At 42.8% G+C, this 348,953-nt stretch carries 277 protein-coding genes, 4 tRNA genes, 3 pseudogenes and 1 riboswitch; of the genes and pseudogenes, 159 read left to right on the top strand and 125 right to left on the bottom strand.

Features of this window, described 5'->3' with window-relative positions; genetic code table 11:
* Positions 1–31 precede the first annotated feature (31 nt).
* On the top strand, positions 32–721 hold the full coding sequence (locus tag IR173_RS02715; protein WP_237038146.1) for a response regulator transcription factor: 690 nt from the start codon (positions 32–34) through the stop codon (positions 719–721).
* Between the two features lie 16 nt (positions 722–737).
* Positions 738–2,519 carry a sensor histidine kinase gene (locus tag IR173_RS02720; protein ID WP_237038423.1) on the top strand — a complete coding sequence of 594 codons (1,782 nt, stop codon included), beginning with the start codon at positions 738–740 and terminating at the stop codon, positions 2,517–2,519.
* Between the two features lie 13 nt (positions 2,520–2,532).
* On the opposite strand, the gene IR173_RS02725 is transcribed toward IR173_RS02720, so the two are convergent.
* From IR173_RS02725 to mutY, 5 genes are all read right to left on the bottom strand, one after another.
* The gene (locus IR173_RS02725) at positions 2,533–2,955 is read right to left on the bottom strand and encodes a BT0820 family HAD-type phosphatase (RefSeq protein ID WP_237038147.1); all 423 of its coding nucleotides are present in this window, start codon (positions 2,953–2,955) and stop codon (positions 2,533–2,535) included.
* Positions 2,956–3,049: 94 nt separating this feature from the next.
* Positions 3,050–3,252: riboswitch (cobalamin riboswitch) on the top strand.
* Between the two features lie 156 nt (positions 3,253–3,408).
* Positions 3,409–4,050 carry a 4'-phosphopantetheinyl transferase family protein gene (locus tag IR173_RS02730; protein ID WP_237038148.1) on the bottom strand — a complete coding sequence of 214 codons (642 nt, stop codon included), beginning with the start codon at positions 4,048–4,050 and terminating at the stop codon, positions 3,409–3,411.
* A gap of 5 nt (positions 4,051–4,055) precedes the next feature.
* Entirely contained in the window at positions 4,056–5,405 is a 1,350-nt protein-coding gene (gene gldE / locus IR173_RS02735; protein ID WP_237038149.1) for a gliding motility-associated protein GldE, read from the bottom strand.
* Between the two features lie 37 nt (positions 5,406–5,442).
* Complete coding sequence (locus IR173_RS02740; protein ID WP_237038150.1) at positions 5,443–5,898, bottom strand: single-stranded DNA-binding protein; 456 nt, start codon at positions 5,896–5,898, stop codon at positions 5,443–5,445.
* Between the two features lie 14 nt (positions 5,899–5,912).
* Positions 5,913–6,971 carry an A/G-specific adenine glycosylase gene (gene mutY / locus IR173_RS02745; protein ID WP_237038151.1) on the bottom strand — a complete coding sequence of 353 codons (1,059 nt, stop codon included), beginning with the start codon at positions 6,969–6,971 and terminating at the stop codon, positions 5,913–5,915.
* Positions 6,972–7,150: 179 nt separating this feature from the next.
* On the opposite strand from mutY, the gene IR173_RS02750 reads away from it, so the two are divergent.
* The 4 genes from IR173_RS02750 (at position 7,151) to IR173_RS02765 (ending at position 11,500) form a co-directional block, all read left to right on the top strand.
* Entirely contained in the window at positions 7,151–7,426 is a 276-nt protein-coding gene (locus IR173_RS02750; RefSeq protein WP_005936990.1) for an HU family DNA-binding protein, read from the top strand.
* Positions 7,427–7,663: 237 nt separating this feature from the next.
* Positions 7,664–9,238, top strand: coding sequence for an Rne/Rng family ribonuclease (locus IR173_RS02755; protein ID WP_237038152.1), 1,575 nt, complete (start codon positions 7,664–7,666; stop codon positions 9,236–9,238).
* Positions 9,239–9,323: 85 nt separating this feature from the next.
* Positions 9,324–10,754: a RapZ C-terminal domain-containing protein gene (locus IR173_RS02760; protein ID WP_237038153.1), complete on the top strand. Its 1,431-nt coding sequence runs from the start codon at positions 9,324–9,326 to the stop codon at positions 10,752–10,754.
* Positions 10,751–11,500, top strand: coding sequence for a sugar phosphate nucleotidyltransferase (locus IR173_RS02765; RefSeq protein WP_237038154.1), 750 nt, complete (start codon positions 10,751–10,753; stop codon positions 11,498–11,500). Before IR173_RS02760 ends, IR173_RS02765 begins: the two co-directional genes overlap by 4 nt.
* A 377-nt stretch (positions 11,501–11,877) precedes the next feature.
* Here the strand turns inward: IR173_RS02765 and metH are convergent, their stop codons facing one another.
* The 5 genes from metH to IR173_RS02790 form a co-directional block, all read right to left on the bottom strand.
* Positions 11,878–14,613, bottom strand: a complete 2,736-nt coding sequence (metH, locus tag IR173_RS02770; protein ID WP_237038155.1) for a methionine synthase — start codon at positions 14,611–14,613, stop codon at positions 11,878–11,880.
* Positions 14,614–14,625: 12 nt separating this feature from the next.
* Positions 14,626–15,078, bottom strand: a complete 453-nt coding sequence (gene smpB / locus IR173_RS02775) for an SsrA-binding protein (RefSeq protein WP_237038156.1) — start codon at positions 15,076–15,078, stop codon at positions 14,626–14,628.
* Complete coding sequence (locus IR173_RS02780; protein WP_237038157.1) at positions 15,078–15,647, bottom strand: Yip1 family protein; 570 nt, start codon at positions 15,645–15,647, stop codon at positions 15,078–15,080. Before IR173_RS02780 ends, smpB begins: the two co-directional genes overlap by 1 nt.
* A 108-nt stretch (positions 15,648–15,755) precedes the next feature.
* Complete coding sequence (locus IR173_RS02785; protein WP_237038158.1) at positions 15,756–16,529, bottom strand: hypothetical protein; 774 nt, start codon at positions 16,527–16,529, stop codon at positions 15,756–15,758.
* A 159-nt stretch (positions 16,530–16,688) separates the two neighbouring features.
* A complete protein-coding gene (locus IR173_RS02790) occupies positions 16,689–17,201 on the bottom strand; it encodes a DMP19 family protein (RefSeq protein WP_237038159.1) in 513 nt (170 codons plus the stop codon).
* A 236-nt stretch (positions 17,202–17,437) separates the two neighbouring features.
* Here IR173_RS02790 and IR173_RS02795 point away from each other — a divergent pair, with 236 nt between their 5' ends.
* The 15 genes from IR173_RS02795 (at position 17,438) to IR173_RS02865 (ending at position 34,762) form a co-directional block, all read left to right on the top strand.
* Positions 17,438–18,139, top strand: a complete 702-nt coding sequence (locus IR173_RS02795; RefSeq protein ID WP_005847450.1) for an iron-sulfur cluster assembly scaffold protein — start codon at positions 17,438–17,440, stop codon at positions 18,137–18,139.
* Positions 18,140–18,157: 18 nt separating this feature from the next.
* Positions 18,158–19,168 carry a GGGtGRT protein gene (locus tag IR173_RS02800; RefSeq protein WP_005847449.1) on the top strand — a complete coding sequence of 337 codons (1,011 nt, stop codon included), beginning with the start codon at positions 18,158–18,160 and terminating at the stop codon, positions 19,166–19,168.
* Between the two features lie 329 nt (positions 19,169–19,497).
* Positions 19,498–19,788, top strand: coding sequence for a type II toxin-antitoxin system Phd/YefM family antitoxin (locus IR173_RS02805; RefSeq protein WP_237038160.1), 291 nt, complete (start codon positions 19,498–19,500; stop codon positions 19,786–19,788).
* Entirely contained in the window at positions 19,776–20,051 is a 276-nt protein-coding gene (locus tag IR173_RS02810; RefSeq protein WP_237038161.1) for a Txe/YoeB family addiction module toxin, read from the top strand. Before IR173_RS02805 ends, IR173_RS02810 begins: the two co-directional genes overlap by 13 nt.
* 531 nt (positions 20,052–20,582) lie before the next feature.
* Positions 20,583–20,864: a xenobiotic reductase B gene (locus IR173_RS02815; RefSeq protein WP_237038162.1), complete on the top strand. Its 282-nt coding sequence runs from the start codon at positions 20,583–20,585 to the stop codon at positions 20,862–20,864.
* A 2-nt stretch (positions 20,865–20,866) separates the two neighbouring features.
* Entirely contained in the window at positions 20,867–21,079 is a 213-nt protein-coding gene (locus IR173_RS02820) for a hypothetical protein (RefSeq protein WP_237038163.1), read from the top strand.
* A gap of 583 nt (positions 21,080–21,662) precedes the next feature.
* Positions 21,663–21,992, top strand: coding sequence for a hypothetical protein (locus IR173_RS18195; protein WP_394800635.1), 330 nt, complete (start codon positions 21,663–21,665; stop codon positions 21,990–21,992).
* 206 nt (positions 21,993–22,198) lie between these two features.
* Complete coding sequence (locus IR173_RS02830) at positions 22,199–22,558, top strand: lipocalin family protein (protein WP_237038164.1); 360 nt, start codon at positions 22,199–22,201, stop codon at positions 22,556–22,558.
* Positions 22,559–22,609: 51 nt separating this feature from the next.
* Entirely contained in the window at positions 22,610–24,844 is a 2,235-nt protein-coding gene (locus IR173_RS02835) for a carboxypeptidase-like regulatory domain-containing protein (RefSeq protein ID WP_237038165.1), read from the top strand.
* Positions 24,845–25,266: 422 nt separating this feature from the next.
* A complete protein-coding gene (locus IR173_RS02840) occupies positions 25,267–26,088 on the top strand; it encodes a hypothetical protein (protein ID WP_237038166.1) in 822 nt (273 codons plus the stop codon).
* A 33-nt stretch (positions 26,089–26,121) separates the two neighbouring features.
* Positions 26,122–27,402 (top strand): toxin-antitoxin system YwqK family antitoxin, encoded by a 1,281-nt coding sequence (locus IR173_RS02845; protein WP_237038167.1) that lies wholly within the window; start codon positions 26,122–26,124, stop codon positions 27,400–27,402.
* Between the two features lie 31 nt (positions 27,403–27,433).
* Complete coding sequence (locus IR173_RS02850) at positions 27,434–27,919, top strand: outer membrane beta-barrel protein (RefSeq protein WP_237038168.1); 486 nt, start codon at positions 27,434–27,436, stop codon at positions 27,917–27,919.
* Between the two features lie 484 nt (positions 27,920–28,403).
* Positions 28,404–29,276, top strand: a complete 873-nt coding sequence (locus IR173_RS02855) for a VIT1/CCC1 transporter family protein (protein ID WP_237038169.1) — start codon at positions 28,404–28,406, stop codon at positions 29,274–29,276.
* 133 nt (positions 29,277–29,409) lie between these two features.
* Complete coding sequence (locus IR173_RS02860) at positions 29,410–33,432, top strand: glycoside hydrolase family 2 TIM barrel-domain containing protein (RefSeq protein ID WP_237038170.1); 4,023 nt, start codon at positions 29,410–29,412, stop codon at positions 33,430–33,432.
* A gap of 169 nt (positions 33,433–33,601) precedes the next feature.
* Positions 33,602–34,762: a 6-bladed beta-propeller gene (locus tag IR173_RS02865; RefSeq protein ID WP_237038171.1), complete on the top strand. Its 1,161-nt coding sequence runs from the start codon at positions 33,602–33,604 to the stop codon at positions 34,760–34,762.
* A 17-nt stretch (positions 34,763–34,779) separates the two neighbouring features.
* On the opposite strand, the gene IR173_RS02870 is transcribed toward IR173_RS02865, so the two are convergent.
* The gene (locus tag IR173_RS02870) at positions 34,780–35,307 is read right to left on the bottom strand and encodes a TlpA family protein disulfide reductase (RefSeq protein ID WP_237038172.1); all 528 of its coding nucleotides are present in this window, start codon (positions 35,305–35,307) and stop codon (positions 34,780–34,782) included.
* Between the two features lie 27 nt (positions 35,308–35,334).
* The gene (locus IR173_RS02875; protein ID WP_005936838.1) at positions 35,335–35,724 is read right to left on the bottom strand and encodes a DUF2721 domain-containing protein; all 390 of its coding nucleotides are present in this window, start codon (positions 35,722–35,724) and stop codon (positions 35,335–35,337) included.
* Positions 35,725–35,806: 82 nt separating this feature from the next.
* Here IR173_RS02875 and IR173_RS02880 point away from each other — a divergent pair, with 82 nt between their 5' ends.
* Positions 35,807–36,976, top strand: coding sequence for a DUF3843 family protein (locus IR173_RS02880; RefSeq protein ID WP_237038173.1), 1,170 nt, complete (start codon positions 35,807–35,809; stop codon positions 36,974–36,976).
* 20 nt (positions 36,977–36,996) lie between these two features.
* On the opposite strand, the gene IR173_RS02885 is transcribed toward IR173_RS02880, so the two are convergent.
* The 6 genes from IR173_RS02885 to IR173_RS02910 all read right to left on the bottom strand — a co-directional run bounded on the left by IR173_RS02885 (position 36,997) and on the right by IR173_RS02910 (position 40,805).
* On the bottom strand, positions 36,997–37,998 hold the full coding sequence (locus IR173_RS02885) for a 2-hydroxyacid dehydrogenase (RefSeq protein WP_237038174.1): 1,002 nt from the start codon (positions 37,996–37,998) through the stop codon (positions 36,997–36,999).
* A gap of 64 nt (positions 37,999–38,062) precedes the next feature.
* Positions 38,063–38,644 carry a Maf-like protein gene (locus tag IR173_RS02890; protein WP_237038425.1) on the bottom strand — a complete coding sequence of 194 codons (582 nt, stop codon included), beginning with the start codon at positions 38,642–38,644 and terminating at the stop codon, positions 38,063–38,065.
* 7 nt (positions 38,645–38,651) lie between these two features.
* Positions 38,652–39,170 (bottom strand): KdsC family phosphatase, encoded by a 519-nt coding sequence (locus IR173_RS02895; RefSeq protein WP_005936823.1) that lies wholly within the window; start codon positions 39,168–39,170, stop codon positions 38,652–38,654.
* Between the two features lie 2 nt (positions 39,171–39,172).
* Positions 39,173–39,946, bottom strand: coding sequence for a Rossmann-like and DUF2520 domain-containing protein (locus tag IR173_RS02900; RefSeq protein WP_237038175.1), 774 nt, complete (start codon positions 39,944–39,946; stop codon positions 39,173–39,175).
* Positions 39,943–40,212, bottom strand: a complete 270-nt coding sequence (locus IR173_RS02905) for a hypothetical protein (protein WP_237038426.1) — start codon at positions 40,210–40,212, stop codon at positions 39,943–39,945. Before IR173_RS02905 ends, IR173_RS02900 begins: the two co-directional genes overlap by 4 nt.
* 56 nt (positions 40,213–40,268) lie before the next feature.
* The gene (locus tag IR173_RS02910) at positions 40,269–40,805 is read right to left on the bottom strand and encodes a nitroreductase family protein (RefSeq protein WP_237038176.1); all 537 of its coding nucleotides are present in this window, start codon (positions 40,803–40,805) and stop codon (positions 40,269–40,271) included.
* Positions 40,806–40,890: 85 nt separating this feature from the next.
* Between IR173_RS02910 and IR173_RS02915 the strand changes: the two genes are divergently transcribed.
* From IR173_RS02915 to IR173_RS02945, 7 genes are all read left to right on the top strand, one after another.
* Positions 40,891–41,871, top strand: coding sequence for a GNAT family N-acetyltransferase (locus IR173_RS02915; protein ID WP_237038177.1), 981 nt, complete (start codon positions 40,891–40,893; stop codon positions 41,869–41,871).
* Positions 41,872–42,037: 166 nt separating this feature from the next.
* Positions 42,038–42,451, top strand: a complete 414-nt coding sequence (gene mce / locus IR173_RS02920) for a methylmalonyl-CoA epimerase (RefSeq protein ID WP_005936813.1) — start codon at positions 42,038–42,040, stop codon at positions 42,449–42,451.
* Between the two features lie 71 nt (positions 42,452–42,522).
* Complete coding sequence (locus tag IR173_RS02925) at positions 42,523–44,076, top strand: acyl-CoA carboxylase subunit beta (protein ID WP_005936811.1); 1,554 nt, start codon at positions 42,523–42,525, stop codon at positions 44,074–44,076.
* Between the two features lie 31 nt (positions 44,077–44,107).
* On the top strand, positions 44,108–45,037 hold the full coding sequence (locus tag IR173_RS02930; RefSeq protein ID WP_237038178.1) for an OadG family transporter subunit: 930 nt from the start codon (positions 44,108–44,110) through the stop codon (positions 45,035–45,037).
* A gap of 24 nt (positions 45,038–45,061) precedes the next feature.
* Positions 45,062–45,493, top strand: a complete 432-nt coding sequence (locus IR173_RS02935) for an acetyl-CoA carboxylase biotin carboxyl carrier protein (protein WP_237038179.1) — start codon at positions 45,062–45,064, stop codon at positions 45,491–45,493.
* Position 45,494: 1 nt separating this feature from the next.
* A complete protein-coding gene (locus tag IR173_RS02940; RefSeq protein WP_237038180.1) occupies positions 45,495–46,655 on the top strand; it encodes a sodium ion-translocating decarboxylase subunit beta in 1,161 nt (386 codons plus the stop codon).
* A gap of 297 nt (positions 46,656–46,952) precedes the next feature.
* Entirely contained in the window at positions 46,953–47,201 is a 249-nt protein-coding gene (locus IR173_RS02945) for a cyclomaltodextrinase C-terminal domain-containing protein (RefSeq protein WP_237038181.1), read from the top strand.
* A 114-nt stretch (positions 47,202–47,315) separates the two neighbouring features.
* Here IR173_RS02945 and IR173_RS02950 read toward each other — a convergent pair whose 3' ends face one another.
* Positions 47,316–48,074: an SDR family oxidoreductase gene (locus IR173_RS02950; RefSeq protein ID WP_237038182.1), complete on the bottom strand. Its 759-nt coding sequence runs from the start codon at positions 48,072–48,074 to the stop codon at positions 47,316–47,318.
* A 3-nt stretch (positions 48,075–48,077) separates the two neighbouring features.
* Positions 48,078–48,899: an alpha/beta hydrolase gene (locus IR173_RS02955; protein WP_237038183.1), complete on the bottom strand. Its 822-nt coding sequence runs from the start codon at positions 48,897–48,899 to the stop codon at positions 48,078–48,080.
* 97 nt (positions 48,900–48,996) lie between these two features.
* On the opposite strand from IR173_RS02955, the gene IR173_RS02960 reads away from it, so the two are divergent.
* Entirely contained in the window at positions 48,997–49,431 is a 435-nt protein-coding gene (locus tag IR173_RS02960) for a Fur family transcriptional regulator (RefSeq protein WP_237038184.1), read from the top strand.
* 163 nt (positions 49,432–49,594) lie between these two features.
* Here the strand turns inward: IR173_RS02960 and mazG are convergent, their stop codons facing one another.
* A complete protein-coding gene (mazG, locus tag IR173_RS02965) occupies positions 49,595–50,380 on the bottom strand; it encodes a nucleoside triphosphate pyrophosphohydrolase (protein WP_237038185.1) in 786 nt (261 codons plus the stop codon).
* Between the two features lie 113 nt (positions 50,381–50,493).
* Between mazG and IR173_RS02970 the strand changes: the two genes are divergently transcribed.
* Positions 50,494–53,187 (top strand): valine--tRNA ligase, encoded by a 2,694-nt coding sequence (locus IR173_RS02970; protein ID WP_237038186.1) that lies wholly within the window; start codon positions 50,494–50,496, stop codon positions 53,185–53,187.
* 152 nt (positions 53,188–53,339) lie between these two features.
* Positions 53,340–56,261 (top strand): M16 family metallopeptidase, encoded by a 2,922-nt coding sequence (locus IR173_RS02975; RefSeq protein WP_237038187.1) that lies wholly within the window; start codon positions 53,340–53,342, stop codon positions 56,259–56,261.
* Between the two features lie 126 nt (positions 56,262–56,387).
* Here the strand turns inward: IR173_RS02975 and IR173_RS02980 are convergent, their stop codons facing one another.
* Complete coding sequence (locus IR173_RS02980; protein WP_237038188.1) at positions 56,388–56,792, bottom strand: DUF6249 domain-containing protein; 405 nt, start codon at positions 56,790–56,792, stop codon at positions 56,388–56,390.
* 144 nt (positions 56,793–56,936) lie between these two features.
* On the opposite strand from IR173_RS02980, the gene IR173_RS02985 reads away from it, so the two are divergent.
* Together IR173_RS02985 and IR173_RS02990 are read left to right on the top strand one after the other, a co-directional pair.
* Complete coding sequence (locus IR173_RS02985) at positions 56,937–57,485, top strand: RNA polymerase sigma factor (RefSeq protein ID WP_237038189.1); 549 nt, start codon at positions 56,937–56,939, stop codon at positions 57,483–57,485.
* Entirely contained in the window at positions 57,482–57,856 is a 375-nt protein-coding gene (locus tag IR173_RS02990) for a hypothetical protein (protein ID WP_237038190.1), read from the top strand. The genes IR173_RS02985 and IR173_RS02990 overlap by 4 nt, the downstream gene beginning before the upstream one ends.
* A 162-nt stretch (positions 57,857–58,018) precedes the next feature.
* Here IR173_RS02990 and IR173_RS02995 read toward each other — a convergent pair whose 3' ends face one another.
* The 5 genes from IR173_RS02995 to lnb form a co-directional block, all read right to left on the bottom strand.
* Positions 58,019–58,468 (bottom strand): hypothetical protein, encoded by a 450-nt coding sequence (locus IR173_RS02995; protein ID WP_237038191.1) that lies wholly within the window; start codon positions 58,466–58,468, stop codon positions 58,019–58,021.
* 71 nt (positions 58,469–58,539) lie between these two features.
* Entirely contained in the window at positions 58,540–59,538 is a 999-nt protein-coding gene (locus tag IR173_RS03000) for a DUF6340 family protein (protein WP_237038192.1), read from the bottom strand.
* A gap of 124 nt (positions 59,539–59,662) precedes the next feature.
* Positions 59,663–62,959 carry a preprotein translocase subunit SecA gene (secA, locus tag IR173_RS03005; RefSeq protein ID WP_237038193.1) on the bottom strand — a complete coding sequence of 1,099 codons (3,297 nt, stop codon included), beginning with the start codon at positions 62,957–62,959 and terminating at the stop codon, positions 59,663–59,665.
* Between the two features lie 95 nt (positions 62,960–63,054).
* Positions 63,055–64,638, bottom strand: coding sequence for an alkaline phosphatase family protein (locus IR173_RS03010; RefSeq protein WP_237038194.1), 1,584 nt, complete (start codon positions 64,636–64,638; stop codon positions 63,055–63,057).
* On the bottom strand, positions 64,635–65,804 hold the full coding sequence (lnb, locus tag IR173_RS03015) for a lipoprotein N-acyltransferase Lnb (RefSeq protein ID WP_237038195.1): 1,170 nt from the start codon (positions 65,802–65,804) through the stop codon (positions 64,635–64,637). Before lnb ends, IR173_RS03010 begins: the two co-directional genes overlap by 4 nt.
* 168 nt (positions 65,805–65,972) lie before the next feature.
* Here lnb and IR173_RS03020 point away from each other — a divergent pair, with 168 nt between their 5' ends.
* From IR173_RS03020 to IR173_RS03065, 10 genes are all read left to right on the top strand, one after another.
* Positions 65,973–66,701: a type III pantothenate kinase gene (locus IR173_RS03020; RefSeq protein ID WP_237038196.1), complete on the top strand. Its 729-nt coding sequence runs from the start codon at positions 65,973–65,975 to the stop codon at positions 66,699–66,701.
* Positions 66,688–67,962, top strand: coding sequence for a hypothetical protein (locus IR173_RS03025; protein ID WP_237038197.1), 1,275 nt, complete (start codon positions 66,688–66,690; stop codon positions 67,960–67,962). The genes IR173_RS03020 and IR173_RS03025 overlap by 14 nt, the downstream gene beginning before the upstream one ends.
* A 50-nt stretch (positions 67,963–68,012) precedes the next feature.
* Positions 68,013–69,368, top strand: a complete 1,356-nt coding sequence (locus tag IR173_RS03030; RefSeq protein ID WP_237038198.1) for a tetratricopeptide repeat protein — start codon at positions 68,013–68,015, stop codon at positions 69,366–69,368.
* Between the two features lie 2 nt (positions 69,369–69,370).
* Positions 69,371–70,024: an LPS export ABC transporter periplasmic protein LptC gene (lptC, locus tag IR173_RS03035; protein ID WP_237038199.1), complete on the top strand. Its 654-nt coding sequence runs from the start codon at positions 69,371–69,373 to the stop codon at positions 70,022–70,024.
* Between the two features lie 12 nt (positions 70,025–70,036).
* Entirely contained in the window at positions 70,037–71,296 is a 1,260-nt protein-coding gene (locus IR173_RS03040) for a hemolysin family protein (RefSeq protein ID WP_237038200.1), read from the top strand.
* A gap of 107 nt (positions 71,297–71,403) precedes the next feature.
* Entirely contained in the window at positions 71,404–73,533 is a 2,130-nt protein-coding gene (locus IR173_RS03045; RefSeq protein WP_237038201.1) for a peptidylprolyl isomerase, read from the top strand.
* Positions 73,534–73,798: 265 nt separating this feature from the next.
* Positions 73,799–74,650, top strand: coding sequence for a hypothetical protein (locus IR173_RS03050; RefSeq protein ID WP_237038202.1), 852 nt, complete (start codon positions 73,799–73,801; stop codon positions 74,648–74,650).
* 42 nt (positions 74,651–74,692) lie between these two features.
* Positions 74,693–75,763 carry a FimB/Mfa2 family fimbrial subunit gene (locus tag IR173_RS03055; protein ID WP_237038203.1) on the top strand — a complete coding sequence of 357 codons (1,071 nt, stop codon included), beginning with the start codon at positions 74,693–74,695 and terminating at the stop codon, positions 75,761–75,763.
* An 18-nt stretch (positions 75,764–75,781) separates the two neighbouring features.
* Positions 75,782–76,822: a hypothetical protein gene (locus IR173_RS03060; RefSeq protein ID WP_237038204.1), complete on the top strand. Its 1,041-nt coding sequence runs from the start codon at positions 75,782–75,784 to the stop codon at positions 76,820–76,822.
* A gap of 22 nt (positions 76,823–76,844) precedes the next feature.
* Positions 76,845–78,380 carry a hypothetical protein gene (locus IR173_RS03065; RefSeq protein ID WP_237038205.1) on the top strand — a complete coding sequence of 512 codons (1,536 nt, stop codon included), beginning with the start codon at positions 76,845–76,847 and terminating at the stop codon, positions 78,378–78,380.
* A gap of 103 nt (positions 78,381–78,483) precedes the next feature.
* On the opposite strand, the gene ilvC is transcribed toward IR173_RS03065, so the two are convergent.
* The 5 genes from ilvC to ilvD are packed head-to-tail and all read right to left on the bottom strand — an operon-like array spanning position 78,484 to position 84,414.
* Positions 78,484–79,527: a ketol-acid reductoisomerase gene (gene ilvC / locus IR173_RS03070; protein WP_005936757.1), complete on the bottom strand. Its 1,044-nt coding sequence runs from the start codon at positions 79,525–79,527 to the stop codon at positions 78,484–78,486.
* A gap of 50 nt (positions 79,528–79,577) precedes the next feature.
* A complete protein-coding gene (locus tag IR173_RS03075) occupies positions 79,578–80,321 on the bottom strand; it encodes an acyl-[acyl-carrier-protein] thioesterase (protein WP_237038206.1) in 744 nt (247 codons plus the stop codon).
* Complete coding sequence (gene ilvN, locus IR173_RS03080; protein WP_237038207.1) at positions 80,318–80,881, bottom strand: acetolactate synthase small subunit; 564 nt, start codon at positions 80,879–80,881, stop codon at positions 80,318–80,320. Before ilvN ends, IR173_RS03075 begins: the two co-directional genes overlap by 4 nt.
* Positions 80,882–80,893: 12 nt before the next feature.
* Complete coding sequence (gene ilvB, locus IR173_RS03085) at positions 80,894–82,591, bottom strand: biosynthetic-type acetolactate synthase large subunit (protein WP_237038208.1); 1,698 nt, start codon at positions 82,589–82,591, stop codon at positions 80,894–80,896.
* A gap of 20 nt (positions 82,592–82,611) precedes the next feature.
* On the bottom strand, positions 82,612–84,414 hold the full coding sequence (gene ilvD / locus IR173_RS03090; protein ID WP_237038209.1) for a dihydroxy-acid dehydratase: 1,803 nt from the start codon (positions 84,412–84,414) through the stop codon (positions 82,612–82,614).
* A 515-nt stretch (positions 84,415–84,929) separates the two neighbouring features.
* On the opposite strand from ilvD, the gene IR173_RS03095 reads away from it, so the two are divergent.
* Positions 84,930–85,511 carry an FKBP-type peptidyl-prolyl cis-trans isomerase gene (locus IR173_RS03095; RefSeq protein ID WP_237038210.1) on the top strand — a complete coding sequence of 194 codons (582 nt, stop codon included), beginning with the start codon at positions 84,930–84,932 and terminating at the stop codon, positions 85,509–85,511.
* Positions 85,512–85,640: 129 nt separating this feature from the next.
* On the opposite strand, the gene IR173_RS03100 is transcribed toward IR173_RS03095, so the two are convergent.
* A complete protein-coding gene (locus IR173_RS03100) occupies positions 85,641–86,081 on the bottom strand; it encodes a hypothetical protein (protein WP_237038211.1) in 441 nt (146 codons plus the stop codon).
* A 1,192-nt stretch (positions 86,082–87,273) separates the two neighbouring features.
* Here IR173_RS03100 and IR173_RS03105 point away from each other — a divergent pair.
* From IR173_RS03105 to IR173_RS03125, 5 genes are all read left to right on the top strand, one after another.
* The gene (locus IR173_RS03105; protein ID WP_237038212.1) at positions 87,274–90,468 is read left to right on the top strand and encodes a SusC/RagA family TonB-linked outer membrane protein; all 3,195 of its coding nucleotides are present in this window, start codon (positions 87,274–87,276) and stop codon (positions 90,466–90,468) included.
* 12 nt (positions 90,469–90,480) lie between these two features.
* Positions 90,481–92,550: a RagB/SusD family nutrient uptake outer membrane protein gene (locus IR173_RS03110; RefSeq protein ID WP_237038213.1), complete on the top strand. Its 2,070-nt coding sequence runs from the start codon at positions 90,481–90,483 to the stop codon at positions 92,548–92,550.
* A gap of 159 nt (positions 92,551–92,709) precedes the next feature.
* A complete protein-coding gene (locus IR173_RS03115) occupies positions 92,710–93,279 on the top strand; it encodes an outer membrane beta-barrel protein (RefSeq protein ID WP_237038214.1) in 570 nt (189 codons plus the stop codon).
* A 76-nt stretch (positions 93,280–93,355) separates the two neighbouring features.
* Positions 93,356–95,695 carry a TonB-dependent receptor plug domain-containing protein gene (locus IR173_RS03120; protein ID WP_237038215.1) on the top strand — a complete coding sequence of 780 codons (2,340 nt, stop codon included), beginning with the start codon at positions 93,356–93,358 and terminating at the stop codon, positions 95,693–95,695.
* Between the two features lie 21 nt (positions 95,696–95,716).
* A complete protein-coding gene (locus tag IR173_RS03125) occupies positions 95,717–97,405 on the top strand; it encodes a DUF4091 domain-containing protein (RefSeq protein WP_237038216.1) in 1,689 nt (562 codons plus the stop codon).
* Positions 97,406–97,612: 207 nt separating this feature from the next.
* Here IR173_RS03125 and IR173_RS03130 read toward each other — a convergent pair whose 3' ends face one another.
* Positions 97,613–98,488 carry an aldose 1-epimerase family protein gene (locus IR173_RS03130; RefSeq protein WP_237038217.1) on the bottom strand — a complete coding sequence of 292 codons (876 nt, stop codon included), beginning with the start codon at positions 98,486–98,488 and terminating at the stop codon, positions 97,613–97,615.
* Positions 98,489–98,575: 87 nt separating this feature from the next.
* Positions 98,576–98,698, bottom strand: a pseudogene (locus IR173_RS03135) (response regulator transcription factor); the annotation flags it as partial.
* A 42-nt stretch (positions 98,699–98,740) separates the two neighbouring features.
* Between IR173_RS03135 and IR173_RS03140 the strand changes: the two are divergent.
* The 3 genes from IR173_RS03140 to IR173_RS03150 all read left to right on the top strand — a co-directional run bounded on the left by IR173_RS03140 (position 98,741) and on the right by IR173_RS03150 (position 102,355).
* Entirely contained in the window at positions 98,741–99,352 is a 612-nt protein-coding gene (locus IR173_RS03140) for a TonB-dependent receptor (protein WP_237038218.1), read from the top strand.
* Positions 99,353–99,449: 97 nt separating this feature from the next.
* Positions 99,450–101,459, top strand: coding sequence for a tetratricopeptide repeat-containing sensor histidine kinase (locus IR173_RS03145; RefSeq protein WP_237038427.1), 2,010 nt, complete (start codon positions 99,450–99,452; stop codon positions 101,457–101,459).
* A 134-nt stretch (positions 101,460–101,593) separates the two neighbouring features.
* Positions 101,594–102,355 (top strand): LytR/AlgR family response regulator transcription factor, encoded by a 762-nt coding sequence (locus tag IR173_RS03150; protein ID WP_237038219.1) that lies wholly within the window; start codon positions 101,594–101,596, stop codon positions 102,353–102,355.
* Positions 102,356–102,614: 259 nt separating this feature from the next.
* On the opposite strand, the gene IR173_RS03155 is transcribed toward IR173_RS03150, so the two are convergent.
* Complete coding sequence (locus IR173_RS03155; protein WP_237038220.1) at positions 102,615–104,123, bottom strand: arylsulfatase; 1,509 nt, start codon at positions 104,121–104,123, stop codon at positions 102,615–102,617.
* Positions 104,124–104,328: 205 nt separating this feature from the next.
* Here IR173_RS03155 and IR173_RS03160 point away from each other — a divergent pair, with 205 nt between their 5' ends.
* Positions 104,329–104,880 (top strand): DUF4923 family protein, encoded by a 552-nt coding sequence (locus tag IR173_RS03160; protein WP_371315854.1) that lies wholly within the window; start codon positions 104,329–104,331, stop codon positions 104,878–104,880.
* Positions 104,881–104,992: 112 nt separating this feature from the next.
* On the opposite strand, the gene recA is transcribed toward IR173_RS03160, so the two are convergent.
* The 4 genes from recA to IR173_RS03180 form a co-directional block, all read right to left on the bottom strand.
* Complete coding sequence (recA, locus tag IR173_RS03165) at positions 104,993–106,036, bottom strand: recombinase RecA (RefSeq protein WP_237038222.1); 1,044 nt, start codon at positions 106,034–106,036, stop codon at positions 104,993–104,995.
* A 28-nt stretch (positions 106,037–106,064) separates the two neighbouring features.
* On the bottom strand, positions 106,065–106,511 hold the full coding sequence (bcp, locus tag IR173_RS03170) for a thioredoxin-dependent thiol peroxidase (protein ID WP_237038223.1): 447 nt from the start codon (positions 106,509–106,511) through the stop codon (positions 106,065–106,067).
* 15 nt (positions 106,512–106,526) lie between these two features.
* Positions 106,527–107,720 (bottom strand): saccharopine dehydrogenase family protein, encoded by a 1,194-nt coding sequence (locus tag IR173_RS03175; RefSeq protein ID WP_237038224.1) that lies wholly within the window; start codon positions 107,718–107,720, stop codon positions 106,527–106,529.
* Positions 107,721–107,800: 80 nt separating this feature from the next.
* Positions 107,801–109,054 carry a hypothetical protein gene (locus IR173_RS03180; protein WP_237038225.1) on the bottom strand — a complete coding sequence of 418 codons (1,254 nt, stop codon included), beginning with the start codon at positions 109,052–109,054 and terminating at the stop codon, positions 107,801–107,803.
* 122 nt (positions 109,055–109,176) lie between these two features.
* On the opposite strand from IR173_RS03180, the gene IR173_RS03185 reads away from it, so the two are divergent.
* Entirely contained in the window at positions 109,177–109,971 is a 795-nt protein-coding gene (locus tag IR173_RS03185) for an META domain-containing protein (protein ID WP_237038428.1), read from the top strand.
* A 230-nt stretch (positions 109,972–110,201) separates the two neighbouring features.
* Here the strand turns inward: IR173_RS03185 and IR173_RS03190 are convergent, their stop codons facing one another.
* A complete protein-coding gene (locus IR173_RS03190) occupies positions 110,202–110,525 on the bottom strand; it encodes a hypothetical protein (RefSeq protein WP_237038226.1) in 324 nt (107 codons plus the stop codon).
* 51 nt (positions 110,526–110,576) lie between these two features.
* Here IR173_RS03190 and dnaK point away from each other — a divergent pair, with 51 nt between their 5' ends.
* Positions 110,577–112,496 (top strand): molecular chaperone DnaK, encoded by a 1,920-nt coding sequence (gene dnaK, locus IR173_RS03195; RefSeq protein ID WP_237038227.1) that lies wholly within the window; start codon positions 110,577–110,579, stop codon positions 112,494–112,496.
* Positions 112,497–113,112: 616 nt separating this feature from the next.
* Here the strand turns inward: dnaK and nifJ are convergent.
* Together nifJ and IR173_RS03205 are read right to left on the bottom strand one after the other, a co-directional pair.
* Positions 113,113–116,658, bottom strand: coding sequence for a pyruvate:ferredoxin (flavodoxin) oxidoreductase (gene nifJ / locus IR173_RS03200; protein WP_237038228.1), 3,546 nt, complete (start codon positions 116,656–116,658; stop codon positions 113,113–113,115).
* A gap of 42 nt (positions 116,659–116,700) precedes the next feature.
* Positions 116,701–117,879, bottom strand: coding sequence for an ATP-binding protein (locus IR173_RS03205; protein WP_237038229.1), 1,179 nt, complete (start codon positions 117,877–117,879; stop codon positions 116,701–116,703).
* Positions 117,880–118,000: 121 nt separating this feature from the next.
* Here IR173_RS03205 and IR173_RS03210 point away from each other — a divergent pair, with 121 nt between their 5' ends.
* A complete protein-coding gene (locus IR173_RS03210; RefSeq protein ID WP_237038230.1) occupies positions 118,001–119,260 on the top strand; it encodes a hypothetical protein in 1,260 nt (419 codons plus the stop codon).
* Between the two features lie 9 nt (positions 119,261–119,269).
* Here IR173_RS03210 and IR173_RS03215 read toward each other — a convergent pair whose 3' ends face one another.
* A complete protein-coding gene (locus IR173_RS03215; protein WP_237038429.1) occupies positions 119,270–120,190 on the bottom strand; it encodes a DMT family transporter in 921 nt (306 codons plus the stop codon).
* Between the two features lie 145 nt (positions 120,191–120,335).
* Between IR173_RS03215 and IR173_RS03220 the strand changes: the two genes are divergently transcribed.
* On the top strand, positions 120,336–121,610 hold the full coding sequence (locus IR173_RS03220) for a putative DNA modification/repair radical SAM protein (RefSeq protein WP_237038231.1): 1,275 nt from the start codon (positions 120,336–120,338) through the stop codon (positions 121,608–121,610).
* On the top strand, positions 121,607–122,374 hold the full coding sequence (locus IR173_RS03225) for a TIGR03915 family putative DNA repair protein (protein WP_237038232.1): 768 nt from the start codon (positions 121,607–121,609) through the stop codon (positions 122,372–122,374). The genes IR173_RS03220 and IR173_RS03225 overlap by 4 nt, the downstream gene beginning before the upstream one ends.
* Before the next feature lie 8 nt (positions 122,375–122,382).
* On the opposite strand, the gene truA is transcribed toward IR173_RS03225, so the two are convergent.
* Both truA and IR173_RS03235 read right to left on the bottom strand, forming a co-directional pair.
* A complete protein-coding gene (truA, locus tag IR173_RS03230; protein WP_237038233.1) occupies positions 122,383–123,132 on the bottom strand; it encodes a tRNA pseudouridine(38-40) synthase TruA in 750 nt (249 codons plus the stop codon).
* A gap of 40 nt (positions 123,133–123,172) precedes the next feature.
* Complete coding sequence (locus tag IR173_RS03235; protein WP_237038234.1) at positions 123,173–123,847, bottom strand: DUF5715 family protein; 675 nt, start codon at positions 123,845–123,847, stop codon at positions 123,173–123,175.
* A 160-nt stretch (positions 123,848–124,007) separates the two neighbouring features.
* On the opposite strand from IR173_RS03235, the gene IR173_RS03240 reads away from it, so the two are divergent.
* From IR173_RS03240 to xpt, 9 genes are all read left to right on the top strand, one after another.
* Positions 124,008–125,000 carry a PhoH family protein gene (locus tag IR173_RS03240; RefSeq protein ID WP_237038235.1) on the top strand — a complete coding sequence of 331 codons (993 nt, stop codon included), beginning with the start codon at positions 124,008–124,010 and terminating at the stop codon, positions 124,998–125,000.
* Positions 125,001–125,041: 41 nt separating this feature from the next.
* Complete coding sequence (locus IR173_RS03245) at positions 125,042–125,986, top strand: phosphoribosylaminoimidazolesuccinocarboxamide synthase (RefSeq protein ID WP_237038236.1); 945 nt, start codon at positions 125,042–125,044, stop codon at positions 125,984–125,986.
* An 83-nt stretch (positions 125,987–126,069) separates the two neighbouring features.
* Entirely contained in the window at positions 126,070–126,810 is a 741-nt protein-coding gene (gene ubiE, locus IR173_RS03250; RefSeq protein WP_237038237.1) for a bifunctional demethylmenaquinone methyltransferase/2-methoxy-6-polyprenyl-1,4-benzoquinol methylase UbiE, read from the top strand.
* A gap of 17 nt (positions 126,811–126,827) precedes the next feature.
* On the top strand, positions 126,828–127,571 hold the full coding sequence (locus IR173_RS03255; protein ID WP_237038238.1) for a shikimate dehydrogenase family protein: 744 nt from the start codon (positions 126,828–126,830) through the stop codon (positions 127,569–127,571).
* Between the two features lie 3 nt (positions 127,572–127,574).
* Entirely contained in the window at positions 127,575–128,519 is a 945-nt protein-coding gene (locus tag IR173_RS03260; protein ID WP_237038239.1) for an alpha/beta hydrolase, read from the top strand.
* Positions 128,520–128,794: 275 nt separating this feature from the next.
* Entirely contained in the window at positions 128,795–129,871 is a 1,077-nt protein-coding gene (aroC, locus tag IR173_RS03265; RefSeq protein ID WP_237038240.1) for a chorismate synthase, read from the top strand.
* A 151-nt stretch (positions 129,872–130,022) separates the two neighbouring features.
* Positions 130,023–131,375: a dipeptidase gene (locus IR173_RS03270; RefSeq protein WP_237038241.1), complete on the top strand. Its 1,353-nt coding sequence runs from the start codon at positions 130,023–130,025 to the stop codon at positions 131,373–131,375.
* Between the two features lie 70 nt (positions 131,376–131,445).
* Positions 131,446–132,012 (top strand): nitroreductase family protein, encoded by a 567-nt coding sequence (locus IR173_RS03275; protein WP_371315855.1) that lies wholly within the window; start codon positions 131,446–131,448, stop codon positions 132,010–132,012.
* 137 nt (positions 132,013–132,149) lie between these two features.
* Complete coding sequence (gene xpt / locus IR173_RS03280; RefSeq protein ID WP_237038243.1) at positions 132,150–132,716, top strand: xanthine phosphoribosyltransferase; 567 nt, start codon at positions 132,150–132,152, stop codon at positions 132,714–132,716.
* A 121-nt stretch (positions 132,717–132,837) separates the two neighbouring features.
* Here xpt and IR173_RS03285 read toward each other — a convergent pair whose 3' ends face one another.
* The gene (locus tag IR173_RS03285; RefSeq protein ID WP_237038244.1) at positions 132,838–133,146 is read right to left on the bottom strand and encodes a hypothetical protein; all 309 of its coding nucleotides are present in this window, start codon (positions 133,144–133,146) and stop codon (positions 132,838–132,840) included.
* A gap of 130 nt (positions 133,147–133,276) precedes the next feature.
* Between IR173_RS03285 and IR173_RS03290 the strand changes: the two genes are divergently transcribed.
* Positions 133,277–134,164, top strand: coding sequence for a helix-turn-helix transcriptional regulator (locus tag IR173_RS03290; RefSeq protein ID WP_237038245.1), 888 nt, complete (start codon positions 133,277–133,279; stop codon positions 134,162–134,164).
* Positions 134,165–134,300: 136 nt separating this feature from the next.
* Here the strand turns inward: IR173_RS03290 and IR173_RS03295 are convergent, their stop codons facing one another.
* The 4 genes from IR173_RS03295 to IR173_RS03310 all read right to left on the bottom strand — a co-directional run bounded on the left by IR173_RS03295 (position 134,301) and on the right by IR173_RS03310 (position 137,959).
* Complete coding sequence (locus IR173_RS03295; protein WP_237038246.1) at positions 134,301–135,935, bottom strand: flotillin family protein; 1,635 nt, start codon at positions 135,933–135,935, stop codon at positions 134,301–134,303.
* Between the two features lie 23 nt (positions 135,936–135,958).
* Positions 135,959–136,456: a hypothetical protein gene (locus IR173_RS03300; RefSeq protein ID WP_237038247.1), complete on the bottom strand. Its 498-nt coding sequence runs from the start codon at positions 136,454–136,456 to the stop codon at positions 135,959–135,961.
* A gap of 138 nt (positions 136,457–136,594) precedes the next feature.
* A complete protein-coding gene (locus IR173_RS03305) occupies positions 136,595–137,404 on the bottom strand; it encodes an N-acetylmuramoyl-L-alanine amidase family protein (protein WP_237038248.1) in 810 nt (269 codons plus the stop codon).
* A gap of 6 nt (positions 137,405–137,410) precedes the next feature.
* Complete coding sequence (locus IR173_RS03310) at positions 137,411–137,959, bottom strand: TlpA disulfide reductase family protein (RefSeq protein ID WP_237038249.1); 549 nt, start codon at positions 137,957–137,959, stop codon at positions 137,411–137,413.
* A gap of 93 nt (positions 137,960–138,052) precedes the next feature.
* Between IR173_RS03310 and IR173_RS03315 the strand changes: the two genes are divergently transcribed.
* From IR173_RS03315 to IR173_RS03335, 5 genes are all read left to right on the top strand, one after another.
* Positions 138,053–138,793 carry a DUF6064 family protein gene (locus tag IR173_RS03315; protein ID WP_237038250.1) on the top strand — a complete coding sequence of 247 codons (741 nt, stop codon included), beginning with the start codon at positions 138,053–138,055 and terminating at the stop codon, positions 138,791–138,793.
* 74 nt (positions 138,794–138,867) lie between these two features.
* Entirely contained in the window at positions 138,868–140,598 is a 1,731-nt protein-coding gene (gene lysS / locus IR173_RS03320) for a lysine--tRNA ligase (RefSeq protein WP_237038251.1), read from the top strand.
* Positions 140,599–140,608: 10 nt separating this feature from the next.
* Positions 140,609–141,604: an NAD(P)H-dependent glycerol-3-phosphate dehydrogenase gene (locus IR173_RS03325; protein ID WP_005936570.1), complete on the top strand. Its 996-nt coding sequence runs from the start codon at positions 140,609–140,611 to the stop codon at positions 141,602–141,604.
* Between the two features lie 12 nt (positions 141,605–141,616).
* Positions 141,617–142,963 carry a glucose-6-phosphate isomerase gene (locus IR173_RS03330; RefSeq protein ID WP_237038252.1) on the top strand — a complete coding sequence of 449 codons (1,347 nt, stop codon included), beginning with the start codon at positions 141,617–141,619 and terminating at the stop codon, positions 142,961–142,963.
* A 102-nt stretch (positions 142,964–143,065) separates the two neighbouring features.
* The gene (locus IR173_RS03335) at positions 143,066–143,800 is read left to right on the top strand and encodes an HAD-IA family hydrolase (RefSeq protein WP_237038253.1); all 735 of its coding nucleotides are present in this window, start codon (positions 143,066–143,068) and stop codon (positions 143,798–143,800) included.
* 178 nt (positions 143,801–143,978) lie between these two features.
* Here IR173_RS03335 and IR173_RS03340 read toward each other — a convergent pair whose 3' ends face one another.
* Positions 143,979–145,187 carry an ROK family transcriptional regulator gene (locus tag IR173_RS03340; protein WP_237038254.1) on the bottom strand — a complete coding sequence of 403 codons (1,209 nt, stop codon included), beginning with the start codon at positions 145,185–145,187 and terminating at the stop codon, positions 143,979–143,981.
* A 563-nt stretch (positions 145,188–145,750) separates the two neighbouring features.
* On the opposite strand from IR173_RS03340, the gene nagB reads away from it, so the two are divergent.
* The 10 genes from nagB to IR173_RS03390 all read left to right on the top strand — a co-directional run bounded on the left by nagB (position 145,751) and on the right by IR173_RS03390 (position 165,061).
* Positions 145,751–146,542 (top strand): glucosamine-6-phosphate deaminase, encoded by a 792-nt coding sequence (gene nagB / locus IR173_RS03345; RefSeq protein WP_237038255.1) that lies wholly within the window; start codon positions 145,751–145,753, stop codon positions 146,540–146,542.
* Between the two features lie 4 nt (positions 146,543–146,546).
* Entirely contained in the window at positions 146,547–148,535 is a 1,989-nt protein-coding gene (locus tag IR173_RS03350) for a glucosamine-6-phosphate deaminase (protein ID WP_237038256.1), read from the top strand.
* A 236-nt stretch (positions 148,536–148,771) separates the two neighbouring features.
* A complete protein-coding gene (locus IR173_RS03355; RefSeq protein ID WP_237038257.1) occupies positions 148,772–150,190 on the top strand; it encodes a sialate O-acetylesterase in 1,419 nt (472 codons plus the stop codon).
* Between the two features lie 63 nt (positions 150,191–150,253).
* Entirely contained in the window at positions 150,254–153,031 is a 2,778-nt protein-coding gene (locus tag IR173_RS03360; RefSeq protein WP_237038258.1) for a sugar-binding domain-containing protein, read from the top strand.
* Positions 153,032–153,139: 108 nt separating this feature from the next.
* A complete protein-coding gene (locus tag IR173_RS03365) occupies positions 153,140–153,688 on the top strand; it encodes an RNA polymerase sigma-70 factor (RefSeq protein WP_237038259.1) in 549 nt (182 codons plus the stop codon).
* Between the two features lie 65 nt (positions 153,689–153,753).
* Positions 153,754–154,719, top strand: a complete 966-nt coding sequence (locus IR173_RS03370; RefSeq protein ID WP_237038260.1) for a FecR family protein — start codon at positions 153,754–153,756, stop codon at positions 154,717–154,719.
* Positions 154,720–154,973: 254 nt separating this feature from the next.
* A complete protein-coding gene (locus IR173_RS03375) occupies positions 154,974–158,306 on the top strand; it encodes a TonB-dependent receptor (RefSeq protein ID WP_237038261.1) in 3,333 nt (1,110 codons plus the stop codon).
* 21 nt (positions 158,307–158,327) lie between these two features.
* Positions 158,328–160,004, top strand: a complete 1,677-nt coding sequence (locus IR173_RS03380; protein WP_237038262.1) for a RagB/SusD family nutrient uptake outer membrane protein — start codon at positions 158,328–158,330, stop codon at positions 160,002–160,004.
* Between the two features lie 303 nt (positions 160,005–160,307).
* Positions 160,308–163,118, top strand: coding sequence for an NPCBM/NEW2 domain-containing protein (locus tag IR173_RS03385; RefSeq protein ID WP_237038263.1), 2,811 nt, complete (start codon positions 160,308–160,310; stop codon positions 163,116–163,118).
* A gap of 23 nt (positions 163,119–163,141) precedes the next feature.
* Complete coding sequence (locus IR173_RS03390) at positions 163,142–165,061, top strand: glycoside hydrolase family 97 protein (RefSeq protein ID WP_237038264.1); 1,920 nt, start codon at positions 163,142–163,144, stop codon at positions 165,059–165,061.
* A gap of 1 nt (position 165,062) precedes the next feature.
* Here the strand turns inward: IR173_RS03390 and IR173_RS03395 are convergent, their stop codons facing one another.
* From IR173_RS03395 to IR173_RS03495, 21 genes are all read right to left on the bottom strand, one after another.
* Positions 165,063–165,833, bottom strand: coding sequence for a TIGR02757 family protein (locus IR173_RS03395; protein WP_237038265.1), 771 nt, complete (start codon positions 165,831–165,833; stop codon positions 165,063–165,065).
* Between the two features lie 61 nt (positions 165,834–165,894).
* Complete coding sequence (locus tag IR173_RS03400) at positions 165,895–166,434, bottom strand: TonB family protein (protein ID WP_237038266.1); 540 nt, start codon at positions 166,432–166,434, stop codon at positions 165,895–165,897.
* Positions 166,431–166,811, bottom strand: a complete 381-nt coding sequence (locus IR173_RS03405) for a LytTR family transcriptional regulator DNA-binding domain-containing protein (RefSeq protein ID WP_237038267.1) — start codon at positions 166,809–166,811, stop codon at positions 166,431–166,433. The genes IR173_RS03400 and IR173_RS03405 overlap by 4 nt, the downstream gene beginning before the upstream one ends.
* A 2-nt stretch (positions 166,812–166,813) precedes the next feature.
* Positions 166,814–168,076, bottom strand: a complete 1,263-nt coding sequence (locus IR173_RS03410; protein ID WP_237038268.1) for a 6-bladed beta-propeller — start codon at positions 168,074–168,076, stop codon at positions 166,814–166,816.
* A 709-nt stretch (positions 168,077–168,785) separates the two neighbouring features.
* Positions 168,786–170,267, bottom strand: coding sequence for an alpha-L-fucosidase (locus tag IR173_RS03415; protein ID WP_237038269.1), 1,482 nt, complete (start codon positions 170,265–170,267; stop codon positions 168,786–168,788).
* A 275-nt stretch (positions 170,268–170,542) separates the two neighbouring features.
* Positions 170,543–171,169, bottom strand: a complete 627-nt coding sequence (locus IR173_RS03420; protein ID WP_317207917.1) for an HU family DNA-binding protein — start codon at positions 171,167–171,169, stop codon at positions 170,543–170,545.
* A gap of 503 nt (positions 171,170–171,672) precedes the next feature.
* Positions 171,673–172,779 carry a 6-bladed beta-propeller gene (locus tag IR173_RS03425; RefSeq protein ID WP_237038271.1) on the bottom strand — a complete coding sequence of 369 codons (1,107 nt, stop codon included), beginning with the start codon at positions 172,777–172,779 and terminating at the stop codon, positions 171,673–171,675.
* Between the two features lie 297 nt (positions 172,780–173,076).
* On the bottom strand, positions 173,077–174,240 hold the full coding sequence (gene nagA / locus IR173_RS03430) for an N-acetylglucosamine-6-phosphate deacetylase (RefSeq protein ID WP_237038272.1): 1,164 nt from the start codon (positions 174,238–174,240) through the stop codon (positions 173,077–173,079).
* A gap of 176 nt (positions 174,241–174,416) precedes the next feature.
* Positions 174,417–176,921, bottom strand: a complete 2,505-nt coding sequence (gene galB, locus IR173_RS03435; protein WP_237038273.1) for a beta-galactosidase GalB — start codon at positions 176,919–176,921, stop codon at positions 174,417–174,419.
* Between the two features lie 8 nt (positions 176,922–176,929).
* Positions 176,930–179,182, bottom strand: a complete 2,253-nt coding sequence (locus tag IR173_RS03440; protein ID WP_237038274.1) for a GH92 family glycosyl hydrolase — start codon at positions 179,180–179,182, stop codon at positions 176,930–176,932.
* A gap of 6 nt (positions 179,183–179,188) precedes the next feature.
* On the bottom strand, positions 179,189–181,249 hold the full coding sequence (locus IR173_RS03445) for a glycoside hydrolase family 20 protein (protein ID WP_237038275.1): 2,061 nt from the start codon (positions 181,247–181,249) through the stop codon (positions 179,189–179,191).
* The gene (locus IR173_RS03450; protein WP_237038276.1) at positions 181,246–182,385 is read right to left on the bottom strand and encodes a cyclically-permuted mutarotase family protein; all 1,140 of its coding nucleotides are present in this window, start codon (positions 182,383–182,385) and stop codon (positions 181,246–181,248) included. The genes IR173_RS03445 and IR173_RS03450 overlap by 4 nt, the downstream gene beginning before the upstream one ends.
* Before the next feature lie 16 nt (positions 182,386–182,401).
* Positions 182,402–184,726, bottom strand: coding sequence for a glycoside hydrolase family 20 protein (locus tag IR173_RS03455; RefSeq protein ID WP_237038277.1), 2,325 nt, complete (start codon positions 184,724–184,726; stop codon positions 182,402–182,404).
* 17 nt (positions 184,727–184,743) lie between these two features.
* Positions 184,744–187,341 carry a beta-mannosidase gene (locus IR173_RS03460; protein WP_237038278.1) on the bottom strand — a complete coding sequence of 866 codons (2,598 nt, stop codon included), beginning with the start codon at positions 187,339–187,341 and terminating at the stop codon, positions 184,744–184,746.
* Between the two features lie 52 nt (positions 187,342–187,393).
* On the bottom strand, positions 187,394–189,463 hold the full coding sequence (locus IR173_RS03465) for a GDSL-type esterase/lipase family protein (RefSeq protein WP_237038279.1): 2,070 nt from the start codon (positions 189,461–189,463) through the stop codon (positions 187,394–187,396).
* Entirely contained in the window at positions 189,460–190,125 is a 666-nt protein-coding gene (locus IR173_RS03470; protein ID WP_237038280.1) for an SGNH/GDSL hydrolase family protein, read from the bottom strand. The genes IR173_RS03465 and IR173_RS03470 overlap by 4 nt, the downstream gene beginning before the upstream one ends.
* Before the next feature lies 1 nt (position 190,126).
* Complete coding sequence (locus tag IR173_RS03475; RefSeq protein WP_394800637.1) at positions 190,127–192,106, bottom strand: family 20 glycosylhydrolase; 1,980 nt, start codon at positions 192,104–192,106, stop codon at positions 190,127–190,129.
* Between the two features lie 30 nt (positions 192,107–192,136).
* Positions 192,137–193,777 carry a sialidase family protein gene (locus IR173_RS03480; protein WP_237038282.1) on the bottom strand — a complete coding sequence of 547 codons (1,641 nt, stop codon included), beginning with the start codon at positions 193,775–193,777 and terminating at the stop codon, positions 192,137–192,139.
* Between the two features lie 127 nt (positions 193,778–193,904).
* A complete protein-coding gene (nanU, locus tag IR173_RS03485; RefSeq protein WP_237038283.1) occupies positions 193,905–195,419 on the bottom strand; it encodes a SusD family outer membrane lipoprotein NanU in 1,515 nt (504 codons plus the stop codon).
* A 29-nt stretch (positions 195,420–195,448) separates the two neighbouring features.
* Positions 195,449–198,706: a SusC/RagA family TonB-linked outer membrane protein gene (locus IR173_RS03490; RefSeq protein WP_237038284.1), complete on the bottom strand. Its 3,258-nt coding sequence runs from the start codon at positions 198,704–198,706 to the stop codon at positions 195,449–195,451.
* Between the two features lie 312 nt (positions 198,707–199,018).
* Positions 199,019–199,090: transfer RNA gene (locus tag IR173_RS03495), tRNA-Arg, on the bottom strand.
* 201 nt (positions 199,091–199,291) lie between these two features.
* Between IR173_RS03495 and asnA the strand changes: the two genes are divergently transcribed.
* Together asnA and ung are read left to right on the top strand one after the other, a co-directional pair.
* Entirely contained in the window at positions 199,292–200,332 is a 1,041-nt protein-coding gene (gene asnA, locus IR173_RS03500) for an aspartate--ammonia ligase (protein WP_237038285.1), read from the top strand.
* A gap of 113 nt (positions 200,333–200,445) precedes the next feature.
* Complete coding sequence (ung, locus tag IR173_RS03505; protein ID WP_237038286.1) at positions 200,446–201,108, top strand: uracil-DNA glycosylase; 663 nt, start codon at positions 200,446–200,448, stop codon at positions 201,106–201,108.
* Between the two features lie 14 nt (positions 201,109–201,122).
* Here ung and IR173_RS03510 read toward each other — a convergent pair whose 3' ends face one another.
* Positions 201,123–203,852 carry a putative LPS assembly protein LptD gene (locus IR173_RS03510; RefSeq protein WP_237038287.1) on the bottom strand — a complete coding sequence of 910 codons (2,730 nt, stop codon included), beginning with the start codon at positions 203,850–203,852 and terminating at the stop codon, positions 201,123–201,125.
* 929 nt (positions 203,853–204,781) lie between these two features.
* Positions 204,782–205,318 (bottom strand): HD domain-containing protein, encoded by a 537-nt coding sequence (locus IR173_RS03515; protein ID WP_237038288.1) that lies wholly within the window; start codon positions 205,316–205,318, stop codon positions 204,782–204,784.
* Between the two features lie 54 nt (positions 205,319–205,372).
* On the opposite strand from IR173_RS03515, the gene IR173_RS03520 reads away from it, so the two are divergent.
* The 10 genes from IR173_RS03520 to IR173_RS03565 all read left to right on the top strand — a co-directional run bounded on the left by IR173_RS03520 (position 205,373) and on the right by IR173_RS03565 (position 215,118).
* Positions 205,373–206,533: an exo-beta-N-acetylmuramidase NamZ family protein gene (locus IR173_RS03520; protein WP_237038289.1), complete on the top strand. Its 1,161-nt coding sequence runs from the start codon at positions 205,373–205,375 to the stop codon at positions 206,531–206,533.
* Between the two features lie 36 nt (positions 206,534–206,569).
* Positions 206,570–207,961, top strand: coding sequence for a S41 family peptidase (locus IR173_RS03525; protein WP_237038290.1), 1,392 nt, complete (start codon positions 206,570–206,572; stop codon positions 207,959–207,961).
* Positions 207,962–208,044: 83 nt separating this feature from the next.
* Positions 208,045–208,536: a copper resistance protein NlpE N-terminal domain-containing protein gene (locus IR173_RS03530; protein WP_237038291.1), complete on the top strand. Its 492-nt coding sequence runs from the start codon at positions 208,045–208,047 to the stop codon at positions 208,534–208,536.
* Between the two features lie 128 nt (positions 208,537–208,664).
* Complete coding sequence (locus IR173_RS03535) at positions 208,665–209,303, top strand: DUF4136 domain-containing protein (protein WP_237038292.1); 639 nt, start codon at positions 208,665–208,667, stop codon at positions 209,301–209,303.
* 33 nt (positions 209,304–209,336) lie between these two features.
* A complete protein-coding gene (locus tag IR173_RS03540; protein WP_237038293.1) occupies positions 209,337–209,963 on the top strand; it encodes an outer membrane beta-barrel protein in 627 nt (208 codons plus the stop codon).
* 155 nt (positions 209,964–210,118) lie between these two features.
* Positions 210,119–210,868, top strand: coding sequence for a polyprenol monophosphomannose synthase (locus IR173_RS03545; RefSeq protein ID WP_237038294.1), 750 nt, complete (start codon positions 210,119–210,121; stop codon positions 210,866–210,868).
* Complete coding sequence (locus IR173_RS03550) at positions 210,865–212,205, top strand: dihydroorotase (RefSeq protein ID WP_237038295.1); 1,341 nt, start codon at positions 210,865–210,867, stop codon at positions 212,203–212,205. The genes IR173_RS03545 and IR173_RS03550 overlap by 4 nt, the downstream gene beginning before the upstream one ends.
* The gene (locus tag IR173_RS03555) at positions 212,202–213,092 is read left to right on the top strand and encodes a vitamin B12 dependent-methionine synthase activation domain-containing protein (protein WP_237038296.1); all 891 of its coding nucleotides are present in this window, start codon (positions 212,202–212,204) and stop codon (positions 213,090–213,092) included. Before IR173_RS03550 ends, IR173_RS03555 begins: the two co-directional genes overlap by 4 nt.
* Positions 213,093–213,117: 25 nt before the next feature.
* Entirely contained in the window at positions 213,118–214,278 is a 1,161-nt protein-coding gene (locus IR173_RS03560; protein WP_237038297.1) for a metallophosphoesterase, read from the top strand.
* An 87-nt stretch (positions 214,279–214,365) separates the two neighbouring features.
* On the top strand, positions 214,366–215,118 hold the full coding sequence (locus IR173_RS03565; protein WP_237038298.1) for a lysophospholipid acyltransferase family protein: 753 nt from the start codon (positions 214,366–214,368) through the stop codon (positions 215,116–215,118).
* A gap of 3 nt (positions 215,119–215,121) precedes the next feature.
* Here the strand turns inward: IR173_RS03565 and IR173_RS03570 are convergent, their stop codons facing one another.
* A complete protein-coding gene (locus IR173_RS03570) occupies positions 215,122–215,835 on the bottom strand; it encodes a DUF4369 domain-containing protein (protein ID WP_237038430.1) in 714 nt (237 codons plus the stop codon).
* A 195-nt stretch (positions 215,836–216,030) separates the two neighbouring features.
* On the opposite strand from IR173_RS03570, the gene IR173_RS03575 reads away from it, so the two are divergent.
* Both IR173_RS03575 and IR173_RS03580 read left to right on the top strand, forming a co-directional pair.
* A complete protein-coding gene (locus IR173_RS03575; protein WP_237038299.1) occupies positions 216,031–218,196 on the top strand; it encodes a S46 family peptidase in 2,166 nt (721 codons plus the stop codon).
* Positions 218,196–220,382: a S46 family peptidase gene (locus IR173_RS03580; RefSeq protein ID WP_237038300.1), complete on the top strand. Its 2,187-nt coding sequence runs from the start codon at positions 218,196–218,198 to the stop codon at positions 220,380–220,382. The genes IR173_RS03575 and IR173_RS03580 overlap by 1 nt, the downstream gene beginning before the upstream one ends.
* Positions 220,383–220,968: 586 nt before the next feature.
* Here IR173_RS03580 and IR173_RS03585 read toward each other — a convergent pair.
* The 4 genes from IR173_RS03585 to IR173_RS03600 are packed head-to-tail and all read right to left on the bottom strand — an operon-like array spanning position 220,969 to position 222,862.
* A complete protein-coding gene (locus tag IR173_RS03585) occupies positions 220,969–221,286 on the bottom strand; it encodes a hypothetical protein (RefSeq protein ID WP_237038431.1) in 318 nt (105 codons plus the stop codon).
* A gap of 42 nt (positions 221,287–221,328) precedes the next feature.
* The gene (locus tag IR173_RS03590; RefSeq protein WP_237038301.1) at positions 221,329–221,775 is read right to left on the bottom strand and encodes a hypothetical protein; all 447 of its coding nucleotides are present in this window, start codon (positions 221,773–221,775) and stop codon (positions 221,329–221,331) included.
* The gene (locus IR173_RS03595) at positions 221,772–222,569 is read right to left on the bottom strand and encodes a HipA family kinase (RefSeq protein ID WP_237038302.1); all 798 of its coding nucleotides are present in this window, start codon (positions 222,567–222,569) and stop codon (positions 221,772–221,774) included. Before IR173_RS03595 ends, IR173_RS03590 begins: the two co-directional genes overlap by 4 nt.
* On the bottom strand, positions 222,569–222,862 hold the full coding sequence (locus IR173_RS03600) for an FtsB family cell division protein (protein ID WP_237038303.1): 294 nt from the start codon (positions 222,860–222,862) through the stop codon (positions 222,569–222,571). The genes IR173_RS03595 and IR173_RS03600 overlap by 1 nt, the downstream gene beginning before the upstream one ends.
* Positions 222,863–222,981: 119 nt before the next feature.
* On the opposite strand from IR173_RS03600, the gene IR173_RS03605 reads away from it, so the two are divergent.
* Positions 222,982–224,811, top strand: a complete 1,830-nt coding sequence (locus IR173_RS03605; RefSeq protein WP_237038304.1) for a DNA polymerase III subunit gamma/tau — start codon at positions 222,982–222,984, stop codon at positions 224,809–224,811.
* 65 nt (positions 224,812–224,876) lie between these two features.
* Here the strand turns inward: IR173_RS03605 and queF are convergent, their stop codons facing one another.
* The 3 genes from queF to IR173_RS03620 are packed head-to-tail and all read right to left on the bottom strand — an operon-like array spanning position 224,877 to position 226,707.
* A complete protein-coding gene (gene queF / locus IR173_RS03610) occupies positions 224,877–225,332 on the bottom strand; it encodes a preQ(1) synthase (RefSeq protein ID WP_237038305.1) in 456 nt (151 codons plus the stop codon).
* 28 nt (positions 225,333–225,360) lie between these two features.
* Positions 225,361–226,017 (bottom strand): 7-cyano-7-deazaguanine synthase QueC, encoded by a 657-nt coding sequence (gene queC / locus IR173_RS03615; protein WP_237038306.1) that lies wholly within the window; start codon positions 226,015–226,017, stop codon positions 225,361–225,363.
* Between the two features lie 3 nt (positions 226,018–226,020).
* On the bottom strand, positions 226,021–226,707 hold the full coding sequence (locus tag IR173_RS03620) for a queuosine precursor transporter (protein WP_237038307.1): 687 nt from the start codon (positions 226,705–226,707) through the stop codon (positions 226,021–226,023).
* A 164-nt stretch (positions 226,708–226,871) separates the two neighbouring features.
* Between IR173_RS03620 and nth the strand changes: the two genes are divergently transcribed.
* Positions 226,872–227,516, top strand: coding sequence for an endonuclease III (nth, locus tag IR173_RS03625; RefSeq protein ID WP_237038308.1), 645 nt, complete (start codon positions 226,872–226,874; stop codon positions 227,514–227,516).
* Here nth and IR173_RS03630 read toward each other — a convergent pair.
* Genes IR173_RS03630 through IR173_RS03640 form a run of 3 tightly spaced genes read right to left on the bottom strand, consistent with a single transcriptional unit; the run spans position 227,513 to position 230,189 of the window.
* The gene (locus IR173_RS03630; protein WP_237038309.1) at positions 227,513–228,292 is read right to left on the bottom strand and encodes an MBL fold metallo-hydrolase; all 780 of its coding nucleotides are present in this window, start codon (positions 228,290–228,292) and stop codon (positions 227,513–227,515) included. The two genes, nth and IR173_RS03630, sit on opposite strands and share 4 nt — an antisense overlap.
* 7 nt (positions 228,293–228,299) lie before the next feature.
* Entirely contained in the window at positions 228,300–229,313 is a 1,014-nt protein-coding gene (gene murB, locus IR173_RS03635; protein WP_237038310.1) for a UDP-N-acetylmuramate dehydrogenase, read from the bottom strand.
* Between the two features lie 15 nt (positions 229,314–229,328).
* The gene (locus tag IR173_RS03640) at positions 229,329–230,189 is read right to left on the bottom strand and encodes a DUF4348 domain-containing protein (protein WP_237038311.1); all 861 of its coding nucleotides are present in this window, start codon (positions 230,187–230,189) and stop codon (positions 229,329–229,331) included.
* 111 nt (positions 230,190–230,300) lie between these two features.
* On the opposite strand from IR173_RS03640, the gene pheS reads away from it, so the two are divergent.
* Together pheS and IR173_RS03650 are read left to right on the top strand one after the other, a co-directional pair.
* Complete coding sequence (gene pheS / locus IR173_RS03645; RefSeq protein WP_237038312.1) at positions 230,301–231,335, top strand: phenylalanine--tRNA ligase subunit alpha; 1,035 nt, start codon at positions 230,301–230,303, stop codon at positions 231,333–231,335.
* Positions 231,336–231,418: 83 nt separating this feature from the next.
* Positions 231,419–232,612 (top strand): MFS transporter, encoded by a 1,194-nt coding sequence (locus IR173_RS03650; RefSeq protein ID WP_237038313.1) that lies wholly within the window; start codon positions 231,419–231,421, stop codon positions 232,610–232,612.
* Here the strand turns inward: IR173_RS03650 and IR173_RS03655 are convergent.
* From IR173_RS03655 to mfd, 11 genes are all read right to left on the bottom strand, one after another.
* Positions 232,609–233,757, bottom strand: a complete 1,149-nt coding sequence (locus IR173_RS03655) for a hypothetical protein (RefSeq protein WP_237038314.1) — start codon at positions 233,755–233,757, stop codon at positions 232,609–232,611. The two genes, IR173_RS03650 and IR173_RS03655, sit on opposite strands and share 4 nt — an antisense overlap.
* A gap of 91 nt (positions 233,758–233,848) precedes the next feature.
* Complete coding sequence (locus tag IR173_RS03660) at positions 233,849–234,442, bottom strand: aminotransferase class IV family protein (protein ID WP_237038315.1); 594 nt, start codon at positions 234,440–234,442, stop codon at positions 233,849–233,851.
* The gene (locus IR173_RS03665) at positions 234,426–235,409 is read right to left on the bottom strand and encodes an aminodeoxychorismate synthase component I (RefSeq protein WP_237038316.1); all 984 of its coding nucleotides are present in this window, start codon (positions 235,407–235,409) and stop codon (positions 234,426–234,428) included. Before IR173_RS03665 ends, IR173_RS03660 begins: the two co-directional genes overlap by 17 nt.
* Positions 235,410–235,420: 11 nt before the next feature.
* Complete coding sequence (locus IR173_RS03670) at positions 235,421–237,454, bottom strand: polysaccharide lyase 8 family protein (protein WP_237038317.1); 2,034 nt, start codon at positions 237,452–237,454, stop codon at positions 235,421–235,423.
* Positions 237,455–238,525: 1,071 nt separating this feature from the next.
* On the bottom strand, positions 238,526–239,068 hold the full coding sequence (locus tag IR173_RS03675) for a biopolymer transporter ExbD (RefSeq protein ID WP_237038318.1): 543 nt from the start codon (positions 239,066–239,068) through the stop codon (positions 238,526–238,528).
* A 14-nt stretch (positions 239,069–239,082) separates the two neighbouring features.
* Complete coding sequence (locus IR173_RS03680) at positions 239,083–240,171, bottom strand: energy transducer TonB (RefSeq protein WP_237038319.1); 1,089 nt, start codon at positions 240,169–240,171, stop codon at positions 239,083–239,085.
* A 244-nt stretch (positions 240,172–240,415) separates the two neighbouring features.
* Entirely contained in the window at positions 240,416–241,933 is a 1,518-nt protein-coding gene (locus IR173_RS03685) for a WG repeat-containing protein (protein WP_237038320.1), read from the bottom strand.
* Between the two features lie 32 nt (positions 241,934–241,965).
* The gene (locus IR173_RS03690) at positions 241,966–242,847 is read right to left on the bottom strand and encodes a hypothetical protein (protein WP_237038321.1); all 882 of its coding nucleotides are present in this window, start codon (positions 242,845–242,847) and stop codon (positions 241,966–241,968) included.
* Positions 242,848–243,599: 752 nt separating this feature from the next.
* Positions 243,600–243,673 (bottom strand) — tRNA-His (locus IR173_RS03695).
* A gap of 74 nt (positions 243,674–243,747) precedes the next feature.
* Complete coding sequence (locus tag IR173_RS03700; RefSeq protein WP_237038322.1) at positions 243,748–244,824, bottom strand: CapA family protein; 1,077 nt, start codon at positions 244,822–244,824, stop codon at positions 243,748–243,750.
* Between the two features lie 83 nt (positions 244,825–244,907).
* Positions 244,908–248,273, bottom strand: coding sequence for a transcription-repair coupling factor (gene mfd / locus IR173_RS03705; protein WP_237038323.1), 3,366 nt, complete (start codon positions 248,271–248,273; stop codon positions 244,908–244,910).
* 107 nt (positions 248,274–248,380) lie between these two features.
* Between mfd and IR173_RS03710 the strand changes: the two genes are divergently transcribed.
* Positions 248,381–249,565, top strand: a complete 1,185-nt coding sequence (locus IR173_RS03710) for a DUF418 domain-containing protein (protein ID WP_237038324.1) — start codon at positions 248,381–248,383, stop codon at positions 249,563–249,565.
* Between the two features lie 52 nt (positions 249,566–249,617).
* Positions 249,618–251,822, top strand: a complete 2,205-nt coding sequence (locus IR173_RS03715) for a tetratricopeptide repeat protein (RefSeq protein ID WP_237038325.1) — start codon at positions 249,618–249,620, stop codon at positions 251,820–251,822.
* Here the strand turns inward: IR173_RS03715 and IR173_RS03720 are convergent.
* On the bottom strand, positions 251,814–252,635 hold the full coding sequence (locus tag IR173_RS03720; RefSeq protein WP_237038326.1) for a hypothetical protein: 822 nt from the start codon (positions 252,633–252,635) through the stop codon (positions 251,814–251,816). The genes IR173_RS03715 and IR173_RS03720 overlap by 9 nt on opposite strands.
* A gap of 128 nt (positions 252,636–252,763) precedes the next feature.
* On the opposite strand from IR173_RS03720, the gene aspT reads away from it, so the two are divergent.
* Complete coding sequence (gene aspT / locus IR173_RS03725; protein WP_237038327.1) at positions 252,764–254,461, top strand: aspartate-alanine antiporter; 1,698 nt, start codon at positions 252,764–252,766, stop codon at positions 254,459–254,461.
* A 21-nt stretch (positions 254,462–254,482) separates the two neighbouring features.
* A complete protein-coding gene (locus tag IR173_RS03730) occupies positions 254,483–256,126 on the top strand; it encodes a bifunctional aspartate transaminase/aspartate 4-decarboxylase (protein ID WP_237038328.1) in 1,644 nt (547 codons plus the stop codon).
* Between the two features lie 151 nt (positions 256,127–256,277).
* Here IR173_RS03730 and IR173_RS03735 read toward each other — a convergent pair whose 3' ends face one another.
* Complete coding sequence (locus tag IR173_RS03735) at positions 256,278–257,894, bottom strand: ABC-F family ATP-binding cassette domain-containing protein (protein WP_237038329.1); 1,617 nt, start codon at positions 257,892–257,894, stop codon at positions 256,278–256,280.
* A 179-nt stretch (positions 257,895–258,073) separates the two neighbouring features.
* Here IR173_RS03735 and grpE point away from each other — a divergent pair, with 179 nt between their 5' ends.
* The 20 genes from grpE to IR173_RS03835 all read left to right on the top strand — a co-directional run bounded on the left by grpE (position 258,074) and on the right by IR173_RS03835 (position 279,761).
* The gene (grpE, locus tag IR173_RS03740) at positions 258,074–258,697 is read left to right on the top strand and encodes a nucleotide exchange factor GrpE (protein ID WP_237038330.1); all 624 of its coding nucleotides are present in this window, start codon (positions 258,074–258,076) and stop codon (positions 258,695–258,697) included.
* Positions 258,698–258,716: 19 nt separating this feature from the next.
* Positions 258,717–259,892: a molecular chaperone DnaJ gene (gene dnaJ / locus IR173_RS03745; RefSeq protein ID WP_237038331.1), complete on the top strand. Its 1,176-nt coding sequence runs from the start codon at positions 258,717–258,719 to the stop codon at positions 259,890–259,892.
* 155 nt (positions 259,893–260,047) lie between these two features.
* Positions 260,048–261,334, top strand: coding sequence for a bifunctional folylpolyglutamate synthase/dihydrofolate synthase (locus IR173_RS03750; RefSeq protein ID WP_237038332.1), 1,287 nt, complete (start codon positions 260,048–260,050; stop codon positions 261,332–261,334).
* 94 nt (positions 261,335–261,428) lie between these two features.
* Positions 261,429–262,523 (top strand): aldose epimerase family protein, encoded by a 1,095-nt coding sequence (locus IR173_RS03755; protein WP_237038333.1) that lies wholly within the window; start codon positions 261,429–261,431, stop codon positions 262,521–262,523.
* Positions 262,524–262,565: 42 nt separating this feature from the next.
* Entirely contained in the window at positions 262,566–263,837 is a 1,272-nt protein-coding gene (locus IR173_RS03760; protein WP_237038334.1) for an MFS transporter, read from the top strand.
* A gap of 41 nt (positions 263,838–263,878) precedes the next feature.
* On the top strand, positions 263,879–265,033 hold the full coding sequence (galK, locus tag IR173_RS03765; protein ID WP_237038335.1) for a galactokinase: 1,155 nt from the start codon (positions 263,879–263,881) through the stop codon (positions 265,031–265,033).
* A gap of 105 nt (positions 265,034–265,138) precedes the next feature.
* The gene (locus IR173_RS03770) at positions 265,139–267,229 is read left to right on the top strand and encodes a TlpA family protein disulfide reductase (protein ID WP_237038336.1); all 2,091 of its coding nucleotides are present in this window, start codon (positions 265,139–265,141) and stop codon (positions 267,227–267,229) included.
* 136 nt (positions 267,230–267,365) lie between these two features.
* Entirely contained in the window at positions 267,366–269,378 is a 2,013-nt protein-coding gene (locus IR173_RS03775) for a transketolase family protein (protein ID WP_237038337.1), read from the top strand.
* Positions 269,375–269,809, top strand: coding sequence for a ribose 5-phosphate isomerase B (gene rpiB / locus IR173_RS03780; RefSeq protein WP_237038338.1), 435 nt, complete (start codon positions 269,375–269,377; stop codon positions 269,807–269,809). Before IR173_RS03775 ends, rpiB begins: the two co-directional genes overlap by 4 nt.
* A gap of 103 nt (positions 269,810–269,912) precedes the next feature.
* Complete coding sequence (locus IR173_RS03785; protein ID WP_237038339.1) at positions 269,913–271,067, top strand: DUF4468 domain-containing protein; 1,155 nt, start codon at positions 269,913–269,915, stop codon at positions 271,065–271,067.
* Positions 271,068–271,385: 318 nt separating this feature from the next.
* Complete coding sequence (locus IR173_RS03790) at positions 271,386–271,664, top strand: tetratricopeptide repeat protein (protein WP_237038340.1); 279 nt, start codon at positions 271,386–271,388, stop codon at positions 271,662–271,664.
* Positions 271,665–271,676: 12 nt separating this feature from the next.
* The gene (locus IR173_RS03795) at positions 271,677–271,907 is read left to right on the top strand and encodes an indolepyruvate ferredoxin oxidoreductase subunit alpha (protein WP_005936330.1); all 231 of its coding nucleotides are present in this window, start codon (positions 271,677–271,679) and stop codon (positions 271,905–271,907) included.
* Between the two features lie 14 nt (positions 271,908–271,921).
* Entirely contained in the window at positions 271,922–273,004 is a 1,083-nt protein-coding gene (locus IR173_RS03800; RefSeq protein ID WP_237038341.1) for a 3-methyl-2-oxobutanoate dehydrogenase subunit VorB, read from the top strand.
* Positions 273,005–273,011: 7 nt separating this feature from the next.
* Positions 273,012–273,179: a hypothetical protein gene (locus IR173_RS03805; RefSeq protein ID WP_237038342.1), complete on the top strand. Its 168-nt coding sequence runs from the start codon at positions 273,012–273,014 to the stop codon at positions 273,177–273,179.
* Positions 273,180–273,197: 18 nt separating this feature from the next.
* The gene (locus IR173_RS03810) at positions 273,198–273,962 is read left to right on the top strand and encodes a thiamine pyrophosphate-dependent enzyme (protein ID WP_237038343.1); all 765 of its coding nucleotides are present in this window, start codon (positions 273,198–273,200) and stop codon (positions 273,960–273,962) included.
* 13 nt (positions 273,963–273,975) lie between these two features.
* Positions 273,976–274,518: a 2-oxoacid:acceptor oxidoreductase family protein gene (locus IR173_RS03815; protein ID WP_237038344.1), complete on the top strand. Its 543-nt coding sequence runs from the start codon at positions 273,976–273,978 to the stop codon at positions 274,516–274,518.
* A 93-nt stretch (positions 274,519–274,611) separates the two neighbouring features.
* Complete coding sequence (locus IR173_RS03820; protein WP_237038345.1) at positions 274,612–276,714, top strand: putative porin; 2,103 nt, start codon at positions 274,612–274,614, stop codon at positions 276,712–276,714.
* An 8-nt stretch (positions 276,715–276,722) separates the two neighbouring features.
* Positions 276,723–277,538, top strand: coding sequence for a transporter substrate-binding domain-containing protein (locus IR173_RS03825; RefSeq protein ID WP_237038432.1), 816 nt, complete (start codon positions 276,723–276,725; stop codon positions 277,536–277,538).
* An 89-nt stretch (positions 277,539–277,627) separates the two neighbouring features.
* Positions 277,628–278,617: a Gfo/Idh/MocA family protein gene (locus IR173_RS03830; RefSeq protein WP_237038346.1), complete on the top strand. Its 990-nt coding sequence runs from the start codon at positions 277,628–277,630 to the stop codon at positions 278,615–278,617.
* A 10-nt stretch (positions 278,618–278,627) separates the two neighbouring features.
* Positions 278,628–279,761, top strand: coding sequence for a DUF4421 domain-containing protein (locus tag IR173_RS03835; RefSeq protein WP_237038347.1), 1,134 nt, complete (start codon positions 278,628–278,630; stop codon positions 279,759–279,761).
* Positions 279,762–279,965: 204 nt separating this feature from the next.
* Here IR173_RS03835 and IR173_RS03840 read toward each other — a convergent pair whose 3' ends face one another.
* The gene (locus tag IR173_RS03840; RefSeq protein ID WP_237038348.1) at positions 279,966–281,546 is read right to left on the bottom strand and encodes a hypothetical protein; all 1,581 of its coding nucleotides are present in this window, start codon (positions 281,544–281,546) and stop codon (positions 279,966–279,968) included.
* A 48-nt stretch (positions 281,547–281,594) separates the two neighbouring features.
* A complete protein-coding gene (locus tag IR173_RS03845) occupies positions 281,595–283,022 on the bottom strand; it encodes a hypothetical protein (protein WP_237038349.1) in 1,428 nt (475 codons plus the stop codon).
* Positions 283,023–283,311: 289 nt separating this feature from the next.
* On the opposite strand from IR173_RS03845, the gene IR173_RS03850 reads away from it, so the two are divergent.
* Together IR173_RS03850 and IR173_RS03855 are read left to right on the top strand one after the other, a co-directional pair.
* A complete protein-coding gene (locus IR173_RS03850; RefSeq protein ID WP_237038350.1) occupies positions 283,312–284,475 on the top strand; it encodes a PDDEXK nuclease domain-containing protein in 1,164 nt (387 codons plus the stop codon).
* Between the two features lie 3 nt (positions 284,476–284,478).
* The gene (locus IR173_RS03855) at positions 284,479–284,784 is read left to right on the top strand and encodes a hypothetical protein (protein WP_237038351.1); all 306 of its coding nucleotides are present in this window, start codon (positions 284,479–284,481) and stop codon (positions 284,782–284,784) included.
* Between the two features lie 155 nt (positions 284,785–284,939).
* Here IR173_RS03855 and IR173_RS03860 read toward each other — a convergent pair whose 3' ends face one another.
* Positions 284,940–285,563, bottom strand: a complete 624-nt coding sequence (locus IR173_RS03860) for an HU family DNA-binding protein (protein ID WP_237038352.1) — start codon at positions 285,561–285,563, stop codon at positions 284,940–284,942.
* Between the two features lie 270 nt (positions 285,564–285,833).
* On the opposite strand from IR173_RS03860, the pseudogene IR173_RS18110 reads away from it, so the two are divergent.
* The 4 genes and pseudogenes from IR173_RS18110 to prmA form a co-directional block, all read left to right on the top strand.
* Positions 285,834–286,181 (top strand): annotated as a pseudogene (locus tag IR173_RS18110) (DUF3874 domain-containing protein); the annotation flags it as partial.
* 392 nt (positions 286,182–286,573) lie between these two features.
* Positions 286,574–287,224, top strand: coding sequence for an AAA family ATPase (locus IR173_RS03870; RefSeq protein ID WP_449580071.1), 651 nt, complete (start codon positions 286,574–286,576; stop codon positions 287,222–287,224).
* 19 nt (positions 287,225–287,243) lie between these two features.
* Entirely contained in the window at positions 287,244–287,504 is a 261-nt protein-coding gene (locus IR173_RS03875; RefSeq protein ID WP_237038353.1) for a thioredoxin family protein, read from the top strand.
* Positions 287,505–287,514: 10 nt separating this feature from the next.
* Positions 287,515–288,360 (top strand): 50S ribosomal protein L11 methyltransferase, encoded by an 846-nt coding sequence (gene prmA, locus IR173_RS03880; protein WP_237038354.1) that lies wholly within the window; start codon positions 287,515–287,517, stop codon positions 288,358–288,360.
* 104 nt (positions 288,361–288,464) lie between these two features.
* Here the strand turns inward: prmA and IR173_RS03885 are convergent, their stop codons facing one another.
* The 6 genes from IR173_RS03885 to IR173_RS03915 form a co-directional block, all read right to left on the bottom strand.
* Positions 288,465–290,246 carry a RagB/SusD family nutrient uptake outer membrane protein gene (locus tag IR173_RS03885; protein ID WP_237038355.1) on the bottom strand — a complete coding sequence of 594 codons (1,782 nt, stop codon included), beginning with the start codon at positions 290,244–290,246 and terminating at the stop codon, positions 288,465–288,467.
* Positions 290,247–290,258: 12 nt separating this feature from the next.
* Positions 290,259–293,288, bottom strand: coding sequence for a SusC/RagA family TonB-linked outer membrane protein (locus IR173_RS03890; RefSeq protein ID WP_394800638.1), 3,030 nt, complete (start codon positions 293,286–293,288; stop codon positions 290,259–290,261).
* Between the two features lie 578 nt (positions 293,289–293,866).
* Positions 293,867–295,330 (bottom strand): TolB family protein, encoded by a 1,464-nt coding sequence (locus IR173_RS03895; RefSeq protein ID WP_237038357.1) that lies wholly within the window; start codon positions 295,328–295,330, stop codon positions 293,867–293,869.
* A gap of 11 nt (positions 295,331–295,341) precedes the next feature.
* Entirely contained in the window at positions 295,342–296,820 is a 1,479-nt protein-coding gene (locus IR173_RS03900) for a DUF6057 family protein (RefSeq protein ID WP_262914265.1), read from the bottom strand.
* Positions 296,821–296,918: 98 nt separating this feature from the next.
* Positions 296,919–298,550, bottom strand: a complete 1,632-nt coding sequence (locus tag IR173_RS03910; RefSeq protein ID WP_237038358.1) for a RagB/SusD family nutrient uptake outer membrane protein — start codon at positions 298,548–298,550, stop codon at positions 296,919–296,921.
* A gap of 16 nt (positions 298,551–298,566) precedes the next feature.
* Positions 298,567–301,581: a SusC/RagA family TonB-linked outer membrane protein gene (locus tag IR173_RS03915; RefSeq protein ID WP_394800639.1), complete on the bottom strand. Its 3,015-nt coding sequence runs from the start codon at positions 301,579–301,581 to the stop codon at positions 298,567–298,569.
* Between the two features lie 549 nt (positions 301,582–302,130).
* Here IR173_RS03915 and IR173_RS03920 point away from each other — a divergent pair.
* Positions 302,131–305,229 (top strand): SusC/RagA family TonB-linked outer membrane protein, encoded by a 3,099-nt coding sequence (locus IR173_RS03920; protein WP_237038359.1) that lies wholly within the window; start codon positions 302,131–302,133, stop codon positions 305,227–305,229.
* A gap of 34 nt (positions 305,230–305,263) precedes the next feature.
* Positions 305,264–306,877, top strand: a complete 1,614-nt coding sequence (locus IR173_RS03925; RefSeq protein WP_237038360.1) for a RagB/SusD family nutrient uptake outer membrane protein — start codon at positions 305,264–305,266, stop codon at positions 306,875–306,877.
* Between the two features lie 207 nt (positions 306,878–307,084).
* On the opposite strand, the gene IR173_RS03930 is transcribed toward IR173_RS03925, so the two are convergent.
* The 5 genes from IR173_RS03930 to IR173_RS03950 form a co-directional block, all read right to left on the bottom strand.
* Positions 307,085–307,453: a YccF domain-containing protein gene (locus IR173_RS03930; RefSeq protein WP_237038361.1), complete on the bottom strand. Its 369-nt coding sequence runs from the start codon at positions 307,451–307,453 to the stop codon at positions 307,085–307,087.
* An 18-nt stretch (positions 307,454–307,471) separates the two neighbouring features.
* Entirely contained in the window at positions 307,472–308,731 is a 1,260-nt protein-coding gene (locus IR173_RS03935; protein ID WP_237038362.1) for an ABC transporter permease, read from the bottom strand.
* A 6-nt stretch (positions 308,732–308,737) separates the two neighbouring features.
* Positions 308,738–310,045, bottom strand: a complete 1,308-nt coding sequence (locus IR173_RS03940; protein ID WP_237038363.1) for an ABC transporter permease — start codon at positions 310,043–310,045, stop codon at positions 308,738–308,740.
* Between the two features lie 151 nt (positions 310,046–310,196).
* Positions 310,197–311,087, bottom strand: a complete 891-nt coding sequence (locus tag IR173_RS03945; RefSeq protein ID WP_237038364.1) for a glycoside hydrolase family 25 protein — start codon at positions 311,085–311,087, stop codon at positions 310,197–310,199.
* Positions 311,088–311,207: 120 nt separating this feature from the next.
* Positions 311,208–312,851 (bottom strand): diphosphate--fructose-6-phosphate 1-phosphotransferase, encoded by a 1,644-nt coding sequence (locus IR173_RS03950; RefSeq protein ID WP_237038365.1) that lies wholly within the window; start codon positions 312,849–312,851, stop codon positions 311,208–311,210.
* Positions 312,852–313,002: 151 nt separating this feature from the next.
* Here IR173_RS03950 and IR173_RS03955 point away from each other — a divergent pair, with 151 nt between their 5' ends.
* The 8 genes from IR173_RS03955 to IR173_RS03990 all read left to right on the top strand — a co-directional run bounded on the left by IR173_RS03955 (position 313,003) and on the right by IR173_RS03990 (position 323,864).
* On the top strand, positions 313,003–313,251 hold the full coding sequence (locus IR173_RS03955; RefSeq protein WP_237038366.1) for a hypothetical protein: 249 nt from the start codon (positions 313,003–313,005) through the stop codon (positions 313,249–313,251).
* A gap of 14 nt (positions 313,252–313,265) precedes the next feature.
* Entirely contained in the window at positions 313,266–313,823 is a 558-nt protein-coding gene (locus IR173_RS03960; protein ID WP_237038367.1) for a lysophospholipid acyltransferase family protein, read from the top strand.
* A gap of 165 nt (positions 313,824–313,988) precedes the next feature.
* Positions 313,989–314,621 carry a hypothetical protein gene (locus tag IR173_RS03965; protein ID WP_237038368.1) on the top strand — a complete coding sequence of 211 codons (633 nt, stop codon included), beginning with the start codon at positions 313,989–313,991 and terminating at the stop codon, positions 314,619–314,621.
* 296 nt (positions 314,622–314,917) lie between these two features.
* Positions 314,918–317,788 (top strand): golvesin C-terminal-like domain-containing protein, encoded by a 2,871-nt coding sequence (locus tag IR173_RS03970; RefSeq protein WP_237038369.1) that lies wholly within the window; start codon positions 314,918–314,920, stop codon positions 317,786–317,788.
* An 88-nt stretch (positions 317,789–317,876) separates the two neighbouring features.
* Entirely contained in the window at positions 317,877–318,206 is a 330-nt protein-coding gene (locus tag IR173_RS03975) for a hypothetical protein (RefSeq protein WP_237038370.1), read from the top strand.
* A 7-nt stretch (positions 318,207–318,213) separates the two neighbouring features.
* Entirely contained in the window at positions 318,214–320,118 is a 1,905-nt protein-coding gene (locus IR173_RS03980; protein WP_237038436.1) for a YgiQ family radical SAM protein, read from the top strand.
* A 317-nt stretch (positions 320,119–320,435) separates the two neighbouring features.
* Complete coding sequence (locus tag IR173_RS03985) at positions 320,436–322,640, top strand: sodium-translocating pyrophosphatase (protein ID WP_237038371.1); 2,205 nt, start codon at positions 320,436–320,438, stop codon at positions 322,638–322,640.
* A gap of 129 nt (positions 322,641–322,769) precedes the next feature.
* Positions 322,770–323,864 carry an OmpA family protein gene (locus IR173_RS03990; RefSeq protein ID WP_237038372.1) on the top strand — a complete coding sequence of 365 codons (1,095 nt, stop codon included), beginning with the start codon at positions 322,770–322,772 and terminating at the stop codon, positions 323,862–323,864.
* 81 nt (positions 323,865–323,945) lie between these two features.
* Here IR173_RS03990 and IR173_RS03995 read toward each other — a convergent pair whose 3' ends face one another.
* The 7 genes from IR173_RS03995 to IR173_RS04025 form a co-directional block, all read right to left on the bottom strand.
* Positions 323,946–324,362, bottom strand: coding sequence for an ACT domain-containing protein (locus IR173_RS03995; RefSeq protein ID WP_237038373.1), 417 nt, complete (start codon positions 324,360–324,362; stop codon positions 323,946–323,948).
* Positions 324,363–324,376: 14 nt separating this feature from the next.
* The gene (locus IR173_RS04000; RefSeq protein ID WP_237038374.1) at positions 324,377–325,678 is read right to left on the bottom strand and encodes a phenylacetate--CoA ligase family protein; all 1,302 of its coding nucleotides are present in this window, start codon (positions 325,676–325,678) and stop codon (positions 324,377–324,379) included.
* A 39-nt stretch (positions 325,679–325,717) separates the two neighbouring features.
* Entirely contained in the window at positions 325,718–327,025 is a 1,308-nt protein-coding gene (locus tag IR173_RS04005; protein ID WP_237038375.1) for an aminotransferase class I/II-fold pyridoxal phosphate-dependent enzyme, read from the bottom strand.
* Between the two features lie 6 nt (positions 327,026–327,031).
* Positions 327,032–327,613 carry an indolepyruvate oxidoreductase subunit beta gene (locus IR173_RS04010; RefSeq protein ID WP_237038376.1) on the bottom strand — a complete coding sequence of 194 codons (582 nt, stop codon included), beginning with the start codon at positions 327,611–327,613 and terminating at the stop codon, positions 327,032–327,034.
* Entirely contained in the window at positions 327,610–329,226 is a 1,617-nt protein-coding gene (locus IR173_RS04015; protein ID WP_237038377.1) for a thiamine pyrophosphate-dependent enzyme, read from the bottom strand. Before IR173_RS04015 ends, IR173_RS04010 begins: the two co-directional genes overlap by 4 nt.
* A gap of 47 nt (positions 329,227–329,273) precedes the next feature.
* Positions 329,274–330,035 carry an amidohydrolase gene (locus IR173_RS04020; protein WP_237038378.1) on the bottom strand — a complete coding sequence of 254 codons (762 nt, stop codon included), beginning with the start codon at positions 330,033–330,035 and terminating at the stop codon, positions 329,274–329,276.
* Positions 330,036–330,287: 252 nt separating this feature from the next.
* Entirely contained in the window at positions 330,288–331,364 is a 1,077-nt protein-coding gene (locus IR173_RS04025; protein WP_237038379.1) for an alpha/beta hydrolase, read from the bottom strand.
* A gap of 233 nt (positions 331,365–331,597) precedes the next feature.
* On the opposite strand from IR173_RS04025, the gene IR173_RS04030 reads away from it, so the two are divergent.
* A complete protein-coding gene (locus IR173_RS04030; RefSeq protein WP_237038437.1) occupies positions 331,598–332,485 on the top strand; it encodes a helix-turn-helix domain-containing protein in 888 nt (295 codons plus the stop codon).
* Positions 332,486–332,553: 68 nt separating this feature from the next.
* Here IR173_RS04030 and IR173_RS04035 read toward each other — a convergent pair whose 3' ends face one another.
* The 4 genes from IR173_RS04035 to IR173_RS04050 all read right to left on the bottom strand — a co-directional run bounded on the left by IR173_RS04035 (position 332,554) and on the right by IR173_RS04050 (position 336,028).
* Positions 332,554–333,120, bottom strand: a complete 567-nt coding sequence (locus IR173_RS04035; RefSeq protein WP_237038380.1) for a DUF4840 domain-containing protein — start codon at positions 333,118–333,120, stop codon at positions 332,554–332,556.
* A gap of 1,055 nt (positions 333,121–334,175) precedes the next feature.
* Positions 334,176–335,336 (bottom strand): 6-bladed beta-propeller, encoded by a 1,161-nt coding sequence (locus IR173_RS04040; protein WP_237038381.1) that lies wholly within the window; start codon positions 335,334–335,336, stop codon positions 334,176–334,178.
* 472 nt (positions 335,337–335,808) lie between these two features.
* A tRNA-Ser gene (locus tag IR173_RS04045) sits at positions 335,809–335,893 on the bottom strand.
* Positions 335,894–335,943: 50 nt separating this feature from the next.
* Positions 335,944–336,028 (bottom strand) — tRNA-Ser (locus IR173_RS04050).
* A gap of 238 nt (positions 336,029–336,266) precedes the next feature.
* Between IR173_RS04050 and IR173_RS04055 the strand changes: the two genes are divergently transcribed.
* From IR173_RS04055 to IR173_RS04130, 16 genes and pseudogenes are all read left to right on the top strand, one after another.
* Positions 336,267–338,015, top strand: coding sequence for a helix-turn-helix domain-containing protein (locus IR173_RS04055; RefSeq protein WP_237038382.1), 1,749 nt, complete (start codon positions 336,267–336,269; stop codon positions 338,013–338,015).
* A 381-nt stretch (positions 338,016–338,396) separates the two neighbouring features.
* Positions 338,397–339,017: a TetR/AcrR family transcriptional regulator gene (locus IR173_RS04060; RefSeq protein WP_237038383.1), complete on the top strand. Its 621-nt coding sequence runs from the start codon at positions 338,397–338,399 to the stop codon at positions 339,015–339,017.
* Positions 339,018–339,173: 156 nt separating this feature from the next.
* Positions 339,174–340,277 (top strand): tyrosine-type recombinase/integrase, encoded by a 1,104-nt coding sequence (locus IR173_RS04065; protein WP_237038384.1) that lies wholly within the window; start codon positions 339,174–339,176, stop codon positions 340,275–340,277.
* Positions 340,278–340,656: 379 nt separating this feature from the next.
* The gene (locus tag IR173_RS04070; RefSeq protein ID WP_045899096.1) at positions 340,657–341,160 is read left to right on the top strand and encodes an imm68 putative immunity domain-containing protein; all 504 of its coding nucleotides are present in this window, start codon (positions 340,657–340,659) and stop codon (positions 341,158–341,160) included.
* A gap of 65 nt (positions 341,161–341,225) precedes the next feature.
* A complete protein-coding gene (locus IR173_RS04075; protein WP_237038385.1) occupies positions 341,226–341,783 on the top strand; it encodes a hypothetical protein in 558 nt (185 codons plus the stop codon).
* 86 nt (positions 341,784–341,869) lie between these two features.
* A complete protein-coding gene (locus IR173_RS04080; RefSeq protein WP_237038386.1) occupies positions 341,870–342,298 on the top strand; it encodes a hypothetical protein in 429 nt (142 codons plus the stop codon).
* Positions 342,299–342,338: 40 nt separating this feature from the next.
* The gene (locus tag IR173_RS04085; RefSeq protein ID WP_237038387.1) at positions 342,339–343,133 is read left to right on the top strand and encodes a hypothetical protein; all 795 of its coding nucleotides are present in this window, start codon (positions 342,339–342,341) and stop codon (positions 343,131–343,133) included.
* An 82-nt stretch (positions 343,134–343,215) separates the two neighbouring features.
* Positions 343,216–343,839, top strand: a complete 624-nt coding sequence (locus IR173_RS04090) for a hypothetical protein (protein WP_237038388.1) — start codon at positions 343,216–343,218, stop codon at positions 343,837–343,839.
* 80 nt (positions 343,840–343,919) lie between these two features.
* On the top strand, positions 343,920–344,396 hold the full coding sequence (locus IR173_RS04095; RefSeq protein ID WP_237038389.1) for a hypothetical protein: 477 nt from the start codon (positions 343,920–343,922) through the stop codon (positions 344,394–344,396).
* 61 nt (positions 344,397–344,457) lie between these two features.
* A complete protein-coding gene (locus IR173_RS04100) occupies positions 344,458–344,949 on the top strand; it encodes a DUF2004 domain-containing protein (RefSeq protein WP_237038390.1) in 492 nt (163 codons plus the stop codon).
* A gap of 66 nt (positions 344,950–345,015) precedes the next feature.
* Entirely contained in the window at positions 345,016–345,888 is an 873-nt protein-coding gene (locus tag IR173_RS04105; RefSeq protein ID WP_237038391.1) for a hypothetical protein, read from the top strand.
* Between the two features lie 70 nt (positions 345,889–345,958).
* Positions 345,959–346,534: a T6SS immunity protein Tdi1 domain-containing protein gene (locus tag IR173_RS04110; RefSeq protein WP_237038392.1), complete on the top strand. Its 576-nt coding sequence runs from the start codon at positions 345,959–345,961 to the stop codon at positions 346,532–346,534.
* A 24-nt stretch (positions 346,535–346,558) separates the two neighbouring features.
* Positions 346,559–347,347, top strand: coding sequence for a DUF1266 domain-containing protein (locus IR173_RS04115; RefSeq protein WP_237038393.1), 789 nt, complete (start codon positions 346,559–346,561; stop codon positions 347,345–347,347).
* Between the two features lie 17 nt (positions 347,348–347,364).
* Positions 347,365–347,502, top strand: a pseudogene (locus IR173_RS04120) (PoNe immunity protein domain-containing protein); the annotation flags it as partial.
* A gap of 48 nt (positions 347,503–347,550) precedes the next feature.
* Entirely contained in the window at positions 347,551–347,982 is a 432-nt protein-coding gene (locus tag IR173_RS04125) for a hypothetical protein (RefSeq protein ID WP_237038395.1), read from the top strand.
* A 64-nt stretch (positions 347,983–348,046) separates the two neighbouring features.
* The gene (locus IR173_RS04130) at positions 348,047–348,451 is read left to right on the top strand and encodes a hypothetical protein (protein WP_237038396.1); all 405 of its coding nucleotides are present in this window, start codon (positions 348,047–348,049) and stop codon (positions 348,449–348,451) included.
* Between the two features lie 204 nt (positions 348,452–348,655).
* On the opposite strand, the gene IR173_RS04135 is transcribed toward IR173_RS04130, so the two are convergent.
* The coding region (locus IR173_RS04135) for a hypothetical protein (RefSeq protein WP_449580072.1) at positions 348,656–348,953 on the bottom strand (298 nt) is incomplete at its 5' end.

The following is a 348,953-nucleotide window of genomic DNA, read 5'->3' on the forward strand; positions in this document are numbered from 1 at the left end:
TAGTTTTGTATTAAATAAAAAGAGGAACGACATGAATGATTACCGCATTTTAGTAGTTGATGACGAAGAGGATCTCTGCGAGATTCTTAAATTCAACTTGGAAAACGAAGGATACTTGGTAGATACTGCCAACTCTGCCGAAGAAGCCTTAAAAATGGATCTCACCAAATACGACCTCCTTTTGCTGGATGTCATGATGGGTGAGATTTCAGGTTTCAAGATGGCAAGTATGCTCAAAAAGAATAAAGCCACCGCCACTATTCCTATTATTTTCATTACTGCCAAAGATACAGAAAACGACACAGTGACCGGCTTTAATTTGGGAGCTGACGATTACATTTCAAAACCTTTCTCCCTGCGCGAAGTAATGGTACGCGTCAAGGCCGTGCTACGTCGCACAGCATCGGGTGACGAGAAAGATACTCCGCAGCAACTGGTTTATAAAGGCCTCGTACTGGATATGACCAAAAAGAAAGTGAGTATTGACGGTATTGAAGTCTCTCTGACCAAAAAAGAATTTGAAATTCTGCTGCTCCTATTGCAAAATCAAGGACGTGTATTTTCCCGCGAAGATATTTTAGCGAAAGTCTGGCAAGAAGAAGTGTATGTACTCGACCGCACCATTGATGTAAACATCACCCGGCTGCGCAAGAAAGTCGGAGAATATGGAAAATGTATCGTCACACGCCTGGGATACGGTTATTGCTTTGAATGCCAATAAAAAAGTCTGCTTTATTATGACACTTGAACTATCCAGCCATGTATTATCGTTCAGCAAGAAGCTCTTTCTTTCTGTCATTGTATTGTTTCTTGTCTTTGCCGTTTGTTTCATGGCATTTCAATATCGCAGGGAAAAGGAATATAAAATAGAGCTGCTCAACACTCAACTGCAGAATTACAATGACCGTCTGAATGACTTCCTCCGCGAAAAAGATACCTTGAATCTGGAACTGCTGGATAAATATGTACACGAACATACATTGAACGAGCTACGTGTCACTCTGATTGACAAAGAAGGAAAAGTGTTATACGATAATATCGAACAGAATCCGCTACATTTCAGCAACCACCTTAACCGGGAAGAAATAAAGAAAGCCATCAGCCAAGGAAGCGGCTACTCCATCAACCGCCAGTCCGAAAGTCTGGGAGGAGAGTTTTTCTATTCGGCCCGATATTATCCGGGCACCCATTATATAATCCGTTCCGCATTGCCTTATAGTGTCAGCCTGATGCACCATTTAAAGGCAGATTCACATTTTGTATGGTTTACGCTTATGGTGAGTCTCGTTCTGATTTTTATCTTTTACCGTTTTACGCATAAATTGGGAATGTCAATCACACAGTTGCAACAATTTGCTTTGAAGGCCGATCGCAACGAGCCGATAGACACTGACCTGCAGGGAGCATTCCCGAAGAATGAATTGGGTGAGATTTCCCAACATATCATTCAGATATACAGACGACTGCATCAGACAAAAGAAGATTTGTATATCGAAAGAGAGAAACTGATAACCCACTTACAAATATCCCGTGAAGGATTGGGAGTCTTTACCCATAAGAAACAAGAAATACTGGTTAATAATCTCTTTACCCAGTACGCCAACCTCATCTCGGACAAGAACCTGAGTTCGACAGAGGAAATCTTCTCCATCCCTGAACTTCAGCCCATTACTGAGTTCATAGCCAAAAATAAAGAACGCACAATCAGCAAGGAAGAAAAACGGATGTCGATTGTGATAGACAAAAGCGGACGTGTTTTCTCGGTAGACTGCATTATTTTCCAAGACGATAGCTTTGAGATTTCTATCAATGACATCACCCAAGAGGAAGAACAGGCACGATTGAAAAAACAACTAACCCAGAATATCGCCCACGAACTAAAAACCCCGGTCAGCAGCATACAAGGATATCTTGAAACAATAGTCAATAATCCCGGACTGACGCGAGAGAAAATGAACACATTTCTCGAACGCAGTTATGCTCAAAGTAACCGGTTGGCACATTTATTACGTGATATTTCTGTTTTGACACGTATGGAGGAAGCTCCCAATATGATAGAGACAGAACAAGTCAACCTGACAGGCATGATGCAAAACATACTGAATGAAGTTGCCTTGGAACTGGAAGAGAAACAGATAACAGCATCTAATTTACTGCCCCAAGGACTGTCTGTATCCGGTAACGCTTCCCTGCTCTATTCCATCTTCAGAAACCTGACAGACAATGCCATCGCCTATGCCGGCACAGGAATATCGATAACAGTCCGTTGTTTCCGTGAGGACGAACGCTTCTATTATTTCAGTTTCTCGGACACCGGTATAGGAGTCGCTCCCGAGCATTTAAGCCGCCTGTTCGAACGCTTCTACCGGGTTGATAAAGGACGCTCACGCAAATTAGGCGGCACAGGGCTCGGACTTGCCATTGTGAAAAACGCAGTCATCCTGCATGGCGGGACTATCTTTGCCAAGAATAATCCCGGTGGAGGACTAGAGTTCATATTTACGCTGTGCAAAGAATAAAAGAATGCCCCTCTTATTTGAAAAGCCTTGCCCAAAAACCTTTTGGAGCAGGGCATTCTTCACGATTCAGATTTTGATATACCTCTTCATAGCTCAAGCGATTGTGCACCATATCATAAATCACCCCCCAATCAGGCAGCCCGCCCAAATTGCGGTCATCAATAAACAAGTCTGCCTTCAGCTTACGCGAATAATGCTGGCTTTTGTCTTTCTCCTCGGCATAATTGCTATTGACAGCATAAAATTCCAATCCCCGCTGACGGCAGAACTCCACCGCTTCTTCCAATAAACGACCTTCACGAACGCTCCATAATATAAGGAAATGACGTTCTTGCTGTAATTTTTTCAATGTTTCTATGGCAAAAGGGATTTCTTTACCTATTGCGGGATACTTATGTTCCACGATTGTTCCGTCAAAATCTACTGCTATAATCATAGTTCTTCTAAATTATGCCACAAAGATAAGGCAAAAATTCTATTCCTCCCTTTATAAAAACCGAAAGAATTAATTGTTTTTCTAAAGATAAGCAGTATATTTGCAACGTATCGGTTCGTTTATCCTTAATCCAAAGATAAACGATTAAAAGGGAATCAGGTGAGAATCCTGAACAGTCCCGCTGCTGTATGTTTCACAAAACGCATAAGCAAACCCCATCAACCACTGGAGAACATCTCCGGGAAGGTGCTTATAGCGGAAACAAGTCAGAAGACCTGCCTATACAAATTCACATCTGAAGCTTTCGAGGAAAGAGCTTGGAACACTGAACATAAAGGATGATTCATATCCGCTATCTTCTCCGTTTCACTATCCAGAAAAGGTAATCAGGTAAAAGTTTTTTTAGTAAGAATAAACTCTGCCAAGTTTATTTGAGTGCCAACCTGATGGGAATCACGTTGGCATTTTTTTGATAGTCCAAGTGAGAACAAACTCAGGATGAGTAAGATAACGCACCCGATAATGCTGTCGTTTCTCCGTCCGATACTCCTGCGCTTCAAAGCATCCCTCCTCTTCCATGACAAAAGGCAGAACATGCAGATGCCGGATAAAGTCGACACCTTCCACTCCCATCACCTTGAACAATGTTTCTTTGGCAGACCAATGAAGAAGCAATACATACACTTCATTACCTTGATTCACCGTTTTTTCTTCATCCGGCCGCACAAAACGTGAGACAACCCTACGAACCTTTGTCCCATACTTTTCAATATCGATTCCCACTTCTTCGGTCGGATGCAAGGCAACTGCCACATAACCGTTCGTATGAGATATGCTGATGTGAGCACTGCCATCCGCCAGATATGGTTTTCCGGAAGGAAGATAAACAACTCTCTTTTCTTCTCCACACAATGTTTTCAGCAATACACGTACGGCCAGCCATTCATATCTTCTCACATCAGAGGTAAAATGCTCCAGTTCTTTCTCATACATAGAGATATCGCCAAGCAAGGCGGATAACCGTTCCATCGTTTCGTCGGTTTTCCATACTCCGACCAGCAGTCCGTTCTCTTTAATTTTCCGATATAACGGCATAATGACTACTTCGTTTCTTCTGCCACTTGGGGTTCGTCTACCATGACCTTTACTTTCAAAATCCGGCGAGTGTTCATTTCCAATACCTCAAAATGATAATTCTCATAATCCAAACGCTCATGCAACACCGGAAACTCTCCTTTTATCTCAAGCAAAAGACCGGCCAACGTATCGGCATCCCCTTCTACTCTCTCAAATAAGTCCGAATCTATCTTCATTATTTTATAGAAATCAGACAAAAGAGTTTTAGCCTCGAAAATATAAGTACGGTCATTCAGTTTCACATACGTGCGTTCTTCATCATCATATTCATCATTGATTTCTCCCACAATCTCCTCAATGATATCTTCCATGGTCACAATGCCCGAAGTACCTCCGAATTCGTCAACAACAATGGCAATATGAATCTTATTTGCCTGAAAGTCACGCAGCAAATCATCAATCATTTTTGTTTCAGGAACAAAATAAGCAGGACGAATCAGTGTTTGCCAACGGAAATTATCCATCTTATTCAGATGAGGCAACAAGTCCTTGATATAAAGAATACCTTTGATGTTATCACGTGACTCGGCATATACAGGAATACGTGAATACGCATTATCTACAATACACTTCAGAACCTCGGCATAAGGAGTATTGATTTCCAAATCCACCATATCCAAACGTGGCGTCATCACCTCTTTGGCGGTCTCCCCACCAAAACGGATGATTCCCTCCAAAATGTTGCTTTCCTCCGAAATCTCATTTTTATCGGTCAATTCCAATGCCTGCGACAATTCGTCTACTGAAATATTATAGTTCTTCTTCGCCACACATTTATTAATTAAGAATGAAGAGCGAACCAACAAAGCAGACAAAGGAGAAAATAATGTCTTCAAAAAAGAAATGACCGGAGCAGCCTTACGGCAAAACTTCAAAGTATGCTGCGCCGAATAAATTTTGGGCATTATCTCTCCAAACAGAAGTAATAAGAAAGTAAGAATGACTGTTATAACCAAAAATTCAAGTATTACAGAATTTCCCCAATGAATGGTGCTGGCAAAGAAGTAATTGCACAGCATGATTATCGTCACATTCACAAAATTATTAGAAATCAGAATAGTGGCCAACAAGTGTTCAGAATCATCCAGCAGCGCACTGATACGCCTGTCGGAAGAAGTCTGCCCTTCCTCTATTTCACTCAAGTCGCCGGGAGACAGAGAGAAGAAAGCAATTTCTGAAGCAGACACAAAGCCTGATGCATACAATAATATAACAGCTAATATAATAGCTATAATCGCTCCTATAGTAGGAGTAGTCACGGTCACACCGTCAAACAAATCCGCCAAGCGGCATAAATACGAGTCAGGGTCCAAGGAATCTGGTTTTAGTTAAACATCCGGTTCTTTAAAATTAAAACGGTAAATCATCTGTCACACTATTGGCTGCAGGCTGTTGCGATGCCGGTTGTGAAGACACTTGCTGTGGAGTGGCTTGTGCCTGTTGCGCATAGCCTCCTTGCTGCTGAGGAGCAGTACGGGGAGTCAACATTTCCATATTGTCAGCAAATATTTCAACGATAGTACGTTTGATACCATTCTGGTCATCATAGGAACGGCTGCGGATTTTACCTTCAATATAAAGTTTATCTCCTTTGCGAACATACTTTTCAGCCGTTTGCGCCAATCCTCTCCACAACACAATATTATGCCATTCGGTACGTTCGGGAACCTGAGTCCCATTTGCCAGGGTGTATGCACGGTCTGTGGTAGCCAAAGAAAAACTAGCCACCGCAACACCATTATCCAAATATCTCACATCAGGGTCTTTACCTACATTCCCTATTAATTGCACTTTATTTAATGACATTCTTTTCTTCCATTTTAATTATCAGGCTCCAAAATTAGCGAAAAAAACTGATTTACCAAGCGAGAAACAGCAAATTTATGCAAATCTTCTATCCTAATTCTCTGATACTGTGCAAAAGAGGCAGCATTCTCAGGAAGGATAACCTCATAGAAATTTGCATAAATCACCCGATGGGATAAGACATGTTTCACTCCTTTTTGCACCAGCCGTACTGACGGAACCTCACCTTCAGCCAACATTTCCTGCCACTGGGGTAAAGCATAGAACTTTTCTTCGGGCACTTCGCTCTCCGTTTCTATCAAAGGAAGCTCATACAGATTCTTCCAAATATCATTTCCGGTCCGCTTATTGATTAATGTATGCGCGCCCATGCGTACATAGATATAATTAAAGTAGCGATTAGTCACTTTTGCCTTATGCTGTTTCACAGGTAGCGTATCCACCAACCCCTTTTGCCGGGCGACACAAGTATCAATGAAAGGACAAAACATACAGTTGGGAGAAACAGGCGTGCACTGTAATGCACCAAAATCCATTATCGCCTGATTGTAAAGCCCCGGTTGTGCTTTATCCAGCAACTCCGCCGCCACTTCTGCAAATATCCTCTTCCCTTCTGTAGAATCTATGGGCGTTTCAATTCCCAACCACCTCGAAAGCACCCGATAGACATTTCCATCCACCACGGCATAAGGCATTCCGTAAGCAAAAGAACAAATGGCAGCCGCAGTATATTCCCCTACCCCTTTCAAGGCCAACACCTCTTTATATGTCTTGGGAAATCCTCCTGCCTCGGCCATGCTGCGCGCGGCAGCATGCAAATTGCGGGCGCGGGAATAATAACCCAGTCCTTGCCAATACTTCATAACCTCATCTTCATCGGCATCTGCCAACGAAAACACATCCGGGAAACGTTTTACAAAACGTTGATAGTAATCATAACCTTGAGCGACACGCGTCTGTTGCAGTATAATCTCCGAAATCCATATTAAATAAGGGTTCTTCGTCCTGCGCCAAGGCAAGTCGCGCCTGTTATCCTGATACCATTCTATTAGTATTCTTCCAAAATTATTCATGTCCAACGTTACAAATCAGCACAAAGTGTGCAATAATTCTGCAAAAATAAGGCAAGAAAACCAAAGCAGAGATTTTTTTAGGAAATTTATTCTGAATATATTTCTTAAAGAGCTAGAAAAGCTATATATTTGCAGTCCAAAAAATTAAGATACTAAGTATAACAATAATTATTAGCGAAATGACTAAAGCAGATATCGTAAACGAAATTACGAAGAAAACCGGTGCTGATAAACAAGCAGTGTTAAATACACTTGAAGCTTTCATGGATACAGTTAAGGAATCTTTGTCAAGAGAGGAAAATGTATACTTGCGTGGTTTTGGAAGTTTTATTGTGAAAAAGAGAGCCCAGAAAACAGCTCGCAATATTTCAAAGAACACTACGATTATCATTCCGGAACATAATATTCCGGCTTTTAAGCCAGCAAAGACATTTACATTATCAGTAAAAAAATAAACAACTAGAGTATTAACCCATAAAATTTGAAGCTATGCCAAGCGGAAAGAAGAAAAAAAGACATAAAATGTCAACGCACAAGCGTAAAAAAAGACTAAGAAAGAACAGACATAAAAGCAAAAAATAATTTGTAGTCTGTCTGACGACAAATAAAGAACAAACCTTGCAAAGCAACAAACTGTCTTTCAGGTTTGTTCTTTGTTTAATGAGAAAAGTGAATAATTTAAGAATACTAAAGTGACAAGCGAACTAGTAGTAGACGTACAACCCAAAGAGATTTCCATTGCGCTTCTGGAAGACAAGGCGCTGGTGGAGTTCCAAAAAGAAGGAAGAAGTGCTTCTTTCAATGTGGGAAATATGTATCTGGGACGGGTAAGAAAGCTAATGCCCGGCCTCAATGCCTGTTTCGTGGATGTCGGTTTTGAAAAAGACGCTTTTCTTCACTATTTAGACTTAGGACCTCAATTTCATTCTTATCAGAAGTATCTGAAGCAAGTTTTAAGCGACCGCAAAAAACTTTATCCAATTTCAAAAGCTACTATGCTGCCTGACATTGACAAAGAGGGAACAGTTTCAACCACCCTCCAACAAGGTCAGGAAGTAATCGTGCAAATCGTAAAGGAACCTATTTCAACCAAGGGACCCAGACTGACCTGCGAATTATCTTTCGCCGGACGTTATCTGGTTCTTATCCCTTTCAATGACAAGGTTTCCGTATCTCAAAAAATTAAATCGAGCGAAGAACGCGCCCGCCTCAAGCAACTGTTGCAAAGTATCAAACCGAAAAACTTCGGAGTGATAGTTCGCACTGTGGCAGAGGGAAAAAGGGTGGCCGAACTTGATGCCGAGCTTAAAGTCTTGCTGAAACATTGGGAAGAGACCATTACAAAAGCACAAAAAGCAGCCAAACTTCCTGCACTGGTGTATGAAGAGACCAGCCGCACGGTAGCCATGTTGCGCGATTTATTTAATCCTTCATACGAGAACATTTACGTAAATGACGAAACAGTGTTCCACGAAATCAAGGATTATGTATCTCTCATCGCCCCTGAACGGGCAGAAATCGTGAAATTGTATAAAGGGCAGCTTCCTATCTTCGACAATTTTGGAATTACCAAACAAATCAAGTCCTCATTCGGTAAAACGATTTCGTACAAGAGTGGAGCTTACCTGATTATTGAACATACTGAAGCACTTCATGTGGTGGATGTCAATAGCGGTAACCGTTCCAAATCCGGTAACGGACAAGAGGCTAACGCACTGGATGTCAATCTGGGGGCCGCCGATGAATTGGCACGCCAGTTGAGATTGCGTGATATGGGTGGTATTATTGTCGTCGACTTTATAGACATGAACCTGGCTGAGAACAGACAAAAACTGTATGAACGCATGTGCCAAAATATGCAGAAAGACAGAGCCAAACACAACATTCTCCCTCTCAGTAAGTTCGGACTGATGCAGATTACCCGCCAACGCGTGCGTCCGGCTATGGATGTCACTACAGATGAAACCTGTCCCACCTGCTTCGGGAAAGGTAGCATCAAACCATCCATCCTTTTTACGGATACATTGGAGAGTAAAATTGATTACCTGGTCAATAAGCTGAAGACTAAGAAATTTACACTGTACATCCACCCGTATATTGCTGCTTACGTTAATCAGGGCCTTGTGTCACTCAAACGTAAATGGCAAATGAAATACGGATTCGGAATAAAGATTATCCCCGATCAAAGTCTTGCATTCCTGCAATATAAGTTTACTGATATGCACGGAGAAGAAATAGACATGAAAGAGGAAATCGAAATCAAATAAAAAATGGGGAGCGAATAAACGAAGTCGCTCCCCATTTTTCTATTACCAATATTAATTGGTATCTTTGCTTACAAATACTAAAGTCATGATTATAGAAGATTTACAGCATTTATACCAGACATACACAGGTGTAACCGCCGAGACGATTACCGAATTGCCTTCTTCCGGTTCCAACAGACGTTATTTCAGACTCACCGGAACACAGAATTTAATCGGTGTTTATGGTACTTCCATCGAAGAGAACGACGCTTTTCTCTACATGGCCGCACATTTCCGCAAAAAAGGTCTTCCTGTTCCCGAAGTTTATTGCACCTCGGAAGACAGAACTTACTATCTGCAAGAAGACTTAGGTGACACATTACTATTTCATGCCATCGAAAAAGGCCGTACCACCAGCGTATTCTCGGAAGAAGAAAAAGAACTGCTCCGCAAGACTATCCGCCTGCTGCCGGCCATCCAATTCGCAGGAGCCGACGGATTTGACTTTTCGCATTGCCACCCGCAACCGGAATTCAACCAACGTTCCATCCTCTGGGATTTGAACTACTTTAAATACTGTTTTCTGAAAGCTACCGGACTGGAATTTCAGGAGGATAAGCTGGAAGATGATTTCCAGAAGATGAGCGATGTACTGCTCCGCAGCTCTTCAGCTACTTTCATGTATCGCGATTTCCAAAGCCGGAATGTAATGATTAAAGACGGAAAGCCGTGGTTTATTGACTTTCAAGGCGGACGCAAAGGGCCGTTTTTCTATGATATAGCCTCTTTCCTATGGCAAGCCAAAGCCAAATATCCGGACACATTGAGAAAAGAACTCTTAGAAGAATACATTGACGCGCTTTGCAAATACAAGCCGGTAGACAAAGAATATTTCTTCAGCCAACTGCGCCATTTTGTACTCTTCCGCACCTTGCAAGTGTTGGGAGCCTACGGATTTCGCGGGTATTTTGAGAAAAAGCCCCATTTCATACAAAGCGTACCTTATGCCATAGAAAACCTGAGGCAATTATTGCGTGATGAATATCCCGAATATCCTTACCTATGCTCCGTTCTGCGCGAGCTGACAGAGCTGAAGCAATTCAAGGACGAGCTGAAGAAACGCCAACTGACGGTTAAAGTGATGAGTTTTGCCTATAAGAAAGGTATTCCCGATGACCCGACAGGCAACGGCGGCGGTTATGTATTCGATTGCCGTGCTGTGAACAATCCCGGAAAATACGAACGCTACAAGCCCTTCACCGGACTGGACGAACCTGTCATCCGCTTCTTGGAAGAAGACGGAGAAATCTTTCCTTTCCTGGAACACGCCTATGCACTGGTGGATGCATCGGTCAAACGATACATGGAGCGAGGTTTCAGCAACCTGTCCGTATGCTTCGGTTGTACCGGCGGACAACACCGGTCAGTCTATTCAGCCCAACACATGGCTGAACATTTAAACCGGACATTCGGTGTAAAGGTTATCCTGATACACCGCGAACAGAACATAGAACAAATATTCGAATCGACTTTATGAAAGCTATGATTTTTGCAGCTGGCCTGGGCAGCCGGCTCAAACCCCTGACAGACACCAAGCCCAAAGCATTGATAAAAGTGGCCGGAAAACCTATGCTGGAACATGTTATATTAAAGCTGAAAGCTTCGGGATTTGACGAAATAGTGATTAATGTACACCATTTTGCCAATCAGATTCTCGATTTTTTAAAGGCCAATGACAATTTCGGTGTCAATATCTATATTTCTGATGAGACAGAAGAATTGCTGGACACCGGAGGAGGACTGGAAAAAGCCGGCAAGTATTTCATGCCGCCTCTCCATGAAGATAAAGAAGGCATCCTGCTGCATAACGTAGATATCTTATCCAACTGCGATTTGCAAGATTTAATCCGCTTCCACCAGCAAAATCCAGATGTATACGCCACCATGCTGGTAAGCAGACGCATCACCTCCCGCTACTTGCTGTTTGATGACAATAATCTGTTGTGTGGCTGGATAAATAAAAACACAGGCCAAGTGAAGCCTGCCGGATTAGAGTACAAAGAAGGAAAGTATCAAGAATATGCTTACAGCGGCATACAAGCAATCAACCCGCTATTGCTGAATAAAGGCATGCGACCCGGAAAATATTCGATTATTGATTTTTATCTGCAAGTTTGCAGAAACATCAAGATTCAATGCTATCCCGCCGACAACTTACAATTGATAGATATCGGAAAACCGGAGACACTGATTAAAGCGGAAGAATTTCTAAATCACCTATGAAAGGACTTTAATAAAAAATACGTTTCACACACAACAGGGCATTATTCCACTCATGCTCAACGATTTGCGGTGAAACATCAAATGAATTAAAAAGGCGGAAGCTTTTTCGTGACAGCAACCCTCCAAAAAGACCTTGTTCTTTTCAAAAAACTCTTTCGTCTTTAAAAAAAGGAGGTGTGTCAAAACTAAAATGGCCTATCCAATCGTCAGCTGTAGGGGCAGGGTTTGCCTGCCCGAGGACACAAAACCCGAAGACACAAAGCAAACTGTTTTCGGGCGAGCGAACCTCGCCCATACGAACAAAACGACAGTATTATCCACATTTTGACACAACCCCTTTTCAATCATTCCTTAAATGCTTTGAAAGATAAACCTCCTTACCAAAGATTCAATTTATTCTTTTGCGCCTCTTCCAAAGAAACGGTCTTTACCTGTTTTGCACCATTCTTGCTGCGGAGCTCTTCATACTCTCTGTTTATTCCCTCCACAAACTCCCGGCGCGACTCAGCATTCAACAAGCGGGCTGCCACCAATGCATTTTGTGAAGCATCTTTCATGTGAATGACCGGACCACCGTAAACAGGAGCAATCTTCAGGGCAGTATGAAGTTTGGAAGTCGTAGCACCGCCAACCATAATTGGAATATTCAGTCCCGCACGCTGCAACTCGACAGCCACATGTGCCATCTCCTCAAGCGACGGAGTAATCAACCCACTCAATCCGATGATATCCACTTTCTCTTCTATGGCTTTCTGTACAATCGTTTCGGCAGGAACCATCACCCCCAAGTCTATAATTTCATAGTTATTGCAAGCCATGACTACCGATACGATATTTTTCCCGATATCGTGCACATCACCTTTCACAGTTGCCATCAATACTTTTCCGGCAGTGCGGGCCCCCTCCTGCTTATCGGCTTCAATAAGCGGTTGCAAGATACCCACCGCCTTTTTCATGGTGCGGGCAGTCTTCACCACTTGAGGCAAAAACATTTTTCCGGCTCCAAAAAGCTCACCCACCTTGTTCATTCCATCCATCAGCGGGCCTTCAATGATATTCACCGCTTTTTCGTATAACGGCAACGCTTCCGCCAAATCTTCCTCCAAATAATCGCCGATGCCTTTTATCAACGCATATTGCAGACGCATCTCTACCGCTGCCTCACGCCACTGCTCCTGTTCCGCCGTTTTGTTGCCAGCATCGGTATTCTTTAAAGCTTCTGCCGTTTCAATCAACCTTTCGGCAGCATCGGGACGGCGGTTCAGCACCACATCTTCTATCCGTTCCAGCACATCGGCAGGAATATCGGTATAAAGCACCGAAGTGGCGGGATTCACAATTCCCATATCCATACCCTGCTGAATGGCATGATAAAGAAATACGGCATGCATGGCCTCACGGATATAATTATTGCCACGGAAAGAGAATGACAAATTACTTACCCCTCCGCTTACATGCGCTCCGGGAAGATTCTGTTTTATCCAACCGGTCGCTTTGATAAAATCAACAGCATAATTATTATGTTCCTCAATTCCCGTAGCCACAGCCAGCACATTGGAATCGAAGATGATATCATACGGATTAAAGCCGACCTGCTCCGTCAGGATACGATAGGCACGCGAACAAACTTCAATCTTCCGTTCAAACGTATCAGCCTGCCCCTTTTCGTCGAAAGCCATCACCACCGTTGCAGCTCCCAACTTCTTAATCAGACGGGCATGTTCTATAAATTTCTCCTCTCCCTCTTTCAGTGATATGGAATTGACGACAGACTTACCTTGCAAACACTTCAGTCCGGCTTCTATCACCTCCCACTTAGAAGAATCAATCATCACAGGAACACGTGCAATATCGGGTTCAGACATCACCAAATTCAGGAAAACAGTCATCTCTTCCTTGGCATCCAGCAGCCCGTCGTCCATATTGACATCAATGACCAAAGCACCATCTTCCACCTGCTTGCGTGCGATGCTCAATGCCTCTTCGTATTTCTTTTCGTTTATCAGACGAAGGAACTTACGCGAGCCGGCCACATTGCAGCGTTCGCCCACATTGATAAAATTGATTTCGGGTGTCTGCTCAAGCAACTCCAACCCCGAGAGCCACATCCGTTCGGGTTTACCGACCGGAATGTGAGGACGTGCCTTCTGCACCAATGGGACATATTCGGCAATATATTCTTCAGTCGTACCGCAGCATCCGCCGATAATATTCACCAATCCCTCATCTATGTATTCCTTCACTTCCGAAGCCATATCCCCGGGAGTCTGATCATACTGCCCCAAACTGTTGGGAAGTCCTGCATTGGGATACGCACTGATATAATAAGGAGCACGCGCAGCCAGCCCTTCCAAAAAAGGTTTCAACTGCTTGGCGCCGAAAGAGCAATTCAAGCCGATAGAAAAAATAGGGGCATGCTGAACAGACGCAAGGAAAGCATCCAAAGTCTGACCGGAAAGTGTACGGCCTGCAATATCCGACACCGTCACCGAGAGCATCAATGGCACTTCGCGTCCCACGGCCTGCATTGCCTCCCCAGCCGCAAAAACAGCAGCCTTGGCATTCAGCGTATCAAATATGGTCTCTATCAGGAGAGCATCCACTCCCCCCTCCAACAATGCTTCCATCTGCTCCCGATAGGCACTGACCAACTCATCATAAGTAAGTGCACGCATTGCAGGATTATTCACATCAGGGCTCATTGAGCATGTTTTATTGGTAGGACCGACAGAACCTGCCACAAAGCGCGGTTTATGGGGAGTCATTCGGGAATATTCATCCGCCATTTCACGAGCGATTCCGGCCGCCGACAAGTTTATCTCACGGCACATATCCTGCATACGATAATCTGCCATCGACACCCGCTGAGCATTAAACGTATTTGTCTCGATGATATCTGCACCTGCTTCCAGATACTTGCGATGAATATCTTTTATCACATCGGGGCGGGTAAGGCACAGCAAATCATTGTTACCTTTCATCTGACCGGCAACTTGTGCAAACCGTTCTCCTCTAAAGTCTTGCTCCGATAAGTTGTATTTTTGTATCATTGTCCCCATCGCTCCGTCGAGGATGAGAATTCGTTCATCAATAATCTGCTTCAATGTAGCCATTCACAATATATACTATCTCTTAAACATTCTATCCATTTCACGCCTGTCATCCTTTTCCCTCAAGGACTCGCGCTTATCATATTGTTTTTTACCTTTTGCCAAAGCGATAACTAATTTTGCCAATCCTTTTTCATTCAGGAACAAGCGGACAGGGACAATGGTAAAGCCAGGATTCTTTCCGGCCTCTTCCAATTTGCGCAACTCTTTCTTGCTCAACAACAGCTTACGTTCACGGCGGGCTGTGTGGTTATTATACGAACCATAGAAATATTCTGCGATATGCATATTCTTCACCCACAACTCACCACGCACAAAATAGCAATAGGTATCCACCAGACTGGCTTTGCCCATACGAATGGACTTTATCTCTGTTCCGGTCAGCACAATACCTGCTGTGTACGTGTCGATAAATTCATAATCGAACGACGCACGTTTATTTTTTATATTTACAGGAGTCGGTTTCATCAATTCAAAATAACAGATAACTCATTAAATACCGCCGCAATGAGCGCCGGACAAACAATCACAATCACCGAAGCAATCAATGTGTATCGGGTCAGTTTAGTCTCTTCCACTTTCATCAGTGTGCGTGCCCCTTCATACACCACAAACACGGTATAGAACTGGAGTATCCAATGCAAAATGGAGATGGAGAACAAACCGCTGATGATATCGAGCACAAACGTCACCACCATGGCATAACCCACAAATTGTTGGTTTAGTTCATACTGTTCACCACGGTTCAGCAATTTCTTTCCCAACTGATTTACAGCATAAGCAGCCAAGAAATACCCTCCAAAGAGAGACACAAAAATGGCACAACAGCGAGTCATTGCTATCTGAAAAGCAGATACTCCTGCTGTATTTCCAATAAAAGTGCCTATAAAAACGGACAAGCCGCACAATCCTATCATGGGATAAACAAATGCGCCAAGCACTTTTCGTCCATCCTCTTCTGTCTTGATTTCTGCCCAAGCCTTAGCCGGAGAGGAAATCAACAACATCACTCTATTAAATAAGTCTTTGTAGTTCAATGCTTAATCTATTTACCTTTGTTATACTTCAATGAACTGCAAAGGTATAAAAAATCCCCTTCTCCCAAAGGGAAAAGAGGACTTTTCTACTTTCAATATAATGATTTATTAGTATCCGTAAGAAGGAGCTTTAAAATCTTTAACTGCCATTTTAACTGTTTTCTCCAAATAGTTAGGATTTTCAAGATTTCTGTCACTGATAGCTCTCAAAACAACATTTATAGAGTCTGAACCTACATCACTAAACTTATAATATAATTCAGAAGCGAAAGGGAAGCTACATAATATGTTAATAGAATTATAAGAATCGTTTTTTCCATTATCATAATGGAACGTCAAAGTCAACTTTTTATTGTCAAGATCAATTCCGTCCTTTCCTTCACCTTCATAACTCATATTAAAGTAGTAAGGAGCACTTGAATTATAATTGAACTGAGGAGTAAATGTAATATATCCTTTATAGATACCGACTGCTCCTAAATCAATAACAGGGTCTTGGTTATTATATAAAGTGTCTCTAGCTTCTACATCTCTAGCTGTATTAATCATATCAGCACCTCCATGTAATGGAGCAGCAGAAACTATTTCTACTTTATATGTAGTATTTTCCGAAGGTTCCGGCAACACTTCATCCAAATGTTTAAATGCCACTTGAGCACGTTTAACCTTGCTCCAATCACCAAGCTGTTTCATATTAGCAACTGTAGGAACTAAAATACCACCACCATCAGCATATAGTTTATAGCCAAGAAACTCATCACCTGTAACAGTTACAAGAACCACACCATCATAAGCACTTTCACTATTAGTGTCCAAGCAAGAACTAAAGGATAACACAGATACCAATGCAGCAAAGAACACTGCTAACTTCATTTTTTTCATTTTCTTCTCTTTATTATTAGGGTTTGCAAAATTAATTAAAAGATTCGAGTCTAAAGGAAAACTTCAACTCTTTTTTGTTGTTTTAATGATTAAATGAGCTCCAAACTCAAATACTGCATAACTCTCCCAACATTAACCTTTATTAATATGCAAGTCGAGTTACTCCACTATTTCCGCAAACTGCTCTATATTATTGTCCACATATTCGGCAATCTGTGCAGTGACAAGCTCCTCCATATCCATAAACTGCTCTTCCAATTCATCAAACACCTCGTATTGCTCATACATTGCCATAAACTCTTCATCATCGCAGTCCTTTTCCAAGTCAGCACGGTTCTCATCATAAATCTTCTTGGCATTATAAACCAACTTCGAGAACTCCTTCGCTCCAAAGAGACGCATCGACTTAGCAAAAGGATTATCAAAAATATACGGTCCATAACCATTCTGAATCAACTGAATGAAGCCCCCTTCATTAATTTCTTCACGAAAGAAATGATAACCCAACAATGAATGTTGGTAACCATTGAGCAACGGCATTGTTTCGGCATTAATCACACCGCCCGTCACCTCCAAATACTTATCGGTAAAGACTTTAATAAATTCATCCATACCTTCCTCAGCACCCTGTCGGAGTACTGCATCCTTAATTTCTATTTTACTCGTTTCCATCCTTATAATATATATAGGTACAAAGATAAGTGATTCGGCTGAAAGAAAAAAGGATTTTGGCAAGTCTAGTTTGCAAAACATTGTCTCACAACAAATTTATTTAATTTAATATCAAAAAGTGGCACGCAACAGGTTGCAGAAAAGAATAAAAGGACTAACTTTGTGGGCGAAAAGGGTAACTAACCTTTTTCACGTGGTTACGAATATTTATTTTATTACCAAAAAACGTAAAGAATATGACTTATTCACACGAAGTAGAACACATGTGTGTTGTGAAGAAAGGTCCTAATCACGGACCGGCTCCTATTCCTGAAGAAGGAAAGTGGGTAAAATCAAAAGAAATTAAAGACATCTCTGGTTTGACACACGGCATTGGCTGGTGTGCTCCTCAGCAGGGTGCTTGTAAACTAACCCTCAACGTAAAAGAAGGTATCATCCAGGAAGCATTGGTAGAAACTATCGGTTGCTCAGGTATGACTCACTCAGCTGCCATGGCTGCTGAAATCCTTCCGGGTAAGACTGTATTGGAAGCATTGAACACCGACTTGGTTTGTGATGCCATCAACACAGCAATGCGCGAACTTTTCCTTCAAATCGTTTACGGACGTACTCAGTCGGCTTTCTCAGAAGGCGGTCTGATTATCGGTGCCGGTCTGGAAGACTTGGGTAAAGGTCTTCGCAGCCAGGTAGGTACTTTGTATGGTACTTTGGCTAAAGGTCCCCGCTACCTTGAAATGGCTGAAGGTTACATCAAGAACGTATTCCTGGATAAGAACGACGAAATCTGCGGTTACGAATTCGTTCACATGGGTAAGTTCATGGACGAAATCAAGAAGGGTACTGATGCTAACGAAGCGTTGAAGAAGGTTACAGGTACTTACGGACGTGTAACTGAAGAACAGGGAGCTGTTAAGAAAATTGATCCACGTCACGAATAATTATAAGGAGGAAAGAATATGATTAGAGAAGTAAAATTCGAAAGCCAAGACCGTCGTATCAAACAGATTATTGCTGCTTTGAACGAAAACGGCATCAAAGACATCGAAGAAGCTAACGCAATCTGCGAAGCTGCCGGACTTGATCCTTATAAAACTTGTGAAGAAACTCAGCCTATCTGTTTCGAAAATGCGAAGTGGGCTTACGTAGTAGGTTCTGCCATCGCACTGAAGAAAGGTTGCAAAAACGCTGCCGAAGCTGCCGAAGCTATCGGTATCGGTTTGCAGGCATTCTGTATTCCGGGTTCTGTAGCCGACGACCGTAAGGTAGGTATCGGTCATGGTAACCTGGCTGCTATGTTGCTTCGCGAAGAAACTAAATGCTTCGCATTCCTGGCAGGTCACGAATCATTCGCTGCTGCTGAAGGTGCTATCAAAATCGCTGCAAAAGCAGACAAAGTACGTAAAGAGCCTCTGCGTTGTATCTTGAACGGTCTGGGTAAAGATGCTGCACAGATTATCTCTCGTATCAACGGATTTACATACGTTCAGACTGAGTTCGATTACTTCACAGGTGAACTGAAAGTTGTTCGTGAAATCGCTTACTCTGACGGTCCTCGTGCAAAAGTAAAATGCTACGGAGCTGACGATGTTCGCGAAGGTGTAGCTATCATGTGGAAAGAAGGCGTAGACGTATCAATCACTGGTAACTCTACTAACCCGACTCGTTTCCAGCACCCGGTTGCAGGTACTTACAAGAAAGAACGTGTTCTTGCAGGCAAACCTTATTTCTCAGTAGCATCAGGTGGTGGTACAGGCCGTACTCTTCACCCGGATAACATGGCTGCCGGTCCTGCTTCTTACGGTATGACAGACACCATGGGTCGTATGCACTCAGACGCTCAGTTCGCTGGTTCTTCATCAGTTCCCGCTCACGTGGAAATGATGGGATTCCTGGGTATCGGTAACAACCCGATGGTAGGATGTACAGTGGCTTGTGCGGTTGACGTTGCTACTGCTTTGAGCAAGTAATTTAAACAATTACAATATATTGAAATCCCTGTAACTCTATGAGTTATGGGGATTTTTATTTTAGTTATACTGCAATGCTTATCTCCTATTCTGATACTTATTTCCTCTTGCTATTCTTTTTATAATTGATTGTAATTGGGTGATGGCATCCAACATGCCAAATTAGGAGATAGTGAATACGCTTGGTTCTTGGACTGAGTGGATTGTTGATTGAGAGAGGAAAGGGCATCATTAAGTTGGTGTCCTTTCTTTATATCTAATAATTAACTAATTAAATTTGCAAGTACGCATATAAGTACATACATTTGCATTAAATAGAAGGAGGATATATGAGAACAGCTAACTATACAGATTTGAGAGCGAACCTTAAAGGTTACATTGATTCAGTGATTGATGACTATGATACTGTAATTGTCAATCGTGGTAATGGTAAAGGAGTAGTGATGATTTCCCTTGATGAATACAACTCATTAAAGGAAACGGAATATATAATGTCGTCACCTGAAACGATGGAAGCCATACGTCAGGGGGAAGAAGATATTAAGAACGGCAATTATTTTGCCCAGAATGATGGAGAAAGCATAGAAGACTTCTTAAAGCGAGCATCATGTACAGAATAATATTATCTGACCAAGCACGGAAGGAATATCTATACTTCGCACAGAGTGGCAATAAAATAATTCTGAATAAGATTACGGCTTTACTGAATGATATTGCAGAGCATCCTTATACTGGGATTGGGAAACCAGAACCGCTAAAATATGAATTGACTGGTAAATGGTCAAGGAGAATCACCTCAGAACATCGTCTTGTTTACTCTGTAAATGATGACAGGGTAGAGGTTGATATACTCTCAATGAAGTACCATTACTCCAAGAAGTAAACCAACTCTTACATATTATTAATCACAAGGGCAGCTATTAAGTTAGTTGCCCTTTCTTTATAATATTCACTTCAGGATTAAGAATATCGAGTCACATTGTTTTCTGGGGGATTTAAATATCATATCAACAAACAAAGGGATGTATAAACCGTTTCATAGGGTCAGCCAAGGCCTTTTAAACGGAAGATTATTACAGACTACGGCAATGGACTGTACAGTCCACTGTAGCAGACTGTACGGTCCACTGCAACGGACTATACAGTCCGCTGCCGAAGACTGTAGTAATCCGACTGACAGACAGGCATAACCGAAAGGACGAAAACGCTTAGTCCGGCTAATGAAACGACTTAGGGAGTTCAAAACGTATGCAGAGGTTGAAAACCGGAGGAGACAACATCCGGTGACAGGTATTTGCTCGACATGTAAAATCCCCAAGAATAATAACAGACCCACGATAACTTATCTATTGAATAGTTGTTCAGTACCTATAAAATAGCTACATTTGCATAACCCATAAATTATTAAATAATCATGTGTGAATATACTGAAATAGAAAACATCGTTCTCTCTAATGGTAAGACCATCAAACAGGTTAATGAGGAAGTTAGCAAAGAAGTGGAGCGCATTTACTTAGAAGGATGGGCTAAAGGTATTGCTATACCTTTCAGAGATAGCAGAGGGAATATTTATTTAGCTAATCCGGATGGTAGTGAAGACTTGGTAGAATTCAACCGTAAAGAACGAAGCTATAAAGTTATTTCGCGTATCGCCAATAGAGGCCAGGGCAGATATGCTTACTTGCTAAACAAATAAACATGGAAGCACGTCCGGAATTTACAGTCATTGCCGGTCCAAATGGAGCAGGCAAGAGTAGATTGTGCTCCTATTATATTCATTGTAAATCTTTCGATGGTGACTTACTTGCTCTCAATTTACGTAAAGAACACCCAGAATGGGAAGAGCGTTGGATAAATGAAAGTCAAGCAGGCTGTAACTTGAAAAAAAACCTCAAGCCCTTTTGGGGATAAGATAAAAAAACGATAAGCTTCCGTCGTGCAGAACAACTTCTTATGAGAATATCATATTCCATTAACAGACTGCTCCCAATAATTACAAGTCACCGATTAGTACTTCAAACAAATTCTTGTTTAATCCTAAGACTTTAATTATATTTGCAGCAACTTAGAGCGAAAGGAACCACGGAATGACATAACACAAAGCCACAGAAAACTAAATTATCAAATATATGTATGCACTGGGCTTTGACATGAATTATCCAGAGGAGCTTCATAATGAAACTTCTGAAATATTCAATGTGATTCCTAACAATGTGCTTTATGGTATAAATAATGATATTTATTGTATTGATACGCAAGTCAAACTAAAAAAGCAATAGCTCTGATTTGCATGTTCCTAATCCCATCAGGGATTTCTCTTGACAGAACTGATATTTGTAGTTAATCTATGATACAGTTCCTATAATGTATAATAAAAGAATAAACATTTGGAAAAGCGTTTCCATTCTTATACTTATTAAAAAGATATTCGAGCTTTTAGCTCTTATTCTCTCAATCTGAAAACCGCCAATTTGAAGTCCATGAGAATAAGTAGATGAAGGTTCACGCTCTATCGGGCGTGGACTGTTCTTACTTATTTGTGGACGAAGGTGCTTGGCGGTTCCTCAGATTGAAAATAGGTAATGAATGGTTCCGCCTTTTTTATTGCACTATGATACACATCGGGAAACTTATCGAAGAGGAACTTCACCGCCAAGAACGTTCCGTCACTTGGTTCGCCAATAAGCTTTATTGCGACCGAACCAATGTGTACAAAATCTTTAAGAAGCAAAGCATAGATACCGAGTTACTTCTTAGAATCTCTCAAATCCTCCACAAAGATTTCTTTCTGCTGTTTTCACAAAACATCAATGAAAAGTCCTGATTAAGAAAGAGTCCAATTGTAGCCAATTCAGCTACATATCTGTTAGTTTTCTGTCTATAGCCTTTCGAACTGAGCTCCATTCTATATACATATCTTTGCAAAGGTTAAGAGCTTCTTTCCCATAAAAGATAGAGCTCATTTGATTTGATATACAAATTCTAAAAACAAAAAGCATGAAAGCATTTCAAAAACTGACAACATGGCTAATGCTATTAGTATGCCTTAGCCTGACTACAACCGCTTGTAGCGATGACGATGAAGAGAACAATGAAATCAATAAAAGCGCCCTTGTCGGTACTTGGCAATTCCAATCGGATGAAGACATTGAGATTACGACCTTCAACAGTGACGGAACTTTCAAGTCCGCAGTCAAACTATATGATGTGTACGGTGACGGGAAATGGATTGAAGTAAATCTCAACGGTACATACGAAGTTGAGGATAATGTATTAACGCTGGCTTTTGAAAATGGAATTACGACAAGTGGAATTATAAAAAAACTAACTTCCACCTCTCTTACTATAGAAGACCAATATGGCGATTTGGTCATTTACAAAAAAGTATAACCCCGCCATACCGCAACAGCAATTTATACAACAATAATAAACTCTAACAATATGGTATTAAAACATATACGATTCCTTTTACTGCTCCCCCTGTTCCTGGCAGCGGGATGTTCAGACGATTCCCAATCGGACACTCCCGACCCGGAACCAGACCCCACACCTACCCCGGACATCACAGAAGTGACTGTCAATGAAAAAGCAGAAATGAAAACACTGAGTCTTTCAGGATTCGTGAAAGATGCTGAAGGAAACTTATTATCAGGAGTAACCGTCACTACCGGAGAAGTCTCCATACTGACAGATGAGAGCGGGACATTCAGCTTGAGCCAAGCGGGAGTGGTATCAAACCGCACCGTCATCCATTTCACCAAAAACGGTTATTTCAGCATCACACGCTCACTGGAAACAATGGAAAAAGATACTTGGGAAATCATCATGATTCAAAAAGGGAACAATGAAATCACATCTGCCACCACCTATCCGGCAACTTCTGCCACCGAACTGAAAGTGGGAAAGATGAAAATACAAATGCCCCAAAACGGATATTGCGTGCAGAACACAGGAAATAACTATACAGGAAACGTAACAGCGGATGTCGTCTACCTAAATCCTACCGCCACATTGTTCAGCACTGCCATGCCCGGCGGCGACTTGGCAGCAGTGAGACAGGACAACTCCAATGTGTCACTGGTATCTTACGGCATAGTAGGCGTGAACCTCCTGTCGGAAGACGGACGCCAGCTACAACTGGCAGACGGACAGACTGCCACCCTGACCTATCCCATCCCCGACGGAATGGACGAAAACCTGCCCGAAAGTATCCCCTTATGGTATTTTAATGAGAAGGCCGGACTATGGATAGAATCAGGCGTGGCCCAACGAAACGGAAACGAGTATGTGGGAAAGGTAAAACATTTCTCTTTCTACAACCTCGACGACCCCAAGAAGAGAGCCGCTGTGCAAGGCACCGTGCTTGACACGAAAAACCGCCCTGTGACAAACATCAAAGTAAGAGTGGGACAACTCAGCACCTATACCGACAGAGACGGAGCATACCATGTCACCGTACCGACCGGAACTTCCATGACCGCCCGGATACTACCCGACGAATACGGAAACTATGGCAATACAGTCTCACATGAGATTCCGGCTTTGGAAGGAGAAGAAACTTACACTATAGATTTTGAAGTACCTTGCGTACCCATCGTTACCGGACAAATAATAAACACCTGTAGTGGAAGTTCATCGGCAGTGGTATGGCTGAGCTATGACAATAACCAAAGAACTATCCCCTACCAAACGGAAACAGACGGTCTGTTCACTATCTACGCTCCTCAAGATTATATCGGTGCGGCAACGCTCAACATACAAACTTCCGAAAACAACAAAAAAGAAGTGGAACTGCAACTCACCGGCGAGGACATTACTCTAAGTCCCATCAACACGTGTGACGAGAACGCCATCGGAGGAGTCTTCGTTTTCAAACTGTCCGACGGAACAATCAGGACATACGAATTTAATCCGACAGAAATGGAAGGAGTTATTGTGGTAAACGATAACCAACTGATTCTTTCGTCCGAAAGTGTATACTTGGGTATTCCCAATTATTCTCCGGACAAGACTTCCTACTCGGGTGTAGACTTTGGAATATCCGACAATTATGGAGACCCTATCGTAATAGGAAGCGTAGACGTCAACATAAAATATAATGCCGAAACAAATACTTATACGATAGATGTCAACGGAACCTGTATTATAAATCCCGGAGACGGAAAAAGCAATAATGGAACAGCCGAGGGGCGCATCAATGTCTATCTGATTCTTGACACGACTACCCGGAAAGGTGTCACCTCCGTCAATGATTTGAACATTCCTTCCTTTGCGCCTGCAGTCCCGCTTCCCATTGATTTGGCAATGCAAATCAATAAAGGCAAGATGGGCAAAGGAGTCATACTGAACTATAAAAGCGAGGATGCAAACCTTTATAACGATTACAAAGCACAGGCCGACAAGTTGAATTACACAGAAGTGTATTCCACTGACGAGGAGGACTATAAAGAAATCTGTTATCAGTCGGGCGAAAAAGTAATCATGATAATGTATGACACAGAAGGATTCGGTCCGTTGGGAGATGAAGACGGTGAAGATTACTATTTAGAAATCATCATACTGGACGGTTGCAAGATAGATGTAACCGAATCACGCTCGACCGATTCAAAAAAGGAAACATTCAAGCGGTTGTTCCGTCTATATCAGGCACGTCCTTCCGCTCTAGCAAAGAAATAAATTCATTCTTCTTATAACACATCCAAGCAAACCCTATTGACATAGTTAAATAATGTAGCAAATTATTCCGGCAATAAGGTTACTTGGATGTGATTAATATATTGAAGTATTATCTATGAGCCAATTTCCCCAATGACTACTCGGACAATCCACTCTTCTGTACCTAAAAGTAAAAGGAAGAAAGAACACAGCCATGTCGACATTTCAGCCACAGTTCCATTCCCTATACGTCTACATCATTACTTAATTCTATCAAAATACATTAATAACTTTGCAAAAATTAATCTTTTCCTCTTATAGGAAAAGATTAAGATAAGTTTATAAAAGTCTTATGGAAGCGGAGTCGTGAGACTGTGCTTCCATTTTCAGCCGAAAAACAATTAACAGAATAATATAAATGAGTATTTTAAACAGTTAAAGTTATGATAACAAATGACATCTTTACAAAACGGCAAATAACAATCTGTCACAAGGCAAAACCCGGAAACAGTTTGCTGAAATATCTTATGCTCCTTGTGGCATGCACAATTATTACTCCCGCTGCAGCTCAGGAACACGAATACTTTCAAGAAGACAAAGGTTTTTTCAATTCGCTAAGCATAGGCGCCAGTGCCAGCACTGCCGGAATAGGATTTGACGTTGTCACCCCCATCGGCAACTACTTTGAGCTCAGAGCCGGCATTAATATCATGCCCAACTTCAGTTTCACATCAAAAGCCTCTACAGACATTCCCTATAATGATACTGAATATTCTACTGACATAAAGGTAAAAGGTGCATTAAAACGCACTTCAGGAGAAGTGCTACTCAATATTTATTTGTCTAAAAGAGGAGGTGTCTTTCTATGTACCGGAGCCTCTTTCGGCGGAAGCCGTCTACTGAATATCAATGCCCGCACCGACAATGAAGAATTGCTCGCACTCATCAGACAAGGAGCGGATGTGGGTGTTGAAATCGGAAAGTATCACCTTCCGATAGATAAAAACGGAAATATTTCAGGAGGATTGAAGGTTGCTTCCTTCCGCCCCTATTTAGGTTTCGGCTTTGGACGCTCCGTACCCAAGAAACGAATCGGCTTTTCTTATGAGATAGGAGTACAATTTCAAAAAGCACCCAAGATTTATTCCAATCATGGCAACATCAGTGAACTGCCGGAAGAAGCTGATGATAGTTTTAAGGACATCATGAATATCCTGAAAGTTTACCCTGTCATCAAGTATCGGTTATGTGGAAAAATATTCTAATCAGTCAAACTATTATAATAAAAGAAACATATTATGAACTATAAAATTGCAATCATCAGCATTTTGATAATCGGAGGGCATAATGTAAGTTCTGCCCAAAAGAGAAAATCATTACCTGCCACAAGTATTCAAACCATATCAGTCGATACCATCAGACAGGACACAGTGGCTCAACCTAAAATAGAAGTGCCGAAAGACCGGATTGATACCATTTATTATGACCGCAATTGGAATGTTATCAGCAACAAGACTTTTGCAAACTATTATCGTTTTGCCCTTTATCCGGCAGACAGCAGTGTAGCACGGTACTACAAGACCTACTACATGAGCGGTGAACTTCAGGGAGAAGGAAAGTTCATCAGCATGAATGAAAAGGAAGATGCCAAGAATCTGCTCGACGGTGAAATTCTAAGTTATTTTAAAAATGGAAACATCAGCGAACGATGCTTCTATGTGCAAGGGACACAAGAAGGAGAACATACTGCCTATTACGAAAACGGAAATATCAAGGAACATTATACCTTGTCGGACGGACAGAAAAATGGCATCCATTCTTCATTTACCGAAGATGGAAAGGTGTGCCGACTAAGCATCTACAAAGACAATATACCTTCCGATTATTATGTAGTGACAGATATGGACGGCAATTATTCCAAGTATGACACCAACACCGGCAAGCCTATCTTCGAGACTCCAACACAAGAGGAGGTACAGACTGAGTATAAGAACGGAGTGGCATGGCCCTATTACAATAAAAACGGCTTGATAGTGGGGGCTAGTATTTCCAGCAACAAAGAAATAGGAACACACCGTAAGATAGGATTCTTTATTGTCAATAAAAGTATGGTCAATGTAGAGTTAAATCCTTCTCAAATAGAAGTAACCTCTACCAAGAAGGAAAATATCAAGGCGATGAAATTGATAACTGCCGACGAATATGATAAAAGGGTATTCAAGAATAAAAAGAAGAATGCCAAAAAGATTATCAAGAGAAAAGTGGTAGTCAATGAAGAACAGGAAAGTAATATAAATGCCAACTTGGGTGCGTCTGTGTTTAACGCCGGCACATCAAACACGATTAAAGCTTTTCAAGAGCGCATAATCAGCATGAAAGAATTAATCGACGAAAACCGAATGCGCTATGCAGAAGGCAGACCGGAAGATTTGGGTTATCTGGAGCGTACGACCGTTCATCCGGGAGAAATAATGTCGGGGTTTGTCCTTACCGACTTAAAAAAGGCAGACGAACTGACTGTAAAGCTGACCGTCAATGGTATTACATATACTTATAAATGGGAGAATGTTAGAAAATAAATTATAGTATCAATTTTAAAATTAGAGAATTATGAAAAAGTTTTTATTAGTAGTCGCAATGGCATTTATCGCTTCAGTTTCTTTCGCACAAAGTGGAAAATGGGCAGCAGGTGTTAACCTCGGTTATGGTTGTGCCTCAGATATTTCAAAACCGTCTATTGGGGTTAAAGCTCTTTATAACATATCTGACCAGTTTACCCTTGCTCCATCTTTTAATTATTATTTTCAAAAGAAGTATTATGACCTGAAAGTGAATTTCTGGGATCTCAACTGCAATTTGCATTGGAATGTAGTAAGTAAAGAGAATGTTAGAATCTATCCGCTGGCCGGCATTACTTATTTGGATGCAATTGTATCCGGAGACGGAGAAGCTGATGGAAAGTTCGGAGCTAACCTTGGAGCTGGAGGTCAGTTAAATATAGGTTCCAATTGGGCTGCCTCCTTAGAAGTGAAATATCAAATAATCAGTGAGACAGCACAATTAGTACCTTCCTTATCTTTAATGTACAGATTCTGACATAACGCAGAAGTCATTTAAAGCATCTCCGGACTCATCGTTATAATCTGAGTTCCCCTCTAATCCGTCAGTCGCTCCTCCCCCCACCCAAAGGGGCTCCGAGCCGGCTGACGGATTATTCCATTTATTCATTTTTATGTGATATCCTATTAACAAACTGCCCATCAGCCAACATTTAAATAACGGTATAAACCAAGACCAATAACCGTGAACAATATAACATGGGAAAAGCATGATATAGAGGGAATTTATATCATGGCAAAATCTAAAGATGAAGCAAAGAATTATAATAATGTGCTCAGAGAAGGAGCCGATTATTAAATGTATATCCTGTTCAGCTTCCCGCCTTTCCTCTCTGATTCTGACGAAGGAATGATGGAAATAAAAGAGAATAAAGGAATATTTTATAAAAAGCCTGCCTTATAAAGGCTATTATATGGTTTTCAATCATTACCTTTACAGAGTTAAAAAAAACTCTGTGAATATGAATTTAGACAAGCATATCATTAAAGAATTTCTGTCTTTCCAGAAAAACGAAATAACAGAAAGCATAGTTTATACTCATTTGGCTACCATTGAAAAAGACAGTACAAACCAAAAGATAATGCAACAGATAGCCTTGGAAGAAAAGCAGCATTATGAAGTATTAAAATGCTATACGGGACAAGACATACGCCCCGACCAAAGAAGAATTTCCAAATTTGTCTGGCTGGCCCGCCTGTTTGGAGTTACTTTTGCAATCAAACTAATGGAAAGCAGCGAAATAAGTTCATACAAAGGATATGCCCGATATCCTGAAATGGCCGATTTAGTGAGGCTGGCACAAGATGAAGAAATACATGAAGCCAAACTGATTGGACTTATCAATGAAGAACGATTGGAATATATGGGGTCGGTAGTGCTGGGGCTGAATGATGCATTGGTGGAATTCACAGGTGCACTGGCCGGTTTCACGCTTGCGCTGAGCGATTCCAAATTAATAGCCCTGACAGGAAGTATAACAGGCATTGCCGCAGCACTCTCTATGGCCTCTTCCGAATATCTGTCTACAAAATCGGAAGGCGGACAAGGAAAGCATCCTGTCAAAGCAGCCATTTACACAGGCATTGCCTATATCATCACCGTCGTGGCACTTGTCACTCCTTTTATTATTATAAAGAATGTGATAGCAGCACTCATCCTCATGCTGATAATGGCGTTATTAATCATCGCATTATTCAATTACTATTATTCAGTAGCGAGAGGGGAAAGTTTTAAAAAACGATTCACCGAAATGGCAGTCCTCAGCTTCAGTGTGGCGGCTGTCAGTTTTTTAATCGGCTATGCCCTGAAAACAATTACAGGGATAGAAGTTTAAATAAGCAGTATCAGTTCATAAGCTTTTTCCCATAATTTTCATATATATCTTAAAAAACATAGAAAATCGCCTTACGATCCGAATTATTATACTAATTTTGAACAAATTTCTAACCTTAAGAACAAAACTTAATATGCAAAAATTAGCATTCAGTCTATTACTATGCTGCTTTACATTACAAAGCTATGCAAAAGTAGAACCCCTGAAAGGCTTTCATTATGCCTCGGAACAAGCTCCAAAAGGGAACGAATGGGAATCCCCTGAAAATGTGGCGCTGAACAAAGAACAACCTCATGCCTATTTCTTCTCTTTCCAAGATAAGGCAAGTGCACGGAAAGTATTGCCGGAAAACAGTGCTTACTGGCAATCATTGAATGGAGACTGGAAATTCAATTGGGTTCCAAATCCGGAAGAACGACCCAAAGATTTCTACAAAACAGAATTTGATGTTTCAGGATGGGATAACATTCCGGTTCCTTCAAGCTGGAATATTTATGGTATCCAAAAAGACGGAACACAAAAGTACGGAACCCCTATCTATGTGAACCAACCGGTTATTTTCCAACATAAAGTAGCTGTGGACGACTGGCGCGGAGGTGTAATGCGTACACCGCCCAGCAATTGGACTACTTTCAAAGCTCGTAATGAAGTAGGCTCTTACCGCCGCGAATTTACAATTCCTGAAGATTGGAACGGAAAAGAAATCTTCATCAACTTTGATGGTGTGGATTCATTCTTCTATCTTTGGATAAACGGACAATATGTAGGTTTTTCAAAGAACTCACGCAATACTGCCAGTTTCGATATCACCAAATATCTGGTGAAAGGCACTAACGTGGTAGCTGTTGAAGTATACCGTAGCTCGGACGGTTCTTTCCTCGAAGCTCAGGATATGTTCCGCTTGCCGGGTATTTATCGTACAGTCGCTTTGCAGGCTGTACCGCAGTTGCACGTACGCGACTTGGTTGTAACTCCCGACTTGGACGCAACTTATACCGACGGTGAACTGAAAATCAATGCAGATATCCGCAACCTCGGAAAGAAAGCTGCCAAAGGCTATTCTATGGTATATTCATTGTATGCCAACCAGTTGTATTCCGACGACAATACCGAAGTGACCAATGCCGGTATCACAACTCCGGTAGCAGTGGTGGAAGCCGGTCAGGAAATAACTGCCGAAACAATACTGAAAGTACAAAAGCCCAACAAATGGTCGGCTGAGAAACCGTACCTTTATACATTGGTGGGAGAACTGAAAGATAAAAAAGGACGTACCCTCGAAACTGTTTCTACCCATATCGGTTTCCGCAAAGTGGAAATCAAAGACACTCCCGCATCGGAAGATGAATTCGGATTGGCCGGACGTTACTATTATGTAAATGGTAAAACGGTAAAACTGAAAGGTGTAAACCGTCATGAAACCAATCCGGGTGTAGGTCACGCCATCACCCGCAAAATGATGGAAGACGAAGTCATGATGATGAAACGTGCCAATATCAACCATGTGCGTAACTCTCACTATCCGGATGACCCGTATTGGTATTATCTGTGTAATAAATATGGTATTTATCTGGAAGATGAAGCCAATATCGAATCACACGAATATTATTACGGAAAGGCATCTTTATCTCACCCTATCGAATGGCAGAATGCTCATGTGGCACGTGTGATGGAAATGGTTCACGCCAATATCAACAATCCATCTATCGTTATCTGGTCATTGGGAAATGAAGCCGGTCCGGGCCAAAACTTCGTAGCGGCTTATGATGCGTTGAAAGTTGCCGACAAATCTCGCCCTGTTCAATATGAACGTAACAATGACATTGTAGATATGGGTTCTAACCAGTATCCTTCCATTTCATGGGTACGCGGTGCCGTGAAAGGTGATTATGACATCAAATATCCTTTCCACATCTCGGAATATGCACACTCTATGGGTAATGCTTGCGGTAACTTGATTGATTACTGGGATGCTATTGAATCTACCAACTTCTTCTGTGGTGGAGCTATCTGGGACTGGGTAGACCAGGCTATGTATAATTATACCAAAGATGGCAAACGTTACTTGGCATACGGTGGTGACTTCGGCGATACTCCAAACGACGGACAGTTTGTAATGAACGGTATCGTATTTGCCGACTTGGAACCGAAACCACAATATTTTGAAACCAAGAAAGTGTACCAGCATATTGGTGTAAAAGCTATTGACGAAAAGCAAGGCCGCTTCGAAATCTTCAATAAATACTACTTTAAGGACCTTTCGGAATATGAAATCAGATGGGCTTTGTATGAAAACGGCAAAGAAGCAGAAAGCGGTGTTCTAAATACTGAAAATATCGCTCCGCGCACCCGTGTTCAGGTTACGATACCTTACAGATATAATAATCTGAAAGCCAATGCTGAATACTTTATAAAAGTTCAGTTTGTATTAAGAAACAATATGCCATGGGCTGAAAAGGGTTATGTAATGGCTGAGGAACAGCTTCCGGTTAAAACTGCTACCGGTATCGCTCCTATCAATGAAGCAACAGACGGCAACGGAAAGCTTGTAATGGCAAAACAGTCAGACCCGCGTTTCTCTACCATCAAGGGTGACAACTTTGAAGCTAAGTTTGACAATGAAACCGGAACAATCTATAGCCTGAACTATGGCGGTGAAACCATTATCGCTGACGGCAATGGTCCGAAACTTGACGCAATGCGTGCTTTCACCAACAATGACAACTGGTTCTATGCCAGCTGGTTCGAATGTGGTTTGCACAACCTGAAGCATCAAGTTACCGCTTCTAAGGTTATCAACAGAAAAGACGGTGCTATCGTATTGTTCTACACAGTAGAATCTCAAGCTCCTAATGCAGCCAAGATTCTTGGCGGAACTTCAAGCGGTAAAAACAGTATCAAAGAATTGACCGAAAAACCGTTTGGTGAAGACGATTTCAAATTCACTACCAACCAGGTATGGACAGTCTACCGCGACGGCTCTATCGAATTGCAGGCAAGCATCACTTCCAATCGCCCCAATCTCGTATTGCCACGTTTGGGATATATAATGAAAGTGCCTCAACGCTACGAAAATTATACATACTATGGCCGTGGCCCGATTGAAAACTATCCTGACCGTAAAGTGGGACAGTTTATCGAAATACACAAATCTACCGTTGCCGACCAATTTGTGAACTTCCCGAAACCGCAGGATATGGGAAATCATGAAGATGTACGCTGGTGTGCATTGACAGACAAAGCCGGTAAGGGAGCTGTGTTTGTGGCTACAGACCGTCTGTCTACTTCAGCTTTGCAGTATTCAGCACTCGACCTGACATTGGCAGGACATCCTTATCAGTTGCCGCAAGCCGGTGATACTTATCTGCATCTCGACCTTGCCGTAACCGGTCTGGGTGGTAACAGTTGCGGACAGGGTGGCCCGTTGATGCACGACCGTGTATTTGCCGGACAAAATAATATCGGTTTCATCATTCGCCCCGCTGCACAAGATTTATCGGCTGCCGCACAAGTGGCTCCTGCCGGTGACATTCCTTTGACTATTACCCGCGGCCGCACTGGTATGGTAGAACTTTCTTCTATCGACAAGGATGCTTCTATCCTTTATACTATCAATAAAGAGAAGAAGGCCAAACAATATACCGAACCGATTTCAATGCGTGACGGAGGTACTGTTACAGCTTGGTTTGCCAATAATCCTTCCATCAAATCCAGCGTAACTTTCAAGAAGTTGGAAACAATCCAGACCGAAGTGATATATGCCAGCAGTGAAGAAGTGGACGATGGCGATGCCAAGAATCTGGTAGACGGTGACCCCACTACATATTGGCACAGTATGTATTCTGTAACCGTAGCCAAGTATCCACATTGGGTAGACCTTGATGCCGGTGAAGTAAAAACAATTAAAGGATTTACTTATATGCCCCGCCAAGACAGCTATAACGGTAATATCAAAGAATATTCCATCCACGTAAGCATGGATGGCAAGAACTGGGGCGAGCCTGTTCAGAAAGGAACATTCGCCGGTAACAGAGATGAAAAGAAAGTCATCTTCAGCCAACCGGTGAAAGGACGCTATATCCGGTTTACTGCGTTGAGCGAACAGTATGGACAAGATTATGCATCGGGTGCAGAACTTACCATCCTTGCTGAATAGCAAATTACGTTCCGATTAATAAAGAGAAAGATGTGTCAAAATGATAAATTGCTTCAGTTTTGGCACATCTCTCTTTTTTGATAAACTTCCATATCTATTCTACGTAAACGATTGGTACAGTTCAACCGATTATCTACATTTGCAGGTACCTAACTTAAACAAATAAAAAATGAAAACACACATCATTATCTTATGGATTACCGCTTTTGGAATGACAGCCTGCCATTCCCATCCGCAAGCTGATACCGCTGAGGAGACAATCCCACAAGACACCATACCAATACTAGACTTTGCCTCAGCAATCAACAAAGAAGTTCCAGATACGTTCACATGGAATAGTGTGGCAAAGAAGATTACTTATATCCCCCTCTCCTCCTCTCATCTTATGGACGGACACCCTACGATAGACTATCTGGGTGATGACATGTGCATCATTTCGGAAGGAAAGGAGCAATGGATACACCGTATCGATTTTAAAGGTAACTTTTTAAGTAGTTTTCGACATATCGGAAACGGCCCCGGAGAATATGCTTGCCTATCTTCCGTGGTCTATCACCCGAAAGACTCCACCATTCGCATTTTTGATAACGGAAGCCATAAATACATTATATATAACAAAGAGGGAAAACTGTTCCGTGAAATCAATTTGGTCGATTCCGAGTTGAACTACCTGCTGCATGCGGAAGGAGACACTTACTTTTGTAGCGGTAGCTTCAGCAAAGGAAAATCAGAAATCATTGTGTCGGATACCGCGCTACAAGTAAAGTCTTCCATTCTGCCTTTTAACCCGACTGCCGATTATGTCACACGAGGAGGCATCATGCTGACAACAAGCGTAGAAGAATGCGGTCCGGAACTTTGCCTGTTCAATCATGTTTATAGCGACAGTGTTTTCCTGCTCACTCCTGGTGGACTGAAACCGGAACTTATCCTGCGTAAAGGCAAGTACGCACCGTCATTGGAGGACGTAAAGCAATTTATGAAGTGGAATAAAAATGATTCTTTTATCAAACGTATCTCCATCAAAGCTTTTCCCGGATATTACCTCATACAGTACTCGTACAAAGACAAGGCTTTTGGTGAGATATGGAGCCAAGAAACCCACCAAATTGTTTCAAGAGCCATCCTGACCCGGCCCGATATGTTTTCCTCATTAAAAGGAATTCCCTATCGTTTTCCTTCGGGTGCAGTTATCAAGTTATTGCCGGCCTGCATCAATGGAAACAGAATGGCTTTCTTTATTCCGGCAGATGAAGCGAAAGGTGAAATACCGGACGTAGAGATAAGTGAAGACGATAATCCGATAATAATGATATTGGAACTAGAATGATTCGCTTTTTCACCGGTTTAACGTAAGGACGCATCATTTATAGCTGCAACCAGTTCATCATAACCGGCCAAAGGGTTGTCGGTAAAGACTTTTCGGATAGTCAGTTCCGCATCAACTATATAGATACGGGGTATGCCCGATTTAGCAAAAAGATGATAGACAGTCCGGTCTTCCTGAGCAGCATAAGGAAACGTCAAATGCTGCTCCTGCCAATAACCGGCAATAGACGCGGCACCTTCCGCCCTGCTGATTGCAAGCAAAGGCATCTCCCGGTAATCCTCATATATTTGTTGTATCACAGGAAGTTCCTGACGGCAATCTTTGCAACCGGTGTTAAAGAATACGATAACGGAAACCTTTCCCCTCAAGCTTTCATTGGTCACGACTGTCCCGTCATTCATGGTAACACCAAACACAGGCAATTTGTCTCCTGCAACCAACTCTATACTTCCTGTATCGGAATCATCACCGTCCGAAATACAAGAAACCAGCGCCATACAACTGCACAGCACTATAAAGAATATACTATCTATTAACTTTTTCATCGATTTTTCTTTTCTGCAAAAAATAAATCAAGAATCCATATCACTCAAGTGAATTTCCAATGCCTTGACCGAGATATAAATCTCACGGACAGAAATGCCCAACGATATAATGAGCAATATAAGTGCCAAGCCAAAAATATAAACCGACACCATATACAACTGTATGTACATTAAAAACATACTCACCACACATAATAACAGGCTGCCAATACCGGTCACTTGCATAGCGCGGGTCAGATAAAGACGTTTCCGCAAATTAATGATTTGAGCGGCCGTGACTGCCGAATGATTCTCACGATACTGATCTTTCAACGTACGGACAAGCTGGGCATACGACAAAAAACGATTGGTATATGCCAACATTATCAATGATATGGCAGAGAACAGCAAAGCCGGAGTGGTTAAATCTATTTCCATTTTTTTCAATATTTCAAAGTTTGTATGATGCAAAGTAAAACAAAAACGGATATCTTTGCAATGAAACCAAATAAATAATAGAATGCAAAAAGCAAACTTGTATATAAAAGACTGGCTGTCTATCCATCCATATACCCGACAGCAGCCCTCTGACAACTATTTTGTGGAACTGGCAAACCGCCTTTTCCATATTTGCCCCTTACATGAAATACCCGAGGCTTTTAAAAAGAAAATCTGTCTGTATACCGCAGCCTATCTGGAAGATGTCATTTCGGGACTGGGACTTTGGCAGTCTTTCGTCAACAAACATTCGGAACTTTACGGAACCGCACTCCCCTTCTATACGATAAATCCCGGTTATATCAAAGATGAAATCAATGAGGAGGATATACGTTTCATTATCTGGAACACACTCGAGAAAGCCCCTTATCCGCATCCTTACATTCATCCGATGGAGCCTTCCATCCGGCAAACAGCCAAGGCATTCTTCGAGATATTGGATGAAGAATACGAAACTGCACCTGCGAATGATGCACTGACGAAGTATTTTATGAAGTTCAGAGACAGAGCTGAGGCTGAGCACAAACTATTATGGCTGTTCGGACACAATTATCTCACCGAACCCTCTGTACAGGAATACATCGCACAAGTAACAGCTTCCGACAAATACATCATACCCTGTGGCCCGATGGCACTCTTTTTATATGAATGGATTGATTCATTAACCGACCATCAAACCGAAGACTGGCAGCAGATAAAAGGACTTTACCCTGATGTTCCAACTTTATCGGATGAGATAAAGGAACGAAACCGAACCACTTACGAACTCTTTACCAAAGGTACAAACGGAGCACAAATAGTATATTTGAACGGATATGAAGAACTGCATCATTTCCTGACTCAGATATTACAATGGCCGGATGACGACAATCATACACTCCCGCAAATGAAGGAACACCGAAACTTCATCATGATGGCCAATCCGGAAAAAGGCATTCTATTGGCCAATGATATATGCGAATGCATCACCGACCCATTAAATAGTCTATACGACCGGGAAGTTGCTATCAGAGAGGCCTTCAACCTGCTGACAGTACCCACTAAATGTCCACCGGACTTGCTTGAGTATTTAATCAACAACCATTATATTCCTGATGCACAGTTGCCGGAATATGGAGAGAAAGAATTAGTGGAAAGAAATGCCGACTTCATAGCTCGCCATGCACTATTGTACTACTATAGGGGAGATTAACTTCTCCCCCCCCATTTCTATCAGGAAGCAGGCACTTCATTTACCAAGGGTCTGCCTTCCGCAAAGTCTTTGATATTCTGCAAGGTGGTATGTGCAATATTTGCCATCGCTTCTTTAGTAAAGAAAGCCTGATGCGAAGTAACAATCACATTATTGAAAGACAACAAACGGGCTAACGTATCATCATCAATGATTTTATCCGATTTGTCTTCATAAAAGTACTGCCCTTCTTCCTCATATACATCCAATCCGGCATATCCCACTTTCTTTGTTTTCAATCCTTCAATCAGTGCATTGGTGTGAATCAACTGGCCGCGTCCTGTATTGATAATCATTACCCCATCCTTCATCTTACTGATAGAATAATCATTAATCAAATACTTAGTCTGTTCTGTCAACGGACAATGCAAAGAAATAATATCGGAACTATGATAAAGCTCCTCCAACGAACAATATACCACTTGGTGCTCACGGGCAAAATTATAATCAGGGTAAAGGTCATAAGCCAATATATTCATCCCGAACCCGCGAAGAATCTGAATCAGTATCTTTGCAATCTTACCGGTGCCGATAATACCGGCAGTCTTGCCATGCATATCAAACCCCATCAACCCATGCAACGAAAAGTTGCCATCACGTGTGCGCATCGTTGCACGAGGAATCTTGCGATTGAGCGAAAGCATCAACGCCACCGTAAATTCGGCAACGGCATAAGGCGAATAAGCCGGAACACGTACCACTTTCATACGGCCGACCGTAGCAGCCAAATCTACATTATTATATCCGGCACATCTCAAAGCCAGCAGTTTAACGCCATTATCCGCCATCGCCCGGATAACCTCGGCATCAGCCGTGTCGTTTACGAAGATGCAGACTACATCCACTCCTTTGGTCAACACCACATTGTTCATATTCAAATGGCCTTTATAAAATCTTATATCAAAGCCAAATTTCTCATTTGCTTCCGTAAACGAGCGTTCGTCGTAAGGTTTCGTGTCGTAAAAAGCAATTTTGTAAGCCATAATTTTTCTATTTACTATTTAGTATGATAACAAAAATGGCACGTGTTGGGTTCAATTTACAAGTCTATAGTTTCTTTAGTTCCTTATACAACCGCTGTATAGGCAAGCCCATTACGTTAAAATAACTACCTGTAATGCCTTCCACTCCCACAAAACCAATCCATTCCTGAATACCATAAGAACCGGCTTTATCCATCGGTTTATACTTCTGTACGTAATAATCTATTTCCTCTTCTGTCAATTCGGCAAAAGTCACATCGGTAACAGTGGCAAAGCTTTTTTGAAATTCGGTTGTGGTAAGACACACTCCGGTTATCACTTGATGAGTTTTGCCTGAAAGACAACGAAGCATACGCTTGGCATCCTCTTCATCTGCAGGCTTTCCCATAACCAGGCCATCCAGCCACACAATCGTATCTGCTGTAATAATCAACTCGTCCGAATGCATCGTTTGCCGGTAAGCATCTGCCTTTTCACGGGCTATGAAAACGGGAATCTCTTCTCCTGAAAGAGTATCGGGATATGATTCCTCTATGCCGGGTAACGTTTTTACTTCATAACAAATTCCCAAACCGGATAGAAGCTCCTTACGTCTGGGTGAGTTAGAAGCCAGTATTACTTTATATTTCTCCAGATTTTTCAACATAGCATACTTACCATCCAAAGGCTTTTTCGTGAGACATCCATTTTCCTTGCGCTCTCAGCACTTGTTCCACTACATCACGCCCACAACCAAAGCCACCGTTACGATGAGAAATATAAGCAGCTATTTCTTTAATTTCGGGAGCCGCATCTGCCGGACAACAAGGCAAGCCACACAAACGCATCACTTCATAATCGGGGATATCATCGCCCATATAAAGTATTTCTTCATCCTTCAAATTGTATTTTTCTTTCAGATGTGCATATTCTTTTGTCTTCACGGCCGCACCCAGATATACATCTTTCACACCGAGACCTTCATAACGTTTACGCACCGCTTCAGTATTTCCACCTGTAATAATGGCTACATGCAAACCACATTTGACAGCCAGTTGCAGGGCATAGCCATCTTTAATATTCACAGAACGCATCGGCTCACCGTTCGGATGAAGATAGATGGTCTCACCACTCAACACACCATCCACATCAAACACCAATGCCTTTATCTTAGTTAAATCATAATTTATCATATCTATTTCTGTTTATAAATGCTTTTACTTATTTTCTCATATAATTCCTGCATATCCGGAACATCAGCCAATAAATCCAAATGACGGTTAATCACATTCTCGTCATAACGAATGGCCGGCCCTGTCTGAGCTTTTGCCGGAGACAATTCGTGCACCTTCTTAGCCGTTTCATCTATCAGACTCAACATCACTTCAAAAGGAATATGATGTTTTTCCAGAATCCGGGCACTCAGTGCATACATGTGATTCGCAAAATTGCAAGCAAAGACAGCCGCTATATGCAGATACTTCCGCTGTTCAGAGGTTGCTTCGTATACCATTGGACTCAGTTTTCCTGCCAGCTCCTTCAGCATATTCAATTCCGCCTCTCCACCGGCCTCTACAAAGAAAGGAACTGTGGCAAAATCTACAGCACGCTGTTTACTAAAAGTTTGCATAGGATAAAAAACTCCATAACGGGACAAATATCCTTTCCAAATATCCATAGGCATACTGCCCGCCGTATGTACAAAGAAAGCCTGTTCCCTGCCTTTCACCAACAAAGGCAATAACTCCTGCAAAGCGGAATCCTTCAACGCCACAATATACATATCGGCATCACATCGAATGTCATCAATAGAAACAGTGTATTCGGTCGAAAGTTTACCAGCCAGTTCCATTGCCGACTCTTTTGTCCGACTGTATATTTGCACCACATCATATCCTGCCCCACACAACGCACTTCCCAAATGAGTAGCCACGTTTCCGGCACCTATCAATACTATCTTTTTCATCATCGGGTAGAAACCAAATATAAAATCACTCCTATAATCAACAGAGCTGCCGGCAATAGATAAGCAGACATTTGCCCCAGCAAGGCTATCACAAGGCCAATATTCAATATTAACCAAATTCCAGCCAAAACAATACCGACCGACTTATCAGCTTTAAACCATAAAAAGATAACCGCCGCATACAGCAATAAATTATCCTTCTGCATCACCCAAGGCAGTCCGTGCGCAGCAAAGCCTATTAATTTATCAATCAGATAGAGTATTCCCATTACTATCAGGAATATCGCAGAAGCCTTATAAGTATCCTTGTGATTTACAGCCACTTCTATTTACCTCCGTATTTGTTGATATGAACTTTTTCCCACTGCAAATGCTCTTCATTAAAAGGTTTTCGCTCCATGCCTTTATGTCCGACAGCAATGATAGAGACCACCTGCAACTGCAAAGGAATATCCAGCACCTCATGCACATATTCTCCGGAAGGCATACCGGTAGCAGTGAAACGCTCACGGACCTGTATCCAGCAACTTCCCAATCCCAAATCTTCCGCTTGTAACTGAATCATAATAGAAGCTATCGCAGCATCTTCAATCCAGACATCACTAGCCAAAGGGTCAGCCACCACTACAATAGCCAATGCAGCATCTGTCAAGAAAGCAGCTCCCATCTCCTTGCTGTGAGAGAGTTTCTCCAATGTTTCTTTATCGTCCACTGCAATGAACTGCCAACAATTACTGCGCTTGGACGATGGAGACATCAATGCTGCTTTTAATAAAGTTACAACTTCCTCCTGATTCACTTCCTCTCCTGTGAACTTCCGCATACTACGTCTGTTCTTTATCAAGTCACTAAATTGTTCCATAATCTTTTCAGTTATTTATTTTTCTGCACAAATATACAATTAGAATATGGATTGCTAAACAAAAAATAATAAATTTGCGAAGAAGATGCCGATAAGACTAACCACATATCGCAAAGGAAATTCCATTCCGGCATTGCCGGGATATACAATTTTCAATTCTACGGAGCTATTTCGTGTGTACGAATTAACCCGTGGGTATGAACCTATACTCATAGTGGCCTATTTGGAAGAACGCCCAGTAGCCAAACTGCTTGCCGTCATCCGAAAGAGTGTACGTCTCTTTCCACCTTCCATTATCAAGCGTTGTGAAATATATGGCAATGGAGAATATTTTGATGAAACTCAGAATCGGGAAGAGCTTTTCAGCTATATATTAGAGCACCTTACCCGTGAAGTCCTGCAAAAATCATTTTTGATAGAGTTTCGCAATTTAGACAACCCGCTATTTGGCTATAAGGCATTCAGGGAAAACAAATATTTCCCCATCAACTGGCTAAGAGTATACAATTCACTACATAGCCGGGCTCCATTGGAGCGACTGAGTGTCTCCCGTAAAAGACAAATCAACAAGGCTTTAAAAAACGGAGCCTATATGGAAGTGGCAGACAATGACAAGGATATCACCGCCTTTTCCAAAATGCTGAAGAAAGCCTACTCTTCTCAAGTAAGAAAGCACTTTCCCGATCTTAACTTTTTCCGTCTTTTGGCATGGCAACGTCCTGACAAGGAAATGGCAAAAATCTTTTTAGTGAAATACAAAGATAAAATTATCGGAGGATCGGTTTGTGTGTTTTCCAACGGCAATGCATATCTTTGGTTTTCAGGAGGTATGCGCAAGACATACGCCTTTTTATATCCCGGTGTATTAGCTGTCTGGGCCGCCCTCACCTATGCTCAAGAAGAGGGGTGTGAACATTTTGAGTTTATGGATGCCGGACTTCCATTCAAGAAGCACGGTTATCGTGAATTCATTCTCCGTTTCGGCGGTAAACAAAGTAGCACCCGCCGCTGGTTCCGGTTCCGTTGGAATTGGTTGAACAACCTTTTATGCCGCATGTATATTTAACTGCAAAACGATTAAGACTTACTTTTTGCTTAACCTGCTATGAAGCATCCCTTCCAAAAGAAATAAAATTGAAGAAATATTTCTTTATTTAGCCCGAATTTACTTTCTTTGTGCAGTTTTATCCGATAAGCATTAGAATTATACCAAACATTTAAATTATAAGATCATGAAAATCTCACACATCGAACATTTGGGTATCGCTGTAAAGAGCATCGAAGAGGCCCTACCGTATTATGAAAACGTATTAGGTCTGAAATGCTACAACATCGAAACTGTAGAAGACCAAAAGGTAAGAACTGCTTTCCTGAAAGTAGGTGACGTAAAAATAGAGTTGCTGGAACCAACCAGCCCCGAAAGTACTATTGCAAAGTTCATTGAAAAAAACAACGGTAACGGTGGTATGCATCATTTGGCTTTTGCTGTAGAAGATGGTGTTGCCAATGCGTTGGCTGAAGCAGAAACTACAGGTATACGTTTGATTGACAAGGCTCCGCGCAAAGGTGCAGAAGGCTTGAACATTGCCTTTTTACATCCAAAGTCAACGCTTGGTGTGTTAACAGAACTTTGTGAGAAACCCTAATCGGTGTGATAACCCGCAGATTAGGAATAACAATACTCTCCTCAAATAATAACTTAATTAGCAGAACAAAGATGAGTAATCAACTTGAAAAAATTAAAGAGCTTATTGAACGCCGCGCAACAGCACGTCTCGGCGGTGGTGAAAAAGCGATTGCCAAACAGCACGAAAAAGGAAAATATACAGCCCGCGAACGTATTGCAATGTTGTTGGACGAAGGAAGCTTCGAGGAAATGGATATGTTCGTTGAACATAGATGTACCAACTTCGGTATGGAAAAGAAGCATTATCCGGGCGATGGTGTAGTGACCGGTTGCGGTACCATCGAAGGACGCTTAGTTTACATATTTGCTCAGGATTTTACTGTTTCTGCCGGTTCTTTGTCAGAAACAATGTCTATGAAAATATGTAAGATTATGGACCAAGCCATGAAAATGGGCGCTCCGGTCATCGGTATCAATGACTCGGGTGGTGCACGTATTCAGGAGGGTATCAATGCACTTGCCGGTTATGCTGAAATATTCCAGCGTAATATTATGGCATCAGGTGTTATTCCCCAAATCTCGGGTATCTTCGGTCCGTGTGCCGGTGGTGCCGTTTATTCTCCCGCTCTGACAGACTTTACACTGATGATGGAAGGCACTTCTTATATGTTCCTGACCGGACCGAAAGTTGTCAAGACAGTGACAGGTGAAGATGTAAGTCAGGAAAACTTAGGTGGTGCAAGTGTGCACTCCACTAAATCCGGAGTTACTCATTTTACTGCCCAGACAGAGGAAGAAGGATTGGCTCTGATTCGCAAATTATTGAGTTACATTCCGCAGAACAACCTTGAAGAAGCCCCTTATGCCGATTGCACAGACCCGATTGACCGGTTGGAAGATTCCTTGAACGAGATTATCCCCGACAGTCCCAACAAACCTTACGACATGTACGAAGTAATCAGTGCTATCGTTGACAATGGCGAGTTTCTTGAAGTACAGCCTCACTATGCCAAAAATATTATTATCGGCTTTGCTCGTTTCAACGGTCAGTCTGTAGGTATTGTTGCCAATCAGCCGAAATATCTGGCAGGCGTACTTGACAGCAACGCTTCTCGCAAGGGTGCACGTTTCGTTCGTTTCTGCGATGCTTTCAATATTCCTATTGTATCATTGGTAGACGTTCCGGGCTTCCTTCCGGGTACAGGACAAGAATACAATGGAGTAATCTTGCATGGTGCCAAGTTGCTGTATGCATACGGCGAAGCTACTGTGCCCAAGGTAACTATTACGCTGCGTAAATCATACGGTGGTTCTCACATTGTAATGAGTTGTAAGCAACTTCGCGGTGATATGAACTATGCATGGCCTACAGCCGAAATTGCAGTAATGGGTGGTGCAGGCGCAGTAGAAGTATTGTTTGCCCGCGAAGCAAAAGACCAGGAAAATCCCGCTCAATTCCTGGCAGAAAAAGAAGCTGAATATACCAAACTGTTTGCTAATCCTTATAATGCAGCTAAATATGGTTACATTGATGACGTAATTGAACCGCGTAACACACGTTTCCGCATCATCCGTGCTTTACAGCAGTTGCAGACTAAGAAATTAACTAACCCGGCTAAGAAGCATGGAAATATTCCATTGTAATCAGGCTTTTTACATTAAAACGAGAACGATTATGAATAAAACTAAAATCGGAATATTCCTTTCTCTGCTGCTGATGGTGGGATTAAGTTCTTGTGGAGAACAAAAATCAAACAGTAAGCTGTTGCTGAATGAGGTGCTGATTGAAAATGAAAGCAACTTTCAGGACGACTATGGGGTACATAGTGCATGGATTGAAATATTCAACAGGTCATTTGGTAGCGCAGACCTTGCCGGTTGCTTGCTGAAAGTCAGTAACCAGCCTGGTGATACTGCCACTTATTTTATCCCTAAAGGTGATGTAATGACATTGGTTAAGCCTCGCCAGCATGCTTTGTTCTGGGCTGACGGCGAACCTAACCGTGGAACTTTCCATACAAACTTCAAACTGAATGCCGCCACTGAAAACTGGATTGGTCTTTATGATTCCGGCAAGAAGTTGCTTGACCAGATTGTAGTACCTGCCGGTATATTGAGTGCAAACCAATCATACGCACGTGTCAGCGACGCTGCCGAAAAGTGGGAAGTGAAAGGTGGAAGTGCCGACAAATATGTCACTCCAAGTACAAATAACAAAACCATCAACAGTCATGCCAAGATGGAGAAATTCGAACTGCATGACGGGATAGGTATCGGTATGTCCATTTCCGCTATGAGTGTTGTATTCTTCGGGTTGCTGTTGCTCTTCATTTGTTTCAAATTAGTTGGAAAAGCTTCTGTCAACCTCAGCAAGCGCAATGCCATGAAAGTGAAAGGAATCACAGACAAACAGGAAGCGAAAGAGAAGAAACTGGGTGAAGCTCCGGGCGAAGTTTTTGCCGCCATTGCTATGGCAATGCACGAAATGCAAAGCGACGTACACGATGTGGAAGAAACAGTTCTTACCATTACCCGCGTCAAACGCAGCTATTCACCATGGAGTTCTAAGATTTACACCTTGCGCGAAACTCCCCACAAAAAGTAAGTCACCAAATAAAAAGATTAAACGATGAAAGAATATAAATATAAAATCAATGGTAATGTATATAAGGTAGCCATTGGAGATATAGAAGACAATATCGCCCATGTTGAAGTAAATGGCACTCCTTATAAAGTTGAAATGGAAAAGGCTCCTAAAGCCGTTGTCAAACCAGTGGTTCGTCCTGTATCTACAGCGCCGGCTGCTCCTACCACAACAGTTGTCAAACCGGCTGCTCCTTCTTCCGGCAAATCCGGTGTTAAATCTCCGCTTCCGGGTGTTATTCTTGATATCAAAGTAAATGTCGGCGATACCGTGAAAAAAGGACAGACCATCATCATTCTTGAAGCGATGAAGATGGAGAACAATATCAATGCAGACAAAGACGGTAAGGTTACCAGCATCAATGTAAGTAAAGGAGAGTCCGTTCTTGAAGGTACTGACCTTGTAATTATTGAATAATATGGGAGAATTTATTGATTTTATCGGGAATAACCTAGCTGACTTTTGGACATATACAGGTTTTGCCAATGCTACGGTAGGGCATCTTGTTATGATTCTTGTAGGTTTATTCTTCATATATTTGGCTGTAGCCAAAGAATTTGAACCGATGTTGCTGATTCCTATCGGTTTCGGTATCTTAATCGGTAATATTCCTTTCAACATGGAAGCCGGGCTTAAGGTCGGCATCTATGAAGAGGGGTCTGTACTTAACATTCTGTATCAAGGAGTTACCTCCGGATGGTATCCGCCACTCATCTTCTTGGGCATCGGTGCAATGACTGACTTCTCAGCATTGATTTCCAATCCTAAGCTAATGCTGATTGGTGCAGCAGCCCAATTTGGTATCTTTGGTGCATACATGACTGCTTTGGCTGTCGGTTTCGACCCGATGCAAGCAGGTGCTATCGGTATCATTGGTGGTGCTGACGGCCCTACCGCCATCTTCTTGTCATCCAAGCTGGCACCTAATCTAATGGGGGCAATTGCGGTATCAGCCTACTCTTATATGGCATTGGTACCGGTCATCCAGCCTCCTATCATGCGTCTGCTCACCACCAAGCACGAACGTTTAATCCGTATGAAACCGCCGCGTGTCGTTTCTCATACAGAAAAAGTAATGTTCCCTATCATCGGTTTGTTACTTACTTGTTTCCTCGTTCCGTCAGGTTTACCTTTGCTGGGTATGCTATTCTTTGGTAACCTGTTGAAGGAAAGTGGTGTAACACGTCGTTTGGCAGAAACAGCCCGCGGCCCGCTGATTGATACAATCACCATCTTATTAGGACTGACAGTCGGAGCTTCCACTCAGGCTTCAGAGTTCCTGACCACCGACTCTTTATGGATTTTCGGTTTGGGAGCCTTCTCATTCATCATTGCAACTGCATCGGGTGTAATCTTCGTGAAGTTGTTCAACTTGGTATTGGGCAAGGATAATAAGATTAATCCGCTTATCGGTAATGCCGGAGTATCTGCTGTGCCCGACTCTGCACGTATCTCTCAGGTAGTAGGTTTGGAATATGACCCGACCAACTATTTGTTGATGCACGCTATGGGTCCGAACGTAGCCGGTGTAATCGGTTCTGCTGTTGCAGCCGGTATTTTGCTGGGCTTCTTGATGTAATTCATTGAATTATAATAGTAAGGGAGTGTGTCAAAACTAAACCGACCTATCCCCCATCGTCAGCTGTAGGGGCAGGGTTTGCCTGCCCGAAGACACAAAGTAAACTGTTTTCGGGCGAGCGAACCTCGCCCCTACGAACGAAACGACAGCATTATCCACGTTTTGACACAACCCCTTTTTCCTTGATATAGATTAAGAAATGAACATCTTTTTTTGTTTTTTGGCTGAAACAAGATTAGAATTATGCTGGAAAACATATAAATTTGCCGCTGTAAAACCAAACTAAATTAAACGAAGATGGAAAAGAAAACAGTTAAGTACCACATTCCTCAACACGGAATATACATGTACGCACGTACTAATTCTGGGAAAACTGAACTCATTGTCCTAAACAGTACAAACGCCGAACAAGTGGTAGCCAACGAACACTATCGTATGATGACTAACGACTCAAAAAGCGGAAAAGAACTTGTCAGCGGCAAAAAGATTGACCTCACACGACACATGACCGTAGGTGCACGCCAATCCCTTATTATCGAATTATAATTTGTTTTTTAAGGTAAAAAGGTAAATGAGAATGGAAAAAAGGCGGCTTCTTTTTGCAGGAGCCGCCTTTCTTATTGAAATACTTCAGGTATCTTCACTTCTACCGGTTATGGATTAATGCCGGGAAACAATAGTTCCGGTAGCCTGAAAAGTAGGCATCACCAACATTTCGGCAATCTGCATATACTCGGGAACGGAAGCTGCAAAATAGACAGTTTCTGCAATATCATCACCGGTCAATGGACGGATTCCTTTATATACATTATCTGCCTTATCCTTATCACCACGGAAACGGACTACCGAGAAATTAGTTTCAACCAATCCCGGTTTAATATTAGTCACCCGCAACGGAGTATCTACCAAATCAATGCGCAAGCCATCGGACAATGCCTTCACAGCCGCCTTTGTTGCACAGTAAACGCTTCCTCCCGCATAAGCAGCATCTCCCGCTATCGAACCTATATTGATGATATGTCCCCTACCGCGTGCCACCATGCCGGGAACTACCAGTCGGGTCATAGCCAACAATGACTTGATATTCGTGTCAATCACGATATCCCATTCATCCAAATTACCCTCATGCTCTTTATCCACTCCGATTACCAATCCGGCATTATTAATCAGCACATCAATCGCTTTCCATTCTTCGGGCAGCGAAGCCAACGCCTCAGCCGCCGCTTTACGGTCACGCACATCAAAAGGAAGCAGACAAACCTTAGTCCCATACTGCTTCTCCAACTCCTCTTTCAGTGTTGACAACTTCTCTTCATTACGAGCATTCAAAATCAATCTTGCACCTTGAGATGCAAATTTACGGGCACATCCGGCACCGATGCCGCTGGAGGCTCCTGTGATAAAAACAATCTTATCCATCGCTTATTTTGATTTATTAAAAAAATTCTTGAAGAACAAAATCTGATAATCTATTGCATTACTCCAATATTGGGGATTGTGCGCTCCGGGGCGTATGGTGAAATCATGTCCGATTCCCCGTTTTAACAATGCTTCATGAACGGCCTTATTCACCTCTAGAAAGAAATCATCCGCGCCACAGTCAATCATAATTGCCAAAGCACCATTTTGCAGTTTATCCAGCTGGTTGATAACGGTGTGACTATCCCATACCTCTTTATTCGAAGCATACTCACCAAGCTGGGCCTTCATGTTCCAACTATCGGGAAACGGACGAATATCCAATCCGCCGCTCATGCTGCCCCCTCCGCCAAAAATATCTTGATGCCGGATGGAGAGCCACATTCCTCCATGACCACCCATACTCAATCCTGTGATGACGCGTCCGCTTCTATCTGTTTTTGTGGCAAAGTTCTTATCTATATATTCCACCAATTCTTTGGCAACAAAACTCTCATACCGATAGTCCTTATTACGCGGACTATCCCAATACCAACTGTTTTTACCATCGGGGCATACAAAAATGATACCTTCACGGTCGGCTATTTGAGGTAAATCAGGTTTTATCGTCATCCATGTGAAAGCATTTCCACCGTGCCCGTGCAACAAGTAAATTACCGGACACTTTTCTCCGCCCACTGCCTTATCGGGACGTACCGTCAATACAGTTATATTCCTATTCATTGCATTGCTGTGCACAGACAGCGTATCCACTTTGGCTGCCTGCACCACACTTCCTGACAGGCACAAAAGACTAACTAATAGAGTACAAAATAGTTTTTTCATATCGCTTAATTAAATAATGAGGTAAAGATAATACATAATTTGCAAATTAGTTGCATCTTATTTTTGCTATCTTTGTTTCATTAATAAAATTACTATCATGAACGAAGACCTATATTTAAAGAAACTGGAGCAACGAGAAATAAAGCCAACAGCCATACGCCTTCTTATTCTGAAAACCATGATGCAGCACAAAGAGGCTTTTTCTTTATTAGATTTGGAAAACGACTTGGATACCGTAGACAAGTCTACCATCTATCGTACCATCACCCTGTTTCTGACTCATCACCTCATCCATGCCATAGATGACGGTTCGGGCTCTCTGAAATATGCTGTTTGCAGCAATGACTGTAATTGTGAAGTAGACGACCTCCATACCCACTTTTATTGCGAGAAGTGCCATCGCACCTTTTGCCTGAAAAGCATTCATATTCCTATGGTCACACTTCCTCAGGGATTCACGGTCAACTCGGTCAATTATGTATTGAAAGGATTGTGTGCAGATTGCGCCAACCGATATCCTTTGAAACAATGAATACTCATCAAAATTCACGCGTATATACGCGTGGCATTATACGTACGTCCGTGTGAGGCTACACATACGTACGTATCGCCCCACACGTATATACGTATCGCCTCACACGTACGTACGTGTAAATCCATACCTCCAACGATGATTTTCGAAGAGAAAAGACAAGTTATAATCCCTTACTTTTCGCCTCATTCCAAACGGCATCCATTTCCTCCAATGACATATCCCTCAGGTCTTTACCTTGTTTGATGGTATGCTCTTCCAGATAATTAAAGCGACGGATGAATTTCTGGTTCGTATGTTCCAACGCATTATCGGGGTTAATCTTATACAGACGGGCAGCATTAATCAGGCTGAACATCACATCACCAAACTCCGCCTCCGCCTTTTCTTTATCCATATTCTCCACTTCCGCTTCAAATTCGCCTATCTCCTCTTTCACCTTACTCCAGACTTGCGAACGCTCTTCCCAGTCGAATCCCACATTACGGGCTTTATCCTGAATGCGGTAAGCCTTAATCAATGAAGGCAACGCGGAAGGAACACCACTCAACACCATCTTATTTCCATCCTTCTCCTTCATTTTCAACTGCTCCCAATTCTCCGTCACCTTTTCGGCTGTATCCGCCTTCACCTCGCCAAAGACGTGCGGATGACGGAAAATAAGTTTTTCACAAAGACGGTCGCACACATCTTTTATATCGAAATCACCGGTCTCGCTGCCTATCTTGGCATAGAAAGCCACATGCAGCAACACATCGCCCAGTTCTTTGCAAATATCCTTTTTATCATCCTTCATCAAGGCATCACAAAGCTCGTAAGTTTCTTCGATTGTATTGGGACGAAGACTCTCATTCGTCTGCTTCCGGTCCCACGGACATTTTTCTCTCAATTCATCCAAAATATCCAGAAAGCGTCCGAACGCCTCCATCTGTTCTTTTCTTGTATGCATAATCTATTTGTCTAAAAATCATTTTGTGGTGCAAAAGTACATAATATTCCAACGACTTTTATTAATTTTGCAACCAATTATGCGATAATCAATTAAATAAACAGAATATAAAAATGGAATTAGCAAGTAAGTACAATCCCGCTGACGTGGAGGGAAAATGGTACCAGTATTGGCTGGACAACAAACTCTTTAGTTCAAAACCCGACGGACGTGAACCTTACACAGTCGTCATTCCGCCCCCTAACGTAACTGGAGTGCTCCACATGGGACACATGCTAAACAATACCATTCAGGATATATTAGTACGCCGTGCACGCATGGAAGGCAAAAATGCTTGCTGGGTGCCGGGCACTGACCATGCCTCTATCGCCACCGAAGCCAAAGTGGTGAACAAACTGGCCCAACAAGGCATCAAGAAAACGGATTTGACCCGTGACGAGTTTCTGAAACACGCTTGGGACTGGACCGACGAGCACGGAGGCATCATCCTGAAACAGCTCCGCAAGCTGGGTGCATCTTGCGACTGGGACCGCACTGCATTCACCATGGATGAAGAACGCAGCGAAAGTGTTATCAAAGTGTTTGTCGACCTTTACAAGAAAGGACTGATTTACCGTGGCGTGCGTATGGTAAACTGGGACCCGAAGGCACTGACCGCCCTCAGTGACGAAGAAGTGATATATAAGGAAGAGCACAGCAAACTGTATTACCTGAGATATTATGTAGCCGATGACGACATGTCGGGCGAAACCGGAGCCGAAGGTGAAATTGTGCACCGTGACGAACAAGGCAGACGGTATGCCGTAGTAGCTACCACACGTCCTGAAACCATTATGGGCGATACCGCCATGTGTATCAACCCCAAAGACGTGAAGAACCGTTGGTTAAGCGGAAAGAAAGTGATTGTTCCGTTGGTAGGACGTGTCATTCCCGTCATCGAAGACGATTATGTAGACATTGAGTTTGGTACAGGATGCTTGAAAGTTACCCCGGCACACGATGTAAACGACTATATGCTGGGAGAAAAGTACAACCTGCCCAGTATCGATATCTTCAATGATAACGGAACGCTGAGCGAAGCAGCCGGACTGTATGTAGGCATGGACCGTTTTGATGTCCGCGCTCAAATCGAAAAGGACTTGCAGGAAGCCGGATTGATGGAAAAGGTAGAAGCTTATACCAATAAGGTAGGTTTCTCTGAACGCACCAACGTGGCCATCGAGCCAAAGTTGTCTATGCAATGGTTCCTCAAGATGCAGCATTTTGCTGATATGGCTTTGCCGCCGGTAATGAACGACGAACTGAAGTTCTATCCTGCCAAATATAAAAACACATACAAGAACTGGTTGGAAAACATCAAGGACTGGTGTATCAGCCGCCAGTTGTGGTGGGGACACCGTATTCCGGCATACTTCCTGCCTCAAGGCGGTTATGTAGTGGCCGAGACTCTCGAAGAAGCTGTGAAACTGGCTCAGGAAAAAACCGGCGACACCACCCTGAAAGCGGAAGACCTACGTCAGGATGAAGACTGTCTGGACACTTGGTTCTCTTCATGGTTATGGCCTATCTCGCTGTTTAACGGCATCAATAATCCGAACAACGAAGAAATCAACTACTACTACCCCACCAGCGATTTGGTGACCGGCCCGGATATCATCTTCTTCTGGGTAGCCCGAATGATTATGGCAGGCTACGAATACAAAGGTGATATGCCGTTCAAGAACGTTTACTTCACAGGTATCGTTCGTGACAAGCTGGGACGCAAGATGTCCAAATCATTGGGTAACTCACCCGACCCGTTGGACTTGATTGAAAGATATGGCGCCGACGGTGTGCGTATGGGTATGATGTTGTCTGCTCCTGCCGGAAATGATATCTTATTTGATGATACGCTTTGCGAACAGGGACGTAACTTCAACAACAAGATTTGGAATGCTTTCCGTTTGGTGAAAGGATGGGAAGTAGCCGACATCGAACAGCCCGAGTATGCACAACTGGCAACCGAATGGTTTGACAGCCTGCTCGTCAAAGTCTCTGCCGAAATAGACGATTTGTTCAGCAAATACCGTCTGAGCGAAGCACTGATGGCGGTATACAAACTGTTCTGGGACGAATTCTCAAGCTGGTATCTCGAAATGATTAAACCGGCTTACGGACAGCCGATTGACAAAAAGACTTATGAAACGACACTGCACTTCTTTGATGTATTGTTGAGACAACTTCATCCGTTCATGCCGTTCATCACCGAAGAGTTGTGGCAACATATTTACGACCGCAAGGAAGGTGAAAGCATTATGACTGCGCAAATGGAATCTTACGCAGACAGAAATCAGGAACAGAGCATTCAGTTGTGCAACACATTCGACCAGTTAAAGGAAGTAATCTCGGGCATCCGTAACATCCGCCTGCAAAAGAACATTGCACAAAAAGAAGCATTGGAAATGCAGGTTATGGGTGAAAATACGTTCCTCATGTCGTATGCCGAAGTCGTGAAGAAAATGGGTAACCTCACCACCGTCGGCATTGTCAATGAAAAGCCCGAAGGCGCTGCCTCATTCATGGTGGGAACCACAGAATACTTCATTCCGCTGGGAGGCATGATTAATGTAGAAGAAGAATTGGCCAAACTGGAAGCCGACCTTAACTATCAGGAAGGTTTCCTGCAAAGCGTACTGAAGAAGCTGAGCAACGAGAAATTCGTCAGCAAGGCTCCGGCAAATGTCATCGACATGGAACGCAAAAAACAAGCCGATGCCGAAAGCAAGATTGCTTCACTGAAAGAAAGCATAGCCGCTTTGAAAAAATAAACGGCAGATAAACTATTTATCCCCAAAGGAGGTGCACTTTTCTAAGAGTTGCACCTCTTTTTTTTATTTATCTGTTAATAAAGCATTTCAAAAGGAAAATGTCTCAAACTTATTTCTACCTTTGTTATTAATCTTTTTAATGAAAAACATCTATGAACAAACTGACAAAACTCGTATGCTTGTCGTTGTTTCTTTTATCTTCGGCAAGTATCAGTAGCGCCGCTCCCAAGGACTATCGCTACACGACGGTTCCCAATGACCCGCTAAAAGCACGTATCTACACATTGGACAATGGGTTGAAAGTCTACATGACTGTCAACAAAGAAACCCCGCGTATCCAAACCTACATTGCCGTACGTGTGGGTGGAAAGAACGACCCGGCCGAAACAACCGGTTTGGCACACTACTTTGAACACCTGATGTTTAAAGGCACCACACACTTCGGTACACAAAACTATGAAGCAGAACGTCCGTTGCTCGACCAAATTGAACAACAATTTGAAGTGTATCGCAAAACAACGGATGAAGCTCAGCGGAAAGCCATCTATCACGTTATAGACAGCTTGTCATACGAAGCTTCAAAATATGCCATTCCCAATGAATATGACAAACTGATGGCAGCCATCGGAGCCAACGGAACCAATGCTTATACCAGCTTCGACGTAACCTGCTACACCGAAGACATTCCTTCCAATCAGGTAGAAAACTGGGCTAAGATACAGGCTGACCGTTTCAAGAACAGCATTATACGCGGTTTCCACACCGAGCTTGAAACTGTTTACGAAGAAAAGAACATGTCTCTCACACAAGACCCCCGCAAGGTGAACGAAACCATGTTTGCAGCACTCTTCCCCCACCATCCATATGGCACACAGACCGTGCTAGGTACACAGGATGACTTAAAGAACCCTTCTATCACCAATATCAAGAATTACTATAAAACCTGGTATGTGCCCAACAATATGGCCATCTGTCTGTCGGGCGATTTCAATCCTGATGAAATGATTGTCACTATCGACAAGTATTTCGGTGACATGAAGCCCAATCCCAATCTTCCCAAACTGGCTGTCGAGCCCGAAGCACCGATTACCACACCCATTGTACGCGAAGTCCTCGGTCCTGATGCCGAGTCTGTGACATTGGCATGGAGATTCCCCGGCTCGGCAAGCAAAGAATATGAAACGCTGCAAATTGTCAGCCAGATTATGAATAACGGCAAGGCCGGTCTGATAGATATTGACCTCAACCAACAACAAAAAGTATTGGGAGCCTATGCTTATGTGTATAATTTGTCGGACTACTGCGCTTTCATCATGCAAGGACGCACCAAAGAAGGACAAACACTGGACGAAGTGAAGGATTTGTTCTTGGGTGAAATAGCCAAGCTGAAATCAGGTGACTTTGATGAGAATATGCTGCAAGCCAACATCAACAACTTCAAGAAATACCAGATACAGCAATTGGAATACAACAGTATTCGTGCCGATATGTTTGTTGAGTCCTTTGTAAACGGAACCGACTGGGCAGACGAAGTGACTGCACTCGAACGTATGTCGAAACTGACTAAAGCAGACATTGTTGCCTTTGCCAACAAATACTTCACAGACAGCAATTACGCCGTTGTCTATAAGAAAACCGGAAAAGACCCGAACGAAAAGAAAATCTCTAAACCGGAAATCACTCCTATTGTTATGAACCGTGACACTGCCAGCGAATTCCTAAAAGAAATACAAGGCAGCAAGGTGCAACCCATCGAACCGGTATTTATCGATTACAACAAAGATATGAATCAGTTTGCATGGAACAAAGAGGTTCCTGTCCTGTACAAACAGAACACTACCAATGACTTGTTCTACATGCGCTATATCTTCGAAATGGGTAATAACAATGACAAGAAACTGGGAACAGCCGCACAATATCTGAGATTCCTCGGCACTTCGGACATGACGCTGGAACAAATAAACAGCAAGTTCTATGGCTTGGCTTGTTCATTCAACGTATCTCCGGGTGACGACCGCACGTATATTACACTGTCAGGATTGAACGAAAATCTGCCTCAGGCTATCGAATTATTCGAGAAGATATTGGCTGACGCACAACCCGACAAGACGGCCTACGACAACATGGTGAAGAACATTCTGAAATCACGCACGGATGCCAAATTAAACCAAATGCAGAACTTTATACGCCTGCTGAATTATGCTGTTTTTGGAAAAGAATCGGCAACACGTAATTTATTGTCTACAGAAGAATTGCAGAATATGAATCCGTCGGAACTGACTGACCGCATCCATAAACTGACTTCGTTCAAACACCGCATCATGTATTACGGTCCCAGCTCGGAACAAGAGTTGACCGGCGTATTGAATAAATATCATAAAGTCCCTGCACAGTTGAAAGATATTCCGGCCGGCAAGAAATTTGTGATGCAGCCCACTCCTGCCAATAAGGTCTTGATTGCTCCATACGAAGCAAAACAGATTTACATGGTACAGTATTCTAATCGCGAAGAAAAGTTTGACCCGGAAGTTGAACCCATCCGCAGTTTGTACAATGAATACTTCGGTGGCGGCATGAACTCCATTGTCTTCCAAGAAATGCGCGAATCACGCGGTTTGGCTTATTCTGCATGGGCAGGAATCGTGACAAGCGGCAAGGCCGTTTATCCATACACCGTGCAAACCCAAATAGCGACTCAGAATGACAAGATGATGGATGCTATCAAGACTTTCAATGACATCATCAATAATATGCCGGAATCGGAAGCTGCTTTCAAACTGGCAAAAGAAGGTATCATTTCCCGTCTGCGCACCGACCGCATTATTAAGGATAACATCCTTTGGTCATACATTTATGCTCAAGATATGGGTGTGAACGTCGACAGACGCATCAAACAATACAATGACGTACAAAAGATGACCCTGCAAGACGTTATCGATTTCCAAAAGAAATGGATGAAAGACCGCACCTATACTTATTGCATACTGGGTGACAAGAAAGAGCTGGACATGGAAGCACTGAAAACGATAGCTCCAATCGAGGAACTTACTCAGGAAGAGATTTTCGGATACTAACCCAATGTAACTCGAATGCCGATTAGAAATGAATAGTAAAGAATAACTGTCAAAAAAGGGATGCCGATTATCTTTTCGGCATCCCTTTTTCATGTGTGTGTGTTGTGTGTATATCGTGAGCTGTTCTTACTTCTTATTCATATTCAGTTCGACAATAAACGCCACCAACAGACCTACACCGCCCAACAGCAGGACACTGGCTCCATAAATAAGTTCAGGAATACTCCTCTGATAGTAAGTAAGTTTATCACCGGTAATGTAACCCGGTATGGTGCTGGCACAAATCACATAACCGAGTAACAGTCCCAATCCCATTCCTGTAAACAAACACCCCAACTTCAAAGCCGAAAAAGAGAAGTTGCTAATCGAAGAGAAGTTAATCTTATGCTCCAGCATATCGGGAGTAAACTTCTCTCCCATCTTTTCGATAATAGTCAACCGTTCCTTTTTGCAGACAAACAGTTCGAACAGCTTGTAAATTCCCAAAGTGATAATGGCCATAATAGCAGGCACCATAATAAAATCCATCATAATCGTTTCTTTTTAAGTTATTATTTTTGTTCCTTTGTACCCTTTAGACGCAGCATTTCCGGTCAGGTTACAACTTTACGCAAAAAAATATTTTTTATTCAAAATGTGTAACCTTATCTATATGCATGCGTCTAAAGAGATGAAATGGAATACGACGAAGCACATATCATTCAAGATGTATTGGAAGGAAAAACTTCCCGCTATGAATATTTTTTGGAAAAATACAGCCAGCAGGTATTTACCTTGATTGTCCGTATCGTTGCCAGCCAGGAGGATGCAGAAGAACTTACACAGGATACTTTCCTTAAAGCTTTTCAACACCTCTCTTCATTCAAAGCGGAAAGTAACTTTTCGACATGGATATACCGTATCGCTTACAATACCGCAATTTCGGCCGTACGAAAGAAAAAATACGATTTATTTGACATGGATGATACGCTGCTTGCCAACATTTCGGACGAACAAGTAGATGATACGCTGAACGATGAGAGCGAGGAGCAGATAGCCAGGCTGAACAAAGCCATGGAAAAGCTTGATGCAGACGAACGGGCCGTCATTACTTTATTTTATATGGAAGACAAGCCTGTCAGCGAGATTGCCCTCATACTGGGAATGACGGAAAGCAACACGAAAGTGAAGTTACACCGTATACGTAAAAAACTATATGTACTTATAACCAAAGAAGAACAATGAACGAAGAACTGAAAGATAAAGGACTGAAAAGAGCAATAAAGGAACAGACTCAATTCCGCCTGTCCTCCAACTTTACTTTCCGCACCATGCAGAAAGTGGAAGAAGCTGCTTTGCTTCGCGAAAAAAGAATGGAACAAAGAACATTATGGGCTACTATTATCGCTTCCCTGCTCCTGCTGGCAAGCGGCATTGCCGGATTAATCTATTATTTCGGCAGTAGTCTGAAGGATTTCTTGCAACCGATACAACTTCCGGAGGCTCATAAGATAGAAATTCCTTCTTTCTACTTCATGTTTATTATAGTCATTTCTTTATGCCTGTTATTCGACAGATGGATGAGAAAGCAGTATTTCAAACGACATTCCTCCTGAAAACAATTCCAATGGCCGACTCAGGAAAAAAGGCCGTGGGCTTTTAAAAAAGTCTCATGAGGACTTCAGCAAACAATGGAGACACTTTTTCCAAACAATGGTAACAGTTTTCCCAAACAATGCCCATTGTTTGGGGTAGGAATGCCCATCACTCCGAAGCGGTTACTTCTCAAGCAAATCTTTCAAAAAGGCATCCAGTTCTTCGTCTAATCCTTTCAGCAATTCATCGTTCAATAACAATGTATCTTCATCGTCTACCAGCAGAAGTTCGGCTACCGTTTCCTTGTCTTCATCCACCAACACAAAAGAATACGGCTTCATGATACAAAGATTATCCAACTTTCCGGATTCCTGCAGACAATTGAGCTCTCCTCTCAGAATCCGTTCGACAATAGTGTAAAAATCATCTCCATCATAATCCACCCACTCTTCGATTATGGTACGCGACAATTCCTCGTCATCATCATTAAATAATACTAGTTCACCGCTATCCTGCTTAGGCTGCAAATGAATATCGGTAACTACCGTTTTCTCTCCATCAGCAATAAATTTATCGATTGCTTCCTGAAGGGATGATACAATAGAAGCATGTGACTGTGCACTGAGTTTCATACCAAAATCAATTTTATTTAATTATTTATATTCAAAAGTACAAAAAAAATCTTTCATGCAACACTTATTCCTTAAAAATTATCTTTGAAACGATTCATTTGTATGTTTAACTGGGGCAATTGGGCCTCACGCTCCTTCAGTCTCAATAAATAGAGAGCAATAACGGTGGCTTCCGTCGTACCGGCTTTCGCCAATTTATCTGCTTTTTCCACCCATTCTATGGCGGTTGCAGGGTCGTCTTTCATTTCATAATATAATCCTATATTAAATGCTGCACGCATTTTTTGACGTCCTTTGCTTTTATCGTATATCTGCTTCCACAGCTCAAATGCACGGTCCCAGTTATTCTCGCGCACATATACTCCAGCATCGCGCATCCCCACATTGCCTCCGTCAAAATAAAAGCGCGATACTTCCCTCCAATGCGGAAGAAGGTAGTCGACAGGCATGGTAGCAGCATATTCCGAAGCTTCCTTTACGATTTTTTTGTCTGATAAGGTAGGTTCAATTTCCCATGATATGGTATCCTGTTTACTGAAACTGAGCATGGGACGCTCCCGCGAAGGGATATATATTCTGATAACGGGGGCAACCATACCGTCCACTGCATCTACCTGGAAACCTCCATCAAATGTATCTATAAATAAAACTCCCCGCTTGGTCTGGATATCCAATCGGTCGAAGGAGAATATTAAATCGGCACCCAAATCGGCAGCCAATTTCTGTACTTCATCCTGAGTCAGCATCACATCTTCACGTAGCTCGGTATCCTGTCCGCGCAAAGCGGAATCACAAATGATTACTTGCTCAAAGTAATTAGCATTCGCTATTTCCTCCGCCAAAGCTTCGGCAGCGATTTTACCGTCTCCTTTCAGTTCCACACTAATCACATCATGGCTGTCTCCCGCTTTGTAGACAGGCATGTTGTTTACCACAGCCACGTTTCGCACGACATCAGGAAAACTGACATCGGCAGCCTGCAACTGTTCAAAAGAAATCGTTTGCAAACTTCCGCATGAAGCCAAAGCCAAGCCGGTGACTATCGCTATTAATGAAATCGTTTTATTCATATCTGACCAATATTACTTATAAGGACAAAAGTAAGCTATTTACAGGAACTTATTAGTTAAAAGGAATAAAAAAACGTCTAAGCAGAAAATTCTGCTCAGACGTTTCTATGAAAGGGTCTATTTATCAGGCATTTTTTCCGTGGCAGTTCTTATATTTCTTACCACTTCCGCACGGACACAGGTCATTACGGCCTACTGTCTTTTCTGCACGCACCGGTTCGCGTTTCACTTCACGAGTGTCGTGGCCGGCTGCTGCTTGCTGATCGGGGTCACCTAAATCCCGTTTTTCTTCTCTATATTGCTGACGGGGAGCTGCCGGTTCGGGAGCTGCTTCGCGCACTTGCTCCGGTTCCTGTACAGGAATCTGTCCGCGAGTCAATACGGAGATGGTATTGTTATTAATCTTATTGACCATGTTATCAAACAGGTTCACTGATTCCAGCTTAAATATCAACAACGGGTCTTTCTGCTCATAGCTTGCATTTTGCACGGAATGTTTCAACTCGTCCAGTTCGCGCAAGTTTTCCTTCCAGGCATCATCGATGGTATGCAGCAAGATGGCTTTCTCGAATGACTTCACGATTTCCTTACCTTCTGTTTCATACGCAGCTTTCAGGTTGACAGAGATATTATACAAACGCTTGCCGTCTGTAATAGGAATCATAATGTTTTCATACATGTGTCCCTGCAACTCGAACACTTGCTTGATAACAGGGTTGGCAATCTGAGCCATGCGTTCTGTCTTGCGTTTGAAGTTGTTCATTGCTGCCTCGAAAGTCAGTTCTGCCAAGTCTTCCTGCTTCTTCGCATTGAATTCTTCTTCTGTGAAAGGAGGTTCCATCGCCAAAGTCTGCAACATTTCCATCTTCACATTATCATAATCGCCCAATTCCACTGCATACACGCAACGGTCCCAAATCATATTCACGATATCCATGCCGATACGTTCACCCATCAAAGCATGGCGACGCTTCGTATAGACAGCGACACGCTGTTTGTTCATCACGTCATCATATTCAAGCAAGCGTTTACGGATACCGAAGTTGTTTTCTTCCACTTTCTTCTGGGCACGCTCGATAGAATTGGAAATCATCTTGTGTTCAATCATTTCGCCTTCCTTAAATCCGAGTCTGTCCATGACACTGGCAATACGGTCTGACGAGAACAAACGCATCAGGTCGTCTTCCAATGAAACGAAGAATACAGAAGAACCCGGGTCACCCTGACGGCCTGCACGACCACGCAACTGGCGGTCTACACGACGGCTTTCGTGACGTTCCGTACCGATAATTGCCAAACCGCCCGCTGCTTTCACTTCTGGACTAAGCTTGATATCGGTACCACGACCTGCCATATTGGTTGCAATGGTCACGATACTCTTCTGACCGGCCTGGGCAACGATGTCAGCTTCTTTCTGATGCAGTTTTGCATTCAGCACATTGTGCTCAATCTTGCGCATTGACAGCATCTTGCTCAACATTTCAGAGATTTCTACAGAAGTAGTACCTACCAGAACAGGGCGTCCTGCTTTTACCATTTCTTCAATCTCTTCGATAACAGCTTTATATTTTTCACGTTTAGTCTTGTAAACGCGGTCATTCATATCTTTACGTGCAATCGGACGGTTGGTCGGGATGACAACAACATCCAATTTATAGATATCCCAAAATTCGCCAGCTTCCGTTTCGGCAGTACCGGTCATACCCGAGAGCTTGTGATACATACGGAAATAGTTCTGCAAAGTAATAGTGGCAAAAGTCTGGGTTGCCGCTTCTACTTTTACTCTTTCCTTAGCCTCGATAGCCTGGTGCAAACCATCTGAGTAACGACGACCTTCCATGATACGGCCGGTCTGTTCGTCTACAATCTTCACCTGTCCGTCAATCACCACATACTCATCGTCCTTTTCGAACATGGCGTATGCTTTCAAAAGCTGGTTGATAGTGTGTACACGTTCTGACTTGATGGCATAATTCGTCATCAACTCATCCTTCTTGGCCAATTTCTCTTCTTCCGACAGTTCGGTCTCGTTTTCCAAGGCCGACAACTGAGAAGTGATATCAGGCAATACGAATAAAGTAGGATCTTCAGCATTTCCGGTAATCAGGTCGATACCTTTATCTGTCAAATCCACACTGTTCTGCTTTTCGTCAATCACGAAGAACAAAGGATCAGTAGCTTCAGGCATACGCTTGTTGTTCTGCTCCATATAGATTTCTTCGGTTTTCAGCATACCGGCCTTAATGCCCGATTCACTCAAGAACTTAATCAACGGCTTGTTCTTAGGCAACGCCTTGTGACTGCGGAACAGGGCAAGGAATCCTTCTTCCTGATCTTTCTTGTCATCGGATGCAATCAAACGTTTTGCATCGGCAAGGTATTGGGTAGCCAGTTTCTTCTGAGCTTCAAACAGACGCTCAACCAACGGACGGAGCTGTTCAAACAGTTGATCCTCGCCTTTTGGAACAGGTCCTGAAATAATCAACGGAGTACGCGCATCGTCAATCAATACGGAGTCGACCTCATCGACAATGGCATAATTATGTTTACGCTGCACCAAATCCTTCGGACTGACAGCCATATTGTCACGCAGGTAGTCAAAACCAAATTCATTATTTGTACCGAAAGTGATGTCGGCCATGTATGCCTTGCGGCGTGCGTCAGAGTTAGGCTGATGCTTGTCGATACAATCGACACTCAATCCATGGAACTGATAAAGCGGCCCCATCCATTCCGAGTCACGTTTTGACAAATAATCATTGACGGTCACCACGTGCACACCGTTACCGGTCAAAGCATTCAGGAATACCGGCAAAGTAGCTACCAACGTCTTACCTTCACCGGTTGCCATTTCTGCAATCTTACCTTTGTGCAAAACGACACCACCAAACAACTGTACATCATAGTGCACCATTCCCCATGCCATATCGTTACCGCCGGCAATCCAGTGGTTTTGCCAAATCGCTTTATCGCCTTCGATGCGGACAAAGTCTTTTCCCTGTGCAGCCAAGTTACGGTCAAAGTCAGTGGCAGTCACTTCGATTTCAGGATTTTCAGAGAATCGGCGGGCTGTATCTTTTACGATGGCAAAAGCTTGAGGAAGTACATCATCCAGTGCTTTTTCATACTTTTCAAGCACTTCTTTTTCCAACTTGTCAATCTGCGTAAAGATGCCTTCACGATCTTCTAACTCAGTAGTCTCGATAGTAGCCTTCAGCTCTTCTATCTTTTTTTGTTCTTCCGTAGCCGAGTCGTGGATATACTTTTTCAATTCCTCTGTTTTGGCACGAAGTTCATCATTGCTCAGTTTGGCAATTTCCGGATATACAGCCTTGATTTTGTCTACCCACGGTTTTATTTCTTTCATGTCGCGGGTGGCCTTGTTTCCAAACAATTTGCCGATAAATTCATTAAATCCCATTGTATTTTTGTTTTTATTATTTTCTAATTTGGTTAATTTTGAAAGTGCAAAGTTAAAATAAAATGCTGATTTATTTGCACTTCTCTCTCTAAATATTATTTGCGGATGCCAGTCATCGGGGCCAAAGTAGAGGCATTGGGCGCCCGGATGCGCATGAAATGAGCTACAGTAGGTGCAATATTGCCAATCTTCACAGGGGTGTGAATAATTTCGGGCTTCATATTCCATCCCACTAAAACGAGGGGCGAAGAAGCATAAGCATCGCGCACTACCCTTTTGTCTAAAGAATGTTCACGGATAACCGACCAGCCGGGCAGAACTTCTATCCACAAGTCACCCGAACATGCCGGATTATAGCTGTTCTTTATTTTGTCGATGGTGGGAGTCCAAGAGCCTAACTGCAAACGTTGTGAAGAATAGACGTCTTTCACACCGCTAAACTGCACCAGAAATTCTGACGAACGAGTCAATATCTCAGTATAGTTAAGCTGTTTTTGCTCAATAAACTTATGATTCAAATAGATTTCCTGTTCGTGATGAGCTTCCACATACTGGCCCTCGCCATAAATGGCAGCCAAATAAAGGTTTAACAATGCAGAGCAACGCTGAATATAGAATTCTCCGCTCGGTATTTTATATTGAGGAGGATCAGCCGGTTCGGGATCTGTATATCCGGTGGAAGTAATGAAGAAAAGAGTGTTGTGCAAACCCACTTTTCTATCAATCATATCCAGCAGCTCGGCGATGCTATTATCCAGACGAACGTAAGTATCCTGCATTTCCAGTGGCAACTCGGACGGAGATTTGTGGTCATAGTTTCCGGCATAATAAGCCAAAGACAACAAATCCGGCACATTATCCTTGCCGATAGGGGTAGAATTGAGACAAGCGTTCACCAAACGGTTCACCTCGTCATTGGCATAAGGACTGGTTTTCAGTCTTCTGTATTTCAGCTTCCTTTCATCATCAAAATTATGTTTAAAAGTCAGCTGCTTGGTTTCTGTAGTCAGATATTTATAAGCGGTAACAGGCAGATAAGGTCCCCACACCATATCACCGATGCGGAAATCAAGCCCCTGATAATCGTTATACGTAGAAATCCAGGAAGGGAAAGTGCCATAATATGTACTTCCACTCCATTTTCCTGTTTCATCATTAATCCAAAAAGCACCTTTGGCTGCATGACCGGCAGCCAGTACTGCCATTTCACGAGTCGGAGCGATAGAATAAACTTCTGCCACCCCTTGTGTAGCCACTGTCAGTTCGTCTGACAAGTTTGACACTTTCAATTTTGCAGGAGAAGTGGACTCGGAAGTATAAATTCCCATAAAGTTATTGTCGTCCACACAATTAATCACGCGCAGAGTGGCACGATCCATCCAGTTATTCCCTACAATACCGTTGGTATAAGGAGTGGTTCCCGAATAAATAGCGGCCACAGACGATGATTTATCCACATTGATAAAATCATATTCTGCATTCAAGTATATTCTACCTTCTTTCCACAACCGTTTGAATCCCCGTTCTCCATACAAAGCCGAAAAAGCTTCTATATAGTCTGTCCGCAATTGGTCGATAGTAAGCCCTACCACCAACTTAGGAACTGCAGGAACATTTTGTGCCTGAAGTCCCGTTAATGCTATTACGGTCAGAAGAGAAGTTAAGATGCGTCCTTTCATTTACTGTTTTGTCTGTAATATAAAATTAGGTGGCCTGCAGAGCATACAAGCAAACACAGTGCCAAAGGTAATACCGTTACGTTGAATTTTTGCTGTATAAACGGCATTATCATTATAAAAAGTGTTAAACACACCACATTTATTAGATGATAGAGGTCTTTTTGCCCTTTTATCGCCTTATAAATCATCACCGGCAAGTAAATAAGGGGAATGGGATTGAACAAAATAATCAGCCAATTGGAACCGACTGTCGGCTGAATGGAAAAGAAAAATAAAAAAGCGATGATGCATCCGGCTATCCCCTGCGCTCCGAACAAGAACAAATCCCAGGCCCAAATCACCTTCTTCCATTTCAATTGAAGCCACGCAATCATGCAAGTCACAACCAATAATATGCATGCACACGACAGAGGAGACAATGGGAAACCTGCTTCCGCTTCTTCCGGCTCCACATCCACCACCTTTGACTCACTGAGCACCAGCGGACGAACACTGTCACCCTGCATAATGACTGCTGCCCTTGCCGCTTCCAGCATATTAAAAGGAGCGAACATCTGTTTTCTTCCATCGATAGGAGCATCCGCCTCACTGCCTAGACAAAGATCAATTCCTAATTCATCCCATTCATTCCCTTCCGTACACCGATGAACAATATCCCTGAAAGTGACCCCTTCTTCCGCTTCCGGATAAACCACTTTCCCATTGATACAGTCCTCTATCTTATCACGCGCACGCGTAGTACAATTATCGTAAAAGTAATTATAACGGTAAACCCGGTTCTCGGGACGATAATTTTCTTCGAGCAAATTCCATATCTTTTGTTTCTCTTCAGCGGTAAGGTTTAGCACTTGTTGATAAACCGACGAACCGCGCATGGCATATTCTCCTTCAAAATAAGAATAAGGCACTACTCCCAGTCGATAATCAGTTTCACCTTTTATAAAGCGCATCTCAAAATTAGGAGTATTAAAACTGAAGATACCATAATTAAAGACCAAGTCCTGCCCCTCCGCCGGATTTTCATAACGAATAGCGGTATGGCCGAACAATTCATAAATCTCGGTTCCCGGCGCACAAGTCAGCAAACTCACTTTTACACTATCCTGCTGGGCACGGACACCCCAAGAAGCCAATATTAAATAAAGTAGAACAAGTAGTTTCTTCATATTAATCCAATGTTTTGATACGCACTGAAATCGTTCTTCATCCGTATCAAAATTACAATTCACGCTGCAAAAGTACACCTAAATATTAATTAATACCTCACAAATACCGTTTTTTATTGCAATTCCTATTGTTTTTTTACGTTACTTTGCAGCCATAAAAGCAAAGTTGTGAATTTAATAATTGATATAGGAAATTCAGTAGCCAAGCTGGCTATCTTTGACAAAGACGAATTGGTAGAAGTATTTCGCGGTTCCAATCATTCATTGGATAGCCTTCCGATGCTTTGCTCCCGATACCCCTTGGAACGAGGTATCATCGCCTCTGTCATCACATTAAGCAACACGATCCGTCGACAACTGGACAAGTTGCCCTTTAAAATCATAGAACTAAGTCACGAAACTCCGGTCCCCATTACCAACCTATACAAGACACCGCAAACGCTGGGAATGGACAGGCTGGCCGCCGTCGTAGCCGCTACATGGCTAAAGCCCAACAATGACATACTGGTCATTGACGCCGGAACATGTGTCACATACGATTTCATCGATGCACAACACCAATACCATGGTGGCAATATATCTCCCGGAATGCGTATGCGCTTCAAAGCACTCAATATATTTACGGACAAGCTACCTAAAGTCAGTGCCAAAGGAGACATTCCCCTTTACGGACAAACGACGGAAACTGCTATTCGGGCCGGAGTCATCAGAGGTATGGAACTTGAAATGAGTGGATACATCTCCCTTATTCAAAAGAATTACCCCGAACTTTTGGTTTTTTTAACAGGCGGAGATGATTTTTCTTTTGATACAAACTTAAAAAGTATCATCTTTGCAGATAGATTTTTAGTATTGAAAGGTTTAAACAGAATATTAAGCTATAATGATAAATTATAAAAGACTGATTAGTGCGTTAATTATACTCACATTCACTGGGCTAGCCGTAGCCCAAACAAGCACAAACTCACCTTATACGCGCTATGGGTTCGGTTCATTGGCCGACCAGGGCTTCGGCAATAGCAAAGCGATGGGTGGAATAGCCTACGGGGTAAGAAACGGTTATCAAATCAACGCATCTAATCCGGCGTCATATACGGCAGTCGATTCTTTGACGTTCTTGTTTGATGCCGGCATGACTTTGCAAAATGCCAACTTCAAGGAAGGCAATATAAAGACCAACGCTAAGAATTCAAGTTTCGACTACTTGGCTATGCAGTTCCGTTTATGGAAACGTATGGGAATGGCTGTGGGATTTATCCCTTTCTCGACGGTAGGATACAGTCTGAGTAACACTTCCGAATTGACTAAGGATGAAGACGGAACTGTTATCAACAAGACTGCTTCTTATGCCGGTGATGGAGGGTTGCAACAAGTATTTGCAGGTGTAGGCTTCAAAGTGCTCGACAATCTGTCAATCGGTGCAAACATCTCTTATATATATGGTGATATCACACACTCTGTAACGACTGCTTTCAGCAACTCTAGTTCATTCAGCAGTGTCAGATTAGACAAGATATCCATCAATGATTATAAATTAGACTTCGGTTTGCAATATAGCTATAAGTTCAATAAAAAACACGTTTTAAACTTTGGTGCTGTATATTCATTGGGACATTCGATGAATGGCAAAGGATATAAATATAATCAGAAGTGGTTGAACGGAGCTGATTATCCTTCCACCCAGACAGGTGATACGATTACCAACGCATTCAGTCTGCCGCATACGTTTGGCGCAGGTTTGACTTATGTATATGACAACCGACTGACTGTGGGTGCTGATTTCACTTATCAAAAATGGGAGGATGCAAAATTCTATAATGAGAAGAATTACTTCTGCAACCGCACAAAAATAGCCGTAGGTGCTGAGTTTATTCCTAGTCCCTACAGCCACAATTATCTGAAACGTATCCGCTACCGCGTTGGTGGATATTATTCAGACCCATATACCAAAGTGGACGGTCAGGACGGGACCCGCGAATATGGAGTAAGTGCCGGTTTCGGTTTCCCGCTGTTCCAAAGCAAGTCCATCCTGAATATCTCGGGACAATATGTAAAAGTAAGTCCGAAAGTTAAAGGAATGTTGGAAGAGAATTATTTGAAAATCAATATCGGACTGACCTTTAACGAACGTTGGTTTATGAAGTGGAAAGTCGATTAACAAACCCAAAAGATAAAGTTTTAAAATAATAACAACTAAATTTATATACGATGAAAATGAAGATGGTAACAGCGCTGTTCGCTCTTTCTTTAAGTGCAACAGCTTCTTTCGCTCAAACCGGAGCGTCAGACGGTTCAAGGTATGGTCATGGTCAAGACAGTATTAACTGTCTGAAAAACATTAGTATCTATTCTGAGTACGTAAAAACAAACAACTTCAAGGATGCTTATACTCCATGGAAGAGCGTATTCAATGAAGCTCCGATTGCTCAGGCAGGTACTTACACAAACGGTGCAAAGATTCTTCGTTGGTTCATTGCCAATGAAAAAGATGCAGCTAAACAAAAACAATATTTTGAAGAACTGATGAATGTATACGATCAACGCATCAAATACTTGGACATATTGAACGGTTACGTTAAAACTCCTGTAACCAAAGGCTCTATCATCGGAATGAAAGCTCATGACTATTTCACAATGGGATGTCCTGACCTGAACACCGCATACAATTTGTTCAAAGAAGCCGTTGATTTAGAGAAAGATAACGCTGACTACTTTGTACTTCAAGAATTTACTGATGTTTCCGGACGTAAGGTAAAGGCTGACGAAGCACACAAAGAACAGTTCATTCAAGACTATATCGCTGCTGCCGGTTATGCAGACGCAGCATTCAAAAAAGAAACTAAAGCAAAGACCAAAGAACTGCTGAAAGTTGCCAAAGACAACATCGACGCATTCTTCATCAACAGTGGTGTAGCTACTTGCGATAACTTACAATCTATTTATGCTCCGAAAGTTGAACAGAACAAGACTAATCTGGACTATCTGAAACAAGTAATCAGTGTAATGCAAATGCTGGGATGTACAGAACAGGAAGCATACTTTGCTGCATCTGAACATGCACACGCTATCGAACCGACTTCTGAAACAGCTATCGGTTGCGGATATATGTATTTCAAGAAAGGCGATTTGGATAAATGTATCACATACTTCGACCAGGCCATCGAACTGGAACAAGACCCTGTGAAGAAAGCAGATTATTGCTATAAGACTTCTGCCATCCTGTTTAACAAAAAACAGTTGAGCAAAGCTAAACAATATGCATTGAAATCTATCTCTTTGGACGGAAACAACGGTAAGCCTTACATCCTGATTGCTAATATGTATGCATCAAGCCCCAACTGGAGCGATGAGAATGCATTGAACAAGTGTACATATTTTGCAGTTATCGACAAATTGCAGAGAGCTAAGAGTGTAGATTCAAGCGTAGAAGAAGAAGCAAACAAGTTGATTGGTACTTACTCACGCTATACTCCGAAAGACGAAGACTTGTTCTTCCTCGGATTAAAGAAAGGCGACAGTGTAACAATCGGCGGATGGATTGGTGAAACAACTACTATCAGATAATTATGTCAGTTGTAAAAAAACGAAATTCACACCTTATATTTATGAACATAACAGTTGTCGTTTGGACAACTGTTATGTTTGTTTTATTCCCCGCATGCTCGGGAGACAATAAAAACCTGGCAGAAGCCATAACCGAACGTGATTCCCTCCCCACCATGAGAACGCTGGGAGTGACTACCTTAATATCCGATTCGGGCATCACACGCTACAAAATCATTACCGAAGAGTGGGAAATCTACGATAAAAAGAACCCGCCTTATTGGGCTTTCGAAAAAGGAGTCTATCTGGAAAAATTCGATTCACTGTTCCATATCGATGCCAGCATCAAAGCCGATACAGCTTATTATTACGAGAAAAAGAAACTTTGGGAACTGAGAAGCAATGTACATATCCGCAACCTTCAAGGGGACAAATTTGACACACAACTTCTGTTCTGGGACGAAGCTAAAGAACAAATCTATTCCGACAAGCCTATCCATATTGAACAAGCAGACAAAAGCATTATAAACGGGCAGTATGGATTCAAGTCGAACCAACAACTGACCGAGTATGAAATCTATAACAGTGGCGGTGAGTTTGTTGTAGAAGACACAGCCCCGGCAGACAGCACAAAAGCCACTGCTTCGGACAGTATCAAGACCGACTCGATACATTAATTAATTATCATTATGGGCATCATCATAGAAATAATAATCACAATGGCCTTTTCCGCCTTCTTTTCAGGAATGGAAATTGCTTTTGTTTCCTCAAATAAATTACGCTTTGAGATGGACCGCAATAGCCAGAGCCTCACCTCTCGCATCCTTTCCATCTTCTTTCATAACCCGAACAATTTCATTTCTACCATGTTGGTAGGAAACAATATAGCCCTCGTCATCTACGGTATCTTGATGGCGCAGGTCATCGAGCAGAACATTTTGGCAGGACTCATTAACAATGAACTCTTACTGGTACTGATTCAAACTATCATATCAACATTAATCATCCTGGTGACCGGCGAATTCCTACCCAAAACACTATTTAAAATCAATCCCAACTTAACACTGAACATATTCGCCGTTCCCGCATTTATCTGCTACATAATCCTCTACCCTATCAGCAAATTTGCATCAGGACTATCTAACCTGATATTGCGTATCTTAGGTATAAAAGTAAATAAGGAAGCCAGTGACAAAGCCTTTACAAAAGTAGATTTGGACTATTTCATCCAAAGCAGCATCCAAGATGTCGACAATAAAAAAGAAATTGATACCGAAATCAAAATATTCCAAAATGCACTTGACTTTTCCAATATAAAGATTCGTGACTGCATGGTTCCACGTACCGAAATAGTAGCCATCGAATACGACACTTCACTCGAAGAACTGAAAGCACGTTTCATAGAAAGTGGAATCAGCAAAATCATTGTATACAAGGAGAATATAGACAATATTGTAGGCTATATCCATTCATCAGAGATGTTCCGCGAAGTAACCGACTGGACCGAACATATCCGCCAACTCCCTATTGTTCCCGAAACTATGGGCGCGCACAAGCTGATGAAACTATTCATGCAACAAAAGAAATCGCTGGCAGTGGTGGTCGACGAGTTCGGCGGCACTTCAGGCATTGTGGCACTGGAAGACTTGGTAGAAGAGATTTTTGGTGAAATAGAAGACGAACATGATACCACATCTTACATAGCTAAAGAAATCGGTGACAACGAATACGTTCTTTCAGGACGTTTGGAAATAGAAAAGGCAAACGAACTTTTCTCACTCAACTTGCCCGAAAGCGATGAATACCAAACCATCGGCGGCCTCATCCTGCACCACTACCAAAGCTTTCCCAAAATGCATGAAGTGATAAAGTTCGACAATTTCCAGTTCAAAATAATTAAAGTCACAGCCACCAAAATCGAGCTTGTAAAGCTGAAAGTGACCGGATAACAGATTTTTTTCACAATAAAATAGATTGTAAACCGCATTTTTTGTATCTTCGTGCGCTAAATCTATAAAGTATAGAAAAACAATAAACAAAATAGTATAATTTAGAAATGGCAACATTACAAACAATTAGAAGTAAAGGCCCTTTGTTGGTCGTTGTAATCGGTCTTGCCCTTTTCGCATTTATTGCGGGTGACGCTTGGAAAGTACTCCAGCCGCATCAGGGAAAACAAGACGTAGGTGAAGTCAATGGAAAAACACTCACCGCACAAGAGTATCAGAAAATGGTTGATGAATACGCAGAAGTTATTAAGCTGACTCAAGGCTTGAACTCTCTTAACGATGACCAACTGACTCAAGTGAAAGACCAAGTTTGGCAATCTTACGTAAACAATCAATTAATTGCAGCAGAAGCCAAGAAACTAGGTTTGACAGTAAGCGATGCTGAAATCCAAGCAATTATCGAAGAAGGCACTCACCCATTGCTGATGCAGACTCCGTTCCGCAACCCGCAAACCGGTGCATTCGACAAAGATATGTTGAAAAAGTTCTTGGTAGACTATGCCAACATGGGTAAAAGCCAAATGCCTGCACAGTATGTAGAATACTATCAGAAGATGGGTGCATTCTGGAACTTTATCGAAAAGACTTTGAAACAAACCGCTTTGGCTGAAAAATATCAGAACTTGCTGGCTAAATCATTAATCTCAAATCCTGTTTCTGCCGAAGATGCATTTGCTTCACGTACAGAGCAGACTGATGTATTGTTGGCTGCCGTTCCTTATTCTTCTATCAGCGATTCTACAATCACTGTTTCAAACGAAGAAATCAAAGCGCTTTACAATAAGAAAAAAGACACTTTCGAACAGCCGATAGAAACTCGCAACATCAAATACATTGATGTTTTGGTTACTCCTTCTGACGAAGACCGCAAAGAAGTTTTAGACGAAGTTACAGAATATTCTACTCAATTGGCTAATGCTGCCGACATGAGCACATTCGTTCGTTCTACTAACTCTGTAGTACCTTTCTCTGAAGTAGTTGTGAACAAGACTGTACTTCCTAACGACATCGTAGCTCGTTTGGATTCAGTTAAGCTCGGTGAAGTTTACGGTCCTTACTATAATCAAGCTGATGACTCATACAACGCTTTCAGAATTTTAGCGAAACAAACAGCTCCTGACTCCATCCAATTCCGTCAGATTCAAGTATATGCTGATACAGAAGCAAAGACTAAAACTTTGGCAGACAGTATTTTCACTGCTCTGAAAGGTGGTGCAGACTTTGCTGAGCTCGCTCAGAAATACGGTCAGACAGGTGAAGCAAGTTGGTTGACAGCACGTAATTATGAAGGTGCTGCCCTTGATGCAGAAAACGCTAAGTTTATCAATACCTTGATTAATGGCGGTATTAAAGAACTGAACAATCTGCAAATCGGTCAAGCTAACGTTATCCTTCAGGTGATGGATAAGAAGGCCATGAAAGATAAATATCAAGTGGCAATCATCAAACGTCCGGTAGAATTCAGCAAAGAAACTTACAACAAGGCATACAATGATTTCAGCCAGTTTGTAGCACAGAACACTACAATAGACAAGATTGTAGCCAACGCAGAAGACAACGGTTACCGTTTGTTGGAACGTGCCGATTTCCGTAGCGGTGAACACTATGTAGGTGGTGTAAAAGGTACTCGCGACGCATTGAAATGGATTTTTGCAGCTAAAGAAGGTGAAGTTTCTCCGCTGTATGAATGTGGTGAGAACGACCATCTGATGGTAGTTACACTCGAAAAGATTAATCCTGCCGGCTACCGTAACATCAATTTGGTGGCAGATATGCTGAAATCTGAAATTATCAAAGATAAGAAAGCAGAAAAGATTATGGCAGAATTGAACGGTGCAGACATTAATAAAGCCAAGAGTGCTGCAAATGCAGTGAGCGATACAGTAAAACATATCACTTTTGCAGCTCCCGCGTATGTTTCTGTGACTCGTGCAAGCGAACCTGTATTGGGTGCTTTTGCCGGTAAAACAGAAGTAAACAAGACTACTGCTCCTATCAAGGGTAATGCAGGTGTATATGTAATGCAGGTTATCAATAAGGACAAGAGTGCCGAAACATTCGATGCCAAGACAGAAGAAAGCAACTTGGAAAATATGGCAGCACGCTATTCAAGTAGCTTTATCAGTGACTTGTATAAGAAAGCAGAAGTAAAAGACGACCGCTACTTATACTTCTAAAGCAAGAAATCATTAAAATCCATATAATGGGAAAGAGGTGTATCAGGATAATAATCTTGGTGCACCTTTTTTAATTATATCAAATAAATTTCTGATGAGCACCAAAACACCAGAGAAAATAGAACTCCCCCACAATACCATTATCACAATATACCTTCCGTAAGGCCCCAAAACTATTTTGTATTTATTTAAACATTTATTCTCTTACTACATAAAACATATTCTCCTAACGCTACGTTCATTACACGTGACTAAAAAGCAAAATATGAGAAAAGTATTTTATATAGTATGTGCGGCAGTATTATCACTGATGTCAGCCTGCATAGACGAGGATGACGACAACTGCCGAACAGACTATACAGTCGAAATAGCAGTGGCTGACAAGAACTACGCTAATATCAGTCAATACCCCCAATACCCCTTCGAGCAGGAAGACCAACCTTTCGGACATTTCCAAAATACCATATATTATGCACTCACCGATAAATATACCGGAAAAACTGTCAGCCAATCATTGGTAACAGCCGTCACAGGCAACGACCGGACTTACAAATTGGTTTTCCATAATCTACCTTTGGGAGAGTATAATCTTACCGCATGGGGAAATATGACAGATGGAACCCTAGCCGGAATATTGCATCCCCAAAGCACTGAGCATACAGATATCTATATAGGAACAATAGATTTCTGTAACTGCAACAGCAGCTCTGCAAGCATTGCACTCCAACGTACCAAAGGAAAACTATTGATTTTCTGCAAGAACTTTCCCTCTTATGTAACACGGATGCATCAAAGCGTGAAAGGGATATACAGTCAAGTGGACAGTTTGCTGAACTATCAAGGCTCGGCAACCATCGAAAAAGATAGCCGTCCACAGGAAATAAATGCGCTGGCTGTCTCTCCGTCTATCACCGAAAAAAGCACCCGCCTGAACCTCAGTTTCTATTCAGAAGGAAAGAGTTCTGCTCTGTTGACCGTTCCCGAAATGGAATTAAACATCCGCCGCAATGAACTGTCAGCTGTTAGTGTCGACTTCGACAAAGATACAGATGCATGGAATATCTGGGTTTATTCAGACAAAGAATGGACATTAGTCCATCATTTAACAATCGAATAATTTTGCATATCTATTTTTTTAACCACTTAATTATTTTATAAAATGAAAAAATTGATGTTTCTCGCTATGCTGAGCATGTTTTTGTTTGCATGCTCTGACAATGACAATCCTGCGCCGTCAAGTGAAAATGCCGAAACAGGTGTTACTTTCGAGATTTCAGCCGTAAACGAATTAAAAGATGGCGGCACTTCTCGTGGCTCAATCTATAGTCAGGAAGCTACACAACATGTAACACGTGTTGTTGTATATGCGTTTCTCAACAATGGGAGTGACTATGTTTACTCCAAGTCGTTCACCATTTCGGGATGGAGCGACGGCACTACCTTCATGCGTTACTCCATCGGAAACAGCGAGAAACTCAGTGCTGGTGATTATAAATTTCTAGCAATAGGTCGCGATCAGACCGACTTGTTCAATATCAGTTCGCCTGAGACGGCTCACAATTTCGACAATATGATGGCTACCATTGCACAATCAGGTGACGAATCCGAGATATTTGCAGGATGGAGCCAAGCAAACGTCAGCAATAACGGAGGAACGCGTGTCAGCATCTCGATGACTCGTAAAGTGGCAGGTGTACTGGGCTACTTCAAAAATATCCCTCAAAACATAAACGGAACAGATGTGAAATATCTTCGTCTATCCGTCAGTGATGCCAATAAAGAAGTGAATATCACAAACGGAGCTGCCATTACATCCAATGTCACTCCCTATAATATCATCAATATAGATCTATCCGGCCAGACAATCACCGGAGGAGTGTATGCCGGTAATGACCTTTCCGGTCATGGAGTAGTAAAACTGCCCAATTCACAACTTAGCGGTTCATTCTTCATGCCGGTCAGCAATGTCACTATGACTTTGGGACTATATGATGCCGGCAACAATCCCCTTAAAACTTGGGTTGTAAAAGATACAGACGGTAACAGTTCATTCAATATCTTGGCTAATCATTTCTATGCATTGGGAACGAAGACACAGGCAGGTAACACCAATGGCGGTACTCCCGAAATGGGTGACGACGACTCTCCGATTGACTTGCTGACAGATCAGGCTATCGTAATTTCCATCAATCCGGCATGGGAAGTGATACATAATATGGTTATCCAATAAGCTTAAATTCATAAAGGAATGACAAGGAAAAGGCATATACTTTATTTTTCAGTTGCAGCATTGCTGTCGGCCCTATGGCTGACAGCATGCACAACAGATGACATTGATGAACCGGAGATGCCACAGAAAGACAACACAATTCCGGTAGAGATAAATATCCAGTATGAGGATGCGCTGAGCCGTGCTTCCGATAATGCTACCTTATCCGTCAACCGTATTCTGATATTACCTTTCCGCAAGACAAATGAATCTCTTGCAACGAGTGAACCGGCCAATTTTGTGCCCGATTATGCTGCCGCCAAGCAGATAACCCTCCACTCTTTTCCTGTCACTTCTACAAAGCTTAATCTTCAGGCAACTTCCACCTATCGCATTGTCGTACTGGGATATAATCGGAATGATTATAATTTCAATAACCCCACAGCCGCCTCAAGACTGTTTGATATAGGATCGGTATCTACTCCGGCAACATTGGCCAATCTTTATGTAAAGCCAATCAATCCGACCTATGGAGTACCCGAATTTTTCAGTTGCCAATGCATAGGAAATATGAATGGAACAGCAATTGGCACAGCATTTCTACCGGGACAAGTCAATCAGATAACCGGAACGCTAAAACGTATTGTCAGCGGGCTGACAGTCCAGATAAACAATATTCCAACCTTTGTTAAATTCGTCACACTGGTTGCAGAGAATTTGGTCACCGCCACACGGATTACAGATGGAAGCGCAATGTTATGGCAGACAACAGGAGACGGTTCTCCAAGAATACTGGGCACACAAGTACCCACATCAGGAAGCGTCAATCTAAGCTATTATCTACTAGCCATCCCCGATGCCCGGAAAACGCTCTTTTATTTGGATGTATCTTACGGTTCATTCACCGAACGTTATACCATTAAGGTAGCCGACGAACCAGGTAAAGTATCAGGCAACCGGTTCATCTTCCTTCCTAATTATCAACTGACGGTGACAGGCGACTACTCCAAAATCAATCTAGGATTTATACTAACACATAATGTAAATCTGGATGATAATACTTGGGATGGTATTCAATAATTAATCATTAAACCCAACGGAGATGAAAATATTTCAATGGATAATTACAGGTGGACTTGTATTGTCTTTATTCACCGGATGTAACAGCGAGACAGACCTCCTGCCACCTGCTTTACCGGAAACCGAACAGCAACCTCCTGAAGTAAATGAAGGAGCAGAGAATTTACCCGAAGGCTGCTTTGAAGTCAATTTCTCACCCACATTCGGCAACCGTTCCCGTGCCGCAGTGACAGGTGCCGACGGTCGAGTCCGCCATCTCCGTTATATCATCTATAAATCAACAGGAGAATATATCAAGGAGAAAGTGATTTTAACTCCGGGCAACGGTATAACTACATGGCCTTTAACTGCAGTCAAAGATACATTACCCAAAGGAAATTATATCGCTGTGTTCACTGCCAATGTAGAAAAGACACTGTTTCCTTACACTTCAAGTAGTGGAACTACATACACAGATGTACTTACCAATTATCAAACGACCTATGCCAACGGACGTATTGTACTGCCTAATGCAGAATTTACGGACACATCTGAATATTATTGGGCTAAAGTATCTTTCTCGGATGCTACTCCCCAACCCTATGTATTGTTGCAACGTATCATCAGCATGCTAAAACTGCACCGCAATTTTGTAGATGCACAAACAGCCCTAAATGCGCTAGTAAACAATATCGTGACACAGGTAGGATATAAAAACATCATTCGCACCACCGTACAAGGTTTACTTCCGGGACTATTAAAACCGGCATTAGATCTTGGCACCCTAGGAAATGCAATCTATACAGTGCTAGGCGGACTGGACGCAGCTGTCAATCTAGTTGTAGGCGGACTGGTGGAACCGGTCACAAATGCATTGTATGATATGCTGTTAAAACAATTAGTCAACCAACTCGGACTTGCATTAACGGGTAATGCTGACCAGCAAGGCTTATTGGCATTTCTAGGCGTATTACTCAACCCATGGGCAACCAGCGAAGCCAGTACCGCAGTAGTGACTATACGGAATTTCCCTAAGACAATGGATTTCAATCTGACCGTAAAAGACTACTTTACAGGTGACCAACGCTTTAAATACGCCTTTACAGGAGGAAATATATATAGTGAGAAAGACATTCTCATTAAAGGTTTTCACGGAACATTTGATGTACGCAATATCAATGTCATTAAACAAGGATTAGTATCCGGTTTACTGATTGACCGGATTATAGACAGTTCTCTACTCTTAAACGGAACTTTTATCGACATTAACGATCCAATACAAGCCAATGTAAATACCAACTACCGATACCGTTCAGATTATTCTTTTTTGGACTTAGGACTAAAATCGTATGCCCAACAGACAGATGGAAATCATTCGCTAACCTTATCCCTCAAGCTGTCCACCATCCCAAATCTGGACGGACTATTGGGAGGTATCCCAATAGTGGGAACTTTACTGGGAACAGTTGTCAAAACCGCCATCGGCAATATTACCATATCAGTCCCGCTGAATCTGCCTTTACTGGGAGTAGACAATCTAACTCTTTCAGGAGGATGGAGTACACCGGCTACTTATTAAAAAGACAAAGCCGCTTCATACAAAAAAAGGGTGTGCCAAAGAATAACAGACACAAGGTCTTCTCATTCCGACACACCTTTTTTATAATATCCAATACAGAGTATTAATTGTTTTCAGGACGAAGTTTACGAACAGTAACGGCAGTCTGCCACATTTCGCTTTCACGCAATGCTTTCAATTCTTCTTCCAACTTTTCGCGATAATCGGGCTTAGAGTTAGAATCGATAGAAATCTGAGCTTCATTACCGGTTTTCACGCTGTGATACAGTTTTTCAACTACAGGCTTGATAGCATCGTGGAACGGAGTCATCCAGTCCAATGCACCACGCTGGGCAGTAGTAGAACAGTTAGCATACATCCAGTCCATACCGTTCTTAGCGAACAACGGCATCAATGACTGAGTCAGTTCTTCTACAGTTTCGTTGAATGCTTCAGAAGGAGTATGTCCGTTTTCACGCAACACTTCGTACTGTGCCAACAACAATCCCTGAATAGCCCCCATCAATGAACCGCGCTCACCTGTCAAATCTGAAGTGGCTTCACGCTGGAAAGTAGTCTCGAACAGATAGCCGGAACCGATACCGATACCTAGAGCAATAGTACGTTCGTAAGCCTTACCGGTTACATCCTGATAGATGGCGTATGAAGAGTTCAAGCCACGACCTTCGAGGAACATGGTACGCAATGAAGTTCCCGAACCTTTGGGAGCAACCATAATCACGTCGACATCAGCAGGAGGAACCACACCCGTGCGGTCGCTCCAAGTAATGGCAAAACCATGAGAGAAATACAGAGCCTTACCCGGAGTAAGACAAGGTTTAATGGTAGGCCATACAGACATAACAGCAGCATCAGACAACAGGCACATAATGATGCTTGCTTTCTGACAGGCTTCTTCAATGCCGAACAGAGTTTCGCCCGGAACCCATCCGTCAGCAACCGCTTTTTCATATGTTTTTCCCGGACGCTGACCAACGATTACGTTGAAACCATTGTCACGCAGGTTCAATGACTGACCCGGACCCTGTACACCATAACCGATTACAGCGATTGTTTCATCTTTCAATACTTCACGTGCTTTTTCCAAAGGAAATTCATCGCGGATAACTACAGTTTCTGTAACACCGCCAAAATTCAATTGTGCCATTTTAAAACTAATTTTTACGGGCAACACTGCGCCGCCCTATTGTTATTAAATTAAATCAATATCACTTTACTGCGAACAACGACTTCCGCGCCATTCTTTTTTACTTCTATATCATATTCGTTCTCTCTCACTTCCTCGCGATAGAAACTCAATACATCGCCATAATAGCTTTCTGCCACGTATGCCATTTCAAAACGCTTTACCTGTTTTTCCTTGAACACTTCGATGGGAAACAAATCGAGGATATGTTCGATATACTTAATACTATTTACATGCCCGTTGATGTCGATATCACTGTATTTCGTCCGATACTCGACAAGAGGTGTCTTTTCAGTCACTTTGATACGGCCCGGCTTGGAGATAGGACAATCCTTATCACACACATAGTCAGTGATGCTCCCTCCGTGGAGCGTCAGCAAATCGGCAGGCTTACGAGTCTCCATGCTTATCATCGCCCACACCGAACGGGCATAGCCCACAGCATTTCCCTCCTTGTCGAGAATAGCAAAGTTACGGTCGGTAAAAAGTCGATAAACATTCTCCACCCAAGTCTGAATACTGAAAGATTCGTACTCGCGAGGCATCTCTTCCAGTTCGACAGCCAGGCGGGAAAGCACCCATGTATAATGGTTTTCATTCAATGTGGCAATACCGAATCCACGGTCGGCCGCATGGAAGCCGGCACAGTTCAACAGATGATTGCCCAGCACACTCATGGTCAGTTTTCCGGTGAAGTCGCAATGGAAAGGCTCTGCCACAAACTTGTATGTTCCAACTTTATTGTCACTCATCACAGCTCCTTTTCTTCCTTTTGTTGACGATATTTTTCCTCACGCTGTATCAGATACTCATTGACACGTTCAAAGCAACTGGTCGTGATAGCCACACGTCCCGAACGGACGAACTGCAATACACAGCCCAGTGCCTGCAACTCCTCATATAAAGAAGTGATTTCCTCGGTCATGCCCGCCTTCTCGACAATGGCAAAGACCGGATTCACCTCCACAATGCGTGCGTTATAACGGCGAATCACTTTCGATGCGATGGGATTGGACTGAAACTCGGGTATGGACACCTTATAGAGTGCTATCTCGTGCAGAAAGATTTCGTCATCGGTGAAATAATGCGCCTGCAATACATCGATTTTCTTTTCTATCTGCTTCACCACCTTTTCGATAATGTCCTTGGTAGTCCACGCCGTAATGGTGTATTTATGAACTCCTTTGATAGACGAAGCCGAAACATTGAGGCTTTCTATATTAATCTGCCGGCGGGTAAACACAGCAGTAATCTGGTTCAGCAAACCGGCAATATTCTCCGAATGGACGATTAATGTATATAATGTCTTATCCATAACCTTACTCTTTTAACATTCTAACAACATCTGGTTTACCGAACCTCCCGGAGGCGTCATCGGCAACACATTACCTTCCTCTATCACGCAGGCTTCCAAAAGGAACGGCCCGTCGGTAGTCAGCATTTCATGGATGGCATCCTGCAACTCCTCCCGCTCCATCACACGTCGGGCAGGAATCTCGTAGGCTTCGGCTATTTTCATGTAATCCGGATTCAGCATCGGCGTAAACGAGTAACGGCGTCCGAAGAACATTGCCTGCCATTGACGAACATTGCCCAGATAATTATTGTTCAGAAGAATAATCTTCACCGGAGCCTTTTGTTCCATAACAGTTCCCAGTTCCTGAAGATTCATCTGCAATCCTCCGTCACCCATAAACACACACACGGTGCGGTCGGGGCGTCCGAAAGTGGCACCGATTGCGGCAGGCAGACCGAAGCCCATGGTGCCCAGCCCGCCGGAAGTAACGATGCTACGGTTCTTGCTGTACTTAAAGTAGCGTGCCGCCATCATCTGGTTCTGTCCCACATCGGTCACCAGAATAGCTTCGTGATGTGAAGCCTCGCTCACGGCGCGGACCACCTCTCCCATATTCAGTGCGCCTTCGCGGGGATGAATCTCTTTTTCGATAACCTGTTCATACTCCGTTTTTTCATATTCGGCAAAACTGTCAATCCATTCTGTATGCTTGTTTTCACCGATAAGTTGTGTCAGCATGGCAAGCGTCTGTTTGCAATTGCCCAACACAGGCACGTCCACCTTTACATTCTTATCTATTTCCGACGAATCGATATCCAGATGAATGATTTTCGCTTGTCGGGCGTATGTATCAAGCTTACCGGTCACACGGTCATCAAAACGCATTCCCACGGCTATCAACACGTCACACTCATTGGTTTTGACATTCGGCCCAAGATTACCGTGCATACCCAACATACCTTTGTTGAGTCTGTGGTTTGTAGGAAGTGCCGACAGTCCCAGCAAGGTACACCCGCAAGGCATATCAGCTTTCTCAATGAAAGCACGAAGTTCATCTTGCGCATTGCCGAGTTCCACTCCCTGGCCGACTAAAACCAATGGTTTACAAGCACCGTTTATCAATTCGGCAGCTTCCTGCAGACACTCCTTATCCGGATTGGGTTCAGGGTCATAGCTGCGGATAAAATCAAGTTTCATCGGTTCATAGTCCACCATCTCCACCTGAGCATTCTTGGCAAAATCTAGCACAACAGGACCGGGACGTCCACTTTTGGCAATATAAAAAGCGCGTGCCACTGCCCAAGCCACATCCTCTGCCCGACGAATCTGGTAGCTCCATTTGGAGATAGGCTGAGTGACACCCACCAAGTCGACCTCCTGAAACGCATCTGTTCCCAAGAACGATGCGCCCACCTGTCCGGCAATTACCACGATAGGCGTACTGTCAATCATGGCATCGGCAATGCCGGTGATGGTATTCGTCGCGCCGGGACCGCTGGTGACCAGACAGACTCCCACTTCACCCGACACGCGGGCAAAACCTTGTGCCGCATGAGCAGCTCCCTGTTCGTGACGAACCAATATATGATTTAATGTATCTCGATGATGATATAAAGCATCAAAAGTAGGCATGATGGAGCCTCCCGGATATCCGAAAAGAGTCTTTACCCCCTGATGCTCCAAGGAACGCATCAAGGCCTCTGCTCCTGTTATTTGTTCTTTTGCCATATAATATCTATTTCTTTTTATTAGTCAATGATTCTCACACCGCCCTTGTCTGCCGAACTCACCATGCTGGCATAGGCTTTCAGACTCTTCGGCACGTAGCGGTTGCGGGTCACCGGAGTCATGGGACGTGCTGCAAGCTCTTCGTCACTCAGTTTCACATTGATACTGCGGTTCGGAATATCGATTTCGATGATATCTCCATCCACTATTTTCCCGATGTTTCCGCCTGCGGCAGCCTCAGGAGAAATATGTCCGATACTCAGTCCTGACGTACCGCCACTAAAGCGTCCGTCGGTTATCAAGGCACACTCCTTTCCGAGATGTTTTGATTTGATATAAGAAGTGGGATAAAGCATTTCCTGCATACCGGGGCCACCTTTCGGCCCTTCGTGGGTAATCACGACGACATCGCCACTCACCACCTTTCCGCCCAAGATGCCCTCGCAAGCAGCATCCTGTGAATCAAACACCTTGGCCGGTCCCGAAAATTTCCAAATACTTTCGTCCACTCCGGCTGTTTTTACCACACAACCGTCTTGAGCGATATTCCCCTTCAGTACGGCCAACCCGCCGTCCTTGCTGTAGGCATGTTCCAAGTCGCGGATACAACCATTGGCACGGTCGGTGTCGAGTTCTTTGTACGTTGCATTCTGAGAACCCAACGTAATATTAAATTTATTGCCCGGGGCACTAGAGTAGATACGTTCAGCATCAGCATCCGGCTCGTCTACAGTCACACTGTATTTTCTGATAGCATCTGCCAGTGTCATACCATCCACACGGTTCACATCTGTTTTCAGCAGACCGCCCTTGGCCAACTCACCTAATATATTAAGGATACCTCCTGCACGATTTACATCCTGAATATGATATTTCTGTGTATTGGGAGCCACCTTGCAAAGACAAGGCACACGGCGTGACAACATATCGATATCATCCATTGTAAAGTCCACCCCACCTTCATGAGCAATAGCCAACAGGTGAAGAACCGTATTGGTAGACCCTCCCATAGCTATATCCAACGTCATGGCATTGAGGAAAGCATCACGAGTGGCAATGCTGCGCGGCAACACACTGTCATCCCCTTCTTCATAATATTTATATGCATTTTTTACGATTAATGCGGCCGCATCTTTAAACAGCCGGGTACGGTTGGCATGAGTAGCCAGAATTGTTCCGTTCCCCGGCAGCCCCAGTCCGATAGCCTCATTCAGGCAATTCATAGAGTTGGCGGTAAACATTCCCGAGCAACAGCCGCAGCCGGGACAAGCATTATTCTCTATTTGAGCCACCTCTTCATCACTGACCGATGAATCTGCCGATTTAATCATCGCATCAATCAGGTCAAGATGCCGGTTGTTCCATTCTCCTGCTTCCATCGGTCCTCCCGATACAAACACAGTGGGAATGTTCAACCGCATGGCCGCCATAAGCATACCCGGAGTTATTTTGTCACAGTTACTGATGCATACCATCGCATCCGCTTTATGAGCATTGACCATATACTCCACACTATCGGCTATAATATCACGACTTGGCAGTGAATAGAGCATTCCATCGTGGCCCATGGCAATACCGTCATCGATAGCAATGGTATTAAATTCAGCTGCAAAGCATCCCAACTTCTCTATTTCAGCCTTCACCTGCTGACCTATCCCATGCAAGTGTGTGTGTCCGGGGACAAATTGGGTAAACGAGTTTACTATTGCAATAATGGGTTTTCCCATCATTTCTTTCTTCATGCCATTTGCCACCCAAAGGGCTCTGGCCCCTGCCATCCGGCGACCTTGTGTGCTATACGAGCTGCGTAACTGATTTTTCATTTTATTCTATTGTCTAAAACGTCCTAACTTTCTATTACTAAAAAAGCCTTTCTCATCCATGTGAGAAAGGCCTTCAAATATATCTTTTATGTACAACTACACATACACAACCTTTCTCACTCTCCCAGTGTGACCACCACGAAGCGAATAATATGCAGGACTGCCAGGTTATTTAGAGTAGTAACGTTCATATATCTTTTTTCTTTGTTGCTTTAACGACTGCAAAGGTAAAGCGTTTTTCGTAACAAACAAATAAAATGAAGATTTTTTTTCTTATAAATTATCATTCGTAACCAAACGAGCTTTAAAAAAATCATTTTATCACAAAGCGATGCATTTTCTTTCATCCCTGAAGGAGCACAAAGCTTCCGAACACAGACAAACAATCTATCATTCTGACAAAATAACGTAATACTTAGGCGGAATAATCTGTTGGGATATGAATTAATTTGTATCTTTGCACGCCGGGAAAACAATTCCCGCACGTAATTCAGTATATTTATAATATAAAAAACATGGAAAATAAGTACATTACCGTAGCATACAAACTGTACGTTATGCAAGACGGTCAGAAAACATTAGTAGAAGAAGCAACCGCAGAGCACCCCTTCCAATTCATTTCAGGACTGGGAACCACGCTTGAACGCTTCGAAAGCGAAGTTGCCGCCCTGAACAAAGGCGATAAATTCGATTTCGTCATTCCAAGCGCAGAAGCTTACGGAGAATATATGCCTGAAGGTGTACGCACTGTATCTAAAGAAATGTTCACCATCGACGGTGTATTTGATGCAGAACGTATCTTCGAGGGAGCCGTTATCCCTTTGCAAGACAATGAAGGACATCACTTCTATGCCACTGTGGGCGAAGTAACCGCCGATACGGTAACTGTTGACCTGAACCATCCCCATGCAGGCAAAGACCTGACTTTTGTGGGCGAAGTAACAGAATCACGTCCTGCCACCAACGAAGAAATTCAAGAGACGCTGAATATGATGAGCGGCGAAGGTTGCGGATGCGGTTGCGGTGACTGCGGAGACGGTTGCGGAGATGGTTGCGGCAGTCACGACGAAAGTTGCGGATGCGGACATTGCCACTAATCGACAAACTTATATCTTTAAATTGTTTCCAAGGCGTGAAGAATGCGAATGTCACGGAATAATTCTCTTATCCCGTGTTTCTCCGCAATATTCACGCCTGTTTTTTTATTCATTTTCGGCAGACGGATTTTATTCTCCGGCAAAAACTTCAGTTCCCTTTTCAGTGATAGTCCACCGGCCGGCATCCTGCTTCACTACAAAATCCAGAGAGTCATTCTTCCAGACAGCTTCCGCTTTATCCAGCAACACGCCACCTTTCACGGTCGCAACAAATAATTCCGCACAGGTAGAATCTTCTGCAAAAACCACATAAGCCGCCGTTGTGTTATTGTCGGCTGTGATACCGGGCACTTTTACGCCGGCCTCAAAAGGACGGATGCAGTCTTTCTTCAGTGCACTCCACACATAACCTGCCGAAGCGATACATCCGTGTTCGTCTTTATCGTCACCCGTTTTTTGTTCTGTCACCTTCGTTTCCTCTGTTTCCTGGTTTGTTTTAGCCCCCGGCTTACAAGCAGAAAAAGCCATTGCCATACCTACTACGGCAATCCATACATTCATTCTTTTCATATTTCTTATTTTATTATTACCGAAATGTCCTTCAGACACACTGCTATAATGCTAAGTGTGAAAGATTACTGCGTTCCGAATACATTATATTAACGTTCTTTAAAAGAGGGATTTATTTATCAAAATGAAAACAGACGGTTGAAAATCCCTGAAACGAGGCTGGAACAATAAAAATATATTCAACATATATATAATTCCATCCATTCTACTTCTCCCCCCCTTTTGAGTACTTTGAAAGCAGCATAATTTTCTATTCTTTTTCTACTCTGCAAACAAAATGAAGTATCGCTTTTAGAACTTGAACTCAGAACACAATAATAAGTTGCACCCGCTTATGTCCCCATTCTCTCACTCCTTTTTCTTACGCACCTCAGTTATATCATTCATTCACAGCGCAACATCCGTTTATCGGCTTATAAACAGGTTGTTTGTGAAAGTGCCTCATATTCCGGCCTTTCCTTCCCGGACAAGCACCGTTAATGGGAAAACGACGCAAAAAAACATGCGTTTGATTTTGCAGAGAATCACATCAATTCCGGTTGACCATGAAGTACTCCGTCAGCATACAATGCTTCTGTTCCTTCTTTTACTGACGAAAGTAAGATGTCCGTTAACCACAGGGGTGACTAAGTTTAACCACGACCGTGAGCAGACTTAACCACGACCGTGGTTAAGCAATCACGAAATGATTTATCTCTAAAAAGCTCCTTCCATTCAGAATTACGAAGATATATGGCATACTAATTTTCTACTGGGCCTACATCTTGATGAAGTTTGCAAGCCGAAAACAAGGACAAGCGGATAAGTTCCAACAGAACTATGTTTTTCAATAAAATTTAGATTAACACCGCAAATATACAATATTTTTAAAATAACAAGCGAGAGGACGCGGTGATTTTTATAAAAAATATCATTTTTATAAAATATCACACAATAAGCACAGGCAATAGAATGCTATTCAGTACATCTGAATAACCTTTTATACTCCAATCTTACTGCAATTTTAAGGTGAAGCACTATAAAATCGGGTAGAATATAAGAACCTTAACTGAACATTTCACCCCTCTTTTAAGTCATGCCAGGCTGTTAATCATACTATTTTTCCTCACCAATCCTGAAAAACATAGTTCTGTTGGAACTTATTCCATTCATGGATTCACATGTTTTTCACAAACAATTAAATAATAGTAATATGTTAAAACATCTCAAATCAGTCGGTATGTTACTATTCCTCTCAACTATCAGTGGAGGAGCAGTTTACGCATCATCCGGGGAAAGAGTGACGGGTATTGACGCTGTCCAGCAAAACGGCACATGCACCGGAGTTGTAAAAGACGGAACAGGTGAAACCGTTATCGGTGCATCTGTGGTAGTAAAAGGAAGTACCAACGGTACCATCACAGGTATAGATGGAGACTTTACCTTGAACAACGTTCCCAAAGGAAGTACATTGGTGATTTCTTTTGTGGGATATGAAACGATGGAAGTAAAGTGGACAGGAACTCCCTTGAACATCATCTTGAAAGACGACACACAAATGTTGGATGAAGTCGTTGTAGTAGGTTATGGTACGCAGAAAAAAGTAAATGTAACCGGTGCCGTGAGTATGGTCGACTCCAAAGTGCTGGAATCACGCCCCGTACAGAATGTGGCACAAGCCTTGCAAGGTCAGATTCCGGGATTGAATATGTCAGTGGGCAACAGCGGTGGTGCATTGGATGCTTCTCTTAATATCAACATCCGTGGTGCAGGTACCATCGGTGACGGCTCCAGTGGCAATCCCTTGATTTTGATTGACGGAATCGAAGGCGATATGAATACGGTAAACCCTAATGATATTGCCAATGTGTCAGTACTGAAAGATGCCGCCTCTTCTTCTATTTACGGTGCACGTGCTGCATTCGGTGTTATTCTAATTACCACCAAGAACGGTAATAGCGGAAAAACAAGAGTCAACTATTCAGGTAATCTCCGTTTTTCGGATGCTATCCAAAAACCTAATATGACCAACTCATTGGACTTTGCAACTTATTTCAATGAAGCTCAGCGCAATGCTTACGGTACTGTCATCTTCGATGAAGACGATATGAACCGCATCAAGACATACATGAGCGGCGGATACACCGACCCCACCAAACCGGAATATTACGGTACGGTAGCCGGTACCAACGGACGTTGGCAGAACTACGGAGGTGCATTTGCCAATACCAACTGGTTTGATGAATTCTATGACAGTTGGGTGCCTTCACAAGAACACAATTTAAGTATCAATGGCGGTAACGACAAAATCACCTATTTGCTAAGCGGTAGCTTCCTTGACCAAAAGGGTCTGTTACGTCACGGTAGCGACAAGTTCCAGCGTTATACACTGAACGGAAAAATATCCGTGAAACTTGCCGATTGGATTACCATGAATTATAATAACAAATGGACACGCGAGAACTATGACCGTCCGACTTACATGACAGGACTGTTCTTCCACAACATCGCACGCCGCTGGCCGACCTGTCCGGTAGTCGATCCCAACGGACACTGGTCTGCCGATATGGAAATCATACAAATGGAAGAAGGTGGAAAACAAACCAGTGAAAAGAACTGGATAACCAATCAGATTCAATTCGTATTCGAGCCCATCAAGGACTGGCACATCAACGTAGAAGGCAGCTTGCGCCAATACAATGAAAAATACCATTGGGCTGTATTGCCAATCTACGGTTACGATACCGACAATAACCCTTATGCACTGTCTTGGAACGGAGGTGCTGCCGGCTATTCGGAAGTACAAGACTACCGCGCCAGCGAAGACTACTTCTCAACCAATATTTTCAGTGATTATTCCAAAACCATAGGCGACCACTACTTTAAAGTAATGGCAGGTTTCAATGCCGAGCTTTACAAGAAAGGCGGCCTGACCGGTTTCGGTACAGATCTTATCACTTCCAGCGTGCCTGAACTGAACACCACACAGGACAATAAAAACGCTTACAACAGTGCATCCGAATTGGCTATCGCCGGTTTCTTCGGACGTGTCAACTACAACTACAAAGAGCGCTATCTGTTGGAAGCCAACTTACGTTATGATGGTTCTTCACGCTTCATCGGCGACAAACGCTGGGGACTGTTCCCATCATTCTCAGTGGGATGGAACATTTCACGTGAAGAATTCTTCAAACCATTGTCAAACGTAATCGGCACCTTGAAACTGAGAGGTTCATGGGGACAATTGGGTAACAATGAAACCGAAGCCTGGTATCCGTTCTTCCAAAGCATGCCTGTGGGAACAAACAACTCAGGCTGGTTGCTCAACGGAGTACGCCAAAACACAGCATCTCTTCCGGGCATCGTCAGCAGTGTATTGACTTGGGAAACCGTAGAATCATGGAACGTCGGTGTAGACTTCGGTCTTTTTGACAACCGACTGACCGGTTCATTCGACTACTACCAACGCTATACTTACGATATGGTAGGTCCTGCTCCCACCCTTCCCGGTATTTTGGGTGCATCTGCCCCGAAGATAAACAATGCCGATATGAAATCTTACGGTTGGGAAATGGAATTATCATGGAGAGACCGTATCGAAGACTTCAACTATGGAGTACGCTTCACTTTGGCCGACGGACAGCGTAAGGTACTGAAATATCCGAATGAAAGCGGTGATATCTACAGTTGGTACAACAACAAGCTGGACGGAACCATCTGGGGATACACCACAGTAGGTATCGCACAGACTCAAGAAGAAATGGATGCCCATTTAGCCAACAACAAACCCAACTGGGGTTCTAAATGGGGTGCCGGCGATATTATGTATGCCGACTTGAACGGAGACGGAGAAGTGACTTCCGGTTCCAAAACCCTTAACGACCATGGCGACTTGAAAGTTATCGGTAACAGTTATGCACGCTACAACTTCGGTTTCACGGTAGACGGTTCATGGAAAGGACTGGATTTCTCCATCTTCTTGCAAGGAACCATGAAACGCGACTACTGGCTGGATGGCCCGTACTTCTGGGGAGCCAGCGGTGACGAATGGCAATCAGCCTGCTTCACCGAGCATCTGGACTATTGGACACCTGAACACACAAACGCATATTATCCGAAACCTTACTTCGGAAATATCAAAAAGAATCAGGAAGTTCAAAGCGGATATTTACAGAATGCGGCATACCTGCGTGTAAAGAACGTACAAGTAGGTTATACTTTGCCCAAAAGCTGGACTAAAAAGGCTGCCATGGAATCTGTACGTTTCTACGTTTCCGGCGACAATCTGCTCACTTGGACAGGCATCAGTTCTGTATTCGACCCCGAAACACTGGGTGGCGACTGGGGACCGGGTAAACTGTATCCGTTGCAAAGAACCCTCTCTGTCGGTGTAAATGTTAACTTCTAAAAAAATACGAATATGAAATTAAGTTTAAAACATATCTACATCTGCTCACTTATCGGTCTGGGAGCATCAACACTGACTTCCTGCAATGATTTTTTAGACCGTGAGCCGATAACCAATGTAACCCCTGAAGCCTATTTCACAACTGTAGACCAAGTGGGTGCATACGTTATCAACTACTACTCTTACCTGCAAAACTCTCGCCAGCAGTCTCTTTACCATGACAAGAACTGGCGTAGCGGTATGACACTCAATGACAATAATACAGACAACCTGTTTTCACAAACAGGTGACTTAGATTGGTTTGCCGGAGAAAAACAAGTACCTTCGGGCAAGAACTTCCAAACTTACACTTCACGTGCCCGTGTATGGAACTGGCTGCTTGAACAAGTCCTTCCGAAAGAAGAAGCAGGAAGCATCCAAGGCGACAAGACCATTCTGAGCCATTATATCGGCGAAGCCTATTTCTTTCGTGCATTGGCATACTATCAGGCATTGGTTCGCTATGGCGATTTTCCCATTATCGACCAAGTGTTGCCCGACGATCAGGCCATACTGAAGGAACTGAGCCAGCGCGCTCCACGTAACGAAGTGGCACGTTTCATATTGAAAGACCTTGATACAGCTATCTCACGTCTGAAAGACCAAGGTTTCCAAAACAACCAGCGTATCAACAAGCAAACCGCACAGCTGCTCAAGTCACGCGTAGCGTTGTTTGAAGCTACCTTTGAAAAATACCACAAAGGCACCGGACGTGTTCCGGGTGACGATACATGGCCCGGAAAAGACATGGCATACAACCAGGGAAAGACTTTCGACATTACAGGAGAAATCAATTTCTTCCTGACCGAAGCCATGAGCGCTGCCAAAGCCGTTGCCGACCATTGTACGCTGACCGGCAACTCGCATCAGATGAATCCCGTTTTAGGACAAACCGACGGATGGAATCCTTACTTCGATATGTTCAGCCAAGAAGATTTGAGCAGCATTTCCGAAGTATTACTTTGGAAACAGTACAACCTGAGCATCGGTTATACTCACGATGCAGCCTACATCTTGTCGGCTGGCGGTGACCAACTGGGACTTTCACGTAGCTACATCACTTCCTTCCTGATGCAAAACGGTTTGCCTTACTATGCCGACGGTTCGGGTTACAAAGGCGACTTGAGCGTATCCATGGAGAAAGAAGGACGTGACGAACGTCTGCAACTCTTTGTATTCGGTGAAGAAGACATTGTCCGTAGCGACCCTGCCGACCCTGCCGTTGCCAAGAACAACGAAGCAGTGATTCTGGACACCATTCCTTTGGTGACAAGCAGTGTGGAACTACAAGACTTTACGGGTTACCGTCCACGTAAATATTATAACTACGATTACGACCAGTACAAGAGCAACACTATCATTTGTACCACAGGAGCCATCGTGTTCCGTGCTGCCGAAGCCTACCTGAACTATATCGAAGCATGCTATGAAAAGAACGGTTCATTGGACAATGATGCCGCAGGTTATTGGAAGGCCATCCGCCGCCGTGCAGGTGTAAGCGAAGATTATAATCTGACCATTGCCAACACCAACTTAGACAAAGAAGCCAACGTAGTGGGCGGTACCGTATATGGTGATTTGGCAGTCTTCTCCGGCGACCGGAAAGTAGACGCTACACTCTACAACATCCGTCGCGAACGCCGTTGCGAATTTATCTCGGAAGGTATGCGTTGGGATGACCTGAAAAGATGGCGTTCATGGGATCCTGCCATCACCGGACACTATATGCTGGAAGGCATGAACCTGTGGGACGAAGCTTACAAAAAATATGTAGATGCCACCGGCAAATCAACTTTGATAGCCGACGGAACAAGCAATGCAAACATTTCAGCCGCTTCTGTCAGCAAGTATGTCCGTCCGATGGGACGTACCGAAACAAACAACCAATTGTTCAACGGATATACATGGAAGAAAGCATTCTATCTGGAACCTCTTGGCGTACAAGACTTCACATTGAGCGCCAGCGACCCCAACGATATCAAGACTTCAACCATGTATCAAAATCCTTATTGGCCTATGACAGCCGGACGCGCATTGGAATAAGTTTGTAAATAGGTATAACGATAAGAAAATGTTAATGATAATCATTCTGAAAACAGAATAATCGTCTTAACATAACTGTGATGGAAAAGGGGGTTCGAGAGAATACCCTTTTCTTTGTTCTTTTTCAAAGACCTACTCATTTACCTTAAAAATAATGATATGAAAACAAAACTATTCACCCTCATCATCCTACTGCTCCTTAGTATCGCCACAGCAACCACACAGACTAAAGAAAAAGGTTTCTTTGTCGAAATGAACGGAGGATACGGAGAAGTGAAAACCGCGTTTGTATCCTCTACTGTAGAAAATCCATTGCTTTTTCATCTTGGCTATGCAAGATATGCCGTACTGACTCCATCCATCGGTTACCAAATCAACCGCCATTGGGCAGCCGGATTCAAAATACAATTTGAAAGCATAATGGAAGACGAAAAAAGAACTACTTATACACCCTATATGCGATATAACTTCCTGCATCCCGGCAAATTCAATATCTTTATGGATATGCAAGTTTCTGCCATCAGACACTTGGGTAAAAATGATGTCGAAGGAGGCATCAATCCCGGAGCATCCTATGCCCTGAACAACCATTTCAGCATCCTGCTCAAATATCTATTCATCGGATTCAACGGAGAGGACAGAAAAAGCGGAGCCATGATAAAATCCAAAAACTTCATCATTGATGCCAACTGGAGACGACTGCAACTGGGATTGCAATATATTTTCTAATCTCGCCATAAGTTGAAGATAAAGCTTTGTTTAATGACAATAGCTATACATTCACCATAAAAATAGAACACTTATAATGAAAACAATGTTACTGTACTTGTTCAGCCTGCTCCTCCTCTGCACAGTAACGGCAGCCGGTCATCATCAGTCGTATGAAACAATATACGTACACACCGACCGCTGCAATTTCTGTGCCGGAGACACCGTGTGGTTTCAAGTCTATGTGATGGACACACGACAGCAAGCCGAAAGCTACAGTCACTTTGTGTATGCCGAACTGCTGCACGACACCATTCGCATGGCAACCGAAAAAATCAAAGTCGGCGAAGAAGGATTCGCCGGCTTCTTCCCATTACCCGACAGCATTGCCCCAGGCCACTACACGCTGCGCTTCTACACCCTACGTTCGGCATCCCTACCCATTCCCCGGTTCCACTATACCCCCATCACCGTCAGTGCCCACCGCCGCATGCAGCCCCGCCTTGCCACAAACAAAAACACCGATGCCTTCCACGTCTCCTTTTTCCCCGAAGGCGGACACTTGCCGACAGGCACTTTGACACGTATTGCATTCAAGGCATTGCAAGCCGACGGACTGGGAGCGAACATCACCGGATATATCACCGGCTCTACCGGAGACACTATCGTTCACTTCCGGTCGGAACATCTGGGTATGGGAAGCTTTGCCTTTGAAATCCGGCCCGGCGAAACCTATACGGCAGTGTGCACGCATCGCGGAAAAGTGCTCCGATTTGCCCTGCCCGAGCCAAAAGACAACGCCGTATCCCTATGGGCCAACCCTTATAAAAAAGAAGAGATTATTGTCGGCATAAAAAAGAATCCGGCAGGTCACACCCCGGAGGAATATACACTCAGGGTGGAGTCGCAAGACAGTGTATTAGCCACCCTGCCCCTGCACGCCGGTCACATCTGCCGCTTGTCCAAAGCCACACTTCCGGCCGGAGTCATTCGGCTTACACTCACAGACCGTAACGGCTTGCCACAGAGCACACGCACCGTGCTGAATGCGCCTTTGAACATCAAACTCAATACACACACAGAAGTTAGCCGGAAAGCAGACAACCAATGCCGCATCACGCTTACCCTGACCGACCCTGTCGGCAACGCACTGCCGGATGGAAATATCTCCCTGTCGGTCACCGACACACGATACGCCCGGCAAGACACCACCTCCAACATCCTGTCAGCCTATCTTCTGACCCCCTACCTCCGGGGCTATATCGAACAACCGGCCTCTTACTTCAGCGGAGATGTCACGCACGACAGTTTCCGCCAAGATTTGCTAATGCTGACACAGGCATGGACTGCTTTTGATGCTTCGGCCGATACAGCAAACTGCGTTACAAACATCCCCGCAGAAACAACAGAACTGATACAAGGCCGCATCATCTCCAACCGAAACGCAAACAAGGGTATCCCTCAAGCCACCGTCACCCTGCTGTCTTTCGATGGCAAGATATTCAAGACTACAAAGACCGACCCCGAAGGCTATTTCCTCTTCGACCATCTGTCGTTTGTCCCGAACACCCATTTTCTGATACAAGCATATACAGCCAAAGGCGGAACACACGTAGCAGTGCAAATAAACAAAGAAAAACGTCCCCGGGTGGAACGCATCAGCATGCTCCATGCCCACATTCCCGAAACGGAAAGCTACGAAGAAAACATCATGCTTTATGATAAGAACAGACCGAAACGTCCCGACAGTGTGGCATGGGAACTGCAGATGGATAATGTAATCGTAACCGCCCGCAAACAAAGACAAAAGCTATCACCCGGAGCAGCAAGGGTGCACTCGGACTTCAACCGGGCATACAGCCCCACAGAAATGACTCTTTCGCCCTATGCGTCCGTGCGCGACTTCATGATGCACATTCCCGGGGTACAATATGCCAAAGACGAGGTCAACGTGCAAGAGTATTATATCATCAAACGTTATGGTGAGGAAGTGCCTGCCATGCTCATTATCGACGGACTGGAAGTATCCTTCGGCGAATTTGTGAGTTTCCCCATCTCTGCCGTAGAATCCATTGAAGTGATAAAAGACGTAGCCGGACTGGTCACACTGGGCAGACGAGCTGCCAACGGAGCCATCATGTTAGTCAGCAAAGCGGACAACCCGACGGCAATGGCGAATAAGAAATCCAACTTCCGCGTAATTGTTCCGCAAGGCTGTCAGGTGAAACAGCACTTTTATGTCCCTCATTATCCGACAAACAACGAAAGTACAGAAAAAGAAATGAGGAGAAAAACGGTCTATTGGCAGCCCGACATAAAGATAAAAAAGGGAAAAGCAGATATAATCTTTACGGCTCCTCCCCAAGCTCCCCTGTTCATGGTGATACAGGGCATCTCCGCCAATGGGAAACTGATAACAGCAAACAAAATATTATAATCATTTAAACAGTATCGATTTATGAAAAACCTTTATTTAATTTGTCTTTTATTTATCATTTCCGCCTGTGGAACACCTACCACAGAAAATCGGATTACATTTACACAAGTAGACCCCTTTCTGAAAGTATTCAGAGAATCAAACTTCTTCCCCGAGTATGACGAGACCGAAGAAGTGGCTGCAGGCGAGCACGCCACCTTCCAGTTTGCAGTGAGAGCCGCACTGCCATTGAAGGAATTGTCGGCACAGGTTACGGCGTTCACCAACGAAAAAGGAACACAGTTACAAAGTACCCCGCGTACGGGTTTTGTAGATTATGTGCGGGTGGGCCGACAGACACCCGACCGCGCCAAAGACGCCATCACCTCTCTGTCACACTACTATCCCGACCCCATTATCGAGCAAAACGGACAATCCGTGGCACGTGATGTGGCGCAGCCCATCTGGATTTCCGTTCCCGTTCCCACCGATGCGGAAGCCGGAAACTATAAAGCCACATTCAGCCTCAAAGGAACAATGGACAACCAAACCTTTGAGTTGAAAAAAGAAATCAGCGTAAAAGTTTACCCCGTCGTCATGCCCCAACCGGATTTATGGGTAACCAATTGGTTTGGCACATCACCCGACAAAATGAAAATATTCAATGGCGGGAAAGAGGTGGAACCTTACTCGGACGCTTACTGGGAAATGGTGCAGGCACTGGCCGATAAAATGAAGGAATGCTATTCCAACGTTATCCTGCTCTCACCGCTGGAACACATCGAGTTTGAGGAGAAAAACGGAACCTATACTTTCGACTACTCCCGATTCGACAAAATGATAGAAATCTTCCATCAGGCCGGTGTATTGAAAATGCTCGAAGGCGGACATATTGCCGGACGTTCGGGAGACTGGAGCAGCCAATTCGCGCCCTATGTCCCTCAGTATGAGAACGGCAAGAAGAAATTGGTACAATATCCTATGGAATCGGAACAGGCTGTCAACTTCTATCGCCAGTTTATCCCCTCGCTTGCCGCCCATCTGAAAGAAGCATATCCGGAAGTACTGTATGCACAGCACATTGCCGACGAGCCTACAAGCGACAATATAAAAAGCTATGTGGCTATCGCCCGATTTGTGAAACAGCAGTGTCCGGACATCAAAATCATAGAGGCTTGCCATACTCATGACCTTGAGAATATTCTCGACATCTGGGTGCCGCAACTCAACTTCTATAAGGAGGGGTATGACTTCTATCGCGAAAGACAAAAACAGGGAGACGAAACGTGGTTCTACACCTGCCTTGCCCCTCAAGGCGACTTTGCCAACCGTTTCTTGGAGCAACCGCTCATCAAGACCCGCCTCATTCACTGGCTCAACTTCAAATATGGGGCAACAGGATATCTGCATTGGGGATTCAACCAATGGTTTACCGGCAATAATCCTTACAAGGAAACAACCCGCATGAATGAGGAAGGAGGCAATACACTACCCGGAGGAGACAGCTGGATAGTCTACCCTAACAACGGAAAGCTGTATGGTTCCATCCGTCTGGAAGCTATGCGCGACGGTATTGCCGACTATACGCTCCTGAAAATGTTGGAAAAGAAGAATCCCGAACTGGCACGAGAACTCTGCCGGCTGGTTGTATTTCACTGGACACTGTATGATACCGAGAGTGACCATTTCCGCAGCATCCGGCATCAAATATTGGAAGAGTTAAGTAAGTAAATTTACAGATGCAGATTAAAACTGTGGGAGTGTGTCAAAACTAAACCGACCTATCCCATCGTCAGCTGTAGGGGCAGGGTTTGCCTGCCCGAAGATACAAAGCAAACTGTTTTCGGGCGAGCGAACCTCGCCCCTACGAACGAAACGACAGCATGATTCACGTTCTGACACACCCACACACTGTTATCATGGTAATTATTCCGGCTATTACTCTATAATGATGCTGTAACTCACATCAAATACCTCTTTGCTTCCTAATTTCTGAATCCATTCCCTATCTTTCAGCTCTCCGTCAAACCCGACGGCATCACAACGGCCATACCACGGCTCGATGCAGACAAACGGACAATCGGGATGAGCCTTGGCAGGCGACCACAACGCCACCAGCGGAGTGTCAAACTCCAGACTGACGTGAGGGTTCTTCTCCCTGTCCAGCAAGGTCACTTTCTTAAGTTGCGCATCCTGAAAGATATATGTATCACAGTCAAACGTATGTGTATCTATTTTCATCAGTCCGTCCGCATCCCGTTCCAATGTATGAAGCTCCGGTGACACGCACCCCTTCTCCACCGGAACGATATACCGCAACTCCTCTTTACTGTCGAAAGCAAAGAATCCGCGTTCGTCTGCTGATGCATCAAACCCAGGGAAGTTAAAGGCGGGATGAGCTCCGATTTGGAAATACATATCCAACTGTCCAAGGTTCTCTACACGCCATTTTACACTAATTCGGTTACCTTCCAACAGATAACCGACCATCAGACGGAAAGGAAAAGGATATTTACCGAGCATCTCGGGTGTAGACTCCAGCCAGTAGACTATTCCCTCCTCCCCTTTATAAGTCACTTTAAAATCCGTATCGCGGGCAAAACCGTGCTGCCCCATCCGGTAAGAGTTACCCGCATAGCGGTAGGTATCTTCCCACATACGCCCTACTATGGGAAATAGAAGAGGCGAACGGCGTCCCCAAAAGCGGGCATCTCCCTGCCACAGATATTCCTTTCCGTTTTTCCGAATGCTTTGCAGTTCGGCCCCATGCTCACTGATACCGACGGTAAGAACAGAATTAGATATTGTTTCCATTTTATTCCTTTTTTACTTAGAAGTTTATTTTCGGGTAAAGGTAAGGATGTTTCATGATATGACAAAACGAATATGAAAGGATTATTTTCAGAAGTCTTCGCGCAACATATAACCCTTTCTCATCAGCGAGTCTATCTTGACTGTATTGTCATTGCGAAGTGCCCTCCGCAAATAACTAATCTGCACGTTCAGCGCAAGAGAGTTGGCATACGGACAGTATCGTTCGCCTATCTTCACACAGACCATAACTTAATGACACGGAGTGATTATAAAGATGGCATCTTCTACCTTTCCCCTTATGAAAAAAGCAACTCTGACGAAAATTACACGCTACATTCCGTCCTGTCCAAAGGAGTATATGACTGGAATTTGAAGTCGTCCGTCGAACTGACCATGGGCCGCACCAAAGGAAAACAGTGCAATGACGGAGTGGTTCAGGACTACCGTTATGACTATCTGTCGGTTGAACCCAAGATAATATGGGCGCCTTCCCGACTGTTTGAAGCTGCGTATCAAGCCAAATTGAGTTGCGGGAGTTCAAAAATAGGCGACGACAAACGGCTGGATGCCCTGTGGAACCTGTCACAGCGCCTGACACTGAGCATGGGATGGGGCGATACTGATTTCCGGCTTTCGGGAGAACATTTTTATAATGACATCGACCGCACACAGCATCTCAACACATGGCTGGCAGACGCTTCACTGGTACAGCGTGTGGGAAAATGGCGCTTCACAGCCTCCGTCACCAATTTACTAAATAAAAAGGAATACAGTTATACCCTATATTCGGCTGTACAAAGCTCCACTTCATGGGTAAAACTCCGGCCGCGCGAGTATCTTCTTTCCATCCAATATCAATGGTAGAGATTTAAAAATAGGATATTTGTGCTTCAATTTGTTTCTTTTTACGTATGTTTGTAAACAAACTATTAGCACACCTACTATGAAAATACGAATAAAGATGCTGACGAGCTTCTGGAGTATAATGCTGGGAGCCGCGTGTGTCATTTCTTGTGGGACAAAACAGAAAAGGGCATTCAATGCTTTTGACACCTATCTCCAGTTCTTTCAGGAAGTCAACGACTCCTTGTCCAAGAATCCCCGATATGTCTGCGCCGAAACACAGAAGCGTATGGCTGCCACCGCCGACAGCACCACTTATTACTACTATATGATGTTGCTGGCCAAAGCCTATATGTTCCGGTCGGATATGGATTCCGCCGCCGTGTGCATGAATCAGGCAGAAGCCTATTGCCGTCGCAACGCACTCACACCGCAAGTATCCGATTTATATGCCGACATCTATAATATGCGCGGAAATGTACTCGCACGCCAGGCATTGGTAGACTCGGCAGTCATTTGTTTCAGCAAGGCACTCAACTATCGACTGAACGGAGACAGAAAAGAAGTGTTGCCCGACATTTCAATAAACCTTGCCGATGCCTACGTACGCACAGGACAATACGATAAAGGTGCATTGTGGTATCGGAAGGCACTGTCGTTTTTCGACTCACTGCGCATTCCCGAAGCCAAACGCTTCCCGGCCTACTACGGATTGGCACAAGTATATATGGAATTGCGCGATTTCGAATTGTGCGACTATTACTACGACATGGCTGCCCGCCAATATGAAGAGATGATGCCTTACGAGAAATGCATTTACCTCAACAACCGCGGAAACTCCTATTACTTCCGCAAGGATTATCCGCGTGCACTCGAAATGTTCAGAAAAGAACTGGCATTTGCACACACTTATCCCGATATGGTTTTCGAGGTTCACCTGAGCGAGATGAATTTGGGAGAGACCTTCCTGCTGATGAATCAAACAGATTCCGCCGCTTTCTATCTGGCTAAGTGTGAGGATTTCTTCCGGTCTATCGGAAACATCAGCGCACTCTATTATCTGGATACACAGCTGATAGAACTGGCATTGAAACAAAACAATCTCGCCTTGGCACGCAAACGTCTTGCCGAAGCCGTGAAGCCCGATTATGTGGAGCCCAATATGCTGCACATCCGTAACCGCTACCTACAGCATTATTACGAGGAAACGGGAGACTATAAGAAAGCCTATCATTATCAGCGGGAGAACCAGCGCATTGACGACTCCACCCGCAATGAGCGCATCAAGATGCGCACCGCCGAAATCGACTTGAAATACCGGCAGGACACTACGCTGATGAAGCAAAAGATATTCATTCAGCAGAAAGAAAACGAGGTGCTGGAACTCCACCAGCGCATGTATGTGTGGATGTCTGTCTGTTTCCTGATTCTGATATTGGTTGTCTTTATCTATCTTTACAATAAGAAGCAACGCCACCTGCTCAGAATGCGCAGCCAGAACATGATTAACACGCTGCGCATGGAGAATATCCGCAACCGTGTTTCGCCCCACTTCATCTTCAATGTGCTGAACAGGGAAATGAACAGCCATAGCAACGGACACGGCGAGAACATGCAACAGTTGGTAAAGTTGATGCGCCGCAACCTTGAACTGACCGAGCACCTCTGTGTCACTCTGGATGAAGAACTCGACTTTGTACAGACCTATATAGAACTGGAACGCAAATCACTGGGAGACACTTTCGCACTGTCTGTCCATGTGGATGAAACCATCGATTCCGCCCGCGAGATTCTTCCTGCCATGATGATTCAGATTCCGGTGGAGAATGCCATCAAGCATGCACTAAGGGATAAACCGGGGAAAAAGAATCTGTGGATTGACATCAGGCGTGAACCGACGGGAGCCATCTGCATCAAGATAAGGGACAACGGCGGAGGATACAGGGCAAGCAGCCACAACCGGGGTACGGGAACCGGCATGAAAGTAATTCTTCAAACGGTTCAGATGCTCAACGGCCATAACAAGAAGCATATAGACATCGCTGTCAATAATGTGCCGCTGGGAGGAGGAGAAACAGGTTGCGAATTTGTCGTGATACTTCCCCAAGGTTATGATTATAACTTTTAAAAAGCTGTTTAACGACTATTTTCACACGGATAGTTCCTGTTTGAAGCCGGATATCCACAAATGCAGAATTATCGGTTTGTATCTTAAAAGATGTTTCTCTACTTTTGTTTCATTAATCATGGTAAACAAATTATATGGACAGGCTTTATAAAGTATTGATTATAGATGATGATGAGTATTCGGCGGATAACCTTTGCATGGAGCTGAAGCGTTATGGACAGTTGGCAATAGAGGGTATTGCCCGCAATGGCTCTAATGGAAAGAAAATGATAGACAAGCTTCGTCCCGATATTTTGTTTCTGGATGTGGAGTTACCCGACATGAAAGGGATGGAGCTGTTGGAGCAGACCAACAGTTGTGTTACATGGAGCATGCAGGTGGTCTTTTATACTGCCTATGACAAATACATGATTAATGCCATCCGCGAGTCTGCTTTCGATTATTTGCTGAAACCGATAGACAGGAAAGAACTGGACTGCATTATCACCCGTTTTCTGAAAAAGATGGACGAACCGGCTGCACCGGTGACTATTCCGCCACAAGTATATTCGGCCGGCGAACATACATTTATGATTTCCACTCCCACCAATGACTTGCGCGTTCTCCGTTCTATCGATATCGGGTTCTTCCGCTATAACTCCGACCGCAAATTATGGGAGGTGGTACTGAACAATCAGGTTCCCCTGCTACTGAAGAAAAATACCACAGCGCATCAGATAACAGAGTACGCTCCCTGCTTTGTGCAGATACACCAATCTTATATCATCAATATCAATTATCTGATAATGATAAAGGAGAACCGTTGCGTCATGTACCCTCCTTTCGAAAAAATAACAGAGCTGATTGTCTCAAAGAAGTTTAAGAAAACATTGCAGGACTCTTTCTATCAATTATAACATGATGAGGAAATGATTATACCGTAGAGGTGTGTCAAAACTAAAATGGCCTATCCAATCGTCAGCTGTAGGGGCAGGGTTTGCCTGCCCGAAGACACAAAGCCCGAAGACACAAAGCCCGAAGACACAAAGTCCGAAGACACAAAGCCCGAAGACACAAGGCAAACTGTTTTCGGGCGAGCGAACCTCGCCCCTACGAACTAAACGACAGTATTATCCACATTTTGACACAACCCCTACGAGATAAATCAAGTGAGTATCATTTCTTTTTCGGATAATTAGGTCCGTAGAGCATAGTCTTTTCACGCACCACCAATTGTCCGTCTTTCACAAACTCTTCACCGCGTTCGCTCAGATGGCGCACCATTTCAGCACGCATCTCAGCCAGTTGCTTTTTATATTTCTTGTCGTTGGCAGCATTGTGCAGTTCTTTCGGGTCTTTTACCATATCGAACAGTTGTTCTTCTCCGGTGTGGAAATACCAAACGTACTTAATCTTGCCGTCAGTCAGGGCACACCAATAATTATCGGCACTATAACAGGTAGCATGCTCCAAATCGATATATTTGCGCCAGTTGGTTTCCGTACCTTTGGCCAGTGCCAGCAACGAACGTCCGTCCATATCGGCAGGAACAGTTGCATCGGCTGTTTCGAGGAAAGTAGGAAGAAGGTCACGAAGTTCTACAGGAGCATCCACTTTTCCCGGAGCCACTTTCTCTGCTGCAGGCCATTTCACGATATAAGGAATATGTGTAGAGCCTTCATACGGATATGTCTTTCTCCAATGATAATGGTCGCCCATCATGTCACCATGATCGGATACAAAGATAATCAAGGCATTGTCATACATACCTTTTTCTTTCAAAGCCTTCACCACGCGACCTATCTGCTCGTCTATAAACGTGATATTGGCATAATAATAACGTTTGGAATTACGCGCATACTCGTCACCGAAGTTGCCGTAAGGCGCATCTTTGGCAGCCTTTTCAGGGTCAAGCTGCCCGGCCCATTTGCCACACCAGTCACCGATAAACGGATCGGGCACCTGAGCATCTTTATACATATCGAGATATCGCTGCGGCGGATCATACGGACTGTGAGGGCGTGCAAAGGATACCTTCAGGAATAATGGCTTCTCATTATTGTCATAGTTTTGAATAAGCTGGCAAGCCATCTCTCCCGTCCAATAAGTGGGATGAAGATTTTCCGACAATTTATAGATGGAAGCACTGTGGTCGTTCCAGCCGATACCGGTCTCATCGGGATTCTTTCCGGGGGCCTGTATCTGGAACCACTGGCGATAGTCACTGGTGAAGTTAGGGTCTTCTATGCGTCCGCTTTCATCCAGCAACGTCCCCTCAAAGCCGTGTTTGACGCGCTGCGGATGCCAATGCATCTTTCCGATACCGAAAGTGTAATAGCCGGCATCCTTCATCATCTGCGGCATCTCATATTTATATTCGGGTGACACTTCTCCATAGCCCAGCAAGCCGTGATGCCAGGGAGAAAGTCCGGTGAGCATTCCCGCACGAGCAGGAGTACTGCTGGGACAAGAAGAATATCCATTCATAAACAGTGTTCCCTCGCCGGCCAACCGGTCCAGATTGGGAGAGATGACAGTCTCATTGCCCATACAGCCCAAGGCGTCGCCCCGTTGTTGGTCAGTCATTATCAAGATAACATGTGGATGTTTTTGCGCGTAAGCAAACGAAGAACATAGTCCGGCTGTGACAGCCAATGTACATTTCAAATTGGTTACAATACTCATATTTATTTTGGTTTTTCATGGTGTTATGCAGCAAAGATAGTAAATTTTCGGATACGCTGAACTACAAATCACAACAGAAAAAGGGTTTGATATGCATCAAATTGTTTTATAGAAAGCTTTATCGTATCTTTGCAACCGTTTAATAAAACCTAATAGAAAGATGAAGAAGAGAATTTTACTGAAAAGTATTTGGATTTTATTGGTGATGTGTGGGGTGTCTGCCAATGCCGGAGCACAGGATTTGAAATCCATATTGTCGGGGGTGGCGAAGGCTGTTGTCGGAAATAAGGCTACAACGGCTTCTTCTATTATCGGCACATGGACGTACTCCGGTCCTGAATGTCAGTTCGAAAGTGAGAACCTGTTGGCAAAGGCCGGTGGCGAAGTGGCTGCTAAGGAAGTGGAAGAGAAAATGACGGCCGTGTATAACAAAGTAGGTATGGATAATATCCGCTACACTTTCAATGAAGACGGAACTTACTCTTATCAGATGAAAAAACGTACGGTTACGGGGACTTATGTGTTTGATGATGCCGCAAAGACCATTACCATGACAGGCAAACTGGGACTGAAGACTGTGGCTTATGTCACAGTGACAGGCAATGACATGAGTATGGTGTTCAAAGCGGACAAATTGATGTCCATCCTGAAGACCATTACCGGAGCAGCATCGAAAGTGAACTCCACCGCAGCCACCATCAACAGTGTGGCGGGAGCTTATGACGGTCTGATGCTGGGCTTTGAGCTGAAGAAATAAGCCGGATGGAGTATTCGTGCGAAGCCATTTATAGTTTAGGCACGGAGATTACGGATTTTTACGGAACTAATCCTCCGTATCCATCCGCATCATCCGTGCCTAAACAGTATATTTATTCTTTATCCTTCAGTGCGGCAAAGATAAGTCCTTCCAGTTCTTCCGCCAGTTCGGGGTTGTCCTGAATAACCTGTTTGGAAGCATCACGGCCTTGTCCCAGTTTGGTATCATTATAGCTGTACCACGAACCGCTTTTCTTGATAATGCCGAGTTCGGCTCCCAAATCGATAATTTCTCCGGCTCTGGAGATACCTTCGCCAAACATGATATCGAATTCGGCTTTGCGGAAAGGAGGAGCCACTTTATTCTTCACCACCTTTACACGTGTCTGATTTCCGATTACTTCCTCGCCGTCCTTCAACTGTGTGGCACGACGGATATCCAGACGTACCGAAGCATAGAACTTCAAGGCATTACCACCGGTGGTTGTTTCGGGATTGCCGAACATTACACCGATTTTCTCACGCAACTGGTTGATAAAGATACAAGTCGTATTGGTCTTGCTGATGGCAGAGGTGAGCTTGCGCAATGCCTGTGACATCAAACGTGCCTGAAGTCCCACTTTATTGTCACCCATATCACCTTCGATTTCAGCTTTCGGTGTCAGTGCCGCAACAGAGTCAATCACAATAATATCGATGGCCGAAGAGCGAATCAACTGTTCCGCAATTTCCAATGCCTGCTCGCCGTTGTCCGGCTGAGAAATCCACAGGTTATCTACATCCACTCCCAGTTTGGAGGCATAGAAACGGTCGAATGCATGTTCCGCGTCGATAAATGCAGCGATACCTCCCGCTTTTTGAGCTTCGGCAATCGCATGGATAGCCAATGTTGTTTTACCGGATGATTCAGGGCCGTATATTTCAATAATTCTTCCTTTCGGATAACCGCCTACGCCGAGTGCGGCGTTCAAGGCGATGGAACCGGTCGGAATCACCTCTACCTGCTGAACGTTTTCATCTCCCAATTTCATGATAGAGCCTTTGCCGAAGTTCTTCTCTATCTTGTCCATTGCAGCTTGCAGCGCTTTCAGTTTTTCGCTGGTTCCGGCACCCGGCCCTGCTGTGAATGGAATTTCTTCGTTATCTTTTTTAGCCATAAGATTTCTTTTTGGTCTGTTAAGTAAATTATAAAATTTGCTGAGCGTGCTCTTTTGTCTTCACCTCTTTGGGAGAGATGACACGCTCGATTACACCTTCTTCGTTTATGATAAAAGTAGTGCGGAACGTACCCATATATTTGCGTCCATACATACTCTTCTCGCCCCATACGCCAAACTGCTCCACCAGTTTCTTGTCGGTGTCTGCGATTAGCGTAAAAGGCAGTTCGTTTTTCTCGATAAACTTCTGATGCGACTTGGCATCGTTGACACTCACCCCTATCACTTCGTAACCTTTGGCACGCAGTTCGGAATAGTTGTCACGCAGGTTGCACGCCTGTGCAGTGCAACCGGAAGTCATATCTTTAGGATAAAAATAGAGTACTATTTTCTTTCCTTTATAATTGCTCAAACGAATTTCTTCTCCCTTTTCGTTCAAGCCCAGTATTTCGGGAGCCTTGTCTCCTACGTTCATATCCTGTCCCTGTTTTTAAAGTTCCAAATCTCCGTCCAACACTTCGTGCCAAGGCAAACCCTGCTTATTGAGCTGTTCCATGAACGGGTCCGGGTCAAACTCTTCCACATTCCATACACCGGCACGTTTCCACAGTCCTTTGAGGAACATCATGGCACCAATCATGGCAGGCACACCGGTGGTATAGCTGACGCCCTGCATACCGGTTTCCTTGTAAGCTTCCTGGTGGCTACAGTTATTATACACATAGTAAGTGCGCTCTTTGCCGTCTTTGATACCACGGATGCGGCAACCGATAGAGGTTTCGCCTTCGTAGTTCTCACCCAAATCCTGCGGGTTGGGCAATACGGCTTTCAGGAATTGCAAGGGAACAATTTTCATGCCGTTATAATCTATTTCGTCGATGCGTGCCATACCGATATTCTGGATTACACGCAAGTGAGTCAGATACTCCTGTCCGAAAGTCATCCAGAAGCGGGCGCGCTTGATAGTCGGGAAATTCTTGACCAACGACTCCAGTTCTTCGTGATACAGCAAATACGAGTCACGGGGACCGATGTTGGGATAAGTCAAATCCTTATGAAATTCCAGCGGCTTGGTAGTCACCCATTTGCCGTCTTCATAATAACGTCCGTTTTGAGTGATTTCGCGAATATTGATTTCGGGATTGAAGTTGGTGGCAAATGCCTTATGATGATTACCGGCATTGCAGTCCACGATGTCCAGATAATGCATCTCATCAAAGTGGTGCTTGGCAGCATACGCCGTATAGATGCCGCTTACCCCCGGGTCGAAACCGCAACCGAGAATAGCTGTCAGACCGGCTTCTTCGAAACGTTTCTTGTAAGCCCATTGCCAGCTGTATTCGAAGTGGGCTTCATCTTTCGGTTCATAATTGGCTGTATCCAGATAGTTCACTCCGGCTTTCAGACAGGCCTCCATAATGGTAAGGTCCTGATAAGGCAGGGCTACATTGATAACGATTTCGGGTTTAAAACTATTAAAAAGTTCCACCAGTTCGTCTACATTGTCTGCATCGACCTGAGCTGTTTTAATAGCAGGATTACCGATTGCCTTAACGATTGCATCACATTTTGATTTGGTGCGGCTGGCAATCATAATGTCTGTAAAAACATCAGGATTCTGAGCCACTTTGTGTGCCACGACAGTACCTACACCGCCTGCACCGATAATTAATACTTTACCCATTTGTTCTCTTTAGATTAAAAAATAAATTGCCCGGTAAAACATACCGTTTGCCGGGCAAAGATAACAAAATATTTTGGGTATTAGTTGATACGTTCCAGTTTCTTATGGGTAAAATCCAAGGATTTTCTTTGATAATACCAAGTTTCATATCCTCCCGTCACTTTGTGCACGCGGATGGGGTCGCCTAAAGACAAGCGGCATTCGTCTGTTGTCATGCCTTTGCGCACTTCGCCGTGGCTGATGAGGTCCCAGGTCTCTTCGGTGGTATCGGGGTATTTGGCACGCAGGTTGCCGATGCCAAAGATATCGGCAAAATAGTTGTCGTTGCGCAAGGCCAGGTTGGTGACGCTTGCGTGTACGAAAGTCGTCTTTATCCGGTAAGACTTTCCATCTGCAGCGGCCAGTTCGAGTGTCACAGACTGAGTTCCGTTTTCGGCAATGATGTCTTTGATGACGAACTGCGTGTATTTAGGCAGTTTGACAGTCATGCCGGCATCGTCGGTACATGCCGTCTCCGCTTTCAGGTAAACGGGCTTTTTGCCATATTTCTCCATCAGTGTCCGGGCTTTCTTGGCATTGGCATCACTGAAACTGAAGGCATTGGGGAAATATTTATTTTTCTTTTCCATGATAAAATCATTGTCGAGCATCCCGCAGTTGGTCTTTGAGATGGCTACCGGCTGATAATACGTGTTTCCCTTGGAATCGGAGAATACAATCTTCACCGGAAAGGCCCGACTGTCCACTCCCACGGCGGTCACTGTCACCTTCTCATTCAGGCCGATGTGCACTTCCTTGTAGCCGGAGGTGCTGTTAGGGTCGTCTATACGCACTTTGTCGGTGCGCATATACAGCGTTTCGCCTTCCAGCAAATCCTTGGCGATATCCACATCGCCCAGATAGGCAAGGGTCGGAATGCCGGCTTTGGGTTTCATGCAATATTGCTCCAGTGTGATGTTCTTCACCTCGTGGTAGTAGGGCTTCCCCTCACAATCAAAATTGAAATGCACGAATCCCCGGTCGGTCACTTCAGTACCCAGAAATTCCATAATCTTGTACTTCAGCTCGCCGGAGTCCACATCCTTGCCGGTCTCTGCCGATTTAAAGACCGGAATGACAAGGTCTTTCCGTTCCGGGATGACCATAAACTTCATCCCCGGTGTCCAGTCGCACAGACTGTAGTATTTAAAATGGTCGTCGATAAATTGTTTCTCCGGTGATTCCACAGAAGAACTTGCCTGTCGGGATGCAGTGGAGACTATATAGCCGTTCTGTGCATAACAGCCTATACAGCATCCTACCACCCAAAATAGCATGCATAAAAACCTTTTCATATCATTTTTTGTTAATTTATAAAGTATGGCAAAGGTACAAAAAAATTGTTTATTATTACTGCAAATGAAGAATTATATATAGCTTTGCGCACTAAACTAAATGATTTAACGAAAAAAGTATGATGAAAAAAGTAATTTTAAAAATGGCGGCTGTTTGTGCCGGTGCACTGATTTTAGCTTCATGCGGTGGCAGCAAGAATATGTTAACACTCTCTTCCTTGAACGGTGAATGGAACATCACCGAAGTGGACGGACAGAAAATCACGGATAAGAAAATGCCCTTTATCGGTTTTGACGTAGCTCAGAAGCGCATCTACGGAAACAGTGGCTGCAACCGTATGATGGGTACCTTCGAGGCCGATTCGCTGAAACCCGGAGTATTGTCTTTCGGCCCTATCGGAAGCACACGTATGGCTTGTCCCGATATGCAGACAGAACAAAAGGTACTGAACGCGCTGAACAAGGTGAAGTCGTATGAAACTGTATCAGACCAACCCGAAATCATCGCATTATGCGGCGAGGACGGCAAAAAGATGCTGACGCTGGAGAAAAAAGACGAATCGCAGGTTTCATTGGCAGACCTTTCAGGCGAATGGGCCATTGAATTGGTAAATGGCAAGAAAATAGTGGGTACTGCCGAAGTCGCTCCGTTCATTGGTTTTAATACCGACGAGAACCGCATTTACGGCAATGTAGGTTGCAATAGCATCAACGGTGCTTTGCTTCAGGACGAGAAGGCGGCCAACTCGCTGAAATTTGAAAATATTGCCACCACCATGATGATGTGTCCCGACATGGAGACGGAAACCATCGTGCTGAACGCGCTGAACGAGACAAGAAGTTTCTCAATGAAAGACGGTAAAGTATATCTGCTCGGAGAAAACGGTAACGAGCTGTTAGTCTTGAAGAAACAATAAACAGACAGTAGATATTATTAGAATAAACGAGGAATGCCAAAAGTTATTTTGGTATTCCTTTTTTACTATACAAACAGGCGGTTTCGGCCTCTTTTTTCGTTAACATTTTTTGTGAATATTCATTGGTCATAAGTCTGTACATGCAACCTACTGATAAACAACAACATACGAACCCTCTTCGAACAACAGTCGGACACACATCCGGACACCCTTTCATAGTATATTTAGAATTAAAAAAGAAACAAGAAAAGAACTCTCTTTGAGGAGCGTCTTTTTTGTTTAGACGGTAAGGCTAAAACGTAACCATTGTTTCGGCAAACAATGGCGGGTGTTTGCTGAAAGTGTTTCCATTGTTTCTCAAAAACCTCTTGAGAGTTTTTCCATGCAAAAACTGACAGTGTTGCTCCTGTTCTGCCTTTTCTGTCGGCCGGCACCGAAAAAGAATGCGCCATTTTGTCAGTTGCCACCGCCATTCCTGCTTTGGCATACCGTTTGCTTGATAGAAGGCGTGCGGTTGGTGCACGAAAAGAAAAAGAAAAAAATTCGTGAACCATTCGCCGGGAAATCAGTTTAATTGAAAACAAATAAATAAAAAATATACAGTTATGGGAAAGATTATTGGAATTGACTTAGGAACAACAAACTCATGTGTTTCAGTATTTGAAGGTAACGAACCGGTAGTAATCGCCAACAGCGAAGGCAAGCGTACCACCCCCTCTATCGTGGCATTTGTCGACGGCGGCGAACGTAAGGTGGGTGACCCTGCAAAACGTCAGGCTATCACTAACCCGCAGCGTACTATCTTCTCCATCAAACGTTTCATGGGCGAAACTTGGGACCAGGTACAGAAAGAAGTGACACGTGTTCCCTACAAAGTAGTGAAAGGCGACAACAACACTCCGCGTGTAGACATCGACGGACGTCTTTACACTCCACAAGAAATCTCGGCCATGATTCTTCAGAAAATGAAAAAAACTGCCGAAGACTATTTGGGCCATGAAGTGACCGAAGCCGTTATCACCGTTCCGGCATACTTCTCTGACTCACAGCGCCAGGCTACGAAAGAAGCCGGACAGATAGCAGGTCTGGAAGTGAAACGTATCGTGAACGAACCGACTGCCGCTGCGTTGGCTTATGGTCTGGACAAGGCTCACAAAGATATGAAAATTGCTGTATTCGACCTCGGTGGCGGTACATTCGATATCTCTATCCTCGAATTCGGCGGTGGTGTATTCGAAGTGCTTTCTACCAACGGTGATACTCACCTGGGTGGTGATGACTTCGACCAGGTAATCATCGACTGGCTGGTACAGGAATTCAAGAACGACGAAGGCGCGGATTTGACAAAAGACCCGATGGCAATGCAACGTTTGAAAGAAGCTGCTGAAAAAGCGAAGATTGAATTGTCTTCTTCTACTTCAACAGAAATCAACCTGCCATACATCATGCCGGTAGACGGTATGCCTAAGCACTTGGTTAAGACTTTGACTCGTGCTAAGTTCGAAGCTTTGGCTCACAACTTGATTCAGGCTTGTCTTGAACCTTGTAAGAAAGCGATGAGCGATGCAGGTTTGAGCAACTCAGATATCGATGAAGTAATCCTTGTAGGTGGTTCTTCTCGTATCCCGGCTGTTCAGGAATTGGTAGAGAAATTCTTCGGCAAGACTCCTTCCAAGGGTGTGAATCCGGATGAAGTGGTTGCTGTAGGTGCTGCTGTTCAGGGTGCTGTTTTGACAGACGAAATCAAGGGCGTAGTATTGCTGGACGTAACTCCGTTGTCAATGGGTATCGAAACATTGGGTGGTGTGATGACCAAGCTGATTGATGCCAACACTACTATCCCGGCACGTAAGAGCGAAACTTTCTCTACTGCTGCCGACAACCAGACCGAAGTGACTATCCACGTACTTCAGGGTGAACGTCCGATGGCCGCACAGAACAAGTCAATCGGTCAGTTTAACCTGACAGGCATCGCTCCTGCCCGCCGTGGTGTACCTCAGATTGAGGTGACATTCGATATCGACGCCAACGGTATCTTGAAAGTATCTGCCAAGGATAAGGCTACCGGCAAGGAACAGGCTATCCGTATCGAAGCTTCATCCGGCTTGAGCAAGGAGGAAATCGAAAAGATGAAAGCCGAAGCTGAAGCTAATGCAGAAGCCGACAAGAAGGAACGTGAAAAGATTGACAAGATGAATCAGGCTGACTCTATGATTTTCCAGACAGAAAATCAGTTGAAGGAGTTGGGCGACAAGTTGCCGGCCGACAAGAAGGCTCCGATTGAAGCTGCTCTTCAGAAACTGAAAGATGCTCACAAGGCTCAGGATGTAGCTGCTGTGGATACTGCTATGGCTGAACTGAACACTGCATTCCAGGCTGCAAGTGCTGAAATGTATGCTCAGAGCGGTGCGCAAGGTGGCGCTCAGGCCGGTCCGGGCGCAGGTGCAGGACAACAAGGTGCACAGGGAGCTTCTTCTAATGGTAAAGAAGATATTCAGGATGCTGACTTTGAGGAAGTCAAATAATTTCGATAAGAGATAGATAATAAACAATAAGCAAAAGCGTGCAGCTCTGGTGAGTTGCACGCTTTTTGCGTTTATGGGGTTCATGGTTGCTGTGTGTTTTCTATGGAATCAAGTAGATAATTGTTGCTTGAGTTCTGTGTATTACCAGCCATATACTCACTCAGCTAATAGCATGATAATGGCTATTGCATAAATGTTTTGTGGCTTACCTGCAGCAAGGAAACAAACAAAAAAGGCGATACAGGGTACTTTTCCACCGAACTTTCTTCGCTTACAGGGTACTTTTCGAGGGTACTATTTACCCTGTCCGCCACTTCCTCAACAGGTACAAACTCAAAAAAAACAGTTATTCCTTTATTTTGAAATATGACATCAATTCCTTGAAATTATCTTGTGTACTGAGGCAAGTACCAGTCAAATAGTCATTGATTTTACCCCACTGATGAAAACCACGGTAATAGAACATCTTCAGTTCTTCTGTTCAGATGGTATGTTCCATATCTTGCCAACAAGGAATGCACTAGCGATTTTCATGCTAAGCGTTAAGGCGATGATATAATAAAAGGGAATGTGTCTCACGGCACATCCCCTTTCCTTAATAATTTATATGATTGAGTTATTCACCCCAATTCATAGCAGTCATACGCTTGTAAGAAGCATAACGTTTCTTAGCCATTTCTTCGCAAGCAGCAAACAGGTCAGCAGCTTCAGCAGGATATTGTTTTGCTACAGAAGCAAAACGTACCTCACCTTTCAGATAGTCTTGGAATTCTTCCCACTTCGGTTCTTTAGAATCAAGCATGAACGGATTCTTGCCTTCTTCTTCCAAAGCCGGGTTGAAACGCCACAAGTGCCAGTAACCGCATTCTACAGCCTTAGCCTCTTCTGCCTGACTCTTACCCATACCGGCCTTCAAACCGTGGTTGATACACGGAGCGTAAGCGATAACCAATGATGGTCCGGGGTAAGCTTCTGCTTCGCGGATAGCTTTCAAGGTCTGGGCCTGGTCAGCACCCATGGCAATCTGAGCTACATATACATAACCGTAAGTAGTAGCAATCATACCAAGGTCTTTCTTGCGAACACGCTTACCTGAAGCGGCAAACTTAGCGATAGCACCCAGCGGAGTGGCTTTAGATGACTGACCTCCGGTGTTAGAGTAAACTTCGGTATCCAGTACCAGGATGTTTACATCTTCGCCTGAAGCAATCACGTGGTCCAGACCACCGTAACCGATATCATAAGAAGCACCGTCACCACCGATAATCCACTGGCTCTTCTTCACCAAGTAGTTCTTGAATTCGGCGATTGTAGCGCAGTTTGCACATTTGTCTTTAGCAGCTTCTACCATCGGGATAATCTTTTCGGCAGCAGCCTTGCTCTTGTCAGCATCGTTTTTGCCGTCCATCCATTCCTGGAATGCTTCTTTGTATTCAGCAGGACAAGTATCGCTGGCGATAGCATCCTTCATGGCAGCTTCGATACGTACACGAAGTTTCTTGTCGGCCAAAGTCATACCCAGACCGAATTCGCAGAAGTCCTCGAACAGTGAGTTAGCCCAAGCAGGACCCTGACCCTTTTCATTAGTAGTATAAGGAGTTGAAGGTACTGAACCTGAGTAGATAGAAGAACATCCGGTAGCGTTAGCAACCATTTCACGGTCGCCGAACAACTGAGAAATCAGTTTCACATACGGAGTTTCACCACAACCTGAGCAAGCTCCTGAGAACTCGAACAACGGAGTAGCGAACTGAGAGTTCTTCACGTTAGCCTTGATGTCTACCAAGTGCTGTTTGCTCTTCACATTCTTAGAGCAATATTCCCAGTTGGCAGCCTGAGGCAACTGGCTTTCCAAGTGTTTCATGGTCAAAGCCTTGCCACCCTTCTTCGGATTGCCCGGACAAACATCGGCACAGTTACCGCAACCCAGACAGTCGAGTACGTCAACCTGGATACGGAATGTCATACCGTCAAATTGCTTTCCTACAGCTTTCAGTGTTTCGAACTGAGCACCCTTCTGTTCTTCAGCATCGAGCACGAACGGACGGATAGAAGCGTGAGGACAAACGTATGCACACTTGTTACACTGGATACAGTTTTCAGCATTCCATTCGGGAACGAATGCAGCTACACCACGTTTTTCGTACTGAGCTGTTCCCTGATGCCAAGTACCGTCTTCGATACCCTTGAATGCAGAAACCGGCAGCAAGTCGCCATCCTGAGCGTTGATAGGACGAACCACTTCGTTGATGAAAGCAGGATCGTTGTTTTCAGCCTTCGGATCATCCGGCAGGTTCACCCATGCGGGGTCAACAGGCAATTGTTTGTATTCACCGCCACGGTCAACGGCTGCGTAGTTCTTGTTCACCACGTCTTCACCCTTCTTGCCGTATGACTTAACGATGAATTTCTTCATCTGTTCTACAGCCAAGTCAACAGGAATAACGCCTGTGATACGGAAGAATGCTGACTGCAGGATGGTGTTGGTACGGTTACCCAAACCGATTTCCTGTGCAATCTGAGTGGCATTGATATAGTAAACAGTGATATTATGTTGTGCGAAGTATTTCTTCACTTTGTTAGGCAGATTCTTAGCCAGTTCTTCACCTTCCCAAATGGTATTCAACAGGAATGAACCGTTGTCACGAAGTCCGCGAGTCACATCGTACATGTGCAGGTAAGCCTGTACGTGGCAAGCTACGAAATTCGGAGTGTTTACCAAATAAGTAGAACGGATAGGAGTATCACCGAAACGCAAGTGAGAGCAAGTGAAACCACCTGATTTCTTTGAGTCGTATGAGAAGTAAGCCTGACAGTGCTTGTCGGTGTTGTCACCGATAATCTTTACAGAGTTCTTGTTGGCTCCTACTGTACCGTCGGCACCCAGTCCGTAGAATTTAGCTTCGAACATACCTTCACCGCCCAGTGCGATTTCTGCTTCCTGAGGAAGAGAAGTGAAAGTGACGTCGTCTACGATACCGATAGTGAAGTGATTCTTCGGCATCGGCAGAGACAAGTTCTTGAATACAGCCAAAATCTGAGAAGGAGTAGTGTCCTTAGAACCCAAACCGTAACGGCCGCCTACGATAACCGGAGCGTTTTCTGCACCATAGAAGCAGTCTTTAACATCCAGATACAAAGGTTCGCCGTTAGCTCCCGGTTCTTTAGTACGGTCAAGAACTGCGATAGTCTTGGCAGTCTTAGGTACAGCAGCCAGGAAGTGTTTAGCAGAGAACGGACGGTACAGGTGTACGGCAACCATACCCACTTTCTCACCTTTGCTCATCAAGTAGTCGATAGCTTCGCGAGCAGCTTCTGTAACAGAGCCCATAGCGATGATGACGCGTTCTGCATCTTCGGCACCATAGTAATCGAACAAACCGTATTTGCGGCCTGTGATTTTGGAGATTTCATTCATATATTCTTCTACGATAGCGGGAACTGCTTCATAGAAGTTGTTGCAAGATTCTCTGTGCTGGAAGAAGTGGTCAGGATTTTCAGCCATACCACGGGCAACCGGCTTGTTGGGATTCAATGCGCGTGCGCGGAATTCAGCCAAAGCCTGTTGGTCAATCAGACCTGCCAGGTCTTCATTTTCCAGCATTTCGATTTTCTGAATTTCGTGAGAGGTACGGAAACCATCGAAGAAGTTCATGAACGGAACACGTGACTTGATGGTAGCCAGATGAGCGACACCGGCCAAATCCATAACTTCTTGTACAGAACCTTCTGCCAACATTGCGAAACCGGTCTGACGTGCAGACATTACGTCCTGATGGTCACCGAAAATACACAATGCGTGAGAAGCCAACGTACGAGCCGATACGTGGAACACGCAAGGCAGGAATTCACCGGCAATTTTGTACATGTTAGGAATCATCAGCAACAATCCCTGTGATGCAGTGTAAGTGGTAGTCAACGCACCTGCCTGAAGAGAACCGTGAACAGCACCTGCTGCACCCCCTTCTGACTGCATTTCCTGTACCAAAACTGTTTCGCCGAAGATGTTTTTACGACCTGCGGCAGCCCATTCGTCTACGTATTCAGCCATAGTAGACGACGGAGTGATGGGGTAGATAGCAGCTACTTCAGAGAACATATACGAGATATGTGCTGCTGCCTGATTACCATCACAAGTGATGAATTTTTTTTGTTTAGTCATACAATTACTAATTATTAGGTAATTAAAATTATTCTCTATCTCTTAATATAAAAAGCCGAAAAGCCACAACGGAATCTGATTGCCGTGTCCCAATTCCAGCTTGTGGGGGGCATAATATACGTTCGGGTTGTTCTTGAACTTGCATCCTTCGGCACAGATGCGGAAGTGCAAGTTACCGTCTACCATAAACGAAGTGCCTTTATCGCCTTTATACAGTTTGTGGTCTTTATACATTGTGTTCATAAAAAAGGTGTCCAGAACATCTTGTTCATCGACCTTCACCGGATAAATGGAATACATCAGGTTGGTGTTGTGCATCATCAGTTTTGATGGTTTTTTAGGAAATTCCTCCCCCTTCGGATACACCATATTAATGAGACGCGCATCTGCCAGATACTTAATGTAATTCATCACCGTGGCACGCGAGGTTTGAATCTCCGTAGCCAACTGGCTGACGTTCGGAGCCACAGGTCCGTCCACAGCTAGCAAATATAGTAATTTTTTTATCTTCGAGAGATATTTCAATTCAATTTGTTTGATAAGAAGTATATCCACTTCTATCATCATGTTCATGGTTTTCAACAAATTCTCCGAGAAGTTGCGCTTCTCAAGGAAGAACGGATAGAAACCGTGATGCAGATAATCCTGAAAAAAATCAAGCGGTTTGACGTTGCGCAAGATTGTTTTCGCTATCTGTTCATGATTCTCTAAAATATCTTGTAAGGTATAGGCACGGAAATTGTTTCCGCTTTGCAGATTCAGGTATTCGCGAAAAGAGAAACCTCTCAGGTAATACACCTTTACGATGCCACTCAGTTCGGGATTTTCTTCTTTCAGCCTCATCACGGACGAACCCGTGAATACAATTTTCAGCCCGGGAAACTTTTCATAACACGCACGTAGGTCGTGGCTCCATTCGGGGTATTTAAACACTTGGTCTATCAACAAGACCTTGCCTCCGCGTTTGACAAATTCTCCAGCAAAATCCACCAGTGTATATTTAGAGAAATAGAAGTTGTTCATGTTGATAAACAGGCATGAACGGTCTGTGCCGAACTTTTCTTTTGCATATTGCAGGAGGAAAGTCGTCTTCCCCACGCCACGAGTTCCCTTGATACCGATCAGTCTGTCGTTCCAGTCTATTTCGTCCATCAGGTCCCGGCGAACAGGAGCATTTGTATGTTCCACCAGATAACTGTGTGTTCTGTAAAAGGTTTCCATGGTTGCTTTTTTATCGGCTGCAAATATAGCAATACTAATTCAAATTGCAAACTGGAGATAGCAAAATATTATTATTTTTCTTCTTTTAATAGACAGGGAAATTCCTATCTTTGCACTGTAAATGAAAACTCTTTATCTGTTTAACCCTGAAAATGATATGGCATTGGCGTGTGGTGATTCGTATTACATGCCGCCAGCCAGTGCGCGACGGATGGCAGCCGATTTGTCGGTGCTCCCGGCGTGGTATGCCGCACCGGGAGATGCGGTGCTGACAGATGTTGCTCCCCACGACATACAAATGAAAGTTCTGTCTCCGCTGCTGCCTGCTGTGGAGTTTGTCACCGGACTATCTTCTTCCTATACTAAGATATCTCCCTGGGGCTGGAACCCCTCTTTGCTCCGTCGGTTACACGAGGCAGGAATAACGGATTCAGCCTGTCTTACGGATGAAGAGATGAAGCGTGTCCGTGAACTGTCGGGGCGCCAGACGGCGGTGCGTGTACTGTCTTCCATTCATAGGGGGCAACGGTTATATTCCTCGTCTGCAGTATCGGAATATAATGGTGCGATGGAGGATTTTCCCACTCTTCCTGAAGATACGGAGGCCCATACTCCGTTTGTAGGTGAATCTTTTCTGTTTCACACAGAGGAGGAAGTCGAATACTTTGTCCGTTCGTATCCGCAGGCCGTGCTGAAGTCTCCATGGTCGGGCAGCGGACGAGGGATTCAGTACACTTCGGGAGCATTTACCCGCCCGCTGAAAGGTTGGGTGCAACACGTGCTCCACACCCAGCAGGCAGTGGTGGGCGAACCGTTTTATGATAAGGTGAAAGACTTTGCAATGGAATTTTTCAGCAACGGAAAGGGTGAGGTGCGCTTTGCAGGTTATTCTCTGTTTGAAACGGACAAGCGTGGCATTTATAAAGAAAATTTTTTGGCAGCCGATGCCGATATTCTGAAAAAGCTGTCGGCCTACGTCCCCACATCCGTATTCCATCGGCTCTGCAGACGGATGGCAGATGAACTGGCACACACCATAGGCGGGTATGAAGGTTATCTGGGAGTGGACATGATGATATGTCGCACGTCTTTGGCGAAGACAGGTTATGCCATTCATCCCTGTGTGGAAATCAATCTGCGGATGAATATGGGAGTAGTGGCCCGGATGGTTTATGACAGATATGTGTGTGACCGTGTGCAAGGCCGCTACGCAATAGAATATTATGCTTCGCCCGGTGAAGCGGAACAGGCCGACCGGTTCTTGCGCCTCCAGCACCCTCTGCTGTTAGAGGGAGGAAGGATAAAATCAGGCTACCTGTCCCTCACTCCAATATACCAACAGACTGCTTATCAGGCGTATATTCTTGTCGGGACTATCTGACGACACCCCTCACCGACTTCCGAAATAAAGAAATATCATACCGATAAGCACCAGTGCCAAGTCTACCGCTTTGCTTTTGAGGTTCTTCTCGCGGAACACCATTGCACCGAAAATAAAGGAAACAATCACGCTACCTCGCCTCACCATCGAAACAATGGAAATCATGGCACCGTCAAGACTCAATGCATAGAAATAGACAAAGTCGGCAGCCGAAAGGAAGATGGATATCAGTATGATGCACCAATCCCAGCGGAAAGGAGTGGTCGCCTGTCGCTTCGGCCACCACAGCAGCATCAGCACGGCACTCATCATAAACAACTGGTAAATGTTATACCACGACTGCACCACCATGCGGTCCAGCCCGATGCCTCCCTGACTGACAGGCGCCATCAGATATTTGTCATACAGTCCGCTGACAGCTCCCAACACAGCAGCCATCACAATGAAATAAATCCACTTATTATGTTTAAAGTCAATGCCCTCCTTCTTTCCGCTTCGGCTCAGCATAAAAAAAGAAAAGACCGCCATCAATACCCCTATCCACTGATAGAGATTCAGTCGTTCGCCAAACACCAGCAAGGCTCCCACCAATACCATCACCGGACGGGTGGCGTTAATCGGCCCCACAATGGTTATCGGAAGATTCTTCATGCCGAAATATCCCAATATCCACGAAGAAAGGACAATGACAGACTTCAAAACAATAAATCGGTGTACCTCCCACCCCACCACGGGAACAAAGAAAAGTCCGCCTTCCAATGTATCGGGACGCCATGCCGACAGCACAATAAACGGAAGGAATATCAAACTGGAGAACAACGTATTCAGCGTGAGTACGGGAATCACTGCATTGTTCTTTAACGACTGCTTTTTAAATACATCATAGAATCCCAGCAATGCCGCCGAGAGAAAAGCTAAAAGTAACCACATCATCTTTTTACCTGTTTTTTAATCGGGTGCAAAGTTACAACAAAAGCCTCGAAAAGGAATATCCAATTTGATATAAATAATCAGAAAGCCCTTGCCTGTTTCAAACACTATCTGTATTTTTGGCGAAAATATCCCTGTTGAAGATATGAACGAAAACGTCCTTGCCAAACTCAAGATACTGGCGGAATCTGCCAAATACGATGTGTCCTGCTCCAGCAGCGGGACAGTGCGCCGCAATTCATCGGGCACACTGGGAAACACTGTTGGAGGTTGGGGTATCTGCCATAGTTTTGCTGAGGACGGGCGATGCATCTCGCTGCTCAAAATCATGCTCACCAATTATTGCATTTACGATTGCGCCTACTGCATCAACCGCCGCAGTAACGACATTCCCCGTGCCACGCTCTCGGTGAGCGAATTGGTAGACCTCACCATCGAGTTCTACCGGCGCAATTACATCGAAGGACTTTTCCTGAGCTCGGGCGTAGTGCGAAATCCCGACTACACGATGGAGCGCCTCGTACGGGTTGCCAAAGACTTGCGGCTCGTACACCGGTTCAACGGTTACATCCATCTGAAAAGCATCCCGGGTGCCAGTCGCGAGCTGGTGAACGAGGCCGGACTCTATGCCGACCGTCTGAGCGTAAACATAGAGATACCTAAAGAGGAGAATCTCAAACTTCTCGCTCCCGAAAAAGACCACCAAAGTGTATACCGACCCATGCGCTACATTCAGCAGGGGGTGCTCATGAATAAAGAGGACAGAAAGAAGTTCCGCCATGCCCCACGCTTCGTCCCTGCCGGGCAAAGCACACAGATGATTGTCGGAGCCACGTCGGAATCAGATAAGGATATATTGTATCTTTCCTCTTCACTGTACCGACACCCCACGATGCGGCGCGTTTATTATTCGGGCTATATTTCGGTCAATACTTACGACAAGCGACTTCCGGCACTGAAGCAGCCCCCTTTGGTACGCGAGAACCGTTTGTATCAGGCAGACTGGCTGTTGCGGTTTTATCAGTTTAAAGTGGAAGAAATTGTGGATGATTCCTACCCCGACCTTGATTTGGAAATCGACCCCAAACTGAGCTGGGCACTTCGGCATCCCGAACAATTTCCGGTAGACATCAACCAGGCCGACTACGAGATGATACTTCGTGTACCGGGCATCGGGGTGAAATCGGCTAGGTTTATCGTCGCTTCGCGCCGCTTCTCGAAATTGGGATTCTATGAGTTGAAGAAAATAGGAGTAGTGATGAAGAAAGCACAATATTTTATCACCTGCAACGAGCTCCCCACCCGAACGGTAAACGAACTCACCCCTTCGGGAGTACGGAAACTGTTGGTACCCAAGCCTAAGAGAAAGACAGATGAGCGACAACTGATATTAGAATTTGAAGAACCCGAAAACGAATGAATATCTTTATCTACGACCATACCTTCGAAGGCTTGCTAACCTGCATTTTTGATGCCTACTCCCGCAAGACTTTCCCCGACTTGCTTTTGATGGAAGGTGAGCCGCTACCGCTATTTTACAACGAAACCTTTACCGTCATCACCGATGAAGGCAAAGCAATGCGCGTGTGGCGCGGATTAGAGAAGAGAATATCCTGCCATGCCCTGTCCGCCCTCACCTATTGCTGGCTGTCGGAGCTGCCGGAAGTAGACAAAATGTTGTTCCGCTATATGAGAAAAGCAATCGACTCGCCTCGTTCCATCGAGACAAACTTTGCAGATGCAGACGTTCTTGAATTGTCAAAAATCTATAAGAAGGTGGATGGAGAGCGAATACACCTGATGCAGTTCGTCCGCTTTCAGAAAGCTGTGGACGGAACATTCTTTGCCGCTGTCGAACCACAGTTCAATGCTCTTCCCCTGACTGTGGAGCATTTCAAAGACCGCTTTGCCGACCAACCGTGGCTAATCTACGACGTGAAACGGCAATACGGATATTATTACGACTTGAAAGAGATGAAAGAAGTTACTTTTGAAAATCCCCGGCAGGCCCATTTGGTCACAGGTATGTTGAACGAAAGCCTGATGGATAACGATGAGAAGCTCTTCCAACAATTATGGAAGACTTATTTCAAGGCTATCTGCATCAAGGAACGGCGGAATCCGAGAAAACACCGGCAAGATATGCCTGTGCGCTATTGGAAATATCTTACCGAAAAGCAATAATCTCCTCCTTACAGGATGAACAGGTCTTCCGGATATCCCACATCGACCAAAAACAGAGCGTGTCCCGGCACTGAACTTCCGGCACTGCATCTATCCTTTTTCTCTATGACTTGCCTGAAACCCTCTATCGAAAGTTTTCCACGGCCCACTTCTATCAATGTACCCACCACAGCCCTGACCATGTTCCTCAAAAAGCGGTCTGCCTGAATTGTAAATACCCATTCCGTTTCACTGACTTGTGTCCACTCGGCATGCATTATCTTGCAATTATTCGTCTTTACATCGGTATGCAACTTGCTAAAACTGGTGAAATCGGTATAATCAAACAAAGTACGGGCCGCCTCATTCATCTTCCCGAAATCCGGCTCATTGAAAAGGCGCCATGCGTATTGACGGTTAAAAGGCTCTTTCCGGGTAGTTACATAATATTTATAAGTGCGATAAGTGGCATCAAAGCGGGCATGCGCATCATCCTTCACCCGCTTTACGCCATATACGGCAATATCGGGAGGAAGCAGACGGTTCAGCTTATCCGTTATCTGCGCCCCATCCAATTCACTCTCAAAGTCAAAATGCGCCACCATGAGCCGGGCGTGCACACCGGCATCCGTGCGTCCTGCTCCCACCACCTCTATCTCTTTTCTCAAGAAAGTGGAAAGCGCACGCATCAACGCTTCCTGCACACTCATACCGTTGGGCTGGATTTGCCAACCATGATAATTTGTTCCGTCGTAAGCCAGATATATAAAGTATCGCATTTTAAAATCTAAATAAGAGGTTTAAAAACAACAGTCCGGATTAGCGGGCAGTGATGTGAAAACATCCTTGCTTTAACTCATACTTAATGTAACATCTGTCTGCTTTCCGAAGGTCACGCAACACTTCAGCCAAAACAAGTTTTAACGTATCGGCACTCACATCCTGCATAGGACGTCCGTCAGGGTCTTCCACCTTTTTAAAACGACGGTAACTCACGTCAAATGTGGTTCCGAAAGCATGAGCTGAGTTTGCGGAAGCATTTCCGTTACGGCGACGCAAACGCTTGACGTCGTCGGAAGTACGAAGTACGGAAGTAACGATGATTTGATTCGGGTTCAATCCTTTGCAAGTCAGTGAATCCAGAAAATTAGCTCCGATAGTATCCAATAATGCACCGGCTTTCGGCACCAAAAAAGGAATGGAATGTGTAAGCGAATCCATGGCATATCGCTCGCATGGAGCAACCTCCACCAACTTACCGCCCAATCCTTCCGCTTCTGCACGGGAGGCCAAAGGGCGGATACCAATCCGCTTTGCCACACTCAAATGAGTATCATTCAAATCACCAAAACTGCGTTTATAACTGATTACACCTTTTATATTACGAGGTTCATTCATCTTCATGGACATATCTTTTTCCTTACACCCCGAAGACACCGTCAAAGTAAACAGAAGAGAAAACAGTGTGCAACATGCACATTTCATATAATTCATAACTTTATTGTCTTTTTCATTATTGCCGGGCAAAGATAACCTAAAATCTTTTTTCAGGAAAAGCTTATGCAAATAAATTGCCCCGGAAAATGAAAACAATGAAAACCTTTCATTAAATTTGCACCCTATAAAATAGTACATCTGTACCTAAACTAGTTAAATGATAGAAAAACATATTGTTTTAGAGGATATTGATCCTGTTATTTTTTATGGTGTAAACAACGCCAATATGCAAATGATACAAGCTTTGTACCCCAAGCTGAGAATCGTGGCACGTGGAAATGTCATTAAAGTGATGGGGGACGAAGAAGAAATGTGTGCTTTCGAAGAGAGTATTCTGGCACTGGAAAAATATTGTGCCCAGTATAATTCATTGAAGGAGGAAGTCATTCTGGATATTGTCAAAGGACGCAAACCCCAAGTGGAAAAGACCGGCGACACGATTGTATTCAGTGTGACGGGGAAGCCTATCGTGCCTCGCAGCCCCAATCAGTTGAAACTGGTGCAGGAGTACGAAAAGAACGATATGCTGTTTGCCATCGGTCCGGCCGGTTCCGGAAAGACTTATACCGCTATCGCGCTTGCTGTACGCTCTCTGAAAAACAAGGAAATCAAGAAAATCATTCTAAGCCGCCCGGCTGTGGAAGCCGGTGAAAAACTCGGTTTCCTTCCCGGTGATATGAAAGATAAGATTGATCCTTATCTGCAACCGCTGTATGATGCTCTGCAGGATATGATTCCGGCTGCCAAGCTGAAAGAATATATGGAACTGAATGTGATTCAGATTGCTCCTCTGGCATTTATGCGCGGACGTACACTGAACGATGCCGTGGTGATATTGGACGAGGCTCAGAATACCACGACACAGCAAATCAAAATGTTCCTCACCCGTATGGGCATGAACACCAAAATGATTGTTACGGGAGATATGACGCAAATAGATTTGCCCTCATCACAAACTTCGGGACTGGTGCAGGCTTTGAAAATTCTGAAAGGAGTAAAGGGTATCAGCTTTATCGAACTGAATAAAAAAGATATCGTGCGACATAAGCTGGTTACCCGCATTGTGGATGCTTATGAGAAGTTCGAGGAAAAACAGAAAGCCGAGCGGATGGAAAAAGCTGCGGTCGACAAATCAAAAAAGACTATCTGACCCTGCAAGAAGAAAAACAATTCATTTAATATAAAAAAGACATGAGTAAAGCATTAACAAGAACAGACTTTAACTTTCCGGGACAAAAGAACGTGTACCACGGCAAAGTGCGTGATGTGTACAACATCAATGACGAAAAGTTAGTAATGGTAGCTACAGACCGTATCTCTGCATTCGATGTAGTTCTGCCCGAAGGTATCCCCTACAAAGGACAAATGCTGAACCAGATTGCAGCCAAATTCCTGGATGCAACCACCGACATCTGCCCCAACTGGAAAATGGCTACTCCCGACCCTATGGTAACCGTAGGTGTTATGTGCCAGGGATTCCCTGTAGAAATGATCGTTCGCGGTTATCTTTGCGGTAGCGCATGGCGTGCTTATAAAAACGGTGTCCGCGAAATCTGCGGTGTGAAACTTCCCGAAGGGATGAAAGAAAACCAAAAGTTCCCGGAACCCATTGTAACCCCGACCACCAAGGCTGAAATGGGTCTACACGACGAAGATATTTCGAAGGAAGAAATCTTGAAACAAGGTTTGGCTACTCCTGAAGAATATGAAATTTTGGAGAAATATACATTGGCTTTGTTCAAACGCGGTACAGAAATCGCTGCCGAACGCGGATTGATTCTGGTAGATACCAAATATGAATTCGGTAAGCACAACGGCACTATCTACCTGATGGACGAAATCCATACTCCCGACTCAAGCCGCTATTTCTACTCGGAAGGTTACGAGGAACGCTTTGCTAAAGGTGAACCCCAGAAACAACTTTCTAAAGAGTTTGTACGTGAATGGCTGATGGAAAACGGTTTCCAGGGTAAAGAAGGACAACAGGTTCCTGAAATGACTCCCGAAATCGTAAACTCTATCAGCGAACGCTATATGGAATTGTTCGAACATATCACCGGTGAGAAGTTTGTAAAAGCAGATACAGACAATATCGCCGAACGTATCGAAAAGAACGTTACCGAATACCTTAAATAAATGACTCTCCTCGTTTAAAAAGGAGAATGTATCCGGGACGGACTGAATCCGCCCCGGATTTCCCCCTATATATAAAGAAGCGTATGACTAACTATCCACAAGAAAATATCAAGCCCTACAACGCCGACGAAAAGAAAAGCGTGCAGGTAGAGAAAATGTTCGACAACATTGCTCCTGCCTACGACCAACTGAATCATGCCCTATCATGGAATATAGATAAAAGTTGGCGCCGCAAAGCCATCAATTGGCTGAAGCCTTTTCATCCGCAACGTATGATGGATGTAGCCACCGGCACCGGTGACTTTGCCATTCAAGCCTGCCGCATCCTTCAACCCGAAGAACTGATAGGCACGGACATATCGGAAGGCATGATGAATGTGGGGCGTGAAAAAGTAAAAGCTGCCGGCTTGGAGAACCGCATTTCCTTCGCCAAAGAAGATTGTACGGCACTCACTTTCCCCGACAAACGCTTCGATGCTATCACAGTAGCCTTCGGCGTACGCAATTTTGAAGACCTCGATAAAGGGTTGCGTGAGATGCACCGCGTACTCGACGACAACGGAAAATTAGTCATCCTCGAACTTTCCGAACCGGATTGGTTCCCTATGAAACAATTATATGCCATTTATTCCAAAGTAGTTATCCCCACCCTCGGAAAACTTCTTTCCAAAGACCAAAGTGCATACACTTACCTACCCCAATCCATCAAGGCTTTTCCACAAGGAGAAATCATGACTGACATCATCCGCAAAGCCGGTTTCAGCCAAGTAAACTTTAAACGATTGACATTGGGTATCTGTACACTTTATTTAGCAACAAAATAACTAAAAGCAAGAGTTTTATGAAAAAATATGGTTTGATAGGTTATCCACTCGGACATTCTTTCTCAAAGAACTTCTTCAATGAGAAGTTTAACTCCGAAAATATTGACGCCGAATATGTAAACTTCGAAATACCTTCCATCAAGGAACTGCCCGGCGTTTTGCTGGAAAATCATGATTTGGTAGGTCTGAACGTCACCATTCCTTATAAAGAACAAGTCATTTCTTATTTAGACGAATTAGACCCTGATGCAGCCGCCATCGGTGCTGTAAATGTGATTAAAATCATCCGCCCCGCTAAAGGAAAAATCAAACTAATCGGATATAACTCTGATATTCTGGGATTTACCCAATCTATTGAGCCACTGTTGGAACCGCAGCACAAGAAAGCTTTGATACTAGGCACAGGGGGCGCTTCCAAAGCCATTTACCATGGACTTAAAAAGTTAGGACTGGAAGCTAAATTCGTGTCACGCACCCCCCGCGAAGGGATGTTCACATACGAGGATTTAACACCTGAAGTGATGGACGAATACAAAGTAATCGTCAACTGTACACCGGTGGGGATGTATCCTCGTGCCAACGAATATCCCCATATTCCATACGAGTGCCTTACCCCCAACCATTTGCTTTATGATTTGTTGTATAATCCCGACACCACCCTATTCATGAAGAAAGGAGCCGATAAGGGAGCTGTCACCAAAAACGGTTTGGAGATGCTGCTGTTGCAGGCTTTCGGTGCTTGGGATATATGGAATAAATAAAGTATGAAAAAGAAATATCTTATCGGAACGGGCCTTGTGCTCGTTCTTCTTACCGTTATTCTGCTGGGAGCCAGCCAATATATGCTCAACTACTCTCTTCGTCCCGATAACCGGGGAAGGGATTTGGCCGGCTCATGGCAGTATATGTTCGACACTTACCCTTATCTGAAGCCGTGGAAAGACAGTTTACAAAACGCAGGTGCTCTTAAAGATACATTTATCTATGCCCCGGACAATGTCAAAATGCATGCCTATTATGTAGCTGCCGCACAGCCTACCTCGAAAACCGCCGTCATTGTTCACGGATATACCGATAACGCTATCCGCATGATGATGATTGGCTATATGTATAGCAAAGAGCTAGGCTTCAACATTCTCTTACCCGACCTTAAAGACACGGGACTGAGCGGAGGAGATGCCATTCAGATGGGATGGCTCGACCGTAAAGACGTCATGCAATGGATGAAAACAGCCAACGAAATATATGGCGACAGCACCCGTATGGTGGTACATGGCATCTCAATGGGAGCAGCCACGACAATGATGGTGTCGGGGGAACCTCAGCCCGACTATGTAAAATGTTTTATCGAGGACTGCGGATATACCAATGTATGGGACCAATTCTCCAAAGAACTGAAATCCCAGTTCGGCCTTCCCCAATTTCCATTAATGTACACAGCCGACTGGCTATGCCAACTGGAATATGGATGGGGATTTAAAGAAGCATCCGCTTTAAAACAAGTCGCCCGATGCCAGCTCCCCATGTTCTTCATTCACGGTGACAAAGACGATTATGTTCCGACCTGGATGGTATACAAATTATATGAGGCAAAACCTGAACCTAAAGAGCTATGGATAGTTCCGGATGCCGACCATGCACATTCATATCTCATCCACACCAAGGAATATACGGAAAGGGTGAAAGCATTTACAGACCGATTTATTTAATCCATAAGGAGTACTAAGCCTTTCATACGGAAGGCTTAAGCTTTTTGAATGGCAGGCTACTACGTCCTACCGCAATGGGACGTAATAGTCAGCTGTATAAAAAGACTTAACCCTAAGGAAGAAAAGCCTTAGACCGGCTAAAGACACGATAAAAAAAGCCGTGAAGAGTATACAAAGGATTAAGAGTGGAAAAGTAAAATTTTACCTGAAAGATAACCATTGTTTCAGGAAAATCGTTATCTTTACGAATAGAAACTTTTAAAACTACAAACAACATGTTTAATTCATTTGGTAACATTTTCCGATTAACGAGTTTCGGTGAGTCTCACGGCCCCGGTGTCGGTGGTGTAATTGACGGTTTTCCGGCAGGTATCGACATCGATATGGATTTTGTACAGAAGGAACTGAACCGCCGCCGTCCCGGACAATCGCTCCTTACCACCAGTCGCAAGGAACCCGACACAGTGGAGTTCCTTTCAGGCATCTTTGATGGAAAGTCTACAGGCTGTCCCATTGGTTTCGTGGTATGGAACAAGAACCAACATTCCAACGACTACGAGAATATAAAGAATCTCTTCCGCCCTTCGCATGCGGACTATACTTATATGGAAAAATACGGCATCCGCGACTATCGTGGCGGAGGACGTTCATCGGCGCGTGAAACAATTTCGCGCGTAGTGGCCGGTTCACTTGCCAAACTTGCTTTAAAGCAACTGGGCATTACCGTGACAGCCTATACCTCACAAGTGGGACCTATCAAGCTGGAGCAAGACTATAAAAGCTACGACCTCGACCTGATTGAAAGCAATGATGTCCGTTGTCCCGACCTTGAAAAAGCAAAAGAAATGGCAGAACTTATCTGGAAAGTCAAAGGTGAAGGCGATACCATCGGTGGTGTGATTAGTTGTGTGATTAAAGGATGTCCTATCGGATTGGGACAACCTGTATTCGGTAAACTGCACGCTGCATTGGGAAATGCCATGTTGAGCATCAATGCCGTGAAAGGCTTTGCCTATGGACAAGGATTCGACTCCATGGAACTGAGGGGTAGCGAACAAAATGATGTATTCTACAACAACGGCGGACGGGTGGAAACAAAAACCAATTACTCCGGCGGCATTCAAGGCGGCATCAGCAACGGACAGGATATCTATTTCCGTGTTGCATTCAAACCAGTCGCAACAGTGCTAATGGAACAACACACCGTAAATGTCAATGGCATCGACACCACTATGAAAGCCAAGGGACGTCATGACCCCTGCGTATTGCCCCGCGCCGTTCCGATTGTAGAAGCCATGGCAGCCATCACTATTTTAGATTACTATTTGATAGACAGAACCACTCAATTATAAGAATTATCTTTATAGAAAGTCCAAAGAGACAAACAGCCTGTGTGCTTCTCTTTGGGCTTTTTATATGTACATTTTTCTTTTATTTAAGTTTTATAATTTTTTTCTTTTCCTCGGGAGCGTTAACTTTAGCCCGATAAAAAATCATTCAGCTATGGAAATTAAACAATACATTAAAGAAAATGAAGCCCGCTTCATGGAAGAACTCTTCAGTCTCATTCGCATTCCCAGTATCAGTGCATTGCCCGAACATAAAGACGACATGCTTGCTTGTGCCCAACGCTGGAAAGAACTGTTGCTGGAGGCGGGAGCAGACGAAGCAATGATTATGCCGTCTCAAGGCAACCCATTGGTATTCGCACAAAAACATATCAGCGACGAAGCCCCTACAATATTAATATATGCGCATTACGATGTAATGCCCGCAGAGCCGCTGGAACTTTGGAAAAGCCAACCGTTTGAGCCCGAAATACGTGACGGACATATCTGGGCACGCGGTGCGGATGACGATAAGGGGCAATCCATGATTCAGGTAAAAGCCTTCGAATATGTGGTGAAGCACGGACTGTTGAAGCACAATGTAAAATTTATCTTCGAAGGAGAAGAAGAAATCGGTTCACCCAGTCTGAATGCTTTCATCAAAGAGCATAAAGAACTGTTGAAAGCTGATGTTATCCTAGTCTCGGATACAAGTATGCTGGGAGCCGACCTTCCCTCGCTGACTACCGGACTACGCGGGCTGGCATATTGGGAAATCGAAGTGACAGGCCCTAACCGCGACCTTCACTCAGGTCATTTCGGCGGAGCAGTGGCCAACCCCATCAATACCTTATGCAGCATGTTGGCAAAAGTCATTGATGAAGACGGTCGCATCACGGTTCCCCATTTCTACGATGATGTGGAAGAAGTGCCTGTCGCAGAACGCGAAATGATTGCCCAAATACCTTTCGACGAACAAAAATATATGGCCGCCATTGATGTAAAGGCATTGAAAGGCGAAAAAGGATATTCTACGTTGGAGCGTAACAGTTGTCGTCCGTCATTCGATATTTGTGGTATTTGGGGAGGATATACGGGTGAAGGCTCTAAAACCGTATTGCCATCAAAGGCTTACGCCAAGGTATCCTGCCGTCTCGTTCCGCACCAGAATCATGAGAAGATATCCAAATTGTTTGTCGATTATATCAATACTGTCACTCCCGATTATGTAAAAGTAAAAGTAACTCCCATGCATGGTGGCGAAGGTTATGTTTGCCCTATAACCCTCCCTGCCTATCAAGCTGCCGAAAAAGGATTTACCAAAGCCTTCGGGAAAAAGCCGCTTGCCGTTCGCCGGGGAGGAAGTATCCCCATTATCAGCGACTTTGAACAGATTCTGGGTATAAAAACGGTATTGATGGGATTCGGATTGGAAAGCAACGCTATTCACTCTCCCAATGAAAACATTCCCCTCGATATTTTCCGTAAGGGAATTGAAGCAGTGGTCGAGTTCCACTTAAATTACTAATCATTTACTAAAAATGAATACAAATACAATATTCAAGTTATTACCTGCTGTTGTGTTATCAGTAATGACGATGGAAAGTTGCCAAAATATGGATAAAAACGAAAATATCAAAAAAGAGAAAAGTGCTATCGAAATAATTATGGCACGCAAGAGTGTCCGTTCTTATACATCCCGACCTGTGGAAAAGGAAAAAGTGGACATCATGCTAAAAGCGGCTATGGCTGCTCCCTCGGCTGTGAACAAGCAACCTTGGTCTTTTATCGTAATAGACGACAAAGAAGTATTGAACCATTTGGCACAAGTATTGCCGTATGCCAAAATGACTGCGGAAGCACCCATGGCCATCGTGGTCTGCGGTGATTTAACCAAATCATTGAATGGAGAACTCGGACAATATTGGATGTTGGACTGTTCTGCAGCTTCCGAAAATCTATTGCTGGCAGCCGAGGCTTTGGGATTGGGAGCTGTATGGACAGCTGTTTATCCGGAAGAACAACGTATAGAAAATGTACGCGCCGTCCTGTCATTGCCCGAATATATTGTACCCTTCAACTTAATCCCTATCGGTTATCCCCAACGCAATGAGGAACCAAAAGATAAATTCAAGCAGGAAAACATACATTACAACCAATGGTAACGCCAGATAGCATGTAAGAAACAAGTATTGTTATATTTCGCTGTAAGAATGAATAAAATCCGCCCAAAACAACTTGCTTTATGTATTTGGGCGGAGAATTTGTAATTTTACCACCATTATCAAAAGTCACACAACCAATGAAAGTATTAAAAGAACGAATCTTACGAGACGGCAAATGTTTTGAAGGAGGTATCTTAAAAGTAGATAACTTCATCAACCACCAGATGGACCCCATCCTGATGAAATCTATAGCCGTGGAATTTGTACGTCGTTTCGCCTCAACCAACATCAATAAAGTAATGACAATCGAGGCCAGCGGAATCGCACCTGCCATCATGGTGGGATATCTGCTTGAACTCCCTGTGGTCTTCGCAAAGAAGAAAAAGCCCGTTACTATGGAAAATATGCTCACCACCAGTGTATATTCTTTCACCAAAGACCACTCTTACGATGTTTGTGTCAGTAAAGACTTTCTCCAAAAAGGGGACCGTGTTCTTTTTATTGACGACTTCCTCGCCAATGGCAATGCCGCCAAAGGTATTATCGACCTGGTAGAGAAAGCGGGAGCCAAACTTGCAGGCATGGGCTTTATCATCGAGAAGTCATTCCAACACGGTGGTGATTACTTACGCAACGCGGGCATACGCATTGAATCACTGGCTATCATTGATAGTTTGGACAATTGTGAAATCAAAATAAGATAATCATACTTACACTGATATCCGAAGCCGGATATCAGTGTAAGTACAATTCATGTTATAGCCAAAAGTTAGTGTTGAAATTATACAAAGGTAAAAAACAGAATGAAAGCAGAATAAGTTAAGTTCATTCCATTCCGTAATCAAACTCATAAATATTAATGCGGATATAATCATAATCAGTACGTGATATAATAGCCTCCAATGCTTCATCGCTAGATTTATCCGCCCAAGAACTTTTTGTTTTCTTATATACTTCGGGCAACTGCTTTTTAGATACCTCCAAAAAATAATCCATATAACCATCGTATAGCTCACGAAAGAAATAAAGGGCACGGAGTTTTTGATGATCAAAACCGACGTCTTCCGTTCTACACACTACCGATTCATTATTGCCTTCCACTTTAATTAACTCAAGGGCTGTAAAGTATGCCATAATCTTTTCAAATTTTAGTAAAACAATTATTTTCTCTATCTCTATTGCAAAGGTCCGGCATTTCTGCACAAGATATATGTGCATTGCTCTTTTTTTTATTATGTTTGCAAGAAAATAAATCAAAAATACAATGGTCACAGACAAAGCATTGTGGTTGGCAGATTTCTTATACCGAAAAAAGAAAGCCACCAGAGAGCAGATAGAAAAAGCATGGAAGAAAAGCAATATCAGTTATGGTAAACGCTTGGGAAGACGAACTTTTCAAGAGACAAGAAACAAAGTAGAAAGATTGTTTGACATAAATATTGACTACAATGCCAAAACACATGAGTATTATTTTGAAGACCCTGAAATATTTCAAGAAAACAGTATTCGAAACTGGTTATTAAAAACTCTGTCCGTTTCCAATCTTTTGCAAAGATACCGGACTATGCAAGAACGCATCTTGCTTGAAGAACCCGCTTATGGATACTTCTACCTCCCCGACATACTGGAAGCAATGGAAATGTCCGCAAAGATAGAATTATCTTATCACCCTTTCAACGATAATAAATATACCACTTTGTTTTCACCCTACTGCTTAAAGGTGTTCAAACAGCGATGGTATGTGTTGGGATTCTCTTCCCGTCATCAGCAAATACGGACTTTTTCTTTCGACAGAATAGAAGACATTGCTCTTACAGAAGAAGCGTTCTCTATTCCCAAGGACTTTAACCAGCATTCTTATTTCAATAATTGTTATGGCATTACCTATTCCCCCCACTTGGAGCTGGAGATTATCGTCTTTAAGGTAAACAGCAGACAGATTCCTTACTTTCGTACCCGCCCTATCCATCATTCCCAAACGGAAATCAAAGAAGGTATTTTTCAGATTAAAGCCTATTTATCCTATGAATTGATACAGGAATTGTTATCATACGGCAGTAATATAGAAGTATTCTCTCCTACTTCAGTAAGAATTAAGATAAAAGAAGAGGCTATGAAGATGATAGAAATGTATCAAACAAAACTGCCATAAGCAAAAGGAAGTGTATCAAAACTCCCAAGTTACCCGCCTCTACCACAAAATGATAAGCCGGTGTTATTTTGATACAACTTCCACCTTCAGCTCTTTAATGTTCAACAACACTATATAAGCTGAACAAATTCAATCTCTATTTTTTCTTATCTTCCGTCTTCTCCTCTTTCTTTTCTTCCGGATTAATGATTCCTTTCACTGTCTCTCCAATGGGCAATTTATCAAGTACCCCAAGGCTCGGAGCCACTGTTTTCACCAACGTGTTCAAGAAATTACTTGTCCCACCGTTGCCTCCGTCAAACACTGTAATATTACCCAAATTAATATGTTCAAATGCTTTCACCTGTTCACCGGCGATTTCCTTCCATTGGTCTACCATCTTATACTGAATGGCAATTGCCGGATTCGATTCGGCAGCTTTCACCATTGCTTCGAAACCTTCAGCTTCGGCAAGTAATGATTTCTTCTTACCATCTGCTTCCGCTTCCAATTTCATCTTGATAGCCTGAGCTTCAGCCTGAGCCTGAGCCAGCAAAGCCTTTGCTCGTGCCTCTGCCTCACGGGTTATTTTCTCAGCAACGGCATCCGCTTGCAAAACAGCTTCCTGTTTGGCTATTTCAGCAGGAACAATTTTATCTGCTTTCAATGAAGATTCCACCTTACGTGCCTTCGCTTCTTCTACTTCTTTTTGGGCAATTTCGCGAGCAGTCTGCACGGCTGCTTCCGAGCGGGCAGACGCTTCACCGGCTTGTTTGTCAGCGTTGGCCTGTGTCACTGCCAGTTCCGCATCAGATTGTGCAATAGCCTTTTGTGCTTCATTTCGTCCGATAGCCGCTTTCTTGGCAGCTTCAGCCTGCTTAATCTCCATATCCGAGTTCAACTCGGCAATACGACTTTCTTTTTCAGTATTAGCTTGTTCTATGCGAATATTCTTTTCGGCTTCAGCTTTTGCCACCTGAGACTCTTTTTCCGCATTGGCAATAGCTACCTGAGAGATACGGTCTTTATCGGCATTAGCAACCGATATTTCCTGCTGCTTCTTGGTTTCGGCAATCGCAATATCCTGATCTTTACGAGTCTCGGCAACCTTTGTCTCACGTTCCTTAATCTGATTGGCTATCTTGATTGCACCCAATTTCTCTTGTTCCTCAATATTTGCCTGTGCTTCATTCTGCGCTTTACTCTCGGCTTCTTTACCTAAGTTGACAATATAATTAGCAGCATCACGGATATCGCTGATATTGATATTCATCAAATAAAGTCCAAACTTACGAAGTTCCGTATCGATATTATCCTTCACCTTTGAAAGAAATTTATCACGATCCGAGTTCAGTTCCTCAATAGTCATGTCGGCAATGACCAAACGCATCTGTCCGTAAACGACATCGGTAATCAGATTTTGCTTATCGTCCATAGTCAACCCCAACATGCGTTCGGCTGCATTTTGCATCACTTCGGGGTCGGTACTGATGGCTACCGTAATAGTAGTAGGTACATCCACGCGAATATTCTGTGCAGACAAGGCACCGGTCAACTTGCAGTCTATCTGCATCGGTTTCATAGACAGAAATTCATACCCTTGTATAATGGGCCAAACAAAAGCAGCACCACCGTGATACAGTTTCGCCGACTTCTTGTCATTACCTGTCTTACCGTATACCACGAGTACTTCATCACTTTTACACTTACGGTAACGAGAAAGGATACCGATAAAAGTAAGTAAAATGACTGCTACCAATATAGCAGCCATAATCATCATTTCTTGTGTCATAGATTATTTCTTTAAAGTTTCAATTATTGAATATATAATGTACCATCTTTATAAGCTGTAATGATTGTTTTATCTCCGGTTTGATAAGTCTTTCCACTTTCCGAAACCACATCCATCTCACGGATAGCACCATCACGCTTTATCTGGACGGTATATTTTCCATCACCATGCTTAAAATAAATAGTACTTTCCCTTCCCACCAATTGATCTGTTTTTTCACTACGGTTTACCTGCTGCAACTGATAAGCTTTCTTATAGAGAAACCAAACAGCCAACACAAAGAAAAGACCTATTAATATACCTATGATATAACTGACTACATCCGTATTTCCCGCCAGATACATATACCAGCCAAAGCCAATGCCAAAATGGGTAAGTCCTTTAAAAGACACCACACTGCTGATATCAGCATCTACGTCCACATCCGTATCAATGTCTCCGAAAAAAATAGAAAGAATAAATTGTATCACAAAGATTCCGGTTGTGATAAGAGCGATAATTAAGAAGATATTACTACTCATAATTGTTTGTGTTTAGTTTTTCAATCGATAAATCAGATATACGAGTTTCAAATATACAAATTTGTCGGGCACAGGCAATAGTACATCTTTAGTTTAACAAATTTTTCTTATTGAATATGAAAAAAAGGAAGTTGTCCATTACTTCCCTTTCTTATAATCAGTTACTATGCCTTCTGCTATCCATTTAGCCAATGCCTGACGGTTGTTCTGCAATACCAGTCTTTGCTGGTCGCGCTTGTTTTGAATATTTCCAAGTTCCAAAAACACCGCCACCGGTTGCGTGTTGCGCAACACATAAAGGTTACGTTCACTCACCGTTCCGGTGAAACCTCGGTTGGGCTGATGCTTGTCGTATTTCTTATCAAAAGTGCGATGTAAGTTATTCGCCAAGCGTTTACCTTTGCTACTGCCCGGAGCATGATAAAAGAACACATCCGTTTGCTTCCCCTTACTCCTGCTATCCACATGAATAAAGACTGCCCGTTTATAATTACTTTTATCTTTCTTAAACAACTTGTCAACCCAGTTACAACGTTGCTTTAGCCGTTCCACCTGATTCAAAGGAATAGGATCTCCCATACAAGTTTCCCGCTTGCTATTCGATAAAATATGGCCGTTACGGATACCGTCTTTCTTATCTTGAATAATAATGTGTACTTTCGCTCCCCGTGTCAACAGTTCACGTGCCAAACGAAGAATGATATCATAAGCATATTCATCCTCATGCAACTGACGCCCCTGATAAATACCGATTGCCCCCGGGTCAGGACCTCCATGCCCACTCACCAAATAGAAACAAGCTCCACTAAGCTCGTTAGAGGTTATTTGATAAGTGGCAAGTTCTTTTCCAAAAAGAGGTTCCTTGCCGGTACGAGGCTTCTTATTCTGTGCAAACGATGAAAGAGACAAGACAAATAATGACGTAATCAGTATTATTATAAATCTCATTCCCAATTACTTTTCACCCAACATTTCATCTATCTTTTTACATAATGAAGCAAACTCTTCTGTATTATAAAGACGAGTCAACATCACAATCCTACCGGTCTTGTCAATCAACACATTACGAGTAATACCGGCCTTACGGTCTGCATATTTTGCAAAAATATCTGCACCCGGATCCAGTCCTAAAGGATAAGTCACCCCTGTCTGCTTGGCAAAAGCTACTACCTTATCAAGCGGTTCGTCACGATCTACTCCGTAAAGAGCAAACGCTTTATTATCTTTGTGCTTCTGCCAAATATCCTTTTCTATAAAAGGCATTTCCTTACGACAAACGCCACACCAACTGGCCGTAAACTGAAGCATAACCACTTTACCACGCAAATCGGAAAGTTTCACCTTTTGTCCGTTTGTCAGTTCCATTTCGAAATCAGGGGCCATATCGCCTACCTTCACTATATAACCGGCATCATCAGGAGTTATATCCTTCTTCTGTGCCTGCATCGGTTGGCTGAGCAAGCATGCGCAAACCAACATCATTAAACTCATAAGCTTTTTCATTGCATTCTCCATTTATAATTTGCCACAAAGATAGACTATTCAATCGTTTTTTTGTAATTTTGCCGCCCGAATTTAACCAATAACCACATCAAGATGAATATTTTTTGGGAAACAATCGCTCAGTATAATGCCAGAACATGGATTTACCAACTAATTATCACCCTTGTTGGCTTATGGCTTACCTGCTCATTGTTCCACCATCCCACCCCTTCAAAGAAAAAGGGAATGAAGCTTTATCTTATTTTTATCAATGCATGGGTAGCCGTAGTTTATTATCATATTTATTGTGACCCGCGCAGCTACAGCAATGCATTAGCTCTTTTTTGGGGAATCATGTGCCTTTTCTGGATTTACGATTTAATAGTGGATTACACTCCCTTCGAGTTGAACCACAAACACCAGAAACTGGCCGTCTTATTATGTTTCCTTCCTTTGGCCTACCCCCTGTTTTCTGCGGCCCGCGGTATGCATTTCCCCATGATGACTTCTCCGGTCATGCCGTGTTCGGTAGCAGTATTCACCATCGGACTATTACTGGCTTTTTCACGACGAGTCAATCTTTTCCTCATTTTATTCCTGTGTCATTGGGCACTTATCGGTTTTACCAAAACTTATTTCTTCCAGATTCCCGAAGATTTCTTACTGGCAAGTTCAGCCGTTCCCGGATTATACCTTTTCTTTAAAGAATACATAGCGGCCAACCTGCACACTGCAACCCACTTAAAAGCACGTCTCATCAATATTACTCTCCTTGTTGCTTGCGGAGCCATCAGTCTGTTGTTTATGATTTCCATGGTATGTGAACTGGCACAAGATGGAGACTTATCGAAATAAAAATAAGTCTAAATGAGGTACTTTGCAAAATCTTTCGTATTTTTGCCTCCAAATTGAGTTAATGTTTTAACAGGATGAACGTATTAGAACTAAGTGAACAGGAGATTATCAGACGGAACAGTCTGAATGAAATGCGCGCTATGGGCATTGACCCGTACCCCGCAGCTGAGTATGTAACCAACGCATTTTCTACAGATATAAAAGCCGAGTTCAAAGAAGATGAAGCAGAACCCCGCAAAGTATCGGTAGCCGGACGTATGATGAGCCGCCGTGTAATGGGTAAAGCATCATTTATCGAATTGCAAGACTCCAAAGGCCGTATTCAGGTATATATTACCCGTGATGATATCTGTCCGGATGAAAATAAGGATTTATACAATGTAGTATTCAAACGTCTGCTGGATCTTGGTGACTTCGTTGGTATCGAAGGATACGTGTTCAAAACACAGATGGGTGAAATCAGTATCCATGCCAAAAAGCTGACTGTACTGTCTAAATCCCTGAAACCGCTGCCTATCGTAAAATATAAGGATGGCGTAGCTTATGACAAATTCGAAGATCCGGAATTGCGTTATCGCCAACGTTATGTCGACCTGATTGTCAACGAAGGTGTAAAAGAAACTTTTGAGAAACGTGCCATCGTAGTTAAAACACTGCGTACCGCTTTGGATGAAGCCGGTTATACAGAAGTGGAAACTCCTATCCTTCAATCCATTCCCGGTGGAGCAAGTGCACGTCCATTCACAACACACCATAATTCATTGGATATAGACCTCTATCTGCGTATTGCAACAGAACTTTATCTGAAGCGACTCATCGTAGGTGGTTTTGAAGGTGTATACGAAATCGGCAAGAACTTCCGTAATGAAGGTATGGACAAGAACCATAATCCAGAGTTTACCTGTATGGAACTTTATGTTCAGTACAAGGATTACAACTGGATGATGAGCTTCACCGAAAAATTATTGGAACGCATCTGTATTGCTGTAAACGGAAGTACAGATAGTATTATTGACGGAAAAACAATCAGTTTTAAGGCTCCTTACCGCCGCTTGCCCATTTTGGAAGCCATTAAGGAAAAGACCGGTTATGACCTCAACGATAAGACTGAAGAGGAAATACGTCAGGTTTGCAAAGAGCTGAAAATGGAAGAGATTGATGAAACAATGGGTAAAGGAAAACTGATAGACGAAATCTTCGGAGAGTTCTGTGAAGGTACTTATATCCAACCGACTTTCATTACTGACTATCCGGTAGAAATGTCACCGCTGACAAAAATGCACCGTTCTAAACCGGGACTGACAGAACGCTTTGAACTGATGGTAAATGGTAAAGAATTAGCGAATGCCTATTCTGAGCTTAACGATCCGATTGATCAGGAAGAGCGTTTCAAGGAACAGATGAAGCTGGCCGACAAGGGTGATGACGAAGCAATGATTATTGACCAGGATTTCTTGCGTGCATTACAATATGGTATGCCTCCCACTTCGGGTATCGGTATCGGTATCGACCGATTGGTGATGCTGATGACAGGCAAACCTTATATTCAGGAAGTATTGTTCTTCCCGCAGATGCGTCCTGAAAAAATTACTCCGAAAGACCCGGCAACCAAGTTCATGGAACTAGGCATTGCAGAAGAGTGGGTTCCCGCCATTCAAAAAGTCGGTTACAACTTAGTGAGTGATATGAAAGATGTAAACCCGCAGAAGTTACACCAAGACATCTGTGGTATAAATAAGAAATATAAATTGGAATTGACCAATCCGACGGTAGATGAAGTAGCCGGATGGATTAGCAAAATCTAATTGACAAAACATGAAATTGCCCGGTAAAATAGCAATAATGGGTGGTGGCAGCTGGGCCACGGCTATTGCAAAGATAGTCTTGGCTCAGTCTGAATCAATCAACTGGTATATGCGTCGTGACGACCGAATTGAAGAATTCAAACGTCTCGGCCATAATCCGGCTTATCTGACCAGTGTGCGCTTTGACATCAAGCGCATCAACTTTTCGTCGGATATAAACAAGATAGTCAAGGAGTCGGATACGCTGATATTTGTAACTCCCTCACCTTATCTAAAAAGCCACCTCAAAAAGCTGAAAACCAAAATAAAGGACAAGTTCATCGTCACAGCTATTAAAGGTATCGTCCCCGACGAGAACCTGATTGTTTCCGACTATTTTAATAAAGTATACGGTGTTCCCGAAGACAACATTGCCGTTATCGCAGGACCTTGCCATGCAGAAGAAGTCGCTTTGGAGCGTCTTTCTTATCTGACTATCGGTTGCAAGGATATTGACAAAGCCAAAATCTTTGCCCGCCAACTGGCCGGACATTATATCAAGACCTCAGTAAGCCCCGATGTAGCAGGTATCGAATATGCTTCTGTATTGAAGAATATTTATGCCATTGCTGCCGGTATTTGCAGTGGTTTGAAATATGGCGATAACTTTCAAGCAGTATTGATATCGAATGCCATACAGGAAATGAATCGTTTCCTCAACACCGTACACCCCGTAGAACGCTCCATCGACGATTCCGCTTATTTGGGAGACTTACTTGTTACTTCTTATTCCAATTTCAGCCGAAACCGTGTGTTTGGTACAATGATTGGTAAGGGGTATTCCGTAAAAAGCGCACAAATAGAGATGGAAATGATAGCAGAAGGCTACTACGGCACAAAATGTATTAAGGAGTTAAATAAGCACTTGCACGTGAACATGCCCATCGTAGATGCCGTTTACAATATATTGTACGAGCGCATCTCGCCCATGATTGAGATAAAATTATTAACTGATTCATTCAGATAAAATTCAGATACAATGAAGAATATTAGTTTAAACATCGACAAAGTAGCCGGATTTGTTTCAAAAGAAACGATTGCTGCTTATGCACCTCAGGTAAAAACCTGCATTGAAACACTGGAAAACGGTACAGGTAAAGGTAATGATTTCTTAGGCTGGCTACACTTGCCTTCATCAATTACTGCCGAGCACTTGACTGATTTGCAAGAAACAGCTCGGGTACTTCGCGAAAACTGTGAAGTAGTCATCGTTGCCGGTATCGGTGGCAGTTATCTTGGTGCACGCGCCATCATTGAGGCTTTGTCTAATAGCTTCCAATGGTTGCAGGAAAAGAAAAATGCTCCGACTATCATTTACGCAGGACATAATATCGGTGAAGATTACTTGTTCGAACTGACAGAGTTCTTGAAAGACAAGAAATTCGGTGTAATTAATATCTCTAAATCAGGTACTACTACAGAAACAGCTTTGGCTTTCCGCCTGCTGAAAAAACAATGCGAAGACCAACGTGGCAAAGAAATGGCAAAAAAAGTAATTGTAGCCATTACCGATGCCAAGAAAGGAGCAGCACGTGTAACAGCCGACAAGGAAGGCTATAAATCATTCATTATTCCGGATAACGTAGGCGGTCGCTTCTCTGTATTGACCCCCGTAGGTTTATTGCCTATTGCAGTAACCGGATATGACATCGTTAAATTAGTGGAAGGTGCGCGCACAATGGAGTCTCTTTGCAGCAATCCCAATACACCTTTCGCAGAAAATCCCGCAGCCGTTTACGCAGCAACCCGTAATGCCTTATACCAAGACGGCAAAAAGATTGAAATTCTAGTAAACTTCCAGCCTAAATTGCATTATGTATCAGAATGGTGGAAACAACTGTATGGAGAATCTGAAGGTAAAGAAAACAAAGGTATCTTCCCCGCTTCTGTAGACTTCTCAACAGACCTCCACTCTATGGGACAATGGATTCAGGAAGGCGAACGTACTATCTTCGAAACAGTAATCTCTGTCGAGAAGCCGAATCATAAACTTGAAGTTCCTTCGGATGAGGCAAACCTCGACGGATTAAACTTCTTGGCCGGAAAACGTGTAGATGAAGTAAATAAGATGGCAGAACTGGGTACTCAATTGGCACACGTAGACGGTGGTGTTCCCAATATGCGTCTGATTGTTCCTGAACTGAACGAATTCTATTTGGGAGAAATTATTTACTTCTTTGAAATCGGTTGCGGCATCAGTGGCTATATTCTTGGTGTTAATCCTTTCAACCAACCGGGTGTGGAAGCATACAAAAAGAATATGTTCGCTCTGTTGAACAAACCGGGATACGAAGAAGAATCTAAAGCAATCCAAGCTAGATTATAATTTATAAGATTTTTATTTAGGCACGGATTTCACAGATGAATGCAGTTCCACTAAAGACTGCGAATCTGTGTAATCCGTGCTTCATTATGATACAATAAAATAATGTTCCAAAAAGCAATAAACAATTATCTCCAATCTCACGGATACGATGCCATCCATCTGAAAGCCGTATTATTTGATATGGATGGCGTATTATTCAACTCTATGCCCAATCATGCCGAATCATGGCACAAAGTGATGCTCCGTTTCGGCTTCGGGCTCAGTCGTGATGAAGCTTACATGCACGAAGGCCGTACAGGAGCCTCAACGATAAACATCGTAAGCCGCCGTGAACGCGGACATGACGCTACAGAAGAAGAAATCAAAGCGATTTATCAGGCAAAAACTGAGGAATTCAACAAATGCCCTATAGCAGAAAGAATGCCCGGTGCCTATGAGGTCCTGATAAAAATCAAAGAAGAAGGCCTCATTCCGATGGTAGTAACCGGTTCGGGACAGACCTCTCTATTAGACAGACTAAACCACAATTTCCCCGGCATATTTAAAAAGGAACTGATGGTTACCGCTTTCGACGTAAAATACGGTAAACCTAATCCCGAACCTTACTTAATGGCTTTAAAGAAAGCCCACCTCCAGCCCAATGAAGCACTCGTTATAGAAAATGCGCCATTAGGAGTACAAGCCGGAGTAGCTGCGGGCATCTTTACGATTGCGGTAAACACCGGTCCTTTGCCCGACCAAGTGCTATGGGATGAAGGGGCAAACCTGTTATTTCCTTCCATGCCTGCATTTAATGAGGATTGGGAAATATTAAAACGAGAACTGGCATACAAATAAAAAGAACTGTTACATTGTTACCTGGAGCTGTCAAAACTCTCCCTTTATCAAAATCACCCTCGCTACAACGACCTGTGGCGAGGGTGACTTTTAGTTTATGAGAGTGTCTACACATCCTCAAGATTTACCGTGTACATTCGGGCGGATTTAATCTGCCCTAGATATACCGAAAGAAAGGCTAAGACTCAAACAATTTGCTTCTAGAAAGCATGCACGCACCGATAATACCGGCTCTCTCCTTCAATTTAGATTCCACAATCACAGAATCGCGATTCATCAAGTTGAGCGTATACTTGCGGATTGCCGTCGTAATAGGCTGTATCAGATAATCTCCTGTGCGAGAAAGATCACCGCCGATAATCACCAGTTCAGGATTAAATATATTAATCAATCCGGCAACATGCCTTCCCAACTTCACGCCAATTTCTTCTACCAACTCAATACAAAGCAAATCTTCTTTGTTCACAGCAGCAATAATATCATCAAGCGTTATTTCCTCAAGGTTCTTCCTACTGTTCGAAATAATAGAAGTCTCTCCATTATTAATATGCTCCAATAAAATACGCTGCAAGGCAGAACCTGAAACTTCAGTCTCTATACATCCTTTCTTTCCACAATGACAGATAATCTCATTTTCATATCCGTAATTATGTCCGAATTCGCCGGAGAAACCTGATTTTCCTTTATAAAGCTTTCCATCAATGATAATGCCCATACCCAGCCCCCAACTGACATTGATGAGAATGATGTTCTTTTCACCTTTCACCGCACCCTGCATATACTCACCATATATCATTGCACGCGTATCATTATCAATCGACACCCGGAAACCGCCCAATTTTTCAGAAATAATATCCGACAGCGGACGCTCATCAAAATTAAAGATACTATAACTGTATCCCAAATCAGGATTTACACGTCCCGAAAGATTCACATTAATATTCAATACCTTATCCTGTTCTATCGGAAGTTTCTGAAGGAATTGTTTTATTATCTTGCACAGCTCATCCAAGCATTCAGGAGTATTCTTCGCTCTAAAAGGTACGTTCATCTTTAGCTGCATCACGTCACCTTTAAAGTTAATCAACCCCATGTGAATAGAGAACTGGCGCACCTCTACTCCGACAAAATAGCCAGACTCTGCATTCAGTCCATACAGACTAGGATGTCTGCCTCCACTGGTTTCCAACTTTCCATAGTCATTGATGTACCCATCCTCACACATTTCATCAATGAATTTTGTGACAGTAGGTACACTCAAATCCATTTCTCTTGCCAAATCAGTAATGGTAGAACTACCATTATAAATATAATGTGTGATGATACGTTTCTTCATCACAGCCAACTTAGAGCCTTTTTCTATCTCTTTCAACAACTTATCACCCATATTAAAATATTCCGTTAATGCTCACAAATATAGTTATTTTTTTATGAAAGCACATTCCACAAAGAGAGAATTTTGCAAAAAGATTTTATAAAACCTAATATATTATACCTTTCTGTCAATTATTTCTAATTTCAAGGAATTATTTGTCAATACCGTTTACGCACCCACAAATCAGGCGATTATTAAATAAGCCCTATATAATAAATAAATTCACTCATTGCACTCCATTACTAAATCATTTACATATCAATATCAGCCATGACCTGCATCCCCCCCTATTTCTTTCCTAATAAATTAAAGAAGATAGCATGCATCCGACCTTCCATCCCATTCTCTCTTTTTCATTTTAGAAAAACCGTTTTTTAATGTTATTTTCCATAAAAACGAAAGAGAATGCTAATAAAACAAAGAAAATCACTCCTTCAGGAAGAAAAAAACAATTTATTGAAGGGAATGTCCCCGATTTTCAGTAATATTGCATCTCGGGTGAATAGTTCATCCTAAAACAGACAATAAATAGAATAAAACGAATAGTTAACTTAAAACTTTAAAAAGAAAGAACCATGAGAGTAATTATCGAACCTGATTATCAAAAACTGTCACAATGGGCAGCAAACTATGTAGCAAGTAAAATTAATGCGGCAAACCCTACTCCCGAAAAGCCATTCGTATTGGGATGTCCTACCGGTTCATCACCGCTGGGTATGTACAAAGCGCTGATTGAACTGAACAAGCAAGGAAAAGTATCTTTCCAGAACGTTGTTACTTTCAACATGGATGAATATGTCGGTCTACCCGAAGACCATCCTGAAAGCTACCACACATTCATGTGGAAGAATTTCTTCAACCATATCGACATCAAGAAAGAAAATGTACATATCCTGAACGGAAACGCAGCAGACTTGGAAGCTGAATGTGCAAACTACGAAAAGCAGATTGCCGAAATCGGTGGCATCGACCTGTTTATGGGCGGTATCGGTCCTGACGGCCACATCGCTTTCAACGAACCGGGCTCTTCTCTGTCTTCTCGCACCCGTATCAAGACACTGACTACCGATACCATCATTGCAAACTCACGCTTTTTTGACAATGACGTGAACAAAGTTCCCAAAACTGCGTTAACAGTAGGTGTAGGAACTGTTCTTTCAGCCAAAGAAGTGCTGATTATCTGCAACGGTCACAACAAGGCCCGCGCATTGCAACATGCTGTCGAAGGCGGTATCACCCAAATGTGGACTATCAGTGCATTGCAAATGCATCAACATGGCATCATTGTTTGTGATGAATCAGCTACAGATGAACTGAAAGTAAGTACTTACAAGTATTTCAAAGACATCGAAAAAGCTAATTTGTAACTTTATGAGAACAAATCTAAGTTCGCAGATTTCTCTTAACAGAGTATCTCCGAAGTATTATAAACCCGAAAATGCGGTAGAGCGTTCCGTTCTCACCCGTTTTGAAAAGGTGCCGACAGACATCTACGAAACGGTGGACGAAGGAGTGCAACACATCGCCAATGAAATAGCTGCCAAGATTCAGGAACGCCAGCGCGAAGGAAAATTCTGCGTGATTGGTGCCGGAACAGGTGCTTCATTGCGTCCGCTATATGCCGAACTCGTCCGTAAGCATAAAGACGAAGGACTGAGTTTCCGCAATGTAGTCATCTTCAACTTATATGAATACTATCCTTTGGCCGCCGAAGGTGCAGGAAGCAGTTTCGCACAACTCAACGAACTGTTTTTGGGCCAGATAGATATCGATAAGCAGAATGTGTTTACGATTGACGGTACTATTCCTCAGGAAGCCGTAATCGAATACTGCCGTCTGTATGAACAACGCATCCAGACATTTGGCGGTATGGATATCATTTTAATGGGCATCGGCCGTGAAGGTAATATTGCCATGAACGAACCGGGCTCAAGCCTCAGCTCACCTACCCGACTGATTCTGATTGACTCCACTTCGCGTGCCGAAGCCGCACACAATCTGGGCGTTGACAATCTTCCTCCTTGTTCCATCACTATGGGCGTTGCCACTATCATGGCAGCACGCAAGGTTTATCTGTTGGCATGGGGCGACGACAAAGCCGATATCATCAAAAAAGCAGTAGAAGATAAAGTAAGTGACACACTTCCCGCTTCTTACCTGCAGCTGCACAACAATGCAAATGTCTGCATTGACCTGGCAGCAGCATCTCACTTGACCCGTATCCAACGTCCATGGCTGGTAACCAACTGTGAGTGGAATGACAAATTGATTCGCAGTGCCATCGTATGGTTATGTCTGAAGACGAAAAAGCCTATTCTGAAGCTTACCAACAAAGACTATAATGAAAACGGATTGAGCGAACTGCTGGCACTCTATGGTTCTGCTTACAACGTGAATATTAAAATATTCAATGATTTGCAGCATACCATCACCGGATGGCCGGGCGGCAAACCGAATGCAGATGATACCTATCGTCCCGAACGCGCAAAACCGTTTCCCAAACGTGTGGTAATCTTCTCTCCGCACCCTGACGACGATGTTATCTCAATGGGTGGCACTTTGCGCCGTTTGGTTCAACAAGGTCATGAGGTGCACGTTGCATACGAGACTTCCGGAAATATTGCCGTAGGTGATGAGGAAGTGGTACGTTTCATGCACTTTATCAATGGCTTCAACCAACTGTTCGATGACAACTCCAACGAGACCATCAAAAACAAGTATGCTGAAATCAAGAAATTCCTTGCAGCAAAGAAGGAAGGCGATATGGACACACGCGACATCCTGACCATCAAAGGCCTGATTCGCCGCGGTGAAGCCCGCACAGCTTGTACTTTCAACCAAGTTCCTTTGAGCCGTTGCCACTTCCTCGACCTGCCGTTCTACGAAACCGGTAAGATTGAAAAGAATCCTATCAGCGAAGCCGACGTAGAAATCGTACTGAATTTGTTACGCGAAGTGAAGCCTCACCAGATATTCGTAGCCGGCGACTTGGCTGACCCGCACGGAACCCACCGCGTATGTACCGATGCTGTTCTTGCCGCCATCGATATTGAAAAGGAAGCAGGAGCTGAATGGCTGAAAGACTGCCGCACATGGATGTACCGTGGTGCATGGGCAGAATGGGAAATAGAGAATATCGAAATGGCTGTTCCGTTCAGCCCCGAAGAGCTGCGTGCTAAACGTAACTCCATCTTGAAACACCAGTCTCAAATGGAAAGTGCACCGTTCTTGGGTAATGACGAACGTCTGTTCTGGCAACGTAGTGAAGACCGCAACCGCGGCACAGCAGCATTGTATGACCAGCTAGGTTTGGCATGCTATGAAGCAATGGAAGCGTTTGTAGAGTATGTTCCACTATAAGAAGTATAAGACCTAACCTATTTATACTAACCTTTAAAGTAAAAGTAAATCCCCGGAGGATGTGATATCCTGACCGGGGATTTTTATTTTCATCCAAACAATATTCCCCCTCAAAAATAGAAATATAATCCATCATTTAAGCTAAAATATCTATGGGATTATACAACAATTATTATTTCTTTTGTAAATCTATTCCTCTATCAGGAATATTCATTCACCTTAATCTATACAATATAATGAAAAGAACTATTAAAACTATTTCTATTTTTCTTGCATTATGCTATAGTGCAGTTACAAATGGGCAAACTTCTACCCAAATACATTTACCGACCATATTCTCGGACCACATGGTACTCCAACAGCAAAGTACTGTTTCTATTTGGGGCTGGGGAGAAGCAAGCACTACGGTCAAATTAGTAGGAAGCTGGATGCCCAATGATACCATTTCAACCTCTGTAGATGACTGCGGACGTTGGAGCACCAAAATTCCCACCTGCGGGCACGGGGGTCCATACACCCTGCAAATATTCACCAATAACAGGAAAGAAAACAAAATAATACTGAAAGATATCCTATTGGGCGAAGTATGGTTATGCAGTGGACAGTCAAACATGGAATGGAGCCCCAATAACGGAATCCATAACCAGCAAGAAGAAATTAACAACGCTAACCATCCTCACATACGTTTCTTCAGTCTGAGCAAACAAGGGAGCAAATCTCCACAAGAAAATTGCTATGCACAATGGGAACAATGTACCCCCGAAGTAATGCAAAAGCGAAGTGCCATAGCTTATTTTTTCGGCAAACGTCTGCAACAGAAACTCAATGTACCCATAGGATTAATTGTTTCCGCATGGGGAGGAACTCCTGCAGAAGTATGGACTCCGCAAGACACGGTCATAAACAACAAAGTCATTGCCGAAGCAATAATAAACAAACCTTACCCCTGGTGGCCGGTAACACCGGGAGTTCTTTACAACAGCATGATTCATCCGTTAATGCCATACGACATTGCCGGAGCCATTTGGTATCAAGGAGAATCAAACAGAGACAATCCGTCATCATATAATTTGCTCATGGAAAAGATGATTGCAAGTTGGCGAAAAGGTTTCGGTAAGAATTTTCCTTTTTACATGGTTCAAATAGCTCCATACAACTATCATTCTACCAATAATGGTCCCGCATTGATACGTGAAGCACAAGAACAAGTAGCACATAGAGTTGATAATGTAGGACTGATAACCACTACCGATATTGGTGACCCTGACAACATCCATCCCGCCCAAAAAGCTGAAGCCGGCTTTAGACTGGCTAATTTGGTATTGGGAAAAACTTACAAAGTATTAAAAAAAGGTTATGAAACACCTTTCTTCACACAAATGACCATCAAAAAAGGAAAAGCTATCCTCTCTTTTAGTCATACAGAAAAGAAATTAGTATGTCCCGACAAAAAAATCAGAGGAGTAACGATAGCCGGAAATGACGGAAATTTCGTACCTGCCAATGCACATATCAAAGAAAACCTGCTGATAGTTTCTTCACCCAAAGTAAAACAGCCGATTGCTGTCCGTTACTGTTTCGATGATGCGACTGTAGGAAATTTATTCAATGCAGAAGGACTTCCTGTAGCACCTTTCCGCACAGATAGGAAATAAAAAATACGGGCAGGAGACAACATTTGACATATCATTAACCAATTACCATAAGTAATCAAACAAATGAAAATCAACACTTTATTATTCTTATCCCTGTTAACAGTTTCATGTTCACAACCTAAAAACCGGATTAATCTGACAGGTAAATGGCAATTTACTACAGACTCCGCCAATTGGAGCGGCAGCATCCTGTTGCCCGGTTCCATGGCTTCCAATGGATTAGGAAAAGATATTGACATTAGCACACCTTGGACAGGAAGCATCAACGATGAGTCTTATTTTAAAAATGAACGTTATGCCAAATATCGTAACTCCGATAACATCAAAATACCTTTTTGGCTACAACCAGTAAAATACTACAAAGGTGCAGCATGGTATCGGAAAGAAGTAAATATTCCAACCGACTGGAAACAGCAAGATATCTCTCTTTTTCTGGAACGATGCCATTGGGAAACACGTTTATGGGTAGATGATAAAGAAATAGGCATGCAGAACACACTCGGAACTCCCCATCAATATGATTTATCCGATGTACTCACTCCCGGCAAGCATACACTCACTTTACGTATAGATAACAGAATAAAAGACATTGATCCGGGAGAAAACTCACACAGTATTTCAGACCACACGCAAGGTAACTGGAACGGAGTAATAGGCGACATGTGCCTGCAAGTCCGCCCACAAGTAAACATAGCACACACAGATATTTATCCTGATATCAGTGCTAAAAACATTCGCGTAAAAACATGCTTGAAAAACAGAAAAAAGACAAAAGTCACCGCTATTCTAACCTTAAAAGCCAATGGGAAAAGCATACAACAAGAAGTAGTGCTCCTTCCCGGCGAGAACAAAACCGAAACAATACTTCCATTAGGAGACAATATTTGTCTGTGGGATGAGTTCAATCCGAATTTATATACATTGAAAGCCAGCCTGACCAATCAAGAAACAACGGTTACCGATACTCATACAGAGCAGTTCGGTATGCGCGATTTCAGAGTAATAAACCGCCACATCACCATCAACGGACGTCCTGTCTTTCTACGTGGAACACTGGATTGTGCAGTTTTTCCCAAAACCGGCTACCCACCTACCGACCAAGCCTCATGGGAAAAGATATTCACAGCCTGCCGTAATCACGGTATGAATCATATACGTTTTCATTCCTGGTGTCCTCCCGAAGCTGCTTTTTGTGCAGCCGACAAAATGGGAATGTACCTGGAAATAGAGTGCTCATCCTGGGCAAACAGCAGCACCACCATCGGAGATGGGAAACCATTGGACGCCTTTATACTAAAAGAAAGCGAAGCTATAGTGAGAACTTTTGGCAATCATCCTTCTTTCTGCATGATGATGTACGGCAATGAACCTGCCGGTGCAGGAAGCAATAATTATCTGGCCGAATTTACCTCCTATTGGAAAAAACAAGATAACAGGCGAATTTATAGCACTGCAGGCGGATGGCCCAACTTGCCTGTCAGTGATTTTTTAAGCGATTCCTCGCCACGCATACAGGGATGGGGACAAGGGTTGAATAGTATCATCAATGCCCAAACACCACGTACGGACTACGATTGGTCTGAATATATTAACCGGTTCACTCAGCCCATAGTAAGCCATGAAATAGGACAATGGTGCGTCTATCCCAATTTTAAAGAAATGAAAAAGTATACAGGTGTAATGCGCCCTACCAACTTTGAAATATTCCAAGAAAGTCTACAAGAGAATGGCATGGAAGCCCTTGCCGATAGTTTCCTTCTAGCATCTGGAAAATTACAAGTACTTTGTTACAAAGCCGACATAGAAGCCGCCCTCCGCACTAAAGACTTCGGAGGATTCCAATTGCTGGGTTTATACGATTTTCCGGGACAAGGCACCGCACTGGTAGGTGTGCTTGATGCCTTTTGGGAAGAGAAAGGATATATCTCTCCCGAAGAATACAGCCGTTTCTGCAATGCCACCGTACCATTGGCACGCCTGCCCAAACTAATTTTCACAAACAATGAAACTTTGAAAGCATCTGTAGAGGTCGCTCACTACGGAGATAGCCCTCTGAAAAACGCAACTACCGGATGGACTTTACGTGATGTTACAGGAAACATCCTCCAATCAGGAGAATGGAATGCAAAAGAAATACCTGTCGGCAATAATTTTGCTTTAGGAGAAATAGTTGCTCCACTCACTACCGTAACCACACCACAACGCTTGGTGTTAGAAGTTTCAGTAAACAATAGAAAAAATGACTGGAACATCTGGGTATACCCAACAGCCCAACAAGCCATTCCCAATGAAAATAAAATCTGTATGACCGATCGCTTGGATGCCATCACCCTAAACACACTTGAGAAAGGAGCCACAGTATTACTTTCACTAAAGAAAGGAAGTTTGTCCAAAGAACTGGGGGGCGATATCCAGATAGGCTTCTCCAGCATTTTCTGGAATACGGCATGGACTGCCAAACAAGCACCTCACACCTTGGGCATATTATGCAATCCCGCACATCCGGCTCTAAGTGAATTCCCCACAGAATATCATAGCGATTACCAATGGTGGGATGCCATGAGCCATTCCGGAGCAATTGAGTTCTGCGAACTTTCTCCCAAGCTACATCCCATTGTCCGCGTCATCGACGACTGGTTTACCAATCGCCCCTTAGCCTTATTGTTCGAAGCTAAAGTAGGTAAAGGAAAAATATTGGTTTCAGGTATAGACTTTTGGCAAGACATGGATAAACGCCCCGAAGCCCGACAACTGTTATATAGCTTGAAAAAATACATGAGCAGTCCGGCATTCCATCCTGATACGGAACTCAAAAAAGAACAAATACAGCAACTGCTATAAAGACTCTTTTATAGTAAAAAAACATCCATAAGTCATTCATCCTTATCATTTTTAAATATTTCAATATAAAATCTTAATTTTGCATTTAAATCATTTAAGTGATTCGTCATGACAAACTTTGAACAGTTCTATATCACATGGTATTCGCGTGCTATTTATTTCGCACGCGAATATGTATTGTCCGAAAGTGATGCCGAAAACATCGTTCAAGACGTGTTCCTACATTTATACGAACACTGCGACCGGTTGGACGCATACACCAACCTTACAGCTTACCTGTTTACTTCCATCAAAAACAAATGCCTCGACTACTTACGCAAACGGGTGAACGAACAGGAAGCTGTAGCCGAAATGCAAAACGAATTTGATATGGCCTTACGCATGAAATATGATTCTTTGGAAATCCTCAATACTAACTTCCCCGATGAAACCGGCATAGAAGAACGTTTGAAACAAGCTCTGCAGAAACTCCCCGAACGGTGCCGAAGCATTTTTATCATGAACAAACTGGAAGGTAAAAAACAACAGCAAATAGCCTCAGAACTGCAAATATCCATCAACACCGTAGAATCACAAATGGCCATTGCATACAAAAAATTACGCGAGGAATTAAAAGACTGCCTGCCTCTACTTCTTTTTTTATTTGCTCTTCCCTGATTTTTTTCATTTTCTTTTGGCGGATTCTTTCTCTTCCTTCGTTTACTATACAGAACAGATAAAAAATGGACCATCGAATTATAAAATATTACGCAGGAGAACTCAGTAAAGAAGAAAGGAAAGCTTTACTGCAGGAGGCCTTTTCCAACCAAGAACTGAAGAAGGAAATGATAAATTGCCAGCACTTGCAATCACTGGTAAAACTCCACCCACAAGAAAAAAACGAATTATTAGGTAAGGAAAGCCTGAAGCGTTTCATGAAAGCCCGACAGATAGAAAAAAAGAAAAGATTGTCATTCCATTTGTTACGCTATGCAGCTATCGTCATTGCCTGTATGGTTTCCACATGGTGGGTTACTTACTCGTTTATCACTATGGATATACCACAACCTGTCACTCAGGAACTCTCTGTCCCGGCCGGACAACGCGCACATATTGTACTGCCGGACGGCAGCAAAGTATGGGTGAATGCCGGTTCCACCCTCACCTATCCTTCCATATTCGGTGAGGAACGCCGGGTAAAACTCAGCGGAGAAGCTTTCTTTGAAGTGGCGAAAGGCTCTTTGCCGTTTATAGTCTCTACCGGTAAGGTGGATGTAAAAGCACTCGGCACCCAGTTCAATGTGTTCAACTATCCTACCGAAGAAGTGACCGTTGCACTGTTGGAAGGATCCGTACGCGTCTACCATCCCGAACAAGAACAACAAGGAGTTCTGTTAAGCCCTGAACAACAGCTAACCGCAACTGCCAATGGACGTTTCTTGGTGGTACCCATCACTAAAGACCCCATCATCTGGAAAGACGGTCTTTATGCTTTCAACAAACAAAAGCTGAAAGATATATTGAAAAAACTGGAACTCTATTATGACGTGAAAATCATCGTCAAAGACACCTCCATACTGGAATACGAATACACAGGAAAGTTCCGCCAGCGCGACGGGGTAATGGAGGTCTTGCGGATTATCCAGAAAATACACCCTTTCAAAATAAAACAAAAAGAGAATACGAATGAAATTACTTTATACCGTTAACCTTATTGTCTAATCCATAAAATCAAGAAGAACCATGAAAACATAAGAAGAATATCCATCCACACGTATGCCTTAATCAAAAAAGAAGTCGGCAGATGCGCCAACACCTGCCAACCCGACATTAAGCATAACGTATTCCAAACCCTTTCAAAAATCTAGAAATTATTAACTTAATCGGAAACAAAGATATGAAAATAAAACCTTTGTTAGGGCATCTTTTATGCCTAAAAACGCAAAACAGGACATTAAATATTATGAAAGTAACTATATTTTTGACGTTTTTCTGTGCTTTCCCCTTATTTGCTTCTACCGGTAAAGCACAAAACGCTGTAATAGAACTACCTTCAAACGCTGTAACGGTAGAAACCCTTTTCTCTGAAATAGAAAAACAGACAGACTATTTGGTAGTGTACAGCAACAGAGAACTGAATGTGAAGAGCATTGTTACTTTGTCAAAGAAGAAAGCCAAAGTAAGCGAAATGCTAAAAGAACTGCTGAAAAGTTCCAATCTAAAATACGAACATACCAACAATTATATCGTATTCTCCCCCAAAAACGATAAAACTCATGTTGCACAGCAAACTAAAAAAAAGGTGACGGGGACGGTCATTGACAAAAATGGGGAAGCCATCATCGGTGCCAGTGTACTGGAAAAAGGAACGACCAACGGAACCATTACAGACATAGATGGGCATTTTACCCTTGAAGTAGGGGACAAAGCAACCTTAGCTATCTCTTATATCGGCTACATCGGCCAAAATATAGCGATAGGCAACAAAAGCATGGTTTCCATCATCCTTCAGGAAGATTCACAAGCCCTTGAAGAAGTCGTTGTGATAGGCTATGGCACCCAAAAGAAAGTCAACCTGACCGGTTCGGTAGCCTCCATCAATTCCGAAGTAATCGAAAATGTACCCGCCTCCAACCTTTCCAATGCATTAAGCGGTCGGTTGGCCGGAGTCAACATCACCCAAACAGCCGGCAAACCGGGAGGTGGCTCATCCGTATCCATCCGTGCCGACGGTACTTGGAACAGCACCGACCCGCTGTACATCATTGACGGCGTGGTCCGTGACAAGTTTGCCTTCGATGGGCTGGACGCCAGTGAAGTAGAAAACCTTTCCGTTTTGAAAGACGGTGCTTCGGCGGCCATTTATGGTTCGCGTGCCGCCAACGGTGTTATCCTGGTTACTACCAAAAAGGGTAAGATAGGCAAACCGACCATCAATTATACAGGATCAATCGGTGTATCGGAAGCAACCAAGATACCAGATATGTTCAATGCATACGAGCAAGCTTTATACACCAATGAAGCTTTGCGCAACCATTTGGTTCCTGAAGGCGATGCTCAATATTATGCCGAAGATGAACTGGAATATTACAAAAATCACTCATACGACTGGATGGATGAGACCTGGAAATCCCCCGTTGTCACCCGCCATTCGCTGAATGTAAACGGTGGTAATGACAAGGTGCGCTATTTTATCGGTGGAAACTATTATTACGAAACAGGTTCATTCGACAACCTTAATTTCAAAAAATACAGTATCCGCAGCAATATTGACGCCAATATCACCAAAGACCTGAAAGTATCTTTGAACTTGAACATGGATACACGCAACGACCATAAACCTTATTGGAAATGGGACAATGACAACGACAATATGAACAACCTATACAACGGATTGCTGCGCCGCGGACTTTTTGCCCCTTATATTGACGGGAAACCCAACGGGACCTACCTGGCATGGCACCCGATGGAAGTAATCAATGGAAATAGCGGATACAATAAAAAGCGTTATTCCAACTATGAAGTAAACGTAGCCTTCCAATATGATGTTCCTTTCATCAAAGGCTTAAGCCTGAAACTGGCATACAACAAATATGAACGGCATACTTTCATTAAACAGTTCAGCCGTCCTTACGACCTGTATGTTTTCAAGACCACAGGTTCACACAACCATATACAGACCAATGAACTGGACTATGTGAAAACCAGAGATGACGGAGATTTCCTATACGAAAAATACAATAACGACAATAGCTACCAGCTCAATGCCATGGTGACTTACAACAATACCTTCGGCAAGCACGATATCAACGCCCTGTTTGTATACGAACAGTATGAAGGCACAACCGACTGGATGGACGGACAACGCAACTATTTCATCTCTTCGGCCGTAGACCAGATTTTTGCCGGAAGCTCCGATCCTAAAGATTCGACATTCAACGGTAAAGGTTCAGAAAGCGGTCGCCTTTCTTATGTAGGCCGCCTGGGATATACATACGACAACAAATACCTGCTGGAAGCCTCCTTCCGCTATGACGGTTCTGTCAACTTCGACCCAAAACACCGTTGGGGATTCTTCCCATCAGTATCGGCAGCATGGAGAATCTCAGAAGAAAATTTCTTCAAAAACAACGTCCGTTTCATTGATTACCTGAAACTCCGCGGCTCCATAGGCTTGCTGGGAAATGATGCTGTGGGAGGCTGGCAATGGATGCAACGCTACAACTTGAATTCAGGCGCCTATTTCGGTGCGCTAAGCAACGGAGTTTCCGCTGATGTAATCCCCAATGCCGAAATCACTTGGGAAAAGTCATTAGATATAGATTACGGATTTGATATGCAGATCTTACGCAACCGCCTGTCATTAAGTGCCGGTGGATTCTATAAACATACCTACGATATTTTAGGAGACCGCCTGGCCAGCCTGCCTTCCACCTTCGGAGGAGTCATGCCTAAAGAAAACTACGCAACGATTGACACGAAAGGTTTCGAAATAGAACTTTCCTACAAAGACAAAATAGGAAAAGACTTTACCTATAATATCAATGCCAACTTTGGCTACGCCACCAATAAGCTAATCACTAAAGACGAAGCTGAAAACTTACGTCCTTATAAATCAGAATTAGAATATAACACAGACCGCAGCATGGGATATGTGGCAACCGGCATCATCCGTACACAAGCCGACCTCGACGCACTGCCCGAAGGATATACCATCTTTGGGAAAAAACCGGAACTGGGAATGCTGAATTACAGGGATATAAGAGGTGCAAACTCGGACGAACCGGATGGAAAGATTGACGATAATGATAAAGAATGGATTATAAAACACACCAAATCCCCCATCAATTACGGCTTCTCCGTGGGTGGGGCATGGAAAGGATTAAGTGTGGACTTATTCTTCCAAGGTGTAGCCGGAGGCAAACGTTTTTATGACCAGCGTACAGAATGGGAAGGAATGGAAGCTTCCGCATATGCATGGAGGGCAGATTATTGGACACCGGAGAACACGGATGCCAAGTTCCCAAGGGCAGGAGCCGACAACGGAGCTTCTGAAGAATCGACTTTCTGGATTCAAGATACTTCATTCCTGCGCTTGAAGAATGTGAATATCACTTACCAGCTGCCGCAACAACTGGTATCCAAATGGGGTCTTTCACAAATGAAATTCTTCCTGATGGGAACCAACCTGTTCCTGCTGCAAGATAAAATTAAAGCTTATGATCCGGAGAACTCAAGCATCATGAATTACCCGTTGATGCGGACTTATTCATTTGGTATCAATGTCAGTTTCTAACTCTTTAAATATGAAAATATCATGAAAATAAAATATTTATTATATAGCGTATTAACAGCTGCCGCCCTTTCGGGATGTATTGATGTTTTAGATAAAAAAGACTTATCTGCCATCACCGAAGAAGATGTTTGGAACAATGCCCAATATGCTACTGCTTATCTGAACAAATTGTATCGTGACAACCTTCCGGGCTGGGATCAGAACGTAGCCGGGTATTCAGACGAAGCTTATGGTGAAACAGGTATTTTATACGGTCAGCTCACCACAGCCTCAATAGATAGTTGGCCATACAAAGAAATCCGTAACATCAATATCATGTTAAGCAGTATCGAAACCGGAAATATAGATAACGCAACCAAAACCTCATTAAAAGCCCAGGCACTTGTTTTAAGAGCTTGGAGATATTTCCAAATGGTACGTTTATACGGTGGAGTTCCTATAATTCTGGAACCGCAGGCATTGACCGATGACTTATATGTCACCCGTAACAAAACTTCGGAATGCATCAACTTAATCATCAAAGATTTGGACGATGCTATCGATGCCCTGCCCTGGAAATGGACAGGAGATGACGAAGGACGCTTTACAAAAGCAACCGTAATGGCACTGAAAGGCCGGATTCTGCTCTATTATGCCAGCCCGCAATTCAATCCAGAGAACAAAGCGGAACGCTGGGAAACAGCATATACGTACAACAAAATGGCAACCGAACAAATAGAAGCCAACGGATATGGGCTGTACGATAGTTATGAGAATATCTGGTTTGATGAAATGAATAAAGAAGTATTATTCGTTACACGCTACCAGGAACCCGACCTGACCCACCATTGGGATGCTGCGACACGCCCTTTGTCGGAAGCACAAAATTATTCGGGCTGCAACCAACCTACAAAGGAAATGGTAGAATCTTACCCTATGATTACTGGTACTCCCATTACAGAATCGCCCGATTATGACCCGCTTCACTTCTGGCAAAACCGTGATCCCCGCTTCACCAGCACCATAGCCTATAATGGATGCATATGGGAATTGAGTGGTAAAAAAGGTAGAATCCAATGGACATACCAAGGACACTCTACCCTTAACCCCAGCAGCAGCGGTTTCTATTGCCGGAAAGCCATCAATGTAAGCTATACTCCCTATTATACTGAAAGAAGCAGTACCGACTGGATAGAAATACGTTTTACCGAAGTCTTGATGAACTATGCCGAATGTGCTGCCGAAAATGGAAAACTGGATGAAGCTTACGGAGTTTTAAAACGCATTCGCCAACGCGCCGGAATAGAAGCCGGAAGCAATGGCATGTATGGTCTGAAAGCAAACATGTCACACGATGAAATGATAGCTGCCATCATGTTGGAACGTAAAATAGAATTTGCCTATGAAGGCAAACGCTACTGGGATTTGCGCCGACGACGCATGTTCGCATCCGAAATGAATGGAACCCGACGTCATGGTCTTTTGCCCAAACTAAAGATTTCCCCCATCGAATTCGACAAAATAAAAGACAATATAGACATAGACAAAGACTATACGACCTATTTTAAAGATTCGGTGGTGGTATTAGACCAGAAATATGAAATCAATTTCCAAAACAACTATTATTTCTATGCCATTCCCAACAAGCATTTAGAAACCAATTCCAAGTTGGAGCAAACGCAAGATTGGGACAACGGAACATTCAATCCGTATGAATAGGAAATAGAAATACTAAAAAAGAAAGAGTGTGTCAAAATAATGATTTACGATATAACTGTCATTTAGAGCTTTTGACACACTCTTATCTCAAATCAATGGAACACAAAAACATAATCCATGTTTTAAACAAGAAAATCCATTGATTTATACATTTATTATTCTTTCCTTTGTTACATAAAAAGCCATTTCTGTCCTTTTGTTGCAGTCCTGCCACCAGAAGACACCTGATACTACCATCAGGAACCTGTCCAACCGGAAAAGACAGATATTGACAATAAATAAAAACACATTTAAAAGATTTATATGAATAAAAAGAATTTATTACTAGCCGGCGCTCTCTTTGTCTGCCTGAGTGGGCAAGCCCAACATACGATAAAACTATCAGAACTAGACCTATCTCAAATGTGGCAAGAGTATGGAAAAGTACAGGATGGAAAGTCTGTCACCGGAGAACAAGCCGCCATCAATGGAAAAACTTACAATGAAGTGATAGGTACCCATGCCAAAAGCATCCTGAAAATAGACCTTCACGGAGATGCCACGCGTCTGCGTTCCCAAATAGGTATCGCAGACAGCAAAATCGATATTTCGGACAAAAGCTTGGCCATCCTTCCATTAGTAAACGGAACAAAACTTTATTTTCGCAAAGAAGGCAATGATAAACAATTCTTGGGACTGGCCGGCACAAGTGGCAAAATAGATAAAGGATCTGTTTGCTTTATTGTGAAAGGCGACGGCAAAGAGCTTTACAACAGTGGCATCCTGCACGGCAAGGAATCCCCTCTCTCCATAGATGTAGACTTAAAAGGAATCCGTATATTAGAATTATTGGTAGAACCAACAGACGATGGTGGCAGTGGTGACAATGCTTTGTGGATTACTCCGACCATTGAGTATAAATCAACCCAGCCCGAAACCGTCCATGCGGGATATGCAGGAAAAGGGCCGGAAATGGCAACCAATGTATCCCGCAAACTGGCAGATAAAATCAGCAAGCTCCCTGTCTTATCCGTGCCCGCCTCTACAAAAACCGACTTTGACTGGTTAATCACACCCGAAAAAGCCAAAGCGGGCATCTATGCTTCAGCAGACGGTAAAAGCATTATCGTAGCCAATCCAATGGTATCCCGCACTTTCCGGATTTTCCCGAATCTGGCCACAACCAATATCATCAACCGTATGACCGGAGAAAGTATGCTTCGTGCTGTCAGCAGTGAAGGGAGCATACAAATTGATGGTAAGAAACACTTAATCGGGGGATTGGCCGGACAGCCGGAACGGGCTTACATTGAAGATAGATGGATAGAGAACATGACTAGCATTCCCGAATCTTTTTTGGTGGAAGACTTTGAAATTGCCCCCATCAAGGAAGATATTAAATGGGCACGCAGCCGCTGGGCACTCAATAAAGAAACGGCAACCGGCAGTGAAATCATCTTTACTTTGCGTGGTGACAAGGAACTAAAAGATGTCATTGTGAAACTCCATGTATCGATATACGATAAAATTCCCGTCATCCGCAAACGATTTGAAGTGATAAACCAATCCGGCCTGCCTATCAACATCGACACATTCCAATTGGAATACCTCGCTTTTGCCGAACCTGAATCTCCCGGAGGGGGTGACCCTTCCAAGTTCCTTTTGCCCAATATCCATATAGAAAGCGATTATGCCTGTGCCGGAAGTTTCACGGAAAAAGAAACAGACATTACCGAAAAATGGGTGACCGATCCCGATTATACCTCGCAACGAAACTATTTGCTGCAAACCCCTTGCATACTGGAAGTTTCTCCCAAAATGGGACCCGACCAGGCCGTTCCGTCCAAAGGAACTTTCCGTTCTTTCAGTGTCTACGAAATGCCGTTCGACAGCTACGACCGTGAACGTAAAGGACTGTTTACCCGCAAAATGTACCGCACCATCGCACCGTGGACTACAGAAAATCCCATCTTCATGCATCTCACCTCAACCCATCCGGAAACAGTGTACCGTGCCATCGACCAATGTGCCGAAACAGGCTATGAAATGATTATCCTGAGTTTTGGTTCGGGCCTGAATGCCGAAGACATATCGGATGCAAACATAGCCAAATACAAAGCGTTTGTGGACTACGCCCGTGACAAAGGCATCGAAATGGGGTGCTACTCTCTGCTTGCCAGCCGCTGGATTAGCGACGAGGTGGATGTCATCAATCCGAAAACAGGGAAGCGAGGCGGCATGACATTCGGCAGTTCGCCCTGCCTGTGCAGCGACTGGGGCTATGAATATTTCCATAAGATAAAGACTTTCTTCGAGAAAACCGGAATGCGTTGCTTTGAACACGATGGCTCTTATCCGGGAGATTTCTGTGCCTCGACCGTCCATCCCCACCATAAAGGACTGAAGGACTCGCAATGGAATCAATTTTATAAGATAACAGAACTTTATCACTGGATGTGCGAAAACGGAATCTACCTCAATGTACCCGACTTTTATTTCTTGAACGGCTCTACCAAGGTAGGCATCGGCTATCGTGAAGTCAACTGGTCATTACCACGCGACCGACAGCTTATCCACACCCGCCAACTGAACTATGACTGCACTTTCGAACGTATTCCTTCCTCCTTATGGAGCTTTGTTCCATTGGTGGAATACCAAGGAGGCGGAGCAGCTGCCACACTGGAGCCTTTGAGTGAACATTTATACGAATACAAAACACTGATGTTCCAAAATTATGGTGCAGGAGTACAAGCCTGCTATCGCGGCCCGCGTTTGTATGATACTCCCGAAACTAAAAAAGTAGTGGTGGAAATTATCAGCTGGTATAAGAAATACCGAAACATACTGAATAGCGATATCATCCACTTGCGCAAACCGGATGCCCGCGACTGGGATGGTATCATGCACGTTAATCCTGCCGGAAAAGAAAAAGGGCTGGCCATGTTCTATAACCCTACCGACAAAGAAATGACACGTAATATCCAACTTCCGCTCTACTACACCGGACTGACAAAAACAGCCAGCATCCGCGAGCAGGAAGGTACACCGGCAAACTATACCCTGAACAGAGATTACACAGTGAACCTTACCGTCAAAATCCCGGCAAGGGGATATACTTGGTATGTAATTGAATAACTAATTAAACCTATATAAATATCATGAAATTCAGAAAACTGACTTATCTGGCATTTGCCTTTTCCATCCCGTGCTTCCTTCAAGCACAACAGACCAAAATGAACATCGGGGTAGAGGCAGGCCAACTCAACTTCACCGTCTCATTCAAAGGACAGCCTGTCATCCTTTCCTCCCCCTTGGGAATGAATGTAGACAACCAGTTACTCGGAAAAGAAGTAAAGAGTAGCACCGCCAATACAACATCCGGAAAGTATAAGACATATACTATAGAAAAAAAGGACGGAAGTATCTATTACATAGACTCATGGGAATTCGATGACGGAGTAACCCTCCGTTATCGTATCCCTTCGGACGGCCCCCGTTGCATTTACGGTGAACAAACAGCCTACACTTTCCCATCAGGCACACACGTATGGTATGCCAGTGGCCCATTCCAATATGGATGGATACAATCCTATCAAGACCGGAATACCGATGCCATCAAAGACGAATTGCTGGCTCCTCCTGCCACATTCCTTTTGCCGGACGGAACCTATGCCGCCATCACAGAAGCCAATCTTTTCAACTTTCATGGGGCTGTTTTATTCGGCAAAGAAAACAACCGTGTACAGTTTGGCTATGTAGAAAACAAAGGACATGTGGAAAGTGGAATCATCACCGGTATCCCACAGTCCAAATACTGGCATGAAGAGGTTCGTAACATACCGTGGATTACCTCGCCACGCAACGGAGAAAATGAAATCGCCACCCCATGGCGCGTACTGATGCTGGCCGAAGACCTAGACGGTTTAGTCAATAACCAAATCATCGCCCAAGTATCCGACCGTCCCAATCCCACCCTTTTCCCAAAAGGAAAAGATACGGAATGGATTAAACCAGGACGTTCTGTTTTCACATGGCTGGTAGAAGGCAATGACCGACTCAGCGTAGCCAACCATAAAAAATATGTAGATGGAGCAGCCGAACTAGGACTACAATCGGTAGTGGTAGACGATGGTTGGGAACTTTGGGGAGAAACAGAAAAGAATGCCAACGGACGCTCCAAATGGGAGCTTTTAAAAGAACTGACAGACTATGCCAAAGCCAAGAAGGTAGACATTTGGGTGTGGCGACCTTCCTCTCCCCGTTCGGGCAACAAGACCGACATAGGGCTGGTAGATGCTGACGAACGAGCCAGCTTTATGAAGAAATGTACCGAAGCAGGTGTCAAAGGACTGAAGATTGATTTCTTCCATACCGAGAACCTCTTTACCGTCAACTTAATGGAAAATATTTTGAAAGATGCAGCCAAAGCACATTTGATGGTCATCTTTCATGGAGTAAACAAACCAACGGGAGACAGCTACACATATCCCAACCTTCTGGCAAAAGAAGCTGTACGCGGATTGGAATCCGTAGGAGCTGAGAATAGTTGGGCACCCGGTCCGGCATGGCCTTATCACAATACAGTGTTGCCTTTTACCCGTTGGCTGGCAGGTGCTGCGGATTATACACCATTGAACTTCCGACAATTCTGTCCGCCTTCGGTCAGCTTCACCCATCAGTTGGCAAGTATCTATGTGTTTACCTCCCCCATGCTGATCTTTGCAGCCGACATGGAAGATATGTTAACCTGTCCGGGACGGATGTTTATCGAAGAAGTTCCGGTGGTTTGGGATGAAACCAAGGTACTGCCCGAAAGCCGCATCGGAGAACTGGCAGCTTTAGCCAGAAGAAGCGGCGATACATGGTATCTTTCCGTACTTAACGGTGAAACGCCCTATAAAGGCGAACTCAAGACGGATTTCCTTTCCAAAGGCACTTACCGGATGACCATCGCATCGGATAAAAGCGGTGACTACAAACAAATCGTCATCAGCAACCGCAAAATCAAATCCGGCAAAACACTAAAACTTGACTTACTCTCGGGAGGAGGATATTTGGCAAAAATAGAAAAGATATAAGTCATTCTCCTTCATTAATTCCATAACCGAATAACGCAAAGTCTCCCAGACACGGATCGCCCGGAAAGACCTCGGCAAGTGCCCGGGTAATGGTCTTTGCGTTATTCAGTGTATAAGATTTACTTTGAGTAAGATGAAGCCGATGGGCCACTTCACTGACATGAGTATCCAGTGGAATCAATAAGTCGCAAGGCGAAAAAGAAGTCCAAATACCGAAATCAACTTCCGAGTCACGCCGTATCATCCAACGAAGAAACATATTCAGTTTCTTTTGCGGCGCCTTGTCCGACACACCCAATAAGCGGCATAGACGCTGCATCGGAGAACCTTCCCGACACACCATCAAAGCCGCCTCCATACAGCCGTATGCTGTATATATTCCATGCAACCAATGAAACAATTCTGCCATTTTGTTTTTCGACACCGTGCGATAGAAAGAGTCCTCCCCACAGAAATCCGATTTCCAATCTTCCGACAATACATAAGCCAAAGGTTTACGATGCATGGCGGCATCCAGCCTCTCTGCCGCCTTCAGTATCTGAGGCCGGGCACCAAAACTCAGATATGCTGTCAGGAAACCGCTTATTTCTATATCTTCCTTCCGATGATAGCGATGCGGAAACTGAACCGGATCGGATGATATAAAAGCGGCGTTATGGTATCGGGAAGCATATTTCCGAAGAAAACCGGCAACCGATACTTCTTCACCAATGCACTGCTGCTTGGTGATATAGGAGACAAAATACTCCTGCTCTTTCTTGTCATCTTTCATTAGTTTCACTGTTTGTATGCCACAAAGATAGGAAAAGCTTTCCAATTACCTACCTTCCGCATCAATTTGCAGTTCCAAACAATACCGGCAAAGTGAACTTCATATTCACCTTTTCACCATTGGCAAGTTCCGCCGGTTCCCATTGGGGAGAACGTTGCAGCAAACCTATGACAGCTTCCTCAAAAGCCTTGTTGCCCGGAGACTTCAACACCTTTATTTCTCCGAGTTCACCATTTGCCTGAACCAGAAAACCTATCACCACCAATCCCCCTTCCTCCTCATATCCTTCGGGATAGCGCAAATTCTCCGTTATCCATTTCACAAATCCGGATACATCTTCCGAACCTTTGAAACGAGGCATCCGCGCCCCCGGAGGCAGGACGGAGACCGTATCCAGCAATTCCCCCTGCAAAGTCAATGTATCCGCCTTGCGAGCATCCCGCCCATTAACCATCATCCAAAAACCTATCACGACCAAGGCCATGACCAATACCGGCAACCACGACAAACCTTGCTTTAACCGATTCTTCTTCTGAAACCTTTTATTCACCCCTTTCTGTCCCAGAAAATAAACTTCATCCTCTTTTATATCTTTTTTCATACATCCGACCTCCTATTATTACATGAATCTTCAAGGGCAGACTTCAACGCCTTCAAAGCCTCTTTGGGTACCTGAAGAACAAACCTCTCTTTGAAACCCGAATCATATAAAACCAATTCCTGCTTCGCTAAATTTACCATATAAATATAGTTGCTATTTACAATCAGGCTCCGCCCTATCCTCATGAAACCCTGGGCTTCCGACTGGAGTTGTTGCTCTATATGCCTTTCGAATACAGAAAGATTAAAAGAAAAAGTATGCTCCTCACCCCCAATCAATGTCAAGACCGAGTAACTGCCATCGGAAGCCACATACGCTATCCTGTCGGCAGCTACCCTCAACAAGAGATTATTATTTGATAATATAAGATACCTCATTGTCATTTTATTAATAAGATAACAGGATTATCATCCTCCTGCAACTGTTTCAACCATTCCGGCTGTTCTTCCGAAAGCATTTTCTCACGGGCCTCTATCAACGTTTCGGTTTGATAACAAACCACCAACTCGCCGGCCGTCGATACATTATATACACTGAAACGAGGCAAGCCTTCCAATGAATTCTCTATACCGGCAGACTCCTGTATTTTCGTCACTCCGGTAGCCTTGTTATAAACACCTGCATAGGCAAGACTATTACGTCCCTTCAACCAGCTGTCCACGTCATACATATTCTGAAACAAATTAAAATAAACGACATGCTCCGTTTCCATCACCCGCGTAACAATTAGTTTATCTGTCATAACACCCGCCTCCTCATATCGTTCAAAACCTCCCCATTTCCCCATGTGAAAAACAATCTCGGGCACCGGATGCCGGAAGTCGTCCTTCATTGCAAAAATGGTATCATTAAACGTATCCTTCATACGTAATTCCCCATGCAGATGCCAATAGGCATTATTATTCTGATGTCCGTATGTCCACTTGTTGTTTTCAAACTGCATTAGATATGTTTTTCCTCCCAACACCTCGGCCCCGACCAAAGGCAACACTAATTTAGGCTTTCCACCGGGAAACTTATTGTCCCCCTTCACAGGCAGCGAATCCGATTTTTCTCCGCCGGCTCCGTCATAAGAGTAAGAAAAAACAGTAGTATGCTCCGAAGGAAGATTGACATAAGTAAAGAATTTGTCTCCCATAAAATAAGGAGCGACAATTGTCCCCCGTGCACTTTCTTCCCATGACACGGTTTTCAGAAACTTGCCCTTTGCGTCATAACTCTGATACTTAGTCGGCGAAATACGAACATAAATAGTTTGCGTTATCGGATCTGCCATAAAATTAGTTCCGTGGGGATACTCCTCCGGACCATTTCCTATTTGCCCCACCTGACCGACATACCGTCCGTTTTCCTTATCAAACACTTTAATTGGCACACTGCTTGCACCGATAAGAATAAATTTATCCGTCACTGCCATTGCCGTCAAAGAAGACACAGCCACTACCGAAGAATCGGTGGTTTCGAGAGGAATATATCTCACCTGTTCTCCCAAGTCGGTCAAAGTGATATTCTTCCGGTTATGAAAAGCCTCTTCCACATCGATGACATTTGGCACGGCATCATAATCCGTTTGGTTCTTTCCACTGCAACCGGTGAGCACAGCCACACAAATGCTCAACGGAATAATAATGTTCTCTCTCATCGTATTAAGTTTAAATATTTATTTGAAAACAAATATACTCACTTCCGACAAGCAAGCCTATTTCTGTGCCAGGCATTTTACGAAACCCGCCTTTGGGTTTATGAAATCCGGTTCTCAACAAGACCATTCTCATTGTTGTCAAATTCATCGATAGAAAAGAGGTATCATTTTATGTTTCATGACATATATTCAGTTTTTATCTTCATAAAATTTTATCTTCCAATTTCATTTTACTTCTTTTGTAAAGACTAAAAACCAAAAGTAAGAATCCGGAATTTAACGTCACGGATAAATGGGATATATGGAATATTTTCCCTCACCAACAGTTCATATCCAATCATCCCAAGAATCAGGTAGTGGGACATTATAAAACAGAATTCGTACTGGAGAAACTAAACGAGGGAAAACTTAGCGGAAAGTTGAAAGAGATGGCTTTAAAGCTGAAAGAAGACGACAATAATTGCATAGCAATATATAAATTCAAATAAAGACAAGTAATAAATCGGTAACCGGAAAAGAGATAGAGTTTGCTTACACGTTTTGCTGATTTCATGCATCCACAGCGAAATATCCGTTTATCGGCTTATAAACAGTCTGTTTGTGAAGTGCCGCCTTTTCCGGCTTTTCCTACCCTACCCGCCGGCATGACTTTTACTTTCCAATCCGGAATATATAAAGAGAATGCCAGCGAGTAGGGAAAAGAAAAAAATCAGTCTGCCATATTTTCCATTTTTAATGTCCAGGCATAGTCACATGGCATTTCATCCATATACAAAGCCGGCATTTCCACTACAATATCATCTCCCTTTTGCTTCCAGCTGACTTTCTCCTTGGAACCCAGCAAAGAGATTTTTGTCTTGCCGGTAGAATGGATATCCTTCAATTTTATGGTATTTTTCGGATATGCAGGCAAAATGGCATATACAGTCTTCCCCTTTTTGGTAAAGAATACCTCTTTCACCGCATAACCCGGATCAGGATTCACTGTCTGCTTTAAGATAGCATCACCGCTCACATAGTGTTTTTCCTTTGATTTCCATTCCCGGTTTCCCTTCGTCCACTGGCAAGAGCGTATCCAAGCGCGCGTTCCATAAATCGCCTCACCGTTTACTTTCAGCCAGTCTCCCATCTGAACCAGACGTTCCTGCATAATCGGCGGAATTTTACCATTCGCGTTCGGACCTACATCAAGCAGCAGGTTTCCGCCATTACTTACGATATTAACCAAGGTCAGAACCAATGCCTTAGGAGAAGTATAATCTTCCAAATCCTCATTCTGATTATATCCGAAAGAAAGCCCTATCCCCCGGCATTCCTCCCATGGCTTATTATAAGATGCATCCGAATTGCTGTACTCTCTGGTATAATAATCCCCATGTTTCCGCCCTGTATTATTTGCCCAACGGTCATTTACCACAATACTGTCTTTCACCGGAGATTCAGAATAAAGCCATGCCAATGTTCTTTCCGCCTGCCATACTTTATCATTCATTGCATCAGGGCCATCCGACCAAATCAAGTCCGGTTTATACGTATTCACCAAATCTTTCAGCTGAGGAAAGAAATGTTTTTCATAAAACAATTCCATTGTCTCTTTGGTGTACAACGGATTCCCCCATTCGCGAAGCGAGAAATAACATCCCACTTTTATATGAGTCTTCCGCAACGCATCCACATATTCGCCCACCAAATCACGATGAGCCCCTATCACCATACTGTTCCAAGGTCTGCCATACGATGTGGAAGCCTCCTTGCTAGGCCATAACGCATAGCCGTCGTGATGCTTGGTTGTCAACACCGCATAACGGGCACCTGCACGTTCAAACAACTTCGCCCACTCATTGGCGTCATAACTCATCGCCTTGAACATGGGAGCAAAATCGGCATAAGTGAAGTCCCTGCCATACATCGCCGTATGAAAATCATAGATTTCCGTACCGGTAAAATCACCGTTCCCCATCAATTTCTTGTTTTCCAACCAATACTTATACCATTCGGAGTAAGTACCTTTAGGCGACCAGCCCGGTACGGAATACAACCCCCAGTGAATAAAAACACCAAATTTGGCGTCTTCAAACCAAGCCGGAACCGGACGTTTGTCCAGTGATTCCCAATCCGGAGTATATGCCTTTTGGGAAAACAGAGAAACTGAGACAAAACAGAAAAGAAGAGTAAAAATACTTTTTTTCATAGCACTCATCTTGTATTAAGTGAAAATTTTATTCATAACTACAATGTTAATCAAAAAGAATCGATAACAAGAACAATTCCCTTTAATTTATTCCAATTCCCGCCCATTCTAGTTTGCAGCAAAGAAAAAGATAGGATTTCCAGCCAAACCACCCACATAGTATATATAAGGTATACACCTCATCCAATCATATTCATCATCCAGCCAACATTTTGCTACAATCCGTTGATACCGGTCCTTCTGCTACCCTAGGCAGCTGAAAACATGTAAAGGAACTAGACTTCTGTGACACTTTCCTGCTGGCGCAGCACATACACTGCATGGGCGTGCCTTCCCTTTTTGTCCAATCTCTTCTCCTCATACCATGCCTTCAGTTCGTAGGCAGCCGTGGTACGCGCCACCCCCAGCCATTCCGAATAGGCCAGACGTGTAATGGAACCGTGTTCTTTCAGATAAGCCTCCAGCAGCGTCCAGCGCTCCTCCTTATTATATTTCTTCACTGTAGGAAGGAAGCCGAAGTCGGCACGGAGGATTTCCGTTTCCTGCCGCACCCGCTTCACCAGCTCCGGCACCGGACGGAAGTTCACCTTCTTTATCTTCACGGATGCCGCACGTATCTCCTTCCGGTCTGTCACCTCACGCGAGGACAAAGCAAGAGAAAACGTACCCAGCCCATCCAACCGCACATTTCTCCCTTGCCGCAAATGAGACACAATGGCATCGGACACCTCCTGCAGCACTCCCATCACACAGCCTGCCGAGTATGCACTGTGCCTGGACAATTCCTTCACTATGTGGTCGGTAGTAATCGTTTCCTTCACCACTACCGCCGGATAAAGCACCGGCTTGCCATCCTTTTCCTTGAAAGGATTGGTCTTGAAATCATATTGTATCTCCATTATTAAAAGATTTTATCCGTATGCGTAAGCCTTTTCTGCCTTATGGCCAAGGGTTTTCCTCCTATCATATTCTATCTCCATAAGCTTTGGACTTAACTCCAAAGTCTATGGAGTTATCTCCAAAGGTTATGGAATTAACTCCGCAACTTTTGGAGATAGAACACTTCTGTACAAAAGTACTTAATCTTTAGGAGATAAAGGCTTAATAGAAAGGAAAAGATGGGTTAAGGAGAAAGATAATCACGTATTTGCCCCCTTTCTTAAAAAACTGAATGAATAAACAAAAGGATACGACATATAGGAAGACAGCCTGATAACATAGTTTGATGTTCACAAAGAACAACGGTTTCATTGTGTTCTGCGGACCGACAGCCTCAACTATGCAAGCTCCCGCATCAACCGCGCACCGAACATGGCATTGACGACCTATAATTTTGCAGTTCTTGAAGAAGAAGTGAAACTCGCTAAAAAGATATTTCCCGAGACCTGGAAAGAACATTCCCTTCTCAGGGCTGTTGCTTCAGTGTCACGACCATCAGCACCGGATTATCATCTTCCTGCAAGTTCTTCAATCTCTCATTTTCCAAGACCGAAGGATTTTTCTCGGCATACCTGAGGACTTGGGAAGCCTGCACTACTTTCAACAGTGTATAATCATCCAAAGCAATAGCCGGACGAAAATCAAACAAGCCATCCATATCATTCTTCAATGCGCCGCCCGCCACTTTATAACATTCGTTTTTGCGCTTATCATAGATAGCCATCATATTCTCCCGTTTACCTTCCCCCGCCCAATATGCGTATGGGATAAATACAAAATCCGCCACTTCAATCGGATGAATAGACAGATAAGAACTGGCCAGAGAATTAAACTTATCATCATCGCCAAGAAGTTCAAAACGATAATCGGACGGCAGATGATATTTGCCTAAGTCGAATACATAACGCGGAATGAGTTCCTGTTCGGTCACCGTAAAAATGGTATCGTTATAGTTCTCCCGATAGCAAATGTCATCTCCGCAACGATACATAAAACGGTCGTCGGACGAACCAATCATAAAGACCATCCCCTCTTCTACATCGAATAAATCATGGCGGGGATAAGCGCGAAGTGTATCGCCATGAGCATCGGAAATCAAGACCCGGGTAGCCACTTTGCCTGTCGAATTATAAAGGAAGCGGAAAAGGGTACTGTCGTTCTTCACCTTGAACTGAAAAGTTTCATCATTCGTAGGATATGAGCAAATAAAATCGCCGGTTTCCGTATCATATACATTTATCTTGCCTATATCGCCAACAAAAAGACGCTGCGACCGGTCATTGACATCTATATCGCTTATCCAATTGTATTCTCCCGGTCCACCGCCTATCCCTCCTAGCACGCGGATAAACTTTCCGTCCAAAGCATACTGAAGCAAGTTGTCTCCTACTGCCAAAAAGAAATATTTTGAAGAACGGACAACCCCGTTATCCCACAAATTACCGACTAGGCAATTGGAATCCGTTTGCAGAGGAATATAGTCTACGTTTGCCACAAAATCGCTCATCGACAGTTCTCTCTCATCTTGGACAGCCGATTCAAAGGGAATTACAGTCATGCCATTTTCCGTCATTGGAGCAGCCTTTTGATTCCCACTACAGGAAGATAATATAGCTGCTATGAAAAAACAGCAGGAAAGCCTGAAGAAATGTTTGTTCATCACACATCGTTTTATGATTAATAGTATGGGCAAATATAGATAAATAAACGATGCGCAAAAGGAAATGGGAAATAATTATTTCTAAAGGGAAAAGAAAGAGGCAAAAAATCTCCTTTCACCCTAACATGCTGTACCCCAATAGAGTTACATCCTGTTTGGTGTGAAAGGAGATTTTATAAAGTCCTATTTCCGTTCTTATTCAGCCTGTTCTTACAGAGTATAAGTTCCTTCTACCAGCTTACCCATTGCCCATACAGCGCGGATATTCAAATCCTGGTCAAGAATGAGCATATCGGCATCTTTGCCTTTCTGCAGTGAACCCTTGCGGTCATATACTCCCATAATCTTGGACGGAGTTTCCGAAGCCATACGGATAGCATCTTCCAACGGAATTTCAGCTTTCTGCACCAACGTACGAATCAAGCGGTCCATGGTAGCCACACTTCCTGCCAAAGCGGAACGGTCGGCCAACTTACAGACACCGTCTTCAATAATGACACGGGGGTCAAAAGCCACATTACTGTCACTGGCTGCACACGACAAGGCATCGGTGATAACACAAGCGCGTTCCACACCTTTAATCTTGTAAATCAAGCGCAAGATGGTGGGAGGAACATGGATGCCGTCTGCCACAACTTCTACAGTCATATCGTCTATCAGGTAGATACTTTCCACCGTACCTTCGTACTTGTATTCACGACGTTTGTGGAAGCCCGGCATCGCATTATAGAAATGAGTGGCATGAGAATAACCCGATTCGTAGGCAGCACGGATATCATCATATTCGGCTTGGGTATGAGCCACTGAAGCCAAGATGCCTTTTCCTGTGATATATTTACCAAACTGCATGGCGCCCGGCAATTCGGGAGCGGCATCCCAACGTTTGATACAGCCCCACTTCTCTACAATAGGAATATATTCCTTCGGGTCCGGGTCTTTGATGTTTTCGGGCATCTGGCCGCCTGCCATTTTCATATTAAGATAATGTCCTTCGAGGTGCAGACCAAGCACCGGGCTATCGGGTTCAGCCATCATCTTGGTACAGGTTTCGGCAGCCGCTTCAATCATCGGCACTGTGGATGAAGACAAAGTAGGGAAAATACTGGTAGTACCATGCTTCATGTGAGCGTTAATCGCTGTACGGAAAGCCTCTTCAGTACCTTCCATAAAGTCGCCGCCGCCACCGCCATGAACGTGGATTTCCACACCGCCGGGAACTACATACATACCTTTGGCGTCAATCAGCTCGGCTCCGATAACGGCCAGGTCACAGTTTGTTACTTCTAAAATTTTGTTGTCGCGCATCAGGACAGAACCGTCCTTTAACCATCCCTGAGGAGTGAGTATCTTCGCGTTTATGATTTGGGTCAACATAATATAGTAATAAAATTAGGATTTCTAAACAGCATATTAAATATGGGAACAAAATTACTAACTTTTTCACAGTTAGCTGCAGATATCCTGAATTATTTTCTAACTATTTTAATATAAAAAGCCCCGCTTAATAAAATCAAGCGGGGCACAGATAGAGGGAATTCAAACAAATCTTTTTACTTACTCATTAAAACTAGCCTACCTGATTTAAGTCCTTTGCCTGTTGCGGTTAATGTTATCTCGCCCGGTTTATCGGTACTTTGAACAATGGCAGTCATCATTCCGTTGAAAACTTTCATCTGCGGAAGATGGAAAAGTTCCAATGAAGCGGGATTACCATTGGCTCCGGCACGATACGTTCCTGCACCCTTCACCGAATATTTGATGAGGTGTTGTGCATCGGGGCATAAATTACCGTCCTTGTCTACCACTCTCACGGTCACGAATGACAGGTCTTTGCCGTCCGCCTTGATTTCGTTACGGTCGGCCACCAGTTCGATATGGTCGGGCTTGCCGGCTGTGTGAATTTCTTTTTCGGCCACCGCTTCTCCCTTGTCATTGTAAGCCACTACTTTTACCGTTCCCGGCTCATACTTTGTATCCATCCACATCAGACGATAGCGCTGCTGGCGTTTGAAGTCGGCGGTAGAGGCTGAATCGGCACTATTCTCGGGAGTAACGCTCAGGTCTTTTGTGCGCTTGCCCTGACTCTTACCATTGATAAACACTTCTGCCGCAGGATAGTTGGTGTATACAAAAATCGGAGTGACTTCGCCTTCACGTCCCGGCCATGTCCAATGAGGAAGGATATGGAGGGTCTCTTCGTCCTTGTTCCAATGGCTACGGTAGAGATAGTAACGGTCTTTAGGCAGGCCGGCAAGGTCAATGATACCAAATAAAGAAGAATGGCTGGGCCAATCTGTATAATAAGGTGTCGGTTCACCCAGATAATCAAAGCCTGTCCATACAAATTCTCCGATAGCCCATGGTTTGTCATCATGCCAAATCCAGTCGTCTTCGGGCAAGTTAGACCATCCGCAGTGTTCCACATCGTATGATGAAGACTGATGGTCATCATACTTCTTCATAGCCTGACGGGTTACAGGGAATTTATATACACCGCGAGAGCTGACAGTGGAAGCAGTCTCACTACCCAAAATAATCTGTTGCGGCAACTTCTTATAATTTTCGGGATACTTGTGGGGACGATAGTTAAATCCGGCTATGTCCATAGTAGCCGCCATATTATTGTTGACTACGGCGTCAGGGGCATCCATACCCTGAGTGACCGGGCGGGTCGGGTCTTCGCGATGGCAGATATCCTGCAACATACGTGAAAGTTTCGGTCCGTTACTTCCATTCCATTGGTCGGGCACTTCATTACCGATGCACCACATCACGACACTCGGATTATTGCGATAGTGACGGATAAGGTTCACCAGGTCTTTCTCTGCCCATTCGTCAAACTCCTTATGATAGCCGTTCGCCATTTTTGCCGATTTCCATTCGTCGAATGATTCCGGCATCAACATCATCCCCATCTCGTCACACGCCTCTACCAGCTCGGGAGCAGGCATGTTATGAGAAGTACGGATGGCGTTACAGCCCATATCCTTCAATATGCGGATTTGACGACGGATAGCCGCATCATTCACAGCACCACCCAAAGGGCCTAAATCATGATGATTACAAACTCCTTTGAATTTTGTAAGTTTGCCATTCAGGAAGAAGCCCTTATCAGGTACAATCTCCAATGTACGGATACCAAAACGAGTCGTATATTCATCCTTCAATGTCTCGCCATCGTAGACTTTAGAAACTGCAGTGTACAATGCCGGATTCTCAGGTGACCATAAAGAAGGATGATACACAACAAAATTCTGGTTGAAGAAGGTTCCGTCCAGTCTATCTCCCGGTCTGTCATCCGAAGAGATTCTCTTTCCTTCGGGATTCAGTATTTCTGTTACAATGCGGTAATCACCGACATTTTTCCCTTTGGGCATTACTAAGTCAGTCTTCACATTGACTCTTGCAAAACCGTCCTCCACAACAGGAGTTGTGATGACAGTTCCCCATGTCGGGATATGTACATCTTCTGTCACTACCAAATGCACATTGCGATACAGCCCTGCTCCGGGATACCAACGTGAAGATTCGCGCTCGTTTTCCAGACGGACTGCCAGTTCGTTCTTCTCTCCCGGCTTCAGATAAGGTGTAGCATCCACATAAAATGAGTTATAGCCATAAGGCCAGTATCCTGCCTCTTGTCCGTTGATATATACGCGGGCATGACTCATGGCACCGTCAAATATCAATGTAGCTTTCTTGCCTTTTTCAAAAGAAGGAGCATCAAAGTTGAGGCGATACCAACCCGTTCCTACAAAAGGAAGTCCGCCGGTACGTCCGGCATGTTCCATTGCTTCGGTTTGCCCATCCTGGGTAATTGCCATCTCCTGCTTATCATTGTTTATACTGAATGGCCCGTAAATAGCCCAATCATGGGGAACGGTAACGTTCTGCCACTTGGCATCATTAAATCCGGGCTTCGCAAAGTCTGCATTGTCTTCACGAGTGAACTTCCACCCTTTTTCAAAGGTCTGCTCGGTTCTTACCTGCGCTTGCATGAAAGCAAGGGAACAGATAGCCCCCAACGCGGCACATAAAAATCGTTTAGTATTCATAGTCTTTCTTATTTATTGATATGGTCTGTAACAACAAAAGTTATCTCTCCCGCCTTAATCAAGTCCTCATGAGAAATAAGGTATTTATTCACTTTCTTGTTTCCTAATCTGATTTCCTTGATATAGTCTCCATGACCTTCCTTCTTGATGACCAGTTTGTCTTTACCCCAATATTTAGGGTCAAGCTTAATGGTTATCTCATCAAAAGTCGGAGTGGTCAATGTATATTCGGGTACACCGGGGCAATCAGGATACAATCCCATCATACTGAAAATAGCCCATGTAGACATAGTACCTGTATCATCATTTCCGGGGATACCGTCAGGTTTGGTAGTGAAGTGTTTGGCCAGCAACTCTTTTACCAATTTCTGAGTACGCCATTCTTCGCCTTTGAAACGGCTGAACAAGTACGGATAGGCAATGTCCGGTTCGTTGGCAGGGTCATAATTTCCTTCATCGAACACACTTTGCAGCTTATCTACGAACTTCTTGTCGCCACCCATCAATTTTGTCAGCCCTTTGATATCATGAGGAACAAAGAAAGTGTAATTCCATGCATTTCCTTCGTGGAAACCGGGACTGGGTGCAAAGTTTGCTCCTTCTTTGGGGTCGAACGGTTCATAGAACTTGCCTTCCTGCGTAATGGGACGCAGAGTGCCAAATTCTTTGCAGAAATAATTCTTATAACCCATAGAACGTTTGCGGAACAGCTTGGCATCTTCTTTCTTTCCCAGTTCTTCTGCCAAAGTAGACAGCGCATAATCTGCCACATAATATTCCAAGGCATGTGAAACAGAGTTATCATATTGGCTTTCCATCGGCACATATCCCTTTGCCATATAGTCATCATTATCCGGGCGCATCAGGTTATCCTTACCCGGAGTAGTGGCCGACTTATACATACCTTTATATGCCAAGTTGATGTCGAAGTCCTGAAGACCTTTCATCCAACTGTCCACAATAACCGGAATGGAAGGGTCGCCTTCCATTGTCAGCGTCTCACGTCCGTAAAGTTCCCATTTAGGGAACCATCCATGTTCCTTATACATTCCGAGCATGGTATGAATCATATCCATCTGGCGCTCAGGATATACCAGCGTCATCAATTGGTGTACGTTGCGATATGTATCCCACAATGAGAATACCGTATAACGGTTACGGTTGGTAGTCAGAATCTTATCGCCTTCCATCTGCGGGTATTGACCGCTAACGTCCTGAAGGATATTCGGATGGATAAGAGTGTGATACATGGCGGTATAGAATACTCCTTTTTGTTCTTCTGTTCCGCCTTTGACAGTGATGCGTGAAAGGTCGTCATTCCACATCTTGCGTGCTTCGGCACGCAGTTTGTCGAATGTAGTTCCGAACGGTTGCTCCTTTTCAAGATTCAAACGTGCATTCTCGATGCTCACAAAGGATACGCCCATGCTGACTTCTATCGTTTCGCTCACTGTCGAGTCAAAAGTAAACCATGCACCGACATCGTCACCGCTCATTTCCTTTGTGTAGGCAGTGTAAAGTTTATACTTGCCTGCCGTGTCATCCCACTGTGCTTCCACCCCCATCGGACGCATCATTTTCCAGTAGCCGCGTTTTGCCGGTACTTTATTAATGCGCATCACAAAATATATTGGGAATACAGCTTGCGGGTTATAACAAAAAGTACCCAGCAACTTGGTTCCTTCAATCTCACGGTCATTGACAAAACGCACTGTTGCGCCACTCTCGTTTGTCAATCCCTCACCCAGATTCAGCAAGATATTGCTTTGTCCTGCCGGAAAAGTGAAACGTGCCATGCTGGTTCGGGGAGTAGCCGTCACTTCGCACTTTACATTATACTTATCCAATACATTGGTATAATAGCCGGGAGTAGCCAATTCATTGCTGTACACACTTCCGTAAGTATTAAAATCAACATTCAGCTTTCCGGTGGTCGGCATCAGCAGTAAAGAGCCTAATTCGGGGCAACCCACACCACTCAGGTTGACATGGGCAAATCCTGTCATATACTTATTATTGAACTCGTAAGGAGTAGACCACCAGGTGCTGTCCTTGTTAATCTTATTTTCGGGTACATCCCCCAATACATTGAGAGGCGTAACCGACATCATTCCCTGCGGACACATCGCACCGGGATTAGTCGTCCCATAATTCGTAGTCCCCACAAAAGGATTCACATAATCGGCCGGTTCTTTTTGCGCCATTGCAGTCAGCAAAGAAAACAATGCGACACCGGTCAAAATACTCAGTTTTCGTATCATAGTCATTTATTTAATTACAACTTCATCTGTAAACAAGAAACCACCAAACTCGCCGGAAGTTGCCTGATAACGTACATAGCGTCCTTTAGCATTGCCTTCCCAACCAAAATTGGTAAAAGTTACCTTATCGTCTTTCACTACTTTATGCTCGATATGCTTCAATTCTGTAAAGTCTTTACCATCATCGGATATAGAGATTGTCACTTCGGCAGGCATAAATACCTCCGGTCCGCAAACCTGCATAAAGTCTGCACCGATAAAATGAAGTTCCGTCTCTTTCTCCAAATCAATCGTAACATCCATTCTTTTCTTGTCAATGAAACCTTGCCAACGCTTATCACCATACGTCCATCCGCCACGGACACCATCGACCAAAGCCGTATCCCCCCCGGCAGCATATCCGGGATAATAAGCAGCATCAGGGCCATAAGTCACTTTCTTCCCTACTGCCAGATGTTCCACCGGCTTATCAGCTCCGGGACGGTTACCGATTTCATTTTTCAGTTCAAACGGATAATAACCGGATTTTTTCAATTCTTCCACCGCTTTTAGAGCCCGTACATGGAAGTCTTCATAATTCTTCTTCGACGGTGCACTCCAGGCAACTTCCGCCAACGCAAGAACACGGGGGTAAATCATCATTTCAGCATGCTCGGGTGTCGGAATATATTCTGTAAACAGATTTGCCTGCACACCATACACCAGTCCCACCTTTTCGGCACTCAACGTATCAGGTACCGGATTAAAGGAATAGACTTTGGACAAAGGCAGATACCCGCCGATAGCCTCGGGCTGAGAATCCGGTGCATCCTGATAAGAATCAAAATAACAAAATTCACCCGGAGTCATAATAGCCTTATGACCGGCTTCCACCGCTTTCATTCCTCCTTCCGTTCCACGCCATGACATAACTGTAGCATTAGGTGCCAATCCTCCTTCAAGAATTTCATCCCACCCCAACAGTTTGCGGTTGTGGGCATTCAGGAACATTTCAATGCGATGAATCAGATAACTCTGCAATTCGTTCACATCTTTCAAACCTTCCTTCTTCATCCGTGCCTGACATAACTTACAAGTAGGCCAAGATGCTTTACCCGCCTCATCTCCACCAATATGGATATATTCGGACGGGAATAATTCCATCACTTCCGTCAGCACATTCTCCAGAAATTCAAAAGTCTTTTCATTGCCCACACAGAAATCAGCCTGCTTATAAGGTTCGTGTGTACAAGACAGTTCGGGATAAGCCGTCAATACTTCTTCCGAGTGTGCCGGCATTTCTATTTCGGGAATGATGGTTATATAACGAGCTTTGGCATAAGCCACCAATTCACGGATATCCTCTTTGGTGTAATAGCCTCCATAAGCATTCTCACTACCTTCTTCACGATATTGACGACCATTGTTCCACCATTCTTTCCAGGTGGGGAACTCACGCCACGCAGCAAATTCAGTGAGATGGGGATATTTATCTATTTCAATACGCCAGCCTGCCGCATCAGTCAGATGTAAATGGAGGCGGTTCAGTTTATAATAGGCAAAAGCATCAATCTGCTTTTTCACAAAATTCACATCAAAGAAATGACGGGAAACATCGAGCATCATACCACGATAGGCAAAGCGTGGCTCGTCGGTAACGGTTCCTACCGGCAATTCCTTTTTCTCATTGACCATTTGAAGGAATGTCTGGACACCATAAAAAAGTCCTGCACCCGAGGTAGCCCGGATTTTTACCTGCTTCGGAGTTACTTCCAATACATATCCTTCGGGCGAAGTAATATCCGGCAACCGGTCTACTTGTTGAAGAATGACCGCATTATCGGCCACTTCTTCCAGAGCAGCGTCCAATTGATAAGGAGAGCCGGCCATGTAGTCTGCCAATACCGTTTTATCCTCTTGGGGTGCATCTATCCATAATTTTGTTTGATTATTCAATTGAAAAGCACCCTTTTGCAAGTCTGCACTCAATGGAACGGGAATCACAGAAAGTGTCTCTTTCTGTTCCTTGGCGCAACCCGCCAACAACAGGCTCAACGCCACACCTGCCAATAGTGTAAGTTTCCTCATTTTCTATTCTCTTTAATTCTGTTTATTTCATTGGTACGAATACCCGGTTTTAATTCACCATTTATTATATAAGTATAAACTCCGTCGGCAACCAAAGCTGCTCCTGCACGTGCTCCCTGTTCATATTCACCCAAAGAGTTCCATTCATCTTTCGCAGGATAGTAAAGCAACAGATTCTTATTGAACTGATACCACTCCACCGGATGCGACAGATATTCTTTTCCCGCATAAATGCCCTGCAAGGCTTTCAGGAATATATCCTTATTGACACCGCCCACACACAAAATAGCCTCTTCTCCCCAAGGAACGGCTGCTCCACCTCCCAATGAAATACTTTTTCTTTCTTTATCGACCGGGGTCGCTACCGAAGTCCATTCTTTCGTCTCGGGTGAATATACATAACCGTCCACAGACAAGGTTGCCTCGCGTCCATCTACAGCCGGAGCAAAGCCTCCCCAAACATAAAGTTTTCCTCCCTGTGCCGCACATACCGGTTGCACTCTCGGTTCGCCGGGCACATTGGCCTCTTTCTGCCATCCCTTATCCAAGTTTGACAAATCCAGCGAATACATATCCGAAGAGGGAACACCATTCACATTTCCTCCTACGATATACAGCAAATCACCGATTAAGGCACCTGCCATATTATCGACAGTCACGGGTAAAGAAGGTAAAGTATCGGTTACCAGGGCGTCTTCTTGCAAAGATAAAAGAAATACATCAGATATACTACCATCAGCAGTAGTTCCTCCAACACAAATTAACCCTTTTTGTGTAGAAATAGTTACTCCATACGCTGACGCTTCAGGCAAAAGACCTATTTGTTTCCACCGGAAGGTGGTATCCGATGATAAAGGAGTGGCATAAACTTCATTATAAAACACCTTTTTTCCGCCATCGGCAACAGGAATATCCGGGAAATTACATCCACCCGCCATTATCAAACGGCCTTCTGTTACTCCTGCATATAAAGCAGAAACTCCCTTAAGAAAAGCGGCATTCCCCGAAGGGAAGCCGTTCATTTTCTCAAGAGATATTTCAGAACCGGACGCATCAGTGTGATGGCATGCACTGCATGCCAATAAACCACCCACTAATACAGCCAGCAAATTTCCATATAATTGTTTCTTTGTCACACAAGCTATGGATTAATCAGTTCAACGAAATTTCATCTACAAACAAGAAGGCAGGATTGCCTTTACCACCATGCCAAGCAGGAATGCTATGTTCCGTCAAAGCTGTCACCTTGACATAACGAGCCTTAACCGGTGAGAATGTCAATGTATGGTTAAACACTCCGTTCTTGTCATCCTGCTTCATGGCAGGATATTTTTCTGAAGCAACTTCTTTAAAGTTCAGACCGTCTTCGGACACTGCTACAGAAAGGGCACGAGCATCAAATACCCAGTCCCCCTTTTCTACACAAGTAGAGATAGAAGCACTTTGAATTTCGGTCGGTTCTTTCAAATCAATCACAGCTTCCATGTCATTTTTATAGAAAGCAATCCAACGGCCTGTCTTATAATTTCCATTACCTTTCAATCCATCCACCAAAGTGGGAGCACCGTTAAATTCATATTGCTTATTTACCGGCTGCAACATAGTGATAGGTTTCATACTTGCCTTGTTGAAAGCGATGTCCTCTTTCACCACACGGCTGTTTCCTGTAGGACGAACTGCCACTGCCTGGAAAGTGCAGTTTTCTTTGAGTTTCAAAGGTTCTGTATACTGTGCTGACGCAGCAGTCGGCTCGCTTCCATCCAATGTGTAATAAATCGGACAATTATCAATAGTAGATAAAGTTACATCCAATGTTCCATCCTGCGGATTAGGAGTGAAAACAGCATTTACATCAAATACATGAGTAGCATAATTGTACTTATATACATCGTATACATCTACCAGTTGCGGCAAACGTTTCAAGAAGTCTTCATAATTTTTCTTCGCAGGCATTGTCCATTGTACTTCGGCCAAAGCAGCCATACGAGGCAATTCCATGTATTCTACCTGACTGAAAGTAGGAATATATTCCGTCCACAAGTTAGCCTGTACACCTTTTATATACTTTTGTTCTTCAGGAGTGAGAGACTTAGGCATCGGCTCATAAGAATAAACTCTTTCGATAGGCAGATAACCACCGATGGCTTCCGGCTCATTCTCAACGTCCTTAGACTGATAATAATCAAAATACAGATAAGTATTCGGCGACATAATCACATCATGTTTCTGCTTGGCAGCCTCTATACCGCCTGATTCGCCACGCCATGACATAACAGTTGAGTTGGGGGCCAATCCACCTTCCAGAATTTCGTCCCAGCCTATAATCTGACGACCTTTGTCATTCAAGAACTTCTCTGCATGATTGATAATGAAGCTCTGCAAATATTCTTCTGCCGAATGTTTCTTATCACCCTTTATACCCAATGCCTTGATACGTGCCTGGCACTTCGGACAAGTTTTCCAACGCACTTTCGGACATTCGTCACCTCCTACATGAATATATTCAGACGGGAAAATCTCAATGATTTCACCCAATACATCGTCAATAAACTTCAGTGTCTCATCATTTCCGGCACACAGTACATCATCCGATATACCCCATATTTTCCATACTTCATACGGGCCTCCTGTACATCCCAATTCCGGATAAGCGGTCAAAGCAGCCTGCATGTGTCCCGGCATATCGATTTCAGGAACAACCGTAATATGTTGGTCGGCAGCATAGGCAACGATTTCTTTTGCTTCTTCCTGAGTATAGAAACCACCATAAGGCTGACCGTCATATTTACCGGTATTATGTCCGATTACAGTTTCTGTTCTCTTTGAACCGACTTCCGTCAATCCGGGACGGCTCTTGATTTCGATTCTCCATCCTTGGTCATCAGAGATGTGCCAGTGGAAACGGTTAATGTTATGCAAAGCCAACATATCAATAAAACGTTTCACCGAGTCGACCGGGAAGAAATGGCGAGACACATCCAAATGTGCTCCACGATAAGAAAAACGAGGATAGTCACTGATTTCTACTGCGGGCAAAGCAATGTCCATGCCTTGTACCACCGGAATAGACTTACGCAATGTCTGGATACCATAGAAAACACCGGCTTCTGTCGGACCGGATATCACGACATTGGCATCCGTCACTTTCAATTGATAACCTTCCGGATTTTCTGCATTCCCTCCCAATTGCAAGAGAATACCTTTACCTTCCGTACCGGCTTGTACAGTCAAGCTTTTTCCGGTCAAATCTTTAATATAACTTGCCAAGAACTCTGCATTCTTTTGCATTTTCTCATTGCCTTCGGGATACATAATCTTTGTACCCTCCGACAAAATGAACGGAGCAGCCTGTTCCATTACCGAGATTTCCTGCGGCAACGGGATAACCTGATAATTTGCTTCTTTTACTTGTGTGTTGCAGGATACAAGCATCAAACCTGCCACAGACAGCCCTGCTAGGCTCATTAAATGTTTCATAATATATACTTAATTGATTAGTTAGTATCGCTTAATTGATGGATACGAATATCCAATTTCCCATCTTTCAACAACTCCTCGGAAGTAACCACCACTTTCTTCGTTTGTCCCGGCAACAGGTCGAAGAAATTATCAGAGAACCTTGCTCCCTGAAGAGAAGACTCCAATAAGGTGGGTTCCAACTGCTTAGGTATTTCGATAAACACATCTCTTGCCAACTGCTTGGAAGATAGTGTTATCTCACACTTGCCATCCATTTGCTTCACCTTATAGCGTATATCAGCCTTAGGCAAATCCTGCTCTTTGGCAAAGTTGAAATAATAAATTTCTTCGGACAATACTTCGCCTTTCTTGTTTTTCAGCGTCATCAGTAAGAAGGTATTCCTTGGATTAGGAGTCATTCCCTCGTACTTCTCCTTATAATATAAGGTAGAAGCATTAGCGGGCACTTCACCTTTTATCTCTTGCTTCTTTAATACTTTCCCGTCAAAATCCATCAGACGCAACTGAAGGGTGACATCTTTATCGGCTTCCAACTTGTCGGACATTACATAGATATTCAAATCATCCCCTTCTTTTATTGCATCCACCAATACCGGAGCGAAAGCCCTCTTTGCCTGATAGTGCATGGCTTTCCAGTTTCCATAATAATCGATGCTCGACCAAGAAACAACCGGCCAACTGTCATTCAGCTGCCAATAAAGCGTGCCCATACAATAAGGACGGTTGCGGCGATGGGCTTCCATCCCATGACGCATCCCTTGTCCTTGCAATACCAAGCCCAAGTACACCAGTTGTTCAAAGTCTTCGGGAACCTTATAATACAGCCCCATCGTCTTTTTAATCAAGAAGTTACCGGTAGAAGCCTTCTGATGGGCATTCATCACTTCCGATTCCAACGCATAATCTTCGGGTGCGGCGAAAGTGGCAATAGTCTTCATTTCCGGGAATGCCTGGAAACCATATTCGCTCATAAAACGAGGTATCTCCGTATCGAAACTCTCGAAGGGTTTCTGTCCATACCATGTCCCCCAGTTATGGCTGTCGGCTATCTTCCAACTCTCCGGGCGTCCCCAATTGGCTTCGTAAGGAGAGCCGTGCATATAGAAGCGGTCGGCATCCAATTCTTTCACCTTGCGGGGCAGCAATTCACGGAACAGTTTGTCGTATCCTTGTTTCATACCTTCCATTATGGCAGGGTCGGTATATTTCTTGTCCCATCCCCAATAACGCATTCCTTCATAGATTTCATTATTTCCACACCACATGGCCAAACTTGCATGATTGCGCAAACGCTTGATATTGTAGTCGGCTTCCGCCTCCACACGCTTCAAGAAAGCAGGGTCTGACGGATAAGTGGTACAAGCAAAAATGAAGTCCTGCCAAATCAGGATACCGTTTTCATCGGCTTCCTTATAAAAAGCATCATCCTCATACACACCGCCACCCCATACACGAAGCATGTTCATATTGGCCTCTTTCACATCTTTGAATAATCGGTGGTAGCGTTCAGGCGTGACATTGGGCAACGAAGCATCATCGGGAATGAAGTTCGCTCCCTTAGCGAACATCGGTTTACCGTTTACCTCGAAATAGAAAGATTCACCTTGGGCATCTTTCTCCTTTACTACACGGATATTACGCAGTCCGATACGTTCCTGCTTGGAAGCAATCACTTTGCCATCCACCTTTACCTGAGCTTCAAAGTCATATAAAGCAGGTTCGCCCCAACCATTCGGCATCCAAAGATGAGGATTGGCGATTTCTATGGGTATATTGATTTCATTCGCACCCGGTTGCAGGGTCACTTCTTTCTGCTTCGTTGTCTTTTCACCGTCTTTATAAGAATAACTCACGGTCACTTCCGCCTTTTGAGGAGTAGAAGTGATATTATTTATTGCCAACTGATTCTCGACCTTCGCCAATTCCTCAGTTACCGATGCTTGGCGCACATAATAATCCTCAATAGCTGCCACATCATAATAAACCAAATGTACGGGACGCCATATACCACTGGTAGCCAATCGAATACCCCAATCCCATCCATAGCTGTAAGGTGCTTTACGGGTATAGATACTGACACGCTTGTCACTATGGTCATTGTCTGCCGGATAGTCGAATCCGTTTGTTTCCCATTGCGGTAATGCCTGTTTGATGGGTGAATGGAAATAGACCTGTAAACGGTTTTCCCCCTTCCTCAATACCTCTTTCACAGGAAGAGTATAACCGACAAACATATTGTCTGTACGTTCCAATAAAGAGCCGTTCAGATAAATATCAGCATAAGTATCCAATCCTTCAAACTGGAGTACGGCAGCATCACGTGCCAGCTGTTCGTCCGTCACATTGAAAGTAGTTCTATATGTCCAATCCTCCTTTTCCACCCATTGCACCTTCTCTTCGTTCTTACCATAAAAAGGATTCGGAATGATACCATAGCTTATCAAATTCTGGTGTACCGTACTAGGAACTATAGCCGGCAACCACTCATTCTTGCCTGCCTGGTTGAATTCCCATCCTTTATTCAGGTTTATCTTCTCAGGCTCCTTATACTCCTTGGCACCTAATATCATGGGGATGCATCCCATCATCATTAACATTCGCAATTTTCTCATATCTTACATCTTTTTATCGTTCCAACGGGGAAGCGTAAAGCTTCCCCTATCGTTATTTCACATCCGAACGGAACGTTGAAGCCGGCAACCCTGCACCATTCACCAGATTGGCACGAGTAAACGGTTGCCAACCATAACGCACTATTGTCGGCTCTTTTACCTTGTCACTCCATATTTTTAATTCGCCGTTCACGACGACAGCTTTTGCCGGATAAAACAATTGGTCATCTCCAGCCAGCTCAAAGGTACGAATTTCATTGTTATCTGATGCATGAAGACCCTCAGAATAATCAAAAGAAATATAAGCTGCCCCATTTTTAAAGGACACAGATTTGAAAAGCGGTCCTGAAGGCACTACATTTTTATGATGATAAGTCTTGTTTAAGGCCCAAACAGCCAGACGTTCCCCTACTTCCTGCTTATGTGTAGGATGTACATTCAAGGAATCTCCTTTATCCGAAGTCACCGCCATACCTGTATTGGAGATTTGTGTCAAGAAACGACGCTGGCTATCGCGGAACCAAGGCCATGACGGACGGTCGATACTCGATAACTGCACATAATAAAAAGGTAACTCATTATCTGCCCAGTTCTTGCGCCAACTGTCAACTAATAATTTAAACAGTTTTTCGTGTGCTTCGCGATTATGCGCATTCGACTCTCCCTGATACCAAATAATACCTTTAATAGGGAATTGTTGCAAAGGACGAATACCCGATTCGTACAGATAACAAGGTTCGTAGGGATGACGCTGCAATTTATCAGTTGACTTTTTAACATTCAAAGCAACACGTCCACGCACCCAGTCTTGAATAAAATCATTTTTAGTCCAATTACGCAAAATAGCCGGAAAGTGATATTCCAACGAACTACGGTCTACCCATGCTTCAGTAGGTGAACCGCCGATGGCATTGCAAATCAACCCGACAGGCACTTGCAGACTATCCTGCAACATCTTGCCGAAATAATAAGCCACGGCGGAGAAATTGCCGGCCGTTTTTGGAGAACAAACTGTCCATTGCGTATCTTTATAATATTGCAAATGATTCAAAGAATCAAGAACGGAAGCATTCCATTCGACTGCATCTGTACGCCAACGCGCTTTCATATCAAAAAAACGGATATTATTATTGGCAGTTTGTGGCACATCACGTTTGGCGGTCGCACTCCAATTCAAATAGAATTCCATATTCGACTGCCCGGAACAAAGCCATACTTCTCCAGCCAACACATTGTTATAGGTAAGTTTTTCCTTATCCGAAGAAATAGCTAATGTATAAGGTCCTCCTGCTTTTAAAGGTGAGAGAGTGACAGACCATTTACCATCCATGCCTGCTACAACGTTCCGTTTCTGATGTGCGATAGATACAGTTATTTTATCGCTGGCATTGGCAGTACCCTGAATAGTCAACGGCTTTCCATGTTGCAGCACCATATTGTCAGTATACAACGGGCTCATCTTCAACCCGCCAAAATCTCCGGTAATACCTTCATATACAGTCTTAGCCAATATTTCAGCTCCCTCCACATTGGGATGAACCGCATCGGGCAACATGAACGGATAAGGATACAGTGGTTCATGGAAATCAATTAACTGGATACCGGTATATTTAGCAATATTCTCGATAGCCAATTGTATTTCACCATGCCAATCACGTGTGCCCGACTCAAAACGGGGATGACGGTCGGCAATCGGCGTAAGACGCGCAATCAAAATGCGACATTTGGGATTAGCCACACGAAAAGAATCTATCAACGCCCTATAGTCGTTAATAAAGAAATCACGATAATTAGGCCAGTCTCGCGGATCTGTATCATTGATACCCAGATGGATGACAACGATATCACCGGCAAAATCAATTGCCTTACGGTATTCCTCCTGCTGCATATAAGGACGATGACCTTTATTCAATAAAGTAGCACCGGATTTTCCAAAGTTACCAACCATATAATCGCCCCCCAGCATTTTTTGTAACTTTGCCGGATAAGCATTAGTTTCACGGTCGGGCAATGTATAACCATAAGTAATGCTATTACCCACACAAGCAACTTTGATTTTTTTCTGTGCAAAAAGAGCAACACAGAAAAAAAGGCTTATAAAAAGTATCAGTGTCTTTTTCATTTCTTATCAACATAAGGTTTCACAATATCACGCCACAACAGATAGCCTTTTCCCAATAAATGCAGACCATCATTGGAATATTGAGGGTTCATCTTTCCGGTATCTCCATCCACAAAGTGGCTATACAAATCAACATACGCAGCTCCCTCCTTCTCTGCCAAAGGTTTCAACAAATCGTTTATCTGCTTCACAACCTGCCAACGAGAGGTGTGTCCGCCAAACATACCATAACAATCGTTGACGGGCAATACACTTTGCAAATATAATTTAGTTTTCGGAGATTCTGCCTTTATTTTCTTTACAATCATTTCGATTCTTGCAACAATTGTATCTGCCGACGTTCCTCGCGCCACATCATTAATACCTATTAAAAGAAATATTTTAGCCGGCTTTCCCTTTACAATAGGATTAAGACGGTCGTATACTCCCATACAGATATCACCACTGATTCCCCTGTTTTTCACATGAGAATTCTGGAAAAGCTCACCCCACTCACATCCGTTAGTTATACTGTTGCCCAAAAAGATGATATCTTTCGAAGTAACCGGAAGTTCTTCGAATAAAGTTGCACGTTGCTCATAGAATGTAGAATATTTGCGTTCTTGGGCAAATTGGGGAAGTGCAAAGAAAAGCCCCAACAAAAGTAAAGCAATGTTTTTCATTTTATAGTTGTTTTTTAGGTGAATAAATTAATCCTTCTACTGCTTTTTCACCATCCGGAGTAACAAAGACGGTAGTAAACATCCACTTGACAAGACGTGTTTCGTCCATTCTAAACTTGCCTATCGGCAACTTCAGGAATACTTTGTTCCAACCTTTATTTAAATGGACCAGCAATGGAGGACGCACCACACAATTTTCATTACCCAAAGGTACTTCATTACTTTTTACCCGATGAGTGGCTGTCCACACGGGAGGCATTATTTCCTGATCGTTAATCCATATCCGACTGCCTTTATAATCCCACTTTCCTTGTAATGGGGCCAAATCCATCTCGGAACGGCTGTAATTCTGAAACTCAGCCCACAACCCCACCTCTTGATCTTTGGGAGAATAAACCCATGTATAAGCATAAGCGGTATGGTCTTCCTTAGGATTTTTATAAAAACCCGGAACCAATGTTCCCCAAACGTGACGCAGATAAATGCCGGCACCAATAGCTTCGCGTGTTCCATACGTTTTCCCTTTATACTCATAGGATTCTTTCAACTCCTGTTCGGGAGGAAATACTTTTGACAAGTCCCCATCGTTGGGAAAGGCATCGGTAATGTTCCATTTCACATTAGTCTGTTTCACATACGCAAAAGGATAGCCTTTGAATGTATGTTCTTTATGCCATAACATACGATTTTCAAAATCGGAAAACTCATGGAATGTTTCTGTATTCTCATCAGGAAACATCGTTCCATTCCCGTCGAAGTATTCTGATCCGCCACCTCTCCATGCACGCTCGGCAATGGCAAGCATATTGGGATACAATCCATTTTGAACAATCATATCTTCTTCTTTTGAAATCATCCGGTCATTCCATATAGCCAATATGGTACCGGCTATATCATTACTTCCTTCTACCTTATTATATATACGACTGTTATACAGGGCAACCAAATCGGCAAATGTATCGAAGTGATTCAAATAATGAAATTTGGAATCAATGGCAGGAATACCCGGTTGCGCCTTTCCACGATAGCTCCACAAATGGGTCATATCTATTTCTCCCGGCTTATAATGCCAACCGGGATTCCAAGAAATCACCTTCTTGCCTTTTGAACGCACATAAGATACCATTTCTGGAACAAAATCAGGATTAGTAAAAGCTACTTCATCGGTGCCGATATGCAAATAAGGCACATCAAAGGTCTCACAAACTTCATCTATCAACAGTTTCAAGATTTTCATTCCTTCAGGACTCTGCATATCGTGACGGAAAGTACGGATAAAGGCAGCACTATGTCCCGGCATATCTATTTCGGGAATCAACATGACTTGATGTTGTTTACAAAAGTCCACCAATTCACGCGCTTCCTCCAGTGTATAATACTTACCCGGCATACGGATTGTATTAATACTGTCATTCAGCATCGGGAATATCTTACTCTCCAAACGCCATGCCTGATTCTCGGTAAGATGCCAATGAAATACATTGATTTTAAAACGAGACAGTATCTCTATTTCCCGTTTTAATTCTTCCATCGAAATATAGCTGCGACCTACATCCTGCATAAAGCCACGTATCCGGAAAGCCGGCCAATCCACAATCTCACAACCGGCAAAGTTGCTTTTCTTTCCTTTTTTCTTTTCTAACTGACGGAGCGTTTGCAAAGCCCAATACACCCCACGTTCTGTAACAGCCTCTATCTTAATCAATTTTCCGGACACAGACAATCTATATGCCTCATCCGGATTTAACTTGACCCCATCAATAACCGGAAGAAGTTCTACTTTAATCTCAGCAGTAGCTTTGTCTGCCAACTCCCCACCGGCATTTACAATAAAAGCCTCCCACTCCGACTTCAAAACCGGAGTAGAAAGCTTTACCTTTCCCATTGTAAACGACTTATCCGTTACTATATAACTCTGTGGCATAGGAAGTAACGGATAAGCATTTGTCTGTGCTATAATTATAGCACAGACAAATATCATACCTATGAGACAGGTTAATCTACATTTCATTTATTTAGTTTTGATAATATCCTTCAGTTTAATAGCCTGGAAAGTCATGTGAGCCACACTACTTTCATATAATATACCTACTGTTTCTTTATCAATCATAGTCAGGCAAGAATATCCCCAACCCCATCCGGCATCCAGCAACAACTGGTTTTCGGGCAACCAAGTCACTCCACCATCAAGGCTTGCCTTAATTGTGATGCTGTGACGATTCTTTGTATCATTCGGATTAGAGAACAACAGAATATCTTTGCCTAGCACATTGTCTTTGGCCTTCACACTAATCAGGCTCGCCATACATACCGGTTCCTGCAAAGAAGTACGAGAGGAAACATGCTCTTTCCAAGTTTTACCCATATCGGTAGTAGTAGATACCGCACGACTGCCGCCACGGTTATCGCGCATATTCAGCATCAATACCCCCGGCTCTATTTCAGCAACTTGTGATTCTGTCGTATTGGTACGTGCCAATGAACTGATATTCCATGTCTTACCATGGTCTTTACTATAGATAATACCTGCATTAGGAATTCTATCACTTCCGATATATTGGCTGGCAAATACCAACGTGCCATCATCCATCGAAATACCTCTACCCGGACCTTGTAACAAGAAATACCAAGAAGGATCTTTTACCTGTTCCGTAATATTTATCGGTTCAGACCATGTTTTACCGTCATCATCACTCTTCACCAACATAAGTTGTGCGGTATGATGCATATCCATTCCCGGTTGAGAATTCCACCAAGCACGTCCGTTACCCATTCCGTGTGTCCACGCTGCTATAATCCAGATAGTACCAGTCTTCTTGTCCACCAAGATAGCAGGGTCTCCCACCCCATTCTGAGCTTTTGGCAAACCTTCATGTTCACCGAAAGACATCGGAATACGCATCTTTTCCCAAGTCTGTCCGCCGTCTGTACTTCTGCTCAAACCTATTTCCACATATTCTTGCAAGTCTGCGCTGTTGTTGTGACGAACATCATATACACCAAGTAGCGTACCTTTATTGGAAGTCGCCAATCCCGGTATACGATAAGCTGCCACTCCATCATCACCGGCATGACGAACACCAACTCCCATATAATGAGTATCAGTTTTACGCACCACTTTCACCGGAGCAGCCTGACCATCCATCGTTACACCTGTCACTTCTGCCGATACCTTTGCAAGCACGGAAGCAGTCGGTTTCATCTGTAAACTCACCCAAAAATAGTTCACCCCCGGATACAATTTTTGGTCTACTTTAAACACAATATCTCTTTTCGGAGCTTTTACTTCTGCTTTCAAAATCGAATAAGCAGGATTAGCAGCCAATGTCTTACCCGGAGTATTACTTGGAATATAATCAACGGGAGCAAAATAAGTTTTTCCTTTTCTCTCAGCACTTTCTGTTCCGCCATAATAAAGCTTCACTGCTTCTATTTCATTCAGATTCACTTCTTTGCCGAAACTAAGTTTCACATCATTCAACACCTGACTTTGCGTAGCATCTATACGCAAATTAAACAGTTCATTGTCCTGTCGTTCAATCAATACCGGGATACGTGTTTCGCGCACAGCAACCGTATCCTGCTTTTGAGCACTCATTTGTAAAGGAGAGAGGAATAAAAGAGTTCCTAACAACCAAGAAATTCGTTTCATAATATTATTGTTTAATTACGCGGGTAAAAATAAAATATTTTATTGTAATATGAAAATAAAAAGGTGATTCTTTATCTTTTTATGATAAAAAACCACCTTTATTTTATTATTTAGGCAAGAAATGCGATTAATATCCCGGAGTTTGTTCCAAAGCAGGGTTATTTGTCAATGTATTCTTGTCGATAGGCCACAACAAGCGTTGAGGGTAAGAAGCATCGGCAGTAGTGTACTCAAATACATATTCATTGCCGAAACGACGCAGATCATACCAACGTTTGCCTTCGAACATAAATTCCTTATAGCGTTCTCTCAATAAAACCTCATTGATGCCGTCTTTGTCACCTGCCATATTCGGATACCCCATTGTGGCCGCATCATAATTAGTCTTATAAGCACGGGCACGTATCAAATTGATTTCGGTAGTCGGATCTCCTCCGGTCAACGACTTGGCTTCAGCCAACATCAACAATAAATCGGCATAACGGTATACAGGAAAATCATCGGCAAAAAGTCTTTCTGAAGCTCCCGACGGGGTAGTGCCACGATATTTATAAGGGAAACATCCTACATAATCGTGTGGTGCATCCATTGTAAAGGCAGCTTTCAGAGTTCCTTGTTTTCTGGTATCTAAGTCATCAAAGTTGTCGTACAACTCATTTCTTATAGGATAATACATGTTACCATTGAAATTCAATTCAAACTGTCCGTCTGTCTCTTTATCATAATAAAGACTCAATGTAGCTCTTTGAGGCACCAGATTATTTCTCCAACTGCCGCCAAACAAATCTGTTTCGTTCTGTTTATTATGAATGGTAAAGATAATCTCCTCATTACCTTTATCGTCATAAGCAAACACGTCTGTATAGTTTGGCATCAAATCAAGAGTTTCTCTGGAGATATGACTCTGAATGTCGGTCAAAGCATTCTGAGCAACTGTAGCATCGGCTGTTCCACCTCCCATTTGGCGACCGGACCACAAATAGACTTCAGCTTTCAGCATCAGTGTTGCAGCTTTCGACCAAAATGTACGTGATTCACGAAAACTGTAATCTGTGCCAAAATAGTCTTCCGAGCTTTGTATATCCGCTTTAATCTTTTCCATTATTTCCGTAGCCGGACTAGCCGCCTTATCCAGTTTACCGATTTCAAAGCCTGTGCTCGGTTGGTCTGTCCAAACCACATCTCCCCATGAACGAAGTAAATGGAAATAATAGAATGCTCTCAAGCCATACATCTGTCCCAAATAATAAGCCTTATCTTTCTCCTTTAACAAATTCGTATTGGCAGCTTTACTGATAAACAGATTTATCTGGTTAATATTACTATACAGACCTGCAAAGTTGCTCAATCCCGGACGTTCCTGACTTAATATATTAGAAGTAATTTCCTCCACCTTATTACTCTCTCCCGTCCATCCGGTAGAAGGATTATAAATATCCGAGCGCAACTCTCCTAAAATAAACATATTGAAAGAATTTGCACGTAAGCGACTGTGTACCCCATAAACAAACGAAGTAAACTGACCCTCACTCTCCCACATATTCTTATCGGTAATACTACTTACCGGATCCATATCCAAACATCCCGTCATTGTAAAAAGGGAAGCTGTCATGATGGCTAATGATATAATCTTATTTTTCATAAATCGTTTCTTCTTTTATTATAATAAACTTAGAATGATACAGAGGCACCTACCAACACTGTTCTCGGTGTAGGATAACGTCCGGTATCCACACCCGGATAAGTCAACGGAGCTTCGGGAGAAGAACCGCTATAGCCGGTGATATAGAACAAGTTCTGCCCCGTGATATACACAGACGCATTTGTCATGCCCACCTTAGACACCCAGTTAACAGGTAATTTCCAATTCAAAGTTAATTCTCTCAAGGCCAGATAATCCCCTTTTTCATAGAATCTGGAACTTCTATCATTAACAGAAGTAATATCGCTACCCTTCGTATCACGATAAATATTTTTCTTGTTGGTAGAGTCATCATAATAAGATTTCGGCAGATTGGTATTCGTATTCTCTTCCGTCCAAGTCTTCAGTCCTTCCTTAATTATATTCTTGAAACCAACAGACTGTCCCAAAGAACGCATAGCCACCATATTCAGAATAGTATGTCCCAAAGCAAAATCAAACCGTCCGTATAAAGACACACTCTTATAAGAAAGCGTAGTAGAGAAACCACCTGTCCATTTAGGATAAATATTACCTACTTTCACGCGGTCCAGCTGGTCTATTTTATGGTTTCCATCCAAATCCGCCCACAAAACATCACCCGGTTCAATGGGTTTTGTCAAACCATACTTCTTTTTATCGGCATCACTTACGTTAGGTCCATAAAGTCCGGCAATCATATCAATATAATCACCTGCCATGGTATTCACCTCATTCCAATCACTAAGAATCTTCACTTGCTTATAAGCATAAATATCTCCCATGGTATGCCCTTCCTGATAACCGCCTACCCAAATCACCTGTTGTGTTTTAGGGTCAAAAACCTGAGTACCGCCCTGGCGGTTGTTTTCGTTTCCATTATAAGGAAGCTTAATAATCTTATTATGTACCAATGAAGCATTAAAAGAGAAATCCCAGTTAAAGCCTTTCGGATTACGAATCAAGCTTAAGTTACCTTCCACTTCAAAACCGGTATTACGAAGACTTCCCAAATTTGTTTTGAAAGAATCAAAACCGGTATAGCCCGGCAAATTAACATTAGTCAGCAAATCGGATGTGGTACGGTTATAATAATCCAATATCAAATTATAACGATTATCCAAGAATCCCAAATCCAGCCCCAATTCAAAAGATTTACTCTTTTCCCATTTCAATTTTGAGTTAATCACTCCCGTATTCAAGATACCTGTCGTTCCATTATAAGCAGTCTGCTTATCATAAACTCCATACACATCATAATTTCCAATGCCGTTTACATTACCGTTGATACCGTAAGAGATACGGGGTTTCACAGTAGATACTACTTTTGCCAGCTCACTATCCTTAAAGAAAGCTTCCTCGTGAACATTCCATCCGGCAGACACACCGGGGAAGAAGCCCCAACGGTTATCCGACAATTTAGAAATACCGTCATAACGCATCACAGCAGTAAACAGGTAACGCCGTTCGTAATCATAAGTCACACGTGCAAAACCGGAAGCGATACGATATCCCTGACGGTAAGAATAAGACCACATATTATCACGGCCGGAAACATTCAATGTCGGTATCTGGTCGAAAGGAGCACCATCGGCTGTGCCTTTATATTGCAAATATTGATTTTCAAAGTATTCACCTCCCACCATGGCAGAAACATTATGCTTCTCTTTAAAAGTATCGGTATATTCCAACTGCAAACTATGCTGTTGCTGAATAGTACGTGTATATTCGAAAGAGGCTTTACGCTGCGTATTTTCATTCCAATAGTCACGATACGCCTTATCAAAAGTTTCTTTCGTATAATCTGAATAATATAACGAGCTGTTTTCTCTCAAATACAATTTATCTTTAATCAACTCAAGATCGGCACCAATATTCAGCGTAGTGCGGCGGGTATTGTTTTTATTAGTCAACTTATCGAGCCAATACAAAGGGTTACCATCTCTTTTACCATAACCATAGTTGGGCGAACCATCCGGCAGGAAAGGATTCCATGTCGGTTCCACACTCTGTAAACGTTCGAACAAGTCAGCCGTATCATCATAATACAATTGCGGAGCTTCTGAAGTAGAGAAATTCACCCCTCCCTTGATATTCAAGATAGGCAATACTTTATAGTTACCGTTCAATGTACCGCTAAAACGTCTGTACTGAGTACCTTTTACAGTACCATCTTCCGAGTAATAGCCCAACGATGCAGCAAAAGTACCTTTTTCATTACCGCCGGTAAAGTTCAGATAGTGGTCTTGAGTGAAGGCAGGATCTTTATATACTTCATCTCTCAAAGTAGTGCCATAATCTTTAAACACAATTTGCTTGCCCGAAATAGGGTCAGTCATTTGTCTCCATCCGTCCTGCAGTAAATCTTCATTGCCATCCAGGTATCTGATAGAAAATTGTTCAGGGTTATTCTGACCGTACACAGCACCATAACCGCGCATACCATCAATTTGTGATAAGCTACCACCCGAATACTGACGTCCCAAACGTCCGTATTTAATGTAGTTTTCGGCATCCATGTATTCATATCCTTTGCGGGCAAAGTTCAGACCACCCTTAAATTTATAAGAAATCTGGGCAACCCCCTCTTTTCCTTTCTTGGTCTGCACCAAAATGACACCGTTATTGGCACGGGCACCATAAATAGCAGTCGAAGCTGCATCTTTTAATACTTGGATTGACTCGATATCCGCTGGATTGACATCATCCATCGAGCGAACAACTCCGTCTACTACCACCAGCGGACTTCCGGCAGATTCGATACCGGCACCACCACGCAGTACGATAGTGGGCGAACTACCCGGAGCACCGGATGTATTTGTCACCCGCAAACCACTGACAGACCCCTGCAATGCCTGTGCCGCATTAGCAATCGCTGCATTTTCGAGTACCTTATTATCCATTTTTGAAATAGCCGTAGTCATAGTAGAGCGTTTTTGCTTCACACCATATCCCACAACTACTACCTCATCCAACACCTCAGTATCTTCTTTCAACACCACCTTGTAATGGCTCTGTGCGCCCACCACAATTTGCTGTGATTTGTAACCAAGAAAACTCACTTCAAGTTTTGCTCCTTCCGGAACTTGAAGAGTAAAGTTACCGTCTACGTCAGTTATTGTACCATTTGTTGTGCCCATTTCCAGAACACTTGCCCCGATAATCGGTTCTCCGGTAGCATCTTCCACCGTTCCCGTTACCGTCTTTGCTTGTGCTAATACACTAATTGAGAAGCATAAGCACATCATTAAAAAGAGAGCCTTCTTCATGAATCTCAGATTTAGTTGATAATTTAATGTTTAAATAAATAAGTTTAATTAATCGTCAGTCTCAAAACAACCATATAAGCAAATATTTTAATCTGCAAGGCGAATATATACTCGCATTTTTAATATATACAATCTACAAAACAAACAATATCATTTATTAGCGTTATTTTTTAAGAAAAAGCTAAATAATAAGAGACTTTTTCAAAAGTTTCATAATGGAATAACTAGAAAGAAGAAAAAAGGTTCACAGAGGGAAAGTATTATTTAGAAAAAACCTCCTGACAGAAGTCTGTCAGGAGGTTGCTAAATTCGTACACCCGATGAGAATCGAACTCATATCGTCGGAACCGGAATCCGGTATTCTATCCATTGAACTACGGGTGCGTTATTTTAATGAACGTGCAAAAGTACAAAATATATCTTCTTTCTCCTAATAAAAAACAGATTTTATGAAGTAAAATGATATTTTGCTCGTTAATTTAAGCATAAAACAATCAATTTGACTATATTTTCGGTCAAAACAATAACATTATCACAAATAATTTCTATATTTGCGAACTATTAAAATAATTAGAACAATATATAATGAGTTACCTTATTAAACCTGCCAACTATAAACCTTTGCTGGATTTAAAGCAAACAGAGTTGGGCATCAAGCAAATAAAGGAGTTCTTCCAGCAGAACTTATCATCAGAGTTACGCCTTCGTCGTGTGACGGCCCCATTGTTCGTTTTGAAAGGAATGGGTATCAATGATGACCTAAGCGGAACCGAACGTCCTGTTTCTTTCCCAATCAAAGACTTAGGAGACGCACAAGCAGAAGTTGTTCACTCACTTGCCAAATGGAAAAGACTTACTTTGGCAGAATATAATATCGAGCCCGGATACGGAATTTATACTGATATGAATGCTATCCGTGCAGACGAAGAGCTGGGCAATCTACATTCACTCTATGTCGACCAATGGGACTGGGAACGAGTGATTACCAAAGAACAACGCAACGTCCATTTCCTGAAAGAGATTGTCACACGTATATACGCAGCCATGCGCCGCACTGAATATATGGTATGTGAAATGTATCCGCAAATCAAACCGTTCCTGCCCCATGACATCCATTTCATCCATTCGGAAGAATTGCTGCAGATGTATCCGGACAAGACTCCGAAGGAACGTGAACACGCTATTGCACAAAAATACGGAGCCGTATTTATTATTGGTATCGGATGCCGGTTAAGCGATGGAAAAGAACACGACCTCCGTGCACCAGACTATGACGACTATTCTACAGTCAACCCCGAAAATAATTTGCCGGGATTGAACGGTGACCTATTGGTTTGGGACAAAGTACTCGACCGTTCAGTGGAACTTTCTTCAATGGGTATCCGTGTAGACAAGGAAGCACTGCTTCGCCAACTGACTCTGAGCGGACAGGAAAAGCGTAAAGAACTCTATTTCCATAAACGCCTGTTGGAAGGCACACTGCCCCTCTGTATCGGAGGCGGTATCGGACAGTCACGTTTGTGTATGCTCTACCTGCAAAAAGCACATATCGGAGAAATTCAAGCCAGCATTTGGCCTGAAGAAATGAGAAAAGAATGTGCACAACTGGGCATGCAACTCATTTGATAATCAATCAGCCCTATTTTTAAGCACGAATCGGCCGGATTCGTGCTTTTTATTTGTCACATTTACAAAATACGCTTATCTTTAGGGCATGTTTTAACTAAAAAGGAATTAGAATGAACGTACAAATAGAAGAAAGCTGGAAGCAACATTTGGCTCCTGAATTTGAAAAAGACTACTTCGTGAAACTTACTAACTTTGTAAGACAAGAATATCAGACTACCACTGTCTACCCTCCCGGAAGATTGATATTCAACGCTTTCAACCTTTGCCCTTTTAACAAAGTGAAAGTGGTAATTATTGGGCAAGACCCCTATCATGGCCCCGGACAAGCGCATGGCCTTTGTTTTTCGGTAAATGACGGTGTTCCTTTTCCACCTTCCTTGCAGAATATTTTCAAAGAAATACAAAGCGACTTGGGAACTCCTATCCCCACCACAGGAAATTTGACACGATGGGCTAACCAGGGAGTGCTGATGCTCAACGCCACACTGACAGTACGCGCACACCAGGCCGCTTCGCACCAACGCCAAGGCTGGGAAGAATTTACCGATGCAGCTATTCGAGCATTGGCAGAAGAAAGAGAAAATCTGGTATTTATCCTATGGGGAGCTTATGCACAGAAAAAAGGAGCATTTATCGACAGAAACAAACACTTAGTACTGGCATCCGCACATCCGTCACCCCTATCAGCATATAACGGATTCTTCGGAAACAAACATTTCAGCCGAGCCAATGAGTATCTGACAGCCCATGGGCAACAACCCATACAGTGGTAGACTTCTCTATCGTTTTAATACCAAGTAACCGAGCTGCCCGTATTACTACGCTGGTCCCATTTCAGTGCATCCGTCAGCAAGTTCGAAGCTGCACGGATACTGAAATTATAAGAAGTAAACGGACCGAACACCAAACCACAACTCATATTGAAACAGTGCAAGTCACGGCTGATATTCACCGTTGTCATAGACATCTCCTTAGTATTAAAGTCATAACCCGAAGAACAGTTGATATTCCAACGGCTGCCTAATTTTATATTACCCGACACATTCAGTGAATGACTGACCGCATAAGGATAACGCATACTCTTCTTATTAATTTCCTTCGACCTGTCTTCACTGATGCTGTAGCTATAACTCAAACTCAGAGACCACGGCATCTTGAATGCCATATACCCATCCGTATCCACAGCTGCAGCTTCCGTCTTGCGCAAGCCGGATTTATCCTCGTCTTCCTTTTCAGTATTTTCGTCATCATATTGATCAAGCGCCTCGTTGTCATTCCCTTTATTCTTATCTTTCGAGTCCTTATCATCCTTCGGACTGAACCACTTCTTCCATGTATCATTATTCAATGTGTAAGAGAAAGAACCGCTATATCCTTTAAAACGTCCAAAACGTCCATAAGACCATTCTGTACGGTCATTATCTACCACATTTCCGTTTTCATCAAACTTATACCCATACGTAGCAAACGATGTATTCATGCTGAAAGTATAACTCTTTGTCAGTTTCAAACGCAGATTCATGCTCAAGTCACTCCACGGACGAGTTTCAGCCGCCGCATTATAAGTAAGCGATGCCGATAACTGGTCAATGAGACTCACCTTCTTTATGGAGTCATTAGCCGTTTTCACCTTCATTTCCACATTATTATCCAGTGCGAAAGTAAAGCTCTCCGACTTTCCTTTACCCGGAGGTGAGAATGACTGACCGGCAAACGGTGAATATTCCACAGTGCGCACCTCTCCATTCTCGTCCGTATATTGATACGTTTTGTAATATCCATAATGAGAAGCCCCGAAATCAGGAGCATAATTGACAGAAACAGACGGAGTCATGACATGGCGGATAGCATCAATCCTATCACCAAACAGTTTCTTCCAAGGCTTATACATACCATACAGTTTAGTATTCACCTGAATACCCATTCTGTAATCATATACACGGCTAAACCCATTGATGGTATCCCGCTTCACATTTCCGACAGCATTAGGATCATAGCTTTGCTCAATCTTGCGTGTATACCAACGTTCGGTATAATTGAATGAAGGCACCACATTAAAGTATTTGAACAGAGTGAAAGTAGCGGAAACCGGAATATTATGTTGCATACCATTATTCCATTTACTGATACCCTGCTTCAGAATCAAATTATCTTTTGTATTGATACTATTGGTCAAATGCCCCGTATACTGAAAAGAAATTTTCTCATACCAGCGTTCGTCTCCGGCACCGTTCTTGCGTTTGAAAGGATAAATACGGTTCAAAGAAATATTCAAGTCGGGCAATGTGACATTAATAGATGAGTCTTTCGTATTCTGAGAAAGGTTGAACGTACTCGACAGGTTCAAACCGATTTCGGGAAAGTTGCGCGAATAGCTCACACTTGATGTCTTGGTATTATTTGAGTATTGGTTAGGATCATACAAACTGCTGATGCTCCGGCGGTCGTAACTGCTGGTAGCAAAATTCACATTGGCAGAGAATGAACTGTTCGGGCTTGCTTTTGCATCCTGACGATGGCTCCATGAAAGTTTGAAGTCCTTCGTCACACTATAGTCCGGCATATTTTTCTCACCGGTCTTGGTCACCAAATAACTGGCATTAAAGTTGCCGCTATATTTATACCTCTTATTATAATTGGACTGTGCAGAAAGCCCCCATGACCCTTTCGTAAAGATTTCACCCAAAAGCTTCAAATCCATACGGTCACTGATGGCAAAATAATATCCGCCGTCACGCAAATAGAAACCGCGATTCATTTCATCACCATAAGTAGGCATGATGAATCCTGAAGAGTAGCTGCTGTTGAAAGGGAAGAACCCGAATGGCACGGCAATAGGCAGAGGCACATCTTCCACTACCAACTGTGCGGGTCCAAAAACCACGTTCTTCTTGGGGCGTACTTTCGCCATCGAAAGTTTCAGATAAAAGTGAGGATGATCATGCTGGTCACAAGTAGTATATCTACCGTGACGAAGATAAAGCTCATCACCCGCTCCTTTTTTAGACTCTTCACTGGTGACATATCCTTCACCCTGCTGAGTCACGATATTGTTGATAAATCCTTTTTTAGTCTTGAAATTGTAGCGCATGATTTTAGACTCGTATGGAGTCTCTCCATCCTTAAAGATAGGAGTACCGGTTTCTACGCCTACCGAATCAGGAACACCGCGGGCGTATACCGTACTACTGTCCATATTCATGGTGATTACGGCAGAAGTCAGTTCAATCTTTTCATAGTTCACCTTTCCGTCGCCATACAGATGCGCATATCCGCCTTCGGTAAATACAATGGAATCGTTAGCCTCATATACTACGGGAGCGTCCAATGGCTGTTTCTTTTTAGGTGCAACAGTATCTACCGAAAGCGTATCTACCTGTGTTGTATCTACGTTCAGGGTATCTCTACCTGATGCCGGGTTCCTCCTTCTGCGTTGTGCGCCCGAGCTTAACGAAAGCATCAGGCAGGCAAATAGTAGTAAAAATGGTATAAATCTATGTCGTTTTAGTGGCGTCATTCACAATACTTTTACGCTTTGGGGAGCAAAATTAAGCATAATCCGCCAATTATGAACTATTAAGCGGATATTTAATTTATTTTATTAGTTACTCATAAGTTTGTTATTGCCGATTTTTATATTAGTTTCGTCTCAATAAATCTATCAGAAAAAGATAGAGTATAAGATAAGATTATCACCTTTCCATCTCCCCCTATACGTGCAGATTTATATGTATATACGTGTAGCCCGATGCGTATATATGCGTAGGCTTATGCGTACGTACGTGTAGGCCTGTGCCACCGTATGTGTAGACCCATGCGTACGTACACAAAAAGACCTTGATGTTTTCAAAAAAGCTCGGGGAGTTTTTGGAAAAGTTCGGGAAGTTTTTTAAAAACATCAGCACCTTTTCATGTAGAGGCAGATGGAATCACCCCTCCCCAATCCGGTCATTCCTTCTTTTCCCTTCATCCTTACATTTTAATCAAAACACACTGGCTGTCAAATGGTTGAAGATGACAGTACATCCCTTCATCCTCGTTTCAGCCGTGCTTCCCAAGTCCCTTCACAATCTGCCTTCAAAGCACACAATGCAAGCTGTGTACTCCTACACATCTTTTCAGCCTGCCGTTTTTTGTAGGAACAGACCCGTATGTCTGCCCGGGAACAGTTCACTTCAAGCTATCGGGGCTATCAGGCGGACACATGGGTCCGCCCCTACAGTCAATGAAAGCGCTATCGAAAAAGTTAAAAAGCAATTCCCGCTTTTTACGAATGAAAGGAGGCTGAAAGAGCGGTGACGGGATGTCCCTTCATGGCCGGAAGCCTATCAACAGGACGTTTCAACGGCTAATGAAAGGAGAGAGGAAGAAACGATTCGGCTGATACGGAAGCTTTATAATAAAAAGATTTCAGCCATTTTTAAACAAGCTCTAAGTCTTATTCTATCACAAGAAACATTCACACCAATGCTTAAAGCGTATCACTCCATCTTCTCCATAGCGCGAAATGCTTTTCAACGCCTTTTCTACGCTTTTCTCTCTGTCAAGATGTGTTTTAGAAAAGAATTTATCTGCAAAACAAATAACCTGCTCTTCTATCGAAACAGGAACCATATCACGATGCGGAATCGGTAAATCCTGCTCTATGATGCTTTGTAATGACATTCCGGCCCCAGTGTGACGCTCGCAAACCAATGCATGGCGGGGATACCCTTCGTTCATCAGCAGTTCGGAGCCTAAATAGCCGTGACAAATGTATGGATGAATGCCAAAACACTGAATACCGGAAGCGTCAGTCATAAAAATACCGATGTCGTGCAACAGGGCGGCCTCTTCCAAAAAACCGGTATCCAAATGAAGTTCTGGGTGTTTGACGGCAATCTGCAACGCTTTGTCAGCTACCGAACGACTATGGGTGAGCAGAATATGTTTCAACTCGTTTTCTTCAGGATAATATTTATTAATGATAGCAAGTGCGTCCATCTTCAATTAAATTCTTATTTTTGTGCAATATTACAAAATAATCCGCATATAAACATGAAAACAAAATATCTTTTCCTTCTTTCTTTTTTGTTTATTATCAATGCTTTGTCTGCCCAGAAGGTAATAAACGGAGCCGAACAAATGGAAACTCTGCTCCCTTTGCTGGGCAGCAAACGGGTGGCATTGGTGGTAAACCAAACATCAATAATAGGCAATGTACATCTGCTGGATACACTGCTTGCCTCGAATATCAACATAAAAAAAGTATTTGCGCCCGAACACGGATTCAGGGGAAATGCCGATGCCGGCGAAACAGTTAAGAACGGCAAAGATATCAGCACAGGTATCCTCATCCAATCACTCTACGGAAAAAACAAGAAACCCACGCCACAACAGATGCAGGACATCGATGTGGTGGTGTTCGATATTCAGGATGTAGGAGCACGATTCTATACTTATATCAGCACCATGCATTATGTAATGGAAGCATGCGCAGAGAACCATAAAGAGCTGATTGTCACCGACCGGCCTAATCCTTGTGACTATACGGACGGCCCTGTTCGGATAAAAGAATTAAAAAGCTTCGTAAGCATGCACCCCATTCCTGTGTTGCACGGCTGCACTGTGGGCGAACTCGCGCAAATGATAAACGGTGAAGGATGGCTGGCGGGGAAACGGAAATGCAAGCTGACTGTCATTCCCGTAAAGGGATGGAAACACGGTGACTCTTACTCTCTTCCTGTGAAACCTTCTCCCAATCTGCCTAACGACCAGGCAATTGCGCTTTATCCTTCACTGTGCCCCTTCGAAGGCACTGCCATCAGTGTGGGCCGGGGCACCCATCACCCTTTTCAAGTCATCGGCTCGCCGGACATCCGCCTGTCTTCCTTCCGGTTCAAGCCGGAAGCTTTGGAAGGTTTTGACAAAAATCCAATGTACAAAGGACAGTATTGCTATGGAAATAACATGAAAAGCCTGTTGCCCCCTAAAGGGTTCTCTTTAAGATACGTCATAAGTTATTATCAGGAATACAAGAATATGGGAAAGGCCGATAAATTCTTTACCCGCCCTCAGTGGTTTGACATTTTGGTGGGAAACCGAAAGGTCAGAAAGCAAATCACGGAAGGAAAAAGTGAAGAAGAAATTCGTGCCGGATGGCAAAAGGAACTGGAGGAATATAAAAAGATGAGAGAAAAATATCTGATTTACGAATAAAATACCTAGCTTTGCAAACCTAAAAAACGATATAAAATGAAATATTTACTACATACATTTTACTTGCTGACAACTCTATTTTTCATTACGTCGTGCGGAGTAGACCGCAGTGGAGAGTATTACGCACTCGTGGGCGATGATATGTGGATAGAGGAAGTGATGAAACAGCACTATCTGTGGTACGACCAAATGCCCGAAATTTCTGAAAAGGATTATTTTGCCGAACCGGAGGAGTTTCTACGGAAGTTACTCTATTCGCAGGCATTGGATGGAAAGGGTGACCCATTCTCGTATGTAGAAATGAAGACCAATGTCAGCCGTTCTTTCCTCAACCAGACATCGACTTACGGATTCGATTTCGAACTCGTCACCGATCCGCTGGGAACAACTTCACACACCTATGCGCGAGTATTGTTCGTTCTTCCCGATTCACCGGCATCCGAAGCGGGGCTTCGACGCGGCGACTGGATTTCTGCCGTAGGAGATGCACAAATCAATGTCAACAACTATGGTTATCTGATTTCGGGAGGCGCTACCACATTGACCAGAAAAAGTATCATTGCCAGTGAAGGCGACTATGTTTGGACGGATGTCGACGTGCTTTCTATCGGAGCATCGCGTCCGGTGGAAGTAAATCCTTTTTATGTCAATAAAGTATTTAATGTAGACGGCAAGAAAATTGCCTACATGGTATATAACAAATTCAGTACCGGGCCCCTAGACAACGGATACGAAACAGACTACGCACAACAGATGTTGCAGATTTTCTCGGAATTCAAGAGTGAAGCTCCTGATGCATTTATTCTTGACCTCCGTTATAATCCCGGCGGCTATCTGACGTGTGCGCAAGAACTAGCCAGCCTGCTGGCTCCGGAATCGGCGCTCGGCAAACCGTTTTGCACCATGCAATACAATGATATTACAACTCCGCAAGACACAACTTATAATTTTATATCGACAACTTCGGCACAGAATCTTAATCTGAACAAACTGTATGTCATCACTTCTACTTTTACCGCTTCGGCATCCGAAGCCGTAATCAACTGTCTGCGTCCTTACATGGGTGACGACAATGTGGTCGTGATAGGTGAAACTACAGTCGGAAAACCGGTTGCCATGTCCGGCTACACCAACGATGAGATAGACTTCATCTTATGGCCGGTAGTGGCATACGTCCTCAATGCCGATGGAAAAGCGGATTATGTAAACGGCATCACCCCCGATTATAAATTGAACGAAAGAGGACTTATCTCTCCCCTCCTCCCGTTGGGCGATGAAAACGAGTTGATGCTGAGAAATACCCTCTCATTAATTACTACCGGTACAATGCCCGATGCGGAAAAGTCGGAAGAAACAGAAACCCAATCGGCAAAAGTACTTTATAACTCATTCAGCAGAAAGAAAATAAACGGCGTGCTGTTACGCTAAATACAAAAAAATTCACTCCGCTAAACAAAATAAGTCAGGCAGGTGTTATTTAGCCAAATAACCATTAAAAACCTGACTTAACAATGAAAAAAGTATTTATTGCAGCAGCTTTGGCTGCCATGATTGTTTCTTGCGGCTCCAAAGGAAATAAATCTGCCGAAATGATAGCCGAAAGTGAAAGTGACTCTCTGTTTGCAGTCAATGACAGCACTTTGGGCGATTTACAGACCTATACCTACGAAGGGGTTTTGCCGGGTGCCGATGTCTCGGGCATCAACTATCTGCTCACCCTGCAGGAAGTGGGAGAAGACTCTCTGGGTACATATAATTTGACTACCACTTACCTGGGTGCCAACAACGGGCAAGACCAGGTCTTTTCTGATAGCGGTACCGTTGTAACCATTATCGGTATCCCCAATGACAGCACCGCCATTATCTACCAACTTGTTTCGGCAGCTCCTGGCCATGAAAAGACCAATTTTGTAGCCGAAGGCGACAGTGCGCTGACCATGGTGGGCAAAGATTTCAAAAAAGCGATATCAAAACTAAACTACACGCTCAAAAAGAAGTTTTAACGAATAGCTTTGTCCGATGAGAAAATGTTCACAAAAAAAACGATTGTAGTGAACAAAAGCGTAACTCCTTCGTTTTTAGGAGTACAACAAACGAAAAAAATTAGTATTAACTTAAACAAAAACTTGACATGAAAAAATTAATTCCTATCCTTCTGGCGGTCTTTGCCTTGGTATCTTGCGAAAAAGACCCGGACATGGACAAACTGGACAATGAGTATCTGGTATTTACCAATCATGACACTAGTGCTAAATTCAACAGCTTCAGCACTTATTACGTTCCCGACAGCATTCTTGTAATCGGTGATTCTAAAGAACCGGAATACTGGAAAGATGATAACGCTCAACTGATTATCAGCGCATTCGTTGCAAAAATGGACGGCGCCGGTTATATGCGTGCATTAGACAAAGAAGATGCCGACCTCGGATTGCAATTGAGCTACGTAGCCAGCACTTACTACTTTAGCGGCTATTATAACAACGGCCCATGGTGGAACTATTATCCCGGTTATTGGATTCCCGGATACTGGGGCGGATACTGGGGAGGTGGATGGTACTACCCGTACTCCATCACTTATAGCTACAGCACCGGTTCATTACTGGCTGATTTAGTTAATCTGGGTGCACCCGAAGGAGCTAAAGAAAAACTACCTGTTGTATGGAATGCCTACATCAGCGGTTTAATCGGTAGCAGCGGAAGTCTGAATGTGAACCGTGCTACAACGGCTATCAATCAGGCATTTACTCAGAGCCCTTATTTGAAGAAATAAACAAATAAATCATTTTAATAAATTAGCAAGTTTATGAAAACTATAAAATATTTTACTTATAGAATAATGGCGGTAGCTGCCATCGCCATTGCCTTTGCTCTACCGGCAAAAGCACAAATCACTCCGATGACCTACTTTAATGTAGACTGGCAGTTCAGTGCTCCCATCAGCAACAACTTTTCAAACAAAGCAAGTGGCTGGGGTATGAACTTTGAAGGTGGATATTATGTTTTGCCCGATTTATCTATCGGTGCATTTATCAACTATCACACTAACAATGAATACATTCCGCGTCAGACATTGCCTATCAACAATTCGTCTGCACTGACCACCGACCAGCAACACTCCGTATTCCAGTTGCCTTTCGGTTTTGCCACTCACTATCGCTTCAGTGACGGTGTCTTTCAACCCTACATCGGATTGAAGCTGGGTGCCAACTATACAAAGATGTCTAGCGACTTCTACATCTACGAAGTGAAAGATGATACATGGGGCTTCTATGTATCTCCCGAAATCGGTGTAAACATTTACCCATGGCCCAACAGCATCGGTTTCCATTTGGCCGGATTCTACAACTACTCCACCAACAAGGGAACTGTGTTTAACTACGACATGGATAAACTACAAAACTTCGGATTCCGCGTAGGTGTGGCTTTCTAAAGAAAACTAAACTATTCTGTAAAATGAAAGGGTTATCCGTGCATGAAAGCAGGGTTAACCCTTCTTTTTTTATTTAATAAAATTAAATTCTGCAGAGGTTCATAATATATTAATTACATTTGTATGATATTTATTCAGCTAACACAAATAAACGTATGGAGAAATCCGATAGCATCATTATTATACCGACCTATAACGAGAAGGAGAATATAGAAAATATTATCCGGGCTGTATTCGGCCTGGAGAAGTTCTTTCATATTTTAATTATAGAAGACAGTTCTCCTGACGGCACAGCGGCCATTGTACGCCGGTTGCAGCAGGAGTTTCCCGACCGCCTGTTCATGATAGAGCGCAAGGGTAAGCTGGGGTTGGGAACTGCCTATATCACCGGGTTCAAGTGGGCGATAGAAAAAGGATATGACTATGTATTCGAAATGGACGCCGACTTCAGCCACAATCCCAATGATTTGCCCCGATTGTATGACAAATGTGCCCATGAAGGTTATGACGTAGCCATCGGCTCGCGTTACGTCAGTGGAGTAAATGTTGTAAACTGGCCGATGGGACGTGTCTTGATGTCTTATTTTGCATCGAAATATGTACGCATCATCACCGGTCTGCCCATCCACGACACCACAGCCGGATTCAAATGCTATCGTCGGCAAGTACTTGAAACCATCGGATTGGACAAAATCCGTTTCAAAGGATATGCCTTCCAAATAGAAATGAAATTCACCGCTTATAAATGCGGATTCAAAATAGCCGAAGTCCCGGTTATCTTTGTCAATCGCGAACTGGGGACTTCCAAAATGAACAGCAGCATTTTCGGCGAAGCGATTATGGGAGTTATCCAACTGAAATGGTATAGCTGGTTCCATAAATATCCTCAAAAGAAAAACTTATGAAACGTACTTGGATAAAGAATGCACGAATTGTGAATGAAGGAAAGACTTTTCACGGTTCGGTTGTAATTGAAAATGACAGAATAGCGGAAGTAATGGCAAACGGCACTCTCCCACTCCATCCCTGTGACGAGGAAATAGATGCCGGAGGTTGCTACCTGATACCCGGTGTGATAGATGACCATGTGCATTTTCGCGACCCGGGACTGACTCATAAGGCGGATATGCATACAGAGAGTACAGCAGCAGCTGCCGGAGGGGTGACTTCTTTTATGGATATGCCCAATACAACTCCACAGACCACCAATCTCGAAGCGCTGGAAGCTAAGTTTGCCGATGCCGCCACGAAAAGTGTAGTGAATTACTCATTTTATTTCGGTGCCACCAACAACAATGCAGATATGCTGCCCCAACTGGACAAAACCCGTATATGCGGTGTAAAACTCTTCATGGGAGCCAGTACCGGCAATATGCTGGTAGACCGCATGGAAGTGTTGCGCAAAGTTTTTGCCAATGCCGGTATGCTGATTGCCACCCACTGCGAGGAACAATCCATCATCAGTGCAAATACTGCTGCTTTCAAAGAAAAATACGGAGAAGACCCGGACATCAAATATCATCCCGAAATACGGAGTGCAGAGGCTTGCATGCACTCTTCTTCTCTGGCAGTAAAACTAGCCAAAGAAACAGGAGCACGCTTGCACATTTTACATGTGAGCACGGCCGACGAACTGAGCTTATTTGAAGACAAGCCATTGAGCGAAAAGCAGATAACATCAGAGGCATGTGTTTCGCATCTCTACTTCTGCGATAAAGATTATGAAACGCAGGGAGCACGCATCAAGTGCAATCCGGCCATCAAGACTGCAGCCGACCGTGAAGCATTACGACAGGCTTTGCCCACCGACCGTATCGATGTAATCGGTACCGACCATGCCCCCCATTTGCTGAAAGAGAAACAAGGCGGTGCTTTAAAGGCCGTTTCGGGTATGCCGATGATACAATTCTCGTTGGTGGCCACCATGGAACTGGTACGGGAAGGAGTACTGACCATCGAACAACTGGTACAGAAAATGTGTCATGCTCCCGCTGAATTATATCATATAGAAGAGCGGGGATTTATCCGACCGGGGTATTATGCTGATTTGGTTCTGGTAAACCCCGACAGTCAATGGACAGTCACTTCCGACTGCATCTTGAGCAAATGCGGATGGAGTCCTATGGAAGGACAGACATTCCACTCGAAAGTAGAAAAAACGTTCGTCAACGGGCATTTAGTCTATCACAACCACCAAGTGGACGAAGCTCACAGAGGAAAAGAACTGAGATTTAAACGATGATTGTACATTACAAAATACACCAGGTCAGTGAATACATAAACTGGATTTATTTCTTTCATGCATGGGGATTCCAGCCTAAATATGCTGCCATAGCCGATATACATGGTTGCGATTCATGCCGTGCCATGTGGTTGGCCGGTTTTCCCGAAGAAGAACGGTCGAAAGCTGCAGAAGCAATGCAACTGTCGAAAGAAGCCAACAGAATGTTGAATGAACTGGATGCCGATTTTGAGACGCATGGTGTTTTTCGTCTGATGGACGCCAATGCCGATGGCGATAATTTATGGTTGGACGGTGGTACACGTTTTCCTTTGCTGCGTCAGCAGGCAGCTAAACTCAAAGCAGACGAACCGTTTCTCTGCTTGAGCGATTTTATACGTCCCCTGTCGTCGGGCATCAAAGATAAAATAGGAGCATTTGCCACCACTGTGGATGCCGGTATGGAACATCTTTACGACAGAGATGACTATAAACGGATGTTGGTGCAGACCCTTGCCGACCGTTTGGCGGAAGCAACTGCCGAGAAATTACACGAAGATATCCGTAAAACGATATGGGGATACGCTCCCGACGAGAATCTTAATATAAAAGATTTACATAATGAGAAGTATCAGGGAATCCGCCCTGCCGTCGGCTATCCTTCATTGCCCGACCAATCCGTCAATTTCGTATTGGACGAACTGCTGGACATGAAACAAATCGGTATCTCCCTGACCGAGAATGGCATGATGAGACCTCATGCTTCTGTCAGCGGACTGATGTTCGCCCATCCTGCCTCGCGCTATTTCTCCATAGGGAAAATAGGCGAAGACCAACTGGCCGATTATGCCAACCGGCGCAGGATGAGTATAGAGGAAATGAAAAAGTTTCTGGCTGCCAATCTATAGATATCATAAAAAAAGACTCATTGCCATGATGCTAATAAAACTCTTTATATTTTTCTTATTACTGTTGGTATTGCCCGACTGGTATATATACAGAGCTTACATCCGCCGTGTTTCACAAAAATGGATTCGCTGGGCTTATTGGATACCAACATTATTCCTACTCACAGGAATGGCGGTGATTTTCTCTATCCACGAGCCAATGCCCGATTCCATGTATCGGCTTAGCAATTTTCTGTTGATATTCCTATGCTTTGCCGTACCTAAAGCCATATTTGTCATCGTCATCCTTATCATGAAACTGCTTTTCCTCATTTCGGGACGAAGGCTCTATGGAGGCTATATTGCAGGCGTACTGGCACTGGCATCATTGACATACGTCGTATATGGCTCTACCGAAGGGAAACAGCATTTTCAAATCAGAGAAGTGACTATCGGCTATAAAGATTTGCCGGATGCTTTTGACGGATATCGCATTCTCCAACTGTCGGACATCCATTCGGGCAGTTGGACACGGAATGGAAAAGCAATACAAAAAGCCGTGGATATGGTCAATGCCGAACAAGCTGACTTGGTGGTTTTTACAGGTGACATTGTCAACAACATAGCCACCGAGCTAGATGAATTTATACCCATACTGAGCCAGATAAAAGGTAAAGACGGAGTCTACTCAGTACTGGGGAATCATGACTATTCTCCCTATATCAAATGGAAGACAGAAGCTGAACAACAAGCCAATCTCGACAGTTTGTTGGCTAAAGAAGCACGTATGGGCTGGCAACTGCTGAATAATGAACATACCGTCATTCACCGAGGTCACGACAGCATTGCTTTGGTGGGAGTGGAAAATAGCGGTAATCCTCCTTTCCCCAATCATGGCGACCTTCCCAAAGCCTTGAAGGGTACAGACGGAATGTTTAAAGTGTTGCTCAGCCATGACCCCACCCATTGGCGCCGCGAGGTATTGCCCGAAAGTGATGTGCAGTTAATGCTGTCGGGACATACCCATGAAATGCAATTCAGCATCTTCGGATTCTCCCCGGCCAAGTTTGTTTACCCCGAGCACAACGGATTATACCGGGAAGGCAACCAAGCACTTTTTGTCAATGTGGGACTGGGCTATCTGATGTTTCCCATGCGTCTTGGAGCATGGCCGGAAATAACGGTCATCACTTTAAAAAAAGAATAGTCGCATGTTTTTCAATGATAACTTATTACTGTTTGCCCGATAAATTATCTTTTTTAGTATCTTTGTATGATTCAAAAATTAAAACCCATGAAAGCACTCTATATTTTATATCAGATATTTATAGCACTTCCTATACTTCTTGTATTGACAATACTTACAGCCCTTGTCACCATTGTGGGCTCATGGATAGGCGACCCGCACGTTTGGGGATATTATCCGGGGAAAATCTGGTCACAACTATTCTGCTATGTACTCCTGATTCCTGTAAAGGTGGTGGGACATCCCGAAGTGCTGGACAAGACTTCATACGTCTTTGTCGCCAACCATCAGGGGTCATTCGACATATTCCTTATTTATGGTTTTCTGGGGCGCAACTTCAAATGGATGATGAAGAAGAGCCTGCGGAAAATGCCTTTCGTTGGCAAGGCATGCGAAGCGGCAGGACACATCTTTGTAGATAAATCCGGACCGAAGAAAGTAAAAGAGACAATTGAACATGCCCGCAGCGTATTGCAGAACGGCACTTCACTGGTCGTATTTCCCGAAGGAGCACGCACTTTCACAGGACACATGGGGTATTTTAAGAAAGGAGCTTTCCAACTGGCAGACGAGTTACAGTTGCCGGTAGTGCCGCTTACCATTATCGGTTCATTCAACGTCCTTCCGCGTACCGGAGGTTTCGTCTCATGGCATCCGATGACACTGGTCATTCATAAACCGATATATCCCCAAACTCAAGGAATAGACAATATAAAGGCAACCATGGAAGAAGCTTACAAAGAAATAGAAAAGTCATTGCCGGAAGAATATCAGGGAAAAGTGGACAATCCTGATCAATAATCTTTAGTCAAGGGGAACGGATTGTGTACTCTTCAGTTTCTCCATATTGGCACGGGCTACTGTGATATACTCCTTTACCATCGGGTTGTTTTTGAAACTATCGGGAGCATCATTGACAATTTCCTCAATCATCGGAGTCATGACCGGATAATCAAAATTGCTGCATATCATGATAAATACCCCCGGTCCCAATACATTATCATAATTCTTTTTAATGAACTGCTTTGCCAAGTCATTCATCTCGGCAGCCAGTTTTTCACGTTCTGTCATAATAACATGGTGAATCTCATCGGGGTCTTTCCCATCCATAATCATGCGGCTTTCCTTACGCTCCAACTCGTAGGCACGATCATCAAGCGAAGTTTTCTTTCCTACAAAATCATAGAGACGGTCATTAAGCGGAGTTCCGCTTACCATGATGCGGGCATTGTCGATGTTAATGGCTATCTTTCCTTTTTCGATAACAAAAGGCATGATATTTATATCATCCATATATAAAGAGGCGATAACGGACGAATCCAAAACTCCTTCCATTTTAAATATCCCATGAATAACCTCGGCAGAATCGACCTTCACCATGCGGTTACCATCGGGAACTTTTATAAACAGCATCTTTCCATCCAACCTCGAAACAGAAGAACTACCTTCTATTTTATATTCGCTAGCACACGAGGTCAAAGCCAATAAAGACACTACGGAGAAAAAAAGTTTATTCATGCTCATCTACACACCCTTTACTATTTTTCGGTGAGCAAAGGTACAATCTATAATCCACTGACAAAAATTTTTTATTAAAATTTAAAACTTAATAGAAGATTATCACTGTGATTGAGTTTTTTGGGTGATACTTGCCGTTTTTTTCCTATTTTTGTAACCGATATAAGTATAAAGAAATAACATTTAGTACACAACATGAAAAGATTTAAACTTTTAATGCTCGCATTAATGTGCGTGGCATTCTTGCCATCGAAGGCAGACGAAGGTATGTGGTTGTTGCAACTGATGCAGGAGCAGCACTTGGCAGACCGCATGAAAGCACAGGGGCTGAAACTGGATGCCGACGACATCTACAACCCCAACAAAGTTTCGCTGAAAGATGCAGTAGGTATATTCGGTGGAGGATGCACAGGAGAAATTATTTCTCCCGACGGACTTATCCTGACCAATCATCATTGCGGATATGCTTCTATCCAGCAACACAGTTCAGTGGAACATGACTATCTGACGGATGGCTTCTGGGCAAAGAACCGAAAAGAAGAACTCCCTACTCCGGGATTGAAGTTCAAATTTGTAGAACGTATTGTGGATGTCACAGATAAGATAAATGCAAAGGTTAAAGCCGGAGAAGTGAAAGAGGAAGAAACATTCGGCCAACCTTTCTTATATAAATTCGCCAACGAGGAACTGAAAGCAAGTGACCTGAACGGAAAACCGGGTATCAGTGCACAAGCACTTCCTTTCTATGCCGGAAACAAGTTTTATCTGATTTATTTAAAAACATACAGTGACGTACGCATGGTTGCCGCACCTCCTTCATCTATCGGTAAATTCGGTGGTGAAACCGACAACTGGATGTGGCCCCGCCATACTTGCGACTTCTCTGTATTCCGTATCTATGCAGACGCTAACGGCGAACCGGCCGAATACAACGAGAACAATATCCCTCTCAAGGCAAAGAAACATTTGGCCATTTCATTGAAAGGCATCGAAGAAGGTGACTATGCCATGATTATGGGTTTCCCCGGAAGCACCAGCCGCTATTTGACTCAAAGCGAAGTGAAACAGCGCATGACTGCCAGCAATGAGCCTCGTATCCGCATTCGCGGTACCCGTCAGGATGTGCTGAAAAAAGAAATGGCAGCCAGCGACAAAGTACGCATTCAGTATGCCAGCAAATATGCGGGAAGCAGCAACTACTGGAAGAATTCCATCGGTATGAACAAAGCTATCGTAGACAATAAGGTGCTGGAAACCAAAGCAGCTCAAGAAGCCCGCTTTGCCAAGTTTGCAAAAGACAACAATCAGGCCGACTATGCAAAGGTAGTAGGAGAAATCGATGCCATCATCGAAAAGAGCAATCCTATTCTTTATCAGTTCACTTGCTTCAATGAGATTTTGAGAAGCGGCATTGAGTTCGGTACTCCTTATATTGTGATGGACAGCCTGAAAGTGGCAATAAAGAACAAGGATAAAGCCGGTATCAAAAAATATACCGATATGATGAAGAACGTTTATAAATCCGTTCACAACAAGGATTATGACCATGAAGTAGACCGCAAAGTGGCTAAAGCCCTGTTGCCCCTCTACGCCGAAATGGTAGAGGCGGAAGCATTGCCTTCTTTCTATCAAACAATCCGAAATGATTTCAAGGGCAACTATGATGCATATATCGACAATTTATATGATAATTCCATCTTCTCCAATGAAAAGAATTTCAATAAATTCATCAGCAAACCTAATGTAAAAGCTCTTGAGAAAGACCCGATGTATGCCTTTGTCAAATCCAAATATGCACTGGGTAATGAATTGGTTAAGGAATTGTCAACTTCACTCAAAGGATTGGAACTGCTGCACAAAACGTATGTACGCGGTTTATGCGAAATGTATTCTCCCGAACCTAAAGCACCGGATGCCAACTTCACCATTCGCCTGACTTACGGTAACGTGAAATCTTATAATCCGAAAGACGGTATACACTACAAGTATTATACGACATTGAAAGGCGTGATGGAAAAAGAAGACCCCACTAACCCTGAATTCGTAGTTCCAGCCAAGCTGAAAGAGCTCTATACCGCCAAAGACTTCGGACGTTACGCACTGCCTAACGGTGAGATGCCCACTTGTTTCCTCACTACCAATGACATTACAGGTGGCAACTCAGGTTCTCCGGTCATCAACGGCAACGGCGAACTGATTGGTACCGCCTTTGACGGTAACTGGGAATCACTGAGTGGAGATATCAACTTTGACAATAACCTCCAACGCTGTATTGCCGTAGATATCCGCTATGTACTCTTTATTATTGACAAGCTGGGTGGTTGCAGTCACCTGATTGACGAAATGACAATAGTAGAATAATGAAAAAGACAATCATACTATCACTTCTCAGCATCACTACCCTGGCCGGCCATGCCGACGAGGGGATGTGGATGTTGACAGACCTGAAAGAACAAAATGCCGCTACCATGTATGACATGGGACTGGACATCGGCATTGACAAAGTATATTGCCCCGACAGCATCAGCCTGAAAGATGCCGTGGTACACTTCGGCGGAGGCTGCACCGGTGAGATTATTTCATCGGAAGGACTGGTACTGACCAACCACCACTGCGGTTACGGATACATCCAGCAACACAGTTCGGTGGAGCACGACTACCTGACAGACGGATTCTGGGCAATGACCCGCAAGGAGGAATTGCCGTGCGACGGTTTGACCGTCACTTTTATCGACAAGATTCTGGATATTACTCCTTACGTCAAAGAACAGCTGGCAAAAGACAAGGACCCGGAAGGATTGAACTATCTCTCTCCGTCTTATCTCAGCAAAGTAGCCGAACGCTTTGCCAAAAAGGAAAATATAGAAGTCACTCCGTTCACCGCCTTGGAGTTGAAGCCTTTCTATGGAGCAAACCGTTACTATCTTTTTGTAAAGACCATCTACAAAGATGTCCGTATGGTGGGAGCTCCCCCCTCTTCCATCGGTAAGTTTGGAGCCGACACCGACAACTGGATGTGGCCCCGTCACTGCGGTGACTTTTCCATGTTCCGCATATATGCTACTCCCGATGGTAAACCGGCCGAATACAATGAGACTAATGTTCCTCTGAAAGTGAAGAAACACCTCACCATCAATTTAAGTGGCGTAAAAGAAGGCGACTTTACTTTCGTAATGGGTTTCCCCGGACGCAACTGGCGCTATATGATTTCCGACGAAGTGGAAGAACGTATGCAGACAACCAATTTCATGCGTAAAACAGTGCGTACGGTACGCCTCAACAATCTGCTCGAAGAAATGCTGAAAAGTGACAAAGTACGCATCCAGTATGCCAGCAAGTATGCATCTTCGGCCAACTACTGGAAGAATGCCATCGGCATGAACGAAGGACTGATTCACCTCAATGTGCTCGACACCAAGAAGCAGCAACAAGAAAAACTTCTGGCATACGGTCGTGAAACAGGAACAGATACTTATCAAAAAGCATTTGATGCCATCCGCGACATTGTAAGCAAACGCCATGACGCTGTTTATCACCAGCAAGCCATCTATGAAGTTTGCAAACTGGGAACGGAATTCTATAAAATCCCTTCCACAGACCAAGTGCTGGAAGCACTGAAACAAGGTTACAAAGTGCCCCACGCTACCAAAGAAATCAATCCGCTGGATTATGCATTGAGCCAGTTGAGCAAGCGGGCCGACAAGTTCTTCAACAAGGATTACAGTCCCGAAGTAGACCGCAAAGTCTCAAAGGCATTATTAAAGACTTATGCCGAACTGATTCCTGCCGAACAGCGAATCAGCATATTCCGGGTGATAGACAAGAAGTTCAAAGGAGATATCGATGCATTTGTAGATGCCTGTTTCGATACTTCTATCTTCCGCAGTCGTGAAGCCTTTGACCAGTTCATAGCTAAACCGGACGCCAAAACCATAGAAAACGACTTAATGGTGCAATATGCCAAGTCTGTAAACGAAGGTTATGAAGATACCGACAAGGCCATGAAAGCGGAAACGGACGCGTACAACCTGGCACACAAGACATGGGTGGAAGGCATGATGAAACTGAAACAGCAGGAAGGTACGCCCATTTATCCCGATGCCAACTCTACATTACGCCTCACTTACGGAAAAATAGGTTCTTACAGCCCGAAGGACGGAGTGGTATACAGCTATTATACGACGCTGAAAGGCGTAATGGAAAAAGAAGACCCGGATAATTTCGAGTTCGTGGTACCGGCAAAACTAAAAGAATTATATAACAACAAGGATTTCGGCCGTTATGCCATGAAGAACGGAGAAATGCCTATCTGTTTTGCCACAGCCACCGACAATACGGGAGGTAACTCCGGTTCACCTGTCTTCAACAGTAAAGGCGAATTAATCGGTACCGGATTCGACCGTAACTACGAAGGTTTGACAGGCGATATTGCCTACAATCCCCAGTTACAACGTGCCGCTTGTGTAGATATCCGATATACTTTGTTTATCATCGACAAGTTTGCAGGTGCAAAACATCTGGTAGACGAAATGACTATCGTGGAATAGCGGCAATTTGTTTTCATTTTGACACATTCCCTTCACCGTCATCTCTAAGGGGGTTGTGTCAAAACGTGGATAATGCTGTCGTTTCGTTCGTAGGGGCGAGGTTCGCTCGCCCGAAAACAGTTTACTTTGTGTCTTCGGGCAGGCAAACCCTGCCCCTACAACTGACGATTGGATAGACTGGTTTAGTTTTGACACACTCCCTTTTATAGATACCCGGAGCCAAGAGATTATCCCAAACCGGTTACCTGCTTTTTTATCTGCAAACAAAAGGAAGGTTAAGCCATTTCCTGCTATTGATTAAGGTCTTTTAAGCGGAAGATTATTACAGACTTCGGCAATGGACCGTACAGTCCACCGTAACAGACCGTACAGTCCACCGCAGCAGACCGTACAGTCCATTGCCGCAGTCTATAAAAGTTTGCCGTATGTGAGGACTTAGCCTAAAGGAAAAAAGGGCTTAATCTGACTAATGCCAGGACTTATCATTCATATTAGTCTTGCATGATGTGTAGAGATGCATCAAAATAGAACAAAACCGATATTTTGTTCAAAGGATGAGAAAGTGCTATTAAAGGATGAGAAAGAGCTATTTGTTCTCTTTATCCAATTCCTGCGGAATGCGGAATGCTGTATACAGTTCGAGTACGGCAGCAATGGAAAGACAGACAATCCACTCATTACGGTTCATCGTAAACATCAGTACCCCCGCAAAAACCAATGCAATGGCACCAAAGATTTGCTGCTTCCGCAATCGCTTGATGATAAAGTTACTGCCATCATACCGATTCCCCATCACCTGCACATAACCGAACATCACCGCACCCAATGTATACAGATAAGGGGCAAAGTCCCAACGAGTTATTTGCAATATAGCACCAACCAGCAACAGTCCGGCGCCTGCCATAGATATTATATTATAAAGATTCTTCATTATTCTGAATACAGATTACTGCATTAATAAATTACTAATTTGATTATATTCGTTGCCATCCCTAAAAGAAAGAAGTACTTTTGTATAATTTTTCAACATATCAATAGATTTACCATGTTCAATATTAGATATGATAACAGGTTCGTCAAAACGTAGTACTGTAGCATCTTCAAGCAAAACGTATTTCTTCAAAAATATTTTCAACTCCACGTCTACAGATGTTCCCATATAATGCTTAATACGCCCTCGCTGTACATTGTCGTTGATATAACTTAAATAGGTAATAAGCATTTGATAATCCATATCGGGGTATAAACTTTTTAATGCTTTTATATTCGGTGAACAATAAAATAACATTTTATCTCCCTCATCCGGAAAATAAAAAACAATACCAATATTGAATGTGTCACTACGCAATAATGAATGACGGTATTGTAACAAGCTATATACTATTCGTCTCATTCTATGGATTTTCTCAATATATTCTTAAACTTTAGCGGTTCTTTTAATACTGCTTGAAAATATTCTTCCAGTAATTCTTTTCTTAAGTTCGTAAAACCGAACTCACTTAATTGCGCAAAGATATCATCATACTTCTTTAATCTTAATGATTGCAGATAAAATTCAAATTCCTCGAAAAAAGTAGCTTTCGACTGCCGGTCTGCCTCCTTCAAAAGTCTATAAAATAAGTGATATTGATATTTGTCATTCCACTTTTCCTCTTGAAAACGGGAGATAGTTTCATTATCTATTTCCAAAGCCATTTCGTGGTCTATTAAAATACCTTTTCCATCCTTTATCAACAAATTGGGCTTTCTCAAAGTTCTATCTCTATTACAAATAAAATAATCAAAAGCGTATAATGTATCAACCTGAATTATTTTTGAAGCTTCTTCTAAAGACATCTGGGGAGCAAACAAAAACGTACCTTCATAATATTCAGTGCCAAACTTTGCCCTTTCGTCCAATAAGTTCAGGATTTCTTCATATTCCTTACCCAAAGACATCCTGAATTCGTCCGTAAATTCTATTATTGCAGGAGTCGGTGACAATAAATCAAAATCTTCTGCAAATAGACATCCCAATATCTCGGCTGTCATCTTATTCCTGGCCTCGATATCAATAGTCCGATATAGTTTCACGACAAAAGGCTTCAACTCTCCTTCAGCATTTACCGAAACCACCCAAGGTTTAGAATGCCCGCCTTCTAATATAATACCATTAAAAGATATTGCCTTATATACAGGTAGTTTCATTATTCAAAAACGTAAACATCCTCATTTGGTTTCTTCATCAGATACTTCTCACGGGCTATTTTCTCCAAAGCCTCGGGATTGCTGGTCAACTCTTTCAGCTTCTCGGTATCCTCTTCATATTGCTTTCTGTATTTTTCGATTTCACTGTTCAGCGCACTGATTTCATTGCGATGCTGCACACGCTGAATCAGACTGTTTTCATCCAAGAAACCGATAACCACAATAAATATCAGCACCGTAATCATATACTTATGGTGCCGGATGTAGTTCCAAATAGTCAGCAATTTACTCATAACGAACGTTCTTTTTTCTCCTTTGTGCAAAGATAGAAATATTTCAGGCAACCATACATAAAAACACCGATAATTTATGTACTTTTGCAGAACTCATATTTAGTAAAGGAACTCCGCTTATGGAAAATTATATCGTATCGGCACGAAAATATCGTCCCGTTACATTCGAATCGGTTGTGGGCCAACGTGCTTTGACCACTACCCTGAAAAATGCGATTGCTACCGGCAAGCTGGCACATGCCTACCTGTTCTGCGGACCACGCGGTGTGGGGAAGACAACGTGTGCACGTATCTTCGCCAAAACCATCAACTGCCTGTCTCCTACCGCTGACGGAGAGGCGTGCAACCAGTGTGAATCGTGCCTTGCCTTTAATGAGCAACGCTCCTATAACATTCATGAGTTGGATGCTGCCAGCAATAACTCGGTGGAAGATATCCGTTCGTTGATAGAGCAAGTACGCATCCCGCCACAGATTGGCAAATACAAAGTATATATCATTGACGAGGTGCACATGCTGTCCCAAGCTGCCTTCAATGCTTTTCTGAAGACCCTGGAAGAGCCTCCTCATCATGCCATCTTTATCCTTGCCACTACCGAAAAGCATAAGATATTGCCTACCATCCTGAGCCGTTGCCAGATTTATGATTTCAACCGTATCGGAATTAAAGATACCACAGAGCATCTGCAATATGTAGCAAAACAGGAACATATCAATGCCGAGCCCGAAGCGCTGACCGTCATTGCCCAAAAAGCGGACGGAGGTATGCGTGATGCACTCTCCATCTTTGACCAGGTGGTGAGCTTTACAGGGGGAAACATCACTTATAAAAGTGTCATCGAGAACCTGAACGTGCTGGATTATGAATACTACTTTACATTGACGGATTTATTGCTCGAAAACAAGGTACCCGAAGCAATGCTGCTCTTCAATGATGTACTGAAAAAAGGATTCGACGGCAACCACTTTATTACGGGGCTCTCTTCGCATTTCCGCGATTTATTGGTGAGTAAGGATGACTCAACCCTGCAATTACTGGAAGTAGGGGCAAGCATACGCGAGCGTTATCAGGCACAAGCCCGGAAATGTGACGCCAAGTTCCTGTATCGGGCCATGAAACTGTGCAACGACTGTGATTTAAGTTATCGCGCCAGCAAGAACAAACGTCTGCTGGTAGAGCTGACACTGATACAATGTGCACAACTGACCTTACCCGACGCTGACGATTTGGTTGGTGGGCGCAGCCCTAAGAAGAATCAACTCAAACCCATATTTACGCAGCAAGCAACTTCTGAAGTTACTACGCAATCACAGCCTCAGGCTCCGGTTGCCGCTGCACAGACCGGTGTTGCTCCGGCTGCTTCATCGTCGACTGCACCACAGGGTGCGGCCGGTTCTGTGAATGCAGGCCGTCCAAGTCCGCTGCCCCAAGCCAGAGAAGAGAAAAAGATTCCGGTGTTTAAGGCGGGTACGTTGAGTATGTCCATACGTCGTCCCCTGCATGAACAAACAGCAGAGAAAACAAATGAAAAAACAACTGCTGCCATCCATGCAACCGCTGCCTCAAGTGCTGCCTCTTACGAGGATTATATCTTTAACGAAAAGGATTTGAACTATTATTGGCGTGAATTTGCAGCTAATCTGCCGATTGAAGAGAAAGCGAACTCGGCACGCATGATGAACATGAATCCGAAGCTGCTGAATGATACCACCTTCGAAGTATTGGTAGACAATGAGATGGTAGAAAAATATATGATGCAGTTAGTTCAGGCTATTCAAAACCATTTGCGCGAACGTCTCCATAACCGAAAGATAACGATGACAGTCCGGGTAAGCGCTCCGACTGAAAATATACGTGCTTACAGTCATGTAGAACGTTTCCAGATGATGAGTAAAAAGAATCCCAACCTGCTGAAATTAAAAGAAGCGTTGGGACTGGAATTATCATAAGATATTTTGTTTCCGCCGAAGGGAGTGACCTCTAAGCACACACCCTATCGGTGGAAGCCTATCGCCTATAAATCGTGATTACGCAAACGGTATTGCGCCAACTCTTCATACTTAGTTCCCGGACGTCCGTAATTGCAATATGGATAAATAGAGATGCCGCCACGCGGAGTAAAGATGCCGGTCACTTCGATATACTTAGGATTCATCAACTTAATCAAGTCCTTCATAATGATATTTACACAATCTTCATGAAAATCACCGTGATTACGAAAGCTGAACAGATAAAGTTTCAGGCTCTTGCTTTCTACCATCTTCATGTCGGGCAGATAAGAAATACGAATCTCAGCAAAATCCGGTTGTCCGGTGATGGGGCAAAGACTGGTAAATTCGGGACAATTGAAACGCACCCAATAATCATTTCCGGGATGCTTGTTTACAAAAGATTCCAGTACCTCAGGAGCATAATCCTGCTTGTATTCGGTCTTCTTCCCTAATATTGTCAATTCATCTTTTCTTTCCATATAGTTATTATTTTTTAGTTTCAAGAAATCACTTCTTACTTGCCAGGTATTTTTCCAAACCTTCACGGCGAAGCTTGCATGCCGGACAATGTCCGCATCCATCCCCCTGAATGCCATTATAACAAGTTAATGTTTCCCGGCGAATCAAATCAAGAACTCCCAATTCATCCGCCAGTGCCCATGTTTCCGCCTTATCAATCCACATCAGCGGAGTATGAAGAACGAATTGCTCATCCATGGCAAGATTGAGCGTGACATTCAATGACTTGATAAAAGCATCCCGACAATCGGGATAACCGCTGAAATCAGTCTGAGACACACCGGTCACAATATGATTGATGCCATGTTCGCGAGCATAAACGGCTGCAATGCTCAAGAAGAACAGGTTACGCCCCGGAACAAACGTATTCGGGAAACTATCGGCCGGTTTCTCCTTATCCATTGCAATACTGGCATCTGTCAATGAATTCTTACCCAGATGGCCGATAAAAGAAACATCCATCGCTTCAAACTCTACTCCTGCCCCGGCAGCTATGGAACGTGCCAGTTCTACCTCTTTCACATGTTTTTGTCCATAGACAAAACTCAACGCATATACTTTTCTAAAATGTTTCTTTGCCCAAAACAGACAAGTAGTCGAGTCCTGCCCACCGCTGAACACAACCAATGCATCACTCCTATTCATATATTACAGTTCTTTGATTTTTAATACGTTGTAGGAAATATTCTCGTCATAAACATCACTTCCGTCCACCTTCTTTATATAATTCACCACACGGATGGTAACAGGGAGGATAATGATTTCATAAAGTGTTTTTAAAAGAGCTTGCAGAATCATCATTTTAATCAACTCACTCACCGGCATCAGTCCCCCGAAAGCAATCGGAAAGAAAATCAGCGAATCGGCACTTTCACCCACCAATGTAGAAGTGATGGCGCGAAGTGAGAAATTCTTGCCTCCCGAAGCCAGCTTCATCTTGCTCATGACATAAGCATTGAGAAAAGAACCAATCAAAAAAGCAGTCAGACTTGCCACAGCAATACGCGGTGCCATGCCGAAAACGAAATTGAAGCCCTCTTCGCCTTCCCAAAACGGTGCCGCAGGCATCATAATCGCCAATTGCCCCAGTGCGACAACCATAAAATTCATGGCAAAGCCCATCCAAATAATCAGCCTTGCCTTACGGAAGCCCCATACTTCGGCTATGCAGTCATTGATGATATAAGAAATAGGAAATACGACAAGCCCGGCAGTAGCAGTAATTTTCCAAATCTGGACTACCTTGGTTTCCAATAAGTTTGCTGCAACAAGACATACACAAAACAGTATGCCAAGCAACATAAAAGATACAGATACAGTGTTATTATTCTTCATTTTTCCTGTTTTTTACGTGGTGTTCTAGAATACACGACCGCTATTCACGGCAATCATACGTCTATTGTGAAATTCGGATGCAAAGATACGCACTTTTTTCAGAAACAATATTATCTTTGTAACTAATTTAAATTAAAGACCTCGGGAATAAGTTAAGGACCATCATGAGAAAGAAAGAATTATATGATAAGGTAATAACGTATTTTCAAAATGCAATGCCTGTTGCAGAAACGGAACTGCATTATAACAATCCGTTTGAACTGCTGATAGCGGTCATCCTCAGTGCACAATGCACGGACAAACGCGTAAACATGATTACCCCGCCCCTCTATCGGGATTTCCCTACGCCGGAAGCTTTAGCAGCCTCTACTCCGGAAGTCATCTATGAATACATCCGCAGTGTGAGCTATCCCAATAATAAAGCAAAGCATCTGGTGGGCATGGCACAAATGTTGGTCAAAGACTTCCATAGTGAAGTGCCCGGCACACTGGAAGAACTGATTAAGTTGCCGGGAGTAGGAAGAAAAACAGCTAATGTCATTCAAAGCGTAGTATTCAATAAAGCGGCAATGGCAGTAGATACTCATGTGTTTCGAGTAAGCCACCGCATCGGTCTGGTGCCGCAAACTTGTACTACTCCGCTGGCGACCGAAAAATATCTGATGAAATACATCCCGGAAGAAATCGTTCCGACAGCCCACCACTGGCTCATCTTGCACGGCAGGTATGTGTGCATGGCCAGAACTCCCAAATGTGAAGAATGTGGACTAAACGGACTCTGCCAATATTCATTAAAACCGAAAATCTAACCGACAGAAATTACTTCTCCGTCATAAGCAAAATGCACATGAGGGGGAAGCAGTTTCTCAACTTCCGAATGTAGCCCCATGTGATGACTCATGTGAATAAAATAAGTTTCTTTAGCCCCGATGCGCTTTGCATTATCCAACGCCTCCTGCAAATTTTGGTGCGTATTATGAGATTGGGGACGCAAGGCATTCATTACCAGCACATCCAGTCCATCCAGAAGTTCATACTCCGACTCCGGCATGGTCAACATATCTGTAATCCACGCCATGTTGCCAATGCGGTATCCCAAAATAGGAAGTTTGCCATGCATCACACGGATGGGAATAATCTCTATCTCAGTTCCTTCCGAATTACTGACTGTAAAAGGAGAGTCCGGGACAATCTCTTCCAATAGAATGCGAGGCACTCCCGGATATAGATGCTCTGCAAAACAATAAGGAATACGTTGACGCAAACGCTCTGCCGTATATCGTTCCGCATAAACCGGCACATCACGGAAACGGCAAAAAGGGCGTAAATCATCCAAACCACCCACATGGTCATAATGCTCATGACTGATTAATACAGCATCAAGGGGTTTAAAGTCATTCAGGCGTATCATCTGTTCACGGAAATCGGGACCGCAATCCATCAGAATCCGCACTCCTTCCGTTTCTATCAGTCCCGAACAACGCAAACGGTTATCCCGAGCATCATTGCTGGTACAAACCGGACATTTACACCCTATTTCGGGTACTCCCGTAGATGTTCCGCTACCTAATATTGTAATCTTCATATAATAGTTAAATAAAATTCACTTCGGGAGAAATAGTTATCCCGAATTTCAGAAAAACAGACTCTTGTATCTGCCGGGACAAATCCACGATTTCTCTTCCGGTAGCCCCTCCACAATTTACCAATACCAAAGCCTGTTTAGAATGAACACCTGCATTGCCTACTTGTTTACCTTTCCAGCCACAACAATCAATCATCCACGCTGCCGGAATCTTGACTTTATCTTCCCCCATATCATAATGAGGCATCTCAGGATATTCTCTTAGCAATGTCTCGAATTGCAGACGCGGCACAACAGGATTCATAAAAAAACTTCCTGCATTGCCCTGCACTTTTGGATCCGGCAACTTTGCCTCACGTATCGCTATTACTGTATTGCGCACGTTTTCGAGTGTTACCCCGCATCCGCGTTTTTCCAATTCACCTCTCACATTGCCATATTCAAGATTAAAAAGAGGATGTTTTCCAAGACGGTAAGTCACATAAGTAACTATATATTTTCCTTTTAATTCTTTTTTAAATATACTCTCACGATAGGCATAGTGGCATTCAGCATTAGAAAACACACGTTCCCGCCCTGTAGCGACTTCTACCGTTTCTACCGAAACAATCAAATCTTTCGCCTCGGCACCGTATGCACCAATATTTTGCACAGCCGAAGCTCCCACTTCCCCCGGTATCAAAGATAAATTCTCCGCACCGTACCATCCGTGCTGCACGGCAAAAGCTACAAAATCATCCCATATTTCTCCGGCTCCTACCCTGACTTCGACAGTTCTATCATTCTCACTCACCACCTCATAACCATGAATGGCCGAATGTAAAACAGCCCCTTCATAATCTGCCGTAAACAACAAATTACTGCCACCGCCAATGTGTAGCCATGAAGATTCTAAATAATCCTTATTTAATAATATAGTCTTCAATTCAGCAACCGACTCATATTCTACAAACACAGACGCTTTTACATCCATGCCGAAAGTATTATGCGGCAACAGTGAATAGTCCTTTATTTCTCTCATCCGTCATTAATTGGGTTAATCGCTTAAATCCTCAAACTGCACTAACTTCCACAGTCCATTGCGCCGTTCAAAGTAAAGCGTATTGTTAAATCCATTACCGAATCCTTTTATCTCGATTACCTTTGTATTCGATTTAGGATTCTCGTTTTGTCCATAATTTACATTTGTCAAAAACTCACGGGGAAGCACCGGTTGGAAAGCAAACCACTGTCCCGTTTCAAGAGTCGTTTCTATTATCTGAAATTCATCGTCCGGATCTACCGTAACAAACTTCAGTGGATGATGAAGGCGTGTTTGCTGAAAAACAGAATCATTGGCAAAACGTTCATAAAACTCATAAAAGTTCTCCTTGGTGTCCTCACTCTTCGGCATATCTGCAAAATCAATGGCTTCCAACTTCCAGAGCCCCTTCAAACGTTCAAAATAATATCGCTTTATCTTGTTCGTCTTTAAATAAATCCACTCAATCTTCACACTGGTAGCAGTAGTATCTTTCTCAGCTTCCATATCCACCGTCTTGTCAAAAAGAACAGTATAAGAGTCTAATTGACTGAACAACAAGTCATGCTCCCAATCTTTCTTTTCGATATGTTCCTTCTTATCCATCGTATAATAAGGCAACGGGAACACGATACGCGACACTTGCAGCTTTTCATCAATCGCAAAATTGTAGATAAAGTCAGCAAAACTTTCATCAGCAGTAGCCGGAACCATCGGTTCTTCTTCTACCACCTCCATCGCCTCTGCCGTATCAGGAACGGCTGTCAACGAATCAATCTCTTCAGTGAGCATCTCGAAGGGGTCTATTTTCTTTTTACCGCCTCCACAGGAGCTGACCAGCATAACCAGACAAACTCCGATAATTAGTTTTCTCATTTTCTATTTTTAGAAAAAATCGATGCAAAAATATCTCTTTTTTTAGTTTTCAGCAAAATATTCGGTTTAATTCGCTAACTTTGCGGTCATTAAAAAAATAAAGAAAAAAGTATGTTAGCTAAAATAGAACAATTACTTCAGGAAATTGAAGGCTTACACGCTGCTAATGCAGAGGAATTAGAAGCCCTGCGTATTAAATATCTTAGTAAAAAAGGGGCAATTAATGAGTTGATGGCAGACTTCCGCAATGTACCTGCCGACCAAAAGAAAGAAGTGGGAATGAAGCTGAATGAGCTGAAAAACAAGGCTCAAGAACGTATTACCACGCTGAAAGAAACTTTTGAGACACAAGACAACGGAGCTGCCGAAATGGACCTTACCCGCACGGCATATCCTATTGAATTAGGAACCCGCCATCCGTTAAGCATTGTCAAGAATGAAATTATCGATATTTTCCACCGCCTCGGTTTCAGCATTGCCGATGGACCGGAAATAGAAGATGACTGGCATGTTTTTTCTTCCATGAACTTTGCCGAAGATCATCCGGCTCGCGATATGCAGGATACTTTCTTCGTTGAAGCCAATCCTGAGCATGTACAGGGCAACGTCATTTTACGTACACATACTTCATCTGTACAAAGCCGGGTAATGGAAAGCACCCAGCCACCCATCCGAATTATTTGTCCGGGTCGTGTATATCGTAACGAGGCTATCAGCTATCGTGCACATGCCTTTTTCCATCAGGTAGAAGCTCTCTATATTGACAAGAACGTATCATTTACCGACTTGAAACAAGTATTGCTTCTATTTGCGAAGGAAATGTTCGGTGCCGAAACTCAGATTCGTCTGCGTCCTTCCTACTTCCCCTTTACCGAGCCAAGTGCGGAAATGGATATCAGCTGTAATATCTGCGGCGGAAAAGGATGTCCGTTCTGCAAAGGAACCGGCTGGGTAGAAATTTTGGGTTGCGGTATGGTAGACCCGAATGTATTGGAAGCCAATGGCATTGACAGCAAAGTTTACTCGGGATATGCATTAGGTATGGGTATCGAACGTATCACCAACCTGAAATATCGTGTAAACGACTTGCGTTTGTTCTCTGAAAATGATACACGTTTCTTAAAAGAGTTCGAAGCTGCCAATTAATCAGTCTTTGTTTTGAATTTCATAAAACGATTAATAGACGGAACATTCTTTTGTCTGTTAATCGTTTCTTTATATAATAATGTATGAAAGATAAGCTAGTAACAAAAAACTATATAGAAATTCTCGCAGCCAACTTTCTGCTCTACTTTGGTTTCTATTTATTAATGCCGGTACTGCCGTTTTATCTGGCTGAGGTATTTAACAGCGAAAAAGGAACCATTGGTATTATCCTTTCATGCTACACAATGGCCGCCTTATGTATCCGTCCGTTTTCGGGCTATCTGTTGGATACTTTTGCCAGAAAGCCACTTTATTTATTAGCTTATTTTCTTTTTACGGCTGCCTTTGGCGGATATCTGTTGGCCGGCACACTCACTTTATTCACACTCATCCGCATATTCCACGGCTTCGCTTTTGGAACGGTCACTGTAGCGGGAAATACGGTAGTAATCGATATTATGCCCAGCTCCCGGCGTGGAGAAGGATTGGGATATTATGGAATGATGAACAACACAGCAATGAGTATCGGACCGATGGTAGGATTATTTCTACATAATGCATACTCTTTTGAAGTGATATTTTGGTGTGCACTCGCCAGTTGTGCTTTGGGACTGGTCATGGCATCACTGGTGAAAACACCTGCTAAAGAACCTGTTAAAAGAGAACCGATATCACTCGACCGATTCATTTTATTAAAGGGTATTCCCGCCGGAATTTGCCTATTGCTATTGTCCGTTCCTTACGGAATGACTTCCAACTATATCGCCATGTATTCGCAACAAATAGGAATTACGGCTGAGACAGGTTTCTTTTTCACATTCATGGCTTTCGGAATGGCTACCAGCCGACTGTTCAGCGGGCGATTGGTCGACCGTGGAAAGATAACACAAGTTATTGAAGCCGGACTTTATTTGGTTTGTTTCTGCTTTTTCGGCCTGAGTGCCTGCGGGTGGTTAATCGACTTCAGCCTACAGTGGACTACCTATTTCTTCTTTTTCATAGCTTTATTACTAGGCATCGGTTTTGGAACCATGTTTCCGGCATTCAATACATTGTTTGTCAATCTGGCTCCCAACAGCCAACGAGGTACGGCTACCAGCACCTATCTTACTTCATGGGATGTAGGGATAGGAGCAGGTATGCTGGTAGGCGGATATATCGCACAAATAGCCACCTTCAAAATAGCTTATTTATTCGGGGCAGTATTAACGGTTGCTTCTTTATTCTATTTTCGGGCAAAAGTAGCTCCGCACTTTCATCAGCATAAGTTACGTTAGTCCTTATATGTCAGCACCATAATATGGGAAAGACGGTCATCTGAAATGGACAGTTGGGTAGACAGAATAAATGAATGAAATAAAGTAGCATTCTCTAAAATAAACGGAGGCAGATAAGGGCGAAAACGCTCAGGATCTTCAGATACCTTATGCATATCGGCCACTAACATGAAAGCAGCATCACGAGAGAGATTGGCCACGCACTCGTCAAACAGTGTCCGACCGCTACCGTCATTTTCTTCTATTGCCTCATCCATATATCCGTTCATCGAATCTTTATTGCCCGAGATAACAATACTGTCTTCCTTGACATCGGGCACAGCCTGCATTTTTGCCATAAATTCGGAAGTACAACTGCAAGTATCGGGCATAAAAGTGTCCCCTGTGAGGTATACCACATCACTATTCATGTGAAAATCAAATTCACTCCAACAACGGTTATTATTCTGCAGGAAAGGCATCGAAGGCGTACGACCGTATAATGTGAGGAAATTATGAGATTTCTTTTTCTCAAGAGCCTTCGAGAATACCGCGTCATCACTCAATGCCGTTTCATCCTCTTTGGCATCTATAACTTCTTCTATCAACCGTTTCTGATAGCTCACAACAAAAAATCCCGACTCACTATAAACGGCCAAAAAGTCATTATTGCTCAAAGGATAAATATAAATAGCCTTTCCCCTGTACTTTTCCTTCTTCGGCTGAAAATCGCCCGGAGCACGCTCTTGCAGCATATTGGCAAGCAGCTTTTCATCTCCTGCACCCATGCGGAAATACACAACCTGATCACGCGGAGAACCCGGAGCATGAAAACTCACCAATAAACGACTCATCTGACTGCTCAAACCATGCGCTTTCTGAGTGGTATACTCATTCAATCCTCCAAGAATAAAATTGAACAAGCCGGGAAACTGAAAATCTCCCAGTTCATTACTATAATTAAGTTGTGGAAAATCGTTCAAAAAATAAGTGATGTTATCGCTTTCCAAAACACCAATGCTAGTTGAGGGTACCAAGGAGAAGAGATTGAACTCCCGACCTCTATCGGTCATGCTCAATCGTGTAAATCCATAAAAGCCAACTGCTATACAGAACAATACAACAGAAAGCACTACACCTAATTTTGCAACTGTCCGCAATCTCATACCCTACCTATATTTATATTTTTTTTGCAAATATAGCAAATTATTTAAGGGAACAAAAGAAATTCTCAAAAAAATGCCTGCGATTAACAATCTAGTCAGACACATTGGCAACCGGAAACTCTATGGCTCCCCAGCCTATCATTGCATTAAACAATCTGACTGCCGAAAAAGATGACAGTTCTTCCTTTTTTATTTCTTTTTCTTTCAATACGCCTTTATCCAACAATTCCGCCCGCTTGGTCCCCTTCAGCAAAGGATGCAAGGGAGTACACCAGTCATTACCGTCATATAAAGCAATATTAGCAATAGAAGTATCTGTCAATAGCCCATTCTTCACTATCAATATATCATCCTTATCCTGACGAATCTGAAACAAACGATTCAACTCTTCCCTATCCGTACTCTTGAAAGAATAATCTATGGTATCCGAACAGACCATACGCAGAGATCTGACAGGCCGCATCTCATAAAGAGAATAAGATACCTCCGTTATACCCTCTTCCGTATACACCACTCTGCATTTCACACTATTCATATCAGCAGACAATTGCAAATAATTTTCCAACAGCAAGGGTGCGCATTCCGGCCGGAAATACCTACGCACCTCGTTTAACCGCTGATTATGATAAAACAGATTGCAGGCATTTCCTTTCTCTATCCGTATGGTTTCAATAAATCGGCACATATATTTTCTGTATTACTTCATTATATTCACTTTCCAAAGCACTTTTGCTAGTAATGCCCCCACCCGCTTTAAAATAAAGATGTCCGTTCTCCTGTTCTATGAAACGTATCATCACGGCACTATCCAAATTACGGCCGTCGAAATATCCCATTACCCCGGTATAAAAGCCCCGTTCATAGTTTTCGGCTTCAGCAATAATTTCCATTGTTTTCGGCTTTGGAGCACCGGTTATGGAGCCGGCAGGCAAGAGCCTGAAAACAATATCTCCGATATGTGACAAATAATCTTCAGGCAACACCCCGCAAATCTCTGAACTTGTCTGAAGTATCGGCCCCTTATTCGTTTCCAGACAATCACAATAACGATAACGGGTGACAGTTACCTGTTCCGATACCATACTCAAGTCATTCCGAATTAAATCTACAATAGTCGCATGCTCGGCTGCCTCCTTCCTATCATTCATCAAAAGCCGGCGTGCATCAGGCAATGAAGCGTCGATGGTACCCTTCATGGGAAACGACTTTATCTTTCCTTCCTCAATACGGACAAAAATTTCGGGTGAGAAACAGACCAATGTATCTTTCAGCCACAACTTGTATTTTGCGTCGGAATACCGAAAAATAGCTTCCAGCGTCAAGTTAGTCTCAACCGGAACCTTACAGGTCAAATTGGTGAGATAACTATTGCCGGCCAAAATATTATCCTTCACCACATCAAAGGCGATACGATATTCTTCCAAAGCCGGTGGAGCAACTTCCCATATTAATGTCCCATCATATTCTTCGCACTCCTTTTCTACATTGGTTACCCCATTAAAACTATATCGACAAAAATCTGAATCAACCTCACTGATTTCCTCCACATAGGAATGTTCCTGCCTATAATCTGTGACAAAGAGAAACGGCCTGCCTTTGCCGGCCAAGTCATTCATCCGTTCAATACTTTCTTTTCGGCTATATAGCTGCATCCGCAATTTATTTATTTCGAAACTCTAAAAGGAGAGGATAACTTAATTTCCAGACCTCCCCATCCCCTCTCTACATAATAGATTCCCGGAAGAACTGCTTTAAAAGATATTCCTTCGACATTAAAACTTTCTGATTGATAAACAGCCATCCAATATCCTTCTCCACACGCCGGAGAAGAGACAACCTGAGCAACCTTATCATTTTTAATGACTCTAATCATCTTTGAATCAAACTCTTCCACATCTTTCTTTGTAGCGGCAGGAAGAACAATATACTGATAGGAAGCCCCCGACGGCTTCACACCATGACGCAAATGCAATGCCGCCACTTCTCCATGAAGAGTAGCAGGCGTATACATTCCCATAAAATCGCTCCAACGTCCCTCGCGTTCTTCCGATTGGGCCACACACGTATCCCCGCCCAAAACGATATAACCGACGGAATCATGAAAGAAACGCAAATCTTTTTGCCGGAACGCTTCTGTTCCTGTAATTGCACTCCATTTCTTCTTCTTCCAAACATAAAGTTCTCCGTTCTTTGAACGCTGGTCTATAGAAGTCGTAACACACAACGTGGTATCCGAATGAATATCCGCTCCCAAACAGAAAACAAATTTATCGGCAAACAGCCATGCCTTATGCACTTCCAGCCCGTCACGGTTCAACTCCATAGCCGTCATTCCGATTTTCCCATTACTCAAGCCACCCACTAAATCGCTGTTATTCCCAGACCTTGTCACATTTACATTGGGAATCGGCGCAATATCCTCATACGAAGTGACACCCGGTATCTTCCGCCAGTCCCAGAAAGGAAATGCTTCCAGGTACTCATCTCCCCGAACATAATAATAAGTTGCTCCGTCTCCCAAATAATATCCTTTCAGATTATCTTCATTTACCAGTTCCGTACCAATCACTCTACGAGAAGCCATTTTAACCGAAGACATCCAATCCCTGCTACGATGAACCGTATAATCGGAATCATCAAAATGTTTATGACCTATCAATGTATTGCCATGCACAGGAAAACCTTCCAATCCCATATCTTCAGCAGCAAAGGCCAAACTATATGCCTTATGTATCTGAGCATTATGAAAGAATTGCCGTCCCAACGAGCTGACATCCATATATCTGTTCCATATCACCCATCTATAACCTTTGTCAATCAGCGAAACTAATATTTCCCTCTGCTGTCCGGTGAACTCATAGCCGGTATCTTTGAACAACCGAAAGAAAAAACTCATCCCCGTGACAAAAGACAATCCGTAATTTCCGAATTGCTGCTGCGGGCCATGCTGGTGAAAACTCCAATCATCTTTAATGCCTTCTTTTCGCCCCAATACGATTTCCGATGCAATGGCATCCCTTGCAGCCTTCACTAAATCTGCATCATTTTGCAAAAGAGCCCGAATCAATACATTTCCGGCCAGCCATACTTTATTCTGTCCCGTCATCCCAAACTTAGCGTTCTCCATTACTGCCACAGCAGCCCGGCGTTCCTGTTCAGTCAGCTGTTCCTCCAATAAAATGAAAGCAGCCCCCAGTGTTTTAGGAATACCAATCTGGTTATACCACCAATTCAAGCAACGGGGCTTGGCATCAAACCAATATTTCAAAGCTAAATGAATTGCCTCTTTTACCTTTTCCGAATGATAATACTTTGTAGTTTCCGAGTAATATAGTTTTGACAGTTCCAATATTCGTTCCGCATGAAGTTTTGGTTCCCAACCCGAACGTTTGGTATCTGCATAATTAATGTCAGTCCACGAACCGTCTGCCGTCATTAATGCCAAATATCCGTCTATTTTCTTTAAATCAAAAGGATAAAGTTGGTGCAACTCCACCACCGCCTGATCGGACATTTCCTTTTCCGGTTTTATCTTTACCAAATCCGAAAGCAATGAATCCTGTTCTGCGGATGACGGTATCAACATCTGCCTATAATTCTCTTTTATCTGTTTCAATTCTTCGACTCCGGCAGCTTTACCCATCAAGACATGGAATAACAAGCTACAGATTAAGGTCAACTTTAAAGTATTGCTCATTGTTTTATTGCTATTATGCGTTTGAGGAACAAATTTAATGTATTTTTTCGATTCAACGATAAATTAAAATCTAAAATAAAGCCAATCCACGATTGATAACGATATGGGTGCTACCCACTTTGTTTCGGGCAAAGTTAGACCGAATGATTCAGCAACCTCTTTTTGTATATATCCAGACTCTTTTATTGTTCTTTTCATTCGTCCTACAAACGAAATTCTGTTTCTTCCTTCCTTCTTTCACTAACCATTGAAACGCCCTACCGGTGGGGGTTCCGATAGTGAATAGACATCTCGTCATCAGCCTCTCAGCCTCCTTTCATCCGTAAGGCAATGTACACTCTTTGTGTACTCTTTGTGTACTCCTTGTGTACTCCTTGTGTACTTAATGTGTACTCCTTGTGTACTTAATGTGTACTCTTTGTGTACTAATGTGTTTCCTGTGTACTCTTTATGTACTTAATGTGTACTCTTTGTGTACTAATGTGTTTCTTGTGTACTCTTTGTGTACTTAATGTGTACTCTTTGTGTACTAATGTGCTTCTTGTGTACTCTTTGTGTACTTAATGTGTACTCTTTGTGTACTCTGTTTTTTGGTTGACTAGTTGAAGGCAGATTTGAAAAGACTTGGGCAGCACGGCTGAAACGAGGATGAAGGGATATCCTGTCATTCTTAACCGACTGATTCTGTGCATATTTGGATTAAAATGTAAGGATGAACGGAGAAAAAGGAATGACCGAATTAGTGAGAGAAAGGGTAATCCTATCTGCCTCTACATGAAAAACATGCCGAGCTTTTTAAAAAAGGTGCTGGAGTTTTTAGAAAACATACCGAGCTTTTTTGAAAACATCAAGGTCTTTTTGCAACATTCAGTGTGAGCTGCCTATTTTTTCATGCGCATGTACGCATCGGTCAACACATACGGTGGCATAGGCCTGCACGTATATACGCGTAAGCCTACACGTACGTACGCATCGGGCTACACGTACGTACGCATAAGCCTATACATATATTATGACATCTTTGACTGAAGCATTCGATACATCCCCTTTTTTAGGTTCAAACATTTGCATCTATTTAAACTGATAAGGTTCTAACGCAATTCGTTGCGGATATATAGCCTTGATAGCTTGCTGTTCTGTCGGTGCACATTCCACAAACTCTTTGTTCCATTTTTCATTAGCCAGTTCATTCCATAACTGTTTATAGGCAGCTTTCAATTCATTCATCACAGTCTGAAAAGCAACATCGCTTGTTTTCACATGCTTCCGCACACAAATAACATGATTGACAGCAACGAATATGTCACCAAAGTAAGGAATATTCTTTATAACTTTCTTTGGCAGTGTTTCATCATTATACGGGTTAGAGATAAACTCCACAACTCTATCCTTCAGTTGATCCATTCTTAGATAATCTCCTCCCACCATCAATTCATCATTCATGTTAATAAAGATATCAAGCATATCTCTGTCTTCAAACAATACATTGTCAACATTCACAGTATCTATCGCTATTGAATCGGCCACAACTGCATCAGTTGTTGCACTATTCTTTGGCCTGCCAGAGCAAGCTGCAAGCAGCATACACACTATCAATACATTTATCTGTTTCATAACTTTCTATTGTTCTAATATGAATAAGCCACCATTCTTATATGTTGCGATGGATACCAAGTAACTCCTATAGTAACCTTCATATTAGTACTATATCCGCCCTTCGTCCCCGGAATCCATTTTGGCATATTATTCACCATTCGCATTGCTGCCTCGTCCATTGATACCAATACACGTTTCCTATAAGTAGGATTAGAAATGCTTCCACTCGATGTTACTGTAAAAGTTATCTGTATTTCACCATATCCGGCACTTTTTATTGCAGGAGCTCCCGGTCTCCTATAATTGCTAAGATAAGTCTTGACCGCTTCTGTCATCTTTGGCGCAACTACTTTATTGGCAGCCTTCACCTGTTCCTCATATTCAGCCTTCACTATACAATGCAGAGAACGGGCGTCTTCATACCCATCCGCCAAAAGTTCCTCCAAAACAATAAGAGACTGCTCTATTGGCGAACCATTCACTATTATTACACCGGAATAAAGTATCTCCGCCACCCGCAACTTGGTCGGATTATCATATTCTCCATCCTTCTTGGTGTACCATTCAAATGCTTTCTTTTTATTTATATCTGTCCCTATGCCTTCATAATACATATTTCCAATATCAGTATATAACCATGTTTCCCCATGATTGGCAGCTCTTTCCGCATAGGTCAACGCTCCTGACAAATCTTTTTCTGTACCTTCTCCAAATAATTTTGCATAATAAACTCCTAATTCCCCGTCACTATCTTCCTGCTCGGCAGCTTTCATAAAATATGTATAGGCTGTAGTTTTATTCTTGGTTACACCACGCCCTTCTTTATAGAGCCTTCCGATATTCGCCAAACAAGGAGCATAATTGCGTGCCTCTCCCTTTTTATAAAGGTTCAAAGCAATGGTATAATTCTTTTCCACACCTTTTCCAAGCTCATACATATATCCTAAAAAGTCTAAAGCCTTCAGGCTGCCATTTTTCGCAGCCCGTTGGAAGTAAGGAACTGCTGCTTGGTAATCTTTATTTTTATAAAGACGAATACCTGTTTCGGTATCATAATCATTCTGAGCAACCACTACCATTGCACACAAAGTACATATAACTGTCAATAATATCTTCTTCATTTCCATATTCACTAAAAATAATAAGTATTGAATTTATCTAAACTCTAAACAAACATCGGAATCAATCACATCTAAGACTTTATCTTTAAAGAAGCGTAAACTGGCAATCTTTGGAACTTTTATCGAACAGGCTCATGCCAATTCTTTCATCATAATCACCTACGCCACTTCTACCACAGTACATAGCAAAAATATCCACGTAAAAATATATTCCATAATTAATGCCCGTTTTTTGCTATTCTTATTAATTGCTCCATCCCGTATCTACACGTGGCAGGTTGCCGTCACTTGCATAGATTGTGATATAACCGGGACCTGCCGACATTTTTATATGTTGTCCTGAAGCACGCTTCCCGTCATTCCCACCCAGCGCATTTAGCAAAGCATCATACAAAGGGCGAGTGTTTCTATTTTCCTTCACTTGCAGATGTAAAGTCATATAGTCTATCTTAGCAGTAGGTTTCTCCACTGCTGTCTGTCCCCACCATCCGTCTGAAACCATTTCGTGAAAAGTGCCATGAGCTTCGAGTATATAGGACAAGTCACGTGAATATTCTTTTTTCAAAGAAGTCGATTTTCCATCCAATCCATATTTAGTGCGGAACTCCTGAATGCTTGTTTGAGATACATTCATTTTATCTACCTTATTGCCGTCCAACATATCCTTTACCCAAGAGACAATACCCTCTATGTCAAAAAATTCGGATGTTACCCCCTCCCTTAAGGGCATAAACAGCCTATCCGGAATTAGAACAAGATCAAACTGAGGATTTGCCACGAACTTACCTTCCTTGTCTATTAGTCCCCACTTACCGTTTGACTGTACCCAAGCTATCTTATCCATAAAAACAACAGCTGACTCAAACTGTGGATTGATTTCTATCTTTCCCGATTTATCGACATAACCACACTGTTTTCCCATGACAACAACTGCCAAGTCTGAATGGAAGAATGAAGCCCATTTAAACTGTGGATTGATAATAATTTTCCCTTTCGCATCACACCATCCATATGAATCTCCCATCTTTATGACATATCGGTCGCCATCCGCTTTCATTTCCGCAAACTGAGGATTAATCACATACTTGCCCGACTTATCAATTACTCCATACATATCACCCGACTTAACAATCGCCTTTCCATCCAAAAAGAAACCGGCTGCATCAAATTGGCAGTTTATCACGATTTTTCCCTTTTTGTCCACATATCCGTATTTCCAATCCTTATTCTGTACAGCAGCCAGTCCGTCCGAGAAATTTGATTCGAAAGACATTCCTTCGGGTAAGTCAAAAACTTTCTTACCATCTTTATCAATAACCCAAGTTTTTCCGCTATCATCTACCATGACAGCAAGTCCTTCGGCATAGTTATACGCACGACGTACTTTTTTCAAGGTAAGAAGAGAACGTCCCTTCGTATCTATCAGTTCCGGTGCTCCCATAGGCTTTACTACCCATGCCCTGCCTTCGCAAAAAGCCGTTGCACTATTATACTGAGGACTTATAACATACTTTCCTGATTTGTCTATGAATCCGGCTTTCCCATCAACCCACACTTCCGCCAATCCATCCGAAAAGCAGGATGCGTTATTAAATTGGGGGTTAATCACATATTCTCCTTTTGCATTGATATATCCCCAGTTGTCACCCTGCTTTACAGGCATCAAGGAGTAATCAATTTCACTATCGTAACCAGAAGAGCAAGAAACAAACAGGACGATGGCCAAGAGCAATCCCATTCCCAAATAAGTAAAATGTCTCATAATTGTTTTATTGTTGATTTATATTCTATGTTTCATTGTTTGACAGGTGCTCTGACTTCTCCGTCAATAGTCAAAGAGCCATCATCACGGTTGAATTTCAATGTCATTTCAAGGGGAGCCTCTTCCGGATAATCGGCAAAACGCCGTTGCACTTTTGCATAATCCTTATTTATTTCAATGATGGAATCAATGACATAATAAGCATCATCCACGCTGCTATAAATGCCATACCCATAACATTCCTGTCCCATAAATTCGTTGTCCTGAGGTGCTTTAATTTTCTTATACAGGCTCAATCTATAATATAGAGTAGAAAAGTCCTCAACATTCTTATCGGTGTATTCCCATTCGCCATTAAAAGGTTTGTCATCCGGTATCAGATGAAAAGTATAGTCCATATTCTTGATATAGACAGCCTTTGTTTCAGGATAATAGACTAGCGTATCCACAGACAAATCTTGCCATGTGCCGATTGACACCACCCTATAAGAATTGTGACCCAAATAGGATACAGAATCTATATCATAGTGATAAATACGGGAAACATTAGAGAAGTCCATCCAACCATAACTCTTTCCATTTCCACTCGGCAAATCATTGTTCGCAGTAAAAGTCCGTTCGGAAAGGTTAAGTTCCATACTATAGACTATGTCGTCCACCTCCCCCATCTGCCCTCTAAGTGAAGGATCTTTAATTGCAGACATCTCCCAACTCCCCTCCAAAGGTTCGGAAATATGCTGTTCCAACATGGAAACGATACTATCAGATGCGGTTACAGCATCGCCTTGCTTCTTGGAGGAGCAAGCTACAAACGCTACCAGCAAACAGAACAACAGGCAGCAGCGCATCATCATTTTTCCTGAAGTATTCCATAAACCGAATGCGGCAACAAAAACAAGATATTTTTTTTTCATACCCTATCAAGTGCCTCGCCCCTAAAGCACATAACTTTATTATACACGGAAGCGTGGAACTGCAATGCCACGTCTTTGAATGAAGGTCCTAGGAAAACCTTTGCGAACAGATGTAGTAATAGCAGCCCACGCTATAGCGTGAGAACCACTATGCCTATTCTTGTTCGCTTTGAAAATTTCCTAGGTTTTCATTCGCAAGAGATGAGCATAACGCTTCTTATTTTCTAAAATGTTTTTGGACAGGATTTCCCTATCCGATGCAAAAATAATGATTTTTTTAATATACAGTAGCCCAAAACTCATAATTATTTCCCTCAAGGAAGAGAATGAAGCTAGTTTCTTGGGAGGAATGATTGACTAAATCAAAGTAATCGAGTAGGCTGCAGGGAGAGACATGGCCAAATCTGCCGGAGTAAGCGTCCATTCTTCATTTTTAGATTATGCAAATTAGCAGCGTAGATTTAACAGACCCACAGGGTTTTCAGATTGACCCGATATTCCGGGTCAAGTCAAAAAGTATGTGGGTATAATATTTGAGAAACATTTAAAGTTTGCAATGCTAAAAACATACATCCTTCCAAAGTATTATAAATCAAGTACATCACACGAACACCTGATTGGACGTCAGCATTGTAACTCATAGTTCACGCTTGTCACTCACAGGGCTTTCGGATTGACCCGATATTCCTTGCGTAAACGCCTTATATACAATAAAAAAGAGGAAATTCTTATCGAATTTCCTCTTTTTGCGGGGTGGCAGATGGGACTCGAACCCACGACATTCAGAACCACAATCTGACGCTCTAACCAACTGAACTACAGCCACCGTATTGGCTTTCCTTTCAAAAGCGATGCAAAGGTAAGGCTTTTTTTTATATCTGCAAACTTTTTGCCGAAAAATTATTCAAAAAAGTATTCTTTTACCCCTTTATTGTGTATACCAAACAGCTTTCTAGCTCTTATAAGGAAACGTTTCATCACACTAAGTTCCTCATTCTTAATCGGTTTATCAAGAAAAGAAGCCGGATAAAGCTCAAAGTTTTTTTTCCCACTTAAATTGGGACGTGAAGTCCAAACAAATGAATAATCACAGTTAATCAAACGAGTAATCCTGAAAATACGCTGTAATTCCAATTTCACCATAACTCCACCATCCGTATCTTCCTTCGACATATTCGATATAAAATTGCCTAAAGAATAAGCAACCACATGCTTGGCGGGAGTATGCTTATCTTGTATGACCTCCATGGGTTGAAGCACATGAGGATGTGAGCCTATCACATGATCCACCCCCTGGGTTATCATCCAATCTGCCAGGTCCCGTTCCGAACGCTCAGGTAATGAACGATATTCTATGCCCCAATGCATACACGCTATAATGACGTCGGGCATCATACGACGCGCCTTAAGAATATCTTTTTTTATTTGTTCCCTATCAATGTAGTTCACCACATTGGGCGGAGTAACTTCAATGCCGTTTGTCCCATAAGTATAATTAAGCAGAACGATGCGGAAATTATTCTTTTCTATCAATAAAGGATAATCCTCAGACCGCTTGTCTTTATTTATATAGGTACCCGCATGTGGAATATTTAAGGAGTCCAGCATGAAGACAGTGCGCTCCAATCCTCTTTTTCTTCGGTCAAGACAATGATTGTTCGCTGTGAGCAATACGTCAAAACCGGCCTCTTTGACAGCATACAAATATTCGTCGGGAGCACTAAAAGCCGGATAACCGCTATAGGGCTTGCCTCCCAATGTCACTTCCAGATTGGCAATGGCCAAATCTGCCGCACTTATCTCCTCTTTTACATGCTTGAAACACGAAGAATAGTCATACGATGATGTCCCCACACGAGCAGCCTCAATTTGTGCCTGATGCTGCATCAGGTCTCCTACAAACAACAAGGTTATTTTCTCTTGCGCAGTAAGCGAAAGACTAAAGCACAAACTGAACAGTATAAAAAGCTGTCGCATAAAAGAATACGGTTTAAACATTAATGACCGGCAAGATAAAGAGAATATTCGGAAACACCAAATATTCCGCTACGTCCCGCGTATCACAGGCTCACTATTTCTTGCAAAATGCTGACGGCCGTTTCTACTGTCTCCACATTCTTTATAACCATACTGCGTTTACCATTCTGCTCACGAAGATTACAATAACGGGGATTCTTACCCATATAATCAATCACTTTTCCAAAAGCTGCGCTCTGATAATAAGGGCTGTCAGGGTTACTCACAAAAAACAGCGTCATCCGTCCGGCTTTCAGAAAAACCTTTTCTGCACCCAAGCGCTTTGCCATCCGGCGCAACGGAACAATGCGAAGCAATTCCTGACCTTCACGCGGAACCTTTCCGAAACGGTCTTCCAAACGGGATTTGAACGCAAGCACATCTTTATCCAGCTCCAAACCATCCAATTCACGATAGAGCAACATACGTTCGCTACTGCTGGGAATGTATTCATTGGGAAATAATAACTCCAAGTCACTTTCCACCAAGCACTCATCCACAAAGTTTTCGCCACTTATTTTCTCCTCACCTGCCGCTTGCAGCTCTTCGGCATAAAGGTCTGCAAATTCATCCTCTTTCAACTCTTTCACAGCCTCAGCCAGAATCTTCTGATACGTCTCGTATCCCAAATCAGCGATGAAACCGCTCTGTTCAGCGCCCAACATATTTCCTGCGCCACGAATATCCAAGTCTTGCATGGCAATGTGGATGCCGCTACCCAAATCACTAAAATTCTCTATAGCCTGCAGGCGGCGTTTAGCTTCGGGAGTCAACGAAGTGAGTGGAGGAGCCAATAAATAACAAAATGCCTTCTTATTGCTGCGTCCCACGCGTCCACGCATCTGATGCAAATCACTCAATCCGAAATTCTGTGCCTGATTAATGATAATAGTGTTGGCATTGGGGATATCGATTCCACTTTCAATAATTGTAGTCGCCAACAACACATCATAATCATAGTTCACAAAGTCAAAGATTATCTTCTCTAGTTTCTCCGGCTCCATCTGTCCATGCCCGATACAAACACGGCAGTCCGGAATGTTCCGTTTAATCATAGCCTCCAGCTCCACCAAATTTTGGATTCTATTATTGACAAAAAACACCTGACCGTTACGACTCATCTCAAAGTTAATTGCTTCAGTAATAATCTCTTCATTGAACGTATGCACCTCAGTCTGGATAGGATAACGATTGGGAGGGGGAGTCTGTATCACAGAAAGGTCACGCGCTCCCATCAGTGAAAACTGCAACGTACGCGGAATAGGAGTAGCTGTCATGGTCAAGGTATCAACATTTACTTTTATCTGGCGAAGTTTTTCTTTCACACTGACTCCGAATTTCTGTTCTTCATCTATAATCAGCAGTCCTAAATCCTTGAATTTTATACTCTTACCGATAATCTTATGCGTACCGATCAAAATATTAATTTTACCGTCTTCCAGTTCTTTTACGATGCGCGAACTATCTTTTGCACTGCGGGCACGGCTCAAATAATCCACCTTACAAGGAAAATCTTTCAACCGTTCGCGAAAAGTCTGAAAGTGCTGATACGCCAATACGGTAGTCGGTACAAGTACCGCCACTTGTTTGTTGTCCGCCACAGCCTTAAAAGCAGCACGTACTGCAATTTCCGTTTTTCCAAAACCAACATCCCCGCACACCAAGCGGTCCATCGGACGTTCGCTTTCCATATCAGCTTTTACATCCTGAGTCGTTTTAAGTTGGTCGGGAGTATCTTCATAAATAAAGCTAGCCTCCAGCTCATGCTGCAAAAAGCTGTCAGGAGTATAACTGAAACCTTTCTCCTGCTTACGCTGAGAATATAACTTAATCAAGTCACGGGCTATATCTTTAATCTTAGTCTTGGTGCGTTCTTTCATTTTCTCCCAAGCCCCGGTTCCCAGTTTATTCAGGCGCGGAGTCTCTCCTTCTTTCCCTTTATACTTGGAAATCTTGTGTAAGGAATGAATGGATACAAAGACAACATCTTCATTTTGATAAACCAATTTGATAACCTCTTGTGTGGTATCACCGTTAGGAATACGCACCAATCCGGCAAACCTTCCCACTCCATGGTCAATGTGCACCACATAATCCCCCGGTTCAAATTGGCTCAACTCTTTTAGCGTCAATGCCACTTTGCCACTACGGGCCTTATCACTCCGAAGATTGTATTTATGAAAACGGTCGAATATTTGGTGGTCGGTGAAGAAACAGCTCCGCAGATTATTATCACTAAACCCTTCGTGCAAAGTCTTATTGACCGGAGTAAATGCTATTTTATCTCCTCGCTCCTCGAAAATGTCTTTCAGTCGATTTGCCTGCTTCTCACTGTCCGTACATATATATAATGTATAGCCTTGTTCCAGATAATCGGTAAACGTACTGCTTACCAAATCAAAATTCTTGTGGAAAATCGGTTGCGCACTTGTATCAAAGGTCAAGGTTGCCTGCGGAGTACCTGTAGGCTTATTTCCGAATTCCATTCTTTTGAACTCTACCGCACGGACTGTAAATTCAGCACCATCTATCAACTTTGTCTCCAGACTCATCAATTCTGTTTTCTCCCCCTCATAAGCGGCCAAGGCCTGTGGAGAAAGAGCCTCATCTCTGACGGATTGAATTCTTTCCCGTACCCACAAGAAATCTTTCATAGCCAATACAGCATCCCTTGATATAAACTCAAAAAAGGAAACGCCGCTTCCATCCGTTGATTTTGTCAGCTCCGGTACAATAGCCACGCTTTGTTTCTTTTCCTTCGAGAGCTGATTCTCAACTTCAAACGTACGGATACTGTCCACCTCATCGCCAAAGAAGTCTATACGATAAGGAAACTCTGAGGCAAAAGAAAAAACATCGATAATACTTCCTCTCACTGCATATTGTCCCGGTTCATACACATAATCCACATGCTCAAACCCATAGCCGGTAAGCACTTCTGCGATAAACTCGGTATCCACATGTTCACCCACACTCAGCTTCAATGTTTTATCAGTCAGTTCCTCTTGTGAAACAACCTTCTCGGCAAGAGCATCGGGATAGGTCACAATACACAGTGTATCACCTTTTTGCAAACGGCTCAATACTTCCGTACGGAGAATCTCATTGGCCGCATCCTTTTGTCCGTACTTGACGGCACGACGATATGAAGAAGGAAAGAATAAAATATTCTCTTCTCCATTTACTTGCGTCAAGTCATGATAAAAATAACCTGCCTCTTCCTGGTCGCCCAATATAAAGACAAACGTCTGTTTATTCTCTCTGATAAAGGAGGAAATAAATAAAGGTGCCGCTGAAGCATGTAATCCTCCTAGGAAAATAGTCCTCACCGAGGAATCTTCCAGTAACGCAGCCAAGCCCGCAGTATTCGGGTGTCCGGCATATATACGTTGTAATTCCGAAATGTCCATATCTTCGTTTAAGATGGGAACAAAATTAGAGAATTTTCTTTTTACTTCCTCTAATTATAACCAACTATTTAATATTTTGCCTACTTTTGCAACTCAATGCTTTAATCATGGAAACAAAAGTAATAAAAAACGCAATTAAAGGACACGCACGTATAGATGTAGCTGATGTGCTACGTGGATTAGCAGTAATGGGAATCATTATTCTGCATTCTATCGAACATTTCAATTTCTATTCATTTCCTGACACAGCCACTCAGAGTGACTGGCTTAACTTTACGGACAAAGCTATCTGGGATGGATTATTCTTCATGTTCGGAGGAAAAGCTTACGCTGTATTTGCTCTTCTGTTCGGCTTCAGTTTTTTTATTCAGAACGATAACCAACGTATGCGCGGCAATGATTTCCGGTTACGATTTTGCTGGCGACTCGTTCTTTTATTCCTGATAGGCAATATCAATGCCAGTTTCTTCACAGCCGAGGTGCTGGTACTTTACTCACTGGTCGGTTTTATCCTGCCGCTTACCTGCCGGCTAAAAGATAAATGGGTATTTCTTTTGGCTTGTGTACTACTGATTCAGCCCTTGCCTCTTTATTATGTAATACGTGCCTGTCTGGATTCGTCTTTTGTCACTCCGGCCATTCCCACCCGTAGTTTTTGGGATGCTACTTTTGCTGTACAAAGTCACGGTTCATTCCTGGAAACCGTCCGTGTGAATTTATGGGAAGGGCAAATAGCCAGCCTTGCCTGGGCATGGGACCATGGACGTGTATTCCAAACAGCAGCTTTGTTTTTGTTGGGTATGTTAATCGGACGACGCGGACTATTCCAAAAAGAGCACCTGAAGGTATGGAATAAAATACTTGCCGGTGCGCTTATCGCATTCTTTCCTTTATACGGATTAGGCAATATGTTGCCGACGTTCATTGTCAACAAATCAATATTGACCCCCTTGTCACTTATCATCACCTCGCTTTCTAACTTCTCATTTATGCTGGTATTGGTTTCGGGGGTTATCTTTGCATTCTATAATACGAACCTACACCATCTTTTAATGAAAATCACTCCTTATGGGAAAATGAGTCTTACCAACTATATTACTCAAAGCATAGTAGGTTCTATGCTATATTATAACTGGGGATTTGCTCTTCACAACCAGTTTGGTATCACCGTCAGTTGTCTGGCCGGTATCGCGTTCTTCATTTTGCAATTTACATTCTGCCGCTGGTGGATGAGTCATCATTCACATGGGCCGATGGAATATATATGGAAGCGTGCTACTTGGTTAAAATGAGAACTTAAAAGAGCTTTCGGTTGTTTTTACACATAAATAAACAATATAACTTATGACTAATATGTATGATGAAATAGAATACATCTTCAACTTACTCGAGCGTCATCGTTTGAAAGAAGCATTGGTACAAATCTATGCAATTGCCACTCAATGTTCCAACTGGCAGTTGCGCACTGATGTAGAAGCACTGCAAACGACATACGATTTGATGTTGCAATACAATGCGAAAGGCATGAAAGATCCAAAACAAAAGGATATGTATAATAAAATATTCCGATCGGCCTACGAAATGGCAGAACGGACATATACCATGAAGAAAAGTACATCATCTTTTGCTTTATATTATGATTTGATACGCACTTACGAACATACTAAACCGCATACTCTTCCCGAACTACAAATGCAATTGGAAGCCTATACGGAAGATACAGCGACAGCTCCTCTGATTTACAGTGATGCCAATCGCCGTGAAAAAGAATTAGCAGGAATACGCGAACGTCATGAAAAAGCACTCAATGAGTTATTCGAAAGAACTTGGACTTCTTTATATTGGACGGAAGCCGAAGCTTTGGAAGCTCAGGCACTGCTTAATTCTCTTTTGGTACCGGTCAATGACCTTTGTGTCTTCATCAGTGCTATCACCATGAACCAATCCAAGATTTTCGATATACGGAAATTTATGCTACTCCTCGAAGCGTACAATCACCCTGACCCTATGGTGAACCAACGCGCTATCGTAGGTATAGTGATAACTATACTTTTCTATGAGCACCGTATCATGATGTATCCCGAAGCACGTGCAAAGCTCTCGTTACTCAATGAAGATGACGATTTTATCAAAAATCTGCATACCGTACAGATTCAATTGCTGCTTTCACGCGAAACACAGGAAATAGACAGGAAGATGCGGGAAGAAATCCTTCCTGAAATGATGAAAAGTCCGAATATCGGAAACTCCAACCGAATCGGATTAGATGAAGCAGAAGACTCTGACGATCTTAACCCGGAATGGGAAATTTGGATTGACAAATCGGGCATTAGTGACAAGTTGCGTGAAATGGGCGAATTACAAATGGAAGGAGCAGATGTTTATATGAGTACGTTCTCCCAACTAAAACAGTTCCCGTTTTTCCGCCAGATGTCACACTGGTTTTATCCTTTCGACCGCCAATTCCCCGATATCGTTTCCATGTTTGGAAATGATGAGGAAAAGGGAGTATCTCTATTGGACGTTATACTCAATAGTAATACCTTTTGCAGCTCTGATAAATATTCTTTCTGTTTCAGCTTAATACAAATGCCTGAACCACAAAAAAAGATGATGATACATCAGATGAACGAGCAAAGTTCTGTATCGCAAGAACAAATGGAACAGATAACAAAGCTAGCCAAGGCTACCGTGAAAAAAGAGAATATCAGCCGCCAGTATATTCATGATTTATATCGCTTCTTTAAATTATGGTCACGCCGTTCCGAAGAAAAAGACATCTTCGAAAATAGTTTTGAACTGTGGAATTATAACAGCCTTAAAAAAGCAATAACCCGGCCGGAAGAGCTGAAAAAGCTGGCAGATTATTTCTTTCAGAAAAATTATATGGAGGAGGCATTCCAACTCTACAGTATTCTGCTTGAAGAGAATAAAGCAAATTCCGAGCTATGGCAAAAAGCCGGTTATTCCCTCCAGAAAACGGGATGTTACAATGAGGCGTTGGATTATTATAAACAGGCTGATATTATTGCCCCGGATACTTTATGGACCAATCGTCATTTAGCTTTATGCTATCAAAAGCTGGATATGCCTGAACAAGCACTGCAATACTTCAAAAAAATAGAAAGTGTTCAGCCCGACAACTTAAACCTGTCCTTGCAGATAGGCCAATGTCTGGTAGCTTTGAAAAGATACGAAGAGGCCTTAGGCTACTTCTTTAAAGTGGAATATCTGGAAAAGAATCCCAACAATGCACGCCGTGCTATCGGCTGGTGTTCATTTGTCATCGGCAAGTATGAAGAAGCACGTAAATATTATGATCTGCTGCTTCAGGCTCCCAAACCCAAAATGCAAGACTGGATGAATGCAGGGCATTTATACTATACATTGGGAAATACCGAAACAGCCATTCAGTATTATCAAAAAGCACAGAGCATGTGCGAAGACAGTGACTCGTTCCTTACTTTCTGTCTGGAAGACAAAGAATATCTTATCGAAAAAGGATTTTCGGAAGAGGATATCTACATCTTATTGGATGCGCTACTTTAATGATTTATAAGATAATTCGATACGGGATAGAAGTTTTGTGTAATTATACAGGACTTCTATCTTTATCGGAGATTCATCATCCAACCTATAATTAGCATGCACGTTATAAGTCTCGCTACCATGATTTATACAACGTCCGATATCATTGGGTAAAACCGTGTCTACCCTAAAATCTCCCAGGTTCAGTAAAAAATAGAAAAAGCCGTCCAAGCCGTCACTATCCATTACATAAGCCTGTATATTCAAATTTGCCCGATAATTAATGTGATTATCATAATTATAATAACTGTGACACACATAAGTACTGTCGTTTGATTCACGATGTGAAGTAATGGATTCCGTCAGTTTTCCATCATCGCCAAATATATATTTCGTACAGACGTGTTTCAAGAAATTCTTTTCTTCCACCCCAAAATAGTCCGACCTGATACACAGCGTATCAGCCCCATATTCATAAGTCGAAGTCTTAAAAGCATCCCACGTTTCCGCACCTCTTTTCAGCAAACAACGTGTACGACTTTCTATTGCCTTGCCTTTAGCCATTTTAAAAGTTACCGAGCAAAGCTTACTTCCCGAATGAAGGCAATCCATTTCTCCTACGGTTACCTTATCGCCTTCATATACTATCGGAGTATCACCATAACGTATTATTCTGCCGTCACTATCATACTCTATATCCGATATAACCTCTTCTTCTCCTGTCAGATCTGTTACTTTTGCTATAAGTGTTTCGTCTTTATTATCTTTACAACTCAAGTTTGCAAACAGTAAGAAGCTTACTACAATATATTTTACAATCGCTTCAATTTTCATACTCCAATCATCCTATCTGTGCAAATAAAACAAAAAATATTAGAACTATGCACAATTTGCATGATTTTAACTCAACTTCTTTTTCTCCCTTCTGTTGTAGACTGCAATTATAAAAGAAATAGGAATATATGGAATGGATAATACACCTGTTAAGACAACATTCGGAATTGGCAATTTTTCTCACTATTGCCGCAGGATTCTGGATTGGTAAAATAAAAGTAGGACAATTCAGTTTAGGAATTGTTACCAGCGTACTTTTAGTCGGAGTATTGGTAGGACAACTCAACATCACCATTGAGGAACCTGTCAAATCCGTTTTCTTTCTGCTATTTTTATTTGCCATCGGTTACAAAGTAGGACCGCAATTCTTTCGCGGATTAAAAAAAGATGGTTTACCACAAGTGGGCTTTGCCGTTTTGATGTGTGTCGGCTGTTTGGTTATAACCTGGCTTTTAGCACTTATTATGGGCTATAATGCAGGCGAAGCAGCCGGGTTACTGGCAGGCGCACAGACCATTTCCGCAGTTATCGGAGTAGCGGACGACACCATCAATGGATTAAACATCAGTGCAGAGCAGAAAAGCAACATGATAAATATCATTCCCGTTGCTTATGCTGTTACTTATATTTACGGAACTGCAGGATCGGCGTGGGTACTCTCTTCCTTGGGTCCGAAAATGTTGGGCGGACTTGAAAAAGTGAAAGCTGCCTGTAAAGAATTGGAAGCCCAAATGGGAACCAGCGAAGCCGATGAACCCGGTTTTGAACACGCGCGTCGACCGGTCGTATTCCGTGCCTACAATATAGAAAACGATTGGTTTGGAAACGGCAAAACGGTAGAGCAACTCGAATCTTACTTTGTTTCACAAGGGAAAAGGCTGTTTGTTGAAAGGATGAGACATAATCATACTATCATCAACGAGATTCTGCCAGGACAATTATTACAAAAAGGTGACGAAGTAGTATTAAGCGGACGCCGTGAATTTGCTATAGGCGAAGAAGATTGGATTGGCGAAGAAATAATAGATCCCCAGTTACTTGATTTTCCTGTAGAGGTATTGCCGGTCATGATACATAAAAAGCCGTATGCCAACCGTAAACTTGAATTCATCCGCAAACAACCTTTCATGCACGGAGTAAGTGTAAGACGCATCAAACGTGCAGGCATCGATATTCCCGTATTTGCTCAGACGGTAATCGATTCGGGTGATACATTAGAATTGGTTGGATTGAAGAAAGAAGTAGAGACAGCTGCCAAACAATTAGGATATATCGACCGCCCGACCAATGCTACCGATATGGTATTTGTCGGTATCGGCATCTTAATAGGAGGTATCATCGGTGCCTTAGCCATTCATATAGGCGGAGTCCCCATCAGCCTTAGCACCAGCGGAGGAGCACTGATTGCAGGTTTGGTATTCGGATGGTTACGCAGTAAACGCCCCACATTCGGACAAATACCCGAATCCTCTCTATGGGTGTTAAATAATGTAGGACTGAATATGTTTATAGCTGTAGTGGGAATCTCTGCAGGGCCCAGCTTCATTCAAGGATTAAAAGAAGTGGGACCGATGCTTTTTGTCATCGGTGTTCTTGCCACCTCATTGCCTCTGCTGTTGGGGCTGATATTGGCCAGATATGTATTTCACTTCCACCCTGCACTGGCATTGGGATGTACAGCCGGAGCACGAACTACCACTGCTGCACTGGGAGCTATTCAGGAGGCTGTGGGTAGTGAAACCCCATCACTTGGCTATACAGTGACTTACGCTGTGGGAAATACCCTTCTCATTATTTGGGGAGTAGTCATTGTTTTATTAGTATAATCACCTAAACCTTATAACATTATGGAATATTTAAGCGATAAGAGCAGTGTAGCGAAAATGGACAAGAATCTGGAAAAGATTAGTCCCTTTGAGCTCAAGAACCGTTTGATAGAAATGGCAGATGAAAGTGTAAAGAAGATGGCGCACGTCATGCTGAATGCGGGAAGAGGAAATCCCAACTGGATTGCTACCGAAGCTCGTGAAGCCTTCTTCACCTTGGGGTCTTTCGCTATTGCAGAATCTCGACGTGTCATGGATATGCCGGAAGGAATAGCTGGTATTCCTCAAAAAGAAGGTATCGCCCAACGGTTTGAACTGTGGCTGAAGACCCATGAAGGCGAACCGGGAATTGACCTGCTGAAGCGTACTTATAATTATATGTTGATGGAACATGCCGTCGACCCTGATTCATTAGTACATGAGTGGGCCGACAGTATGGCAGGCGACCAATATCCAATGCCTGACCGTATCTTGAAGTATACAGAGATACTTGTACGCGACTACCTGAACCGGGAAATGTGTGACGGACGTCCCCCGCAAGGCAACTTTGATCTTTTTGCCACCGAAGGCGGTACGGCAGGCATGTGCTATGTATTCGATTCACTGGAAGAAAACTTCCTGCTACATCGTGGAGACAGTATCGCCTTGATGGTTCCTGCCTTTACTCCGTACATCGAAATACCCGAATTGGCGCGTTACGATTATGATGTACTGAATATCAGTGCCGACACGATGGACGAAAACGGCCTGCACACTTGGCAGTACAAAGTAGAGGATATCAACAAGTTGCGCGACCCGAAGTACAAAGCCCTGTTTGTAATCAACCCGAGCAATCCGCCCAGCTATGAACTGAACAAGGAATGTGTAGATGCCATCAAAGATGTAGTAAATCGTTGGAATCCGAACTTGATGATAGTAACAGATGATGTCTACGGTACTTTCGTTCCCGGATTTAGAAGCCTGCTGGCAGATTTACCGTTCAATACCATCTGCGTATATTCATTCTCGAAATATTTCGGAGCCACCGGATGGCGTATAGCCGTCAATGCCGTCCACGAGAATAATGTATTCGACAAACTAATTGCCGCTTTGCCCCGCAAACGTAAAAGCGAGCTTGCTAAGCGATACGGTTCTTTGACAACAGACGTGGAAAAGATGAAATTCATTGACCGCATGGTGGCCGACAGCCGACAGGTTGCTCTTAACCATACTGCCGGACTGTCACTTCCACAGCAGATGCAAATGTCATTGTTTGCTGCTTTCTCATTGCTCGACAAAGAGGATAAATATCGTCACGCCATGCTTCATCTGATTCATAGCCGACTGAAAGCATTATGGGATAATACTGGATTTATTTTACCCGATGACCCGCTTCGCGCCGGATATTATTCAGAAATAGATATGCTGGTATGGGCAAAGAAATTCTATGGCGATGACTTTGTCAATTATCTGAAGTCGACATATAATCCACTAAATGTGGTCTTCCGTCTGGCAACAGAAACCGGATTGGTGGTGTTGAACGGAGGAGGTTTTGACGGACCTGAATGGAGCGTACGAGTTTCTTTAGCTAATCTCAATGAGAAAGATTACATCAAGATAGGACTGAGTATTCGCAGAATCCTGAACGAATATGCCGAAACATGGAAGAATAAAAGCAAATCTTGACGGCTAATCAAAAAGCGGATAAAGAATCACCCTCGCCACAGATAGTTGTAGCGAGGGTGATTTCGATAAAAGGAGAGTTTCGACACATCTCCATGCTGATGAAAACAGCAGCCTATCTCTTTATCTTGAAAATGATTATCCTAGAAACATACTATGCTCCATACATACGTGCACGCATTTCCTTAATATGATCCGAAGTGATATATTCATCATATTCCATCATCTTGTCGATAATGCCATTCGGAGTTAATTCAATGATACGGTTAGCAACCGTTTCGATGAATTCATGGTCATGAGAAGCGAATAATATATTTCCCTTATAACTCTTCAAGTTATTATTGAAAGCCTGAATAGACTCCAAGTCCAAGTGGTTGGTCGGTGTATCAAGAATCAGACAGTTGGCATTGCGCAACTGCATACGGGCAATCATACAACGCATCTTCTCGCCTCCCGAAAGAACATTTACTTTTTTCAGCACTTCTTCACCCGAGAACAACATACGCCCCAAGAAACCTTTCATATAGACTTCATTTCCTTCACCAAACTGGCTTAACCAGTCTACCAGATTCAAGTCGCATTCAAAGAAATCAGTATTATCCAACGGCAAATAAGCGGTGGTTATTGTTACTCCCCAGTCGAATTTACCGGCTTGCGGCTTACGATTTCCGTTAATAATTTCAAAAAGAGCAGTCATGGCACGAGGGTCACGGCTCAAGAATACAATCTTATCCCCTTTTTCAACATTAAAGTTCACATCATTAAACAAGACCACTCCATCTTCTGTCTCGGCACGCAAACCCGATACTTCAAGAATTTGGTTTCCCGGTTCACGGTCGGGAGTAAAGATAATACCCGGATATTTACGAGAAGACGGTTTAATTTCTTCTACATTCAGTTTCTCCAACATTTTCTTGCGACTGGTAGTCTGTTTACTCTTTGCCACATTCGCACTAAAACGACGGATAAACTCTTCCAATTCCTTTTTCTTCTCTTCAGCTTTTGCCTTTTGGTTCTGCTGCTGCCGAAGTGCCAACTGACTAGACTCATACCAGAAGCTATAGTTTCCGGCAAACAGATTCACCTTACCAAAATCAATATCAACCGTATGTGTACAAACAGAGTCAAGGAAGTGTCGGTCATGACTCACAACCAATACAGTGTGCTCAAAATTGGAAAGATATTCTTCCAACCATGTTACCGTTTCCATATCCAAGTCATTGGTCGGCTCATCAAGCAACAAGTTGTCCGGGTTTCCGTAAAGAGCTTGTGCCAACATGACACGCACCTTTTCTTTACCGCTCAAATCACCCATCTTCATATAATGCTTATCCTCCTTGATGCCAAGTCCACTCAGCAGCATAGCTGCATCACTCTCGGCATTCCAACCGTCCAACTCAGCAAACTTTTCTTCCAGTTCAGATACTTTCAAGCCATCCTCATCCGTAAAATCGGTCTTGGCATACAGTTCTTCGCGCTGCTTCATAATATCCCATAACACTGTATGTCCCATCATAACCGTGTCCATCACGGTATATTCATCAAATTTAAAATGGTCCTGGCTCAATACGGACAGGCGTTCGCCCGGTCCCAATATCACAGACCCTTTAGTCGGCTCCAACTCGCCTGAAATTGCTTTCAGAAAAGTCGATTTTCCGGCACCATTTGCACCGATTACTCCGTAAATATTGCCGTTGGTGAACTTCATATTCACATCATTATACAATACTCTTTTACCAAATTGAATGGCTAAGTTTGAAACTGTAATCATCCTTATATACCTTATTTATATGTTATTTCGATTTTTGAAAGTGCAAAGGTAGGCATTTTAATTCAGAAAAGTATGCCAGTGTGACATATTTTCCCTACTTTTGCAAAATATTTGAGTCGGGGAAACAAGTAGGCACGAAATTTGTTAGCAATAAATTAACCTAAAAACCCTGACTGATTATGAGTAAGAATAAGAAAAACAAAAAGTTTAATAAGAATATGAACCCAACAGAGAAGAACCAACCTCAGGATGAGGAAGTTTTGAGAAACCAAGAAAAGGCAGAAGAAGCTGTTCTTGACGAAGAGACTCAAAAGGAAGCAGCAGAAGAATTATCTGCTGAAGAGAAGGTGAACAAGGATTTGGCTGACGCTCAAAAGACCATAGAAGAGCAGCATGACAAGTATTTACGTCTTTCTGCCGAGTTCGACAATTACCGCAAACGTACCATGAAGGAAAAAGCGGAGTTAATTAAAAACGGAGGTGAAAAAACAATCTCCGCCATTCTGCCTATTCTGGATGATTTGGAACGTGCCGTGAAAACTTCAGAAACCTCGGACGACGTAAAAGCAATGCGCGAAGGCATCGAACTGATTTACAATAAATTCTTAAAGGTATTGAATCAGGAAGGACTTCAGAAAATAGAAACTGACGGCAAAGATTTTGATACCGATTATCACGAAGCCATCGCATTAGTTCCTGCGCCGTCTGAAGAACAAAAAGGAAAAATCCTGGACTGCGTTCAGACAGGCTATAAGCTGAATGACAAAGTAATCCGCCACGCCAAGGTAGTAGTGGCTCAATAAAATAGTATCATAAAACAACATGGCAAAAAGAGACTATTACGAAGTTCTGGAAGTGGACAAGACAGCCACTATTGATGTTATAAAGAAAGCATACCGCAAGAAAGCGATACAATATCATCCTGATAAAAATCCGGGAGATAAAGAAGCGGAAGAGAAATTCAAAGAAGCTGCCGAAGCATACGATGTACTGAGCAACCCTGACAAGCGCGCCCGTTACGACCAGTTCGGACATGCAGGCATGAGTGGAGCTGCCGGTGGCGGTTTCGAAGGATTCGGGCAAGGTATGTCTATGGACGATATTTTCTCTATGTTCGGCGATATATTCGGCGGACGTGGTGGAGGTTTCGGAGGCTTCAGCGGTTTCGGTGGAGGCGGACGTGCCTCTCAACGAAAATACCGTGGTTCGGACTTACGTGTCAAGGTCAAACTGAGCTTGAAAGAAATTTCTACGGGAGTAGAAAAGAAATTCAAATTAAAAAAATATGTGGCATGTGATCACTGCCACGGCTCAGGTGCCGAAGGAGAAGGAGGTACGGAAACGTGTCCTACTTGTCACGGAACAGGCAGTGTGACACGCACCCAACAAAGTATCTTCGGAATGGTGCAATCGCAAAGTGTATGCCCCCAATGTAACGGTGAAGGTAAAATCATCAAAAACAAATGTAAGGTTTGTTCGGGTGAGGGCATCGTATATGGCGAAGAAGTGGTGGAAGTAAAAATCCCTGCCGGAGTAGCCGAAGGTATGCAACTGACAGTAAACGGAAAAGGTAATGCCGGAAAACACAACGGAGTACCGGGTGATTTGCTTGTTGTCATTGAAGAAGAATCTCATCCCGACCTAATTCGTGATGAAAATGATTTGATATACAACTTGCTATTAAGTATCCCTACAGCTGCCTTGGGCGGAACTGTGGAAATCCCGACTATCGACAGTAAAGTAAAAGTAAAGATTGAAGCAGGAACCCAACCGGGCAAAGTGCTACGCTTGCGAGGTAAAGGATTGCCAAATGTAAACAGCTATGGATATAGCACAGGCACCGGTGATTTGTTGGTCAATGTCAGTGTATACGTACCCGAAACAATGAACAAAGAAGAAAAGCAAATCATGGAGAAGATGCAGGAATCTGACAACTTCAAACCGAACCTGAGCATTAAGGAGAAGATATTCAAAAAATTCAAGAACTTCTTTGATTAACTGCTTTATAGCCGTCGGGCCATGACTAAGATAACACTTTCATCCACCATAGAGATACGATACTTGCATTTTTACGGTGGATGGAAGTGTATTTTACCCTTATATCCGACCATTTTTGTCACACGCCATCATAACGGATAACAACTTTTACGATTATGACTTACGAAGAAACACTGGATTATTTATATAATAGTGCCCCCCTTTTCCAACATATAGGAAAAGATGCCTATAAAGAAGGATTAGAAAACACTTGTCTTTTAGATGAATATTTCGAACATCCTCATCGCAAATTTCGTACCATCCATGTAGCCGGCACCAATGGAAAAGGTTCATGTTCACACACATTAGCCGCAATCCTACAATCTGCAGGATATAAAACAGGACTCTATACTTCTCCTCACCTCATCGACTTTCGCGAACGAATCCGCATCAATGGAACTCCGGTTTCTCAAGAGTTTGTAATTGATTTTGTTAAAAAGCACCGTGCCTTCTTCGAGCCGCTCCACCCCTCTTTCTTTGAACTTACCACCGCTATGGCTTTCCATTATTTTGCTACCCAACAAGTAGATGTAGCTATTATTGAAGTGGGACTGGGCGGACGCTTGGACTGCACCAATATTATTCATCCCGACCTCTGTCTCATTACCAACATCAGTTTTGACCACGTACAGTTTCTCGGTAATACACTGGCAAAGATTGCCGGAGAGAAAGCCGGTATCATCAAAGAAAACACACCAGTCGTCATTGGCGAAACTACTCCCGAGACCAAACCGGTCTTTATTGAACGCGCACGGAAAGTTCATGCCCCTATCCTATTTGCCGAAGAAGAACATCTCTTACAAAGTTCCTCTGTGAACGAAACAGGCGAACGAATTTATCAGACAACCGACTACACTGATTTAAAAGGGGAATTGGGAGGACTGTGCCAACTTAAAAACACGAACACACTGCTCTCCTCCATTCGCCAATTAAAAGAAATAGGCTACCACTTCAGCGAAGAGAATGTACGCGAAGGATTCGCCCATGTCTCAAAACTGACAGGCCTGATGGGACGTTGGCAGAAGTTAGAAGAACATCCTGCATTGGTATGCGACACCGGACACAATGTCGGAGGCATTTCCTACATCGCAGAACAATTGAGACATCAAAAATATGATCGCTTGCATGTCGTGATAGGCATGGTAAATGACAAAGATATCAGCGGAGTGCTCAGTATGCTACCCAAAGATGCCATTTATTATTTCACCCGTGCCAGTGTACACCGAGCCCTGCCGGAAAATGACTTACAGGAATTGGCACAACAAGCTGGTTTACAAGGCCGGACTTATCCCAACGTAAAAGCAGCAGTAGAAGCAGCAAAACAACATTCTTGCGAAAATGACTTCATTTTTGTTGGCGGAAGCAGCTTTATCGTAGCTGATTTATTAAAATTTCACGTTTAGCGAGTTCACTTTTCCACAAAAAGTTTGGGAATACCGAAGAAAATCTTTTTATTTGCAATAGTTTTATACTTACTATAAAAAGATTTTCAATAATATGATAAACACATCAACTTCCGATGAGAATTTGTGCGGTCTGAAACGGGCCGACTTTCAAAAAACAGTAAATGGGAAACAAACAGACCTTTTCATACTAAAAAATGAAAATGGAGTTGAAATAGCTGTCACCAATTATGGTGGTGCTGTCTTGGCAATTATGGCTCCCGATAGAAACGGTAAATTTGCTAATGTCATCCAAGGGCATGATAGTATAGACCACGTAATCAACAGTCACGAACCTTTTCTGAGTACATTGGTAGGACGTTATGGAAATCGTATCGCAAACGGGAAATTCCTTTTAGAGGGTCAGGAATACTCACTGACAATCAATAACGGGCCAAACTCACTACACGGCGGACCAACCGGTTTTCACGCACGTGTTTGGGACGCAGAACAAGTCACTCCGCAAAGTTTAAAGCTACATTATTTATCTGCAGATGGCGAAGAAGGCTTCCCCGGAAATCTGGATGTAACTGTAGTTTATACACTGAGTAACCAGAATGAATTCATCATAACCTACTCAGCAGTAACAGATAAAACAACGTTAGTCAATCTCACTCACCACGGCTTTTTCAGCCTTTCAGGTATTGCCAATCCTACGGCAAGTGTTGAAAACAACATCGTAACCATTAATGCAGACTTTTATACTCCTATGAATAATGTATCTATTCCTACCGGCGAGATAGCCAAAGTAGAAGGTACACCGATGGATTTCCGCACTCCTCATGCCGTGGGTAGCCGCATTAATGATAAATTCGAACAATTAGAGTTTGGTGCCGGCTATGACCATTGCTACGTACTCAATAAACGCGAACAAGGAACGCTTAGCTTTGCCGCCAAATGTGTTGAACCCGAAAGCGGACGTAGCATGGAAGTTTACACCACCGAACCGGGTGTTCAAGTCTATACCGCCAACTGGCACAATGGTTTTGAAGGAGCTCACGGAGCTACTTTCCCTGCCAGAAGCGCTATCTGCTTTGAAGCACAGCACTTCCCTGACACTCCGAATAAAGGCCATTTCCCTTCTTGTGTATTAAAACCGGGAGAGGCATATACACAGATAACCGTCTATAAATTCGGCGTAGAAAAATAAGCAAAAACAATTTTAAAAATAAACATAAAGAACGATCTAACAATGGCTCAAAAAACAAAACAATGGGGTGCTATCATCATCATGATTGCCCTTTTTGCAATGATTGCCTTCGTGACTAACTTGTGTACACCTATGGCAACAATTATCAAAAACCAGGGACCAATTTCGAATGTGCTTGCACAGATTGGTAACTATGGTAACTTTATCGCTTACCTCGTAATGGGTATCCCCGCCGGTATGCTTATCTCCAAGTATGGCTATAAGAGAACAGCTCTTATCGGTCTTGTCGTAGGTAGTATAGGTATCCTTATCCAATGGATTAGCGGTCTGATGGATGTGGACAATAATCTCGGTCTCGTATTTACTGTTTACCTGATTGGTGCTTTCATCGCCGGTCTGTGTATGTGTATCCTTAACTGCGTGGTTAACCCTATGCTGAATCTCCTTGGAGGTGGTGGTAACAGCGGTAACCAGCTGATTCAGATTGGTGGTGTATTCAATTCTACCGCAGCTGTAGCTTGTTATATCCTGATGGGTGCCCTCATCGGTGATGCTGCAAAAGCCAAGATTTCTGATGCAACACCTGCCTTGATGATTGCACTTGCTATTTTTGTAGTGGCTTTCATCGTTATCTCATTTACTAAAATTGAAGAACCCAAACAAGCTCCCGTGCAGCTCGACCTTATCAAAGGCGCAATGAGCTACCGTCACTTTGCACTGGGTACTTTGGGTATTTTCGTATATATGGGCATCGAAGTAGGTGTACCTAACTTTGTACAACAGTACCTTATCAGTGACTACGGACTCCCCGCCAGTACAGTAGGTATGATTGTGGCAGTTTATTGGTTCATGATGCTGATTGGCCGCTTCGTAGGCGCCAGCATCGGTGAAAAAGTATCAAGCCGTACCATGATTACCGTTGTATCATCAGCTACTATCATTCTTGTTTTATTCGGTATGTTTGCACCTTCCATCAAAGTAGCTTTCCCCGGTGTGAATTGGGGTACCCTCCAAATTATTTGGGAAGAAATTCCTCTGGGCATCTTCTCATTCTTACTGGTAGGTCTTTGTACTTCAGTAATGTGGGGAGCTATTTTCAATATGGCAGTTGAAGGTCTTGGCAAGTACACAGCCATCGCTTCCGGTATCTTTATGACAATGGTATTCGGTTGTGCTGTGATGATGTTTATCCAAGCCACCGTTGCCGACCTCGTAGGCTATATTCAGAGCTTCTGGTGTGTAGTAGCTTGCGCTGTCTACCTGCTGTTCTACGCTCTTATCGGCAGCAAGGTTACAAGAAGAGAAGCAGAATAATAATAAATGCGATATATTAACCTTTAAATTATAGAATTATCATGGACATAGAATATGTAAGAAGTCGCTTCATCAAGCATTTTGATGGCACAACAGGTTCAGTATATGCTTCACCCGGCCGTATCAACCTCATTGGTGAACATACCGATTATAACGGTGGTTTCGTATTTCCGGGTGCTGTAGATAAAGGCATGATTGCTGAAATCAAACCTAACGGAACAGATAAAGTACGCGCTTACTCTATCGACCTGAAAGACTATGTAGAATTCGGTTTAAACGAAGAAGATGCCCCTAAAGCTAGTTGGGCAAGATATATCTTCGGAGTTTGCCGTGAAATGATTAAGCGTGGCGTAAACGTAAAAGGCTTTGATACTGCATTTGCGGGTGATGTGCCCTTGGGTGCCGGTATGTCTTCATCAGCTGCATTGGAAAGTACCTATGCTTTTGCCATCAATGATTTGTTTGGCGACAACAAAATAGATAAATTCGAATTGGCTAAAATAGGTCAGGCAACTGAACATAATTATTGTGGTGTAAACTGCGGTATCATGGACCAGTTTGCTTCTGTATTCGGTAAAGCAGGCAGTTTAATTCGTTTGGATTGCCGTTCATTGGAATACCAATATTTCCCATTCAAGCCAGAAGGATACCGTTTGGTATTGGTAGACTCTGTAGTCAAACACGAATTGGCATCATCTGCATACAACAAACGCCGTCAAAGCTGTGAAGCCGCTGTTGCTGCTATCCAAAAGAAGCATCCGCACGTAGAATTCTTGCGTGACTGTACAATGGAAATGTTGCAGGAAGCTAAAGCTGACATCAGCGAAGAAGACTACATGCGTGCAGAATATGTAATCGAAGAAATCCAACGTGTACTTGATGTTTGTGACGCATTGGAAAGAGGTGATTACGAAACTGTCGGCCAGAAAATGTACGAAACACACAATGGCATGAGCAAATTATATGAAGTTAGCTGCGAAGAACTTGACTTCTTAAATGATATCGCATTCGATTGCGGTGTTACCGGCTCACGTGTGATGGGCGGTGGCTTTGGCGGATGTACTATCAACTTAGTGAAGAATGAACTTTATGAAACATTCATCACTACCGCAAAAGAAAGATTCAAAGAAAAATTCGGTCGCAGCCCGAAAGTTTACGATGTAGTTATCAGCGACGGTTCTCGTAAATTAATCTAAATTCACAGATATGTGAACTTGACACAAAAGTCAAAATAAACTTAAATTAGCCGCCATTGAACAATGAAAATCAATGGCGGCTTTTTTCTAAAACAAAACTATATCATGAAAACATTATGCACATTATTGTTAGTTCTGGGAACCTTATGCTCCATACAAGCCCAAGAACGTAAAGTGAACCAGCCTCCGTTCATCGCCCGTAACACATCTACAGTAGAAATCAACCAAATCACCCTCTCTGATACCGCTACCGTTCTGGACATCAAAGCCTATTATCGTCCTCACTACTGGATTCGAATCAGTGGAGAAAGTTATCTGCTGGCTGATAACGGTGAAAAATTTCCCATCCGGTCGGGCAACGGCATTACCCTCGACAAAGAATTCTGGATGCCCGACAGCGGTGAGGCTACTTTCAGTCTGATATTCCCTACCCTGCCGGCTACCGTAAAGACCATAGACTTTATAGAAAGTGACTGCGAAGATTGCTACAAAGTATGGGGCATTCCTTTAAATGGGAAATTGCCCGAATTAGTGTTGCCGGAAAAGGTAACACAAAAAACAAACGCTATAGAAACATTACCCACTCCTCAATTGACAATGGGAAAGGCTACACTAAGTGGAAAACTTCTGGACTATAAACCAAACTATCAACTCAACTTGAATGCCTACCTTTGTGAGTTATTGACCGGTAACGAAAGCGAAATACCCATCGAAATCAAAGAAGACGGCAGCTTCTGTACAGTAATCGATCTCTCCGCTCCGACCAGCCTTGATTTAGTGATGGGAAGGGAGAAAATAAGCACACTATTTGTGGCTCCCGGAGAAGAAACAAAAGTTGTCATTAACTTACGGGAAATCAGCCGTTCGCAAAGCAAATTGCTGAAACAAAACCAACAGGAAGGAGAAAAGCTGTATTTCTCAGGCACAATGGCGCAACTCAACAAAACCCTGAACAGCAAATGGGCAACCGAATGGAAAGGAAAAGATTTTCTGAAAGATGTATATAATATGTCGGCAGAAGAATATAAAGCCTATTGCCTGAATAAATACCAAGACAGAAATTCAACCATACAAAACGCTAAAGAACTGGACAATGCATCCCGTCAACTGTTACTGATAGACAATAAATACCAATGCATCGCAGCACTTAACAGCATCGACTCAAATTTGATGAATGCACATATATATTATAGTGGGCTACCCGAAAGAGAAGCATACAAGAGCTATAAGGCCCCCGATTTGCCAGCCGACTATTATGACTATATAAGAACCATAGGAGCAATGAACAGCAATGAGATGCTTTACTGTAACGGCTATTCCAGAATGCTAAAATATTTAGGCTATGAAATACGCGTTCCATTGGACGGCAATATGAAAGACATATTCAGCTATGTTAGTTCGTCAGACCGGACTTCGGCCGAAGATGCAGCAGTCATCAAAGCATATAAAGACAGTATTGATGCAGGAAAAAGTGCCAAAGCATTAGCCGAAAAGATGCAGGATTTGAGAAAGAAATATGACCCGCTGTTCATGGAATACAGCAAGAAAGTACAAGAAGCCGGCATGAAAGTAGTGACCGACTATATGGGTACTGATAAAGGATTTTTCTTTGATATACGCAAAGCAATGAAATATGCCGAAAAAATCACCGACTTCCGACCGTTGACAGAAACCGATTTTCAGGAAATTCGCCAGATGGAAAACCCTTACTATCTGGAAAAACTGACTTCGATGAACAATAAGCTGATAGAAACGATTGAAGCCAACAAAAAGAAAACAGGGTTCACCGTCAACGAAACCGGTGAGGTAGCAAATGAAGATTTATTCGCATCCATCATCTCCAAGTTCAGAGGAAAAGTCGTGCTGGTAGATTTCTGGGCAACCTGGTGCGGCCCCTGCCAAATGGCAATGAAAAATATGAAGCCAATGAAAGAAGAATTGGCAGGCAAAGACATAGTATATTTATTCATTGCCGGTGAAAACTCGCCAAAAGAAACATGGGAAAACATGATTTCCGACATTCATGGAGAGCATTATCGCCTCACCAATGCACAATGGGCTTACATCAACAAACAATTCAGCATTCAGGGAGTGCCCACTTATATGATTATTGATAAAGAAGGAAGCATCAAAAATAAGTTTACCGGCTTCCCGGGAGTAGATACAGTAAAAAAACAATTGCTGGAACTTTTATAAATAAAACAAACCATAAACCATACCAGTTTGTTAGACCGAAAGATGAAAATATATTCTATAGAATATTCTTCATAGAGTTAGGAATGACATTATCAAAGATTTAATTATCTTTGCACCATAAATAACATTTTACGCTATGAATGATAAGAAACTAATGAATCGCGCAGCCGATAATATCCGTATTTTAGCCGCAGCGATGGTAGAGAAAGCCAATTCCGGTCACCCCGGCGGTGCCATGGGTGGCGCTGATTTCATAAACGTACTCTTTTCAGAGTTCTTAGTATATGACCCGGAAAATCCGTGTTGGGAAGGTCGTGACCGCTTCTTCCTCGACCCGGGACACATGTCACCGATGCTTTACTCCGTATTAGCAATGAGTGGCAAGTTCACCATAGACGAACTAAAAGAATTCCGCCAATGGGGAAGCCCCACTCCGGGCCATCCCGAAGTGAACATCATGCGCGGTATTGAGAACACATCCGGTCCTTTGGGACAGGGACATACATTTGCGGTAGGTGCAGCCATCGCAGCCAAGTTCCTGAAAGCCCGTTTGGGAGACGTGATGAATCAGACTATATATGCTTACATCTCAGATGGGGGTATCCAGGAAGAAATTTCTCAGGGAGCAGGTCGTTTGGCCGGTCACTTGGGCTTGGATAATCTCATTATGTTCTATGATTCAAACGACATTCAGCTTTCTACCGAAACGAATGCGGTTACCAGCGAAGATGTCGCCAAGAAATACGAAGCCTGGCACTGGAAAGTAATGACTATCGACGGCAATGACCCTGATGCCATTCGTGCCGCACTGACCGAAGCCAAAACCGTAACCGGCAAACCGACATTGATTATCGGTAAAACCGTGATGGGAAAAGGCGCACGCAAAGCGGATAATTCAAGCTATGAACGCAACTGCGGTACCCACGGTGCTCCTTTGGGTGGCGACGCATATATCAACACCATTAAGAATCTGGGTGGTGACCTCGAAAATCCATTTCAGATTTTTACAGAAGTGGAAGAGCTCTATGCTAAACGCAAAGAAGAACTGAAAAAAATCGTAGCCGAAAGATATGCATACAAGGCCGAATGGACAAAGGCAAACCCCGAACTGGCAGCCAAAATGAACTTCTGGTTCTCGGGCAAGACTCCCCAAATCGATTGGAACGCTATCGAACAGAAAGCCAATGCCGCCACCCGTGCCGCATCAGCAACTGTTCTAGGAGTATTGGCTACCGAAGTAGAAAACATGATTGTATCTTCTGCCGATTTGTCCAACTCCGACAAAACAGACGGATTCCTGAAGAAAACCCATGCATTCACTTATGGTGATTTCAGCGGTGCCTTCTTGCAAGCAGGCGTATCCGAACTGACCATGGCATGTTGCTGTCTGGGTATGGTTTTGCACGGTGGTATCATCGCTGCATGTGCCACTTTCTTTGTCTTCTCAGACTACATGAAACCGGCTATCCGTATGGCAGCCCTAATGGAACTTCCCATTAAGTTCATTTGGTCACACGATGCTTTCCGTGTAGGTGAAGACGGTCCTACTCACGAACCGGTAGAACAAGAAGCACAAATCCGTCTGATGGAAAAACTGAAGAACCACAAAGGACACAACTCCATGTTGGTACTCCGTCCGGCCGATGTAGAAGAAGCCACCGTTGCATGGAAACTGGCAATGGAGAACACCTCTACTCCGACTGCTTTGATTTTCTCTCGTCAGAATATCAACAACCTGCCCGCAGGCAACAACTACAGCCAAGTAGAAAAAGGTGCTTACATTGTTGCAGGTTCGGATGCTGACCCCGACGTAGTTCTTGTAGCTTCCGGCTCCGAAGTATCCACTTTAGTGGCAGGTGCAGAACTGCTCCGCAAAGACGGTGTCAAAGTACGCATTGTCTCAGTACCGTCAGAAGGTCTGTTCCGCAATCAGAGCAAAGAATATCAAAACAGTGTTATCCCTGCCGATGCCAAAGTATTCGGTCTGACAGCCGGTCTGCCCATCAATCTTCAAGGTCTGGTAGGTGCAAATGGCAAAATATGGGGATTGGAATCATTCGGATTCTCTGCTCCTTATAAAGTATTGGATGAAAAACTGGGCTTCACGGCACAGAATGTGTATAACCAGGTAAAGGAAATGCTGGCATGAAAAAAATAGGTTTGGCATCCGACCACGCCGGATTTGAATTGAAAGAGTATGTAAAGTCTTGGCTGAAAGCCAAGAACTATCCGTTTGAAGATTTTGGTACCCACAGCACAGACAGTTGTGACTACCCTGATTTTGCACACCCATTGGCACTGGCAGTCGAAGCCGGAGAATGTTATCCGGGTATTGCCATCTGCGGTAGCGGTGAAGGTATCAGCATGACCCTGAACAAACATCAGGGCATTCGTGCCGCATTGTGCTGGATGCCCGAGATTGCTCATCTGGCACGTCAGCATAATGATGCCAACGTTTTGGTAATGCCGGGGCGTTTCATTGACCATGAAATGGCAGACAAAATCATGAACGAATTCTTCTCAACCGATTTCGAAGGCGGGCGTCATCAGAAACGTATCGACAAGATACCTGTGAAGTAGATTTCAAGCTATAATAATAAAAGTAAAAAAAGAGAGGCTTTATAGCTTCTCTTTTTTTTTATTTCTATCTTTGCTTACTATTAAAACAATTAATATTATTACTATGAAGAAGTTTCTACTTTCAGTACTTATCTGTCTGCCACTATTTGCCAAGGCACAAACCGATGAGAAATATTTGGCGGGAGCTATTCCCGTTGTCGATGGAAAAGTTTCTTTTACCACAGAAATGCAAGTTCCTGCCCTCTCGCAAGAACAACTGTATGACGCATTGCTTGACTGGGCCAATACATACTTCAAACCTGATGGCAAACTCAACGCACGCGTTCTTTATACCAATAAAGAAGAAGGTACAATAGCAGCCGGTGGAGAAGAATACCTTGTATTCACCTCCTCAGCATTGTCATTAGACAGAACACGCATTTATTACCAATTTCTTATGACCTGCAAACCGGGCAAATGCGATTTGGAAATGACACGTATCCGCTACTGGTACGATGAAGCTCGTGACGGCGGCGAAAAATATACTGCCGAAGAATGGATTACCGACGATATGGCACTCAACAAGTCAAAGACTAAGCTGGCCCCCATTTGCGGCAAATTCAGAAGAAAAACAATTGACCTGAAAGATGAACTGTTCAAATCCATCCAGTCATCATTAGGCAACAGAATGATTGCTTTGGGATTACAGCCGGCTCCCGTTGCACCGACTCCGGCCGTAACCATGGCTACTCCGGGCGTAACTGTGACACAATCCAACACTGCCAATACGCAGCCTACAGCTCCGGTTGCACCAACAGCCCCTGTTGCACCGACTGCTCCAGTTGCACCAACAGCCCCTGTTGCACCGACTGCTCCAATTGCACCAATAGCTCCAATTGCACCAACAGCTCCAATTGCACCAACAGCCCAAAACGTTGATGCACAAATACAAGCCTCTGTCCGTATGACCATCACCGCAGGCAACGACGAACAATTCGAAATCGGCAAAGAATGTTGGGGCGGATTTGGAAAGCTATTCGGCAAAGACGTAGCGTTTTGTCTGATTGACACACAGAAAACAATGGGAAATATGCTTCTGTCACAAAGCGACAACTATACGGTTTCTTTCTACATGCAAGGCAACAATGAACCGTGCGTAGTGGTCAAGTGTAAAAAACTGATGCAACAGAACATCACTGGCGAAGAAGCGAAAAAAATGAATCCAAACAACGACGGACAGAAAACATACAATATGTATGTTGGTGAAATCATAAAATAAAGTCCGCCGAAACAAAAACAGCCGGACATACCGTGCCGACTGCTCTATCGTCCCACGACCCTGAGAGGATTCCCTTCACAGTCGTGGGACGATTGTTCTCTTTAAGAATAAATAACAGAGCCGATTTTTAATGGTTTCACTTGAAACTATTTCTATCATAATCAAATCATTAGGAAAAACAAAAGGACATTTTCACCTGCCTCGCGGACATAAAGTTTTAAATGAATTTAGCAGAAAGCTCGTTTTTTCCACTTTAAACTTCCTGTTAGTTACAAATAAAGAGTATCTTTGTATGCAACAAGATTATTACCATAAGCAATGGCAGAGCAATTATCAGACATAAAGAAACTTATAGAACAAGGAGAAACAGATACAGCGATTGACGCGCTAACTAATTTCATCGGAAACCATCAGGGTTCTAAAGATGAAGCCTATTATTTGCTGGGCAATGCCTATCGCAAAAAAGGTGACTGGCAACAAGCTCTGAACAACTATCTGGAAGCCATCGAACAAAATCCCAAAAGTCCGGCAGTCCAGGCCCATACCATGCTGATGGATATTCTTAATTTCTATAACAAAGACATGTATAATCAATAATAACTAACCCCTATGGCAAAAATTAAAGGTGCAATTGTGGTCGACACAGAGCGTTGCAAAGGCTGCAATCTCTGTGTGGTGGCGTGTCCGCTACATGTAATATCGCTCACCGCCAAAGAAGTGAATAAGAAAGGATATACGTTTGCCCAACAAGTATTGGAAGATACTTGCAACGGCTGCGCGTCTTGTGCTACAGTGTGTCCCGATGGATGCATCAGTGTATATAAAGTAAAACAACAATAAAAAATAAGAAACATATGGCAGAAGAAGTCGTTTTAATGAAGGGAAATGAAGCCATAGCCCATGCCGCCATCCGCTTTGGAGTAGACGGTTATTTCGGCTATCCCATCACCCCCCAATCGGAAATATTGGAAACTCTTGCCGATGAAAAGCCATGGGAAACTACCGGAATGGTAGTGCTTCAGGCCGAAAGCGAAGTAGCAGCTATCAACATGGTATACGGAGGTGCAGCCAGCGGAAAAATGGTTATGACCTCTTCTTCAAGCCCCGGTGTGAGCTTGAAACAAGAAGGCATTTCATACATCGCAGGAGCCGAGCTTCCTTGTTTAATTGTAAATGTCATGCGTGGAGGTCCCGGTCTGGGTACTATCCAGCCCAGTCAAGCAGACTACTTTCAAACTGTAAAAGGTGGAGGACACGGTGACTATCGCTTAATAGCCCTCGCACCGGCATCAGTTCAAGAAATGGCTGATTTTGTAGGACTTGCTTTCGATTTGGCATTTAAATACCGCAATCCTGCCATCATTCTGGCAGATGGTGTTATCGGACAAATGATGGAAAAAGTGGTATTACCCGAACAGCGTCCGCGCCTCACTGACGAAGAAGTCATGGCACGTTGTCCATGGGCAACCTTCGGCAGACTCAAGCATCGCGGTCCCAACATTGTGACTTCATTAGAATTGGACCCTGCCGAAATGGAAAAGCGCAACATCCATCTTCAGCAGAAATATGCCGAAATAGAAGAAAAAGAAGTGCGCTATGAAGAAATTCATTGCGACGATGCCGAATATTTAATTGTCGCTTTCGGCTCATGTGCCCGCATTGCTCAAAAAGCAATGGAGGAAGCACGTGCAGAAGGCATCAAAGTCGGCTTGCTCCGTCCTATTACATTGTGGCCGTTCCCATCTAAAGCAATTGCCGAACGCAGCCGCCAGGTAAAAGGTATCCTCACCGTAGAACTGAATGCCGGACAAATGGTGGAAGACGTCCGTCTGGCTGTAGAATGTAAAGTGCCCGTCGAATACTTCGGACGTTTGGGAGGTATCGTTCCCGACCCGGATGAAGTAGTTGCCGCACTCAAAGAAAAAATTATTAAATAATAACCGTATGAACACGAATCTGATTAGAAACATATTGAATATCATATTTATGGTATTGGCACTGGCAGCCGTTCTTACCTACTTCTTTGTCAGTGACTTTAAAATATTCATCTATGTTTGCGCCGCAGCTATCTTTACCAAGCTGATAGAGTTCTTTTTACGGTTCATGTGTTAAGCGATAGGAGGAGAAAATATGACAAAAGAAGAAATCATAAAACCCGAAAACCTGGTTTACAAAAAACCAACGCTGATGAACGACAATCCGATGCACTACTGTCCCGGATGCAGCCACGGTGTGGTTCATAAGCTGATAGCCGAAGTAATCGAAGAAATGGGCATGGAAGACAAAACCGTCGGCATATCGCCGGTGGGATGTGCCGTATTTGCATATAACTATCTGGACATCGACTGGCAGGAAGCTGCCCACGGACGTGCACCTGCCGTTGCCACAGCCGTGAAGCGTTTATGGCCCGACCGTCTGGTATTCACTTATCAAGGTGACGGCGACTTGGCATGTATCGGTACTGCCGAAACCATCCATGCGCTAAACAGAGGAGAAAACATTACCATCATCTTTATCAATAATGCCATTTACGGTATGACCGGCGGCCAGATGGCTCCAACCACACTAATCGGTATGAAAACCGCTACCTGTCCTTACGGCCGCGACGTAACCATCCACGGTTATCCGTTGAAGATGACCGAAATAGCCGCCACGCTGGAGGGTACAGCCTACGTCACCCGTCAGGCTGTTCATACAGTTGCCGCTATCCGCAAGGCAAAGAAAGCCATCCGCAAAGCTTTCGAGAACTCGATGAACGGAAAAGGTTCCAATCTGGTAGAAATTGTTTCCACCTGTAACTCAGGCTGGAAGATGACACCTCAGGCATCCAATGAGTGGATGGTGGAACACATGTTCCCCTTCTATCCGTTAGGCGATTTGAAAGATAAAGAATAAAAAAACAGAAGTGATGAAACAGGAAATAATTATAGCAGGATTTGGCGGTCAGGGCGTATTGTCAATGGGTAAGATACTGGCTTACTCGGGACTGATGGAAGACAAGGAAGTGACCTGGATGCCGGCATACGGCCCCGAACAACGAGGAGGAACCGCCAACGTTACAGTTATCGTCAGCGATGAACGCATCTCCTCTCCCATTCTCAGCCAATATGATACGGCCATCATACTGAACCAGCCTTCACTGGCTAAGTTTGAAAACAAGGTAAAACCGGGAGGTATTCTGATTTACGACGGATATGGCATTATTGAACCGCCGACCCGCAAAGACATTCAAATTTACCGCATCGATGCTATGGATGCAGCCAATGAACGCGGCATTGCCAAAACATTCAATATGATTGTTTTGGGAGGATTATTGAAACTGCGTCCGGTGGTAGCCATTGAAAGTGTACTGAAAGCGTTACGCAAGACATTGCCCGAACGCCACCACCACCTTATCCCCGTAAACGAAGAAGCAATTCACATCGGAATGGAGATTATTAAGCCTCAGTAAGTTAAAATAACTCTAAACGAATAATAAAAGGAAGAACTTTCCACAGTGGAAAAGCTCTTCCTTTTATTTTTATATTGTATCTTTGCGGGCGTTATGAAAAGAATATTCTCACTCATTCTATTAATGTTTTTGTGCAGCCAAGTGGTGTTGCAAGCACAAAACACACTGAATAATAACTTCGGTTCTTCTGCCAGCGGATTAAGCATGGGGCAGCGCGACCGTAATGGAAACCCCATAGATACAACTGCCGTAGTCGATGCAAATACCATTCCCATCGGACTATATTCATGGAAAATAGACAGCCGCTTCGGTAATGTGACCGTCGTGCCGGTGGACACCCTGACGCACGCTTTCCAAAATACAAACGACACCGGAGGCATGACCGGACAATATAATTATCTGGGTAACTTAGGTTCTCCCCGCCTGTCACGTCTTTTTTTCGACCGCCGGGATGCCAGCCAGTTCTTTTTTACCGACCCTTATGACCTTACCGTGCTCCGTCCGGAAGACATCATATTTACCAATACGCTTTCCCCCTTTACCAATCTGAGCTATTACAAGACTTTCGACAGCCGTAACGGTGAAGAGCGTTTCAAGTCTTACTTCGCCATCAATGCCAACAAGCGATTCGGTATCGGTTTTTATATCGATTATCTTTACGGACGCGGTCTCTACGCCAGCCAGTCTACAGCATTCTTTAATGGGGGACTGTTTGCCAGCTATCGGGGAGACAAATACAATATGCACTTTGTCTTCAACAATGACAACCTGAAAATGGCTGAGAACGGCGGTATCGCCGACGACCGCTATATCACCAATCCTTTGGACATGGCGGAAGGAAAAAAGGAATACAAATCCTATGATATTCCCACCAACCTGAATAAAGTATGGAACCATAATACCAGCTATCATGTATTTATGACCCAGCGCTACAACCTTGGCTTTCACAAAGAAAAGACGGACAGTGTAGCTAAAGATTCTGTAAGGATTATCCAGGAATTTGTTCCTGTCACCAGCTTCATCCACACGTTGCAAGTCGACCTGAACGGACGCAAATACATCTCTTATGATGACGAACAGAATCAGAAATATTTTGAACACAATTATTTGGGTAATGACTCTATTGACAAGACCCGACGCTCTTCCATCAAAAATACCATCGGCATATCACTGCACGAAGGCTTCAACAAATGGGCCAAGGCAGGACTTACCGCTTTTATGAGTTACGAATACCGCAACTTTACACTGACAGATACGACAGATGTTCCCAAAGAACGCCGTTTGGAGCATTATAAAGAAAGCGTACTATCCATTGGAGGCCAATTGTCCAAGCGTCAAGGCAAACTGCTGCACTATAATGTTTTAGGCGAGCTGGCTATCGCAGGTGAAGATGCCGGACAATTCAATATCGAAGGTAACGGAGATTTGAATATACCTCTATTTGGCGACACCGTTCGGCTGGAAGCCAATGCATTTATCAAGAACCAGAATCCGGTCTTCTATTTCAGGCATTTCCATTCCAAGCATTACTGGTGGAATAATGATGACCTATCCAAAATCATGCGTACCCGACTGGAAGGAAAATTGAGTTTCGACAAATGGGGAACGACTTTGCGTGCCGGCGTAGAGAATATCAAGAACTACACCTACCTTGCCAATACAAGTGTCCCTGTAAAGGACAGTGAAGGCAAAATCCTCTCCTTTAAGAACAATGCTGCCGTAGAGCAATACACCGGAAATATTCAGGTATTAAGTGCTGTGTTGCAGCAAAAGTTTAAATTCGGCATCCTGCATCTGGACGGTGAAGTAGCTTATCAGAAATCGAGCAAGCAAGATATCCTGCCTTTGCCCGAACTATCTATGTATGGCAATCTCTATATCAAAACAGGACTTGCCAAGAAAGTGCTCCAACTGGAACTGGGAGCCGATGTGCGTTACTTCACCAAGTATTATGCACCGGACTATTCTCCTGCCATCGGTCAATTCTATAATCAGAACCCCGAAGACAAGATTGAAATCGGTTCTTATCCTATCATCAATGTCTATGCCAATCTGCACTTGAAACGTACTCGTTTCTTTGTAATGATGTATCATATCAATCAGGGTTCGGGCAGTTCAAGATACTTCCTTGCACCCCATTATCCGGTCAATCCGAAAATGATTAAGTTCGGACTCTCATGGAATTTCTTTGACTAACCGCAGTGATGAAGAGATATTTGAAATATATCATAATAGGAATTGTGGCTGTCGCCCTCTATACCCTCCTTTTCCCCAAAAAAGAGAAAGAGAAGAGTGAACCGCGAGACTACCAGGCTATCGTCGAATCGGGAGTTCTGCGGGCTGTAACAGAATATAATTCCATCAGTTATTTTGCCGACGGAGATACCGTAAGCGGTTTTCATTATGAATTATTGAATGCGTTTGCCCGCAGCAAAGGACTGGCGCCTGAAATTACTCCGGAAATGAGTTTCGAAAAAAGACAGGAAGGCATATTAACCGGAAAATACGACATACTGGCAAACAGCACCATAGTGACCAGCGAATCAAAAGACTCATTGCTGTTCACCCACCCCATCCTTCTCAACAAGCAAGTGCTGGTACAACGTAAACCCGAACAGGAAAACGACAGTATGTATATCCACAGCCAATTAGAGCTAGCACGTAAAACCCTTCACGTGGTCAAAGGCTCACCCGCTCTGCTCCGCATCCATAATCTGAGCAATGAAATCGGAGATACCATTTACATTCAAGAAGTAGAGAAATACGGCCCCGAACAACTGTTGGCAATGGTGGCTCACGGAGATATAGACTACACGGTATGCGACGAAAGCATAGCCCAAGCCTCCATCAATGATTTTCCACAACTGGACATAGAGACAGCCATCAGCTTCACCCAATTCTATTCATGGGGAGTAAGCAAACATTCCCCCATCTTGCTGGACAGTTTGAATGCATGGCTCGACACTTACACACAGACCCCCGAATTCAGAGAACTACAGAAGAAATACTATAATAAGTGATTTCTTATACGGATTAAGTTGCAAAATCTTAATATATTTGCAATCTGAATTGTTGTCATTTCAAGAGGAATGACGAAAATAGTATAGTAATGAACAAGCTAGAAACAGTAAAATGGGGTTTTATCGGTTGCGGTGAAGTAACCGAGAAAAAGAGTGGACCCGCCTTCGCTATGATTGAAGGCTCTCAAGTAGTGGCTGTGATGAGTCGCAACAAAGAAAAAGCAGAATCTTATGCCAAACGACACAATATTCCACGTTGGTATACCGACGTGCAGCAACTCATTGGTGATGAAGATGTAAATGCCGTCTATATCGCCACGCCCCCCTCTTCCCATGCCACCTTTGCTATCATGGCAATGAAGGCCGGAAAACCTGTCTATATTGAAAAGCCGATGGCAGCCAGTTATGAAGACTGCGCCCGCATCAACCGCATTTCGCAAGAAACTGGTGTTCCGTGTTTTGTAGCTTACTACCGCCGCTATCTTCCCTACTTTCAGAAAGTACGCCAAATGGTAGAGAACGGAGAAGTCGGCAATGTAATCAACATACAAATCCGTTTTGCCCAACCTCCGCGTAACCTCGATTATAACAGCACGAACCTGCCTTGGCGTGTACAGGCAGACATTGCAGGAGGCGGCTACTTCTACGACCTCGCCCCCCATCAATTAGACTTGCTGCAAGATATGTTCGGCTGCATACTCGAAGCTGAAGGATATAAAAGTAACCGTGGCGGTCTCTATCAGGCAGAAGACACCATCAGCGCCTGTTTCAAATTTGATTCCGGTCTGCCCGGTTCCGGCTCATGGTGCTTTGTGGCACATGAATCAGCCAAAGAAGACCGCATCGAAATCATCGGCGACAAGGGAATGATTTGTTTCTCAGTCTTCACTTACGAACCCATCGCTCTGCACACAGAAAGAGGACGTGAAGAATTCCTCCCCGAAAATCCCCCTCACGTACAACTCCCTCTTATCAAGGCGGTGGTAGAGCATCTGCAAGGAAAGGCAATCTGTACCTGTGACGGAATCAGTGCTACTCCCACAAACTGGGTAATGGATCGTATTTTAAATAAACTTTAATATCACATTTATGACAAACGCCCGAAAAATCTGTTTGCTGCTCAGTTTCTTTCTTTATATCCTGAGTGCTTCCGCACAAGAAGAGATAGAGAAGGACACGACAGTGCAAAACAATAAAGGCGTTCTTGTCAATCTGACAGACGGCATTGCCACCACAGTGCGTCACACCGGCCGTAAAATCAGAAAGGTGGGCAAAGAGTTCAATGCCATCGACACCACGTTCATCTCACCCAATCTTTATAATCTGGCATTTATGTTGGAACACAGCAGTTGGTATGAATACTACCGATTGGGCAGCAACAACAATAACGGTGAACAAAGCATAAGTTTCTCACCGAACGCCAATTTCAAGTTAGGAGTTTATTTTGGTTGGCGGTGGATATTCTTGGGATACTCTTTTGATGTAAAAGACATCTTTGGCGGACACAAAAACAAAGCCAAAAAAACAGAAATGGCACTCAACCTTTACAGCTCTAAATTTGGTGTAGACTTATATTGGAGAAAGACCGGAAGCGATTTCAAGATACGCTCATACAATGGTTTCCAATTAAACGAGCCAGTCAAAAATATGGACTTCAACGGCTTCCAAAGTAAAATCAAGGGTTTGAACGCCTACTGGATATTCAATTACAAACGCTTCTCTTACCCTGCCGCCTACAGCCAATCTACCAACCAGAGGAAAAGCGCCGGCTCTTTAATGGCAGGATTCTCTTACTCGCAACATAATATTTCCTTTGATTATGATAAGCTGCCGACCGAGATGAGGGAACAGTTACACAATGCTTTACTTTTCAAGAAAGTGAAATATTCGGATTACAGCCTTTGTCTGGGCTACGGTTATAACTGGGTCTTTGCCAAGAACTGGGTATCCAACCTTTCACTCCTTCCCGCCATCGCCTATAAGAAATCAAAGATAGACGATACGCCCCAGCCCCGTACCCATTGGATAAAAGATATCAATTTCGACTTGATTACCCGTGCCTCCATCGTCTATAATAACAGTAAATACTTCGCAGGTGCCGCATTGGTCATGCACACCTACGATTATCGGAAAGAAGACTTTTCACTGACTAATACTTTCGGAACCCTACGCGTATATGTCGGACTCAACTTCTGGAAAAAGAAAGAATACCGTCATAAATAGTGGCATATTAATAATTCTCCTTCAACCAAATACCGAGAAAACAATCATATATCCGGTAAACTCCCAACTCTTGCGTTACAAGTAACAGACTGCTTTTTCCCTTTAACTCACAATCCCCGCTACAAAAAAAATGTATCAAGAGCAATGCTTCGCTCCTGATACATTCACATTTAATTTAATTATATTAGACTCACAATAAATCCATTAAAAACGCGCTCCTACAGTGAACAACAGTTGATGACGTGAGTTATCCACCTGTGCGGCTTTCAGTTCCACATCGTCAAAAGGATAGAACTTAGACTTATACATATCATATTTATAGGCTAAATCGGCATATATCACGCTTCCACGATAACCTAAACCGAAAGTAAACGTATTCTTCGACTCTGTATTATTATAATCGGTATGTGTGCTATACAAAGCCAGCGCATTATAAGAATCCTTGGCAAAAGCAGCCGATGTATAGTTATATCCGGCACGAATGCTAAACTCTGGAACAATACGTGCTTCCATACCTACACGCAGATTGTGAACACCTTTCAAGTAATCATTCACACTTGACTGGTCGCCCAACGGATAACCATCCACGTCCTCTAATTTACTGGAAGAATAATCCGAGTATTCATATTCAGCACCTACGGCTACCAGGCCTCCGACAGTAGTACCTGCACTGACATTGAACTTCCACGGTGTAGTCAGATTATAATCATAAGTCAGATAATCATAATCACGTCCAATCAAGAAATCACCAAGATTCTGATTGTATGCCTCGCCGTAATAATCAATGTTTGAAGATAAAGTGGCATCATAGCTCTCTCTCAAATCATACCATGTGGGAGTATGCACGGCAAAGCCAAAACGGAAAGGCGAACTTTCGAAGGGACGGACAATCACACCCAGTTTCAAGTCAATACCGGTTCCGTCCAAAGCATAATAATTATCTAAGGTATAACCGCCGTTTTCTTTGCCGAAATCATCATTCAATTCTTCCGTATAAGAGGAGAAGCGATTATAGCTGACATCATATACTCCTAATGTAGCACCCAGATACACCCTGTCCTCTATATTGAAAGATACATTGAAATCATATTGATTGATGCCACCGGTCTCCTTGCTGAAGAAGTTATTGCTATAACAGTTCCACCCCATCACCTTATCCTGACCGGCCGGCCAGTCCACCACACCGGTCTGGGCTCCCAAGACTCCCAACACCGGCAACTTATTCCAAAACTTTGTATAAGGATTATCGACATTTATAATCTTATCCTGAAACGATTCAGGACCGGTAACTCCTACACCCGCCATTCCACCGTTCATCAGTTCAGCCAATTGCCAACTCTGCGAGAGACCGTTATCCAATATTCCTCCCATCGAGAACAAGCGGTTAAAATTCTTGCTCTTATGATAGTTGAACCCAAAGTTCACAAAACGCAGAGAGGTATTATTACCTATCTTATTACTGTATACAAAACCGATTTGGTCAAAAGAAGCGCGTGTCCGGTCTTCCTTCATTGACATGCCATAAAAGTTACTCTTCGCCGCCGTATTATTAAAACCGAAAGACAATGCGACATCATTGCTGCGATAAATACCAATACCGGCAGGGTTTGTACCCATTACAGACATATCTCCGCCCAAGGCACCCATTGCACCACCCATACCCACGAAACGAGCCGTTCCGTTCAAGTCATTACCGAGCAACCGCTCGGCATCGTATGCATTTTGTGCGCTTGCCGTTGCCATTGCCAGCAACGCACAAGCGGTTAGTATTACTTTATTTTTCATATACCAAGTCTATTTAATTCTATCATCTGTCTAGTTTAATTTTCAAACTCATCTTCTGCGAGAGCCACCGCCACCGCTTGAACGAGAACCGCCACCACCGCCGGAGCTGCGTGAGACACTGCTTCCACCGCTCGAATAGCTGCTGCGTGAAGATGACGAAGAGCTGTTGCTGCGGTATGACGAATTACTTCTGGAGGTCGATGTATTATTCCGGGAAGTCGAATTCTCACGTGAATAAGAATTACCCCTTGAATAAGAATTACCGCGAGAGGAGCTGTTGCTATTGTTGCTGCGATATGCTCCGCGCCCTACCGTACTGTTAGCGTTTCTCTGATAAGAAGACGAGCCTGAAACACTGCTGCGAGTGCTGCTGGGCCTATTGTAGGAAGAACCTCTTCCTGCCTCCGGACGGCTATACGTATTCTCATTCCGTACACCTGTCGACTGACCGACTGATATGTTTTCTCCGGTACGAGAGCGATATACCGTTCTTCCCGGGCGGACTGAATTTGATTTATCCGAACCGGAAACCACTCTTCCCGAGCTGGAACCGCTGCGTCCTACCGAACGATAACTACTTGCGCCGGTACGTCCGCCTTCACTGCGTCCCACATAAGAGTTACTGTTAGTGCGACCATAATTGTTTACGTAATTATTACGGTTCGGGCGTGACGAGTTATAATTGTTGTTATATCTGCCGGCATGAATGCCCGGACGATGAGCATTGGAACCATACCATCCATGTCCGCCACCCCAGTAGCCGCCGCCCCAACCGTAGCTGGGATAATAATGGTTGTGCCAAGGATGATGTCCCCAATAACCGCCGCCCCAGTAGCCGCCATACCAGTAATTTGGATACCAACTGCTGTAATACCACGGTGAGCTCCATCCCCAACTGAATCCCCAACTCGGTCTGTAAGGATAGTTAAAGCGCCAATCCCACCATAATCTGTTGGTGTAAGTAGGAAACGCATAAGCATACAATCCGTCATCGTACACATTCCAATCCCAAGAAGACAATCCGTAAACCACATCCCAATACAGCGGGCTGCTCACCGGAATAGCATATCGGGGATTTCTGAAACGAACGATACGCATGGCATATTCATAATCATCCTGAGAACCTTCGAAACCATTTACCCACTCGCCTCTCTCATTCAAGGGTTTTTCCTCGATATATAAAGTATCATTCTCCATCGAGAACGTATTATCCCGTGAAGTATAGCGACGGTTATACTCATCCACATCACGCGTATTGCCTTTTACATCCTTTACGACAACCGTAGAGCCGGGAGCAGCATAGACAGTGGTATTATTCTGCTTCTGCGGAACAGTTACCTTTACCGCCTGCTTAACCTCTTCCTTCTTTTCGGCTTTCTTCTTCGGGATGAAATAAAGGTCGTCTTCTACGCTTTGTGCTATTGCCAGGAAAGGCAAGCACGCCATCATAAGCGAAGCCAATACAATCTTTTTCATACTCGTTACTTGTTTATTTGTTATTTTATCCTTTTTTTCTGGTACAAAGATAGCCCGAGGTTTTACTACATAACAAAGAAAATCCCTATTAGTTGGTAGGGATTTCCCTATTTTACTTTTATTCAGTAGGATACGAAGCTATTTCTTCAAAATTACCGGCCGGTACCGCTTCTTGAATGAAGTATTTTGTATCTTTGCATCTATATGCACCTTTAACCAGCCACAAGAACCTGATTAAACGGTCTTTTATAGAGGAAAATGGAACTGCCCAAACTAATAAATAATATAAATGAATGGAATATCACAATATAAAGATGCCGTAGAAGCTATCAAAACAGCAATTCTTCAAAGTCAATATGAAGCTTTGAAAAGTGTCAATCGCATCCAGTTGGCTCTATACTTTGGCGTGGGAAAATATCTGTCCGTCAAAACCCGCAAGGGAGCTTGGGGGACAGGTGCTTTAAAAACAATCAGCAGCCAATTACAAAGAGAATTGCCCGGACTGAGAGGCTTTTCGGCCACCAGTTTAAAGAAGATGAGACTATTCTATGAGAATTGGAATATGCTCGATGCAACTTCGTCCGTTACAACGGACGAAATTGAAATCGCCAAATCGTCCGTTACAACGGACGATTTACCACATGATGTTTCCAATGAAATTACAGCCAGGTCTAATGAATGGACATTCTCTGATATACAGGATTTTCCTGTGGAGGATTTTTTCAATGTTCCTTTTACGCATCACGTTGAAATATATTCAAAGGTACAGGATATAAATCAAAGATACTACTATATTCATCATTGTGCAGTAGAACATCTATCGGTAGAGGCATTGGTGAAGATTATTAAGGAGGATGCCTATCAACATCAGTCTGAAATGCCTAATAATTTCGATAGAACCATTAAAGCATCAAATTTAGCTCGCAAGGCAGTAATGATGTTCAAGGATAACTATACATTGGACTTCATAAATGTGGAACAAATAGGTGAACGAGACAAGATTGATGTAGATGAACGTGTAATCGAAAAGGAAATTATAAAAAGGGTAAAAGATTTCATTATGACCTTTGGAACGGATTTCTCATTTATAGGCAATCAGTATCATTTAGAAGTTTATGCCGAGGATTTCTTTCCGGACCTTCTCTTTTTCAATCGTGCCTTGAATTCAATGGTAGTCGTAGAATTAAAGGACGGAGCTTTCAAGCCATCCTATTTAGGCCAGTTAATGACCTATATTCGCATTCTTGACGACAAGGTAAAGAAACCACACGAGAATCCTACTATCGGCATAGTTCTTTGCAAAAATGCTAACAAAGACTTTGTTGAGTACATTATCCAAGATTACAATAAACCGATGGGTGTAGCCACTTATAAAACGGTTGATGATATGCCAGAGCCTTTGCGTAAAGCATTACCCGATACAGAAGAGCTAAAAAAACTGTTGGAGGAATAGGATATGAAACTGAACAACAATCAGAATATGTTTGATGCTGATTACATGGCCTATCTGGGAAGTATTTCCACGCATGAAACCCATGCGGGTTATTTCAGCATTGACAAAAAAGGAAGAAGTGTCAATAGTGATATAAAACATGGTTCAGACCAACCGGATGATATTTCAGCATACGACTTGATTTTAAAGAACAAGGAACAGAAAAACAAAATAGCTTGTGCGGAGAAACTTTTCGAGCAATTAAGTAGTTCCGAAGTCAAATATAGTAAGATTGATAATTATGATACGCTAATGAGTTTGGTGAAATAACACAATGATAAGTTGCACCCACTTATACTCTCATGCTCTCACCCGCAATTCCAACTCATTGGCAATGAACACGATGCACGCCATGAGAGCATAATAAAGGGTGAGAGCATTACTCTCATGCTCTCACCCTTCATTTTTTACAATACGCACTTAACTTACTTATTCACAATACAATATCCATTTATCGGCTTGTAAACCGGTTGTTTGGGAAGTCCCACATTTATCAGCTTTCCTTCTTCACACAAGCGGCGTAAATGGCGGTTGGCCGTGGTTTGCGTCATGCCGCAAAGAAGTTGGAAGCTCTTCCGCTGCACAAAATCATGAGTCGTGAAATATTCCGTCAGCAGCGCATCAATTTCCTCATTGGCCAGTTTACTCGAGTGGAAAGAGAACCGAGTACGTTGTACCTTTACCTTTCCCACTTCATCCATCAATATTTGGTCGGGACGATAGACAATCCCCTTGAGTTTCACCTTCGTACTTTTGCGCTTCGTTTCTTCGGTTACCAGCTCGGTGCTCACCAGGTTAGGACGGAAAAAGCCGATGCCGTCCAGATGCACCTGCTTGCCCTCCGCCAGTTCCTCGCCCATGGCATGCGACAGCGCATCGAGCACAGCAACCACATCCGTCTCCGTCAACGTACAATATTTCTGTATACGGGCGCGAAGCTGGGCCGTGCTCACCTTTCCATTCAGCCGGAGACGCGGATGAAAAATAGTCTTTTCTCCTTGCTGCTCAGAGTTTTTAGGATTTTCATACCAATCAAATTGTATTGCCATACTGTTCTTCTTTTATTAATGAACTTTCAATATCTGTTAACCACGGACGTGGTTAGACTTAACCACCTTCGTAGTTAACTTTGACCACCTTCGTGGTTAGATTTAACCACGAAGGTGGTCAAGCAATGATAAACATACAAAGATAGGAAAAGAACAGTACGTAAACAAATAAAAGAAAGGGAAAAGCAGACAAGGACAAAGAATAAAACACACGCTGTCTTCTCCACATGCCAGAACATTATCTTCTCCATGTTGAGGTACATAATAAACACCATAGACTACCGCCAGCTCTATGCACAAGCCATGCCATTGCTTTATCAGCAGTAACGTTACTGGCTGAATGATGAAGATGAGGCTGTTTTGCGTCAAAGCAACAGCAAATTCGAGCAAATTTCGCCTTTGGAGCATTTGTTCAATTGTAACTTTTTTTCTGCTACCGCTGATAAAGAGGGAGAATGGCTGACTGCCATGGAGATTTTCAATTACCTCCAAGAGAACACGCGTGACAAGCTGCCTATCAATAAGATAAATTGGTTCGGACATATTCTGCATAAGCTGAATGTACCCAAAAGAGCCAGTATCAGAGGTACTTTGTGCCATGTAGTCAAGTTGGAATAATTTATTTTTCAAGATGAGAATGTGGGTGTGTTAAAACGTGGATAATGCTGTCGTTTCGTTCGTAGGGGCGAGGTTCGCTCGCCCGAAAACAGTTTGCTTTGTGTCTTCAGGCTTTGTGTCTTCGGGCAGGCAAACCCTGCCCCTACAGCTGACGATGGGATAGGTCGGTTTAGTTTGGACACACTCCCACTCATTTATGTTACCATCATCAATAGCACACTTATTATAAGCGAATTATGCCACAAATGAGAGCATAATTACATCCAGCTTTATTGTGAGAAGAAAAATCCGAAACAAAAAGACAAAGGGTTTGTTTGTGAAAGTAATGAAAAGAAGTTATCTTTGTCACTATCCATTTATAAAGGAATATTTCTTTAAAAAAGGAACAAATTATGGAAGAATATATAGTGCCCAACAGAAAACGGTTGCCTTACGGCATGATGAACTTTGCTGTCATCCGCCGTGACGATTACTATTACGTAGACAAAACATCATTTATCCCCTTAATAGAACAATCGGACCGTTTTTTCTTCTTTATCCGTCCGCGCCGCTTCGGTAAAAACCTGACAATAAATATGTTGCAGCACTATTACGACATACGCACCAAGGACAGATTCGAGGAACTTTTCGGTGATTTATATATCGGGAAGCATCCTACGCAGAATCGCAACAGCTATCTGGTGATTTATCTCAACTTCTCCGGCATCAACGGTGAGTTGTGCAACTACCGCGAAGGACTGGATGCGCATTGCAAAATCTGTTTCGACTATTTTTGCGATGTATATGCAGCGTATTTGCCGCAAGGCATCAAGGAAAAACTGGACGAGAAAGAGGGAGCCGTCAATCTGTTGGATTATCTTTATCATGAATGCGAACGTGCCGGTCAGAAAATTTATCTTTTCATCGACGAGTATGACCACTTTACCAACGCCATCCGCTATGCTGATACGGACAGCGTGAAGAAAGCTGTCGGCACCACCACTCTGCATAAGATTGTGGTGGTATATAGAGGAATGGAAATGCCGGTATGTGAAGAAATATAAACCTAAAATAGACAACCACATGAAAACAGTGAAATTATTTTATCAGGAAAGATGTCCGTTTTGCAAAAAGGCATTGCGCTACATCGAAGAGTTGAAAGAAGAATACCCTGAATTCCAACCGATAGAAATAGAAATGATAGAGGAAACACAACATCCTGATATAGCCGACCAATATGACTATTACTATGTTCCGACTTTTTATGTGGACGGAGTGAAAGTGCACGAAGCCGGAATCTTCAAAAACGAAATGGAAGCATTACTCCGCAAAGTAATCGAATAAACAAAGACGTATGAAATATTTTGAAGTTACATTCTATACCCATCCCTGCACGGAAACAATCAATGATGTAGTATCGGCATTGGCAGGAGATATCGGATTCGAGAGTTTTGTGGAATGTGAAGGCGGTGTACAGGCCTACATCCAGCAAACTCTGTTCAATAAAGAAGTACTGGAGGAAATGGTAGCGGAATTTCCCATTCCTGACGCAAAAGTGGAATATACTGTCAAAGAGGCTGAAGATAAAAACTGGAATGAAGAATGGGAAAAGAATTTCTTCCAACCTATCGTTATCGGTGACCGTTGCTGCATTCACAGCACTTTCCACAAGGATACTCCGAAAACAGAGTACGAAATATTGATTAATCCCCAAATGGCTTTCGGAACGGGGCACCATGAAACGACAAGTTCCATCATCAGCGAACTGCTGGATGCCGACTTAAAAGACAAGTCTGTACTGGATATGGGATGCGGCACCTCCATTCTTGCTATCCTGGCTTCCATGCGTGGCGCCAATCCCGTTACTGCCATTGACATAGACGATTGGTGTGTAAACAATTCCAAAGACAATATTATTCTTAATCAGATTAATAATATTACGGTAGAATTGGGAGATGCCTCCTTATTGAAGGGACGCAAACCTTTTGATGTCATTATCGCCAATATCAACCGCAATATATTATTGGCGGATATGCCTCAGTACGCTGCTTGCATGCATACCGGTTCCGAGCTTTACATGAGCGGATTCTATGTGCAGGACATTCCTGCCATCCGGGAAAAAGCGGAAAGTCTGGGAATGAAATTTATCCATCACAGGGAAAAGAACAATTGGGCTGCAGTGAAATTCATCATGCAATAAAAAGAGTCCCATACCAATTAAAAAAGCCGACTGAATCTTCCATCATTCAGCCGGCTTTCTTCTTTATATAATTAATCCTATTGTATAAAAAGATTTATAGGATTTTAGTAACCCGGATTCTGGTCATTAGCCAAAAGCGGATTCAAGTCGATTGCAGTTTGAGGAATAGGTCTCAAGTGCATGCGAGAGCTCCAACTCATAGTAATAATATTATCACCATCAGGAGATGCAATCTCTACATTATTTATGTGCTTGTTCCAGTATTCATCACTATAACGATACATATCATCACTGCGGAAACCTTCTGCAGCCAACTCAATACGGCGTTCGTTTGCAATCAGTTCCAAACCGGCTTCCTTGCTTAAACCGGCAGGAACGTCGGGCATACCGCAACGGTCACGCAATTGGTTAAGTGCTGCTTGAGTCTGAGAGTCAAATCCTGTAGTCTGAGTATGAGCCTCGGCATATATCAACAAGATTTCTGCATAACGAATACAAGGATAGTCTCCTGTAGCTTGTCCTGCATTATTGGGGTCGTTCTCCAAAGCAACCATTTTACGGAAATTAAAACCTGTTTTAGATTCATTGTTACCGCCCTTAATCCATTCATAAGCAAAGTCCGTTCCACCATCTGTCTCATACCAACTCTTGAATGGGAACAGAATGGAAACATACATGCGGCTATCACGGTTACGGAATTCCTGCATATATTCGTAATCTTTCAACTTACCGTTGGCAGTTACATCCTTCACAAATGCCAGGAACTTGGCTTCTCCGGCAGGAGGGGTATAAGCATCCAGATCGGCTTTTATTTTTGCATAAGCTGCAGCGCGTTCGTCTCTGGACGGAGTACTAGGTTCTTTTCCATCGACAGTCCAATAACTGTCCACCAGGTTTTGAGTCGGTGTCACAGACGACCATCCACCCAATTGGTTAGGACGCATACTTGTGTAACGGACCATATCCTGATAATCCCAGTTTGATGCTGTATATTGGCGAGTCATGATATATTCAGGATTGTCCGGATTACCGTTTTCCGTATGCCATAAAGACTCATAACTAAACATACCTTTAATAAATTCGTCACGGTCAATGCCATATTTATCAAAATCAACATACAGCGCCATTTCATCCGCTTCCTTCTGCTGAGTTTCAGTCAACTGACTAATTTTAAACAGTGAAAAACCTCCATTATCCATGATTTCTTTTGCAGCCTGTTCAGCTATTGCATATTCTCCAAAATAAAGTGCAGCTCTTGCTTTCACCGCCAAAGCAGCATATTTGGTCATACGCCCTTTTTCATTAGGATATCCTCCGGCGTATTTAGCAGGCAATACGGCTGCTGCTTCTGTCAGTTCATCTAAAATAAATTTACGGATTACACTGACTTCATCACGAGGAACATTAGGAGCATCATAAGGCAATACTTCCGTAATCAAAGGCACTTTACCAAAAGTAATTGTCATTCCTAAATAAGTCCAGGCACGCATTGCACGCACTTCGGCAATAAAACGTTTCTTTAAATCTTCATCCATTACACAGTTTTCAACCTCTGCCAAAAAGTTGTTCTGCTTACGAATCGTCTCAAAATTCCAGCCCGAGTCATACAATGGACTAAAACCATCCTGAAGGAATGTCGGTCCTGATGACTCCCAGGAATACTGACAATATACATCTTCGGTATAAGAATCTCCATGAACATTACTGCCGGGAATCGAATTAGCATAAATAGCATTTAAATTATACCATGCGTCTTTTTCTGTTTTCCAGAAAGTTTCTGTAGCGATGTTGGAAGTAGGCTCCACATCCAAGTCGCAACTGCAGACAGTTGCTCCCAAAACAGTACAGAAGAAAATATTTTTGATTAATTTATTATATGTCTTCATTTTGTCTTTTTATTAGAAAGTTAGATTTACACCAAATGATAGAGAAGCAGTGCCTCGTGTATTTCCACCACGGCCTGAAGCTGTTTCAGGGTCAAAGTCTTCCATTCTGTGGTCGGCACGGATAGTAAACGGATTTTCTGCCGCTACATAAAGTTTCAGTGCTTCTACACCCAAACTCTGTACTACATTCTTTTGGAACGTATATCCCAATGTGATATTCTTGATACGGAAATAGTCTGCATCAAACAACCAGAAATCCGAGAACTTATTATTAAATGTAGAATGTGCACTGGTACGCGGGTAAATACGCGGATAAGCTGCATTCGGATTCGGATTTTCTACAGTCCAACGTTTCAAGTGATACTCACGGGGGCTGGCATAATCGGAGAACGCCCACGCCTGTTCCTGATAGAAACGAACTTTAGTACCGCTTACACCCTGACCGAACACACTCAGGTCAAATCCTTTGTACTGCATACTCAAATTGATACCGTAAGTAATATCGGGAACGTCACAGCCGATATAGTCCCTATCCTTATCCGTCAATTTCTTATCACCGTCAAGGTCAACATATTTAATATCACCGGCATTGGGTTTTGAATTACCGTCTGTAATGTAATTACCGTTATCGATATCTTCCTGAGTAAGCAAGCCGTCTGAACGATAACCATAGAATGTACCGATGGCATAACCTACCTTCTTAATCCATGGATCCTCAATCATCGGATCGTTCACGCCCAAATCCTTTACTTTATTCCAGTTTTTGGTAATGTTACCACCGATAGAATAAGAAAAATCACCTATTCTATTATTATGCGTTATAGCAATTTCAATACCTTTGTTGCTAACCTTACCGATATTCTGAGAAACTTTATACTTTGAAGGAATACCTATTTCAGCAGGGCTCGGATAAGACATCAAAATATCTTTGGTCTGCTTATCATAGTAGTCACCGGTAAAGCTCAATAAACCATTAAAGATATCAAAGTCCACACCGATATTGGTAACAGTTACAGTTTCCCAGCCCAAACCTACGTTTGCCGGTTTTGCTTCAATGATACCATTCACAACTGTATCTTCAAAGTTATAGTTGTCTCCCTGCTCATAAGTTGAGAAATAATCGTATTGACCTACGTTGTTGATATTACCCAACTGTCCCCAAGAAGCACGTACCTTCAAGTTGTTAATCCAATGAATATCTTTCATAAACTCCTCTTGGTTCACACGCCATCCGGCAGAAAATGAAGGGAAGATACCCCAACGATTATCTTTGTGGAAACGAGAAGAAGCATCCGCACGAAGATTAGCCTCAAACAGATAACGGTCTTTATAAGAATAATTGACACGTGCGAAATAAGACATCAACTTATCTTCATTGGTACCACCTTCCGTATACATATCATTAGGAGCACTGGAACCGCCATTGATATCAGTCATCCCATTAGTCGGAAATTTCTTACGATAGGATTTTTGTTTCTGATACTGGTAATGTTCATAAGAGATACCTCCTAAGACACCAATACTGTGAATATCATTACTCCATGTATAGTTAGCTAAACCATTGTATGTCAAACGGCTGTTTTCCTGCCAGTCATAAGTCATTTTAGAGTCTGTAACATCGGTACCATTTAATTCTTTACCGGTAACAAAGTCCTTGATTTTAGGACGGTTAGCCTCATAGACTCTATATTTATAATCATACGCCTTATAAATCATTTCACCGGTTAACACCAATCCTTTTACCGGTTTGATATCTACAGCCAAGTTTATCAATGTATTTTCAGACTTACTCTTATTCCATCCGCCTTCTTCCAATTGACGTAACGGATTGCGCTGCATATTCACTAAAGCAGCCGGCTTTCCACCTTCGTAACTACCCCATTCTCCATTACTCTGGCGAGCCACATAAGTAGAAGGAATAGTCAGCAAATTAACATAAGCGATACCACCGGTTTCTGTATCCGATGTATTTTGGATATAATTGATATTCGAACGCCAAGACAGCCAATCGTTCACATCTGAAGAAAGATTTGATATCAAGTTATAACGATTAGAACTAGATCCCGGTGTAAACTTATCATCATACATATAACCTAATGAAGTATAATACTTCACTTTATTGCCACCACTGATGCTGACAGAATGTTTGGTCATCACCGCTTGGTCATCCAATACCAAATCATACCAATTTGTATTAGGATACATATCAGGGTCGCTACCGTCACGGAATTTCTGAATAGCTTCCTCTGTATAAGGAAGTGATGCCGTATTGGGGTTTTCATTCAATGCCGCTTCGTTACTCAAACGGGCATACCATTCAGAGCCTAACACTTTCGGAGTATAAGTAGCAAACTTCAAGCTGACAGTTCCGTCATAGCTTACTTTCACTTTACCTTCCTTACCACCTTTAGTCTTCACCAATACTACACCGTATGCAGCACGCGAACCATAGATAGCTGATGAAGCCGCATCTTTTAAGAATGAAATGCTTTCAATGGAATTCGGGTCCAAGCTGGAAAAGAAACCGGCATCTGCAATAGCTCCATCGACAACAAACAACGGAGCCGATGTACCCAAGTTACCGCGGCCGCGCATATTGATTGCTGGATCGGAACCCGGACGAGAGATGATGGTAACACCCGGAACCTGACCTTGAACTGTAGCCAACAGGTTAGTATTAGCGTGTGTTGTCAATTCTTCAGGGCCGACAGCAGTTACCGAACCGGTCAGGTTTACCTTCTTTTGCACGCCATAACCCACCACAACTACTTCATCCAAAGTCTTGCTGTCTTCTTTCAAGACAATGTCAAGCGCCTGACCATTAAACTTTATTTCTTGTGTGACATAGCCCACAAAAGAAATCACAAGAGTACTCCCCTTAGGTACTCCACTTAAGGTGAAATCACCATCGATACCGGTAATAGTACCATTAGTTGTACCTTTTACTACTACGGATGCGCCAATTACAGTTTCACCTGTGGCATCCTTTACAATTCCTTTACAGATTCCGGTCTGTTGTTCAATAGCATTTGAACTTGCCATTGCAGGAGCAGAAACAGCGTTCATGCTTCCTGTAGATGCAGCCATAAGGAATAGCAGCATACTGACCGACTTGACTCTCTTCAACATAAAGTATTAATTTAAAGAATAATAAATAAGAACTATATACCATAGTTCTTCTAGAATTATTCTCTAAACTACTTTACTGATAATCAAAACGATAGAAATAAATCCGACTTCATAAAAACGCCTCCATACGCTCTGTGGAGTCTATTTGGCCAAATATTTTCTACCTGCATCCTACTAGTTTATGTATTTAAACCGCTTAAATAAGGTGCTAATTCAGCTTTATTAGCAATATTCCGTGGAAATACTCTTTTAAGGCCTCCTTATTATATATCATAACACTAGTATGAAGTTACTAAAATTCTACCCAATCAGTTATTACTGCTTTTTTTATCTGTTTTTCCATCCCCGGTACTTTGATAATATCCCTTTTCCAGATATTCCAAAAGCAGAATAACCAATTGATTAGCAACTACTTATTTTGTTAATACAATATTAACTAACACACGTCTTTATTAAGATAATATTTTATATATTTTCCTTAAAACGGACAGTTAATTTTTTATTTTGGTCTGATGTATCGGTTGAGCTATTGTTTTCAACAACTTTTTGCCAGTCCTTACAGGTGCCTTGATTAATTCCGGTAAGTTATAAGTATATGTAAAGGTATCATAAAAATCGGGATTCTTCTGAGGCAGCAGGAAAGGCTTGCCAAAATGTCCTGTTTCGGAATCAAAATACGCAAAAAACGGACGGGCCCACAAACCATCCAGACGTTTGCTACTGAAAACCAGCCATCGCCCCGTCGAAGACCAAGTATGAAAACTATCTACATTGTCACTATTCACTTCCGTGATATTCCGTACATCACCTGTAGCCAGGTCAAGCAGATACAAATCACTTTCAGGATGCCAGATGGAGAAATTACCGTAATCAGACTGAGTAAATACAAGGAACCTGCCATCCGGTGAAATTCTCGGAAAGGAAACGCTCTTATGGAGTGCCGACGCCTTATAGACACATTCCAATGTATGCAGTTTGGAATGCTCCGCATCAAAATGTATACGGTATAAATCATACCGGATGCTATCCAAAGGCATCCCTTGACGGTATCCTTCTGCACGACAGAAATAAATCTGCTTTCCATCCGGACTCCAGGTCGGAAAAGTCTCCATATACTGTTCACCATAAACCAACGAGTCGGTAAAAGCTTCGTGAGTCTGCACATCATAAACCATCAGGTCGGCAGCCAAATCAGACACCTCTATAGGTTTCCGTCCGGAAGAATGGAAAAACTGCTGTATCTCATTGGCAGAAAAGGCAATATATTTACCGGAAGGATGCCAGGCGGGATAAGTGGCGCCATGCGTGTATTCCTCAGGTTTGGGATTAACCTTCTCAATCTCACCATTCAGGGAAATCAAAGTGCCTCCCTGTTTGCCGCGTACATGAACCATCATTGTATCGGGAGAGTTCCGGTTAAACGTATGGCAGTTAATACATTGCTTCCCAAAATCCCTGTTTTCCGCAATGGGAGTCTGCTCATACGTTGTCAGGTCACGCTGATAAATCCCCATCTCGTTCCAAAGCTCATATCCGGGATAAAGCAGACGATACGCCAAAAAAGGATCTATTTCATGAGCAGATATACTATTTTGAATATCGGCATAACGCATCCATCTGCCATGCTGTTTAACCGTGATTCTAAAATATATTTTTTTGCCGGCAGCTTTTTCCAGCAAGGCCTTCCACTTTTTTTCCGGTATGCGGACTACCGGTTCGTCATCCTGAATCAGCATGTAGCCGCTTTCTTCCCCACATCCTATTTCCGTCTGGAAAGCCTCCCCTTCCTCCTGGATTCTAAAGTTAGGAGGAGCGATATTCATAGGGAAAGTTACATCCGTATAATCAGGATAAACCAATGGTAACCTATCACTCATGCTTTCTGCCTGATGATATTGTGTACATCCGGACAGAAAAACAAGTAATGTATAGTAAAGCAGATTCTGTATTCTCATATAATTTTCCATTAATTAGCTATCACCTTATTGCCATAAGGACTGATATAATTCAAATAAAACCAATATGTATTTCCAAACTCCTTCTGCAAAGTGCCCCACTGCTTGCTTTGCACAAGGCCATAATATCGTTTAAACCGATCTTCCGTTGCCGGGCTTATCTTTATCCCTACCTTTGAAAACTCTTCCTCGCCAACACCTAATTTATAAATATAAAGAGCCTCTTCATAAATGCGAGGAAGTTCCGTATAAGAAAAATGCGACATCAATTTCAAGTTATCCACAAAACGAACCACATGGTTACTCAGTAATAAATTACTCATTAAATACTCAAAAGCCATTTTGTTGGTGCTGTCATTCTCACATAAATATTGCAATTCCGGCCCTATATTCAAGACATTGGCAAACCGTGCCGGAGTATCCACCTTTCCATCCAATGCGTTTCTCAGCCCGGGAACCTTCCCCCCATTTACCAATGACTCAAGCTCCAATGCTGCTTCCCGATAAAAAAGAGATTGTTTTAGCTTATTAATAAAGCGTTGTGCCACTAGCGGGCGGTGGTTTACAATGTTATACCGTGCCAAATTTATCAGGTGGGGGGCTGTCTCTCCCCATACCACCATCGACTCAAACTCCCAGCGTTGTGCTTCATTGATATATCCCAACTCCTCATAGAGAATATGTCCGTATTCACTCTCACGACTGTCGCTGTTCCATGGGAAATAGAGGCCCTTAACTCCCTGTTTTTGTGGATAATCCAACAAACGATAAGGCAGCTGACCTGTATGATAAAGTGCTAAATGATGAAAATAAGAAATAAGCTGGTTGCTGCGTCCGGTCATTAAATATCCGTTAGTATATTCCAATACTTTCTCCCATTCACCGGATTTGACTAACTGTTCTGTTTTCAACATGATACGTTCCCCTCGATTATAAGTGCGAATGAAATAATAATAACCACCTGCAACATAAATCGGCAGTGGAAGTACAATCAATATCAAACGTAAAGTTTTATTAGATATATGCATCCTACGCATAAAAGACAGAGGTAGTCCACGATGTTGTATCATCAACAAAAAAACTATAAAAAAAAACAATAAAAAGATGCTGCCAATTAATAAGGTAAGCGAATGTTCAGCCCGCATAGTGTAAAAGAACAAAGCAAGTGATGGGAGAATAGAAAGATGTAGTAAATCTCTTTTTCCTGTTAGCAAATATAATGCATGGTAGGTTAGCAAATAGACTAACGAGAGTAACAATGCCAATAAAGCACTACCGATAATAGGATAATAAAAGAATTGAATAAAAAAATCAGTGAGATAGCTTATTAATCCCTCCGAATGTACTTGCTGGAGAAAATATTCTTTAGAGAAAAGAAATAAGTGATGTTGTTCGTGATAAAAAATCAGATGAGACAATGCACTTCTATACGCTAAATAGTAAAGAAGAAACAAAATGCCTCCTATTATATAAGTTATTTTTTTATTCATAGAATCTTTTCAGGTTTATCATACTATATGTAATAGGTGGAAGCACGCTCCTGTGCCCCCACCTCTTATACATTTTCCTTTGAAATAAATCAGAATGCTTAATAGCCAGGATTCTGGGTCAGATTCGGATTTAAATTAATTTCACTTTGCGGAACAGGATAAACATAATTATGATCTTCATACTTGCTTCCTGTCAATTGAATATTGTCGCCTTCATACAAGATACAAATCTTTCCATTATCTTTAGGATGTGCTTTATCCGAATCTTCCAAACGATATTTCAAACCTTGGAACGGAGCGTTCAAAACTTCTTTAGCAATACCCCAACGACGGATATCCCATTGCCGCTTACCACCTTCAAGTGCAAATTCCACACGCCATTCATTACGGATACGTTGACGAAGTTCGTCTTGACTACCACAATAAGTAGGTTTGCTTGCATCCGAGTTTTGCAAGATAGGCATACCTACACGTTTACGAACCTGATTAACAGCATCAAAAGCTTCGCTGCTCAATCCATTCAGTTCATTCATTGCTTCGGCGTAAGTCAGTAAAACCTCAGCATAACGGATAACAACACCATCTTTGCCCATATCCCATCCTTGTGATTGTGGATCAATGCTTGGGTCTAACCATTTTTGCTGATAATATCCGGTAGCAGTAGCATCTCGGTTAATGCTGACACCTGTATCCCCACTAGAGGGTAGAGGAGCAACTTTGATAGTAACTCCATACATAACTTCACCATCGTGCAATACATTCACTTCCAAACGCGGGTCACGCTTCTCAAACGGATTTTTTTCATCGTAAATTTTAGATTTGCTGATAGGTGCACCTTCGATATCCTCAAAAGCATCTACCAAGCTCTGAGTGGGATTGATACCGCCCCAACCTAAAGTCGGAAAACATTCCCAACCAATCAGATACGAAGTTTTGTCCGGTGCATTGTATTGATTTACTAAAATAAATTCTTTACAACCATCAGATTTTTCCCAAAATAATTCTTCATATTTTCCGGTATTATTTTTATCATACAGCTCATAAAGCCCCAAATCCATTACTTTCTTTGCATTATCTGCAGCTACTTGCCAATCGCCATAATACAAAGCTGCGCGTGCTTTCATTGCCATTGCCGCACCTTTAGTGATACGTCCATAATCTGATTCCGGCCATGTGGTAGGTAAAAGTTCGATTGCTTTGTCAAAGTCCGCCATTAATTTAGTATAAACTTCAGCTCTCGGAGTACGAGTAATACCTTCCTGGTCAGACAATTCCAACGGTTTGTCAATGTAAGGAACATCACCAAAAGTACGAATCAAATCAAAATATTGGAAAGCGCGGAAGAAATATGTCTGTCCTAATGCTTTATCCTTTTCAGCTTGGTTATAATCCGGAATTTCATCTATTTTGCTCAATATCAAATTGGCTTGTCTGATGTTAGCATAATTTCCACTCCAAGACATATCTTGAGGGTCATAGATACCCTTCGATACATTACCGGCAGCCCATTTGATACCATGCACTGCATTGTCGGAATTGATGTCACCATCTACATCCATAGCACCAGGTAGTCCACCGTACAAGTCGGAAACAATCATTTCTGCATCTTTGGCAGTTTTCCAAAAACTTCCATCCGAGAGTTCCTCCAATGGATAGCGATCCAAGTCAACACAAGAAGTAAATCCCAATAAAACAGTTGAAGCAAGGATATATAAATAGTTCTTTTTCATATTGCATTAATAAGTATTAGAATGAAACTTTAAGTCCTAAAGAAATTTTCTTCACGTTAGAATAGAATGCACCGCGAGTATCGGATGGTGATTCAGGATCTACACCGTCTAGGCCTGAGAAAGTCAACAAGTTTTCACCAGATACAAATACTTTTGCTTTTTCAATGCCTATCTTAGTTAACAGACTTTTGGGTAGATTATATCCTAACGAAATATTCTTCAGACGCACATACGAAGCATCTTCCAACCAGAATGAAGAAGTAACAAAGTTTGTCTGTGAACTCTTAGTTATACGCGGATAGCTAGCATTATGGTTTTCGGGTGTCCAACGATCCAAATGTTTTTTCAATACTTTACCTCCATTATAGAATGCATAAGAAGCCTCACCTGTATAGTAAGCATCTACATCAAATGCACCCTGCCACAACATAGACAAATCAAAATCTTTGTAATATACAGCAAGGTTCAAACCACCAGTCCAACTTGGGAAGTTTTTACCGATAACAGTCTGGTCAGCTGCATTAATCTTACCGTTTCCGTCTCTGTCTACATATTTGATATCTCCCAGCTTTTCGCTTCCCAAGCGCTTAGGATAGTTCTTTAATTCATCTTCGGTATTGAAATATCCGTTAGCTACATATCCATAGAAAGAACCGATAGGATAACCTTCCAAACGCCAATACTTGCCATTGTCCGGGTCAACACCTTCTGTACCGTTCATGTCAGTAATCTCGTTCTTCACATAAGCCACATTGAAATTAATTGCATAGCTCCAATCTTTGTTGATACTGTTATTATGGAAAATACTCAAGTCAAAACCGGTATTTTCTACACTACCTGCATTCTGAGCAGGGGCATCCATACCAATCACTCCTTGAATCGGCAAATACAGCAACATATCATTTGTTTTTTTCTTGTATAAAGAAAGTTCAAATCCAACTTTATTATTCAAGAAACCGGCTTCCAAACCTAATTCATAATTGGTAACAGTTGCCCATTTCAAGTTATTGTTTACATAACGTGATTCGTAAGTGGTAGAATAAAGCGTATTGCCAAACATATAACTGCCATACTTATAAGTAGCTACAGCCGGATAAATATCATCGCTCTTCAACTCTTCATTACCGGTTCTACCCCAACCAAGGCGTAACTTCAAATTGCTTAACCAATCTACGTTGTCTTTAACGAATGCTTCTTCAGAGACTCTCCATCCTGCAGAGAAGGCAGGGAACACACCCCAACGGTTATCTTTAGGAAAGCGGGATGAAGCATCTGTACGAAGATTGGCCTCGAACAAATACTTATTTTCATAATCATATTGGATACGTCCAAAATAAGATTGACGACCAGTGTCATAACCACCGTCTTTATTTGTTTGCGATGATGCATCAAGAGTATTCAATGATTCTTCCAATTCATCATTACCACCGCCAGTACGTTTGGCCTCTGTATATCTATAAGTATAGTCTACTTGTTCAAAACCTGCCAATAAGCCTATGCTGTGTTTACCGAAAGTTTTGTTGTAGTTAACCAATAGCTGAGTGGTATACCAATTCCAATTGTAATAATTGTGTTCACCTTCGCGTTTTCCAGAATCGAAGGTTCCATAACTCCAATGTCTTTTGAATTTGCGAATATCACGATAATCATGTCTTAATGAATATACTCCTTTGATGCTTAATCCTTCAAGCGGAGTGATGTTGATATAAGCTGTTGCATTTAACTGTTGGTCCAACTGGCGGTAAATACCAGTTTTGCCTTGCTGTGCAACCGGATTCTGATATCCGGCATATTCATAATTGCCGTCCTCATCGTAGATACCAATTGTAGGAGAAATACGGTTGACATATTGTAATAAAGAGCCAAACCCCTCAGCCTCATCATTATTCAAACCACGATATGCAGAAGCATTTAATCCTATATTGACCCATTTGGCAACTTTTGAATCTATATTTACACGTCCATTATAACGTTCATAGTTCTTTTCTTGCGAAAGACCGTCCTGATATAAATAACCTAAAGAAGCCATATAAGTAGTATTTTCAGAACCACCATTAATAGAGAGGCTATGTTGAGTTTCTATAGCACTGTTTTTCATAACTTCTTTATACCAATCTATATTGGGGTGACCGATAGGATCTGAACCATCACGGAATTTCTGGATATCGTTTTCCGAATAAGTTAAAGCAGCATTTGGGTTTTCATTAAGTGTTGCTTCATTATATAAGACAGCATAATCAGCAGAGCCTAAGAAATCCAAAGTTGCTGTCGGGCTTGACCAAGATACAGTTCCCGAATAACTAACACGTGCTTTTTGTCCTTTCTTACCCTTTTTAGTGGTAATTACAATAACACCATTGGCGGCCTGCACACCATAAATGGCAGATGAAGCAGCATCTTTCAATACAGAAAGAGATTCAATATCCTGCGGATCAATATTATTCATACTGCCGGGGATACCATCAACAATAACCAACGGACTTGCCGCATTAATTGAATTCTTACCACGAATAGTAATGGTACCTGTCTGTGCACCCGGTGCACCTGATGTTTGAATAGCAGTTACACCAGGCATTTGTCCTGCCATAGCTGCAGAAACACTGGCAACAGAGCGAGATTCTAGAGCTTCTGCATTGATAGAAGCAACAGAACCAGTCAGGTTTGCCTTTTTCTGCACACCATAACCTACTACAACTACTTCATCCAAAGTTTGACTGTCTTCTTTCAAGACCACATTGATTGGCTGACCATTAAATTTAATTTCTTGAGTAAGGTAACCTACATAGGAAACCACAAGAGTGCTTCCTTTAGGTACTCCACTTAAGGTAAAATCACCGTCGATACCGGTAATAGTACCATTGGTTGTGCCTTTTACTACTACGGATGCGCCAATTACAGTTTCACCTGTGGCATCCTTTACAATTCCTTTACAGGTTTCGGTCTGCTGTTCAATAGCATTTGAACTTGCCGTTGCAGGAGCGGAAATTGCGTTCATGCTTCCTGTAGATGCAGCCATAAGGAATAGCAGCATACTGACCGACTTGACTCTCTTTAACATAAAGTATTAATTTAAAGATAATAAATAAGTTACTACCAACGTAGTTCTTCTAGAACTATGTTTTTCAATATGATTTAGATTAATGGCGCAAATATATAATATTTTTAAAAAAGAACAATCATTTTTGAAAATAATCTTTGTTTTTCCGTGTGATTTAACAATCAAACGCTAAAAACATTTAATTAAAGAGCGACTCTAAAGAGACTTAACTATTTAGTTGGTAGAATTTTAGTAATATAATGATAATATATAAAACTCTTTTTACCTACAATATGTATATGAATATCCATGTAAAACCGTTATAAACAGTAATATAATGATAGGGAGATTAATAGAAGCGAATAGAAAATCGGTAGAAATCATGTCTTTTTTTCTCATTTATTGTTACTTACAGCATGAATAAACGATGAACTCATTTAATGTTAGTATTGATTATCAATGATTTATAAACAGCGATAGTTCTAGAAGAACTTATCCTTTTAGAGCTTTGGATTTCAATCAAACACTTTAAAATTCAATATTATGTTAAAACGACTGAAATCAGTTAGCATGTTATTGTTCTTGGGAACTTTCTCTACGGGAACCATTTCTGCTGTTACAGCTTCTGGAGTTAACGCTTCTGCTATCGTACAACAAAATGAAACATGTAAAGGTATTGTAAAAGACGCTACAGGAGAATCCATCATTGGTGCTTCTGTAGTAGTGAAAGGAACCACCAACGGAGCAATTACCGACTTTGAAGGTAATTTTGCCCTAACTAACGTGAAGAAAGGAGATATCATCGTAATCTCCTATGTGGGGTACCAAAAACAAGAAATTAAATGGAACGGCGAATCTCTCAATATTGTGTTGAAAGATGACACTGAAGTTCTGAGTGAAGTGGTTGTCGTAGGTTACGGCACACAGAAAAAGGCCAACCTCTCCGGTGCTGTTGCACAGGTAAACAGTGATGAGTTAACCAATCGCCCTATCTCGAATGTATCAAGCGGTTTGCAAGGGTTGATGCCGGGTGTAACAATTACCGCAGGCCAAGGACGTCCCGGTGAAGACGGAAGCAATATTAGAATCCGCGGTGTAGGAACTTTGAATAATGCATCTCCCTATATCTTGATTGACGGTGTAGAAAGTGGTTCCATGAACGACCTTGACCCGAATGATATTGAAAGTATATCAGTATTGAAAGATGCTTCTTCCGCAGCCATCTATGGTTCTAAAGCATCTAACGGTGTAATTTTGATTACTACTAAACGCGGTAAGACCGGCGCTCCCCGTATCTCATACAACGGCTATGTAGGTATTCAAAATGCAACAGCAACCATTGACCGTGTAAGCTCTGCCGATTATGCCAGACTGTACAACCGTATCGATGATAACAATAATAATCCCCATCGTTATTCAGATGAAGATATCCGCTTGTTTGAGAATGGCTCCGACCCATACGGACATCCTAATACTGACTGGAATGATGCTGCCTATAAAACAGGTGTTCTGCATAAGCACAATGTAAGCATCAACGGTGGTACAGAGAATGCAAGATATATGGCTTCTGTAGGTTATCTGGGACAAACCGGTATTCTTCCCAATTCAGAACGTAGCCAGTTCAACGGACGTATGAACTTAGACGTAGACATAACCAAGAAGTGGCATGTACGCATGAATTTGGCCTATATCAAGAATGACTATAAAGACCCTAACTCAAACTATGGTGGTGGTTCTTCAGACCAGATTATCCGCCAGCTCAATATCTTAAGCCCGATGATTCCCATCAAGAATGAAGATGGAACTTATGGCTCAACCAATGACGGTAACCCGATTGCATGGCTGGATTCTAAATCGACAGTTGATAAATATAATCAGAACTTCACCGGTATGTTGTCTGTTGATTACAAAGTTCTGGATTGTCTTACAGCAACCGTATCGGGAGCTTATGTCAATGATGACCAGCACTACAAAGCTTTCGTGAAGAAAATCAACAATGACCCGGCACAGGCTGCACGTCCCAATAGTTTAACTGAATCATTCAGAAACTGGAACCGTTACAATTTCGATGCTTTGCTGAATTTCGACAAACAGTTAGGTGACCACAATTTAAAGGCAATGTTGGGTTATCATGCAGAAGCATACGATGTACGTTACAATGAAATGTATCGTGAAAACTTTCCGAATAATGAATTGGACGATATGAATGCAGGTGCAACTGCTACTCAGACCAATAGCGGTTTTACACGAGAATTGAACATGTTGTCTTACTTCGGTCGTATCAACTACGATTATAAAGGAAAATATTTGTTCGAAGCCAACTTCCGTGCCGATGCATCTTCTCGTTTTGCTCCGGGTAACCGTTGGGGATACTTCCCTTCATTCTCCGGTGCATGGCGTATCAGTGAAGAATCATTTATGGAAAACTTAAGAGATAGTTGGTTGTCAAGCCTTAAAATTCGCGGTTCTTGGGGCCAGTTGGGAAACCAGGATGCTTTGGGAGACGGCACTCCGACCGGAGGAGACTACTATCCATGGATGAATACATACAACCTCGGCGCCAACTATCCGTTCGGAGGTTCGTTAGTGACAGGATACTATCAAGGTTCATACAAAATGGCTTCTCTTTCTTGGGAAAAAGCTACTACTTGGGGTATTGGTGTAGACTTCATTTTATTCAATAAGCTGACCGGTTCTATTGACTACTACAACAGAAAGACCACCGATATCATCATGAATGTCGCTGTACCTAAAGAATTTGCCTTGGGCGCATACAAAGACAATGTAGGTGCAATGAAGAATAGCGGTATTGAAGTTCAGTTAGCCTACAACGACACATGGAACGATTGGACTTTCGGTGTTTCAGGAAACTTTGCCTACAACAAGAATACCATTGAGAACTTGGGTGGTGTAGACCGTATGGCTGACGGCAGTTTTATGCGCGAAGTAGGTTCTCCTATCAATTCATGGTTCGTATATCGTACAGACGGATTCTTCCAGTCTGATGAAGAAGCTGCTGCATGGCAAGCAAAATACTCTGCTATGGACGGATATCCTTTCGGACAAGATTTCAAAGCAGGTGACTTACGTTATGTAGATGCAAACGGTGACGGTAAGATTTCAGCAGATGACCGTGAGCTTTATAGAACCAAAGACCCGAAATTCACATTTGGCTTCAATATTAATGTCGGTTATAAGAACGTAGACTTATCAATGAACTTCAATGGTGCAGCCGGTGTAGGATATGCATTTACCAAAGAAGCATTCGGTGAATTCTCCGGTAGTGCGGGACATCCGTCAACTGCTTGGCTGGATAGCTGGACACCCGAAAACAAAAATGCAAGCATGCCACGCGTAGCTGAAGCTCGTGTATCACCAAGTGAAGCATCTAATGTACTTTCTGATTTCTGGATTATGGACACAAGCTATCTCCGCATGAAAACCATTCAGTTAGGCTATACATTCCCTAAAAATTGGTTAGAAAAATGGGGTATTCAAAATCTGCGTGTATACTATTCAGCAGAAAACTTGCTGACATTTGACGATATGCCAATTAATGTAGACCCGGAAACAGTCAGTGAACGTCTGTCCAGTTATCCTTTGAATAAGACACATTCATTCGGAGTTAACATTACATTCTAAACCTTTTATAATCAATTAATTAATATAGAACAATATGAAACGTTTATCAACATATTTATTAGCAGGTATCGCATTGCTTTCTGCTTCATGTTCAGATTTTCTGGATACGGCTCCGAAAGATGCCCTTTCTCCTGCAACAACCTGGAAAACAGAGATTGACGCCGAGAGTTTTGTAGTAGGTTGCTACAATGGATTATTAGATCCCTACGCCCTTCTATATTTAGACTGCGGTTCCGATATAGGATATAACAACTTCACATGGGAAGGATGGCGTCCTTGGGGCGACGGTTCTTTATCAAGTGGAACAACCGGTGCTTCTTTCTATGACTTTGCCATTATCCGCCGTTGCAATACAGTGTTAGAAAACATCGACAATGTAGAATTCACCACTGCGGGCAAAAAAGAAGAGCTGATTGCCGAAGCCAAAGCCATCCGTGCCTATAGCTATTTCATTATGAACTGGTGGTATGGCGGTGTACCCATTATCGGTTCTTATACTACGGCCGAAGAAGCACAGGTACCGCGTAATACGGAAGCAGAAGTACGCGAACAAATTGCACAGGACTTGGACGATGCACTTACAGCCATCAACACCACTCCGGCAGCACGCGGACGTATTGCCAAAGGAGCTGTTCTGGCTACCAAAATGCGCGAAGCACTGTATTACGGTGACTGGCAGAAAGCAAAAGATGCAGCTCAGGCTATTATCGATTTAAAACAATACGAATTGGATTCCGATTATGAAAACTTATTCAAACTGACAGGTATAGATTCTAAAGAAATCATATTGGCAGACCAGCGTCTTGAAAATGTCTTTGCGTTAGACCTTATTGGTCACATGTATAATAATGAGGATGCAGGATGGTCTTCAATTGTTCCCACACAGAACTTGGTCGACATGTATGAAATGGACAATGGCTTGACAAAAGAAGAAGCTGCAGACTATTATGATGCCAAACATCCTTTTGCCAATCGTGACCCGCGTATGGATATGAGTATCCTTTATCCCGGACAAGAATGGAGAGGAAAGATATTGAATACATTGGATGAGAAATTGGCTGATGGTTCAAAGAACAAAAACTTTCCTACCTACACGGACAATGCCTCAAAAACAGCTTTAACATGGGCTAAATACCTTGATCCGTATGAGCAGTATTCAAATCCGGAGAACTCTGCCGCCTGTGTTATCGTATTCCGTTATGCAGAAGTACTGTTAAGTTGGGCAGAAGCCGAAAACGAATTAAACGGCCCATCAGACCAGGTGTACAACTATATCGACCAGATTCGTGAACGCGTAGGTATGCCTAAAGTAGTCAGAACAAAATATGACACTCAGGATAAATTACGTGAGTTAATCCGTCGTGAGCGTTGCGTAGAATTTGCAGGTGAAGGTTTGCGCCGTGCAGATATCCTGCGTTGGAAAGATGCCAGTGGCAAGATGTTGGCAGAAACTTTAATGAACGGTGATTTAAAACGTATTACCGGTACTATCAATTATAGTGAAACCGATCCTTACAAACGTGCAGAAGTTACAGGAACAGCAACAATTGAACCACGTAAGTTTGCTCCGAAGAACCGTTATTTACCATTCTCTCAAACTGATGTACTTGATAAGAATCCGAATATCAAACAGAATCCCGGATATTAATCTATCATAACAGAGAAAAATAACATTCATAGAAAAAGGGAGTGTGCCAAAACTAAACCGGTCTATCCCATCGTCAGCTGTAGGGGCAGGGTTTGCCTGCCCGAAGACACAAAGCAAACTGTTTTCGGGCGAGCGAACCTCGCCCCTACGAACTTAACGACAGTATTATTCACATTTTGACACACTCTTTTTCTATGACAGCACGACTTAAACTATCTCTTTTCCGAAAGGAGTAAGTGCCAATCCTGCTAACTTGAAATGTTGCAAACCAAATGGAATACCGATAATGGTGATGCATAATAACAGTCCGAAAGCCAAATGGGACAAACTTATCCAGATACCTCCTACCAATATCCAAAGTATATTCATCAAAACACTCAAACAACCGTCACCGCCGGGACAGCTACGCACTTGCATACCAAACGGACAGAGTGCCAGAACAGACAGCTTCAAAGTCTGTAAACCAAAAGGAATACCGACAATGGTAACCATCAACAACAGGCTGGCTATAATGTATTCGATGCAAATAAACAGCCCGCCCAAAACAATCCACAATATATTCATTACTACATTCATACGGCAAATATAAAAACATTATTCATCTTTCAGTGCTTCCACAGGAGATATTTTACTGATATTATAAGCCGGTATCCATACCCCAATCCATGTTACCGCCATCATAACAAGATACACAATCACCGACACTATCAAAAAATGAATTGCAAAATGATTAGTAATATAACGCATATTATCACTAGGTGCCATACTCGACAACACATAAAATCCATCTTTCAGCACCCATTGGAAATAAAAAAGACAACCTATCAGTACTGCTATTGTGGTCAACACACCGGCTTCACCCAACAATAAAAGACGAATACGTCTGGGAGATGCCCCATAAGACAGCCTTACTCCCATTTCCTCCCGACGTGTACGGGTACTCAACCAAAATGTCCCGCTGACCCCTAAAAACAAGTTCACCAGAAAAAAATAACAAAGGGCATATTTAATACGAATCTCACTGGTAGCCCCCTCTTTCAGGTCACTCTGTTCACGTACTTTACTGAAAGGTTCAATCTTGCTGACAAACAATCTTCCCACTGCCAAATACTCTTCCATCCAAGGAATAAATTCCTCTATGAAGCGAGTTTCCACTACTCCGGGTTTTGTACGGGCAAAGACAATCAAGCCTCCATCGTAAGCCCATGACGGAATGCCGTCGGTATGTGCATTGAGACGGAGATAATAAGGCTGCATACAATTTTTCATTTTGACCGGTTGCATCAATGCCACTACCTTCAGAGGAATACTATCTCTCACATAAACCACACCTCCGGTCAAATCTTTATCGGGCGAAAGGCAAGCGGCGGCATCTGAAGTCATCAAGATACTGTTCACTGTATATTCGGCATTTTCAAGGCTTTCCCACGTACCGTCTTTAGCCGAACGTATGCGCCAGGTTTGAAAGAAATCGGTGTGCGGAACAAAATTCATAAAGGCGACACGGACACTCATTGTATCCAAAGTAAGATTATTGAAACTATTTCCACGCGAACAAGGATAATGGTTATTGAGTACATAAGTAGCCGACTCGATTTGTTCATGGCTTCGGAGCCGTTCCATCAATTGCCGGAAATCTTCCGGGCGGATCTCTTCATCGGAAGGAACCACAGAAAGCTGAAGCCTGTACAATCCGTCCGCCTCATATCCGTCAGGAATCGACTTGTTATAGAAAATAACAAATAAAGGATCGACCACCATCCAGCATACAATGGTAATGACAATCAACTCCAACAATATCCATACATTACGCTTACGCGAGTTCCAAAGGTTTCTAAATATATGATGCAACATAACCTCTTATTTTTGTTTATTAATGGAATACACAATATCTTTTCGCAGAGAAAGATACGCCGGGATAACGGCTGAAAGCAAATTTATCACCACACATATCAGGAAGGTCACTATAAACAGAACAGGATTGAACAGCATTTGGGGAGTTATGCTCACGCCTACCCCATCAGGTAATGCCGCTACATTGTCGTCCAGCAAAGTAAGCAACCAATTTTTAGACAATAGCACCATCCCATAAGATATAACCAACCCCAAACAACCGCCAATAACAGTCAAGATTAGATTCTCCCAGATTATTTGTGAAAACAATACATGAGACGTTGCTCCAAATGCTTTTCTCACTCCTATCTCGGGCAAACGTTTTTCCATCCGTCCCGATATCATACCTGATAAGTTCAATGCCGGCACTAACAACAGCATCAGCAGAATAACCCCTATCTGACGGAAAATCTTCATAAAATCCAAATCCGTCATAGAGTCCACACGGAATAATGTTTTCCAGTAAGCGTAAGGCTGTCCGTGCCAAAGCAGTTTATAACCATCATGAGAAATAGCATTAAACTTTCGGGTAAATTCATCGACTTGGGCTTTTATGCCACCAAAATCAGAAGACGAATGTGCCAAGATGACTACTTCATAAGCACCTAGCGCATCGTATTGATTATACTTATCATACCCTGGAAAACAAGTATATGGAATCCATACCTGTGCATAACTCAGTTCCGTGGCATAACTGGGTGTCTTGACTACTCCGCATATTTTGTACTCCACAAAATCTATCGTAAGATACTTTCCCACAACCTTCGAAGTATTAAAAATCCGTTGCGCCACTTCCTCTGAAATGACAATGTGATGAATGCCGCTGGCAAAATCGGATTCGCTAAACGGAACTCCATCTATAAAGTGAAAGTCGAAAACCTTCCAAAAGGCAACATCCACTGCTTTTTGTACGACCGGTATGCGATGTTTGGAAGAAGGCAACTGAGCATAACCATCTCCTGCCACATAAGTTCCTATAGCCGAAACAGCCTCTGTACCTTTCAGATTATAAAAAAAGTCTTTCACTATATGGTAGGCTATCAAACCGGTCGAATTAGAACTGGGATCATCGACATTCTGCATATGCACATCCGATATGACCATCATCCGCGAACGATTAGTTTCCGGATAAATCCCTGCTACCTTTATATAATAGATAACGACTAATAACATGACCATCGATATGGCTAATCCGGTTCCAAGTATATAGAAACCACTGAACAATGGATTCTGCCTGATTAAGTGAAGAGCTTGATTAAAATACTTTCTTATCATAATATGCACATAATTGATTCACTTTCTCAAAACAAAGTATGTGCCACAGCAATATCGTTTTGATAATCAAAACGATACATTTAAAGCCAATGTCCGAAAACGGACACTTTACGTAAAATCGAACAAATGCCACATTCTTTTATGAGATGCCTCAACGAATAGTCATGCATTTCAATTCCTCCAGTGAGCCATTGAATATGTTCAAATCTACTTTTTCCCTAATACCGGGAAGTGTACCCACATCTGTATGCTGCCAGAATTTCCAATTACCTTTATATTCCACCGAATCGACATAATAATGAGCAATCCAATAAGGATAAGAATCAAATATAGAATCATTGAGGTAACGAGTCTTGAATTTATAAGAAGTGTAAAGGATAGGCTTCACTTTATAATGTCTCTCTATTCTATCCAGCCATATTTTTAAATCCCGACGAAGAGTTCGGGCGTCATCTCCACGTTTTTCAATATCGAGTACGGGAGGCAAATCACCCGCATCCAGCTTTACGGAATTGATAAAGAAATCAGCTTGACGAACCGGATCTGTTTTCGGATTATAGAAATGATAAGCCCCTCGAATAAACCCATAAACCTTGGCTGAATCAAAATTTTCCTGAAAAACACGATCGCCATAATCTCCGCCTTCGGAAGCTTTCATAAAGATGAAATGAATAGGGAATTGACTTTGGCGGGTCTGCGTCAGCCGTTGCCAGTCAATATTTCCCTGATAATGGGATATATCAATACCATGAATATGAAAACCGGCCGGCATACACACACCGTATGCTTTCAAACCATAACAAGGTTTCCAACGGTAAGAATAAGGACGGATAAAAAAATAGAAGAAAGCACTTAAAAACACAACGGTAATCACCCCCATCAGGATATAATAAAGCCAAGTTGGAATTTCCCATTTCTTGATAACCTTCTTTTTATGGGGCGAAGCACCTTTTTTCCGCGGTTTGCGCGGAGAAGAAGAAGATTTCCGGGAAGTCGTCTTGCGTGGTTTGTTCACCACCGATATGGGCGGTTGCTTACTCATTTAGTGTTGATATATACCGAATTATTTAAAGCAAGGGCGAACTGAATTCCCCCGAAAACACACCATAAAGTGTATTCGAGCGAAAACACCTCGCCCCTACAGTATTAATATTTCTATAAATTATTTACCTTGTTCCAACTGCAGAGTCTTAGTCGGCTCGTCACAAACTTCTGTAGGACCGAAGTACTGGATAGGACCCGGATATACATAGTCTGTTTCAGCAGCCCACTTGTCACGCTGTGAAGCGAACTTCTTGAAAGGAGCACCGTCCAGTTTCACCAAGGCTTTCTGGATAACCGGTTTCATTTCGCCATGACGACGTTCCATATTCATCATCATTGTGATAGGCACACCACCTGCAATCCATTCTGCTGCAGGAGCTGTCGTGTTGCGAACTGAAGACATATAGCCGGTCTTACCGTTAGCAATCAACATAGATGCAGTGTAACCCAATGAATAGCAATAGTCAGCATCGAAGTTTGACGGAGCAGCGCAACGTCCTTCGTAACCGAAGAAGTGGTGCTGAGCAGCAAACTTACCAACATACTTGCCTTCTTCTTTCCACTGTGCCAACTTAGTAGCCACCATTTCAGACAACAGTTTTTCTGTTTCAATCAATGATACCTGTACGTTTCCGTGCGGGTCACGGTCTAATGACAACTGACGGGCAACACCTTCGGGCAGTGAAGCATAGATAGCCGAGTTTTCTTTAGACAACTTAGAAATGATATATTCACGTTGATGAGATTTCTTAATCAAAGCAAATTCCGCAGCATTAGCAGCCAGGAAGTCGTTCAATTCAGCAATCAGTCTCTTCATGGCAGGAATAAACTCTACCAAACCTTCAGGAATCAATACTGTACCGAAGTTGTTACCCTGAGCAGCACGGTCGGCTACAATCTGAGCGATGTAAGTTACTACATCATCCAAAGACATATCTTTAGCTTCAACTTCTTCAGAAATGATACATACGTTAGGCTGAACCTGCAAAGCACATTCCAAAGCGATGTGAGAAGCCGAACGTCCCATCAATTTAATGAAGTGCCAGTATTTACGTGCAGAGTTACAGTCACGCTGGATGTTACCGATAACTTCGGCATAAGTCTTACAAGCAGTATCGAAACCGAAAGAAGTTTCAATCATTTCGTTCTTCAAGTCACCGTCGATAGTCTTCGGACAACCGATAACCTGTACGCCACAATTCTTGGCTGCATAATATTCTGCCAATACGCAAGCGTTGGTGTTAGAGTCATCACCACCGATGATTACCAATGCCTTAATGCCCAGTTCTTTGATAATTTCCAAACCTTTATCAAACTGTTCTACTTTTTCCAGTTTGGTACGTCCCGAACCGATAATATCAAAACCACCGGTATTGCGGTATTCGTCAATGATATCAGCAGTCAGCTCCATGTAGTTATGGTCAACCAAACCACCGGGGCCCAAGATGAAACCAAACAATTTACTGTCTTTGTTCAGCGCCTTGATACCGTCGAACAAACCTGAAATCACATTGTGTCCGCCGGGAGCCTGTCCACCGGACAGAATTACACCTACATTGATAGCAGGCAGATTAACAGCTTCGCCTTCAACGAACTGTATCAACGGCATTCCGTATGTGTTAGGGAACAATGCTTTGATAGCTTCCTGGTCAGCTACAGACTGTGTAGGTTCACCTTCCTTAACTTTAACTGCGCCTTTCAACGCTTTAGGAAGTTTGGGCTGATAAGCAGCTCTGGCAATTTGTAATGCACTTTTAGTCATATTCTATTATTCTATTTAAAGGTGTATAAACTCATTTAGAAATCACGTGCAAATTTCGCTCTTTTTTCGCAAATATGAAAACGTATACAAATAAAAATGCTAACTTTACCGCGAAATTAGATTTTTGTATTAACTTAAAAACATTACAATTATGGCAAGTAGAAGAAATTTAAAGAAAAAAATAACCTATATAGCAAGTGATTTATTTTTTGCTACCCTGATGGAAGGTGTTAACCGTGAAGCTGTTATCCATGCAATACACAATGTATTGGCATTGATTCCACGTATCAGCCACACCGAACCGGGCAATGTAAAAGGTTTCTATAAGAAACTGCACGAAGACCTGGACAAAGAAATAAAAATAGTGGCAGACGAAATGGATAAGGCATCAAAAGCATAACACTGATAAAAAGAATGAAGAAAGCTATTTGTAGTTTTATCTACTACAAACTATTGGGGTGGAAGACCAAAGTCTCTGTTCCCGATTATGACAAATACATTATTTGTGCAGCCCCGCATACCACCAATTGGGATTTGTTTATCGGCAAATTATTCATGGGAGCAATTGGTCGCGAGACAGGCTTCATGATGAAAAAAGACTGGTTTTTTTGGCCTTTAGGCCCCATCTTCCGTTGGATGGGGGGAATTCCGGTAGACCGCAGCCGCAAAACCTCATTAGTAGACCAAATGATTAACATTGCCAAATCAAGCAAGAAATTTCATTTGGCCATTACTCCAGAAGGCACACGCAAAGCAAATCCGAACTGGAAAAAAGGTTTTTATTACATTGCTCAAGGAGCCGGTTTGCCCATCATATTAGTAGGTATAGATTACGAAAAGAAATGTATCACTGCTGAAAAGGTGATTCACCCAAGCGGGGATTTAGAGAAAGATATGCGTGATATTAAATTGTATTATAAGAATTTCAAAGGAAAACATCCCGAAAATTTCAGTATCGGAAAAGTAGAATAATCTTTTCTCTTCTAAAAAAGAACGTACCACAATGACATGAATGGCATATTTCATAGTAATTGTGGTACGTTTTTATAATGACACTAAAAAAAACTCTGTTCAGAATTTACAATACAATAACTTTTACTACATTTACACCCACATAACACTTCATGAACAGGACAAATGGACAGAAAGTTTTTTCTTATTGCAATTCTTGCAGCTGCTTGCCACTTAGGTTCCCAAGCACAAAGCTACCTTCCTCTGAAAAACAGTTTTTCATTCGGAAGCGGTATTGCCGGAGGTATTTCGAATAGTAAAGGAGACTATATGGACATTACAAACAATCCTGTATGTTATAATCTGAGTGCAGAATTTAGACATTATTACACACCGACTGTAGGTTTAGGAATCTCTTATGATTATATAGGCAGCAGCAAGTATAAAAGTAAAATGTACAGCCACTATATTGCGCCCACTTTAACCTTTCGTGGTCTATGGGCAAACGGAAAACAAGGCTTTTGGGGATCGGGAGGTATGGGCTATCTCCATTATAATGATGAATTATACAGTAAACAGTATGGAAACAGCACTTTCAGTAAAGGTTATTTCGCTATTTCTTTGACTTTAGGATATGAATTTGCAGTGGCTCCCGGCATCGCAATGCAGATAAAAGGTGGCATGATTATGGCCGACTGGCATGCCAATCCGGACTATACTCCTAAATGGAACAGAGATGATCCCAATGTATATCAAAGTATTTTTGATAACAACCTAAGTTATTTTTCTATAGGGTTAGGATTTATATTTGGCAAATAAAGGAGTCCATTTTTTATTTGCCGCGTTTAAAAGAAGTGCATGAATAATAACAGCAGTAAACTTTTTCCTAAATCTGTAAGAAAAAAGCTTAGTGGTGACTTCATGCTTCCATCCTTCAAATCATCATTTTCAATCCTCACATCCTTTGTACAAAGCAAGCGAAAACGAGGTTTTTCGTGATACAAAGCATAAATTAAAGATAATTCGTTTCATTTAGGTTCATTATAACTTAGTCAGGATGACAAAGCGAACAAAAAGTCTTAACTTCGCAACCATAAAATAAAGAAACAGACAACATGAAAAAGATATTTTTGTTATTCTTGCTGATAATGGCAGGAATATTGTACATGCCGGCACAAGTCTTAGACGCCAACGTGGAACAACGCCTAAAGGATTTCTTCACCAATTTTGAGACGTCTTATGCTAATATCGGCAAATGTAGACTTGATCGCTATGAAGTAAATCACAGCAAGAAGAAGCTGGATGTTTATGCCAATGCAAACTTTGGCTACCAACCTTTCACACCTGAAAATACGGAAGCCATTTACAGGTTGCTGAAACAAAGTCTTCCCGGCCCGGTCAACTATTACGACATTACCATTTACACAGACGGAAAGCCGATTGAAGAATTAATCCCCAATATATTACAAAAGAAACAGGATAAAAACAGGCTGTGGCAACGAATTGACTATAAAGGTAGCCCTTGGGTACAGAATATGTCACGCCCCTACTCCGCCCCTAAAGGATTGGAAGGCAGACATATCGCCTTATGGCAAAGCCATGGAAAGTATTATAAGAATGACAAAGGCAGTTGGGAATGGCAACGCCCGCGTTTATTCTGTACCACAGAAGATCTCTTCACACAGTCTTTTGTCGTTCCTTATATCATCCCCATGCTGGAAAACGCCGGTGCCATTGTTTATACACCACGCGAACGCGACTGGCAACGCAATGAAGTGATAGTAGACAATAATACGGTTTCACAAAACAGCATTTACCAAGAAGTAAAAAGCCGCAAAGGGAAATGGCTAACTTCCCCATTAGCAGGATTTGCCCAAAAGCGTTCGGTTTATACAGACGGGCAAAATCCCTTTCAAGACGGTACGACACGCTTCGCCGCAACAGAGAAGAAGCCTGAAAAGGCTTTTGCACAATGGATTCCCGACATTCCCGAAACAGGTAAATATGCCGTATACGTTTCTTATCAGACATTGCCCGAAAGTATAAGCAACGCCAAATATCTGGTTTTCCACAAAGGCGGAGTGACCGAATTCAAAGTCAACCAGCAAATAGGTGGAGGCACTTGGGTGTATCTGGGGACTTTTGAATTTGACAAAGGAACCAATGATTACGGAATGGTGATATTAAGTAATGAGAGCAACCAGAAAGGAGTGGTATGCGCCGATGCTGTCCGCTTCGGGGGAGGTATGGGAAATATTTCGAGAAGAGGAAGTACCAGCGGACTTCCACGTTATCTGGAAGGAGCACGTTATGCAGCACAATGGGCAGGAATGCCTTACAGTATATATAGCCCCAGTGAAGGTAAGAACGATTATACCGATGATATAAACAGCCGCAGTCGGATGATGAATTATATGAATGGAGGCTCCGTCTATAATCCGCAAGAACAAGGTTTGGGAGTACCGTTTGAAATGACTTTCGGGCTGCACAGTGATGCCGGTTTCTCTAAAGAGGACGAACTGATCGGGACATTGGGTATTTATACCACCGACTGCAACAACGGAAAATTAAATGCCGGAATCTCTCGATATGCTTCCCGCGACTTGGCAGATATGGTACTGACCGGACTGCAACGGGACATCTCCGCCGGATTCGGCATTCAATGGCCACGCCGCAGTCTATGGAACCGCAATTACAGTGAAACACGCCTGCCGGGTGTTCCATCCATGATTCTGGAACTGCTCTCTCACCAAAACTTTGCCGACCTTAAACTGGGACATGATCCCCGATTCAAATTCACGGTTGCACGTTCGGTTTATAAATCAATCTTAAAGTATATAGCCACTATGCATGGCACCGAGTATGTCGTACAACCCTTGCCGGTCAACAATTTTTCAATTGCCGAAGGGAACAAGAAAAATACGTTCCGCCTAAGTTGGCAGGCAGTAGACGACCCGTTAGAACCCACGGCAAAAGCCCGGGAATATATCGTTTATACGCGTTTGGGGCATGGCGGGTTTGACAACGGTACACTGGTGCGCGACACAGAATACACTTTCGAAGCCGAACCGGGATTGGTATACAGTTTCAAAGTCACTGCCGTCAATCGTGGAGGAGAAAGTTTCCCTTCCGAAATCCTGTCAGCCTATAAAGCCAGAAAAAGCAAAGGAACGGTTTTAATAGTAAATGCATTCAATCGTCTAAGCGGTCCCGCTACCGTAGAATCGAATTTTATACAAGGATTTGACTTGAAGGCAGATCCGGGAATACCTTATATACACACGCCAGCCTATTGCGGTGCACAACAAAGCTTTGACCGAAGCCGCATCGGACGCGAAACAAACGACGGACTGGGATACAGTGGCAGTGAGCTCGAAGGAATGCTGATAGCCGGAAACACTTTCGATTATCCTTTCGTGCACGGCAAAGCCATACAATCCGCCGGAGGATATTCCTTTGTCTCATGCAGCGACGAATCAGTAGAAAACGGATTTGTCCGACTGACAGACTATCCGGTCACAGACCTCATCATGGGTGCAGAGAAACAACCTTTCTCCCCTATCATACAACAACTTATCACGGATTATTGCCGCCGTGGTGGAAATATATTGGTTAGCGGTTCTTATATCGGCAGCAATATGAACGGCCCTTCAGCACTTGACTTTACCGAAAACATACTGAAATACAGTTTTGGTGGAAGTATGGGCGGAAAAACATCAGGCAATATTTACGGTGCCAACACCCACTTCACCATTCCCTGCACCGTGAATGAAAAAACGTATGCCGTACCTGCCCCCGACTGCCTGACTCCTGTCGCACCGGCTTATTCCACTTTTGTGTACACTCCCGGCAATTACAGTGCCGGCATTGCCTACAAAGGCAATTACCGCACTTTTGTACTGGGTTTTCCTTTTGAAAGTATCGAAGAAGTGCAGCAACGGACACGGATAATGAGTGCAATATTAAGTTTCTTCGGAAGCAAATAAGAATTTTCTATGAAAATAAAGAAGTAAAGTAGAGGTTATTTCATAAAAACGCCTAACTTTGTCCGTATAAACCATTAAAATAAAGACTATGTACACTATACAAACAAATGCCTCAGGCACACGTAGCATGGATATTTCAGAAGAAAACCTGCAAACGATTGAGAAATATGCTCTATTTCAGCACTTAATAGACAGTAACGGCATTGTAGATGAGTCTGTACTGGAAAAATTAAAACTGAATATACGCTCACTGATTACTAGCGAAGAGGGAAACAACAAAGAATTGCTCGACCTTTGCATAGACGTGATTTATCATAATAATATGAAAGCCTTCGGACTTCATCAATTGATTTTGCTCTATATACGTTGGGAAAGAGAAAAGAATCAGGATGAAGAAGAAGACCAAAAAGAAGAATAAAAAGGAGTTGAAAGAACATAAACTTACAGATTGGCTGCCGACAACAAAGAAAGAAGTTGAACTGCGTGGATGGGATAACCTGGATGTTATCTTGTTTAGCGGAGATGCGTATGTAGACCATCCTTCTTTCGGGCCAGCCGTTATCGGAAGATTATTAGAGGCACAAGGACTAAGAGTAGCTATCGTGCCTCAACCTAACTGGCGTGACGACCTGCGCGATTTTAAAAAGCTGGGGCGTCCACGTCTTTTTTTCGGCGTATCCGCCGGATGTATGGACAGTATGGTGAATAAGTATACTGCCAATAAACGCTTACGCAGTGAAGATGCTTATACCCCCGATGGACGTCACGATATGCGTCCCGAATATCCCAGTATTGTATATACACAGATTCTGAAACAACTATATCCGGATGTACCTGTCATTTTAGGTGGAATCGAGGCTTCTTTACGCCGTGTCACCCATTACGACTATTGGCAGGACTGTGTGCGTAAGTCTATTTTAATAGACTCGGGAGCGGACTTACTGATTTATGGAATGGGAGAAAAGCCGATTACAGAACTTTGTAAAAGGATGAAAGCACTGACGGATGCTACCGGACAGACACATGGGTCTGCCCCTACAGCAGCCAGTTTTCCTATTCCACATGATATCTTACAAACAGCCTACATAATCCGTAGGGGCGACCCCATGTATCCGCTCCAAGACATCAGCACAACATCCGAGCACAACAGTAAGGAAAAGCCCGACATCATTCTCCACTCTCATGAAGAATGTCTGAAGGACAAGAAAAAACAAGCAGAGAACTTCCGTTTCATCGAGGAGGAAAGCAATAAGTACGAAGCTTCCCGCATCCTGCAAAATGTAGGAAACAATACCGTCGTGGTCAATCCTCCCTATCCTCCAATGACACAGGGAGAACTGGATATGTCTTTCGACCTGCCATATACCCGACTGCCCCATCCCAAATATAAGGGAAAACGTATCCCGGCTTATGATATGATTAAATTCTCCGTCAACCTCCATCGGGGATGTTTCGGCGGATGTTCTTTCTGCACCATTTCTGCCCATCAAGGAAAATTTATAGTCAGCCGAAGCAAGGAAAGTATTCTGAAAGAAGTGAAAGAAATTACAGAAATGCCTGATTTCAAAGGTTATCTGAGCGATTTGGGAGGACCAAGTGCCAATATGTATGCCATGCATGGAATGGATGAAAACAAATGTCGGCGTTGCAAACGTCCGTCCTGCATCCATCCTAAAGTATGTCCGAACCTGAATACCGACCATCGCCCGCTACTCGACATCTATCGCTCGGTAGATGCTATACCGGGAATAAAGAAAAGCTTTATCGGAAGCGGTGTACGTTACGACCTGTTGCAGTATCAAAGCAAAGACCCGGCGGTCAACCGCAGCACTGCGGAATATACGCGCGAGCTGATAGCCAAACATGTAAGCGGACGGCTGAAAGTTGCTCCTGAACATACCAGCGAGCAAGTGTTGCACATCATGCGGAAGCCTTCGTTCTCTCAGTTCTATGAATTCAAGAAAACATTCGATAAAATCAATAAGGAGTTGAACCTGAAACAGCAAATCATTCCTTATTTTATAAGCAGCCATCCCGGATGCACAGAAGAAGATATGGCAGAGCTGGCAGTCATCACCAAAAGGTTGGACTTCCATTTGGAACAGGTACAGGACTTCACTCCCACTCCCATGACCGTCGCTACCGAAGCTTGGTATACGGGCTATCATCCCTATACTTTGCAACCGGTATTTTCAGCCAAGACACAAAAGGAAAAATTGGCGCAACGAATGTTCTTCTTCTGGTATAAACCCGAAGAACGTCGTGCCATCATCAATGAATTACGCAAGATAGGCCGTAGTGACTTGATAGATAAGCTGTATGGGAAATAACTATTTCCACGTCCACCTTTTATCACTATATCGTCCGAATGCTTATATGAATCCGGACAGCTTTATCGTTTCACGGGGATGTGTCGAAACTTCCCTTTTATCGAAATAGTTTCGACACCCCCTCATGAAACGGTAAACCTTTTCCGCTTCCCGAAAAGTCTCCCGCAGACATCCCCAACATATTCCACAACCCTAACAGCCCACAATATCCCAATTACTTTTCTCTTTTCCTTAACAAATAAAAAAGTAGTCCTATACCCTTGAATATCACTTATTTTTTTTATCTTTGGAAAGTAACTTCTAAATCAATACTGCGTATGGAAACCTATCTTTTCTGGATTGTACCCATCGCCTCTTTATTGGCATTGGTACTCGCTTGGTATTTCTACAGACAAATGATGCGCGAAAGCGAAGGAACTCCAACGATGGAGAAAATCGCTTTGTATGTACGTCAAGGCGCCATGTCCTATCTCAAACAGCAATATAAGGTAGTGGGACTGGTATTTCTGGGACTGGTCATTCTATTCTCTATCATGGCTTATGGTTTCAACCTGCAAAACGCCTGGGTGCCTATAGCCTTCCTCACCGGCGGTTTCTTCTCCGGACTTTCCGGCTTTTTGGGAATGAAAACGGCAACGTATGCTTCAGCGCGTACCGCCAATGCAGCCCGCAGTTCTTTGAACAAAGGCTTGCGTGTCGCATTCCGAAGCGGAGCGGTCATGGGACTGGTTGTGGTAGGACTCGGCTTATTTGACATTTCGTTTTGGTATCTATTGCTGGATAAATGTATTCCGGCAGACGTCATGAATCCATCTGCCAAATTGTGTATCATTACCACCACCATGCTGACATTCGGTATGGGAGCCAGTACACAGGCTTTATTTGCACGTGTCGGAGGCGGAATCTATACTAAGGCTGCCGATGTAGGTGCCGACCTTGTAGGTAAAGTAGAAGCCGGCATCCCCGAAGACGACCCACGCAATCCGGCAACCATTGCCGACAATGTAGGTGACAATGTAGGCGACGTAGCTGGTATGGGGGCAGATTTGTACGAGAGCTATTGCGGTTCAATTCTCGCCACTGCTGCATTAGGCGCTGCTGCCTATATAGGTACAGACGATACAGTCATGCAGTTTAAAGCTGTTATTGCACCCATGCTGATTGCCGCTGTAGGAATTATTCTCTCCATTGTGGGAATCTTCTCTGTCAGAACAAAGGAAAATGCAGGAATGAAAGAGCTGTTAGGTTCACTGGCTGTCGGAACAAACCTAAGTTCTGCCTTAATAGTTGTTGCAACGTTCCTTATCCTTTGGATACTGAATTTACAAAATTGGATAAATATCTCATTTGCCGTGGTTATCGGACTGATAGTGGGAATTATCATCGGTCGTTCTACCGAGTACTACACTTCTCAATCCTATAAACCGACGCAACGTCTGGCAGAAAGCGGAAAGACCGGTCCGGCAACCGTGATTATCTCAGGAATCGGACTGGGCATGGTATCTACCACTATCCCCGTTTTGGCGGTAGTAGTCGGAATAATCCTTTCTTATTGGCTCGCATCAGGTTTTGATTTTGCCAATATCTCTATGGGACTTTATGGTATCGGAATTGCCGCTGTAGGAATGCTTTCCACCTTGGGCATCACACTTGCTACCGATGCTTACGGTCCAATAGCCGACAATGCCGGAGGCAATGCGGAAATGAGTGGATTAGGCGAAGAAGTACGTAAGCGCACAGATGCCCTCGATTCTCTAGGCAATACGACAGCTGCTACCGGAAAAGGATTCGCCATTGGCTCTGCCGCACTCACAGGCTTGGCGCTGCTGGCATCATATATAGAAGAAATCCGCATCGGTCTGACACGATTGGGACAAACCATTTTGGAACTGCCTAACGGTATCACTGTCGAAGTACACAATGCAAGTTTCACAGACTATATGCTGTACTATGATGTGACACTGATGAATCCGAAAGTCCTTTCGGGAATGTTTATCGGCAGCATGATGGCATTCTTATTCTGCGGACTGACAATGAACGCAGTGGGACGTGCAGCTGCCCACATGGTGGAAGAAGTGCGCAGACAATTCCGGGAAATAAAAGGTATTCTGACCGGTGAAGCCGAACCCGACTACGCACGATGTGTACAAATTTCAACCAAGGGTGCACAGCGTGAAATGGTATTTCCGTCTCTGCTGGCTATCATTGCACCTATTGCCACCGGGCTCTTATTTGGTGTTCCGGGAGTTATCGGACTACTGATTGGCGGTTTGTCATCCGGCTTTGTTCTCGCCATTTTCATGGCTAATTCAGGCGGTGCATGGGATAATGCCAAAAAATATGTGGAAGAAGGCAATTTTGGCGGCAAAGGCAGTGAAGTACATAAAGCGACTGTCACCGGAGACACCGTGGGAGATCCGTTTAAAGATACATCCGGCCCCAGCCTGAATATACTTATTAAATTAATGAGTATGGTAGCCATTGTTATGGCAGGACTGACCGTTGCCTGGAGTTTGTTCTAAACCGGATTACAGTCTCATTTGGTAAGCTCAAATTCCGATTTCGTTAATATATCAACATATTTTTGTGAAAAAACGTGTTGATATATTATTTTTTTATACCTTTGCAAAATCACCAAAATATTTTAGAAAATGGGACTCTCAAATTTAACAAAGAAATTCTTAATCTGTGCATTCTCTCTTTGCACAGTTAGTTCTTTTGCTCAGGAAGTGAAAGAAGAAGGTAAAGTAGTATTCAACCCTCATTGGTTTATGCAAATTCAAGGTGGTGCTAGCCATACTTTGGGTGAGGCTAGTTTCTCGGATTTGATATCACCGGCTGCACAAGTTACAGGGGGTTACCAATTCAGTCCATTATTTGGTCTGCGTGCCGGAGTAAGTGCCTGGGAAGCAAAAGGAGCCTGGGCTTCTCCTTCAACCGTGTATAAATATAAATTTGTACAGGGTAATGTAGATGCAATGTTGGATTTAAGTGCTTTATTCTGCAAATTCAATCCGAAACGTGTATTCAATGCTTATGGTTTCTTAGGAGTAGGTTTCAACCATGCATTTGACAATGATGAAGCTGTAGCTATCAATGCACAGGGACACGCGTTAAGATATTTATGGAATGACAGCAAAAACTTCATTGTAGGACGTGGAGGTTTGGGCGCAAACATTCGTTTGAGCGACCACGTATTCGTCAACTTGGAAGTGAATGCCAACGCATTATCTGACAAGTACAATTCAAAGAAAGCCGGTAATGCAGACTGGCAGTTCAACGGTTTAGTAGGTTTGACTTTCAAATTTGGCAAGACTTACAAGAAGACAGAACCCGTTTATTATGAACCGGCTCCTGCTCCTGCCCCTAAAGAAGAACCCAAACCGCAACCGGTTGTAAAGGAAGAACCTAAACCTGTAAAAGTTGAAGCTTTGACAGAAAACATCTTCTTCGTTATCAACTCTTCTAAAATTAAAGAAGCTGAACTGGGTAAAGTAAACAGCATCGTGGATTATTTGAATAAATATCCTAATGCTAAAGTAACTATCACCGGTTATGCAGATGCTCAAACCGGTACTGCCGCTTACAACAAAACAATCTCGCAAAAGCGTGCCAATGCTGTTGCAGAAGCTTTGAAAGCTAAAGGTATCACTGAAAACAGAATTAATGTAGATTACAAAGGTGACACAGTTCAGCCTTTCTCAACAGCTGAAGAAAACCGTGTTTCTATTTGTATCGCCGAATAATTAATAACCTACTCCAACAGAAAAGGCAGTCCCGACAAACGAGACTGCCTTTTTCTATACCATAACGAATAAACGAAAATCTTACAGACTGTTTTTATTCAGAATATCACATTGACATTTCTCCAATACCTGTACACATTTCTTCAAGTCATTAGGACGTATGACCACGTTTGCCGTATCGCCCTGAGCGAAAGCATACATATATTCAATAAAAATTTGTTCGACAGCCAGACATTCCAGAATTGCCGACAAAGAACCTGCCACATTCGGGCAACTGATACATACCACATCGGTCAGCATTACAGCAAAATTTTCAGCACGGAGCGCTTCCACTGCTTTATCGACATCAGAAACAATCAGACGAAGAATTCCAAAATCAGTCGATTCAGCCATGCTGAACGCGTGCATATTAATGTCATACTTCGCCAATGTCTTTGCTACATCATTAATTCTTCCGGTTTTATTTTCCAAAAAAACAGATAATTGCTTAATTGTCATATTGCGTAAGGTTTTTATTTTAATACTCGTTTATCTATCACGTGTTTGCTCTTTCCTTCGCTACGGCTGATGCTGTTCGGCTCCATCAGTTTAATATCCGCACTGATAGAAAGCACGCTCTTCAATTTGTCACTCAATGTCTTTTTCATAGCAAGCATACGGCCTAAATCATCTGAGAAGAAGTCACGACGAACCTCAACCTGAACCTGAAGGATATCAAGGTTGTTTTGCCTGTCAACCACCAACATATATTGAGGTTCAAATTCGGGCATTCCCAATATAACACTTTCCACTTGTGAGGGAAATACATTGATACCACGAATAATCAGCATATCATCACTACGTCCCATGATGCGGCTCATGCGAACACTGGTACGGCCACAGGCACAAGTACCCTCCATCAACGAACATAAATCTTTTGTGCGGTAACGCAGTAACGGCATTCCTTCTTTGGTAAGCGTAGTGAATACCAACTCACCTTGCTGTCCGTTAGGAAGTTGCTCCAATGTTTCAGGGTTAATAATTTCAGGATAGAAATGATCTTCATTAATATGTGAGCCATTTTGTTCCTGACATTCGAAAGAAACGCCCGGCCCCATAATTTCGCTCAATCCATACAGATTATAACCTTTCAAGCCCAACCGTTCCTCAATTTCCCTGCGCATATTGTCGGTCCAAGGTTCTGCACCAAAAGCACCGATACGCAGTTTTATATCATCTTTAGTAAGTCCCATGCGTTCCACCGTTTCCGCCAGATAAAGAGCGTATGACGGAGTACAAGCAATACCGGTTATGCCTAAATCACGAATCAGACGCACATGTTTCTCAGTATTTCCCGTAGATGCCGGAATAACCGTCGCACCTAAATTTTCCACACCATAATGAGCACCCAAACCACCGGTAAACAAGCCATAACCATAGCTCACCGAGAACGTATCTTCCCGAGTCACCCCATAAGCGGCAAGACAACGAGACATTACTTCCGACCACACAGATAAGTCACGACGCGTATAGCCCACAATGGTAGGATTTCCTGTAGTGCCCGAAGAGGCATGCACACGCACTATTTCAGAGGCAGGAGCCGCCTGAAGCCCATAAGGATAATTGTCCCGCAAATCCTGTTTGGTAGTAAAAGGAAGTTTCACGATATCATCAATGCTACGGATATCATCGGGAGACAAATCCATTTCCTGCATTTTATTACGATAGAACGGGACATTATGATAGACCAGCGCTACCAATTTCTGCAAGCGCTTGCTTTGAAGCGCATGCATCTCATCCCGGCTCATACATTCTTTATTGTTGTTCCAAATCATAGTAATAGATTGATTTTATTTATGTCATTCTTTCATATATCATGGATGATCTTCATGGAAAGCCTTCATACGTTCTTCCATGACAGGATACAGTTCTTCTCTCATTCTTGAAGTACAAGCCCGCACACCTTCCTGCTCACTTCCGGTAGTCGAAAGCGAAATACTACTCACACCATAATACAACAATTCACGCAGCAACTCGCCACCTTTCATCTTGCCATAACCGATAGTGAAGAAAAATCCGTCTCCAACCACCTGAGTCGCATCATAATCATAAACAATGTGGAAACCGTTGTCGGTAAATATCTTCTTCATGCGTTCGGCACGACGAGCATACTCACGAGTATCCTCCACAAAATTAATCTTACCTTCGGTAGACAGGCGGAGCATCTCTGCATAAGCATATTGAGTGGATGCCGTGCAACCCGAAGTTATCATATAAAGAATGGAAGCTATCAAAGTAGGCCCGAAGACACCTGCATCTTTATAGCGTTCTGCCAATGCCGGATACTGACAGTCAAACAACTTATCACTAATGCATGTCAATGCCATGCGCTGGCCTGCATAACTGAAAATCTTGGAAGAAGACAACATTAAAATATAATTATCCGTATAACGTGCTACCGTAGGAGGATAAGGCGGTTCAAACGGATGTCCCAAATCACGACGGAAATCCATGCAGAAATAAGCTAAGTCCTCCATCACAACCACATCATATTGAGTTGCCAGTTCACCGATAATGGCCAATTCTTCCTCTTCCAAACAAATCCATGCCGGATTATTCGGATTGGAATATACAATAGCGGCTATTTCGCCTGTGCTCAACATACTTTCCAGTTTATCATGCAAAGCGGCCCCCCGATAATCGTAAACATCAAACTCTTCCCATTGTACTCCTATAATGCGAAGCTGGGATTTCTGAATCGGAAATCCGGGATCGATAAACAAAACCTTGTTTTTACCGGGAATGCGCTGCGTACAAGCAATAAACGAGCCAAAAGAACCTGCAACCGAGCCCGTAGTCGGTACACAGGCACGCGGAGAAACATCCACATTCATAAATGCCTTTACAAAGCGGGAAGCTTCATTCTTCAACTCTGCCACACCCGCAGCAGCCGGATATTGTGAACCGACTCCTCTGTCAAGTGCCGCTTTTTCGGCTTCGATGCCTATTTGATTGGCAGGAAGCCCCGGAGATCCCTGATCCATTCGAATAAAAGGAATACCGGTTTCCTTTTCCAGATATTGGGCAACCAACAATACATCACCGATGGTTGCCTGTGAGAGGTCGGCAATATGCAGTTCCGACACAGCTCTCTCTACCAATTCTTCACTAAATATCTTCATAGCATCTTACCAGTTCTTCACTGCTTTCAAACCTATATCAAAAGCCTGCTTATTCATTTCCACGATTTTCTCACCTTTAGAAGCAAACACCCGGCCAATGCTTTCACGCAGTTGTTCAGGTGACAGAATTTCAATAAATTTAGCAGCCATACCCAACAAGATGACATTCGCACATTTCGGCATATTATTTTCCTTCGCTATATCTTCTATTTCCAGTTGGACTACACGCGGAAGAGTATTCAGTGTTCTCATCAGCTCCTCCTCATCGGGGTAATTGGGAATATTCTTAAACAAATTTGCCGAAGTAACCACCCATCCCTCTTTTTCCAGATAAGGCAGATAGCGCAAAGCCTCCATAGGCTCCATGGAAATAATCAAATCCGCTTTTCCCAATGAGATGAGATCTGAGTGGAGTGATTCGTCCGAAAGACGGAGATTAGACTGTACATCACCTCCACGCTGACTCATGCCGTGCACTTCGGCTTGCTTCAAGTTAAGCCCTGCAACAGTTGCGGCTTCTCCTATAATAGTAGCGATAGTGAGGATACCTTGTCCTCCTACCCCTGAAAGTATAATATCTTTTCTCATGCCTTTTCTACTCTTTTCTGTCTCAATTTACGATTTAAAGTCTGCACACATTCACGGCGCGGAATGATAACAGATACTCCTTTATATTCTATTTCTTCGCGGATGATGCGGGTTATTTCCTCCATGTTCTTAGGCAACGGAACCACCACGCGTACATGCTCAGGCTCTACCCCCAATCCCAGGCAAATGGCTTCAAACTTATTTGTACCTGCCGAATCCTGTCCACCGGTCATGGCTGTGGTCAGGTTATCAGAAATAATAACCGTAATATTCGCTTTATCATTGACGGCATCCAACAATCCGGTCATACCCGAATGAGTAAAGGTAGAGTCGCCGATAACGGAAATAGCGGGAAAGACACCTGCATCCGCAGCACCTTTTGCCATTGTAATAGAAGCACCCATATCCACACAACTGTCGATAGCACGGAATGGAGGCAATGCACCCAAAGTATAACAACCGATATCACCGAAAATACGTGCACCGGGATATTCGGCAGCAACCTTATTCAATGCATCGTACACATCACGGTGACCGCAACCCTGACACAAAGCCGGAGGACGGGGCATCACCACCTGTGGAGTAACAAAAGAACATTGGGTAACCCAACCGACAGCATTGCCCACATTGTCGGGAGTCAATTCGCCTGTACGGGGAAGGTCACCGGTCAAACGGCCTTTCACAGGATAATCGCAACCAAGAAAAGCTTTCACCTGTTCTTCGACGAAAGGCTGCCCGTCTTCCACAACCAAAATATATTCGCAATGATCCGCCATCTCCTGAATCATATCTGCCGGTAAAGGATATTGTGATACTTTCAATACAGGAACAGAGCCATCGTCCGCTATATTCTCCTTCACATAATTATATCCGATACCGCAGGCAATAATACCATACTTATAATCACCTTGCGGATTAAAACCTTCCAAACCATTGTATGACGACATCTTTGAAGCCCCATCCAACCGTTCCTGTTTCTTTATCAAAGCAGCATATTGATTGCGTGCAATAGCCGGCAACAATACCCAATGAGTACGTTCACAGTCGGGATTCAGTTGATTCTCTTCCCGGATTCCTGCCACTTCCACACTGGAGCGTGAGTGTGCCAAACGAGTGACGACACGCATCAATACCGGTAACTTCAACCTTTCCGAAAGCATATAGGCATAGTTCATCATGTCATAAGCCTCTTGCTGATTTGACGGTTCCAGAATGGGAAGCATTGCAAACTTTCCATAGAAACGGGAGTCCTGTTCATTTTGTGAAGAATGCATGGACGGATCATCAGCAGCCAACACCACCAGTCCGCCATTTACCCCTGTAATCGCTGAATTGACAAAAGCATCGGCAGCCACATTCATACCTACATGTTTCATGCATACCAAAGCACGCTTGCCTGCATAAGACATCCCCAAGGCAGCCTCCATTGCAGTCTTTTCATTCGTACACCAAGTGCTATGCAGTTTTCTTTCCTGTGCCAGCTTATCATTTTGTATAAATTCCGTAATCTCTGTAGACGGTGTTCCCGGATAAGCATACACACCCGATATTCCGGCATGTATCGCTCCCAAGGCAATCGCTTCATCGCCCAACAATAATCTCTTTTCTGTCATTATCTATTTATATTATTAGTTATTATTCGATTTCATCCGTTCTTCTTTTATAGCAAGCTAAAAGAATCGGCATCATCCAGCACCGGAAATTTCTCACGAAATGCTGCCAATTTCTCCATATCTATCTCTGCAGTGGCTTCGCTTTCGCAGCTCCAGGGACATTCGGCCATCGTTTTTCCATACGGATCTATAATAGCACTTCCGCCCGAATATTCGCAAGCCGGGTCAGTTCCCATCCGATTGACTCCTGCCACATAACATTGGTTCTCTATGGCACGGGCACGGAGCAATGCACTCCATGCATCTACACGGGGGGTAGGCCAACTAGCTACATAAAGTATCATATCATAGTCGCCTAAATTACGAGACCACACTGGGAAACGGAGGTCGTAACATACTTCCAGCAGAATACGCACGCCCCGATAGTGTACCACAACCCTTTCGGTACCGGCAGTAAACTGCTTATCCTCTCCCCCATAAGTGAATAAATGCTTTTTATCATAATGCTGCACCGTTCCATCGGGATGTACAAAATAGAAACGGTTATAATATTTTCCATTTTCCTGCACTGCCACACTTCCGGCAATAGCACAATTGCGTTCGGCCGCTTTACGTTGCATCCAGTGCAATGTCTCACTGTCGGCGCTCTCGGCCACGCCCTCTGGCTTAGTACAAAAACCGGTGGAGAACATTTCGGGCAAAACAAACAAGTCAGCATCCGGCAAGCGATTGACAGCCTCATCAGCCCGTTCTATATTTACTTGAGGATTCGCCCATTCTATATTTCTTTGTAGAATTGTTATTTTCATGGTTTTCCATAATTATAAGACCCACAAAGGTAACAATTATAATAAGATGACAAACATTTTATCACCAACTATTTCCTTTATAGCACATTTTTCTTATATTTGGAAATAAAAGAGACTATCCACTCATACCCATTGAAGGCAGACAGGTTATCAATATCAGACTATTGAACCAGTAAAACAATCTTTTATTAGCCGACCGGACACAGGAAAGGTGATTCCACCTACCCCCTGCTACTGGCCGGCCAATGTTTATCATTTAAGATATTCACGGAAAAACCGTTCTATCTTGTCAAACGGAATTACATTCAGATTATCATACAAATCCACGTGATTGGCACCGGGAATGATTAACAATTCCTTGTTCCCGCCTTTCAACTTCTTGAAAGCATCTTCACTGAAATAACGCGAATGGGCTTTTTCTCCATGAATCATCAACACAGCACTCCGAATCTCATCACTATACGAAAGTATAGGCATATTGATGAATGAGAGTGAGGAAGTCTTGTTCCACCCATTGTTAGAATTAAGCGAACGCTTGTGATAACCGCGTTCCGTCTTGTAATAACCGTAATAATCTTTCACGAATTGGGGAGCATCCGCAGGCAACGGATCCACCACTCCTCCGGCCAAAGCATACGAACCGTTCCTCGCATCTTCCGTGCGCTGGGCATTGAGCTGCTTACGCAATTCGTAACGTGCATCGGCATTCATTGAGTCAAAATAACCATTGGCATTCACACGGCTCATGTCATACATGGTTGCAGTAACAGTTGCCTTGATGCGGGTGTCGACAGCTGCTGCATTGAGCGCCATGCCACCCCATCCGCAAATACCGAGAATACCAATACGCTCTGCATCTACATCATCACGTATGGAAAGGAAATCGACTGCTGCACAAAAATCTTCCGTATTAATATCGGGCGAAGCCACATAGCGGGGCTCGCCATCACTTTCTCCGGTGTACGAAGGATCGAAGGCAATGGTCAGAAAACCACGCTCCGCCAAAGCCTGCGCATATAACCCCGAAGCCTGTTCCTTCACTGCACCGAAAGGACCGCTTACGGCAATGGCCGGCAACTTTCCCTCAGCATCCCGGGGAATGTACATATCGGCAGCCAGGGTAATGCCGTAACGATTACGAAAAGTCACTTTCGTGTGACGCACCTTGTCACTCTGTGGGAATACTTTGTCCCACTCCTGAACCAAACTTTGTTTTTTCTCTATCATATAAACACTGTTAGAATGATTATTGTCTACCGCAAACAGGTTTCCCATGGCACAAAGACTTATCGCCGTTGCCGCACATAAACTTCTTAATGACTTTCTCATACTGTTTTCACTATTAATTTTCACAACAGCAAAGGTAACGGTTTCCACCATATCCCATTGTACCTCAATTACGGATGTTCCAACCTCAATTACAGTTCCTTGCCTATGAGTTCCGGCATTACTCATTATAATCCGTAACTCAGGTTGTATAATCAGTAATCAGGGTAATGAGGAAGTCCGGATGATTCTTTACTTTTGTCGAGTAAGAAAACAGAAGCCGGAAAATGAAAAAGATTTTAGACCTCAAGACTGTACATGAATGCAATCGGAACTTAGGTTGCAAGACATGGCACCCGCAAGTAAGCATCATCAATCTGGAAAATCCCAATCTGGAACAGGAAGCCGTGAAGTTTGAATTCTATGCCATCCTGCTCATTGAGGAATGTCCCGACGACTGTTGTTGCTGCGGCCGTAAGTATTACGACTATTCCAATGCCACAATGGTATTCCTCACTCCCGGCGAAATATTTCGCATGAGTGAGGACAACACACTCCCCGATAAAGGATATCTGCTGGCCTTTCATCCCGACTTACTGTCTCAGACCTCACTGAAAAGCCATATCAAGAACTATACTTTTTTCCAATACCGGAAAGAAGAAGCACTCCATCTCTCCCAACGCGAAACATCAAAGATAACCTGTTGCCTCGAAAATATAGAGGATGAGTTACACCATCCGATTGACGCACACAGCAGCACCATCCTCTCAAGGCACATTGAACTCTTTCTAGACTATTGCACACGCTACTACGAACGTCAGTTCATTACAAGGGAAAACAAGAACAAAGCTATTTTAGAAGCAACAGAAAAGATACTCGACGACTGCATGGCTTCCGGCAGACTGCAAAGCGGCAAACTCCCCATTCCTCACCATATTGCAGAAAAGCTCCATCTCTCGGCAGCCTATTTTAACGATCTGCTGAAATTCGAAACAGGCAAGACATGGGAAGAATACATTCAATTCAAGCAACTGGAAAAAGCCAAGCAATTATTACTGAAAGACGACAATAGCCCCATTGCTGTAGCCAAGCAGCTGGGCTACCCCAACGTACAATATTTTAGTTTCATCTTTAAAAAGGTGACAGGCTGTACACCGAATGACTATCGGCACTCACAAAACTAAAAGACCTGAGTCTTAAAAAAAGATGAAACCTTCTATTCATGGAGATTCTGTGCGAAAGCAATCCCCGCTCATTCATAACTACCGCTGAAATGATAAACAAGCTGCGAAAAATCTTCTGATTTTTCATTGCCTATCCACAATTCTGTCGGTGAAATATTAAACATCATAAACTGGCTATATATTTCTGCATCACCTCCAAAATGTTGAGAGAATTCTATCCTCACTGACGATGGAGCGCCATATCCGCCTAAGATGACTACATTTTTAGGATGCAAGACAAAATTCATACTGCCTTGATCCATCTGAAGAAATTCATATCCTGCCTTTACTTCAACCTCACCTATTTCCCTGAAATGCCGTGATATATCCTCATCTTTAATCATCTCTGCAATAGGCGATAAAGGCAATTTTAATATTAAAGAATCTCTTGACACAGCTATTCTATCGGAAAAGGCTTCAATTTCCTTACCTCTATAATATGAAACTTCCACCGTACCCTTGTACGTGCCTTTCATGTCGAAAAGCGCTTGTTGAATCTCGGCAGATGAAAAGCCTGATTCATCGTCATTACATCCGGCAAATCCTATCACACAACAGAATAATACTACTATCCTTAACAGTCCTTTTGTCTTCATATCAAATTGATTAATTAGTTATGTTACTCGCAAGCACGTACATATGCCTTTATCGTTTAAAGCAAAACTACACAAATATTTTTTAGTCGACGAATAAAAAGCAATTTTTTTATTCGCATTTTGCATTTTCTTGATACACGCTCATTTTTCTATTGGCGCAAATGTATCTGGCAATGCTGTCTGCCACATAAAAAGTCACAGCCTCACCGCTCTGTACCCTTGTCCGAAGAGCCGTTTCTTCCTTTCATCAGCCATTGAAACGTCCTGTTGGTGGGCGTTCCGGTAGTGAATAGACAGCTCGTCATCACCCTTTCAGCCTCCTTTCATCCGTAAGGCAATGTGTACTAAATGTGTACTCCTTGTGTACTCCTTGTGTACTCTTTGTGTACTCTTTGTGTACCTAATGCATACCTGTGTACTCTTTGTGTACTTAATGTGTACTCCTTGTGTACCTAATATGCGCTTGTGTATTCTTTGTGTACTTAATGTGTACTCCTGTTTTTGATTGACTAATTGAAGGCAGATTTGAAAGGACTTGGGCAGCACGGCTGAAACGAGGATGAAGGGATGTCCTGTCATTCTTAACCGACTGATTCTCCGCATGTTTTAATTCAAATGTAAGGATGAACGGAGAAAAAGGAATGACCGGATTAGTGAGGGAAGGGTAATCCTATCTGCTCTTACATGAAAAACATGCCGAGCTTTTTAAAAAAGATGCTGATGTTTTTAGAAAACATACCGAGCTTTTTTGAAAACATCAAGGTCTTTTAGCCACACTCTGTGTGGGCTGCCTATTTTTAAATGCGCACGCATCGGTCACACATACGGTGGCATAAGCCTGCACATATATACGCATCGGTCCACACGTATATACGCATAAGCCTACACGTACGTATGCATAAGCCTACACGTACGTATGCATAAGCCTGCATGTACGTATGCATAAGCCTGCATGTATATGTCATTGTGTCAGGCTCCGTCATACCATTCTAAGCTTAATGTTTCAATAGTTGTTGAAGCATTTCTCATTTTTTCTAATATCAATATTAGTTCTTCTATTTTTTATTTCCATACTTCATATAGATTTCAGCTAAAACAGGGTTTTCATCAATCCCAACATGTATGGGTAAATTATTATTTTCCGGTATTTCAGAAGGTTCTATAACACAATAAGCTTTATTTCCTTCAACACATCGCGGAGAAAACAAAAAACTTTTATCTATATCATTCTCTATAGGAATTTTCCCAAAAGAAGATGCCTCTTTGTATTCTTTCGTATCAGGATAATAAAAACCGGAATAAAGAAAACCATTCATACGCATGAATAATAAATGCACATTATCACATGAAAAATATGTTATCAATTGAGGGAATTTTCCTTCATTACAGGCTTCTTCGGCATCATTTACGGTCATTCGTTCAGTATAACTGCGTTCTATGTACTCATTTTTATATAACAAATATTTATCATCATATTTCAAAAGGCATTTTGCCGATATTAAATCTGCATCTAGTCTATAAATAGTATCATTTAATGGCAAATATAAATTCTTGTCATACAAGTTATTTAGTGTGGACGTATAAGCCAAGTTGTTCACATCTTCATTAAAATATAAATATCCAGCAATTTCATTCTCTACTGTATTGAAATATATCACGCTTGGATATTTCTTATCCTTATATAATGAATAGTTTGGAGTATAATCACAGCAAAACGATAACAGATTTTCATTTATACAACATAACGAATAAGCTGTATAGTCAAACTTATAAGAATCTAGAAAGTCACCATTCTCTGAATATTTCAAGACTTTCTTTTGTGCGCTATCCCATACATAAATAAATCCATATCCATAAGTCACATCTTCTATTTTAATATATTCCGCCATACCTGGTCCTCGTGTACCGATGCGACATTTAAAACGCCCTTCATCATTAAATACAAAAATAGAAGAAGCCACATCCTTATCTACTACAATTATATCACTATTATCAGTCCGTAGTATTTTATCGATAGCTCCAATCAAGCAAGAGTCTAATGTTTCTAGTGAAATATAATGAATAGAATCTGCTATTTCTGACAGTCGTATTATATTTTCTTTCTGATATAATTTAAGGTTTATAACATCTATTGTTCCGTATTTCAGTTCCTCTTTACTAGTACAAGAGGTTATTCCAAAGAATAAAAAAAACATCAAATAACAAACGAGTTTCATAATCTTACATTTTATTAAAAGTTCGTTTATAAACAAACTATCAACATTTTCTTTAATTACATGCATTTCTTTAAGACTTGTTTTAGAGCCTGTTTAAAGATACCTGAAATCTTTTTCTAAAGAAGTTTCGGTATCAACCCAATTGTATCTTTCTTTGAAGCGACCAAACTTTAAAGAAGATGTATCAGCCTGAACATTCCATAAACAGGGTTAATCTGAAAACCCTGTGGGTGATAAGCATGACCTCTGAGTTACAATGCTGACGTCCAATCAGGTGTTCGTCTGATGTACTTGATTTATAATACTTTGGAAGGATGTATGTTTTTAGCATTGCAGACTTTCAATGTTTCTCAAATATTATACCCACATATTTTTTGACTTGACCCCATAAACACACTATCTGAAGTTTACATTTTTGGATATAGAAAAAGGGTGTAAATCACGTAATCACTTGATTTACACCCCTTTTTCGCGGAGAGACAGGGATTCGAACCCCGGGTACCTCGCAGTACAACGGTTTTCAAGACCGCCGCAATCGACCACTCTGCCACCTCTCCAAAACTCCTTTGAGAAGTACTTTCTTCCTGAAAGCGGTGCAAAGGTACNGCGGAGAGACAGGGATTCGAACCCCGGGTACCTCGCAGTACAACGGTTTTCAAGACCGCCGCAATCGACCACTCTGCCACCTCTCCAAAACTCCTTTGAGAAGTACTTTCTTCCTGAAAGCGGTGCAAAGGTACAGTTTTATTTTAGAACTGCAATACTTTTAGGAGAAAAAAAATAAAAATCTCCATATTTTTTCTCTTCACACCATTTACATACCATCTTTTGCCTCCTCTCCCTCCTCACAAATTATCATAAGAAAGAGACAATGTGGAATGAAAATCTAAAAATTATCATGTACATTTGCATCTACAATAGAAAAAACGCATGAAAATAAAATTTTTCCTTTTAGTGCTTTTCCTCTGGATACCCTTTTGCGCAAAAGCGCAGAAGAAGCCTCTTATTGTCGAAAAACAACTGGAAATTATCAAAAAAGAACCGGAGAACAGTAATGCACTCAAATTTTTATGCCAATATTACCTCAATAAAGGAGAGTTCTCCAAAACAATTACTTACGCCGAATATATGAAAAACATAGCGGATAAGAGTAAAAATCCATCGCTCCATCTATATTCCTATCTTTTTCAGGGACAAGCACAAATGATGAGTGGAAGGGAAAAGGTAGCCAAAAAGAATTTGAATATGGCTTTGGAACTGGCAACCAAACTTCACAATGATTCTCTTCTATGCTCAGTGTATGGCAATTTGGGACTGTATGCTGCCAATATCGATACGGATTATTATCGTGCCATCCAATGGCTATATAAGGGCATCACGTTAGCACAACAAAATAAGTATCAAAAGCAATACGCCCTCCTATTGGCTAATTTAGCTAATATCTATTATCTGAAAAAAGATAAAGCCGGCATCAAATATGCGTTAGAATCGTATGAACTCGGGCATAGGCTCAATGACCCTTATATTATTTATACCGGAGCAATCAATGCCGCTTATCTCTATTTCTTGATGCATCAAAATGAAGAAGCCATAAAATACATCCATGAGGCAGAAGCGTTAATGCTGGAAAATGATTTTTACGACCAGGCACACACTTATAATCTTTTCGGAAATATCCTGTGTGATTCGGGAGAATATGCCCAAGCCATCGAATACTATAAAAAAGCAATGAAAGATAAACAGGCTGCACAAACTTCTTCCATTGTCTATGCCCATTTGGGATATGCCCGTGTTTTGATGAAGGAAAAGAAATATGAAGAAGCTATCCTGCTACTAAAACAAGGATTGGCAATTTCGTATGCACGAGCAAATGCAATTCACCGTAATGCACTTTACGAAACTCTCTCGACCTGTTACGAACAACTTCATCAGTATCATAATGCACTAAAATACTATAAGGTATTCCGCTTGGAGAATGACAGTCTTTTTAATAAGGATAAGGAAAGAGATTTGAGCGAAATGAGATTCAAATATGACACCGAACGCCAAGAGAACATGATAAAACAAAGCAAGTTGGATGTAATACAGAAAGAGCAACGCATCCAACAGCAGACGTTTATCCTTATCATTATCTTTATTGTATTGGGCTTGCTGTATTATCTCTACCGACGCAAAAACAAACTTTATGTAAGTATCGTCAAGCAGAATCAGGAAGCCATCAAAAGAGAAACAGAACTGAACCGCCGCATCAAAGAGCTGGAGCAAAACGGAAAGCCGGGTAATGCTCCCGAAAAATATGCAGGTTCGTCACTTACCAATGAGAAAAGTTTGGAACTCTTCAGGGCTTTAGAACGAGTTATGCGTGAAGATAAAATTTACAAAGACAACAGTATCACAAAAGATAAAATAGCTGATTTATTAGGCACAAACCGCACTTATCTTTCCCGTATTATCAATGAGCAGTCCAAACAGTCCTTTACTCACTATGTAAACAGTTTCCGTATCGAAGAAGCCATCCGCCTATTGTCCAATCCCCAAAACGACACTCCGTTAAAAGCAATCTCTGCCGATTTAGGGTTCAACTCCATTTCCACTTTCTACAACCTTTTCCAGTCAGCGGTAGGAATGACTCCTTCTCAATATCGTAATAAAGTACTGGAATTACAAAAGCAACAATAAGTCACCATACGTCCCTGATTTTTCATCTAAAAACTGCAGAAAATGTTTAATTAACTAATTGTCAAGACGTAAAGAGTAGAAAGTTAGGTAGCAGGTAACGAATTAGTAACGGTGCGGGGGGCTTTGCGTTTCTTCGCTCTGCTCTGATAACTTGGTATAAATGTACAAAATTGGACTGAAAACAGGAAAGAAATAAGGAAATTTTTTATTAGGGGGATTTTTGAGGGGGAACGGATGGAATGAAAATGAGGGGTGCATGCTGGGAATGGTTGGGGATGGGCGGTTGGGTAGGTTTGAAGAGGAAGAGTTTGTTTTCTTCGCTTTGGGAATGTGAACGAAAAAATGTATCTTCGTAGCCTAAATGTAAAAGACTGCCGTAATATGAAAATTACCCGTGATGAATTACTGATAGCTGCGTTCAAGCTGTTTATGTCCGTGAACTATGAGAAAGCTAGTTTTGCGGAACTTGGCAAGATGCTCGGAATGTCGAAAGCCGGAATATTCAAATACTACAAGAACAAGCAGGAATTGTTCATTGCTGTGGTGGACAGGTTTTGGTTCAGCACGCAAAACCCACGAAACAAATTCACTGAAACGAACAGTACGTTTGCCGAATTTATAGACGAATATGTGCGTGGCGTACAACGGACAATGGATATGTTGGGCGACCTGATAGGTGCAGACCGGGACAAGGTAGCGCAAGGAAAGTTCACATACCATGCCCAATATTTTCATTTTCTGTTTCAACTGCTCCAATACGATCCTGATGCAAAAGAAAAACTCCGTAATCTTGTAGAGGTTGATTATGCTTACTGGCGTGCTGCTATACAACGTGCCATAGCTACCGGAGAACTAAGAGAGGATGTGGATGTGGAGGATGCGGTAGTCATGTTCCGGCAGGTTTACATGGGGCTTTCCTTTGAAATGTCTTTTCTGGGTGGACTGAACACCGAAAAACTCTCCAAACATTTACATGCCGTTTACTCCTTGTTGAAACGCTAAACGACACTCGTCTGACGTATATTCCCTGAATGATCGATTATCTGTGCAAAAAAAGATAATAAAGGAAACGTTCGTTCACTTTATTCGGAATTGTTTTATAACTTTGGCAGCATTATTCGTTGAATGACAGTTGTAACGTTATAAAACAAGCCCTACATGGATGCAAGCAAACAACGGGGAAGTATCGTACTGACAAAACAAAATATAGACGGTCAGGATTATATACGGATAAAATATGCCGATAATCAGACTATTGCCTTGCTACTTTCGCAAGACAAAGGAATTAAAACAATCGGGAACGGAAGTGCATACATACAAGCATCCGCTTTCCGGCTTTCGGAGTTCTACACTCGTTACTCTCCCCACGCTTATATTGATTACAGCTGGGTATATGTTCGTCATCCTAACCCCCAACGTGAATACGTGCTGCCGAAAGGCTATTTAGAATTACTGGAACAGAAACCTTACAGTCCCTCGACAATCAAGACTTACAGGATTTATTTCAGTGATTTCATGGAGTATCACAAAGGGCGTAACATCGACCGTCTGAAAGTGGCGGACATCAATCACTATATACTTTATTTGGTAAATGAGAAAAAAATCTCCGTGTCACAACAGAATATGCGCATTAACGCTATCAAGTTCTACTACGAGAAAGTAAAAGGTGGCAAGCGGCAATATTACGGCGGAATTACACGTGCCAAAGAGTACAAGACACTGCCCGAAGTGCTTAGCCGTAATGAGATAAGCCGTATCCTCTCCTGTTTGCCTAACTTGAAACATCATTGCATGATTTCGCTGATATATTCTGCCGGACTAAGAAGAAGCGAACTGCTGAACCTTACCCCGAAAGACATCATTAGCGAACGGATATTAGTACGCATAATGGGTAAAGGGAAAAAGTGCCGTTATTCATTGTTATCGGAAAAAGTATTGAATGAGCTACGAACATATTACAAAGAGTACCGTCCGAAGAAATGGCTGTTTGAGGGTGATACTTCCGGTGAGCAATATTCGGCAAGTGCATTGGTGAAAATACTGAAAGAAGCTGCCGAACATGCAGGTATCAAACATCGGGTACATGTACACATGCTCCGTCACTCTTTCGCTACCCATTTACAGGAACAAGGTACTGATCTAAGAACCATACAGGAGTTGCTGGGGCACAATGACATTAAGACAACAAGTATATATCTTCATGTAACGAGTGCCCATAAATCAAGCATACCCAATCCACTTGATACACTGGATGATTCGTGAGGTGTGGATATTAGAGATTAGGAACTACACCATAAGGTGTGGTTATTGAATACATTATCCATAAATAGTTCAATATATGAATAAAATAAAGAACAAAGAATATGTAATTCCTACACGAGAAGTATTTATTATATATTATTATTGCAATCGAACTTGTGTAATCAGCGTTGATGATTTCTTGAACCTTGTGGAAACTCANTATAAATATGAGGAAGATTGGAGTTTAACCTATGACTTTATAGAAACAAATAATCACTTTATTCTACGTGAATGGGAAACAACGGCATAAACATATGGATAACAAAGCGTGATAACGCTTGAACAGCGTTCCCCGCTTGACATTATCGCTAAATAAATTACAAACTAAAAAATATTGAATATGGAACTTTACATTAAAAAATGGTGGGGCAATTATGTCGGTGGATGCGATGATACCTTTCTATTGCTGGACTATTTCGGAAGTCAGAAACAAAGCAACTTAGAGTTAAGCAAAATATTATCCGATATTCATTTGAATACCTTATTAAAAGAAAACTCGGTGAATGGAGGAGATGTTTATTTTAGCATAAATGAGTCTTACGAACCGCATTTCGATATGGCTATTGATGTAATAATAGACTTGTCTGCCATTTTACTGGAAAGTATAAAAAATGGAAAGGTTGATATAAAAGAATTAGACCCTAATAGCAAATATTCTAATTTCTTTTCTATTTCTACATCAAAAGATGATGCAATGCTACTTCTAAGTGGTCTGAACAAATTTATAAATGCCCCACAAGAATATGAATTAGCAGATTTTATGGATGAAAGCGAATTGGAAGAATTAGTTGGCGACTGTAAGGAGATTAGCGGTATATTAACCAATTGCATTAGCCAAATGTAGCGATAACAAGCACCTGTGCCACCTAACGGCGGCAAGCTGCATCCCATTAATAATAATTATATGATATGGAAACTTTGGTAAATACCCTTAATCAAACAATCCATCTTCTAAATCAGAATGATAACTCTTTTGAATCAGACTGTATGGATATTAGTCCATGTAAGAATGAACTGGATAGCTTATATCATATTTTCAATTTTGATAGTTGGGTTGAAATAGGCTATTCTATCAGTTTCTTTATATATCCTCGAAAACAATTAAAACAAATGCAAAATGGTTGGTACTATATTGGAAGTAATCGACTGCCGGATAATGAACATTGGAAAGCTAATTGGATTGTTTTCGGTGGCTTGAATGAAGATGCAATATTTTACGATACAGAAACGAGCCATGTATATGGATGTATTGATAAAAGCTTATTCTTTTTATTAGGGCATACACTTACAGAGTTCTTTGATATAATGAATTTCTGCATAAGTATAGAAAAATCAAAATATGGAATAGGGAATGTCTATACAGATGATGAAGAATATTCAAAAGAGTATTTAGAAGATATTGAGAGTTTCTTAAATAAGAAAGGAGAAGAGTTAGCAAAGGGATTTATTGATTTCTTCTTTGGGTAACTTATTATTAACAAGGTCGAGCCAACAGCTAAACGCTGTTCCTCACCAAACCATTACCAATAACGAATTACAAAACAATATAAGTTATGTATAAGATAAAGACATCGGAGTTGTTTTCGGATAAAAGTATAGTTAAAGAATTGATAAATATTGATGTTATCAAAAATATATCTGATGATTTGTTTGAAACAAAACATCATTATCTTATGGTGGCTTACTCACTTGAATATAAAATTGAGTTCTCTTTTGATAAAGCAAATAATGTATGTCAATATATAATGGTTGAAGAAAACGAAATAAATAGAGAAAAGCAAAATATCAATATTGAATTTATTGATGATATATCCATTTTCGGAAAACACATAGATGTTATAGTAGATAATTTTAAGATGAACATTATACAAAATGATTCTGTAAAAATTGGCAACATAGAGTTGTATTTCTCGGAGAACAAAGTTGATAGCTTATATTATCTCCCAAAACAAAATATTGGTAACAGTCACCTTAACAGCTAAACGCTGTTAGCTGAAACACATTAGCAAAAACAGAAAGTCTATGAACAAAGGATACTATGTATTAGAAGTAGAGGACACAAGTTCTGCGGAGTTTACAAAGAACTATTGGAAAAAGCAGCCAAAATTCTCTTTGAGAGAATATATCAAAGAAAACGGTGCATATCCTGAACAAATTCCCGACTTAAAACTTGAAATTAGGATTTATGATGATGTGGAATTTAATAGGCTGAATGACTTTATTTTAAGTCCGGTAGAGCGTTTATGTATATCCGAAAAGGTCAAAAATATCATAGAACTTTGTTCTTTACCCGAACATCGGTTTTTTAATGTAGATGTTTATATACCTAAAAAAAGGAATAAGGTAGATGCCAACTATTACGCTCTACATTATGACTTTACCTATATTCAAAATGATATATTAGGAATGATTGATTATGAAAAATCTAATATTCGGATAAAAACAAATGCAGGAGAATATCTCTTAGTCAGAGATAGAAAAGATGTAGAGAATTTTCCTATACATAACAAAACTATATCGGAAATGATAAATAAGTTATCTGAAACAGCAAAGCTAAGAGAAAAAAATCAGAACCAAATAGCTACTTTATCCGAGGAGTATTGGAGTTTTGAACGAGTTGATAAGATATATTTTAATTGTTCTTTTGATTTTTCAATGGATTTGTTTCAAATACCCTACTTTTCATGGATGATTTATATATCTGACAAACTAAAAGAGGAACTTGAACGAAATCGCATTACAGGAATAACATTTTCAATTCCGGGTAATAAACAGTATCTTGTTCATAGACCTAACCCAATATTAGAATGGGTATAATATTTTGCTAACAAGGTCGAGATAACAGCTAAATGCTGGTCCTCACCAAACCATTAGCTACAAACAAAGAAAAATGAATGTCATGAAAAAGGAAATTGTAAATCGAATTAAACAATTAGGCGGTAATGTTGCCAATGTAAAAGGAGTGTCTTTACAAAGAGACTTGTGCGCTATAACTTTCAACACTGCTTTGTATAGAAAGCCGAAAGATACACCTTGGCATTCTGCCGAAGATACAGAACCGATTGAAGGTTTGGGCGATTGGGTGGATGAGAATATGGAATTGTTCAATTCTGACAAAGATACATTTTATAAGAAAATGGTTGATTCCTACTATACATTGGACAAAGAACCTCGTAGGCAATTATTTTGGGTAGCCAAACCTTTCACTCCGTTTCAAAAAGGGACACAAGATTTTGAAGAATGGAATGATTGGTTTTCAGATGATGCAGAGTTGGAAGAAATCATTCAGTATTCAAATTGTGCCACTCCTGCCTTTGTTGAATTACTTTACACAGATGCTTACCCCAATCATTATTACATCTGTTTATCAGACCTCAATCCAGAGAATCCTATTGTTTGGAGTACAGACCATGAGGTATTTTTCACTGATGTTACTAATGAGGGAGCATTAGAAGGCTTCCTAAACAAGTTCATGACTAAAGAGGAATTTATAGATATTGTAAAACGAAAATTGAAACAATAATAACGTAGCTAACAAGGTCGAGATAACAGCTAAACGCTGTTCCTCACCAAACCATTAGACGCAGCTTTAAACAATAAATCATGGATATACCAAAGAATATATTAAAAGTATTAAAAGCTAATCATTGGGATGAGTTCAATTATGAGCTATCCAAAGATAGCTATGTGAATAAAATTAGAAAGATGTATAGTAAATGTGATTATCCTCTCACTGACACTTTAGTTGAGAAACTATCAGTTTTCTATAACACTAAAATTAGAAAAGACAGGGATAATTTTCATTATTATTTTTATCTCTGTTACAAGCATATTGCAAATATCTCTACTCGTTTCATTAATGAGTGTGTTGCAAATTGCAACGTGAGTAAAATGTTAGTTTTAGGAGATATTACACAATATGCAGATGTAGTTTTGTTAGATGAACAAGAAAATGTGTGGGTTGTAGGTGACACCAAGCTATATTATTATGCCAGTGATGGCGATATATTCAATGGTATAGAAAAGCTATTTAGCGGTCAATATGATAAAGAAATAAGTGTGTCTAACGAAGCTGGCTAACGCTTAAACACCGTTGCCCGCTTAACATTAGTCGCAATTAATTAACTAAAAGCAAAAGAATATGAGCAAGAAGAATATTACTTATTTCGGTAAAGTAGATAATAAAGAAGAAGACTATTTTGAAGGTCATGTAACTCTTAGCAACAAGGATGTCGAATTGGATTTGGATTTCTGTAATTATGAAGGCAATCCCAAGGATTGGTCAGCAGAACTAGAAAATTATCTTTCCAATCTTCTTAAATACAAAACAGAAATAGATAAATCTATATTAAAGGATTATGAAAATGGTGGTACAACGAATGAATATGTTCGTTGGCATCTTGATGAATGGGATGCTATTGATGACTTGTTGCCAAATGCCGATTCGACAAAAACAAAAGAAGAACAGTTTCTATCCTTGTTGATACAGAGAGTGGAACGCATCACTTTTTATCCCGGTGATAATCACTATGCTGTTTGGGATTACATGATAGATAATGAAAATTCAGATGAAATTGTCGTAGTACATACAGACAATAAAGGAAAAATATTAGATGTTACTTGGGAAAGTTAAATAGGCGACTAACATGCACCTGTTCCGCCTAACGGCGGCAAGCTGCAAACCATTAGCTATAAGAATATGACTGAAATTTATAACATAGAAAGTCTTGAAGAATTATCTGTTTATTTGAGTAAACAAGATAAAGAAACGACAAGAAGCAGGCTTATTAATGAGTTTGATAAGTTGTGCCATTATTCTAATATCAAGGAATGGAATGAACTTGTAAGAATATGTGAATCTCTAAAGATTGTTGGTTGGGGTAATAGAGAACCTTTGGAAGCAAAGGCTAAGTGCTGGATAAATGGTAGATACTATACTTCGTTGATGAACCAATATTTTGAAATCAAAGATGAACAAGGTTGGAGTAAATTAAAAGATTCCTATGTTTTAGAAAATGGCAATGACCTAACCTATTATGCTGGATATAAATTTCAGACACAACGAAACTTATTGCCTAAATCTCCAATTAGATGGCAGAAATCAGGAAACTATCAGAAATCCGTTCAACCTTTGTATGAAAGTCTTAATGAGCTAAAAGATTTGGTCATACATGAATTGCGACCAGAAGAATACGGTGATAGTTTGTCCTATATAGGCTTGTCTATGTGTTTTAGTCATCACGATGACGAAAATAGAACCGTTCGGTATGAATACTTCCATTCTGAAAATGAAATTCCGATAGGCTTTGAAGGGCGATACTATATTCGTCCTAAATATAAGTGGGGACATTTGGTAAACCAAGACGGAGTATATCATATAAAAGTTGAACGCCATTTTAGCCGTAGTTTTGGAGAATTACCACTATTGGAACAGAAGAAAGTAATCGTAGATGATTTTTTTTATTATATACAATATGTTTCTGATAAATTGAAGAAAAAGAAAATAGAGTATGATTGCAATCTATTAAAAATAGATTTGGGAGAAGTTTTAATGAAATGGAAAAATAGCTAACAAGGTCGAGATAATAGCTAAACGCTGTACCTCACCAAACCATTACTAACAACACTTAAAAGAATATATTATGGAACAATTCAATGATTTTTTACAGAAGTTTTCTCCGGCAGGAGAGCTAAGAAAACCAACAAAAGAGATTCTAAACCAGTTTAAAGACTGGCTACCCGCAGAATGGCTGGATTTTTGGAAAGCATACGGCTTTGGAAACTATGGTAACGGTTTGTTGAAAGTAATCGATCCTAACGATTATATGCCTAACCTGTATTTATGGCTTGGCGGAGAGAACCCTGCAAGAATCCCTATCATGATTACCGGTTTTGGTAATATTCTCTATTATCGAAAATTGACGGACACTGAAAATGATGTCTGCCTCCTAAATATTCACTATCGCTGTACGAATACCTGCGCCTTTAGTTTTGAAGAGTTCGTATATTTCATTACAGAGGACGAAATCATAGAATCTCTGCTGGAAAAGCCTCTGTTTGAGCAGGCGATAGAGAAATGCGGAGTCATGAAAGAAAATGAAATCTTCTTTTTTACTCCGGCTTTAGCTTTTGGAGGAAGCGAATCCATTGAATATATCCAGAAAGGCGATGGGAGGGTACACCAGCATCTGCTTTTCGAGATGATGAGTAATCAATAATAAACCATTAATAACAAAATATTTATGACAGATTTCAATTGGATGCTTTGGGTAGTCGTCCCAATCATTATCGTTTACTATCTTTATCGTCGCGTATGGCCTGCCGTACGCAAGTTCGTTCGTCTTTTTCAAGGCATACGCCTCAATCCCCGTTCGCACCTGACGGAAACGGAGTACAAGAAACTTTCTGTAGGTTCCCTCTACGCCTTGCAGCAGGGGGCATACCTCAACTCACTGACGCTGGACATCAACGACAAACTCCCTACCATCCTTGCCGATTGGTGGGGCATCAGCAACACCCAAGATGCCAAGCAGACATTGGAATACCTTGGTGAGAAAGGATTCGCCTACTACTTCCCTTATGTTTATCAAACTTTTCTGCTGGACAATGAAGAGGCAAAAGACCGGATTTTTCAACAACACATGACCAATCAGGAGGATTACGACAAAGTCGTGGAGCAACTGCACAATCTCGAAGAATGCTACGATGAACTGCTGGAATGCGGTTGCATCACCTGTAGGGAAGACCTGCTGCGCTACGGTGTAACAGGCTGGGATGCCGGACGCCTTAACTTCATGGCACGAGCCTGCTATGACATGAAATATATCTCTGAAGCCGAAGCGTGGGATTACATAGACCGTGCCTACGAAATGGTGCGCGACCGCTTTTCTTCTTGGCACGACCTTGCGATGAGCTACATCATCGGGCGTGCCTTATGGGGTGGCAAAAGCGCCTCCAACTCCGGCATGATGTATATGGCAGAGGATTTGCTGAAGAGCGAGAAAAGCCCGTGGACAAAAATCGAATGGTAACTCTTTTCAAACCATTCGGCTATTGGAGTTTTGAAAGTGGTGCGTTAGTGAAAATATTAGGATTGGATGATAGCAGCTTGAAAGAAGTGCAGTATTATCCTTATGATATGGTACACTGGAACGAGAATAATTATGACGTTAATAACGCAGGATAACGCTTACAGCGTTTCCCGCTAATCCATTATAAACATAAATAAAGTTGTATGGAAGATTTTGAAATTCTAAATAAATTCGATAATGACAAGTTGATAGACGTAGTGAAAAATTATAAGCGTTATGGCTATGATGATGAACTTCGTGATTATGCTATCAACTTATTGGGAGAGCGAGGATGGAGCAGAGATGATTTGCAACAATTTGGTTATTTAACAAACTATGATTATGATGAAGCTGAAAAACAGTATAAAGCATACAATAGAAATTCATTGATAGGCATTTGTACGCTTGTATTTAGTGGAGGGATTTTGGCTGTTGTTTATTTAATCTTTCTAATTTTAGCTTATCGGAATGTTGCAAAATTCTATAATGCATTAGGGCGCAATCAAGATGAAACCGCATTATTCAACGCCCTTGGCGTGATGGCTTATTTTCATCTAAAAGGAAGAATGAAAGAAGAATTGAAAGGAATAAGATAAGTTTATAACGAGGAAAGATAACCCCTAAACGGCGTTCCTTATCAAACCATTAATGATAATTGAAATGGAAGAAGATAAAGAAAATATCTTGGCAATCAGATTTGCAGATAATACAGAATTTGAATTACCTATTACAATCACAGACACTGTTGATGTGATTACCATGTCGGTGTTATTGGACAATCATCTGTATAAAGTAAATGCAGATGATGAATTTTCCGCATTTCAAAAGTTGCGTGATATGTTTTTGGATAATGGAATAGGATTAAAATGTTGTGGAGCGATGATAAATGCACATCAGTCCGGTATGATGGTTACTTCTGATAAGGTATATCTTTTAACGTTGGGAAAGCCTGCTTTGCTAAAAGACGTTGCCATAATATATGATTATGTGGATATTAAAGAATTTCCCAATACACTTGAACGAGAAAAATTTGTTGAAGAATGGTTCAATTCTTTGAGAAAGTAGAAATATCATTAACAAGGAAAGACAACCCCTGAACGGTGTTTCTTTCCAAGCCATGTTTGCCCTGCATGTGTAGTAACTATAGGGTGCAAGTCCCGAACGAGCCCTGATAGTGGGAATCGTTAGCCAAGAGCAAGGNCATGTTTGCCCTGCATGTGTAGTAACTATAGGGTGCAAGTCCCGAACGAGCCCTGATAGTGGGAATCGTTAGCCAAGAGCAAGGGTGTCCACCGTGAGGGGGAATCCGAAGGAAGCCGGAGGCAAATTCTCGGTCTGACGAACAGAAACCGGATATAAGGCAGTCGCAAGTGGACCAGTCTGCATGTCAAGGCAAAGTCCGATAGCTATCCGAAACTTGCGGTTGTAAATCCGGCAGATGGATGAGATGAAAGTTGCTGCTCTTAACGGGGGAGGTCTTCCGGACACGTATTCGTCACAGGCGTGGTTGAAACAAGATTTGCCGGAAGAAGTCAGCAGATTCCATAGTAGCCCCTGACTGCGTGGG

The sequence above is a fragment of the Phocaeicola faecalis genome (assembly GCF_021730445.1).
In the GTDB taxonomy this organism is placed as follows: domain Bacteria; phylum Bacteroidota; class Bacteroidia; order Bacteroidales; family Bacteroidaceae; genus Phocaeicola; species Phocaeicola faecalis.

What these genes read in the sequence shown, in the direction of transcription:
- IR173_RS03760 (WP_237038334.1), top strand. Translation starts at nt 262,566, where the DNA reads ATGGCTCAAAAAACAAAACAATGGGGTGCTATCATCATCATGATTGCC.
- IR173_RS02750 (WP_005936990.1), top strand. Translation starts at nt 7,151, where the DNA reads ATGACTAAAGCAGATATCGTAAACGAAATTACGAAGAAAACCGGTGCT.
- IR173_RS03825 (WP_237038432.1), top strand. Translation starts at nt 276,723, where the DNA reads ATGAAGAGATATTTGAAATATATCATAATAGGAATTGTGGCTGTCGCC.
- IR173_RS03995 (WP_237038373.1), bottom strand. Translation starts at nt 324,362, where the DNA reads ATGACAATTAAGCAATTATCTGTTTTTTTGGAAAATAAAACCGGAAGA.
- IR173_RS03025 (WP_237038197.1), top strand. Translation starts at nt 66,688, where the DNA reads ATGATAAATTATAAAAGACTGATTAGTGCGTTAATTATACTCACATTC.
- IR173_RS03855 (WP_237038351.1), top strand. Translation starts at nt 284,479, where the DNA reads ATGAAACTGAACAACAATCAGAATATGTTTGATGCTGATTACATGGCC.
- IR173_RS03270 (WP_237038241.1), top strand. Translation starts at nt 130,023, where the DNA reads ATGGAAATTAAACAATACATTAAAGAAAATGAAGCCCGCTTCATGGAA.
- IR173_RS03235 (WP_237038234.1), bottom strand. Translation starts at nt 123,847, where the DNA reads ATGAATTATATGAAATGTGCATGTTGCACACTGTTTTCTCTTCTGTTT.
- IR173_RS02785 (WP_237038158.1), bottom strand. Translation starts at nt 16,529, where the DNA reads ATGAAAAAAATGAAGTTAGCAGTGTTCTTTGCTGCATTGGTATCTGTG.
- grpE (WP_237038330.1), top strand. Translation starts at nt 258,074, where the DNA reads ATGAGTAAGAATAAGAAAAACAAAAAGTTTAATAAGAATATGAACCCA.
- IR173_RS03000 (WP_237038192.1), bottom strand. Translation starts at nt 59,538, where the DNA reads ATGAATAAAACGATTTCATTAATAGCGATAGTCACCGGCTTGGCTTTG.
- IR173_RS03215 (WP_237038429.1), bottom strand. Translation starts at nt 120,190, where the DNA reads ATGTGGTTACTTTTAGCTTTTCTCTCGGCGGCATTGCTGGGATTCTAT.
- IR173_RS04060 (WP_237038383.1), top strand. Translation starts at nt 338,397, where the DNA reads ATGAAAATTACCCGTGATGAATTACTGATAGCTGCGTTCAAGCTGTTT.
- IR173_RS03160 (WP_371315854.1), top strand. Translation starts at nt 104,329, where the DNA reads ATGTGTGGGGTGTCTGCCAATGCCGGAGCACAGGATTTGAAATCCATA.
- IR173_RS03410 (WP_237038268.1), bottom strand. Translation starts at nt 168,076, where the DNA reads ATGAGAGAGAACATTATTATTCCGTTGAGCATTTGTGTGGCTGTGCTC.
- ubiE (WP_237038237.1), top strand. Translation starts at nt 126,070, where the DNA reads ATGACTAACTATCCACAAGAAAATATCAAGCCCTACAACGCCGACGAA.
- truA (WP_237038233.1), bottom strand. Translation starts at nt 123,132, where the DNA reads ATGCGATACTTTATATATCTGGCTTACGACGGAACAAATTATCATGGT.
- IR173_RS03775 (WP_237038337.1), top strand. Translation starts at nt 267,366, where the DNA reads ATGAATGATAAGAAACTAATGAATCGCGCAGCCGATAATATCCGTATT.
- IR173_RS03700 (WP_237038322.1), bottom strand. Translation starts at nt 244,824, where the DNA reads ATGCGACAGCTTTTTATACTGTTCAGTTTGTGCTTTAGTCTTTCGCTT.
- IR173_RS03580 (WP_237038300.1), top strand. Translation starts at nt 218,196, where the DNA reads ATGAAAAAGACAATCATACTATCACTTCTCAGCATCACTACCCTGGCC.
- IR173_RS03065 (WP_237038205.1), top strand. Translation starts at nt 76,845, where the DNA reads ATGAAAATATTTCAATGGATAATTACAGGTGGACTTGTATTGTCTTTA.
- galK (WP_237038335.1), top strand. Translation starts at nt 263,879, where the DNA reads ATGGACATAGAATATGTAAGAAGTCGCTTCATCAAGCATTTTGATGGC.
- IR173_RS03440 (WP_237038274.1), bottom strand. Translation starts at nt 179,182, where the DNA reads ATGATACGAAAACTGAGTATTTTGACCGGTGTCGCATTGTTTTCTTTG.
- IR173_RS03720 (WP_237038326.1), bottom strand. Translation starts at nt 252,635, where the DNA reads ATGAAAATTGAAGCGATTGTAAAATATATTGTAGTAAGCTTCTTACTG.
- IR173_RS03540 (WP_237038293.1), top strand. Translation starts at nt 209,337, where the DNA reads ATGAAAACTATAAAATATTTTACTTATAGAATAATGGCGGTAGCTGCC.
- IR173_RS03955 (WP_237038366.1), top strand. Translation starts at nt 313,003, where the DNA reads ATGGCAAGTAGAAGAAATTTAAAGAAAAAAATAACCTATATAGCAAGT.
- IR173_RS03960 (WP_237038367.1), top strand. Translation starts at nt 313,266, where the DNA reads ATGAAGAAAGCTATTTGTAGTTTTATCTACTACAAACTATTGGGGTGG.
- IR173_RS02760 (WP_237038153.1), top strand. Translation starts at nt 9,324, where the DNA reads ATGATTATAGAAGATTTACAGCATTTATACCAGACATACACAGGTGTA.
- IR173_RS02815 (WP_237038162.1), top strand. Translation starts at nt 20,583, where the DNA reads ATGTGTGAATATACTGAAATAGAAAACATCGTTCTCTCTAATGGTAAG.
- IR173_RS03310 (WP_237038249.1), bottom strand. Translation starts at nt 137,959, where the DNA reads ATGAAAAAGCTTATGAGTTTAATGATGTTGGTTTGCGCATGCTTGCTC.
- IR173_RS02910 (WP_237038176.1), bottom strand. Translation starts at nt 40,805, where the DNA reads ATGGAACAATTTAGTGACTTGATAAAGAACAGACGTAGTATGCGGAAG.
- IR173_RS03460 (WP_237038278.1), bottom strand. Translation starts at nt 187,341, where the DNA reads ATGAGAAAATTGCGAATGTTAATGATGATGGGATGCATCCCCATGATA.
- aspT (WP_237038327.1), top strand. Translation starts at nt 252,764, where the DNA reads ATGGAATGGATAATACACCTGTTAAGACAACATTCGGAATTGGCAATT.
- IR173_RS03675 (WP_237038318.1), bottom strand. Translation starts at nt 239,068, where the DNA reads ATGAAACAGATAAATGTATTGATAGTGTGTATGCTGCTTGCAGCTTGC.
- IR173_RS04105 (WP_237038391.1), top strand. Translation starts at nt 345,016, where the DNA reads ATGACTGAAATTTATAACATAGAAAGTCTTGAAGAATTATCTGTTTAT.
- IR173_RS03445 (WP_237038275.1), bottom strand. Translation starts at nt 181,249, where the DNA reads ATGAGGAAACTTACACTATTGGCAGGTGTGGCGTTGAGCCTGTTGTTG.
- IR173_RS02810 (WP_237038161.1), top strand. Translation starts at nt 19,776, where the DNA reads ATGTACAGAATAATATTATCTGACCAAGCACGGAAGGAATATCTATAC.
- IR173_RS03455 (WP_237038277.1), bottom strand. Translation starts at nt 184,726, where the DNA reads ATGAAACATTTAATGAGCCTAGCAGGGCTGTCTGTGGCAGGTTTGATG.
- IR173_RS02895 (WP_005936823.1), bottom strand. Translation starts at nt 39,170, where the DNA reads ATGATAAATTATGATTTAACTAAGATAAAGGCATTGGTGTTTGATGTG.
- IR173_RS02945 (WP_237038181.1), top strand. Translation starts at nt 46,953, where the DNA reads ATGGAAAAGAAAACAGTTAAGTACCACATTCCTCAACACGGAATATAC.
- secA (WP_237038193.1), bottom strand. Translation starts at nt 62,959, where the DNA reads ATGGGATTTAATGAATTTATCGGCAAATTGTTTGGAAACAAGGCCACC.
- IR173_RS02975 (WP_237038187.1), top strand. Translation starts at nt 53,340, where the DNA reads ATGAACAAACTGACAAAACTCGTATGCTTGTCGTTGTTTCTTTTATCT.
- IR173_RS03315 (WP_237038250.1), top strand. Translation starts at nt 138,053, where the DNA reads ATGAATATTTTTTGGGAAACAATCGCTCAGTATAATGCCAGAACATGG.
- IR173_RS03125 (WP_237038216.1), top strand. Translation starts at nt 95,717, where the DNA reads ATGAAAAACCTTTATTTAATTTGTCTTTTATTTATCATTTCCGCCTGT.
- IR173_RS03770 (WP_237038336.1), top strand. Translation starts at nt 265,139, where the DNA reads ATGAAAACATTATGCACATTATTGTTAGTTCTGGGAACCTTATGCTCC.
- IR173_RS02725 (WP_237038147.1), bottom strand. Translation starts at nt 2,955, where the DNA reads ATGATTATAGCAGTAGATTTTGACGGAACAATCGTGGAACATAAGTAT.
- IR173_RS02870 (WP_237038172.1), bottom strand. Translation starts at nt 35,307, where the DNA reads ATGAAAAAGTTAATAGATAGTATATTCTTTATAGTGCTGTGCAGTTGT.
- IR173_RS03710 (WP_237038324.1), top strand. Translation starts at nt 248,381, where the DNA reads ATGGAAACAAAAGTAATAAAAAACGCAATTAAAGGACACGCACGTATA.
- IR173_RS03050 (WP_237038202.1), top strand. Translation starts at nt 73,799, where the DNA reads ATGAGAAAAGTATTTTATATAGTATGTGCGGCAGTATTATCACTGATG.
- IR173_RS04070 (WP_045899096.1), top strand. Translation starts at nt 340,657, where the DNA reads ATGGAACTTTACATTAAAAAATGGTGGGGCAATTATGTCGGTGGATGC.
- IR173_RS03260 (WP_237038239.1), top strand. Translation starts at nt 127,575, where the DNA reads ATGAAAAAGAAATATCTTATCGGAACGGGCCTTGTGCTCGTTCTTCTT.
- IR173_RS03475 (WP_394800637.1), bottom strand. Translation starts at nt 192,106, where the DNA reads ATGATATTTGTCTGTGCTATAATTATAGCACAGACAAATGCTTATCCG.
- IR173_RS03060 (WP_237038204.1), top strand. Translation starts at nt 75,782, where the DNA reads ATGACAAGGAAAAGGCATATACTTTATTTTTCAGTTGCAGCATTGCTG.
- IR173_RS03630 (WP_237038309.1), bottom strand. Translation starts at nt 228,292, where the DNA reads ATGAAGATTACAATATTAGGTAGCGGAACATCTACGGGAGTACCCGAA.
- IR173_RS03110 (WP_237038213.1), top strand. Translation starts at nt 90,481, where the DNA reads ATGAAATTAAGTTTAAAACATATCTACATCTGCTCACTTATCGGTCTG.
- IR173_RS03835 (WP_237038347.1), top strand. Translation starts at nt 278,628, where the DNA reads ATGACAAACGCCCGAAAAATCTGTTTGCTGCTCAGTTTCTTTCTTTAT.
- IR173_RS02930 (WP_237038178.1), top strand. Translation starts at nt 44,108, where the DNA reads ATGAATAAAACTAAAATCGGAATATTCCTTTCTCTGCTGCTGATGGTG.
- IR173_RS03640 (WP_237038311.1), bottom strand. Translation starts at nt 230,189, where the DNA reads ATGAGAAAACTAATTATCGGAGTTTGTCTGGTTATGCTGGTCAGCTCC.
- IR173_RS02990 (WP_237038190.1), top strand. Translation starts at nt 57,482, where the DNA reads ATGAACGAAGAACTGAAAGATAAAGGACTGAAAAGAGCAATAAAGGAA.
- IR173_RS03375 (WP_237038261.1), top strand. Translation starts at nt 154,974, where the DNA reads ATGAAAGTAACTATATTTTTGACGTTTTTCTGTGCTTTCCCCTTATTT.
- rpiB (WP_237038338.1), top strand. Translation starts at nt 269,375, where the DNA reads ATGAAAAAAATAGGTTTGGCATCCGACCACGCCGGATTTGAATTGAAA.
- IR173_RS03490 (WP_237038284.1), bottom strand. Translation starts at nt 198,706, where the DNA reads ATGAAGAAGGCTCTCTTTTTAATGATGTGCTTATGCTTCTCAATTAGT.
- IR173_RS03530 (WP_237038291.1), top strand. Translation starts at nt 208,045, where the DNA reads ATGAAAAAAGTATTTATTGCAGCAGCTTTGGCTGCCATGATTGTTTCT.
- IR173_RS03305 (WP_237038248.1), bottom strand. Translation starts at nt 137,404, where the DNA reads ATGAGATTTATAATAATACTGATTACGTCATTATTTGTCTTGTCTCTT.
- IR173_RS03575 (WP_237038299.1), top strand. Translation starts at nt 216,031, where the DNA reads ATGAAAAGATTTAAACTTTTAATGCTCGCATTAATGTGCGTGGCATTC.
- IR173_RS03555 (WP_237038296.1), top strand. Translation starts at nt 212,202, where the DNA reads ATGATTGTACATTACAAAATACACCAGGTCAGTGAATACATAAACTGG.
- queF (WP_237038305.1), bottom strand. Translation starts at nt 225,332, where the DNA reads ATGGAAAGAAAAGATGAATTGACAATATTAGGGAAGAAGACCGAATAC.
- IR173_RS03875 (WP_237038353.1), top strand. Translation starts at nt 287,244, where the DNA reads ATGAAAACAGTGAAATTATTTTATCAGGAAAGATGTCCGTTTTGCAAA.
- IR173_RS04020 (WP_237038378.1), bottom strand. Translation starts at nt 330,035, where the DNA reads ATGAAAATAACAATTCTACAAAGAAATATAGAATGGGCGAATCCTCAA.
- IR173_RS03990 (WP_237038372.1), top strand. Translation starts at nt 322,770, where the DNA reads ATGGGACTCTCAAATTTAACAAAGAAATTCTTAATCTGTGCATTCTCT.
- IR173_RS04010 (WP_237038376.1), bottom strand. Translation starts at nt 327,613, where the DNA reads ATGAGAAAAGATATTATACTTTCAGGGGTAGGAGGACAAGGTATCCTC.
- mazG (WP_237038185.1), bottom strand. Translation starts at nt 50,380, where the DNA reads ATGCATACAAGAAAAGAACAGATGGAGGCGTTCGGACGCTTTCTGGAT.
- IR173_RS03965 (WP_237038368.1), top strand. Translation starts at nt 313,989, where the DNA reads ATGGACAGAAAGTTTTTTCTTATTGCAATTCTTGCAGCTGCTTGCCAC.
- IR173_RS03890 (WP_394800638.1), bottom strand. Translation starts at nt 293,288, where the DNA reads ATGGCAAGTTCAAATGCTATTGAACAACAGACCGGAATCTGTAAAGGA.
- IR173_RS02820 (WP_237038163.1), top strand. Translation starts at nt 20,867, where the DNA reads ATGGAAGCACGTCCGGAATTTACAGTCATTGCCGGTCCAAATGGAGCA.
- IR173_RS03680 (WP_237038319.1), bottom strand. Translation starts at nt 240,171, where the DNA reads ATGAAGAAGATATTATTGACAGTTATATGTACTTTGTGTGCAATGGTA.
- IR173_RS03150 (WP_237038219.1), top strand. Translation starts at nt 101,594, where the DNA reads ATGGACAGGCTTTATAAAGTATTGATTATAGATGATGATGAGTATTCG.
- IR173_RS04015 (WP_237038377.1), bottom strand. Translation starts at nt 329,226, where the DNA reads ATGACAGAAAAGAGATTATTGTTGGGCGATGAAGCGATTGCCTTGGGA.
- mce (WP_005936813.1), top strand. Translation starts at nt 42,038, where the DNA reads ATGAAAATCTCACACATCGAACATTTGGGTATCGCTGTAAAGAGCATC.
- IR173_RS03465 (WP_237038279.1), bottom strand. Translation starts at nt 189,463, where the DNA reads ATGAAAAAGACACTGATACTTTTTATAAGCCTTTTTTTCTGTGTTGCT.
- IR173_RS03010 (WP_237038194.1), bottom strand. Translation starts at nt 64,638, where the DNA reads ATGAAAGGACGCATCTTAACTTCTCTTCTGACCGTAATAGCATTAACG.
- IR173_RS04005 (WP_237038375.1), bottom strand. Translation starts at nt 327,025, where the DNA reads ATGAAGATATTTAGTGAAGAATTGGTAGAGAGAGCTGTGTCGGAACTG.
- IR173_RS03935 (WP_237038362.1), bottom strand. Translation starts at nt 308,731, where the DNA reads ATGTTGCATCATATATTTAGAAACCTTTGGAACTCGCGTAAGCGTAAT.
- IR173_RS03970 (WP_237038369.1), top strand. Translation starts at nt 314,918, where the DNA reads ATGAAAAAGATATTTTTGTTATTCTTGCTGATAATGGCAGGAATATTG.
- IR173_RS03330 (WP_237038252.1), top strand. Translation starts at nt 141,617, where the DNA reads ATGAAGAATATTAGTTTAAACATCGACAAAGTAGCCGGATTTGTTTCA.
- IR173_RS02865 (WP_237038171.1), top strand. Translation starts at nt 33,602, where the DNA reads ATGAAAACACACATCATTATCTTATGGATTACCGCTTTTGGAATGACA.
- IR173_RS03120 (WP_237038215.1), top strand. Translation starts at nt 93,356, where the DNA reads ATGAAAACAATGTTACTGTACTTGTTCAGCCTGCTCCTCCTCTGCACA.
- IR173_RS03590 (WP_237038301.1), bottom strand. Translation starts at nt 221,775, where the DNA reads ATGAGACGAATAGTATATAGCTTGTTACAATACCGTCATTCATTATTG.
- IR173_RS02960 (WP_237038184.1), top strand. Translation starts at nt 48,997, where the DNA reads ATGAACGAAGACCTATATTTAAAGAAACTGGAGCAACGAGAAATAAAG.
- IR173_RS03900 (WP_262914265.1), bottom strand. Translation starts at nt 296,820, where the DNA reads ATGAATAAAAAAATAACTTATATAATAGGAGGCATTTTGTTTCTTCTT.
- ilvN (WP_237038207.1), bottom strand. Translation starts at nt 80,881, where the DNA reads ATGGATAAGACATTATATACATTAATCGTCCATTCGGAGAATATTGCC.
- IR173_RS04055 (WP_237038382.1), top strand. Translation starts at nt 336,267, where the DNA reads ATGAAAATAAAATTTTTCCTTTTAGTGCTTTTCCTCTGGATACCCTTT.
- IR173_RS03735 (WP_237038329.1), bottom strand. Translation starts at nt 257,894, where the DNA reads ATGATTACAGTTTCAAACTTAGCCATTCAATTTGGTAAAAGAGTATTG.
- IR173_RS02720 (WP_237038423.1), top strand. Translation starts at nt 738, where the DNA reads ATGACACTTGAACTATCCAGCCATGTATTATCGTTCAGCAAGAAGCTC.
- IR173_RS03565 (WP_237038298.1), top strand. Translation starts at nt 214,366, where the DNA reads ATGAAAGCACTCTATATTTTATATCAGATATTTATAGCACTTCCTATA.
- IR173_RS03415 (WP_237038269.1), bottom strand. Translation starts at nt 170,267, where the DNA reads ATGAAAAAAAGTATTTTTACTCTTCTTTTCTGTTTTGTCTCAGTTTCT.
- IR173_RS04125 (WP_237038395.1), top strand. Translation starts at nt 347,551, where the DNA reads ATGGAAGATTTTGAAATTCTAAATAAATTCGATAATGACAAGTTGATA.
- IR173_RS03185 (WP_237038428.1), top strand. Translation starts at nt 109,177, where the DNA reads ATGAAAAAAGTAATTTTAAAAATGGCGGCTGTTTGTGCCGGTGCACTG.
- IR173_RS02995 (WP_237038191.1), bottom strand. Translation starts at nt 58,468, where the DNA reads ATGAAACTCAGTGCACAGTCACATGCTTCTATTGTATCATCCCTTCAG.
- IR173_RS02890 (WP_237038425.1), bottom strand. Translation starts at nt 38,644, where the DNA reads ATGTTGAAAAATCTGGAGAAATATAAAGTAATACTGGCTTCTAACTCA.
- IR173_RS03595 (WP_237038302.1), bottom strand. Translation starts at nt 222,569, where the DNA reads ATGAAACTACCTGTATATAAGGCAATATCTTTTAATGGTATTATATTA.
- IR173_RS03055 (WP_237038203.1), top strand. Translation starts at nt 74,693, where the DNA reads ATGAAAAAATTGATGTTTCTCGCTATGCTGAGCATGTTTTTGTTTGCA.
- IR173_RS03045 (WP_237038201.1), top strand. Translation starts at nt 71,404, where the DNA reads ATGGCAACATTACAAACAATTAGAAGTAAAGGCCCTTTGTTGGTCGTT.
- IR173_RS03380 (WP_237038262.1), top strand. Translation starts at nt 158,328, where the DNA reads ATGAAAATAAAATATTTATTATATAGCGTATTAACAGCTGCCGCCCTT.
- pheS (WP_237038312.1), top strand. Translation starts at nt 230,301, where the DNA reads ATGTTAGCTAAAATAGAACAATTACTTCAGGAAATTGAAGGCTTACAC.
- IR173_RS03255 (WP_237038238.1), top strand. Translation starts at nt 126,828, where the DNA reads ATGAAAAAATATGGTTTGATAGGTTATCCACTCGGACATTCTTTCTCA.
- IR173_RS18195 (WP_394800635.1), top strand. Translation starts at nt 21,663, where the DNA reads ATGAAGGTTCACGCTCTATCGGGCGTGGACTGTTCTTACTTATTTGTG.
- IR173_RS03950 (WP_237038365.1), bottom strand. Translation starts at nt 312,851, where the DNA reads ATGACTAAAAGTGCATTACAAATTGCCAGAGCTGCTTATCAGCCCAAA.
- IR173_RS02875 (WP_005936838.1), bottom strand. Translation starts at nt 35,724, where the DNA reads ATGGAAATAGATTTAACCACTCCGGCTTTGCTGTTCTCTGCCATATCA.
- IR173_RS03730 (WP_237038328.1), top strand. Translation starts at nt 254,483, where the DNA reads ATGGAATATTTAAGCGATAAGAGCAGTGTAGCGAAAATGGACAAGAAT.
- queC (WP_237038306.1), bottom strand. Translation starts at nt 226,017, where the DNA reads ATGAATAGGAGTGATGCATTGGTTGTGTTCAGCGGTGGGCAGGACTCG.
- nth (WP_237038308.1), top strand. Translation starts at nt 226,872, where the DNA reads ATGAGAAAGAAAGAATTATATGATAAGGTAATAACGTATTTTCAAAAT.
- IR173_RS03245 (WP_237038236.1), top strand. Translation starts at nt 125,042, where the DNA reads ATGAGTAAAGCATTAACAAGAACAGACTTTAACTTTCCGGGACAAAAG.
- IR173_RS03585 (WP_237038431.1), bottom strand. Translation starts at nt 221,286, where the DNA reads ATGGCAGGCGCCGGACTGTTGCTGGTTGGTGCTATATTGCAAATAACT.
- IR173_RS03660 (WP_237038315.1), bottom strand. Translation starts at nt 234,442, where the DNA reads ATGTGCCGATTTATTGAAACCATACGGATAGAGAAAGGAAATGCCTGC.
- IR173_RS02970 (WP_237038186.1), top strand. Translation starts at nt 50,494, where the DNA reads ATGGAATTAGCAAGTAAGTACAATCCCGCTGACGTGGAGGGAAAATGG.
- IR173_RS04100 (WP_237038390.1), top strand. Translation starts at nt 344,458, where the DNA reads ATGAGCAAGAAGAATATTACTTATTTCGGTAAAGTAGATAATAAAGAA.
- IR173_RS03840 (WP_237038348.1), bottom strand. Translation starts at nt 281,546, where the DNA reads ATGAAAAATAAAGTAATACTAACCGCTTGTGCGTTGCTGGCAATGGCA.
- IR173_RS02860 (WP_237038170.1), top strand. Translation starts at nt 29,410, where the DNA reads ATGCAAAAATTAGCATTCAGTCTATTACTATGCTGCTTTACATTACAA.
- IR173_RS03870 (WP_449580071.1), top strand. Translation starts at nt 286,574, where the DNA reads ATGGAAGAATATATAGTGCCCAACAGAAAACGGTTGCCTTACGGCATG.
- IR173_RS03830 (WP_237038346.1), top strand. Translation starts at nt 277,628, where the DNA reads ATGAACAAGCTAGAAACAGTAAAATGGGGTTTTATCGGTTGCGGTGAA.
- IR173_RS03340 (WP_237038254.1), bottom strand. Translation starts at nt 145,187, where the DNA reads ATGGGTGATAAGTTGTTGAAAGAGATAGAAAAAGGCTCTAAGTTGGCT.
- IR173_RS03915 (WP_394800639.1), bottom strand. Translation starts at nt 301,581, where the DNA reads ATGCTGCTATTCCTTATGGCTGCATCTACAGGAAGCATGAACGCAATT.
- IR173_RS03550 (WP_237038295.1), top strand. Translation starts at nt 210,865, where the DNA reads ATGAAACGTACTTGGATAAAGAATGCACGAATTGTGAATGAAGGAAAG.
- IR173_RS03175 (WP_237038224.1), bottom strand. Translation starts at nt 107,720, where the DNA reads ATGGGTAAAGTATTAATTATCGGTGCAGGCGGTGTAGGTACTGTCGTG.
- IR173_RS03155 (WP_237038220.1), bottom strand. Translation starts at nt 104,123, where the DNA reads ATGAGTATTGTAACCAATTTGAAATGTACATTGGCTGTCACAGCCGGA.
- IR173_RS03515 (WP_237038288.1), bottom strand. Translation starts at nt 205,318, where the DNA reads ATGGACGCACTTGCTATCATTAATAAATATTATCCTGAAGAAAACGAG.
- IR173_RS03290 (WP_237038245.1), top strand. Translation starts at nt 133,277, where the DNA reads ATGGTCACAGACAAAGCATTGTGGTTGGCAGATTTCTTATACCGAAAA.
- IR173_RS03845 (WP_237038349.1), bottom strand. Translation starts at nt 283,022, where the DNA reads ATGAAAAAGATTGTATTGGCTTCGCTTATGATGGCGTGCTTGCCTTTC.
- IR173_RS02880 (WP_237038173.1), top strand. Translation starts at nt 35,807, where the DNA reads ATGCAAAAAGCAAACTTGTATATAAAAGACTGGCTGTCTATCCATCCA.
- IR173_RS03930 (WP_237038361.1), bottom strand. Translation starts at nt 307,453, where the DNA reads ATGAATGTAGTAATGAATATATTGTGGATTGTTTTGGGCGGGCTGTTT.
- IR173_RS03510 (WP_237038287.1), bottom strand. Translation starts at nt 203,852, where the DNA reads ATGACGCCACTAAAACGACATAGATTTATACCATTTTTACTACTATTT.
- ilvB (WP_237038208.1), bottom strand. Translation starts at nt 82,591, where the DNA reads ATGGCAAAAGAACAAATAACAGGAGCAGAGGCCTTGATGCGTTCCTTG.
- IR173_RS03925 (WP_237038360.1), top strand. Translation starts at nt 305,264, where the DNA reads ATGAAACGTTTATCAACATATTTATTAGCAGGTATCGCATTGCTTTCT.
- IR173_RS04085 (WP_237038387.1), top strand. Translation starts at nt 342,339, where the DNA reads ATGAACAAAGGATACTATGTATTAGAAGTAGAGGACACAAGTTCTGCG.
- IR173_RS03100 (WP_237038211.1), bottom strand. Translation starts at nt 86,081, where the DNA reads ATGAAAAGAATGAATGTATGGATTGCCGTAGTAGGTATGGCAATGGCT.
- nagA (WP_237038272.1), bottom strand. Translation starts at nt 174,240, where the DNA reads ATGTTGACCCAAATCATAAACGCGAAGATACTCACTCCTCAGGGATGG.
- IR173_RS04025 (WP_237038379.1), bottom strand. Translation starts at nt 331,364, where the DNA reads ATGAGAAAGTCATTAAGAAGTTTATGTGCGGCAACGGCGATAAGTCTT.
- IR173_RS02805 (WP_237038160.1), top strand. Translation starts at nt 19,498, where the DNA reads ATGAGAACAGCTAACTATACAGATTTGAGAGCGAACCTTAAAGGTTAC.
- IR173_RS03860 (WP_237038352.1), bottom strand. Translation starts at nt 285,563, where the DNA reads ATGGCAATACAATTTGATTGGTATGAAAATCCTAAAAACTCTGAGCAG.
- IR173_RS03205 (WP_237038229.1), bottom strand. Translation starts at nt 117,879, where the DNA reads ATGGAAACCTTTTACAGAACACACAGTTATCTGGTGGAACATACAAAT.
- prmA (WP_237038354.1), top strand. Translation starts at nt 287,515, where the DNA reads ATGAAATATTTTGAAGTTACATTCTATACCCATCCCTGCACGGAAACA.
- IR173_RS03405 (WP_237038267.1), bottom strand. Translation starts at nt 166,811, where the DNA reads ATGAGGTATCTTATATTATCAAATAATAATCTCTTGTTGAGGGTAGCT.
- IR173_RS03790 (WP_237038340.1), top strand. Translation starts at nt 271,386, where the DNA reads ATGGCAGAGCAATTATCAGACATAAAGAAACTTATAGAACAAGGAGAA.
- IR173_RS03755 (WP_237038333.1), top strand. Translation starts at nt 261,429, where the DNA reads ATGATAAACACATCAACTTCCGATGAGAATTTGTGCGGTCTGAAACGG.
- IR173_RS03220 (WP_237038231.1), top strand. Translation starts at nt 120,336, where the DNA reads ATGAACGAAAACGTCCTTGCCAAACTCAAGATACTGGCGGAATCTGCC.
- IR173_RS04035 (WP_237038380.1), bottom strand. Translation starts at nt 333,120, where the DNA reads ATGAAGACAAAAGGACTGTTAAGGATAGTAGTATTATTCTGTTGTGTG.
- IR173_RS04075 (WP_237038385.1), top strand. Translation starts at nt 341,226, where the DNA reads ATGGAAACTTTGGTAAATACCCTTAATCAAACAATCCATCTTCTAAAT.
- nanU (WP_237038283.1), bottom strand. Translation starts at nt 195,419, where the DNA reads ATGAAAAATAAGATTATATCATTAGCCATCATGACAGCTTCCCTTTTT.
- IR173_RS03820 (WP_237038345.1), top strand. Translation starts at nt 274,612, where the DNA reads ATGAAAAGAATATTCTCACTCATTCTATTAATGTTTTTGTGCAGCCAA.
- IR173_RS02795 (WP_005847450.1), top strand. Translation starts at nt 17,438, where the DNA reads ATGACTTATTCACACGAAGTAGAACACATGTGTGTTGTGAAGAAAGGT.
- IR173_RS03605 (WP_237038304.1), top strand. Translation starts at nt 222,982, where the DNA reads ATGGAAAATTATATCGTATCGGCACGAAAATATCGTCCCGTTACATTC.
- IR173_RS04110 (WP_237038392.1), top strand. Translation starts at nt 345,959, where the DNA reads ATGGAACAATTCAATGATTTTTTACAGAAGTTTTCTCCGGCAGGAGAG.
- IR173_RS03210 (WP_237038230.1), top strand. Translation starts at nt 118,001, where the DNA reads ATGAAAACTCTTTATCTGTTTAACCCTGAAAATGATATGGCATTGGCG.
- IR173_RS03665 (WP_237038316.1), bottom strand. Translation starts at nt 235,409, where the DNA reads ATGCAGCTATATAGCCGAAAAGAAAGTATTGAACGGATGAATGACTTG.
- IR173_RS04065 (WP_237038384.1), top strand. Translation starts at nt 339,174, where the DNA reads ATGGATGCAAGCAAACAACGGGGAAGTATCGTACTGACAAAACAAAAT.
- IR173_RS02925 (WP_005936811.1), top strand. Translation starts at nt 42,523, where the DNA reads ATGAGTAATCAACTTGAAAAAATTAAAGAGCTTATTGAACGCCGCGCA.
- IR173_RS03365 (WP_237038259.1), top strand. Translation starts at nt 153,140, where the DNA reads ATGACAAACTTTGAACAGTTCTATATCACATGGTATTCGCGTGCTATT.
- IR173_RS03335 (WP_237038253.1), top strand. Translation starts at nt 143,066, where the DNA reads ATGTTCCAAAAAGCAATAAACAATTATCTCCAATCTCACGGATACGAT.
- IR173_RS02840 (WP_237038166.1), top strand. Translation starts at nt 25,267, where the DNA reads ATGATAACAAATGACATCTTTACAAAACGGCAAATAACAATCTGTCAC.
- IR173_RS03030 (WP_237038198.1), top strand. Translation starts at nt 68,013, where the DNA reads ATGAAAATGAAGATGGTAACAGCGCTGTTCGCTCTTTCTTTAAGTGCA.
- IR173_RS03690 (WP_237038321.1), bottom strand. Translation starts at nt 242,847, where the DNA reads ATGAAAAAAAAATATCTTGTTTTTGTTGCCGCATTCGGTTTATGGAAT.
- IR173_RS03945 (WP_237038364.1), bottom strand. Translation starts at nt 311,087, where the DNA reads ATGAGTAAGCAACCGCCCATATCGGTGGTGAACAAACCACGCAAGACG.
- IR173_RS04000 (WP_237038374.1), bottom strand. Translation starts at nt 325,678, where the DNA reads ATGATTTGGAACAACAATAAAGAATGTATGAGCCGGGATGAGATGCAT.
- IR173_RS03895 (WP_237038357.1), bottom strand. Translation starts at nt 295,330, where the DNA reads ATGAGAATACAGAATCTGCTTTACTATACATTACTTGTTTTTCTGTCC.
- IR173_RS03370 (WP_237038260.1), top strand. Translation starts at nt 153,754, where the DNA reads ATGGACCATCGAATTATAAAATATTACGCAGGAGAACTCAGTAAAGAA.
- IR173_RS02830 (WP_237038164.1), top strand. Translation starts at nt 22,199, where the DNA reads ATGCTATTAGTATGCCTTAGCCTGACTACAACCGCTTGTAGCGATGAC.
- IR173_RS03190 (WP_237038226.1), bottom strand. Translation starts at nt 110,525, where the DNA reads ATGGTTCACGAATTTTTTTCTTTTTCTTTTCGTGCACCAACCGCACGC.
- IR173_RS02855 (WP_237038169.1), top strand. Translation starts at nt 28,404, where the DNA reads ATGAATTTAGACAAGCATATCATTAAAGAATTTCTGTCTTTCCAGAAA.
- IR173_RS03240 (WP_237038235.1), top strand. Translation starts at nt 124,008, where the DNA reads ATGATAGAAAAACATATTGTTTTAGAGGATATTGATCCTGTTATTTTT.
- dnaJ (WP_237038331.1), top strand. Translation starts at nt 258,717, where the DNA reads ATGGCAAAAAGAGACTATTACGAAGTTCTGGAAGTGGACAAGACAGCC.
- IR173_RS02850 (WP_237038168.1), top strand. Translation starts at nt 27,434, where the DNA reads ATGAAAAAGTTTTTATTAGTAGTCGCAATGGCATTTATCGCTTCAGTT.
- IR173_RS02845 (WP_237038167.1), top strand. Translation starts at nt 26,122, where the DNA reads ATGAACTATAAAATTGCAATCATCAGCATTTTGATAATCGGAGGGCAT.
- IR173_RS03285 (WP_237038244.1), bottom strand. Translation starts at nt 133,146, where the DNA reads ATGGCATACTTTACAGCCCTTGAGTTAATTAAAGTGGAAGGCAATAAT.
- IR173_RS02800 (WP_005847449.1), top strand. Translation starts at nt 18,158, where the DNA reads ATGATTAGAGAAGTAAAATTCGAAAGCCAAGACCGTCGTATCAAACAG.
- IR173_RS03600 (WP_237038303.1), bottom strand. Translation starts at nt 222,862, where the DNA reads ATGAGTAAATTGCTGACTATTTGGAACTACATCCGGCACCATAAGTAT.
- IR173_RS02940 (WP_237038180.1), top strand. Translation starts at nt 45,495, where the DNA reads ATGGGAGAATTTATTGATTTTATCGGGAATAACCTAGCTGACTTTTGG.
- IR173_RS03850 (WP_237038350.1), top strand. Translation starts at nt 283,312, where the DNA reads ATGAATGGAATATCACAATATAAAGATGCCGTAGAAGCTATCAAAACA.
- IR173_RS04090 (WP_237038388.1), top strand. Translation starts at nt 343,216, where the DNA reads ATGAAAAAGGAAATTGTAAATCGAATTAAACAATTAGGCGGTAATGTT.
- metH (WP_237038155.1), bottom strand. Translation starts at nt 14,613, where the DNA reads ATGGCTACATTGAAGCAGATTATTGATGAACGAATTCTCATCCTCGAC.
- IR173_RS04040 (WP_237038381.1), bottom strand. Translation starts at nt 335,336, where the DNA reads ATGAAACTCGTTTGTTATTTGATGTTTTTTTTATTCTTTGGAATAACC.
- IR173_RS03360 (WP_237038258.1), top strand. Translation starts at nt 150,254, where the DNA reads ATGAAAATCAACACTTTATTATTCTTATCCCTGTTAACAGTTTCATGT.
- smpB (WP_237038156.1), bottom strand. Translation starts at nt 15,078, where the DNA reads ATGAAACCGACTCCTGTAAATATAAAAAATAAACGTGCGTCGTTCGAT.
- IR173_RS03570 (WP_237038430.1), bottom strand. Translation starts at nt 215,835, where the DNA reads ATGAATAAACTTTTTTTCTCCGTAGTGTCTTTATTGGCTTTGACCTCG.
- IR173_RS02835 (WP_237038165.1), top strand. Translation starts at nt 22,610, where the DNA reads ATGGTATTAAAACATATACGATTCCTTTTACTGCTCCCCCTGTTCCTG.
- IR173_RS04095 (WP_237038389.1), top strand. Translation starts at nt 343,920, where the DNA reads ATGGATATACCAAAGAATATATTAAAAGTATTAAAAGCTAATCATTGG.
- IR173_RS03940 (WP_237038363.1), bottom strand. Translation starts at nt 310,045, where the DNA reads ATGATAAGAAAGTATTTTAATCAAGCTCTTCACTTAATCAGGCAGAAT.
- IR173_RS02955 (WP_237038183.1), bottom strand. Translation starts at nt 48,899, where the DNA reads ATGAAAAAACTATTTTGTACTCTATTAGTTAGTCTTTTGTGCCTGTCA.
- ilvC (WP_005936757.1), bottom strand. Translation starts at nt 79,527, where the DNA reads ATGGCACAATTGAATTTTGGCGGTGTTACAGAAACTGTAGTTATCCGC.
- IR173_RS03800 (WP_237038341.1), top strand. Translation starts at nt 271,922, where the DNA reads ATGGCAGAAGAAGTCGTTTTAATGAAGGGAAATGAAGCCATAGCCCAT.
- asnA (WP_237038285.1), top strand. Translation starts at nt 199,292, where the DNA reads ATGAGTTACCTTATTAAACCTGCCAACTATAAACCTTTGCTGGATTTA.
- ung (WP_237038286.1), top strand. Translation starts at nt 200,446, where the DNA reads ATGAACGTACAAATAGAAGAAAGCTGGAAGCAACATTTGGCTCCTGAA.
- IR173_RS03910 (WP_237038358.1), bottom strand. Translation starts at nt 298,550, where the DNA reads ATGAAAAAGAACTATTTATATATCCTTGCTTCAACTGTTTTATTGGGA.
- IR173_RS03520 (WP_237038289.1), top strand. Translation starts at nt 205,373, where the DNA reads ATGAAAACAAAATATCTTTTCCTTCTTTCTTTTTTGTTTATTATCAAT.
- IR173_RS02935 (WP_237038179.1), top strand. Translation starts at nt 45,062, where the DNA reads ATGAAAGAATATAAATATAAAATCAATGGTAATGTATATAAGGTAGCC.
- IR173_RS03560 (WP_237038297.1), top strand. Translation starts at nt 213,118, where the DNA reads ATGATGCTAATAAAACTCTTTATATTTTTCTTATTACTGTTGGTATTG.
- IR173_RS03620 (WP_237038307.1), bottom strand. Translation starts at nt 226,707, where the DNA reads ATGAAGAATAATAACACTGTATCTGTATCTTTTATGTTGCTTGGCATA.
- IR173_RS03715 (WP_237038325.1), top strand. Translation starts at nt 249,618, where the DNA reads ATGACTAATATGTATGATGAAATAGAATACATCTTCAACTTACTCGAG.
- IR173_RS03535 (WP_237038292.1), top strand. Translation starts at nt 208,665, where the DNA reads ATGAAAAAATTAATTCCTATCCTTCTGGCGGTCTTTGCCTTGGTATCT.
- IR173_RS02985 (WP_237038189.1), top strand. Translation starts at nt 56,937, where the DNA reads ATGGAATACGACGAAGCACATATCATTCAAGATGTATTGGAAGGAAAA.
- lnb (WP_237038195.1), bottom strand. Translation starts at nt 65,804, where the DNA reads ATGAAGAAACTACTTGTTCTACTTTATTTAATATTGGCTTCTTGGGGT.
- IR173_RS03425 (WP_237038271.1), bottom strand. Translation starts at nt 172,779, where the DNA reads ATGACGGAAAATGGCATGACTGTAATTCCCTTTGAATCGGCTGTCCAA.
- mutY (WP_237038151.1), bottom strand. Translation starts at nt 6,971, where the DNA reads ATGAATAATTTTGGAAGAATACTAATAGAATGGTATCAGGATAACAGG.
- IR173_RS02765 (WP_237038154.1), top strand. Translation starts at nt 10,751, where the DNA reads ATGAAAGCTATGATTTTTGCAGCTGGCCTGGGCAGCCGGCTCAAACCC.
- IR173_RS02740 (WP_237038150.1), bottom strand. Translation starts at nt 5,898, where the DNA reads ATGTCATTAAATAAAGTGCAATTAATAGGGAATGTAGGTAAAGACCCT.
- IR173_RS03795 (WP_005936330.1), top strand. Translation starts at nt 271,677, where the DNA reads ATGGCAAAAATTAAAGGTGCAATTGTGGTCGACACAGAGCGTTGCAAA.
- IR173_RS03670 (WP_237038317.1), bottom strand. Translation starts at nt 237,454, where the DNA reads ATGAGCAATACTTTAAAGTTGACCTTAATCTGTAGCTTGTTATTCCAT.
- IR173_RS03810 (WP_237038343.1), top strand. Translation starts at nt 273,198, where the DNA reads ATGACAAAAGAAGAAATCATAAAACCCGAAAACCTGGTTTACAAAAAA.
- IR173_RS03545 (WP_237038294.1), top strand. Translation starts at nt 210,119, where the DNA reads ATGGAGAAATCCGATAGCATCATTATTATACCGACCTATAACGAGAAG.
- IR173_RS03920 (WP_237038359.1), top strand. Translation starts at nt 302,131, where the DNA reads ATGTTAAAACGACTGAAATCAGTTAGCATGTTATTGTTCTTGGGAACT.
- IR173_RS03395 (WP_237038265.1), bottom strand. Translation starts at nt 165,833, where the DNA reads ATGAAAGATGACAAGAAAGAGCAGGAGTATTTTGTCTCCTATATCACC.
- recA (WP_237038222.1), bottom strand. Translation starts at nt 106,036, where the DNA reads ATGGCTAAAAAAGATAACGAAGAAATTCCATTCACAGCAGGGCCGGGT.
- IR173_RS03105 (WP_237038212.1), top strand. Translation starts at nt 87,274, where the DNA reads ATGTTAAAACATCTCAAATCAGTCGGTATGTTACTATTCCTCTCAACT.
- IR173_RS03130 (WP_237038217.1), bottom strand. Translation starts at nt 98,488, where the DNA reads ATGGAAACAATATCTAATTCTGTTCTTACCGTCGGTATCAGTGAGCAT.
- murB (WP_237038310.1), bottom strand. Translation starts at nt 229,313, where the DNA reads ATGAGAGAAATAAAGGACTATTCACTGTTGCCGCATAATACTTTCGGC.
- mfd (WP_237038323.1), bottom strand. Translation starts at nt 248,273, where the DNA reads ATGGACATTTCGGAATTACAACGTATATATGCCGGACACCCGAATACT.
- IR173_RS02730 (WP_237038148.1), bottom strand. Translation starts at nt 4,050, where the DNA reads ATGCCGTTATATCGGAAAATTAAAGAGAACGGACTGCTGGTCGGAGTA.
- IR173_RS03115 (WP_237038214.1), top strand. Translation starts at nt 92,710, where the DNA reads ATGAAAACAAAACTATTCACCCTCATCATCCTACTGCTCCTTAGTATC.
- IR173_RS04115 (WP_237038393.1), top strand. Translation starts at nt 346,559, where the DNA reads ATGACAGATTTCAATTGGATGCTTTGGGTAGTCGTCCCAATCATTATC.
- IR173_RS03140 (WP_237038218.1), top strand. Translation starts at nt 98,741, where the DNA reads ATGACACGGAGTGATTATAAAGATGGCATCTTCTACCTTTCCCCTTAT.
- IR173_RS03470 (WP_237038280.1), bottom strand. Translation starts at nt 190,125, where the DNA reads ATGAAAAACATTGCTTTACTTTTGTTGGGGCTTTTCTTTGCACTTCCC.
- IR173_RS03355 (WP_237038257.1), top strand. Translation starts at nt 148,772, where the DNA reads ATGAAAAGAACTATTAAAACTATTTCTATTTTTCTTGCATTATGCTAT.
- IR173_RS03480 (WP_237038282.1), bottom strand. Translation starts at nt 193,777, where the DNA reads ATGAAACGAATTTCTTGGTTGTTAGGAACTCTTTTATTCCTCTCTCCT.
- IR173_RS02790 (WP_237038159.1), bottom strand. Translation starts at nt 17,201, where the DNA reads ATGGAAACGAGTAAAATAGAAATTAAGGATGCAGTACTCCGACAGGGT.
- lysS (WP_237038251.1), top strand. Translation starts at nt 138,868, where the DNA reads ATGAACGTATTAGAACTAAGTGAACAGGAGATTATCAGACGGAACAGT.
- IR173_RS02885 (WP_237038174.1), bottom strand. Translation starts at nt 37,998, where the DNA reads ATGGCTTACAAAATTGCTTTTTACGACACGAAACCTTACGACGAACGC.
- IR173_RS03225 (WP_237038232.1), top strand. Translation starts at nt 121,607, where the DNA reads ATGAATATCTTTATCTACGACCATACCTTCGAAGGCTTGCTAACCTGC.
- nagB (WP_237038255.1), top strand. Translation starts at nt 145,751, where the DNA reads ATGAGAGTAATTATCGAACCTGATTATCAAAAACTGTCACAATGGGCA.
- IR173_RS03400 (WP_237038266.1), bottom strand. Translation starts at nt 166,434, where the DNA reads ATGAAAAAAGATATAAAAGAGGATGAAGTTTATTTTCTGGGACAGAAA.
- IR173_RS03685 (WP_237038320.1), bottom strand. Translation starts at nt 241,933, where the DNA reads ATGAGACATTTTACTTATTTGGGAATGGGATTGCTCTTGGCCATCGTC.
- IR173_RS03390 (WP_237038264.1), top strand. Translation starts at nt 163,142, where the DNA reads ATGAAATTCAGAAAACTGACTTATCTGGCATTTGCCTTTTCCATCCCG.
- IR173_RS03975 (WP_237038370.1), top strand. Translation starts at nt 317,877, where the DNA reads ATGTACACTATACAAACAAATGCCTCAGGCACACGTAGCATGGATATT.
- IR173_RS03885 (WP_237038355.1), bottom strand. Translation starts at nt 290,246, where the DNA reads ATGAAGACATATAATAAATTAATCAAAAATATTTTCTTCTGTACTGTT.
- ilvD (WP_237038209.1), bottom strand. Translation starts at nt 84,414, where the DNA reads ATGAAAAATCAGTTACGCAGCTCGTATAGCACACAAGGTCGCCGGATG.
- IR173_RS03385 (WP_237038263.1), top strand. Translation starts at nt 160,308, where the DNA reads ATGAATAAAAAGAATTTATTACTAGCCGGCGCTCTCTTTGTCTGCCTG.
- IR173_RS04080 (WP_237038386.1), top strand. Translation starts at nt 341,870, where the DNA reads ATGTATAAGATAAAGACATCGGAGTTGTTTTCGGATAAAAGTATAGTT.
- nifJ (WP_237038228.1), bottom strand. Translation starts at nt 116,658, where the DNA reads ATGACTAAACAAAAAAAATTCATCACTTGTGATGGTAATCAGGCAGCA.
- IR173_RS03785 (WP_237038339.1), top strand. Translation starts at nt 269,913, where the DNA reads ATGAAGAAGTTTCTACTTTCAGTACTTATCTGTCTGCCACTATTTGCC.
- IR173_RS03180 (WP_237038225.1), bottom strand. Translation starts at nt 109,054, where the DNA reads ATGAAAAGGTTTTTATGCATGCTATTTTGGGTGGTAGGATGCTGTATA.
- IR173_RS02915 (WP_237038177.1), top strand. Translation starts at nt 40,891, where the DNA reads ATGCCGATAAGACTAACCACATATCGCAAAGGAAATTCCATTCCGGCA.
- IR173_RS04130 (WP_237038396.1), top strand. Translation starts at nt 348,047, where the DNA reads ATGGAAGAAGATAAAGAAAATATCTTGGCAATCAGATTTGCAGATAAT.
- IR173_RS03650 (WP_237038313.1), top strand. Translation starts at nt 231,419, where the DNA reads ATGAAAGATAAGCTAGTAACAAAAAACTATATAGAAATTCTCGCAGCC.
- IR173_RS03295 (WP_237038246.1), bottom strand. Translation starts at nt 135,935, where the DNA reads ATGACACAAGAAATGATGATTATGGCTGCTATATTGGTAGCAGTCATT.
- dnaK (WP_237038227.1), top strand. Translation starts at nt 110,577, where the DNA reads ATGGGAAAGATTATTGGAATTGACTTAGGAACAACAAACTCATGTGTT.
- IR173_RS03300 (WP_237038247.1), bottom strand. Translation starts at nt 136,456, where the DNA reads ATGAGTAGTAATATCTTCTTAATTATCGCTCTTATCACAACCGGAATC.
- IR173_RS03040 (WP_237038200.1), top strand. Translation starts at nt 70,037, where the DNA reads ATGGGCATCATCATAGAAATAATAATCACAATGGCCTTTTCCGCCTTC.
- IR173_RS03750 (WP_237038332.1), top strand. Translation starts at nt 260,048, where the DNA reads ATGACTTACGAAGAAACACTGGATTATTTATATAATAGTGCCCCCCTT.
- IR173_RS03325 (WP_005936570.1), top strand. Translation starts at nt 140,609, where the DNA reads ATGAAATTGCCCGGTAAAATAGCAATAATGGGTGGTGGCAGCTGGGCC.
- IR173_RS03985 (WP_237038371.1), top strand. Translation starts at nt 320,436, where the DNA reads ATGGAAACCTATCTTTTCTGGATTGTACCCATCGCCTCTTTATTGGCA.
- bcp (WP_237038223.1), bottom strand. Translation starts at nt 106,511, where the DNA reads ATGAACGTAGGAGACAAGGCTCCCGAAATACTGGGCTTGAACGAAAAG.
- IR173_RS03350 (WP_237038256.1), top strand. Translation starts at nt 146,547, where the DNA reads ATGAGAACAAATCTAAGTTCGCAGATTTCTCTTAACAGAGTATCTCCG.
- IR173_RS03525 (WP_237038290.1), top strand. Translation starts at nt 206,570, where the DNA reads ATGAAATATTTACTACATACATTTTACTTGCTGACAACTCTATTTTTC.
- IR173_RS03655 (WP_237038314.1), bottom strand. Translation starts at nt 233,757, where the DNA reads ATGAGATTGCGGACAGTTGCAAAATTAGGTGTAGTGCTTTCTGTTGTA.
- IR173_RS02980 (WP_237038188.1), bottom strand. Translation starts at nt 56,792, where the DNA reads ATGATGGATTTTATTATGGTGCCTGCTATTATGGCCATTATCACTTTG.
- aroC (WP_237038240.1), top strand. Translation starts at nt 128,795, where the DNA reads ATGTTTAATTCATTTGGTAACATTTTCCGATTAACGAGTTTCGGTGAG.
- lptC (WP_237038199.1), top strand. Translation starts at nt 69,371, where the DNA reads ATGTCAGTTGTAAAAAAACGAAATTCACACCTTATATTTATGAACATA.
- IR173_RS03095 (WP_237038210.1), top strand. Translation starts at nt 84,930, where the DNA reads ATGGAAAATAAGTACATTACCGTAGCATACAAACTGTACGTTATGCAA.
- IR173_RS03275 (WP_371315855.1), top strand. Translation starts at nt 131,446, where the DNA reads ATGGAAAGTTGCCAAAATATGGATAAAAACGAAAATATCAAAAAAGAG.
- IR173_RS03815 (WP_237038344.1), top strand. Translation starts at nt 273,976, where the DNA reads ATGAAACAGGAAATAATTATAGCAGGATTTGGCGGTCAGGGCGTATTG.
- xpt (WP_237038243.1), top strand. Translation starts at nt 132,150, where the DNA reads ATGAAAGTATTAAAAGAACGAATCTTACGAGACGGCAAATGTTTTGAA.
- IR173_RS03805 (WP_237038342.1), top strand. Translation starts at nt 273,012, where the DNA reads ATGAACACGAATCTGATTAGAAACATATTGAATATCATATTTATGGTA.
- IR173_RS02715 (WP_237038146.1), top strand. Translation starts at nt 32, where the DNA reads ATGAATGATTACCGCATTTTAGTAGTTGATGACGAAGAGGATCTCTGC.
- IR173_RS02905 (WP_237038426.1), bottom strand. Translation starts at nt 40,212, where the DNA reads ATGGGAATACTCTATCTGATTGATAAATTAATAGGCTTTGCTGCGCAC.
- IR173_RS02900 (WP_237038175.1), bottom strand. Translation starts at nt 39,946, where the DNA reads ATGATGAAAAAGATAGTATTGATAGGTGCCGGAAACGTGGCTACTCAT.
- galB (WP_237038273.1), bottom strand. Translation starts at nt 176,921, where the DNA reads ATGAATACTAAACGATTTTTATGTGCCGCGTTGGGGGCTATCTGTTCC.
- IR173_RS02950 (WP_237038182.1), bottom strand. Translation starts at nt 48,074, where the DNA reads ATGGATAAGATTGTTTTTATCACAGGAGCCTCCAGCGGCATCGGTGCC.
- IR173_RS03145 (WP_237038427.1), top strand. Translation starts at nt 99,450, where the DNA reads ATGCTGACGAGCTTCTGGAGTATAATGCTGGGAGCCGCGTGTGTCATT.